Annotated in this window: 422 protein-coding genes, 2 tRNA genes, 1 rRNA gene, 1 other RNA gene and 8 pseudogenes; 187 read left to right on the forward strand and 247 right to left on the reverse strand. The window is 65.3% G+C overall.

Annotated elements, in window-relative coordinates; genetic code table 11:
- Nucleotides 1-685: ATP-binding protein (locus A6745_RS20585; protein ID WP_066132274.1), on the reverse strand; the 685-nt coding region annotated here is incomplete at its 3' end.
- Between the two features lie 5 nt (nt 686-690).
- Nucleotides 691-1,917 (reverse strand): bifunctional glutamate N-acetyltransferase/amino-acid acetyltransferase ArgJ, encoded by a 1,227-nt coding sequence (gene argJ, locus A6745_RS20590; RefSeq protein ID WP_066131456.1) that lies wholly within the window; start codon nt 1,915-1,917, stop codon nt 691-693.
- A 374-nt stretch (nt 1,918-2,291) separates the two neighbouring features.
- Between argJ and A6745_RS20595 the strand changes: the two genes are divergently transcribed.
- Nucleotides 2,292-3,053, forward strand: a complete 762-nt coding sequence (locus A6745_RS20595; protein WP_066131458.1) for an SDR family oxidoreductase — start codon at nt 2,292-2,294, stop codon at nt 3,051-3,053.
- An 88-nt stretch (nt 3,054-3,141) separates the two neighbouring features.
- On the opposite strand, the gene A6745_RS20600 is transcribed toward A6745_RS20595, so the two are convergent.
- Genes A6745_RS20600 through A6745_RS20610 form a run of 3 tightly spaced genes read right to left on the reverse strand, consistent with a single transcriptional unit; the run spans nt 3,142 to nt 5,651 of the window.
- On the reverse strand, nt 3,142-4,158 hold the full coding sequence (locus tag A6745_RS20600) for a hypothetical protein (protein ID WP_066131460.1): 1,017 nt from the start codon (nt 4,156-4,158) through the stop codon (nt 3,142-3,144).
- Nucleotides 4,159-4,188: 30 nt separating this feature from the next.
- Nucleotides 4,189-4,677, reverse strand: coding sequence for a MarR family winged helix-turn-helix transcriptional regulator (locus A6745_RS20605; protein WP_066131464.1), 489 nt, complete (start codon nt 4,675-4,677; stop codon nt 4,189-4,191).
- On the reverse strand, nt 4,674-5,651 hold the full coding sequence (locus A6745_RS20610; RefSeq protein WP_066131466.1) for an alpha/beta hydrolase: 978 nt from the start codon (nt 5,649-5,651) through the stop codon (nt 4,674-4,676). The genes A6745_RS20605 and A6745_RS20610 overlap by 4 nt, the downstream gene beginning before the upstream one ends.
- 183 nt (nt 5,652-5,834) lie before the next feature.
- Here A6745_RS20610 and A6745_RS20615 point away from each other — a divergent pair, with 183 nt between their 5' ends.
- The 10 genes from A6745_RS20615 to A6745_RS20660 all read left to right on the forward strand — a co-directional run bounded on the left by A6745_RS20615 (nt 5,835) and on the right by A6745_RS20660 (nt 17,112).
- Complete coding sequence (locus A6745_RS20615) at nt 5,835-6,998, forward strand: ABC transporter substrate-binding protein (protein ID WP_066131468.1); 1,164 nt, start codon at nt 5,835-5,837, stop codon at nt 6,996-6,998.
- An 84-nt stretch (nt 6,999-7,082) separates the two neighbouring features.
- On the forward strand, nt 7,083-8,003 hold the full coding sequence (locus A6745_RS20620) for a branched-chain amino acid ABC transporter permease (protein ID WP_066131470.1): 921 nt from the start codon (nt 7,083-7,085) through the stop codon (nt 8,001-8,003).
- 14 nt (nt 8,004-8,017) lie between these two features.
- The gene (locus A6745_RS20625; protein ID WP_066131472.1) at nt 8,018-8,995 is read left to right on the forward strand and encodes a branched-chain amino acid ABC transporter permease; all 978 of its coding nucleotides are present in this window, start codon (nt 8,018-8,020) and stop codon (nt 8,993-8,995) included.
- Nucleotides 8,995-9,774, forward strand: coding sequence for an ABC transporter ATP-binding protein (locus A6745_RS20630; protein ID WP_407922744.1), 780 nt, complete (start codon nt 8,995-8,997; stop codon nt 9,772-9,774). The genes A6745_RS20625 and A6745_RS20630 overlap by 1 nt, the downstream gene beginning before the upstream one ends.
- Nucleotides 9,774-10,478: an ABC transporter ATP-binding protein gene (locus A6745_RS20635; protein WP_066131477.1), complete on the forward strand. Its 705-nt coding sequence runs from the start codon at nt 9,774-9,776 to the stop codon at nt 10,476-10,478. Before A6745_RS20630 ends, A6745_RS20635 begins: the two co-directional genes overlap by 1 nt.
- A gap of 268 nt (nt 10,479-10,746) precedes the next feature.
- Nucleotides 10,747-12,732: a biofilm regulation protein phosphatase SiaA gene (gene siaA, locus A6745_RS20640; protein ID WP_156513478.1), complete on the forward strand. Its 1,986-nt coding sequence runs from the start codon at nt 10,747-10,749 to the stop codon at nt 12,730-12,732.
- Between the two features lie 25 nt (nt 12,733-12,757).
- Nucleotides 12,758-13,297: a biofilm regulation protein kinase SiaB gene (gene siaB, locus A6745_RS20645; RefSeq protein WP_066131479.1), complete on the forward strand. Its 540-nt coding sequence runs from the start codon at nt 12,758-12,760 to the stop codon at nt 13,295-13,297.
- 24 nt (nt 13,298-13,321) lie between these two features.
- Nucleotides 13,322-13,699 carry a biofilm regulation phosphoprotein SiaC gene (gene siaC, locus A6745_RS20650; protein ID WP_066131482.1) on the forward strand — a complete coding sequence of 126 codons (378 nt, stop codon included), beginning with the start codon at nt 13,322-13,324 and terminating at the stop codon, nt 13,697-13,699.
- Nucleotides 13,696-14,526 carry a biofilm regulation diguanylate cyclase SiaD gene (gene siaD, locus A6745_RS20655; RefSeq protein ID WP_066131484.1) on the forward strand — a complete coding sequence of 277 codons (831 nt, stop codon included), beginning with the start codon at nt 13,696-13,698 and terminating at the stop codon, nt 14,524-14,526. The genes siaC and siaD overlap by 4 nt, the downstream gene beginning before the upstream one ends.
- Before the next feature lie 3 nt (nt 14,527-14,529).
- Nucleotides 14,530-17,112, forward strand: a complete 2,583-nt coding sequence (locus tag A6745_RS20660; RefSeq protein WP_066131486.1) for a sensor domain-containing protein — start codon at nt 14,530-14,532, stop codon at nt 17,110-17,112.
- A gap of 82 nt (nt 17,113-17,194) precedes the next feature.
- On the opposite strand, the gene A6745_RS20665 is transcribed toward A6745_RS20660, so the two are convergent.
- Nucleotides 17,195-18,652, reverse strand: coding sequence for an EAL domain-containing protein (locus A6745_RS20665; protein ID WP_082853203.1), 1,458 nt, complete (start codon nt 18,650-18,652; stop codon nt 17,195-17,197).
- A 520-nt stretch (nt 18,653-19,172) separates the two neighbouring features.
- Here A6745_RS20665 and A6745_RS20670 point away from each other — a divergent pair.
- On the forward strand, nt 19,173-20,729 hold the full coding sequence (locus A6745_RS20670; protein WP_066131492.1) for an ABC transporter substrate-binding protein: 1,557 nt from the start codon (nt 19,173-19,175) through the stop codon (nt 20,727-20,729).
- Between the two features lie 3 nt (nt 20,730-20,732).
- On the opposite strand, the gene A6745_RS20675 is transcribed toward A6745_RS20670, so the two are convergent.
- Nucleotides 20,733-21,650, reverse strand: a complete 918-nt coding sequence (locus A6745_RS20675; protein ID WP_066131495.1) for a LysR substrate-binding domain-containing protein — start codon at nt 21,648-21,650, stop codon at nt 20,733-20,735.
- Nucleotides 21,651-21,738: 88 nt separating this feature from the next.
- On the opposite strand from A6745_RS20675, the gene A6745_RS20680 reads away from it, so the two are divergent.
- The 8 genes from A6745_RS20680 to A6745_RS20715 all read left to right on the forward strand — a co-directional run bounded on the left by A6745_RS20680 (nt 21,739) and on the right by A6745_RS20715 (nt 29,538).
- Nucleotides 21,739-22,866, forward strand: coding sequence for an NAD(P)/FAD-dependent oxidoreductase (locus A6745_RS20680; RefSeq protein ID WP_066131498.1), 1,128 nt, complete (start codon nt 21,739-21,741; stop codon nt 22,864-22,866).
- Nucleotides 22,847-23,143: a (2Fe-2S)-binding protein gene (locus A6745_RS20685; RefSeq protein WP_066131505.1), complete on the forward strand. Its 297-nt coding sequence runs from the start codon at nt 22,847-22,849 to the stop codon at nt 23,141-23,143. Before A6745_RS20680 ends, A6745_RS20685 begins: the two co-directional genes overlap by 20 nt.
- Nucleotides 23,140-24,540 (forward strand): NAD(P)/FAD-dependent oxidoreductase, encoded by a 1,401-nt coding sequence (locus A6745_RS20690; protein ID WP_066131507.1) that lies wholly within the window; start codon nt 23,140-23,142, stop codon nt 24,538-24,540. The genes A6745_RS20685 and A6745_RS20690 overlap by 4 nt, the downstream gene beginning before the upstream one ends.
- Nucleotides 24,537-25,700 carry an NAD(P)/FAD-dependent oxidoreductase gene (locus A6745_RS20695; RefSeq protein WP_066131509.1) on the forward strand — a complete coding sequence of 388 codons (1,164 nt, stop codon included), beginning with the start codon at nt 24,537-24,539 and terminating at the stop codon, nt 25,698-25,700. The genes A6745_RS20690 and A6745_RS20695 overlap by 4 nt, the downstream gene beginning before the upstream one ends.
- Nucleotides 25,697-26,638: an ABC transporter permease gene (locus tag A6745_RS20700; RefSeq protein WP_066131512.1), complete on the forward strand. Its 942-nt coding sequence runs from the start codon at nt 25,697-25,699 to the stop codon at nt 26,636-26,638. Before A6745_RS20695 ends, A6745_RS20700 begins: the two co-directional genes overlap by 4 nt.
- Nucleotides 26,635-27,513: an ABC transporter permease gene (locus A6745_RS20705; protein WP_066131513.1), complete on the forward strand. Its 879-nt coding sequence runs from the start codon at nt 26,635-26,637 to the stop codon at nt 27,511-27,513. The genes A6745_RS20700 and A6745_RS20705 overlap by 4 nt, the downstream gene beginning before the upstream one ends.
- Before the next feature lie 64 nt (nt 27,514-27,577).
- Nucleotides 27,578-28,567, forward strand: a complete 990-nt coding sequence (locus tag A6745_RS20710; RefSeq protein WP_066131517.1) for an ABC transporter ATP-binding protein — start codon at nt 27,578-27,580, stop codon at nt 28,565-28,567.
- Nucleotides 28,564-29,538 (forward strand): ABC transporter ATP-binding protein, encoded by a 975-nt coding sequence (locus tag A6745_RS20715; protein WP_066131519.1) that lies wholly within the window; start codon nt 28,564-28,566, stop codon nt 29,536-29,538. The genes A6745_RS20710 and A6745_RS20715 overlap by 4 nt, the downstream gene beginning before the upstream one ends.
- Nucleotides 29,539-29,864: 326 nt before the next feature.
- Here the strand turns inward: A6745_RS20715 and A6745_RS20720 are convergent, their stop codons facing one another.
- The 7 genes from A6745_RS20720 to A6745_RS20750 are packed head-to-tail and all read right to left on the reverse strand — an operon-like array spanning nt 29,865 to nt 37,755.
- Complete coding sequence (locus A6745_RS20720; protein WP_066131521.1) at nt 29,865-30,290, reverse strand: RidA family protein; 426 nt, start codon at nt 30,288-30,290, stop codon at nt 29,865-29,867.
- 25 nt (nt 30,291-30,315) lie between these two features.
- Nucleotides 30,316-30,831 carry an acyl-CoA thioesterase gene (locus A6745_RS20725; RefSeq protein WP_082853204.1) on the reverse strand — a complete coding sequence of 172 codons (516 nt, stop codon included), beginning with the start codon at nt 30,829-30,831 and terminating at the stop codon, nt 30,316-30,318.
- A complete protein-coding gene (locus A6745_RS20730) occupies nt 30,828-32,507 on the reverse strand; it encodes an AMP-binding protein (RefSeq protein ID WP_066131522.1) in 1,680 nt (559 codons plus the stop codon). Before A6745_RS20730 ends, A6745_RS20725 begins: the two co-directional genes overlap by 4 nt.
- A gap of 53 nt (nt 32,508-32,560) precedes the next feature.
- Nucleotides 32,561-33,730: an acyl-CoA dehydrogenase family protein gene (locus A6745_RS20735; RefSeq protein WP_066132286.1), complete on the reverse strand. Its 1,170-nt coding sequence runs from the start codon at nt 33,728-33,730 to the stop codon at nt 32,561-32,563.
- An 8-nt stretch (nt 33,731-33,738) separates the two neighbouring features.
- Complete coding sequence (locus tag A6745_RS20740; RefSeq protein WP_156513479.1) at nt 33,739-34,584, reverse strand: enoyl-CoA hydratase family protein; 846 nt, start codon at nt 34,582-34,584, stop codon at nt 33,739-33,741.
- A gap of 40 nt (nt 34,585-34,624) precedes the next feature.
- Nucleotides 34,625-35,413: an SDR family NAD(P)-dependent oxidoreductase gene (locus A6745_RS20745; RefSeq protein ID WP_066131523.1), complete on the reverse strand. Its 789-nt coding sequence runs from the start codon at nt 35,411-35,413 to the stop codon at nt 34,625-34,627.
- Nucleotides 35,410-37,755 carry a bifunctional salicylyl-CoA 5-hydroxylase/oxidoreductase gene (locus A6745_RS20750; RefSeq protein ID WP_066131526.1) on the reverse strand — a complete coding sequence of 782 codons (2,346 nt, stop codon included), beginning with the start codon at nt 37,753-37,755 and terminating at the stop codon, nt 35,410-35,412. The genes A6745_RS20745 and A6745_RS20750 overlap by 4 nt, the downstream gene beginning before the upstream one ends.
- Before the next feature lie 352 nt (nt 37,756-38,107).
- On the opposite strand from A6745_RS20750, the gene A6745_RS20755 reads away from it, so the two are divergent.
- A complete protein-coding gene (locus A6745_RS20755) occupies nt 38,108-39,085 on the forward strand; it encodes an arsenic resistance protein (RefSeq protein WP_066131527.1) in 978 nt (325 codons plus the stop codon).
- Nucleotides 39,086-39,137: 52 nt separating this feature from the next.
- On the opposite strand, the gene A6745_RS20760 is transcribed toward A6745_RS20755, so the two are convergent.
- The 4 genes from A6745_RS20760 to A6745_RS20775 form a co-directional block, all read right to left on the reverse strand.
- Nucleotides 39,138-40,769, reverse strand: a complete 1,632-nt coding sequence (locus tag A6745_RS20760) for a DUF342 domain-containing protein (RefSeq protein WP_066131528.1) — start codon at nt 40,767-40,769, stop codon at nt 39,138-39,140.
- Between the two features lie 325 nt (nt 40,770-41,094).
- Nucleotides 41,095-42,378 (reverse strand): glutamate-1-semialdehyde 2,1-aminomutase, encoded by a 1,284-nt coding sequence (gene hemL, locus A6745_RS20765; protein ID WP_066131530.1) that lies wholly within the window; start codon nt 42,376-42,378, stop codon nt 41,095-41,097.
- Between the two features lie 10 nt (nt 42,379-42,388).
- Nucleotides 42,389-43,060, reverse strand: a complete 672-nt coding sequence (thiE, locus tag A6745_RS20770) for a thiamine phosphate synthase (RefSeq protein ID WP_066131532.1) — start codon at nt 43,058-43,060, stop codon at nt 42,389-42,391.
- A 37-nt stretch (nt 43,061-43,097) separates the two neighbouring features.
- A complete protein-coding gene (locus A6745_RS20775) occupies nt 43,098-43,877 on the reverse strand; it encodes a bifunctional hydroxymethylpyrimidine kinase/phosphomethylpyrimidine kinase (RefSeq protein WP_066131534.1) in 780 nt (259 codons plus the stop codon).
- A gap of 199 nt (nt 43,878-44,076) precedes the next feature.
- On the opposite strand from A6745_RS20775, the gene A6745_RS20780 reads away from it, so the two are divergent.
- The 4 genes and pseudogenes from A6745_RS20780 to A6745_RS20795 all read left to right on the forward strand — a co-directional run bounded on the left by A6745_RS20780 (nt 44,077) and on the right by A6745_RS20795 (nt 46,233).
- Complete coding sequence (locus A6745_RS20780; protein WP_066132292.1) at nt 44,077-44,241, forward strand: rubredoxin; 165 nt, start codon at nt 44,077-44,079, stop codon at nt 44,239-44,241.
- A gap of 55 nt (nt 44,242-44,296) precedes the next feature.
- Nucleotides 44,297-44,896, forward strand: coding sequence for a YqgE/AlgH family protein (locus A6745_RS20785; RefSeq protein WP_066131536.1), 600 nt, complete (start codon nt 44,297-44,299; stop codon nt 44,894-44,896).
- Nucleotides 44,889-45,278: pseudogene (gene ruvX / locus A6745_RS20790) on the forward strand (Holliday junction resolvase RuvX); the annotation flags it as partial. The gene A6745_RS20785 and the pseudogene ruvX, both read left to right, overlap by 8 nt.
- Before the next feature lie 208 nt (nt 45,279-45,486).
- Nucleotides 45,487-46,233, forward strand: a complete 747-nt coding sequence (locus A6745_RS20795; RefSeq protein ID WP_066131538.1) for a lysophospholipid acyltransferase family protein — start codon at nt 45,487-45,489, stop codon at nt 46,231-46,233.
- A 1-nt stretch (nt 46,234) separates the two neighbouring features.
- Here the strand turns inward: A6745_RS20795 and A6745_RS20800 are convergent, their stop codons facing one another.
- From A6745_RS20800 to A6745_RS20810, 3 genes are all read right to left on the reverse strand, one after another.
- Nucleotides 46,235-47,125: a LysR family transcriptional regulator gene (locus A6745_RS20800; RefSeq protein ID WP_066131540.1), complete on the reverse strand. Its 891-nt coding sequence runs from the start codon at nt 47,123-47,125 to the stop codon at nt 46,235-46,237.
- Nucleotides 47,126-47,350: 225 nt separating this feature from the next.
- Nucleotides 47,351-48,334, reverse strand: coding sequence for a tripartite tricarboxylate transporter substrate binding protein (locus A6745_RS20805; protein WP_066131542.1), 984 nt, complete (start codon nt 48,332-48,334; stop codon nt 47,351-47,353).
- A complete protein-coding gene (locus tag A6745_RS20810; RefSeq protein WP_066131543.1) occupies nt 48,331-49,161 on the reverse strand; it encodes an amidohydrolase family protein in 831 nt (276 codons plus the stop codon). The genes A6745_RS20805 and A6745_RS20810 overlap by 4 nt, the downstream gene beginning before the upstream one ends.
- 113 nt (nt 49,162-49,274) lie before the next feature.
- Here A6745_RS20810 and A6745_RS20815 point away from each other — a divergent pair, with 113 nt between their 5' ends.
- Complete coding sequence (locus tag A6745_RS20815) at nt 49,275-50,177, forward strand: LysR family transcriptional regulator (RefSeq protein ID WP_066131544.1); 903 nt, start codon at nt 49,275-49,277, stop codon at nt 50,175-50,177.
- A gap of 67 nt (nt 50,178-50,244) precedes the next feature.
- Here A6745_RS20815 and A6745_RS20820 read toward each other — a convergent pair whose 3' ends face one another.
- From A6745_RS20820 to mpl, 8 genes are all read right to left on the reverse strand, one after another.
- A complete protein-coding gene (locus tag A6745_RS20820; RefSeq protein WP_066131545.1) occupies nt 50,245-51,078 on the reverse strand; it encodes a symmetrical bis(5'-nucleosyl)-tetraphosphatase in 834 nt (277 codons plus the stop codon).
- Complete coding sequence (lptG, locus tag A6745_RS20825) at nt 51,075-52,253, reverse strand: LPS export ABC transporter permease LptG (protein WP_066131546.1); 1,179 nt, start codon at nt 52,251-52,253, stop codon at nt 51,075-51,077. The genes A6745_RS20820 and lptG overlap by 4 nt, the downstream gene beginning before the upstream one ends.
- A gap of 82 nt (nt 52,254-52,335) precedes the next feature.
- A complete protein-coding gene (mtgA, locus tag A6745_RS20830; protein ID WP_407922745.1) occupies nt 52,336-53,040 on the reverse strand; it encodes a monofunctional biosynthetic peptidoglycan transglycosylase in 705 nt (234 codons plus the stop codon).
- Between the two features lie 34 nt (nt 53,041-53,074).
- Complete coding sequence (gene aroE, locus A6745_RS20835; protein ID WP_066131549.1) at nt 53,075-53,926, reverse strand: shikimate dehydrogenase; 852 nt, start codon at nt 53,924-53,926, stop codon at nt 53,075-53,077.
- On the reverse strand, nt 53,923-54,819 hold the full coding sequence (locus A6745_RS20840) for an energy transducer TonB family protein (protein ID WP_066131551.1): 897 nt from the start codon (nt 54,817-54,819) through the stop codon (nt 53,923-53,925). The genes aroE and A6745_RS20840 overlap by 4 nt, the downstream gene beginning before the upstream one ends.
- A 57-nt stretch (nt 54,820-54,876) precedes the next feature.
- On the reverse strand, nt 54,877-56,760 hold the full coding sequence (locus tag A6745_RS20845; RefSeq protein WP_066131552.1) for a ribonuclease catalytic domain-containing protein: 1,884 nt from the start codon (nt 56,758-56,760) through the stop codon (nt 54,877-54,879).
- A 75-nt stretch (nt 56,761-56,835) separates the two neighbouring features.
- The gene (locus tag A6745_RS20850) at nt 56,836-57,459 is read right to left on the reverse strand and encodes a YqiA/YcfP family alpha/beta fold hydrolase (protein WP_066131555.1); all 624 of its coding nucleotides are present in this window, start codon (nt 57,457-57,459) and stop codon (nt 56,836-56,838) included.
- A complete protein-coding gene (gene mpl, locus A6745_RS20855; RefSeq protein ID WP_066131557.1) occupies nt 57,456-58,820 on the reverse strand; it encodes a UDP-N-acetylmuramate:L-alanyl-gamma-D-glutamyl-meso-diaminopimelate ligase in 1,365 nt (454 codons plus the stop codon). Before mpl ends, A6745_RS20850 begins: the two co-directional genes overlap by 4 nt.
- A 75-nt stretch (nt 58,821-58,895) precedes the next feature.
- Between mpl and A6745_RS20860 the strand changes: the two genes are divergently transcribed.
- The 8 genes from A6745_RS20860 to A6745_RS20895 all read left to right on the forward strand — a co-directional run bounded on the left by A6745_RS20860 (nt 58,896) and on the right by A6745_RS20895 (nt 65,931).
- Nucleotides 58,896-59,414 (forward strand): TlpA family protein disulfide reductase, encoded by a 519-nt coding sequence (locus A6745_RS20860; RefSeq protein WP_066131559.1) that lies wholly within the window; start codon nt 58,896-58,898, stop codon nt 59,412-59,414.
- Between the two features lie 83 nt (nt 59,415-59,497).
- Entirely contained in the window at nt 59,498-59,932 is a 435-nt protein-coding gene (gene aroQ, locus A6745_RS20865) for a type II 3-dehydroquinate dehydratase (RefSeq protein WP_066131562.1), read from the forward strand.
- An 88-nt stretch (nt 59,933-60,020) separates the two neighbouring features.
- The gene (gene accB, locus A6745_RS20870) at nt 60,021-60,473 is read left to right on the forward strand and encodes an acetyl-CoA carboxylase biotin carboxyl carrier protein (protein WP_066131564.1); all 453 of its coding nucleotides are present in this window, start codon (nt 60,021-60,023) and stop codon (nt 60,471-60,473) included.
- Nucleotides 60,474-60,562: 89 nt separating this feature from the next.
- On the forward strand, nt 60,563-61,909 hold the full coding sequence (accC, locus tag A6745_RS20875; RefSeq protein ID WP_066131567.1) for an acetyl-CoA carboxylase biotin carboxylase subunit: 1,347 nt from the start codon (nt 60,563-60,565) through the stop codon (nt 61,907-61,909).
- Nucleotides 61,910-61,979: 70 nt separating this feature from the next.
- Complete coding sequence (prmA, locus tag A6745_RS20880; protein WP_066131569.1) at nt 61,980-62,900, forward strand: 50S ribosomal protein L11 methyltransferase; 921 nt, start codon at nt 61,980-61,982, stop codon at nt 62,898-62,900.
- 12 nt (nt 62,901-62,912) lie between these two features.
- The gene (locus A6745_RS20885) at nt 62,913-64,316 is read left to right on the forward strand and encodes a DUF3426 domain-containing protein (protein ID WP_066131570.1); all 1,404 of its coding nucleotides are present in this window, start codon (nt 62,913-62,915) and stop codon (nt 64,314-64,316) included.
- Nucleotides 64,317-64,327: 11 nt separating this feature from the next.
- Nucleotides 64,328-65,269 carry a carbohydrate kinase family protein gene (locus tag A6745_RS20890; protein WP_066131571.1) on the forward strand — a complete coding sequence of 314 codons (942 nt, stop codon included), beginning with the start codon at nt 64,328-64,330 and terminating at the stop codon, nt 65,267-65,269.
- 188 nt (nt 65,270-65,457) lie between these two features.
- Nucleotides 65,458-65,931 carry an outer membrane lipoprotein gene (locus A6745_RS20895; protein WP_407922746.1) on the forward strand — a complete coding sequence of 158 codons (474 nt, stop codon included), beginning with the start codon at nt 65,458-65,460 and terminating at the stop codon, nt 65,929-65,931.
- 101 nt (nt 65,932-66,032) lie between these two features.
- On the opposite strand, the gene A6745_RS20900 is transcribed toward A6745_RS20895, so the two are convergent.
- The 14 genes from A6745_RS20900 to A6745_RS20965 all read right to left on the reverse strand — a co-directional run bounded on the left by A6745_RS20900 (nt 66,033) and on the right by A6745_RS20965 (nt 79,396).
- The gene (locus A6745_RS20900; RefSeq protein WP_066132295.1) at nt 66,033-66,593 is read right to left on the reverse strand and encodes a YggT family protein; all 561 of its coding nucleotides are present in this window, start codon (nt 66,591-66,593) and stop codon (nt 66,033-66,035) included.
- 446 nt (nt 66,594-67,039) lie between these two features.
- Nucleotides 67,040-67,279, reverse strand: a complete 240-nt coding sequence (locus A6745_RS20905; protein WP_066131576.1) for a DUF2274 domain-containing protein — start codon at nt 67,277-67,279, stop codon at nt 67,040-67,042.
- Entirely contained in the window at nt 67,276-68,553 is a 1,278-nt protein-coding gene (locus A6745_RS20910; RefSeq protein WP_066131578.1) for a TrbI/VirB10 family protein, read from the reverse strand. The genes A6745_RS20905 and A6745_RS20910 overlap by 4 nt, the downstream gene beginning before the upstream one ends.
- Before the next feature lie 2 nt (nt 68,554-68,555).
- Nucleotides 68,556-69,560, reverse strand: coding sequence for a P-type conjugative transfer protein TrbG (gene trbG, locus A6745_RS20915; protein WP_066131579.1), 1,005 nt, complete (start codon nt 69,558-69,560; stop codon nt 68,556-68,558).
- A complete protein-coding gene (gene trbF / locus A6745_RS20920; RefSeq protein ID WP_066131581.1) occupies nt 69,557-70,261 on the reverse strand; it encodes a conjugal transfer protein TrbF in 705 nt (234 codons plus the stop codon). The genes trbG (A6745_RS20915) and trbF (A6745_RS20920) overlap by 4 nt, the downstream gene beginning before the upstream one ends.
- Nucleotides 70,262-70,279: 18 nt before the next feature.
- Nucleotides 70,280-71,662: a P-type conjugative transfer protein TrbL gene (gene trbL, locus A6745_RS20925; RefSeq protein ID WP_066131582.1), complete on the reverse strand. Its 1,383-nt coding sequence runs from the start codon at nt 71,660-71,662 to the stop codon at nt 70,280-70,282.
- Complete coding sequence (locus A6745_RS20930; protein WP_066131584.1) at nt 71,659-72,003, reverse strand: hypothetical protein; 345 nt, start codon at nt 72,001-72,003, stop codon at nt 71,659-71,661. Before A6745_RS20930 ends, trbL (A6745_RS20925) begins: the two co-directional genes overlap by 4 nt.
- 12 nt (nt 72,004-72,015) lie before the next feature.
- On the reverse strand, nt 72,016-72,753 hold the full coding sequence (gene trbJ / locus A6745_RS20935) for a P-type conjugative transfer protein TrbJ (protein ID WP_059317845.1): 738 nt from the start codon (nt 72,751-72,753) through the stop codon (nt 72,016-72,018).
- On the reverse strand, nt 72,750-75,200 hold the full coding sequence (trbE, locus tag A6745_RS20940) for a conjugal transfer protein TrbE (RefSeq protein ID WP_066131587.1): 2,451 nt from the start codon (nt 75,198-75,200) through the stop codon (nt 72,750-72,752). Before trbE (A6745_RS20940) ends, trbJ (A6745_RS20935) begins: the two co-directional genes overlap by 4 nt.
- A gap of 12 nt (nt 75,201-75,212) precedes the next feature.
- Nucleotides 75,213-75,485, reverse strand: a complete 273-nt coding sequence (locus tag A6745_RS20945) for a VirB3 family type IV secretion system protein (RefSeq protein ID WP_022995778.1) — start codon at nt 75,483-75,485, stop codon at nt 75,213-75,215.
- Nucleotides 75,482-75,874, reverse strand: a complete 393-nt coding sequence (locus A6745_RS20950) for a TrbC/VirB2 family protein (protein WP_066131589.1) — start codon at nt 75,872-75,874, stop codon at nt 75,482-75,484. The genes A6745_RS20945 and A6745_RS20950 overlap by 4 nt, the downstream gene beginning before the upstream one ends.
- Nucleotides 75,871-76,938, reverse strand: coding sequence for a P-type conjugative transfer ATPase TrbB (gene trbB, locus A6745_RS20955; RefSeq protein WP_066131592.1), 1,068 nt, complete (start codon nt 76,936-76,938; stop codon nt 75,871-75,873). Before trbB (A6745_RS20955) ends, A6745_RS20950 begins: the two co-directional genes overlap by 4 nt.
- Entirely contained in the window at nt 76,935-77,399 is a 465-nt protein-coding gene (locus A6745_RS20960; RefSeq protein WP_066131593.1) for a ribbon-helix-helix protein, CopG family, read from the reverse strand. The genes trbB (A6745_RS20955) and A6745_RS20960 overlap by 4 nt, the downstream gene beginning before the upstream one ends.
- Complete coding sequence (locus A6745_RS20965) at nt 77,396-79,396, reverse strand: conjugal transfer protein TraG (RefSeq protein WP_066131595.1); 2,001 nt, start codon at nt 79,394-79,396, stop codon at nt 77,396-77,398. Before A6745_RS20965 ends, A6745_RS20960 begins: the two co-directional genes overlap by 4 nt.
- Before the next feature lie 391 nt (nt 79,397-79,787).
- Between A6745_RS20965 and A6745_RS20970 the strand changes: the two genes are divergently transcribed.
- The 3 genes from A6745_RS20970 (at nt 79,788) to A6745_RS20980 (ending at nt 81,767) form a co-directional block, all read left to right on the forward strand.
- Nucleotides 79,788-80,630, forward strand: a complete 843-nt coding sequence (locus tag A6745_RS20970) for an AraC family transcriptional regulator (protein WP_066132297.1) — start codon at nt 79,788-79,790, stop codon at nt 80,628-80,630.
- A 175-nt stretch (nt 80,631-80,805) separates the two neighbouring features.
- On the forward strand, nt 80,806-81,456 hold the full coding sequence (locus tag A6745_RS20975; protein WP_231886074.1) for an AzlC family ABC transporter permease: 651 nt from the start codon (nt 80,806-80,808) through the stop codon (nt 81,454-81,456).
- Nucleotides 81,453-81,767: an AzlD domain-containing protein gene (locus A6745_RS20980; RefSeq protein WP_066131601.1), complete on the forward strand. Its 315-nt coding sequence runs from the start codon at nt 81,453-81,455 to the stop codon at nt 81,765-81,767. Before A6745_RS20975 ends, A6745_RS20980 begins: the two co-directional genes overlap by 4 nt.
- Here the strand turns inward: A6745_RS20980 and A6745_RS20985 are convergent.
- Nucleotides 81,740-82,756: a LysR family transcriptional regulator gene (locus A6745_RS20985; RefSeq protein ID WP_066131604.1), complete on the reverse strand. Its 1,017-nt coding sequence runs from the start codon at nt 82,754-82,756 to the stop codon at nt 81,740-81,742. The two genes, A6745_RS20980 and A6745_RS20985, sit on opposite strands and share 28 nt — an antisense overlap.
- A gap of 102 nt (nt 82,757-82,858) precedes the next feature.
- On the opposite strand from A6745_RS20985, the gene A6745_RS20990 reads away from it, so the two are divergent.
- Together A6745_RS20990 and A6745_RS20995 are read left to right on the forward strand one after the other, a co-directional pair.
- The gene (locus A6745_RS20990) at nt 82,859-83,812 is read left to right on the forward strand and encodes a pyridoxal-phosphate dependent enzyme (RefSeq protein WP_066131606.1); all 954 of its coding nucleotides are present in this window, start codon (nt 82,859-82,861) and stop codon (nt 83,810-83,812) included.
- Entirely contained in the window at nt 83,809-84,726 is a 918-nt protein-coding gene (locus A6745_RS20995) for a lysine exporter LysO family protein (RefSeq protein WP_066131608.1), read from the forward strand. Before A6745_RS20990 ends, A6745_RS20995 begins: the two co-directional genes overlap by 4 nt.
- Before the next feature lie 22 nt (nt 84,727-84,748).
- On the opposite strand, the gene A6745_RS21000 is transcribed toward A6745_RS20995, so the two are convergent.
- The 3 genes from A6745_RS21000 to A6745_RS21010 are packed head-to-tail and all read right to left on the reverse strand — an operon-like array spanning nt 84,749 to nt 87,391.
- On the reverse strand, nt 84,749-85,012 hold the full coding sequence (locus A6745_RS21000; RefSeq protein WP_066131610.1) for an EexN family lipoprotein: 264 nt from the start codon (nt 85,010-85,012) through the stop codon (nt 84,749-84,751).
- The gene (locus A6745_RS21005; protein ID WP_066131612.1) at nt 85,009-85,953 is read right to left on the reverse strand and encodes a LysR family transcriptional regulator; all 945 of its coding nucleotides are present in this window, start codon (nt 85,951-85,953) and stop codon (nt 85,009-85,011) included. The genes A6745_RS21000 and A6745_RS21005 overlap by 4 nt, the downstream gene beginning before the upstream one ends.
- 16 nt (nt 85,954-85,969) lie before the next feature.
- Nucleotides 85,970-87,391 carry an MFS transporter gene (locus tag A6745_RS21010; RefSeq protein ID WP_231886065.1) on the reverse strand — a complete coding sequence of 474 codons (1,422 nt, stop codon included), beginning with the start codon at nt 87,389-87,391 and terminating at the stop codon, nt 85,970-85,972.
- Nucleotides 87,392-87,521: 130 nt separating this feature from the next.
- On the opposite strand from A6745_RS21010, the gene A6745_RS21015 reads away from it, so the two are divergent.
- Nucleotides 87,522-88,322: a helix-turn-helix transcriptional regulator gene (locus tag A6745_RS21015; RefSeq protein WP_054440858.1), complete on the forward strand. Its 801-nt coding sequence runs from the start codon at nt 87,522-87,524 to the stop codon at nt 88,320-88,322.
- Between the two features lie 109 nt (nt 88,323-88,431).
- Here the strand turns inward: A6745_RS21015 and A6745_RS21020 are convergent, their stop codons facing one another.
- The gene (locus A6745_RS21020; protein WP_066131616.1) at nt 88,432-89,625 is read right to left on the reverse strand and encodes an MFS transporter; all 1,194 of its coding nucleotides are present in this window, start codon (nt 89,623-89,625) and stop codon (nt 88,432-88,434) included.
- Between the two features lie 3 nt (nt 89,626-89,628).
- The gene (locus tag A6745_RS21025; RefSeq protein ID WP_066131618.1) at nt 89,629-90,327 is read right to left on the reverse strand and encodes a type 1 glutamine amidotransferase domain-containing protein; all 699 of its coding nucleotides are present in this window, start codon (nt 90,325-90,327) and stop codon (nt 89,629-89,631) included.
- A 149-nt stretch (nt 90,328-90,476) separates the two neighbouring features.
- Here A6745_RS21025 and A6745_RS21030 point away from each other — a divergent pair, with 149 nt between their 5' ends.
- Entirely contained in the window at nt 90,477-91,388 is a 912-nt protein-coding gene (locus tag A6745_RS21030; RefSeq protein WP_231886066.1) for a LysR family transcriptional regulator, read from the forward strand.
- Nucleotides 91,389-91,393: 5 nt separating this feature from the next.
- Here A6745_RS21030 and A6745_RS29100 read toward each other — a convergent pair whose 3' ends face one another.
- Together A6745_RS29100 and A6745_RS21035 are read right to left on the reverse strand one after the other, a co-directional pair.
- Nucleotides 91,394-91,732, reverse strand: a complete 339-nt coding sequence (locus tag A6745_RS29100; protein WP_197488206.1) for an MFS transporter — start codon at nt 91,730-91,732, stop codon at nt 91,394-91,396.
- Nucleotides 91,714-92,592, reverse strand: a complete 879-nt coding sequence (locus tag A6745_RS21035; RefSeq protein ID WP_197488207.1) for an MFS transporter — start codon at nt 92,590-92,592, stop codon at nt 91,714-91,716. The genes A6745_RS29100 and A6745_RS21035 overlap by 19 nt, the downstream gene beginning before the upstream one ends.
- 136 nt (nt 92,593-92,728) lie before the next feature.
- Between A6745_RS21035 and A6745_RS21040 the strand changes: the two genes are divergently transcribed.
- Complete coding sequence (locus tag A6745_RS21040) at nt 92,729-93,643, forward strand: LysR family transcriptional regulator (protein ID WP_066131622.1); 915 nt, start codon at nt 92,729-92,731, stop codon at nt 93,641-93,643.
- Between the two features lie 16 nt (nt 93,644-93,659).
- On the opposite strand, the gene A6745_RS21045 is transcribed toward A6745_RS21040, so the two are convergent.
- The 10 genes from A6745_RS21045 to A6745_RS21085 form a co-directional block, all read right to left on the reverse strand.
- Complete coding sequence (locus A6745_RS21045; protein WP_066131624.1) at nt 93,660-95,642, reverse strand: relaxase/mobilization nuclease and DUF3363 domain-containing protein; 1,983 nt, start codon at nt 95,640-95,642, stop codon at nt 93,660-93,662.
- A 448-nt stretch (nt 95,643-96,090) separates the two neighbouring features.
- Entirely contained in the window at nt 96,091-96,678 is a 588-nt protein-coding gene (locus A6745_RS21050; protein ID WP_066131626.1) for a S26 family signal peptidase, read from the reverse strand.
- Nucleotides 96,675-97,232, reverse strand: a complete 558-nt coding sequence (locus A6745_RS21055; protein WP_066131628.1) for a DUF2840 domain-containing protein — start codon at nt 97,230-97,232, stop codon at nt 96,675-96,677. The genes A6745_RS21050 and A6745_RS21055 overlap by 4 nt, the downstream gene beginning before the upstream one ends.
- On the reverse strand, nt 97,229-97,516 hold the full coding sequence (locus A6745_RS21060) for a chromosome partitioning protein ParB (protein ID WP_066132300.1): 288 nt from the start codon (nt 97,514-97,516) through the stop codon (nt 97,229-97,231). Before A6745_RS21060 ends, A6745_RS21055 begins: the two co-directional genes overlap by 4 nt.
- Nucleotides 97,513-98,151 (reverse strand): ParA family partition ATPase, encoded by a 639-nt coding sequence (gene parA, locus A6745_RS21065; protein WP_054441655.1) that lies wholly within the window; start codon nt 98,149-98,151, stop codon nt 97,513-97,515. The genes A6745_RS21060 and parA (A6745_RS21065) overlap by 4 nt, the downstream gene beginning before the upstream one ends.
- 253 nt (nt 98,152-98,404) lie before the next feature.
- Nucleotides 98,405-99,262: a replication initiator protein A gene (locus A6745_RS21070; RefSeq protein ID WP_054441670.1), complete on the reverse strand. Its 858-nt coding sequence runs from the start codon at nt 99,260-99,262 to the stop codon at nt 98,405-98,407.
- 26 nt (nt 99,263-99,288) lie between these two features.
- On the reverse strand, nt 99,289-99,564 hold the full coding sequence (locus A6745_RS21075; RefSeq protein ID WP_004335979.1) for a helix-turn-helix domain-containing protein: 276 nt from the start codon (nt 99,562-99,564) through the stop codon (nt 99,289-99,291).
- Between the two features lie 112 nt (nt 99,565-99,676).
- Entirely contained in the window at nt 99,677-100,447 is a 771-nt protein-coding gene (locus tag A6745_RS21080; protein WP_066131630.1) for a DUF2285 domain-containing protein, read from the reverse strand.
- A gap of 54 nt (nt 100,448-100,501) precedes the next feature.
- Nucleotides 100,502-100,681: a hypothetical protein gene (locus A6745_RS28785; RefSeq protein ID WP_156513480.1), complete on the reverse strand. Its 180-nt coding sequence runs from the start codon at nt 100,679-100,681 to the stop codon at nt 100,502-100,504.
- Between the two features lie 109 nt (nt 100,682-100,790).
- A complete protein-coding gene (locus A6745_RS21085; protein ID WP_033474905.1) occupies nt 100,791-101,141 on the reverse strand; it encodes a DUF2958 domain-containing protein in 351 nt (116 codons plus the stop codon).
- A gap of 296 nt (nt 101,142-101,437) precedes the next feature.
- On the opposite strand from A6745_RS21085, the gene A6745_RS21090 reads away from it, so the two are divergent.
- A complete protein-coding gene (locus tag A6745_RS21090) occupies nt 101,438-101,728 on the forward strand; it encodes a helix-turn-helix domain-containing protein (RefSeq protein WP_004335983.1) in 291 nt (96 codons plus the stop codon).
- A 290-nt stretch (nt 101,729-102,018) separates the two neighbouring features.
- On the opposite strand, the gene A6745_RS21095 is transcribed toward A6745_RS21090, so the two are convergent.
- The 6 genes from A6745_RS21095 to A6745_RS21120 form a co-directional block, all read right to left on the reverse strand.
- Complete coding sequence (locus A6745_RS21095) at nt 102,019-102,333, reverse strand: DUF736 domain-containing protein (protein ID WP_043154548.1); 315 nt, start codon at nt 102,331-102,333, stop codon at nt 102,019-102,021.
- Nucleotides 102,334-103,096: 763 nt separating this feature from the next.
- Nucleotides 103,097-103,306 carry a hypothetical protein gene (locus A6745_RS21100; protein ID WP_043154546.1) on the reverse strand — a complete coding sequence of 70 codons (210 nt, stop codon included), beginning with the start codon at nt 103,304-103,306 and terminating at the stop codon, nt 103,097-103,099.
- A gap of 60 nt (nt 103,307-103,366) precedes the next feature.
- Entirely contained in the window at nt 103,367-105,442 is a 2,076-nt protein-coding gene (locus tag A6745_RS21105) for a ParB/RepB/Spo0J family partition protein (protein ID WP_066131632.1), read from the reverse strand.
- A gap of 80 nt (nt 105,443-105,522) precedes the next feature.
- On the reverse strand, nt 105,523-106,350 hold the full coding sequence (locus A6745_RS21110) for a DUF932 domain-containing protein (RefSeq protein ID WP_066131634.1): 828 nt from the start codon (nt 106,348-106,350) through the stop codon (nt 105,523-105,525).
- Between the two features lie 699 nt (nt 106,351-107,049).
- Entirely contained in the window at nt 107,050-107,328 is a 279-nt protein-coding gene (locus A6745_RS21115) for a hypothetical protein (RefSeq protein ID WP_066131636.1), read from the reverse strand.
- A gap of 286 nt (nt 107,329-107,614) precedes the next feature.
- Nucleotides 107,615-108,232: a LysE family translocator gene (locus A6745_RS21120; RefSeq protein ID WP_066131638.1), complete on the reverse strand. Its 618-nt coding sequence runs from the start codon at nt 108,230-108,232 to the stop codon at nt 107,615-107,617.
- Between the two features lie 66 nt (nt 108,233-108,298).
- Between A6745_RS21120 and A6745_RS21125 the strand changes: the two genes are divergently transcribed.
- On the forward strand, nt 108,299-109,222 hold the full coding sequence (locus A6745_RS21125; RefSeq protein ID WP_066131639.1) for a LysR family transcriptional regulator: 924 nt from the start codon (nt 108,299-108,301) through the stop codon (nt 109,220-109,222).
- A 41-nt stretch (nt 109,223-109,263) separates the two neighbouring features.
- Here A6745_RS21125 and radC read toward each other — a convergent pair whose 3' ends face one another.
- The 8 genes from radC to A6745_RS21165 all read right to left on the reverse strand — a co-directional run bounded on the left by radC (nt 109,264) and on the right by A6745_RS21165 (nt 121,353).
- A complete protein-coding gene (radC, locus tag A6745_RS21130; RefSeq protein ID WP_066131641.1) occupies nt 109,264-109,773 on the reverse strand; it encodes a RadC family protein in 510 nt (169 codons plus the stop codon).
- 407 nt (nt 109,774-110,180) lie between these two features.
- The gene (locus tag A6745_RS21135; RefSeq protein ID WP_066131643.1) at nt 110,181-110,483 is read right to left on the reverse strand and encodes a helix-turn-helix domain-containing protein; all 303 of its coding nucleotides are present in this window, start codon (nt 110,481-110,483) and stop codon (nt 110,181-110,183) included.
- The gene (locus A6745_RS21140; RefSeq protein ID WP_066131645.1) at nt 110,467-110,850 is read right to left on the reverse strand and encodes a type II toxin-antitoxin system RelE/ParE family toxin; all 384 of its coding nucleotides are present in this window, start codon (nt 110,848-110,850) and stop codon (nt 110,467-110,469) included. The genes A6745_RS21135 and A6745_RS21140 overlap by 17 nt, the downstream gene beginning before the upstream one ends.
- Nucleotides 110,851-110,989: 139 nt before the next feature.
- Nucleotides 110,990-112,195 (reverse strand): tyrosine-type recombinase/integrase, encoded by a 1,206-nt coding sequence (locus A6745_RS21145; protein ID WP_066131648.1) that lies wholly within the window; start codon nt 112,193-112,195, stop codon nt 110,990-110,992.
- 240 nt (nt 112,196-112,435) lie between these two features.
- Entirely contained in the window at nt 112,436-113,065 is a 630-nt protein-coding gene (locus tag A6745_RS21150; RefSeq protein WP_066131650.1) for a histone H1-like DNA-binding protein, read from the reverse strand.
- A 312-nt stretch (nt 113,066-113,377) separates the two neighbouring features.
- Nucleotides 113,378-114,571, reverse strand: coding sequence for a ribonucleotide-diphosphate reductase subunit beta (locus A6745_RS21155; protein WP_066131652.1), 1,194 nt, complete (start codon nt 114,569-114,571; stop codon nt 113,378-113,380).
- 23 nt (nt 114,572-114,594) lie between these two features.
- Nucleotides 114,595-117,537: a ribonucleoside-diphosphate reductase subunit alpha gene (locus A6745_RS21160; RefSeq protein ID WP_066131655.1), complete on the reverse strand. Its 2,943-nt coding sequence runs from the start codon at nt 117,535-117,537 to the stop codon at nt 114,595-114,597.
- Nucleotides 117,538-117,843: 306 nt separating this feature from the next.
- Nucleotides 117,844-121,353 (reverse strand): indolepyruvate ferredoxin oxidoreductase family protein, encoded by a 3,510-nt coding sequence (locus A6745_RS21165; RefSeq protein WP_066131656.1) that lies wholly within the window; start codon nt 121,351-121,353, stop codon nt 117,844-117,846.
- Nucleotides 121,354-121,478: 125 nt separating this feature from the next.
- Between A6745_RS21165 and A6745_RS21170 the strand changes: the two genes are divergently transcribed.
- The 8 genes from A6745_RS21170 (at nt 121,479) to A6745_RS21205 (ending at nt 128,503) form a co-directional block, all read left to right on the forward strand.
- A complete protein-coding gene (locus A6745_RS21170; RefSeq protein WP_066131658.1) occupies nt 121,479-121,931 on the forward strand; it encodes an Lrp/AsnC family transcriptional regulator in 453 nt (150 codons plus the stop codon).
- 91 nt (nt 121,932-122,022) lie between these two features.
- Entirely contained in the window at nt 122,023-122,997 is a 975-nt protein-coding gene (locus A6745_RS21175; protein ID WP_082853208.1) for a Bug family tripartite tricarboxylate transporter substrate binding protein, read from the forward strand.
- Between the two features lie 25 nt (nt 122,998-123,022).
- Nucleotides 123,023-123,805, forward strand: coding sequence for a GntR family transcriptional regulator (locus A6745_RS21180; protein ID WP_066131659.1), 783 nt, complete (start codon nt 123,023-123,025; stop codon nt 123,803-123,805).
- Between the two features lie 12 nt (nt 123,806-123,817).
- Nucleotides 123,818-125,125 (forward strand): 3-isopropylmalate dehydratase large subunit, encoded by a 1,308-nt coding sequence (locus tag A6745_RS21185; protein WP_066131660.1) that lies wholly within the window; start codon nt 123,818-123,820, stop codon nt 125,123-125,125.
- An 11-nt stretch (nt 125,126-125,136) separates the two neighbouring features.
- Nucleotides 125,137-125,667: a LeuD/DmdB family oxidoreductase small subunit gene (locus tag A6745_RS21190; protein ID WP_066132306.1), complete on the forward strand. Its 531-nt coding sequence runs from the start codon at nt 125,137-125,139 to the stop codon at nt 125,665-125,667.
- The gene (locus A6745_RS21195) at nt 125,664-126,527 is read left to right on the forward strand and encodes an isocitrate lyase/PEP mutase family protein (protein ID WP_066131662.1); all 864 of its coding nucleotides are present in this window, start codon (nt 125,664-125,666) and stop codon (nt 126,525-126,527) included. The genes A6745_RS21190 and A6745_RS21195 overlap by 4 nt, the downstream gene beginning before the upstream one ends.
- A gap of 152 nt (nt 126,528-126,679) precedes the next feature.
- On the forward strand, nt 126,680-127,201 hold the full coding sequence (locus A6745_RS21200) for a hypothetical protein (RefSeq protein WP_066131663.1): 522 nt from the start codon (nt 126,680-126,682) through the stop codon (nt 127,199-127,201).
- Between the two features lie 102 nt (nt 127,202-127,303).
- Nucleotides 127,304-128,503 carry an MFS transporter gene (locus A6745_RS21205; RefSeq protein WP_066131666.1) on the forward strand — a complete coding sequence of 400 codons (1,200 nt, stop codon included), beginning with the start codon at nt 127,304-127,306 and terminating at the stop codon, nt 128,501-128,503.
- A gap of 13 nt (nt 128,504-128,516) precedes the next feature.
- On the opposite strand, the gene gltX is transcribed toward A6745_RS21205, so the two are convergent.
- Complete coding sequence (gltX, locus tag A6745_RS21210) at nt 128,517-129,920, reverse strand: glutamate--tRNA ligase (protein ID WP_066131667.1); 1,404 nt, start codon at nt 129,918-129,920, stop codon at nt 128,517-128,519.
- A gap of 101 nt (nt 129,921-130,021) precedes the next feature.
- On the opposite strand from gltX, the gene A6745_RS21215 reads away from it, so the two are divergent.
- From A6745_RS21215 to A6745_RS21235, 5 genes are all read left to right on the forward strand, one after another.
- Nucleotides 130,022-132,475 (forward strand): bifunctional acetate--CoA ligase family protein/GNAT family N-acetyltransferase, encoded by a 2,454-nt coding sequence (locus tag A6745_RS21215; protein ID WP_066131669.1) that lies wholly within the window; start codon nt 130,022-130,024, stop codon nt 132,473-132,475.
- A gap of 19 nt (nt 132,476-132,494) precedes the next feature.
- A complete protein-coding gene (locus A6745_RS21220; RefSeq protein ID WP_066131670.1) occupies nt 132,495-133,394 on the forward strand; it encodes a LysR substrate-binding domain-containing protein in 900 nt (299 codons plus the stop codon).
- Between the two features lie 288 nt (nt 133,395-133,682).
- On the forward strand, nt 133,683-134,558 hold the full coding sequence (locus A6745_RS21225) for a Bug family tripartite tricarboxylate transporter substrate binding protein (protein ID WP_231886075.1): 876 nt from the start codon (nt 133,683-133,685) through the stop codon (nt 134,556-134,558).
- A 57-nt stretch (nt 134,559-134,615) separates the two neighbouring features.
- Nucleotides 134,616-135,977: an acyclic terpene utilization AtuA family protein gene (locus tag A6745_RS21230; RefSeq protein ID WP_066131674.1), complete on the forward strand. Its 1,362-nt coding sequence runs from the start codon at nt 134,616-134,618 to the stop codon at nt 135,975-135,977.
- A gap of 4 nt (nt 135,978-135,981) precedes the next feature.
- Entirely contained in the window at nt 135,982-136,308 is a 327-nt protein-coding gene (locus A6745_RS21235) for a DUF4387 domain-containing protein (protein WP_066131675.1), read from the forward strand.
- Between the two features lie 46 nt (nt 136,309-136,354).
- On the opposite strand, the gene A6745_RS21240 is transcribed toward A6745_RS21235, so the two are convergent.
- Both A6745_RS21240 and yjgA read right to left on the reverse strand, forming a co-directional pair.
- A complete protein-coding gene (locus tag A6745_RS21240; RefSeq protein WP_066131677.1) occupies nt 136,355-137,032 on the reverse strand; it encodes an alpha/beta hydrolase in 678 nt (225 codons plus the stop codon).
- 48 nt (nt 137,033-137,080) lie between these two features.
- Nucleotides 137,081-137,632, reverse strand: coding sequence for a ribosome biogenesis factor YjgA (yjgA, locus tag A6745_RS21245; protein ID WP_066131679.1), 552 nt, complete (start codon nt 137,630-137,632; stop codon nt 137,081-137,083).
- A gap of 61 nt (nt 137,633-137,693) precedes the next feature.
- On the opposite strand from yjgA, the gene pmbA reads away from it, so the two are divergent.
- The 6 genes from pmbA (at nt 137,694) to erpA (ending at nt 142,650) form a co-directional block, all read left to right on the forward strand.
- Complete coding sequence (pmbA, locus tag A6745_RS21250) at nt 137,694-139,061, forward strand: metalloprotease PmbA (RefSeq protein ID WP_066131681.1); 1,368 nt, start codon at nt 137,694-137,696, stop codon at nt 139,059-139,061.
- 256 nt (nt 139,062-139,317) lie between these two features.
- Nucleotides 139,318-139,746, forward strand: a complete 429-nt coding sequence (gene rplM / locus A6745_RS21255) for a 50S ribosomal protein L13 (protein ID WP_066131683.1) — start codon at nt 139,318-139,320, stop codon at nt 139,744-139,746.
- 9 nt (nt 139,747-139,755) lie between these two features.
- Nucleotides 139,756-140,148: a 30S ribosomal protein S9 gene (rpsI, locus tag A6745_RS21260; protein WP_066131685.1), complete on the forward strand. Its 393-nt coding sequence runs from the start codon at nt 139,756-139,758 to the stop codon at nt 140,146-140,148.
- Nucleotides 140,149-140,328: 180 nt separating this feature from the next.
- Nucleotides 140,329-141,393, forward strand: coding sequence for an N-acetyl-gamma-glutamyl-phosphate reductase (gene argC / locus A6745_RS21265; protein WP_066131687.1), 1,065 nt, complete (start codon nt 140,329-140,331; stop codon nt 141,391-141,393).
- Between the two features lie 38 nt (nt 141,394-141,431).
- Nucleotides 141,432-142,214: a DUF6776 family protein gene (locus A6745_RS21270; protein WP_066131689.1), complete on the forward strand. Its 783-nt coding sequence runs from the start codon at nt 141,432-141,434 to the stop codon at nt 142,212-142,214.
- A gap of 64 nt (nt 142,215-142,278) precedes the next feature.
- Complete coding sequence (gene erpA, locus A6745_RS21275; protein WP_066131691.1) at nt 142,279-142,650, forward strand: iron-sulfur cluster insertion protein ErpA; 372 nt, start codon at nt 142,279-142,281, stop codon at nt 142,648-142,650.
- A gap of 146 nt (nt 142,651-142,796) precedes the next feature.
- On the opposite strand, the gene A6745_RS21280 is transcribed toward erpA, so the two are convergent.
- Together A6745_RS21280 and A6745_RS21285 are read right to left on the reverse strand one after the other, a co-directional pair.
- Entirely contained in the window at nt 142,797-143,936 is a 1,140-nt protein-coding gene (locus A6745_RS21280; protein WP_066131693.1) for an anhydro-N-acetylmuramic acid kinase, read from the reverse strand.
- A gap of 14 nt (nt 143,937-143,950) precedes the next feature.
- Complete coding sequence (locus A6745_RS21285; protein ID WP_066131695.1) at nt 143,951-145,366, reverse strand: M23 family metallopeptidase; 1,416 nt, start codon at nt 145,364-145,366, stop codon at nt 143,951-143,953.
- Between the two features lie 252 nt (nt 145,367-145,618).
- Between A6745_RS21285 and tyrS the strand changes: the two genes are divergently transcribed.
- Nucleotides 145,619-146,848 carry a tyrosine--tRNA ligase gene (gene tyrS, locus A6745_RS21290; protein WP_066131698.1) on the forward strand — a complete coding sequence of 410 codons (1,230 nt, stop codon included), beginning with the start codon at nt 145,619-145,621 and terminating at the stop codon, nt 146,846-146,848.
- Between the two features lie 33 nt (nt 146,849-146,881).
- Nucleotides 146,882-147,538 (forward strand): YbhB/YbcL family Raf kinase inhibitor-like protein, encoded by a 657-nt coding sequence (locus A6745_RS21295; protein WP_066131700.1) that lies wholly within the window; start codon nt 146,882-146,884, stop codon nt 147,536-147,538.
- Between the two features lie 118 nt (nt 147,539-147,656).
- On the opposite strand, the gene A6745_RS21300 is transcribed toward A6745_RS21295, so the two are convergent.
- The 8 genes from A6745_RS21300 to A6745_RS21335 form a co-directional block, all read right to left on the reverse strand.
- A complete protein-coding gene (locus A6745_RS21300) occupies nt 147,657-148,526 on the reverse strand; it encodes a LysR substrate-binding domain-containing protein (protein ID WP_066131701.1) in 870 nt (289 codons plus the stop codon).
- A gap of 137 nt (nt 148,527-148,663) precedes the next feature.
- Complete coding sequence (locus A6745_RS21305) at nt 148,664-149,392, reverse strand: amino acid ABC transporter ATP-binding protein (protein WP_066131702.1); 729 nt, start codon at nt 149,390-149,392, stop codon at nt 148,664-148,666.
- A gap of 13 nt (nt 149,393-149,405) precedes the next feature.
- Nucleotides 149,406-150,098 carry an amino acid ABC transporter permease gene (locus A6745_RS21310; RefSeq protein WP_066131703.1) on the reverse strand — a complete coding sequence of 231 codons (693 nt, stop codon included), beginning with the start codon at nt 150,096-150,098 and terminating at the stop codon, nt 149,406-149,408.
- A gap of 3 nt (nt 150,099-150,101) precedes the next feature.
- On the reverse strand, nt 150,102-150,797 hold the full coding sequence (locus A6745_RS21315; protein ID WP_156513482.1) for an amino acid ABC transporter permease: 696 nt from the start codon (nt 150,795-150,797) through the stop codon (nt 150,102-150,104).
- A gap of 40 nt (nt 150,798-150,837) precedes the next feature.
- Nucleotides 150,838-151,656, reverse strand: coding sequence for a transporter substrate-binding domain-containing protein (locus tag A6745_RS21320; protein ID WP_066131706.1), 819 nt, complete (start codon nt 151,654-151,656; stop codon nt 150,838-150,840).
- Nucleotides 151,657-151,715: 59 nt separating this feature from the next.
- The gene (locus A6745_RS21325; RefSeq protein WP_066131708.1) at nt 151,716-153,293 is read right to left on the reverse strand and encodes a rhodanese-like domain-containing protein; all 1,578 of its coding nucleotides are present in this window, start codon (nt 153,291-153,293) and stop codon (nt 151,716-151,718) included.
- 50 nt (nt 153,294-153,343) lie between these two features.
- Nucleotides 153,344-154,528 (reverse strand): cystathionine beta-lyase, encoded by a 1,185-nt coding sequence (gene metC / locus A6745_RS21330; protein WP_156513483.1) that lies wholly within the window; start codon nt 154,526-154,528, stop codon nt 153,344-153,346.
- Nucleotides 154,529-154,536: 8 nt separating this feature from the next.
- Complete coding sequence (locus tag A6745_RS21335; protein ID WP_066131710.1) at nt 154,537-155,127, reverse strand: cysteine dioxygenase family protein; 591 nt, start codon at nt 155,125-155,127, stop codon at nt 154,537-154,539.
- A 412-nt stretch (nt 155,128-155,539) separates the two neighbouring features.
- Here A6745_RS21335 and glyA point away from each other — a divergent pair, with 412 nt between their 5' ends.
- The 3 genes from glyA (at nt 155,540) to A6745_RS21350 (ending at nt 159,016) form a co-directional block, all read left to right on the forward strand.
- Complete coding sequence (gene glyA, locus A6745_RS21340) at nt 155,540-156,787, forward strand: serine hydroxymethyltransferase (protein ID WP_066131712.1); 1,248 nt, start codon at nt 155,540-155,542, stop codon at nt 156,785-156,787.
- A 164-nt stretch (nt 156,788-156,951) separates the two neighbouring features.
- The gene (nrdR, locus tag A6745_RS21345) at nt 156,952-157,431 is read left to right on the forward strand and encodes a transcriptional regulator NrdR (protein WP_066131714.1); all 480 of its coding nucleotides are present in this window, start codon (nt 156,952-156,954) and stop codon (nt 157,429-157,431) included.
- Between the two features lie 364 nt (nt 157,432-157,795).
- Nucleotides 157,796-159,016: a D-alanyl-D-alanine carboxypeptidase family protein gene (locus A6745_RS21350; protein ID WP_066131715.1), complete on the forward strand. Its 1,221-nt coding sequence runs from the start codon at nt 157,796-157,798 to the stop codon at nt 159,014-159,016.
- A gap of 124 nt (nt 159,017-159,140) precedes the next feature.
- Here the strand turns inward: A6745_RS21350 and A6745_RS21355 are convergent, their stop codons facing one another.
- Both A6745_RS21355 and A6745_RS21360 read right to left on the reverse strand, forming a co-directional pair.
- The gene (locus tag A6745_RS21355; RefSeq protein WP_066131716.1) at nt 159,141-160,100 is read right to left on the reverse strand and encodes a GlxA family transcriptional regulator; all 960 of its coding nucleotides are present in this window, start codon (nt 160,098-160,100) and stop codon (nt 159,141-159,143) included.
- A 5-nt stretch (nt 160,101-160,105) separates the two neighbouring features.
- Nucleotides 160,106-160,666 carry a cysteine hydrolase family protein gene (locus tag A6745_RS21360; RefSeq protein ID WP_066131717.1) on the reverse strand — a complete coding sequence of 187 codons (561 nt, stop codon included), beginning with the start codon at nt 160,664-160,666 and terminating at the stop codon, nt 160,106-160,108.
- A 206-nt stretch (nt 160,667-160,872) separates the two neighbouring features.
- On the opposite strand from A6745_RS21360, the gene ribD reads away from it, so the two are divergent.
- The 5 genes from ribD to A6745_RS21385 all read left to right on the forward strand — a co-directional run bounded on the left by ribD (nt 160,873) and on the right by A6745_RS21385 (nt 167,966).
- The gene (gene ribD, locus A6745_RS21365; protein WP_197488217.1) at nt 160,873-161,985 is read left to right on the forward strand and encodes a bifunctional diaminohydroxyphosphoribosylaminopyrimidine deaminase/5-amino-6-(5-phosphoribosylamino)uracil reductase RibD; all 1,113 of its coding nucleotides are present in this window, start codon (nt 160,873-160,875) and stop codon (nt 161,983-161,985) included.
- 31 nt (nt 161,986-162,016) lie between these two features.
- Entirely contained in the window at nt 162,017-162,646 is a 630-nt protein-coding gene (locus A6745_RS21370; protein WP_066131724.1) for a riboflavin synthase, read from the forward strand.
- Nucleotides 162,647-163,233: 587 nt separating this feature from the next.
- On the forward strand, nt 163,234-165,150 hold the full coding sequence (locus tag A6745_RS21375; protein ID WP_407922747.1) for a PrkA family serine protein kinase: 1,917 nt from the start codon (nt 163,234-163,236) through the stop codon (nt 165,148-165,150).
- Between the two features lie 12 nt (nt 165,151-165,162).
- On the forward strand, nt 165,163-166,425 hold the full coding sequence (locus tag A6745_RS21380) for a YeaH/YhbH family protein (protein WP_066131726.1): 1,263 nt from the start codon (nt 165,163-165,165) through the stop codon (nt 166,423-166,425).
- Nucleotides 166,422-167,966, forward strand: coding sequence for a SpoVR family protein (locus A6745_RS21385; protein ID WP_066131728.1), 1,545 nt, complete (start codon nt 166,422-166,424; stop codon nt 167,964-167,966). Before A6745_RS21380 ends, A6745_RS21385 begins: the two co-directional genes overlap by 4 nt.
- 43 nt (nt 167,967-168,009) lie before the next feature.
- Here the strand turns inward: A6745_RS21385 and A6745_RS21390 are convergent, their stop codons facing one another.
- Nucleotides 168,010-169,662, reverse strand: a complete 1,653-nt coding sequence (locus A6745_RS21390) for a methyl-accepting chemotaxis protein (RefSeq protein WP_066131731.1) — start codon at nt 169,660-169,662, stop codon at nt 168,010-168,012.
- 395 nt (nt 169,663-170,057) lie between these two features.
- On the opposite strand from A6745_RS21390, the gene A6745_RS21395 reads away from it, so the two are divergent.
- The 4 genes from A6745_RS21395 to A6745_RS21410 all read left to right on the forward strand — a co-directional run bounded on the left by A6745_RS21395 (nt 170,058) and on the right by A6745_RS21410 (nt 173,863).
- Complete coding sequence (locus A6745_RS21395; RefSeq protein WP_066131732.1) at nt 170,058-170,825, forward strand: AraC family transcriptional regulator; 768 nt, start codon at nt 170,058-170,060, stop codon at nt 170,823-170,825.
- Between the two features lie 71 nt (nt 170,826-170,896).
- Nucleotides 170,897-171,871, forward strand: a complete 975-nt coding sequence (locus A6745_RS21400; protein ID WP_066131734.1) for a Bug family tripartite tricarboxylate transporter substrate binding protein — start codon at nt 170,897-170,899, stop codon at nt 171,869-171,871.
- Nucleotides 171,872-171,875: 4 nt separating this feature from the next.
- A complete protein-coding gene (locus A6745_RS21405) occupies nt 171,876-173,009 on the forward strand; it encodes a lyase family protein (protein WP_066131736.1) in 1,134 nt (377 codons plus the stop codon).
- Entirely contained in the window at nt 173,006-173,863 is an 858-nt protein-coding gene (locus A6745_RS21410; protein WP_066131738.1) for a PhzF family phenazine biosynthesis protein, read from the forward strand. The genes A6745_RS21405 and A6745_RS21410 overlap by 4 nt, the downstream gene beginning before the upstream one ends.
- Here A6745_RS21410 and A6745_RS21415 read toward each other — a convergent pair.
- From A6745_RS21415 to A6745_RS21425, 3 genes are all read right to left on the reverse strand, one after another.
- Nucleotides 173,832-175,070: an MFS transporter gene (locus tag A6745_RS21415; RefSeq protein WP_066131739.1), complete on the reverse strand. Its 1,239-nt coding sequence runs from the start codon at nt 175,068-175,070 to the stop codon at nt 173,832-173,834. The two genes, A6745_RS21410 and A6745_RS21415, sit on opposite strands and share 32 nt — an antisense overlap.
- A gap of 16 nt (nt 175,071-175,086) precedes the next feature.
- Entirely contained in the window at nt 175,087-175,935 is an 849-nt protein-coding gene (locus tag A6745_RS21420; protein WP_066131742.1) for a hypothetical protein, read from the reverse strand.
- Between the two features lie 256 nt (nt 175,936-176,191).
- Entirely contained in the window at nt 176,192-176,983 is a 792-nt protein-coding gene (locus A6745_RS21425) for an AraC family transcriptional regulator (RefSeq protein WP_066131743.1), read from the reverse strand.
- Between the two features lie 289 nt (nt 176,984-177,272).
- On the opposite strand from A6745_RS21425, the gene A6745_RS21430 reads away from it, so the two are divergent.
- The 8 genes from A6745_RS21430 (at nt 177,273) to A6745_RS28220 (ending at nt 183,883) form a co-directional block, all read left to right on the forward strand.
- A tRNA-Ser gene (locus A6745_RS21430) sits at nt 177,273-177,363 on the forward strand.
- Between the two features lie 183 nt (nt 177,364-177,546).
- Nucleotides 177,547-178,764, forward strand: coding sequence for a tyrosine-type recombinase/integrase (locus A6745_RS21435; RefSeq protein WP_066131744.1), 1,218 nt, complete (start codon nt 177,547-177,549; stop codon nt 178,762-178,764).
- Between the two features lie 48 nt (nt 178,765-178,812).
- Nucleotides 178,813-179,691: a hypothetical protein gene (locus A6745_RS28790; protein WP_156513484.1), complete on the forward strand. Its 879-nt coding sequence runs from the start codon at nt 178,813-178,815 to the stop codon at nt 179,689-179,691.
- Nucleotides 179,692-179,797: 106 nt separating this feature from the next.
- Nucleotides 179,798-180,055: a helix-turn-helix transcriptional regulator gene (locus A6745_RS21440; RefSeq protein ID WP_066131748.1), complete on the forward strand. Its 258-nt coding sequence runs from the start codon at nt 179,798-179,800 to the stop codon at nt 180,053-180,055.
- Nucleotides 180,056-180,058: 3 nt separating this feature from the next.
- Nucleotides 180,059-180,340, forward strand: coding sequence for a hypothetical protein (locus A6745_RS21445; protein WP_066131754.1), 282 nt, complete (start codon nt 180,059-180,061; stop codon nt 180,338-180,340).
- A 62-nt stretch (nt 180,341-180,402) separates the two neighbouring features.
- The gene (locus tag A6745_RS21450; RefSeq protein ID WP_082853212.1) at nt 180,403-182,013 is read left to right on the forward strand and encodes a DUF3987 domain-containing protein; all 1,611 of its coding nucleotides are present in this window, start codon (nt 180,403-180,405) and stop codon (nt 182,011-182,013) included.
- 282 nt (nt 182,014-182,295) lie between these two features.
- Entirely contained in the window at nt 182,296-183,387 is a 1,092-nt protein-coding gene (locus A6745_RS28215) for a rolling circle replication-associated protein (RefSeq protein ID WP_082853213.1), read from the forward strand.
- Between the two features lie 91 nt (nt 183,388-183,478).
- On the forward strand, nt 183,479-183,883 hold the full coding sequence (locus A6745_RS28220) for a single-stranded DNA-binding protein (protein ID WP_197488209.1): 405 nt from the start codon (nt 183,479-183,481) through the stop codon (nt 183,881-183,883).
- 464 nt (nt 183,884-184,347) lie between these two features.
- On the opposite strand, the gene A6745_RS21460 is transcribed toward A6745_RS28220, so the two are convergent.
- Nucleotides 184,348-184,701, reverse strand: coding sequence for a hypothetical protein (locus A6745_RS21460; RefSeq protein WP_066131761.1), 354 nt, complete (start codon nt 184,699-184,701; stop codon nt 184,348-184,350).
- A 359-nt stretch (nt 184,702-185,060) separates the two neighbouring features.
- Here A6745_RS21460 and A6745_RS21465 point away from each other — a divergent pair, with 359 nt between their 5' ends.
- Nucleotides 185,061-185,399 carry a helix-turn-helix domain-containing protein gene (locus tag A6745_RS21465; RefSeq protein ID WP_066131765.1) on the forward strand — a complete coding sequence of 113 codons (339 nt, stop codon included), beginning with the start codon at nt 185,061-185,063 and terminating at the stop codon, nt 185,397-185,399.
- A 125-nt stretch (nt 185,400-185,524) separates the two neighbouring features.
- On the opposite strand, the gene A6745_RS28225 is transcribed toward A6745_RS21465, so the two are convergent.
- The 3 genes from A6745_RS28225 to A6745_RS28230 all read right to left on the reverse strand — a co-directional run bounded on the left by A6745_RS28225 (nt 185,525) and on the right by A6745_RS28230 (nt 189,838).
- Nucleotides 185,525-186,472 carry a hypothetical protein gene (locus A6745_RS28225; protein ID WP_197488210.1) on the reverse strand — a complete coding sequence of 316 codons (948 nt, stop codon included), beginning with the start codon at nt 186,470-186,472 and terminating at the stop codon, nt 185,525-185,527.
- 275 nt (nt 186,473-186,747) lie between these two features.
- Nucleotides 186,748-188,439: an AAA family ATPase gene (locus A6745_RS21470; RefSeq protein WP_066131769.1), complete on the reverse strand. Its 1,692-nt coding sequence runs from the start codon at nt 188,437-188,439 to the stop codon at nt 186,748-186,750.
- A gap of 220 nt (nt 188,440-188,659) precedes the next feature.
- The gene (locus A6745_RS28230) at nt 188,660-189,838 is read right to left on the reverse strand and encodes a DNA-methyltransferase (protein WP_197488211.1); all 1,179 of its coding nucleotides are present in this window, start codon (nt 189,836-189,838) and stop codon (nt 188,660-188,662) included.
- Nucleotides 189,839-190,004: 166 nt separating this feature from the next.
- On the opposite strand from A6745_RS28230, the gene A6745_RS28235 reads away from it, so the two are divergent.
- Nucleotides 190,005-190,979 carry an HNH endonuclease gene (locus tag A6745_RS28235; RefSeq protein WP_082853217.1) on the forward strand — a complete coding sequence of 325 codons (975 nt, stop codon included), beginning with the start codon at nt 190,005-190,007 and terminating at the stop codon, nt 190,977-190,979.
- A gap of 207 nt (nt 190,980-191,186) precedes the next feature.
- Here A6745_RS28235 and A6745_RS21475 read toward each other — a convergent pair whose 3' ends face one another.
- The 4 genes from A6745_RS21475 to A6745_RS21490 all read right to left on the reverse strand — a co-directional run bounded on the left by A6745_RS21475 (nt 191,187) and on the right by A6745_RS21490 (nt 194,967).
- On the reverse strand, nt 191,187-192,113 hold the full coding sequence (locus A6745_RS21475; protein ID WP_066131773.1) for a recombination directionality factor: 927 nt from the start codon (nt 192,111-192,113) through the stop codon (nt 191,187-191,189).
- 300 nt (nt 192,114-192,413) lie between these two features.
- On the reverse strand, nt 192,414-193,403 hold the full coding sequence (locus A6745_RS21480; RefSeq protein ID WP_066131782.1) for a YqaJ viral recombinase family nuclease: 990 nt from the start codon (nt 193,401-193,403) through the stop codon (nt 192,414-192,416).
- Between the two features lie 75 nt (nt 193,404-193,478).
- On the reverse strand, nt 193,479-194,441 hold the full coding sequence (locus A6745_RS21485; protein WP_066131785.1) for a DUF932 domain-containing protein: 963 nt from the start codon (nt 194,439-194,441) through the stop codon (nt 193,479-193,481).
- A gap of 79 nt (nt 194,442-194,520) precedes the next feature.
- On the reverse strand, nt 194,521-194,967 hold the full coding sequence (locus A6745_RS21490; RefSeq protein ID WP_231886068.1) for a hypothetical protein: 447 nt from the start codon (nt 194,965-194,967) through the stop codon (nt 194,521-194,523).
- A gap of 537 nt (nt 194,968-195,504) precedes the next feature.
- Here A6745_RS21490 and A6745_RS21495 point away from each other — a divergent pair.
- The 3 genes from A6745_RS21495 to A6745_RS21505 all read left to right on the forward strand — a co-directional run bounded on the left by A6745_RS21495 (nt 195,505) and on the right by A6745_RS21505 (nt 201,133).
- Nucleotides 195,505-197,541, forward strand: a complete 2,037-nt coding sequence (locus A6745_RS21495; RefSeq protein WP_066131788.1) for an ATP-dependent nuclease — start codon at nt 195,505-195,507, stop codon at nt 197,539-197,541.
- Nucleotides 197,523-199,280: a UvrD-helicase domain-containing protein gene (locus A6745_RS21500; protein ID WP_066131791.1), complete on the forward strand. Its 1,758-nt coding sequence runs from the start codon at nt 197,523-197,525 to the stop codon at nt 199,278-199,280. The genes A6745_RS21495 and A6745_RS21500 overlap by 19 nt, the downstream gene beginning before the upstream one ends.
- A gap of 626 nt (nt 199,281-199,906) precedes the next feature.
- Nucleotides 199,907-201,133, forward strand: a complete 1,227-nt coding sequence (locus tag A6745_RS21505) for a tyrosine-type recombinase/integrase (RefSeq protein ID WP_066131794.1) — start codon at nt 199,907-199,909, stop codon at nt 201,131-201,133.
- Between the two features lie 333 nt (nt 201,134-201,466).
- Here the strand turns inward: A6745_RS21505 and A6745_RS29105 are convergent, their stop codons facing one another.
- The 6 genes and pseudogenes from A6745_RS29105 to A6745_RS21525 form a co-directional block, all read right to left on the reverse strand.
- Nucleotides 201,467-202,003 (reverse strand): hypothetical protein, encoded by a 537-nt coding sequence (locus A6745_RS29105; protein WP_066131797.1) that lies wholly within the window; start codon nt 202,001-202,003, stop codon nt 201,467-201,469.
- 290 nt (nt 202,004-202,293) lie between these two features.
- The gene (locus A6745_RS21515; RefSeq protein ID WP_066131800.1) at nt 202,294-202,569 is read right to left on the reverse strand and encodes a type II toxin-antitoxin system RelE/ParE family toxin; all 276 of its coding nucleotides are present in this window, start codon (nt 202,567-202,569) and stop codon (nt 202,294-202,296) included.
- 59 nt (nt 202,570-202,628) lie between these two features.
- Complete coding sequence (gene relB / locus A6745_RS29750; protein ID WP_066131802.1) at nt 202,629-202,826, reverse strand: type II toxin-antitoxin system RelB family antitoxin; 198 nt, start codon at nt 202,824-202,826, stop codon at nt 202,629-202,631.
- A gap of 117 nt (nt 202,827-202,943) precedes the next feature.
- Nucleotides 202,944-203,093, reverse strand: a pseudogene (gene relB, locus A6745_RS29755) (type II toxin-antitoxin system RelB family antitoxin); the annotation flags it as partial.
- Between the two features lie 75 nt (nt 203,094-203,168).
- Nucleotides 203,169-203,420 carry a hypothetical protein gene (locus A6745_RS28795; protein ID WP_156513485.1) on the reverse strand — a complete coding sequence of 84 codons (252 nt, stop codon included), beginning with the start codon at nt 203,418-203,420 and terminating at the stop codon, nt 203,169-203,171.
- 42 nt (nt 203,421-203,462) lie between these two features.
- Entirely contained in the window at nt 203,463-204,746 is a 1,284-nt protein-coding gene (locus A6745_RS21525) for a DUF1173 family protein (protein ID WP_066132322.1), read from the reverse strand.
- 301 nt (nt 204,747-205,047) lie between these two features.
- On the opposite strand from A6745_RS21525, the gene A6745_RS28800 reads away from it, so the two are divergent.
- Nucleotides 205,048-205,377: a hypothetical protein gene (locus A6745_RS28800; RefSeq protein WP_156513487.1), complete on the forward strand. Its 330-nt coding sequence runs from the start codon at nt 205,048-205,050 to the stop codon at nt 205,375-205,377.
- 89 nt (nt 205,378-205,466) lie between these two features.
- On the opposite strand, the gene A6745_RS21530 is transcribed toward A6745_RS28800, so the two are convergent.
- Nucleotides 205,467-206,078, reverse strand: a complete 612-nt coding sequence (locus A6745_RS21530; RefSeq protein WP_066131805.1) for a helix-turn-helix domain-containing protein — start codon at nt 206,076-206,078, stop codon at nt 205,467-205,469.
- Nucleotides 206,079-206,241: 163 nt separating this feature from the next.
- Between A6745_RS21530 and A6745_RS29720 the strand changes: the two genes are divergently transcribed.
- Nucleotides 206,242-206,478, forward strand: a complete 237-nt coding sequence (locus tag A6745_RS29720; RefSeq protein ID WP_407922748.1) for a transcriptional regulator — start codon at nt 206,242-206,244, stop codon at nt 206,476-206,478.
- On the opposite strand, the gene A6745_RS21535 is transcribed toward A6745_RS29720, so the two are convergent.
- The 15 genes and pseudogenes from A6745_RS21535 to A6745_RS29605 all read right to left on the reverse strand — a co-directional run.
- Nucleotides 206,475-206,876, reverse strand: coding sequence for a hypothetical protein (locus A6745_RS21535; RefSeq protein ID WP_066131809.1), 402 nt, complete (start codon nt 206,874-206,876; stop codon nt 206,475-206,477). The two genes, A6745_RS29720 and A6745_RS21535, sit on opposite strands and share 4 nt — an antisense overlap.
- A 105-nt stretch (nt 206,877-206,981) precedes the next feature.
- Nucleotides 206,982-208,730, reverse strand: a complete 1,749-nt coding sequence (locus A6745_RS28260; protein ID WP_197488213.1) for a transposase family protein — start codon at nt 208,728-208,730, stop codon at nt 206,982-206,984.
- A gap of 286 nt (nt 208,731-209,016) precedes the next feature.
- Nucleotides 209,017-222,051, reverse strand: coding sequence for a filamentous haemagglutinin family protein (locus tag A6745_RS21545; protein ID WP_082853219.1), 13,035 nt, complete (start codon nt 222,049-222,051; stop codon nt 209,017-209,019).
- A gap of 218 nt (nt 222,052-222,269) precedes the next feature.
- Nucleotides 222,270-223,604: a substrate-binding domain-containing protein gene (locus A6745_RS21550; RefSeq protein ID WP_066131818.1), complete on the reverse strand. Its 1,335-nt coding sequence runs from the start codon at nt 223,602-223,604 to the stop codon at nt 222,270-222,272.
- A gap of 207 nt (nt 223,605-223,811) precedes the next feature.
- Nucleotides 223,812-225,023 carry a type II secretion system inner membrane protein GspF gene (gene gspF / locus A6745_RS21555; protein WP_066131822.1) on the reverse strand — a complete coding sequence of 404 codons (1,212 nt, stop codon included), beginning with the start codon at nt 225,021-225,023 and terminating at the stop codon, nt 223,812-223,814.
- A gap of 5 nt (nt 225,024-225,028) precedes the next feature.
- On the reverse strand, nt 225,029-226,531 hold the full coding sequence (gene gspE, locus A6745_RS21560; RefSeq protein WP_082853220.1) for a type II secretion system ATPase GspE: 1,503 nt from the start codon (nt 226,529-226,531) through the stop codon (nt 225,029-225,031).
- Nucleotides 226,528-229,344 (reverse strand): type II secretion system secretin GspD, encoded by a 2,817-nt coding sequence (gene gspD / locus A6745_RS21565; RefSeq protein WP_231886069.1) that lies wholly within the window; start codon nt 229,342-229,344, stop codon nt 226,528-226,530. Before gspD ends, gspE begins: the two co-directional genes overlap by 4 nt.
- Before the next feature lie 44 nt (nt 229,345-229,388).
- Nucleotides 229,389-230,156, reverse strand: coding sequence for a type II secretion system protein GspM (gene gspM / locus A6745_RS21570; RefSeq protein WP_082853221.1), 768 nt, complete (start codon nt 230,154-230,156; stop codon nt 229,389-229,391).
- Nucleotides 230,153-231,523, reverse strand: coding sequence for a type II secretion system protein GspL (gspL, locus tag A6745_RS21575; protein WP_082853222.1), 1,371 nt, complete (start codon nt 231,521-231,523; stop codon nt 230,153-230,155). Before gspL ends, gspM begins: the two co-directional genes overlap by 4 nt.
- Nucleotides 231,520-232,524, reverse strand: coding sequence for a type II secretion system minor pseudopilin GspK (gene gspK / locus A6745_RS21580; RefSeq protein WP_156513488.1), 1,005 nt, complete (start codon nt 232,522-232,524; stop codon nt 231,520-231,522). The genes gspL and gspK overlap by 4 nt, the downstream gene beginning before the upstream one ends.
- Before the next feature lie 12 nt (nt 232,525-232,536).
- Nucleotides 232,537-232,986 (reverse strand): type II secretion system major pseudopilin GspG, encoded by a 450-nt coding sequence (gene gspG, locus A6745_RS21585; RefSeq protein ID WP_066132329.1) that lies wholly within the window; start codon nt 232,984-232,986, stop codon nt 232,537-232,539.
- Nucleotides 232,987-233,608: 622 nt separating this feature from the next.
- Nucleotides 233,609-234,235, reverse strand: coding sequence for a PulJ/GspJ family protein (locus A6745_RS21590; RefSeq protein WP_066131834.1), 627 nt, complete (start codon nt 234,233-234,235; stop codon nt 233,609-233,611).
- A gap of 21 nt (nt 234,236-234,256) precedes the next feature.
- Nucleotides 234,257-234,655: a type II secretion system minor pseudopilin GspI gene (gene gspI / locus A6745_RS21595; protein WP_066131837.1), complete on the reverse strand. Its 399-nt coding sequence runs from the start codon at nt 234,653-234,655 to the stop codon at nt 234,257-234,259.
- Between the two features lie 12 nt (nt 234,656-234,667).
- The gene (locus tag A6745_RS21600; RefSeq protein ID WP_231886077.1) at nt 234,668-235,057 is read right to left on the reverse strand and encodes a type II secretion system protein GspH; all 390 of its coding nucleotides are present in this window, start codon (nt 235,055-235,057) and stop codon (nt 234,668-234,670) included.
- A gap of 9 nt (nt 235,058-235,066) precedes the next feature.
- Nucleotides 235,067-235,180: pseudogene (locus A6745_RS29605) on the reverse strand (prepilin-type N-terminal cleavage/methylation domain-containing protein); the annotation flags it as partial.
- 147 nt (nt 235,181-235,327) lie between these two features.
- Here A6745_RS29605 and A6745_RS21605 point away from each other — a divergent pair.
- Nucleotides 235,328-235,780, forward strand: coding sequence for a type II secretion system protein N (locus tag A6745_RS21605; RefSeq protein WP_066132330.1), 453 nt, complete (start codon nt 235,328-235,330; stop codon nt 235,778-235,780).
- Nucleotides 235,781-236,090: 310 nt separating this feature from the next.
- The gene (locus tag A6745_RS21610; RefSeq protein WP_066131843.1) at nt 236,091-236,693 is read left to right on the forward strand and encodes a hypothetical protein; all 603 of its coding nucleotides are present in this window, start codon (nt 236,091-236,093) and stop codon (nt 236,691-236,693) included.
- A gap of 93 nt (nt 236,694-236,786) precedes the next feature.
- On the opposite strand, the gene A6745_RS21615 is transcribed toward A6745_RS21610, so the two are convergent.
- The gene (locus A6745_RS21615) at nt 236,787-237,641 is read right to left on the reverse strand and encodes a LysR family transcriptional regulator (RefSeq protein WP_066131846.1); all 855 of its coding nucleotides are present in this window, start codon (nt 237,639-237,641) and stop codon (nt 236,787-236,789) included.
- Between the two features lie 484 nt (nt 237,642-238,125).
- Between A6745_RS21615 and A6745_RS21620 the strand changes: the two genes are divergently transcribed.
- Together A6745_RS21620 and A6745_RS21625 are read left to right on the forward strand one after the other, a co-directional pair.
- The gene (locus A6745_RS21620) at nt 238,126-238,905 is read left to right on the forward strand and encodes a type II toxin-antitoxin system Phd/YefM family antitoxin (protein ID WP_066131849.1); all 780 of its coding nucleotides are present in this window, start codon (nt 238,126-238,128) and stop codon (nt 238,903-238,905) included.
- A gap of 243 nt (nt 238,906-239,148) precedes the next feature.
- Nucleotides 239,149-239,790, forward strand: coding sequence for an RNA polymerase sigma factor (locus A6745_RS21625; protein ID WP_066131852.1), 642 nt, complete (start codon nt 239,149-239,151; stop codon nt 239,788-239,790).
- 78 nt (nt 239,791-239,868) lie between these two features.
- On the opposite strand, the gene A6745_RS21630 is transcribed toward A6745_RS21625, so the two are convergent.
- The 10 genes and pseudogenes from A6745_RS21630 to phnC all read right to left on the reverse strand — a co-directional run bounded on the left by A6745_RS21630 (nt 239,869) and on the right by phnC (nt 249,011).
- The gene (locus A6745_RS21630; RefSeq protein ID WP_156513489.1) at nt 239,869-240,189 is read right to left on the reverse strand and encodes a hypothetical protein; all 321 of its coding nucleotides are present in this window, start codon (nt 240,187-240,189) and stop codon (nt 239,869-239,871) included.
- Between the two features lie 113 nt (nt 240,190-240,302).
- Nucleotides 240,303-240,668 (reverse strand): H-NS histone family protein, encoded by a 366-nt coding sequence (locus A6745_RS28265; protein WP_082853226.1) that lies wholly within the window; start codon nt 240,666-240,668, stop codon nt 240,303-240,305.
- A 526-nt stretch (nt 240,669-241,194) separates the two neighbouring features.
- Nucleotides 241,195-242,085, reverse strand: coding sequence for a methylenetetrahydrofolate reductase (locus A6745_RS21635; protein WP_231886070.1), 891 nt, complete (start codon nt 242,083-242,085; stop codon nt 241,195-241,197).
- 103 nt (nt 242,086-242,188) lie between these two features.
- A complete protein-coding gene (locus A6745_RS21640) occupies nt 242,189-242,857 on the reverse strand; it encodes an epoxyqueuosine reductase QueH (RefSeq protein ID WP_066131862.1) in 669 nt (222 codons plus the stop codon).
- Nucleotides 242,854-243,324 (reverse strand): annotated as a pseudogene (locus A6745_RS21645) (LysR substrate-binding domain-containing protein); the annotation flags it as partial. The gene A6745_RS21640 and the pseudogene A6745_RS21645, both read right to left, overlap by 4 nt.
- Before the next feature lie 70 nt (nt 243,325-243,394).
- On the reverse strand, nt 243,395-244,933 hold the full coding sequence (locus tag A6745_RS28270) for an IS3 family transposase (RefSeq protein ID WP_003056089.1): 1,539 nt from the start codon (nt 244,931-244,933) through the stop codon (nt 243,395-243,397).
- Nucleotides 244,934-245,510: 577 nt separating this feature from the next.
- The gene (locus tag A6745_RS21650) at nt 245,511-246,494 is read right to left on the reverse strand and encodes an NAD(P)-dependent oxidoreductase (RefSeq protein ID WP_011517523.1); all 984 of its coding nucleotides are present in this window, start codon (nt 246,492-246,494) and stop codon (nt 245,511-245,513) included.
- A gap of 8 nt (nt 246,495-246,502) precedes the next feature.
- Nucleotides 246,503-247,303: a phosphonate ABC transporter, permease protein PhnE gene (gene phnE / locus A6745_RS21655; protein ID WP_003056093.1), complete on the reverse strand. Its 801-nt coding sequence runs from the start codon at nt 247,301-247,303 to the stop codon at nt 246,503-246,505.
- The gene (gene phnD / locus A6745_RS21660) at nt 247,300-248,178 is read right to left on the reverse strand and encodes a phosphate/phosphite/phosphonate ABC transporter substrate-binding protein (RefSeq protein ID WP_003056094.1); all 879 of its coding nucleotides are present in this window, start codon (nt 248,176-248,178) and stop codon (nt 247,300-247,302) included. Before phnD ends, phnE begins: the two co-directional genes overlap by 4 nt.
- Nucleotides 248,172-249,011: a phosphonate ABC transporter ATP-binding protein gene (phnC, locus tag A6745_RS21665; protein WP_003056095.1), complete on the reverse strand. Its 840-nt coding sequence runs from the start codon at nt 249,009-249,011 to the stop codon at nt 248,172-248,174. Before phnC ends, phnD begins: the two co-directional genes overlap by 7 nt.
- Before the next feature lie 171 nt (nt 249,012-249,182).
- On the opposite strand from phnC, the gene A6745_RS21670 reads away from it, so the two are divergent.
- Nucleotides 249,183-250,070: a LysR substrate-binding domain-containing protein gene (locus A6745_RS21670; protein ID WP_027011074.1), complete on the forward strand. Its 888-nt coding sequence runs from the start codon at nt 249,183-249,185 to the stop codon at nt 250,068-250,070.
- A gap of 571 nt (nt 250,071-250,641) precedes the next feature.
- Here A6745_RS21670 and A6745_RS21675 read toward each other — a convergent pair.
- The 17 genes and pseudogenes from A6745_RS21675 to A6745_RS21750 all read right to left on the reverse strand — a co-directional run.
- A pseudogene (locus A6745_RS21675) lies at nt 250,642-253,350 on the reverse strand (Tn3 family transposase); the annotation flags it as partial.
- Between the two features lie 62 nt (nt 253,351-253,412).
- Nucleotides 253,413-253,634, reverse strand: a pseudogene (locus tag A6745_RS28280) (DUF2274 domain-containing protein); the annotation flags it as partial.
- Entirely contained in the window at nt 253,631-254,899 is a 1,269-nt protein-coding gene (locus A6745_RS21680; RefSeq protein ID WP_003056119.1) for a TrbI/VirB10 family protein, read from the reverse strand. The pseudogene A6745_RS28280 and the gene A6745_RS21680, both read right to left, overlap by 4 nt.
- 2 nt (nt 254,900-254,901) lie before the next feature.
- Nucleotides 254,902-255,903, reverse strand: coding sequence for a P-type conjugative transfer protein TrbG (gene trbG / locus A6745_RS21685; RefSeq protein ID WP_003056120.1), 1,002 nt, complete (start codon nt 255,901-255,903; stop codon nt 254,902-254,904).
- The gene (gene trbF, locus A6745_RS21690) at nt 255,900-256,604 is read right to left on the reverse strand and encodes a conjugal transfer protein TrbF (protein ID WP_003056121.1); all 705 of its coding nucleotides are present in this window, start codon (nt 256,602-256,604) and stop codon (nt 255,900-255,902) included. The genes trbG (A6745_RS21685) and trbF (A6745_RS21690) overlap by 4 nt, the downstream gene beginning before the upstream one ends.
- A gap of 18 nt (nt 256,605-256,622) precedes the next feature.
- The gene (trbL, locus tag A6745_RS21695; protein ID WP_003056122.1) at nt 256,623-257,975 is read right to left on the reverse strand and encodes a P-type conjugative transfer protein TrbL; all 1,353 of its coding nucleotides are present in this window, start codon (nt 257,973-257,975) and stop codon (nt 256,623-256,625) included.
- A complete protein-coding gene (locus A6745_RS21700) occupies nt 257,972-258,298 on the reverse strand; it encodes a hypothetical protein (RefSeq protein WP_003056123.1) in 327 nt (108 codons plus the stop codon). Before A6745_RS21700 ends, trbL (A6745_RS21695) begins: the two co-directional genes overlap by 4 nt.
- Nucleotides 258,299-258,309: 11 nt before the next feature.
- Nucleotides 258,310-259,065: a P-type conjugative transfer protein TrbJ gene (trbJ, locus tag A6745_RS21705; protein ID WP_003056124.1), complete on the reverse strand. Its 756-nt coding sequence runs from the start codon at nt 259,063-259,065 to the stop codon at nt 258,310-258,312.
- Nucleotides 259,062-261,533 (reverse strand): conjugal transfer protein TrbE, encoded by a 2,472-nt coding sequence (gene trbE / locus A6745_RS21710; protein ID WP_038206552.1) that lies wholly within the window; start codon nt 261,531-261,533, stop codon nt 259,062-259,064. Before trbE (A6745_RS21710) ends, trbJ (A6745_RS21705) begins: the two co-directional genes overlap by 4 nt.
- Nucleotides 261,534-261,548: 15 nt before the next feature.
- Nucleotides 261,549-261,821 (reverse strand): VirB3 family type IV secretion system protein, encoded by a 273-nt coding sequence (locus A6745_RS21715; RefSeq protein WP_023083647.1) that lies wholly within the window; start codon nt 261,819-261,821, stop codon nt 261,549-261,551.
- Nucleotides 261,818-262,201: a TrbC/VirB2 family protein gene (locus tag A6745_RS21720; RefSeq protein ID WP_003103996.1), complete on the reverse strand. Its 384-nt coding sequence runs from the start codon at nt 262,199-262,201 to the stop codon at nt 261,818-261,820. The genes A6745_RS21715 and A6745_RS21720 overlap by 4 nt, the downstream gene beginning before the upstream one ends.
- On the reverse strand, nt 262,198-263,250 hold the full coding sequence (trbB, locus tag A6745_RS21725) for a P-type conjugative transfer ATPase TrbB (RefSeq protein ID WP_066131865.1): 1,053 nt from the start codon (nt 263,248-263,250) through the stop codon (nt 262,198-262,200). Before trbB (A6745_RS21725) ends, A6745_RS21720 begins: the two co-directional genes overlap by 4 nt.
- Entirely contained in the window at nt 263,247-263,711 is a 465-nt protein-coding gene (locus A6745_RS21730; RefSeq protein WP_028240151.1) for a ribbon-helix-helix protein, CopG family, read from the reverse strand. Before A6745_RS21730 ends, trbB (A6745_RS21725) begins: the two co-directional genes overlap by 4 nt.
- Nucleotides 263,708-265,708 (reverse strand): conjugal transfer protein TraG, encoded by a 2,001-nt coding sequence (locus tag A6745_RS21735; protein ID WP_028240152.1) that lies wholly within the window; start codon nt 265,706-265,708, stop codon nt 263,708-263,710. Before A6745_RS21735 ends, A6745_RS21730 begins: the two co-directional genes overlap by 4 nt.
- A gap of 236 nt (nt 265,709-265,944) precedes the next feature.
- Nucleotides 265,945-266,223: an EexN family lipoprotein gene (locus tag A6745_RS21740; protein WP_028240153.1), complete on the reverse strand. Its 279-nt coding sequence runs from the start codon at nt 266,221-266,223 to the stop codon at nt 265,945-265,947.
- Nucleotides 266,220-267,164, reverse strand: a complete 945-nt coding sequence (locus A6745_RS21745; protein ID WP_017677032.1) for a LysR family transcriptional regulator — start codon at nt 267,162-267,164, stop codon at nt 266,220-266,222. Before A6745_RS21745 ends, A6745_RS21740 begins: the two co-directional genes overlap by 4 nt.
- A gap of 67 nt (nt 267,165-267,231) precedes the next feature.
- Nucleotides 267,232-268,083 (reverse strand): MFS transporter, encoded by an 852-nt coding sequence (locus A6745_RS21750; RefSeq protein WP_051231742.1) that lies wholly within the window; start codon nt 268,081-268,083, stop codon nt 267,232-267,234.
- A 65-nt stretch (nt 268,084-268,148) separates the two neighbouring features.
- On the opposite strand from A6745_RS21750, the gene A6745_RS21755 reads away from it, so the two are divergent.
- From A6745_RS21755 to A6745_RS21770, 4 genes are all read left to right on the forward strand, one after another.
- A complete protein-coding gene (locus A6745_RS21755; RefSeq protein WP_066131868.1) occupies nt 268,149-269,090 on the forward strand; it encodes a chromate resistance protein ChrB domain-containing protein in 942 nt (313 codons plus the stop codon).
- Between the two features lie 20 nt (nt 269,091-269,110).
- Entirely contained in the window at nt 269,111-270,457 is a 1,347-nt protein-coding gene (gene chrA, locus A6745_RS21760) for a chromate efflux transporter (protein WP_028240155.1), read from the forward strand.
- A gap of 11 nt (nt 270,458-270,468) precedes the next feature.
- Nucleotides 270,469-271,068, forward strand: a complete 600-nt coding sequence (locus A6745_RS21765; protein ID WP_028240156.1) for a superoxide dismutase — start codon at nt 270,469-270,471, stop codon at nt 271,066-271,068.
- Nucleotides 271,069-271,129: 61 nt separating this feature from the next.
- The gene (locus A6745_RS21770; RefSeq protein WP_017677027.1) at nt 271,130-271,579 is read left to right on the forward strand and encodes a chromate resistance protein ChrB domain-containing protein; all 450 of its coding nucleotides are present in this window, start codon (nt 271,130-271,132) and stop codon (nt 271,577-271,579) included.
- A gap of 234 nt (nt 271,580-271,813) precedes the next feature.
- On the opposite strand, the gene A6745_RS21775 is transcribed toward A6745_RS21770, so the two are convergent.
- From A6745_RS21775 to A6745_RS21815, 9 genes are all read right to left on the reverse strand, one after another.
- Nucleotides 271,814-273,799, reverse strand: a complete 1,986-nt coding sequence (locus tag A6745_RS21775; RefSeq protein WP_028240157.1) for a relaxase/mobilization nuclease domain-containing protein — start codon at nt 273,797-273,799, stop codon at nt 271,814-271,816.
- Between the two features lie 448 nt (nt 273,800-274,247).
- On the reverse strand, nt 274,248-274,835 hold the full coding sequence (locus A6745_RS21780) for a S26 family signal peptidase (RefSeq protein ID WP_011517538.1): 588 nt from the start codon (nt 274,833-274,835) through the stop codon (nt 274,248-274,250).
- Complete coding sequence (locus A6745_RS21785) at nt 274,832-275,356, reverse strand: DUF2840 domain-containing protein (protein WP_003056183.1); 525 nt, start codon at nt 275,354-275,356, stop codon at nt 274,832-274,834. The genes A6745_RS21780 and A6745_RS21785 overlap by 4 nt, the downstream gene beginning before the upstream one ends.
- Nucleotides 275,353-275,616, reverse strand: coding sequence for a hypothetical protein (locus A6745_RS21790; protein WP_003056186.1), 264 nt, complete (start codon nt 275,614-275,616; stop codon nt 275,353-275,355). The genes A6745_RS21785 and A6745_RS21790 overlap by 4 nt, the downstream gene beginning before the upstream one ends.
- Nucleotides 275,613-276,251 carry a ParA family partition ATPase gene (gene parA, locus A6745_RS21795; RefSeq protein ID WP_003056189.1) on the reverse strand — a complete coding sequence of 213 codons (639 nt, stop codon included), beginning with the start codon at nt 276,249-276,251 and terminating at the stop codon, nt 275,613-275,615. The genes A6745_RS21790 and parA (A6745_RS21795) overlap by 4 nt, the downstream gene beginning before the upstream one ends.
- A 253-nt stretch (nt 276,252-276,504) precedes the next feature.
- Entirely contained in the window at nt 276,505-277,362 is an 858-nt protein-coding gene (locus A6745_RS21800; protein WP_011517539.1) for a replication initiator protein A, read from the reverse strand.
- Nucleotides 277,363-277,388: 26 nt separating this feature from the next.
- The gene (locus A6745_RS21805; RefSeq protein ID WP_023123353.1) at nt 277,389-277,670 is read right to left on the reverse strand and encodes a helix-turn-helix transcriptional regulator; all 282 of its coding nucleotides are present in this window, start codon (nt 277,668-277,670) and stop codon (nt 277,389-277,391) included.
- Between the two features lie 83 nt (nt 277,671-277,753).
- Nucleotides 277,754-278,512, reverse strand: coding sequence for a DUF2285 domain-containing protein (locus A6745_RS21810; RefSeq protein ID WP_011517541.1), 759 nt, complete (start codon nt 278,510-278,512; stop codon nt 277,754-277,756).
- A 341-nt stretch (nt 278,513-278,853) separates the two neighbouring features.
- Nucleotides 278,854-279,201, reverse strand: a complete 348-nt coding sequence (locus A6745_RS21815) for a DUF2958 domain-containing protein (protein WP_003056199.1) — start codon at nt 279,199-279,201, stop codon at nt 278,854-278,856.
- Nucleotides 279,202-279,424: 223 nt separating this feature from the next.
- On the opposite strand from A6745_RS21815, the gene A6745_RS21820 reads away from it, so the two are divergent.
- Nucleotides 279,425-279,718 (forward strand): helix-turn-helix domain-containing protein, encoded by a 294-nt coding sequence (locus A6745_RS21820; RefSeq protein ID WP_003056202.1) that lies wholly within the window; start codon nt 279,425-279,427, stop codon nt 279,716-279,718.
- Nucleotides 279,719-280,071: 353 nt separating this feature from the next.
- On the opposite strand, the gene A6745_RS21825 is transcribed toward A6745_RS21820, so the two are convergent.
- Nucleotides 280,072-280,386, reverse strand: coding sequence for a DUF736 domain-containing protein (locus A6745_RS21825; protein ID WP_003056203.1), 315 nt, complete (start codon nt 280,384-280,386; stop codon nt 280,072-280,074).
- Between the two features lie 821 nt (nt 280,387-281,207).
- On the opposite strand from A6745_RS21825, the gene A6745_RS21830 reads away from it, so the two are divergent.
- Nucleotides 281,208-281,726, forward strand: coding sequence for a GNAT family N-acetyltransferase (locus tag A6745_RS21830; RefSeq protein ID WP_011517543.1), 519 nt, complete (start codon nt 281,208-281,210; stop codon nt 281,724-281,726).
- Nucleotides 281,727-281,856: 130 nt separating this feature from the next.
- Here the strand turns inward: A6745_RS21830 and A6745_RS21835 are convergent, their stop codons facing one another.
- The 3 genes from A6745_RS21835 to A6745_RS21845 form a co-directional block, all read right to left on the reverse strand.
- Complete coding sequence (locus A6745_RS21835) at nt 281,857-282,066, reverse strand: hypothetical protein (RefSeq protein ID WP_003056207.1); 210 nt, start codon at nt 282,064-282,066, stop codon at nt 281,857-281,859.
- A gap of 62 nt (nt 282,067-282,128) precedes the next feature.
- On the reverse strand, nt 282,129-284,195 hold the full coding sequence (locus A6745_RS21840) for a ParB/RepB/Spo0J family partition protein (protein WP_003056209.1): 2,067 nt from the start codon (nt 284,193-284,195) through the stop codon (nt 282,129-282,131).
- A 75-nt stretch (nt 284,196-284,270) separates the two neighbouring features.
- Entirely contained in the window at nt 284,271-285,098 is an 828-nt protein-coding gene (locus A6745_RS21845; RefSeq protein ID WP_003056211.1) for a DUF932 domain-containing protein, read from the reverse strand.
- 524 nt (nt 285,099-285,622) lie between these two features.
- Between A6745_RS21845 and A6745_RS28305 the strand changes: the two genes are divergently transcribed.
- Together A6745_RS28305 and A6745_RS21850 are read left to right on the forward strand one after the other, a co-directional pair.
- Nucleotides 285,623-285,886, forward strand: a complete 264-nt coding sequence (locus tag A6745_RS28305) for a hypothetical protein (RefSeq protein ID WP_012204589.1) — start codon at nt 285,623-285,625, stop codon at nt 285,884-285,886.
- A 147-nt stretch (nt 285,887-286,033) separates the two neighbouring features.
- Nucleotides 286,034-286,333, forward strand: coding sequence for a hypothetical protein (locus tag A6745_RS21850; protein ID WP_003056213.1), 300 nt, complete (start codon nt 286,034-286,036; stop codon nt 286,331-286,333).
- 142 nt (nt 286,334-286,475) lie between these two features.
- On the opposite strand, the gene A6745_RS21855 is transcribed toward A6745_RS21850, so the two are convergent.
- The 5 genes from A6745_RS21855 to A6745_RS21875 form a co-directional block, all read right to left on the reverse strand.
- Nucleotides 286,476-286,754: a hypothetical protein gene (locus A6745_RS21855; RefSeq protein WP_021027902.1), complete on the reverse strand. Its 279-nt coding sequence runs from the start codon at nt 286,752-286,754 to the stop codon at nt 286,476-286,478.
- Between the two features lie 63 nt (nt 286,755-286,817).
- Entirely contained in the window at nt 286,818-287,168 is a 351-nt protein-coding gene (locus tag A6745_RS21860) for a DUF2958 domain-containing protein (RefSeq protein ID WP_003056217.1), read from the reverse strand.
- Between the two features lie 376 nt (nt 287,169-287,544).
- Nucleotides 287,545-288,615, reverse strand: coding sequence for a ComEC/Rec2 family competence protein (locus A6745_RS21865; protein WP_003056219.1), 1,071 nt, complete (start codon nt 288,613-288,615; stop codon nt 287,545-287,547).
- A 45-nt stretch (nt 288,616-288,660) separates the two neighbouring features.
- Nucleotides 288,661-290,916, reverse strand: coding sequence for a Mov34/MPN/PAD-1 family protein (locus tag A6745_RS21870; RefSeq protein WP_011517546.1), 2,256 nt, complete (start codon nt 290,914-290,916; stop codon nt 288,661-288,663).
- Complete coding sequence (locus A6745_RS21875; RefSeq protein ID WP_003056221.1) at nt 290,913-292,106, reverse strand: ComEC/Rec2 family competence protein; 1,194 nt, start codon at nt 292,104-292,106, stop codon at nt 290,913-290,915. Before A6745_RS21875 ends, A6745_RS21870 begins: the two co-directional genes overlap by 4 nt.
- A gap of 89 nt (nt 292,107-292,195) precedes the next feature.
- Between A6745_RS21875 and A6745_RS21880 the strand changes: the two genes are divergently transcribed.
- Nucleotides 292,196-293,098 (forward strand): WYL domain-containing transcriptional regulator, encoded by a 903-nt coding sequence (locus tag A6745_RS21880; protein WP_003056222.1) that lies wholly within the window; start codon nt 292,196-292,198, stop codon nt 293,096-293,098.
- A gap of 6 nt (nt 293,099-293,104) precedes the next feature.
- The gene (locus A6745_RS21885; RefSeq protein WP_003056223.1) at nt 293,105-293,893 is read left to right on the forward strand and encodes a hypothetical protein; all 789 of its coding nucleotides are present in this window, start codon (nt 293,105-293,107) and stop codon (nt 293,891-293,893) included.
- Nucleotides 293,894-293,938: 45 nt separating this feature from the next.
- On the opposite strand, the gene A6745_RS21890 is transcribed toward A6745_RS21885, so the two are convergent.
- The 3 genes from A6745_RS21890 to A6745_RS21900 all read right to left on the reverse strand — a co-directional run bounded on the left by A6745_RS21890 (nt 293,939) and on the right by A6745_RS21900 (nt 298,048).
- Nucleotides 293,939-295,075: a PDDEXK nuclease domain-containing protein gene (locus A6745_RS21890; protein ID WP_003056224.1), complete on the reverse strand. Its 1,137-nt coding sequence runs from the start codon at nt 295,073-295,075 to the stop codon at nt 293,939-293,941.
- Entirely contained in the window at nt 295,072-296,271 is a 1,200-nt protein-coding gene (locus tag A6745_RS21895) for a tyrosine-type recombinase/integrase (protein ID WP_003056225.1), read from the reverse strand. Before A6745_RS21895 ends, A6745_RS21890 begins: the two co-directional genes overlap by 4 nt.
- An 874-nt stretch (nt 296,272-297,145) precedes the next feature.
- Nucleotides 297,146-298,048, reverse strand: coding sequence for a LysR family transcriptional regulator (locus A6745_RS21900; protein ID WP_231886071.1), 903 nt, complete (start codon nt 298,046-298,048; stop codon nt 297,146-297,148).
- Nucleotides 298,049-298,148: 100 nt separating this feature from the next.
- Between A6745_RS21900 and A6745_RS21905 the strand changes: the two genes are divergently transcribed.
- The 11 genes from A6745_RS21905 (at nt 298,149) to A6745_RS21955 (ending at nt 306,300) form a co-directional block, all read left to right on the forward strand.
- On the forward strand, nt 298,149-298,595 hold the full coding sequence (locus tag A6745_RS21905) for a DoxX family protein (RefSeq protein WP_066131871.1): 447 nt from the start codon (nt 298,149-298,151) through the stop codon (nt 298,593-298,595).
- A 17-nt stretch (nt 298,596-298,612) separates the two neighbouring features.
- Entirely contained in the window at nt 298,613-299,290 is a 678-nt protein-coding gene (locus A6745_RS21910) for a glutathione S-transferase family protein (protein WP_066131874.1), read from the forward strand.
- 114 nt (nt 299,291-299,404) lie between these two features.
- The gene (locus A6745_RS21915; RefSeq protein WP_066131877.1) at nt 299,405-300,607 is read left to right on the forward strand and encodes an aminotransferase class I/II-fold pyridoxal phosphate-dependent enzyme; all 1,203 of its coding nucleotides are present in this window, start codon (nt 299,405-299,407) and stop codon (nt 300,605-300,607) included.
- Nucleotides 300,604-301,104 (forward strand): DUF6190 family protein, encoded by a 501-nt coding sequence (locus A6745_RS21920; RefSeq protein WP_066131880.1) that lies wholly within the window; start codon nt 300,604-300,606, stop codon nt 301,102-301,104. Before A6745_RS21915 ends, A6745_RS21920 begins: the two co-directional genes overlap by 4 nt.
- The gene (locus tag A6745_RS21925) at nt 301,088-301,894 is read left to right on the forward strand and encodes a dihydrodipicolinate synthase family protein (RefSeq protein WP_066131883.1); all 807 of its coding nucleotides are present in this window, start codon (nt 301,088-301,090) and stop codon (nt 301,892-301,894) included. The genes A6745_RS21920 and A6745_RS21925 overlap by 17 nt, the downstream gene beginning before the upstream one ends.
- Nucleotides 301,895-301,903: 9 nt before the next feature.
- Nucleotides 301,904-302,761, forward strand: a complete 858-nt coding sequence (locus tag A6745_RS21930; protein ID WP_066131886.1) for an iron-containing redox enzyme family protein — start codon at nt 301,904-301,906, stop codon at nt 302,759-302,761.
- Complete coding sequence (locus A6745_RS21935; protein ID WP_066131888.1) at nt 302,758-303,030, forward strand: Rieske (2Fe-2S) protein; 273 nt, start codon at nt 302,758-302,760, stop codon at nt 303,028-303,030. Before A6745_RS21930 ends, A6745_RS21935 begins: the two co-directional genes overlap by 4 nt.
- 1 nt (nt 303,031) lies before the next feature.
- On the forward strand, nt 303,032-304,081 hold the full coding sequence (locus A6745_RS21940) for a methyltransferase domain-containing protein (protein WP_066131891.1): 1,050 nt from the start codon (nt 303,032-303,034) through the stop codon (nt 304,079-304,081).
- 341 nt (nt 304,082-304,422) lie between these two features.
- On the forward strand, nt 304,423-305,256 hold the full coding sequence (locus A6745_RS21945) for a DUF932 domain-containing protein (protein ID WP_066131894.1): 834 nt from the start codon (nt 304,423-304,425) through the stop codon (nt 305,254-305,256).
- Nucleotides 305,257-305,321: 65 nt separating this feature from the next.
- The gene (locus tag A6745_RS21950; RefSeq protein ID WP_066131895.1) at nt 305,322-305,720 is read left to right on the forward strand and encodes a hypothetical protein; all 399 of its coding nucleotides are present in this window, start codon (nt 305,322-305,324) and stop codon (nt 305,718-305,720) included.
- A 127-nt stretch (nt 305,721-305,847) separates the two neighbouring features.
- Nucleotides 305,848-306,300: a hypothetical protein gene (locus A6745_RS21955; RefSeq protein ID WP_066131898.1), complete on the forward strand. Its 453-nt coding sequence runs from the start codon at nt 305,848-305,850 to the stop codon at nt 306,298-306,300.
- 173 nt (nt 306,301-306,473) lie between these two features.
- Here A6745_RS21955 and A6745_RS21960 read toward each other — a convergent pair whose 3' ends face one another.
- Nucleotides 306,474-306,866 carry a hypothetical protein gene (locus A6745_RS21960; RefSeq protein WP_066131901.1) on the reverse strand — a complete coding sequence of 131 codons (393 nt, stop codon included), beginning with the start codon at nt 306,864-306,866 and terminating at the stop codon, nt 306,474-306,476.
- A gap of 252 nt (nt 306,867-307,118) precedes the next feature.
- Between A6745_RS21960 and A6745_RS21965 the strand changes: the two genes are divergently transcribed.
- The 5 genes from A6745_RS21965 to A6745_RS21985 all read left to right on the forward strand — a co-directional run bounded on the left by A6745_RS21965 (nt 307,119) and on the right by A6745_RS21985 (nt 310,592).
- Nucleotides 307,119-307,610: a tlde1 domain-containing protein gene (locus A6745_RS21965; RefSeq protein WP_066131903.1), complete on the forward strand. Its 492-nt coding sequence runs from the start codon at nt 307,119-307,121 to the stop codon at nt 307,608-307,610.
- Nucleotides 307,607-307,855 carry a hypothetical protein gene (locus A6745_RS21970; protein ID WP_066131905.1) on the forward strand — a complete coding sequence of 83 codons (249 nt, stop codon included), beginning with the start codon at nt 307,607-307,609 and terminating at the stop codon, nt 307,853-307,855. Before A6745_RS21965 ends, A6745_RS21970 begins: the two co-directional genes overlap by 4 nt.
- A gap of 310 nt (nt 307,856-308,165) precedes the next feature.
- Nucleotides 308,166-308,708: a JAB domain-containing protein gene (locus A6745_RS21975; RefSeq protein WP_066131906.1), complete on the forward strand. Its 543-nt coding sequence runs from the start codon at nt 308,166-308,168 to the stop codon at nt 308,706-308,708.
- A gap of 224 nt (nt 308,709-308,932) precedes the next feature.
- Nucleotides 308,933-309,514, forward strand: a complete 582-nt coding sequence (locus tag A6745_RS21980) for a hypothetical protein (protein ID WP_066131907.1) — start codon at nt 308,933-308,935, stop codon at nt 309,512-309,514.
- Nucleotides 309,515-309,569: 55 nt separating this feature from the next.
- Nucleotides 309,570-310,592 carry an endonuclease/exonuclease/phosphatase family protein gene (locus tag A6745_RS21985; RefSeq protein WP_066131908.1) on the forward strand — a complete coding sequence of 341 codons (1,023 nt, stop codon included), beginning with the start codon at nt 309,570-309,572 and terminating at the stop codon, nt 310,590-310,592.
- 127 nt (nt 310,593-310,719) lie between these two features.
- Here the strand turns inward: A6745_RS21985 and A6745_RS21990 are convergent.
- Nucleotides 310,720-310,902, reverse strand: a pseudogene (locus A6745_RS21990) (HU family DNA-binding protein); the annotation flags it as partial.
- Nucleotides 310,903-311,220: 318 nt separating this feature from the next.
- Between A6745_RS21990 and A6745_RS21995 the strand changes: the two are divergent.
- Together A6745_RS21995 and A6745_RS22000 are read left to right on the forward strand one after the other, a co-directional pair.
- Nucleotides 311,221-311,568, forward strand: coding sequence for a DUF2958 domain-containing protein (locus A6745_RS21995; RefSeq protein WP_066131911.1), 348 nt, complete (start codon nt 311,221-311,223; stop codon nt 311,566-311,568).
- 242 nt (nt 311,569-311,810) lie between these two features.
- Nucleotides 311,811-312,206, forward strand: coding sequence for an ATPase (locus A6745_RS22000; RefSeq protein ID WP_066131914.1), 396 nt, complete (start codon nt 311,811-311,813; stop codon nt 312,204-312,206).
- Between the two features lie 43 nt (nt 312,207-312,249).
- Here the strand turns inward: A6745_RS22000 and A6745_RS22005 are convergent, their stop codons facing one another.
- The 4 genes from A6745_RS22005 to A6745_RS22020 all read right to left on the reverse strand — a co-directional run bounded on the left by A6745_RS22005 (nt 312,250) and on the right by A6745_RS22020 (nt 314,728).
- Nucleotides 312,250-312,999, reverse strand: coding sequence for a maleate cis-trans isomerase family protein (locus A6745_RS22005; protein ID WP_066131917.1), 750 nt, complete (start codon nt 312,997-312,999; stop codon nt 312,250-312,252).
- Between the two features lie 133 nt (nt 313,000-313,132).
- Entirely contained in the window at nt 313,133-313,777 is a 645-nt protein-coding gene (locus A6745_RS22010; protein WP_156513490.1) for a YkgJ family cysteine cluster protein, read from the reverse strand.
- A 52-nt stretch (nt 313,778-313,829) separates the two neighbouring features.
- A complete protein-coding gene (locus A6745_RS22015; protein ID WP_066131924.1) occupies nt 313,830-314,360 on the reverse strand; it encodes an RES family NAD+ phosphorylase in 531 nt (176 codons plus the stop codon).
- Nucleotides 314,357-314,728 (reverse strand): antitoxin Xre/MbcA/ParS toxin-binding domain-containing protein, encoded by a 372-nt coding sequence (locus tag A6745_RS22020; RefSeq protein ID WP_066131926.1) that lies wholly within the window; start codon nt 314,726-314,728, stop codon nt 314,357-314,359. Before A6745_RS22020 ends, A6745_RS22015 begins: the two co-directional genes overlap by 4 nt.
- A gap of 1,169 nt (nt 314,729-315,897) precedes the next feature.
- Here A6745_RS22020 and ssb point away from each other — a divergent pair.
- The 12 genes from ssb to A6745_RS22085 all read left to right on the forward strand — a co-directional run bounded on the left by ssb (nt 315,898) and on the right by A6745_RS22085 (nt 326,109).
- Nucleotides 315,898-316,431, forward strand: a complete 534-nt coding sequence (gene ssb, locus A6745_RS22025; protein ID WP_066131927.1) for a single-stranded DNA-binding protein — start codon at nt 315,898-315,900, stop codon at nt 316,429-316,431.
- A gap of 60 nt (nt 316,432-316,491) precedes the next feature.
- Nucleotides 316,492-316,905: a thioredoxin domain-containing protein gene (locus A6745_RS22030; RefSeq protein WP_066131928.1), complete on the forward strand. Its 414-nt coding sequence runs from the start codon at nt 316,492-316,494 to the stop codon at nt 316,903-316,905.
- A 22-nt stretch (nt 316,906-316,927) separates the two neighbouring features.
- Entirely contained in the window at nt 316,928-319,000 is a 2,073-nt protein-coding gene (locus A6745_RS22035; RefSeq protein ID WP_066131930.1) for a ParB/RepB/Spo0J family partition protein, read from the forward strand.
- A gap of 209 nt (nt 319,001-319,209) precedes the next feature.
- On the forward strand, nt 319,210-320,514 hold the full coding sequence (locus A6745_RS22040; RefSeq protein ID WP_197488215.1) for a DUF3560 domain-containing protein: 1,305 nt from the start codon (nt 319,210-319,212) through the stop codon (nt 320,512-320,514).
- Between the two features lie 154 nt (nt 320,515-320,668).
- Nucleotides 320,669-321,412, forward strand: coding sequence for a hypothetical protein (locus A6745_RS22045; RefSeq protein WP_066131935.1), 744 nt, complete (start codon nt 320,669-320,671; stop codon nt 321,410-321,412).
- Between the two features lie 169 nt (nt 321,413-321,581).
- A complete protein-coding gene (locus A6745_RS22050) occupies nt 321,582-321,776 on the forward strand; it encodes an antitoxin VbhA family protein (protein ID WP_066131939.1) in 195 nt (64 codons plus the stop codon).
- A complete protein-coding gene (locus A6745_RS22055; RefSeq protein ID WP_066131940.1) occupies nt 321,757-322,674 on the forward strand; it encodes a Fic/DOC family protein in 918 nt (305 codons plus the stop codon). Before A6745_RS22050 ends, A6745_RS22055 begins: the two co-directional genes overlap by 20 nt.
- A gap of 196 nt (nt 322,675-322,870) precedes the next feature.
- Nucleotides 322,871-323,098: a hypothetical protein gene (locus tag A6745_RS22060; RefSeq protein ID WP_066131941.1), complete on the forward strand. Its 228-nt coding sequence runs from the start codon at nt 322,871-322,873 to the stop codon at nt 323,096-323,098.
- 380 nt (nt 323,099-323,478) lie between these two features.
- Complete coding sequence (locus tag A6745_RS22065; protein ID WP_066131946.1) at nt 323,479-324,117, forward strand: DNA methyltransferase; 639 nt, start codon at nt 323,479-323,481, stop codon at nt 324,115-324,117.
- 2 nt (nt 324,118-324,119) lie between these two features.
- Nucleotides 324,120-324,572 carry a DUF6900 domain-containing protein gene (locus A6745_RS28315; RefSeq protein WP_082853229.1) on the forward strand — a complete coding sequence of 151 codons (453 nt, stop codon included), beginning with the start codon at nt 324,120-324,122 and terminating at the stop codon, nt 324,570-324,572.
- A gap of 405 nt (nt 324,573-324,977) precedes the next feature.
- A complete protein-coding gene (locus tag A6745_RS28320) occupies nt 324,978-325,661 on the forward strand; it encodes a hypothetical protein (RefSeq protein ID WP_082853230.1) in 684 nt (227 codons plus the stop codon).
- Nucleotides 325,662-325,848: 187 nt separating this feature from the next.
- On the forward strand, nt 325,849-326,109 hold the full coding sequence (locus tag A6745_RS22085) for a hypothetical protein (RefSeq protein ID WP_066131947.1): 261 nt from the start codon (nt 325,849-325,851) through the stop codon (nt 326,107-326,109).
- Between the two features lie 548 nt (nt 326,110-326,657).
- Here the strand turns inward: A6745_RS22085 and A6745_RS22090 are convergent.
- The 25 genes from A6745_RS22090 to A6745_RS22205 form a co-directional block, all read right to left on the reverse strand.
- Nucleotides 326,658-326,957: a type II toxin-antitoxin system RelE/ParE family toxin gene (locus A6745_RS22090; protein ID WP_066131950.1), complete on the reverse strand. Its 300-nt coding sequence runs from the start codon at nt 326,955-326,957 to the stop codon at nt 326,658-326,660.
- Nucleotides 326,954-327,166 (reverse strand): addiction module protein, encoded by a 213-nt coding sequence (locus A6745_RS22095; protein ID WP_066131952.1) that lies wholly within the window; start codon nt 327,164-327,166, stop codon nt 326,954-326,956. The genes A6745_RS22090 and A6745_RS22095 overlap by 4 nt, the downstream gene beginning before the upstream one ends.
- A 119-nt stretch (nt 327,167-327,285) precedes the next feature.
- Nucleotides 327,286-330,117: a MobF family relaxase gene (gene mobF / locus A6745_RS22100; protein WP_066131955.1), complete on the reverse strand. Its 2,832-nt coding sequence runs from the start codon at nt 330,115-330,117 to the stop codon at nt 327,286-327,288.
- Nucleotides 330,092-331,690: a type IV secretion system DNA-binding domain-containing protein gene (locus A6745_RS22105; protein WP_066132341.1), complete on the reverse strand. Its 1,599-nt coding sequence runs from the start codon at nt 331,688-331,690 to the stop codon at nt 330,092-330,094. Before A6745_RS22105 ends, mobF begins: the two co-directional genes overlap by 26 nt.
- 15 nt (nt 331,691-331,705) lie before the next feature.
- Entirely contained in the window at nt 331,706-332,101 is a 396-nt protein-coding gene (locus A6745_RS22110; protein ID WP_156513491.1) for a hypothetical protein, read from the reverse strand.
- Between the two features lie 10 nt (nt 332,102-332,111).
- The gene (gene stbB / locus A6745_RS22115; protein ID WP_066131961.1) at nt 332,112-332,819 is read right to left on the reverse strand and encodes a StbB family protein; all 708 of its coding nucleotides are present in this window, start codon (nt 332,817-332,819) and stop codon (nt 332,112-332,114) included.
- A gap of 3 nt (nt 332,820-332,822) precedes the next feature.
- Nucleotides 332,823-333,245, reverse strand: a complete 423-nt coding sequence (locus tag A6745_RS22120; protein ID WP_066131967.1) for a hypothetical protein — start codon at nt 333,243-333,245, stop codon at nt 332,823-332,825.
- A gap of 90 nt (nt 333,246-333,335) precedes the next feature.
- Entirely contained in the window at nt 333,336-334,361 is a 1,026-nt protein-coding gene (locus tag A6745_RS22125) for a hypothetical protein (RefSeq protein ID WP_156513492.1), read from the reverse strand.
- A gap of 336 nt (nt 334,362-334,697) precedes the next feature.
- Nucleotides 334,698-335,483, reverse strand: a complete 786-nt coding sequence (locus A6745_RS22130; protein WP_066131978.1) for a helix-turn-helix domain-containing protein — start codon at nt 335,481-335,483, stop codon at nt 334,698-334,700.
- 108 nt (nt 335,484-335,591) lie between these two features.
- Entirely contained in the window at nt 335,592-335,870 is a 279-nt protein-coding gene (locus A6745_RS28810) for a hypothetical protein (RefSeq protein ID WP_156513493.1), read from the reverse strand.
- A gap of 68 nt (nt 335,871-335,938) precedes the next feature.
- Nucleotides 335,939-336,925 (reverse strand): phosphoribosyltransferase, encoded by a 987-nt coding sequence (locus tag A6745_RS22135; RefSeq protein WP_066131986.1) that lies wholly within the window; start codon nt 336,923-336,925, stop codon nt 335,939-335,941.
- A 45-nt stretch (nt 336,926-336,970) separates the two neighbouring features.
- Nucleotides 336,971-337,993, reverse strand: a complete 1,023-nt coding sequence (gene virB11, locus A6745_RS22140; protein WP_066131988.1) for a P-type DNA transfer ATPase VirB11 — start codon at nt 337,991-337,993, stop codon at nt 336,971-336,973.
- 30 nt (nt 337,994-338,023) lie between these two features.
- Complete coding sequence (gene virB10 / locus A6745_RS22145) at nt 338,024-339,181, reverse strand: type IV secretion system protein VirB10 (RefSeq protein WP_066131992.1); 1,158 nt, start codon at nt 339,179-339,181, stop codon at nt 338,024-338,026.
- Nucleotides 339,178-340,002 carry a TrbG/VirB9 family P-type conjugative transfer protein gene (locus A6745_RS22150; RefSeq protein WP_066131995.1) on the reverse strand — a complete coding sequence of 275 codons (825 nt, stop codon included), beginning with the start codon at nt 340,000-340,002 and terminating at the stop codon, nt 339,178-339,180. Before A6745_RS22150 ends, virB10 begins: the two co-directional genes overlap by 4 nt.
- A 43-nt stretch (nt 340,003-340,045) precedes the next feature.
- The gene (locus A6745_RS22155) at nt 340,046-340,603 is read right to left on the reverse strand and encodes a KfrB domain-containing protein (protein WP_066131998.1); all 558 of its coding nucleotides are present in this window, start codon (nt 340,601-340,603) and stop codon (nt 340,046-340,048) included.
- Between the two features lie 4 nt (nt 340,604-340,607).
- Entirely contained in the window at nt 340,608-341,345 is a 738-nt protein-coding gene (locus tag A6745_RS22160; protein ID WP_231886072.1) for a virB8 family protein, read from the reverse strand.
- A gap of 237 nt (nt 341,346-341,582) precedes the next feature.
- On the reverse strand, nt 341,583-342,524 hold the full coding sequence (locus A6745_RS22165; RefSeq protein WP_066131999.1) for a type IV secretion system protein: 942 nt from the start codon (nt 342,522-342,524) through the stop codon (nt 341,583-341,585).
- 4 nt (nt 342,525-342,528) lie between these two features.
- Nucleotides 342,529-343,251, reverse strand: a complete 723-nt coding sequence (gene virB5, locus A6745_RS22170; protein WP_066132002.1) for a P-type DNA transfer protein VirB5 — start codon at nt 343,249-343,251, stop codon at nt 342,529-342,531.
- Nucleotides 343,248-345,689: a VirB4 family type IV secretion/conjugal transfer ATPase gene (locus A6745_RS22175; protein WP_066132008.1), complete on the reverse strand. Its 2,442-nt coding sequence runs from the start codon at nt 345,687-345,689 to the stop codon at nt 343,248-343,250. The genes virB5 and A6745_RS22175 overlap by 4 nt, the downstream gene beginning before the upstream one ends.
- A complete protein-coding gene (locus A6745_RS22180) occupies nt 345,686-346,051 on the reverse strand; it encodes a type IV secretion system protein VirB3 (protein WP_066132011.1) in 366 nt (121 codons plus the stop codon). Before A6745_RS22180 ends, A6745_RS22175 begins: the two co-directional genes overlap by 4 nt.
- A gap of 9 nt (nt 346,052-346,060) precedes the next feature.
- On the reverse strand, nt 346,061-346,372 hold the full coding sequence (locus tag A6745_RS22185) for a TrbC/VirB2 family protein (RefSeq protein ID WP_066132012.1): 312 nt from the start codon (nt 346,370-346,372) through the stop codon (nt 346,061-346,063).
- A gap of 82 nt (nt 346,373-346,454) precedes the next feature.
- A complete protein-coding gene (locus tag A6745_RS22190; RefSeq protein ID WP_066132016.1) occupies nt 346,455-347,126 on the reverse strand; it encodes a transglycosylase SLT domain-containing protein in 672 nt (223 codons plus the stop codon).
- Nucleotides 347,127-347,175: 49 nt separating this feature from the next.
- Nucleotides 347,176-347,757 carry a TrbM/KikA/MpfK family conjugal transfer protein gene (locus tag A6745_RS22195; RefSeq protein ID WP_066132019.1) on the reverse strand — a complete coding sequence of 194 codons (582 nt, stop codon included), beginning with the start codon at nt 347,755-347,757 and terminating at the stop codon, nt 347,176-347,178.
- Between the two features lie 142 nt (nt 347,758-347,899).
- Nucleotides 347,900-348,256, reverse strand: a complete 357-nt coding sequence (locus A6745_RS22200; RefSeq protein WP_066132023.1) for a hypothetical protein — start codon at nt 348,254-348,256, stop codon at nt 347,900-347,902.
- A 388-nt stretch (nt 348,257-348,644) separates the two neighbouring features.
- Entirely contained in the window at nt 348,645-348,890 is a 246-nt protein-coding gene (locus A6745_RS22205; RefSeq protein ID WP_066132348.1) for a hypothetical protein, read from the reverse strand.
- Between the two features lie 209 nt (nt 348,891-349,099).
- Here A6745_RS22205 and A6745_RS22210 point away from each other — a divergent pair, with 209 nt between their 5' ends.
- Nucleotides 349,100-349,750: a DsbA family oxidoreductase gene (locus A6745_RS22210; RefSeq protein WP_066132029.1), complete on the forward strand. Its 651-nt coding sequence runs from the start codon at nt 349,100-349,102 to the stop codon at nt 349,748-349,750.
- Nucleotides 349,751-349,895: 145 nt separating this feature from the next.
- On the opposite strand, the gene A6745_RS22215 is transcribed toward A6745_RS22210, so the two are convergent.
- On the reverse strand, nt 349,896-351,302 hold the full coding sequence (locus tag A6745_RS22215; RefSeq protein ID WP_066132032.1) for a GntP family permease: 1,407 nt from the start codon (nt 351,300-351,302) through the stop codon (nt 349,896-349,898).
- A 551-nt stretch (nt 351,303-351,853) separates the two neighbouring features.
- Between A6745_RS22215 and A6745_RS22220 the strand changes: the two genes are divergently transcribed.
- The 5 genes from A6745_RS22220 to A6745_RS22240 all read left to right on the forward strand — a co-directional run bounded on the left by A6745_RS22220 (nt 351,854) and on the right by A6745_RS22240 (nt 357,392).
- Nucleotides 351,854-352,495, forward strand: coding sequence for a YitT family protein (locus tag A6745_RS22220; RefSeq protein WP_066132037.1), 642 nt, complete (start codon nt 351,854-351,856; stop codon nt 352,493-352,495).
- 88 nt (nt 352,496-352,583) lie between these two features.
- Nucleotides 352,584-353,474, forward strand: a complete 891-nt coding sequence (locus tag A6745_RS22225; protein ID WP_066132042.1) for a LysR family transcriptional regulator — start codon at nt 352,584-352,586, stop codon at nt 353,472-353,474.
- A gap of 132 nt (nt 353,475-353,606) precedes the next feature.
- The gene (locus tag A6745_RS22230) at nt 353,607-354,575 is read left to right on the forward strand and encodes a Bug family tripartite tricarboxylate transporter substrate binding protein (protein ID WP_066132047.1); all 969 of its coding nucleotides are present in this window, start codon (nt 353,607-353,609) and stop codon (nt 354,573-354,575) included.
- Nucleotides 354,576-354,582: 7 nt separating this feature from the next.
- Complete coding sequence (locus tag A6745_RS22235) at nt 354,583-355,887, forward strand: D-amino acid dehydrogenase (RefSeq protein ID WP_231886073.1); 1,305 nt, start codon at nt 354,583-354,585, stop codon at nt 355,885-355,887.
- Between the two features lie 41 nt (nt 355,888-355,928).
- Nucleotides 355,929-357,392, forward strand: a complete 1,464-nt coding sequence (locus tag A6745_RS22240) for an N-acyl-D-amino-acid deacylase family protein (RefSeq protein WP_066132352.1) — start codon at nt 355,929-355,931, stop codon at nt 357,390-357,392.
- Nucleotides 357,393-357,504: 112 nt separating this feature from the next.
- Here the strand turns inward: A6745_RS22240 and A6745_RS22245 are convergent, their stop codons facing one another.
- Together A6745_RS22245 and A6745_RS28815 are read right to left on the reverse strand one after the other, a co-directional pair.
- Complete coding sequence (locus A6745_RS22245; RefSeq protein ID WP_066132052.1) at nt 357,505-357,834, reverse strand: hypothetical protein; 330 nt, start codon at nt 357,832-357,834, stop codon at nt 357,505-357,507.
- Between the two features lie 289 nt (nt 357,835-358,123).
- A complete protein-coding gene (locus A6745_RS28815) occupies nt 358,124-358,267 on the reverse strand; it encodes a hypothetical protein (RefSeq protein ID WP_156513494.1) in 144 nt (47 codons plus the stop codon).
- A gap of 245 nt (nt 358,268-358,512) precedes the next feature.
- Here A6745_RS28815 and A6745_RS22250 point away from each other — a divergent pair, with 245 nt between their 5' ends.
- Nucleotides 358,513-359,535 carry a hypothetical protein gene (locus tag A6745_RS22250; RefSeq protein WP_066132055.1) on the forward strand — a complete coding sequence of 341 codons (1,023 nt, stop codon included), beginning with the start codon at nt 358,513-358,515 and terminating at the stop codon, nt 359,533-359,535.
- Complete coding sequence (locus A6745_RS22255; protein WP_066132056.1) at nt 359,532-360,656, forward strand: glycosyltransferase; 1,125 nt, start codon at nt 359,532-359,534, stop codon at nt 360,654-360,656. The genes A6745_RS22250 and A6745_RS22255 overlap by 4 nt, the downstream gene beginning before the upstream one ends.
- Nucleotides 360,657-360,709: 53 nt before the next feature.
- Here A6745_RS22255 and A6745_RS22260 read toward each other — a convergent pair whose 3' ends face one another.
- Nucleotides 360,710-361,741: an endonuclease/exonuclease/phosphatase family protein gene (locus A6745_RS22260; protein WP_066132059.1), complete on the reverse strand. Its 1,032-nt coding sequence runs from the start codon at nt 361,739-361,741 to the stop codon at nt 360,710-360,712.
- Between the two features lie 216 nt (nt 361,742-361,957).
- Here A6745_RS22260 and A6745_RS22265 point away from each other — a divergent pair, with 216 nt between their 5' ends.
- Both A6745_RS22265 and A6745_RS22270 read left to right on the forward strand, forming a co-directional pair.
- The gene (locus A6745_RS22265) at nt 361,958-362,998 is read left to right on the forward strand and encodes a uroporphyrinogen decarboxylase family protein (protein ID WP_066132060.1); all 1,041 of its coding nucleotides are present in this window, start codon (nt 361,958-361,960) and stop codon (nt 362,996-362,998) included.
- Nucleotides 362,999-363,000: 2 nt separating this feature from the next.
- Nucleotides 363,001-363,957, forward strand: a complete 957-nt coding sequence (locus A6745_RS22270; RefSeq protein ID WP_066132063.1) for a Bug family tripartite tricarboxylate transporter substrate binding protein — start codon at nt 363,001-363,003, stop codon at nt 363,955-363,957.
- A 407-nt stretch (nt 363,958-364,364) separates the two neighbouring features.
- Here A6745_RS22270 and A6745_RS22275 read toward each other — a convergent pair whose 3' ends face one another.
- The 9 genes from A6745_RS22275 to A6745_RS22315 all read right to left on the reverse strand — a co-directional run bounded on the left by A6745_RS22275 (nt 364,365) and on the right by A6745_RS22315 (nt 373,909).
- Complete coding sequence (locus tag A6745_RS22275; protein ID WP_156513496.1) at nt 364,365-365,438, reverse strand: protein-glutamate methylesterase/protein-glutamine glutaminase; 1,074 nt, start codon at nt 365,436-365,438, stop codon at nt 364,365-364,367.
- Nucleotides 365,435-366,244 carry a CheR family methyltransferase gene (locus A6745_RS22280; RefSeq protein WP_066132065.1) on the reverse strand — a complete coding sequence of 270 codons (810 nt, stop codon included), beginning with the start codon at nt 366,242-366,244 and terminating at the stop codon, nt 365,435-365,437. Before A6745_RS22280 ends, A6745_RS22275 begins: the two co-directional genes overlap by 4 nt.
- A 15-nt stretch (nt 366,245-366,259) precedes the next feature.
- Nucleotides 366,260-367,522, reverse strand: coding sequence for an EAL domain-containing response regulator (locus tag A6745_RS22285; protein WP_066132066.1), 1,263 nt, complete (start codon nt 367,520-367,522; stop codon nt 366,260-366,262).
- A gap of 18 nt (nt 367,523-367,540) precedes the next feature.
- Complete coding sequence (locus tag A6745_RS22290; RefSeq protein ID WP_066132069.1) at nt 367,541-368,077, reverse strand: chemotaxis protein CheW; 537 nt, start codon at nt 368,075-368,077, stop codon at nt 367,541-367,543.
- A gap of 14 nt (nt 368,078-368,091) precedes the next feature.
- Complete coding sequence (locus tag A6745_RS22295) at nt 368,092-369,738, reverse strand: methyl-accepting chemotaxis protein (RefSeq protein WP_066132072.1); 1,647 nt, start codon at nt 369,736-369,738, stop codon at nt 368,092-368,094.
- 65 nt (nt 369,739-369,803) lie between these two features.
- The gene (locus A6745_RS22300; RefSeq protein WP_066132077.1) at nt 369,804-371,972 is read right to left on the reverse strand and encodes a chemotaxis protein CheA; all 2,169 of its coding nucleotides are present in this window, start codon (nt 371,970-371,972) and stop codon (nt 369,804-369,806) included.
- 10 nt (nt 371,973-371,982) lie between these two features.
- Nucleotides 371,983-372,333 carry an STAS domain-containing protein gene (locus A6745_RS22305; RefSeq protein ID WP_066132080.1) on the reverse strand — a complete coding sequence of 117 codons (351 nt, stop codon included), beginning with the start codon at nt 372,331-372,333 and terminating at the stop codon, nt 371,983-371,985.
- Nucleotides 372,334-372,389: 56 nt separating this feature from the next.
- Nucleotides 372,390-372,761 carry a response regulator gene (locus A6745_RS22310; RefSeq protein ID WP_066132084.1) on the reverse strand — a complete coding sequence of 124 codons (372 nt, stop codon included), beginning with the start codon at nt 372,759-372,761 and terminating at the stop codon, nt 372,390-372,392.
- 8 nt (nt 372,762-372,769) lie between these two features.
- Complete coding sequence (locus tag A6745_RS22315; RefSeq protein ID WP_066132086.1) at nt 372,770-373,909, reverse strand: methyl-accepting chemotaxis protein; 1,140 nt, start codon at nt 373,907-373,909, stop codon at nt 372,770-372,772.
- 192 nt (nt 373,910-374,101) lie between these two features.
- Between A6745_RS22315 and A6745_RS22320 the strand changes: the two genes are divergently transcribed.
- Nucleotides 374,102-375,235: an AraC family transcriptional regulator gene (locus A6745_RS22320; protein WP_082853234.1), complete on the forward strand. Its 1,134-nt coding sequence runs from the start codon at nt 374,102-374,104 to the stop codon at nt 375,233-375,235.
- A 21-nt stretch (nt 375,236-375,256) separates the two neighbouring features.
- Here the strand turns inward: A6745_RS22320 and A6745_RS22325 are convergent, their stop codons facing one another.
- Complete coding sequence (locus A6745_RS22325) at nt 375,257-375,877, reverse strand: flavin reductase family protein (RefSeq protein WP_066132092.1); 621 nt, start codon at nt 375,875-375,877, stop codon at nt 375,257-375,259.
- 134 nt (nt 375,878-376,011) lie between these two features.
- Complete coding sequence (locus A6745_RS22330) at nt 376,012-376,248, reverse strand: hypothetical protein (protein ID WP_066132095.1); 237 nt, start codon at nt 376,246-376,248, stop codon at nt 376,012-376,014.
- 204 nt (nt 376,249-376,452) lie between these two features.
- On the opposite strand from A6745_RS22330, the gene A6745_RS22335 reads away from it, so the two are divergent.
- The 3 genes from A6745_RS22335 to A6745_RS22345 all read left to right on the forward strand — a co-directional run bounded on the left by A6745_RS22335 (nt 376,453) and on the right by A6745_RS22345 (nt 379,450).
- On the forward strand, nt 376,453-377,382 hold the full coding sequence (locus tag A6745_RS22335; protein WP_066132098.1) for an NUDIX hydrolase: 930 nt from the start codon (nt 376,453-376,455) through the stop codon (nt 377,380-377,382).
- A gap of 130 nt (nt 377,383-377,512) precedes the next feature.
- A complete protein-coding gene (gene nadC / locus A6745_RS22340; RefSeq protein ID WP_066132101.1) occupies nt 377,513-378,391 on the forward strand; it encodes a carboxylating nicotinate-nucleotide diphosphorylase in 879 nt (292 codons plus the stop codon).
- A gap of 69 nt (nt 378,392-378,460) precedes the next feature.
- Nucleotides 378,461-379,450 (forward strand): tripartite tricarboxylate transporter substrate binding protein, encoded by a 990-nt coding sequence (locus A6745_RS22345; protein ID WP_156513498.1) that lies wholly within the window; start codon nt 378,461-378,463, stop codon nt 379,448-379,450.
- An 85-nt stretch (nt 379,451-379,535) separates the two neighbouring features.
- Here the strand turns inward: A6745_RS22345 and A6745_RS22350 are convergent, their stop codons facing one another.
- The gene (locus tag A6745_RS22350; protein ID WP_066132106.1) at nt 379,536-380,318 is read right to left on the reverse strand and encodes a tellurite resistance TerB family protein; all 783 of its coding nucleotides are present in this window, start codon (nt 380,316-380,318) and stop codon (nt 379,536-379,538) included.
- A 146-nt stretch (nt 380,319-380,464) separates the two neighbouring features.
- On the opposite strand from A6745_RS22350, the gene A6745_RS22355 reads away from it, so the two are divergent.
- Entirely contained in the window at nt 380,465-380,860 is a 396-nt protein-coding gene (locus A6745_RS22355) for an OsmC family protein (RefSeq protein WP_066132109.1), read from the forward strand.
- A 97-nt stretch (nt 380,861-380,957) separates the two neighbouring features.
- On the opposite strand, the gene fabI is transcribed toward A6745_RS22355, so the two are convergent.
- From fabI to gloB, 3 genes are all read right to left on the reverse strand, one after another.
- Nucleotides 380,958-381,740: an enoyl-ACP reductase FabI gene (gene fabI / locus A6745_RS22360; protein ID WP_066132110.1), complete on the reverse strand. Its 783-nt coding sequence runs from the start codon at nt 381,738-381,740 to the stop codon at nt 380,958-380,960.
- A gap of 172 nt (nt 381,741-381,912) precedes the next feature.
- Nucleotides 381,913-383,328, reverse strand: coding sequence for a LysM peptidoglycan-binding domain-containing protein (locus A6745_RS22365; protein ID WP_066132114.1), 1,416 nt, complete (start codon nt 383,326-383,328; stop codon nt 381,913-381,915).
- 4 nt (nt 383,329-383,332) lie between these two features.
- Nucleotides 383,333-384,151 carry a hydroxyacylglutathione hydrolase gene (gene gloB, locus A6745_RS22370; RefSeq protein WP_066132360.1) on the reverse strand — a complete coding sequence of 273 codons (819 nt, stop codon included), beginning with the start codon at nt 384,149-384,151 and terminating at the stop codon, nt 383,333-383,335.
- 22 nt (nt 384,152-384,173) lie between these two features.
- On the opposite strand from gloB, the gene A6745_RS22375 reads away from it, so the two are divergent.
- From A6745_RS22375 to A6745_RS22400, 6 genes are all read left to right on the forward strand, one after another.
- Nucleotides 384,174-384,944: a class I SAM-dependent methyltransferase gene (locus A6745_RS22375; protein WP_066132117.1), complete on the forward strand. Its 771-nt coding sequence runs from the start codon at nt 384,174-384,176 to the stop codon at nt 384,942-384,944.
- 63 nt (nt 384,945-385,007) lie between these two features.
- The gene (gene rnhA / locus A6745_RS22380) at nt 385,008-385,469 is read left to right on the forward strand and encodes a ribonuclease HI (protein WP_066132120.1); all 462 of its coding nucleotides are present in this window, start codon (nt 385,008-385,010) and stop codon (nt 385,467-385,469) included.
- A gap of 142 nt (nt 385,470-385,611) precedes the next feature.
- Nucleotides 385,612-386,700 carry an efflux RND transporter periplasmic adaptor subunit gene (locus tag A6745_RS22385; protein WP_066132124.1) on the forward strand — a complete coding sequence of 363 codons (1,089 nt, stop codon included), beginning with the start codon at nt 385,612-385,614 and terminating at the stop codon, nt 386,698-386,700.
- Nucleotides 386,701-386,713: 13 nt separating this feature from the next.
- On the forward strand, nt 386,714-389,800 hold the full coding sequence (locus A6745_RS22390) for an efflux RND transporter permease subunit (protein WP_066132128.1): 3,087 nt from the start codon (nt 386,714-386,716) through the stop codon (nt 389,798-389,800).
- A gap of 18 nt (nt 389,801-389,818) precedes the next feature.
- On the forward strand, nt 389,819-390,556 hold the full coding sequence (gene dnaQ / locus A6745_RS22395) for a DNA polymerase III subunit epsilon (protein WP_066132133.1): 738 nt from the start codon (nt 389,819-389,821) through the stop codon (nt 390,554-390,556).
- 91 nt (nt 390,557-390,647) lie between these two features.
- A tRNA-Val gene (locus A6745_RS22400) sits at nt 390,648-390,722 on the forward strand.
- Between the two features lie 225 nt (nt 390,723-390,947).
- Here A6745_RS22400 and A6745_RS22405 read toward each other — a convergent pair.
- The gene (locus tag A6745_RS22405; protein ID WP_066132139.1) at nt 390,948-391,811 is read right to left on the reverse strand and encodes a LysR family transcriptional regulator; all 864 of its coding nucleotides are present in this window, start codon (nt 391,809-391,811) and stop codon (nt 390,948-390,950) included.
- Between the two features lie 167 nt (nt 391,812-391,978).
- Between A6745_RS22405 and A6745_RS22410 the strand changes: the two genes are divergently transcribed.
- Nucleotides 391,979-393,103, forward strand: coding sequence for a mandelate racemase/muconate lactonizing enzyme family protein (locus A6745_RS22410; protein ID WP_066132143.1), 1,125 nt, complete (start codon nt 391,979-391,981; stop codon nt 393,101-393,103).
- A 197-nt stretch (nt 393,104-393,300) separates the two neighbouring features.
- Nucleotides 393,301-394,290, forward strand: a complete 990-nt coding sequence (locus tag A6745_RS22415) for a Bug family tripartite tricarboxylate transporter substrate binding protein (RefSeq protein ID WP_066132147.1) — start codon at nt 393,301-393,303, stop codon at nt 394,288-394,290.
- 41 nt (nt 394,291-394,331) lie between these two features.
- Here the strand turns inward: A6745_RS22415 and A6745_RS22420 are convergent, their stop codons facing one another.
- Complete coding sequence (locus tag A6745_RS22420) at nt 394,332-395,861, reverse strand: DHA2 family efflux MFS transporter permease subunit (protein ID WP_066132151.1); 1,530 nt, start codon at nt 395,859-395,861, stop codon at nt 394,332-394,334.
- Nucleotides 395,862-395,980: 119 nt separating this feature from the next.
- On the opposite strand from A6745_RS22420, the gene A6745_RS22425 reads away from it, so the two are divergent.
- From A6745_RS22425 to A6745_RS22435, 3 genes are all read left to right on the forward strand, one after another.
- Nucleotides 395,981-396,430, forward strand: coding sequence for a MarR family winged helix-turn-helix transcriptional regulator (locus tag A6745_RS22425; protein ID WP_066132154.1), 450 nt, complete (start codon nt 395,981-395,983; stop codon nt 396,428-396,430).
- An 82-nt stretch (nt 396,431-396,512) separates the two neighbouring features.
- The gene (locus tag A6745_RS22430; RefSeq protein WP_066132363.1) at nt 396,513-397,571 is read left to right on the forward strand and encodes a glycosyltransferase family 2 protein; all 1,059 of its coding nucleotides are present in this window, start codon (nt 396,513-396,515) and stop codon (nt 397,569-397,571) included.
- Nucleotides 397,568-399,199: an ArnT family glycosyltransferase gene (locus A6745_RS22435; protein WP_066132157.1), complete on the forward strand. Its 1,632-nt coding sequence runs from the start codon at nt 397,568-397,570 to the stop codon at nt 399,197-399,199. Before A6745_RS22430 ends, A6745_RS22435 begins: the two co-directional genes overlap by 4 nt.
- Here the strand turns inward: A6745_RS22435 and A6745_RS22440 are convergent.
- Nucleotides 399,123-399,518 carry a GtrA family protein gene (locus A6745_RS22440; RefSeq protein ID WP_156513499.1) on the reverse strand — a complete coding sequence of 132 codons (396 nt, stop codon included), beginning with the start codon at nt 399,516-399,518 and terminating at the stop codon, nt 399,123-399,125. The two genes, A6745_RS22435 and A6745_RS22440, sit on opposite strands and share 77 nt — an antisense overlap.
- A 12-nt stretch (nt 399,519-399,530) precedes the next feature.
- Between A6745_RS22440 and A6745_RS22445 the strand changes: the two genes are divergently transcribed.
- On the forward strand, nt 399,531-400,409 hold the full coding sequence (locus A6745_RS22445; protein WP_082853235.1) for a ChbG/HpnK family deacetylase: 879 nt from the start codon (nt 399,531-399,533) through the stop codon (nt 400,407-400,409).
- Between the two features lie 44 nt (nt 400,410-400,453).
- Nucleotides 400,454-400,897 carry a multidrug/biocide efflux PACE transporter gene (locus A6745_RS22450; RefSeq protein WP_066132160.1) on the forward strand — a complete coding sequence of 148 codons (444 nt, stop codon included), beginning with the start codon at nt 400,454-400,456 and terminating at the stop codon, nt 400,895-400,897.
- Nucleotides 400,898-400,964: 67 nt separating this feature from the next.
- On the opposite strand, the gene A6745_RS22455 is transcribed toward A6745_RS22450, so the two are convergent.
- Nucleotides 400,965-401,870: an alpha/beta hydrolase gene (locus A6745_RS22455; protein WP_407922749.1), complete on the reverse strand. Its 906-nt coding sequence runs from the start codon at nt 401,868-401,870 to the stop codon at nt 400,965-400,967.
- Nucleotides 401,871-402,008: 138 nt separating this feature from the next.
- A complete protein-coding gene (locus A6745_RS22460) occupies nt 402,009-402,896 on the reverse strand; it encodes a LysR family transcriptional regulator (RefSeq protein ID WP_066132164.1) in 888 nt (295 codons plus the stop codon).
- Between the two features lie 115 nt (nt 402,897-403,011).
- Between A6745_RS22460 and A6745_RS22465 the strand changes: the two genes are divergently transcribed.
- On the forward strand, nt 403,012-403,419 hold the full coding sequence (locus A6745_RS22465) for a CidA/LrgA family protein (RefSeq protein WP_066132167.1): 408 nt from the start codon (nt 403,012-403,014) through the stop codon (nt 403,417-403,419).
- Nucleotides 403,409-404,101: an LrgB family protein gene (locus A6745_RS22470; RefSeq protein ID WP_066132169.1), complete on the forward strand. Its 693-nt coding sequence runs from the start codon at nt 403,409-403,411 to the stop codon at nt 404,099-404,101. The genes A6745_RS22465 and A6745_RS22470 overlap by 11 nt, the downstream gene beginning before the upstream one ends.
- 125 nt (nt 404,102-404,226) lie before the next feature.
- On the opposite strand, the gene A6745_RS22475 is transcribed toward A6745_RS22470, so the two are convergent.
- Both A6745_RS22475 and A6745_RS22480 read right to left on the reverse strand, forming a co-directional pair.
- Nucleotides 404,227-404,886, reverse strand: coding sequence for a LysE family translocator (locus A6745_RS22475; protein WP_066132172.1), 660 nt, complete (start codon nt 404,884-404,886; stop codon nt 404,227-404,229).
- Nucleotides 404,883-405,794, reverse strand: coding sequence for a DMT family transporter (locus A6745_RS22480; protein ID WP_066132175.1), 912 nt, complete (start codon nt 405,792-405,794; stop codon nt 404,883-404,885). Before A6745_RS22480 ends, A6745_RS22475 begins: the two co-directional genes overlap by 4 nt.
- 168 nt (nt 405,795-405,962) lie before the next feature.
- Here A6745_RS22480 and A6745_RS22485 point away from each other — a divergent pair, with 168 nt between their 5' ends.
- The 4 genes from A6745_RS22485 (at nt 405,963) to fusA (ending at nt 410,594) form a co-directional block, all read left to right on the forward strand.
- Nucleotides 405,963-407,366 carry an aminotransferase-like domain-containing protein gene (locus tag A6745_RS22485; RefSeq protein ID WP_156513509.1) on the forward strand — a complete coding sequence of 468 codons (1,404 nt, stop codon included), beginning with the start codon at nt 405,963-405,965 and terminating at the stop codon, nt 407,364-407,366.
- A gap of 48 nt (nt 407,367-407,414) precedes the next feature.
- Complete coding sequence (locus tag A6745_RS22490; RefSeq protein ID WP_066132181.1) at nt 407,415-407,762, forward strand: TIGR01244 family sulfur transferase; 348 nt, start codon at nt 407,415-407,417, stop codon at nt 407,760-407,762.
- Between the two features lie 88 nt (nt 407,763-407,850).
- A complete protein-coding gene (locus tag A6745_RS22495; RefSeq protein WP_066132184.1) occupies nt 407,851-408,312 on the forward strand; it encodes a universal stress protein in 462 nt (153 codons plus the stop codon).
- Between the two features lie 173 nt (nt 408,313-408,485).
- Complete coding sequence (fusA, locus tag A6745_RS22500; RefSeq protein WP_066132187.1) at nt 408,486-410,594, forward strand: elongation factor G; 2,109 nt, start codon at nt 408,486-408,488, stop codon at nt 410,592-410,594.
- Between the two features lie 109 nt (nt 410,595-410,703).
- Here fusA and A6745_RS22505 read toward each other — a convergent pair whose 3' ends face one another.
- A complete protein-coding gene (locus A6745_RS22505) occupies nt 410,704-411,270 on the reverse strand; it encodes an MgtC/SapB family protein (protein ID WP_066132371.1) in 567 nt (188 codons plus the stop codon).
- Nucleotides 411,271-411,372: 102 nt separating this feature from the next.
- Entirely contained in the window at nt 411,373-412,179 is an 807-nt protein-coding gene (locus A6745_RS22510) for an alpha/beta fold hydrolase (protein ID WP_066132190.1), read from the reverse strand.
- Between the two features lie 142 nt (nt 412,180-412,321).
- Here A6745_RS22510 and A6745_RS22515 point away from each other — a divergent pair, with 142 nt between their 5' ends.
- The gene (locus A6745_RS22515; protein WP_066132193.1) at nt 412,322-412,819 is read left to right on the forward strand and encodes a YbaK/EbsC family protein; all 498 of its coding nucleotides are present in this window, start codon (nt 412,322-412,324) and stop codon (nt 412,817-412,819) included.
- A gap of 11 nt (nt 412,820-412,830) precedes the next feature.
- A complete protein-coding gene (locus A6745_RS22520; RefSeq protein ID WP_066132196.1) occupies nt 412,831-413,739 on the forward strand; it encodes a DMT family transporter in 909 nt (302 codons plus the stop codon).
- A 139-nt stretch (nt 413,740-413,878) separates the two neighbouring features.
- On the opposite strand, the gene ybgF is transcribed toward A6745_RS22520, so the two are convergent.
- The 8 genes from ybgF to A6745_RS22560 all read right to left on the reverse strand — a co-directional run bounded on the left by ybgF (nt 413,879) and on the right by A6745_RS22560 (nt 421,181).
- A complete protein-coding gene (gene ybgF, locus A6745_RS22525; protein WP_066132199.1) occupies nt 413,879-414,580 on the reverse strand; it encodes a tol-pal system protein YbgF in 702 nt (233 codons plus the stop codon).
- A gap of 92 nt (nt 414,581-414,672) precedes the next feature.
- On the reverse strand, nt 414,673-415,185 hold the full coding sequence (pal, locus tag A6745_RS22530) for a peptidoglycan-associated lipoprotein Pal (RefSeq protein WP_066132203.1): 513 nt from the start codon (nt 415,183-415,185) through the stop codon (nt 414,673-414,675).
- A gap of 32 nt (nt 415,186-415,217) precedes the next feature.
- Nucleotides 415,218-416,531, reverse strand: coding sequence for a Tol-Pal system beta propeller repeat protein TolB (gene tolB, locus A6745_RS22535; protein ID WP_066132204.1), 1,314 nt, complete (start codon nt 416,529-416,531; stop codon nt 415,218-415,220).
- 16 nt (nt 416,532-416,547) lie between these two features.
- Nucleotides 416,548-417,777 (reverse strand): cell envelope integrity protein TolA, encoded by a 1,230-nt coding sequence (gene tolA / locus A6745_RS22540; RefSeq protein ID WP_066132207.1) that lies wholly within the window; start codon nt 417,775-417,777, stop codon nt 416,548-416,550.
- Nucleotides 417,778-417,822: 45 nt separating this feature from the next.
- Entirely contained in the window at nt 417,823-418,278 is a 456-nt protein-coding gene (tolR, locus tag A6745_RS22545) for a protein TolR (protein ID WP_066132210.1), read from the reverse strand.
- Nucleotides 418,278-418,958: a protein TolQ gene (gene tolQ, locus A6745_RS22550; protein WP_066132211.1), complete on the reverse strand. Its 681-nt coding sequence runs from the start codon at nt 418,956-418,958 to the stop codon at nt 418,278-418,280. Before tolQ ends, tolR begins: the two co-directional genes overlap by 1 nt.
- Nucleotides 418,959-418,964: 6 nt before the next feature.
- Entirely contained in the window at nt 418,965-419,387 is a 423-nt protein-coding gene (ybgC, locus tag A6745_RS22555; protein WP_066132212.1) for a tol-pal system-associated acyl-CoA thioesterase, read from the reverse strand.
- Between the two features lie 57 nt (nt 419,388-419,444).
- Nucleotides 419,445-421,181, reverse strand: coding sequence for a proline--tRNA ligase (locus A6745_RS22560; protein WP_066132215.1), 1,737 nt, complete (start codon nt 421,179-421,181; stop codon nt 419,445-419,447).
- Between the two features lie 64 nt (nt 421,182-421,245).
- Here A6745_RS22560 and A6745_RS22565 point away from each other — a divergent pair, with 64 nt between their 5' ends.
- The 5 genes and pseudogenes from A6745_RS22565 (at nt 421,246) to A6745_RS22580 (ending at nt 426,181) form a co-directional block, all read left to right on the forward strand.
- Nucleotides 421,246-421,818, forward strand: coding sequence for an RNA pyrophosphohydrolase (locus A6745_RS22565; protein WP_066132219.1), 573 nt, complete (start codon nt 421,246-421,248; stop codon nt 421,816-421,818).
- Nucleotides 421,799-422,458, forward strand: a pseudogene (locus A6745_RS28325) (response regulator); the annotation flags it as partial. The gene A6745_RS22565 and the pseudogene A6745_RS28325, both read left to right, overlap by 20 nt.
- A 55-nt stretch (nt 422,459-422,513) precedes the next feature.
- The gene (locus tag A6745_RS22570) at nt 422,514-424,034 is read left to right on the forward strand and encodes a sensor histidine kinase (protein WP_066132222.1); all 1,521 of its coding nucleotides are present in this window, start codon (nt 422,514-422,516) and stop codon (nt 424,032-424,034) included.
- Between the two features lie 121 nt (nt 424,035-424,155).
- Entirely contained in the window at nt 424,156-424,650 is a 495-nt protein-coding gene (locus A6745_RS22575) for a tripartite tricarboxylate transporter TctB family protein (protein WP_197488216.1), read from the forward strand.
- A 4-nt stretch (nt 424,651-424,654) separates the two neighbouring features.
- Nucleotides 424,655-426,181 carry a tripartite tricarboxylate transporter permease gene (locus tag A6745_RS22580; protein WP_066132226.1) on the forward strand — a complete coding sequence of 509 codons (1,527 nt, stop codon included), beginning with the start codon at nt 424,655-424,657 and terminating at the stop codon, nt 426,179-426,181.
- A gap of 60 nt (nt 426,182-426,241) precedes the next feature.
- On the opposite strand, the gene A6745_RS22585 is transcribed toward A6745_RS22580, so the two are convergent.
- The 5 genes from A6745_RS22585 to A6745_RS22605 form a co-directional block, all read right to left on the reverse strand.
- The gene (locus A6745_RS22585; RefSeq protein WP_066132376.1) at nt 426,242-427,171 is read right to left on the reverse strand and encodes a LysR family transcriptional regulator; all 930 of its coding nucleotides are present in this window, start codon (nt 427,169-427,171) and stop codon (nt 426,242-426,244) included.
- A gap of 157 nt (nt 427,172-427,328) precedes the next feature.
- Complete coding sequence (locus tag A6745_RS22590; protein WP_066132232.1) at nt 427,329-428,231, reverse strand: NAD(P)-dependent oxidoreductase; 903 nt, start codon at nt 428,229-428,231, stop codon at nt 427,329-427,331.
- Between the two features lie 256 nt (nt 428,232-428,487).
- Nucleotides 428,488-430,068 carry a gamma-glutamyltransferase family protein gene (locus tag A6745_RS22595; RefSeq protein WP_066132235.1) on the reverse strand — a complete coding sequence of 527 codons (1,581 nt, stop codon included), beginning with the start codon at nt 430,066-430,068 and terminating at the stop codon, nt 428,488-428,490.
- Nucleotides 430,069-430,252: 184 nt separating this feature from the next.
- Nucleotides 430,253-431,758, reverse strand: a complete 1,506-nt coding sequence (locus A6745_RS22600; protein WP_066132238.1) for a tripartite tricarboxylate transporter permease — start codon at nt 431,756-431,758, stop codon at nt 430,253-430,255.
- A gap of 13 nt (nt 431,759-431,771) precedes the next feature.
- Entirely contained in the window at nt 431,772-432,236 is a 465-nt protein-coding gene (locus A6745_RS22605) for a tripartite tricarboxylate transporter TctB family protein (protein WP_066132241.1), read from the reverse strand.
- A 394-nt stretch (nt 432,237-432,630) separates the two neighbouring features.
- Here A6745_RS22605 and A6745_RS22610 point away from each other — a divergent pair, with 394 nt between their 5' ends.
- The 4 genes from A6745_RS22610 (at nt 432,631) to A6745_RS22625 (ending at nt 434,519) form a co-directional block, all read left to right on the forward strand.
- Nucleotides 432,631-433,050, forward strand: a complete 420-nt coding sequence (locus A6745_RS22610; RefSeq protein ID WP_066132244.1) for a hypothetical protein — start codon at nt 432,631-432,633, stop codon at nt 433,048-433,050.
- On the forward strand, nt 433,050-433,361 hold the full coding sequence (locus A6745_RS22615) for a cell division protein ZapA (protein WP_066132247.1): 312 nt from the start codon (nt 433,050-433,052) through the stop codon (nt 433,359-433,361). Before A6745_RS22610 ends, A6745_RS22615 begins: the two co-directional genes overlap by 1 nt.
- A 47-nt stretch (nt 433,362-433,408) precedes the next feature.
- Nucleotides 433,409-433,594, forward strand: a non-coding RNA gene (ssrS, locus tag A6745_RS22620) — 6S RNA.
- A 118-nt stretch (nt 433,595-433,712) separates the two neighbouring features.
- Nucleotides 433,713-434,519: an SIMPL domain-containing protein gene (locus A6745_RS22625; protein WP_066132250.1), complete on the forward strand. Its 807-nt coding sequence runs from the start codon at nt 433,713-433,715 to the stop codon at nt 434,517-434,519.
- On the opposite strand, the gene lgt is transcribed toward A6745_RS22625, so the two are convergent.
- Nucleotides 434,494-435,285: a prolipoprotein diacylglyceryl transferase gene (lgt, locus tag A6745_RS22630; protein ID WP_066132253.1), complete on the reverse strand. Its 792-nt coding sequence runs from the start codon at nt 435,283-435,285 to the stop codon at nt 434,494-434,496. The two genes, A6745_RS22625 and lgt, sit on opposite strands and share 26 nt — an antisense overlap.
- Before the next feature lie 98 nt (nt 435,286-435,383).
- Here lgt and ilvD point away from each other — a divergent pair, with 98 nt between their 5' ends.
- The 3 genes from ilvD (at nt 435,384) to msrA (ending at nt 438,116) form a co-directional block, all read left to right on the forward strand.
- Nucleotides 435,384-437,072 (forward strand): dihydroxy-acid dehydratase, encoded by a 1,689-nt coding sequence (gene ilvD, locus A6745_RS22635; RefSeq protein WP_066132256.1) that lies wholly within the window; start codon nt 435,384-435,386, stop codon nt 437,070-437,072.
- Nucleotides 437,053-437,397: a c-type cytochrome gene (locus tag A6745_RS22640; protein WP_066132379.1), complete on the forward strand. Its 345-nt coding sequence runs from the start codon at nt 437,053-437,055 to the stop codon at nt 437,395-437,397. The genes ilvD and A6745_RS22640 overlap by 20 nt, the downstream gene beginning before the upstream one ends.
- Before the next feature lie 161 nt (nt 437,398-437,558).
- The gene (gene msrA, locus A6745_RS22645; RefSeq protein WP_066132262.1) at nt 437,559-438,116 is read left to right on the forward strand and encodes a peptide-methionine (S)-S-oxide reductase MsrA; all 558 of its coding nucleotides are present in this window, start codon (nt 437,559-437,561) and stop codon (nt 438,114-438,116) included.
- A gap of 81 nt (nt 438,117-438,197) precedes the next feature.
- On the opposite strand, the gene hppD is transcribed toward msrA, so the two are convergent.
- Nucleotides 438,198-439,310: a 4-hydroxyphenylpyruvate dioxygenase gene (gene hppD, locus A6745_RS22650; RefSeq protein WP_066132265.1), complete on the reverse strand. Its 1,113-nt coding sequence runs from the start codon at nt 439,308-439,310 to the stop codon at nt 438,198-438,200.
- A gap of 156 nt (nt 439,311-439,466) precedes the next feature.
- Here hppD and A6745_RS22655 point away from each other — a divergent pair, with 156 nt between their 5' ends.
- Both A6745_RS22655 and A6745_RS22660 read left to right on the forward strand, forming a co-directional pair.
- Entirely contained in the window at nt 439,467-439,943 is a 477-nt protein-coding gene (locus tag A6745_RS22655; RefSeq protein ID WP_066132273.1) for an Lrp/AsnC family transcriptional regulator, read from the forward strand.
- Nucleotides 439,944-440,914: 971 nt separating this feature from the next.
- Nucleotides 440,915-441,437 (forward strand): 16S ribosomal RNA (locus A6745_RS22660); the annotation flags it as partial.

A 441,437-nucleotide genomic window follows, 5' to 3' on the forward strand; every position in this document is an offset into this window, starting at 1 on the left:
ACAGCCACAGGCCGAAACGCTCGGACAGCGAGATCTTTTCCTCGACGGTTTCGCCGGGATGGATCTCGCCGTCGGGCTGGTGCCTGGCCTGCAGGTTCTCGCTCATGTATTCCGGCATCAGGTGGCGCCGGTTGGACGTGGCGTAGATCAGCACGTTGTCGCCCGAAGCCGATACCGAGCCGTCCAGCACCGATTTCAGCGCCTTGTAGCCGGCCTCGCCTTCCTCGAAGGACAGGTCGTCGCAGAACACGATGTAGCGCTCGTCCCGGCCGGCGACCAGTTCGACGATGTCGGACAGGTCGCCCAGGTCGGACTTGTCGACCTCGATCAGCCGCAGGCCCTGGCCGCCGTAGGCGGCCAGCATGGCCTTGACCAGCGAACTCTTGCCGGTGCCGCGCGCGCCGGTCATCAGCACGTTGTTGGCCGGCTTCTTCTGCAGGAACTGCCTCGTGTTGCGGTCGATGACGTCCTTCTGGCGCTCGATGTGCTGCAGGTCGTCCATGTCGATGCGCGCGATGTGGCGCACGGCATCGAGCCAGCCGCGCGAACCGCGCTTGCGCCAGCGGTAGGCATGCGCGGTCCAGTCGATGTCGGGAGGCGCGGCGGGCAGCCAGGCTTCCAGCTGCGCCAGCACGCGTTCGGCCCGCGCCAGCAGGCGGACCATGTCGGGGGAAGACGAATCCATCGCGATCAGGAGCGGTAGTCGGCGTTGATGCTGACGTAGTCGTGCGAGAAGTCGCAGGTGTAGACGGTGTCGCTCACCTTGCCGCGGCCCAGCGCGATGCGCACCAGGATTTCCGCTTCCTTCATGACGCGCTGGCCGTCCACCTCCTGGTAGGACGGATTGCGGCCGCCGTCGACGGCCACCAGCACGTCGCCCAGCCACAGGCGGACGCCCGAGACGTCCAGGTCGTCGATGCCGGCATAGCCGACGGCGGCCAGGATGCGGCCCAGGTTGGGGTCGGACGCGAAGAACGCGGTCTTGACCAGCGGCGAGTGCGCCACCGAATAGGCCACCTTCAGCGCCTCTTCGGTGCTGCCGGCTTCCTCGACGCGGATGGTCATGAACTTGGTGGCGCCTTCGGCGTCGCGCACGATCTTCTGCGCCAGGTCGGCGGCCGCTTCGGTCAGGGCGCCGACGACGGCGGCATAGGCCGGATCGGACTCGGAGGACACGGTCACGCCCGACTTGCCGGTGGCGATCAGGATGAACGAGTCGTTGGTGGAGGTGTCGCCGTCGACCGTGATGCGGTTGAACGACTGGTCGGCGATCCGCACGGCCAGCTTGCGCAGCAGCGGCTGGGCGATGGCGGCGTCGGTGGCCAGGAAGCTCAGCATGGTGGCCATGTTGGGCCGGATCATGCCGGCGCCCTTGCTGATGCCGGTGAAGGTGACGGTCTTGCCATCGGCCTGGATCCGGCGCGAGTGGATCTTGGGCAGCGTGTCGGTGGTCATGATGCCGTGCGCGGCATTGAACCACTGGTCGGGCGACAGCGCGGCGATCGCGCCGGGCAGGCCGGCCTTCAGGCGGTCCATGGGCAGCGGCTCGAGGATGACGCCGGTGGAGAACGGCAGGATCTGTTCGGCGGGCAGGCCCAGCAGCCCGGACAGCGCGGCGCAGGTGTCCTTGGCGCGCTGCAGGCCGTCGGCGCCGGTGCCGGCGTTGGCGTTGCCCGTGTTGATGACCAGCGCGCGGATCGCGCCGCCCGACGCCAGGTGCGTTTCGCACACCTGCACGGGCGCGGCGCGGAAGCGGTTGCGCGTGAACACGCCGGCGACGGCGCTGCCTTCGGCCAGGTGGAAAACGGTCAGGTCACGGCGACCCGCCTTGCGGATGCCCGCCTCGGTGACGCCGATCTCGACACCGGCGACGGGGAAAATTTCGGATTCGGAGGGGATCTGCAGATTGACGGCCATGGTTCGGGACTCGCTGGTGGATAGCCGCCGAGGCGGCTGCCGGCGACATAGCCTTCTATTATCCACCGCCCGGGGCGCTCGCCAAATGACGTGTTGCGCGCCCCGCTCCCGTGCCGCGTTCAGTCGCGGGCCCGTCGCCAGCAGGCTGCCGGCCAGGTGCTCGGAACAAGTCGGGGAGATGCCCATGATTTTTGACTCTGGGGCAAAGATCCGGCGCGGGCGCGCTTCGAGTGTGTAAGCTACCGGCTCGTGTGCTGTCCCGTGGATGCGCTGGCATGCGGCACACCGGCTGCGCGCATGGCGAGGTATCCAGGGGACAGCGCACGAGCGCCGGGCGCGGTTCCGGCGTCCATCCACTCATCGAGGAGCATCACATGGATCTAGGTATCGCCGGCCGTTGGGCCGTGGTGTGCGCGGCCAGCAAGGGGCTGGGCAAGGGGTGCGCGGCCGCGCTGGCGCGCGAGGGCGTCAACCTGGTCATCAACGCGCGCGGCGCGGACACGCTGAACGAGACCGCGGACGAACTGCGCGCATTGAACGCCGGCATCGAGGTGCACGGCGTCGTCGGCGACGTGACGCAGGCGTCGGTGCGGCAGGCGCTGCTGGCCGCGGCGCCGCAGGTCGACATCCTGGTCAACAATGCAGGCGGCCCGCCGCCCGGCGACTTCCGCGACTGGAAACAGGACGATTGGCTGGCGGCCCTGCAGGCCAATATGCTGACCCCCATCGAACTGATACGCGCCACCGTGGACGGCATGGCCGAACGCGGCTTCGGACGCGTGGTCAACATCACCTCGGGCGCGGTCAAGGCGCCGATCGACGTGCTGGGCCTGTCCAACGGCGCGCGCAGCGGCCTGACCGGTTTTGTGGCGGGCGTGGCGCGACAGCCCCGCCTGGCGGGCCGCAACGTCACGCTGAACAACCTGCTGCCCGGCCCGTTCGATACCGACCGGCTGCGCAAGGCGTTTTCCGCGCCGGGCCAGCGCGAGAAGCGCCTGGCCACCATTCCGATGGGGCGCTTCGGCGATGCCGATGAATTCGGCGCGGTGTGCGCCTTCCTGTGCAGTGTGCACGCCGGCTACATGACGGGGCAGAACGTGCTGCTGGACGGCGGCGCGTATCCGGGAACGTTCTGAATGTGCGAAATGGTGTTGCCGGGCCGGTCCGCAACCGCGCGGCGATGCCGCTCCAGGCCGTCCGCGCGGACGGCCGGCGTTTTCGGCCTCAGGGAGCCAACTGCATCGACGGGACGTCCAGCACGCCCGCCTCGCGGTTGCTGAGTACCGCGCGGACAGTGCCGTCCGGTCCCTGCAGCACCGAATTGCCCGTCGCGATGTCGGGCCGGCCCGCGCGCAGGGCGGCGCGGCCGCGTGGCGGACTGAACAGCAGGTCGCCTTCCTCGGCGCCGCGCACGCCCGCCGCGCTGGCCGCGCGGGTGCCGGCGGGATAAGTGACCTCGCCCAGCCGCAGCTCCTGCGCCAGCAGGCCTTCGAATTTCAGCACCTGGTGCTGACTGTCGACCGTGACGTCGGCCTTCAGCAGCGACAGGCCGGAAATGGAGGCCGGCTCGCTGCCATCGGTGCGCAGCAGCCAGCGTTGCGGCATGGCCTGGCGCATGTCCAGCCAGGTGCCGGTAGGCAGGGGCAGGTTGCCCACGGTATTGCCCGATGCCAGATGGCAGCTGTCGAAGCGCGGCCGGCCGTCTTCCATGACCAGTTCGACGCGATGGGCGCGCGAGCAGCGCCAGCCGCCGTGGATGGTCTGGTCGGTGAGGATCGCCAGCGACCAGCTTTCACCCGCCGCGCCGATGGGCTGCTGCGCGCGGCGGTAGCGGAACAACTGCTTGGCCTGCAGGCCGCCGACTTCCACCAGCACGGGAAAATCGGCCTGGACGAAGGAGTCCAGGTCGCCCGGCGTGGCCAGGCGCAGTTCGGTGCCGGCCGGCATGTCGACGCCGGCCAGCTTGCGGGCGGCGTCGAGCACGGCGCGGCGCGCCTGTTCTTCGCGGGCCTCGCGCTGGACGGTCAGCCACTGGCTGATGTGCTGATAGGGAAAGATGCCGCCGGTGATGGCCAGCACCGCCATCATGGCGGGTCCCAGGCGGCGGTGGCCGCGCATCCACAGGCGGGCGCGCCGGTTCAGCGCCAGGCGGGCGAGCCAGGTAAGAAGCGTGCTCAGGCAGATCAGCGAGACTGCCATCGACGCGTAATAATTGCCGCCAGGAATCGAGACCGGAATCATGGCGGCAATTATGCGTCATTCCGGGGCGGACTATCGCGCTTGCGTGCGCTGGGCGACCACTTGCAGTTTCAGTTCGCCCAGCGCCTTGTACAAGGCGTTGCGGCTGGCGTCGGGCAGCCCGTCGAACATGCCCTTGACCCAGCTCTCGTGGGCGCGCGCCATGCGGGCGAAAGTCTTCTTGCCCAGCGGCGTGAGCTTCAGCACCGAACTGCGCCGGTCGGTCTCGACCTTGGTGCGCACCACCAGGCCCTCGGATTCCAGCTGGTCGGTGATGCCGGTGATATTGCCGTTGGTCACCATCATGTGGCGCGACAGCTCGCCCATCTTCATGCCCTTGGGGGCGCGCTGCAATTGCGCCATCAGGTCGAAGCGCGGCAGCGTGGTGTCGAACTCGGTGCGCAGGCGGCCGCGGATTTCGGTCTCGATCAGGTTGCAGCAGGTCAGCATGCGCAGCCACAGCCGCAACGCGTGGTGGTCGTCGGGGGCGGCGCGGGTTTCGAGGTCGGGAGCGTCGGTCATGAGGCGGTACGGGAGGAAGAGGGCCGGTCCGGTTCGGGCCGGCCCGTATCGGGCTGTCCCGTTCGGGACAGGCCCATCTGTTCGAACATGGCCTGGGCCAGCGGGCTGCCGGGGCGGCCCAGGTCGAGCACGATGTCGAAGTGGTTCAGGCCGGGCGCGGGCACGTAGCGGCCGGGAAAGCCGCGCGCCTGCCAGGCTTGCAGATAGTCGTTGCTCTGGCGCTTGAATTCGTCGGTTTCGTGCTCGCCGTAGCTGACCACGATGGGGCAGCCGTGGTCAGGCACGAGGCGGTCGGGGCTGTTGCGCGCGGCATCGGCCGGCGTCATGCGCATCCATTGGTTGATGTGGGTATGCACCAGCGGTGTCAGGTCGTACAGGCCGGACAGCAGCAATGCGCCGCGGATGACATCGCCGGGCAGCCCCAGCTCGCGTTGCCAGCCGCAGGCCAGCAGCATGCCGCACAGATGGCCGCCCGCCGAACTGCCGCCGACGTGCAGGCGGCCCGGATCGCCCCCATGCGCGGCGATGTTGCGCTGGACCCAGGCCACCGCGCGGCGCACCTGGTCGACGATGCGGTCCAGCGTGACGGCCGGCGCCAGCGAATAGTTGACCGCCACCACCACGGCGCCGGCGCGCGTGAAGGCGGGCGCCATCGAGCTGGAATCGTCCTTGCCCAGCGCGCGCCAGTAGCCGCCGTGGATGTAGATGAAGACGGGCGCGGGGCATCCCGGCGCGGGGCATCCCGGCGCGGGGCATCCCGGCGCCGGGCTGTCCCGCGCGGCGGGGAACACGTCGAGCGTTTCGTCGGGGTGGTCGCCATAGGGCAGGTTCAATGCGCACGGCAGCGTGTCGCGCGCCCGGCGGCTCTCGTCGGCGTATTGCTTGAGTATCGATTCGACGTGCGGTACTGTCGCGCGTGCGTTGTATTGCATGTCGAGCGCGGTGGCGTCGAACTGGCGGTAGACGAGGCTCATGGTTCGGGCAAACCCTAGGCTTGTTTTGCTGGATACTTTAAACCTAAACTATGCCGCACGCCAGTTGATTTCTCGTCCCGGATGCCGGCCGCGCGGCATATGGATGACGGGCTCGGCGACACGATCGCAGTCGAACGCTTCAGAACAAAACCCAAGCAGCGCGCCGCGCCAGGAGTTCCCAGCATGCGTATCCTTTCCCTCGTCGTGGCCGCCGCCGCGCTCGTTCCCGCCATGTCCCACGCCGATCCCATCAAGGTCGGCATCGCCAACGACATCTCCGGCCCGTTCGCGGCGCTGGGCGCCGAGGCGCGCGACGGTTTCAACCTCGCCATCAAGCAGTTGGGCGGCAAGCTGGGCGGCCAGCCGGCCGAGTTCCTGCAGACCGACATGGCCGGCAACCCCGAGCAGGCCCGCCAACTGGCCACGCGCTACATCCAGCGCGATAAGGTCGACTTCTTCACCGGCCCCATCGGCTCGAACGTGGCCCTGGCCGTGGGCCCCGCGCTGTTCGCCGCCAAGATCCCGTACCTGTCGAACAATCCCGGCCCCAGCCAATATGCGGGCGCCCAGTGCAACAAGTTCTGGTTCGGCACCACCTATCAGAACGACGCCTTCCACGAAGTGGCCGGCAAGGTCGCGGCCGACCGCGGCTACAAGAAGATGTTCATCATCGCGCCCGACTATCCCGCGGGCAAGGATGCGCTGACCGGCTTCAAGCGCGGCTACAAGGCCGACGTGGCGCAAGAGCGCTACACCAAGCTGGGCCAGATCGATTACGCGGCCGAACTGGCCGAGGTGCGCGCCACCGCGCCCGACGCGGTCTACATCTTCCTGCCGGGCGGCATGGGCATCAACTTCGTCAAGCAGTTCGTGGCCGCGGGCCTGTCGCAGAACATCGCGCTGGTCGGACCGGGCTTCTCGGCCGACGAGGACGTCATCCCCGCCGTGGGCGAGCCGATGATCGGCATGGTCAACACCGCGCAGTGGGCGCATGATCTGGACGTGCCGCGCAACAAGCAGTTCGTCGACGCCTTCCGCAAGGAATACAACGGCCGCTATCCCTCGGTGTACGCGGCGCAGGCCTACGACGTCATCATGGCCATGGATGCCGCCGTCAAGCAGGCGGGCGGCAAGGCCGGCGACCGCGACGCCATCGTCGCCGCGCTGGAAAAGGCCGACTTCCCCTCGGTGCGCGGCGCCTTCACCTACGGCAGGAACCACTATCCGATCCAGGCCTACTACGCCCGCCAGGTCGGCAAGGACGCCCAGGGCCGCATCACCAACAAGCTGATCGGCAAGGTGTACGACAAACACCAGGACGTCTACGTGGGCGAGTGCAAGCTCTGATTTTGCGGTAGCAGCAGGGCGCGGCGCCACAACGCCGCGCCGATCGACCGCGGGCGCGCGATGCCCGCGGCACAGGGGAAGTCGATGACGTATACGCTGATCGTCGAGCAGTTGCTGAACGGTCTGCAGTTCGGGTTGATGCTGTTCCTGATCGCCGCCGGCCTGACGCTGGTCTTCGGCATCATGGACATCATGAACCTGGCGCATGGTTCGCTGTACATGGCGGGCGCCTACGTGGCGGCCGAGACCATGCAGCGCACGGGCTCGTTCACCGCGGCGGTCATCGTGGCCGCGGGGGCCACGGGCGTCGTCGGGGCCGTGCTGGAACTGGCGCTGATCCGCCGCCTGGCGGTGCGCGACCACCTGGCCCAGGTGCTGGGCACCTTCGCCATCCTGCTGATCGCCAACGACGTGGTCAAGATGATCTGGGGGCCCGCTCCGGTGATGCTCAATACGCCGGCGGCGCTGTCCGGTCCGGTGCGCCTCCTGCCCGACCTGATGTATCCCGCGTACCGCCTGATGATCATCGGCCTGGGCCTGGCCGTGGCCGTGGGCCTTTACTGGTTCGTCACGCGCACCCGCGCCGGCGTGCTGGTGCGGGCCGGCGCGTCCAACCGGCAGATGGCCACGTTGATGGGCGTGCGCGTGCCCTTGCTGTTCCTGGGCGTGTTCGCGCTGGGCGCCATGCTGGCCGCGCTGGCGGGCGCGCTGCTGGGGCCGGTCACGGCCGTGCAGGTCGGCATGGGCGAGGAAATCCTGATCCTGGTGCTGGTCTGCATCGTCATCGGCGGCATCGGCTCGATACGCGGCGCCTTCGCCGGCGCGCTGCTGGTAGGCATGGTGGATACGGCCGGCCGCGCCTTCCTGCCCACGCTGCTGCGCAGCTTCTTTCCGCCCGACGTGGCTTCCAGCGTGGGGCCCACGCTGGCCGCCATCGCCATCTACGTGCTGATGGCCGCGGTGCTGGTGTTCAGGCCCTCGGGCCTGTTCCCGGCGCGCGGCTGATCCAGAGATCCGACATGACTCACCGTTCACTGCTCTGGACCGGGCTGTTCCTGCTGGCGCTGGCGGCGTTTCCGCTGGTGGCGCCGCTGTTCGACCTGGATTTCTACGTCTCGTTCGTGCGCCGCATCCTGATCTATGCGCTGGCCGCCACCAGCCTGAACCTGGTGCTGGGCTACGGCGGCATGGTGGCGCTGGGCCACGCCGCCTTCCTGGGGGCCGGGGCCTACGCCGTGGGCATCCTGGGCGTGTCGGGGATCACCTCGGCGCTGGTGGCGTGGCCCGCCGCCATGCTGCTGGCGAGCGGGTTGGCCGCGCTGACCGGGGCGATCTCGCTGCGCACGCGCGGCGTGTACTTCATCATGATCACGCTGGCGTTCGCGCAGATGGTCTATTACGTCTTCATCTCGCTGCGCCAGTACGGCGGCGAGGATGGCCTGAACCTGCCCGGCTATTCCACGCTGCCCGGCCTGGACCTGGCCGACGACCGCGCGTTCTATTACCTGGTGCTGGTGTTGTTCGTGCTGCTGCTGTGGGTGTTCGGCAAGCTGGTGAACTCGCGCTTCGGCACCGCGCTGCAGGGTATCCGCGAGAACGAATCGCGCATGGAGGCCCTGGGCTATCCGGTCTATCGCATGAAGCTGGCGGCGTTCGGCCTGAGCGGCGCGGCGGCCGGCCTGGCGGGCGCCCTGCTGGCCAATCACAATCTGTTCATCTCGCCCAGCCTGATGCATTGGACCCAATCGGCCAACCTGCTGATCATGGTGCTGGTGGGCGGCGTCGGGCTGCGCTACGGCGGCGTGGTGGGGGCGGTGGTCATGCTGGTGCTGGAGGAGGTGCTGAAGATGTGGACGGAATACTGGCACCTGCCGCTGGGCATCCTGCTGCTGGCCGTGGTGTTCGGCGCCCCGCGCGGCCTGGCCGGCCTGCTGGGACCGTGGTTCACGGGCCGCGCCGCCAGGCAGGCCGTGCCCGCCGCCCGGAGCCGCCCATGATGACCGCCGCCGATTTCATGCCGGCCCTGCAGGCCGAGGGACTGGTCAAGCGCTTCGGCGCGCTGCTGGCCACCGACCATGTCTCGCTGACGCTGCGTCCCGGCGAGATCCACGCCCTGATCGGCCCGAATGGCGCAGGCAAGTCGACCTTGATCCATCTGCTGTCCGGCACCCTGCCGGCCGATGCCGGCACGCTGACCGTGGCCGGTGCCGATGTCAGCGGCATGAACGGGCACCAGCGCGTGGCCGCCGGCCTGTCGCGCTCGTACCAGATCACCAATATCTTCAAGTCGTTCAGTGTGCTGGACAACCTGCTGCTGGCCGTGCAGGCGCATGCGGGCAGCAGTTTCCGCTTCTGGCGGGCGCGCAGCCGCGAAGAGGCGCTGTACGAGCGGGCCCGTGCGCTGGCGCTGCAGTGCGCGCTGGACGCCGCGCTGCTGGAGCGCCCCGCGGGCACCTTGCCGCACGGCGAGCAACGCAAGCTGGAGTTCGCACTGGCGCTGGCCGCGCGTCCCAAGGTGCTGCTGCTGGACGAACCCATGGCCGGCATGGGGCCGGATGAAACCCTGCGGCTGGCCGACCTGATCGACAGCCTGCGCGGCCAGGCCGCCATGCTGCTGGTCGAGCACGACATGCAGGCGGTGTTCCGGCTGGCCGACCGCATCTCGGTGCTGGTGTACGGCCGCGTCATCGCCACCGGCACGCCGGACGAGATACGCGCCAATCCCGACGTGCGCCAGGCCTATCTGGGCGACGATGAAACCGTGGAGGAAGCATGATGCTGGAACTGCGCGGCATCGCCAGCGGCTATGGCCCAAGCCAGGTATTGTTCGGCGTCGACCTGAGCATCGGCGCCGGGCAGGTGGTGACCCTGCTGGGCCGCAATGGCATGGGCAAGACCACGCTGTTGCGCACCTTGTTCGGCCAGTTGCCCCTGCGCGGCGGCAGCGTGCGGTTCTGCGGCCAGGACATCGGTGGCTTGCGCCCCGACCGCATCGCGCGCGCCGGCCTGGCCATCGTGCCGGAGGGGCGGCAGTGCTTTCCCAACCTGACGGTGCGCGAGCACCTGACCGCGTTCGCCGCGGCGCGCAACCCCGGCATCGGCCGGCCCTGGACGCCCGAGCGCGTGTTCGAACTGTTTCCGCGCCTGGGCGAGCGCGCCCGCAACATGGGCAACCAGTTGTCCGGCGGCGAACAGCAGATGCTGGCCATCGGCCGCGCGCTGGTCACCAATCCGCGCCTGCTGGTGCTGGACGAGGCCACCGAGGGGCTTGCGCCGCGCATCCGCGAGGAAATCTGGACCTGCCTGGCCACCCTGCGCGAAGCGGGGCAGACCATCCTGGTCATCGACAAGTACGTCGAGCGCCTGCTGGCCCTGGCCGACCAGCACGTCATCCTCGAACGCGGCAAGGTGGTCTGGACGGGCGACTCCCGCCAACTGGATGCCGACCGGGAGATCTGGACCCGTTATTTAGGAGTCTGACCCTGAATTCCAGCGGTCGGGCACCGCCGATGTAAACGTTGTCAAATTAATACCGACCTTTCATTTTTTGAGGTCTAATTGTCGCTGTCCGTTAAAATCCCTCATCTCCAGCGGCTACACTCTGGGCCGTGCCCGATTCGCTGGCCGGCAACCCCTCGCGTTGCCCTCGCGCCCGCTGGTTGTCACCGCAGACGTATACGCGGATGCACCCGTCCGCCATGTGCCGTATCGCACGGCGCTTCAATGACTAGTCAGGAATTCTTCAAACATGGCGAAATGGGGGTTGAGGACCAAGTCCTTGCTGGCTTTGGCCCTTGCGTGCCTGATCGCGCTGATCCCCGCCGCCGTGATCGGCTGGCGCGTCTTAGATAGCGTCCGCGAACATTTCGGCCGCGCCTATGTCGAGAACGTCACCCTGCTCAGCCGCCAGAAGATCCTGGCGCCCGTCTCGCGCGAACTGGCCCTGTCGCTGCGCCTGGCCGATTCCGAGGTCACGCGCCGGTTCCTGCTGAACGAAGACGATCCCGCCGCGCGCGAATTGTTCTTCCGCGAGGCCGAGGGCTACCGCGGCGACCTGCGCAGCCAGTCGTTCTTCGTCATCAGCGCCCTGAGCAACCACTATTACTTCAGCGACAAGCCGCGGTCCACCCCCCAGCCGCCGCGCTACACGCTGTCGCCCGACAATCCGGACGATGGCTGGTTCTTCGCCTCGGTGCGCTCGCCCGACCTGTACAACATCAACGTCAATCCAGACCTGCAGTTGAAGGTCACCAGCGTCTGGATCAACGTCCAGGTGCGCGATGGCGGCCGGGTGCTGGGCCTGGCCGGCTCGGGCCTGAAACTCAATACGTTCCTCGACGAATTCATCGCCAACAGCGCTCCCGGCGTCACGCCCCTGATCGTCGACCAGTCCGGCGCCATCCAGGCTTTCCACGATGCCTCGCGTATCGCCTACAACTCGGCCACCCGCGCCGATTCCCGCCACAGCAGCGTGTATGCCCTGGTGGGCGCCAGCGACGAGGCGCCGTTGCGCCAGGCGTTGCAGCGCGCCCAGTCCGATCCCCAGCGGGTGCAGACCGTCTGGGGACAATTCGGCGGCAAGCGCCAGTTGCTGGCGGTGGCCTATATCCCCGAATTGCGCTGGCACGTGATGACGGCGGTCGACCTGAGCGCGGCCCGCGTGGCCGATGCCGCCTGGCTGTGGCCCGCCGCGATCGGCGTGGCGCTGCTGGTGGCGGCCATGCTGCTGGGCTTCGGCTATGCGGTCGAACGCCTGATGCTGCGACCGCTGCGCCGGCTGCAGCAGTCGGCGCGCGCCATCGCCGCCGGCCGCTACGACGTCACGCTGCCGCCCGCCGGCCAGGACGAGATCGGCGACCTGAGCCGCGCCTTCGGCGTCATGGCCGACAAGGTGCGCACCCATACCGCCGAGCTGGAAGACAAGGTGCGCGAGCGCACCCAGGAACTGGAAAGCGCCAACCGCGAGATGGCCGAGGCGCAGAAGAAGATCGGCGATTCCATCGACTACGCCAGCCTGATCCAGCGCGCCATCCTGCCCGACCGCCAACTGGTGCGGTCGCTGGGCGAACGCCATTTCGTGCTGTGGAAGCCGCGCGACGTGGTGGGCGGCGATTTCTACGTATTCCGTTCCGACGGCCCCAATTGCCTGCTGGGCGTGATGGACTGCGCCGGCCATGGCGTGCCGGGCGCCCTGATGACCATGCTGGCGCGCGCCGCCATCGACCTGGCCATCGCCGAGGTCGGGCCGTCCAGCCCGGCCGCCGTGCTGGCCGCCACCGATGCCGCCATCCGCGCCATGCTTGCCGATGCGCAGTTGCCGCGCACACTTGCCATCAATACGGACGCAGGGCTGGTGTATATAGACTGGTCGAATCACCGTCTGGTCTATTCCGGCGCCAAGATTTCGCTGTACGCCAGCGATGGCGAGGTGCTGCAGGAGTTGCCTGGCGGGCGCCGCGCGCTGGGCGACAAGCGGCCGGGCGAATACGAGAACGTCGAACTGTCGCTTCAGCCTGGGTGGACTTACTATCTGGTTACCGATGGATTCCTGGACCAGGCAGGCGGCCAACACGGTTTCGGATTCGGCAGCCGCCGCTTTGCCGACATGCTTACGCGTCACGCCCGGCAGCCGCTGTCCGAGCAGGCCCGCGCATTCAGCCAGGCGCTGGACGACTACCGGGGAGAGCGGCCGCAGCGTGACGACATCACGCTCCTGTCTTTCCGTTTCGAATGAACCTGGCCGCCGAGGTGTGACCGCCATGAATGCTTCCGATCTCTACGCCCTGCGCGAGCGCTTCAACCAGGATCGCACGCTGCTGTGTTTCAACGGCCCGATTTCGCGCAGCCTGATCGAAGAGATCGGCAACGCGTTGAAGAATTACCTGGACGCCGAGCACACGCGCCCGGCCGAGGCCATGGACGTGTTCTCGGTGTACATCGAGATGATCCAGAACATCCGCCAGTACGCCCTGCAGTGCAACGACACCGAAGCCAGCGCCACGGTGGTCATCAACCGCCGCGACGCGGGCGGCTACGTCGTGTCGGCCGGCAACATGGTCGAGACGGCCCACGGCGAGCGCCTGGTCGCCGTCGTCGGCCGCCTGGCCGGCATGGACAAGGCCGCCCTGAAGGCGGAATACAAGACGCAGTTGCACAAGCCCCGCGCGCCGGGCACGGTCACGGGCGCGGGCCTGGGCCTGATCGACATCGCGCGCCGCGCCAGCAGTCCGCTGCAGGCCAGCCTCAGCCCGCACAGCGAAGACGGCCGCGCCTTCTTCAGCCTGAGCGTCGCCATTTGATTTAAATCGTCCGCAGAGTCCGATATGAATGACTTGAATCTTCCTGCAACCCAGTCCACGCCCTCCATTCTCACCGACGCCAGGTCCGGCGTGCTGCGCATGGGCGGGGACTCCTACCCCGAGAACTCCTTCGAGCTGTTCGGTCCGGTGCTGGATTGGGTGGAAACCTATCTGCGCGAGCGCGCAGAGCCGCTGCGCCTGGAACTCGAACTGCTGTACCTGAACACCAGCAGCATCAAGGCCGTCATGGAGATCTTCGACCTGCTCGAAGCCGCCCATGGGCAGGGCCGGCCGGTCAAGGTCGAATGGTTCTACGACATGCGCAACGAGCGCGTGGGCGAGCTGGCCGAAGAGTTCAAGGAAGACTGTTCGTTCCCCTTTGACGTGATAGGCCGTGAATGAAGCAAGATCCCGCTGATCTCGAGCGGCGCGTCAGTACCTTGCTGGCCGACCCCGACTATGCAGGGCACCCTCTGCGCGAGGCGCTGAGCGACCTGTGGCAGCACACGTCCGACGTGCTCGAACGCGTCGAGCGCATCACGCATCTGTCCGACGCCTTCCAGTCGATGGCGCGCGAGCGCGAACTGGATATCTGCCGCCGCTTCGACCGCCAATTGCGCAAGCTGTCGCGCATCGTGCGCATTTCCGACCACTACCAGAACATGATGCGCGAGCTGAACGCCGCGCTGAAGAACGCTTCCATCCGCGATGAGCTCACCGGGCTGGCCAACCGCCGCGCGCTGATCGAGGTGTTGAAGGAAGAAACCGAGCGCGCCGCCCGGCATTCGCGCCGTTTCGTGCTGGTCATGCTCGACGTCGACCACTTCAAGCAGATCAATGACCAGCACGGCCACGACGTGGGCGACCGCGCGCTGATCGGCGTGGCGGGCCTGCTGCACGACGGCCTGCGCCAATATGACGCCTGCGGCCGCTGGGGCGGCGACGAATTCCTGCTGCTGCTGCCGGAATCCGGGCTGGAAGAGGCCAAGTCGATGCTCGAGCGCCTGGTGAGCCAGGTGCGCGAATTCCGCGTCCAGGCGCCGTCCGGCGAAATCGGCTTGACGGTCAGCGTGGGCATGGCTCAGTATCGGCCGGGCGAGGCGTTCAACGATACCCTTACCCGGGCGGACCATGCGCTGTACAGCGCCAAGCAACAGGGGCGGGATCGCGTGGCGGCCGATGGGCCGGGTCCGCTTCCGGTCGACCCCCTTGCTTCGCCTGCGGAGTAGCCGATGTCCCGAGAATTGAACACCGATGTTCAGTCTGGCGAGGATGCCCTGCAATGGGGCGGCGCGGCTTTCCTGCAAGCCCTGGACCGAGCCACCCTGACCTGCGATTTCGACCTCGATGGCAACGTGTTGCGCGCCAATGACAACTTCCTGGCATTGGTCGGCTACACCCGGGAAGACATCGATCTGCTGCGCCACGACATGCTGTGCGAGTCCGTGCACGACGGCAAGGCCGGCGTGGGCGACGAGCGCCTGTGGAACCAGCTGCGGCGCGGCCAGCCCTTCACGGGCAACTGCAAGCTGCGCGCGCGCGATGGCTCGCCCATCTGGGTCGAGGTCACCTACCTGCCGGTGCTGGACGCCGACGGCGTGGTCGGACGCGTCTGCCTGCTGGGCCGCAAGGCCATCGCCGACGCCGAGCGCCTGGAAGAGATCCGCCTGCTGCTGGGCGTCAACGACACCGGCAATGCCGTGGTCGTGTCCGGCGCGGACGGGCGCATCCTGTACGTCAGCGACAGCTTTCGCCGCATGTTCGGCTACACCGACGAGGATGCGCGCAACCGCACGCTCGGCGAGGTGCTGGCGGGCGCCCGTCCCGACCGCGCCACCATGGACGAGCTCGAGCGCCGCCTGACCTTCCCGGCCGGCTACCAGCGCGACCTGCTGGCCTACGACCGCAGCGGCAAGCCGCTGTGGGTCTCGGTGATGGCCAATCCGGTGTTCGACGACCGCGGCCAGCTGTGCAACGTGGTCGACGTGCTGGTCGACGTCACGCCCACCAAGGTGCACGACGTCCCGCAGCGCCGCGTGATGCAGGCCATGGTCAACGAGGTCTCGGTGGCCGAGGTGATGAGCATGGTATGCCTGGAGGTCGAGCGCCTGGCGCCCGACGTGGTCGCCAGCGTGATGCGCGTCGACGCCCAGGGCTACCTGCGTCCCTTGGCCGGCCCCAGTCTGCCGCTGGCCTACCTGAACGCGCTGGACGGCCTGCCCATCGGCGCCGAGACGCTGTCCACGGGCAGCGCCGCCTTCCTGGGCCGGCCGGTGATGGTGCGCAACATCGTCACCGATCCGCTGTGGGCCGAGCACCGCCACCTGCCCCTGCCGCAAGACCTGGTGGCCTGCTGGTCCTCGCCGATCAAGTCCAGCGACGGCCAGGTGCTGGGCACCTTCGACCTGTATTTCCGCGAGCCGCGCTGGCCCGACGCCTTCCACCATCGGCTGGTGGGCGGCAGCGTGTACCTGTGCGCGCTGGCGCTGGAGCGCGACGAGGCTCGCGCGCGCATCCGCCAACTGGCGTTCTACGACGAGCTGACCGGCCTGCCCAACCGCAACCTGCTGCTGGCGCGCGCCCAGCAGGCGGTGTCGCACGTGGCGGCCTCGGGGGGCGGCAGGCTGGCCGTGCTGTTCCTGGACCTCGACCGCTTCAAGCAGATCAACGACACCATGGGCCATGCCGCCGGCGACGCGTTGCTGCGCGAAGTGGCCAGCCGCCTGGGCCGCCTGGCGCGTCCGCGCGACGTGGTGGGACGCCTGTCCAGCGACGAGTTCGTGGTGGTCTATCCCGACTACGAGGACGCGCGCCTGACGGCCGATGCCGAACAGATGCTCGGGGCCCTGTCCGAGCCCTTCACCGTGGGCGACGTGGCCTTGAAGCCGTCGGTCAGCATCGGCATCAGCGTCTATCCCGAGAATGGCGAGGACATGGACACGCTGTTGCGCCATGCCGACCTGGCCATGTACCAGGCCAAGACGGCGGGCCGCGGCCGCATCTCGTTCTTCAGTCCCGAGATGAACCGCCAGGCGCACGAGCGCATGGCGCTGGAAGCCGCGCTGGGCGACGCCCTGACCAACGGCACGCTGCACCTGCAATACCAGCCGCAGATCCGCCTGACCGATGGGCAGTTGTATGGCGTCGAGGCGCTGGCGCGCTGGACCCACCCCGAGATGGGCGTGATTCCGCCCGCGCGCTTCGTGCCGCTGGCCGAGGAGTGCGGGCTGATCCACCAATTGGGCGTGTGGGCCATCCGGCAGGCCTGCGCACAGTTGGCCGACTGGCGCATGGCCGGCGTGGCGGTGCCGACGATCTCGGTCAACCTGTCCGCCACCAACTTCCATGATCCCGACCTCGTCGCGGTGATCGAAGAGGCGCTGGCCTACAACGGCCTGGCCGCGCGCGACCTGATGCTGGAAATCACCGAAGGCGTGCTGCTGGACGCCACGCCCGAGACGCTGGCCACCATTTCGTCCCTGCATGCCCTGGGTGTGCGCCTGTCCATGGACGACTTCGGCACGGGCTATTCCAGCCTGGGCCACCTGCGCCGCCTGGTGGTCGACGAGCTGAAGCTCGATCGCAGCTTCGTGCTGGGGCTGGAAGGCGACGAGGCGGCGCGCGCGCTGACCAGCGCCGTCATCCGCATCGGCGAAAGCCTGAGCCTGCCCGTGGTGGCCGAAGGCGTCGAAAACGAAGAACAGCGCCGCTTCCTGGTCGAACAGGGGTGCGCGGCGGGCCAGGGCTATCTGTTCTCGCCCGCGCTGCCGGCGGCCGAGTTCAGCGAATGGGTGAGGGCGCGGCAGCTCTGCTGATGCCTTGCGCCTGGCTCGCCTGTCCCGGAAAGACCGCCTGGCGCGGTCTTTTTTCTGGGCGCGCGGCAAGGGGCGCCTGCTGCTACGGTGATGCCGGGTACGATGCGTCGCCGTCGTTGCGCGCCGGCAGCACGGGCTGCTTCATCGCGTCCGTGATCGAGGCGGGCGGCTGGGGCTTGCCGAACAGGAACCCTTGATACTGGCGGAATCCCATACGGGACAGCATGCCGTACTGGCTCTCCGTCTCGATGCCTTCGGCAATGGACGACATTCCCATGATCTCGGAGATTTCATGGATTTTCTCCAGCAGCAGTCGAGAGGACTCGCTGTTCTGCGCGTCGCGGACGAATTCCCTGTCGACCTTCAGCTTCCTGACCGGCAGGGATTTCAGGATGCCCAGGGAAGAGAACCCCGTTCCGAAATCATCGAGCGCCCAGCTTATTCCGAATTCCTCGAGATCCCGCATTCTGCTTCTGATGAGGTCCATGTCGGAGATCAGGGCGGATTCCGTGAGTTCGAGCTGTATGTTGCCCGGCCGGATGCCGTGCCTCGATATCACTTCCCGTGCCGCGCCCACGAAGCGGTCATCGAGTATCTGCACCGGGCTCACGTTGACCGCAACGAACTTTCCATCGAGCCTCGCGTCTCGGGACCAGCGCTGTAGAAGCTCGCACGCCTGGCGCAGGACCTCCAGCCCAAGGTCGTGGATCAGGCCGGTCTCTTCAGCCTGCGGGATGAATTTCTCGGGCGTCAGCAACCCGCGTGTCGGATGATTCCACCTGACGAGCGCCTCGGCGCCGATCGGCCTTCGCGCGAGGTCGACCTGCGGCTGATAGAGGACCACCAGTTCCCGGTGGGGGATGGCGCGGGCGAGACTGCGGGAAAGCGCGATCTGCGCGCTGACGCCGTCCCGATAGATGACCAGCGTCCAGGCCAGCGCCACGCCCACGATGACGAAGTTGAAGGTCGCGTAGACCCTGCCGATGCCGGGCGTTGCGCCGATCGCCATGGACCGAGGGCCGAAGTGGCCGGTTCCCATCAGGACGAACATCGCCAGGCATGCGAGGGGGAAATAAAGCCCCAGATAACTGTTGCGGCGCTCCGAGACAAAGAAAGCGCCCACGGCCAGCGGCAGGAAAAGCGCGTAGGCGGATCGCGGGCTCGAATCGGCGGGCATGTCCGCCATGGATAGCGCAAGCAGCAGCAGGAAAATCGCGTTCGCGATTATCAGTATGGCGCCATGCCTGCTTCGGTCGGCCAGCGCGAGCGCGAACAGGCCAATCCCCGAAAACGCGGCATATATCGCGGCGATGTGCGATCTGTCGTAATGCCAGAAGACGATGGCCCAGGCCAGGCCAGGGAACAGGCAGAGTCCGCCCGTTATTCGGATTATCCTGCTTGTTTTTATGTTTTTATCGCTGGTAAGGAATTTTTGTGCTGACCAGTTTTCGTAATTCATTTTTGCTGCAGGACATTGCCGTGGTTTTATGGGTTTTTTTTTATGAATGATGCTTGGGGAGAAACTGTCGCGCTTGGGCATGCGGCCGCCCTGCCGGGGCGCTGCAAGCGGGAATTGTAGGTTCTTGCCCGGGGATGAAGTGTGTGATTGGGAAACAGCCCGCCGCGGGTGACGGAGTCCGAGGGGTGGGCCGCTGTTTATATTATTCGGTCGGGATATTCCGTTTTTATAATGAGGCGATCCCTATTTTGCACTGCTTGCGTTGCGGTATTGATTCAGGATGGACGAGAGGGGAGGCTTCGGAGGCTGGCGGGTCCGGCCCTCGTCGAAGCCGTCCGCCACGCGGCACGCGCTCGGCCCCGTCGACCTCTCGTTTTCCCTAGCCCGGGAAAAAAGTATGGATTGGTAGTAACCACTACACGGGACCCTTCCCCAGAGGCACGGATGGGATGCGCCAGGCAGTCGTATAACCCTATGGAATAGGGTATGCATCTGAGCGACTTTGACGCAATAGGCTGGCAGGCCTACCTTTCGTTCCATCGCATTGCATGGCTGTACCGGCATGCGCGTTCCGACAAACCGCCGACTTCGTTGGGGAATCATGAAACGTCCCGTCCTTTCCGCATTCGCCGCTGTCCTGCTGGGCACCTGTACCGTCCTGTCCGCGCAAGCGCAGGAGCGGCCGATGCTGCGCATCAGCTCCGGCGCGGCCGACAATGCCACGCTCGATCCGCATCGCGCCACGTCCACGGTGGACAAGGGCGTGGCCTCGGAAATGTTCGACGGCCTGGTGCGTTTCCCGCCCGGCAGCGCCGATCCCAAGAAACTCGAGGCTGACCTGGCCGAGCGCTGGGAAAGTTCGGCCGACGGCAAGGTTTGGACCTTCCACCTGCGCCGCGGCGTGCAGTTTCACGGCGGCTACGGCGAAATGAAGGCCGAGGACGTCGTGTACTCGCTGCAGCGCGCGGCCGACCCGAAGCGCTCCAGTTTCGCGTCGACGTTCGATCAGGTGGAGAAGGTCGAGGCGCTGGATGACTACACCGTGCGCGTCACGCTGAAGTCGGCGGACGCCGGCTTCCTGGGGCGCGTGTCGGACTACCACGGCGGCAACATCGTCAGCAAGAAGGCCGCCGAGAAGCTGGGCGACAAGTTCGGCGGCGCGCCCATCGGCACCGGTCCGTTCGCCTTCGGCGAGCACGTCACGCAGCAGTACGTGAAGCTGGTGGCCAACGATCAGTATTTCCGCGGCAAGCCCAAGCTGGGCGGCATCGTCTACCGCATGATCCCATCGGACAGCGCACGCGAACTGGCCTTCACTTCGGGCGAGATCGACGTCATGCAGGGCAAGCGCGAACAGCGCTGGGTCGAGCGTTCGGCCAAGCGCGACATGAAGGTCGACATCTTCGATCCCGCCGAATTCCGCACGCTGTACATCAACCGCACCATCAAGCCGCTGGACAACCTGAAGGTACGCCAGGCCGTGGCCGCCGCCATCAACGTGGACGAGATCGTGCGCTACGTCGGCAAGGACGTGGCCGACAAGGGTTGCTCGGTGGTGCCCAACGGCTACCTGGGTGAGGACTGCGGCGCGGGCGGCTACAAGTACGACGCTGACGCCGCCAGGAAGCTGCTGGCCGAAGCGGGTTTCCCGAACGGCATCACGCTGAAGTCGGTGGTGTCGAACATCTCGGCGCAGCAGCCCATCATGGAAATCATCCAGGCGCAACTGGCCAAGGCTGGCATCAAGCTGGACATGGAAGTGGTGGACCACGCGACCTACCAGGCCAAGAGCCGCGCCGACCAGAGCGCATTGGTGTTCTACGGCGCCGCGCGTTTCCCGATCGCCGATGCCTACCTGAGCGAGTTCTACGACTCCGCCTCGGCCCCCGGCCAGCCCGCCGCCATGTCGAACTTCGGCCACTGCGCCGTGGCCGACCAGGAGATCCGCGCGGCGCGCGTCGAGTCCGACGCGGCCAGGCAATTGGCGTTGTGGAAAGAGGCCCAGGCCAAGATCCATGCCGATGTCTGCGCCGTGCCGCTGTTCGGCCTGAAGCAGGTATGGGTGCATGGCGACGGCGTCGACTACGGCTACAAGCTGCAAGGCGCGCTGAACCTGCAGCCGCCCGTCACCGAACAGACCTCGATCAAGGCCAAGTGACCGTCACTGCCCTTTGAGCAGGCCCCGCGAGACCTGCGCCGCCACGGCGCGGGCGCAGGCTGCGAAGTCTTCCACCAGCGCCGCGTTGCGCGAGGTCTGCGTGCGGCACATCTGGAAGTGGAATTGAAGCTCGGGATCGAAACGCCGCAATACCAGGCGGCTTTGCAACCCATCGGCGAAAAGCGGATGAATCAAGGACACCCCCATACCGGCGGCCACGAACTCGCACACGGTCGGCGCCGTGTCGGTTTCCAGCACGATGTTGAAATGCGCACCCGCCGCGGCCATCGCCTGGCTGACCAGCTTGTGCGTCTGGCTCTCGGCGCTGAAGCCGACGAAGGGCACGCCGTCCAGGTCGCGCGGCCGGATGACGCGCTTGCGCGTCAGTTCGTGGTTGACCGGCAGGGCGCAGAACAGCGCATGCGGGAACAGCGGTTCGCGCTCGACGTAGGGGTTGTCGACACGGCTGCCCACCAGCGCCAGGTCGATGTGCTGCTTGGCCAGCCAGTCGCCCAGGAAGATCGAACCGCGCGTGCGGATGGACACGCGTACATCGGGATGGCGTTCGAGAAAGGCCAGCGTGACGCGCCGCATGAAGGTGCCGGACAAGGCCGGCAGCACGCCCACGATCAGGTGGCGCTGCTCGGCGCGGCGGATGGATTCCACGGCTTCCTCGACCTGCCGCAGGCCCATGAAGATGCGTTCGACTTCCTGGTACAGCCGCATGCCCTGATGGGTGGGCGCGAGCTTGCCGCGCAGGCGGTCGAACAGGGACAGGCCGGTTTCGGCTTCGAGATGGGCCAGCAGCTTGCTGACCGCGGGTTGCGAGACGCCCAGCACCGCGGCCGCCTGGCTGACGGTGCCTTGTTCGATGACGGCCTTGAAGGCTTCGACCTGTCGCAGATTGAGCGCTTGCTGCATGCCGGGACCTGTAGTGTGCGCGGCATGCGTGCCGCGTCGCGGGGCTCAAGATTACCGCAAGCATGCCGCGTGGCGCGAGGAGCGCGCCATGGCTGAGGACTACGACGTCATCGTCGCCGGCGCCGGCATGGTGGGCGCGGCCATCGGCTGCGGCCTGGCCGGCTTCGGCCAGCGCGTGCTGATGCTGGACGGCGGCGATACGGATTTCCGCGCGGCCAAGGCCAATTTCGGGCTGGTGTGGTTGCAGGGCAAGGGCTACGACCATCCGCATTACCAGCGCCTGTCGCGGCAGGCCGTGCGGCTGTGGCCCGAGTTCGCCGCGGCCTTGCAGGCCGAGACTGGTATCGACCTGGCCTACGACCAGCGGGGCGGCCTGCATTACTGCTTCGGCGAGAAGCAGTTGGAAGAGCGGGCCGCGCGCATGGCGCAGTGGCAGCAGCAGGCGCCCGAGCAGGCGCCGTGCGTCCAGATGTGGGATCGCGGCGAGATCATGCGCCGCTATCCGGCGCTGCGGCTGGGACCGGACGTGTCCGGGGCCAGCCACGGCGCGCAGGACGGCCATGCCAACCCCCTGCGCCTGCTGGCCGCGCTGCAATCGGCCTTCATCTCGCGCGGCGGCGACCTGCGCGGGCGTCATGCCGTCACGGCTGTCCGCCCGATGGCGGGCGGCGGGTTCGAGGTCGATGCCGCCGGCGGCGCCTGGCGCGCGGCGCGCGTGGTCATCGCTGCGGGGCTGGGCTCCACCGCGCTGGGCCGGCAGGTGGGCCTGGACGTGCCGCTGCGCCCCGAGCGCGGCCAGATCCTCGTCACCGAACGGCTGGCGCCCATGCTGCCGCTGCCGGCCAGCGGCATGCGCCAGACGGGCGAGGGCAGCGTGCTGATCGGGCTGACGCAGGAGCGCGTCGGCTACGACCTGTCCACCACCACCGATGCCGCCGTGCGCATGACCCGCAACGCCCTGCGCGTGCTGCCCACCCTGGCCGGCGCGCGCCTGGTGCGGCAATGGTCGTGCCTGCGCGTCATGACTTCCGACGGCTGCCCGGTCTATGCCGAGTCGGCTGATTTTCCCGGCGCGTCGATCGCGCTTTGTCACTCCGGCGTGACGCTGGCGTCGTACCACGCGGGGCCCTATGCCCGCGCGTTGGCCCACGGCGCCGTGCCCGCCGACCTGGATGCCTTTCACCATGGACGCTTCGATGTTCCGCAAGCTGGATGACCCCGGCGCGCCGGCGCTGACCTTGACGATAGACGGACAGCCCGTGCAAGCCTCGCCCGGCGAGACGGTCGCCGCGGTGCTGTTGCGCCAATCCCAGCCAGCCTCGCGCACGACCCCCGTGCACGAAAGCCCCCGCGCGCCTTACTGCATGATGGGCGTGTGTTTCGATTGCCTGGCGATCGTGGATGGCGTGGCCTCTACCCAGACCTGCCTGACGACCGTGCGCGAAGGCATGCAGGTCCTGCGCCAGATGGGCAAGCGGAGCGTGCAGCCATGATGCGCGAATTCAACGTACTGATCGTGGGCGCGGGCCCCGCCGGCATGAGCGCGGCCATCGGCCTGCGCGCCGCCGGCCTTTCCGTGATCGTGGTGGACGAGCAGCCCGCGCCGGGCGGCCAGATCTGGCGCGCGGTCGAGACCGTGGCGGCCACGCCCACCGGCGCGCTGCTGGGCGACGAGTACCGCGCGGGCGCCGGCCTGGCCCGTGCGTTCCGCGCCTGCGGCGCCCTGTACGAACCGCAGACGCAGGTCTGGCAGATCGAGCCGGGCTGGCATGTGTACATGAGCCATGCGGGCAAGGCCGAAGTGGTGCGCGCCGACAACGTGCTGCTGGCCACGGGCGCGCAGGAGCGTCCCGCGCCGTTCCCGGGCTGGACGCTGCCCGGCGTGCTGACGGTGGGCGCCGCGCAGATCCTGCTGAAGACGTCGCGCCAGGTGCCCGCGCAGCCCGTGTGGGTGGCCGGCAGCGGTCCGTTGCCGCTGCTGTACATGGCGCAGTTGCTGCGCGCCGGCGGCCGCATCGCCGGTTGGCTGGATACGGCGCCGCCCGATATGTGGAAGCGCGCCTTGCCGCACCTGCCGGCCGCGCTGCGCGGCTGGCCTGAAATCCGCAAGGGCCTGGGCTGGCTGGGCGAGCTCAGGCGCGCCGGCGTGCCACGCGTGCGCGGCGTGACGCAGTTCCGCGCCTCGGGCGATGGCCGCCTGCGGGAGATCGAGTACACCACGCGTGACGGCAAGACCGTGCGCAAGCCCGCGCAGGTGCTGCTGGCGCACGAGGGGGTGGTGCCGTCCATCCACATGACGCGCGCGCTGGAGTGCGAGCACCGTTGGAACGATGCCCAGGCCTGCATGGCGCCCGAGCTGGATGCCTGGGGCCAGACCAGCCAGGCCGGCGTGTTCGTGGCCGGCGACGGCGCGGGCATCGGCGGCGCCAAGGCCGCCACGGTACGCGGGGAACTGGCCGCCATCGGTATCGCCTTGCGCGCGGGCGCCATCACCGACGCCGGCGCGCGCCACCGCGCCAGGCCGCTGCGCGCCAGGCTGGCGGGCGACCTGAGCCTGCGTCCCATGCTGGACGCGATGTATCCGCCGCGCGCCACCGTGATTGCGCCGTCGGACGACACCATCGTGTGCCGCTGCGAGGAGCTGACCGCGGGCGATATCCGCCGCGCCGCGCGCATCGGCCAGCCCGGTCCCAACCAGATCAAGTCGTACACCCGCGCGGGCATGGGCCCGTGCCAGGGCCGCCAGTGCGGCTACACCATCGCCAACATCGTGGCGCAGCAGCAGGGCAGGCCCGTGGCCGAGGTCGGCTTCTACCGCATCCGTCCGCCGCTCAAGCCGCTGACGCTGGGCGAACTGGCCAGCCTGGATGTGGATGGGGGGCAGACATGAGCGCGCCAGTGTTGACGCGCCCGCCCGAGGCAAGCCAGGACGCCGTGGTCATCGGCGGCGGTCTGCACGGCCTGTCGGCGGCGCTGCACCTGGCGCGTGCCGGCAAGCGCGTGGTCGTCCTGGAGAAGCACTGGGTGGGCCGCCATGCCTCTGGCGCCACCGCGGCGGGCGTGCGCACGCTGAACCGCGACCGCCGCGAGCTGGACCTGTCGCTCGAATCGATGGACATGTGGCATGCGCTGGAATCGCTGGTGGGCGACGACTGCGGCTTCCACCCCAACGGCCAGATCTGCGTGGCCGAGACGCCCGACGCGCTGGCCAAGCTGCGGGCGCGGGTCGACGGCCTGCGCGCCGATGGCTACACGCACGAAGAACTCATCGGCCAGGACGAACTGCGGCGCCTGCTGCCCGACCTGAGCCCGCATTGCCTGGGCGCCTCCATTGCCCGGCGCGACGGCGCGGCCGATCCGCATCGCGCGCTGCGCGCCTTCCGGCGCAGCGCCGAGGCCGCGGGCGTGAAGATCGCCGAGCAGTGCGGCGTGACCGCCATCGAGCGGCGCGGCCAGGACTGGGCCGTGCTGGCCGGCGGCCGCGCCTGGATCGCACCGGCCGTGGTCAATGCCGCGGGCGCCTGGTCCGCGCGCATCGCCGCGATGGTGGGCGACGAGATCCCGTTGGCCACCAAGTCCTCGATGATGATGGTCAGCGAACGGCTGCGTCCCTTCATCAGGCCGGTGGTGGCCATCATGGGCCGCTCGCTGTCGTTCAAGCAGTCGGACCAGGGCACGCTGGTGATCGGCGGCGGCCTGCAGGGCATCCCCGACCTGGACCGCGAGACCTCGACGGCCCGCATGCGCGTGCTGTCCAAGGGCGCGCGCGCCGCCGTCGACCTGTTCCCGATGGTGCGCGACATCCGCATCGTGCGTGTCTGGGCGGGCCTGGAAGCCAAGACCGAGGACCTGCTGCCCGTGGTCGGCCCCTCGCCCAACGCGCCGGGCGTGTTCCATGCCTTCGGCTTTTCGGGCCACGGTTTCGAGCTGGTGCCCGTGGTGGGCGCCACGTTGGCCGATCTGGTGGTGCGCGGCTCGACGAAACGGCCCATCCAGCACATACAGGCGCAACGGCTGATGCAGGCCGCCGCGCAGGAGAAGCAATCATGATGCGCTATGCCATCAAGCGCCTGTTGCTGGCCATCCCCACGCTGCTGGCCATGCTGACGGCCGTGTTCGTGCTGGTGCGGCTGGTGCCGGGCGATCCGGCGGCGGTGATGCTGGGCGACCAGGCCAGCGCCGAGGCCCTGGCGGCCCTGCGCGAGCGACTGGGCCTGGACCTGCCGATGTTCCAGCAGTACCTGCGCTTCCTGGGCGACATGCTGACCGGCAACTTCGGCGTGTCCATGGCCAGCGGCCGCACCGTGCTGCAGGAGGTGGCGCTGGTGCTGCCGTGGACCATCCAGCTGACCCTGGCCGCCGTGCTGATCGGCGTGGTCTTCGGCCTGCCGCTGGGCATCTGGGCCGCGCTGCGCCGCAACGCCTGGCCCGACTACCTGGGCCGCCTGCTGTCGCTGACGGGCCTGTCGTTTCCCGCCTTCGTGTCGGCCATCCTGATGCTGCTGGTGTTCGCCATCCAGTTGCGCTGGTTTCCGGTGATCGGTTCCTCGGTGTCCGGCGACTGGACCACGCAGCTTCGCAACCTGGTGCTGCCGGCCTTCAACCTGGGCCTGATCATGACGGCGTACGTGATGCGCGTCACGCGCTCGTCGATGCTGGGCGTGCTGGGTGAAGACTATGTGCGCACCGCGCGCGCCAAGGGCGTGCGGCCGCTGCGGCTGGTGCTGCGCCACGGCCTGCGCAATGCGTTGATCCCCATCGTCACGGTGGTGGGCCTGTACTTCGGCACGCTGATCGGCAACTCGGTGCTGACCGAGATCGTGTTCAACCGTCCCGGCCTGGGCAAGCTGATCCTGGGGGCGCTGAATGCGCGCGACTACACCCTGCTGCAAGGGCTGATGATCGTGTTCGCCTCCTGCGTGATCGTCGTCAATCTGCTGACCGACCTGGTGTACGGGTTGGTCGATCCTCGGGTGAAATACCAATGAGCGCCGCTACCGCCACCGCTTCCGTCACGCCGCAGACCCACGCGCTGTGGCAGGCCCTGCGCAGGAACCGCCTGTCGTGGGTGGGCATCGGCCTGCTGCTGCTGATCGTGCTGGCCGCCGTGTTCGCGCCCTGGCTGGCGCCGCACGATCCCCTGCAGCAGAACATCGCCTATCGCCTGGAACCGCCGTCGGCGCAGTTCTGGCTGGGCACCGACAGCTACGGCCGCGACGTGCTGTCGCGCCTGATCCACGGCGCCCGCGTGTCGTTGCTGGTGGGCTTCGTGGCCATCCTGATCGCCATGACGATCGGCTCCGCGCTGGGCATCATCGCCGGCTACGTGGGCGGCCTGATCGACCAGTTCATCATGGGCCTGGTCGACGTGCTGCTGTCGTTCCCCACGCTGTTGCTGGGCCTGATGGTGGCCGCCATGCTGGGCGCCAGCCTGGAGAACCTGATCATCGCCATCGCGATCACCGAGATCGCGCCCTTCGTGCGGGTGGCGCGCGCGCCCACCATCGCCCTGAAACAGCGCGATTTCGTCGAGGCGGGCAGGGCGCTGGGCTACGGGCCGTTCCGGCTGATGGGCGTGCACATCCTGCCCAACATGATCTCGGACGTGGTGGTGCTGGGTTCGCTGTGGATGGCCTCGGCCATCCGCACCGAGGCCTCGCTCTCTTTCATCGGCCTGGGCGTGCCGCCGCCCGCGGCCACCTGGGGCAGCATGATCCGCGAAGGCTTCGAGAACATCCTGGACGCCTGGTGGCTGACGGTGTTCCCCAGCGTCGCCATCCTGGTCACGGTGCTGGCCCTGAACCTGCTGGGCGACGCGCTGCGCGACGCCATCGATCCCAAACTGCGTTCGGAGCGGTCGTGAAATCGATGACCTGTCTTGTCCCGGCCGGCGTCGAACCCCGCCTGCTGCCGCACGGAGATGAACAATGAACGCACCTGTCCTGGAACTGCGCAATCTGCGCACGGAATTCCGTGTCGGCGGCGCCTGGCATGCCGCCGTGCGCGACGTGTCGCTGACCGTGCGGCGCAACGAAACCCTGGCCGTGGTCGGCGAGTCCGGCAGCGGCAAGAGCGTGACCGCTTTGTCGGTGCTGCGGCTGCTGCCGCAGGCCGGCGCCCGGCATGGCGGCGGCGAGATCCTGCTGGAAGGCGAGGACGTGTCCAGGTTGTCCGAGCGCCGCATGGCGCAGCTGCGCGGCAACGCCATGGCCATGATCTTCCAGGAGCCGATGACCTCGCTGAACCCCACCATGACGGTGGGCGACCAGATCGCCGAGGCCATCCGCCAGCATCGCCGCCTGACGTGGCGCGAGGCGCGCGCGCTGGCGCTGGAAGCGCTGGAAGAAGTGAAGATCCCGGCGGCGGCCAGGCGCTTCGACGACTTCCCGCACCAGTTCTCGGGCGGCATGCGCCAGCGCGTGATGATCGCCATGGCGCTGGCCTGCAAGCCCCGCGTGCTGCTGGCCGACGAGCCGACCACCGCGCTGGACGTGACCATCCAGGCGCAGATCCTGAGCCTGTTGTCGGACCTGAAGGCCGCGCACGGCATGGCCGTGCTGTTCATCACGCACAACCTGGGCGTGGTGGCGCAGATCGCCGACCGCGTGGCGGTGATGTACGCCGGCGAGGTCGTGGAAACCGCCGACGTCGCCACGCTGTTCGCACGGCCGCTGCATCCCTATACCGAAGCGCTGCTGCGCGCCATGCCGCGCGTGGATACCGACAGCGACGTGCTCGAACCCATCCCGGGCAGCGTGCCGCCCATCACCGCCATGCCGCGCGGCTGTGCCTACGCGCCCCGTTGCCCGCTGCGCCAGCCGCGCTGCGAAGCCGAATCGCCGCGCCTGCGCGACATCGGCGGCGGCCATCAGGTGCGCTGCCTGGTGCGCGCCGGCCAGAATCAAGGAAACCCATGAGCGACCTTCTTCAAGTGCGCAACCTGGTCAAGCGCTTCGAAAGCGGCGGCGGCCTGCTGGGCGGCCCCAGGCAGGTCGTGCGCGCCGTCAACGACGTGTCCTTCAGCGTGGCGCGCGGCCAGTCGCTGGGCCTGGTGGGCGAGTCCGGCTGCGGCAAGTCGACCGTGGCCCGCACGCTGCTGCGCCTGATCGAACCCGACGAGGGCAGCATCCACTTCGACGGCCAGGACCTGCGCCGCGCCAGCTCCTCGGCATTGCGCGCCTTGCGCCAGCGCATCCAGATCGTGTTCCAGGATCCGTATGCCTCGTTGAACCCGCGCCGCACCGTGCGCCAGGCCCTGACCGAGCCGCTGCGCGTGCATCGCCTGGGCACGGCCCAGCAGATCGACGAGAAAGTCGAACGCACCATCCAGGAAGTCGGCCTGCCCGTCTCCGCGCTGGACCGTTATCCGCACGAATTCTCGGGCGGCCAGCGCCAGCGCATCGGCATCGCCCGCGCCCTGGTGCTCGACCCCGACCTGATCGTGGCCGACGAACCCGTGTCGGCCCTGGACGTATCCGTGCAGGCGCAGATCCTGCAACTGCTGGAACGCCTGAAGGCCGAGCGCGGCCTGTCCTTCGTCTTCGTCTCGCACGACCTGGGCGTGGTCCGCCACTTCTGCGATACCGTGTGCGTCATGTACCTGGGCCGCATCATCGAGCAGGGCCCCACGGCCCGCGTCCTGGACAAGCCGCTGCACCCCTACAGCCGCGTATTGCGCGACTCGTCCCCGGTGCCGGACCCCCAGGCCCGCATCCGCCTGGCCCGCATCGAAGGCGAGATCCCCGCCCCGACGCACCTGCCGCCGGGCTGCACCTTCCACCCGCGCTGCGCCCGCGCCCAGCCCCAGTGCTCGGCCCAGGTGCCGCCGCTGGCGGGGCTGGGCGGCGAGCGGGCAGCCGCCTGTTTCTACCCCCTGGTGGACCAGTAGACGCAAGACAGATGCGTCGCCATGCGGCGACGCATCTTGTGGAGGGCGGGGGTCTGCACTGCTCTCATAAAGGATGAGCACGCCACTGCACGCAATGTTTTCCGCACTCCAGCCAGCAGGGTGGAGTACCGCCTGAAACGCTGACCGTGATCTTCCTCCCTCCTCATTGACAGGGGAGAAGCACGATGCCATCCGCGAGGCGCTGTCCCATCAGCCGCCGAATGCCACTGATGTGAGTCTTCGGCCGGCGCGGCCTGCGCCAACCCCGGCCGAAGACGCCTTCAAAGCACCACCCGCCGCCTGAAGAAGACATCCCAGACAATCAATCAAGCATCCCCACCCGTCATCTCCGGCGGCACCACTGCAGTGACCTCAATCTCCACCTTGGCCCTATCCTCGACCAGGTCGGCGACTTCGACCGCGGTCATCGACGGGAAATGCCGCCCGATGAGCTCGCGATAGTGCTTGCCGATCTCGGGATACGCGGCCACGTACTCCTGCTTGTTCTTCACGTACCACGTCATGCGCACGATATGCTCCGGCCGCGCGCTGCCTTGATGCAATATCGCGACGATATTGGCCAACGTCTGCCTGACCTGCAGCGCGAAATCGTCCGTCTCGAACTGCTGCTGGCCGTTCCAGCCGATCTGTCCGCCCACGAACACCAGGCGGGAGCCCGGCGTCATCTCGACGAGCATGCCGTTGGAATAACCGCGCGGCGGCATCCAGTCGGGCGGTTGCAGAATCTTCATGTCCATCATCCTTTTGTAGAAAGCTTCAGTCTCGCGGGGCCGGCACCAGGTAGTCGGCCATGCGGGCGCGCAATGCGTCCGGCAGCGGCGTCGAACGCATGGTGCGCAGGTCCACCGTCACGATGGTCAGCAGCGCCGACAGGCGCAACTGCCCATCCCCTCCTTCGAAACGCACCTCGGCGCGCAACGATGCGCCGCCGATGTGCCGTACCGTCAATACCTGCCGCAGTCTTTCGTGCCAGCGGCTGGGCGCGCGGAAGTCGCACTGCACCGACGCCAGCGGCGTGCCGATCTGCTGCTCGACGTGCAGCGTGTGGAAAGGCAGCCCCATGCCCTTGTCGAACCACTCTTCGACGAAGTCGTTGATCATCTCGAAGTAGCGCGGATAGAACACGATACCCGCCGGGTCGCAGTGCCGGAAGCGCACCTCGACCTGGCTTTCGAAGGGGCGGGCCGCGTCCGGCGGGGCCGTGTCCTGTGCGCCGCCGCTGCCCTCGGAGGGCAGCGGATCCGCGTCTGGGGTCGCCAGGGGCTCGTTCATGCCGCGCTCTTGGCGGTGGGGACGGGAGCGTTGCCAGCCGCCATCTGGCGCAACGCGAAGCGCTGCAGCTTGCCGGTTTCCGTGCGCGGCAGCGTGGTCACGAACGCGATCGCGCGCGGGTATTTGTACGGCGCGATACTGTCCTTCACGAAGGCCTGCATGGCAGAGGCCAGCGCCTCGGAACCCTTGTAGCCGGGCTTGAGCACCACGTAGGCCTTCACCACCTGTCCGCGTTCGTCATCCGGCGCGCCCACCACGCCGCATTCCGCCACGGCCTCGTGGCGCAGCAGCGCGTCTTCCACCTCGGGGCCGGCGATGTTGTAGCCGGCCGAGATGATCATGTCGTCGTTGCGCGCCTGGTAGAACAGATAGCCGTCGTCGTCCTGCACGAAGGTGTCGCCCGGCAGGTTCCAGCCTTGCTGCACGAATTTGCGCTGGCGTTCATCGGCCAGATAGCGGCAGCCGGTGGGACCGCGCACCGCCAGCCGTCCCGCCGTGCCGTTGGGCACGGGGCGCATCTCGTCGTCCACCACCTGCGCGACGTAGCCAGGCACCACCTTGCCGATGGCGCCGGGCCGCACGCTGTCGGGCGGGCTGGAGACGAAGACGTGGATCATCTCGGTGCCGCCGATGCCGTCGATCATCTCGATGCCGGTGGCGCGTTTCCAGAGCTGGCGCGTGGCGTCGGGCAGGGCCTCGCCCGCCGACACGCTTTTCTGCAGGGATGAGATGTCGTACTTGCCGGCCAGCGCGGACATCTGGCGGTAGAACGTGGGCGCGGTGAAGACGATGGTGGCGCGGAACTGCTGGATGGTCTGCAGCAGCAGGTCGGGCGTGAGCTTCTCGGACAGCACCGTGCTGGCGCCCGCGCGCAGCGGGAAGCACAGCAGCCCGCCCAGGCCGAAGGTGAAAGCCAGGGGCGGCGTGCCGCAGAACACGTCGTCGGCCGTGGGCCGGATGACGTGGCGCGGGAACAGGTCGCACATGGCCAGCACGTCGCGGTGGAAATGCATGCAGCCCTTGGGCAGGCCCGTGGTGCCGCTGGTGAAGGCGATCAGGCAGACGTCCTCGGCCGAGGTGTCGCACGCCTTGAACTCGGCGGGCTTGGCGGCCGCCAGCGCATCCAGGGCATCGGGCGCGGCGTCGTTGAACAGCATGACCGGGCCCAATTGGTCGCAGTGGTGCTCGTGGCCTTCCTGTTTGCAGGCCAGGGCCTCGTCCTTCAGGCGAGCGTCGCACAGCACGGCCTGCACCCGGGCCTTTTCAATGATCTGGTGCAGTTCCTTGGCGCGCAGCAGCGGCATGGTGGGCACGGTGACCAGCCCCGCCTTGATGGCCGCCAGCCACGCGGCCGCCATCATGGGATTGTTCGGGCCGCGCAGCAGCACGCGGTTGCCGGGCACGAGCTTCATGTCGTCGACCAGCACATGCGCGATGCGGTTGGTCAGCACGCGCAACTGCTCGTACGTCATCGTGGCCGGCCCCGACTCGGACAGCCAGCGCAGCGCGACGCGCTCGCCGTGGCCATTCGCGGCCATGGCGTCGACCAGTTCGACCGCGCAGTTGAACCGCTTGGGATACGCCACGTCGGGGCCGTCGAGCAGCAGCTCCGGCCATAGCTCGGGCGGCGGCAGGTTGTCTCGGGCGAAGGTGTCTACGTGCGCGGATGCTTCCATGGTATTTCCCCTTGTTGTCGGCATTGCCGTATGCGTATTCGGGCCTGCGCGTGTCAGGCCCTGAGCAGTTCGCGAGCGATGATCAGCTTCTGCACCTCGGTGGCGCCTTCATAGATGCGCAGAGCGCGTATTTCTCGGTAGAGCTTTTCCACAGGCTGCCCGGACACCACGCCGGCGCCGCCGAACATCTGCAGGGCGCGGTCGATGACGGATTGCGCCGACTCGGTGGCCGCCATCTTGGCCATGGCCGCCTCGCGCGTGGTGCGCACGCCCTTGACGTCGCGCAGCCAGGCGGCGCGGTAGGTGAGCAACGCGGCGCCGTCGATGGCGGTGGCCATGTCGCCGAAAGCGGCCTGGGTCAGTTGCAGGTCGGCCAGCGTCTGGCCGAACATGCGGCGCTCGCGCGCGCGCGCCAGGCCCTCGTCCAGCGCGCGCTTGGCGAAACCCAGCGCGGCGGCCGCCACCGAGGCGCGGAAGATGTCCAGCGTCATCATGGCCAGCTTGAAGCCCTGGCCGGGATCGCCCAGCCGCTGGCTGGCCGGAATGCGGCAGTTGGAGAACCGCAGGCGGGCCAGCGGATGCGGCGCGATCAGGTCGAAGCGTTCGGCGATGTCCAGGCCGGGCGTGTCGGCATCGACCACGAAGGCGCTGATGCCGCGGGCGCCGGGCGCTTCGCCGGTGCGCGCGAAGACGCAGTAGAAATCGGCGATGCCGCCGTTCGAGATCCAGGTCTTCTCGCCATTCAGGACGTAGTGGCCGCCCTCGGCGCGCGCCTCGCAGGCCATGGCCGCGACGTCGGAGCCCGCCTCGGGTTCGGACAGCGCGAAGGCCGCGATGGCCTGGCCGCTGGCCACGGCGGGCAGGTAGCGCCGCCGCAGGTCGTCGGCGCCCATCAGCGAGATGGCGCCGCTGCCCAGGCCCTGCATGGCGCAGGCGAAATCGGCCAGGCCCTCGTGGCGCGCCAGGGTTTCGCGCAGCACGCAGACCGCGCGCGAATCCACCTGCGGCAGCTTGCCGCCCCAGGCGCCGTCCGGCCCCGCGGGCACGCAATGGCGCAGCCAGCCGGCCTCGCCCAGCATGCGCACCAGCGTGCGGCAGGCGGTGTCCGTGTCGCGGTGGTCGATGTGCGCCAGCGCCTGGCCGCACCAGGCGTCCAGTTCGTGCGCCAGGGCACGATGGCTGTCGTCGAAGAAGGGCCAGTCCAGCCAGGAGGCATCGCGCATGGGCATGGTCAGTCTCCGGCGAACTCGGGTTTGCGCTTGTCGACGAAGGCCTCGTAGGCCCGGTGGAAGTCGCGCGTCTGCATGCAGATGGCCTGGGCCTGGGCTTCGGCCTCGATGGCTTCGTCCACGCCCATGTTCCATTCCTGGTGCAGCAGTTTCTTGGTGACGCCGTGCGCGAACGTGGGACCGGCGGCCAGTTGCGCCGCCAGTTGCGCCGTGGCTTCGGCCAGCGCCTGGGGTTCGTGCAGGGCGTTGAAGAAGCCCCATTGCAGGCCTTCGTCGGCGCTCATGGCGCGGCCGGTATATAGCAGCTCGCTGGCGCGGCCCTGGCCGATCATGCGCGGCAGCAGCGTGCAGGCGCCCATGTCGGCGCCCGCCAGGCCCACGCGGGTGAACAGGAATGCGGTGCGCGCGGCCGCGGTGCCCAGGCGCATGTCGGAAGCCAGGGCCACCATGGCGCCCGCGCCGGCGCACACGCCATCGACCGCGGCCACGATGGGCTGCGGGCAGGCGCGCATGGCCTTGACCAGGTCGCCCGTCATGCGGGTGAAGTCCAGCAGTTCGGGCATGCTCATCTTCGTCAGCGGCCCGATGATCTCGTGCACGTCGCCGCCCGAGCAGAAGTTGCCGCCCGCGCCGGTGACCACGACCACCTTGATGTCGGTGGCATACACCAGGCCGCGGAACAGGTCGCGCAACTCGGCATAGGAGTCGAAAGTGAGCGGATTCTTGCGCTCGGGACGGTTCAGCGTGATGGTGCCGACCTTGCCGTCCCGCGAGACCTGCCACAGGAAGGTGCGGGCTTCGTAGCCCGCGTACGGACGCCGGTGGTGCTTCATGGTGTGTTCGGACATGCGTGTCTCCAGGGATATGCGTATGGGGCCGGGCAGCGGATCAGCCCGCCACCTCGCCGCCATCGAGCGCGATGGCCTGCCCGTTGAGGGACGCGGAGGCGGGCAACGCCAGCCAGGCCACGGTGTCGGCGACCTCTTGCGGATCGACCAGGCGGCCCTGCGGATTGCGTTCGGCCAGGCGCGCGCGCGCATCGGTGTCGCTCAGGCCGGTCTTCTGCACGATGTTGGCCACCGCATCGCGCACGATGTCGGTGTCGGTGTAGCCGGGGCACACCGCGTTGACCGTGACGCCCTTGCGCGCGACCTCCAGCGCCACGGCGCGCGTCAGCCCGATGACGCCGTGCTTGGCCGCGCAATAGGCGCCGACGTAGGCGTAGCCCACCAACCCGGCGGTGCTGGCCACGTTGATGATGCGGCCCCAGCCCTGTTCCAGCATGCCGGGCAGGGCGGCCTGCATGCAATGGAAGGTGCCGCTGAGGTTGACGTCGAGCATGGTCTGCCACAGCGCGGCGTCGGTGCGGTCGAAGCGCTGGCTGATGGCTTGGCCGGCATTGTTCACCAGGACGTGCACCGGGCCATGGCGTTCGGCGGCTTGCGCGAACGCGGCCCGCACCGAGGCCGCGTCGGCCACGTCGGCGCTGGCGATGCCCACGCGCTGCGCCGCGCCCAGGCCGTCCGCGACGGCTTGCAGCGTGGCGGCGTCCCGGCCCAGCAGCGTGACCGCCGCGCCCTGCGCCAGCAGCGCGCGCGCGCAGGCCAGGCCGATGCCGCGCGCCGCGCCCGTCACCAGGGCATGGCGGCCGGCCAGGGGAAGGGAGGCGTGGTTCATTTGGTGTCCTGTTGCGCCAGGGCATGGGCGCGTTCGAAATTGGTTTCCAGCTGGCGCTTGCCGGCGGCGTACTGCGGCGGCCACGGCACGTCCCGGAAGCCCACGTGCGCGGCTTCGCGCAGCGTCCAGGCGGCGTCGGCCAGGTGCGGGCGGGCCAGTGCGCACAGGTCGGCGCGGCCCGAGGCGATGATGCCGTTGACGTGGTCGGCCTCGAAGATGGCGCCCACGGCGATGGTGGGAATGCCGGCTTCGTTGCGAATGCGGTCGGCGAAGGGCGTCTGGAACATGCGGCCATACACCGGCTGCTGGTCGGGGCTGACCTGGCCGGACGAGCAGTCGACCATGTCGGCGCCCGCGGCCTTGAAGGCGCGCGCGATCTCGACCGCGTCGTCGCCGTCGATTCCGCCCTCGACCCAGTCGTGCGCCGAGATGCGCACGGACATGGGCAGGTTGTCGGGCCACGCCGCGCGCACCGCCTGGAAGACTTCGAGCGGATAGCGCAGGCGGTTCTCCAGGCTGCCGCCGTATTCGTCGGCACGCTGGTTGGTGAGCGGCGAGATGAAGCTGGACAGCAGATAGCCGTGCGCGCAGTGCAGCTCCAGCCAGTCGAAGCCGGCCTGCGCGGCGCGGCGCGCGGCGGCGGCGAACTCGTCGCGCACGCGGTCCATGTCGTCGCGCGTCATGGCGCGCGGCGTTTGCGAGATGCCGGGCAGGTACGGCAGCGCCGAGGCCGACAGCAGCGGCCAGTTGCCATCGGGCAGCGGATGGTCCATGCGCTGCCAGCCCAGTTGGGTGGATCCCTTGCGGCCCGCGTGGCCCAGCTGGATGCCGAGGCGCGCCTGGCTGTTGCCGTGCACGAAGCGCACGATGCGCGCGAAGGCCTCGGCCTGTTCGTCGTTCCACAATCCCGGGCAGCCCGGGGTGATGCGCGCGTCGGGCGAGGGGCAGGTCATTTCGACCATGACCAGGCCCGCCCCGCCCAGCGCGCGCGCGCCCAGGTGGACCAGGTGGAACTCGCCGGGCACGCCGTCCTGGCACGAGTACATGGCCATGGGCGACACGACGATGCGGTTGGGCAGGCGCACGCTGCGCGCGCGGTAGGGCGTCAGCATGGGCAGCGGCGGATGCTTGGCGTCGGCGGGCGCGCCAGCCTGTTCGGCGATCCAGGCCTCGTGGCCTTGCAGCCATCTGGCGTCGCGCACCCGCAGGTTCTCGTGCGAGATGCGCTGCGAACGCGTCAGCAGCGAATAGGCGAACTGCTCGGGCGGCAGGCCGGCATAGCGCTGCACGTTCTCGAACCATTCGGTGGAATTGCGCGCGGCGTTCTGGATCTTCAGCACTTCGACGCTGCGCACGTCTTCGTAGTGCTGCAGCCCCGCGGGCAGGTCTTGCGCGCCTTGCAGGCAGCGCGCCAGTTCGATGGCGTCTTCCAGCGCCAGCTTGGTGCCCGAGCCGATGGAGAAGTGCGCCGTGTGCGCCGCGTCGCCCATCAGCACCACGGGAACGCGGCGCTGGCCGCGGTCGGTGTCCAGCGTGTTCCAGTGCACCCAGGTATTGCAGATGACGCGCGGAAAGCGGATCCAGATGGCCGAGCCGCGCAGGTGCCCGGCGTTGCTGATGAGGCGATGGCCGTCGAGCCAGGGCGCGAACAGCTTCTCGCAGTAGGCGATGCCTTCTTCCTGGCTCATGGACTCGATGCCGCTGGCCTGCCAGGTCTCTTGCGGCGTTTCGACGATGAAGGTCGACATGCCGTCCTCGAAACGGTAGGCGTGCGCCTGGAACCAGCCATGTTCGGTCTCGACGAAGGCGAAGGTGAAGGCGTCGAAGGTCTTGGTGGTGCCCAGCCACACGAAGCGGCAGCGGCGCTGGTCGATGTCGGGCTTGAAGGTGTCGGCGTAGCGCGTGCGCGCCAGGCTGTTCAGGCCGTCCGCCGCCACCACCAGGTCGGCGTCGTATTGGCGCGCCAGCGCCTGGTCGTCCTGCACGTAGGTCTCGAACACCAACTGCACGCCGACTTCCTCGCAGCGCGCCTGCAGGATGTTCAGCAGGTGCTTGCGGCCGATGCCGATGAAGCCGTGGCCGCTGGTGCGGATGCTGCGGCCCTTGAAATGGATGTCGATGTCGTCCCAGTGATTGAAGGCATCGCCGATGGTGCGTGCCGAGACGGGATCGGCCTGCCGCAGGTTGTCCATGGTGGCGTCGGAAAACACCACGCCCCAGCCGAAAGTGTCGTAGGGACGGTTGCGCTCGACCACGACGACTTCGTTCGCGGGGTCCTGCAGCTTCATCAGCAGCCCGAAGTACAGGCCGGCGGGACCGCCGCCCAGGCAGACGATTTTCATGACGCGTACTCCGTGAGGCCCTGCGGGACGGCGTGCCCGGCAAAGGACAGTACAGGCTTATATAGTTTAGGTTTGAAATATATAACGCAAGCGCGGTGGGGTGCAATACGGACTTCCACGTCAGGGAAATCCCGGAGATGGAACGGGAAGGGAGATGCTGCCGTGTTTCCCGGCGCATGCGTACCCTGTGGTCTCGGCCCGGCTGCCAGGGGGCGCGGCGCGAGGCATTCGATGCGGCGTGGTCGCCATGTGGTATTGATGCGGCGTGGCCGCCATGTGGTATTTCTTGGGGCCGATCCTCCGGCGTCGCCGCTGACCGGCGCCGGCCGCCACGCTTTTCCCCAGGCCATCCGTGTCCCTTTCCCACGCGCGCGAACTGCTCGAAACCCGGCAGGTTCCCGTCTACTTCGCCGCCGTCGCGGCCGCTGTCCTGCTGGCCTGGCGGGTGCCGGGCACGGCGTCCCTGGCGCCGCTCATCGACCCCTTGCTGGGGTTCATGCTGTTCGTCACCTTCCTGCAGGTGCCGCTGACCGAGCTGCGCCAGGCGCTGTCCAACCTGCGTTTCCTGGGGGCCTTGCTCACGGCCAATTTCGTGCTGGTGCCCGCGCTGGTCTTCGCGCTGTTGCCATGGCTGCCGGCCGATCCGCTGCCGCGCATCGGCGTCCTGCTGGTGCTGCTGACACCCTGCATCGACTACGTCGTCACCTTCGCGTATCTGGGGCGATCGGATACCCGGCCCTTGCTGGCGGCCATGCCGGTGCTGCTGGCCATGCAGATGCTGCTGCTGCCGGTCTTCCTCGGGCTGTTCCTGGGCGATGCGGGCAAGGGACTGGTGCATTGGCCCCCCTTCCTGCACGCCTTCCTTTACCTGATCGCCGTGCCGCTGGCATTGGCCGCGGCGTGCCAGGCGTGGGCGGCGCGCCCGGGGGGCGGCCGGTCAGCCGTGGCCGCGCTGGGCCTGCTGCCCGTGCCGGCGACGGCCGTGGTGCTGTTCGTGGTGGTGGCGGCGGTCATGCCGCAGTTGGGACGAGCCGCGGACGCCGCGTTGGCCGTGGCGCCGCTCTATGTGGTCTTCGCGGCGGCGGCGCCGCTGCTGGGCTGGTGCTGCGCCCGCCTGTGGGGCTTGCCCGCGGAGCAAGGGCGCGCCGTGGCGTTCAGCAGCGCCACGCGCAACTCCCTGGTGGTGTTGCCGCTGGGGCTGGCCATTCCGGGCGCGGTGCCGTGGGTGCCCGCGGTGATCGTCGCCCAGACCCTGGTGGAGCTGGTCAGCGAACTGGTCTATGTGAAAGTGATGCCGCGCCTGGGAGCAGCGGCGCGGTCATCGCCGTAGGCGCCAGGCATCGCGGCTTGCGGGGCCATGCAAACGGCCCCGGGCAGGGCGGTCAGCGGACGACGATCTCGCCGTTTTCCAGGCCGGCGCGACCGCCGATCTGGTCTTCGATGAATTCCATGCGCCGGTTGGCGATGAACAGCTTCACGCCGCCATAGAAACGCTTCTTGGCGGTGATGGTGGCCGACTGCAGCGGCATCAGGTCGCGATTGAGCTGTTCTTCGCGGGCCTGGAGATCGGTCAGGCCGGCGAGCACCTGGTTCAGCGTGTTGGCGGCGCGTTCGCCCACGCCGTTCACGTTCTTCTGCGGATTGACCTTCAGGAACAGCACCAGCTTTTCCAGCTTGTCCTTCTTGTCGGTCAGGTCGCGGCGCTCTTCCTCCAGCGCGGCGCGCTTCGAGGCCGCATGGGGGTCGGTGCCCACGCGCACCTCGGTGGGGGCGGCGGCCATCGAGCCCAGGATGCCCGACTGCACCGACTTCAAGGCGTGGATGACGCCACCCGTGACGGCGCCTTGCTGCGAGCCCGGCGGGCCCACCAGCACGCTTTCGCCGGCGCTGATGGTGCATTGGCGCACTTCGCGCTCGATGGCCACGTTCTTGCCCGCGCTGACTTCCGCGTTGGACAGGAAGCGCGCCTTGACGGTGCCGCCACAGCTGATGTGGGCCTGGCGGCTGTTGCCGCGGTTGTCGCGGGTGAAGGTGTCGGCCATGCCGACGATGCCGCCGTTGACGGTGATGTTGCCGCCCGCATGCACGTGAGCGGCTTCGATGGTGCCATTGACCACCACGTCGCCGGTGACGCGCACCAGCATGCCCATGGTGATGTCGCCCTTCACGCGCAGCGTGCCGTCGAATTCGATGTTGCCCGAGGTCAGGTCGACGGCGTCGACCTCGACCAGCGAGTTCACCTGCACGCCCTGCGGCACCACCATCGGCACGCCCGCGATGGCGGCCAGCAGCAGGTCGGGGTCGTCGGGGTCGGTTTCGACGCCGGTCAGGTTGGGGGCGAACGGCACGTCGGGCAGGGGCGGCGGCTCGATGGGGCGGCCCAGCACGTTGTGGCCGGGTTCGCCCGGCGTGCTGGGAATGCGGCGCATCAGCGGCTCGCCCGGCTCGACCAGCGTCAGGTTGCCCATTTCGCGGTAGTCGATGATCGCGTTCTCGTCGTCCTCGCGCTGGCGCACCGTCAGCGATTCAAGCAGGCTCTCGAAGTGCCCCTCCCGGCCCGGCACCGGGTATTTGCCCTCGGCAATGACGACGCGCTCGCATTCGCCTTGCGCGATGAGATCGCGCAGCGTCAGGTCCAGGATGCCCGCGACGATGCCGCTGGCCGTCAGCGCGGCGCGCACGTCTTCTTCCGTGACGGGCTTGCCGCCGCGCGGGGGCGTGAGCGTCAGCATGGCCGACATCAGGTCTGGCGTGACGTCCAGTTCGAACGAGCCATGGATGACGATGGCGCCGATGGCCAGGCGCACGGGGCCATCGGCGTCATGGCAGGCGTTCAGGAACGAGGCGACCAGATCTTCGTCCAGCACCTCGAGACCCCATTCGTGTGCTTGGACCGCGGCCTCGAGCGCCTGGCGCGTGGGAGGCACTGGGTTGTCGCCATCCGGCTGGTAGATGGCGGACAAGACTTGGGAGTCCTCGTCAACAACCAGCTGGATGGGATTTTCGGCAGGCATGGAGGTCCTTTCTTTCAGAACGGATGCGGCTGGCTCATGCGCGCACCAAAGGGCGCGCAGCCTTTATCGGGAGCAGTAATAAATAGAAATATCAAGACATATTACGCGAAGATCGGTGTCGCGTGATAGGGAGCATGCAGGAAAAGTTCCCCTATCTTGCTGATTTCACTCAAAAAACAAGCAAGACAGCGGTAATAGGGGACATGCCTCCTGAAACGTCCATCGGGTGGACGATTTTTGGCGCCATTTCACCGCCGAAGCCCGAGCGGCCCCGCCGGGGGCCGGCCAAGACATGAAGCGTGGCGCTGTCGTCTGGCGTGGGCGTTCAGCGGGTCATGGCCGCGAAAGCCAGTTCCGCCGCGTCCAGGGTGGCCTGGATGGTGGCGTCGTCATGCGTGGCGGAAACGAAGCCGGCCTCGAACGCGGAAGGAGCGAAGTGTACGCCCGCTTCGAGCATGAGGTGGAAAAATTGTTTGAACGCCGCCGCGTCGCAGGCCGAGACCTCGGCGAACGAGGTGGGCACCTTGTCGCCGAAATAGATGCCGAACATGCCGCCGATGGCATCCGCGCAGAACGCCAGGCCGGCGGCGCGGGCGCGGGCCTGCAGGCCTTCGGCCAGCTTGCGCGTCTGTGCGGACAGGTGCTCGTGGAAACCGGGCGCGCCGATCAGGCGCAGCGTGGCCAGCCCGGCCGCCACGGCCACGGGATTGCCCGACAGCGTCCCCGCCTGGTAGACGCCGCCCAGCGGGGCGATATGCTTCATCAGTTCGGCACTGCCGCCGAAGGCGCCCACCGGCATGCCGCCGCCGATCACTTTGGCCAGCGTGGTCAGGTCGGGGCGCACGCCCGTCAGGCCCTGCACGCCCTGCGGACCCACGCGGAAGCCGGTCATCACTTCGTCGAAGATCAGCACGGCGCCGCTGCGCGTGCACACCTCGCGCAGGCCTTCCAGGAAGCCGGGCGCGGGCTTGATCAGGTTCATGTTGCCGGCCACCGGCTCGACGATCACGCAGGCGATGTCCGCGCCGTGTTCGTCGAACGCCGCCTGCACGGCCTGCAGGTTGTTGTATTCCAGGGTGAGCGTGTGCGCCACGAATTCGGGCGGCACGCCGGCCGAGCTGGGATTGCCGAAGGTCAGCAGGCCCGAGCCGGCCTTGACCAGCAGACTGTCGGAGTGGCCGTGGTAGCAGCCCTCGAACTTGACGATCTTGGCGCGTCCGGTGGCGCCGCGCGCCAGGCGGATGGCCGACATGGTCGCTTCGGTGCCCGAGCTGACCAGGCGCACCTGCTCGAGCGAGGGCAGGCGCTGGATCAGCAGTTCGGCCAGTTCGACCTCGGCCTCGGTCGGGGCGCCGAACGACAGGCCGTGCACGGCGGCCTCCTGGACGGCCTTGACCACTTCGGGGTGGGCATGGCCCAGGATGGCCGGGCCCCACGAGCCGACGTAGTCGATGTAGCGGGCGCCATCGGCGTCCCACACGTGCGGGCCCTGCGCGCGCGCGATGAAGCGCGGCGTGCCGCCCACGGAGCGGAAGGCGCGCACGGGCGAGTTGACGCCGCCGGGAATGCTCAGGCAGGCGCGTTCGAAGAGTTCGGCGTTACGGGACATGGGCAGAGGCTTATTCGGTTGCCGCCGGAGGGCGGGAGGCGGGGGCGTAGGGCGCCGCGCAGGCTCGCGCGGCCGCTGCGATGTCGGGGGCCTCGAAGAGGCCGGTGATGACGGCGATGGCGTCGGCGCCGGCCTGGACCGCCAGCAGGGCGTTCTGCGGCGTGATGCCGCCGATGGCCACGACGGCGGGGCGGGGGCGGGGCTGCTGTCCGGTCAGCTCGCGGGCCTGGCCCAGCAGCGCCAGCGGCGCATGCACGGCCTGCGGCTTGGTGGGCGAGGGGAACACCGCGCCGAAGGCGATGTAATCGGCGCCGGCATCCATCTGGCGCCGGGCGCGGTCGAGTTCGTCGTAGCAGGACGCGCCGACGATGAGATCCGGCGCCAGGCGGCGCACTTCGGCCAGGTCGCCGTCGTCGCGGCCCAGGTGCACGCCGTCGGCGCCCACCTCGAGCGCCAGGCGCCAGTGGTCGTTGATCATCAGCACCACGCCCAGCTCGCGGCACAGCGGCGCCAGCGCGCGCGCCTGGGCGGCGCGCGCGGCGTCGGGCACGTCCTTGCGGCGCAGCTGCAGCGTGCGCATGCCGCCGGCGGCGGCTTGCTGCACGGCCAGCAGCAGGCGGTCGGTGTCGTCCCATTCGGGCGTGACGCCGTACAGTCCTCGGGGGAATCGCAGGACGGTCATCGCGGTGTCCTCTGCCGGAATGAAGGAGCCGGGCGCGTCATTGTCCGTCGCCCAGCCGGTTGGGAATGCGGCGGCCCATGCCGGGCAGGAAGCTGGCGCCGAGGGTCTGCTCGGCGTGAACCAGCGCCAGCTCGACGGCGCGCATCATCGGCAGGCCCTGGGCCAGGAAGGCGGCGGCGGCCGTGGCGGCCACGCCGCCGGTGTCGGCATTGCGGTCGGGCGGCGCCTGCCAGGGCCACGACGCGGTCTCGCCTTCTGGGCCGACGAGAGTATTGGCGAAGTGGCCGGGGCGCAGCGGGGCGGCCAGCACCAGCGCCCATTGCGCGCCGCCCGACAGCAGGGCGTGGGCCGGGCTGGGCGCGCCGGAAGTGTCGATGGTGCCGTCCGATTGCCAATGCATCAGGCGCATGTGTTCGACCACCACCAGATTGGCCTGCGGCAGCAGCAGTTCCAGGGTGGCCGACAGCAGGTCCTCGGCGTCGTCCTGGGCGGCGGCATCGTCGGGCAGCGGGCCGCTCGGGCCCAGGTGCAGCACCAGCGGCACCTGGCTGTAGTCGGCCGCGATCTGGGCGGCCACGCTGGCCGCTTCGGTGGAGTACAGGCCGCCGACCTTGATGGCCTGCACGGACATGTCTTCCAGAAGGCAGCGGGCCTGGTCGTCCAGCAGGTCGGCCGATACGGGATGGATCTCTTCGATGCCGGCGGTATCCTGGACGGTGAGCGCCGTCGCGGCGGCCAGGCCGTGGCAGTGCAGGCGGGCGCAGGTGACGGCGTCGGCGGGCAGGCCATCGGTGCCGGACGGATCGACCGGGCCCATGAGAAGCACAAGGGGAGGGAGGACGGGAGCCACTGACACGGGAATAAGAGCGATACGGACTGGGCTGGCCGGTCCCGCAACCGGGTTTTTCGGGCAGCCCCCATTGGGTTTTCGGTAAGATGTCCCCATTCTAATGGATGCGTCGCGCCGCCGGTCCGAAGGGCGGATCGGAGAGGGCGGCGCCAAGCACGAGAAAACCATGCGTACCTGGATGTGTCTGATTTGCGGTTGGGTCTACGATGAAGAGGCAGGCTTGCCGGAAGAGGGCATTGCGCCGGGCACCAAGTGGGAAGACGTACCTCCCAACTGGGTCTGTCCCGAATGCGGCGCACGCAAGGAAGATTTTGAACTGATGGAAATCTGACGGCTCCGCTCCGTCGGATCCGCTATAACGGCAAACCGCATCAACGAGGGCCGTCATGACCGACACGCAGCATCCCGACGGAGACCGCAAGAGCGCCGGATCCTGCGCCGATTTCTCCAACCAGTTCCTGATGGCGATGCCTGGCATGGTCGAAGGCAGTTTGGCCGGCACGGTCATCTATGTCTGCGAGCACACCCCGCGCGGCGCCTTGGGCCTGGTCATCAACCGGCCCACCGACCTGACGCTGGGCACGCTGTTCGAACGCATCGAACTCACGCTGGAAATCGCGCCCACCCGCGACGACATCGTCTTTTTCGGCGGCCCGGTGCAAACCGATCGCGGCTTCGTGCTGCATGCGCCGGCCGGCGAATACACCTCCAGCATCAAGCTGGGCGAACTGGCCCTGACCACCTCGCGCGACGTGCTGCAGGCCGTGGCGGACGGCAATGGCCCGGCCCGCATGCTGGTCACGCTGGGCTATGCGGGCTGGGGCGCGGGCCAGCTCGAACGCGAGATGTCGCAAAACGCCTGGCTCAACGTCGGCGCGGACTCGCGCATCATTTTCGACGTGCCGCCCGACGACCGCTATCCGGCCGCGCTGAAGCTGCTGGGCATCGATCCCATCATGCTGGCGGGTGAAGCGGGCCATGCCTGACGAAACCCTGCTGGGATTCGACTTCGGCGAGAAAAAGCTGGGCATCGCCATCGGCAACACGCTGACGCGCCAGGCCCGGCCGCTGGAAATCATCTTTTCCGAGACGCGCGATGCCCGCTTCGGCCGCATCGCCGAACTGCTGCGCGAATGGCAACCGCAACGCGTGGTGGTCGGGCTGGCGCTGGCCTGCGACGGCGGCGAACAGCCTGCCACCGCGCGCTGCCGGCGCTTCGCCAATCAGTTGCATGGCCGGTTCGGCCTGCCGGTCGTCCTGGTCGACGAGCGGGGTTCCAGCATGGAGGCCCAGCAACTGCTGGGCACGAATGCGCCCGACGACGCCGTGGCCGCGGCCGTCATCCTGCAGCGCTACCTGGACACGCTGTCCGCGGCGGGCGATCCCGCGGCGGGCGGTCCCGCGGCGGGCGACCCCGAAACAGCCGTCTCGGCGGCCAGCGCTTCGGGCGACGACGCCCGATCCGCAGGCGCCGATCCGCCCAGCGCGGGATTGCCTGTCGCCGGTTCGCGAGTATGATGCTGCCCGCCCCTGACCGCGCGTACAGCGCCCGGGGCCCGTTTCCGGAGACCATGCGTTGAACCTGCTGCGTTTCACCGTCCGGCTGGCCCTGGTGCTGCCGCTGATCCTCTTCGCCCTGTTGTGCGTCACCCTGGTCTATCCCTGGCTGCCGCTGGATGCGCGCGTGCGCCTTTGGCTGAACCGCACCTGGGCGCGCCTGCTGCTGCGCGCCTGCGGCATCCGCCTGGCCATACGCGGCGAGCCGCGCTACAAGGGCGCGGTGCTGTGGGTGGCGAACCACGTGTCCTGGATCGACATCTTCGTGGTCAACGCGGTGCGGGCCACCTCGTTCGTGGCCAAGGCCGAGATCCGTTCCTGGCCGCTGGTCGGCTGGCTGGCCCAGGGCGCCGGCACGCTGTTCATCGACCGCAACCAGCGGCATGCGGTGCACGACATGGGCCAGGCCATCCACAAGTGCTTCGAACGCGGCGACGCCGTCGGCCTGTTCCCCGAAGGCACGACCAGCGAAGGCTTCGCCCTGCGTCCCTTCCATGCCAGCCTGTTCGAGCCCGCCCGCCAGTCCGGCGTGGCCATCCAGCCCGTGGCGATGCGCTTCCTGCACCACGGCCAGCGCAGCGGCTACGCCTCGTTCGTGGGCGAGGAAACGCTGGTGGCCAACATGTGGCGCGTGCTGGGCACCACCGGCCTGGCGGTCGAGCTGGTATTCCTGCCGGTGCTGCCGGCCCAGGGCGAGGACGGCGAGCCGCCGACGCGCCTGGAACTGTCGCGCCTGGCGCGCGACGCCATCGGCGGCCAGCTCTGATTCAACGGCCCGCCGGCGCGGGTTCGGCCTCTGCGAAATACGCGATCAGCCGCTCGGTCAGCACCCGTATCTTCCGTGACGGATGCTGGCCGGGCGGACGGACCACATACACGCCGGCCGGCGGCGGCGGGTAGTTCGTCATGACCGGCACCAGCGCGCCCGAGGCGACGTAGGCGTCGGTCAGCCCATCGGGCGCCCGCGCGATCCCCAGTCCCGCCACCGCCGCGGCGACGAGCGCCGTGCCGTTGTCGGCCTTGAAGCGTCCCTGCGGACGGATGGTATGGATCTTGCCGCCGTCCAGGTATTGCCATGCTTCCGTGCCCTGCATCAGGACCTGATGCCCCGCGAGCTCTTCTGGCGTTTCCGGCGCGCCGTGCGCCGCGATGTAGTCCGGGCTGGCCACGAGCTTTCCATAGATGGGACCGACGCGCCGGGCCAGCAGGTTGGAGTCCGGCAGGTAGCCGATCCGTATCGCGCAGTCATACCCTTCCGCGATGAGATCGACGAAGCGGTCCGTGTACGAGGTGTCGATGTGCAGTTGCGGATGGCGCAGCGCCATGTCCGCCAGCACCGCGGCCAGGTGGGTCGGCCCGAAGGACAGCGGCGCGGCGATCCGCAGGCGTCCGCACAGCTCCCCGGCGGGCATGACCGCGTCCCTGGCCGTGTCGATCTCGGCGCATACCCGGGCCGCATGGTCCCGGAAGGTGGATCCGGCTTCGGTCAGGGCCGCGCCGCGGGTGGTGCGCGCCAGCAGTTGAACGCCCAGTTCCGCTTCCAGCCGCGACAGCCGGCGGCTGACGATGGACTTGGCCACGCCCAGCCGGCGCGCGGCGGGAGACACCCCACCCGAATCGGCCACTTCCACGAATGTGCGCAGTTCTTCGATGTCCACTTTGGCGTTCCTGTTATGGCAACACGGAGTCGCTTTGCAGGTCGGCATTGTAGTTCGAATGGCGATGGCAGCATTCTGCCAGGCCGCGCCGCGATCCGCGTTGGCCTGCGGGAAACCTCATTCACAATGAGGTATTGACGGCATCGCGGCCGAATCCCGCCAGGTGGCCATCCCGCCCATGATCGCGGCCGGCGCGAACCGCCGGCGCCGCGTACCGCGGGTCGATCACTCCAGCGTGATCTTCGCGTCCTTCACCACCTTCTGCCACTTGGCGATCTCGCCGCGGCGGAAGGTGTCCAGCTCGGCCGGCGTGGAGCCGATGACCTCGGCGCCGATGCCGGCCAGCGTACGCGCCACCTCGGGCTCCTTCAGCACTTGCGCCAGCGCCTTCGACACCTGGTCGACGACGGCGGCGGGCGTGCCGGCCGGGGCGAAGACCGCGTTCCATTCGTAGCTTTCGTAGCCCGGCACGCCGGACTCGGCAATGGTGGGCAGGTCGGGCACGGCCGGCGAACGTGTCGCGCCGCCCACGGCGACCGCGCGCAGCTTGCCGTTCTTGATGTGCGACCACGAGGACCCCAGGCTGGCGAACATCACCGGCACCTGGCCCGCCATCACGTCCACCATGGCCGGACCGCCGCCCTTGTAGGCCACGTGCACCAGATGCGTGCCGGCCCGCAGGTTGAACAGCTCACCGGCCAGGTGCTGCGCCGAACCGGGGCCGGCCGACGCGAAGTACACGTGCTGGCTCTTGTCCTTGCCCAGGCGCACCAGGTCGGCCACCGACTGCACGCCGTACGACGGGGTGACCACCAGCACGTTGGGCACGCGCAGCAGCAGCGACACGGGCGCGAAGTCGGCCAGGGTGTCGAACTGCATCCTGGCATGCAGCGCCGGATTCTGGGCGTGGTTGGAGGCGTCCAGCATCAGCGTGTAGCCGTCGGGCTTGGCCTTGGCGGCATAGGCGCCGCCGATCATGCCGCCGGCGCCGCCGCGGTTCTCGATCACCACGGGCTGGCCCAGCTTGTCGGCCAGCTTGGGGCCGATCAGGCGCGCCACCACGTCCACGGTGCCGCCGGGCGGATAGGTCACCACCATGGTGATGGGGCGCTCGGGCCAGGCGGCCGCCGCGGTGCCAGTTGCCGCCAAAGACAGCAGCGCCGCCGCGCCGGCAAGCGCCAGGCGGCTCAGGGTGAAAAGGGTCTTCATGCGTCTTCTCCTTGGAATTGGAATAGGTAAAGCGGGGTGGTGGACAGCACCCCGCGCCGGTCGGCGGGGTCGTCCAGCCATGCCTCCAGCCAGGCCAGGCTGGAGGCATGGTCCGCGCGGTCGCGGTGTTCGGTGTGGGGCCAGTCGCTGCCCCACATCAGGCGGTCGGCGCCATAGGCCGCCAGCAGCAGGCGCGCGGCCTCGCGGCTGGAGGCCCGGCTGCTGGCGTCCGGCCAATTGCGGTAGGGCGCCGACAGCTTCACCCACACCCGGCCCGTGCCGGCATGGGCCAGCAGAGCGCGCAGGTCGTCGAGGCGTTCGGGGCGGCCGAAATGGTCGACCACCACGCGGCAGCCCCTTTCCAGCAGCGCGGGCAGCAGGGTGGACAGGCGCGCGGCCTGCGCATGCACTTCCACGTGCCAGTCCAGCGCGTTGGCGCGTTCCAGCAGGGTGCGCCAGGCGGGCTGGGCGAAGTCGGGATCGGGCAGGCCCATCAGGTTCAGGCGCATGCCCACCACGCCGGCGCGCGCCAGCGCGCGCAACTGATCTTCGCTGAATTGCGTATCGACCACGGCGACGCCGCGCAGGCGGCCGGCCGCCTGCTCCAGCGCCCGCACCATGTAGCCGTTGTCGGTGCCCAGGAAGCTGGGCTGCACCAGCACGCCGTGGCGCAGGCCATTGGCGTCGAGCAGCGCCAGGTACTGATCGAGGGGGGCGTCGTAGTCGGGTGCGTAGCGGCGCTGCCGCGCCAGCGGCAGGCCGCGTTCGAACACATGCGCGTGGGTATCGACCGCGGCGGGCGGGCTTGTGCCGGTTGCCTGGGGCAAGACTGTCTCCGTATCGGGCACGGCATGGCGCCGTGTGGTTATAGGGCGGGATTCTATGAAGCCTTTCCATATCGTTCTATATTCACCGTCTTATTTATTCATATCGGTTCAATATGGAAACCCGGCATCTGCGGCATTTTCTGGCGGTGGTGGACCACGGCAGCGTCAGCCGCGCGGCGGCCTGGCTGGGCATGGCGCAGCCCGCGCTCAGCCAGTCATTGGTGCGCATGGAAAAGGAACTGGGCGTTGCCCTGTTCGCGCGTTCGCGGCGCGGCGCGCAGCCCACGGCGGCGGCGCTGGCCATCCTGGAAGACGTGCGCGTCAGCGTGGCGCGCATCGACGCCGCCGCGCGCCACGCGCGGCTGATCGCGCAGGGCAGCGCGGGCCAGCTCACGGTGGGGCTGGTGTCTTCCGCGCTGTTCGAGATGCTGCCGCGCGCGCTGCGGGCGCTGCGCAAGCAGGCGCCGGGCGTGAAGGTGGTGCTGCGGGAGATGAGCAACGCCGAGCAGGCCGAGGCGCTGCAGGCTGGCGAGATCGACATCGGACTGATGCATACGCCCGTGGCCGTGGGCGGCCGCATGCGCGAGCGGCTGCTGCTGCGCGACCGGCTGGTGGCGGCCATTCCCGATGAGTTCGAGACCGGCCCGGACGGCAAGGTGTCGCTGGCGCAGATCGCCAGCGCGGGGCTGGTGCTGTATCCGCAGAACCAGTTGCCGGTGCTGTATGCGGGCATCCTGGACGCCATGCGCCGCGCCGGGCTGGAGACGGAGGTGTCGCAGCAGGCCAACCGCACGTTGACGGTGCTGGCCTGTGTGGCCGGAGGCTGCGGCGTGGCGCTGTTGCCCAGTTGGATCCGCGCGCTGGATTTCCGCGGCGTGCGGTTCTGCGAGGTGCGCGACGGGCAAGGGCTGCCCGGCTTCGATCTCAGCGCGATCTGGCCGGCGCGGTCGGTGCCGACGCTGGCGGACAAGTTTGCAGGCCTGGATCTGGGGCCGCTGGGCGCGGCGGGCGACTAGGAGACTGTCTCCCGGCGCATGGCGTGAACGGCGCGGGCGGCCTCGTGGCAGGCGGGCGCCTGTCCGCCTATTTGCCCATCGGGTCGCGGAACTGCGAGCACCGGATCTGCACCAGCTTGCGGTCCTGCAGGCGCACGGCGCTGAGGGCGCCGCCCCAGATGCAGCCGGAATCCAGGCAGATGACGTCGTCGCGCATCAGCAGGCCCAGGGTGGACCAGTGGCCGAACACCACGGTGACGTCGCGCGTGGCGCGCTTGGGCACGTCGAACCAGGGAATCAGGCCGTTGGGCCAGGCGCCGGGCGCGACCTTGGTGGCGAATTCCATGTGGCCCTGCTGCGTGCACAAACGGATGCGGGTCAGCGCGTTGATGATGACGCGCAGGCGCTTGCCGCCGGTGTGGTCTTCCTTCCAGGCCACGGGCTCGTTGCCGTACATCTTCTGCAGCGACTTCTGCCAGTTGTCGCCGCGCAGCGCTTCCTGCACTTCGGCGGCCAGCGACAGGGTCTTGGCCACGTCCCACTTGGCCAGCACGCCGGCATGCACCAGCAGGTGGTCGTGTTCGAAGTGGGCCAGGGGGCGCAAGCGCAGCCAGTCGATCAGTTCATCCGCGTCGGGCGCGTTCAGGATCTCGTCCAGCGTGTCCGACTTGGATGGCTTGCGCACGCCCGCCGCCGCCGCCAGCAGATGCAGGTCGTGGTTGCCCAGCACCGCGATGCTGCGGTCTTCCAGCGACTTGATGCGGCGCAGGGAGGCCAGCGACTGCGGGCCACGGTTGATCAGGTCGCCGGCAAACCAGAACCGGGCGTCGGGATCTTCCGCCAGGTCCGGGTGCGCCAGCAGTTCGTCCAACGGCTCGCAGCATCCCTGCACGTCGCCGATCATCCAGATGCTGCCTTTCATGCGGGCACTCTTCTCCACGGCCAGCGGCGTTCGACCAGTTGGCCCACCACATGCCGGTATTCCATCAGGGTAAGGGAACCGAAGGCCAGCAACAGGGCGGCCACGTTCGGACCCAACGCCGTCAGCCAGGGCGGCCAGCGGCTGAGCATGCCGACGTTGAGCGCCAACTGGTTGAGCATGAAGAAGCCCACGCCCAGCAGGATGCCGATGAACACCTTGGCGCCCACGCCGCCGCGCCGGGTCTGCATGAAGCTGATCGGAGCGGCGATAGTGATCATGACCAGCAGCGTGAACGGATAGACCGCCTTGCGCCACAGCGCGACGATCTGCCGGTCGGCCTGCAACTGGTTGTTGTGCAGGTAATCGATGTAGTCCAGCAGGGTGACGATGGACATGCGTTCGGGCGTCAGCACGCGCGCCAGCAGGCGCTCGGGGCTGAGGGTGGTGTCCAGCGTGAGCTCGGGCAGCCTGGTGACCTGCGCGGGCGGTTGTTCCGGCGGGCGGGCATTGGCCAGGGCCTCGGGGGCCTTGGGGTCGAGGCGCGTCTGCACCACGTCGGTCAGGGTCAGGCTGCCGTTGCCCAGCGTGCCGGAGGCGGCCTGCCAGGTGGCGGTGAGTTCGAGGTCTTTCTTGAATTCGTACAGCATCACGTCGCCGACCTGGCCGCTGGCCATCAGTTTCTGGATGTTGATGATGCGGGTGCCGCCCTCGCGGGTGGGTTCCTTGAACCAGTAGCCGCTGGACAGCCGGCCGCCGCCGGCCTTGCCGCGCAGCATGAGGTTGGCTTCGCCGGTACGGATTTCGGCTTCAGGGGTGACGAATTCGGACAGCAGCAGCGCGCCCACCATCACCGGCACGGTGATCAGCCACAGCGTGCCCAGCAGGCGCATGCCGCTGACGCCGGAGACGCGCAGGATGACCAGCTCGTTGCGCTGCGCCAGGCCCGCGAGGGCCAGGATGGCGCCGATCAGCAGCCCGATGGGCAGCAGATCGTACAGGCGCGTGGGCAACGCCAGGCCCTGCATGTAGAACAGGGCAAGCATGGTGAAGGTCTTGCCGACGTTGTCCAGATCGTCGACCAGCGCGAAGAACGTGAACAGTCCCAGCAGGGCCAGCAGGACCACTGCGCAGGAGCGATAGATCTCGCGTGCCAGATAGCGGCGGGCGGTACGCATTGGGGGGATCGAACAGGATGGGACGTCTAAACGTCAAGCTTAACAAATCTGCGCGCGGCGGCGGCCGCGGGGCGACCCGTCGTCAGGGGATTTCCGCCTGCCGCATGCGCGCGGAGATGGTGGAGGCTCGGGAATTCAGGTAGCCGGTGCTGCGATGTTTGTCGTAATAGCGGGGATTGGGCAGCATCGCCGCCAATTTCGCGGCCTGGTAGGCGCCCAGTCCGTTCGCGCTGGTGTTGTAGTAATGCCGCGCCGCCGCCTCGGCGCCGAACACGCCCGTGCCCCATTCGGCCACGTTCAGGTACAGCTCGAGGATGCGCTGCTTCGGCATGACGTTTTCGATCATGTAGGTCAGCACCAGTTCCTGGCCCTTGCGCAGGTAGGTCCGCGAGCCGGACAGGAACAGGTTCTTGGCCAGTTGCTGCGTGATGGTCGAGCCGCCGCGGCGCCTGGCCCGGCCCAATTCTTCCTGGCGCTGGTTGTACTCATAGGCCTTGCGGATGGCTTCCCACTCGACGCCGTCGTGCTCGACGAAATTGGCGTCTTCCGAGGCGACCACCGCGCGCTTGAGGGATTCGCTGATCCTGTCGTAGGGCACCCATTCGTATTTCAGCTTGAAATCGGGGTCGCTCTCGCGCAGCCGTGACAGCTCCTGGCGCATCACCGCGCTGCTGCCGGGAGGCTGGTAGGCATACCAGACCACCATGCAGAACATCCACAGCTGGTACAGCAGCAGCAGCGAGATGATCGCCATGGCGGCCATCGTCGCCATGCGCCATCCGGACATGCGCCGCGCGGGACGGCGGCCGCGTGCCATGGCCTCAGGCCTCCGCCAGCAGCGCGGCGCGCAGCGTGACCAGTGCCGGGGACGGATCTGGACGCACGCCGTGCCAGAGGTGGAAGCTCTCGGCCGCCTGGCCGACCAGCATGCCCAGGCCATCGGCGCGGCGCGCGGCGCCGTCGGCCTCGGCCTGCCGCATGAAGGGGGTGGGGCGCGAGCCGTACACCATGTCGTAGGCCATGGCGCCGGCGGCGTACAGACCGCCGGGCAGTCGTGGCGCGGCATCCTGCAGGCCGCTGGCGGTGGCGTTGATGACCACGTTCCAGCCGCCAGGCGTGGCGGCCTCGTCCAGCCCGCCCGCGCTGACGCGCGTGGGGCCGGGCAGGGCGGCGGCGGCCCAGACCCGTGCCAGTTCGGCGGCCCTGGAGGCGGTGCGGTTCACGATGTGGATGCGCGCGCAGCCGGCCTCTGCCAGCGGTTGCAGCACGCCCCGCGCGGCGCCGCCCGCGCCGACCAGCAGCACGCGAGCGTCACGCAGGTCGACGCCAAGCCGGGCCAGGTCGCTGACCAGGCCCACGCCGTCGGTGTTGTCGCCATGCCAGGCGCCGTCCGCGAGCCAGAGCGTATTGACCGCGCCCGCCAGCCGCGCGCGGGTCGACAGGCGGTCGGCGACCAGCGCCCGCGCTTCCTGCTTGAACGGCACAGTGACGTTCAGCCCCAGGCCGGCGGCCTCGCGAAAGGCCTGCACCGTGGGGGCGAAGCCATCCAGCGGCGCCAGCAGGCGCTCGTACTGAAGCGGCCGGCCGGTCTGCGCCGAGAACATCGCGTGGATCTGTGGCGACCGGCTGTGGGCGATGGGATTGCCGATCACGGCATAGCGGGGCAGGCTCATGGTCCAGCGGTCTCCAGCGTGTCGTTGACGAAATGCCAGGTGCGGGTGATGACCAGTTCGTCGATATCGCGCGCCAATTCGGGGGGGAAGGGGGCAAAGGGGGCGGCCATCTGCACGATGCGGCGCGCCGCCTGGTTCAGCACGGCGTGCGGCGACGGCTGGTCGATGTCGAAGCCGGCCAGGCTGCCATCGGCGCGCACGGTCACCGTGATGCGCAGCGTGCCGTAGATCCGGCCGCGCGCGTCCTCGGGATAGTGCTGGGTGCCGACCGACTCGATGCGGCGGCTCCAGCCGTCGAGATAGGCGGCGTAGCGCGACTGAGCCGCCGACGGCGCCACATAGGCGCGGCGTGGCCGGGAATTGTATTCCCGGATGCGTTCGGACAGCGCGGCGATGCGGGCGTTCTGGATGACGCCGGGCTGTTGCGCGGTGTCGTCGCCGGACTCGGGGGCGTCGGGCCAGGGATGCACGGCCTGGCGTTCGGCGCCGGTGCGTTGCGGCGATTCCAGCTGGGTCAGCAGCCGGTTCTGCTCGGCTTCCAGTTGCAACTGGCGCTGGCGCATGGCTTGCAGCACGATGGTCTGGGCCGACTCGCCGGTGCGCGGCAGCGGGGACTGGGCAATGCCGCGCGCGGCTTCGCCGCCGCCGTCGATCTGCTGCTGGGCCAGCGCCTGGGCATGCACGGGGGCGGTTTCGGTCTTGGCATTGACCAGCACCACTTCAAGCGACTGGACGGGCGCGCGCGCGGAGGCGCCCGGCCCGAAACGCCAGGCCAGCACGGCGGCATGCACCAGCAGGGAGATCGCCACGCCGACCAGCAGGTAATGCCGGGCCGGGGCGCTCGGCCACTGCCGGACGCGGCCGGAAGAGGAAGGGGGGGCAGACGATTGCACCTGGCCATTTTAGGGCTAGATTGCCGCCCTTACGCCGTCCCCCCGGGCAACGGCCCCTCAGGCCGCCGGCCCCACGTACCGGCAATCCAGTTCCAGCGCCAGTTCGTCGCGGCCCAGGATGTCGATCTCCACCGCCGTGCCGCGTTCCAGTTCGGGCATGCCGCCCACCTTGGTGACCAGCGGCGCATTGGCCAGGCGCACCAGGTCGTCGCGCAGCACGTGCGCCGTCACGCGGGTCAGGCCCTGTTGCTCGATCCAGCGCAGGCACCAGTAGCGTTCCATCGAGCCCTGGAACTCGGCCCACGCGGCGTACTGGGCATCGAAGGCGCCGATGATGGCGAACAGGTCGGCATCGCGCGGCTTGAAGGGCGCCACCAGGCGCGCCGACACGCCGTTGTCCACGGCCGAGATCAGTTGCCACTGGTTGACCAGGTCGACATAGCGGCGCAGCGGCGAGGTGCACCAGGCGTACTGGGGCACGCCGATGGCCTCGTGCGGCAGGGCCTGGGTGCTCATGCGGACGCGGCCGGCCTGTTGCGAGCGGTAGATGCCCGGCACGCCGTGCTGGTTCAGCAGGCCGCCCCACAGGTTGTTGGCCAGGATCATGTACTCGGCCACCATGCGGTCCAGCGGCGCATTGCGCTGGCGCGGCACCAGGCGCACCGGGGTGTCCGGATCGTCGGGGTTGCCGTCCAGATAGAAGCTGTACTCGACGCGCGAGTGGTTCTCGGGCTTGCCGCGCGCCTCGTCGCGCTTGGCCGACAGGGCCTGGGCCATGCGCCACAGCGGCCGCAGCCAGTGCGCGTAGGGCAGCTCGGCCTGCGGGTCGTCCAGCGCGGCCTCGGTGACCTGCGTGTCCAGCTGGTTGTGGCGCAGGTTCTCGCGCACCACGATGCGCTCCAGGCGCGTTTCGGATTCGAAGATCTCGCCGGTGGCGGTGTCGGCCGTCACGTACAGCGACAGCGCGGGCACCGCGCGGCCCGCGTCCAGCGAGAACGCCTGGATCACGCTGTCGGGCTGCATCGGGATCTTGTCGCCGGGCATGTACACCGTGGACAGGCGCGCCCGCGCCAGCTTGTCGAGTTCGCTGTCGCGGGTGACGGACAGGCCCGGCGCGGCCACGTGCACGCCCACGCGCACCCGGCCTTCGGGCAGTTCGGTCACGGACAGCGCGTCGTCGATCTCGGTCGTGGTGACGTCGTCCACCGAATAGATCTCGGCCTCGGACAGCGGCAGCTCGCGCTCGATGGCCGGCACTTCCAGGTCGGGGAAGCCCGTGCCCCGCGGGAAATGCACCGCCAGGAAGCGGCGCTTGAGCAGCGCCAGGGCATGGGGCCAGGCCCCCAGTTCCAGCAGCAGGCGGTCCGGCGTCTTGTGCAGACGGGCGCAGGCGGCGTCCAGCGCCTTCCACGCCTGCGTGTTCTTGTCGGGGCGCACCAGCAGCGACTCGGCGGCCTGGGCGATGACCTCGGGCAGCTTGCCCGCGGCCATTTCATCGACCCATTGCTGTTGCTGTTCGGCCTGCAGGCGCTTTTTTTCGAGCGCCGCCAGCGCGGCCGCCAGGATGTCGGGCGGGGCGGGGCGGTAACGGCCGGTGCCGCGCCGGTGGAAATACGCCGGCGCGCTGTGCAGGCGCATCAGCAGCGTGGCGTGCTCGACCGGGGTGGGGGCATGGCCGAAATAATCGGCGCCCAGCGACGGGGCGTCGAATTCTTCCTGCGGCGCGCATTCCCAGAGGAACTGCAGATCGATGTCCTCGGCCGCGGCCGTGGCCTGCTCCATCAGCGCCGAGGGCGCCGGGGCGGCAAAGGTGAACAGCGTGCTGTTGCGCTTGATCTTGCTTCGCTTGCCGGACTCGGCCTCTACCTGGAGGGTGGAATCCGCTTCGGACATGATGCTGGCCGCCTTGAAGCCGCCGTCATCTTCATAAAACACGTACATATTTGCGATCGATCCATCTGGCGCCGTCAGGCGCGCCGCCGGCGGGCGGTGCGGCCAGCCGGAAACAGCGGGTTCTCAGTTTGATGTGGAGGCGCCCAGCGCGAAATCCAGCACCTCGGGCTGCCACTGCGCAAAATCGGACAGGCCATGGTCGCTGCCCTGGATGATACGCTGCCGGCAACCGGCAAAACGGTCGCGCATTTCGCGCCAGTCGAGCACTTCGTCGCCGGTGGCGGCCACGAGGAAATAACGCTCGAGGTGGCTGAGGACGGGAACCTCCATGTCCGCCAGTTCCTGCACGTACTGCGGCAGGAACACGAACGGCGCGTCCGAATGATACATGCGATGCTCGCCCACCTGCGTGGCCAGGTCGCGCGCCGCGTGCACCGCGGGGTTCAGCAGCACCGCCCGGCAATCCAGGCGCTCGGCCAGCCAGGTGGCGTAGTAGCCGCCCAGCGACGAGCCCACCACGGTCAGGTGGCGGGAGCTGGCCAGGCCCTGCAATTGCCGGTTGGCGATCTCCAGGATCAGGTCGCCGGCCTCGCGCGGGCTGGCCGGCAATTGCGGGCAGGCCCAGGACTGTGCCAGGCCGCGCGCCGCCATCTCCTGCGCCATCAGGCGCGCCTTGAATGAAGAAGGGGCCGATCGGAAGCCGTGCAGGTAGAGGATGGCGTGGCCGTGCATGGCGGGGGCGCTCATCGGGCCAGGGCGTCCAGCAGCTTGCCGTGCACGCCACCGAAGCCGCCGTTGCTCATCACGACCACGTGGTCGCCAGGGCGGGCCGACGACACCACGGCCGCCACCAGGGCGTCCAGGTCGTCGAAGCCGCTGGCGCGCTCGCCCAGTGGGGCCAGCACCACCGCCGGGTCCCAGCCCAGCGCCTGCTTGCCCTGCTTGGCGCCGAAGCAGAACACCAGATCGGCCTGTTGCAGCGAAGCCGGCAGGCGTTCGGCCATGGTGCCCAGCTTCATGGTGTTCGAGCGCGGCTCCAGCACCGCCAGGATGCGCGCCTGGCCCACTTGGCGGCGCAGGCCGTCCAGCGTGGTGGCGATGGCGGTGGGGTGATGCGCGAAATCGTCATACACCTTCACGCCGTTGGCCGTGCCGCGCAGCTCCATGCGGCGCTTCACGCCGCCGAAGCGCGACAGCGCCGCGATGCCGTCGGCGGCGGGCAGGCCGGCATGCTCGGCGGCCGCCAGCGCGGCCAGGGCGTTCATGCGGTTGTGCTCGCCGCCCAGCGTCCAGCGCACCGTGCCGCTATCCTGCCCATCGCGCAGCACGGCGAAGGCGCCGTTTGCGTCGGCCGGGCCGGCCCGCCAGGCCCCCTCTGCGCCGAAGCGTACCGTTTCCGACCAGCATCCGCGCGCCAGCACACGGTCCAGCGCCTCGCTGCCGGCGGGCACGACGATGCGGCCGCTGGCGGGAATGGTGCGCACCAGGTGATGGAATTGCGTTTCGATGGCCGCCAGATCCGGGAAGATGTCCGCGTGATCGTATTCCAGGTTGTTCAGGATGGCGGTGCGCGGGCGGTAGTGCACGAATTTCGACCGCTTGTCGAAGAAAGCCGTGTCGTATTCGTCGGCTTCGATGACGAAGGTGTCCACCCGGGGATCGAAGCGTGCCGACACTTCCAGGTCGGGGGCGATGCCGCCGATCAGGAAATTGGGGCGGCGGTCGCTGGCTTCGAGGATCCACGCCAGCATCGAGCTGGTGGTGGTCTTGCCATGCGTGCCCGCCACGGCCAGCACGTGCTGGCCCGGCAGGACGTGGTCGCCCAGCCACTGCGGGCCGGACACGTAGCGCGCGCCGCTGTCCAGGATGGCTTCCATCAGCGGATTGCCGCGGCTGACGACGTTGCCGATCACGAACAGGTCGGGCGCGAGCGCCAGTTGATCCGCGCCGAAGCCCTCGATCAGTTCGATGCCCTGTTCGGACAGTTGGGTGCTCATGGGGGGATAGACACCGGCGTCGCAGCCGGTGACCTTGTGGCCGGCCGCGCGCGCGATCAGCGCCAGCCCGCCCATGAACGTGCCGCAAATACCAAGAATGTGCAGATGCATGGGAGATCTCCTGGCGGCATTGTAGAGGGCGCCGCGTTCCCCCGCGCGGGAGCGCTTGCGGTTATGATTCGGCCCATGAATCGCCGTCTCTTCCTGCATGCGGGCGCCGCCGCGGCCATGGCCGCCGCCTATGCGCGCCGGGTGCACGCCGCCCCGGAATCCGCCGTCCCGCCCGATGCGGTCAAGGCCCTGTCCGACATGGCCTTGCCGGATCTGGACGGGCGCACGCGCAAGCTGTCCGACTGGCGCGGCCGCCCGATGGTGGTCAATTTCTGGGCGACGTGGTGCGCGCCCTGCGTGAAAGAGATGCCCGAGCTCGACGCCATGCAGAAAAGCCACCCCAAGGTGCAGTTCATTGGCATCGGCGTGGATAAGGCGGACAACATCCGCAAATTCCTGGCCAAGGTGCCCGTTTCCTATCCGCTGGTGGTCATGGGCGCGAATGCCATCGACACGTTGCGCAAGCTCGGCAATCCGGCCGGCGGCCTGCCGTTTACGCTCGTTTTCAATGCAGATGGCACCGTGAACCGCAAGATCCTGGGCCAGATCGACGCAGCCGACCTCGAACGCAGCGTGGCCCGCCTGGCCGGTTGATGACAGGCAGCTTGCAAAAATACGGCGATTTGGCGTAAAAAGTCGCTTTATCTATACTTTTTGCCGACGTTCATAGCAAATCCATGGCGCGACGCATTCTCGTATTGCACGGCCCCAACCTGAATCTGCTCGGCACGCGCGAACCCGGTATCTACGGCAGCCGCACGCTGGCGCAGATCGATGCCGGTTTGGCTGACGTGGCCGCGGAACTGAACGTGACGCTGGCGTCGTGGCAAAGCAACCACGAAGGGGCGCTGGTCGATCGCATCCAGGCCGCGGGCACGGACGGCACGGATTTCATCATCATCAATGCCGGCGCCTATACGCACACCAGCGTGGCGATTCGCGATGCACTGGCCGGCGTGGCGATTCCGTTCGTTGAAGTACATTTGTCCAACCTGTTCAAGCGCGAACCCTTCCGTCACCACTCGTACCTGTCCGACATCGCCGTCGGACTGATCAGCGGCCTCGGGCCCGATGGCTACGAAGCCGCGTTGCGCTACGCGGTCCGCCACTGACCGGCGACGCATTTTTCCAATTTCCAGCACATGGCGCAGACCCGTACCGGGGGCGCCGCCAACAAATTAATCGGGAAGCAGCTTCATTATGGACCTCCGAAAACTCAAGACCCTGATCGACCTGGTGGCGGAATCGGGCATTGCCGAACTCGAAATCACCGAGGGCGAGGGCAAGGTTCGCATCGTCAAGTTCTCGCAGACCCTGCAGCCGGTGGCTTACCACGCGCCTGAAGCCGCCCCGGCCCCGGCCGCCGGCGCCGCGCCCGCCGCCGCGCCCGCTGCCCCCGCCGCGCCGGCCCCCGTCCAGGGGCACGTCGTCAAGGCGCCGATGGTCGGCACGTTCTACCGCTCGCCCAATCCGGGCGCCGCCCCGTTCATCGACGTGGGCCAGTCGGTCAAGGAAGGCGATCCGCTGTGCATCATCGAAGCGATGAAGCTGCTCAACGAGATCGAGGCCGACAAGGCCGGCGTCATCAAGGAAATCCTGGTCGAGAACGGCGAACCGGTCGAATACGGCCAACCGCTGTTCGTCATCGGCTAGATGAATCCCCCCTACGCGCTTTGCGTGCCCCCGAGAGGGCCCATTTCACGTGTCGTAGGTCGTGCTAAGCACGGTGGAGCAACTGATATATGTTCGAAAAAATCCTGATCGCCAATCGCGGCGAGATCGCCTTGCGCATTCAGCGCGCCTGCCGCGAGCTGGGCATCAAAACCGTGGTCGTGCACTCCGAGGCCGACCGCGATGCCAAGTACGTGCGCCTGGCCGATGAATCCGTGTGTATCGGGCCCGCGCCGTCGCGCGAGAGCTACCTCAACATGCCGGCCATCATATCGGCCGCCGAGGTGACCGATTCCGAGGCGATCCACCCGGGTTATGGCTTCCTGTCCGAGAACGCCGATTTCGCCGACCGCGTCGAGAAAAGCGGCTTCGTCTTCATCGGCCCGCGTCCCGAGACCATCCGCCTGATGGGCGACAAGGTCAGCGCCAAGCACGCCATGATCGAAGCCGGCGTGCCGGTGGTGCCGGGCTCGGCGGGCGCGCTGCCCGAGGATCCGCAGGAGATCCTGCGCGTGGCGCGTGAAGTGGGCTATCCGGTCATCATCAAGGCGGCGGGCGGCGGCGGTGGCCGCGGCATGCGCGTGGTGTATACCGAGGCCGCCCTGCTGAACGCCGTCAACATGACGCGTTCCGAGGCGGGCGCCGCGTTCAACAATCCCGAGGTGTATCTCGAGAAGTTCCTCGAGAACCCGCGCCACGTCGAGATCCAGGTGCTGGCCGACGGCGGCCGCAACGCCGTGTGGCTGGGCGAACGCGATTGCTCCATGCAGCGCCGCCACCAGAAGGTCATCGAGGAAGCGCCGGCTCCCGGCATCACGCGCCGCCTGATCGAGCGCATCGGCGAGCGTTGCGCCGACGCCTGCCGCAAGATGGGCTACCGCGGCGCGGGCACGTTCGAGTTCCTGTACGAGAACGGCGAGTTCTACTTCATCGAGATGAACACGCGTATCCAGGTCGAGCACCCGGTGACCGAACTGATCACCGGCATCGACCTGGTCCAGCAGCAGATCCTGATCGCCGCCGGCGAGAAATTCGCGCTGCGCCAGCGCGACATCGTGTTCAAGGGCCACGCCATCGAGTGCCGCATCAACGCGGAGGATCCGTTCCGCTTCGTGCCCAGCCCCGGCCGCATCACCAACTGGCATACGCCGGGCGGCCCGGGCGTGCGCATCGATTCGCACGCGTTCAACGGCTACTTCGTGCCGCCCAACTACGACTCGATGATCGCCAAGGTCATCACGTACGGCGACACCCGCGAACAGGCGCTGGCGCGCATGCGCACGGCCCTGTCCGAAATGGTGGTCGAAGGCATCTCGACCAACATCCCGCTGCACCGCGAGTTGATGCAGGACGCCCGCTTCATCGAAGGCGGCACCAGCATCCACTATCTGGAAAACAAGCTGGCCCAGCGTCCCTGACACGGACGGGCCGGGCCACCCCGCACGGGTGGCCCGGCGGCTTTCACCGAATCACAAACAGGCTTCCACCATGCGTGAACTCGTGCTCCACTGCCTCGAGGCGCAGGCCGAGGTACTGTCCGATGCCCTGCTCGAAGCCGGTGCGCTGTCGGTGTCCGTCGAGGACGCCGACTTCGGCACCGACTGCGAACGGCCGCTGTTCGGCGAGCCCGGCACCGAGCCCGATGTGCAGGCCTGGGACCGCAACCGCGTCGTCGCCCTGCTGCCCGATGGCGCCGATCCCGCCCAGTTGCTGGAAGAGGCCCTGGCCGAAGCCGGCCTGAACGCCGAAGCGGCCCAGGACTGGTCGCTGCGCGACGTGCCGGACGCCGACTGGGTGCGCCTGACGCAATCGCAGTTCGCGCCCATCCAGATCGCCGAGCGTCTGTGGATCGTGCCCAGCTGGCACCGCGACGATCCCACCGTCACCACCCATGAGGCTGGCGCAGAGGACGCCATCCACATCGAACTCGATCCCGGCCTGGCGTTCGGCACCGGCAGCCATCCCACCACGCATCTGTGCCTGGCCTGGCTCGAGGCCGAGTTGCCCCCGGGCGCCCCGATGCTGGATTACGGCTGCGGCTCGGGCATCCTGGCGATCGCCGCGCGCAAGCTCGGGTCCGGTCCGGTCACGGCCGTGGACATCGACCCGCAGGCCGTGCAGTCCAGCGCCGACAACGCCCGGATCAACGGCGTCGAACTCGACGCCATGCTGCCCGACGGGCTGCGGGAGGGCACGTTCCAGGTCGTCGTGGCCAACATCCTGTCCAACCCGCTGAAGGTGCTGGCGCCCATGCTGGCCGCGCGCGTCGCGCCGGGCGGCGACCTGGTGCTGTCCGGCGTGCTCGAGCGGCAGGCCGAGGACGTGGCAGCCGCCTACGCACCGTGGCTGAAGATGTCCGTCTGGCGCGAGCGCGACGGCTGGGTGTGCCTGCACGGCCGCCGCGACTGAGCCTTTCCCGCCATGCCGATCACCCGCTGCCCGCAATGCCACACCGCTTTCAGGGTGGTGGCCGACCAACTGCGCGTGCGCAATGGACTGGTGCGTTGCGGCGTGTGTTCCACGGTGTTCGATGGCCGGGCGTCTCTCGAGAGCGAGCAGGCTCCCGTGGCGCCGCCTCCACCGATGTCGCCCTTCGCGGCCGCGCCCGCGGCGCCTGAGTTGCCCGCCGCGGCGGCCCCGGCGGCCCCGGCGGCGCCGCCCGCCGTGCTGCGTGGCCGTGCGCGGATGGGCGAGGGCGGGGCCGGGCAAGCGCCGGCGGAGGCGGTTGCCGCGCGGCAGGATGTCCCATTGCATGGCCGCGATGTCGAGCCGCCCATTTCGCCGTTCGCGCCCCCTGCGCCTGCTCCCGTCATCCGCGCACGCGATGACGGCGGATTTCCCGCCTGGCCAGACCGCGGCGTGCGCGCCGAGCCCGCCGTGGGCCGGCGCGATCAACGTATCGTGGCCGAGACGCCATCGGTATTGCGAGGGCGCGCCGATCGCCGCCAGGAGCCCGCTTTCGGCGCAGCGCATCCCTCCATTCCGGCGGAAGGCGATGACGACGATGACCGGGCCGACGAATCCCGCTGGTCCGCCGCGCCTTCGTCGGGCATGGGCCGGCCGGCTGGATTCCCTGCCGAGGCGGATCACGGCGATGATCCCCCCTGGCACGCCGAACCTGCGGCGCGCTCCCGTGAACCGGTCCGTTCGTCCGCGCGCGCCGAGCCAGGCCGCAACGAGCCTGGCCTGCGCCACGACGATGAAGACGGCATCGATGGCGCCCCGGCCGATGTCATCTACGGCGACGCCCGCACCCGCTATTCCAGCGCCACCGACAGCGGCCGGGCGCCGCCCGAGTTCCTGGATCAGGACCGCATCGATTCGCACCGCACCTGGCGCCGCCTGTGGACCTGGGCCTGCCTGCTGGGCCTGCTGGCGCTGGGCGCGCAACTGGTCTTCGCCTACCGCACCTCGATCGCCATCGCCGCGCCCGCGCTGCGGCCGGCGCTGACGGCCCTGTGCCAGGCCGCCGGCTGCACGGTGGGCTACGCGCGCCGCATCGAACGCATCTCGATCGTGTCCTCGTCGCTGCGCCCGCCCTCCGGCGCCGCGGCGCAGGCGGCCGACGATGGCCGCTCGCGCCTGGTGCTGACGGTGGTGCTGCGCAACCGCTACGACAAGGAACAGCACTGGCCCGCCCTGATGCTGGACCTGACCGATCTGTCCGATACCGTGGTGGCCCGCAAGGCCATCCTGCCCGAAGCCTATCTGCCCGCCGGCACCAAGGGGCCGCTGGGTCCGGGCGCCGAAATTACCCTGACCGTGCCCATCCAGGTGGCGGGGCTGCAGGTCAATGGTTACCAACTCGATAAATTCTTTCCGTGAAGGATGAAAGCATGACTGCTCCCGTATTGATCTGCGGTTCGATGGCGTTCGATTCGATCGCCGTGTTCGAGGGGCGTTTCAGCGAGCACATCCTGCCCGATCGCATCCAGTCGCTGAGCGTGTCCTTCCTGGTACCCACCATGCGCAAGGAATACGGCGGCTGCGCGGGCAACATCGCCTACAACCTGAAACTGCTGGGCGGCGCGCCCGTGCCGGTGGCCACCGTCGGCGAAGATGCCGGCGAGTACCTCGAACGCCTGGCCGGCCTGGGCATCGACGTCTCGCGCGTGCGGGTCATGCCGGACACCTACACGGCCCAATGCTTCATCACCACCGACCTGGACGACAATCAGATCACCGCCTTCCACCCGGGCGCGATGTCGCTGTCGGCGCAGAACGACCTGAGCGACGCCGAGGCCGCCTGGGGCGTGGTCGCGCCGGACGCCAAGGACGGCATGTTCGCCCACGCCGAACGCCTGCACCGCAAGGGCATTCCCTTCGTCTTCGATCTGGGCCAGGCCATGCCGCTGTTCGCCGGGGAAGACATCACGCGCATGCTGGGCCTGGCCCAGGTGCTGACCGCCAACGACTACGAAGCGGGCGTGATCGAGCAGCGCACCGGCCGCAGCCTGGCCGACATCGCCAGCGGCCTGCGGGCCGTGGTGGTGACGCGCGGCGCCCAGGGCGCCACGCTGCTGACCGGCGGCGAAACCATCGAGATCCCGCCCGTGAAGGCCGAAGCCGTCGTCGACCCGACCGGTTGCGGCGATGCCCACCGCGGTGGCCTGCTGTACGGCCTGACCAGCGGCATGAACTGGCTGGACAGCGCCCGCCTGGCCAACGTGATGGGCGCCATCAAGGTCGCCTCGCGTGGGCCGCAGAACCACACGCCGTCGCGCCCGCAGATCGATGCGCAACTGCGCGCCGCCTACGGCATCGGCCTGCCGGCCTGATTGCCGGCCCGATGAGGCGTTTGGACGGCCTCATCGGGAACCGAATCTCTCGTGGGGGCGTCAATCACCTGTTGCACCCTGTTTCTCGGCGGAAGGCAATCCGCCGTGGGCAGAGGTATCATGAGTCACTGCCGCCTAGTTCCCCACGAGGAGCCCCAATGACAAGCGCTATCACCCTTTCCAAGACCATGCCTCGCGCCAGCCGTTGGCTCGCCATCGCCGCCATCGCCACTTCCGTGGCCACGCTCGCCGGTTGCGCCAACCCCAGTGCTTCCAGCGGCGTCTATTCCTACGGCCAAGCCCAGCGCGAACAGATCGTACGCACCGGCACTGTCGTGGGCGTGCGTCCCATCACCATTCAAGAAGACCGCTCCAGCGGCGTCGGCCTGATCGGCGGTGCTGCCCTGGGTGGTGTGGCTGGCAACGCCATCGGCGGCGGCTCGGGCCGGGCCATCGCCACGGTCGGCGGCGCCCTGTTGGGCGCCCTGGCCGGCAACGCGGTCGAGAACCGTGTCGGCCGCAACTCCGGCCTGGAAATCACCGTGCGCCTGGACAACGGTGAAACCCGCGTCGTGGCGCAGGAGGCCGACCAGCCGATCAGCGTTGGCCAGCGCGTGCAGGTCATCAGCGGCGCCGGCCCCACGCGTGTGGCGCCGATGTAAAAACTGCAACGCCGTTTTTTCGCCATACCGCCAGCCCGCCCTGGGCCGACCCCCGAAAGTTGGATGCCCAACCTTCGGGGGTTTTTGCGTGGCGGCAGGGTCTACACGCCCATCATGCTGTAGGTCAGCCGCGCCAGCACCATCAGCAGCACCTGCGCCAGCACCAGCAGCACCAGCGGCGAGAAGTCGATGCCGGTGCGCGGCAGGATCTGGCGGATGGGGTCCAGCAGCGGGGCGGTCAGCGTCTGCAGCAGAGGCATCAGCGGCGCCATCGGATTGACCCATGACAGCACGGCCTGGATCAACGTCAACCAGACGATCAGGTTCAGCGCCCATTTCAGCGACATCAGCAGGGCCGAGCCCGCGGTGGCCGGCAGCAAGGCCAGGGGCACCAGCGAGCCCACCGTGACCAGCCACATCAGCACCATATAGACCAGCGCGGTCAGCCACACGCCGACCAGGCTGGCCCAGTCGATCTTGCCGGTGGACGGCAGCAGCTTGCGCAGCGGCGCCACCAGCCAGTTCGTGCCCTGGTAGACGGCGCGCGCCATCGGGTTGAACGGGTGCAGGCGGACCGCGTGGATCCAGGCGCGCAGGATGAGCGCCGCGCCGAACAGCGTGAAGAGGATTTCGAGCAGAAAGCGGAGGATGTCGCCGAACATGAACGGTGTGCCGTAGGTGTCTTGGGGCCAGCCCTCGCGGGCGCCGGCCAAACGATAATTTGTTCGATTGTCGCACGCCCGGATGTAAAAGAAAGCCGGGGGCTTTCCGCTTGTTGCCGCCGCGGGCGCCTCGCATTCGATGCGGGTCTGGCATGAACGCGCCCATGAAAAATGTCCGCTGTCAAGTCTTTGATGCAGGCAGGCAGCGACGCGAAAGGTCTTACGGGGCAACAGGTTAGGCCAGTTTTCGGCCATCGAGTGCTCTTGCTGCTTTTCTGGCTAGGTGCCGCATAGGCGCTTCGCGGTAGCAAGCCCAGGGGCGGCGCAGCGGGCAAGGTCGCACTGTCATCATAGCCGTGGCTTGTCGCAAGCGGCCTCTCAAAGCGAAAGCGCAGCCGGTGGGCTGCTCTTTCATTTTCGGGCGGATGGTGGATGCGTCCGCATCGTCAACTCGGCTTCGGCGGCGCCTTGCCCGCGCCCCCCTTCCTGAATCCCCGATCCCCAGCCATGAACGCCTCCAGCATGTGCGGGATCAGCGTCACGGCATCGACCGCCTCGCCATACGCCTGCGCGTGCAGCGCGGCGTAGTGGTCGAGGTCGGCTTTCAGGCTGGCCGGGCAGGCAAAGGTCAGCTTCGTGGATTCGGTTTTCGGCAGCGGCCCGAGCCGCAGCTTGCGCGTCGTCATCGTGAAGTCCCCTTGTTGAAGAACAACGGCTGGTAGGGCCGCAGCACCAGATCGCGGTTGGCGATGATGCGAACCGGCAGGCCCGGCCGCTCGGTCAGCGTCGGCTGGATGTTCATGTTGCGCCGGGTCATCTCCTGGCCGACCTGATTGATGCTGTCCTGCGCGCTGTCGCGGCCGGCGATGATGATGCGGTCGCCGTCTTGGCGGTTCTCCGGCGCGGCCAGCTCGGCGCCGACGCCCAGCAGCGTAGTCAACGCTGCGCCGGCGAAGATGCGGCCCCAGTGGTAGTCCACGTCGTCTTCCAGTCCGGCATAGCCGGCCGGGTCGGCTCCGACCAGGTTGTCGAGCGTCAGCGAAGACGTGTCGGGCAGGATGATCCGGTTCCACACCACCTGCACGCGACTCTGCCCGTAACTGACTTGGCTGTTGTAGCGCCCGAGGATGCGCGAACCCTGCGGGATCAGCAGGAACTTGCCCGTAGCCGTGTCATAGACCGGCTCCGTCACCGTGGCGATCACGTCGCCCGGCAGATCGGACTTGATGCCCGTCACCAAGGCACCTGCGACCACTGTTCCGGCCATGACCTGATACGGCGAAGCCGGCAGGGTCAGATTGCCGGAATTACGGGTTTCCGTGGTTCCGGCTTTCTGGAAAGCCTCTTTCTGTTCTTGCCGGTTCTGTACGGCGGTCGGGTCGGCAGGCTGGGCCGCCGTCGAGGCCGGGCCAGCCGCCAGCGGGTCGAACGCCGCATTGGCGGCGAAGCCCGGCGCAGCGGCCACCTGCGTCTGCGCCACCGGCGCGGCCTGCGACCCTGAGCGGAAGAACACCGATGATGCCGCCGCCGCTTCCGCCTCCTTGCGCAGCGCATCGTTGGGATCATGGCCGGGGGCCGCATAGGCGGCCGTCACTGGCTGCTGCGACTTCACGATGGCCGGGCCAAGATCGCCCGGCAGCGGCGGCCCCAGCTCCGGCACGGATGCTGGCAAAGGGGGCGGCAGCTTCGAGTAGTCGGCCGGCAGCGCGTCCAGCCCTTCCGACTTGGAGACGCGATCGACGTTGTAAAGCTCGGTCTGCCCCGTGGCACCGCGCCGCTGCGGTTGCAGCGACCACATCAGCGCGCCGAGCACGGCGACCGACAGGGTGCCTGCGAGGATGGCCAGCGTGCGCCGGTTCAGGCGCGTGACCGGGCGCGGCTGTGCGCGCAGCGCCACCGCCTCGGGCGCGAGCTTGCCCGCCTGCGGCGTGGCGAGGTCGGGAGTGTCATCCTGGCTCATTGTCAGTTCCTCCGCGCCACGCCATCCGTGCGTTCGATCCGCACCACGTCGCCACCATCACCGCCCAGGCGCAGTTCGGCAGCGCCGAACAGCCGATCCACGATGTAGTACGGCGAGCGGAAACGGTAGTTCACCAGTTGCCCGTCGCCCTGCGCGCCGATGACGAACAGCGGCGGCAGCTCGCCTTGCGCGATGCCCGGCGGGAACTGGATATAGACCTTCTCTCCATCATCAAAGGCGCGCAGCGGCTTCCACGGCGGGTTGCTGCCCGATACCGCGTAGCGGAAACGGATCTTCTCCAGCGACAAGCCGGTATCGACCGGCGCAGCGGCGCTGGCCGCCTGCGCCTGGCGCTGCAAGGCCAGCATCCGGTCTTTCGGGTAATCCCAGGACACCGAAGCCATCCATGCGCGCTCGGTCGAGGTCAGCTCCAGCAGGTATGTCCTGCGACTGGTAGTGATAACCAAGTTCGTCTTGAGGCCGGAACGGATGGGCTTGACCAGCACATTGACGCGCAGCGCCTCGCCGCTGCCGCTGGATGTGTCGCCCACAATCCACCGGACGGTATCGCCAGCGGCCACGGTGACAAGTTCCTCGCCCGGCTGGAGCGAAACCACGGTCACGCGCCCCGGCGCGGCATAGACCTGATACAGCGCGCCGTCCGTGAAAGGCCACACCTGAATCGCATTGACGTAGCCCTCGCGCGTGGGTGCGATGCGCGCCTCCGCGTTAGCACGCGAAACGCGCGCCTTCTCATCGGCCGGCTCCGGCGCAGCCGGGACTGTATCGACCTCCGGCAGCGGCTTCAACTGCGCAGGCAGCGCCAGCGGCTCGGGCACGGTGACGACTTCGACCGGCTTGGGCGGTTCGGGCAACGGCTGCGCCTGCACCGGCTCATCGAGCGAGATGGTCGGCGGCGGCTTGCCCTGCGAGGCGCAGCCCAGCAATGACGACGTGGTGGCTGCGAACATCAGCACGAAAGCATAAAAGCGGAAAGGCAGGTTCATGGCTTGGCTCCTTCGGAAGAATCCAGTTCGCGGCTCCACGACAGGCCGTTGACGTAGATCCCCAGCGGGTTCTTGCGCAGGCGCTGTTCGGTGCGCGGGGTTTGCAGGACGGTTGAAAGCACCGCGTTCCAGCGTTCGGTGCCAGCGGGTGCGCCATTGACGAACCGCTGTTCCGTCCAGCGGACGTTGAACGAGGCATCGCTCGCGCGCGTGACGCTGGTGATCTGCACCGTCACCGATTCGCGGCCGACACGGGCGAACGGATCGTTCTTGCTCGCGTAGTCGTTGAGCACGGCCGCGCCCTTGTCGGTGGTGTAGTCGTAGGCATCGAGCCAGTTCTGCCGCACCACGATGGGGTCGATGGACAGCGAGCGCACCAGCGTCACGAACCGCGCCAGGTGATGCGCAATCTGCGCATCGGCGGGCCGGTACGGCGTCGCCGCCTCGCCCACGGAGCGCACCTGCCCCGACTGATCGACCTCGATGACATAGGGCGTGACGATGGACTGTGCCGAGCGCCACACCAGGCCGCCGGCCATCAGCAGCGCAAGCACCAGGCAGCCGAAGGCCATGAAACGCCAGTTCTTGGCCTGGACGCGGGCCGAGCCGATGCGGTCGTCCCACACCTGCGCAGCGGATTGATATGGGGTGGCAGGCTGCGGCGTATCGGCGTAGCGCACCTGCGGTCGTTTGAATCGCATGGGTGTTCTCCTTGAGGGTCAGGTATCGGAATCACGCAGGCTCGGGCCTTGGCCCGAGCCGCCACCGTCGCCACCGCGCAGCGTGTGGGCGGCGGTGGTCGCGGCATGGGTGATTTGCTGGCGGCGGTGCATCCGCTTGGCCCAGGCGGGTTGCTCTTGCTTGGGCGCGCTGGCGGCGCCGTCCGCGCCTTCGCCTGCGGCGGCCTGGCCGGAACCGGCAGCGCCGGCGCCGGCATCGGTGCCGTTCCAGCCAGCTCGGAAGGAATCGGCCACCTTCTGCCCGGCAGCGGAAGCGCCGGACGCAGCGCGGCGGCCTGCGGCCTGCGCGCCGGTCTTGGCGACATTGCCGAGGCCAGCCACCGCGCCCTTGGCCCCGCCGCCGGCAGCGGCGGAACCGGCCTGGAATGCGGACTTGGCGCTGCTGGCCGCCGACGTGGCGGCGCGTGCGCCACTGCCGGCCAGCTTGGCGGCGGCCGGGGCCATGCGTGCGCCCGCCATGACGGCACCGCCCACGCCGGTCGCGGCGGCACCAATGGCAACACCTGTGCCGACCGCGCCGACGGCTGCGCCGGCCATCGCGCCCGCGCCGAGCTGCGGCGCACCGGACACCAGGCCCGTGGCGATGCCGGGGCCGAAGATGCCCAGCGCCAGCAACGCGAGCGAGGCCAGCATCACGACCAGCGCGTGGTCGATGGAAGGATCGTCGGGATGAACCTGGAACTCCGCGAACAGGCCCGAGCCGATGCCGACGATGACGGCCAGCACCAAGACCTTGATGCCCGACGACACCACATTGCCGAGCACCTTTTCCGCGAGGAACGAGGTCTTGTTCCAGAGTGCAAACGGGATCAAGACGAAACCGGCGAGCGTGGTCAGCTTGAATTCGATCAGCGTGATGAAAAGCTGCACCGCCAGCACGAAGAAGCAGAGGATCACCACCAGCCAGGCCAGGAACAGCACCACGATGGGGTCGAGGTTCACGAACACTTCGGGAAAGCCCGCAAGGTCGCCGATCTGCTCAAGAATCGGCGCCCCAGCGTCGATGCCAGTCTTCGCCAGTCGGCCGGGCTTCAAGAAGTTCTCCATCGTGATGGCCGAGCCGGTGGCCGTCAGGCCCAGGCCGGCGAACGACCGGAACACGATGCCGGCCAGCCAGTTGAAGTTGTTGATGATGTAGGCGAAGGCACCGACGTAGAGCACCTTGCGCAACAGCTTGGCAATCACGTCCTCGCCCTGGCCGGTGGCATGGCTCATGGCCCAGTACAGGCCGGCAATCGTCATGTCGATGACGATCAGCGTGGCCGTCAGGAATGCCACCTCGCCATGCAGCAACCCGAAACCCGAGTCGATGTAGCGCGAGAAGGTATCGAGGAAACGGTCAATGATGGTCACGTCGTTCATGGCGTGTCCTCCGTAGCCGAGAGCGGTGCATCGCCAGCCTCATCGGTGGGAGTGTCGAAGCTCGCCGGGATCGGTGGCAGGTCGGCCAGCGTCCGGTATTCGTCCGGCCCGGTCTGGCCGGCGAAGAACCGCCGCCGGAAGGCTTCGGCGGCGGCGCGGCAGGCGTCTTCGCCCGCGGCTTGCCGGTCGGTTGCGCATTGGGCGCGCAGCGCCTTGAGCCGCACGGGATCGGCGGCCAAGGTGGCGGCCAGGTCTTCAGCCCTTTGTTGGTCGGACGACTGGCCGCAAGCGGTCAGCAGCACGGCCAGCAGCGAAACCGACAGAACGGGAACGCATCGCATGGCCGCCTCCCGTCAGTTGTTGTAGAAGTTGACGGACTGCGGCGTGTACGGCGTGCCGGTGCCCAGGAAGCGCCGCCGCACTTCGCGGGCGCGCTCCGTGGCCGCCGCCTGCCGCGCCAGTTCCAGCGATGCCGCCCGGTCTTGTGTGATCTGGAGCTGCTGCGCCTGGATGGACTGCTTGGCCTGCAAGGCGAGAAGCTGGTTCGTCGCCTGCATCGCTTGCAGCGCGCCTGTGGCGGATTGGCTCTGGCTGACCAGATCGGCCAGCGCGCTTTCGTCTTGGGTCAGGTTCTGCGACACCTGGGCTTGCATCCGCATCGCGGTGTGCAGGCCGTTAAGCGTGTTTTTCCAACGCTCCTGCGCATCGCGGAACATCTGATCGCCACTGACGGTTGCGGCGTATTGCTCGGGGTACAGACGTGCGAATTCCCGATCCATGTTCGTCACGTCGTAGGCCAGCCCCTGCGCTTCGGCGATCAGGCGCTCGGTGGTGGCGAGCGTCGAGCGCAGCCGGTTGACGATGTTGAAGTCCAGATTCGCCAGATTGCGCGCCTGGTTCATCAGCATCTGGGCTTCGTTCTGTAGCTGGTTGATCTGGTTGTTGATCTGCTCCAGCGTGCGGATGGCGGTCAGCGTGTTCTGCACCAAGTTGACGGGATCAACGAAGGTGAGGGCCGCCGCCGGCTGGGCGAGCATCAGCGAGCCGGCCAGCGCGGCGGCGAGCGAAACGGAAAGCACACGGGTCTTCATGGCAGGTTCTCCTGTCGTGGTTGGGAAAGGAAAGAAGCCGCCGCCGGCGAGGACGGCAGCAGGTCGGCGGCCCAATCGAGGCCGCGATGGCGCAGCCACGCACCGGCGAAGCCGGGAGCGCCGGCCTGCGTCAGCACGCGGTCTATGTCGCGTTGGTCTTGCGGTGTGGATGCGCCCGCGAAGGCGAGCGCGGCCGGCCCCAGGTCGAGGTCGAACAGGCGATTGCCGAGGCGCGATTGGTAGTAGTAGTCGCGCTTGGGCTGCGCGGTGGCGACGATTTCGATTTGCCGGCTGTTGAGACCGAAGCCCTCATAGATCGTGCGAATCTGCGGCTCGGTCGCCTGTGGGTTAGGGAGAAAAATCCGGCTCGCGCAGCTTTCGATGACCGCCGGTGCGATGGATGACTCTTTGACGTCTGCGAGCGACTGCGTATCGAAAACGACGGAAACCTGCTTTTTTCGCAAGGTCTTGAGCCATTGCCGAAGCCGGGCCGCGAATATGGGATCGTCCAGAAAGACCCATGCCTCCCCGAGAAAAAGCATCGTTGGCGAGCCATCGAATCGTTCTTCCAGGCGGGCAAAGAGGTAGTTCAGAACAGCCAGCACGGCGGCCTTGCTGTGCATGAGCTCTTCCATCTCGAAGCACTGCACATCCGCGCTACCCAGCCGGTCGTGGTCTGCATCCAGCAACTTGCCGTGCGCGCCACCGAGCACATAGGGCGCGAGCGCCTGGCGCAGCACGTTCGATTGCAGCAAGACGGACAGGCCGGTCAGCGTGCGCTGCTCCACGGGCGCACCGGCGAGGCTTCCCAGCGCCGACCAGATGGCCGCCTTCTCGTCTGGGCCGACGGTCACACCTTCGTGCAGCAAGCGCCCTTCGATCCATTCGGCGGCCCAGGTGCGGTAGCCCTCTCGGTCGATGCGGGCGAGAGGCTGAAAGGCAATCTCGCCATCCGCACTGAGGTCGTAGTGCTCGCCACCCAGGCCCAAGGTGGCCGCGCGTATGGATCGCCCCACGTCAAAGACAAAGACGCGCGAGCCGCTATAGCGGCGGAACTGCATGGCCATCATGGCGACCAAGACCGACTTGCCCATGCCGGTCGGGCCGACGATCATCGTGTGCCCCACGTCGCCGATGTGCGTCACCAGCCGGAACGGCGTCGCGCCATCGGTGCGCGTGACGATCAGCGGCGGGCCGTCCAGATGCTTGTTGCGCCCGGGGCCGGCCCACACCGCCGAGACTGGCATCATGTGCGCGAGGTTCAGCGTCGAGACGATGGGCTGGCGCACGTTGGCATAGGCGTTGCCGGGAATGGACGACAACCAGGCATCGACTGCATTGAGCGTTTCGGGGATGGTCACGAAGCCCCGGCCCTGAATCACGCGCTCCACCTTGCGCAGCTTCTCGTCGGCTACGGCCGGATCGGCATCGAGCACTGTCACCGTGGCGGTGAGGTAGCCGAAGGACACCTGATCGCTGCCCAGCTCCTGCAAGGCGGCATCGGCGTCGGCCGCCTTATTGCTGGCATCCGTATCGACCAGCGGGCTTTCCTGCTGAAAGATCGTTTCGCGCAGTAGCGCGATGACGTTCTTGCGCTTGGCGAACCACTGGCGGCGCAGGCGTCCGAGTTCCTTTTCCGCCTCGGCTTTGTCGAGGCAGAGGAACCGGGTACTCCAGCGATAGGCAAAGCCCAGGCGGTTGAGGTCGTCCAGCAAGCCCGGCCAGGTGGAAGTCGGGAAACCGCGCACCGACACCACGCGCAGGTGCTGGTCGCCCAGCATGGGCGCGAGGCCCCCGACCAGGGCGGAATCGGCTAGCAGCGCGTCGAGGTGGAAAGGCACTTCGGGCACGGCCAGCCGGTAGCGCCGCGTCGAAACCGTGGCGTGCAGGTAGGTCAGCGTCTGCGCGTCATCCAGCCAGGCGATTTCCGGCATCACGCCATCGAGCAGGTCGAACACCCGATCCGTTTCCGCTACGAAGGCATCCAGCCGACCGCGCCAGTCCACACCGTCGCCCGGCGCGTGCTCGTAGAGCAGCTTGGCCGCACGAGCGCGGGATTCCTCCGGTGGCAGGTAGGCCAGCGTCAGGTGATAGGCGCTCTCGAAGTGGTTGCCCGATTCCTCGAAGGCGGCGCGGCGTTCCTCGTCCACCAGCCAGGACAGTGGTTCGGGAAACTCCGAGTGCGGATAGTCTGCGGCCGGTCGGCGCTCGGCCTCGATGAACAGCGCCCAGCCCGAGTCCAGCCGGCGCAGCGCGTTGTTCAGCCGCGCCGTGGTGGCGATCAGCTCGCCCTGCGTGGCACTGTCCAGATCCGGCCCACGAAAGCGCGCCGTGCGCTGAAACGAACCATCCTTGTTCAGCACCACGCCTGGCGCGATCAGCCCGGCCCAGGGTAGCCAGTCGGCCAGCAAGGCGGGCCGCTGGCGGTATTCTGCAAGGTTCAGCATGTCGGCGTCCCCCTACACGTCCAGCAGCGGCTTGTGCTTGATGTGGCGGGCGAAGACCTGCATGAACTGCGGATCGACGCGCGCGCCCCACACGGCCAGCGAGTGACCCACGATCCAGAGCACGACACCGGGAATCCAGAGTTGCAGGCCCAGCCCGACGGCGGCTGCCAGCGTGCCGTTGGCGATCGCCACGGTGCGCGGTGCGCCGCCCATCAAGAGCGGTTCGGTCAGCGAACGATGCAGCGGCACCTCGAAGCCGGCCGCGAAGCTGTCCGCGCCGCTCATACGACGGCCCCGCCGGAGAAGCTGAAGAACGACAGGAAGAAGCTCGAAGCCGCGAACGCGATGGATAGGCCGAACACGATCTGGATCAGCTTGCGAAAGCCCCCCGACGTGTCGCCGAAGGCGAGCGCGAGGCCCGTGGCGATGATGATGATGACCGCGACGATGCGGGCCACCGGCCCTTGAATCGACTCCAGAATGGATTGCAGCGGCCCTTCCCACGGCATCGAGGAACCGGCGGCCTGTGCAGTTCCGGCGATGAACAGCAGCAGCGCGGCCAGCAGCAGCCCTCGCCCCGCAGGGCGGGCCAGGCTGCGCAGTCGTGCCAGGCTGGACAGGTGGGGAAGCGGATTTACGGAAAAGCGGAAAGCAGGAACGTGCATCTGCGTCATGGCAGTTCTCCAGGTTGGTCAAGGGACGGGGAAGGCGCAGCGGCATTGGCTGCAAGAGGAACCGGCGTCAGCTCGGGAAACGGCGTTTCCAGTGCATCCGCCAGGCGGTAGCCCACACCGTCGAAACCGACGACGCGAGCGATGCTTTCGACGCGGCGCTTGCGGCCTCGTCCGGCGATGTGGATGACGACGTTGACCGCCTCGGCGATCAGCGCACGCGGCGGGTTCACCGCCACTTCGAGAATCAGTTGCTCCAGGCGCAGCAGCGCGCCCAGCGCGGAACCGGCATGGATGGTGGCGATGCCGCCGGGATGGCCGGTGCCCCACACCTTCACCAAGTCCAGGGCTTCGCCGCCGCGCACTTCGCCGACGATCACGCGGTCGGGCCGAAGGCGCATCGTGGCCCGCACCAACTCGGTCATGGACACGACGCCGGCGCGGGTGCGCAGCGGCACATGGTCGCGGGCTGCGCATTGCAGCTCGATGGTGTCTTCGAGCACCAGCACGCGGTCGCCGGTGGCGGCAATTTCCGCAAGCAAGGCATTGGCGAGCGTGGTCTTGCCGCTGCTCGTTGCCCCGGCGATCAGGATGTTTTGGCGCTCGCGCACGGCGCGGCGCAGGAACTCGGCCTGCCCGGTGGTCAGGATGCCGTCGGCCACATAGCGATCCAGGCCGATGATGCTCACGGCGCGCTTGCGCAGCGCGAAGGCCGGGCCGGGTGCGGCCGGGGGCAGGATGCCCTCGAACCGCTCGCCGGTTTCGGGCAACTCGGCGGTCAGCAGCGGTCGGCCGCGATGCACCTCCGCGCCGACGTGCGCGGCCACCAGGCGGATGATGCGCTCGCCATCGTCTTCGGACAGTTCCACGCCCAGCGGCGTGCGGCCCGACGACAACCGATCCACCCATAAGGTGCGGTCGGGGTTGAGCATGATTTCCACCACGTCCGGGTCGGCCAGCGCAGCGGCGATGACCGGCCCCATAGCCGTGCGCAGCATCTGGATGCGGCGATCCAGCGAAGCTGCGGTGGAAGATCGTTCGGGTGGGGTTTGCGGAACGGCGCTCATGAGGCACGCTCCTGCGCTTCGGCCAGTGCTGCCGCGTCATCCATTCGCGCCGGGTCGGGGTGCAGTTCTTCCACCACGTCACGCACCAGGCTTCGGCCTCGCAGCAAGTGACGGCCCAGTTGTTCGACGAACTGCTCGAAGCGCGCCTTGCCCTGGGCGCGGGCCGCGTCCTGATGGGCTTCGGGAACCGGCGTGCTGACGGTCAGGAAGTAGCGGATGAACAGCGCCAGCGTTTCGATCTGGATGTTCTGGTCGCGCTCCAGGCGTTCGGTCTGCCGCGACAGGCGGTCCAGCCGCTTGGCGATGGCGGCCTCGCGCTGGTCGCCGGCATCGGGCGACAGCCACGATGCGAGCGCCGCCGCGACAATGGACGACTTGGACACGCCTTTCTTGGCGGCCAATTCTTCTAGGCGCTTGGCGTGCTCAGGCTGGATGAACAGGTTGAGGCGGTATTGGCTCATAAGTCGATTCCGTCGTTGGGGTCGAGGGAAGCCAGCCGGGCCGTGCGCTGCATGGCCGGGTCGAGCTGGCCGGGAAGCGGCAGCGGCAGGTCGTCGTCATCGAGCAGCGCCAGGTCGTTGCCTGCGGGCTGCGGCTCGGGGCTGTATTCGGCGACTTCGGATAGCTCAGGCTGGCGGCGCGGGCCGCCGTCATCGGCGGTGCCTGCGCCATCGCTGGACAGGCTCGCAGCCGGGGCCGCTGGTACAGCGGGGATCGCCAGGCCGCTCCAGTCGTCGGGCCGGGCCGGTGGCGCGTCGGCGTACTGCTCGGCCGCGAGCGCAGGCGGCGGCAAAACGCGGCTCTTGAAGTTGGCGTCGGCGTAGTAGCGCAGCTTCTTGGCCTTGATCGGTGCCACGCTGGACACCATCACCACGGCTTCGTCGGTCGGAAGCTGCATCACTTCACCGGGCGTCAGCAGCGGGCGGGCCGTCTCCTGGCGCGACACCATGAGGTGCCCCAGCCACGGGGCCAATCTGTGCCCGGCATAGTTGCGCTGGGCGCGCAGTTCGGTGGCGGTGCCCAGCGTTTCCGAAACCCGTTTGGCCGTGCGTTCGTCGTTCGTCGAAAACGTCACGCGGACGTGGCAGTTGTCGAGGATGGAGTGGTTCTGGCCGTAGGCTTTGTCGATCTGGTTGAGCGACTGCGCGATGAGGAAGCTGCGGATGCCGTAGCCGGCCATGAAGGCCAGCGCCGTCTCGAAGAAGTCGAGCCGGCCCAGCGCCGGGAACTCGTCCAGCATCAGTAGCAGCTTGTGGCGACGCTCGATGCCGTCGCTGCCATCGAGCGATTCGGTGAGCCGCCGGCCGATCTGGTTGAGGATCAGGCGGATGAGCGGTTTGGTGCGGGAAATGTCCGAGGGCGGCACCACCAAATAGAGGGACACCGGATGCTCGGATGCGATCAGGTCGGCGATGCGCCAGTCGCAACGCGAGGTGACTTCGGCCACCGTGGGGTCGCGGTACAGGCCAAGGAACGACATGGCGGTGCTCAACACGCCCGAACGCTCGTTGTCCGATTTGTTGAGCACTTCGCGGGCGGCGGACGCGACAACCGGGTGCGGTGCATCGCCCAGGTGCTTCGTCGTCATCATCCGGTGCAAGGTCAGCTCGAACGGGCTGGCCGGGTCGGACAGGAAGTTGGCGACGCCGCGCAGCGTCTTGTCCTCGCCGGCATAGAGCACATGCAGGATGGCCCCGACCAGCAGCGCGTGCGAAGTCTTCTCCCAATGGTTGCGCTTCTCCAGCGCGCCCTCGGGGTCAACGAGAATGTCCGCGATGTTCTGCACATCGCGCACCTCATGCGCGCCGCGCCGGACTTCGAGCAGCGGGTTGTAGGCCGCTGACTTCGCATCGGTCGGGTTGAACAGCAGGCAGTGGCTGAACCGGCTGCGCCAGCCTGCGGTGATCTGCCAGTTCTCGCCCTTGATGTCATGGATGACGGCCGAAGCCGGCCAGGACAACAATGTCGGGACGACCAAGCCGACACCCTTGCCCGAGCGAGTGGGCGCGAAGGTCAGGACGTGTTCCGGGCCTTCATGGCGCAGATACTCGTTGCGATACTTGCCGAGGAAGACGCCGGCCGGCTGCGTCAGCCCGGCTTTGCGGATGTCATCCGCTTCGGCCCAGCGCGCCGAACCGTAGGTCGTGACCATGCGCGATTGCCGCGAGCGCCACACCGACATGGCGATGGCCACCACCACGGCCAGCAGGCCGCTGCCGCCCGCGATGGCCCCGCCGATGTCGAAGACCTGGGGCGCGTAGGCATCGAAGAAGAACCACCACTCGAACAGCCGCCAGGGGTGATAGACCGGCGTGCCGAAGAAATCGAACCACGGCGAGCCAAGGCGTACTTGATAGCCCAGGGCGGCGGCTGTCCATTGCGTTGCACTCCATACGCCGGCGATCACGATGCCGAAGACGGCGGCGATCTGCCCAAACAGCACGCCCTGAGCTTGCATTGACTGGCCTCCGATGTTCCTGCGCTTTTCCTCGTTCCGAAGCGGCACAAGGACGTGCCGCATAGCGCGAGGATCAGTGCCGGGTCAGTGCCGGTCAAAGACTGTTATCGGAAGCAAGATGATGAAAAAAGCAACGATTCGTGAACCGTCGTACCTGAGTAAATCGCCGCGAGTAAGGGCGCCTTGTGGGACGCGACGGGAACATTGGCGGCGAAATTTCCATCCGATCAGCCCGATGGGGATTGCTGGAAACCAAGCAACGTCCACGCGAGGTTGAAATCCCGCAAGCCGGATAGTTGCCTTATGCTGACGGCAAAGTGGTTGCAATTAGGTATTGCGGTGCCGTGTGGAGCGCAATTTCGTACAAAGAACAATGAAGGCGGATACGGCCATGACAGACAAGGCCAAGACAGGGGAGCGCACCCGATACCAGCGCCTCGACATGCTCGGCGGGCTGGACATGCTGGAAGCGCGCTACCACCAGCAGCGGTTCTCCCGGCATGTCCACGAGACGTTCTGCATCGGCGTCATCGAGGAAGGTGCCCAACGCTTCTATCGCTCCGGTGCGGAGCACGTGGCACCGAAGGGCGACATCATCCTGGTCAATGCCGACGACGTGCATACCGGCAGCTCGGAAATGGAAGGTGGCTGGGCCTATCGGGCGATCTATCCCCATCCCGACCTGTTCTTTGCGATCTCCAGGGACATGCAGAGCGCGGCGGGGACAATCCCCTGGTTTCCTGATGCGGTGCTGCACGACCCCGGCCTGGCGCAGCAACTGCGCATGACGTTCGACCTGCTTGCCCGTCCGGGGGACACGCTGCTCAAGGAAACACTACTGCTGTCGTCGCTGACCTGGCTGCGGCTGCGCCACGGCAAGACGCGCCGCCCGCCACGAGCCTTACCCTGCGCGACGACGCAGATCGCCAATGTCAGGCAGCGGATGGACAGCAGCCCCGAGCATGACTTCTCCCTGGTCGAGCTGGCGGACATGGCCGGACTTAGCCCGTGGCACTTCTTGCGGCAGTTCAAGGCGGTGGCCGGCATTCCGCCGCACGTCTATATCGTCCAGGCGCGACTGCGCAAGGCCAAGGACATGCTGCTGCACGGCAGTCCCATCGCGGCGGTTTCGATGGCGTGCGGCTTCACCGACCAAAGCCATTTCAGCCGCCATTTCAAGAAGTCGCTGGGCGTGACGCCCGGCGAGTTCGTGCGCGGGATTTCACGCCAGTAGGCTCGGCCTCGATACGGCAAGATCGTTCAAGACGCCATCGCCGCGCGCCACTAAAGTCCTCGGTCACTTTGTTTCAGACCTGACCAGGCAGACGATGGACGATTCGGCCGCACCGCATACACCGCCCCTGCGCGCATCGCAGCGAAGGCAACAATTTCTCGAAGGCGCCGTGGAGATGCTGCCGCTGTGCCTGGCCGTGGTGCCCTGGGGCCTGTTGGCCGGCTCGATGGCCATCCAGTCCGGCCTGAGCGTGTGGCAGAGCGTCGGCATGTCCGCCATCGTCTTCGCCGGCGCCGCGCAACTGGTGACGCTGGGTTTGCTGGTGTCGGGTGCCAATGTCCAGACGATCGTGATCTCGGTGTTCCTGATTACGTCCCAGCACTTCATCTATGCCCTATCGCTGCGCGGCTTCGTCTCCCGCCTGCAAGCGCGTTACCGGCTGCCGATCGGCTTCCTGCTGACTGATGAACTGTTCGCCCTGAGCAGCACCAAAGACAGCAAGCGTGGGCTATCCGTCAGCTACCTGCTGGGCGCGGGCCTGACCTTCTACGTCGGCTGGGTGGCGTTCAGCCTCGCGGGCATCGTCATGGCAGCGTCCATTCCCGATCTGGATCGCTACCACCTCGATTTTTCCATCATCGCCACCTTCGCCACCATCGTCGTGCCGATGGTCAAGGACAAGAGCACATTGTCGGGCATCGCCGTGTCGCTGCTGCTGTCCATGCTGCTTGCCTACGGCCATGTCGAGGGCGGCATCGTGATCGCGGGGCTGTGTGGCATGGCGTTCTCCGTCGCGATGGCCCGGATGACGCAGGTGCGGCCATGAGCTGGACGCTGCTACTGGCACTGGCCGCCATCGTGTTCGCCAATCGCTACGTGTTCCTTGAACCGCGGCTGCCCGTGCGAATTCCGAAGCTGCTGCATGACGCCCTGAAATACTCGGCCCCATGCCTGCTGACGGCCATTTGCGGCCCCATCATCCTGATGGAGAACGGCGTGCTCCGCTCGTTTCCCGACAACCCCTACCTGTGGGGCAGCTTGTGCGCGGTCGTCATCGCCTTCTTCGTCAGGCAAATGATCGTTGCGGTGCTGGCGAGCTTGCTGGTGTTCTACGCGCTGGTTTTCGTGTTCGGCTGATCGGAGCTTTTGGCATTGGGCCATGACATGCCGGACTCCGGGTTTTCGTAGGGGACTGCCGGTTTGGCGAGTGTTGGCTCGCATCCCAGCCGCTCGGCCAGAAAGGCAATCAGCACCTTCAGCTTGGGCTGCAAATGACGGGTCGGTGGATACAGCAGCCAAGCCTGGCCGCTGTAATGCGTCTTGAACGTCCATTCCGGCAGCACCTGGACGATCAAGCCCTGCTGCAAGGCGTACCGAGCCGTGAAGTACGGCAGGCTGCCGATGCCGATGTGGTGCAGCACGGCATCGAGCCGCACCCCGGTGTGGTTGGCCGCGTAGCGCCCCTGCACCTGCACACTGACCGGCTTTCCCTCGCGCACGAACTTCCAGCGCGAATCGCCCGGTTCCTCGCCCAAGTAGATGCAGCTATGGCCTTTCAGGTCGTGCGGGTGCGCGGGCGTGCCATGCTCGGCCAGATAGCGCGGCGTGGCGCACAACATATGGTCGATCGGCAGCAAGGGCCGCCCCATCAGGCCCCGCGGTGGCTGGTCGGTGATGCGGATCGCCAAGTCGATCTGTTCGTCGATCAGGTCAAGGTGCCGGTCGTCCAGGCGGATCTGCACATCCACCTTGGGGTAGCGGGCCAGGAACGCAGGCATGTGCGGATGCACCACAAAGCGGCCCACCGCCTTGGGCACGCTCAAGCGCACCAGGCCGTGCGGCTCGTCGTCGTGGCGGCCTGCGCCGGCCAGTACCGCCTGCGCCGCCTGCACCATCTCCAGGCAATGCGCGTGCGCCTCTCGGCCGCTTTCGCTCAGGCGCAGCTTGCGCGTGGTGCGCTGGAGCAGGCGCGTACCCAGCGCCTTCTCCAGCCGGGCCACGGCGCGGCTGGTGGCAGAGGGCGTGCTGCCAAGCTGGCGCGCCGCCTCCGAGAAACTGCCCGTTTCCACCACCTTGGCGAACACCGCCATGTCTTCCATCAACGCCAGCTCTTTATTTGTGCTCATAGCGCAAATATTCTTTGAATAAGAAATGGATTATCGCATTCATGATTATTTCGTACACTGAAAACCACGCTTCCATTTCCCGTTTTTCCGTCCCGGTTCCCCATGCCTTTGCACCTCGAAACCCCCTTGATCGAATCCGATCCGCTGAGCCTGGCTGCCCGGCGGCGCGTCTGGCTCAAGCTCGATAACTTGCAGCCGCCTGGCTCGTTCAAGATTCGCGGTATCGGGCTGGCCTGCGAGGCGCACGCGCGCGCTGGCAAGCGCCGCTTCGTGTCCTCATCGGGTGGCAATGCAGGCATTGCCGTGGCCTATGCGGGGCGTCGCCTGTCCATTCCTGTCGTCGTGGTCGTGCCGGAAACCACCACTGAGCGCGCCCGTGCGCTGATTCAGGCGCAAGGCGCGCAACTGGTCGTGCATGGCGCGGCCTGGCACGAAGCCAATGCGATGGCGCAATCCATGCTGGGCGAAGACGATGCCTTCCTGCATCCCTTCGACGATCCGCTGCTCTGGCAAGGGCATGCCACCTTGATCGACGAAGTGGCCGCCGCCGCTATCAAGCCCGATGCCGTCGTGCTGTCGGTGGGCGGTGGCGGCCTGTTCTGCGGCGTGGTCGAAGGCTTGCGGCGCAACGGCTGGCAGGATGTGCCCGTCATCGCGGCCGAAACGGACGGGGCCGATGCGCTGGCACGCTCGCTGGCGACGGGGGATCGCATCGCGTTGGATGCCATCACCAGCATCGCCACGTCGCTGGGCGCGCGCCAGGTGTGCGAACAGGCGTTCGCGCTGGCCCGCCAGCATCCCGTGCGCCCCGTGGTTGTCAGTGACCAGGCTGCCGTGCAGGCATGCGAGCGGTTTCTCGACGACCACCGGCTACTGGTGGAGCCTGCGTGCGGCGCCAGCCTGGCCGTGGCCTACGGCCAAGCCAGCGCACTGGCGGATTTCGAGAACGTGCTGGTGGTGGTGTGTGGCGGCGTGACGGCCACCGCCGAACAGCTACGCCGGTGGCGCGGCACATTCGACACGATGGAAGCGGCGCGGGAAGACGCGCGCCGATGACGATCCTTGCCTCTCTTGCCCCTATTCTGGGCGCGCTGATGGTCGGCTGGATCGCCGGTCGCGTCATTCCCCAGTCCTGGCGGGCCGGGTCGATCCGGCTTATCGGCCCGCTGGTCTGGCTGCTGCTGTTCCTGATCGGGATGGAGTTTGGCGAGGTGGTTTCCTCGGCGCAGACGTTGGGGGCCGCGCTTTACAAGGCCGGCGTGTTTGCCTTGCTCACGACGCTCATCCCATGCCTGCTGATCGGCGCCTTGCTGCGACGAAACAGGCGCAAGGCCATGCCTGTCGCAAAGGGCGAGAGAATCGCCCAGCTCTGGCAGCCCCTGAAGGAATGCGCCATCGCGTTGCTCATGGTGGCGCTGGGCGGACTGTCGTTCGTGCTGATGCACAAGGCCGGCGCGGAATCCATTCCGCTGCCATTGAGCTGGTCGTTCCTGTTGCTGCTGATCGCGCTGGTCGGTATCGACCTCGCGCAATTGCGGCTGGATGCCAGTTGGCGGTCGCCATACGCCCTGGCAATCCCGCTGCTGGTCGTGGCGGGGTCGTTGCTGGGTGCCTGTGGCGCAGCCTGGCTCACGGGCGAAGCCTTGAGCGTGTCATTGGCCCTGTCTTCCGGCTTCGGCTGGTTCACCCTCTCCAGCGTCATGATCGGCAACGTACTTGGCCAGGACTATGGAACGGTGGCGCTGATGACCGATCTTCTGCGCGAGCTGCTGGCCATCGCCATCCTCTACCTGATGGGAACGCGCCATCCGTTTGCCGCAGTCGGCAGCGCCGGCGCCACGGCGCTGGATTCCACGCTGCCTATCGTCAAGCAAGCCTGCGCCACGGAGATCGTTCCCCTGGCGCTCGTCAGCGGATTCGTACTGACCGTTCTGGCCCCGGTGCTCATGGCGTCATTCCTGGCGCGATGAAGCATTGCACAGCGCAGAGCATTCAGAATTTCGGCGGTGTTTCCGATGGCGTGTAGGGTGTCTTGCCATCGCCATAGAACCGCTTGCGCGTGGCCTCGGCCACACGGTTGCAGAGCACGTCTCCCAGCGTCGCGCGGTCGGTCTTGCATTGCTGGCGCAGTTCCTTCAGCCGCGCTGGATCGGCGGCCAATTCGTCCACGGTCGGCACGTTGGCCGGCTTGGGCGTCTCGGATTGGCCGCAGGCCGTGAGCGCGGCGATCAACAGCAATGGGGCAATGCGTTTCATGGCGGGTTGTCCTCCTGGGGATCAGGTTCAGGTGGCGGCGCGGGCCTCGCGCCTTCAGGCAGGTCGATGGCCTGCACCCGTTCGATGAAGCGGGCGAGCGTTTCCGAAGGCTCGCCTTCCGGGCGCAGCAGGTAGGTCGTCAGCAGGGGCGAGCGCCCAGCCAGGGGCCGGGCCACCACACCAGATTCCTGGCTTGCCGCGATATGTGGCGCACCGGCCAGGCCCAGGGCGAAGCCGGCTGATACGACCACCATCATCAGCTCGAACGAGGCGACGCGCTCGGCGATCAGGGGTTCCCGGTCGGCATGGCGCAGCAACCGATCGACCTGGCGCGCATGGCCCTCGCAGGCCATCGGGTCGCACAACACCAGTGGAAATTGCAGCACTTCATCCAGTGGAATCCGCTTGTGCTTGAGCAAATGATGGCGCGCCGGCACTGCCACCATCAGCGGATCGTTCCAGACCGCTTCGGCGGCGATACCGTCGCCCACTTCGTCCGACTGTGCAAAGCCCACGTCGTACAGATCGTCTTGCAGCCCTTTGATCTGCTGTGCCAGCGGTACTTGGAACAACCGAATATCGACCTCGGGTTCCTCCTGTCGGCAAAGCGCGAGCAAGGCCGGCAGGCGTGACGGCGTGATGCCATCGGACAGTGCAATGCGCAACTGTCCGTGGAAACCATTGGCTGCCGCCTTCACGCTGTCGCGTGCCTGCTGCAAGGCAGAGAACACGCGCGGCACATGCTCCAGAAACAGCTTACCCGCTCGCGTCAGGCGCGTGCTGCGGCTGGTGCGGACGAACAACTGTTCGCCCAGGTCTTCTTCCAGTTCCTTGATGGTGCGCGACAGCGGCGACTGCTCCATGTGTAGCTTCTCCGCCGCGCGTGCGAAGTGGAGTTCTTCGGCAACGGCCAGGAAGCAACGAAGATGCCGGAGTTCCATCGCGCACCTTCCCCTGTCAGCCTGCCGACCGTTGTGTTCTTGCCAGCATCAGCAACAGGATGCAGATCAGCAGAGCGGCACCGAGGTTGTAGAGCATTCCCACGACGAAGGCGGAAGCGTATTGGCCTGCTTGCGCCGCTGCGCCATCGCCTGCGGCCAGCGCCGCACCGAACAGGATGCCGACCACGGCCACGCCCAGCGCGGCGCCGACCTGCTGCACGGTCGAGATCACGCCCGAAGCCATGCCAGCCTGCGCTTCATCGACAAAGCCCAGCACCAGGTTCAGCAGCGGCGTCATGATGAAGCCTTGGCCGGCACCGACCACGACCAGAACGGGGATCAGCCGCATGGGCACCAGTTCCGCGCCCGCGGCTTGCACCTGGGCGATCAGCAGGCCGATCGAAGCGGCATAGACCAGCGCCCCGCTGACGATGGCGGCGGCTCCCCAGCGGGCAACCAGCCGAGGCGCCGCTAGCGATGCCGCGACGAAGCCCACACTGCACGGTGCGAAGATGCTGCCCGCCACGAAGGGATCGAGGCCCAGCCCCGTCTGCACCAGCAGCGCGAAGCACAAGAAGAACGAACTGGATGTGGAATAGACCAGCAGCACCAGCACCGCGCCCAGCGCGAAACGGCGCTGCGCCAGCAGGCGCATGTCCACCAGCGGCAAACCACCGGCAATCCGCCGCTGCTCCTGCTGCCGGTAGAACAGCATGAGCAGCGCCGTCGCCACGCCCAGCGACCCCAGGCTCCAGGCCGGCCAGCCTTGGCCCGGCCCCTCGATCAGCGGCACCAGCAGCAACGCCAGCCCGGCGCTGACCAGTGCCACGCCCGTCCAGTCCAGGGCCGGGCGCTGCGGCGCGCGCGACTCGGGAATGCACCGTGCGGCGGCGATGGCGAACAGCCCGATGGGCACGTTGATGAGGAAGATGCTGCGCCAGCCCAGCCCAAACAGGTCGGCATGAACCAGCCAGCCGCCCAGCACCTGCCCGGCGATCGCGGCCAGGCCCAGCGTCATGCCCAGCAGGCCGAAGGCACGGCGGCTGTCGTCGCCGTCGAAGTTGACGCGGATGGACGCATAGACCTGCGGGAACAGCAAGGCGGCCGTCAACCCCTGCAACACCCTGGCACTGATCAGGAACCCGGCATTGGGCGCCAGCCCGCACAAGGCCGAGGCCACGGTGAAGCCCGCCATGCCGACGACGAACAGCCGGCGACGGCCGAACAGGTCGCCCAGCCGCCCGCCGGTAATCAGCAGCACACCAAAGGCCAGCTCGTAGCCGGCCACGATGAAACCGATCTGCGCGAAGCTCGCGCCCAGCCCGGCCTGCATGCTGGGGATGGCGACATTGACCACGAACAGGTCGAAGATCGTGACGAAACCGGCCAGCAGCAGCACGGACAAACCGAGCCACGGCGGGCCACTGACGGCGCGCATGGGCGGCGTCGAAAGGCAGGGATTTGAGTTCATCTTGCGTATCCAGGGTAAAGACGCGATCATTCTCAAATCCTTTTTAAGCAATTACAATTTAACTGTTTATGCTATTACTAAAAACAATGAGGTAGCGATGCGAACCCTGGAACGAACGCGCTCCGATCTGGCGGCTTTCCTGCGCGCGCACCGCGAACGCCTGTCGCCGGCCGACGTAGGGTTGCCCAGCGGTGGCCGCCGCCGCACGCCAGGACTGCGGCGCGAGGAAGTCGCCGCGCTCGCTGGTGTCGGCTTGACCTGGTACACATGGCTGGAACAGGGGCGCGATATTGGTGTTTCGGCCACCTTTCTGGACAACCTGGCGCGAGTGCTGAAACTGGATGCCGCCGAGCGGCGGCACCTGTTCCTGCTGGCGCACGAGAGGCCACCGGCCGAGCCGGGAAAAACATGGTGCGTGCTGCCGCCGCTGGTGCGGCGCTTGATGCACGACCTGCCGCACCCGGCCTTCGTGCTCAACCTGCGCTGGGACGTGCTGGGCTTCAATGCGCCTGCCGATCAGATTTTCGGCTTCGGCGCGCACGCGCCCGAGCGGCGCAATCTGCTCTGGCTGCTGTTCACCGATCCCGCCCTGCACGAGCGCGTGGACGCCTGGGAAGAACAAGCTCCGCTGATGCTGTCCAGCTTCCGACGCGACTTTGCCCGCGCCACGCAGGAAGCGGACATTCACGAACTGGTGGACGAACTGGAACGGGTTTCGCCCGAGTTCAAGACATGGTGGCGGCAGCACGACGTTCATGCGGCCTGCAATGGCGTTCGCAAGCTGCTGATCGACGGCAAGCCCGAGCCGTTCGAGCACACCTCGCTGACCGTCGATGAAGACCGGCACCTGCGGCTGGTGGTTTATGCGCGCCAGGAGACTGCCGCGCATAGCCCGTAGTCGGAACCGTGACGACTGCTCGATGTGCAACGCTTCGGGGATGCGGGCGAAGTGCGGTTCTTCAACCACGACCAGAAAAGAGCGTAGATGCCGAAGCGCCATGCTGCACCTACCCTTGAAGCCCTGCGCCGACGAAAGCCGGACGCCGCATCTGCCACACCATCCAGACGATCCCCAGGCCCACGGCAACGGCACCGACCCACGCCGTGCTGGTCAGCCCCATAGCTTCCAGACTGGCGCCGCCCAGCAGGGAACCCAGCGCGATGCCGCCATTGAAGCCGGCGATGTTCAGCCCGGCCGCCACTGCCGGCGCCTGCGGCGCATGCAGGTGCGACAAGCCGATCACCCGTGCCTGCAAAGCCGGCACCGCCGCATAGGTCAGCGCCCCCAGCAGGCCGGTCAGCAGCACCATCAGCGGCAGGGACGGCGCGCAGGCCCATATCGCCAGCAACACCACGGCCAGACCGACCAGCACCGTCATCACGGCCGTGTCGGCGCCCTTGCGGTCGGTCAGCCGTCCGCCCCACACGTTGCCGATGGCCGCCATCACGCCATAGCCCAGCATCAGCAGGCTGGCCGTGCTTGCGCTGGTCTTCGTCACCTGCAACAGCAGCGGCGAGATATAGGTGTAGAGCGAGAACGATCCGGCATAGGCCAACACGGTGATGCCGGCGCCGGCCAGCAGGCGTGGATTGAACATGGCTTTGAGCCCATCCATCGCATCGGCCTGCGCCGAGGGATCGGCGCGATCGGTCGGCATCAAGGCCAGCAGCCCCAGGAAGCCGATCGCGCCACTGGCGGCCACGGCCATGAAGATGACCTGCCAGCTCAACACGCTGCCCAGGTAGGTGCCGAGCGGCACGCCCAGCGCCAGCGCCAGCGTCAGGCCGCCGAACACCACGGCCACCGCCGCGCCGGCCCGATGCCGGCCCGCCAGTTGGGTGGCGACGCTGGACGCCACGGCCAGGAACACGCCATGCCCCAGCCCCGAGGCGAAGCGGGCCACCAGCATCGGCGTCAGTGCATCGGACAGGCTGACCACCGCGTTGCCCAGTGTGAACAGCGCCATCGCCACCAGCAGCAGGCGCTTGCGCGGCCAGCGCGTGGCCAGTGCGGTCAGGCCCGGCGCGCCGATCACCGCGCCCAGCGCGTAGGCCGTGACCGCCGTGCCGACTTGGCTGACGCTGGCATGCAGGTCGGTGGAAATGGTGGACACCAGCCCGATGGTGACGAACTCGGTGAAGCCCAGGGCGAACGCGCAGAGCGCGAACACGTAGATGACGAAGGGCATGCGCTCGTTCATGGTTCAGTCCCGTCCTGCCGATGCCAGCAGCGGCAGCATCGCTTCGGCCACGCCCTTGGCCGAGGCCGGGTTCTGGCCCGTTACCAGCCGTTCGCTCACCACCACCTGCGCCTGGAAGTTAGGCGCGGGCACGTGGCGGGCACCTCGTTCCTGCAAGGCATCGGCCAGCAGGAACGGCACGGTGTCGTACAGGCCGACCGCGCGTTCCTCGTCGTTGGTGAAGGCTGACACGTCCTTGCCATCGACCAGATGGCGGCCATCGGACAGCTTGAGGTTCACCAGCCCGGCCGGGCCGTGGCACACCGCTGCAACGATGCCGCCACGCTCATAGATGCGGACGGCAATCGCGGCCAGCTCGGTGCTGTCGGGGAAGTCCCACATCGTCGCGTGGCCGCCGGCATAGAAGATCGCGGCATAGGCGTCGGCATCAACCTGGGACGGTGCCAGTGTGGTTTCGGTGGCGCCGCGCAGGGTTGCATCGTTCCAGAACGCGGCATTGACCGGATCGTCCAGGTCGAGGCCGTCAACATGCGTCTTGCCGCCCTTGGGGCTGACGAAATCCACGGCGTAGCCGGCATCGGCGAGTACCCGGTGCGGATGCGTGACCTCGGAGAGATAGAAGCCGCTGGGCGCCGCGTCGGCGGCGTCAAACGGCCCCTTGCGGTCGTGGCTGGTGAGGACGAAAAGAATGCGCTGGCTCATCGAGAACTCCTGTCGGGCTGCGCTGCGGGGCGCACCTCCAAAGGGAGCATGGCGACGGCAGCATGGGGGACAAAGAGTGTCAGTCTCGCGGATTCGGTATATCCTTTAAATGACCAAAATAGACAAACACTTTCCACGAAATGACCCAAATGGCTCTGCGCAACCTCGATGACCTGGCGGTGTTCGTGCACGTGGTGGAGCGCCAGAGCTTTTCCGCCGCCGCACGCGACCTGCACCTCGCGCCCAAGACGGTCAGCAAGCAGATCGCCCGGCTGGAACAGGCGCTGGGCACCACGCTGTTCGAGCGCAACACCCGCAACCTGCGCATCACCGGCGAAGGCCGAGCCATCGCCGAGCGCGCACGGGTCGCGCTCGGCGTGCTGGAAGAAGTGCAGGAACTGGCGAGCGGCGCCAGCCAGGAACTGAGCGGCACCATTCGCCTGACCGCGCCCACGCCGTTCGGCCGCAAGTTCGTGGCACCGGCGATCCACGATTTCTGCCGCGTGCATCCCAGGGTCGGCTTCGACCTGCGCCTGTCCGATCAGGTGCAGGATCTGTATAGCGGCGACCTGGACATGGCGATCCGCATGGGCGAGCTGGCCGATTCGCGTTTGGTGGCGCGGCGCGTGGCCGACAACCGGCGCATCCTGGCGGCATCTCCCGCCTACCTGAAAGCGCATGGACAACCCGCGCAGCCGGAAGAACTGGAGCGGCACAACTGCCTGGTGTTCGCCTATCCGGGCCTGCTGCAAAACACCTGGCCGCTGCGCAAGGGCCGCCGGGAGAAGCCTGTCGCGGTCAGCGGCACGCTGTGCAGCGACAGCGGCGACGTGCTGCATGCGTGGTGCCTGGCCGGACTGGGCATCTCGCTGCGCGAGACCTGGGACATTCACGAGGAGCTGCGCGACGGGCGGCTGGTGCGTGTGTTGCCGGACTGGGAAGCCACGCCCTCCAAGATCAGCATCGTGCGGGCGCGACGCGAACCCGTGCCGCGCCGGCTGACGGCGTTCAGCGATTTCCTGCTGGAACGCTGGCAACAAGCGCCGTGGGATGCGGCCTGACATGTTCAATGCCCTTGGGCGCCGTCGGCCACCACCGCTACGGCCGCTACCTGCCGCCTGTCCAGCCAGCCGCTCCACACCGTCAGCAGCTGGCCGATGCCCACCATGATCGCGCCGACCCACGGCGTCGCACCCAGCCCCAACCGGGACTCCGCCACCAACCCGCCGATGACAGCGCCAAGCGCAATGCCGGCATTCGCCGCCGACACGTTGAGGGTGGAAGCGATGTCCACGTTGCCAGGCCGATGGCGCTGGGCAAGCTGCACGACGTACAGTGCCAGCCCCGGCACGTTGCAGAACATCAGCGCGCCGAGCACGCCCAGCGTCAGGATCGAGCCGAGCATTGACGACGCGGTGAAGGTGAGATCAGCAGCACCGCCGCCTGCGCGCCGAGCATCAGCACCAGTGCCGGCACGACCTTCTTGTCGGATACCCGCCCGCCGAGGAAATTACCGACGATCACCGAGACCCCGTAGAGGGCCAGCATCCACGCCACGCCGTTCGGGCCGAAGCCGGTGATGTCGGCCAAGATGCTGGGCAGATAGGCGAAGGCGACGAAGGTGCCGCCCCAGGCGCAGAAGTTCATGCCGAACGCGATCAGCAGGCGTCCACTGCCCAGCACCTTGACCTGCTCGATGAGGCTGCCGGCCGGCGCGATGTCGATCTTGCGCGGCAAGGTGGCCGCCATCGCCAGCAGCGACACCAGACCGATGGCCGCCACGAACCAGTAGGCCATCGGCCAACCCAGGCGCTGGCCGATGACGGTCGCAATTGGCACACCAGCGGCGACCGCGATCGTCAGACCGCCGAACACGATCGCCACCGCCGACGCGCGCCGGTCTTCCGCCACGAAACTCGCGGCGATCGCTGCTCCGACGCCGAAGAAGATGCCATGCGGCAAGGCCGACAGGATGCGCGCGACGATGAGGAACTCATAGCTCGCGCTCAACGCCGCAGCCGCATTGGCCAGGACGAACAAGGCCATGACCGCCAGCATCAGCGTCTTGCGCGACAGGTTTCCCGTCAGCGCCGCGAGGATCGGCGACCCGAAGCTGACGCCCAGCGCATAGCCGCTGACGACCAGCCCGGCGCGCGCCAGGTTGACGCCGAAATCGCCGGCGATCTGCGGCAGCACGCCGACGCTCGCGTATTCGGTGGTGCCGATGGCGAAGCCACCGACCATCATGGACAGCAAGGCGGGCAAGGTGCCGCGCTGGGTGGAAACGGCCATCAAGCACTCCGGAATAGATGAATTGGATCGAGCCTTCCGAAGCGTAGGAGTAACAGCTATGATGAAATAGATGCTTTAGTTCAATTCACCATTGAAATGGATTCCTTGAATGTCTCGGCAGAACATCAACCGCGCCTTCGAGATGGAAGTGTTCATCGCGGTGGTCACCGCCGAAGGCTTCACCGCAGCCGCCGAACCGCTGGGCATGACGGCCTCGGCCGTCAGCAAGCTCATCAATCGGCTGGAAACACGCCTGGGAACGAAGCTGCTGCATCGCACCACGCGCAAGCTGCAACTCACGCCCGAAGGCAGTGCCTTCCATGAACGCTGCCTGCGCATCCTCGACGACATCGACTGCGCCGAGCACGAGGCCGCACAGGTGGGATCACCGCGTGGGCGCGTGCGGATCAACAGCCATGTGGCCTTCGGCGTCCACTACCTGCTGCCGCGTCTGGCGGAATTTCTGCAACGCTTCCCGGACGTTCAACTGGATGTGACGCTGAGCGACATCGTGGTCGATTTGCTGGACGATCGAAGCGACGTGGCCATCCGCACCGGGCCGCTGCCGGATTCGCGCCTGACCCAGCGCCGGCTCGGCGCCAGCGGCCTGGTGGTGGTCGCCTCGCCGGACTACCTGCGCCGCGCCGGCACTCCCGAACGGCCCGAAGACCTGCACCGGCACCGGCGCCTGGGCTTCAACTACGCCCGGCATGTGGATGCCTGGCCCTTCATCGACGGGGATGGCATGCACATCGCCATCGCACCGTCGGGCGACCTGCGCCTGGGCGATGGCGAAAGCATGCGCCAACTGGCACTGGCCGGCGTTGGCGTGGCCCGGCTGGCGCGTTACCACGTCGGAGCCGATCTTGCCGCTGGCAGGCTGGTGCCCTTGCTGGAGAATCACGACTGCGGCGCCGTGGAAGATATCCATGCGGTGTTCGTCGGCCCCGGCCGCCATGTACCGGCCAGGGTCAGGGTGCTGCTCGATTTCCTGGCCGAACGGGTCGCGCAGGACTTGGCTTGAAGCTCGGGCGCGATGACTATCCGATGGTAGGCCCGCGCTGCCTCCCAATCTCCCACGACACACCACCGCCGCGCACTGTCGCGGCGATCTGCTGCCCCAGCCGCTGTTCGATCACCGGACGCCACGGCACAAGTGAGAAGCCCATGCCGTCATCGAGCATGGCGTAACGCCCGCTGGCGAGCATGACGCTGCGCCGGTAGATGCCCGCCACGCGCTGACCGTCCCCTACGGGTCGATGCTCCAGGCCGGTGTCGGCGGCAATGTCCTTGGCGGCCTGCGCCAGTTCCCGGTTGCGCAGCGTTCCCAGCAGATTGCGGGCGAGGATCACACGCTGCCCACGCCGCTCGGCAAGCCCCTGTTCGGCCAGGAAGTCGGCGCGCTGCTGCATCGCCTGCTTGGCCTCGCCACCAAAGCCCAGCTCGCCCAGCCCCTTGCCGCCGCCGATCAGTTGCTGATCCAGCCAGGTCGCGCCGATCACGCGGGCCTGCCGCTCAATCGGCAGATGCGATTTCAGTTCCACCGCCACGCCGCCCAGCCGCTGAGCGTCGTACTGTCGGCCACGCTCGGCCAGGTCGTCCGGCACCTTCCATAGGCCATCGGCCGCGCGCTCCACGATGCCGGCCCGGCGCAGGGCTTCCAGCCGGCGGACGTGGACGGCGACAACCTCCTGCGGGTCGCGGCCGGGCTTGGCTCGGCCCTGTTCGATCGCCAGGTGATGATCGGTGCGGTACAGGCCATCGCTCGCCAGCGCGGCGATGTTCTTGTCGGCGGCGCGCACCTCGGCGGAACCGCGTACCTCCACCACCGCGCCGGTGGGATAGTTCGCCAGTTCGTCGCGGGCGTTCAACGCGACGTAGTGGGCCTTGCCGTCCACGCCGTCGATGACCAGATAGCCGCGGTCGTGCAGCTCGTCGGCAAGCCCTTTGGCGGCAACACGGCCGACGATGGTACGGCCGTCGTCGCCCGGCTCGAACACCGCCAGTTCGCGCGGCTGGCCGCTCATGGCGCGCTGCATCGTGCGGATGATGTCGCCACGCTCGCCCAGGGCGCGCAAGGTCTTCTCCGCGTCCGCATGGACGGCCCAGGTGCCGGGCTGCGTCTCGTCGGCCAGGCCCAGGCGCTGCAAGCGTTGCAGGCGGCCAATCAGCAGCAGGCGCTGGCGTTGCAGTCGAGGTTCGTTGAAGCGTTCGGTCTGCACCCGGCCGTCCTCGCCGGCCTCGCGCTGCAACGTGCGGTCGAGGCTCGTCCACCGCTGTTGCTCCACCTCGCGCTGCAAGGTCTGCTGGATCTCCAGTTCGGTGCGCGGCCCCAGCCATTCGGTCGCCAGTTCGGCGGCACGATGGCGGAACCCGTGGGCGATGTAGTCGCCCGCAATGATGAGGTCTTTGCCGGTGTCGTCGCGCCCGCGCACGATCAGGTGCGTGTGCGGGTTGTCGGTGTTCCAGTGATCGACCGCGACCCAATCGAGCCGGGTTCCCAGGTCGGCTTCCATGCGGTTCACCAGATGCCGGGTATAGGTGCGCAAGTCGTCCAGTTCCGCGCCGTCTTCGGGCGAGACGATGAAGCGGAAATGGTGCCGGTCGTCGGCGCAGCGTTCCTTGAAAGCGTCCAGGTCGGCTTCGTCCGTCTGCGCCCCATAGGCCCGTCCCGGTTCGCCATCCCGGCCCGCGCCGTCGCGCTCGATGTAGCGCAGATGCTTGGCGAGCGATTGCGGGCTGGCATTGCGCTGATTGACCAGCAGGGTCTTGATGGTCACGCGCCGCGACATGGGCGTCAGCTTCGCCCCGGCGAAACGCGCCGCCGTATGGCCGCGCCCCAGGCGCGAGCCGGGCCGCTGGCCGGTGCCGGCCGCCCCAGGACTGCGCACCGCTGACTTGCCGCTGCTGGCTTTGCCGGCCTGCTTGAGCACCCTGGAAACGAAGCTCTGCCCCTGGCCCTTGCCCCGGTTCTTCGGGGCGCTGGGGCGCACCCGGAAATCGTCGTCGCGGCGGTCGGTCATGGCTGCGCTCCTTGCAAGCTCTGGCGTGTCCTGTCGTGCGAAGCACGCGGACATGCCTGCATTGGCGCGACCCTCGCGCCGAAAGCGGCACGGCGGCGAAGCCGCTCCGTGCCGCTTTCCCCCCATGTGCAGACTGGCTTTGCGGTCGGCAAGGTGCCGAACCCTTTTGTCTTGCCTTCCGCCTTCGCTCCTCGCTCTCGCTCCGGGCGTCGGCGGCCCGGCGGCGCTGTGCTGCTTGCAGCCAGCGCGCCGGTGAACCCGCCAATGGCCGCAGGCCGGGCGCATTCGAGGCAAGACGCCTGCACGTGGGGCGGCTGCGCCGGAGGCAGTGCGAAGTGCGGTGCGAATGCACCCGCACTGCACGCACGGCGACATGGCGACGGCCAGCAGAACGACACGCTCGATGACACCACGAGATGCACGGCAACGTGCAGCGAATTGGCGGCCATCATGGGCGTGCCTTCAGCCAGACCGGATGCGCGACGCCGATCACGGCGGATGCGCTGACCGGGCCGAAATACCGGCTGTCGAAAGACGCCGGATTGGTCACGCTCAACAGGAATAGCTCGCCCGGTTCGAGGCGCCGGCAAAGCTGCAAGGATGGCAGCGGCCGGCCCAGCCGGTCGGCAGGCAGCACGGCGGCCGAAGGCACGCCGTCGATGCGTATCTGACCAGCGACGATGCAAACGTGTTGCGGTGCGACTGCGCCCACACGTTTGAGCAGCGGAACGCGCGTCGGCAGGTAGCCGCGCTGCGCAGCCAGTGCGGCGGCCTCGGCTGGCAGCGGCACCAGCACGATGCTGTCCACGGACAACGGACGTGACAGCGAGGCGGTGCGCGGGTCGAACGGCTCGATGCGATACCAGCCGACCGCCACGCTGTCGGATGGGTTGTACGTCAGGCGAGGCAGCGGCGACACGAGAGCCGCCCAGGCCAGCGCAGCGAGGCCGCAGGCGGTCAGGCCCGCCAGCACGATGCGAGCGCGCAGGCGCGAGCGAGGACGTGGCGCGGGGCCGGTCGTAGAAATGCTGGTCATGGGAATGTCCTTCCGGCCAGCCAAGCGGCGTGCCGTTCGATGCTGTATTCGGGCAGCGGCAGGCGCGCCGCTAGCCGGTTGCCCAGCGTGCGCCAGTACGCAGGCGAGACGGCAGACGGGGCGATGCCCAGCGCCTCGATGGCGTCGATGCGTTCCAGCACGGCGCGCACGCTGGCGTCACCCTCGGCGTGCAGCAGCAGGCGCGCACCGGGCCGCACGCCGGGGATGCGCTGCAAGGCATCCAGCGGCGTGGCGGCTTGCATCACCATCAACTGCCAGCGGATCGTGCCGTAGTCATTGGCCTGCCAGCGGATGCGGCAGAACATCGCGCCTGGCAGGAACTTCGCACAGCGCCGCCAGCGGTCGAGCCGAAGCGTGCGCGCCGGTTCGCCGAAGCGCAGGTAGAGCTTGAATCGCGGTTCGATGTAGGCCAGCGATACGCGCGTCAGCGGCACGTTGCCGGCCTGGCCGGCGAATACCGCGAGCGACGGCGCAGCCGCAGGCGATGCGGCAGCCGTGGCCGTGTTCGCGGCGGGTGCAGCGGATGCGTTCATAGCGTGTTCTCCGTGCGGTTCTCGGGAAATTCCCGCTCTAGCAAAGCGCGCAGCAGTTCGGCCACCGTCACGCCCCGCGTGAAGGCCGACACCTTGATGCGCGCCCGCATGGCGGGCGTCACGTCGAGCGTCAGGCGGGCTGTGTAGAGGTCGCCCTTGTTGAGCGCATCGGCGTCGCCCTGGCGAATCCATGCCTCGGCATGCGGATTCGCGGGCGGACGTGCGCCGATACCGACGCGCTTGGCCGTGCGTTTGCTGTTCTGTGGTGGTGGCTTCGCTGTCATGTCGGCCACCGCAACAGTTCATCGACCAGCGCCGTGATTTCGCGCGCCGCAGCGCTGTCCGGTGCCGTCTCGCGGGCCAGCCGGCCAGCGGCCACGCTGTCGGCGAAGACGATGCGCTGGCGAACCTCGGCGCGTAGCGCCGGCAGCGGCTGCTCGGCCAGCGATTGCCGCGCCTCCCTGCCAATGATCGTCGTGCTGATGCGCCGGTTGATGACGAAGGCTGCGCGCAGCGCAGGCCGGAACACCTGCGCCTCGCGGATCAGCGCCACCATCTCGGCGCTGGCCCACACGTCATAGGGGCTGGGCTGCACCGGGATCAGAACACGCTCGGCCGCCAGGAGCGCAGAGCGCGCCAAGGCGGCAATCCTGGGTGGCCCATCAATGACGACGTGATCGGCCCGCCTGGCAAGTTCTGGCGCTTCCTGATGCAGCGTTTCGCGGGCCAGGCCCACGGTGCTGAACAGCCGTGGCAAGCCTTGCTGGCTTCTGCGCTGCGTCCAATCCAGTGATGAGCCCTGCGGATCGGCATCGAACAGGACAACATGCTGGCCGCGCAGCGCCAATTCGCCCGCGATGTGGGTGGCGAGCGTGGTCTTACCGACACCGCCTTTCTGGTTGAGCAGAGCGAGAATCATGGTGCGGCCCTCCGTGTTGGAAAGCCGGTCTTTCGCTTCTGCATTTCGTGCCGTTTGGTGGTTGTCCACCGAAACGGCGCTTCTCTACTAAAAGTTAGAGAATTTAAGTTAGGAATGTTAGAGGGCGGCAAAACCCAATGGTGGCAAGGGTTTGCGGCCGATTTTGTTGCCTGATAGCACGAGGATTTGTTGCCTGATAGCACGAGCCTCCTGTTGCCTGATAGCACGAGTGAATTAACAGGTTTTCCCGCAGTTATCCCCGTGCCGTGGGCGGCACGGGCCGGAAGGTCAGCAGCTCGGTTTTCTCGCCGGGCATCCGCTCGATGCCCAGGACGTAGCCGGGCAACGATTGCCGCGCCACCAGGGCGCGCAGGTCGGCGGCGAAGTCGTAGAAACGCGCCACGCTGCCCGACTTGCGGTACAGATGCTGGAAATCGAATTGCCAGCCGTGCTCCTGCCGGCCGCCATGCTTGCGCACCAGGCGGTACAGCCACCGCTCGATGCCACCCGTGAGCCGGAAATACGTCGGGTCGATGGTCAGCACCAGGGCGGCGTCCACCACGCCCGCGTAGAACCAGTCCGGCAGGATCAACTCGATGCCCAGCGGCGTGCCGCTGGCATCGGCCAGTTCCTTCCACTCGTTGATCCACGAAAAACGGTGCAGCCGCCTTCCCGTGGTTTCGCGGATGGACGTGGCCACTGTGGTCGATTGCAGCCGGTCGAGGGCGGCTTTCAGGCGCTGGTAGTCGCGCAAGCTTGTGCCACGCCCGATGAAGCGCAGGATTTCGTAGGGGCGCACCTGCATCAGCCGCGAGGTCGGGATGCCCGCATCGCGGGCTTCCACGATCTGGCTGGCGGCCCAGATCAGGATGTCGGCATCCCAGATCGTCGCGATGCCGTGTTCCTGCGTCCCTTCCACGCGGATGGTGATGCCGCCCGCCCGGAAGTCGATCGGCGCGGTGCGCCGCGACTTGGCGAGCGAGAAGAACGGAAAGGCCATCAAGTCCTGGCTGTCGCGCGGCGCCATGTCGCCCGGCAGCGCGCGGAACAGGTCGAGCTGTTCGCGCTGCTGCGCTGGTCGCTGCCGCAGGGGCAGCGATGGGCTGGACATGGCGATGGCCACCGGCGAGCCAGAGATCAGCGGCCGTCACGATAGTCGCCCGCATGCCGCTCGGCGTATTCCGGGTCGGAAGTCGCCGCGTAGCTGCGCGCATCGGCCCAGGCGTCGAGGTCGCTCACGGCATACATGACGCGGCGGCCGAACTTGCGGAACTTCGGCCCGCCACCGATCACGCGCTGTTTCTCCAGCGTGCGCGGCGACAGGCGCAGGTAGTCGGCGGCTTCGTCGTTGGTGAGATAGCGTTGGGGCTGCGCGGGCGCAGCGGCGGCAGGCCGCAAGGGAGCAGGTCGCATGGGAAGTACCTCCATCAAGCCCGGCCACACCACGCGGCCGGATAGAGGCACTTTCAAGAAAGCGAGGCTTCTTGCTAAGGGACGAATTGCAGGGACTGCAAAACGTCCCCCCTTACTGCGATACAACTGGCGGGAGCTGCGCCAGGCTGCGATAGCCGCCGCGCATCAGCGCCTCGCCACGGCGCACCAGCCTCCGCACGCGGGCACGCAAAGCACTGTCTTTGTGCCAGTCGGCCGCGACGGCATCTGCGCCGAACAACCCTTCGGCCACTTCGCGCAAGGATGCACCTGCCAGGGTCGCGTCGAGGGCCTGCAAGGTATGCAGTTCCAGCACCGCGGCCGGCGTGGGTCGGGAACGAGCCGCTGCCGCCGGTGCAGCAACCGTGGCGGCGGCCAAGGCATCCAGTTCGGCCGCCAGCGTGCGATAGCGCGCGCAGGGCGTGGCGCAGGCGCGGGTGGCGTAGAGGTAGGCCATGCCATCCTCCAGGCCCGGCCCGAGGGCGAGCCGCAGGCAGCAGCCGGGCCAGTGCGACACCAGCACCAGGCGCTTGCCGTCGTGGATCAGTTGCTTGCGGCCAGGCACGCGCCAGAACTCGAAGGCGTAGGCATCGGGCGGCGGATCTGCATCGGGGTAGAGCTGCACCACGGCATCGTGATCGGGGAACCAGGCCGGATGCGCGTCACGCGCATCCAGGGTGGGATCTTCCAGCAGGCGCAGGCCCCACGCCTGCGCCGCGTCCGGCCGGCGGCGACGGCGCAGCCAGTCGCGGCGGTAGTCGGGATTCCTTCGCAGGTACTCCCAGGCCAGCGCAGGGCCGTCCAGGTGCAGGACGTAGAGATAGGCCGCTGTCGGATACCAGTGTTCGGCGCTGCGATCAGTCATGGCGAGACCTCCCTGTGCTTGGGGTGCGTCGCCACGGATTCCGCCGTGCGGGAGCTATCGAAACGCCATCAGGTCGTCATCAAAAAAGGTTAAGCTGTAACTGTCGGTGTCAAGACCGTTTGGCTCCGGCGTGTTGCGGAAATCGTCTGAATGCGACGGCTGCGCAACCCGGAAATGGTGCGCGGCATCGGATACCGTGCCGCAGGCCGCGCCAAAGATCATGACTGTTTGCATCAGGCTGGCACCGCTTCGGTGCATCAATGCCGATTGAGACCGTACAGGTCTTGGGTAAGACCGAAATAGTCACAATGCGCCCCGGCTGGCCGGGCTGCGCTGGCCTTCATCAGTCCGTGATCGCGCCGTTTTCCTGCGCCAGCCGGACGTACTCCGACAGCGGGCGCAGCGCCTGGAAATACCGATCCCGCCGCACCGGCAGCTTGCGCGGGCCGACGATGCCGGCCAGGTCGGAGAGCTTGACCGTGCCCAGCGAGGGCATCCCGATACCGAGGTCGATCAGCCCGTAGGCCGTGTCGTCATCCGCAGGGTCGAGCGACACCAGCAGCCAGGTCACATGCGCGTCGGGGGTGAACAGCCGCACCACGGGCAGCGGGTCGAGGTGCTGGCCAGCGGCGAGCGCCGCGCCGTGGGCGAGCAGCCGGGCGCGTTCGTCAGCGGTGACAAGTGGCAGGGTCATGGCCGGAACCTCCACGAAACCGAGGATGCACGGATGCGCTTCTGCGTCGAAGCACGGAACCGCCGAACCGTCTCCGTGCTTTCGTGCGCAAGCACGGATGCGCAAGCCATCGCATCCTGAGAAGAACGCAAGCGCAAAAGCGGAATTGTAGAAAGCCGGAAAGACACGGATGCGATTCCCCGGTTCTGCTGGAATCCGTAGATACGGATTTCCGTAGAGGCACGGAACAGCGTTTTTTCGTCAATGAGTTAAAGATAACGTGGTTTTAATTGTCCTTCGATTCGACGCTTCTGTCTATGCAGAAGCGATCCGTTCAGCCAGGCCGACCGGCCGGCGTTACCACCTTCGATGCCGATCTGGCGCAAGCCTTCGGCGCGGCGGTGCGCGCGCTACGGATGGAGCGAGGGATTGCGCAAGAATCGCTGGCGCACCTGGCCGGCATCGAGCGTTCGCACATGGGCAAGGTCGAGCGTGGCGAACACATGCCCACGCTGGCGGCCATCTTCAAGATCGCCCGCGCACTCGATTGCAGTACGGCGGTGCTGATGGCCGAGACGGAAAGCCAGATCGCGGCGTCCGAGACATAGCCGCAAGCGGAGCGCGCAGCGCCATCAGGCGCGAAGGCGTGAGGGATTGAAGCCGCATGGCCGTGACGGCTTGCCGGCACGGGGCGCAGCCCGAAAGCCCGGCGGCGCTTCCAGCGCCGACACGCCATCTTGCGCTTGCTGCCACGGGCTTCGAGCCATTCGACCATCACCGATGCGATGCCGTCGCTGGACATGCGGGGCAGGAGACAACCGCCGAAACCATGTGCGTGCGGCGCTGCGATCAGCAGCATCGCGCCCCGCCGCAATGGGCGGGGCGCGGTGGGCGGCCGTCAGGCCGCCTTGGGCTTGTTGCGCGACCAGATCAGGTCGTGCGTGCCGTTCTCACCTTCGATCAGGCGGGCATAGACGGTCGCCGGGAACGAAGGATCGTCCAGGGTCACGGACACGTAGGGGCGCCCGGCCTCGCTGGTCTTCCTCCACGCAGCGCCGATGTCGTGGCCAGCCGCTTGCAGGCGGTAGTCGGGAGCGTTCTCGTTGTCGCCCTTGTCGTTGGGAACCAGCTTGACCTTGACGTTGAGGGTCAGGGTGCGAAGCGTGCCGGTGAAGCCGTCTTTCTCTGCGGTGAAGGTGCCGATGTTTGCCATGATGAATTTCCTTTCGGTTGAACAGGGTTCGCGCCCATCGCGTCCTGTTGTGATCCGACCGGCGGGGGACGGGCTGGCTGCACCGCTTGCGGGCGCAACGCAGTGGAGCGCCTGGAAGCGAAAAGAATTTGTCCCGCGAGGAATGCGCGCAGCGCAGGGGAAATTGTTTTCGCTGGAAGGTTGCAGCCATAGAAGCCCGGCCACCGCCAGGATTCACAAACAGACAGGACGCCTTGGGCCGACCCGCTCCGAAAGGAAACATGGCCGACTCGGCTCCCCGCGTGACGGCTTCATCGGCTTGCGCCCTGATACGGGCAAGGACAACGCCCAGCGACAAGGTGAAAGCGTCCCTGACGTAGCAGGTGGCTTCTTGCCTGAGGCGTGGCGTGGAAGCTCCATTGCAAGGCCGGGCGGCGTGTCGGTGAACCGTCCTTCGTGACGTACAAGCGACGAACCGCCAGCGTCGAGGACGGCACGCTTTCATGCAACCTGTGGCAGCAAGCCGGGGCGTAGGCCCACAAGCCCCGATCATTGTGGCGGGGCGCATTCGGAATGTCGTCGGTGCTGTGCGCCGACGCACTGATGGGCTTCGAGGGTTTCTCGCGCACAAGGCTACTTGTGCGCCGCCCCTGCGTCGCCTGCCCGAAGGCGGCGCAGGGGCGCTCTGGCTTTGGGCCTTGAACACCGGGCGCGGCCACGACCGCGCCCGGATTTTTGGCATTCCCCGCGCCCAAGACGGAACGGCTTGGGCGCGGGCTGCTCCCTATTCTTTGGTTTCGATGATCCACCACACGGCACGCGGCAAGGCGCGGCCCGTAATGGGGTGCAGGTCGGTCAGGGCGGCGCGGGCTGTCCAGCCGCGAGGCGGGCGGTAGCCGCGCACGTCGCCAGCGCCATGCCAGCGGCGGGCGCGTACCGTGCCGGGGGCGTAGGTCGCGGCCATGCGGGGGCGGTTCGTGGTGTCGTGGCTCATGGGGGAATCCTCGGCATGAAGCGCCCCGGCCGGAACCGGGGCGCTATCTGTGGTGCAAGGTCACGCGGCCAGTGCCTCGGCCTGCGGCTGCTCATCCGCCACGGCGGCGACTTCCTCCGGCGGTTCGGCTTCCTCGTCCGCCGTCACGTCCTGCGCGTCCTGCTGCGGGGCTTCGGCACGGAAGATGGCGGGCATCCAGCCGGTGCCATCGGCCAGCCGCTCGGCTTCGCTGGCAATGTCGCCTTTCTTCAACTTCGCCAGCCGGGTGACGTGCACCGGGGCGTACTGCTCCACGGCTTCCAGAATTGCGGCCTTCGGCACATGCTGGAAATAGCCGTCAGCGGTGGGCTTCCACCATGCGGCCATGTCCAAGCCGACAGCCTGCGCCAGTTCCGCGCCCGGTTGCTGCGTCGTAGCGCGGGGCGTCACCACGTCCACCGTGGAAGCCACGCACACGGCCAGCAGCCGCACCAGTTCATCCTGCGACTTCGCCACCAGCGCGGCGAATAGTTCGGCGCTGTCCTCCGGCAAGGCTTCGCCCGCGACTTCCTGCAAGGTGCGCAGCGCCACGGCGGCAGGCGATTCCGACACGTCCGGGGCAAGGCTTTCCAGCCGGTCTTGCACTTTCAGGCTCACGCCCAGCGGCAGGTCGTGCCCGTAGTGGCTTTCCTGCAAGACGGTCTGCACCATGCCATGCACCAGCGCGGCCAGCGCCACTTGCGGATGCCGGGCGACTTCGATTTGCAGCGCGGTGGTGCGGTGGGCGCTCAACCGCTGCGCCAGCTTGTCAGACATGGCGGCGGTCTTGGGCTGCCCTTCGCTGTCTCCGTCCTCGCCTTCGTCGTCGTTCTCGGCTTCTGTGCCGCCGAAACCCTGCCGCAGCCGTTCCAGCGTGCGCAGCGCCTTGGCTTCGGCTTCGCGCATCAGGCCGCGATGCACCACGGCTTCGCCGCTGCGGTCGATGGTGACGATGGCACCGGCTGCCGCCTTCACGTTCGCGCCGTAGTCCTGCAAGCCATCTTCCAGCGCCTGCAACTGCTCGCCCAGGCGTTCGCCTTCCTCCTGCAAGGCATCGGCCTTTTCCTCGTCGTCGGCGTCCAGCGCGGCATCCACGGCCTCGGCCAGTTCGTGCAGCTTGGCTTGCAGCTTCTCGATGCGTGCGGCTTCGCGCTTGTTCGGTTCGCGGCGTTCCCTCGGGGCGCGTTGGAAGGCGTGCAGGTCGGCATGGGTCGTGCCGGGCGTGGCATCCACCCATGCCCATCCCTCGGCCTTCACCTCTGCGGCGATGCCTGCCAGCTTGTCTTGCGCCAGCCGTTCCAGCAGCGCGGCATCGGTCAGATACACGCCCGCATCGCCTTCGGCGAACAGGTCGCGGCGGATGCCGCCGCCTGCGGCGTCGTAGGTGTCCAGCCCGACGAAGCGCACCAGCGGATGCCGGTAGGCGTCGATTTCGCGTTCGGTCAGACGGTCGCGCAGCGCGGACGGCTGGCGCTGCCACGTTGGCGCATCGTAGAAGGCGCTTTCCTGCACGGCGTGGTCGTCGGTGATGGCAAGGGCCATCAGCTGGTCGAGCGCGACGGCATCGGCGCGGTAGTCGGCCAGCAGGCGCGGCGACACGTTGGCGAGTTTCAGGCGGCGTTGCACCACCAGCGGCGTGACGCTGAAATCCGCTGCAATGTCCTCGATGCTGCGGCCATCGGCCACCAGCGCGGCGAATGCCTCGAACTGGTCGGCGGGGTGCATGGCTTCGCGCTGCACGTTCTCGGTGAGGCTGGCCGTGCGGGCGGTGCCATCGGCCACCAGCAGGCAAGGCACTTCCCATTCCTTGCTGATGCGGTGCTTCTTCGCCAGCAGCTTCAACGCGGCGAGGCGACGGCCACCGGCCACCACTTCGTAATGCTCGCCATCGGCGGCGGCAATGATGATGAGGTTTTGCAGCAGGCCGACACGCTGGATGCTGGCGGCGAGTTCGGGAATGGACATGCGCGGGGTCTTGCGCACGTTGCGGCCAGTCGGCCGCGACACCAGCCGCGACAGAGGGACAAGAATCAGGTTCTTGGTCGGGTCGGCGGTTTCCAGCGGGATAGCGGCGGCGGTGTTGAGGGCGCGGGCTTCGGTTTGGGTAATGGCGTTCATGGTGATAACTCCTAACGGTTCAGGGATGCAGCAGCGAGGGATGCGGCAAGGGCTGCTGCCTGCCCCTGCCGCGTGGGGAATCAGGCTTTCAACTGGCGCATGCCATCGGCCAGCAGCCAGAGGGCGCGATTCAGTCGGATGTTTTGGTCGATGCCCTGCACCGGGCGGGTTTGCTGCCGGCGTCCGTTGGCGCTGCGCCCGCGCAGGCCGCCTTGGGTCAGGTTCTCTTGCGTGCGGTTGAACACGCTCCACAAGTCCGGGCGGCGGTCATCAAAGCGGCGCGGCATCAGGATTTGCGATTCGGTGATGGGTGCGGGCTTGTCCGGGTCGTCGTATTTCAGGGCCAGCGCGGCGCGGGCGAACACTTCGGCCTCGCCTTCGTCCAGCGTGATGCCGCGCATCAGGTCGCGGGATTCCTTCACCCGGTCGAAGCCGCTCAACACTTCGTAAGCACCTTCGATGACGGAACCGGCCACGTCGCCTTTGTGGGGCACACGCACATCGGCCACGGTGTCGCCACACACAAGGCCATTGCTGCACACGAATCGGAACATTCCGGCCAGCATCTGATAGCTGCTCGTGCCATCGTGCGAGTTCAGCAACACAATTTCATTGGCTTCCGCGCCGTTGATCTGGCTGGCGTGGCGCAGGCGCAGCATGTGTTTTGTGTGCTCGCGCTTACCTTGGTCGCGCACGCGGGTCTGCGTCACCATGAAGGGCTGGAACCCTTCTTTGCGAAGCTCGGCCAGCACGGCGGCGGTGGGGATATAGGCGTAACGCTGCGAACGGCTTTCATGCGGCGCGTCCGCGAAGATGGACGGCGCTACGCGGTGAATCTGGTCATCGGTCAGCGGGTAGTCGCTGCGCAGCGAGGGGGAACGGGAAGCGAATCGGGATGCGAGTTGCATGGTCTTTCTCCTGACGAAAAGGGTTTGCTGTTCACACCGCACACCGGATTCCTAGATTCGGAGCCCAGCCTTTCGGCTGTTCGGTGCGGTCGGCACGAGGAACCCGGTTGGCCCTGTTGCCACCGTCTTTCCTGAGTTCATCGCCCGCGGCCAAAGGAGCGCGCGGACGGGGGCCGTCAAGGAAACAAGCGCGGGGTTGGTGCGGCCCGCAGGCGCAGCCGAGGACACGGCCCTGCGCGCCTTGACGGCACATGGAAGCGGGCTACGGTCGCGGACAAGGTGATGAAGTCAGGGGAGACGGCTGGACATGGCAACGGCCGCCCTTGTGTGACGAACCGCACGGCAAGCGAAGCGCGCAGGCCCGGATCTGGAAGCCGGGCCGGAGGCGTCAGCCGAGCGGAGCGAGGGAACGATGGAAGCCCGTCAGGGGCGAAACCCCGCAGGGGGTTCGATGCGCAGCACGACAGCGCGACCGGCCATGTTTCTTGGCCGGGGACGCCCATGCAGTCGTGGAGATGCAGCGTGGATCTTCTGTGGTTGATAAGCAGTCTTTGCGGCATCGGTATTGCCGCGCCGGCGCAGCCGGGGCGGCGAGCGTGCAGGGGTGCCAAGCAAAGCGCGGCGGGGATAGCCCGCAGGGCTTTCCCCTGGAGGGCAAGCGCCAGCGCGCAGCGCCCCGTCGGGGCGCGAAGGCGTCAATCAGGCCGAGTCATCAGAGCGCAGGCAGGATTCCGAAACCGGCATCAAAGGCGATGACGAGTTCAGCAGATAACGCGCACCGAGCGCGTACAGCCCTGAAGGCCCAGCAGGCTGGTAGAACCCGGTGACACGGCGCCGGAACTGCAAACCGGCCTCGTTCGTGTAGATCACCGCGTCGCCGATGTTGAAGCGCAAAGGCTGGCTGTTCTCCGGCGCGAACGGCTTGAGCGCATCGTGCTGCGCCGTGATTTCGATGATCCAATCGTGATGGCTGCTCATGGCATTGATCTCCAGAAAGGTTGCCGGGCGGAATTGCCCGACCCTTCCGGGGCACGGCGCAGCGCAAGCAGTCAGGGGGTCAACGACGGCCGCCAGGCCGCAAGCGTGTAGGCACGCGCTGCCATTGACGGCGAGAACGCCGTGGCACGATGAAGGGAACAGCAAGACCCCCCATCTCTTCCACGAACCTTCGATGAACTGAATTTCCCAGACACTGTCTCGGAAATCCGAGACAGCGTTTTCATATTGGACGAGACGCCGCAAGGCGGCGCGATGCTCCGCGCGGTCAGCGCGCCCCGCGCGCCACCGCCAGCAAGACACCGAAGCCGACCAGCAGCCCGCCGAAGGCGCGGTCGATCCAGTGGCGCACGGCCAGCAGCCGGTCGCGCACGGCCCCGGCCGAGAAGCAAAGCGCCACGAGGCCGAACCAGGCCATGTGCGCAACCGAGATGAATGCGCCGTAGCCGATCTGCACCGCCAGCGGCGTGTCGGGCCGCACCACCTGCATGAACAGGCTGACGATGAACACTGTGGTCTTCGGGTTCAGCGCATTGGTCAGGAAGCCGGTACGCAAAGCCGCCATATCCGACAGCGGCGCCACGGTACTGTCGGCCAGCGCGCCGCTGGGCTTGGCGCGCAGCATCTTCACGCCGAGATAGATCAGATAGACGGCACCGACCAACTTGATGGCGTTGAACAGCCATAGAGACTGCTGGATCAGCAAGCCCACGCCCACGAGTGTGTAGGTGACATGCACCAGCACGCCCAGACCGATGCCCAAGGCCGTCAGCACACCGGCACGGCGCGAGAGCATCAGGCTGTTGCGCGTGACCATCGCAAAGTCTGGCCCAGGGCTGATGACGGCCAGCAAGGTGATTGTGATGACAGCTATCAGTTCGGTCATGGCGTATCCTGTCGAAGGTCAACGAATTAGCGAGATGCTACCGACAACATCTCCCGGTGAATAACGATGTTTTCTGACAGGAATGGTGAGCTGGAATCACCATCGAGCGATTCGCGCCTGCCTTCGCTGCTGGCGCTGCGCTGCTTCGAGGCGGCAGCCCGGCTGGAGAATTTCAGCCGGGCCGCCGAGGATCTGCACCTGACCCACGGCGCGGTCAGCCGCGCCGTGCGCCTGCTCGAAGACGAGCTGGGCGTGGCCCTGTTCGAGCGGCGCAGCCGGCGCGTGTTCCTGACCGATGCCGGCCGCACGCTGGCGCGGGCCGTGGGCAATGGGCTGGATCTGATGCGGCAGGCCGTCGGCGAGCTGCGCGCCAGCGCCCGCCAGGGGCGGCGCTGGGTGCTGTCGTGCGAGCCGACGCTGCTGATGCGCTGGCTGATCCCGCGCTGGCCGGACTTCCAGGCCCGGCATCCTGGGATCGACGTTCACCTGGTCGCCGGTGGCGGGCCGTTCTCCTTCGCCAGCGGCATCGACCTGGCCATCCGCCGCGACGATTTCCCCTGGCCCGAGGGCTACCACGCCGAACCCTTGTTCGCGGAGAAGGTCGGCCCGGTCTGCCGCCCCGACAAGGCGGCGGCCTGGTTCACCGCGAAGAAGGCCGGCGCCGCGCTCAAGCCCGGCGCACCGCGCCTGCACACGCGCACGCGGCCGGGCGCGTGGCCGGAGTGGGCGGCGGCCGCAGGCCAGCCCGCACCCGATGCGAAGGGGCAGACCTTCGAGCACTTCTATTTCAGCTTGCAGGCGGCCGTGGCCGGCCTGGGCGTGGCGGTCGGCCCGTGGCATCTGGTGCGCGACGATCTGGACAGCGGCGTGCTGGCCGCGCCGCTGGGTTTCGTGGAGGACGGCTCGCGCTACTGCTTGTTGTCGCCACGGCCCTTGCAGCCCGATAGCCCGCAGGCTGATTTGCTGGCATGGCTACGGGCAATGGCATAGCCGGAATCGGGCGCAGCAAAAAGGGGCCGAAGCCCCTTCGCTCAAAGCAGGCCGCGTTCGGCAAACGATGTGGTGTCGCCGCCAGCGACGATGACGTGATCGAGCACGCGCACGTCCACCAGGCCCAGCGCCTGCTTGAGCCGCGCGGTCAACGCCCGGTCGGCCGCGCTCGGCTCCGGGTTCCCGCTCGGATGGTTGTGACTGACGATCACCGCTGCCGCGTTGAGCCGTAGGGCTTCCTTGACCACTTCGCGCGGATACACCGATGCGCCGTCGATCGTGCCGCGAAACATCTCCCGGTACTCGATCAGCCGATGCTGCGTGTCCATGAACAGCACCGCGAAAACTTCATGCTCGAAGCCGGCCAGCTTGGTGCGCAGGTAGTCCTTGACCGCTGCCGGCGAAGTGAACTCGGCACCGCGCTGCATTTTCTGGTCGATGACCTGGCGTGCGGCTTCCAGAATGTCGTCGGCCGACGCCGGCAGATAGCGCCCCAGGGCATCGCGCACCATGAGGAAGGAATCGAACGAGGGAAAGGACAGTTGCGACATGATCGTGCTCCGGTTGCTCGGGCGGAATTGCCCGGAACCGGGTTCAGCACGGCGCAGCGCAAGCAGTCACAAGGTCGAAGACGGCCGCCAGGACGCAAGCGCGCACGGCGCGCGCAGCCTTTGACGGCGAGAACGCCGTGGTACGGTGAAGGGAACAGCAAGACCGCCTACCCCCGCCTACTGCACACACCCGCTTTGGGCAAGCGCAGCGCGCAGGCCCGCGAGGGCCGAAGGCGTCAGGGGTCAAAGCCGGATGGCCGTGATTCGGCACGAAGTACGGGGCGCAGCCCGCGAACCCGACGGCGGCACGCCGGGACGCACGGATGCTGGTGATGGGGGGATCTGCGCGGAATTGTCGTATCAGTGATACGAGAATCTGGACGGTCTGATCGCCGTCCATGCGGGCATCAGATGATGGCCTGCAAACCCTTGTCGGCGATGACGTTGAGCAGCTTGAGCGCCGGGCCGGTGGGATGGGTTTCGCCTTGCTCCCACTTGCGCACGGTGGATGCCGAGGTATGTAGGTGCAGCGCGAACACCGGCTGGCTGAACTTCAAGGCTTCGCGCAGGCGCTTGATGTCGGCCGCGCCGAACTCCCGCACCGGCGGCGGGCAGATGGCGTCAAACTCGCGCATCGTCACCTTGCCGATCGCGCCGGCCTCAACGAGTGCGGCCATGTCGCCGCGCAGCGATTCAATGATCTTGCTCACAATGCACCTCCACTAGAACACCTGACTGCAATGCCTTCGCCAAGGCTTCGGCGGACAGTTCTAGGAACACCTTGCCGGCGAATTGCAGCGCCTTCTTCTCGTCCTGCGTGATGTTTGCCTTGTCGCTCTTGGGGAACCCATGCAGGAACACATAACAGCTACCAATCTTGGCCGACAGCAGTGTGCGGTAGCCGCCGCTCTTGCCGCTGCCGGGGCGGGCCACCCGCTTCTTGTAGAGGGAGCCGCCCAAGTCCGCGTCGATCAGACCGCTTTCCATTTCCGTGACCGCCTTGCACAAGGCAGCATCGGGCAGCTTCTCGCTCGCCTGCCACCGCGCAAAGTCCTTCCGCTTGAGGATGCGCGTCATCTTGACCTCCTAACTATACCCGAAACGGGTATAGTTTTCAAGGCGTCGCCGTGGAGCCGCCCCGCAAGAGGCGGCACACCCGATTGTCGTGACAGCGACACGACAATCGGGGCTGGCAAGGCGGGAGCATGGTCACCGGTCACGCCGTCGCCTCCGCAGCGCGGGATACGCCTGTGATCGTCTTGCGCCGGTTCGCCACCAGTTCGGCCGCTTCGCGCACCGGCTTGTCCTCGGTATGGACGTAGCGCATGAACATCGCCAGGGTCTTGTGCGCCGTCAGCGCCATGCCCACTTTGACCGGGATGCCCGAGTTGGCAATGTCGGTCGCCGAGCGGTGGCGGATGCCGTGCGTGCCCACGTGGGACACGTCGGCGCGCTTGAGGATGCGCGTCCAGCCGCCGTAATACTCGCCTGTGGTCATGTGCTGCCCCGGATGGTTCGGTGACGGAAACACATACGGGCATCCTTCTTGGCGGGGCGCGGTGGACAGCAGCCGATAGGCTTCCTCGCTCAATGGCTTGGACATGCCGCCGGTCTTGCTGTCGGGCCAGACCACGCGCCGGTTCTCCAGATCCACCCAATCCCATTGGAGCGTGACAATCTCGGAGCGCCGACCGGCGAACTCGAATTGCAACCGGATCGCCAGTGGCAGGACGGCATGATCCAGACCCAGCCCGTCGTTTTCCAGATAGTCGAGATACCGGAACAGCCTGCCCATTTCCTCGTCGCTGATGAGGTGGGTGGCCTTGCCGTTGGGGTACATCGGGACGTGTCGGCACGGATTGGTGCCGTCGGGACGGTAGCCCCACACCTCGGCCAGATTGAACATCTTGCGCATCACGCTGAACGTGCGGTTCGCGTCGGCCGGCTTGTGGGCCATCTTCTTCATCATCGTCGCCACGTCCGGGCGCTTCACGTCCTGCACCTTCATGCGGCCCAGCATCGGGATGATGTTGTTGTCGATGCACTTCTGGTAGCCGACCTGCGTGCTGGGCTTGTTGCGCTGCTTGGAGTGATCCTCCATGAACTTCTTGCACAACTCCGCAACGGTAGGGGCAGATCGGGCTGCTGCCTTGTCGGCGGCTGGGTCGCCGCCCCGGCGCACCTGGGCCAGCCATTCCTGCGCCAGCGAGCGGGCCTGTTCGACGGTCAATTCCCCGTATAGGCCCAAGGCAGGCTTGCGGCGCTCCCCGGCATTCGTCCGGTACTGGAGCATGAACACCTTGCGGCCTGCTGGTGTAATCTTGCACAAGAAGCCGGGCACCAGGGTATCCCTGAGTTCGACAGCCTGCGCTTGGGGTTGTGCCGCATCGACTGCGGACTTGGTGAGCTTGATCTTCGCCATGATGACTCCTCGGAAAGACCCGATTCCCAAGAGCCTCATAGGGGCCACCAGCAGGGAAGTCAGGTCAGGTTTCGGAAAGCACCGGCATATGTTGAACTCGCCTAAGTTATTGATAAACCTGCTGTATCGAGTCTAGGCGTGTACCAACGAACTGCGGTACTGGAGTCATGGTGAAATGAAAAAGCCGCCCGGCATTGCCAGGCGGCCTTGGGGTCTTGCAGGCGCGGTGACGCAGTCCGATTAAGGACGGCCGCCGGTCGGGAAGGGCCACGACGACGCCGGGTTCAGCGCGGTCTTGACTGCGGGAGCAGCCGTGGCGGGGGCGGCAGCCGGCTTCTTGGCGGCAGTCTTCTTGGCGGCGGGCTTTTTCGCGGCAGCCTTCTTGACGGCCGGAGCCTTCTTGGCGGCAGCGGGAGCCGCCTTCTTTGCAGCCGGAGCCGCCTTCTTGGCAACGGTGGCCTTCTTGGCAGCAGGCGCCTTCTTCGCGGCAACAGCCTTCTTGGCCGGCGCCTTCTTGGCGACGACCTTCTTGGCGGCTACTTTCTTGGTTGCGACCTTCTTGACGGCGGCCTTCTTGGCGACGGTCTTCTTGGCGGCGACCTTCTTGACGGCGGCCTTCTTGGCAACGGTCTTCTTGGCGGCTACCTTCTTGACGGCGGCCTTCTTGGCAACGGTCTTCTTGGCAGCAACCTTCTTGACTGCCGGCTTCTTGACTGCAGCCTTCTTCACCGCGGGTTTCTTCGCGGCGACCTTCTTGACGGCTACTTTCTTGGCCGCGACTTTCTTGGCCGGGGTAGCCTTCTTGACTGCAGCCTTCTTGGCTGCGGGCTTCGTTGCCGCCTTCTTGGCGGCCTTCTTGGCGGTTGCCATGGTCATGCTCCTTAGGTTCAGGGGTCCCAGAACATAAGCCCGCGTATCGCCCCACCGGATGGTGGATTGCACGTCGGGCTATTCATCGGCGCATGCCGCTGTTCCGTACGGGCTACAGCGACTTCGGCTTGCGCTAATGAATTCGGCACGGCCATTTGATATGGCCCCCGCACTTTTGCGCGAGCCATTTCAAATGGCGCCGGCAGGCGGCCTTCGAGGTCGCCTACCGCTTGGTCTTGCGTCATCTGCAACTTTGCCGGGACACGGCCATGGCGTGAGGCCGAGGGCCTCGCCGCCGCGCTGCGGGAGCTGCTATTCCCAGTTCAGCGTGCCACCGGTTTGGTATTCGATCACGCGCGTTTCGAAAAAGTTGCGTTCCTTCTTGAGGTCGATCATTTCCGCCATCCACGGGAAGGGGTTTTCTTCCTGAGGATACAACGGCTCGATGCCGATCTGCTGGCAGCGCCGGTTGGCGATGAAGCGCAGATACGACTTGAACATGGGAGCATTGAGGCCCAGCACGCCGCGGGGCATGGTGTCCTCGGCGTAGGCGTACTCGAGTTCGACGGCTTCGCGGAACAGGTCGCGGATTTCCTCGCGGAATTCCGGCGTCCACAGGTGCGGGTTCTCGAGCTTGACGGTGTTGATCAGGTCGATGCCGAAATTGCAGTGCATGGACTCATCGCGCAGGATGTACATGTACTGCTCGGCGGCGCCGGTCATCTTGTTCTGCCGGCCCAGTGCCAGGATCTGCGTGAAGCCGACGTAGAAGAAGAGGCCTTCCATCAGGCACGCGAACACGATCAGCGACTTCAGCAGCGTTTGATCGGCTTCGGGCGTGCCCGTCTTGAAGTGCGGGTCGGCGATGGCTTCGATGAAGGGGATCAGGAACTCGTCCTTGGCCCGGATCGACGGCACTTCGTTGTAGGCGTTGAAGATCTCGGACTCATCGAGATCGAGGCTTTCGACGATGTACTGGTAGGCGTGCGTGTGGATCGCTTCCTCGAATGCCTGGCGCAGCAGGAACTGGCGGCATTCGGGCGCCGTGATGTGGCGGTAGGTGCCCAGCACGATATTGTTGGCGGCCAGCGAGTCGGCCGTCACGAAGAAGCCCAGGTTGCGCTTGACGATGCGGCGCTCGTCCTCGGTGAGCCCGTTCGGGTTCTTCCAGAGGGCGATGTCGCGCGACATGTTGACCTCTTGCGGCATCCAGTGGTTCGCGCACGTGGCCAGGTACTTTTCCCAGGCCCACTTGTACTTGAACGGCACCAGCTGGTTGACGTCGGTCTCGCCGTTGATGATGCGCTTGTCGGCAACCTTGACGCGCAGCGCGGAACCTTCGCCGGTCGGCGCGGCCGCGGCAGGCGTCGCCGCGGGCAGGGCCGAGTCGCCGAAGGCGCCGGTGGCGGCGCGCACCGGTTCCTCGGCCTTGCGGCCGGGAGCCGGCGAGGCCGACGGTTGCGTCGGCTGCAGCGCGGGGGTGGATTCGTCTTCCCAATTCAGCATGATTCAATCTCTCCGGTGGCGGCTTACTGGCAGGCTTCGCATTCTTCGAAGCCAGGATCGCCAGGCCTCATGGTGCAAGCCGCTCCGACGATTTCGGGCTCAGGCAGGTTGGGAGCCTGCTGAGTGCTGCTCACGCTCGCGGCAACCGCCGCGGTCGCGGTGCCGGCGCTGACGGCGTTCAACTCGCCGCCGCGGCCCGTGGATTTCTCGGCGCTGGTCGCGCCCAGGGTGCGCAGATAGTAGGTGGTCTTCAGGCCACGCAGCCATGCAAGCTTGTACGTGTCATCGAGCTTCTTGCCCGACGCGCCGGCCATGTAGATGTTCAGCGACTGGGCCTGGTCAATCCACTTCTGGCGGCGCGATGCGCATTCGACCAGCCACGACGGTTCGACTTCGAACGCCGTTGCGTAGAGCTGGCGCAGTTCTGCAGGTACGCGATCGATACGGGACAGGCTGCCGTCGAAGTACTTGAGGTCGGCGACCATGACTTCGTCCCAGAGACCGAGTTTCTTCAGATCACGAACGAGGTAATCGTTGACGACCGTGAACTCGCCGGAGAGATTCGATTTGACGTACAAGTTCTGATAGGTGGGTTCGATGCACGCAGATACGCCAATGATATTGGAAATCGTCGCGGTTGGGGCGATTGCGATGCAGTTCGAGTTGCGCATGCCATGTTCTTTGATGCGCGCGCGCAACGAGGTCCAATCGAGTTTGCTCGAGTCGTCGACCTCGACGTTGCCGCCGCGCTCTTCACGCAACATCGCCACGGAGTCTTGCGGCAAGATGCCGCGCGACCACAGCGAGCCTTCATAAGAAGGATAGCGGCCACGTTCCTGCGCCAGTTCGCTCGATGCCCAATACGCTTGGTAGCAAACGGCTTCCATCGATTCGTCGGCGAATTGAATCGCGGTTTGCGAGGCGTACGGCACGCGCATCATGTGCAGGCAATCCTGGAAGCCCATGATGCCCATGCCCACCGGACGATGGCGCTCGTTCGACTGCTTCGCCTTCGCGACGGCGTAATAGTTGATGTCGATCACGTTGTCGAGCATGCGCATGGCGATGCCGACGGTGCGCTTGAGCTTGTCGTGGTCGAGTTCGAAGCCGCCGTTGGCCGAGGGCTTCATGTGCGCGGGCAGGTTCACCGAACCCAGGTTGCACACGGCGATCTCGGCGTCGTTGGTGTTCAGCGTGATCTCGGTGCACAGGTTCGAGCTGTGGACCACGCCGACGTGCTGCTGCGGCGAGCGGATGTTGCACGGATCCTTGAACGTGATCCACGGGTGGCCGGTTTCGAACAGCATCGACAGCATCTTGCGCCACAGCGAGATGGCCGGCATCTTCTTGAACAGCTTCAGTTCGCCGCGGGCAACCTTGGCTTCATAGCCCAGGTAGGCTTCCTCGAAGGCGCGGCCGTACTTGTCGTGCAGGTCGGGGCAGTCGGAGGGCGAGAACAGCGTCCATTCGGCGTTGTCCATCACGCGCTTCATGAACAGGTCGGGAATCCAGTTCGCGGTGTTCATGTCGTGCGTGCGGCGGCGTTCGTCGCCGGTGTTCTTGCGCAGTTCCAGGAACTCTTCGATGTCCAGGTGCCACGTCTCCAGGTACGTGCACACCGCGCCCTTGCGCTTGCCGCCCTGGTTGACCGCCACGGCGGTGTCGTTGACGACCTTCAGGAACGGCACGACGCCCTGGCTTTCGCCGTTGGTGCCCTTGATGTGGCTGCGCAGCGCCCGCACCGGGGTCCAGTCGTTGCCCAGGCCGCCGGCGTACTTGGCCAGCAGCGCGTTTTCCTTGATGGCTTCGTAGATGCCTTCCAGGTCGTCGGACACGGTGGTCAGGTAGCACGACGACAGCTGCGAATGCAGGGTGCCCGAGTTGAACAGCGTGGGCGTCGAGCTCATGAAGTCGAACGAGGACAGGATCTGGTAGAACTCGATGGCGCGCGTTTCGCGGTCGGCCTCGCGCAGCGCCAGGCCCATGGCCACGCGCATGAAGAATACCTGCGGCAGTTCGATGCGGGTGCCGCGGATGTGCAGGAAGTAGCGGTCGTACAGCGTCTGCAGGCCCAGGTAGCCGAACTGCAGGTCGCGGCGCGCGTCCAGCGCGGCGCCGATGCGCGTCAGGTCGTACTCGGCCAGCTTGGGGTCCAGCAGGCCGCCTTCGATGCCGCGCTGGATGAAGGTGGGGAAGTAGTCGGCATAGCGCGACTGCATGGCGGCTTGCGAGACTTCCTCGCCCAGCACTTCCTTGCGGATCGTGTGCAGCAAGAGGCGCGAGGTGACCTGGCTGTAGGCCGGGTCCTTCTCGACCAGCGCGCGCGCCGACAGGATGGCGGACTTGTAGACCTCGTCGACGGGCACGCCGTCGTACAGGTTCTTGACCGTCTCCTTCAGGATGGTCTCGGTGTCGATGTATTGCGTCAGGCCTTCGCCCGCGGCCTCGATGGTGGCGCGCAGGGCGGCCATGTCCAGCGAACGGCGCACGCCGTTGTCGACGACCTTGATGCCCGAGTCTTCTTCAGCGACCGGCGCCGCCTTTTCCTGCTGCTCGTGCGCGCGCTCCTGCGAGCGCTTCTCGCGGTACAGCACGTACGAACGCGCCACGTCGTGCTGGCCCGAGCGCATCAGGGCCAGTTCGACCTGGTCCTGCACGTCCTCGATATGGACGGAACCGCCGTTCGGGCGGTTGCGCACCACGGCGTTGACCACCTGGGCGGTCAGTTGTTCGACCAGCTCGCGCACGCGCGCGGAAGCCGCGCCCTGTCCGCCGTTGACGGCCAGGAAAGCCTTGGTCATGGCGATGGCGATCTTGCTGGGCTCGAAGCCCACCACCGATCCATTACGGCGGATCAGGTGGTAGCTGGACCACTGGCCAGCGGCCGACGCGTCGGCTGCGGGCGATTCGGACGAAGAGGGCGGCACGGCCGAAGGCCGGGTCACAGAGGCGATCGTAGTCTGCATGGAAGCTCCTGTGCGAAAAGCGGAAATGAGAAAGGACGCGGCGAATGCCGAGTCCAAAGAAATGGGGTACGTATTTGGGGATGGTTGCTAGGCCGGAACTGCGGGTCCGGATGCGTGGCCGGTGCGTTCAGCTGATGATGCAACCACAAGATGTAGTGTACCACCCCCTACAGCGGTACTAATTCTAGTGATCCGCCTGGAGGGTAACAAGCGGGTAAGTTGGTAGCGGGGCGTCTTAGTTGTAACCAAAGAAGACGGCGCCAGAAGGCGCCGTGCGGCTTGAATGCTGCCGGGTTTTCCCTGGCATCACGCCATTTTACGCTGCTCCTCGGGCAAGGTCGGCGCCGGGCCCGACTGCCAGCGCTGTAAGCGCTGTTGCATTTGGTCGCGGTACTTCCGGACGCTGGCGGCCTTGACGTGTCCGTAGCCGCGCACCGTCTCGGCCAGGCCGGCGATGCGGACGGCCTCGGGCAGCCTGTCGGCGGTCAGGCCGGCCAGCAGGATGTCCACGGCCTTGCGGTATTCGCCGATCAGCGCGCGTTCGGTGCGGCGCTCTTCGGTACGGCCGAACGGATCCATCCAGGTGCCGCGCAGGCCCTTCAGGCGGCGCAGCACGCGCATGGCGCGTTCGGTGCCGGCGCCCAGCGCGATCTTGCGCGGAACGCCGGTGCGCGGGTCCTTGCGGGCGAACAGCGGCGGGGCCATGTGGAACTGCAGCGTGTAGTCGCCTTCGAACTGGCTTTCCAGCTGCGCGCGGAAGGCGCCATCGGTATACAGGCGCGCCACTTCGTATTCGTCCTTGTAGGCCATCAGCTTGAACAGGCTGCGCGCCACGGCCATCGCTAGGCGCGGCGTGCGGGCGGCGGGATCCAGTTCGCGCTCGCGCGCGGCCACGCGGTCGACCAGATCGCGGTACTGCCGGGCATAGGCCGCGTCCTGGTAGGCCAGCAGGTCGGCTTCACGGCGCTGCACGGCCTTCTCGAAAGTCTCAGGCACATGCAGTTGAATAACTTGCGCCTTGGGACGCAACACGTCTTCCAGCGACGCGGGTTCGTACGCCGCCAGGCGGCCGGCATCGAAGGCCGAGCGGTTGGCCTGCACGGCCACGCCGTTCAATTCGATGGCGCGGGCGATGGCGGCCAGGCCGATGGGCACGTCGCCGCGCTGCCAGGCATGGCCCAGCATGAACATATTGGACAGGATGCTGTCGCCGAACAGCGCCATCGCGGCCGCGTGGGCATCGAGGGCGGCCACGCCGGTGCCGCCCGCGGCGTGGCGGATCTTGGCCAGCAGGGCTTCCTGGTTGAGCGGGGCATCCGGGTTGCGCGTGAAGTCAGATACCGGCGCCACGTAGGTGTTCACGGTGACGCGGGTGTGGCCGTGGCGCAGCGCGCCCAGCGAGTCCGGGGCCACCGAGGCCACCGGATCGCACAGGATGGCCGCGTCGGCCTGTTGCCAGTCCAGCCGCACCGGGCCCGCCGGGGTGCCGGCGGGCGCCAGGCGGATGTGGCTGACCACCGTGCCGCCTTTCTGCGCCAGGCCGGTCAGGTCGAGCACCGCGGCCGACAGGCCCTGCAGGTGCGCCGCCATGGACACGATGGCGCCGATGGTGATGACGCCGGTGCCGCCCATGCCCGCCACCAGCAGGCGGTAGGGGCGATCGAGCTGCATCAGGTCCGGTTCGGGCAGCGCCGCGATGCGGCCCTGCAGGCGTTCCAGGTCGGCCTTGGGCGCCGCGCTCTTGCGCGGCTTGCCGCCCAGCACCGAGACGAAGCTGGGGCAGAAGCCTTCGGCGCACGAATAGTCTTTATTGCAGCTGGACTGGTCGATGGCGCGCTTGCGGCCATACGGCGTTTCCAGCGGCACGACCGACAGGCAGTTGGACTGCACGCCGCAGTCGCCGCAGCCCTCGCATACCGCGCTGTTGATCAGCATGCGGCGGGCGGGGTCGGGAAACTGATTTTTCTTCCGGCGCCGACGCTTTTCGGCGGCACACGTTTGATCGTGGATCAGGATCGTCACGCCCTGCGTTTCGCGCAGCTCGCGCTGCAGGGCATCCAGTTCGCGGCGGTGGTGCACGCCGATGCCCGCGCCCAGGTCGATGCCGCGGTACTTCTCGGGCTCGTCGGTGGTGACGACGATGCGCGCCACGTTCTCGCCGCGCAGTTGCTGGCAGATCTGCGGCACCGAGATCGGGCCGTCGACCGGCTGGCCGCCCGTCATGGCGACCGCGTCGTTGAACAATATCTTGTAGGTGATGTTGGCGCGCGCGGCCACGGCCTGGCGGATCGCCAGGTAGCCCGAATGGTAATACGTGCCTTCACCCATGTTCTGGAACACGTGCGGCATGCCGATGTAGGGCGCCAGGCCGATCCAGTCGGCGCCTTCGCCGCCCATCTGCGTCAGGCCGCCGGTGTCGCGGTCCATCCACGCGGCCATGTAGTGGCAGCCCACGCCGGACAGCGCCTGGCTGCCCTCGGGCACCTTGGTCGAGGTGCTGTGCGGGCAGCCCGAACAGAAGTAGGGGCGGCGCTTCATGCCGTCGGCCTCGTTGGACAGCGGCTGCTGGCAATCGAAGCCTTCGCGGCCGCCCACGCGCAGGCCCGTGGTGCGCAGCAGCCAGTCCGACAGCGGCGCGGCCAGCAGCGAAGGGCGCAACTGGCCCGCCGAGGTTACCAGCGGTTCGCCGTCCAGCCCGGTCTTGCCGGCCACCGAGGGGCGCTCGGCTTCGTTATAGAGGAGGTCCTTGATCTGGCTTTCGACGACCGCGCCTTTTTCCTCGATCACCAGGATATGGCGCAGGCCGCGCGCGAACTCGCGCAGCCGGCCGGCATCCATCGGCCAGGTCAGGCCGGGCTTGTAGATGCGCACCGGCGCCTGCCCGGTGACGGTGTCCACGCCCAGGCGCGCCAGTGCTTCCATGGCGTCGAGATGCGCCTTGCCCACCGTGACGATGCCCACGGTGGCCGACGGCGCCGGACAGACCAGGCGGTCGATGCTGTGGCGTTGCGCGAAGGCGCGCACGGCGCGCATGCGCAGGTTCATGCGTGTTTCCACGGCCAGCGACAGGAAGTCGCGCGCCGAGTATTCCAGCGATTCGCGCGGCAGTTCCGGGTCTTCCGGCATGTCGTAGACACGCGGCGGCTGCAGTTCGAAGGATTCGCCGCACTCGATGGTCTCGGATACGGCCTTGAAGGCGACCCACGTGCCGGCATGGCGCGACAGCGCCCAGCCCCACAGGGCGAAGGTCTCGTACTCGTCGATCGAAGCGGGGTGCACCACCGGGATCTGCCAGCCGATCAGCGAGGCTTCGCTGGCGTGCGGAATGGAAGAGGACACCGCGGTGTGGTCGTCGCCCACCACCATCAGCACCCCGCCGTGGCGCGAGGCCCCGGCCGCGTTGCCGTGGTGCAGGGCATCGCCCGCGCGATCCACGCCCGGCCCCTTGCCGTACCACATGGCGAACACGCCATCGACCTTGCGGTCCGCGCGCATGCCGGCCTGCTGCGTGCCCATCACCGTGGTCGCGGCCATGTCTTCATTGATGCCGGGCAGGAAACGCACCTGGTTCTCGTCCAGCAGCTTCTTGGCCTTCCACATGGCCATGTCCACGCCGCCCAGGGGCGAGCCGCGATAGCCGGAGACGAAACCCGCCGTGTTCAGGCCGCGTTCGCGATCCAGGCGGCGCTGGGTCAGCACCATGCGCAGCAGCGCCTGGGTGCCCGTCAGGAAGACGCGGCCGTGGGTGCGCGTCAGGTTGTCCGAGAGCTGGTATTCCAGGTCGATCGAGGGCGGGGGCAGGGGCGTGCCGTCCATGGCGTGAGTCTCCGATTGTGTGTAGCCATGATAGGTTCGCGAGGCTTGCGGTTTATTGCGTTGTGTAGCCGTGCTATCCCTATAATTCGAAATGAACATTTCGTTTTTCCGAAAAGAGGGCGGAGATGGACAAGACCGACGTGGGAATCCTGCGGGCATTGCAGGAAGATGGGCGGGCCTCGGCGCAGCAGCTGTCCGACAAGGTGGGGCTGTCGGCCGCGCCGGTGTGGCGGCGCGTGAAGGCGCTGGAGGCTGGCGGCGTCATCCGCGGCTACAGCGCGCAGGTCGACCGGCACAAGGCGGGGCTGCCGGGCTGCATGTTCGTGCAGATCAGCCTGGAACGGCACGCGGCCAGCACGGTCGAGAACTTCGAACGCTCGGTGCGCGACGCACCCGAGATCATGGAGTGCTATGCCGTTACCGGCGACTCCGATTTCCTCTTGAAGATTCTGGTGGAAAGCCCCGAGGCCTACGACCAGTTCCTGCACCGCTTCCTGTTCAACCTGCCCGGCATCCGCCAGACGCGCACCATCGTGGCGCTGCGCGAGATCAAGCACGAAGTGCGATTGCCGCTATAAGTAAGCCGGCGGGAGGGAGGCTTGCGCGCTGGCGGTCTCGCCATCCCACCTGTATACTTGTATTGTTATCAATACAACCATATAGGAGACAATGGTGTCCACACCGTTCCTGCGCACGGCAATCGGCGGCGTTCTGCTGACCGCATTCTTCACTTCCGCGGCCCCCGCCTGGGCCCAGAACAATGCTCCCATCCGCCTGGTCGTGGGCGCGCCTGCGGGCGGCACCACCGACATCGTGGCGCGCGCCATCGCGCAGCACATGGGCACCGACATGAAGCGCACCTTCGTGGTCGAGAACCGGCCGGGCGCGGGCGGCAACATCGCCGCCGACTACGTGGCCAAGAGCAAGAACGACGGCAATACGCTGCTGGTCACCTTCACCAGCTTTTCGATCAACGCCAGCCTGTACAAGAACCTGCCGTTCGACACCAAAAAGGACTTCACGCCCATCAGCATGCTGGCCTCGGTGCCCAGCCTGCTGGTCACGCGCAAGGATTTCCCGGCCAGCTCGATGCCCGAGTTCCTGAAGGTGGTGAAGGCCAGCCCCGGCAAGTACACCACCGCCATCGGCGCGCTGGGTTCGTCGCTGCACATGGCCGGCGAGCGCCTGAAGATGATGGCCGGCCTCGACATCCTGAACGTGCCGTACAAGGGCACCGCGCCCGCCATGACCGACCTGCTGGGCGGCCAGGTGGACATGATGTTCACCAGCTCGGTCACCGCCAAGCCGCACATCAGGGCCGGCACCGTCAAGGCCCTGGGCGTCACCAGCACCAAGCCGCTGGCCGAATACCCGGGCGTTGCGCCGATTGGCGATACCATCAAGGGTTTCGAATCCAACGCCTGGTTCGCCCTGTTGGGTCCGGCCAACCTGCCGCCGGAAGTGCTGAAGGCTCTGAACGCCGCGGCCCGCAAGGCCGTCGACACGCAGGCCTTCCGCACCATGCTCGAAGCGGAATCCGCCACGGCCGTCAGCAGCAGCCCCGAGGAACTGCGCGATTTCATCGCCAAGGACATCGACCGCTACGCCGAACTGGTGCAATTCACCGGCGCCAAGCCCGAATAAGCGGGCGCGCCAGGAGTCCCCATCCGTGTCCGCCAGTCCGCTTCCCCTGTATCACAAGATCTATCTGCTGCTGAAGCAGCGGCTGGCGGCGGGCGATTTCTCCGGCGACGCGCCGATGCCCGGCGAGAACGCCCTGGCCACGGAGTACGGCGTGTCGCGCCTGACCATCCGGCGCTCGCTGGAGGCGCTCGAGGCCGAGGGCCTGGTCAAGCGCCGGCAGGGCCGGGGCACCTTCGCCGCGCCCGCGCCGCAACCGTCCGGCGGACACCAATCCGACATCGATTCCCTGATGGCTCACCTGGCCGACATGGGCATGCAGACGCAGGTGCGCCTGATCGATCTTCAGGTCGAAACGGCGCAGCCCGCCGTGGCGCTGCGGCTCGAACTCGAGCCGGGCGCGCCCGTGCACCGCTCGGTGCGCGTACGCAGCCACGATGGCCTGCCGTTCTCGCACCTGACGACCTACGTGCCCGATGACATCGGACGGCGCATCCGCCGCGACGACCTGGGATCGCGCCCGATCCTGGGCATCTTCCGCGATCTGGGCGTGCAGGTCGCGCATGCCGAGCAGGCCATTTCGGCCGCGCTGGCCGAACCGCAAGAGGCCGCGCTGCTCGAGGTGCCGGTGGGGTCGGCGCTGCTGAGCCTGCGCCGCCTGGTGCGCGACGCATCGGGCCGGCCCGTCGAGCTGCTGCATGCGCTGTACCGCCCCGACCGCTACGAATACCGCATGGACATGCGGGCCCATGAAACGCCGGGCGAGCCGAACTGGCTGCCCGCGGGGGCCGGCAAGTCCGCCGCTTCATGAATGAGGTAGCCCATGAGTTCAACGAATTCCCTGAAGGGCGGGTCGCCCGGGCCGGCCCAGACCCTGGCCCAGAAACTGCTGGCCGCCGCCAGCGGCCGCCACGCGGTCCAGGTCGGCGAGATCCTGAACTGCGGGGTCGACCTGGCCATGTTCCACGACTCCAGCGGGCCGCGCCGCCTGAAGCCCATGCTCGAAGAGCTGGGCACGGGCCTGTGGGACCGCTCCAAGGTCGTGCTGGTGATGGACCATTACGTGCCCGAGTCCGATGACGAATCGCGCCGCATCGTGCGCATCGCCCGCGACTGGGCGCACGACCAGGCGTTGCCGCACGTGTACGACTCGGTCGGCATCTGCCACGTGGTGGTGCCCGAGCACGGCCACATCCGTCCAGGCATGTTCTGCGTGGGCGGCGATTCGCATTCGCCCACCGGGGGCGCGTTCGGCGCCTATATGTTCGGCGTCGGCAGCACCGAGATGCTGGGCGTGGTGGCCAGCGGCGAGATCTGGATCAAGGTGCCGCAGACGCTGATGATGCGCTGGAACGGCCGGCTGCGTCCGGGCGTCACCGCCAAGGACATGGCGCTGCACATGATCGGCCGCTTCGGCATGAGCGGCGGACGCTACCAGGCCGTGGAATTCTGCGGCGAAGCCGTGCGGGCGCTGTCCATGCAGGAGCGCATGACGCTGTCCAACATGTCCGCCGAACTGGGTTCGCAGGTGGGGCTGGTCGCGCCGGACGAACTGACCGTGCGCTATCTGCGCGAGGCCGGCGTGCCCGAGGACCGCGTTCCCGACGTCTCGGCCTGGCAATCCGACGCCGGCGCGGTGGCCGAATGGTATGACTTCGATGCCGGCACGCTGGCGCCGCAAGTCGCCGCGCCCCACAGCCCGGCCAACGCGGCCGACGTGCAGGACTATCCGGGAACGGGTATCCAGGCTGCCTACATCGGCGCCTGTACCGGCGCCAAGCTCGAAGACCTGCGCGCCGCCGACCAGGTGCTGCAGGGCCGCCGCGTGGCCGCGGGCGTCAGCCTGATGGTGGCGCCGGCCAGCCTGCAGGACCAGCAGCAAGCCGAGCGCGAGGGCGTCATGGCGCGCCTGGTGCGGGCCGGCGCGACGGTGCTGCCCACCTCGTGCGGCGCCTGCTCCGGCTACGGCGGTTCCATTCCGGAAGGCGCCAACGTCATCTCGACCACGGCACGCAACTTCAAGGGCCGCATGGGCGCGGACACCGCCCGCGTGTTCCTGGCTTCGCCGTACACCGTGGCCGCGTCGGCACTGGCCGGCCGCATCGCCGATCCCCGCGAGGTGATGGCGTGAACACCGACAACATGACCTCCCAGGTGGAAACAGGCCATCGCGCCTGGAAACTCGGCAATGACGTCGACACGGACCAGCTGGCGCCCGGCGCCTACATGAAGTTCGGCATCGACGAAATCGCCAGGCACTGCCTGCAAGGCGTGCGCCCCGAGTTCGCCGGCGGCGTGCGGCCGGGCGACGTGCTGGTGGCGGGCCCGAACTTCGGCATCGGCTCGTCGCGCGAGCAGGCGGCCGCCGCGCTGGTCGCGCTGGGCGTGCATGCCGTCATCGCGCCGGCCTACAGCGGGCTGTACTTCCGCAATGCGTTCAACGTGGGCCTGCTGCTGCTGACCTGCGCGCGCGCCACGGAAATCGAAGAGGGCGAACGCGTGCGCATCGACCTGGACGGCCCGTCGGTCGTGCGGGCCGACGGCAGCGTGCTGCCCTGCGAGCCCATTCCGGGCTTCCTGCTGGACATGGTGCAGGCCGGCGGCCTGCTCAACCAGCTCAAGCGCCGGCTCGCCTCGGGCGAACTGGCGCGCCATCCCATGAAGGCGATATGAATCCCACTACGTTGAAAGCCAAGCTGGCCGCCGGCCAGACCATCCTGGCGCCCGGCGTCTACGACGCGTTCTCGGCCCTGGTGGCCGAGCAGGCCGGGTTCGAGGCGCTGTACCTGTCGGGCGCATCCATCGCCTATACCGCGCTGGGCCGCTCCGACGTGGGCCTGACCACCTACACCGAAGTGTGCGAGACCCTGGCGCGCATCACTGAACGCGTGTCCACGCCGGTCATCGTCGACGGCGACACCGGTTTCGGCAATGCCCTGAACGTGCAGCGCACCGTGCGCGGCTTCGAGCGCGCCGGCGCCGCCATGATCCAGCTGGAAGACCAGGGCTTTCCCAAGCGCTGCGGCCACCTGTCGGGCAAGTCGGTCGTGCCGGTGCGGGAAATGTGCGGCAAGCTGCGCGCCGCGCTGGATGCGCGCACCGATCCGAATACGCTGATCCTGGCGCGCACCGATTCGCTGGCCATCGAGGGCCTGGACGCCGCGCTGGAGCGCGCCGAGCGCTACCTGGAGTGCGGCGTGGACGCACTGTTCATCGAGGCGCTGCGCACCTCCGAGCAGATGGACGCCGCCTGCGCGCGCTTCGCCTCGCGCGTGCCGCTGCTGGCCAACATGGTCGAAGGCGGCCAGACGCCCGTGGAAAGCGCCCGCGCGCTGGGCGGGCGTGGCTTTCGCCTGGTGATCTTCCCGGGCGGCACGATGCGCGCCGTGGCCCATATGCTGCAAGGCTATTACGGCAGCCTGCGCGAACACGGCACCACCTCGCCGTGGCGCGACCGCATGCTCGACTTCGACGGCCTGAACGCCGTCATCGGCACGCCCGAGCTGCTGGAACAAGGCAAACGTTACGAGTGAAGGCGGCGACTGTTGCGCAATTGCACAACTCGCATCGCGCGCGCGGCCTATCCATTGCGCTGCGCCACCACGCTACTTTAGAGTGCTTCCTTGTAAGGCCGCATCGCATCACGCGTGCGGCAAGTCATCCGGGCAGTGGTCCCGAGGAAGTCATGAGTCGTTCGTTCTTGCCTTTGGCCGGCGCGCTGTGCGCCGGGTTGGTGTTGGCCGGTTGCGCGGTCCAGAAACCCACGGCCTCCAAGCCGTCGGATGCGTCTTCGCCCGCCGTGGCCGCCGCCGCCGAACCGTTACGCTGCACTCCCGTGCGCAGCGACGACCCGATGGTCGGCACCTGGTATTCGGTATCCCGCCCGCGCGGTTTCGCGGGCGATCTCCAGGCCCTCACGGTGCTGTCGCCCGATGGCCGCATGACCTACGAAACCCAGATGAAAGTGGGCCGCAAGACCCGTCCCGCGCTGCGCGAATCCGGCTGCTGGACGGTGGCCGACGGCGTCTACACCATGCGCACCACCGAATCCAACGGCGACGCCGTGGACGTGGCCGATCCCATCTACACCAACAGCTACCGCGTCGAGAAAGTCGACCGCAGCCAGTTGAAGCTGCGCGAGATCCGCGGCAACGGCCAGGTGCTGGTCGCCAGGCGCATGTCGCCGGGCTACCGCCTGCCCAATTGACACGCTCGATGCTCCGCACGCTCGCGGCGCATGCCCGTCTGCTGCTGCGCACGCGCCTGAGGTAAGGTAGCGGACTTCCGCCCACTTACCGCCCGCGCTCCCATGTCCACGCCGTCTTCGGAAACCCGCGCCATCCTGTTGCTGGCCCTGGCGGCGTTCGTCAGCGCCTGCGCGTTCCGCATCTGCGATCCCATGCTGCCGCTGCTGGCGACCGAGTTCGGCACCACCACCGGCCAGGCGGCGCATGCCGTCACCGCCTTCGCGGTGGCCTATGGCGTGCTGCAGATGTTCTTCGGTCCGGTCGGCGACCGCTACGGCAAGTACCGCGTGGTCTGCGTGGCCACCTTCCTGTGCGCGCTGGGCAGCGCGGGCGCTGTGCTGGCGGAGTCGCTGGACCTGCTGGTGGTCTGCCGCGCGCTGTCCGGCGCGGCGGGCGCGGGCATCGTGCCGCTGTCGATGGCCTGGATCGGCGACAACGTTCCCTATGAACGCCGGCAGGCCACGCTGGCACGTTTCCTCACGGGCACCATCCTGGGCATGGCGTGCGGCCAGTTGGCCGGCGGCCTGTTCGCGGAAACCCTGGGCTGGCGCTGGGCGTTCGGTTCGCTGGTGCTCGGCTATCTGGCGGTGGGCATGCTGCTGGTGCGCGAGCTGCGTCGCCAGCGCGAGCAGGGCGTCTTCCCGCCTGCGCAGGCCACGGCCGCGGGCGGCGGCTTCGTGGCCCAGGCGCGGCGGGTGCTCGGCGTGCCGTGGGCGCGCGTGGTGCTGTTCACCGTCTTCATCGAAGGGGTGCTGGTGTTCGGCGCCCTGGCGTTCGCTCCGGCCTATCTGCACGAGAAGTTCGGCCTGTCCCTGACCAGCGCTGGCGCGGTGGTGGCCGTATATGCGCTGGGCGGGCTGCTTTATACGGTGGTGGCGCAGAGGGTGCTCAAGCGCCTGGGCGAACGCGGCCTGGCCCTGGCCGGCGGCCTGGTGCTGTGCCTGGCCTTCCTGTTCTATCTGCTGGGGCCGTCGTGGCACTGGGCCATCGCGGCCAGCGTGTTCGCGGGCTTCGGCTACTACCTGCTGCACGCCACGCTGCAGACCAACGCCACGCAGATGGTGCCCGCCGCGCGCGGCACGGCGGTGGCATGGTTCGCGTCGTGCCTGTTCATGGGCCAGGCGGCGGGCGTGGCGCTGGCGGGGCCGGTGGTGGATGCCAGCGGCCCGGGCGTGCTGTTCGGCATCGCGGCAGGGTTGCTGCCGGTGCTGGGGTGTTTCTTCGCGGGGCAGTTGAAGGGGCGGGCAAGCCGCCCCGCTTGATGCGCCAGGCGGATTACACCGCCGCCAGGCGCTGCAACACCAGTTCCTTGCCCAGCAGCGCCAGCACGGCATCCACGGCCGGCGTCTGCGCCCGGCCGGTGATGGCCACGCGCAGCGGGATGGCCAGTTGCGGCATCTTCATGCCGCGCTCGGCCAGCACCGCCTTGATCAGCGCCGCGATGGCTTCGCGGGTCCAGTCGGTGTCCTGTGCGCGGGCGGCGAAGTCGGCCAGCGCCTCGCGGGCGGCCGGGGTCAGGTGCTGTTCGGCCAGTTCGGCGGGGGCGGGCGCGTAGGGGGCGCAGAACAGCATGGCGCTTTCGGCCAGTTGTTCCAGCGTCTCGGCGCGGTCCTTCAGCAGGCCGATGGCGCTGGCCAGGTCGACCGCATGCGGGTTGCCGCCGCGGCGGGCGATGCGCGGCGCCACGCGTTCGGCCAGCTCGGCATCGGCCATTTCGCGGATGTAGTGCGCGTTCACCCAGTTCAGCTTCTTGGGATCCCATTGCGAGGCCGACTTCGACAGGTGCTCGGTGTCGAACCATTCCACCAGTTGTTCGCGGGTGAACAGCTCGTCGTCGCCGTGGCTCCAGCCCAGGCGGGCCAGGTAGTTGACCATGGCCTCGGGCAGGTAGCCCTCGTTGTCGTACTCCATGACGTTGACCGCGCCGTGGCGCTTGGACAGCTTCTGGCCGTCCGGGCCGAGGATCATGGGCACGTGGCCGTATTGCGGCAGCGTGGCGCCCAGCGCCAGCAGGATGTTGATCTGGCGCGGCGTGTTGTTGACGTGGTCATCGCCGCGCAGCACGTGGGTGATGCCCATTTCCCAGTCGTCGACCACCACGCAGAAGTTGTAGGTGGGCGTGCCGTCGGGTCGCGCGATGATCAGGTCGTCCAGTTCGGTGTTGTCGAAGCTGATCGGGCCCTTGACCATGTCGTTCCAGCTGGTGGCGCCTTCCTGCGGATTGCGGAAGCGCACCACGGGCTTGCGGCCTTCGGGGATGGGCGGCAGCGTCTTGCCGGGCTCGGGACGCCAGGTGCCGTCGTAGCGGGGCTTGTCGCCACGGGCGCGGGCGGCTTCGCGCATCGCCTCGACCTCTTCGGGCGAGCTGTAGCAATGGTAGGCGGTGCCTTTTTCCAGCATGCCGGCCAGGACCGCGCGATAGCGGTCCATGCGCTGCATCTGATAGAAAGGGCCTTCGTCGGGCTGCATGCCCAGCCAGTCCATGCTGTCCAGGATGGCCTGGGTGGCCTCCTCGCTGGAGCGTTCGACGTCGGTGTCCTCGACGCGCAGGACGAACACGCCCTGGTGGCGGCGCGCATAGGCCCAGGAGAACAGGGCGGTGCGGGCGCCGCCCAGGTGCAGGAAGCCGGTGGGAGAAGGCGCGAAGCGGGTGCGGACGATGGGCGTTTGAGCAGTCATGGATGGCTTGCGCGGATGGCGGGAGCGATGTCCCAACATGGATGTTGCGCGGCGGTCTTGTTACGATGATCGGTATTTTAGAGTAGCAAGCGAACCGCGCCATGTTGCGACACGCTCTCGCCCCGTTGTTCGAGCCCGGCTCACTGCTCGTGGTGGCCGATCGAGCGCTTCCCGTCGCCTCGGTGTTGCCGGCCAGCGTGCGGGCGCGCACCACCCTCGTCGACTGTCCGCCGGGCCAGGCGCCCGAACTGCCTGACCGCTGCGCCGGCCTGGCCGAGGGCGAACGCCCCGACCTGGCGCTGGTCTGCGTCTCGCCGGCCGTCCTGCCCGAAACCCTGCGCCGGCTGGCGCCGCTGGCGCCGCGCGCCGCCATTCTTCTGCCGCACGAGTTGTCCGACCCCTATCCCGGCGGCACCATGGCCCTGTGCCGGGCCTGGGCCGAGGAAACCGGTTGCCAGTTGCTCGGTCCGCGCTCGTTCGGCGCCCAGCGTCCGCATGCGGGATTCAACTTCAGCCAGCACCCCACGCTGGCGCGCGCCGGCCGCGTGGCCCTGCTGGCCCAGTCGCGTTCCATCATGGCCGCGGTCATGGACTGGGCCGAGGACGTGCACATCGGCTTTTCCCTGACGCTGGCCTTGGGCGACACCGCGGTGGTCGGCCTGTCGCAGTTGCTGGATTACCTCGCCAGCGATCCGCGCACCGACAGCATCGTCATCTACCTGGAAGACGTCGGTCCCGCGCGCGAGTTCATGAGCGCGCTGCGTGCCGCCGCCAGCGTGAAGCCCGTCATCGTGCTCAAGGCCGGCCGCGCCGATCCCGATGGCGCCGACGCGGTGTTCGACGCCGCCTTGCGGCGGGCCGGCGCGGTGCGGGTGCGGTACTTCGTGCAGTTGTTCTCGGCCGTGAAGGTGCTGGCCTACAAGGCCCGGCCGCGCGGCCGCCGCGTGGCCCTGCTGTCCAACGGCAGCGGCCCCCCGCAACTGGCGCTCGACCTGACCGGCCCCGATACTCCCATCCTGCGCGCCGAGCTGTCGCCCGCCACGCGGCGCGCGCTGGAGGGCATGCTCGAACCCGATGCGCAGACCGCCAATCCGGTCATCACCTATCTGCCGCTGACGCCCGAACGCATCCAGGGCATCCTGGACGTGCTGCTGGCCGATGCCGGGGTGGACGGCGTACTGGTGCTGCTGGCGCCCGACGCGCTGGCCGACATGCCCGCCGTCGCCCGCCAGCTGGCGCAGATCGCGCCCAAGGCGCGCAAGCCGGTGGTGTCGTGCTTCATGGGCGATGCCGGCATGCGGCCGCTGCGCCGCATGCTCGACGACGCGGGCACCTCGGCCTTCCGCACCCCCGAATCCGCCGCCGATGCCTTCGGCGTGCTGGCCACGCACCACTACAACCAGCAGTTGCTGCTGCAGACCCAGCCGCCCGAGCCGCCCAGCCTGGCGCCCGACATCGCGGGCGCGCGCGCCATCATCCAGCGCGTGCGCGCGCAGCAGCGCCTGCAGCTCGATCCCACCGAGGCCCGGGCCCTGCTGGATACCTTCCTGGTGCCCCTGCGCGCCGCGCCGCGCGACGTGCTGCCCAGCGAGCCCGAGTCCCGGCCCATGGCCATCCGGGTGCGGCGCGATCCGCAGTTCGGTCCCGTCATCCGCTTCGGCGCGGGCGGCGCCGACGCCGTGCTGTCGCCGGTCGATCGCGGGCTGGACCTGCCGCCGCTCAACAGCTTCCTGGCGCGCCAACTGGTCGAGCGCAGCCGCATCTGGCGCCGTGTGCTGGCGCCGCAGGTCGGCGGCATCGCGGCCGAGGCGCTGCATCATGCGCTGGTGCAGGTCTCAGAACTGGTGTCCGAACTGCCGGACGTCGAGTCGCTGGACATCGACCCGCTGTATGCGGGCGAGACGCAGTTGCGCGCCGCCGGCCTGCGCATCGTGCTGTCGCGCGAGGCCGCCTGCGAGTCGCCGCAGCAAAGCGGGTATCCGCACATGGCGATCCATCCGTATCCGTCGCGCCTGGTGCAGGTGCGGCGTTTCGAGGACGGCGCGCCGTGGGTCATCCGCCCCATCCGGCCCGAGGACGGCCAGCCCCTGCAGGATTTCATCCGCGGCCTGTCGGAGCGCTCGCGCTATATGCGCTTCGTGTCGATGATGCGCGAGCTGACGCCGCGCATGGTGTCACGCTACACCCAGGTCGACTATCACCGCGAGCTGGCGCTGGTGGCCGCCACGCAGGTGCCCAATCCGGCCAACCGCGGCCATCCGCACGAAGTCATCATCGGCTTCGCGCACTATCTGCGCAATCCGGACGGACGCGGCGCGGAGTACGCATTGGTGATCGGGGACGACTGGCAGCGCCGCAGGCTGGGCGGCCAGTTGATGCGGGCGCTGATCGATGCGGCGCGCGAGCAGGGATTGGAATACATCGATGGCCTGGTGTTGTCCACCAACCGCCCGATGCTGACGCTGATGACGCGCCTGGGCTTTACCAACGATGCGGATCCGGAGGATCCGACCATGCGGCGTGTGTGGCTGAACCTGCGCGGCGAGGACGCCTGATGCGCACAAGACAGCCGCGATGAACCTGCGCCAGATCGAAGTGTTTCGCGCCGTGATGCTGGCCGGCTCGGTCAGCGGGGCGGCGGAGTTGCTGCATGTCTCGCAGCCCGCCGTCAGCCGGCTCATTTCGTATACCGAGCAGCGCCTGGGATTCGCGCTGTTCCAGCGCATGCGCGGCCGCCTGCACCCCACCGCCGAGGCCCAGAAGCTGTTCAGCGAGGTCGAGGTGCTTTACCAGGGCGTGCAGCGCATCAACGGGCTGGCCGGCAACCTGGCGAACCAGGCCGGCGGCATGCTGCGCGTGGCGTGCAGCCCCAGCCTGGCCTACGCCTTGATGCCCATGGCGGTGGCGGCGTTCGCACGGCACTGGCCCGACGTGAAGGTCTGCGTCGAGGGCATGCTGGCCGATCCCCTGACGGATGCCTTGCTGACCCAGCGGGTCGATCTGGCGGTGGCCATGGTGCCGCTGCAGCATCCCCGCATCCAGACGCATCGCCTGTTTCGCAACCGCATCGTGGCCGTGCTGCCGCCGGGCCATCGGCTGGTCACGCGCAAGCGCCTGCGCGTGAACGATCTGCGCGGCGAGCGGGTCATCGGCTACAGCCCCGAGACGCCCCTGGCGCACGCCATCGGCAGGTTGTACGACGGCGCGCATCTGGCGCCCAGATGGGTGGCCGAGGTCAAGCAGACCCACGTGGCCTGCGCCATGGTGCAGCAGGGCCTGGGCATCGCGCTGGTCGACGAGCAGGTCCAGCTTGGCGGTGCCTGGCCGGGCTTGCATGTGCGCGAGTTGGCGCCTTCCATCGATCTGCAGGTGCGGCTGGGCTACTCGCGCCATGAACCGCTGCCTTCCCTGGCGCAGGCCTTCGCCGACGAGTTGCGCGCGCTCAGCCATCCCGGCCTGGTTTCCGCCGCCTGAAACTGGTCTGCGGGTAAGGCCTGATACGGCCCGGAAAGCCAATGGCAGCGCGGGACTTAACGCCGTGTTATGGGCTTTCCCCATATCCGAATGCGACAGCCGCGGCCGCCATGCCTAGAATTTTCCTTGAACCGCCAGCAAGGCGGCGGGGCGCCTGCCAGGCGGCCCCAACAGCAAGGGGAAAACATGAAGCCTTTACCGAACATGCGACGGTGGGTTGCCGCCGTTGCTTGCGCCGCATTGCCGGGGCTGGCCGCCGCGGCCGGATTCCCGGATCGCCCCGTGACCATGGTCGTGCCGTATCCCGCGGGCGGATCGCTCGATACCGTGGGCCGGCCGTTGGCCCAGGGATTCGAGAAGGCCACGGGCCAGCCCATGATCCTGGAAAACGCCGGTGGCGCCGGAGGCCTGATCGGCGCGGGCAAGGTGGCCAAGTCCGCGCCCGACGGCACCACGCTCTTGCTGGCCAGCAATGGACAGGTCACGCTGGCGCCCCTCATGTACAAGGACATGCCGTACGACCCGGCGCATGACCTGGTGCCCATCGTGCATCTGGTGGATCAGACGGCGGTGCTGTACGCCAGCGCCAAATCGCCGTACAAGACGTTCGCCGACGTGGCCGCCGCCGCCCGCGCTGGGCAGGAACCGCTGCCGTTCGCCTCCAGCGGCGCCGGCAGCATCTCGCACCTGGCGCTGGAGTTGCTGGCGCAGAAGATGGGCACGCGCTTCTCGCATATCCCGTATCGCGGCGCCGCGCCGGCCTTGCAGGATCTGGCCGGCGGCCAGGTGCCGCTGCTTTTCACTTTCGTCGGGTCCGCCAGGCCCTTGACCGCATCGGGCATGGTTCGGCCGCTGGCCGTCGCCGCCAGCAAGCGCCTGGCCGCGCTGCCCGACGTGCCCACTTTCGCCGAACTGGGCTATCCCGGCGTCGAGGCCTCGGTGTGGATCGGCCTGATGGCGCCCAAGGGCACGCCGCAGGATCGCATCGAACGCCTGTCCGGCGTGGCCACCGGAATGCTGGCGCAGCCCGCGTTCCAGAAGCTCATGGCCGAGAACAACATGGAGATCAAGGGGGGGTCCGTGCAGGACTTCCGCAAGATGATGGCCGAGGACGCGGCCCGCTGGGCCGAGTTGGCCAAGTCCGTGAACCTGGCTTCCAGGTAAGGCAGTCCGCTGGACCGGGCGGCGCCGGGTCCGGCTTTTTTCTCACAGGATCATCAGATGAAACAAGTCACCGGGGTCGCGCCTTCGGGATCGATGGGCAGCGGCTACAACCTCGCGTCATTCAAGCGGGCCATGCAGGCGCAGCCTGATTTCATTGGCCAGGACGCGGGCTCGACCGACATGGGACCGTACTATCACGGCGCCGACAAGCCGTTCCTGCCCCTGTCCGCCTACCGGCGCGACCTGTCCGTCATGCTGGCGGCCGCTCGTGCTGCGCGCATTCCGCTGTTGATCGGGTCCGCCATCACCAACGGGTCGAACGCCACGCTGGCGCTGATGATCCAGATGCTGCGCGAGGTGGCGGCCGAGCAGAAGCTGTCCTTCAAGCTGGCGGTCATCGGCGCCGAGATCGACAAGGCCTACCTGAAAGCCAAGATTGCCGCCGGTCCGGTCGAACCCATGGGCCCCGAGGGCCTGCTGACGGCTCAGGCCGTGGACGCCGCCGGGCCCATCGTCGCGCAGATGGGCATGGAGCCCTTCATGCGGGCGCTGCAAGAGGGCGCCGACGTGATCATCGCCGGCCGGGCGTGCGACGATGCGATCTTCGCGGCGCTGCCGGTGCTGCGCGGTTTCGATCCGGGGTTGTCCCTGCATTGCGGCAAGATCCTGGAATGCGCCGGCCTGTCGGCGGTCCCCTACGACCTGGGCGAGCCCATGATCGGCCGCGTCCGAGAAGATCACTTCGAGGTGGAACCGGGCAATCCGGAAAGCCGCTGCACCACGGTATCGGTGGCGGGGCACTCGCTGTACGAACGCAGCGATCCCTTCCTGCAGGCAGGGCCGGGCGGCATCAACGACCTGACGCACGCCACCTTCGAGCAGGCCGGCTCGCGCATCGTGCGCGTGCGGGGCAGCGCCTACATCAAGGACAGCGGCTACCGCGTCAAGCTGGAGGCCGCCGAACAGGTCGGCTACCGCAGCATCGTGGTGGTGGGCATCCGCGATGCCGTGATGATCCGCGAGCTGGACCACGTCTTCGACCACGTGCGAGAGCGGGCGGAGGAACGCTTCGGCCTTGCCGGGAACGGCATCAGCCTGCTGTTGCGCACCTATGGCCGCGACGGCGTGATGGGCAGCCTGGAACCCGAACGCGATCTGCCGCCCAAGGAGGTGGGCCTGGTCATCGACGCGGTGGCTCCCGACCAGGACACCGCCACCGCGGTCGCCATGTTCACGCGCGGGGTGCTGCAGCATGCCCACTATCCCGGCATCCTGACCACCGCCGGCAACATGGCCTATCCGTTCTCGCCGTTCGGCGTGCCCGTCGGTCCCGCGTACCGGTTCTCCATCTATCACCTGATGCCGGTGGCCGACGCCTGCGAATGCTTTCCCATCCACTACGAGACGATCAGGAACTGAGGCCATGGCAACCACGACGCAACCCATGACGGCCTACGCCAAGGTGATCCGCAGCAAGAATTCCGGGCCGTTCGAGCTGACCTTCGACATCATGTTCGACGAGGACGCGCCGTACCTGCACGTCAAGCGCAGCGGCGTGATCACGGTGGACAGCGTGGCGGTCGCGTTCTCCATCCCGGCCGAGGACGTGCTGGTGTGCACCGCCTTCGATGCGGCGCGGGCGTTCAAGATCACGATCAAGCGGCCGGTCAGTTCCGGTGACCTGCTGGACCGCGATGTGTATGGCTGCCAGCAGCATGTGCCGCTGACGCGCTTGCAGGTGCCCGTCTAGGCCTTGTGTGCGCCGGGCCCGGCCCGGCGGGTGGGAGACCCGGGACCTAGCGCAGCACGCTGGCCAGGAACTGCGCGATGTCGTTGACCTCGGGCGCGCACACCGAGTGCGGCATGGGATAGGTGTGCCAGCGCACGTCGTAGCCCAGCGATTGCAGCGTCTGGCGCGAGGCCTCGGCGCGGGCCAGTTGCACCACGGGATCGTACAGGCCGTGCGCCATGAAGATCGGCGTGTCCTGGTTGGCCGGTTGGCGCTCGGCCGTGGCCGTATCGGCCAGCGGCAGGTAGCCGGACAGCGCGATCATGCCGGCCAGCTTCTCGGGCAGGCGCAGGCCGGTGTGCAGCGTCATCGCGCAGCCTTGCGAGAAGCCCGCCAGCACGATGCGTCCGGTGGGGATGCCGCGTGCATTCTCGCGGCGCAGCAGCGCGCGCACCGCCAGTTCGCTGGCGCGGATGCCGTCACCGTCTTCGCGGCGCACCAGGTCCTGGCCCAGGATGTCGTACCACGACCGCATGGCCATGCCGCCGTTGATGGTGACCGGCTGCACGGGCGCGTTGGGAAACACGAAGCGCACGGCCGGCGGCAGCACGGACTGCAACTCCGGCACGATGGGCGCGAAATCGTTGCCGTCTGCGCCCAGGCCATGCAGCCATACCACCGCGTGCGTGGGATTCGGGGCGGTCTCGATCTCGATGCAGTCCAGCAGGGGCAGGTCGGTGGTCATGGCGTGAAGGAAATGGAAGGGCCTGGGGCCAGGCGGATCGGCTTCGGATCAGGCGGTCAGCGACTTCAGGGCCTGGAACAGGGCGCGGTATTGCTTGCGCTGGGGCTCCTGGCCCTGCGCCAGCGCGGCGTTCTGCTGCGCTTCCTTGCGCGCGGCGCGGATGACGGCGCGCAGGTGCTGGATGTCGGTGTCGGGATATTCCTGCAGCAGCTCGGTCAGGACGTCGTCGTCGGCCAGCAGGCGTTCGCGCAGGTTTTCCAGGCGATGCATGGCCGCGGTGTCTTCGCGCGAGCCGTTGCGCCAGGTGTCGAGCTGGGCGCGGATGACGTCGGCCGGCGCATCGCGCATCAGCTTGCCGACGAAGTGGGTCTGGCGGCGCAGGCCTTCGCGGCTGGTGGTGCGCTGGGCTTCGCGGATGGCCTCGTACAGGCGTTCGGCCAGCGGCAGCTGCTTCAGGCGGTCGGGCGACAGCGCGATCAGTTCCTTGCCCAGGTCGAGCAGGGCGTGCAATTCGCGCTTGACCTGCGATTTGCTGGGACGGTCGTAGCCGTTTTCGTCGAAACCGCCTTCGTCGACGGAATTCTGGTGGTCGGAATGCATGGAAAGAAGCGTTTGGGAGGCGGACTTGGCTATGATAACCGTCTCTGCAAATTGGACTGCGATGGTCAACTCTTCTTCTTCCCTGCCGGTGGCCGCGAATCACGCGCGTTTCAGCGAACTCGTCGAGAAGGTGCTGGACTACGCCCGGCGCGCCGGCGCCAGCGATGCGGTGGCCGAAGTCTCCGAAAGCCTGGGCCTGTCCGTCTCGGTGCGCAAAGACGACATCGAGACCGTCGAACAGACCCGCGACCGCTCCCTCGACCTGACCCTGTACGCCGGCCAGAGCCGCGGCTCGGCCTCCACCTCCGATTTTTCCGACGAGGCCCTGCGCCAGACCGTCGAGGCCGCCTGGCACATTGCCCGGCACACCGCGGCCGATCCGGCCGCCGGGCTGCCCGACGCCGACCGCCTGGCCATCGGCGGCTACCCCGACCTGGCCCTGCACTACCCGTGGCAAGTGGGCACCGAGGCCGCCGCCGAGCTGGCGCTGCGCGCCGAGCGCGCCGCCCGCGCGCTCGATCCGCGCATCACCAACACCGATGGCGCCAGCGTGGGCACCTACGAAGGCCAGTTCGTCATGGGCAACACCCGTGGCTTCCTGGGCGGCTATCCGTACTCGCGCCACAGCCTGTCGGTGGCGCCCATCGCCGGCCGCGGCAACAGCATGCAGCGCGACTACTGGTACACCTCCGAGCGCGATCCGGCCAACCTGGCCTCGCCCGAGGCCATCGGCCGCTACGCCGCCGAGCGCACCCTGTCGCGCCTGTCGGCCCGCCGCATCCGCACGGGCAAGTTCCCGGTGCTGTTCGAGGCGCCCCTGGCCCTGGGCCTGCTGGGCGCCTTCACGCAGGCCACCAATGGCGGCGCGCTGTACCGCAAGGCCAGCTTCCTGGTCGATTCCCTGGGCAAGCCGGTGTTCGCCGATCACATCGACATGGCCGAAGACCCCCACGTGGCGGGCGCCATGGGCAGTTCGCCGTTCGACGACGAGGGCGTGCGCACGCAGGCCCGCAGCGTGGTGTCGGGCGGCCTGCTCGAAGGCTACTTCCTGTCCAGCTACACGGCGCGCAAGCTCGGCATGGCCACCACCGGCAATGCCGGCGGCTCGCACAACCTGTCGCTCACCTCGCGCCTGACGCGCCCCGAAGACGACTTCGAGGAGATGCTGCGCAAGCTGGGCACGGGCCTGCTGGTCACCGAACTGATCGGGCAGGGCGTCAACTACGTCACGGGCGATTATTCCCGCGGCGCGTTCGGCTACTGGGTCGAGAACGGCAAGATCCAGCATGCGGTGCAGGAAATCACCATCGCGGGCAACCTGGCCGACATGTTCCGCGCCATCGCGGCGGTCGGCGCGGACACCATCGCGCGCGGCACCAAGCGCACGGGCTCGATCCTGATCGAGCAGATGTCGGTCGCGGGCACCTGAGCCGGCGTCCTTCCCGCACGCACAAGGGCGTCCCTGTTTTCCGGAGGGCGCCCTTTGTTCTTTTGCCACACCGTATGGGCAAGATTTGAACAGCCATGCTAGAATGATCGACTTTCCCTATTCACGACTTTGGCACGGGCGGGTAATAACGCTTTGGCAGGATCGTTGGCTGGCTTGGCAGTAGGCAGCCTTGGAAGGGGGAAAGAGGCTCAGCCGATTTCCGGCGGGCTTTCATCTGAATGAACTAGGAACCATCATGAAGACCTTTGTGGCCAAGCCGCATGAAGTCCAACGTGACTGGTTTGTGATCGACGCCAAGGGCAAGGTCCTCGGTCGTGTGGCCAGCGAAGTCGCACACCGTCTGCGTGGCAAGCACAAACCTGAATTCACGCCGCACGTTGACACCGGTGATTACATCATCATCGTCAACGCTGCCGATATCGTCGTCACGGGTAACAAGGCGCACGACAAGAAGTACTTCCGCCACACCACCTACCCGGGCGGTATCCGCGAGACGAACTTCGAGAAAATGCAGCAGCGTTTTCCCGGCCGCGCCATCCAGAAGGCCGTCAAGGGCATGCTGCCCAAGGGTCCGCTGGGCTACGCCATGATCAAGAAACTCAAGGTGTACGCCGGTGCCGAGCACCCGCACACCGCTCAGCAGCCCAAGCCGCTGGAATTCTAAGGACACGCCATGATCGGTAACTGGAATTACGGAACCGGCCGTCGCAAGACCTCGGTGGCTCGTGTTTTCATCAAGAAGGGCACTGGCAAGATCGTCGTCAACGGCAAGCCCGTCGACGAGTTCTTCGCTCGTGAAACCGGCCGCATGGTCGTGCGTCAACCCCTGGTCCTGACGGGCCTGGGCGAGTCGTTCGACATCAAGGTCAACGTGCACGGCGGCGGTGAAACCGGCCAAGCCGGCGCGATCCGCCACGGCATCACCCGCGCGCTGATCGACTACGACACCGCGCTGAAGCCGGCGCTGTCGCAAGCGGGCTTCGTGACCCGTGACGCGCGAGAAGTCGAACGCAAGAAGGTCGGCTTCCGCAAGGCACGTCGGCGCAAGCAGTTCAGCAAGCGCTAATGTTCCCCAAAAAGGCCGCGAAAGCGGCCTTTTTGTTTTTGGCCCGGCGTGTCATACGCCTGCAGCACCCGGCGCGGAACCTCGTGCTGTTCCTCCAGTCGGATCGGGGACATTTGCGGCACCGCCGCAACGCCCGCATCCTGAGCGATACTATCGGTCTACGTTTTTGGGGTCCCCATCATGGCTCAAGCATCGAACTCCCGCATCAAGGTTGGCATCGTCGGCGGCACCGGCTACACCGGCGTCGAGCTGCTGCGTCTGCTGTCGCACCATCCCCACGTCGAACTGGCCGCCATCACGTCCCGCAAGGAAGATGGCCTGCCCGTGGCCGACATGTATCCCAACCTGCGCGGCCACGTGAAGCTGGCCTTCAGTTCGCCCGAGAAAGCCAACCTGGCCGACTGCGACGTGGTGTTCTTCGCCACGCCCCATGGCGTGGCCATGGCCCAGGCCCAGGAACTGCTGGCGGCCGACACCCGCGTGATCGACCTGGCGGCCGACTTTCGCCTGCAGGACACCGCCGTCTTCGAGCACTGGTACAAGATGCCCCACAGCTGCCCCGACGTGCTGGCCGAGTCGGTCTACGGCCTGCCCGAGATCAACCGCGAAGCCATCGCGAAGGCGCGCGTCATCGGCAATCCCGGCTGCTATCCCACCACTGTGCTGCTGGGCCTGACCCCGCTGCTGGAAGGCGGCAAGCAACTGGTCGACGCCCAGACCCTGATCGCCGACTGCAAGTCGGGCGTGTCGGGCGCCGGCCGCAAGGCCGAGGTGGCCACGCTGTTCTCCGAGGCTTCCGACAACTTCAAGGCCTACGGCCTGCCCGGCCACCGCCACCACCCCGAGATCACCGAGCACCTGGAGAAGATCTCCGGCGGCCCGGTGTCGCTGACCTTCGTGCCCCACCTGGTGCCGATGATCCGCGGCATGTTCTCCACCATCTATGCCCGCATCCAGCCCGGCGCGCGCGACACCGATTTCCAGGCCCTGTTCGAGCAGCGCTACGCCGACGAGCAGTTCGTCGACGTCATGCCGGCCGGCAGCCTGCCGGAAACCCGTTCGGTGCGCGCCTCCAACACGCTGCGCATTTCGGTCCAGCGCCCGAACAACGGCGACCTGCTGATCGTGCTGGTGGTGCAGGACAATCTGGTCAAGGGCGCCGCCGGCCAGGCCGTGCAGAACATGAACCTGATGTTCGGCCTGCCCGAATCGGCCGGTCTCGACCACGTCGCCATCCTGCCGTAATGGCACGGGGAGGGCGCCTGGGCGTCCTCCCGCCGTAGATGCAAGATTCACACGCTTCATCCTCCAGCCGTCCGCGCTCGCCGCGCAGGGCGGCCCGCATTGCCTGGCTGGCCGCCGTCCTGGGCGCGGGCATCGCGCTGGGCATCGGCATCGCCTCCCGCTATGCGCAAGCGCCGCATCAGGGCATGGTGGTGCTGACCGAAGACCAGGCCAACGCGCAGCGCGCGGCCATGCGCCAGCGCGACGCCGAGTTGCAGGGCCTGCGCACCCGGCTCGACACCACCACGGGCGAGATGGCCATCGAGCGCGCGGCCCGCATCGAACTCGAAGAGCAGTTGAAGCTCGCGCAGGCCGAAGCCGGCCGCGCGCGCGACCAGCTTGCGTTCTTCGAGCAACTGCTGCCCGCCGGGCCCGAGGGCACGGTGGATATCCGGGGCACGCAGATCGACCGCGCGGGCAAGGCGCTGGCCTACAAGGTGCTGCTGATGCGCTCGGGCCGCCCTGGCGACGCGGCCTTCTCCGGCAGGCTGCGTTTTCACGCGGTGGGCACCCTGAAGGACAGGAAGGCCGAGTTCGACCTGTTGCCCCTGCGCATCAAGGAAGAGCCCTCCGGCAAGAAGCCCGCGGCTGCGAAGCCGCAGGCCGACAAGGTCTCGCCGCTGGCCGTGCATTTCGAGCAGTACCAGCGCAGCCAGGGCATGCTCGAATTGCCCGAGGGATTCGTCCCCGAATCCGTCACCGTCAGCGTGCTGGAAGGCGATACGGTGAGGGCGTCGCGCACCGTCACATTGATTTTGAGTCCGACGTCGCCTGGGCTATAGTGGACCCATACGGGCGGCCGTAGCCGTCCCACCGAATTTGGCCTTCGCGGCCAGGAGTCTGACCATGAACGCTCTTACCGAAACCGTAGATCTGCAGGCGCCTCCGCCTGTTCCCCTCGTCTTCACCGACTCGGCCGCCGTCAAGGTCGCCGACCTGCTGGCCGAAGAAGGCAACCCCGAATTGAAGCTGCGCGTCTTCGTCCAGGGTGGCGGCTGCTCCGGCTTCCAGTACGGCTTCACCTTCGATGAAGTCGTCAACGAAGACGACACCGTGCTCGACAAAAATGGCGTGCAGTTGCTGGTCGATCCCATGAGCTTCCAGTATCTGGTCGGCGCCGAGATCGACTACAAGGAAGACATCGAAGGCGCGCAGTTCGTCATCCGCAATCCCAACGCCACGACCACCTGCGGTTGCGGCTCGTCGTTCTCGGTCTAAGACCCGGCGATCGCATCACGAATGAAAGGCCCCCGCGCGCCGGCAGGTGCGCGGGGGCCTTGTTTTTCGATTGCATCATTCGCGGCGGCGTGGCCCCGCTTTCGGCAGCCGCCTTGGCAGGGGCTTCCGAAAGCCCGTCCGCATGCTCAATGCGGATACAGCGCGCCCAGCACGCGCGCCGAACGCGCACCCGTCACCGCCGGCACGCTGGCCGGCAGGCGATCCACGTGCGCCTGCGCCAGCCAGGCAAAGGCCAGCGCCTCGACCCATTGCGCCGGCACGCCTTCGGTGTCGGTGGGGCGCACCGGGCGTCGCAGGCAATCGGCCAGATCCCGCATCAAGCCGGTATTGCGCGCGCCGCCGCCACAGACCAGCACGTCGCGGGCTTGCGGCAAGGTGCGCTCCAGTGCATCGGCCACCGTGCGGGCCGTCAGGCGCTGCAGCGTGGCCTGCACGTCGGCGGGATCCAGCGCAGGGCCGCTGAAGGCATTCAGGCGCTGCGCCAGCCAGACGCTGTCGAACAGGTCGCGTCCCGTGGACTTGGGCGGGGGCAGCGCGAACCAGGGTTCGTCGGCAATCAGCAATTCGAGCAGGTCGGCATTGGCGTGTCCCGTGGCGGCCCAGCGCCCTTCATCGTCGTAGGGATGGCCGGTGTGCTGGTGGCACCAGAAGTCCAGCAGCATGTTGGCCGGGCCGGTGTCGAAGCCGCGCGGCGCGCTGCCGCCGTCCAGCAATGTCAGGTTGGCGATGCCACCCAGATTGAGTACCGCGCGCGGCTGCGCGCCGCCGAACATCGCGGCATGAAAGGGCGGCACCAGCGGCGCACCCTGGCCGCCCGCGGCCACGTCGCGGCTGCGGAAATCGGCCACCACGTCGATGCCGCTCAGTTCGGCCAGCAGGGCGGGGTTGTTCAATTGCACGGTGTAGCCCAGCTCGGGCCGGTGGCGCACGGTCTGGCCGTGCGCGCCGATGGCGGTGACGTCCGCCGTGCCATGGCCGGATTGCGACAGCAGCGCGGTGACCGCCTCGGCATACAGCCGCGCCAGCGCATTGCCGGCCAGCGCGGCGCGAGCCAGCTCGTCCTGGCCGGGGCGGTTCAGCGCCAGCAGTTCGCCGCCCAACGCCTCCGGCATGTCCAGGCTGGCGCTGGCCAGCAGAACAGGGCGTGCGCCCGCTTGCAGGCGCACCAGCACGCCGTCCACGCCATCGGTGCTGGTGCCCGACATCAGGCCGATGAAAAGACGGCCCGGGGCGTTGCCGTCCGGGCCGTCAGGGTGCTGGAGCATGGCTGCCGCCGGGCTCAGCGCGACGCCAGGCTGGTGCTGCCTTCCGGCGCGGTCTTCTGCAGCGCGGTCAGCATCTCGATCTGCGCGCGGTAGGGGGCGACGGCCTGGGTGAACTTCTTGCGTTCGGCGGCTTCCAGCGTGCGGGCCACGGGCAGGTCGACGGCCAGCGGATCGACCGGCGTGTTGTCGACGCGGAACTCGTAGTGCAGGTGCGGGCCGGTGGCCCAGCCGGTGGAGCCGACGTAGCCGATCAACTGGCCTTGCGATACGTGCACGCCCTTCTTGATGCCTTCGGCCAGCGCGCTCTGGTGGCCGTACAGCGTGGAGTACTTGCCGTAGTGCTTGACGATCACCACGTTGCCGTAGCCGTTCTGCCAGCCCGCGAACTCGATCACGCCATCGGCCGTGGTGTGGATCGGGGTGCCCGACGGCGCGGCATAGTCGACGCCCTTGTGGCCGATCCAGCGCTTGTGGATCGGATGCATGCGCATGCCGAAGGTGGAGCTGATGCGGGTGAACTTCAGGGCGGTACGCAGGAAAGCGCCGCGCAGGTTGGTGCCTTCGAAGTCGTAGTAGGCCCCCGACTTGCCGTCCGGGTTGAACCACACGGCGTTGTAGGTCTTGGTGCCGTTGACGAATTCGACGGCCAGCACGCGCCCCGCGCCGGCGTAGCGGCCATCGTGCGAACGGGTTTCGTACACCACGCGGAACTGGTCGCCCTGGCGCAGGTCGCGCAGGAAGTCGATCTTGGAACCCAGGATCTCGGCGATCTGCAGCGTGATGGCGTCGGGGATGCCGGCGGCGTCGGTGGCGCCGAACAGCGACGAGCGGATGGTGCCCACCGCCACGCGCGTCTGCAGGTGGGTGTCCTCGCTGACTTCGCGGGCCTTGAAGCCGTCGTTGCCGTCGGCTTCCACGAAAAGCATGCGCGTGGAGACCTGGCCGTCGTCTTCGGTGCCCGGCGTGTGGATGTAGCGCATCCACACCATGTTGCCTTCCTGGTCGACGGCGGCCTGCACGGCGCGGCCCGGATACAGCTTGTAGATGCTGCGGGCGCTGGGATCGTGCGTGAGGAAGCTCTGCAGCTTGGGATTGTCGATTTCCAGGCGCTGCAGCACCGTGGCCAACGTGTCGCCGCGGCGGATGCGGGTTTCGTTGATGAAGGGCGCGCCCGTCTCGGCGCTGACCTGCATCTGTTCGGCTTCCAGCGGCATGGGGCTGTCGACCAGGCGCGTCGGAGGCAGTTCGGTGTGATCGGGCTGTTGCACCATGCCGAGCGCGGCGGCGCCGGCGAACAGGGCGATGGCGCTGACCAGCAGCGTGCGCCGTAGCAGGGCACCACCGCGGGACAGGGTTTCTTTCGGAGGGGCGATCAGGGGGGCCACCTTGTGTATGACGCTACGTACCAGGCTGTCCGACCCACGAATCATCGCGAAAGACCCTCCTGGCAGCATGAATTTCGGGTTGCAGCCGGCTTGGGCGCTGCCCGGTTCCGGCAAGGCCGGACGAGGGGCGCGCTCCGTGTGGCGCAGTGGAAACAGCTATGGAAGTACAGCAGGACAACTGTCATATGACAGTTGCGTATGATTAGGGCAGTATGCTATCGGATTCGAGAAGAATTTTCGACCGCTTTTTGTCGGATTTACACCTTTTTTGCGCCTAGAACCGCGGTAAAAATTACAATGTCCCTGCCTGAAGCTCCCCTGTCCCCCGATGTCGAAGAGGCCTTGCGCATCGCGCGCCGCGGCTGCGACGAACTGCTGGTCGAAGAAGAATTCGCCCGCAAGCTCGCCAAGAGCCGGCAAACCGGGGTGCCGCTGCGCATCAAGCTCGGCCTGGATCCCACCGCGCCCGACATCCACCTGGGCCATACGGTGGTGCTCAACAAGATGCGCCAGCTCCAGGATCTGGGCCACAACGTCATCTTCCTCATCGGCGATTTCACCGCCACCATCGGCGACCCCAGCGGCCGCAATTCGACCCGCCCGCCGCTCACGCGCGAGCAGATCGAAGCCAACGCGCAGACCTACTACGCGCAGGCCAGCATGGTGCTGGATCCGGCCCGTACCGAGATCCGCTACAACTCCGAGTGGTGCGACCCATTGGGCGCGCGCGGCATCATCCAGCTGGCGTCGCGCTACACCGTGGCCCGCATGATGGAGCGCGAGGATTTCACCAAGCGCTTCAAGGGCGGCGTGCCGATCTCGGTGCACGAATTCCTGTACCCGCTGCTGCAAGGGTACGACTCGGTCGCGCTTTCGTCCGACCTGGAGCTGGGCGGCACCGACCAGAAGTTCAACCTGCTGGTGGGCCGCGAACTGCAGAAGGAATACGGCCAGGCACCGCAGTGCGTGCTCACCATGCCGCTGCTGGAAGGCCTGGACGGCGTCGAGAAGATGTCCAAGTCCAAGGGCAACTACATCGGCATCTCCGAGACGCCCGATTCCATGTTCGGCAAGCTGATGTCGATCTCCGACACACTGATGTGGCGCTATTTCGAGCTGCTGTCGTTCCGCTCGCTGGACGACATCGCCGCGTTGCGCGCCGAGACCGGGAACGGCCGCAATCCGCGCGACGCCAAGGTCATGCTGGCCCAGGAAATCATCACCCGCTTCCACTCGAAGCAGGCCGCGCAGGACGCGCTGGCCTCCTTCGAGGCCCGCTTCCGCGACGGCGCCATGCCCGAGGACATGCCCGAGGTCTCGGTGGCCGGCGCGCCCATCGGCATCCTGCGCCTGCTGCGCGAGGCGGGCCTGGTGGCGTCCAGCTCCGAGGCGCAGCGCAACCTGGAGCAGGGCGGCGTGCGCGTCGACGGCAGCCGGGTCGACGACAAGTCGTTGCAATTGGCGGCCGGCACCTATGTGCTGCAGGTCGGCAAGCGCAAGTTCGCCCGTGTTAATTTGGGTGCGTAGGAAGCGCCTACGGCATTTCTTCAGGAGCTGGACATGAAACTCTCGAGTCTTTCCTTCCAAGATGGCGAGTCCATCCCCGAGCGCTACGCCTTCGGGCGGATCGACGCCCAGTCGCATGTGGCGTTGGCCGACAACCTGAACCCGCAGTTCTCCTGGGACGACGTGCCCACGAGCACCCAGTCGTTCGCCCTGATCGCCCACGATCCGGACGTGCCGTCCAAGCCCGACGACGTCAACCAGGAGGGCCGCACGCTGCCCGCCGACCTGCCGCGCGTCGACTTCTTCCATTGGGTGCTGGTCGACCTGCCGGCCGACCTGCGCGAGATCGACGAAGGCGCGTTCTCCAACGGCATCACCCCGCGCGGCAAGGGGGGGCCGCTGGCGCCGATGAACGCGCGCCAGGGCGTCAACAGCTACACGCAGTGGTTCGCGGCCGATCACGACATGAGCGGCGAGTACTTCGGCTACGACGGTCCGTGCCCGCCCTGGAACGACGCGCTGGTGCACCGCTACACGTTCACGCTCTACGCCCTGGACACGTCCACCCTGGGCCTGCAGGGCAGCTTCACCGGCGAGGACGCGCTGAAGGCCATCCAGGGCCACGTGCTGGCCCAGGCATCCCTCACCGGCACCTACACGCTGAATCCCGATCTGGCGCCCAGGCAGATCGGCGCGACTTCCAGCACCTGATCCGCTCGGACGAGGTCTCGGGAACGCCCGGCATGCCGGGCGTTTTTCATGGGAGAGCCGGCCGGCAGGCGGATGGCGCGGCGGAATGACCGGCCGGAACGTGGCGGCGCCTGGAACCTCACTGCGGATTGTTCGCCGACAGCCGCAGGTTCGTCTTCAGCATGTTGTACACGTGGCGCGTCAGCGGGTTGATCAGGTCGTGCCGGATCCACAGGAAGTAGTTCACGTCGGGCAGGGGCGGCAGGCCGTCCTTCTCGCCCAGCACGCGCAGGTCGGATCCCAGCATCTCCACGCTGCGCGCGGTGATGCCCAGGCGGGCGCGCAGCGCCGCCTTGATGCCCACCAGGTTGGGCGCCACGTAGTTGGTCTGCCAGGGCACCTGGTACTGTTCCAGCGCGTTCAGGGCCAGGCGGCGGAAGATGCTGGGTTCGTCGGCCAGCACCAGCGGCACGGGCGCGCTGCTGTCGTGCACGTAGTCGGCCGAGCACAGCCACACGGTGGGCGAGGTGCGCAGCACCACGCCCTCGAAATCCTGGTCGAAGCGGGTGGACACGGTCAGGTCCAGGTCGCCGTTGCGCAGCGCGGTCATCAGGTTGGGGCTGCGGTCCACGCGGATCTCCAGCTTGATGCGCGGGAAGGTGCGGGCCACGTGCGTCAGCACGCTGGGCAGGATGCTGTCGGCCACGTCGTGCGGCGAGCCCAGGCGCAGTTCGCCTTCCAGCAGGCTGTCCTGCAGCGAGCGCAGGGCTTCATCGTTGATCGCCAGCATGTGGCGCGCGTAGGTGACGAGCTTCTCGCCATGGCTGGACAGTTGCTTGTGCCGGCCGCGCTTCTCGAACAGCGGCAGGTCGATCAGGCTCTCCAGCCGCTGCATCTGCTGGGTGATGGCCGATTGCGTCTTGTGCAGGCTCTGGGCCGCGGCCGAGAACGAATCGTGCTCGGCGATGGCGACCAGCGTGCGCAGCAGGTCCAGGTCCAGGTTGCGCATGGGCGGTCCTCGATCAGTCGGTCTTGCGACCAGGGCCTGCCCGCGCGGGATCGCCGGACGGCCATCCCGGGCGGGCAGGCCCTGGAACATAGCGCAAGGGACCGGGCCTGTACAGGTACGGACCCGGACCGCCGCCGTCAATGCCGCCGCACGTCCTCCAGGAACTTGCAGGCCCGGGGATGCTTCGGCGCATTGAAGAACGCTTGCGGCGTGGTGTCCTCGAGAATGCTGCCCGCGTCCATGAACCAGATGCGGTCGGCCACCTCGCGCGCGAAGTCCATCTCGTGCGTGACCACGATCATCGTCATGCCTTCCGAGGCCAGTTGCTTCATCACCGCCAGCACTTCCGAGACCATCTCGGGGTCCAGCGCGCTGGTGGGCTCGTCGAACAGGATGACCGGCGGGCGTTGCGCCAGCGCGCGGGCGATCGCCACGCGCTGCTGCTGGCCGCCCGACAGGTTGATGGGCATGGCGTCGATCTTGTGCGCCAGGCCCACCTTGGCCAGCAGTTCCTCGGCCAGTTGGTTGGCCTGGTCGGCGCCGAGGCCGAACACCTTGCGCGCCGACAGCGTCACGTTCTGGCGCACCGAGTAGTGCGGGAACAGGTTGAACTGCTGGAACACGAAGCCGATCGAGGCGCGCAGCCGGTTCAGGTCCCGTTTCGGGTCGTAGATGCTGGCGCCGTCGATGGTGATGTCGCCCTTCTGGATGGCTTCCAGCCGGTTCAGCGTGCGGATCATCGTCGACTTGCCCGAGCCCGACGGGCCGCACACCACCAGCACCTCGCCTTTCTCGATGCGGCCGTTGACGTCGTTCAGCGCGTGGTAGTCGCCGTACCATTTGTTGACGTGGTTCAGTTCGATCATGACGGTATTCCCCTTACGCCAGTCCGAGCCGGCGCTTTTGAATGCGGACCTCGACGAGCCGGGCCAGGCGCGACAGCGCCCAGCAGATCACGAAATAGAAGCCCGCCAGAATGAGATAAGTCTGCAGTGCCGACGTCAGTTCGATGCTGTTGACCTGCTGGCCCACGAAGGTCACTTCCTCGACGCCGATGATGTAGACGATGGAGGTCGCCTTGATGGTGGACACGAACTGGCTGACCAGCGACGGAATCATGTTCACCAGCGCCTGCGGCAGGATCACGTAGCGCATGCTGCGCCAGTACGACAGGCCCACGGAACGCGCCGCCTCGGTCTGGCCGCGCGGCAGGCCCTGCAGGCCGGCGCGCACGATCTCCGCCAGGAAGGCGCTTTCATACAGCACGATCGCCACCAGCGCCGTCTTGAAGGCCGAGATCGTCATGCCCGTCACCAGCGGCACGGCGAAATAGGCCCAGAAGATGATCATGATCAGCGGCACGCCGCGGAATGCCGTCACCCAGCAGGTGGCCAGGATGCGCAGCACGCGGATCTGGCCGGCCCGGGCGAAGCCCAGCAGCACCGCGATCGGAAACGCCAGCGCCAGGCCCAGCGAGGCCAGCACCAGCGTGGCCGCGAAGCCGCCCAGCGGCCCCTCGGGCCACGAGCCCACCAGGAACATCACGCCGTATTTGTGCAGGATCTCCAGCATGGCTTACCCCTTGTATGCCGAAGGAAAGGCGCGTTCGATACGGCTGCCCGCGAACATGATCACCAGCGAGCACGACAGGTAGATCAGCGTGGCGACGGCGAAGACGTCGAACGTGCGGAAGGTCAGGTTGTCGATGTTCTTGGCCTCGTAGGTCAGTTCGGTCACGCCGATCACCATGGCCAGGCTCGTGTCCTTGAACAGGATCAGCGAGCGGTTGACCAGCGGCGGCACGGCGATGCGCAGCGCCTGGGGCAGGATCACGTAGCGCATGGCCTGCAGGAAGCCCAGGCCGATGGCGCGGCCGGCTTCCACCTGCGCGGCCGGAATGGCCTTCAGGCCGGAGCGCAGGTCTTCCGACATGTACGCGCTGACGTTCAGCGACAGGGCCACCACGGCGAACAGGATCTCGGTGTTGCCCGAGTTCACGTACGCCTTCAGGCCCGCCGGCAGCACCTCGGGCATGCCGAAGTACCACACCATGATCTGCACCACCGTCGGCACGTTGCGGTGGTACTCCACGAACAGCGACATCACCGCGTCCAGCGGCTTGAAGGGAACCGCGCGCAGCAGCACGATGGCCAGGGCCACCGCCATGCCGCAGGCCCAGGCCAGCGCGAACAGCAGAATAGTGGTCCGCAGGCCGTTCAGCAGCAGCGTGCCGTACTGCCCCTGCAACAAGAATGAGATATCCAGATCCATAATGCGGCCGCGGCGGCGCTCGCGCGCCGCCGCGTCATCCTCAGTTGGCCTGTGCGACCGGTTCGACCTTGAACTGGCGGGTCAGCTTGTAGATGGAGTCGCGGCCCAGCCACTTGGCGTAGATGCCGTCCAGTTCGCCATCCTTGTCCATCCTGGCGATGACCTTGTTGATGGCGTCCAGCAGTTCGGTGTTGCCCTTGGAGACCACCACGCCGATCCGCTCGGTGAACAGCGGCTCATCGACCAGCACGGCGGCCGCGCCGGACTTGGCCGATTCGATCTCGAAGCGCTTGAGCGTCAGTTCGCCGGCCGAGATGCCGTCGACCTTGCCGTTCTGCAGGCCCAGGTAGCAGGTGGCCAGATCCTGATAGGTCACGATCTGCGACTTGGCCAGCACGCGCGTGGCCAGCGCCGCCGACGATGAGCCCTTGCTGGCGCAGATGCGCTTGCCTTCCAGCTTGGCCAGCGAGTCGATCTTGTCGTCGCGGCGCACCAGCACCTTGATGCTGCCCTGCAGGTATTGCACGCTGTAGTCCACCTGCGTGGCGCGTTCCGGCAGATAGGCCATCGAGCCGGCCACCACGTCCACGCGGCCCATCTTCAGCTCGGGGATGCGGGCTTCGGTGGACAGCGGCTTGTGCTCCAGCGCGACGCCCAGGCCCTTTGCCAGCGCCTGGCACATGTCCACGTCGTAACCGACGAACTTGCGCGTGGCGGGATCCTGGAAGGCATAGGGTTCGCTGGCGCTCTGGGTGCCGCAGATCAGCTTCTTGCTGCCTTCGATCTCTTTCAGGTCTCGCGCCTGGGCGGTCGAGGACAGGGCAAGCAGGGTCACGGCAACTGCGAGGAACGGCTTCATGGTTTTCTCCTTGGAATGTATTGATGGCGCAGGCGGCGGGGGCACCCGCCGCCGTGGCCTCAGGGGGCGAAGCGGTACGAGGCGCGTTCGCGCTCGTCGATCTGGGTGACCAGATTGGTCTCCCATTCCAGGTACTTGACCGCCGCGGCCTTGTTGCCGCTGTGACGGTCATGCACGAAGAAGAGGAAGTCGATGCAGTCCGCGTCCGGCGGCAGGTCCGGCGTGGCTTCGCGCGGCAGGCCGGCGGCGTCCCATTGGGCGGCGCCTTCGGTCAGCAGCAGCGGCGCATGGCCGGCGGGCAGGTCGCGGGCATACAGTTCGGCCACGCGGGCGTCGTCGGCCACCAGCACCACCGTGCGGCCGGCGGGCGCGGCGGCCTTGCCGCGGATGCTCCATTGCGCGCCGGCGATGTGGTCCTTGCGGTAGGCCATGCTGGGGCGCACGTCGATGAAGAGGGCGCCTTCGTCGCGCAGCTTCCGGGCGGCGGCGCTGTCGATGCGGGCCAGCGTGCCTGGTACCGCGATGGCGGCGGCGGGCGTGGCGTCCAGCGCCGTGTTCTCCAGCACATACACCTCCCAGCCCAGTTGGCGCATCCAGGTGGCGACGGTCGGGGCTCGCACGCCTTCGCCATCCACCAGCACCAGCCGCGCGCGGCGCGTGCCGACGTACTGGTCGGTGGCCTGGATCAACTGCCCGCCGGGGGCGTGCGCGGCACCGGCATGCGTGCCCGCGCGGTATTCCTCGGGCGTGCGCACGTCGAAGACGTAGGTGGTGCGCGACGCGTCGGCCTGCAGGGCCTGCAGTCGCGCGGCGGAGACCGTCTCGATGCCGAAGCGCGTGGCCAGGGCCTGGGCGCGGGCGCGGGCCTTCGCCAGCGATTGCGGCGTGGTCCGCAGCGCATGGCGGCGGGCCTGGCCGTGATCCAGCGCGTAGTCCTTCAGGTACCAGCCCTGCGTGCCGTTCTCCAGGGCGTAGACCGGGTTCTTCACGCCCAGGTTGATCAGGGTCTGCGCGCCGATGATGCTGCGGGTGCGGCCCGCGCAGTTGATGACGATGGTGGTCGACTCGTCGGGCACCAGGTCGTCCACGCGCAGGGCCAGCTCGCCATTGGGGCAGCAGGTGGCGGTGGGGATGCTCATCTTCTGGTATTCAGGGAACGGCCGGCCGTCCAGCACCACCAGGTTGTCGCCGGCCTCGATGCGGCGGTTCAGTTCGTCCGCGCCGATGGCCGGCGTGTGCAGCTCGTGTTCGGCCAGTTCGCCGAAGGTCTTGCTGGGCAGGTTCACGCCCGCGAACAGCTGGTAGCCCGCGGCGCGCCAGGCGGCCGCGCCGCCGTCCAGCACCGTGACGTCGTCATAGCCTTGCGCGGCCAGCGCGGCGGCCGCCTTGTCGGCGGTGGTGTCGCCGTCGCCATCGTCATACACGACGACGCGTGTCGTCTTGCGCGGCACCAGGCGCGCGGCTTCGAATTCGAGCTGGCTGTAGGGGACGTTGACGGCGTAGAACAGGTGGGATTCGCCGTACAGGCCGTGCTCGCGCACGTCGAGCAGGGCGATCTCCTGGCCGTCGTGCAGCCAGTTCTTGAGCACGGCCGTAGGTGTGGCGGCGCCTTCGCGGGCGCGAATGGTCTGGGTCATTACTGATGGTGATACCGAAGAAAGCGCGCCGGCACCCCGGCGCGCGGGGACTAGGAAAGATGTGCGTCGAAGGCCTGGCGCAGATCCGCGATGAGGTCGGCCGGGTCTTCCAGGCCGATGTGGAAGCGGCACATGGGGCCGCGCCCTTCCCAGGACGAGAGGCTGCGCGCCGAAGGCATGTTCATGGGCACGACCAGGCTTTCGAAGCCGCCCCAGGACGCGCCGATGCCGAAGTACTGCAACGCGTCGATCATGGCCTCCATCTGGCCGGCCGTGATGGCCGGCGCGAACTCGACCGACACCAGGCCGTTGCTGCCCGTGAAGTCGCGTTCGAAGATCTCGCGCTGCGTGCCCTGCGCGCTTTCCGCGCTGAACACGCGGGCGACGCGCGGGTCCTGCCGCAGCCATTGCGCCACGGCGCGCATGTGCTCCTGATGGGCGCGCAGCCGCACATGCAGCGTGCGCATGCCGCGCAGCATCAGGTAGGCGTCGTCGGCGCCGACCGTCTGGCCATAGTTGACCTGGGCGGTCTCCATGTCCCGCCACACGTCCTGCGTGGTGACCACGGTGCCCATCATCACGTCGGCATGGCCGCTCAGGTACTTGGTGGCCGCCATGATGGAGATGTCCGCGCCCAGTTCCAGCGGCCGGTGCAGGATGCCCGAGCCCCAGGTGTTGTCCACGGCCAGCAGGCAACCGTGCTTTTTCGCCAGCGCCGAGACCGCGCGCAGGTCCATCAGTTCGTAGATCAGCGAACTGGGGTTCTCGGCGTAGATCATGGCCGTGTCCGGCTGGATCTTCCCGGCCAGGTCGGAGCCATCGGGCTTGTAGAAACTGTGGGTGATGCCCAGGCGCGACAGGCTCTGGGCGCACAGCGCACGCGCCGGCTCGTAGACGCCGTCGGTGATCAGCACGTGGTCGCCGGACTTCAGGTAGGCCAGGAACACCATCGCGATGGCGGCCAGGCCCGTGGGAAACACCTTGGCGCGGTAGCCGCCTTCCAGCAGCACCAGCGCGTCTTCCAACGCATACGTGCTGTCGGTGCCGCGCGCGCCGTACGAGACCACGCGTTCCTGGGCGCGGCGCTGGCGCGTTTCGCGCCACTGCGCCACGCTGTCGAACACATAGGTGCTGGCGCGGGTGACGGGCGTGTTCACCCATCCCTGCCGCGGACGCCCCGAATGCAGCAAGGCCGTCGAAGAGGCGCTGTCGGGCGCGTGCATGTCCTTGGGCATCACGGGTCTCACTTGCGCGTCTGCACGCCGATGGCCATGACCTGGCAGGTTCCCTTCTCCATGTCGAAGGCCATGCGGCGGTCCAGCGTCTCCAGGGCGCGGCCGTACATGTGCAGGTGGCGGATCACGTCCTGGCCCTCGATGTGCACGGCGTGGATGTCGTCGGGCATCAGCGCGATGCCGGTGCCGGGTTCGACCACCACGGTGCCGCTCTTCTCGATGCGGGCGTGGCCGGGCACGCTGCCGTCGTCCGTGCGGTCGTACGTGTAGTTCAGCTCCACGCCTTCGACCGCGGCGATGCAGGCCCAGGTGGTGTGGTCGTGCGGCACGATCTTCTTGCCGGGGCGCATCACGTTCAGGTACAGCGCGTACGACTTGTCCGCGTCTTCCTGGATCAGGTAGCGGGCCTGCAGCTCGCCCTGCTCGGGCGCCGGATACAGGTCGGCGTTCCACCACTCCTTGTGCGCGGCCAGGCCCACCAGCTTGTCCAGGGTCTTGGCCAGGGTGGCGCGGTTCTCGCCCTCGCTGTTGAACAGCCCCTTGATTTCGGCAATGGCGGCGCTGATCTGCGCGGAACCGGGGTTGGCTTGCTGCGACATCTGGAAAGCTCCTTGGGAGAGAGTGGAAAAGCTCGACAGGGGCCCACAGTAAAGAGCGGGACGATGCAGTTCCAATTAATGTTGGAGGCAAATACATAAGCAACGCTAATAGTTCTGCGCGTTTCATAGACGGCGCGTGGCTGGGCCCGGCAGGTCGCGGCAGTGCGGCTAAGGGAAAATCCTAGGCGTTCGGAGCGATGTTTCCCGTCGGTTCGGGGCGGTGTCCGGGCTTGCATGAGCCCCGTTCAAGGCCGACATGAACCCGCCTCGCGCAATGGTGCGAATCGCGCAACGGTCGCCGATAAAGCGTGCCGGGGATCAGGGTTTCCGAGCAGAACCTGCCCAGGGGCGCGGTAAACTAGCCGTCATCCGAGCGTCACGCAGCATCCCCTTACCCATCCAGGAACCTCCCATGTTCGACCGCAACCTCAGCCTCTCCCAGGTAGATCCCGACGTCTGGGCCGCCATCCAGAAGGAAGACGTCCGCCAGGAACAGCACATCGAGCTGATCGCCTCCGAGAACTACGCCAGCCCCGCCGTCATGCAGGCCCAGGGCACGCAGCTGACCAACAAGTACGCCGAAGGCTACCCGGGCAAGCGTTACTACGGCGGCTGCGAGTACGTGGACGTGGTCGAGCAACTGGCCATCGACCGCCTGAAGGAACTGTTCGGCGCCGAAGCCGCCAACGTGCAGCCGAACTCGGGCTCGCAGGCCAACCAGGGCGTGTACAACGCCATCCTGAAGCCGGGCGACACCGTGCTGGGCATGAGCCTGGCCGAAGGCGGCCACCTCACGCACGGCGCCTCGGTCAACCAGTCGGGCAAGCTGTACAACTTCCTGCCCTATGGGCTGGACGAGAACGAAGTCCTGAATTACGCCCAGGTCGAGCAACTGGCCCGCGAACACAAGCCCAAGCTGATCGTGGCCGGCGCCTCCGCCTACGCCCTGCACATCGACTTCGAGCGCATGGCCCGCATCGCCCGCGACAACGGCGCGCTGTTCATGGTCGACATCGCCCACTACGCCGGCCTGGTGGCGGGCGGCCAGTACCCCAATCCGGTGCCGCACGCCGACTTCGTCACGTCCACCACGCACAAGTCGCTGCGCGGCCCGCGCGGCGGCGTCATCATGATGAAGTCCGAGTTCGAGAAGGCCGTCAATTCGGCCATCTTCCCCGGCATCCAGGGCGGTCCGCTGATGCACGTCATCGCCGCCAAGGCCGTGGCCTTCAAGGAAGCGCTGTCGCCCGAGTTCAAGGGCTACGCCGAACAGGTCGTCAAGAACGCCCAGGTGCTGGCCGACACGCTGATCAAGCGCGGCCTGCGCATCGTTTCCGGCCGCACCGAAAGCCACGTCATGCTGGTCGACCTGCGCCCCAAGGGCATCACCGGCAAGGAAGCCGAAGCGGTGCTGGGCCAGGCCCACATCACGGTCAACAAGAACGCCATCCCCAACGATCCCGAAAAGCCCTTCGTCACCAGCGGCATCCGCGTCGGTACTCCGGCCATGACCACCCGCGGCTTCAAGGAAGCCGAGGCCGAGCTTACCGGCAACCTGATCGCCGACGTGCTGGACAACCCGCGCGACGAGGCCAACGTGGCCGCCGTGCGCGCCCGCGTCAACGAACTGACCAAGCGCCTGCCCGTCTACGGCCACTGAGCGCGGCGAGGGCGGCCCCGGGCCGCTTTCCTGTTCCGCGCGACCCGGAACGCCGCCGATCCGGCGCTGTCCCTTGCGGACAGGGCCGGACCGGCGGCGTTTTCCATCGCCGGGGGCTCCCGTCCCCATTACAATATCGTCATCACTGGCCTGCTGGAGTTCGCATGAAATGCCCTTTCTGCGGCAATGCCGATACCCAGGTAGTCGACAGCCGGGTCTCGGAGGAAGGCGACACCATCCGCCGCCGCCGACGCTGCCTGTCCTGTGACAAGCGCTTCACCACCTACGAGCGCGTCGAACTGGCCATGCCGTCCGTGGTCAAGCGCAACGGCAGCCGCACCGACTACGACGCCGCCAAGCTGCGTGGCAGTCTGTCGCTGGCGCTGCGCAAGCGTCCTGTCAGCACTGCCGACGTCGATGGCGCCGTGGCGCGCATCGAAGACGTCCTGCTGGCCAGCGGCGTGCGCGAAGTGCCCAGCGAGCGCATCGGCGAGCTGGTCATGGCCGAGCTGAAGAAGCTGGACAAGGTGGCTTACGTGCGCTTCGCGTCGGTGTACAAGAGCTTCGAGGACATCGGCGAATTCGTCGAGGCCATCCGCGAAATGAGCGGCCCCAAGCTGCCGAACAAGCTGCGCAAGGAATAGGGGCGGCTCGCCGGCCGCCTGGCGGCCAGGGCCGGAACGTATCGCGGGAGTATCATGTCGAGCCGTTCGGCCTGGCCCGTGCGGCAGCGGCGTGCAGACCTTGCCCGACAGCCTGGCATGGGGCCCTCGAAGGGGTTGACGGCAACCTGACACGGGCCGATGCATGGGCGGGCCGTGAACTTTTCACGAGCCATCCGGACGAACCATCCAGCCAACTTGCGGATCGCATGGCCCTGCCGGGCCTGGTGGGCGGTAACGACCTGCCGCGCCTGGCCGGCGAGCATGAACGGATGGCCTGCCTGCGCCGGCGCGCGGGCGGGTACGCGGTTGGCAGTCCCGAAGCACACGCAGCACCTACAACGATATGTCCTTCAAGAAAACAATCGTGGCGTCGACCGGCGCCATTGCCATTTTGGCGGCCTTCAGCGGCGTGCCCGCGCAGGCCGTCACCCCGCCGTCGCCGGCCACCGCCGCGCCTGCGCCGGCGTCCAGCGGCATGGAGGCATTGTCCCGGCAAGTGCCGGCGCTGACCGCCAAGGCCTGGCTGCTGCTGGACGCCACCAGCGGCCAGGTGCTGGGCGAGCAGAATGCGGACATGCGCATCGAGCCCGCATCGCTGACCAAGATCATGACGGCGTACCTGGTGTTCCAGGCGCTGCAGAACAAGCAGATCACGCTGGACCAGCAGGTGCTGGTGTCCGAGCGCGCCTGGAAGGTGGCGGCGGACAGTTCGAAGATGTTCATCGAACCCAACACCCGCGTGTCCGTCGACGACCTGATCTCGGGCCTGCTGATCCAGTCGGGCAACGACGCCGCCATCGCGCTGGCCGAGGCCGTGTCGGGTTCGGTCGAGGCCTTCGTCACGCGCATGAACCAGCAGGCCGAGGCGCTGGGCCTGCACGACACGCACTTCGCCAGCCCGCACGGCCTGCCCAGCCCTGACACGTACACCACGGCGCGCGAGATCGGCCTGCTGGCCGCGCGGCTGCAGCGCGACTTTCCCCAGTCGCGCAAGTACGACGTCACCAGGCAGTTCACGTACAACAAGATCACGCAATCCAACCGCAACCGCCTGCTGTGGCTGGATCCGTCGGTCGATGGCCTGAAGACCGGGCACACCAGTTCGGCCGGCTATTGCATCGTCAACTCGGCCCAGCGGCCAGCCAACGGCCTGCAACGCCGCCTGATCTCGGTCATCATCGGCACCTCGTCCGACAAGCTGCGCACCCAGGAAAGCCGCACGTTGCTGGAATGGGGCTTCCGCGCCTTCGATACGGTGCGCCTGTACGCCAAGGGCGAGCCAGCCGGCACCGCCCAGGTCTGGAAGGGCGATCACGATGCCGTCAAGACGGGTTTCGCCAACGACGTCTTCCTGACGGTGCCGATGGGTTCGAGGATCGAACGCCACGAGCAGCCGGCCGACACGCTGATCGCGCCGCTGGAACAGGGCCAGCGCGTGGGCGCGGTCCAGGTCACGGTGGACGGCAAGCCGGCGGTGCAGGTGCCGGTGGTGGCGCTGGAACCCGTGGCGCAGGCGGGCATCGCCGGGCGCGCGTGGGATACCGTGCGGTTGTGGATGCGCTGATCGGCCTTCTGCCCGAGACGACGATGCACCGCCCCGTGCGGGGCATCTCATGGGCGATCGGAGGATCGATCCTGGCGAACGAGGGGCTCGCGGCGCTGGGCCGGGTCGCGCCCGGATGGCGCCGTCAGCCGGCCATGGCTCGCAACGAACTGGGCGATCCCTGCGCGTGCCGGCGCCAGACGCGCCGCAGATGGTGCGCCGACCCGAATCCCGTGCGTTCGGCCACCCGTTCCAGGTCCAGCCGCGTCTCGCGTATCAGTTCGCTGGCCAGCGCCAGACGGATGCGATAGACATACTCCATGGGCGTGCAGCCCGCGTGTTCCGCGAACAGCCGGTTCAGGTGCCGGGGGCTGGTGTGGGCCTGTTCGGCCAGCATCCCGGCCGACCAGTCGGCCGCGGGGGCGCGCAGCACGGCGTCCTGCACGCGATGCACGCCCGGATGCAGGTGATTGCGTCCGTCCAGCCACGGCGACAGCGCCGGATCGTTGCCGGCGCGGCGCAGGTACACCACCATGTCGCGTGCCGTGGCCGCCGCCGCCTGCGGGCCGCACTCGCGCGCCACCAGGTGCAGCGCCAGGTCGATGCCCGCCGTGATGCCCGCGCTGGTCAGCATCGGGCCGTCTTCCACGAAGATGCGGTTGTCATGCACGCGCGCGGTGGGCGCCAGGCGGGCCAGCGCGTCCAGGCAGGCGTGGTGGCTGGTGCATTCGCGGCCATGCAGCAGGCCGGCCGAGGCCGCCAACAGCGCGCCGGCGCAGACCGACATCAGCGTGAAGCCATCGGCGGGCTGGCGCCGTGCCAGCCATCGCACGACTTGGCCGACGGCCGGCGAGGGCCAGTCGGGGCTGGCGCCCACCATGCCCGACAGCACCACCAGCGCATTGGCGGGCAGGTGGTCCGGCAGCGGCTCCAGGCCGCTCAGGCGCAGCCCGGCCAGGCCGCTTTCCACCTCGGGTTCCGGTCCGCAGTAATGCACGTCGAAGCTGCCGGGCGCGAACTTGTTGGCCGCGCGGAAGGCTTCGGCAGGTCCCGCCACGTCCAGCAGCACGATGCGCGGCACCACCACGAAATAGACCGGAACCATGCGGATCAGGCCAGGGCGTCGGCGGCCGGCACGACGTCGGCAAAACGGCCCTGCAGCACCAGCGCGGTGTGCTCGCGGATCTCCTGCGGCGAATAACGCTTGCCCATGGCGCTCTGCATGGTGAACGTCAGCGTGGCGTCCAGCGCGTAGCGCACCTTGAAACCTTCGTCCGAGGCATGCCGGGCGGTGGTTTCGCAGCACTGCTCGGTGCGCAGCCCGCTGATGGCGACGGCCTGGATGCCGTTGGCCTTCAGCCAGCCGTGCAGCGTGCCGCCGGCCTCGTCCCGGGCGTACAGCGACGAATGCACCGTCTTGCGGAACACGGCGGTGGGCGCGATGCGCAGTTCGCGCAGGGTGGCGACGTGGCCGGAAGCGGGCGAGAACGGGTTCGCGGGATCGTCGCTGCCGGCCTGATGGAACACCTGCAGCACGGGGATATCGCGCGCGGCGGCGGCGTCGATCAGCGCCTGCTGGGCGCGCACATACGCCGGATACTCGGCATCGTCCCAAAACGGACGATGCCGAAAGGATTCCTGCGCGTCGATCACGATCAAGGCTTGTTTCATGGCTGTCCTGGAAAAAATGGTGTTGAAAGAGGGAACGACGCCATTGTCCGTCCGCACAGGATACCGCCGCGAGACTGCCCGCGGACCACTACCGGACCGATTCGGACATTCCCCCATGCCCAGGATGGGCAGGGCGGGCCCACGCCCGGGACGGGCATACAATCGTAGGCCTCATGAGCCAACCCGATCCCCTGGACCCCACCTGGATGCGGCGCGCGCTGGCGCTGGCGCGCGGCGTGCTGTACATCACTTCCCCCAATCCCCGCGTGGGATGCGTCATCGTGCGCGACGGGCAGGTGCTGGGCGAAGGCGCCACGCAGCCGCCGGGCGGCCCGCATGCCGAGATCGTCGCGCTGCGCGACGCCGCCGCGCGCGGCCATTCCGTGGCCGGCGCCACGTTCTACGTCACGCTGGAACCCTGCAGCCATTTCGGGCGCACGCCGCCGTGCGCGGACGCCCTGGTGGCCGCGCAGCCGGCTCGCGTGGTGATCGCCATGGGCGATCCGAATCCCAAGGTCAACGGTCGCGGTATCGAACGCCTGAGCAAGGCTGGCATCGCCGTGCACGTCGGCCTGTGCCAGGAAGAGGCGCTGGAACTGAATCCCGGCTTCGCCTCGCGCATGCATCGCGGCACGCCCTGGACCTGGCTGAAGCTGGCGGCGTCGCTGGACGGCCGCAGCGCGCTGCACAACGGCATGTCGCAGTGGATCACCGGCCCCGAGGCCCGCGCCGATGGCCATCACTGGCGCGCCCGCAGCTGCGTGGTGCTCACGGGCATGGGCACCGTGCTGGCCGACGATCCGCAACTGAACGTGCGGGAAGTGGCCACGCCCCGCCAGCCGCGCAAGGCGGTGGTGGATGCGCGCTTCGCCCTGCCCGAGAACGCACGGCTGATCGACGGCGCCGAAGTGCTGGTCTTCACCGTCCGGTCCGATCCGGCCAAGGCCGAGCGGCTGGCGCGGCGCAACGTGCACACCATCCTGATGCCTGCGCAGCAGCCGCACCGCGTCGACCTGCCCGGCATGATGCGCTGGCTGGGCGAGCACGACGTCAATGAGGTGCACGTCGAAGCGGGCGCGGGCCTGTCGGGCGCGCTGCTGTCGGCGCATTGCGTCGACGAACTGCTGGTGTACCTGGCGCCCACGCTGCTGGGAGACGCGGCCGGCATGGTGCGCATGCCCATGATCGACCACCTGGACGCCGCGCGCCGTTTCGAATTCATCGATTTCACCCGCGTGGGCAGCGATGCGCGCCTGCGCGCCCGCGTGGCGGCAAGCTGGCAGTCCCTGGTGCAAGGGCTGGCCGGCGAGACCCGCTGACCCCGAATATCCCCCAGGAAGGAACCCGATCATGTTCACCGGTCTTGTCGCGGCGGTAGGCCGCATCGTCAACGTCGAGCCGCTGCCTGGCGGCGAACAGGCCGGCGTGCGGCTGGACATCGACGCGGCCAGTCTCGACCTGGGCGACGTGGGCATCGGCGACTCGATCGCGGTGCAGGGCGCCTGCATGACGGTCATCGCCCTGCCGGCGCCGGGCCGCTTCCACGTCGACGTGTCGCAGGAAAGCCTGTCGCGCACCGTCGGCCTGCATGCGCCGGGCGAGGTCAACCTCGAAAAATCATTGTGCGTCGGCGACCAGATCGGCGGGCATCTGGTGTCGGGCCACGTCGACGGCCTGGGCACCGTGGTGCGTTTCGCGCCGGTGGGCGAGTCGCGCGAACTGGTGATTCGCGTGCCACGCGACCTGGCCCGCTACCTGGCGTACAAGGGATCGGTCACCGTCAACGGCATCAGCCTGACGGTCAATCGCGTGGCCGACGATGCGGACGGCTGCGAGATCAGCATCAACGTCATTCCGCACACGCAGGCAGTCACCACGCTGCGCAATGTCCAGGCGGGCGACAAGGTCAACATCGAGATCGACACCATCGCGCGCTACGTCGAGCGCATGTTGAACCTGCCCGGCGCGCAAGGCCGCTGAGCATGCGGACACGGGGCGGCCGCGACGCCGTCCCGAACGATGCGGCATGCATCGAGCCGGCATGCCGAATCATCGGCATCACGCGAAACCCCTTCCTCATCAATGTTTTTTCGGCACGGCTGCCCTACGCCCGCATCCGGTGCGTGTCCATCTTCGTATGTACTCATAACGTGCACGCGTGCATCGAATCGTGCATGCCGGCCATGTTGGCACTCGTGCGCCCCGCGTGCTGACACGAGGGTCATTCATGCAGGACCGGCCCTGAATTTACGCATTGCCGGAACTTGTTGACGAAGATGGGGGCCTAAGCAAATAAGGGTCTTCCTATCCCTTCTATTGTGTGTGGTGAAACAGCCACGTCAACATCATGTGGTGTGTCCAATCGCAATAAGGACTGGCACCGCTCTTGCTTGAGGAACACAATGAAGGCAACCGACCTGATTTTTTGCCGTAGTTGTTGCCGCAGCTTTTTACCGCCGCGCAGTTCCAAGGCAAACCCCCATTCCGATGGGAAAGCAAGCCGAAGGTGCAGCACGGATGGTTAGTTCAGTGCTTCGAAACCGTAGGAGGGGTTGGCCGTGCAAAGCATCCTCGAGGGCTTCAAATCGCAGTACGCCCGCGACCAGGAAACCGAGCTTTCTCTCGAAGAATATCTCGCCCTGGCAAAACGCGATCCCATGGCGTACGCCAGTCCGGCCGAACGCATGTTGTCGGCCATCGGTGAACCCGAGCTGGTAGACACGCGCAACGATCCGCGGCTGTCGCGCCTTTTCTCCAACCGCGTCATCCGGCGTTATCCCGCGTTCCGCGAGTTCTACGGCATGGAAGACGTCATCGACCAGATCGTGGCGTTCTTCAAGCACGCGGCGCAGGGGTTGGAAGAGCGCAAGCAGATCCTGTACCTGCTGGGGCCCGTGGGCGGCGGCAAGTCGTCCATCGCCGAGCGGCTCAAGGTGCTGATGGAGGCTTATCCCATCTATGCCCTGAAGGGGTCGCCCGTCAACGAATCGCCGCTGGGCCTGTTCCATCCCGACCGCTTCGGCGACACGCTGGAGGCCGAGTACGGCATTCCTCGGCGCTACCTCAGCGGCATCATGTCGCCGTGGGCCGTCAAGCGCCTGCGCGAGTTCGACGGCGACATCTCGCAATTCCGCGTGGTGCGCCTGAACCCGTCGGTGCTGCGGCAGGTGGCCATCGCCAAGACCGAGCCGGGCGACGAGAACAACCAGGACATCTCCTCGCTGGTGGGCAAGGTCGATATTCGCAAACTTGATCGTTTTTCGCAGGACGACCCGGATGCGTACAGCTACTCCGGCGGCCTGTGCCTGGCCAACCAGGGCCTGCTCGAGTTCGTGGAAATGTTCAAGGCGCCCATCAAGATGCTGCACCCGTTGCTGACGGCGACGCAGGAAGGCAACTTCAAGGGCACCGAGGGCTTCTCGGCCATCCCGTTCAATGGCAGCATCCTGGCCCACTCGAACGAATCCGAGTGGCAGACCTTCCGCAACAACAAGCACAACGAGGCCTTCCTCGACCGGATCTACATCGTCAAGGTGCCGTACTGCCTGCAGGTGTCCGAAGAGGTGCGCATCTACGACAAGCTGCTGCGGCACAGTTCGCTGTCATCGGCCCCGTGCGCCCCCGGAACACTGGAAATGATGGCCCAGTTCTCGGTGCTGACACGCCTGAAAGAGCCGGAGAATTCCAGCATCTATTCCAAGATGCGGGTGTACGACGGCGAGACCTTGAAGGACGTCGATCCCAAGGCCAAGGCGCTGCAGGAGTACAAGGACTACGCCGGCACCGACGAAGGCATGACGGGGGTTTCCACGCGCTTCGCGTACAAGATCCTGTCCAGCGTCTTCAACCATGACCAGACCGAGGTGGCGGCCAACCCCGTGCACCTGATGTATGTGCTCGAGCAGCGCATCGCCCGCGAAGACTTCCCCGAGGAAACCCGGCGCCGCTATCTCGAGTTCATCAAGGGCTGGCTGGGGCCGCGCTATGCCGAGTTCATCGGCAAGGAGATCCAGACCGCCTATCTCGAGTCGTATTCCGAGTACGGCCAGAACATCTTCGACCGCTACGTCACGTTCGCCGATTGCTGGATCCAGGACGAAGAGTTCCGCGATCCCGAAACCGGCGAGAGTTTCGACCGCAGCGCATTGAACGACGAACTGGAAAAGATCGAGAAACCGGCGGGTATCGCCAATCCCAAGGATTTCCGCAACGAGATCGTCAATTTCGTGCTGCGGGCGCGTGCCAACAACTCGGGCCGCAATCCCAACTGGACCAGCTACGAGAAGCTGCGTGAAGTGATCGAGAAGAAGATGTTCTCGAACACCGAAGACTTGCTGCCGGTCATTTCGTTCAACGCCAAGGCGTCGGCCGAAGACCGCAACAAGCATCAAAGCTTCGTCGACAGAATGGTGGAGAAGGGGTACACCGAGAAGCAGGTGCGTCTGCTGTGCGAGTGGTACCTTCGGGTGAGGAAGTCTTCCTGAGGAGAGTGAATCATGAATTCGCTCATCGACAGGCGTTTGAATGGCCGCAACAAAAGCGCGGTGAACCGGGAACGGTTCCTGCGCCGCTACAAGGATCAGATTCGCAAGGCTGTCGGCGATATGATCAAGGAACGGTCCATCGAGGACATGGATCGCGGGGGCGAGATCAACCTGCCCACGCGAGACATCTCCGAGCCGAGTTTCCGCCACGGACAGGGGGGTGATCGCGAGATCGTCCACCCGGGCAACCGTGAGTTCACCAAGGGCGATACCTTCGATCGCCCCAATGGCGGCGCAGGCGGCGGGGGCGGGTCGGAGCCCGGCGAAGGCGAGTCGGTGGATCAGTTCACCTTCAGCCTGTCGCGCGCCGAGTTCCTCAACCTGTTCTTCGAGGATCTCGAACTGCCGCATCTGGTGCGCACGCAGTTGGGTGACGTGTCGCAGAAGAAGTGGCAGCGCGCCGGCTACACCACCAGCGGCTCGCCCAGCCAGCTCAGCATCAACCGCACGCTGCGCGCCTCGCTGTCGCGCCGCGTGGCGCTCAGCATCAACGCGCGCAACGGGCTGGAAGAAGCCGACCAGAAGCTGCACGAGGCCGAGGCGCGCGAGGCGCCGGAAGACGAGCTGGAGTCCCTGCGCGCCGACGTGGCCGAATGGACGGCGCGCGTGGCCCGCGTGCCTTTCCTGGACGACATGGACCTGCGCTACCGCCATCGCGTGGCGGTCGCCACGCCCGTGGCGCGCGCGGTCATGTTCTGCCTGATGGACGTGTCCGGCTCGATGGACGAGGGCAAGAAGGACCTGGCCAAGCGCTTCTACACGTTGCTTTACCTGTTCCTGTCGCGCAAGTACGAGCACGTCGACGTGGTCTTCATCCGCCACACCGACAACGCGGAAGAGGTCGACGAGCAGACCTTCTTCTACGATCCCAAGAGCGGCGGCACCATCGTGCTGTCGGCCCTGGAGCTGATGCGCGACATCATGAACGACCGCTATCCGCCCTCGGCCTGGAACGTGTATGCGGCCCAGGCCAGCGACGGCGATTCGTTCGGCGCCGACGCGGGCAAGAGCGCGCGCTTCCTGTCCGAGCATCTGTTGCCGGGCGCGCGGTATTTCGCCTACATCGAAGTGCCCGATTCGGCCGAGGCCCGCAAGAGCAGCCTGTGGGCCGAGTACGAGCAGGAGACCTCGCCGCACTTCGCGATGCGCCGCATCTGCGACCGCAGCGAGATCTATCCGGTGTTTCATGACCTGTTCAAGAAGGAGGCGGCATGAACATGATCGTGGGGCCTTCGGGCGAGCGGGCCGCGCGGCCTGGCGCGGCCCGGCCGATATCAGAAGGATCCGAATGGACCTTCGACCTGATCCAGCGCTATGACGAAGCCATCTCCGATACCGCCGCGGAGTATGGCCTGGACACCTATCCCAACCAGATCGAGATCATCACCTCCGAGCAGATGCTGGACGCCTATGCGTCGGCGGGCCTGCCGCTGGGCTATCCGCACTGGTCTTACGGCAAGGAGTTCATCCGCAACGAGCAGTACTACCGCACGGGCATGCAAGGGCTGGCGTACGAGATCGTCATCAACTCGAACCCCTGCATCTCGTACCTGATGGAAGAGAATTCCATGGCCATGCAGGCGCTGGTGATCGCGCACGCCTGCTATGGGCACAATTCCTTCTTCAAGAACAACTACCTGTTCCGCCAGTGGACCGATGCCGACGGTGTACTGGACTACCTGGTGTTCGCGCGCAAGTTCGTCATGGACTGCGAGGAGCGCTACGGCATCGAGACGGTCGAGGCCATCCTGGATTCGTGCCATGCGCTCAGCCTGCATGGCGTGGACCGCTACAAGCGGCCCACGCCGCCATCGCTGCGCGAGGAGACGCAGCGCCAGGCCGAACGCGAAGAGCATGCCCGCCTGCAATACAACGACCTGTGGCGCACCGTGCCCAGGTCCGAGGCCGCGCATGCCGAGGCGCGCCGCGAGAGCACCTTTCCGCCCGAACCCGAAGAGAACCTGCTGTACTTCATCGAGAAGCACTCGCCTAGGCTCGAACCCTGGCAGCGTGAGCTGGTGCGCATCGTGCGCAAGGTCGCCCAGTACTTCTATCCGCAAAGCCAGACCAAGGTCATGAACGAGGGCTGGGCCACGTTCTGGCACTACACGCTGCTGAACCGCCTGCACCACAAGGGCCTGGTCAACGACGGCTTCATGATGGAGGTGCTGCAGAGCCATACCGGCGTGGTCAGCCAGCGCGGCTTCGACCAGCGCGGCTACGGCGGCATCAATCCGTATGCGCTGGGCTATTCGATGATGACGGACATCCGCCGCATGTGCGAATCGCCCACGCCCGAAGACCGCAAGTGGTTTCCGGACATCGCCGGCAGCGATTGGCTCAGCACGCTGGACTTCGCCATGCGCAACTTCAAGGACGAGTCGTTCATCTCCCAATACCTGTCGCCGCGCCTGATCCGCGAGTTCCGCTTCTTCGCCATTGCCGACCACCAGGAGAATCCCAAGCTGGCCGTGGCGGCGATCCACGACGACGAGGGCTACCGCGACATCCGCCGCCTGCTGGCCGCGCAGCACAACCGCGACAACCAGGTGCCGGACATCCAGGTGGTGCGCTACAAGCGCGAATCCGACCGCTCGCTGGTGCTGCGGCACCAGCAGACGCGCAGACGGCCGCTGGCGGCCGAGGATGCCGACCAGGTGATGAAGCACCTCGGACGCCTGTGGGGCTTCCGGGTGCGCCTGGAAGAGACCTCGCCGGATGGCACCGTGCTGTCGTACCGGCAGATCGAGCCATGAGCCGCCGATAGGGGGCCCGCGCGCCAGGCCCTGAAAACGGGGGTCAGGCCGCCGGCAAGGCTTTCGGCGCCATCTTGCGCGGCGCGTGCGCGACGCGTAGCGCCACCGCATCGGGTTGGGGGGTGGCCGTCAGGCTGTCCAGGCGGAACACCTGCATGGTCTGCGAGGTGTTCTGCGCCACCTGCTCCAGCAACATCGCCGACGAGGCCACCTGTTCCACCAGCGTCGCGTTCTGCTGCGTGATGCCGTCCAGCTGTGCCACCGCCGCGTTCACCTGCGAGATGCCTGCCAGCTGCTCGCGCGTGGCGTTGCTGATCTCGGCGATCAGGTCGTTCACCGACTGCACGCTGGCCAGCACGTCGCTCATCGTCTTGCGGGCCAGTTCGGTGCGCTCGTTGCCCTGCGCCACCTTGTCGGCCGATTCGTCGATCAGGTGGCGGATTTCCTTGGCGGCGTGGGCGCTGCGTTGCGCCAGCGCCCGCACCTCGGCCGCCACCACCGCGAAGCCTCGGCCCTGTTCGCCGGCCCGCGCGGCTTCCACCGCCGCGTTCAGCGCCAGGATGTTGGTCTGGAAGGCGATGCTGTCGATCAGTTGCGTGATCTCGCTGATGCTGCGCGACGACTTCAGGATGTCCTGCATCGTCAGGCTGACCTGCTCGACGGCCTCGGCGCCGCGCTGGGCCACCTGGCTGGTCTGCGCCGACAGCTGGCCGGCCTTCTGGGCCGACTCGGCCGCCTGGGCGACCGTGCCCGTGATCTGCTCCATCGAGGCCGCGGTCTGCTGCACGTTGCTGGCCTGCGCCTCGGTGCGGCCGGACAGGTCCAGGTTGCCGCGCGCGATCTCCGCCGTGCCGGCCGCGATTTCCTGGCTCTGGTCGCGGGCATCGCGCACGATGGAGTGTACGTTCACGCTGAGCTGCGCCAGCGCGGTCTGCAGCTCGCCCAGCTCGTCGCTTCGATCGCGCTCCAGCGTCTGCGTCAGGTCGCCGGCGGCCAGTCTGTTGGCCGTCCGCACCACTTCGTCCAGGGGCTGCGTCAGCCCCTGGACCAGCCAGCGCCAGGCGAATCCCAGCAGGATCAGGCGCAGCGCCCAGCCCAGGCCGGTCATCAGCGTGGTGTCGGCCGGCATGAAGCGGTCGATGGCCGCGAACGCAGCCACCACCAGGACCAGCCCGGTCATGCTCTTGCCCGCCAGGCCCATGCGCGTCGATTCGGCCAGGCGCCCGAACAGCGTGCGCTTGACCAGCCGGCCACGCGACAGGGTGTGCCGGCGGCGGCCCGCCTCGCGCTCTTCGCGCATCGTGGCGTAGAGCGCTTCGGCGTCCTCGATTTCCGCCCGCGTGGCCTCGGTGCGCACCGACATGTAGCCCACCGGCACGCCGTCTTCCATCAGCGGGGTGGCATTGGCCATCACCCAGTAGTAGTCGCCGTTCTTGCGCCGGTTCTTCACCGGCGCCGACCAGGGGCGTCCGGACGAGATCGTGGCCCACATGTCGCGGAACGCCTCTTCCGGCATGTCCGGGTGGCGGATCACGTTGTGCGGCTGGCCCAGCAGTTCGTCTTTCGAGAAGCCGCTGACTTCCACGAACGCGGGGTTGCAGTACAGGATGCGGCCCTTGGTGTCCGTGGTGGAAACCAGGGTATGGCCCGTGGGGAAGGGATATTCCCGCTGGGTGATGGGGAGGTTGGTGCGCATTGTCTTCCGTTGACCTTATGGTGCTCGCAGCACGTCCTGCGCCCTGGGCAGCCGCCTCCAGGCCACTTGTCCGGGGAACGCGAGGTCTAATTCTCGTTTTGCAAAGATTGTAGGAATGGCGTACTTGCAATGTTTGATACTGCTCATTTTTCCGTAACTTGGGCGCGCGGAGTATCGCAGATTCCGCCCCCTTCTTTGGGCGATTGACAGGTTTCTGTCAGTGAGTGGCGACGGGGGGTGTTGCAGATCCGCACTGCCCCGTCCTGTCTTGGTCTGATTCGGCGTCGGTCGGGGTGGTTCGGCCCCGCATCCGTGCTCCGATGCCTTGCGGATCCGTTCGCGCGCCGGCTTGCCTGGGGCTGGCCGCGGACCCCGCCCTGGCCCAAGGAACCCCCATGATCGATTTCGACGTCCTATGCAACGACCGGCCGCACTACGGCAACGGTCCGCACGCGCATGCCGAGGACATGCTGTTCATTCCGCTGGAGGGCGCTTTTTCCGTCACGGCGGGCGACCGCTCGGCGGTCATCTCCGACGGCGCCCTGTGGGTCGTGCCGGGCAGATGCGCGCATCACGTCGAGGCCAGCAGCGCGCAGCGGCACCTTTGCTACTACGCGGACCTGGCCAGCCTGGAGGGCGGCGGCTTCGGGCAGCCACGCTGCATGAGCATGAGCTCCCTCCTGTACGACCTGGTGCGGCTGCGGCGGCACTTCCTGCCCGGCCACGCCGTCGCCATCGGGCTGACCCGCGACGCATTGGACCGGATGATCCTTGCGGAAGTGGGACGGATCGCCGCCGCCCGCCCGATCGCCCTGGCGGCCGACGACACGGCAGCCGTGCTGTCCGCGGTCAAGGCGTACATCGCCCGCCATCTGGCCGAGGACCTGTGCTGCGCCTCGCTGGCCCAACGGTTCCGCCTGAAAGAGCGCACCCTGGCCCGGTGGTTCAGTACGAAAGAAGGGATGTCCATCGGCCAGTACATCCTCGAGGCCCGGCTGCAAGAGGCTGCCCGGCTGCTGCGCACCTGCGACCTGCCGGTCGCCGACATCCAGGATGCGGTCGGCTTCGCGTCGGCCGCGCACTTCGCCTTTGCCGTGCGCAAGCGTTTCGGCGTGCCGCCTTCCGGGCTGCGCCTGGAAATTACTAATGTGATAAATCGATAGCGCTGGCCGACGGATCATAACGAAGCGGTTCGGCCCGGTCGTATCGTCATCGGACTTCATCGAGGACCGACATGCGACTTCCCTTCATTCCTGCCCTGCTTGCGGCGTGCCTGACGGCAGCCGGTATTTCCACCGCGGCGCACGCCGCGGATTGGCCCACGCGGCCCGTATCCGTGGTCGTGCCCTTTCCGCCCGGCGGTACCACGGATGTGATCGGTCGGCTGGTGGCGCAGAAGCTCTCGCAGCGTCTGGGGCACACCTTCGTCGTCGAGAACAAGGCCGGCGCATCGGGCGCCATCGGCACCCGCCAGGCGCTGCAATCGCCGCCGGACGGCCACACCATCCTGGTGGTGACCACCACCACCTTCTCCACCTATCCGGCCACGCATCCCAAGGCCCCCTACCGGGTAGACCGCGATGCGGTGGCCGTGATCAACCTGGCCGAAGTGGCCAACGTGCTGATGGTGCATCCCAGCCTGAAGGTCAAGACCTTGCCCCAGTTGCTGGACTACGCAAAGAAGCATCCCGGCGAACTGGACTACGGCACGCCCGGCGCCGGCTCGTTCGCGCACCTGGCCATGGCGCTGCTGGGGGCGAAGACGGACACGGAATTCGTCCATATTCCCTACAAGGGCGCGGGCCCGGCGCTGAATGACGCCATCGGCGGGCAGATCAAGGTGCTGTTCGACCAGGTGCCGACGACGCTGGCACAGATCCAGGCCGGAAAGCTCGTGCCGGTTGCCGTCACCGGCAGGCAGGGCAGCATGCCCGCCGTTCCCACCTTCGAGCAGCAGGGCGTGCCGGATTACGCGCCCACGATCTGGTACGGATTGGCCGTTCCCGCCGGCACGCCGCCGGCCATCGTCGAGCGCCTGAACCGCGAGGCCAACGCCATCCTGGCCGATCCCGACGTCAAGGCACTGTTGCAGGCCCAGGGCGCCACGGCCAAGGGCGGTACGGCCGAGGCGTTCGCGGCGCAGGTGCAAGCCGATTACGTCCGCTGGCGCGACCTGGCCCGGGCGCAGCACCTGCAGATGGAAGAGTAGGGCCATGCCGCACAGCGATGGCGAGATGGCCGCCCGCGAGCCCGGCAAGTTCCTGCCCCGAATCTTCCTGGATACGCTCATGGCGCACAAGGCCGCGGCGGCGCAGGCGAACCGCGCCCTGGGCGCCTTGCCCGATGACGTCGCCCATGCGATCGCGCAACAGGCGCAAGCCTTGCGCACGGGCTTTCCGGACGATCCCGGACCGTCGCTCTGGCAGTCGGGCTGCGGGCTCGAGACCAACCGCTGGGCCAATGCGCGTATCGCGCTGGCCTGCCTTCGAGCGGGGGTTCCGGCGACGCCTGAACAGGTCAACCGCAACCAGTCGACCAACGACACCTTTCCCACCGTGCTGCAGCTGTCGCTGCTGCGCGCCTATCTCGCGCAGCTCCATCCGGCCTGCGATCTGTTGCGGGCGCGCCTGCGCGACAGCGCGGCGCGCATGGGAGAACGCCTCGTCATGGGAAGGACCTTCCTGCGCGACGCGAAATGGATGCCGTTGAGCCAGATCGTTGGCGGATGGGCCGACCTGGTCCAGGCGCATCACGAATGGCTGGCGCTGGCCGCGTCCGCGCTGGGGACGATCCCGCTGGGCGGCTATTCCCTGGGCAATGGCGACGGCGTGGATCCGGGCTTCGCGGCGGCCTACGCCGTCAGGTGGAATGCCTCGGAAGACGTTCCGTGCCGCCTCAGCGCCGCGCCCAGCAGCGAGATGGCCGGCATCCGCTGCGTGGCGGCTTTCGGCGGCGCGCTCGGCGCATTGGCCGGCGGCATCGAGAAGATGGCGGGCGACGTGCTGCTGCTGTGTTCGGGGCCCGAGCATGGCTTCGCCGATCTGGGTTTCCAAGAAAGCGCCGCCGATTCCACCACGCTGCTGGGCAAGAGCAACCCCAAGCAGGCCACCACCTTGCTGATGGCGTGCGCCTATGCCAGAACGCAAGGCGGCCTGGCCGTCGACCTTGCGGCGCGCGGGCAGCTTGCCGTATTCACCGGCTTTCCCTTGCTGGCCCATGTGCTGCTCGACGCGGTTCACGTGCTGGCGCAGCAGACGCACGTCTTCGCGGCCGAATTCGTGCCGTCCTTGCATCCGCTGAAGCCAGCAGGCGTTTCCGATCCGACTCCCCAGGAGCCCGTGGCATGAGTGTCGAACCCGACGTCATCATCGTGAACGTCTTCACCGAACAAGAACAAGGCGGCAACCCCTGTCCTGTCGTGCTCGATGCACGCGCCATGACGGCGGCGGACATGCAGGCGCTGGCGCAGCGCCATGGCCACGAGGCCGCCTTCCTGCTGCCCGCTGACGATGGCGCGCCGTACCGGCTGCGGTACTTCGTGCCCGCGCGTGAAGTGGACATGTGCGGGCACGCCACGCTGGGAACCGGCTGGCTGCTGCGCAGGCAAGGCCTGGCACCCGCGCCGCTGCTGACCGTGCAGACCCTTGCGGGGGATGTCTTGATCGACATGCGGGGTACGCAGGTTCGCATCGCGCAGCCCGGCGCCACCGTCCGCCCCGTGGCGGCCGCGGAGGCTGACGAGATACTGCGCGTGCTGGGCATCGGGCCGTCCGGGCTGGCTTCACCGTTCATCTGCAATGCCGCCACCAGCCGCACCAAGACGCTGGTCCAGCTGGCGTCGGCGGATATCCTGCACGGCCTGTCGCCGCGATTCGGCGAGATGCGGGCGCTATGCAACCGGATCGGTTCCACCGGACTGTATCCCTTCGTGCTGTCCGACGAGGCGCCGTTCACGCTGGAGGCGCGGCAGTTTCCCCAGGCCTCCGGCTACCCTGAGGATGCCGCCACCGGTATCGCCGCGACGGCCTTGTTCGGCGCGCTGGGCCACTACGGGATCGCCGTGCCCGCCGCAGAAACCGTGCATGTGCTGCAAGGGCGTGCGATGGGGCGGTTGTCGCGCCTGTGCGTCGCGCAGGACGTGGCCCAGGCCGGGCCGCCCAGGGTCTGGCTCAGCGGGGAGGTGACGGTCCAGATTCCGTAGCGCCTGTCTCCGGCATCCCGCTGTACCGCATGGCGACGGCCAGCAGGCCGGCCAGCGCCAGCCAGCCTGGCGCGGGGTCCGGCAGCGCGTCCAGCAATGCGCCGAAGGCCAAGGGCACGGCCGCGATGATGAGCTGGTTCGCGGCAAGCGCCGAAGCCAATACGCGGCCTATCTGCCGCGGGCCCGCGCAGTCGGACAACCAGACCACCCAGGGGCCGTACCAGCCGAAGCCGAAGACGCCGATGGCGACGGAGCAGGCGAGCATCATGGCGTCGTGGCCGCGTGTCGGCAACGCGATCGCGGTCAACAGCGCGCAGCCCGTCATCAGCGCGCACAAGCGCACCATGCGCCGCCTGCCATCGTGCAGATGGTCGCTGATCGCGGATATCGCAAGCCGTCCCGCTGCGCCGCCCAACTGCAGCGCGAACAAGTGCCATGCGGCCGCGTGCGTGCTCAGGCCGAAGCGGTGGTGCACCAGCAAGGCCCAGAATACGGAGATGACCGTCTGCACGCCAACCATCGCCATGCCGACGATCCCCAACCGGCGCAACGAGGTTTGTCGCGGCAGGGCAGCCGGCGCATGGTGCGCCGTATGGCGCGGGCGGGCGCAGGGGCCCAGCGCGCAGCGAAACAGCGTCAGGTATATCAGGCCGGCCGCCACGAGAATCGATGCCGCGGCAAGCATGGCGGCGTGCCAGCCGGCATGGCCGATCATGAAGGGGAAGAAGGCTGCCGCGCAGGCGCCGCCCATGGGCAACGCCGCCTGGCGTATGCCCATCGCCAGGCCACGTTCCCGTGGCGGAAACCATTGGTAGATCGCCTTGCCGCCGGCGGGCTGGATGGGGCTGTAGCCCAGGCCGGCGATCAGCATGGCAAGGGCCAGCGTGGCGTAATGCGCGGCATCGCCGAGAACCAGCAGCGCCACGCCCATGACCGCCATGCCGAGAAACACCGGCAGCCTTTCGCCGAAGCGGTCCAGCATGGGGCCGACCAGCAGCAATGCCGCCGCGGCGGCGCCATTGAGCAAGGTCGCCAGCAGGCCCAGATCCCGGTTGGAGAACTGCAGCGCCTGCTGGGCATGCGGCGCCCAGGCGCCGATGCCCTGGCTGGCGAGCGCCGCGGCCAGTTGCGTCGCCGTCGCGATCGCCAGGATCCACCAGCGATAACGGTTTGCATCGCTGGCGGGAGGGGGCGCCGGCTGACTCATGGCGGCCGCGGCCGGCTCAGGCGGGCACGTGGGCCCGTTCCACCGTTTCGCCATCGTGGTCCAGTGCGACCAGACGGTCGTACAACTCGTCGTAAGACCGCGCCATGTCGCTCAGCAGGCCGGTGTTGGCCTGGTACATCGTGTTCCAGTCTGGCTCCACCGACATGGCGATGCAATAGTCCTCGAAGCCGCGCACCAGCGATGCGAAGTGCCCGCGTTCGGTGTCCCCCAGGTGGTCATGGATGAAGCGCAGGTCGGCGCTCCAGGCGGTCTCGGGCCGAGTCAGCACGTTGCGCTGCCAACGTGAGAATCGGGCGGCGGCATAGGCGAATTCGCCATGGTTGTACAACTCCTCGGGCAGCGAGATCAGCATGGCGTGCCCCAGGTCATCGCCGCCTTGCCGATAGTCGCGCGAGGCGTTGACGAAGCGCCGGAGCCCGGGCACCGCATAGCGGTCGAGCTTCCACTGATCGGTGTCGGCCAGCCGGGTCGCGAAGTCTTCGTACAGTTTCTGATGGTCCGTCGTGCCGATGCCGACGTCTTCCTGAGACACCTCGGAGACGCGGGTGGCGCAGCGGTAGAGCAGGGCGCGCTGAGAATCTCCGCTCACCGTTTCCGCCGCCGCCATCAGGCGGAATGTCAGCGCACAGAAACTGGCTGCACCTCTGCCCGGCGATCTCCAGTTGCGGAAGAACGTATTGCGCGATGCGGCTGACCAGGGCCGAGCGGTGAATGCGTCGAAGAAGGCTTCGATGCGTTCCACGGCCTGCGACTCGGCTTCGTAGGAGTCGTGGAGCGCCTGGCGAGCGGCGGCATTGTCGACCAGCGCTATCTCGGCGTCGACGATGTGACGGATGCGGTTCATTGCGTTTTCTCCTGGCGAGCCCCGGCAAGGCGCGCGCGCGGGTGCGCGCCGCCGTGGGGCTGGATGGGTAGGGGTGATGTCAATGCAAGCCGGCACGTGGACGCGATATGCGTGTGGCTCGCGGCGTCCGCACGCTGCGGGCACCGGACCGCTCCACGAGACGCCGGCCGTGTGGGCCGGCTCGATCAGCTTAAGCGTGGCCGATCAGTGAGGATTGCGATATTCCGCCAGGACTATCGAATTCGTGCCATTGAGCTCAATGATGCGCCGTCCGCATGGCTTGGGCACGCAGGTGCCGAGGCGATACGCCATAGCGTCGGCGTATGGAATAGGCGAAATGAGCAGCGGAGTTGAAGCCGACCGCCTGCTGGATATCGGAAATGGGCAAGGTCGTGAGCATCAGCAGGCGACGGGCCTCGGTCAATCTCGCCCGCAGGACGTATCGGCCCAAGGACATGCCCTGCGCGAGCTGGAACCAGCGCGCCAGCGTACGGGGACTGGTGTGCGTATGGTCCGCCAGCGCGTCACAGGACAGGTCGTGATCCAGATGGGCATGCACGAACGTCTTGACGGCCTGGATCAACTGATCGGGTTCGCGCGCCCGTGCGGGCGCGGTCGACGCCAGGATGCGTCCGACTTCGGACAGGACGAGGCGATCGAGATTGGCGTGCGAGAGCAGCCCCGCCGAGAGGGGACGATGCCGGACGTTGGCGCGCAACCGCAGCAGGTCCGACAGATAGGTCGACATCATCCAGCGCTGTGCGCCGGCATGCGGCGATCTGCCGTCGGCCCGGTGGGCGGCCAACAGCGAGGGCATGTCCAGGTAGTAGCAAAGGTGCCGCTGGCCCGCGGTGGCCTGCACCTGATGAACGTGCCGGCTCGGCACCCACCATACGCTGCTGCTGTCCAGCAGCCCGGGCCGTCCGTCGTCCTGCGACGAAATCGAGAACAGGCCGTCCAGCGGCATGAACAGCATGTCGTCGGCATGGGCATGCGGCCCATTCGAATAATCGTGACGGTCATTGCAGACGACGTCGAAGTCCACCATGGCGTACTCCTGGGGTACGTAGGGCGTGGGGGGTTGCCTGCGCGTGGGGAATGACTATATGTCGGATTCGTGACAGTGGCGATGCCGATGGTCCGAGGTTTTCCGGGCCGCGGGCTGCATGCGAGGTCTGGCTCGGGTCGTGCCGGCGCGACATCCAGGCAGGCCCGCCAGCAGATCCGCGACGATCCGCTGGAAATAGTGGGCGAAAACCTGCTAGAATCGCGGATTGCCGCTTTTTGCTGCGCGGGTGTTTGTGCCCCCGATAAGCTGAAAGCGGTAGATCAAATTAGGACAGGTGGCCGAGCGGTTGAAGGCGCACGCCTGGAAAGCGTGTATACGTCAAAAGCGTATCGGGGGTTCGAATCCCCCTCTGTCCGCCAAGAATTTTTCCGAGCAAGTCCAGAAAGATCCGAAAACCCCGTAAAAACAAGTATTTACGGGGTTTTTTCTTTCCAGGGTAGTCCAAGAATGTCCACGAGCATCCGACTCTTCTGTTGGTATCGCTGTTGGTATTTCGGTGCTATCTTCGTTGGTATCGACAAAATACCAACAAAAGAGGCGCCATGCCCCTGACCGACCTGGCTGTCCGCAATGCCAAGCCCGGCCCCCGCCTGCAAAAGCTTTCCGACGGGCGGGGCCTGCAATTGCACATCTCCCCAACCGGCTCCAGGCTCTGGCGCTGGGCCTATCGCTTCGACGGCAAGCAGAAACTGATGGCGCTGGGCGTCTATCCGGACATTTCCCTAGCCCAAGCGCGCCAGGCGGCCGATGCCGCCCGCAAGCTGCTGGCCACCGGCATCGACCCGATGGACCAGCGCAAGGCTGACAAACTCAACCGCCAGCAGGCTGTGGACAACACGTTCCAGGAAGTGGCCAAGCGGTGGTGGGCACATTGGTCGCCCTCGCGTAGCGCACGGCATGCGGAATACGTCATCCGGCGCTTGGAGTCGGATGTTTTCCCTGTTTTGGGCGAACGCCCCGTGGATCAAATCCAGGCTCCCGAGCTGGTGAAGATGACCAAGGCCATCGAGGAGCGCGGAGCGCTCGACATTGCCAAGCGTTCTCTGCAAACCTGCGGGCAGGTGTTTCGTTACGCGATTGCACACGGCCACGCGACCCGCAACCCCGCCACGGAAATCCGTCCGGGTGACATCCTCACAGCACGCAAGAAGCAGAACTACGCCCGTCTGGATGCCAAGGAGCTACCCGAGTTGCTGCGGCATATCGAGGTCTACCAAGGCAGCAGTGTTACCCGCTTGGCGATGAAGCTGATGGCGATGACCTTTGTTCGTACCAGCGAACTTATTGGGGCTCGCTGGGAAGAGTTCGATCTGGACAATGCCCGCTGGGACATCCCGGCCGAGCGGATGAAGATGAAATCGCCGCACATCGTTCTGCTTTCGCATCAGGCGGTGCAGTTACTGCGCAATTTGCATACGCTGACGGGGCATCGAGCCTTGCTGTTTCCTGGCGAGCGGAGTCATGAAAAGCCCATGTCGAACAACACAATCCTCAAGGCACTGGAGCGCATGGGGTACAAAGGTCGAATGACTGGCCATGGATTTCGGGGTATTGCTTCGACTGTTTTACATGAGCAGGGGTGGCCACATGAGCATATCGAACTGCAGCTGGCGCATCAGGAACGCGACGATACGAGTGCTGCATACAACCATGCGTTGTATCTCAAGCACCGGGCCAAGATGATGCAATGGTGGTCTGATTACCTTGACCATTGTGTTCAAAATAGTGAAGTGGCAACTCTACATAAGAAGAGTGCTTGACGTCGCCACACCCAGAATCTCGTAAGTAACCATACACGGCGGGTTGCCATGAAAAAAGCAGCAACCATCACCATGAATCGGCTGATCAAAGACCTTGTCGTTTGTCGATTCCAAAAAATACGGGAAATCTTGAACGATGTCGTCAGCATGAAGATCATCATGAAAGAAGATGTTCCTGGAGGACGAGAGATTGCGAGCGTTAGTCTGACTAGGGAAGATAGTACGCATTGGAAGATAGAATCGCCGGCCTTGCTTCCAAGGGAGGACATAGACTGGGAATCGGTCGATATGCCACTCGTGCTAGAAACAATGCGGGATCACGCCTTGAAGTACTGGCTTGAATTTGAGAGCCAGGAGTCTTGGGATGTCTGGGAGGAAACGGTCAGTCAATATCTTGAGGCCGGAGGGGCAGCTTTCGACTTTGAGGACGGAAAGCCTGGTGGCCTCGCTTTAACCGAGCACGGGTATGACGCCCATAAATATGCGCCCTTGTTCTCGTATGCCTATTATCTGCAAGCAAAAAAATTACTGAGCGACAATGATGTCGATGGTGCAAGGTGCAGTGTAGAACGTGGGGTTGGCTGGCTCTTTCGGATGATTCCAAATCCGAAAATGCGCTATTCAGAACGAGCCAAGAACAACGGAAGGAAAAAGCATCAGAAGGCAGATGCCTTGAAAGCAAAGGTCATTGATCTACTCAAGGATACGTCTACCAATGATCTTCACGATAAGAAGGCCGGTATAGAGCGTATCGTTCTGCGGCTCAAATCCGACCATCAAGACTTGATAGAAGCAAGTGGCTTGGACGAATGGAATCTTGAGAGAGTAGTGGCTGACTGGATACGACGTGATCCGGTCAAATTCCAACTCGGCACGCAGGACAGTCCATCCGTAGTCAAGGGGTCAAAAAAGCATCCTCGTACATGAGGAGCGCATGAGTCAAAATTTCTGAATTTGGCAAAAGTTAGGGTCTGGCGAGGCGCCAAAGCTATATTGATTCCACCGGAATTTCCGGGCTTTATGGAATCACTATATGCAAATTGAAATGAAAGGTCAGGTGCTTTTGCACTGCCCCGAGGTTCAGGCCTTGACCGGCCTGTCCCGTTCCTCGTTATACGAGCGTCTCAATCCGCGCTCGCCCTACCACGATAGTAGCTTCCCGCAGCCGGTTCGTGTCGGCCAGTCTTCCGTGCGCTGGATTCCGAGCGAGGTGGAGTCGTGGGTTTTGTCGCGCCCCCGTGCTCTCGGGAAACGTAAAAGCGGCGCCAAGCTCGGCCAGGCCAAGGAGTAGAGCATGGACGATACTCCCCACGTCTCGAACAATGACGAAGCTCCCGAAGATCGCGACGAACTCGAAGTGCGTGTCGCGCAAGCCGAACGCGACGTGCAATTGTTCAACGAGCGCTACATGCTGATGCAGAAGGCCATCAAGGCGCATGTGTTCAAGAACAAAGACGAAGCGCACGCCGATCTGCAAAAGCGCGGGTTCATCGGCGACCTGGAGCGTTTCAAGTCCCTCTGGATCGCCCGTCAATACCGCGACAAGCGTAATGCAAAAAAACAAGACGGTTCGTAGGAGCCTACTGACAAGCAGAAATTCCAGACGCCCTACGGGGCGTCATTTTTTAGGTACACAACATGATGAATGAAGAAAGACCCAAGGGCGGAATCCCCAGATACAACAAAAAATTCCGCAACAACCCGAACGACGGTTTGGCGCCCAAACCGAATTGCCTGGGCCTGCCCAACGAATTGCTCGAACAGTCGGGCAACACTCTAGCAAGCCGCTTTCCACCGAAAACACGCGAGCTGATCGAAGAACTCGCAGCAGAAGCGGAAACCAGCGCGGACATGGTGGCGGCGGCGGTGCTGGCGACCAGCGCCATTCCCATTCAACTGCTCTATGACGTGCAGTGCCCTCACATCGGTCGGAAGCCTACGTCGCTGTTTTGCTTTGCGATACTCGGCTCCGGGCTGCGCAAGAGCACAACCCTCAATAGCCTGACCAAAGTCCATAAAGAATTTCAAAATAGCCAAGTCGCCAAGGCGCAAGAAGACGACGATAGCGATGTGCGGATCATCGTCTGGGAAAAAAAGATGGGCGATCTGCGCAGGGACATCCGGAAGAACGCCCATGACGAGGAGGCCCTTCGCGGGTTGAAAGAGCGGATGGTCGCCCTGAAAGCCGAAAAACCCAAAACGCGGAAATCCGGCGCGGGCATCATGCAGAAGGACATCACTTGGTCGGCCATGGTGAAAAGCCTTGGCGAAGACGCGGAATGCACGTCCTGGGTACACGCTGACGCCTCGGCGTTTCTACCTAGCTTGACGCATATTGCCCCCGGCCTGAACGAGCTGTGGGATGGCGTAACCCTTAATCGCAAGCGCACGACCACGGAACCTGTCTATGCCAGCGAGCCGCGCGGCTCGTTGTTCTGGGCGCTGCAAGAAGGACGCTTTCAGACTTTCGTAAAAAAACATGGCGCCGACATCGTGGATGTTGGCTTGGCCGCGCGTACCCTGATCGTCATCTGCCGCGAAGATGACAAACCGGGTAACGAAGAACCCCGTCGTTACGAAATCGCGCGCACGGCGCGGGATCGACACGACAGCATCCTGCGGCGCCTTTTTGTCCGCTACGAGGAGATGCTGGAGGCGGGCGCGATCACCCGCGAGGTGCTGGTGTTATCCGAGAAAGCAACTGAACAGTGGCATGCGGCCATGACGTGGATCAAGGCCGAAAGCCACGGCAAGGGTGCATTCCACAACATACGCCCTTTCGGCAACCGCTACATGGAGAACGTCGCGCGCGTCGCCGCGGTTCTGCACGTCATCGAAGGCAACACAGGGCATGAAATATCGGCGGATGTCCTGCAATACGCGATCCTGATCGTCATGCACTTCGGCGTCGAGCACGAAAAACTGTTCGGCTACGTTGAAAAACCACTACATGAGCAAGATGCGCAAAATGTTCTCCTCGGTCTTCAAACGCTCGTTATTCGCAGTCAGCACAACCAAAAATACGTCGGGGGATACCAAACGGCTTTCAACATCAGCGATGTGAAGCGTAATGCACACGGCGGTCTCACATTGCGGTACAGCGAAAAGCGCATACGCATGGCACTCGACCACTTGGCCGATCAAGGGAAGATTGCCTGGTGGCCGGTAGATCAGCGGCAATACTTCCAGGTGTCCCCCCTGCTGTTGAACGAGTGGACAAGCCCGTCTGGGCTGTTTGTCTACGCCTGACCCTCATCCACCCTGCTATTTTGCTACGGATAGCAGAATAGCAGCGTCCCGCCCCCGATCAGGTGCATTCTGGTCGGGGGCTTTTTTCTTCCATGTGCGCGGCGCCATGTATGTATATGAGGGAAAGAAATGAAAAGCCAATATTTACACGATGTCGTGGATCTCGATCAAAGCAGACCGCTGGGGTTTGTCGTATTGGTGAATTGTGCTTCTTCTTAACATATAAGAATAAAAGAACACTTCATTTCTTCCTCACTCCTACAACACACATGGAGAGAGGCCATGAACGAAGACTACCTGGAAATCGAATCCGACATCTATCATGAGATAGACCGATTTAACAATATCGAATCGACATACCGTACCAACAAGAGGCAGGACATCATCCATGCCGAATACGGCCAGATCAGCACCTTTGCCATCATCGAGCGATTCGTCAAGGAATGCATCAAGGCGAAGACACTGCCCTTTGATCTAGAAGTGTACGAACACAAAGGGCAACGTCGAAAGCGGTTGCATCGCTCTACGCTGGTGTATTTCTATCCGATGCTTAACGGAATGCTGCAAGCCTATGACGAACGGTTTATCTACAGCCCTTACGTCGGTGCGTTCTTCACCATCTGCAAGCAACTGGAGATGTTGTCTGACTTCCGTTGGCTATCGGACATCTACAAGAAACCCATGCCTGGCGACATGAACTACCTGAACCAGTTCAACAAACTGGCATGGTCGATCAAGAAGCATTGCGAAGGCAAGGAATTCCAGGAAAAGCTCAAGGCGCAAGCAAGACGTGTCAAGGATAGGAAGGACGCGGTACTGGAATGGGAGCACAAGCTGTTCAAGTGGCACTCCAGGCATCTCCTCGTCCACCTTACGTTGAAATACAAGGAAGAATACAGAGAGGAACTTACGCCTGAAATCATGCAGGCTCTATGGGCGCGCCTGCTCAGAAACAAACGCATGAACAAGATGCTCAAGGGCATCAAGCATTATGTCTGGCGCATTGAGGCTGGTAACGATAAAGGCGGCATTCACATGCACGTGGTCATTGCCTACAACGGACGATCTCACGAAGACCAGAATATCGCCAAATACATCTGTACCTACTTCAATGAGAAGCTCACCAATGGCAAGGGCGATGCTCGCGCGGATAATTTCTTCAAGAAAAGCATTGCCCGTAGGGGATTTGGCGACGGCACCGGCCAGATCAACTGCTACGACATGGATAAGCGCAAGGGATTGCGTACTGCATTGCAGTATCTGGACAAGGCAGGCCAGGTATTGCAGTGTAAAGCGCATGAGCGGGTGAGAACATTCGGCATGAGCCAAATTCCTGAGCCATCTAACTTGGGAAGGCCTCGAAAGGATTTGTGATCCGTATATATCTTATGCATACATGCGACCGTCGTTGCCTTGGCTATGTACAAGCAATGGCGGTATTTTCACGAACCATACAGGCATCACCATGAACTATGAATCCATCAATCACATTCACGTCGTCGGCGAATTAGACCGAGATCCTGAAGTACGTCGGCAGCAGAACGGCCAGTTTGTCACGACCGTCATGGTCAAAACCACAGACCATTACATCAAGACCAAGACGAAAGAGAAGGTCGAGGAGCATACCGTGCATCGAGCAGTCCTCTTCTATGATAATGCGGATACTGCCAGAAAACTAAAAGCGGGTGATGTCGTAGACATTGAGGGCACACTGAAGAAAAGGTCATATCAGGACAGGAATACCGGCGAGACCAAATTCTCCACGCAAATATCTGCCTCGTCGTTGAAAGTTATGTCGGGTACTCGCGGGAATTCGAAAACGGTGGATGATCCCTTTGCAAGCGCGGCGGAATTTGAAATTCCGTGGTAGGAATATATGGCTGCACGGACGGTTCTCACCGCCAATGCTTATTTAAGCGCACTGCAACGGTATTCAGTAAAACCCGCCTGATGTATGTCTCCATATCGCGATGGCAATGATAACGAGGATTAGGGTGAAAACCCACTTGGGTTTGATGAAAAGAAGAACGAGGAGTCCTACGATCAGGATGGAAAACAGCATGGGATATCCGTGTGTCGTAAAGCGCCTATTCCCATGCTTGTCAGGACATGTTGTGTTTCATCGGAAGAAGAATGACCGCAACATGTCTTTCAGTAGAGGGCGGCACATTGTGTCGATTTTGAAACTGGTTGCACCACACTTCTTGCAATAGTCAGGATTGGGGTTTAGAAGGACATCACCATTAGGAATCGTGGTTGACCATCTGCATGATTTGCACGTGTATTTTTTATAGCCGAAGGCCATTATCATGGCATTTCCCTTGAGATCTGTTCTCAGCTTTGAGTTTTCTTCTTATATGTCACGGCCAACGTACGCATGACACGATTCTTTCCGATCTCATAGTCGGGGCTCCACGTAATGAGACGGTGTATTCCTATTGCAGCTCCCGCAGCCAGACCAAAGAAGACGGTCGGCCCCAAAAGTCCCGTGGCCAATACAGAAGAGCGATATTGCGTGTAGGTCCGGCATCTCAAGCCTGCTCTCTCGATACGGCCTTCCACCTTGGTGACGACCTTACCCATGTCGGTAACGGCAACAACCTCGAAGTCCTTTTTATTGAGGATGAGTTCGTCGAGACGATCGTCGGTCAATTCGTCTGCTGTGTATTTCACGATATCGGTCGGCATAAAAATCCTTAGGTATTTTTCTTAACCTTGTTAGTGATGCGAAATCCCAATTTTTCCCTTATCAGATGAAGCTCCTCTTGTTGCGGTTCATTGCCTCTTGGCTGTATCGCTGGGTGTTGATGTACTAAAAGCTCCTGAATAAGCGAAGGAATGGGTTCATCGGCAACTAATGCAGCAATGACATGATGGTCTGTGACACGTGATTAGTTCGGACGCCTACTGGGGTGCCGGTTCACACACCTCACACCTGCTAAGGTTTGTGGTGCTATAGGTGTTTACGGGTCTAAATTGTACTTCTTAAGTTCTTAACCTTCTAAAGCTCAAGCCCGACTATTAGGGTCGGATTTGAGGGGGAAGGTTTGGATACGGATCAACTAGCAGAGCGGATCGGACGCGCCATCGCAACGCGACGAGCTGCTCGCGGTATGACACAGGAGGAGGTGGCCGAAAGGCTGGGCATCGGCCTAGCGGCGATTTCCCGTCTGGAGCGGGGCTTGATCATGCCCACGGTCGGTCGGCTGGTTGAACTTGCCGAAATTTTTGAATGCAATGCAACAGACCTAATGAACCAGGTCAGCGTGGGTGCACATGATCAAGCCCAGCACTTGGTTCAGGTACTTTCAGGGTTGAGCGAGCATGATCGCTCTGTGCTCGTGGACGCTATGGAGCGTATCGCTGCCTGTCTGGGGCGCCGTTGACGTTGCCCTGTCACTATCTGTCGGCGTGACCTTTCCGAGGTGCTGCTGTTCGTTGTAAATCGACGATGTGTCAAACCCGTTTACTAGGCGTATAGCAGAAACATCTTACCGGGTCGAATGATTGTTTAGATAGTCGCGATGGTGGCTGCCCATGGACTGAGCACTGTTCCACCAAGATCGACGAATCCAAGGCATCCGACAGGGGCACCCATCCTTAACGGTGCCAGTCCTCTGTGAGCAAGGGCAACGACACTTCTGGAGAGTATGTCGCCTGCTGCTTCCCCTTGCGCGTATGCAGCATCCCGTGCATATCCAACAATTTGTGGAACTGCGTCTAGAATGGCCCCGTGGGCAGAATCTGGATCGCCAAACCACTTGCATTCGATGATGGAGAGTATACGGCCCGCCCGTTCTATAACAATGTCGGCGCGGGCAGTACCCGCTGCAGCGCCCAGCGAGGCAGCCAGATCTTTCGCCATAATCTCCCCCGGGTCAAGATCAGCATTGGGTCGCTGCGGAATAGCCCGCTGCCAGCGTATTTCGATGTCGCCGACTTTAGCTGCCGGACGACCGGCAGCGAACGACGCATCCAGTACACACGGATGGCCCGTCGCTCCAGCTAGAGCGTCGCCAACCTCTAGCAAGACGGCTAGTTCGAATTTGCGCCATGTCTCCATCCCAGGCAAGGTGTCACCAGCCAACAGCGCAGCCACACTCTCCGGCTGGAGCGCATCTATGCCAGCAAGGGTGGAGGCACAATCCCAAGAGAGCCGGTAAAGCGGTGCCCTGGCTTTGGCAGCCTGCCTGCGCTCGTGCGATCCAATTCTCGCCCGTCCAGCAGGCGTGGCCAGCAGGTCTCTCATGGGAGCTACCTTTAGGGCATCGTCGAGAATGGCAAGCCGCTCCTTGGCTGGGCCATCGAACAATCCACCTCTCACATGTAGCGCCGCCGCCCGGAGAGCCTTCCTTGCGGCGTCGAGGGTCTTTGCGAGCACGCGGTTAGGGCCAGCTAACCAGGTTGCAGAAATCTCCGTCACGACGAACGCGGAAGGATCGAGCGTGATGGCTTGCAAGAGTGCTGAAGCCGCCGCGTCGGGTGGGCCAGGGATCTCGCCGGAGACCTCCCGGCGGAAGCCGTCAAGTGCCGGAGATACTTCGCGTGGCCTCGTGGCAAGGCGAGCCGCCAATGCACCGACCGGCCGGGAGAGTGCCCACCACATCCTGAGAGCATCTATATCCTCGTGGCGCACGGGGGCCACCGGCCCGTTATATGGAGACCGAGGCCCCTTGCTGAGCCAACGGAGTAGGCCACGCAGGCAGATCTCATCCAAATCGGATGCAGAGACTGTCAAGCCGAGAACTCCGCGCAGTCGAGGGCTAGCCTCTCCGCTCTTCCCATGTCGAGCGCCCATTCAGCAGAAATGCCGGTGGCTAGGTCGCCCGCCTCACGAGGGGAAAGTCCATCCATTAGGGGAAGGACGCACATGCGAAATGCGGAAAGGAATGGCTCGGCGGTCGCACCGGCTGGCAGTGCAAAAAGATCGGCGGCGGGATCGAGAGCCTGGATCGTTCTGATGAAATCGACAATGGGCGCTCCGCCAATTTCTCGGATGGTATTGACAGATCTCCACATCGCTCCAATAGGATTCACGGGAATGGGGTTAGGAACCGCGACACCGATTCTATTCGCCATTTCAGAGACAAATACATCGAGATCGGCTGGAGCCCCGACCTTAATCCAGGCAAAGCGCCGGCTGAGAGCATATGAGATTTGACCCAGTTGAGTCTTGTCATAGGTGTTCAGTGTGCAGATAAGACGCCAAGCAGAATCCGGCGCATGCTCATGGGCCGCCATGCCGGGACGTGGCTCGGGATGGATGATGTGAAATGGGCTGGTCGGATCGGCCGCATCTACACGGCACGGTAGAGTTGAGGACTGACCAGAGAGGATGGAGAACATCGGTCCAAGTACCTTGTCGATGGGACAGCGGTTAAGCTCGTCGATGATGGCCGGTTTGTCGAAATTCCTAAGGAGTGCACCGGGGATAAATCCGATAGCTCCTCCGCCGAGCGGTTGGTATCCGCCGACGAGATCCTGTTGACTCCATGCTGATGAGGCGGTGAGCATTAGGTAAGAACCGTCGCCATCGTCCCTCTCAGAAAGTTCCCGAGCCAGATACTCGGCCAGAGTCGTTTTACCCGTGCCGGGCGGACCGTACAGGATAATGTGGCGTTTGCCGGAATTGACTGCGGCTTCGATCTGCCGATAGACCGATGGATCGATCCCGACGAGCGTTGTGTCTTCGGCAAGCACGAATGGGGTTTGGCCAGGTGCTGGCGCAAACACGGCCGCTAGATCGGTAACGAAACGGTCGCGGTCGGTGTCCTGCGTTCCGTCATATAGGGTAGCGCCCAAAAATTGGGCGGTGGCAGCACCGACCTCGTCGTAGGTTGTCCCCGCCGCAGCAGTCAGAGTAACCGGTGCTTTGACGACGGCACGGAATGCGAGCGGATAGCTCGCCCTGGCGGTTCCGCCACCAAAATTAACCGTACCGTTCACTGGGTTAAAGTCGGTGAGTGGATCACCTGACGTTCCTGCCGGAAGCGGTATAGCGAAAGCCACCACAAGGAGGTATTCCCAGCCGGTAGGAAAAATCCACGCTGCGTCCGGGCCGGCCGGCTTCACGGCTGGCATAACTCTGAAAGCGCACACTGCGCAAGAGCCGTCCCGATTGTTAATATATCCAATGGTTCGGCTCATGCCCATAGGCTGCCCCGCGGGGTCAAGGGCGAACCGTGTGGCTACGCCGCCTTCGACTTGCCCCTCGACCTGGAGTATCCAACGGGGGGGCTTGCTTGAGACCGTATGAGGGTTCTGCCAGAAACCTGCCGTTGTGCTTACGGGCTCACCCAAGGTTAGCGCCTTAGTCCCCGAACTCTTGATCGACAGACCGCGTGGACCAAGCATCGAGGTCTGGACATCGTCTTTGAGCGCTTTGAACACTCCGAGAATATCTTGAGTTGGCAGAGGAGCGGCCATGCCTTTCCTTTTCGTTCTTGTTTTTCCAAAGGCGGATATTTTCCGGGCTTGGAAAGTACAGGTCAACTATTCGGCAAACACTGTATCATCAAACAGATCAAAGCCGAGCGAAGCGGTGAACCGCTTAGATCTGAAGAGCGAGAGTCTGGTGACTTAGACGGCAAACTTGCGGCTACAAACTTGCCGCCCCCTTCTCGCTAAACCTATTTACAGTCGGCGTCTATCTTGTTGCGCCACCGTTTGCAACGAGCGGTACTTGAGTCTCATCTACGGGCTGTGAGCATGGCGTACTGATAGAGTAATTAGCGGGACGCGAGCGCGTCGTCTCCATTCCGTGTTGGAAGCGAGCCATCGCTCCACGAATATACTCACTCGAGAGCTCGATACAAGCCCACTTGCGATGCAAGTTTTCTGCAACCATGCCAGTAACGCACGATCCTGCGAATGGATCAATCACCAAGTCACCCGGGTCAGTCAACATCCGTATGAAATATTCGGGAAGCAATGCCGGAAACCGAGCTGGATGAATATCGATTCCGTTTTTTCGACAATAGTCCTGATATTGCCCATTGCTTTCTGTGTTGGCAATAGCGAGTAAGTTTGGAGGTACAGACCCACCATTGTCCTTCGAGAATTTCTCCGAGATATCATGCCCCGATGGTCGAAGCTTTGCTTTGTAGCCGTTTCTTAGAAGCCCTTTCATAGAGTCTGAATACGGTGCCAAGATACGTTTGTTATTTGCCTTTGGATATGGCGTTTTCGAGAGCCACCATACGCAGTTAACAGCGTCCTTCACGCGCACCCTACGAATGTTTACCCATTCAGCCGGGGATGGCAGTTTTGCAGGATTCCACCAGTAGTGCTCTTGTGCAAGATGGAATCCAAACTCTTCACAAAGCATAATTAAAAGCTTGAAGTGATAGAGCGATCGCGTTGGCATGCCAGGTTTCCATGCACCTCCGATGTCGATCACCAAACTTCCATCATCGCGTAACGCCCGATTGAATCCTTCGGCAAATGGCCGAAACCAGTCGCAATAGGCCGCTGCGTCTTCATTGCCATAGGACTTCTTGCGCACCAAGCCGAATGGGGGGGAGGTCATGATCAGGTTGACGGAATTGGGCTTCGCTCGGTGATGTAGGTACTCGAGCGAGTTTCCGTTATAGATTTTCCCCAACTTGGTTTCATGGGCGACTGAGAAGGGGCCATAGCTTTCACCATTAACCCGTTCGGGCTTCTTGTCTTGCTTGGCTGCTACGTTATGTAGATGACGAATGTAGTCGCTTAGCGACTTGAATCCCAGCACATTGGATGTCGCCTCCATTTCGTGCCGCTCATTGAGCGTTAGCCGAAGGCTCGCGATGTTATCTCGAGGTTCGGAGATATGCGGACGGGCCATGCGTTTCCTCAAAATTTGCGCATGTTTTTCACATGCATTTAACTGGCAGTTTATTGTAATACAATAACCCAAGATAGTGGTAGAATTTCTTTTGCAAGAAGACTCGCTAGAGAGCCCTCATCGGAAGGTAGGTATGATCTAGCAATGGCATTCACATGAGGGGTCTATGGCATCCATTTCGAAAACCGATCTTTTGGCGGAATTGCTTGATGGAGTAAGAGCAGGAGGTTGGGTCCCTTTTGTCCTGGAAGAGAAGCATCCCTTTTTGCTCAAGGCTACGAAGGCCAACAAGAGCATCGAGTTTCGGGTTTACATTTGGAACTGTACGCACGGTGGTAAAAGTCGCGCACGAGACGAGTATCGAGTCCAATTCACGACAATGCCGCGCCAGCGGCTTCAAGAGAAAACACTACTGCTGGGCTGGCACGATGACACTCAGGTATTTGCCGCGTGGGATATAACCACCCACGACAATCAAGATTCGATATCACCATCTGCGCAGATCAAGCTGAGCACCTTACAAGCAGCTCATGATGGGGCGTTTGCGACGCAGAAGAAAGACAACGAAATTGTTGTCGCATTTCAACCATTTCTATTAATCGAATACGTGCAGGCGTTCTCGTTGCTGCATAGTTCAGGTAAAGCTCATCGAGACATAGCACTGCTTGATGATCTCGAATCGCTGGATGACGAAGAAATTGCAGGCATATCAAACAAAGAGCGCCGAACGGTAATTGCTACAATCAAGAAAAAGTATCGAGAACGCAGTTTCCGAGAGAAGGTGCTTCAGGCATACAAAAATCGGTGCGCTTTCTGCCGTGTACAGTTGGGCTTGCTAGATGCTGCCCACATCATCCCAGTCTCGGCACCGGGAAGCACGGATGAGGTCGTGAATGGTGTAGCGCTATGCAAACTTCATCATTTGGCATATGACACCAACTTAGTGGCATTTGATCAAGATTACAAAATAAAAGTGAGCGCAGCCCGAGTACGGCAGTTGTCAAATGCAGATTTGAGCGGAGGTTTGAAAGGTTTTAAAGCGGCTCTTGAGGGGAGCCTCGCGCTTCCAGATAATGCTCGACATCATCCGAATCGTGGGTACATTCGGACCTCGCTTCGGCTCCGGGGGTGGAAACCGTAGAAACGCTTTGAAGACGGCATATGCCATCATGTACGCACTTTAGTCGGCAGCACATAAAGTACACGCTCGATGGACAAAAGTAGGTAGCGTGAGGTTCATTGCCGTGCCATGTAGGGCGCTACTGCGATTTTCGATGCCTTTCGCAGATGAAAAATGATTGGCCAAAGCCAACTATCGCCCAAGATAGATGCTTGGGCGGTTTCCATATCAGCATGACGGCTTCTTCCTGGCAGGAGGCGCGACTGCTAGTTTGCTGGCTTTGGACTGAATCTTGTCCGCAAGGCTGCTTGAGGGCGGTGAAACATTACCGCCATCCGGTCGTAGGCATGATGGTTTTTCAGAGAAAAACTCTTCCACTACAACCGGAATATCCTCCTCCGATTCCTCAACCGCGCCATTGGCATACCCGTGGCGGGCGGCTTTATCTAGCGCATCCTGATCGAAGCCGGCTTCGCGGCGCTGGGCTTTGAGCCGCTGCGCGTCCTTGATGGCATCCGCCAGCGACATCCCGCGGCCGACGACCAGGTCCACGTAGTAAATGGCCGTACGAAAGCTCTGCGTGGTGGATTTGCCGCGCAGGCGCAGTTCCAACGGCAGGCAGGCCAGCAGTCCGCCCGAAACGGCGTGGAAATAGCGCATCCGTGCCGCGAGCGTTCGGATCGAGTTGTACGACGTGGTGCGCAGCACGAAGGTACCCAGTTCGTCCTGATCGCCGATCACGACATACAGCCGCCCGTAGGGCTTGCATTCCCGATTATGGAAACCGCAGCCGTCCGGTGCGGCGCAAGGCAGCGACTGCATCCCCTCGCTGGTCACGCGACGGCAGGATTCGCCGTCGCCCATGCAGACGAGCCGCCCGTCCTCGCGATCGAAATAGGAATAGTCCGCTCGCAGGTTCAGGTCAGGATCGTTGAAGGGCAGCAGGATATTGATCGCCCGCAGCTTGTCGCCGCCATGCAGCTTGCGCTGCGCGTCGTCCTGGGGATGCAGCAGCCAGCCGTCGCGGGTCTGCACCTGCGTGGTGAGTTGAAATTCGTCGCTTTTCTCGGGAAGCCGTTTGCCGTTCTTCTCCACGACACGGCCAATGGAAATCCGCCCGACCACGGGCGGAGTGATCGCCAAGCCTTTCAGCATGATCGTTCTCCTATATACAGTTAGAGAGGGGGATACGGACGCAAACTGACTTCCGAAACAGGCATCCAGGGCGAGCCGGAATCGAGCAGATAGCGCGCGCCCGTGGGCGTAAAGGGCGCAAGGATGGGTGGGCCGGTAAAGGCCAGTGACACGAAGCCGGAATTCGACGCCGGCCGGGTTCGTGTAGATCACGCGGTCCCTTGAATCGCAGGGGCCGGCCGTTCTCCGGAGCGAAGGGTTTCATGGCGTCATGCCATGCCACGACCCTTTCTACCCATTCGTGGTGGCTATTCATACTGCTCAATCCCGGATCAGAAATCGACGAGTTCCCGGTTTCGTGACGGCGTATTCGGCCACAAGCGCCGGGTGATCCAGCAGCAGTCGGTCCACGTCAAGCTCGGTGCTGTCCTGACTACGCCGAAACAGCACGCGGCCCGTCTCGAAACGGGCTTCGGAGGCGTCCCCCATCGCCTGCTGGAGGGTCTGCCGGAATTTTTCGGTCTGCGCCTCGCTGACCTTGATGGCCGCGCGCAGGTTGACCAGGTCAGCGAAGGTGGCCGACAAGTTCCGGTCGTCGCTGAAATCCACGGCAGGGGCGTTGCCGGGGTAAAGCACGCGCAGGGCGCGATCCGCCGATTTCGAACCATCGGCCGGGGGCGGAGTGTCGCTGGTGACGTATTCCCAGAACCCGGCCTCCAGGGTGATGAGGCGGGAGATCAGTTCGTCGTCGCGCAGGATGCGATGGACTTCCAGCCGTTGGCCGCAAATCAGGACGGCGACATGGGCAGCCTGCTTGCCCGTGACGGCAAGCTGATGCTGGACTTGGAGTTGCACGTATTCGGGTACGCCATCGCACCAGAGCTTCGCGCCGAATTCCCCCGCCGTCTTGCATTCCAGCAGTTGCACAAGCGGCGTGCCGACCACTTCCCGGTCGAGGTTGGCGAGCATGAACCTGAACTGCGGATGTTGTAGGACGGCGTTGACCTTGCGCACACGGTTGCCGGTCTGCTGCGTGTAGGCCGCCGCCACGATAGGTTCGAGGTAGGTTCCCCAATACGTCGGGTGGGTGGTGTCCTTGGGGTCGATCTTGGGCAAGTCAGCATCGCGGCCGGTCTTTTCCATCCAGAGTTCGAGTTGGGATTTGTAGGGCGACAAACCCACGGCAGCCGCGGCGTCCGAGCCGCCAATGCCGGTCTTGCGGACTTCCAGCCAATCCGCCCGTTCGAGTTTGCGGGTATTGACCAGGCGCAGGGCGGGCCGGTTTTCCGATTTGTGCTTAGGTAATGCCATTTCAGACCTCCATAATGCAAAAGCCCGGTAGCCGTGTGGGGCTACCGGACCTATGCCGTGTGATTGATGAATGGGTCATGCGACGAGTTTCAGCGCCTCGTCCCATGCTTTCTGCTTGAGGGTGGCGCCGGCACCGAACCAGGCGGCGTCCAGGCGGTGATCGTCAGAACGGGCGCGGCGGTGGTGGTCGACGTACTCGGTGATGGAATTGACCAGGCCCCAGGCCGTGCCGGAAGCAGAGGCCAGATTCGCCCCCTTGCCCTGACCGGCGTAAAGACCCTGGACAGCCTTCAGTCCTCGCTCGTTCAACCCGACCATTTGCTGTTTCGGGTTGTTCGTCGGATAGGTCAGAATCTTGCGAAAAAATGCCTCGGCCGCCGCATCTGCGACTTTGCGCTCGGCCAGGGCTTTCGTGCGGGCCATGAAACCATCCCAGGCCGACACGGTGATGCCAAGCTGGCGCTTGACGGCTTGGGGGTCGAATTGACTGCGATGACCGACCTTCACGGCGCCGGAACTGTCGCCCAGTGCAATGGTGAGCGTGTTGTTGCAAACGACACGAATTGATGTGAACTGTGCCGTAGTCGCCAGCGTGCCATCGCAGGCGGTAGCCAACAGCAGGTAGCCTTTGACTTCATCCTTGCCTTTCAGGCGGACGGATTGGCCGGTCTTGGCGAGCGCCCAGAATTTGCGACCTTCCTTCAGGATGCCAGCAGTTTCCAGTTCGTAGCCGCCCGCTTCGGTCAGGTCTCGGTAGAACTCCAGCACTTCGCGGGGCTGCACGACCTGAAAGCGTTTGGAGACGACCGAGAGCGGAGTCTTCGTGTCCGAACGGTACAGCACCTTCTGCTCGGGGAAGCCGTGGATGGAACCGAGCCCTTCACCGGGAATGACATAGCGCACATCAGCGGCCTCGATCTGCCAGGCCATGCCGGCTTCGCGTTGCCACATTTCGATGGGCTGCCTAGGGGAAAGCGGATTGCCCAGGCCATGCCAGGGTTCTTGACCGACATAGGCCATGGTTTGCACGAGATGCATTTGAATTCTCCACAGGGCATACCGCCAGACCCCTTATAGGTGGTCTGGCGTGTATGACGTTGAAATGAAAGAGGGGTGATTACTTGGCGTTCAGGCTGAAGCTGTGGCCGCAGTCATTGCACTTGTAGTCGTCCAGCACTTTCTGATCGACCAAGTTGCCGAGCGTGACGCCGGCCATACCACCCGCCACGGCGCCTGCTAACGATGCGACAATGGCACCGGAAATTGCTCCGGCGATGGGACCCGCGGGTGGTGCCACGAAAGCACCGACGGCAGCACCCGTGCGTGCACCGGCTATCGCCACAGCGAAGGCGCTCGTCGCCCCTGCGGCGGCGCCGATTGCGCCACCAATGCGTCGGCCGACGTGACGCGCTTCGATATGCGCGGATTGGCACTTGGGACAGATGATGGGGACGTGCGGGGTTGCGGCATGCGGGAATGGACGCCCGGCATGAGGAAAGGAGTGGTTAAACATCTCGGGTTCGTCTTCGTCCGGGTCGGAGTAGGGGGCGGGGTGGTCATTCACAAAAAATTCCCCCACGACGTTTGGTGTTCAGCGCCCAGACTGCGCCGGCAAGAAAGGCCACGGCAACTGTGGCCAGGATTTCATAGGAAGAAAAAATCATCATCAATCTCCTGAAATGGAAAATGCCAGTTGGTGCTGGCATTTGTGGAGCAGCGCGCTTTGCTGTTCAGGAGCGTGATATATGCTTGAAAAAATCTGAAATTACTGCCGTATCTGGCGGCGGGTAGGTGGCACTTGTATGCCCATGGATGTTGCTCACTAAAGGAGCGCTGCGAGGGTGCTCGTGAAGGACGGTTCTCGGCCAGAAGCGGAAGTTCGGTTGGTTCACGCGAACGTCTGAGGAAGGCTGATTCCGGTACTTCACCAACGGCCGCTTAATGCCGGCTCTGCGGTGGACGATGATCTAGGGCTTTCGTGCTGTATCTCCGTCCACCTTAAGCATATCTCGTCTACTATCATGGCGGGCTCAAACAACGTGAGATCCCCTGGTAATGACATCAAGACTAAGGCGCGTGGGCAGAGATAGGGAGACCAGATGTGAAGCTGTCCGAAATTGCCATCAAAAACTTCCGGCTGCTGCAGGACGCGCGGATGCGGCTGGACACGGCGGACATCACCACGATCCTCGTCGGCCCTAACAATAGTGGAAAAACCTCAGCGATTGAGGGAATGCTGACCTTTCTGCAAAGGCCGATTAAACATCTGTCAATTAACGACTTTTCTTTGGGTTGCCGCCACGCCTTCAAGAGCTTTGAACAGCATGTTCTGACATCCCCCGCGGCTCCGGCCGGTGGAGAGGCTGCCGCAGGTCCGGCGCCAGTGGTTCCTCCCCTCCCGGCCTTGCCTGCCATGTCGTTGCGGCTGAAGTTCGATTACGACGACACGGGCCCAGATTTGGCCATAGCGGGCGAACTCCTGATGGATCTGGACGACACGTCCAACTCGGTAGTGGTTGAAATCCGGTTCGTGGCCGTTGATCCTGATCTGCTGGCGCAGGCATACCTCAAAGACCGGGACCACGATCAGTCGCTTGTCGACTATCTCGCGTCCACACTGCATGATCACTACAAGCTGGACCAGTTCAAGCTGAGTTCCGACGGTAGCCAGGCGGAGCGTCTGCCGGACCGCGGCATCTTGCAGCGGCTGATCCGTATCGACGTCGTCAGCGCACAGCGTCATATCGACGATCGCGAAGAAGGCAGCAAGGTCACCCGCCTGTCGACGCTGCTACACGCCCACTACGAGCGCCGCTACAAGGTCGACTCGCCCAGCGATTTCAAGGCGCTCGAGAAGACGCTGCGGGACCAGTCCACGGCCCTCGGCCCCCAATACGTCAAGGCGTTCGACGGCCTCATGAAGGGGTTGGCCAGGTTTGGCCACCCTGAGTCTCCTAAGCTGACGGTCCGCGCCGAACTGAGCGCCGATGGCCTGTTCAAGGACACCACGCGCGTCTACTATGCTACCGTGAACGCAACTTCGACACCGGGCGAGGGGGCCGTGGCGGCGATTGACCAGGCGTTCGAGCTTCCAGAGCGCTATAACGGCCTCGGGTTCAAGAACCTAATCTACATCGTCCTGTGCCTGAAGTCCTTCCGTGAGGACGTGGAGTCCGATCCCGAGCACCGTCCACGCGTCCATCTAGTGGTCGTCGAGGAGCCAGAGGTGCACATGCATCCTCAGATGCAGGCGGTATTCGTTCAAAAAGTCAGCGAGTTCCTCAAACCCTCCGTAGGCGAAACTGCGGTGCAGCTGCTTCTGACGACACATTCATCGCACATGGCGGCCAACTGCGGTTTCGCTCCGATCCGCTATTTCCGGCGAAACAAGGGATCGGTCGAGATTAAGGACCTGTTGTCCTTTGAGTCTTCCGCGACGACTGCTCCCGAAAAGGCCGCAATGGAGTTCCTGCGGAAGTATCTGACGACGACGCGATGCGACATGTTCTTCGCAGACAAGCTCGTGTTTATCGAAGGGCAGGTCGAACGCATGCTACTGCCGCGATTGATCACGGCCCTGGATGTCGCGTTGCGCGATAAGCTCACCTCGACCTACGTCTGCACGGTAGAGGTAGGCGGTGCGTATGCACACCTCTTCCGAAAATTGATCGAGTTCCTGCAGTTGCCAGCGCTCGTCATCACGGACCTGGACTCGATCGATGGCACATCCAAGAAGAAGGCGCCGGTCGCCAATGGGCACGCAAGCAGCAATGCAACTCTGTCTCAATGGCTGCCAGGAAGTTCTGATTTGCCAACGCTGATGGCTGCTGGTGAGGCGCAGAAGACGTCGGGTCGGGTCCGGGTTGCTTATCAGGTTCCCGAAGCGGCAGGCCAGCCGTGCGCCCGCAGCTTCGAGGAGGCATTCGTGTACGCGAACGCGGCTTGGCTGATCACGAACAAGGCCAAGCTTTTAGGCACCAGCGAAGCGTTTACTCATGCAGATGCGGCAGATCTGGCCGCCGACGCATACAACGTTAGCCTGCCCAAGGTCGACTTCGCGCTTGACTTGCTGGCCAACGAAGGCTGGGTAACGCCCATGTACATCCGCGAGGGGCTCGAATGGTTGGCGAAGCAGTAGCCGCAGGCGTGGCCGAAAAGACGGCAGACGAGCGTATCGCCGAGTGTCTTGCCGAAGGCCGGAGTTTTGTTCTCGACGCCGGCGCCGGTGCCGGCAAGACCTACTCCCTCGTCGAAGGCCTCAAGAAGCTCTGCGCACCGCCGGTCGCCGACCGGCTGAGGCGTGATGGGCAGCAGATCGCCTGCATCACCTATACCAACGTGGCCAAGGATCAGGTGATCGAGCGCATCCAGGGCAACCCTCTAGTTCGTGTGTCCACCATCCACGACTTTTTGTGGAACACGCTGCAGCCCCATCAGCAAGCCCTTCGGCAGGCTCTGCTCGAACTCAATGCGGCCCTCCCCGCCGGGAGTACCCGTCGCGTTGATCCGGCCGAACTGGAAGCAAGGGTCGCGGCACGGTTCGATGTGAAGTATTCGGATCGGGGATCCAAGTTCCTCGAAGGACGGATCCACCACGACGACCTGCTGTCGATCGCGCGCATCGCCTACACCCGTTACGACAAGCTGTCGCGCATCGTAGCGAGCCGCTACCCGTTCATTTTCATTGACGAATATCAGGACACCAGCGAAGCCGTGGTCGACGTCCTGCTACGTCGGATGTTGCCGCTGGTCGGTGACTCGCTCGTGCTCGGGTTCTTCGGCGACAAGATGCAGAATATCTATCACCAAGGCGAGCACAAGGGAATTGGCGAGCTGCCTGCTGAGCTGGCAGCTCCGCTGGAGGTCATCGTCAAACGCGAGAACCGTCGCTGCTCTTTGCGCGTCATGGATGTCTTGAACAAGATCCGGACCGACATTACGCAGACTCCCGGGAACAATAACGCACAAGGCGATGTTGCATACATTCGCGTTGCGACTGGCGCCGATGAAGCCGGTCTCCAGCGCGCTCGGGATCTGCTCGCGAACATGCTGAACTGGGACTTGACGGGCTCGGAAACGCGCGAGCTGTACCTGACCCATCGCTTGATCGCCCGCAAAGCTGGTTTTGCCGACCTGCTTCAGGCCTTCACTGATAGGGGGGCTTTTGCTAAGGACGCCCTCACCGATGGCTCTGACCGGCGGATCTCGTTTTTCCTGGACAAGGTTGAACCGCTGGCCCTCGCCTGGGATAAGGGGCAGATTGGCGAGACGCTGGGCAGGCTCCACGGTGCAGGCCACCGACTCGCCAGTCGTGCAGCCAAGTCAGGTGTTCGCGATGCGCTCAACACACTGATGGCAAAGCGCGCTGCTGGGACGGTCCGTGAAGTGCTGGAGACGATTCGAGATCGACAGCTTTTCCCGCTGACTGATGACTTGGCCCTTAGGCTTGCGAACACGCAACCCATCCTCACCGCGGACATGGACGACGCTGCGAAAGAGCGCGAGCAACTGGACGCGACTCTGTACGCAGCCTTTTTTGGGCTACCGTATCAGCAGGTCGCTGCGTTCGCCCAGTTTTACATGACCAGCACTCCATTCTCTACCAAACATGGAGTCAAGGGTGACGAGTTCGATACTGTGCTTGTCGTGCTAGACGACGCCGGCGCCGCCTGGAACTTCTACTCTTTCGACAAGTACCTATCCGGTGCGGATGAGATGGCAAACCCGGGGCGTGCGAAGCGCTCTCGCAACGTCTTCTACGTTTGCTGCTCTAGATCTCGGAAGCGGCTGGCGGTAATCGATCTTGCGGGCGCATCTGCAGCGAAAGCGGAGCGGATGCGCGCACTATTCGGTGCCGATCGATGCCATGAGGTTTAGCCTGATGGGGCGGGTCCGTGACATCTCGAACTTGCCTTCGGCCTCGCTTCCCAGACGAAGGTCGACGCAGGCGGTCAGTTTAGCTCGAACGTTCATGGACAGCTTTCGCGCGGTGAGTTTGAGGCTGTGACTGACGGCAATCGCTGCAAAGCCGACACCTACGCACGAAAGCGCAACGACTGCGACGGGTCGGAAGCGGGCGTCGACGTAGGTCTGCTACGGCCAAGAGCAGTCTCCCGATTAGCAGAGACTGTTGGCTATACATAGGGCCGACAGCGGAAGTCCAATAAGCTGCTAAAGTGTGCCGGGAGTCCGAGACAGTACAGAGAGAGCCAACTGAAGCCAACACTTTTGTTGGTACTAGTGTTGGTATTTGGAGTCGAAAAAATTTAAGAAACCTAGGATTTATGCGCGTTTCAAGGCATGATAGGAATGACCCTCTGCCGCCAGTTACCCCAAACTCTACCGTCCGGTAGACGCTGGAAAGCACCAAGAATCTCTGATAAGTTGTTGATTCTGCGTGGTTTTTTGGCTTCTATACCGAACTAATAGCAACGGTAGCGATCGGTGGCACCTGGTTGGTATGTAGGTATCGGTGTAGGCATCCGCGCAAAACGGAGGCAGCGATGCCTACAAATACCCTCAACGACACGCAATGCCGCGCTGCGCGGCCGGGCGAGAAGCCGTACAAGCTTTTTGATGGCGGCGGGCTCTACCTGTTCGTGACTCCCAGCGGTGCCAAGAGTTGGCGCCTGGCCTACCGCTTCAATCTTTCCTCCAAGACGATGACTTTCGGGCTATACCCGGAGGTGACGCTTGCCCAGGCCCGCGCCCAGCGCGATGAGGCCAAGGCCATCTTGCGTCAGGGGCGAGACCCTGGTGCGGAAAAGGCCAAGCCCAAGGAGGTCGAAACGGTACTCACGTTCGTCAAAGCATCCGACGATTACTGGGATGGCCGGGAGGACATCTCCGAGAGCTATCGTGCCAATGCGAAGAATGCCATCCGGCAGCATCTCGTCCCGCAATTGGGGGAACGCGATGTGCGAACCATCACCAAGCAAGATCTGCTAGGCGCGCTCAATGCGATGGACGCGGCGGGCCTGCTTGACTACGTGCGCAAGACCCGAATGTGGGTATCCCAAGTGTTCGAATACCTGCTGGAGCAGGGCAAGGTCGAAAGCAACCCGGCAAGCCAGATCAATCCGCGCAAGGCGTTTCGTCGCCGCAAGGCTCAGCACATGGCGGCGCTGGAGCAGCGCGATATACCCGAATTCATGGCGCGGCTCGCGTTGGAGAATCCCAGCCTGCTGAGTGTCATCGCGTGCGAAATGCTCGCATTGACGTGGACGCGCACCAAGGAGCTGCGCATGATGAAGTGGGAGGAACTGGAATGGGAGCAAGCCTTGTGGCGGGTTCCTGCCGACAACATGAAGCGCGGTGAATACCACTTGGTGCCGCTGAGTAAGCAGGCGCTGCGTCTGCTGGCTCAACTGCGTCAGCGCAGCCGCGGGAGCGTCTACGTATTTCCGCACGAGACGCGGCTCGACAGGCCCATGTCAGAGAATACGATTCTGTTCTTGATGTACCGGATCGGCTACAAGGGCCGCATGACAGGCCACGGATGGCGCAGTGTTGCATCGACGTGGGCTAACGAGCGCGGCTACAACCCCGATGCTATCGAGCGCCAACTGTCCCACGTGCCCCACGATCCCGTGCGTGCCGCGTACAACCGTGCGGCTTATCTGCCGCAGCGGCAACAGCTATTGCAAGACTGGGCGGACTGGCTAAAGTCATGCAAGCCGGATGCCGGCGTTGAGCAAAGTGGAGAGGCGCCAGCCCTTCGTCTTGCGTGACAGGTCCACGTCCGGCGGGGGCAATTTTCCTTCGAGAATCCACCGCCGGACAGTGTTGGAAGAAACATCGAATTTCTGCTGTAAGTCCGGTCGCCAGATGATGCGGTCTTCACCGGGTGTCTGCCCAGTGTTGTCGGCACCAATGGGCGGCATCGCTTGCTCAGTCATGTGAACCTCCAAGAAGGGCACGACTATATTTCGTCGTGACCGACAGCGGCACTTGTTGGCAAAGCTCGCGGGGTCGAAATGACCGCTGCCGTCTTGCGTTTGCCTACCGTCAAGGACAAAGATTTTGCCGTGGTGGTGGCCAACTCTGCTATGAGTACCAGCCTCTCAAAGGGATATCCACTCCGGCAATTGTTCATTCTCTTTGGCATCTGATGGACGCCTGCCAGGAAGCCATGCCAGGCGATGAGTGGCCACCAGGTGGACCGCTAACTCGTTGCTATCGGCGGCATTGATTTGCAGCCGGCACCGAAAGCGCCGTTGTGACCCTACGGGCTGGAGGTCCACTGTGATCGTGGCATCGCGGTAGCCAGGCACGTTGTTGTACGCCACCAAACTTGCCGCCGCATCGAGTTCGCCACCAGACGGATCAGCCGTCAGCAGGGCATAGGTCCGAGCCAAGGTCTTCGCTTCGGTAGCCAAGCGTTCATGCTCAGCCACCGTCGCAGCAGCCATCGAGACGAGTGCGACCCACGATGCCCCGACTCTGTCCAGGGCCTGGGGAATGGTGTAGCCCATGCTGTCGAGCCAGTCATGCCGGCTCAGTACCAATGCAGCCATCAACTTCTCGCCGGTGGATTGCACGCCCCAGCCGCCGTTGGCCGCGTCGAGCACTTTGGCAACGATATGGTCGAATTCGGTCATGGTCGCTCCTTGGCAGAATCCCCGGTCCCGACCGGGCCAGCGCGTCGCGCCCGAAAGAGAAAGCGTTGCTTGGGCGCGGTGCAATGTCCGAAGGACAGGCGCAAACAGGGCACAGGCGGCCCTGGCGCTGCCGCCGAGGCCATCCCTGGTTGGGGAAGAAATGAAGCCCGCCAAGCCGATGGGAAAGGAGGCTTATGCCGAGCGATTCGGCGAGGGGGCGGCTGGGGAAAAGGCCTATAGACCGCTGGCAAGAGAAGTCGCGGCGGACCTACTGTCTCAAGGTGTCAAGCTCAGGGATATTCCTGCCGTGCGTGCAGCACGCTGCGAACTACCACGCGGTCGGCCTCAACTTCGTAGACGACCACGTAGTTGGGGTGTGCAACGACTTCTCTGGTGCCCGGCACGCGACCGGCACGAAAAGCATAGGGGAACTCGGATGCCGGCAAGATTGCAGCTTCGATGCGGTCGTGCATTTCAATGGCTGCTCGGACGCTGACTTGGGCGATGTAATCCGTGATGGCGTCAAGGTCATCCAGCGCGGCCGCACTCCAGATGATAGGCAACATGGTGAACGGTTAGGAGCAGGTGCTGGGCTCGGACGTGACCAGCAGGGCCGGCGGGATAATTAGCCCGCGGAGTTTTCCTCGTCCGCCAGTTTCCGCCTGAGTTTTTCGCGAATACGCGCCATTGCCTGGTCGTGGGGAATCGGCGGGCGGGGATCGTCCCGGCTCGCTTGTACCTTCGCGCGAAGCCAGCGGTCGTAGCGCGCCGCTTGTTCCTCGGTTTCGAATTCCGAGACGATAGGGGACAGGGTGTGGCCCATTGCGTTCTCCGTTGACCCCCTTAGTGTACGGTTTCCACGGCCTGTTGGCATTCGTTCGCGAGGAGTGGATTCATGCCCGCTGTTGATCGAATCGATGAGGGCTTCCATGCCGGCGCTGACTTGGTCATGCGGGATGAATTTGGCCCCAGGCGCGTCGGCTTCGCGTACCGCAGCGTCGACTTCGGCCCGGAACCAGCGGTCATAGCTGGCAGCTTGGTCTTCGGTTTCGAACTCTGACGCACTGGGGGGCGGTGCGCGGTGGCCCATGACTTTCTCCAGTGATGGTCACACGCTGAGCGGGAACGGGCCGGGAAGAGGGCGAGGAACCGCTACCCCTTGCCTCTAGAGCCGCAGCGGCACGCCGAAGATGGAGGCGGTGACGTTGAACACGACCCTGATATACCACCAGATGAATTTCAACGTCGGCAACAGAACGTACCGCCACAGGCCGACCGCGAGCCGCGGTAGCCAGACGGTGGTAGCCATGATGAGGACGGGCACGGCCGCGCGCCAGAAAGCGGCCCAGCGATCTTCCGGCGTGGGTTGGAGCGACGGGCATTTGGCCTGGTCGCGAACAGGATGCGGAGTAGGCACGATCAGCCTCCCACAAATCGACCCGCCCGGGGATCGGGTCGTTCAGCGATAAGGCGACGAAACCGCATCAGGCAAAGCGGGAAACGCTTGCCCGGCGGATGCATCCCAGGACCACCAGCCGCCTACGTCGTATTTAGCATCGTAGTACTGTACCTTGTCAGCCCGGCGACGCAAATAGTCCGCGTCGCTGCGACCCCACGCCTCCATTGGAAAGTCCCGGCCCGCATCAAGCAGCCAGAAGTCGGGAAAGGTGTGCTCGTTGCTGGCATCGAAGCGCAACGGCTTCTCGAAGCGGCGCCCTTGCGTGACCAACCAGTCGGCCGCCTGTGCCTCATAGGTCGAGTCCACGGGAATCCAATCGCTGGTCACACGCATCAACGCGACGTCTAGTACCGCGGCACGCGCAATGCCGTTGATAAGATCAGGGACATCGGTCTGCAAGACTGCGATTGTTCGGGCCCCCTTCCTCCAAGCGTTCAGTTCTGCGCCAAAGCGCTCATTCAGGTGGGTCCAGATGAGCGGTTTCACGGCCAAGTGGGGAATGCCATGAAAGCCAGCGATCGGCAACGTCGCGCCGCCCTCGGCCTTTGCCTGATGGCGCGCCAGTGGCGCGATGACGACCAGCCGGCGCGATTGCTTCGATGCCGCCTCGGCGGTGGCGCGATTGCGCTTGGCTTGGGGGCCGTCAGCCTGGGGTGTGGCAGCCAGCAAGAAATGAGACAGGCGGCTTCGTCCAGTCAAAATGTTGTCCGCAGCTTCGAGCAGGTGATGGTGCACTACGCCTAGGTTCCGCTTGCCAGCCATTTTTGGCGACCACCGATTAAACCCCGCTTGTGTCCAGACGAAGTGCAACAGGCCAAGCAGTTTCATCGAAGGCTGCTTAGTGCCGCGCCCGCCAGGGGAGGGTGGAGCCGCCTGGGGCGTGTCTTCATCGTCCACTTGGTTAGGGGCACGGCGCAGCAGTCCGTGCCGCAGCCGAATGCGCCATTCGCCGTCGTCGGTCTCCTGTACGACGCCTTGTTGGTAGGCGCCCAGGCCGGAGCTGGTCGGGTCGGCATGCCAGTACACGCAGTCGGCGGCATGCTGCGGACCTGTGCCCGGGAAGCGTGCCAGGTGGTACGTGTCGGCATCCGCGCGGCATCGTATCGACAATCGCTTGGCGCCATTGCCCGAGCACCTGCACCTCACCGTTGCCTTGCCGTAGTTTTGTTGAAGCACGCTCTTCCAGGCCAGCGCAAACTCGCTGCCGCGCTGAAACGCCGCGTCGTAGATGTTTAAACTACCTTTTTGCTCGATGACTGCTGGATAAAGCTTGCCGTCCATCATGTCGCTCTCCATCTGGAACGCGCCAGTGTAAGGCGCTCCGACGGGCACACATTCGGACTGGAGCGCTCATGGAACGCCGGTTCGGATGTGTACGTATCGGTTGGGCCGTCAGCAAGATGCCACGATGCTGACGGCCCTCGGCGGGCTTTCACCGCGCAGGCTCGTTGGTCGCCGAGCCCATCGTCGCCCATCTGTTACCCGCCACAGAAGGCCTGCTTCTCAAGCTGGGGCGCTCACATGGGACGGGTCTTGGACGACGATGCCTTTGCTTTTCCGGCCTGAACCAAGCCAGGAAAGCATCATGATGGTCAACGCTCGGCTGCGCCGCCGCGTGTTCGGTGGACACGCGGACTTGACCATCCCCTGTGAGACCAGCCCACCTGCCGCGCTCTGCACGCGACCCGCCTCTCGGCTGCTTGGTGTGCTGGATCTTGCCGCTGTCTTTAATGTCCGGGGCTGTGCGGCCTGCTGCTCCCCTACCGCGGCGCCATCACGGCGGACGCGAGACGAATTGGTGATTCGCTGGTTAAAGATCGAGGTAGCGAAACGCACCAATACGGCGGTTTCGGTCCTTGTTGAGCACAAGATATCCGCAAAGCTCTGCTCGGTCAAGAACTTTGGTTGGCAATAGTTCGGTAAAAGTTTATTTCATTGTCGTGCGTTTGCGACGCCAACTGCTGGTCATGGCGAGAAAGTCCTGCAAGCAGGGTGGGGCGCTGGTCAAGGCGGAGTGCTATGGCCATCGCCTAGGGCGCCGGCAATGAAGTCAGACAGCCTCACATCTAGCTCGCGCTGTTTGATCGGAGAGAGCGACTCAAAATCGGCTAGCCGCGCAGCGTGGAAAGGCCAGTAGCCGGCTGGGTGCGGTTCCTGGGGGCGCGTGTAATCGCTCGTGTTGTTCGTTTGCTCGCCCGTCTCTATCCAGGCCAGCGGCACGTCCAAGGCCGCAGCCAAGGCCTCGTAGTACCGACTCCGGCTGCCGCGCTCGATCTTTGAAATGGCCGCACTGGATATCCCGGCCCGAGTGGCAAGCTCACGTTGGCTAAGACCCAGTTCCGATCGGCGCTGTTGGATTCGCCGGCCAATCTCAAGATGCCGATCATTCCGGCACGCGGCAGGTTTCGGGGCGTGCGCAGGGTCGCCAGAGGCCAGCCATTGCATCGGAACATGCAGCCCTTCCGCCAGCTCCAGCATATAGCGGGTGCCACTGCCATTTTCGATCTTCCGAATGGCGGTATCCGAAATTCCGGCTCGAGCGGCCAGCTCACGCTGGGTGAGGCCAAGCTCCAGGCGACGCTGCCGCACGCGAGCGGCTAAGTTCACGGTGTCCATATCCCGTGATTTTATTCCAGTGGTGATAACTGAACAAGAACTTATAACAGGCTTCCCGTTGAGAAATGGCTACCTAAGTTCTATCATTGCAGTTATGGGACAGCTTGATGACGATCACTCGACAGACGACCCAGGGCCGTCATATTTCGGATTGCTCTCGGCCATGAGACTGGCGGGCGGGACGCAAACCGCACTGGCACACGTGCTCGGCGTGTCGCAAAGCGCTGTCCACAAGATGCTCAATAGCAAGCGTCCCCTCAGCCCTCATCACTGCACCACGCTGGAGCGGCAACTCGGTGTACCAAGGTGGTACACGCGGCCTACGGACTACTGGACGATATGGCCGGATTTACCGCCGCCGGCATGTATATCACCCCGCGCCAGGCAGCCTCAACGCTAGCGAGACGGTCGCTTGGACCGTTTTTTCGCAGCCTTCGCGGCTTTCTCCGCTTTGGCGCCGGCGATGAATTCACCGATGCGAATATCAAGCTCAGTTCGGGCGAACGGTGATAGGTCCTGATAGTCGGCGTAGGTGGAGTGGGCAAACGGCCAGAGCTGCTCAAGCTTGCTGGGCGGCGTGGGATCATCGCTCTCCAGATACCGCGGCGGTAGGTCGAGCGCACGTTCCAGCGAACGCGCCCGGCGAGGGCCGAACGATTTGTCTCGCAGCAGAGAGGATATTTCACCCTGGCTCAGGCCGTAGTGTTTGGCGAATGCCGTTATCGAAGGGAAGTGGTTGAAGATCCACTTCTTCAACTTGGCCCTCCGAACTTGCATATCTCGGTCATCGATGTCCATGCCGCATTCTCGGGTGATAGTCTTGATATCACCAAAAAGGAATTATGAAAAATTCCTTTTAAGGAATTGGAACGCTGACCAAGGTTTTCGGCGGCCATGCAATATCTACTTGTCCGTGCCCCGGATGAGCGAATTCAGCCAGCGCGGGCTGACGTCCAACTGGTCTGCTATCGCTTCACGAGTGCGATGCCGTAGCCGCGCGTGAATCCAGTGAATCAGCCGATACGTTGCACCGAACTCCATGCTGATCGCTCGAGATGGTGCCTGCGAAGCACGCCCGCATGTGTCGCACCGATAGATCGGCTGCGTCACGTGCAATCGCGTCGGAAGCCCGTCGATCGGGACGTCGCGCACGATGATGGTCCTGTTCTCATGCGCGGTAACTTTCCTCGAGCCGCAGTGCATACAACGGTCAACCTTCTGAGTCGATACGAGTGAGACGTGGTGCTGTCCTTTGCGCCGTCGGCAACTGCTGACGACATAACCGTTCAGATGCACTGTCCCGTTGAGATCGAGCAGTTCTTGGGCTTGCCCACGATCCCGCAACGCACGGACGATCCTGTGGACAACCGCACGGGACGCACCAGTTTGGGCAATTAGTTCGTCGACGGACTGCGATTTCACTCGATCCGCCAGCCACAGGAGGAAACGATCGGTCGCTGCCAGTTCCAGATCGATGCCGGCGGTGAGCTGCTCGGTATTCTTCCAGCAGCGTTGGCATTGCATCACGATCGAGCAGAAATCGAGTTTGACGGTAGCGTCGTCAGTCGGGATGTCCCAGACTGTGCGCCCCCGCCGCCAAGTCGGTTTGATGTCTGTCGACTCGCAATGCGGGCACATTGACATGGTCGGTTGAGCCTGTAGGCGGATCAGCACCTGTCGCTTGCCACTTGCTGGGGCCGTCTTCCTGGTCCGGCTTGTCTTCTTGCTTCCTGTGCGCGGACCGCCAACGACGATAGTATCCGGTGGTGGGATCCAGCCAGGTATCGGCACCGCATCAGGGGCAACGACCTGGTATATACCCGTGCTATCCAGGATCTTGCTAACTGCGCTGGCCGTTATGCCGCTGTCTTTTGCTATGTCTTCCTGGCTACGAGATGCACCCTGGGCGCATACCCAGTCGACAGCACGCCGCGTCACCCGCGGCGCGGTATGAAGACCAGCGAGACTGGGTGCATCAATCCGAAACTGCCGCCCGCAATCCAGGCAGCGTCGGGTCTCGTAGTTCGATAGGACGAGCAGAACCTGGCGACCATCATGCGGCTCATCGCAGATTGTCAGCTCTTGGGTTTTGACGATCTTGCTACGGATCGATCCGCAGTCCGGGCATGCATGTGCCTGTTCGACCACCTTGACATGAACGATCCAGACTCTCGGTAAGGCGGCGTGATGGGTGGCCTCATATCCCGCCAAATCGAACCAGGCTGGAGCGCCTTCCACGAGATCGCCGTGTGTGCCAGCCTGATCCAAGAATATTTGCTGAATCGATGAGCGGCGCGCAGCCGTCTCGATCCTGACCTCCTCGACATCCCGATGGGCCTGCGTGGCAAGCCACTTTGCTAGGCGCTCGCTTATGAAAAGCCGCGTGTCGATCCCAGGTGGCGCGTCGAGCGGTCTGCGACACAGCGTGCATCGCTGACCCCAATGGTGCAGCCATAGCGTGACACTTTCATCTTTGTAGGGTAGGTTCCGAATGCACAGCATTGGTAACGCGGTGGTGAGCCACGGCTGGCCCCGAGAGCAGCGCTCACAATCTAGGGAAGGAGAGGCAAGCCGAACCTGTAGCGAATAGCCGCGTGCTGTGCGTTTCGCGCCGATAATTGTGTAGCCGAGCCCGCGCCAGTAGTCGTCCAAGGCCGCTCGTCTCAATGTTTCGGCGTCATCCTGATGTGACCTTATACTGTGTTCGCCTCCCGGTGCGTGAAGATCGAGAGGCCGACCCAGGTCCTCCGGTGGGTCGGATGAAGAAGTGGAGCCCATCTCAGCCTCGTTGTGCGAGACAACCTTCTGGTCGTCAAACTCCTTTGGGTTTGCACCCAGGTCGCAAGGGGCAAACTACACCCCCGTCACATGCACACGCCAAACCCCTGACTTTATCGCCGTGGCGTCAGCCGCCACGGCTTCTCAGGACTCCTCGGAGTTACTGCGCGTTAAAGCTCTCCTGGGCAGTCAGTTGCGCCCGGTCGCCGGGATTCAGCGGGCCATTGGCCACTACCTGGATCGTCTTGTTAGGATCGTAGGCGACCTGCTGGCCAAGCCCCTGGACCCGGGGCCCTGACCGCGAGGTATCAGGCGGTGACGCGGCTGGTACTGCGCCGTCATCGCCAAAGCCCAAGATCTGCACGCTGATGATGGACGGCAGGTTCTGGCGGGCCGCGGCCTGGCTCTGGCGCATAACGTCTTGCGCGGCCGTGGCAGCGCTCGAGGCTGCCGCGCTTGCCGAGGTCAGCGCCCCGACGTTCACCGCAGCGATGACAGGTACGCCGGTGGCCTCTCCCTTGGCCTGGATGTTGGCCGCGTTGACGACTTGCAGGGCCGCGACGTTGACGCTACCCGAAGACCGAATCCCGGCTTCGCTCGCATCGATGATGCCTTCCGGTGCGATCAGATTGATGCCACCTGGCGGCACCTCCGGCACCGGGTCTTGGGTCGAAACACCCGCCCCGGTGGCTGGCACGCTGGGCGATTGTGACACATTGCCCATGCCGTCGTAGGCACGCAGCAGCGGCGTGTAGACCACTGTGCTCTTGGCACCGCGGCCGGCGTTGATATTGCCGTATTGCGACCAGGCCAGGATGTCGCCGCCGTAGGTGGTCATGATGCGCGACAGTCCCAGCAGGATGCTGTCGCTGGAGTACACCTGGATGTTGCCCGAGCCCTGGGTAATTAGGCCCGCAGGCGGGACGCCATTCGCAGTGGCTGGGGGTACGCTTTCTACGCCGATGGTCGTGCCGCCAGCGGGCGCTAGCACCTGGATGTCGCCGCCGCCCAAGGTGCGGATGGCGCCGTTGGTGGTCGTACCCTGGAACAGCGTCAGATTGCCGCCACGATCGATGGGCGCGTACATTTCCGCATAGCGCTGATCCTCCGAATCGCGCAGATTCGCAATGACAGCCGCTTTCTGCGTGGCGGACAAATCAGCGGCGGCCACGCCCAGCCGGACTGCCTCTTCACTGATGGCGATATCGGCAGCCAAGCTGGACTGAATCCGCGCCTGAATATCCGTGCCCGTGTCATAGGTTGGGAAGAGCATAGCGATGGCGGCGCGGCCGCGCAGATAGCTGCCCGTGCGCGGACTGCTGGCATCGTTGTACTCGCGCCCGCCTGCATTCAGTTCGGCGTAGTACAGGTTGCGCGCATACACGCGCTGCTGTTCGGCCGGCAGGCGGCGGAAGAAGGCCTGGGCTTGCGCTTCACGTTGGCGAGCCTGTTCCTGAGCAATGGCCGGGTCGGTGTCGGCGCCGGGCAGCGAAACCGCTTCGAAAACCAGCGGTGCGCCGTCGTCGGTGGCGCGCACGCCTGTGTTCGTGGCGAACCGCGTGCTTAGCCAATTGACCAGGCGAAGCTGACTGGTCTGCTGATACTCGTTGGTCAGATCGCGCCGGGCAAAGGCCGGATCGTTGGGGTTGGCGGCGTAGGCGGCGTTCAGCTCGGCTTGGCGTTGATCAAGGAAGGTCTGCGCCCCGGCCTCGTCGCCGGTGTAGCCGAAGTTTTCTCGCAACCAGTCGGCCAGCGTCAGCTCGCTGCCGTAGGTCATGACTACCTTGCCAGGCTGCCTGGCCAGCGCGATATCCGGGTCAGCCAGATTGGCTCCGTCCAAATAGTGCAAGGCGAACCCGGTGTAATCGACTGGGTGATCGCCCAGCCCCACACTGACCGCGATGCCTGCACCACCTGTTCGGTTCTCGCCTCCGTTGATCAAACCCAGGCTTTCTAGTTGAGCCGTGTCACCTTGGTAGAGGTGGCGTCCGGCACTGACTTCCAAGAGGCCGGGGCCGGCGATGCGTGCATTAGCGTACTGAATATCGCGCCCAGCCGAAATCATCGAGATATCCGTGCTGTGGTAGTTCAGAAACACTCCGCCAGCGTTGATAATATCGCGCCCTGCGCGCATACGCACCGGCTTGCCGATCATGTATAGAAGCTCATCAGCAGACTGCCAGAATGATCCCACCGAAACGCCGACAATATCCCCGCTATCTGCGTAGACCCGCACAGGAGTAGGATCATTGCCATAGAGCGAGCCTGAAGCAGTATTTGCACCGAACGCGAATAGATCGTTGCGTGCGCCCGTCTGTGTGTTGTCGACGAGGTCACTAAATCCATCGGGAGACCGACCGATGAAGGCGGGTCGGAACGGCGTCGGTATGGCGGTGGAGGCAGCTCCCGAAGGGTCTAGTCCAAAGCCTCCGCCGTATATGGAGCCACCTGCCAACAGGTTCATCCAGCCTACACCTTGAGCATTGGGAGCAAAAATCAAACGGTTGGCGCCGGTGCCGCCGGAGACCGTACCGTTGCGCGCATAGTAGATGTTCCCTTGTGCTGCGACCGCGTCGAAGCGCGATGGATAGTTCATCTCGAGAAGTGTCGTGTTACCGACAACGGTTCCCGCACCGGGGGCATAGTGTTGCATTGTGACTGGCGTGAGGTTCCCGCCAGCGGCGAAAAGGCTGACTGCTGTCGTACTTGTCCACAGCGAATACCAACTGATTCCGCCTCCGGCGTAGCTCTCGAACGGTAAGTAGTTGCTTTGGCTCAGTCGGCCAGGGTCGCCTACGCCGTCGATGACCAAATCTCCGCGGGAAAGAAGTGAGGTTGTTGCATCGCCCAGCATCACAACAGGTCCGCCACTAGGGCGGCCCAGACTGGGATATAGCGGATCGACTGCCCGCGCATCGGTAACATCCACGACGCCATAGAGCGGGTCTACCCGGCCGATGGCGCCTGCTTGCAGAGCCAGCGACCCGCGCAAGTTGGTGAAGACTCCGTTCAGGTCGCTGGGAATGCTGCTGTAGTTCAGGCGGCCCGGTTCCGTGCCGCTGGCTCGAACCCCCTCGTTGAGCGATCCTCCAACGGCCAAGCGCAAATCCCCCCCTCCGGTGAGAGTCAGTTTCCCATCGACCAATCGCCCAGTGCTACCAACCGCGACGACTAGACCGTCACTTTCGCGAGTGCCGGAACTGCTGAGCGACGTGATGTTCCCGGCATCGCCCTTCACGCGCAGATCGACGTTACCGCCGCCCAAAGTACCGAGACCGGTAAAACCTTCAACATTAAGCGCAGGTACGCCATTGAAATCCTGGCTGCTGACGTAAGTCCCGAAATTGATCCACCACGCAGTGTGCTGGCTGACGTTATTCCCGCCTTGGCGCCAGAGCCAGCTCGCTACATAGTTACTGGAGACCGTATTCACCGGAGCCGTCGTGATGCCGCCGGAGACAATGTCGCCAGTCATGTCACCCTGGACATTAACGGAGAGATTGCCGCCTTGCTCTGGATACCAAGCCGAATAATTGCTGCCAGTTACCAACCCTTCCCAGTCGGCATGTGAGGCGCTAAGAATCGACGTACTACTGATATCGGGGTTGTATCCGCGGGGGAGGTTGAAAGCATCCCGGCCTTGCATGTCGGCAATGGGAGCACCTTCCTTGTCGAGCAAGGGTGCCGATTGGGTGCCAGCGGTGTAAATGCCGTAAAGCGAATCCTGGCTGAACGAACCGCCAGCCTGGATATCCAGGTCACCCGTGCCAGTACGGATGACGCTAAAAATAGGATTCTGGGTTCCTGCAATGTAGTGTGCATCCGATAAAGTTATATTCCCTTTACCGGCTAGTTGCGCGGCAGTTTGCAGCGCACGGCGGTCGGCAGATGAGAGGTCGGCGCCCGCGCCGAGTCGAATATCCCAGGATAGCGACCCTGCGGCGAGCATAGGTGCGACAGCCCAGAGCTGCCGGCCCGTGTCCCCCTCAGTGAAGACAATGTTTGCGTTCGACGGATCGTTTGCCGTCAGGATGGTCCCGGCTTCGATTGTGATGCGGCCTTCGAGCATGCCCCAAATCGTGTCGCCTGGCCCATAAACGTTAGTTCCCCACGAGGCCTCTTCGATGACTCTCCCTTGTGTCACCACCGCATAGTCCCAAACGTCATTGCCCGGAAACACGTAGTAGTATCCCTCCCAACCATCGGGGGACACGTAATAAGGCGCGTCAAAGGTTATGTCAGCCGAAGCGGGAACCCCACCCGTCAATAGGATATTTTCACGGGCCCACCCTCGATCGTCTTCGGGCGTCGCTGGGGGCGGCGCGAAGCCATCGTTGATGCTGCCCTCGATATCGAGATCGCCCCCTGCGCGCAGAGATAGCGCACCGGGCTCGCCCGAGCCGCGCACGCCGGTCACATTCGGTCCATAGCGATAGCCCGACAGATCCAGGTCTTTTTCGACCCGGATGTCGCCGGTCTCGGTCGCACTGTTTATTTCGACACCAGGCCGCAGGTGGAGTGCGTTGCCATATACCGTCAGGCCGGCCAGCTTGCTCTGCAAACCCGCCGTCAACGTGCCTGCGGCTACGTCACCGCCATATGCAGCCCTGATGAAGGCCTGGCTATCTCGATGGATGCTGTCCAGGTAATCCTGGTCCACCACCTGGCCGTTGCTGTTCTCCGGGTCCGCTGGCGCGTTGTCGTAGCTGGCATACCCATAGACCGCAACACTGGCCGCACCACGCACATCCACCGGAGCGGGAACGTTGATATCCAGGTCGCCGCCCGTGGCGTTTCCTGGCCCGTCGCTGCCTGTTGCGCTGTCGCCGTTATTGCCCATGCGCGGCACATTCAAGGCGAGCGTGCTGCGGTTGCGGCCGTCGTGCTGGCCAGGACCGCTGCCGGCCGGGATATCGGTGCCGGCACGCAGGTCTATGATCGCGCCTTGCTGGATCGTCAACGTGCCCGTCCCGTCCGTGCCCGAGGTCAGATCAACGATGGCGCGATTGGGCGCGTCGATGATATAGCCATAGCTGTCCACGCGCAGTTCGCGGCCGTGCGCATCGAGTTGGGCGTTGCTCGTCAAGGTCAGGTTGTCGCGTGCCGCCAGACGTATCTCTCCAACGTGGCGGCCGCTTGCGTCGATCCGGCCATCTATCGTGAGGCTACCGCCATCGACCGCCACCATCACCCGGTGTGCCTGGATTTCATCGCCGATCGTCAGATCGCCTTCCTTGATGCGGAAGCTGCGCAAGCCGACCACGCCGCCGTCCGTCAGGCGACGGTTCAGGCCAGCAAAATCGTCGATGGCCCGGCCTGCCAATACGATGCCGCCTGCCTCGTAATCAACCTGGGAACCGCCCGCGTCGTAGTCTCCCGTGGCAGTACCCAGTATCGTGCCCGCCAGCGCAATGCGCCCAGCATCCTCGCCCAGGGCAGTCGCCGTCAAGCGGCCCGCCTGATTGTTCTGCGCCGACAGATCGATGGTCGAACCGGCAAGCTGACTGATATTGCCGCTGCTGCTTTCTAGGTTGACCTCGCCTCCCCAGCTATAGCGCCGCTCGTCTTGGATCTGGATCTCGCGCCCAGCCAGGTCCAGGTGCGTGTTGGCGTTCAGTTGCACGTTGCCGTCAGCGATCACGTCCAGCTTGCCGCTGGCCAGCGCAATCGTACCGTCCAGCGTGACGCTGGCACCCGATAGCTCTAGCGTGGCGCCAAGGGCATCGTGGCTGCCCGCCGACGCCCCTTCCGGCACGTTCAACGTCAATGCGTCGCCTGCCTTGAGGCGATTGATGGAGCCAGCCTCGCCGGTCAACAATGGCGTGATCAAGTTCAGGTTACCGCCGGTATATTGCTGCACGCCGTCGATCTCGCCATCTTCGGCGCGGTAGACCGAGAGGTCTCCTTCGCCGTTGGCCGTGATGCGGTCGGTAGCTTGCAGGTTCACGGTGGAAAAACCCAGCGCCAAGCGCTCCATATTCTGGTGCGGACTAGGCGTTACGCCCTCGGCATAGCCGAAGATGATTTGCCTTGCCTGCACATCTAGGGTGCCTGCGCCGGTGCCTGGACCATCTTCCAGGACTGGCCCGGCCGAGCGCCCGGCGACGCCATTCCAGACCAGCGTATCGGTCGAGATCGTAGCTACATCCTCATTCGTGCCATATCCGTAGATGGCCGGTGTGTTGAAGACTAGTTGACCAAGGCTGGATTTGCCTGTCTCGGGGTCAAGCGTGCTTAGGTCTACGGTGCCAAATAGATTGACCGAATCACGCACAGAAAATATCAATCGTTCCAGAGCAGGAGCGCGCATCTCTGGGTCGCCATTTAGCAACCGCGTCAGCAGCCCTTGCGATAAGCGCAATCCTTCGGGCAGCGCGCCGCGTGCGAGTGCATCAGCAAGGCTGTTCTCGCTTCCCAGGTTCAGGCCGCTTACCGCCATCGTCAGATTGCGTGTTCCGAAGCGTGTGGCTTCATCGATAACGACGTTGTTCGACGCGAAGACGATAGAGCCATCCGAATACAACTGTGCCGAGCCCGTACACCCGGTCGAGGTGCAGCCTCCCACCTCTATCCGTCCTGTGCCGGATCCGCCACCTAAAGGTAGATCCAGCCAGCCATTCGAGACCATGAGGATATTCGCGGCCCCAGTCACATCGGGGTTGTATTGGTAGCCATACGAAGAATCGTAGGGAGCCGCGCCATGATCCAGCGTATTGATGCTTGCTCCGTCCTCAACGTGAATGTTGCGGCTACCTCCCGTGATGAGCATGACTTCCGGTGCGGCTAGGGCGGTGCCTGATCGGACGGTGATATTCCCAGTTTGGGACATGGGCCGAAGCCGGGTATCCACACTAACGCCAGAATCCCCCGAGCTGTAGCCATATCCCGTCATCCACCCACCGATGGAAATTCGGTCCGCGCCAAGGGCGTTCAAATCTTCTGCTCGAACCGAAATGCCGGAGAATCCTGCAGTGGCATGCTGATCTACAATTTCTAAGGCAGCGGCGCCTGATGCCGCGCCTACAATAACCTGGCCGCCATATCCTGTTTCTGGACGATCAAAACGAACGCTACCCGAGAAGTCGAGTGCGGGCATCTCTTGCCCGGCCCCTGTCCTGAATCGGAACTCCAGCGCCTTGGCGTCATCCGGCAGCATCGGGCGTGGCGTGCCGGTACGTGCAGTGTCCGCAAGAATGAATTCCCGATAGCTGGTCTCGTTGTACTGTGCGTACTGGCGCAGCACCTCGCCCGAGGTGATCGTGATCTGGCGTGGCAGCACCTCAGCGATGCTGGAGTTTGCAATCCCCTTCGTGCCGGAGAGCGCCCAGGAGCCGTTGCGCAGAGCGATGGGGGGGGCTGCGCTCTTCGTTGTATTTCCCAATTCCACGCGATACGCACCGGGCAGTAGCGCATAATAGGCGGGCAACAAAGTATAGGTGCCAGCAGGTAGTCCCGGAATCCCGGAGCCGATGGTAATTTGTTCTCCAACCCGGGGTAAAGAGCCCGCGTAATCTGGATTTTGGTCGACGGGAGTTACTGGCGCATATGCGCCTTCGTAGCTAGGCACGATGGCATAGACGGGATGGTCTGAAAGCGCTGGTAGCGAGAACTTGCCGGTTGCGCCGTCGTACTTGACGAGGGCGTTAAATAAAGGATCCGTAGAACCGCCGCGACCGCTGATGAAGGCTGCGCCCGTGAGTTCCCCGCCTCCCGAGAGGTCCACTATTGCACCATCGTCGGCCATCACAGAGGTCCCCACCAATGAAATCCCCTGACGCAGCCCGCTGGTGGTCGTGTCGCCCGTTACCGCACCCGTTCCACCCACGCCGACGGCATCGATAGGCTCTCCGTTGTAGGTATAGCTGAGGTCATCAACCGTGCCACCGTAAGGGATAATAAGGCCCGCTGCGCTGACGGATGTCAAACTACCCGGCAGTAGCTGAATCGTTCGCGTTGCTTGACTATTGCCGAGCGCGATGCGGCCAAGCGGCGCGTACAAAGCGCCGCCTTGCTCGATCGTGGCAGCGTGCAACTCAAGCTCGCCGAATACTGATAATGGGGCGGACTCAACAATCTCTGTTCTGGAGATCCGCAGCACTCGTTCACTGTCATACGTATTGGTGGCCGTTATGCCTGCGGCGACCGCGCCGAGAGCATGCGACACCGGATAGATGCGTGCGGCTTGCAGCGCAATGTCGGACGGACTAATAAGCGCGCTGTGCCTTTGGTTGGCTATCGGATTCACCGATGAGTTGACTTGCTCGGAGGCTTGCAAGAAACGAATATCGCCACGGCTGCTCAGGACGACATCCTGAAAACCTCGGCGATCTATCGTTTCACTGCCCGCATTCAAGCTGATGGTGCTGGAGATGCCGAACCGAACCACGTTCTGGATGTCAATGAGATCGGCATCCACGGCGAATGTACCAGCGGCGGCTTGCCGCGAACTTCGCCATGTGTTGAGGGTCGCGTTGATAGATCCTGCTGCTGCATTGGTAGCGAGCGTGGTGCGACCGCTGAGCAATATGTGTGGCGCGTGTAGCCGAACGTTTGCTCTCTCCACCGTGTTTCCGATGGTGCCTTGGTAGAGACGAATACTTTGTCCGAGAGAAAGGTCGATATCGCCATCGAAAGTAATTAGATCGCGGGCGAATAGCGACAGATTGTCGAAACCGCCTGCTTGCACTTGATCGACACCTATTCGCGCGTAGCCATAGGAAAGCTCGGTGTCAGCAAGGGGCCTGGCCGAGTTACCGTCTTGCAAAGCCTGCTGTACAACTGTCAGTTCGGCGGGCTGGCGAAGGGCGTCTGATACGTTGTCTTCTATTCGGTATAGAGGAGCTTCTAGCGTAAGTGCCAGTGTGCCGCCAGCTGCGCCTTCGCCCCCTGCAGCAGCGCGTATCGTGCCGTTCAGGTAAAGGCCAGCGTTGGAACTCAAGGAGATGGTCCCTCCGTCGCTCGCCACGGTTGCGGTGCGACCCGTCGCTCCGACATTGCGACCAGCAGGAACAGTAATGGCCATCGAGCTTCCAGATGCATCCAGGGTGGCTCCTGCCTCTACGATGACGAAGGTGCCAATCCCTCCTTCCAAAACGATCTTGCCACCGCTACTCAGATCACCGTAGATGCTGCCAGTGGCGTCCACTGCGGTTGTGGCGTGGCCCGTGACATCCAGCACGGCTCCAGCGCTGACACGTATTGATCTCGCCGGCGCGACGGGCCAGGGGGTCGTAATCGGATCGGGGGCCGCGGTGGACGGACGAGCTTCGATCGAGCCGCCCAGTGCCCTCAATGTGCCGTTAATGTCAATGTTTTTGGCAGCACTTAGGGAAATGTCTTGGTACGGATCCACCTCTATCGTCGATCCCTCGCCAACGAGAATGTTTCCGTTTAGGGAGCGCAGTGCCAGACTTGCGCCGCCGCGTTGGCTCAGTAGGCTTGCGGTCGGGTCTTCGAGGAAAACCGGTGGAAGCCATTCAGCAAGTGCGTGGTCGGGATGTGCACCCGTCGGGACCTCCGACGCAATTGCAGCTCGATGCAACACAGGGGCGGCTACATGAACCGTGGCATTGCTTGCCACGGCTACGCCACGCTCGCCGGAAATAATGTATTGGGAGAAACCGCGCTGAAAGAGATCGGTGTCAAGAACCAGTGCAGCTTGCACAGCGACAGAATGTGAAAGGCGTGCCCCAGCTTGGATGACCGTACCAGCGGCGAAATGTGAGTCTTCCGTTGCGATCGCGCCAGCCTTCAGCACTGTCGTGGTCGGGGCGATGGGAATGCCGTTCGGGAAGGCATCTCCCGGAACGATATAGTTGGGGGGGAAGTTTGCGGGGTTATCAATCCCAACGATCGTGGAACCGGCGGGGATAACGGGCGTAGAGCCAATACGGATCAAAACTCTTGTGCCGTCGTCGAGAACCACGCGATAACCGGTGCCAGGTAGTGCTGGCGGAGGAGTCCAGTTGACATCCAGGGTAATTCCATTGCCCGGGGAGAGGTTCCAACGACCGTCTACGGTTTCGCCAGGCATGGCGTGGGTCTTCGTGAATGAGTAGTCAGCAGGCAGGATCTCTCCGGCGGGAATGATGAAGTCTTCTAGCACTTTCATGTCCGTCAGCGCGACTTCGCCGACCTGCAGAATGCCGTCTTCAGCCAGAAGCTCACCACCGATGCTCACTGGCGTACCAGCTTCGATTTGAAGCGTGCCGCTGCCATTAATGCCATAGCCGCGGAGATCTCCCCCCAGCGTCAAGGTCTCGCGCGAGAGCAAGGTAACATTGCCGCCACGACCGCCAACGATGTTTCCTTCCGATGTCAGGGCGGCGCCGGAAGATACGTCGATCACACTACCTTCACCCAGTGTCACCGGCCCAGTGCTGCGGATCGATACGGAGCCTCCATCGACGAATGGCAAACCACGGCGATCAGTGGGGTCAAGGAATAGATTGCTCCAAGTCCCTCGCACATCCAGTGTGGCGCCTGGAGCAAGATTGACGCCCACCACGGTGGCCGGGTCCGAAGGTAGGACGGAATTGGCCTCCGTTACGTAGTTTCCAAGTTGGATCGAGCCGCTACGCGCTACAAGATCGGCATTGACGTCCACTTGGGGTGCACGCAGGGCGATCTCGCCGCCAAGGTCAGTTTCCAACGAATGATCGATGCGAATGGTTTCTTTGGCCCCAATTAGGATGCCGCCCAGCTGCATATTGCTCACGGCTTCGCTATCCAGAAGGATGGTGCCGCTGCGTTCCTCTGGTAGCGGTGCGGCCAGAGTCAGACTGTCGGCAAGAGCTTCCACGTCTCCCTGGATGGCCACGTGATTGGTGACGGGCGTGAAGTCGACTCCCAGCGCAGTACCGGGAATCCGGTTCGGGTTGTACTGGCCGAGGATCAACTGCGCACGGCGCGCAACGGCGGTTTGGGATTGGCTATAACCATCCAGGCCGGCCTGCGGGGCATTGACCTGACGATCGCCCTGAAAGGTGTCACTGATGAGACTGCCTTCCAGTACGGCTGAGGCGGTGCCGATGACGAGACGTCCAGCGTCGCGACCGACGGTGTAGCCCGATTCGAACCGACGGTTAGGTGCGATCAGCGGGTTGTAGAAGCGGCGGGTGGCACTTTCTCCCCATCGGGCAGAGGTCACCTCGTAGCCGTTGTACAGGCCGGTGTAGAGAATATCGCCTGGGGCGCGCGAAACCTCATAGAGGCGGCCATTTGCCGCACGTACCCAAGTTTGCCGAATGTAGCCATCCTGCACATCCATCGTGCCGCCCGACAGATTGATCCGAGAGCCTGTCTGGGTCACGACGTCCTGGCCAGTGAAGTTGACGGTTCCGCCGGAGGCGAGCCATTCGCCCACGGAATGGCCCGTAGTGCCCACGTACCCGCTCACTTCCAGCAACCCGCCCGCGGTGTACCAGCGGTCTGTCTCATAGCCGTTCGTGCCGGCGGGCACGAAGACCAGCGTCCGCCGATCCACCCAAATGTCGCTATTGTTCAGGCTGCCGCTATCCCGGTTGACCGGCGCATCGCGTTGCTCATTGCCTTGAACGTTGACTTGAATGTTGTTCGACTCCATCGCCACGCGGACGCCGACCGCGCCGGACACGTCTAGGTCTGCTCCGTCGCGGACCAGGGAGCGTTGGCCGGCGTGTACAGCGATTTGGCCGCCAGTGGCCAAGGTCATGGAGTCGCCTTGGAAATCGACGGTGCCCCCTGTGACGATTTCGATGCGTGATAGGTTGGGCTGATCACCCATGCGACCGATATTGTCAAAGGCGCGGCCCAGCGCGGTCTCGGGGCCATTCAGGTTGGCGGTGTTCTCGCTCAACTCGTCGTATTGCGAGTCGTAGGCAGAAGCGGCGTTCTCGTCGATGAGTACTGCCGTCGTGCTGTTGGCGGAGAGCGTGACGCTTCCATTGGTATCGCTCGCCGAATTCAACAGGTGAATGCTGCCGCGTGCATTCACGTCACTGGTGGCAACCGCGACACCTTGCTGGGTGATACGCTGGCCCGTGAGTGTCACATCACCAGTGCGGGCCAACAGCAGACCGGAGTTCGACACCGCCCCGGCAAGGCTATCTGTGTTGATACGCGCGGCGACTTCGTTGCCTCGCGTGGTCGATTGCTGGTTCTCGTCGGAGCCTCGCCCGCGTCGGATCACAAAGCTGTCGCCTGCGGCGAGCAGGGCTTGACCGCTGGGCGTTTCGATGATGCCCGCGTTATGGACTTCACGCCCGAGCATTAGTACATAACCGCCACCGCGGGTGGCCGAGTTCGGCGTTTGGGTCGCGATTTGTGCGCCTGCCTCTACCGTCACATCTCCAGTGGCCTTGTCGCTCGCGCCACCGGACGTGATGTTATTGCCGAAGCTCGGCATGTAAGTACGGGAGCCGGTCGAGCCGTTGGTGTCGCTGTAGATGCCTTTGGCGAACTGCTCGTCGGTCATGCCGACCGCCGCAGCGACCAAGTTGCGCACGTTCACCTGGCTGCTGCCGCTGAACACCACACCGTTCTGGTTCACCACCATCACGGTGCCATCACCCTTGATGGCACCCTGGATCTGGCTTGGCCGCGTGTCAGCACCGACCACTCGGTTTAGGACGGCGTCACCGGAATTCTGCTGAAACTCAACGGTAGTGTTTCGGCCGACATTGAATGTGTTCCAGTTGAGCACCGCTCGGCTGGCGGTCTGCTCGATGCTGACCGTATGCTTGCCGTCATGCTGGTTTGCGACGGGTCGTTTTGCGCCGGTCCACGCTAGGTCGTTCCCCCCGGCGTCTTTGTCCCATAGACCGCCTGGGGTGTGGCCGTCGGCGACATCAGAGGGCACAATGCCTTGCGCGGCTTCACGCGCCGCACGCTGCGCGGCCTGGGCCGCAGCAATGGCATTCGCGGTACGTCCCAGGTTGTCGACAGATCGCTGTAGCTGCTGCCTTGCAGCCTGCTGCTGGCGGACGGACGGTGGCAAGCCGACTTGTGGTCGAGGTCCGTTTGCCCGCGCACTTTTGCCTGCTCCACTTGCGGCAAACCAGGCGGCCCCACCCGGACTTGCCGCATAGACGTTGGGCGCCGAGATAAACAAGAGGGAGAGGGCGCTGGCCAGCGGTACGAGTCGCAGTGCTTCGCGGGCAGAGCGCCGCGAATTGTTGATTCTGGTTCTATCTTTGGCTGCGCTGTGCGAGATCATGTGCCCACTCTCAAATAGTTTGTTCGAAGTATTAAAAGAAAGGTCTTGGCCGCTCGCTTCCCCGACTGCGCGAACGCCAAGACGTTGTATTGAACCGAACTGATTGTTAAGAAACTATGGCTTCTATCTGACAAACAAGCGCCGCCCCGCGTGATGAGCGCAGGGCGGCGGAACTACTTGCTACATCGTCATGGTTTGGCTACTGAGGCCGTGCTGAATTAACCGCGGCCAGCAACGCTGTTGCAGTAGGCCGGGCCGTTACCGATTTGCAACTGGCCACCCAGCAAGCTGCCGTTGATGAAACGGTTGCGGATGCCCGTCACCAGGGTCGGGGGCAGCGGCACGAGGCCGTGAGCTTCGATCTGGTCGATGTTGTCGTAGTGCGCATCCAGGTAGTTGCGCACGGCTGCTTCCACCGCGTTGGGGTTGCTACCCGTGCGGGCGCCGACATAGCACTGGCTGACCAGGATATTGGTCGTGCCGACGATCGGGTAGCCGGCTGCCGGGCTGGGAACGGTCGTGACCCAAGCGGCGGGGTTGGCCGGGTTGGTGGCCGTGCCGAAGTTGCCCGCGAGATGGTTGTACTGGGGAGCGCCGCTGGGAACGGGCAGGTTGCCGAGGGCGGCGGTCACCGATTCGGTGGATGCCTCGATGGCGGTGGCGTTCGGGTCGGTGATGTTCGGATTGAACAGCGGTACTGCCACGGCGTGAGGGGCAGGGAAATAGTCCGGGTCCGGGCTCAGGTAGGCGATGGCCTCGGGCGTACCATCAGCCGGGTCCGTGTCGGCGTCATCCAGAGCGGCGGTAACGCCACCGCTACCTTGCACGCCCACGAAACGCGCGGGCAATGCGGGTTCGCCGGCACCTCCGAATTCGTTGGCGAACACACCCAGGCCCTCGAAGGTGACGCCGCCGGTCTCAGCGGTGGTGCAGTTGGCGGCCAGGAACTGCGTGAGCAGGGTGGTCGTGCCGCTCGACTCGGTGCGGTAGATCACCTTGATCGGGGTGGCAGGCAGCGAGGAGTCGACAGCTTGCCACGTCGCCAGGGCGCCGCTGAAGATGCCGCACAGCTGCGACTTGTTCAGCTCCAGGCCCGGCACGCTGTTCGTCACCGACTTCGCGTAGATCAGCACGGGCGTGCCGGCCAGCGGTACTTGGATGAAGCGGCCGTGGCCCGTGGACGGGTTGGCCAAGTTGCCCAGGCCGCTGGTGCCGTAGTACGTGGTCACTTCGCTTTGCGGCACGTTGGCATCGCTGACGCCGAAATGGACCGTCACAGCCGGTTGGCCGGGGTAGTGGAGCGCCGAGTTGTTTTGGTAGAAACCGTTACGGCCGCCGCCACTGCCGACGCCGCCGTAGCGCCACGTATCGGAGTCGCTGGTGATCTTGAAGGCGGGGTCACCGGAAATGCCGAACTCTTCTTCGAGCAGGGGTTGCGGCAGAGTGGCGCCGCCACCGTTGACGTTGACCGCGTGAGCGGCGATGCTGGTCGCGCCCAGGCTGGCGAACAGCAGAGCGCCGACCAGGCGCTTGAGTTTGAATTGCGTTTGCATGATGAAATTACCTCGTCCAAGTTAAGGGAACTTCTGAATTGCAGCGGGGGTCAGATGGGTATCTGGGTGATCCCGCACCATCAGCGTTGATGGCAGGGACAGTTTGCCCAGCCAAGACGGCATTCAGGTTACGGAAAGTCTGGACATCGATAATCGAGGTGCAATTTCGGGCCGCAATTTTGATGACTGGAGTATGACGTGCTCATGTCATAGAACGAGCTGGTTCATTTCCATGATGGGCAGCATCACGGCCAGCACGATAGTGAGCACCAACCCGCCCATAATCACTGTCATCAAGGGCTCGAGCAGGGCGGTCATCGCCATCGCCCGGCGTTCGAGATTTTTCGACAGTGTGTCCGCCGCCTGATCGAGCATCAGGGGCAACTCCCCCGTTTTCTCGCCGCTGGCCACCAGCCGGCAAAGCAGCGACGGGAAATATTTCTGTGCTTTGAGCGCCGCGCCCAGGCTCGTGCCACCCTCGACCTGGCCGGCTGCCTCCAGCACGCAGGCACGCAACCGCTGGTTGCCCAGGGTCTGGCGCGCCGCCTCCAGCGCGCGCATCAACGGCACACCCGCATCGGTCAAGATCGCCAGCGTCGACGCAAAACGCGCAGTGTTGACTTCCAGGATGAAGCGGCCCATCAAGGGCAGGTGCAGCAGACGGCTGTCCCAGGCCAGGCGCACCGCACTATCACGCAGCCGCCAGCGCCAGTACCCGAATCCCGCGGCGAGCGTGAGCGCCGTCAGCCAACCCCAGTTGCGCACGAAGTCGCTGGCCATCAGCATCACCTGCGTGAGCATGGGCAGATCCCGCTTCGCTTGCGAGAACGCGCCAATGACCTGGGGAACCACATAGGTCAGCAGGAAAATCACGATGCACACCGATATCACCGCGACCACCGCAGGGTAGATGAAAGCGGTCAAGACCTTGGCCCGCAGCACGTCGCGCGACTCGATGTAGTCGGCCAGGCGCCGCATCACCTGGGCCAGATCGCCCGAACTCTCGCCGGCGGCCACCAGCGCCCGATAGACCTCGGGATAGTCCCGTGGCCGGCGTGCCATCGCATCGGCCAGGCGCATGCCGCCGCGCACATCTGCCCGAACTGCGGACAAGCTCTCGGCAATATGTTTCTTCTCGGCCTGCTCGACGACACCGGTCAGCGCTTCCTCCAACGGCAGGCGTCCGGTCAATAGACTCGACAACTGGCGGGTCGCCCAGGCCAGTTCGCTGTCCTTGAGCTTGGGCGCAAAGAGGCTTGCCCCGGCCGCGCCCGCCGAGCCTTGCGCCTCGGCCACTTCCAGCACAGCCAAGCCGCGCCCGCGCAACTGCGCGCGCGCCGATCGGGGGCTATCGGCGTCGAGCTGCCCGCGCACGATCTTGCCCGCTCCATCAGCCGCTCGGTAGCGAAAATGCGCCATGTGCTTCAGTCCTCGCCCGTCACGCGCACCAGTTCTTCCAGCGACGTGACTCCGCTGTCGACCCAGCGCTGGCCGTCCTGGTACATCGTGCGCAGCCCCGCCTTGATGGCGGCCGCGCGTAGCGCCTGCTCGGAGACTTGTTCGTGGATCAGCGCCTGAACCCCCGCATCCACCGTGAACAGTTCATGCACGCCGGTGCGCTTGCGATAGCCCTGGTTATCGCATTCCGCGCAGCCCACCGGCTCATAGACGACACGGCCAGTGGGCAGCGTCACCTGTCGGCGGCACACCGGACACAGGCAACGGATCAGGCGCTGCCCCAGCACGCCCAACAAGGTCGAAGCCAGCAGAAACGGCTGCACGCCCATGTCGATGAGCCGGGTGACCGCAGCGACCGAATCATTGGTGTGCAGCGTGGCCAGCACCAAGTGCCCGGTCAAGGAGGCCTGCACTGCTATCTGCGCGGTCTCCAAGTCGCGGATCTCGCCGATCATGATGACATCCGGGTCCTGGCGCAGAATGGATCGAAGCGCCTCGGCAAATGTCAGACCGATTTCGCTGTTCACCTGGATCTGGCTGATGCCAGGCAGGTCGTATTCCACCGGATCTTCCACCGTCATGATCTTGTTGGTGGCAGCGTCCAACTGGCCCAGCGCCGCGTACAGCGTGGTCGTTTTGCCGCTGCCGGTCGGCCCTGTGACCAGAACGATGCCGTGCGGCATATGCACCATCGCGTCCAGGCGCGTGAGTAGCGTCGGGTCCATGCCCAGCCGTTCCAGCTTCAAGCGACCGGCTTCTTTGTCCAGCAGGCGCAGCACCGCGCATTCGCCATGTCCAGTGGGTACGGTCGAGACCCGGATGTCGATCGGGCGCCCGCCCACACGCAGTGCGATACGCCCGTCTTGCGGCAAGCGTTTTTCGGCAATGTCCAGGTGCGCCATGATCTTGATGCGCGAGATCAAGGCCGCGTGTAGCGCTTTGCGCGGCCGCACCACCTCACGCAACGTGCCATCCACGCGGTAGCGCACCACCGAATGCACCTCGTAGGGCTCGATATGGATGTCGCTGGCCCCCTCACGCGCGGCCTGGGTAAAGAGCGCATTCATCATGCGGATTACCGGCGCATCGTCCTGCGCGTCCAGCAGGTCCGTCACCTCCGGCACATCCTGCATCAGCCGGTCCAGATCCACATCGTTCTGCGCCTCGCCAACCACCGATGCCGCGTCGTTGGTCTCGGCATACGCGCTCGCCAACAGCCCTTCGAGTTCCTGGTCGTCGATTTCTCGCACGTTCGTGGCCTCTGGCCGAATCGGGCGGCGCAAGGCCTCGGTGATGGCCCAGCCCGGCGTCTGCGGACTGATCAGCAGCTCGGGCCGGTTCTGCTCGTCCCAGCGCAGTAGGAGACGGTTGGCGCGTGCCCACGCATACGGCAGCGGCCGGCGTGTCGATGCCGAATCCTCGGCGCTCGCGTCGTCGGCGGTAGGGGAGTTGATGATGACGTCGCTCATGGCCCGACCACCAACTCCGGCTGATAACCCAGCTCGCGCAACACCTGCACCGCGTTGTCGACGGCGCGCGGATCGCGAGGTACGTCCACGCGAACCACGTAGCCCATGCCGCCCGGACCGGTCAGGCTGTACGCCTTCAAGCCGCTGATGCGCGTGCGCTGCACGGCCTGCTCGGCTTCCTGCTCGGTGCGGGCCTCGGTAAATTGCAGAATATTGGTATTGCCTTCCGGTCTGCCGTACAACGCGGCCGGATCGCCTGATACGGTCAGGCCGGCCGGCAGGCGCGTGCGCACCGGCTGCGGCGCCTCTTCGCCGCCGCTGTTGACCAGCCCCGGACGAAACGTGCTGGAATTCGTGCTCTCCGGTCCGGGCTGGCTCAGCGTCTCGGCCGCGGCCTCGGGGCGCAAGTCGTAGGTCTGGCGGTCCCGCGTCGATTGCAGGCCGATCGGCGGCAGCACGGGCGAACCCATATCCGGTAACGCCCAGTTCTCGGGCGGCTGCACGCGGCCCTGGGCGCGTCGCATGTAGTCGTAGCGGCTGGCAGTCAGGCCCCGGCCATCCTGCGCATTGCGCACCACGTAGGGTCGCAGAAACACCATCAAGTTGGTCTTGACGCGGCTGCGCCGGTCATAGCGAAACAAGGCGCCCAGCCCTGGGATCGAGCCCAGGATCGGCACGGCATCGCGCGTGGTCTGCACACTGTCTTCGAGCAAGCCGCCCAGCACCATGATCTGCCCATCGTCGAGCAGCACGGACGTGTCGATGGCTCGCTTGTTGGTCACCACGCCGCCCAGGCTGGCCGAGGCGACGTCGTCCAGCGTACTGACCTCCTGGTAGATGTCCAGCTTGACCGTGCCGCCTTCCGATATCTGCGGGCGAATATTGAGCTTCAAGCCCACGTCTTCCCGCTCCACGGTCTGGAACGGATTGTTGCTGCCCCCGCCGCCATCGGTGATGTACTGGCCGCTGACAAAGGGCAGCGTGCGCCCGACCATGATGCTGGCCGCCTCATTGTCTAGCGTCAGCAGGTTCGGCGTGGACAGGATGTTCACGCCGCTGCGCGATTGCAGTGCGCGAGCCAGCAGTTCGATATTCAACACCTCGCCCACACCTGGCAGGTTCACCGTGCCGTTGATCAGACCCACGCTCAGACCACCTGGCGCGGCATCGAGCGTGGTCCTGGCGCTGGCGTTGATGCCCGACCCCAAAGAAGATCGGTTACCCGCGAACCAGCGGCCATTGCCGGTCATCCACTGGATGCCGAGTTCGGCCGCGTCATCCTCATTGACTTCGACGATCAGGCTCTCGACCAGTACCTGCGCGCGGCGCTGATCCAGCATGTCGATGACCTTGCGCAGGCTGCGGTAGATCGGCTCCGGGCCGGAGATGATGAGCGCATTGGTGGTCGCGTCGGCCTGCACAGTCATGCCGCCGGCCGCGAAGCCCTGCAGCGGCCCGGACCCGTTCAGGTTCGAGCTGGTGCCCGTGCCCGCTCCGGTGGCGCCCTGGCCGGCAGCGCCGCGCAGGCTGCTACCCAGCCCCGATGTGGTGTTGCCACTGGTATTGCGCGTGCTGTTGGTGCCGCTCGATGTGCTGTTCGTGTTCGATCCGTTGTTCGTTCCTGACTGCATGCCGCCCGCGCCCAGCGCCGCGCGCACAGCGGCATCGGCCCCGCTCGCCTGGCCCGAACTGCCTGGGTCCCCCGTGAGCACGCCGCGCAGCACCTCCGCCAGATAGGAGGCCTGCGCATTGCGCAAATACACCACATGCATGGTGTCCGGGTCGGCCTGCGCCTCATCCAGTTGCAGCACCAGGTCGCGCGCCAGCTTCGCGCGCGCCGGACTGGTGGCACGGATCACCACATTGTTGGCGCGCGGGTCGGCCACGATGATGATGCGCTGGGTGCCTTCGCCGCCTTGGGCCTGGGCGTCGAGCAGTTGATTGGCCACATCGGCAATGTCCACGGCAATACCCTGGCGCAGCCGCACGACCGCCGTGCTCAATGAGGTGGGAGTGTCGATGCTGGCGATGATGCGCCCGATACGCTCCACGTTGTCCGCATAGTCCGTCACGACCAGGCTGTTGCTGCCGGCCGACGCGGTGATCGGGTTGTTGGTCGCGATCATAGGGCGCAGCACCGGGACCAGTTCGGCTGCGTTCTCGTAGCTCAAGCGAAAGGTCCGCGTGACGATCTCGCCCCCCGCGCGCGCCGGCTCGCTATCCCGGCCGGCACCTGGGCCGGCCGCGCTGCTCTGTACCGGCCCGCCTTGCAGCTTGGCGTCCGCCTCGGGCACGACGCGCGTGCCGCCGGCCACGTCCACCGCCGCAAAGCCTGCCATGCGCAAGGAGGCCAGCAGCATGTCATACGCCGTGCCAGCCGAGACGCGGCCCTCGGACACCAGCGTCAATTGGCCCTTGACTCGCGGGTCGACCAGGAAGTTGCGTTTGGTGAACCCGGCCATGACCCGCAAGACCGCAGGAATGTCCGCATCCACGAAATTCAACAGCACCTGCTCGCCCTCATCTTCCTGAGCGCGTGTGCTATCGCGACGGGGCGTCGGCGCGGCCGTGCGGGGCTGGACCGCAGGCTCGGTGCGCACGCGCGGCGGCGCCTCGCTGCGGGCGGGCCGGGAGGGCGCAGTCTCCCGGCGCTCGGGCACATCGCTGACGGGCTGCGCCTGAGCGCTTGTCAGCACGCGCGGCCCGGCACTGCGTTGCAGATCGGCCACCGGATCGTCCGCGGCCTGTCTCGGTCCCGGTTCAGGCGGCGCGGCGCAGCCAGCCAGCGCTGCCATTACCAGCAGGTGCAGCATTTTGATGCGGCCACAACGGCGCGCAGAGAACGGACCGATCCTTGTCACGATTTGTCCTTCGGAGGTGTGCGCGGGCCGAGAATGGCCAGGCCCGAGAGTCGGCCAGGCTCGGGATTCCGTACCGCAGCGTCAGGGGAAGAATCCTCATCGGCATCGCGCGAGACTACCGTCAACCCCGGCGGTTTGGCGCGCTCGATCTCCGGCCGCGTCAAGGTCACGCGCCGGGGGGAGAGCCCCAGCTCGTGCGGGCCGTCTAGCAGCCAGGGCACCAGGGCCTGTACAGGGGCGTCGGTGAACCGGATGGTCCAGTCCCCTGGCCGCGCGTTGGCGTGCGCTGTTTTGGACGGTTCCGCCTTGGTTTTTTCGGCTTCGGTTTGTTCGGTCTCGGTTTTTTCAGCCTCGGTCGGTTCGGTTTTTTCCGAGGCCAGCGCCAGGACATAGCTGTTTGCCAGGCCCGCCGCATCCAGCGACTGCGCCAGCGCCTGTTCGCTGACCACGGCAGACGACGCGCCCGCGTCTGCACGATGGCGTGCCGCGTCGCGCACGATCGCATCGATCTCGGTGCTTTGAGCGGCCAGTTGCGGTAGCTCCCCTTCCCAGCGCTCGATGCGCGCCAAGGCGGGCGCGATGCCTAGCACCCATGCGCCGGCGACCAGGCAAATCACCGCGCATAATACGGATAAACGCTTCTCACGGGCCGCCCGCTGTGTCCACCAGGCCCGCGCTTGCGCGCCTGCCGCCTCCCACTGCTGACGCCACGCGGCAGGCAGGGCAGGGCGCTTGAGCCGGGGCGCTTTCGTGGATATTTTCATGGCGAGCGCCTGGCCACAGTGACGGCCGCAGCGGATTGGGCAGGCCGCCCCGTCGTTCCCTCTGCCGAGCGCACCGCGGCCTGCGGCGCCGGCGCTGCGCGCCGCAAGCGCCAGCCTCGCTCAATCGGTTCGACTTCGAGCCCAGCCTGCTCGGCGGCCGCGATCCAGGCGGGTTGCGCCGGTTCGCCGGCCTTCGCCGGCTGGTCGCTGGCACGGCGCCTGCCCGACGACCCGGTGCCCGGCGCCGGACTGCTCGCCGCCGACACCGGCGTGACTGCCGGCGCCCCGCTCGTACCGCGCATCAACACCACATCCAGCGCGCCATCACGGTAATCCAGGCGTTGCACCTGGCCGGCCGCGAATGCCATATGCTCGCGGGCGCCTTCCAACAAGAAGGCCAATTCCGCTTCCTCTGCCTGCGCTGCGGCCACCTGCTGCGCGTCCCGTTGTTGCCGCGCCTGACGCAGCGGCTCGACGACCGTGCGCACGTTCGGAAATGCCGTTTTGACACGCTGCGCGATATCGCTTTTGAGCGTGCGGCCTGCGTGATCCAGACGCGCGGCGTATATGTTCAGGCCGCCAATCCAGATCAGCGCCGCCGCGGCGGCCCAGGCGGTTGTCCGCAACCAGCTCGAGGCGCCCGTGCCATCCTGAACGCCCAGCGTTTGCACACCGATCGACCACGGTGGCGACTGAACCTGCCAGCACGCCTCCAGCGGCACGGCGGTTGCGGCGATCAGTCCTTGCGCTGACCACCATGCCGGCACTTCGCCAATCCAAACCATCTGTGCCAGTCCCTCCTGGGCACTCTGCGCCAGCAGTCGTGCTTTGGCCGCGTCGGCTGCGATTGGCAGCACGAATCCTTGATCCTGGGCAGACCGCACGGCCACGTAGTCATCTCGGCACCAGGCCACCCAGCCGCCGTGCGGCGCGGGCAAGAAAAACGGTGTTGGCCACAGCGTGCGCAGCATCAGTCCGCACTCGCGCAAACAGTGGCTCGCGGCGCGCGCATCGTCCCGATCGACCCAGCCGACCGAGACGCCGCCATCGGCTGCGCGTGGCCCATAGCCGATCAACGTCGTCGACGGATCTCCCAGCATGAACGGCTCGATCGCGGCGGTGACCGCCACGCGCCTGTCCTGCGCGGACAGCGGCGGCAGACGAATCTGCGCCAACGTCAGATCTGCCGAGTGCAGGATGGCGTCCACCTTCGCGCCCGGCCAGCGCCGGCCCAGTTCAGCCAACGTTTGCTGTCCGCGCTCGATGGGGGGCGCTGCGCGGCTATACGCGGCGAACTCCAGCACCGAATCGGGCTGGACATCCCGCAACGGCGGCAAGACGAGGCGCAGTGCTGGCAACCCTTTCATGCGCCCTCCCGGCTCCAAACAAGGTGCGCGGCGGCACCATCGCGTGCAAAGAGCGCACGCACCGGCATGACGGCCGTCGGGTTCAGCCTTGCTGCGCCGACCAAGGTGAACCAGTCGCTATGCACCGCCACCCGCACGCTGTTCGGTGCCAGATCCTGCATGTTCAAGCGGTTGACGAAGTCCGCATTGTTCAGAAACCACTGCCCGCCATTACGCTGCGCGATCAGGCCCCTGGCCTGCTCCAGGCCCAGGCCAGGCACCCAGACGGCCAGCACCTCGGCGCTGGCCGTGTTCGCATTGACCAGGGTCACGCCAGGCAGCAGCGTCAGGTGCGGGCGCAGTTTGGCGATGACGGCCTCGTCCACGCCCTGCACACTGCGCAGGTCATCGATCGACCGGGGGAAGGGCGCTTGGGCTTGCTGTGCGGCGCGCTGCGCATCGGCATCCTCGGCCGCCAGCGAGACGCCATCATTGCCCGAGCCGGGCTGCGAGATGAGGACACGCTGCGCGATGCGATCGGCGATCTCCGGCGCCACGTCCACCATCGTGCAGAGCCTGCGTAGTTGGTCCACCGCGTAGGTATCCAATGCGCCGTTTGAAATGAGGTTGCGCAGGTTGTATTTGCCTTGCTCGTCCTCAATGCGTCCGACAAAAACCGGCAACGGGCGCGCTGTGCGCGTGCCATCCGCCAGCCGCGTATCGACGATCGGCTGTGCCCAGGCGCCATCGCTGTGTGTCTGCGACGTCCGCGCGCCATCCTCACGCAACAGGCGGGACGCGCTTTGCAGGCCGCCGCGCACGCTGGCTTGCAATTCGGCACGGACCTGCTGGCTCTGGACGGCACGCACATAAGTCGTTTGGCGCTGCATCAGTGTCGCCACGATGACGGTAGTCACCGCGACGGCGAGCAGCGCCACGATCACGGCCATGCCGCGCTGCGTGGACGGCGGTGCGCAATGCTGTGCGTGACGCCCGGTGCCGGGCCGATGATCGAGCTTCATCCTCGGCAGCCGCTACAACTGCCAGGAACCGATGTCGGTATCGACGCCCTCGCCACCGGGCTCGCCATTCGCACCGAAAGAATAGATGTCGATCTCGCCGTGCTCGCCCGGATTGGCGTATTGGTACGGATTGCCCCAGGGATCGTTAGGCACGCGATCCAGATACGAGCGCCAGTTGTTGCCCGCCAGGCCAGGCGGTTTTTCGGCCAGGGCCCGCAGGCCCTGATCCTCACTGGGGTATCGCCCTTGATCAAGCCGATACAACTGCAGGGCTTGCATCAGCGCACTGATATCCTGGCGCGCTGCAACCACACGCGCTTGGTCGGGGCGATCCATGATGTTGGGCACGATCAGCGCCGCCAGGATTCCCATGATCACCACCACGATCATGATCTCGATCAGCGTGAAACCGCGCTGGCGTAGAGATTGGCGGTTCCTGCTTGAGCGTAGATCCCTCTGCATCGCGTGAGGGGCGCGGTGGCTGTCTGACATCACATGGACTCCAGAAGTAGCTAGCGACATGGTCATCGGCGCTCATGTCAGAAGCATGGACGAATGTCTTGAGATCAGGGCCGACCTCGCAGAACCGCCCGGCCGACGGCGCGCCGGTAACACGAAATGGCCAGGAGAAGGAAACTGGTCGTGCCATGTATTCACGCAGCAACACTCCCGTGTTGTCCCGTCATTCCTTTCACGGAACAGTCATAAATATCCGCGTAGAATCCCAAATTGGGCTCTACGGCCATGAAGTGGCTGACGATAGTTCGCTATCCGAGGCTTTGCTTCCATGCACGTCCAAGCGCTAGATTGGTCGCTAGAGCCCACCTTCTTTCCCGCCGGGCCGGCACGCCGGTCCGGCGCGGTACTCCTCTCGCCCCCCCACGGGCGTCTGTCCGACAAGGCCGCAGCAAAGCGGTCCCCGCACCGCCTACCTACTCGATGCTGATTTCGTGCTGTCCGATCTCTGGTGCTGTGCGATCTGACGGGACCGCGGCAAGGACCTCAAATCCTACTCGTCACATATATCGAAAATTTGACAAGATCTCCTGTCATTTGGCCAGGTTCGAGTGTTTACGTCTGGGGATCAGCCCCGCAGGCTGAACACCCGGCGGTAGGGCAGCGGCCTGGATGCCGACCCTTGCGTGATGACGACCTCGAGGCCCAAGGCAGGTGTTTCGGAAGAGCCCGGCGCAGGCAAACGCACCCAGCCGCGTCCCGGCATCAAAGCCCGGACTTCAAAATTGGTGATGTCTTCAACGGCCACGGCCGCCATTGCGGCTGCGGGGGCAGGTAAGGGGTAGTGCTCCGCAGCCGGGCCGGCTGCGCGATACAACCTCGAGCCGGCGCGCCACCATTGCACCCGCTGCCAGGTGCCCGGCCGGCTACCCGCCCGCACGATCTCCAGCCGCAGTGCACCACTCGAGCCCGCCAGTGCGGACACCGAAGGGGTGACCGGGATCGCATCCGTGGCGCGTTGCGCGGGCACTTCGATGGTCGAGCGCCAGCCCACGTCGCGCTCCATCTGGTCGAAGGCCTGCACCAGCGTATTGACCTGTATGGTGGCGTGATCCAGATGCTCGCTCACGCGGATGGCGTTGGTGATCGCCCGCCAAGCCATGATCGAAAGGAGTGACATGATGAGCATGGCCACCATGACCTCAATGAGCGTCAATCCCTGTTGCTTGGCTGGCGAGCGCGATGGATCAGGCATGATCTTGCTCTCCCGTATCGTCTACTGCGGTTCGACCACGCCTTGCAGCGTGGCCAAGCGGGGGTGGGGCTGGCTCGGTCGATAGACCTGAACGGTCACCCGGCGCGCGCCGCCAGTGAGTGCGACCGTCTGCGTCTCGCAGGTGAAGGCATGCGCGCCTTGCGGGCAGGGCGCGCGCGCAGTCCCCGGCGCAGGCAGGGCGGTGTCGATCTGCAGTTCGACGATCCGGTTTTGTGCCGAGAGTAGCGCGAGCGAACGGTCGCGCACCGCGTCATTGGTCCCGGCCAGCAAGCCCGTTGCGCGCGAGATCGCTGTCAGAGCGAATGCCATGATTGCCACCGCCACCAGCACTTCAATCAGGGACAGGCCGCGTTGGTGGCGCCGATCGCGGGTAGGGCAGACGAGTGCATTAGCAGACATGACAATGACCCCCTATTGCACCGTGTAGGTGCCACCTGGCGTACGACGCAGCACCACATGCGCCGAGCCTGACGACAACGTGAGATCCCAGGCCTCTTGAAACCATTCGTCCGTCAGGACGATGGGGCCGGCCGGCTTGACCACGATCTCGCCCGATTCCCAGCGGCGTGGCCGTAATGTCTCGTCGCGGGCGAAGTCGTCCAGGCCGGCGGCGGTCGAGACTTGCGGCACGCCGCCGACATCAACCCACACGCCGCGCACGAAGCGATAGCCTTGCTCATCGGCCTGCCACGCGATGACGCGCCCATCTATGCGTACCAGGTTCTGCGCGGTAATGAACTGGCTGGCCAGCCGTTGTGCATCCTGGCGCAGCGCACGCCCCGAGTCGCTAGGGATACGCATGGCCACCGACGCCGTGGCCACGCCGACAATGACCAACACCACCATGACCTCAAGAAGCGAGAAGCCCCGCTGAAGGTCACGGCTGGCACGGCGCATTGACGAGCAAAACCGATGTGCAGGCATCGGCGCAACCCTATTTGCAATCAAGGACTCGTATGATAAGAGACCGAACGTGATCGCAGTATGACCTGAAGTCTTGTGATTTTTCGGCAGGTCCGCCGCACCGGCGGCACCTGCTGCTGCCTGCTCTGGCCACCCAACGGGACCGCCATGTTGACACGCTTTGCCCCTTCCGCGTCGCTATCCAAACCCGGTCTGCTGCGAGCCGGCGCGTTCGCGTTGGCCTTGACCGGCATCGTGTTCTGGACCTACCAGATCACCAAACCATTGCCGCAAGCCGTACCTGCCTCCACTCCGCCGGCGATCAGCAACACGGAACAGGGCAGCGCCATCGCGAACTGGCTCGCCCCTGGACCCGCCAAGGTCCAGGTCAAGGTCGTCGGTGTCTTGGTCGCCGGCCAGCGCGGCGGGGCTGTGCTGTCTGTCAACGACGGCGCCCCCCGCGCCTACGCGGTGGGCGAGCAACTGGCCGCAGGCGTGGTCCTCGAGCGCATCGATCCCGATGCCGTCGTGCTCGAGCAGTCGGGCCGGGCGATGCGTCTACCGCTTCCCGCCTTGCCGGCGGGGCCTGAAGACGGCATCGTCCGTGTCCCGTCAAACTGATCCTCTCTGCCGCGCCCCTCGTTAATTTTCTATGACGCCTCGTCGAGACATTTTGACGCTTGCGCGCCTCAGTCCATTCCTATAATGTAATGAATATAAAGTTCTTTTTAGGAATGAGAGCCGGCCAGTGCTCATAGGGAAATCACCTGCAACCACGGGCCTTTAGCCGTGTTGATGCGTAGCGCAATCGCGCACAGCGGTGCCTCGACTTTGCTTCATGTTCGGTGCATTTGCGGTCTCTAACATGACCGGATGACAACCAATCGTCGAGACAGCACGGCGCATCAAAACGCCACAAGGAGAGCGGCGCGTGAATCTGTTCAAGCATGACATCGGGCTACGCCAGTTGGACACCGAACGAACCTACTACGTCCACCGGGCGCATGAGGGTGAGCACGTGCTGGTTCGCAATCGCGGCAAACCCTACGCCTGCATCGTCTCCTACGAAAGCATCCGCAACATGCCCACGCATCTGGGCGACTGGGTGCCGGCGAGCCACCCGCTGCGCTCGTTGAACGAAACCGTCGAGCATCTGCTGCATACCGGCGGCGAGCAGACGCTGAGCGACGTCCAAGCCGAGCGCGAATGGTCCGCGCCGGTTGCCGAACTCTATCGCGCGCTACTGCTGCAACTGGTGTATTCGTTAGGCGATGCCGGACAGCTTTACACCGCCATCCACGGCAACCTGATATATCGATGGTTCATCGGGAAAAGGGACATCTTCCTGCTTGACGGCCTGCCCGCCAAGGACAGGTTCGTCGTGGACGTGGAGCTGCTGCCCAACCACACAAGCGTCTTGACGCTGCTGCGGCAAGCCATCGACAGCCTGCCAGAGTCCGACCGCATGGGCGAGCAGAGCTACCACCTGAACTACGGCCTGCTGCAGGTGTGGCAGCATCGCGCCCGACGCTAGGACTCAAGCCCGACCCCGTACCGCCGCGCGCGGCAATGCGGCCTTCCCGCTTTATGGCCGCCTGGCCATCATCCGTGCGGGCGGCACCGTCTCTTACGCAGCCGCCCGCGGCTCGCCCCAATGTTGCACGAGCAAATCGGCGACTTGCTCAAACAAGGGGTTGACATCGCCGTGTGCCGCGATCGACAGATGCACATCCGGCAGGGGAGGGAAGCCGTGCCGCTTTTCTTCGAGCACGACCGTGCCGTCCGGGACCAGACTGCAAGGCAGCACGGCCACGCCCATTCCAGCAGTCGCCGCAGCCTGGACGATGTGGACCTCCGCCGACACGCACGCGAGCCGCCACGGCCGTCCGAGCAGCGACAAGCTATCGATCGCCGCCGTGCGGAAAAGGTTGCCGTCACGAAAGGTGGCCAGCGGCACCAGGCAGTTCTCGTCGATATGGATCTCTCGCGCGGCGACCCAGCACAAGGGCTCGGAGTACAAGGGCCGGGACGCATGCCGCTGTAAGGTTCCTTCCAGTGCCCGGAATATCACGACATCAAGCTCCAGACGCTCGAAATCCCGCAACAGGTGCGTTGACAGGTCGGTCACTGTCGATAGTTGCAATTGCGGCAAGAACGCAGTAACGCCGGTTTCCAGGAGCTGGCGCAACCGTGCGAAAGCATCGGACGGCAAGCCCAACCTGACGCGCCCAGGCTGTTTGGCAACTGCCACCGACAAATCGAATCGGCGCAACATTTGGCTGACCACCACCAGAAACTGTTTTCCCGCTTCGGTAAGGGCTGCGCCTTTGCCGCGACTGCGCTCGAGCAGGTCCACGCCCAACGTTTTTTCTAGTTTCTTGATCCGCTGCGTGACGAGCGGCGGGGAGCGGAATTCGGCTTCGGCTGCCTCCTTGAAACTCCCCCGTTCGGCGACCGACAGAAAACTGCGCAACTGGTCCATCGTGATGGCTCGGCTATATTCCCAGGCCGCGCACGGTTGTGTACCGCAACTTTCGTGCTTTGGTTTCATCATCCATCTCATTAGTAGGCGCCGCGTCGATACTGCCGCTTTGTCGTTGTTATTGCTGAGGCCGAGTCTTACGGGACTGTGGCCAGCTTATGACAGTCTGCCGGGGCGACATGAAAGTTCAATGGCGAAAGTTGTGGAACACTACAATCAGATGACAGGTTTTGTATGTGACAGGCAATGATTCAGCAGAAAGTAATCACTAGTCGCAGTATTTCTAAATTTACAAGACCTTGCCGTATGAATAGATTAGGGGCATCTGCCATGTCGCGACATTCGCCACGGCGATCTTCTGGCAGCGGCGCTTCTGCGCGTTCCGCCGGCATGGCGCACAGTCTGGCGCCGGCACCCACAGGTGCCGCCCCCCTTTATGCGAATCCGGGGCTGATCGTCCCGGGCTAACTATGAGAGGACACATATGAAAATGGACTGCAACACGGTCTCAGTATCGGAGTTGAATGGGGATACATCCAAGATTCTTGATCGCGTCCAGGCTGCGCAATGTATAAAAGTGACCAAAAACGGCCAACTGTGTGCATATGTGATTTCTCCCGCCCGGTTGCAGCGCGATCGTGAATACCTGAACTATATCCCCGCAACCGATCCGCTGTTCCTGCTGCGTGACGCGTTGGAATTCCAGCTTTCCAAAGAGAATGACCCTTGGCGTGAGGTGGCAGACCTGGGTCTTGCTGTTTCACCCCGGTATCTCGCTCACGCCCTGCTGTTGCAATTGCTCTACAGCATCCCATCGCTCGAGAGTTTGTATCGACAGATCGGCGTCAATATGGCATTCCGTGAGTTCGTCGGTATCGATTCCGGTTTGTCTTTGTGGCCCTATCCGCAGTTTGAACGAGGCGCGCAAATACTGTGCCGAACGCGCATCATGGTGCGGTTGGGCGAGTTTGCCTTGTCGCATCCTGCGGTTTGCGCGGATAAGGAGCTGCGTATCAACGAGTCCTTGCTCGACGGCTGGCGCAAGCAGGGAACCACGGACCTCACACAAAGTACGTCGTCAGGTGTTGCTGGCTCCCAAGCCGAGTCTCGTCCATTATTGTCCTTGCCCAAGCCGAAATCCAAATCAAAACCCAAGAAAAAGTCCGCCAGCGGTCTTTGTGATGCGGTGGCGCAGCCGCCGGTCGCGGTAAAAGACGGCGCTTCGCTTCAGCCAGTCATTGGCCGCTATGTCGCCTCGCGTTGAGCGATCGGTTTTTTGAAACCTGAGCGTGTATGTCCGCATAACGGGCGATAATCCAAGTCCCGACATTTGTTCATATGCTCGTCTAATTACCGAGGGATACTTATCGTTTTCGTGCGTGCTAGCAGCATCCTCGACGACCATTCTTGGCCCCTTCGCCAATCCGAGCCTGTCTCGAGTTTGTCACAGTGACGGCACGACCCTGCGTGCCGCGCCTCAGCGGGCGCTCCCGTGCGAGAGACAGGCATGAACGAGACCAGCGATACGGATGACCCGCACTGCCCGGCACCGACAGCGGTCAGTGCCGCGCCCCTGCAGGACGCGCTTGTAGCGCACTACGACTGGCTAAGCGAAAGACTCAATCGCTTCCTGAGCTGCTCGGACCTGGCGATGGAGAGCTTGCACGAGACCTGGCTCAAAGTCGTCACGATGCCGGTGCCGACGTCGCCGATTCGCCAGCCCCGCGCATATTTGTTTCGCTTGGCCTGTAACTTGGCGCTCGATCGCCTTCGTGCGGATAGCGGTTACGGTCGTCGCTCCGACGAAGGAGAGGCGTTCCTTCATGAGATCCCAGACGAGCGTCAAGGCCCGATGGAGCAAACCGAGGCTCGCGCCGCGCTACGCAACGTGAGCCAGGCCCTAAAAGGGCTATCCACGCGCCAGCAAGCCATACTGATAGATGCGCGTATCGAGCAGCGGCCGTATCATGAAATCGAGCAGCGTTACGGCATTGCTCGCTCGGTCCTGCGGCGTGAGCTGCGAGATGCGCAACAATTCTGCCTCAGCCAGATCGGCGACACGCTGCTTGAGCTGCCCCGTTATCATCCCAAGCCGCACTCGCGCAAACTCAAAGCCCATATCAAGCGACAGCGTGCCGCCCATTTTTGACATCGGAAATTGCGGACATCAACCTTTTGCTGGCTCGATGGCCGCCCAATGGGATACGTCGTCGGCCTGACTGGCTCGTTACTTGTCCCGCTTGGAGCCCGCGATCAGCATTTGATGCAAACTCGTAAAGAGCCCAGTTTGTGTCGGCGGCAGGCGGGTGACGCGCTCGGAGGCGAGCGCTGGGTTGGGAATGTCAGGGTGACGGGACTTTTTCTCGGGCGGGGTCAGCCGTTGCGCCAAACAGCCATATGAAAGGCTGCGCGCGTCACCGATTTGTACATCAATGCAGGACGGCGCGACCTGTTTGTCCAGGTCGGCGGTGGGCGTTTGCGCGGTAGCCGCACCCATCAGACCGAGCCCCAGTATCACTGCGGTGCGTCGGCAAAGCGTCGCAGACATGGCGAAATCCTCATCGAAAGTCATACTGAGTGGGCGCAACCAGCATATACCGATTCAGTATAAGGCTAGTCACGCCATATCAGATGACCTGTCTGTGTCAACGATTCAGGTTTTCACTGCGCGATCAGGAACTCGTCTCGGGCCTTGCCTTGTGCTTCGGCTTCGGCCAGCCACCGAGGTGCTTTGCCGCGTCCAGACCACGATGCTCCCGTGTCAGGATGGCGGTACTTCGCAGGAACAGACGCACGTGGCTTGGCACCTGGAGCGTCGGCGCTTTTACGTAGTTGGGCCCGGCCCCCGCGACGCGGCCGCACGCTGGCCAAGGCATCCTGCAGCTCCTGTGGGGTCACGTCGTATTCCTGCATCGACTTGATAATTGCGGCGATGACAGGCTTGCGGCGACGTTGCCGCAATTTTTCTCTCTCCCGCTCCAATTTACGAATCTGTGCTTCAAGCGTTTTCAGATTGACTTGTCGCATGATTTACTCCCAATCGCGGCTTTCGCCATGAAAAATGTCCGCTGTCAAGTCTTTGATGTAGACGGACAGTTCCGTAAAAGGTCTTATGGAATAACAGGTTAGTCCATATTTTGGTCGCTACGCATCCTTGCTGATTTGCGAGCTAGGTGCCACATAGGCGCTTTGCAGTGGCAAACGTAAGGATGTCTCAGCGAGCAAAGTCGCATCATCAAAGTTTCGGTCTATCACCATCTTCCTACAGAAGGCAGTTCGAGAAGGGCGTTTATCGTGTTTGCCCCCCCAATCTGCCAATCGATAGCTCGCACCGTCGAAGCCGATGATGCGGGCGATCCATTTCGATGTGGCACTTGCGCCTGCGTCCGGTGATGTTGGCCGCGTGTGTCCTGTGCCAATGGGATCGCGCCCATGGGGCGCTTGCGCAACGCGAAGGCTGAGGCGGGCGGTAGGATGCTCTCGAAGCGTTCGCCCCAACGAGGTCTGCTTCTATGGGGCATGCCAGTGCAAGCGACTGCTGGAGGCGCAGTAATCACATGGGAGCCGTGTCGATGGGTTGTTCAGGCTCGGCACGCGAGCAGTACTGCTCTACCCACTTCACGGACTGAGCGATGCCTCCGAATGGAAAGAAATGCAGGCTCACCTTTCCATGTGCTTCGGTCAGGCGGGTGGTCAGACGATCCACAAAGAGATCCGGGCCTGCTATGCCGAACAGCTTGCTGATCGAGATGCCGTACTTGGACAACATCGACGCGCATGCGCTAACGCCACACAAGGCGGCATAGCGCGCCAGCACCGCCACGCCTGCAGGGCCCGGCACGCCCACGCGTACGGGATGTTCGACGCCACGCCCGCGCAGGGCTTCCAGCCAGGCCAGCACGATGTCGGCATCGAAGGCAAATTGCGTGACGATCAAGGGCGCCATGCCGCGCCCTTCGATGCAGCGACACTTGTGTTCGAGCACTTTCCAACGATCAGATGTGCTCATGACCGGATGGCCCTCGGGATGGCCACCCACGCCGACCATCTGAATGCCCGAGCGCTCGAACACGCCTGATTCGATCAGTGAGGAGCTGTCGGCAAACGGCCCCAGCAGGGTGGACGGATCTCCAGCGATCACGAAGCAACGCTTGACGCCGGCTTCCGCGACCGCGCGCTGGATGAACGACTCCAGTTTTGCGAACGAGGCGATACGGCGTGCAGCGAGGTGAGGCATGGGCTCAAAGCCGAGTCCGCGAACGGCCTGCGCTGCGGCCAGTCGCGCGTCGTTGTCCTGGTTCGCCAGGTAGGGAATGGAAATGGTTGACCCGGGCAATACACGCGGCGCCGCTGCGGTCAGCGCAGAGATATCCTTCGCGTTGACCTCTAACGAATAGGCGTCGGTGATGTTGCCGATGGGCTTGGACTTGTCGGAATGAAGCAAGGGGCTTGCCATATCTGGCGACTGTTGGGAGAGTTCCGACCCGCCAGCGCTGATCGGGTCGGTTGGAAGCCATGGAGCGGCATCGCTCACCCGGCAAGGCGCGTCAATCTTTGGGGGGCTGTTCGTCACCGTAGAACGTCACGCCGAGCTGGATGCGCTCGCGGCCGCTTTCCACGCGGTGGCGGTTCGTGTCGCGCAGCGAGTAGACGCAGCCGCAGTATTCCTGTTGGTAGAAGTTCTCGCGCTTGCTGATCTCGATCATGCGCGCCGAGCCGCCGCCCTTGCGCCAGTTGTATTCCCAGTACATCAGGCCAGAGTACTTGGCCGCCGCACGCACGCCGCAGTCATTGATCTGCTGCATGTTCTTCCAGCGCGAGATGCCCAGGGAACTGGTGATCACCGGAAAGCCGTGCTCATGCGCATACAGCGCCGTGCGCTCGAAACGCATGTCGAAGCACATGGTGCAGCGCACGCCGCGTTCGGGCTCGTGCTCCATGCCCTTGGCGCGCTCGAACCAGTTGTCCCGGTCGTAGTCCGCATCGACGAAGGGCACGCCGAACTGCTCCGCGAAGCGGATGTTCTCGTTCTTGCGCAGCTCGTATTTCTTGAGCGGATGAATGTTGGGGTTGTAGAAAAAGATGGTGTAGTCAATGCCCGAGGCCAGCATGGCCTCCATGACCTCGCCTGAGCACGGCGCGCAGCACGAATGCAGCAGCACCTTGTCGTGGCCTCCGGGCAGCGCAAGCGCTTTGCGTTCGACGGTGGTGTTCATCCCTTGGCTCCTTGGGCAATAGCGGTGGTGGCAGTTGCAGGCTGGCGGGCCAGTTCGACGAAGGCCCGCACGTAGTCAATGGCGGTATCCGCCTCGCGTGCGCCCAGGAAGATCTGCTTGGCAATACCGCGCGCGCCCAGCCGCACAGGCACCACGTCCATCCTGGCCGCATATTCCTCGACCAGCCAGCGCGGCAGCGCGGCGACACCGCGGCCGCTGGCCACCATCTGCACCATGATGTCGGTGGTTTCGATGGCTTTGTGGCGCTTGGGCGTCACGCCGGCCGGCAACAGGAACTGGCTGTAGATGTCCAGGCGTTCGATGTCCACGGGGTAACTGATGAGCACTTCCCGGGTCAGCTGCTGGGGCTTCACGTAGGCCGTAGAAGCCAGGGGGTGGTCTTTGGCCACGACCAGCACCTGCTCGTAGTCGAACACGGGTTCGAACTTCAGCCCCGGCTTGAACAGCGTGTTGATTTCCACCCAGAAGTGACCCACTAGCCCCCGGTGGGGGTGCGGATAAAAACTTGGACTGGTTTTATGCGGCTAGGCCAAGTTTGTGCCGGTATTCCACAGGACTTAAACGTCCCAGAGATACCTTGATACGTTTTTCGTTGTACCAACGAATGTACGCATCGACAGCTTCAATGAACTGCTCAATCGTTGTTGATTGCCAGTTGTTGGGATAGAACAGCTCCATCTTTAGCCTTCCAAAAAAGCCTTCGCACGCAGCGTTGTCTGGTGAGCACCCTTTGCGAGACATCGAGCGAGTCAACTTTGCATCATGGACCCTCGAGAGCCAGCCTGGCCAGCGGTAGTGAGCTCCACGATCAGAATGAATCACAGGGCGGCTCTCGCTGCCTTGAACAGCATCAATGGCCGCATCCAGCATTGTGTTGACGAGATGTGCGTTGGGATGAGTCCCAATCGACCAGCTCACCACCAGCCCGTCAAAGCAATCAATGACTGGCGACAGGTAAACCTTGCCAGCAGGAATCTGGAGTTCAGTAATGTCGGTGAGCCACTTCTCATTGGGCGCAGCGGCACGGAAGTCTCGATTGATGAGGTTTTGCGGGGCGGCACCTATCTCTCCAAGGTAGGAGTTATATCTGCGGCGTTTGGGCTTGGCCACGATCAACCCCTCCTGCTTCATCAGCCGACGAACCACCTTCTCTGAGATGCCCGTGCACTCCTTGAGCAGAGATGCCTGCACCCTGCGATATCCATAGCAACGGTAGTTGTTGTCGAAGATCTCTGTGATGCTTCGGCGTAAATCAACGTATTTGTCAGCCAGCTTCAGCCGAGCACGATGGTAAAAATACGAGCTTCTAGCAAGGCCAACAAGAGAAAGCAGTTCTGGCAATTCATACTGCCCGTGCAACGCTTCAACCAGCACAGCCTTATCTTTGTTTGCCAGCCTATGCAGATCAATGTCAGCCCCATTTTTTAAGATTTCATGGGCCTGCTTGAGAAGCTCACGTTCTATCTTCAGCCGCCGAACATCCTGGCGCAATGATTCAACTTGGCGCCTGAGTGCTGCTTCATCCAACACTGGCGATCGCTTTGGACTGTGTTTCATTGAGGCTGGGGCACAAGGGCCAAGCAACTGATTTTTCCAGTTGTACAAGGTCCCCCTACACACCCCTAACTTGTCCGCAATCTGCTGTGCACTTGATCGACGGGCACACAGCTGCACCACGCCCTCACACATCAAGGCATCAGGCTTTGTAGCCGGCCAAGATCTGCCTACTCTCGATTTGCAGGTGTCAGGGCAGTCTTGCCGAACCCACGCAGTCAACGTTCCTCGACCCGGATAACCCAAAGCCCTCATCGTTGCAGCAATACAGCGATCATGGGCGAGGTAATGAGCAATAGCCACCTGCCTTTGCTGCAGCGAATATTTTGGTGCTCTTGGAGCTTGGCTTGCTGGCAAATCCTGATGCTTCAGGTAGTGCTGATACCAGCCTTTCAATGCGTTCTTGGTTGGGTACCCCAACTGGCGAATCGTGGCTCTGACACGCAAGCCAAGCTTGATGTAAAGCGCAACTGCACGAATCCTGTCTGCGTATGAGTACATGAACTACCTCCCCTGGTAGTCCAAGTTTTTGTCCGCATCCCCGGCGGGTCAGTTCTGCGTGGAAATCAACAGCCTAGATTCATTGAGATGCATCAAAGCAGTCTATCGGCGACAACGCACCTCGTCGTCTGCGTGAACTCTAAGGCAGACCCTAAAGGGGCGAGGGAGACACTTTCGGCGGTGCATCTCAACACTCTGCGCAGTGCGGTTGTATTAGACCTAGGGTTCAGCCGTGCAGTCCAAGAACTCGCAAAGCAGCGTCACCTCTACTACGAGCCGAATGTAATGACCTCAGCTGAAACGTCCTGGGTTGAAACCACTATCAGAGGCCAAGAACGATCAGTGTTGTAGCCTGACCCCTCGAAGTATCTGGTGTTTGCCATGCGCCCATTTGGGCTTACCCCATGAGCTGCGCCGTGCAGAGAACATCATCGCTAAACCACTTCGATGATGACTCAAGTCATTTCCCCTTGGCGAGCAGGATGGCATCACACGGGCAGGTTGCACCCAGCCATAGGACATAGGCTCTGAAGCCGCGCCCATTTCAGCTGGCGTGCAAACCGCCGAGCAACCATACCTATGCTGCCGCGCTGGCCTCGACAGCAACATCACTCAAACTCTCGCCCCTGAGTGAGCGGACTAGGTTCTCAGCAGCCCGCATTTCAATTTCGAACCGTACGCGTCTCACAGCCGAGCCGATGTGGGGAGTGAGTACTGTTCTGGCGTTGTTGGTCAATCCCGGATGAATTTCGCGAGGTCTGTCTGGAAGTAGCCAATCTTCCATCTCATAGACGTCAGCGGCGTACGCGCCAAGTTGCTCATTCGCCAAGGCATCGACAACCGCCCTTTCGTCGACCACAGACCCCCTACCCACGTTTACAAGGATCTGGCCCTTTTTCGATAGTTGAAGCATCCTGGAGTCAACCAGGTGGCGCGTATCGCTAACAAGAGGCACTGCCAGGAACACATAGTCCGATGTGCTGACAGCCTCATCAAGCGTGACCAGTTCGACCTGATCTAGACGCACACTTGGGTCTACACCAAGCAGCCGCGCGCAGCCAAAGCCCGCGAGTCGCGCCAATATGGCCTGCCCAACTTTTCCGAGACCGATCACGCTGGCCACCGACCCATGAAGCCCGGTTCCGTATAGAGCTGGCCTCCACCCAGAGTAGCCTGCTCTTGTAGCGGCGTCACCCTGAAGCACGTTCCTGCCAGCAGCAATAGCCAATCCGATGGCCAGCTCGGCTGTGGGCTCTGTGAGGAGGTCAGGAACAAAGGTGACGCTCACCCCGGCTTGTGCGCAAGCCCTCAGGTCGAAGTTGTCGTACCCCTTGAGTGCACAGGAGATGGTCTTGAGCCTGGGAGCGTTCAGCAGCGACTCTTTGGTCACACTGTCTGTCATGAAGGCCATCATGGCATCAGCATCCACGAGGTACTCCCTGAGCTGGCTGGGGCTCCAGGGGTCAGGCCCTGGATTCATGATGACCTCACCCTCAGCCTGGAGCTTCCTTAGAACCTCTTCATGAACTGGCTGCGTTACGACGATTTTCCGATGATTCATTTTTCGATTTACTTGAGACGCTTTCGCAGCATCGATCCAATGCTGTCAACCACGAGGACACAGGCAAGAATCGACAGAAGGATGGCTGAGACCTCGTCATACTTGACAAGGCGAAGTGCTGCCATCAGCTCGAAGCCGATGCCACCTGCACCGACAATGCCAAGTACTGCGGAGGCCCTGAAGTGGTACTCCCAGCGATAGATGGTTATGTCTGCCAACTGTGGAAGGACTTGGGGGATAACGGCATGCGAGATGACCTGAAAGCGGCTTGCGCCTACCGCAGCAGCTGCTTCAAGTGGCTTCGGATCCACGTGCTCAATGGCTTCCGCGTAAAACTTTGCGACCATTCCCGTGGAATGCAACGCTAGTGCGAGCACCCCAGGTAGAGCACCAAACCCTACGGCTGCCACGAACAGAATGCCAAGAATGATTTCTGGCACGGACCGGAATGCCGCCAGGATGACTCTGGCCACTCTTCCCACCAAAGGATTGGGGGTGGTGTTTGGAGCCGCCAGGAGCGCCAGCGGAAGTGAAAGCACGATAGTCAGTGCTGTGCCGGCAATCGACATCGCCAAGGTGTCCCTCAGCGGGATGACCCAGTGCTCCCAGCGGTCGAAGTTGGGAGGGACCATCTCAGATGAGAGCTGCTTGACAGCCGGGGCGCCTTCGATGAACCGCTGTGCATCGAAGAACCCCGTGACGTACAGGGCTACAAGGCAAACCAGAAGGACGAACGCTGTATTGCGCAGTCCAATGAACTGCTCCCGCTTGTCGCGACTGATGATGTTCTCGAATGCAGCCGAGGTCATTGCATACGGCCCAAATCAAGCTTCAGGATGGTTGCGGTATCCCTAAGGACGTCATATGCAGCGTCATCAGTGGCGGCAAACGCCTGGACACGAAACGCCTTGAGCACCTCAGCATCCTTCATGTCCAGAAAGGCAGAGCGGATGGCAGCTTTGAGCTCAGGCTTGAGGTCCCCCTGCATGACGACCGGATAGTTTGGAATGGGAGCAGAAAGGTCAAGCTGAACAATCTTCGTGGCATCAATGCTTCCTCGAGCGATGAGGTTGTCCAGAATCGGCTTGGACAGAGCCCCGGCTGGAATCTGACCCGACTGCACCGCACGTGCGACCGCGTCATGTGCCCCAAGGTGAACTGGCCGATAGTCCTTCTCACCATCAAGCTTGTACTTCTTGAGCAGGTGTGCACGTGGTGCAAGGTGGCTTGATGTGGACGCCTGGTCGCCAAATCCGAAGGGCTTGCCGCGCACGTCTTCAAGCGTTTTCACCGGCCCTCCGGCCGTTGCGATGAGGACCGACTGGTATGTGGGCGACCCACGTTCAACGCCCACCGCAAAGGGCTCAATCCCGGACGCCTTAGATTTGGCCAAAACGTACGAAAACGGTCCAAAGTACGCTACCTCAATCCGACCGAACCGCATTGCCTCGATCATCGAGGAGTAATCGGTAGTCACCACAATCTCAACATCCTTCTTGAGCTGCTGTTCAAGATAGCGCTTAAGAGGCTGCGCGTTCTGGATGATGCTGGCAGCGTTCTCATCTGGAAGAAGGGCGACACGAAGCTTTGATGGATCCTTTCCCTGCGCATGAGCCCACAGAGGAAGGAGTGCAGCAAAAGAAGCTGCGCTGACAACAAGAGAGAAGTTACGGCGATTCAGCATGGCAAGAGCTCCTTGGTTTGACTGGATTGAAGAGTTCGGGGGCTATCAGTGGACGCACTCGTGTTGGAAGCGTTGGACTGCTTTGCATAGAGGTTCCGCGCAACATCAGGACTCAGCTGCTCTGCCCTACCCTCGAATACAACAGCTCCCTGGCGGAGCCCAATGATTCGGTCTGCAAACGAGCGCGCGAGCTCCACCTGGTGAAGACTCACGATTGCGGTGAGGTGGTCCTTTTTGCAGATCTCATGCAACAAGGTGAGCACGCTATGTGCGGTTGCCGGGTCCAGGCTGGCAACAGGCTCATCGGCCAGCAGGATTCGTGGCTTCTGTATTAGCGCCCTAGCTATGCCTACGCGCTGCTGCTGCCCCCCAGACAAGGCATCAGCCCGGGAGAGCGCCTTTTCGAGCAGCCCGACACGCTCAATCACTGTGAGCGCCTCCAGCTTGTCCTTCTTGCTCCACGGCCATAGCGAAGCGAATGCACCCCTGTCACCGAGCTTTCCCATCAGAACATTCCTGAGGACCGACTGACGTCCAATCAGATGATGCTGCTGGAAAACCATCCCACAGCGCTTGCGGTGCTCTCTCAGCGTCTTTGCGTTGACTACCCCACCTGCCAGGCCAGGTATCGATACCTCGCCTTTTGTGGGCAGCACCAGTCCATTGATGCTTCGTAACAAGGTGGACTTCCCTGCGCCCGAGGCGCCCAGAAGCACCAAAAACTCTCCCTGCTTCACATCCAGACTCGTCGGGTGCAAGGCCACGGTCGAGTCAACGTAGCGGACGGAAACTCCCTTGAGACTCAGAACGTCTCGGTCCTTCTCCAACTTCATGTTGTTACCTTTGCAAGTTTCTGCCTGCGAGCAGCGCGAGAGCGCTTATGACGCACATTTGCCGCAGAAAGAAGTTCGATACGGCTAGGCATGCGTGCAGTTTGTTCGTGGAACGTGTCATCAATATGAAACTTGCACCCCGAAAAATAGGGGTATCTATAGATAACACCTATGTCTGGACTCACGCTACTTGCGGCTTTGAAAGCCTTTGATGCGACGGCAAGGGCCGGAAGCATGACTGCTGCTGCGAAGCTGCTTGATCTACAGCAGCCCACCATCTCAGCGCATATTCAGCGCCTGGAGAATGAGTACGGCGTGGAGCTTTTTCTTCGTCAAGGCCGCCGGCTTGAGCTGACTACCTTTGGCAGGACTCTGCTGGACTACACGCGGCGGGCATTCAGCGGCGAGGAAGATGCGCACGCCCTTTTGGCAGCAGCCAAAAACCGATTCGTCGGGCGTCTTGTGATTCACGCGATCGGCCCGTACAACGTAGTCCCTGTTCTGAAGGCCTTCGGGAGCCGCCATCCCCAGGTCGAGGTCTCTGTCCGTGTAGGCGACTCCCGCTCAATCACGGAAAAGCTCCTCGACTACCAGGGTGATGTCGGCGTGGTCCTCAATCACGCCGAGCACCCCGAACTCCATTGCATGCCATACAGGTCACAGCGCCTGGTGGTCTTTGCGAACCGAGAGCACGCCCTAGCCCGGTGCGGTGAGATAGTGCTCAAGGACCTTCAGAGCCAGCGCTTCGTCATACGTGAGGAAGGTTCAACGACAAGAAGAGTCTTCGAGAGCGAGCTAATTGCCCGCAATATCAACATCCAGGTTGCGCTGGAGATGGGAAGCCGGGAGGCTGTCCGCGAGGCAGTCGCACAAGGAATAGGACTAGGCGTCGTTGCCGAGACAGCCTATGTTCCAGATCCGCGTCTTGTGAAGCTGAAGATTCTGGATACAGCAATGGCCACCCACGTCGACTTCATCTGTCGTCGCGAACGACAGAACGCTCCGCTGATAGCAACGATTTTCGACTTGGCAAAAGAGGTGAGAAGAGGCCTGGCCTAAAGATTCACGAACTTGGCGACAGGGCCCGAGTGGATCATTCATGCCAAGCCTATCGTTAGCAGCCATGCTGTCAGTCAAACAGGCCTAGATGGCTGCGCCTGTGGGAAGTGACTCCGTTGGATCCACTCTTACTCTTCGTCGTAGCCAATACCGTTGGACCATCGACAAGCTCCCTGTACAGCTTGTATCTTGGAGCGACGTACGGAGTTAGGGGAGCGCTTGGCTACACGCTCGGCACCAGTCTTGGCTTCTCCATCGTCGTCACTACCAGCTCCGTGCTAGTCGCGGTTGCCTATGAGATTCCTGCTGGCGGGCAATTTGGCCTAAAGCTGTTCGCGTCTGGCTATACCGCGTGGATTGCAAGCAAGTGCTTGCGTACTGCCTGGACGTCCAGCCGTGATTCCACCAAGGCTCTTGCCTTCACCAAGCTTGGGGCCTATGACGGTGCCATTCAGCAACTCGCAAACCCACGAGGGTGGGCCCTCGCCACTGTCTCAGTGGTCGGGTTCTCCGACGCCCAAGTCCCACCGTTGATGGAGGGGTCGTCTCAGAAAACGGAAAATAAAGCACGCTAAGCCGGTGGCAGCGGTCGCAATGGCCTGAACTTCCCCGCACCGACCTTGGCACTGCTGCGCCATAGGTAATCGCCGGTCAGGTTGATATGCTCCCACCCCAGCGGTGACAGATATTGCAGCAACGTGTCGTCCAGCGCCTTGCCGTGGGCACGCAAAGCACTGGTGGCACGCTCCAGATAGACCGTGTTCCACAACACGATGGCCGCCGTCACCAGATTGAGGCCGCTGGCCCGGTAGCGCTGCTGCTCAAAACTGCGGTCGCGGATTTCACCCAATCGGTAGAAGAAGACCGCCCTGGCCAGCGCGTTGCGCGCCTCGCCCTTATTCAGCCCCGCATGGACGCGGCGGCGCAGCTCCACGCTTTGCAGCCAATCCAGAATGAACAGCGTGCGCTCGATGCGCCCCAGCTCGCGCAGGGCGACGGCCAAGCCGTTTTGGCGCGGATAGCTGCCGAGCTTGCGCAGCATCAGCGAGGCCGTCACCGTGCCCTGCTTGATCGAAGTGGCCAGCCGTAGGATTTCATCCCAATGAGCGCGAATAGCCTTGATGTTCAGCCTGTCGCTGCTAATCATCGGCTTGAGTGCATCGTAGGCAGTATCGCCCTTGGGAATGAACAGCTTGGTGTCGCCCAGGTCGCGGATGCGCGGCGCGAACCGGAATCCCAGAAAGTGCATCAGGCCGAACACATGATCGGTGAAGCCCGCCGTGTCGGTGTAGTGTTCCTCGATACGCAAGTCAGACTCGTGGTACAGCAGGCCATCGAGCACATAGGTCGAGTCGCGCAAGCCGACGTTGACCACCTTGGCGCTGAAGGGCGCGTATTGGTCGGAGATATGGGTATAGAACGTCCGCCCAGGGCTACTTCCATACTTCGGATTGATATGCCCGGTGCTCTCTGCCTTGCTGCCGGTTCGGAAGTTCTGGCCGTCCGACGATGACGTGGTGCCGTCGCCCCAGTTTCCGGCGAAGGGTTGTCGAAACTGTGCGTTCACCAGCTCGGCCAGCGCCGTCGAATAGGTTTCGTCGCGAACGTGCCAGGCTTGCAGCCAAGACAGCTTGGCGTAGGTGGTGCCAGGGCAGGACTCGGCCATCTTGGTGAGCCCAAGATTGATACCATCAGCCAGAATCGTCGTCATCAGCAAGGTTTTGTCCTTGGCCGTGTCGCCGGTCTTCAGGTGTGTGAAGTGGCGCGTGAAGCCCGTCCATTCATCGACCTCCATCAGCAACTCGGTGATCTTGAGGTGCGGCAGCAACATCGCCGACTGGTCAATCAAGGCTTGCGCGGCGTCTGGCACCGCTGCGTCCAGCGGCGTGATCTTCAGGCCCGATGCAGTGGTGATGATGGCATCCGGTAAGTCGTTGGTCGCCGCCATGCGGTTGACTGTGGCGAGTTGCGCCTCCAATAATTCCAGTCGGTCATGCAGATATTGGTCGCAGTCGGTGGCCACGGCCAGTGGCAATTCGCTGGCCAGCTTCAGGGTGGCGAACTTCTCGATCGGCACCAGGTATTCGTCGAAGTCCTTGAACTGGCGCGAACCCTGCACCCAAACATCACCAGAGCGCAGTGCGTTCTTCAGCTCCGACAGGGCGCATAACTCGTAGTAACGCCGGTCAATACCCTCGTCGGTCAGAACCAGCTTTGCCCAGCGCGGCTTGATGAATGCGGTTGGCGCATCGGCGGGCACCTTGCGCGCGCTGTCGCTGTTCATGCCGCGCAGCACGTCGATGGCATCGAGCACACCCTTGGCGGTGGGCGCGGCGCGCAGTTTGAGCACGTCCAGGAACTGCGGCGCATAGCGGCGCAGCGTGGCGTAACTCTCGCCGATATGGTGCAGGAAATCAAAATCGGCAGGCCGCGCCAGCGTTTGCGCCTCGGTGACGTTGGCGGCGAAGGTGTCCCACGGCATGACCGCTTCGATGGCGGCGAACGGATCGCCGCCGCTTTGTTTGGCTTCAATCAGCGCCTGACCGATGCGCCCATACATCCGCACCTTGTCGTTGATCGCCTTGCCGGAAGCCTGGAACTGCTGTTGATGCTTGTTCTTGGCCGCATTGAACAGCTTGCCGATGATGCGGTCGTGAAGGTCGATGATTTCATCAGTGACGGTGGCCATGCCCTCGATGGCCAGTGCTACCAAGGTGGCGTAACGCCGCTGCGACTCGAACTTGGCCAGGTCGGCGGGCGTCATCTGGCCGCCCTCGCGGGCGATCTTGAGCAAGCGGTTTTGGTGTACCTGCCGTTCGATGCCAGCAGGTAGGTCAAGCGCCTGCCAGGCTTTGAGGCGTTCGATGTGTTCAAGCATGTGGCGCGAGTTCGGCTTGGCGGGCGATTGGCGCAGCCACGCTAGCCACGTCATTTTGCTACCATCCTTGCGCTTGAGCAGTTCGTCCAGGCGCTGGCGATGGACAGGTATCAAGGAATCGGCCAATGCCGCATGGATGCTCCGGTTGGCACGGGTAATGGCCTCGGCGCTTGCGCGCTCGATGGCATTCATGGCGGGTAGGATGATGCTCTGCCGCCGCAGGTTTTCAACAAGGGTGCTGGCCAGCACAATGCCTTTGTCTGTTTGCAAGGCCAGTTCGGTCAGTGTATGCACGGCTTGCCGGTAGTGACTCATGGTGAAGGGCTTGAATCCAAACACCGTTTGCAGCTCGACCAAGTGCTCCCGCCGTGTCTGCTCGCGCTGGCCGTAATCGTTCCAGCTTTCCACCGGCACCTTGTACGGCAACCGGAGATGGTTACTCCACCAGCGTTTTGCAATGCGTGTTTACTAGCGCTGTTTCTCTGAAACCCACGGTCTCCTTGCATGAAGGCCTCTAGCATGTGCGGGATCAGCGTCGTGGCATCGACCGCTTCGCCGTACACCTGCGCGTGCAGCGCGGCGTAACGGTCGAGGTCGGCTTTCAGGCTGACCGGGCACGCAAAGGCCAGCTTGACGCTCTCGACCTTGGGCAGCGGCCCAAGCCGCAACTTCCTGGTGGTGTTCATTTCGCAATTCCACGGTTGAAGAACATAGGCTGGTACGGCCGCAGCACAAAATCGCGGTTGACGATGATCCGCACCGGCAGGCCCGGCCGCTCGGTCAGCGTCGGCTGGATGTTCATGTTGCGCCGGGTCATCTCTTGGCCGACCTGGTTGATGCTGTCCTGCGCGCTATCGCGCCCAGCGATCACGATGCGGTTGCCATCCTGCCGGTTTTCCGGTGCGGCCAACTCGGCACCCACGCCCAGCAGGGTCGTCAGCGCCGCACCCGCGAAGACGCGATCCCAATGCCAATCGACGCCATCCTCCAGGCCGGAATAGCCGGCAGGGTCAGTGCCCGCCAGGTTGTCTAGCTTCAGCGAGGACGTGTCCGGCAGGATGACGCGGTTCCACACCACCTGTACGCGGCTCTGCCCGTAGCTCACCTGGCTGTTGTACTTGCCCAGGATGCGCGATCCCTGTGGGATCAGCAGGAACTTGCCAGTGGCCGTGTCATAGACCGGCTCCGTCACCGTGGCTATCACGTCGCCCGGCAGATCGGACTTGATGCCCGTCACCAGCGCGCCCGCGATCACCGTTCCCGCCATGACCTGATACGGCGAGGCCGGCATCTGGAGATTGCCGGAATTGCGGGTTTCCGTAGAACCGCCTTTCAGGAAAGCCTCTTTCTGGTCTTGCCGGTTCTGCACGGCTGTCGGGTCGGATGGCTGGGCCGCCGTCGAGGCCGGGCCAGCGGCCAGCGGGTCGAAGCCCGCCAAGGCGCTGCCGGGCGCAGCCGCAGCGGCTTGCGCCGTGACCGGCGCGGTGGCCTTGCCTTGGTTGCCCGAGCGGAAAAACACCGACGAGTTCGCCGCCGCATCGGCCTCCTTGCGCCACGCATCCGCCGGATCATGTCCCGGCGGTGCGTAGGCCGGCGTCACCGGCTGCTGCGACTTCACGATGGCTGGGCCGAGATCACCCGGCAGCGGCGGCCCCAGCTCGGGCACCTTCGGCGGCAGCTTCGAGTAGTCGGCCGGCAGACCATCCAGCCCCTCGGACTTCGAGACGCGATCGACGTTGTAAAGCTCGGTCTGCTCGCCCGTGCCGCGCCGGTGCGGCTGCAATGACCAGATCGTGGCCCCGAGCACGGCGACCGACAGGACGCCGACGAGGATGGCCAGCGTGCGCCGGTTCAGGCGCGTGACCGGGCGCGGCTGGGCGCGCAGCGCCACCGCCTCGGGCGCGACCTTGCCCGCCTGCGCCGCAAGATCAGGGGAATCGTCCTGGCTCATGGTCAGTTCCTCCGTGTGCCGTCCGTGCGCTCAATCCGCACCACGTCGCCTTTGTCCCCGCCCAGGCGCAGTTCGGCCGCGCCGAACAGGCGATCAACGATGTAGTACGGCGCACGGAATCGGTAGTTCACCAGTTGCCCGTCGCCTTGCGCGCCGATCACGAACAGCGGCGGCAGCTCGCCCTGGGCGATGCCGGGCGGGAACTGGATGTAGACCTTCTCGCCGTCATCGAAAGCACGCAGCGGCTTCCACGGCGGATTGCTGCCGCTGATGGCATAGCGGAAACGGATCTTCTCCAGCGACAGGCCGCTATCGACCGGGGCGGCGGCGCTGGCCGCCTGCGCCTGGCGCTGCAAGGCCAGCATCTTGTCCTTCGGGTACTCCCAGGACACCGACGCCATCCACGTCTTTTCGGTCGAAGTCAGCTCCAGCAGATACGTCCGGCGGCTGGTGGTGATGACCAGATTGGTCTTCAAGCCCGAGCGGATCGGCTTGACCATCACGTTGACGCGCAGAGCCTCACCGCTGCCGCTCGACGTGTCCCCGACGATCCAGCGCACCGTGTCGCCGGCCGCGACCGTCACCAGTTCCTCGCCGGGCTGCAGCGAAACCACCGTCACGCGGCCCACGGCCGCATAGAGCTGGTAAAGCGCGCCATCGGTAAAGGGCCAGACCTGGATCGCGTTGACGTAGCCTTCGCGCGTGGGCGCGACACGGGCCTCGGCATTGGCGCGCGAGACGCGCACTTTCTCATCCGCGGGTTCCGGCGCGGGCTTGGCCTCCTCGGTCTCTGGCAGTGGTTTCAACTGCGACGGCAGCGCGAGCGGCTGCGGCACCGTGACCACCTCCACCGGTTTTGGTGGCTCCGGCAGCGGCTGGGCCTGCACCGGCTCATCGAGCGAAATGGTCGGTGGCGGCTTGCCCTGAGTAGCGCAGCCAGAGAACAGCACGGTCGAAGCCAGAAGCATCACCGGCAAGGCGGATTTACGGAAAAGATCATTCATGGTTTTGCTCCTTCGTTAGCTTCCAGTTCGCGGCTCCACGACAGCCCGTTGACGTAGATGCCCAGGGGGTTCTTGCGCAGACGCTGCTCGGTGCGCGGGGTTTGCAGCACCGTGGAAATCACCGCGTTCCAGCGTTCGGTGCGATCCAGCGCGCCATTGACGAAGCGCGTTTCCGTCCAGCGCACGTTGAAAGACGTGTCGCTGGCGCGGGTCACGCTGGTGATCTGCACCGTCACCGACTCCTTGCCGATGCGCGCGAACGGGTCATTCGTGCGGGCGTACTCGTTGAGCACGACCGCGCCTTTGTCGGTCGTGTAGTCGTAGGCATCGAGCCAGTTCTGCCGCACCACGATGGGGTCGATGGACAGCGAGCGCACCAGGCCGATGAAGCGGCCCAGGTGGTAGGCGATCTGCGCATCGCTGGGCTTGTAGGGCGTGGCGGCCTCGCCGACAGCGCGCACCTGGCCCGCGTTGTCCACCTCAATGACGTAGGGCGTGACGATGGACTGCGCCGAGCGCCAGACTAGGCCGCCCGCCATCAGCACGGCCAGCGTGAGGCAGCCAAAGGCCATGAAACGCCAGTTTCTGGCCTGCACGCGGGCCGAGCCGATGCGCTCGTCCCAAACCTGGGCGGCGGATTGATACGGAGTAGCAGGCTGTGGCGTATCGGCGTAGCGCACCTGCGGTCGTTTGAATCGCATGGGAGTTCTCCTTGAAGATCAGGAATCGGAATCGCGCAGGCTCGGGCCTTGGCTGGAGCTGCCGCCATCGCCGCCGCGCAGCGTGTGGGCGGCGGTCGTCGCGGCATGGGTGAGCTGCTGCCTGCGATGCAGGCGCTTGGCCCAGGCGGGTTGCGCGGTGGATGGGGTTGGCTCGTTTGCAGCCTGTGCGGCACCGCCCCCTGACGCCGATCCGGCGTCATCGGGCCGGAAGGCGGCGGCGACACGCTCCTTCATCGAGCGCGCGCCCTCAGCCACCTTCTGCCCGGTCGCCTGCGCGCCGGTCTTGGCGACATTGCCGACACCAGCGGCAGCGCCCTTGAGGCCGCCGCCGGCGGATGCAGAACCCGCCTGAAACGCCGACCGCGCGCTGCTGGCGGCCCCAGTGGCGGCACGCGCTCCGCTACCGGCCAGCTTGGCGGCTGCGGGCGCCATGCGCGCCCCGGCGGCGACTGCGCCGCCGACGCCCGTAGCCGCAGCGCCCACGGCAACAGCAGCGCCGGCCGCGCCCAGCGCCGCACCGGCCATCGCACCTGCGCCGAGCTGCGGGCCGCCGGACACCAGCCCGGTTGCAATGCCCGGCCCGAAGATGCCCAAGGCCAGCAGCGTCAGCGAGGCCAGCATCACGACCACGGAGTGGTCGATGGATGGTTCGGCGGGCTGTACCTGAAACTCGGCGAACAGGCCCGAGCCGATGCCCACGATCACCGCCAGCACCAGCACCTTGATGCCGGACGACACCACGTTGCCCAGCACCTTCTCGGCGAGAAATGCGGTCTTGTTCCAGAGCGCGAACGGCACCAGCACGAAGCCGGCAAGCGTGGTCAGCTTGAACTCGATCAGCGTGATGAAAAGCTGGATCGCCAGCACGAAGAAGCACAGCAGGACGATCAGCCAAGCGAGGAACATCACGACGATGGGCGTGATGTTCACGAAGACTTCGGGGAAGCCCGCCATGTCGCCGATCTGTTTCAGGATCGGCGCACCGGCGTCGATGCCGACCTTCGCCAGCCGGCCCGGTTGCAGGAAGTTCTCCATGCTCAGGGTCGAGCCGCTGGCCGTCAGGCCCAGCCCGGCGAAGGAGCGGAACACGATGCCAGCCAACCAGTTGAAGTTGCCGATGATGTAGGCGAAGGCGCCGACGTACAGCACCTTGCGGATCAGCTTGGCGATCACGTCCTCGCCCTGGCCGGTGGCATGGCTCATCGCCCAGAACAGCCCGGCGAGCGTCATGTCGATGACGATCAGCGTGGCGGTCAGAAACGCCACTTCGCCGTGCAACAGGCCAAAGCCCGAGTCGATGTAGCGCGAGAAGGTGTCGAGGAAGCGGTCGATGACCGTCACGTCGTTCATGGCGAGTCCTCCTGCCCAGGCAGAGCGATTGCCGCGCTGCCATCGGCGGGTTCATCGAAGCTGGGCGGGATCGGCGGCAGGTCGGCCAGCGTCTGGTACTCATTCGGCCCGGCCTGGCCGGAGAGAAAGCGCCGCAGGTCGGCCTGTGCCACCTGCGCGCAAAACGCGCCGTCGTGCGCGCCCGCGCGGCACTGCGCGCGCAGCGCGTGCAACCGGGCCGGGTCGGCGGCGAGCGCATTCACCGACACTTGCTGCGGCCGGTCACAGCCGGCCAGCACCAGCGCATGAATGGCGAAAGCAAACACGACGGGCGTGCGTTGCATGGCAGCCTCCGTCAGCGGTTGTAGAAATTGACGGGCTGCGGCGTGTACGGCGTGCCTTCGCCCAGGAAGCGGCGCGTCACTTCGCGCCCGCGCTCCGTGGCCGCCGCCTGCCGCGCCAGTTCCAGCGAGGCCGCGCGGTCTTGCGTGATCTGGAGCCGCTGCGTCTGGATCGACTGCTTGGCCTGCAAGGCCAGCAACTGGTTCATGGCCTGCATCGCTTGCAGCGCGCCCTCGGCCGACTGGCTCTTGCCCACGAGGTCGGCCAGCACGCTTTCGTCGTCGCTCAGGTTCTGCGACGCCTGGGCCTGCATCTGCATGGTCGTTTGCAGGCCGTTGAGCGTGTTCTTCCAACGCTCCTGCGCATCGAGGTACATCTGATTGCCGCTCACCGTGGCGGCGTACTTCTCGGGATACAGGCGCACGAATTCGCGGTCGATGCTTGTCACTTCGTAGGCCAAGCCCTTGGCCTGCGCGATCAGTCGCTGGGTGGTCGCCAGGTTCGCGCGCAACTGGCCGACCACGCTGGACGGCAGGCTGGCCAGGTTGCGCGCCTGGTTAATGAGCATCTGCGCTTCGTGCTGGAGTTGCTGGATCTGGTTATTGATCTGCTCCAGCGTGCGAACGGCGGTGAGCGTGTTCTGCACCAGATTGGTCGGGTCGAGCACGATGTCGCCGACGCCGAACAAGGCGTGGGCGGGTTGCGCGATGCCGAATGCGAGCACGCAGGCGGCGGTCAACGCGGCGAGCTTGGGGGTATGCAATTTCATAGTTGGTTCTCCTGGGGGTGGTCAGCGGTACGGAGGGAACCCGGCGCGTAGCCGGGGAACGAGGGCAGCAGGTCGGCCGCCCAATCGAGGCCGCGATGGCGCAGCCAGGCGCCCGCGAAGCCGGGCACGCCGGCGTCCTGCGGCACGCGGCCAAGAACCTCATCAATGGCGCGCTGGTCTTGCGGCGTGGAAGCACCCGCGAAGGCCAGCGTCGCCGGCCCCAGGTCGAGGTCGAACAGGCGGTTGCCGAGGCGGGATTGGTAGTAGTAGTCGCGCTTGGGCTGCGCGGTGGCGACGATTTCGATCTGGCGCGAGTTCAGCCCGAAGCCCTCATAGATCGTGCGAATCTGCGGTTCGGTCGCTTGCGGGTTCGGCAAGAAAATCCGACTCGCGCAGCTTTCGATGATGGCCGGCGCGATGGCCGAGTCCTTCACGTCCGCGAGCGACTGCGTTGCGAAGATCACGCTGACGTTCTTCTTGCGCAGCGTCTTGAGCCACTGGCGGATGCGCGCCGCAAACACCGGGTCGTCGAGGAACAGCCACGCTTCATCAAGGATCAGCAGCGTGGGCGCACCATCCAGCCGCTCCTCGAAGCGCGCGAACAGGTAGCGCAGCACCGCGAGCACAGCGGCCTTGCTGTGCATCAGCTCCTCCATCTCGAACGCCTGCACATCGGCCGTGCCGAGGCGGTCATGGTCGGCATCCAGCAGCCTGCCGTGCGCGCCGCCCAGGACGTAGGGCGCGAGTGCCTGGCGCAACGTGTTCGATTGCAGCAACGCCGTCAGGCCCGTGAGCGTGCGCTGCTCCACCGGCGCGCTGGCCAGGCTCCCCAGCGCAGACCAGATGGCCGCCTTCTCGTCCGGGCCGACGGCCGCGCCTTCGTGCAGCAGGCGGCCTTCCACCCATTCGCTGGCCCAGGTGCGGTAGCCCTCGCGGTCGATGCGTGCGAGCGGCTGGAAGGCGATCTCGTCATCCGCGCCCAGGTCGTAGTGCTCGCCGCCCATGCCCAGGATGGCCGCACGGATCGAACGCCCCATGTCGAAGGCGAAGATGCGCGAGCCGCGATAGCGGCGGAACTGAATCGCCATCGTCGCCAGCAACACCGACTTGCCCATGCCGGTCGGCCCCGCGACCAGCGTGTGGCCCACGTCGCCGATGTGGGTCACCAGCCGGAACGGTGTGGCACCATCGGTGCGCGTGACGATCAGCGGCGGGCCGTCCAGATGCTCGTTCTTCTCCGGCCCGGCCCACACTGCCGATACTGGCATCAGGTGCGTGAGGTTCAGCGTCGAGACGATGGGCTGGCGCACGTTGGCGTAGGCGTTGCCCGGAATGGACGACAGCCACGCATCCACGGCGTTGAGCGTTTCGGGGATGGTCACGAAGCCCCGGCCCTGGATGACACGCTCCACCATGCGCAGCTTCTCGTCCGCCACGGCGGGGTCCGTGTCCATGACGGTGACGGTCCCCGTCAGGTAGCCGAAGGCCACCTGGTCGCTGCCCAACTCCTGCAAGGCGGCGTCGGCGTCGGCCGCCTTGTTGTTGGCGTCGGTATCGACCAGCGGGCTTTCCTGCTGGAAGATCGTTTCGCGCAGCAGCGCGATGACGTTCTTGCGTTTGGCGAACCACTGGCGGCGCAGGCGTCCCAACTCCCGTTCCGCTTCGGATTTGTCGAGGCAGAGAAAGCGCGTGTTCCAGCGGTATGCAAAGCCCAGGCGGTTGAGGTCGTCCAGAATCCCCGGCCAGGTCGATGTCGGGAAGCCCCGCACCGACACCACGCGCAGGTGCTGGTCGCCCAGCATGGGCGCCAGGCCACCGACCAGCGCGGAGTCGGTCAGCAGCGCGTCGATGTGGAACGGCACCTCGGGCACACCGACGCGATAGCGCCGCGTCGAGATAGTGGCGTGCAGGTAGGTCAGCGTCTGGCCGTCATCGAGCCAGGCGATTTCCGGCATCACGCCGTCGAGCAGGTCAAAGACGCGATCCGTCTCCGCGACGAAGGATTGCAGGCGCTCACGCCAGTCCACGCCATTCGTCGGCGTGTTCTCGTAGAGCATCTGGGCTGCACGGGCACGGGATTCTTCTGGTGGCAGGTACACCAGCGTCAGGTGATAGCCGCTCTCGAAGTGATGGCCAGATTCCTCGAAGGTGGCGCGGCGTTCCTCGTCCACCAGCCAGGACAGCGGCTCGGGGAAACCAGAGTGCGGGTAGCCCGCCGCCGGGCGGCGCTCGGCCTCGATAAACAAGGCCCAGCCCGAGCCCAACCGGCGCAGCGCGTTGTTCAGGCGCGCCGACGTGGCGATCAGCTCGCCTTGCGTCGCGCTGTCGAGGTCAGGCCCGCGAAACCGGGCCGTGCGCTGGAAACTGCCGTCCTTGTTCAAGACGACGCCCGGCGCGACCAACCCGGCCCAGGGCAGCCAGTCGGCGAGCAGCGCCGGGCGCTGGCGGTATTCGGCGAGATTCAGCATCGCGGCGTCCTCCCCTCAAACATCCAGCAGCGGCTTGTGTTTGATGTGGCGGGCGAACACGGCCATGAACTGCGGATCAAGGCGCGCGCCCCAGACCGCCAGCGAATGGCCGACGATCCAGAGCACCACGCCCGGTATCCACAATTGCAGGCCCAGCCCGACAGCGGCGGCCAGCGTGCCGTTGGCGATCGCCACGGTGCGCGGCGCACCGCCCAGCAGAATCGGCTCGGTCAGCGAGCGATGCAGCGGCACCTCGAAGCCGGCGGCGAAGGTGTCCGGGGCACTCATACGACGGCCCCGCCGGAGAAGCTGAAGAACGACAGGAAGAAGCTCGAAGCGGCGAACGCGATGGACAGGCCGAAGACGATCTGGATCAGCTTGCGGAATCCGCCCGACGTATCGCCGAAGGCGAGCGCGAGGCCCGTGGCGATGATGATGATGACGGCCACGATGCGCGCCACCGGCCCCTGGATGGATTCGAGGATGGATTGCAGCGGGCCTTCCCACGGCATCGAGGAACCGGCGGCCTGCGCGGTTCCGGCCAGGAACAACAGCAGCGCGGCCAGCAGCAGCCCTTGTCCCGCAGGACGGGCCAGGCAGCGCAGCCGCGCAAGACGCAAAGCCGGATTTGCAGAAAAACGGAAAGCAGGAATGGTCATCTGCGTCATGGCAGTTCTCCAAGTGAGTCAGGGGGTGGGGAAGTCGCCGCAGCGGGTGCGGCATCGGGAAGTGGCTGAAGCTCGGGAAACGGCGTTTCCAGCGCGTCCGCCAGTTGGTAGCCCACTGCGTCGAAGCCGACGACACGGGCGATGCTCTCTATGCGGCGCTTGCGCCCGCGTCCGGCGATGTGGATCACCACGTTGACCGCCTCGGCGATCAGCGCACGGGGCGGATTCACCGCCACTTCGAGAATCAGTTGCTCCAGGCGCAGCAGCGCGCCGAGCGCGGAGCCGGCATGGATCGTGGCGATGCCGCCGGGGTGGCCCGTGCCCCATACCTTGATGAGATCCAGCGCCTCGGCGCCGCGCACTTCGCCAACGACGACGCGATCAGGCCGCAGGCGCATGGACGAGCGAACCAGCTCGGTCATCGACACCACGCCTGCGCGCGTGCGCAGGGGAACGTGGTCACGGGCCGCGCATTGCAGCTCCACCGTGTCTTCGAGCACCAGCACGCGGTCGCCCGTGGCGGCAATCTCGGCCAGCAGCGCATTGGCCAGGGTCGTCTTGCCGCTGCTGGTAGCGCCGGCGATCAAGACGTTCTGCCGCTCGCGCACGGCGCGAACGAGAAAGCCCGCTTGCGCGCTGGTCATCATCCCGTCGATGACGTACCGCTCCAGCGGAATGACGCCGATGGCGCGCTTGCGCAGCGCGAAGGCTGGCCCCGGCGCGGCAGGCGGCAAGATGCCCTCGAAGCGTTCTCCCGTTTCCGGCAACTCGGCCGACAGCAGCGGTTGGCCGCGATGCACCTCCGCTCCGACATGGGCTGCCACGAGGCGGATGATTCGCTCACCGTCCGCTTCGGACAGTTCCACGCCCATCGGCGCCCGACCACTGGAAAGCCGATCCACCCAGAGGGTGCGATCGGGATTCAGCATCACCTCCACCACGTCCGGGTCTTCGAGTGCCGCGGCGATCAGCGGCCCCATCGCCGTGCGCAGCATCTGGATGCGGCGGTCGAGCGACGTGGCGCTCATGGACTGCGGAACGGCGCTCATGACGCACGCTCCTGCGCTTGCGCGGCTGCCGCCGCGTCTTCCATCCGCATCGGGTCGGGATGCAGTTCTTCCACCACGTCGCGCACCAGGCTGCGCCCGCGCAGCAGGTGCCGGCCCAACTGTTCAACGAACTGCTCGAAGCGCGCTTTGCCTTGGGCGCGGGCGGCCTCTTGGTGTGCCTCGGGGACTGGCGTGCTGACCGTGAGGTAGTAGCGAATGAACAGCGCCAGCGTCTCGATCTGGATGTTCTGGTCGCGCTCCAGGCGTTCGGTTTGGCGCGACAGGCGATCCAACCGCTTGGCGATGGCCGCCTCGCGCTGGTCGGCGGCATCGGGCGACAGCCAGGACGCCAAGGCAGCGGCGACGATGGACGACTTGGACACGCCTTTCATGGCGGCCAGCTCGTCCAGGCGCTTGGCGTGCTCTGGCTGGATGAATAGGTTGAGGCGGTAGTGGCTCATAGCTCGATTCCGTCGTTGGGGTCGAGGGAAGCCAGCCGCGCCGTGCGCTGCATGACCGGGTCAAGCTGGCGAGGAAGGGGAAGCGGCAGGTCGTCGTCGTCATCGAGCAGCGCGAGGTCGGCAGTCGGCACGGCCAGCTCGGGGGCGTAGGTGACGGTTTCGGAGAGTTCGGGTTGGCGGCGCGGGCCGCCGTCATCCGTGGAACCCAGGCCATCGGCGGATGCCGTGGCCGGTGCGGCGGGCACGGCGGGAACCGCCAACCCGCTCCAGTCGTCGGGCCGCGATGGCGGCGCGTCTGCGTACTGCCCGCCCGCCAGTACGGGCGGCGACAGCACGCGACGCTTGAAATTGCCGTCCGCGTAGTAGCGCAGCTTCTTCGCCTTGATTGGCGCGACGCTGGACACCATCACCACCGCCTCGTCGGGCGGAAGCTGCATCACTTCGCCCGGCGTCAGCAGCGGGCGCGCGGTTTCCTGGCGCGACACCATCAGGTGGCCCAGCCACGGCGCGAGCCGATGGCCCGCGTAGTTGCGCTGGGCGCGCAGCTCGGTGGCCGTGCCCAGCGTCTCGGAGATCCGTTTGGCGGTGCGCTCGTCGTTCGTGGCGAACGTCACGCGCACATGGCAGTTGTCGAGGATGGAGTGGTTTTGCCCATACGCCTTGTCGATCTGGTTGAGCGACTGCGCGATGAGGAAGCTGCGGATGCCGTAGCCCGCCATGAAGGCCAGCGCCGTCTCGAAGAAGTCCAGGCGCCCCAGCGCAGGGAACTCATCGAGCATCAGCAGCAGCTTGTGGCGGCGCTCGATGCCATCGGAGCCATCGAGCGATTCGGTGAGGCGCCGTCCGATCTGGTTGAGGATCAGGCGAATGAGCGGCTTCGTCCGCGAAATGTCCGAAGGCGGCACCACGAGGTACAGCGATACCGGATGCTCGACCGCGATCAGGTCGGCGATGCGCCAATCGCAGCGCGAGGTGACTTCGGCCACCGTCGGGTCGCGGTACAGGCCGAGGAACGACATGGCGGTGCTCAACACGCCGGAACGCTCGTTGTCCGACTTGTTGAGCACTTCGCGCGCCGCCGAAGCGACGACAGGATGCGGCCCATCGCCCAGGTGGGGCGTGGTCATCATCCGGTGCAAGGTCAGCTCGAACGGGCTGGCCGGGTCGGAGAGGAAGTTGGCGACGCCGCGCAGCGTCTTGTCTTCGCCGGCGTAGAGCACATGCAAGATCGCACCGACCAACAGCGCGTGGCTGGTTTTCTCCCAATGGTTCCGGCGCTCCAATGCACCTTCGGGATCGACCAAAATGTCTGCGATGTTCTGAACGTCGCGCACCTCATGCGCGCCTCGCCGCACCTCCAGCAGCGGGTTGTAGGCCGCCGACTTCGCATCGGTCGGGTTGAACAGCAGGCAATGCGAGAAACGCGAGCGCCAGCCTGCGGTGATCTGCCAGTTCTCGCCTTTGATGTCGTGGATGACGGCGGATGCGGGCCAGGAAAGCAGCGTCGGCACCACGAGGCCAACGCCCTTGCCCGAGCGCGTAGGCGCGAAGGTCAGGACGTGTTCCGGGCCTTCATGCCGCAGGTACTGGCGGTCGTGCTGGCCGAGGAACACGCCGGCCGGTTGCGTGAGGCCCGCCTTGCGAATGTCCTGCGCGCTAGCCCAGCGCGCAGAGCCGTAGGTGGTAACGAGGCGAGCTTGGCGCGAGCGCCAGACCGACATGGCGATGGCAACGCCCACGGCGACCATGCCGCTGGTGCCGGCGATGGTGCCGCCGGTGTCGAATACTTCCGGTGCATAGGCCCCGAAGAAGAACCACCACTCAAACAGTTTCCAAGGGTGGTAGATCGACGTGCCAAGGAAGTCGAACCAGGGCGAGCCAAGGCGTACTTGATAGCCAAGGGCGGCTGCTGTCCATTGTGTGGCGCCCCACACGCCGGCGATCACGATGCCGAATACGACGGCGATCTGACCGAACAGCACGTTCGTCCCTTGCATGACCTGGCCTCCGATTTCTCCTGAGCTGATTCCTCATGGAAAGAGCGGCACAAAGGCGTGCCGCAGGCGTCAGGATCGGTGCCGGGTCAGTGCCGGTCAAAGACCGTTTTCAGCAGAAAGGTCGAGCAAAAAGACAGAATGAGTGTGACGGCGAGCCAAAGAAAAACGCCGCAAGCGAAGGCGCATTGCGGCGTGTCGAACAGAAAAATGAAGGCGATGCGGCGAATCGCCAACGATCAGAACTTGGGCGGTTCCTTCGGCGGCGTGTACGGCGTTTCGACGTCGCCATAGAACCGCTTGCGTGTGGCCTCGGCCACTCGGTTGCACAGCAAGTCGCCGAGCTTGGGGCGATCGGTCTTGCATTGCTGGCGCAACTCTTTGAGCCGTTCGGGGTTGGCCGCCAGTTCTTCCACTGTCGGGATATTCGCTTCCGACGTGTTGGCCTTCTGAGGCGTCTCGGACTGGCCGCAGGCAGTCAATGCGGCCACCAACAAGAATGGGACGGTCTTCTTCATGGCGGAGGCTCCTCTAGGAAATCGGAATGACGACCCGCCTTGGGCCTTGCGGGTTCCGGTGACTCGATGGCCTGCACGCGCTCAACGAACCGCGCCAGCACCTCGGACGGCTCGCCGTCGGGGTACAGCAGGTAGGTTGTCAGCGGCGGCACGCGCAATGCCAGCGGCCGGGCCACCACGCCTGAATCGGGATTGGCGGCAATGCGCGCGGCGCCAGTAAACCCAAGCGCGAGGCCGGCCGATACCAAGGCCATCATCAGATCGCACGTAGCGACACGCTCTGCGACCAGCGGCTCAATGTCGGCTCGGCGCAGCACCCGATCGACGAATTTGGCATGGCCTTCGCACACTTGTGGATCGCACAGAACCAGCGGATAGCGCAGCAGTTCCTCCAGAGGGATGCGCTTGTGTGCCAGCAGCGGATGCCGCGCTGGCACCGTCACGATGAGCGTGTCATTCCAGGCCGGCATGGTGGCGATGCCATCGCCCACGTCATCGGACTGTGCAAACCCCACGTCGTACATATCTTCATGCAGCCCCTTGATCTGCTGAGACAATGGCACCTCGAAGAATCGCAGTTCAACCTCGGGTTCTTCTTGGCGGCACAACGCCAGCAAAGCTGGCAGGCGCGATGGCGTGATGCCATCGGACAAGGCCACACGCAACTGCCCATGAAAGCCATTCGCCGCTGCTTTCACACTGTCGCGCGCTTGTTCCAAGGCGGAGAACACGCGGCGCACATGCACTATGAAGAGTTTGCCAGCACGAGTCAGCCGCGTACTGCGTGTGGTACGGGCGAGTAACACAACGCCCAATTCTTCTTCCAACTCCTTGATGGCTCGGGACAGGGGCGATTGCTCGATGTGCAGCTTCTCTGCGGCACGTGCGAAGTGAAGTTCCTCCGCTACAGCGAGAAAATATCTCAGGTGTCTCAATTCCATCGAATACTCACTCCCTGCGAACCAAGAAAGAAGCCGCTCCTTAACCATTGCCGGAACCTCGACTTGTTCATCCGGGCCAGCGCCGATGCAGCGTGTCGATGACAAACGGATGTGCGTGCGGCGCTACGCCATACGACCGAAGGTGCGCATGGTCATCTGGAAGATCGCCATGCTCATGCACAAGAACTGATTGGTCGTCTCGCGGCCAGCTCCGAACTGCGGCAAGCATCCCAACGACCGCAAGGCAACTCAGAGCAGCCAAGGCAACGCCAAGACCGAACTTGAGGCCGACCCAGCCTGCCAATGGGTACGCCAGCAGCCAACAGATATGCGAGAAGGAGAATTGCGCGGCGAACACCGCTGGTAGATCCTCCTCGTGTGCCGACCGCCGTATCAAGCGCCCTCCAGGCGTCACCAATCCGGCATAGGCAACGCCCAACACGCCCCATGCCGGCAGCAGCAACGCCCAATCTCGCCAAGATGGCAATGCGATCCAGGCGGCAGCAGTGGCCAGCAGCGCAAGCACCATCATCGTCGCGGCGGACAACATCACGCAGCGATCAGAGATTCGGTCAAGCACCTTGGGCAATAGCAGCGCGGCCAACGTGGAACCGCCTCCGAAGGTCGCAAGCGCCAGTGCAACCTGCTGTTCGCTGCCATCCAAGAAGTTCCGAACGATCACGATGGTGTTGACGAACACCATCGCCCCACCGGCCGCCGCGCAAAGATGCAATGCCAGCAGACCGCGCAACCGTGGCGTTTGGAGGTAGATGCGTGTTCCGCGAAGGAGTCTTTCGCCGAATCCACCGTTGCGCCTACTAGCGACGACGACTGCCGGAAGCGCCGCCGCCTTAATCAGTCCGGCCGAGAACAGAAAGCCGAAAGCCGTACCTACTAAGCCAGCAAGGTGGATGCTCATGTGACCCTCCGCCTCAGAAAAAAATGTTGTAGAGTATTATTCTACATTGAGACAATATCTACAACATGAAGATGATCACCCTGATTCTGTCTTTGCCCACCGAGAACGCCACAGCCCGGCAACGGGTCTGGCGTGCCCTCAAGGCATCCGGCGCCGCCGTCCTGCGCGACGGTGTCTACCTGATGCCGGAACACGAAGATTGCCGCACCACCCTGGAAGGGCTGGCGGCCGAAGTGCGCGAGGGAGGAGGGAGCGCCCATGTGCTGCGCATCGAGGAGCCGGAGGGAGAGAGCTTCGTCGCCCTGTTCGATCGCGGCGCTGAATTCACCGCCCTGTCAGCCGAAGTGGCACAGGTGCGGGAAACGCTGACCCCCGAGACCGTTCAAGACGCGCTCAAGCAAGTGCGCAAGCTGCGCAGGGCCTTCACCAATCTAATCGAAATCGACTTCTTCCCCGGCGAAGCGCAACGGCAGACGGATGCCGCCCTGTGTGAACTGGAACTGGCCTGTGCGCGGGCCTTGTCCCCGGACGAACCGCAGGCGATGAACGGCGTGATTGAGCGCCTGGGCCTGTCCGACTATCAGGGCCGTACCTGGGCGACGCGGCGCCGGCCCTGGGTGGACCGGCTGGCCAGCGCCTGGCTAATCCGCCGTTTCATCGACCCGCAGGCGCGGATTCTGTGGCTGGACAGTCCTGACGACTGCCCGCCCGACGCGCTGGGCTTCGATTTCGATGGTGCCACCTTCAGCCACATCGGTGGTCGCGTCACCTTCGAGGTGCTGGCTGTGAGTTTCGGGCTGGAACAGGCTGCCATCGCACGGCTTGGCCTACTGGTGCATTACCTCGATGTCGGTGGCATCCAGCCGCCCGAGGCGGTCGGCATCGAGAGCGTACTCGCCGGGCTGCGCGAAACCCTTACCCAAGACGATTCGCTGCTGGCCGCCGCATCTGCTGTCTTCGACGGCTTGCTCGCCAGCTTTGACAACAAAGGAGCAACCATAACGTGACAAATAACGTGACAGAAAGTTTGACGGAGGACGTTGTAGTGGCGGCTCCGCCGCCGGTCGGTTTTTGGGAGGCTTTTCGTCTCTGGCTAAAACTCGGTTTCATCGGCTTCGGCGGCCCCGCCGGACAGATCGCCCTCATGCACCGGGAACTGGTCGAACAGCGCCGCTGGATCAGTGAACGCCGTTTCCTGCACGCGCTCAACTACTGCATGCTGCTGCCGGGTCCGGAAGGGCAGCAGTTGGCCACCTACATGGGCTGGCTCATGCACCGTACCTGGGGAGGCATTGTGGCGGGCACCCTGTTTCTGCTGCCGGGGCTGGGCTTCCTGATCCTGTTGTCGTGGCTCTACATCGCCTACGGCGACACGGCCCTGGTGGCGGGACTGTTCTACGGCATCAAGCCCGCCATCACGGCGGTCGTGGTGCAGGCCGTGCATCGCATCGGCTCGCGGGCACTCAAGAACAGCGTGATGTGGGCCATTGCCGCCGCCGCTTTCGTGGCCATCTTCGCGCTGAACGTGCCCTTCCCCTACATCGTTGCCGGCGCCGCACTGACCGGCTACATCGGCGGGCGCATTGCACCGCACAGGTTCAAGACGGGTGGTGGTCATGCCGCAGCGGACAAGTCCTACGGCCCGGCACTGATTGATGACGACACACCAACGCCCGAACATGCCCGATTCCGCTGGTCCGGCCTGTTGCGCGTGGCCGTCGCCGGCTTTCTCCTGTGGTTGATTCCCATGGCGCTGCTCACGGCAGGCTACGGCTGGGATCACAGCCTGACGCAGATGGGATGGTTCTTCACCAAGGCGGCCCTGCTGACCTTCGGCGGCGCCTATGCGGTACTGCCCTACATCTACCAAGGCGCGGTTGGCCATTACGCCTGGCTCACCCCGACGCAGATGATTGACGGCCTGGCCCTCGGCGAAGCGAATCCGGGGCCACTGATCATGGTGGTGGCTTTCGTCGCCTTCGTGGGCGCCTATGTGCAGGCGCTGTTCGGTCCCGACCTTCTGTTCGTCGCCGGTGCCGTCGCGGCGGCGCTGGTGACCTGGTTCACCTTCCTGCCTTCCTTCATTTTTATTCTCGCCGGCGGACCGCTCGTCGAATCGACCCACGGCAATCTTCGCTTCACGGCGCCCTTGACCGCCATCACCGCAGCCGTCGTCGGTGTGATCCTGAACCTGGCCGTGTTCTTCGCCTATCACGTGCTATGGCCCGAGGGCCTGGCCGGGCGCTTCGACTGGATATCGGCGCTGATGGCGCTGGGAGCGGCTGTAGCCCTGTTCCGCTTCAAGCGCAGCGTCATCCAAGTCATTGCCGCCAGCGCTGTCGTGGGCCTGGTGTTGAAAACCCTGATTCTGTGAGGAACGAAGCCATGTCACTTGAAATACGCGCCTTGCCAATTGATCCAACCAGTCTCAGAGGTCTATCGGAACGACTGATTGTCAGCCACCATGAAAACAACTATTCAGGCGCGGTCAAAAGACTCAATGCCATTCGCAGAAAGCTCGCAGAACTTGATTACTTGAATGAGGCTGGATTTCTGATCAATGGCCTCAAGCGAGAAGAACTGGTGGCCTACAACTCGATGGTGCTGCATGAAGTGTACTTTGCGGCGCTGGGCGGTGATGGCCAGTTGCCGCCCGGCGACTTACGGGACGCCATTGAGCGCGACTTCGGAAGTCTGGCTCGCTGGCAAACCGAGTTCTCTGCAATGGGCAAAGCATTGGCGGGGGGTTCTGGCTGGGTGCTGTTGGTCTGGTCACCGCGTGATGGTCGGCTCAGCAATCAATGGGGATCTGATCACTGTCACGCCATGGCAGGGGGAACGCCCATACTGGCCCTGGATATGTATGAACACGCCTACCACATCGACTACGGCGCGAAGGCAGCAGCCTATGTAGATGCATTTATGGAAAATATCCTGTGGGATGAAGTGGCCAACCGATATATCCAGTGCGCCCGGACAGCCTGATCAGCATCTGCGCTTTGATGAAGGGTTCGATCAAGTCAGCCGAGTCACGAAGGAGGCAATGATGAAGTGGATTACACGTGAACGTCCCAAAATCGACCGTATCGCTTGTCCCTGGCTAATTCTGCGCTTCATCGACCATGATGCCGAGTTCCTTTACGTACCCGCATCAGAGGTTCTAGCCATTGCAGAGAAAACGGGTGCGATACCCTATGACATCCCAGGAGTAGAGTTTAGCCACGTCGGGGAGCAATGCAGCTTCGATGCCTTCTTGGCAAAGTACCAGCTAACCGAACCAGCACTCGTGCAGTTGGCCAACATCGTGCGCGGTGCCGACACTTCACGCCTCGAACTCACACCACAATCGGCGGGCCTCTACGCGATCTCGCTCGGCCTATCGCGCATGTTCGTGGACGACCACGAGATGCTGCGCCACGGCCTGGTGATGTATGACGCCCTCTATGCTTGGAACCGAGAGGGTCAAGACGAAACCCATAACTGGCCGCCTGCCTGAATGAACCCAAGCCCTTGGGATCAACAACCCCCAGGCGGCCTGGCAACACATTGAATCAGGAAGTGCCCTTTCGAATAGGCTGGCACTCCACTTCCGATGTCAGCTAGCAACGCACGACGTTCGTGAGGCTGCGATAGGAATATTCTGCGTATGCCAGACAGATTTCTATAACCAAGCTCTTTATGACAAGACCTGCGGTTTCATGTTGACGCTGGATGGATCTATATCAGGAGATCAGCCAACGGCAGGCCCACGCTGCCGTCCTATCTCCCAGGACACCCCGCCGCCGCGCACCGTAGCGGCAAGCTGCTGGCCCAGCCGCTGCTCGACCACCGGCCGCCACGGCACCAGACTGAACCCCTTGCCGTCATCGAGCATGGCGTAGCGCCCGCTGGCGAGCATGACGCTGCGCCGGTAGATACCGGCCACGCGCTGACCGTCACCCGCAGGCCGATATTCCAGGCCGGTTTCGGCCGCAATGTCCCTGGCGGCCTGCGCCAGCTCCCGATTGCGCAGCGTGCCCAGCAGATTGCGCGCCAGGATCACGCGCTGCCCACGCCGCTCTGCCAGCCCCTGTTCGGCCAGGAAGTCGGCACGGTGCTGCATCGCCTGTTTGGCCTCGCTGCCAAAACCCAGGTCACCCAGCCCCGACCCGCCACCGATCAACTGCTGGTCGAGCCAAGTGGCACCGATCACGCGGGCCTGCCGCTCGATGGGCAGGTGCGATTTCAGTTCCACCGCCACGCCGCCCAGGCGCTGCGCGTCATAGCGGCGGCCCTGTTCGGCCAGGTCGTTCGGCACCTTCCATAGCCCCTCGGCCACGCGCTCCACGATGCCGGCGCGGCGCAGGGCTTCCAGCCGGCGGACGTGGGCCGCGACGACTTCGTGCGAATCGCGGCCCGGCACGGCCTGACCCTGCGCGACGGCCAGGTGGTGGTCAGTGCGGTACAGGCCATCGCTCGCCAGCGCGGCGATGTTCTTGTCGGCCGCGCGCACGTCGGCCGACCCCTTCACCTCCACCACGGCGCCAGTCGGGTAGTTCGCCAGCTCGTCGCGGGCATTGAGCGCGACGTAGTGGGCCTTGCCGTCCACGCCGTCGATGACCAGATAGCCCCGGTCGCGCAGCTCGTCGGCCAGTCCCTTCGCGGCCACGCGGCCGAGGATGGTTCGGCCCTCGTCGCCCGGCTCGAACACCGCCAGTTCGCGCGGCTCGCCGCGCATCGCCCGCTGCATGGTGCGGATGATGTCGCCACGTTCGCCCAGGGCGCGCAGGGTCTTTTCCGCGTCGGCATGGACGGCCCAGGTGCCCGGCTGCATCTCGTCGGCCAGGCCCAGGCGCTGCAAGCGTTGCAGCCGGCCGATCAGCAGCAGGCGCTGGCGTTGCAGCCCAGGTTCGTTGAACCGTTCGATCTGCACCCGACCATCCTCGCCGGCCTCTCGTTGCAGGGTACGGTCGAGGCTCGTCCACCGTTCCTGCTCCACCTCGCGTTGCAAGGTCTGCTGGATCTCCAGCTCGGTGCGCGGCCCCAGCCATTCGGTCGCCAGTTCGGCGGCGCGATGGCGGAAGCCATCGGCGATGTAGTCGCCCGCGATGATGAGGTCTTTGCCGGTGTCGTCGCGTCCGCGCACGACGATGTGCGTGTGCGGGTTGTCGGTGTTCCAGTGGTTGACGGCTACCCAATCGAGGCCCATGCCCAGGTCGGCCTCCATGCGGCCCATGAGGTGCCGCGTGTAGGTGCGCAGGTCTTCCAGCTCGGCGCCGTCCTCGGGCGAGAGGATGAAGCGGAAGTGATGCCGGTCGTCGGCGCAGCGTTCCTTGAAGGCGTCGAGGTCGGCGGCATCGGTCTGCGGCCCGTAGGCTTGGCCCGGCTCGCCATCGCGGCCTACGCCATCGCGCTCGATGTAGCGCAGGTGCTTGGCGAGCGACTGCGGGCTGGCCTGGCGCTGGTTGACCAGCAGCGTCTTGATGGTCACGCGCCGCGACATGGGCGTCAGCTTCGCCCCGGCGAAGCGCGCCGCCGTGTGGCCGCGACCCAGGCGCGAGCCGGGCCGCTGGCCCGTGCCCCTCCCGGAGCCGCCGGCAGCACCAGGACGACGCACCGACGACTTGCCGCTGCTGGCCTTGCCTGCCTGCTTGAGCACCTTGGAGACGAAGCCCTGGCCCCGGTTCTTCGGGGCGCTGGGGCGGATGCGGAAATCATCGTCGCGGCGGTCGGTCATGGCTGCGCCCCCTGCAAGCTCTGGCGTGTCCGGTCGTGCGAAGCACGCGGACACGCCCGCATCGGCGCGGGCTTCGCGCCCCACGCGGCACGGCGGCGAAGCCGCTCCGTGCCGCGCAACCCCCATGTGCAGACTGGCTTTCGACGCGGCCCGGTGCCGCGTCCTTTTGTCTTGCCTTCCGCATTTGCCTCCCCCTGTCCCCCAGGTTCTCGATCCCGGCAACTGCGGCCCGGTGGCAAGGCTGCACCAGCAGCCAGCGCACCGGCGAACACGGCAATGGCCGCAGGCCAGCCGTGTTCGAGGCAAGACGCCTGCACGTGGGACGGCTGCGCCGGAGGCAGCGCGAAGTGCAGCGCGGATGCGCTCGCACTGCACGCGCGACGACATGACAACGGCCAGCAGAACGACACGCCCGATAGCACGATGATGCGCAGCGAATCGGTGGCCATCATGGGCGCGACTCCAGCCAGACGGGGCGCGCAACGCCGATCACGGAAGCTGCGCTGACCGGCCCGAAATACCGGCTATCGAACGACGCCGGATTGGTCACACTGAGGAGGAACAGCTCGCCATGCCGCAAGCGGTGGCATTGCTGCCGGGATGGCAGCGGCCGGCCCCAGCGATCGGCAGACAGCACGGCGGCTGAAGGCACGCCGTCGATGCGGACTTTGCCGTCAGCGATGCACACCTCTTGCGGCGCCACCGCGCCCACGCGCTTGAGCAGAGGAATGCGCGTCGGCAGGTAGCCGCGCTGCGCAGCGAGCGCGGCAGCCTCGGCAGGCAGCGGCACCAGCACGATGCTGCCTACCGACAACGGACGTGGTGGCGAGCTGGTGCGATGGTCGAGCGGATCGATGCGATACCAGCCGACCTCCACGCTGTCGGACGGGTTGTAGGTCAGGCGTGGCAGCGGATGCACGAAGGACGCCCAGGCCAGCGCAGCGAGGCCGCAGGCGGACAGGCCCGCCAGCACGAGGCGAGCGCGCACGCGCAAGCGAGGGTGCGGCGCGGTGCCGGAAGTGGAAACTGCGGTCATGGCAGCGCCCTCCCGGCCAGCCAGGCGGCGTGCCGCTCGGCGGTGTATTCGGGCAGCGGCAAGTGCGCTGCGAGCCGGTTGGCGAGCGTGCGCCAGTACGCGGGCGAGACGCCGACAGGCGTGATGCCCAGCGCCTCGATGGCGTCGATGCGCGCCAGCACGGCACGCACCGATTGCTCACCCTCGGCGTGCAGCAAGAGGCGCGCGCCAGGTTGCACGCCGGAGATGCGCTGCGCGCCATCCATCGGCATGCACGCCTGCATCACCATGAGCTGCCAGCGGATCGTGCCGTAGTCGTTGGCCTGCCAGCGGATGCGGCAGAGAACCGCATTCGGCGTGAACACCGCGCAGCGGCGCCAGCGGTCGAACCGGATGATGCGGGCAGGATCACCGAAGCGCAGGTAGAGGTCGAAGCGTTGGTCGATGTATGCGAGCGCAACGCGCGTCAGCGGTACGCCGTCGGCCACGCCGACAGGCGGGATGGACGGCGGTGCCGAAGCCGTCGAGGCGGGTGTGTTCATGAGGACTTCTCCGGGAATTCCCGCTCCAGCAGCGCGCGCAACAGATCGGCCACCGTCACGCCTTGCGTGAAGGCCGATACCTTGATGCGCGCCCGCATGGCGGGCGTGATGTCGAGGGTCAGGCGGGCCGTGTAGAGGTCGCCTTTCTGGAGGTCATCGGCACTGCCCTGGCGAATCCACGCCTCGGCGTGCGGATTCGCGGGCGGGCGAGCGCCGATGCCGATGCGCTTGCCCGTGCGCTTGCTGGCAGGAGTGCTCATGACGGCCACCGCAGCAGTTCATCGACCAGCGCGGTGATTTCGCGCGCGGCGGCGCTGTCTGGCGCCGTCTCGCGTGCAAGCCGGCCGGCGGCCACGCTGTCGGCAAACACGATGCGCTGATGCACTTCCGCGCGCAGCGCAGGAAGCGGCTGCTCGGCCAGCGCGCCGCGGGCCTCGCGTCCGATCACGGTGGTGCTCACGCGCCGGTTGATGACGAAGGCCGCGCGCAGCGCAGGCCGGAACACCTGCGCCTCACGGATCAGCGCCACCATCTCGGCGCTGGCCCACAGGTCGTAGGGGCTGGGCTGCACCGGGATCAGCACCCGCTCGGCCGCCAGCAGCGCGGAGCGCGCCAAGGCAGCGATCCTGGGTGGCCCGTCGATGACGACGTGATCGGCCCGCCTGGCGAGTTCTGGCGCTTCCTGGTGCAGCGTTTCGCGTGCGAGGCCCACGGCGCTAAATAGCCTTGGCAAACCTTGCTGGCTGCGGCGCTGTGTCCAGTCCAGCGCGGAGCCCTGTGGATCGGCATCCAGCAGGATGACCGACTGCCCGCGCATCGCCAGCTCGCCGGCGATGTGGGTGGCGAGCGTGGTCTTGCCCACGCCGCCTTTCTGGTTGAGCAGCGCGACGATCATGACCGGACCCTCCGTGTCGGAAAGCCCGCCTGTTGCCGCTGCGCTTCGCGTCCTGTGGCGGTTGTCCACCGAGGCGCGGCGCTGCTACTACCAGTTAGAGTATTTAAGTTAGGGAAGTTAGGAGAGGCCGAAACCCGCGCCAGTATTAGCTTTGCGGCCGGTTTTGTTGCCTGATAGCACGAGGATTCGTTGCCTGATAGCACGATACCTCTGTTGCCTGATAGCACGAGTCCGTCCACAGGCTGCGCAGCAGTTATCCCCGTGCCGTGGACGGCACGGGCCGGAACGTCAGCAGCGGCGAGGCAATGCCCGAGACGTACTCGATGCCCAACTGGTAGCCAGGCAAGGCTTGCCGCACCACCAGTGCGCGCAGGTCGGCGGCGAAGTCGTAGTACCGCGCCACGCTGCCCGACTTGCGGTACAGGTGCTGGAAGTCGAACTGCCAGCCGCCAGGCTGTCGCCCGCCGTGCTTGCGCACCAGGCGGTACAGCCATCGCTCGATCCCGCCCGTCAGCCGGAAATACGCCGGGTCGATGGTCAACACGAGGGCAGCATCGAGCACGCCCGCATAGAACCAGTCCGGCAGGATCAGTTCCAGCCCCAAGGGGGTGCCCTTGGCATCGGCCAGTTCCTTCCACTCGTTGATCCATGAGAAGCGATGCAGGCGCCGCCCGGTCGTCTCGCGGATCGACGTGGCCACGGTCGTGGACTGCAGCCGATCCAAGGCCGCCTTGAGGCGCTGGTAGTCGCGCAGCGACGTACCGCGCCCGATGAAGCGCAGGATCTCGTAGGGCGTGGCCTGCATCAGCCGCGACGGGCGCAAGCCCGCATCGCGGGCTTCCACAATCTGGCTTGCAGCCCAGATCAGGATGTCCGCATCCCAAATCGTGGCGATGCCATGCTCCTGCGTGCCCTCCACGCGGATCGTGATGCCGCTGGCGCGGAAGTCGATCGGCGCCGTGCGCCGCGACTTCGCCAGCGAGAAGAACGGAAAGGCCATCAAGTCCTGGCTGTCGCGCGGCGCCATGTCGCCCGGCAAGGCGCGGAACAGATCGAGCTGTTCGCGCTCTTGCATCGGTCGCTGCCGCATGGGCAGCGCGGGGCTGGACATGGCGAAGGCCACCCGCGCGCCAGCGATCAGCGCGCACGGCTGTCCGCCGAATGCTGCTCGGCGTACTCGGGCTCGGACGTGCTCTCGAAGCTGCGCTCGGCGGCCCAGGCATCGAGGTCGACCACGGCGTACATCACGCGGCGGCCGAACTTGCGGAACTTGGGACCGCCTCCCAGCACGCGCTGCTTTTCCAGCGTGCGCGGCGACAGGCGCAGGTACTCGGCGGCTTCGTCGTTGGTGAGATAGCGTTGGGGCTGCGCGGCAGCGGTCGAGACAGTAGCGGCAGGCCGCAAGGGAGCAGGACGCATGGTGAGAACCTCCATCGGTTGCAGGGCTCCGGCCACACAGCGCAACCGGATGAAGGCAGTCTCAGAAAACGAAGCCCTCCTGCTCAGGGTCGTTTTGCGCTCTCTTCAAAACGACCCTTCTCAAGCGGCGGCAGTTGTGCTAGGCGGCGATAGCCGCCGCGCATCAACGCATCGCCGCGCCGCACCAGGCGGCGCACCTTGGAGCGCAGGCCGCCGTCGCTGTACCAGCCGGCTGCGGCGTCCGCACCGAACAAGCCCTCGGCGACGTCGCGCAAGGACGCGCCCGCCAGGGTGGCGTCGAGCGCCTGCAGGGTGTGTAGCTCCAGCAGCGCCGCAGGCGGTGGCCTGGGCCGAGCCATTGACGCAGGCGTACCAGGCATAGGGGCCGCAGGGGCGGCGTGACGGCCACGATAGGCATGGGCCACGGCCATGCCGTCCTCCAGGCCAGGCGCCAGCGCATAGCGCTGGCAAAGGCTGGGGCTGCGCGCGATCAGCGCCAGACCCTTGCCGTCGTGCAGCAACTGCTTGTGGCCGGGGATGCGCCAGAACGCGAAGGCGGTGGCATCCGGAGGCGGATCGGCATCGGGGTGAAGCTGCACCACGGCCCCATGGCCGGGAAGCCAGGCCGGATGCGCGTCACGCGCATCCACGTCCGGGTCTTCCAGCAGACGCAAGCCCCAGCGATGCGCGGCATCGGGGCAGCGCGCACGGCGCAGCCAGTCGATCCGGTAGTCGGGATGGCGGCGCAGGTACTCCCAGGCCAGTGCGAGCGTGTCCAGACACAGGACGTAGAGGTAGGCGGCGGTCGGATACCAGTGCGCGAGGTGGTGCGGTTCGGCCATGACGCAAGCTCCCGTAGAGCAGGACGGCCGTCACTGGTTTCACACGCCAACGTCACCGCATCGAACTAGCATCCAATCGTGAATAAGCTGGTAGATTAGTAACTTGCGTGTCAAGACGAAAAGCATCCGATGGATTGCGCGGATCGTCTGAATGCGACGGTGGCGCGCGAGGAAATGCGGCCTCCTGCGCTATCCACCGTGCCCGATGGCACGGCTGGCGTCATGACCGTTTGCGTCAGGGTGGCACTGGTTTGGTGCAACAGTGCGGATTAAGACCTGACGGGTCTGGAGCAAGACCGAAATAGCCTCAATGCGCCCGGCTTGGCCGTGGCGCGAACGGCTCAATCGAGGACGGAACCGTTCTCCTGGGCCAGCCGCAGGTACTCCGACAACGGGCGCACCGCCCGGAAATACCGATCTCGCATCACGGGCTGTTTGCTCGGCCCGACGATGGATGCGAGGTCGGACAGCTTGATCTCGCCCAGCTCAGGCATGCTGATCCCCAAGTCGATCAGGCCATGGGCCGTATCGCCGTCAGCGGGGTCAAGCGACACCAGCAGCCAAGTGGCGTGTGCGTCCGGCGTGAACAACCGCACCACGGGCAGCGGGTCGATGGCCCGGCCAGCGGCCCGGACCCGGCCGTGTTCCAGCAGTTGCTTGCGCTCGTCCTCGGTCATGAGTTGGTTCATGGGCGTTACCTCATTCGCACAAAACCGCCGAAGCGTGAAAGCGCAAAACCGCATCGGCGGGTTTGTGGAAAGGCACGGATGCGGTTTTGTGCTTCTGTGAGAAGCTGCAGATACGGATTTCCGTAAAAGCACGAAAGCGGCAGGCGGGCATAGTTGAACACTATAGATTGTAGCCCTATAGGGCTCAATCGGATGTCATCTTGGATTTTGCGGAGATCCAGGGTTGGCAGCGAAACATACATTGTCGGAGGCACTAAAGACCATCAGGAAAGCACGTGGTTTGAGCCAGGAAGCGTTCTCGGACGTGTCCAGCCGCACCTACATGAGCACGCTGGAACGCGACCTCAAAAGCCCCACCTTGAACAAGCTGGCCGAGCTGTGCGAGGTCATGGAGGTGCACCCGCTCACGCTGCTGACGCTGGCCTATGCCGGCGACGACCTGCAGCAGGTCGATCAGCTGCTGGCGCAGGTGCGCCAGGAGTTGGAGACTGTGGCGAAGAAGAGTGACACGCCATAGCGTGCGACCGCGCTGGCGTGGCCGATCCGGTGCAGCCGGTTCGGGGACTTCAGGGGCGCCAAGCATCGCGCGGCGGGGAGAGGCCGCAGGGTTTTCCCCCGGAGGCAAGCGAAGCGCGCAGCTGCGATAGGGATTGAAGCCGAATGGCCATGACGGCGAAGTCGGCATGGGGCGCAGCCCGCAAAGCCCGGTCGGCGCAGTGCGCCGAATCGCCCTGCATTCGCCCTGGCAACACGAAGTCATGGTGATGCTGCCCGACCACCACCATCACGAAGCTGGGAGAGCCAAGCCTTCCAGTCTGCTGATCCAAGCAGTACAGCGCCCCGCCGCAGTGGGCGGGGCGCTGGCGGCCGTCAGGCCGCCTGGGGCTTGCTGCGCGACCAGATCAGGTCGTGCGTGCCGTTCTCTCCTTCGATCAGGCGGGCATAGACCGTGGCCGGGAACGAAGGATCGTCGAGGGTCACGGAGATGTACTCCCGCCCGGCCTCGCTGGTCTTCTTCCACGCCGCGCCGATGTCGTGGCTGGCGGCCTGCAGGCGGAAGTCCGGGGCCTTCTCGTTGTCCCCCTTGTCGTTGGGCACCAGCTTGACCTTGACGTTGAGCGTCAGGGTGCGAAGCGTGCCGGTGAAGCCGTCTTTGTCTGCGGTGAAGGTGCCGATGTTGGCCATGATGAAACTCCTTTTGGTGGAACAAGGTTCGCGCCCATCGCGTCCTTGTTGTGATCCGGCCGGCGGGGGACGGGCGGGCTGCACCGCTTGCGGTCGCAACGCAGTGGAGAGCCGGGAGGCGAAAAGAATTTGTCCCGCGAGGAATGCGCCGAACGCAGTGACAAAGCAGGGGAAATTGTTTTCGCCGGACGGTTGCAGCCATGAAGCCCGAGGCGCAGCCGCGCCACCGCTAGGATTCACAACAACACAAGGACGCCTTGGGCCGAACCGCATCGAAAGGAGGCAGGGCCGGCTCGGCATCCCCGCACGAAGGCAGCACCGGCTCGCCCACTGACGCGGGCCAGGTCAACCATCCGACGACAAGCGAGAACGCCCCGGCCGCACCTTGCGGCGCCGGTCTTGAGGCGTGGCGTGGAAGCTCCATAGCGATGCCGGGCGGGATGTCCGTGAACCGTCCTTCGTGACGTGATGGGCGAGAACCGCCAGCGTTGAGGACGGCACGCATTCGCACAACCTGCCGCAGCAAGCACCAGCGTGTTCGCCAGCTCCGTCCATTGCGGCGGGGCGCTGGCCGGGCCGATCCGGCATCGACGGTTCGGCGGCATCGAGGGGCGCCAAGCTCGCGCGGCGGGGATGGGCCTTGCGCCGATCCCCCGGAGGCAAGCGCAGCGCGCAGCGCCGCAGGCGCGAAGGCGTGAGTGGATTGAAGCCGAATGGCCGTGACAGCGAAGTCGGCACGGGGCGCAGCCCGAAAGCCCGGCGGCGCTACGCGCCGACACGCCCAGGCCGTTCTATATTTTGAGCAGGGAACGCAGAACACCATGACCATCCAGCTACGACACGAAACCACGAACGACATTGCCGCTATCGAGGCCGTGACCATTGCCGCCTTCGCCGATGCGCCGCACACCAGCCACACGGAGCAATTCATCGTGCGTGCATTGCGCGACGCTAGCGAACTGACGCTTTCCATCGTGGCCGAAGAACACGGCCAGGTCGTCGGCCATGTGGCTCTGTCGCCGGTGACTATCACCAACGACCACGGCCACAAGGCCAAAGGCTGGTGCGGCCTGGGGCCGATCTCCGTCCTGCCGCAGAGGCAGGGGCACGGCATCGGCTCGCGCCTGATGGAACAGGCGCTGTCTGAACTGCGGGCCATGCAGGCCGAAGGCTGTGTGCTGCTCGGAGAGCCCGCGTACTACGGGCGCTTTGGCTTCCAGGCCCATGCGGGCCTGCAACTGCCGGGCGTGCCGCCCGGCTATTTTCTCGCACTGGCCTTCCATGGGCCAGTGCCCGAAGGCATCGCGCAGTACAGCGATGCCTTCAACGCCGCCGCCTGAGTGCCAGTGAAGGCGGCGGCGTAATGCCCCGGCTATTCGGCTTCAACACCGGGCGCGGCCACCGCCGCGCCCGGATTATGCGTTTCACCGCGCCCAGGGCGGAACGGCCTGGGCGCGGTGCTGACGATGATCATTCCTTCGTTTCGATGATCCACCACACGGCACGCGGCAAGGCGCGGCCCGTGATGGGATGTATGTCGGTGAGGTCAGCGCGGGCCGACCAGCCCGAGGGCGGTCGGTAGCCGCGCACGTCGCCATCGCCGTGCCAGCGGCGGGCGCGCACCGTGCCGGGTGCATAGACCGCCGCCATGCGCGGGCGGTTGGTGGTGGTGCGGGTCATGGGGGCTTCTCCTTGCAGCGAAGCGCCCCGGTCGAAGCCGGGGCGCTTGCCTTCGGCGTGGGTCAAGCGGCCAGCGCCTCGGCGGGTTCATCCGCCATTGCCTCGGCATCCTCCGGGGCGTCCTGCTCCGGGCCTGCCTCCTGCGCGCTTTCCTTCACTGCCTGCTGCGGGCCTTCGACCTTAAAGATGGCAGGCATCCAACCCGCGCCATCGGCCAGCCGCTCGGCTTCGCTGGCAATGTCGGCCTTCTTCAGCTTCGCCAGCCGGGAAACCTGATCGGGCGCGTACTCGCCCACGGCTTGCAGAACTGCCGCCTTCGGAACGTGCTTGAAATACCCCTCGGCGGTCGGCTGCCACCATGCGGCCATGTCGAGGCCCACGGCCTGCGCCAGTTCCTCGCCGGGCTGGTGCGGTGTGGCGCGAGGCGTCACCACGTCCACCGTGGAAGCCACGCACACGGCCAGCAGCTTGACCAGTTCGCCTTGCTCCATCGCCAGCAGCGCGGCAAACAGTTCGGCGCTGTCCTCGGGCAGCTTGCCGCTCCACGCCTGCTGCAATTCACGCAGCGCCACAGCGGCGGGTGACTCGGGCCAGTCCGGGGCCATGCCGTCCAGCCGGTCTTGGACTTTCAGGCTCACGCCCAGCGGCAGGTCGCGCCCGTAGTAGCGGCCCTGCAAGACGGTCTGCACCATGCCATGCACCAGCGCGGCCACCGCCACCTGCGGATGCCGGGCCACCTCGATTTGCAGCGCGGCGGTGCGATGGGCGCTCAGGCGCTGGGCCAGTCGGTCGGAAATCGCTGCTGCCTTGGGCGGCTCGTCGTCCTCGCCTTCGTCATCGTTCGCGGCATCTGGGTCGCTGAACCCTTGGCGCAGCTTCTCCAGTGTGCGCAGTGCCTTGGCCTCGGCCTCGCGCAGCAGTCCGCGATGAATCACCACCTCGCCGTTGCGGCCGATGGTGACGATGGCCCCGGCTGCGGCCTTCACGTTCGCGCCGTACCCCTGCAAGCCGTCTTCCAGCGCCTGCAACTGCTCGCCCAGCCGCTCGCCTTCCTCTTGCAGCGCATCGGCCTTGTCCTCGTCGTCGGCGTCCGTCGCGGCATCAATGGCTTCGGCCACCTCCTGCATCTTGGCTTGCAGCCTCTCGATGCGCTGTGCTTCGCGCTTGTTCGGCTCGCGGCGCTCCCTCGGCGCACGCTGGAAGGCGTGCAGATCGGCATGGGTCACGCCCGGCGTGGCATCAGCCCAAGCCCAGCCCTCGGCCTTCACCTCTGCGGCGATGCCCGCCAGCTTGTCTTGCGCCAGTCGTTCCAGCAGCGCGGCGTCGGTCAGGTACACGCCTGCATCGCCCTCCGCGAACAGGTCGCGGCGGATGCCGCCGCCCGCCTGCTCGTAGGTGTCCAGCCCGACGAAGCGCACCAGCGGATGCCGGTAGGCGTCAATCTCGCGCTCCGTCAGACGTTCGCGCAAGTGCGAGGGTTGGCGCTGCCATTGCGGCGCATCGTAGAACGCGCATTCCTGCGCGGCGTGGTCGTCGGTGATGGAGAGCGCCATCAGCTGATCGAGGCTCACGGCATCGGCCCGGTAGTCCTCCATCAAACGCGGCGAGACATTGGCGAGCTTCAAGCGGCGCTGCACCACCAGCGGCGTAACGGAGAAATCCGCCGCAATGTCCTCAATCGGTCGGCCTTCGGCCACCAGCGCGGCGAAGGCTTCAAACTGGTCTGCTGGGTGCATGGCTTCGCGCTGCACGTTCTCGGTCAGGCTGGCGGTGCGGGCCGTGCCATCGGCCACCTGCAGGCAAGGCACGTCCCAATCCTTGGCGATACGGTGCTTCTTTGCCAGCAGCTTGAGGGCCGCAAAGCGTCGGCCACCTGCCACCACCTCGTAATGCAGGTCATCGGCGGCGGGAATCACGATCAGGTTTTGCAGCAGGCCCACGCGCTGAATGCTCGCGGCCAGCTCGGGGATGGACATGCGCGGGACGGTCTTGCGCACGTTGCGGCCCGTGGGGCGCAGCACCAGCCGCGACAGCGGAACCAGAATCATGTGCTTGCTCGGGTCGGCGGCTTGCAGCACGTTTGCGCGGCTGTCGAGGGCTTGAGCTTCGGTGTAAGTAACGGCGTTCATGGTGAATCTCCAATCAAGTGAAACAAGGGAATGGAGGGGAAACCGCCCCTCCGGCGGGGAACACGTCAGAGGGGGTCAGGCCTTGAGGGCGCGCATGCCATCGGCCAGCAGCCACAGGGCGCGGTTCAGGCGAATGTCCGAATCAATGCCCTGCACGGGGCGGGTCTGCTGTCTGCGGCCATTGGCGGCGCGGCCATGCAATCCGCCCTTGGTCAGGTTCTCCTGCGTGCGGTTGAACACGCTCCACAGGTCGGGGCGGCGGTCGTCGAAGCGGCGCGGCATCAGGATTTGCGATTCCGTGACGGGCGCGGGCTTGGTTGGGTCGTCGTACTTGAGGGCCAGCGCGGCGCGGGCGAACACTTCCGATTCCCCGGCATCCAGCGTGATGGCCTGCATGGATTCGCGCGATTCCTGCGCATGCTCGAAGCCGCTCAGCACCTGATAGGCGCCCTCGATGACATGGCCCGCCACGTCGCCCTTGTGGGGCACGCGCACATCGCCCACGGTGTCGCCGCAGACAAGGCCATTGCTGCAAACGAAGCGGAACATGCCACCCAGTAATTGATAGCTGCTCGTGCCGTCGTGCGAGTTCAGCAGGATGATTTCATTGGCTTCGCGGGCGTTGATCTGGTTGGCGTGGCGCAGGCGCAGCATGTGTTTCGTGTGCTCGCGCCGGCCCTCGTTGCGAACGCGGGTCTGGCACACCATGAAGGGCTGAAACCCCTCTTTGCGAAGCTCGGTCAGCACGGCGGCGGTGGGGATGTAGCTGTACCGCTCGGAACGGCTTTCATGGGGGGCATCCGCGAAGATGGACGGGGCCACGCGGCGGATCTGGTCATCGGACAGCGGGGAGTCGCTGCGCAATGCGGGGGAATGGGAAGCGAAGCGGGATGCGAGTTGCATGGTCTTTCTCCTGAACAAAAAGGCTGTTGAAGAAAACCGCACACCGGATTCCAAGATTCGAAGCCCAGCCTTTCGGCTGTTCGGTGCGGTCGGCGCGAGGAACCCGGTTGGCCCTGTTGCCACCGTCTTTCCTGAGTTCATCGCCCGCGACGAAAGGGAGCGCGCGGACGGGGGCCGTCAAGGAAACAAGCGCAGGGTGGGGCGGCCCGCAGGCGCAGCCGAGGACACGGCCCTGCGCGCCTTGACGGCACACGGCCGCGGGCTACAGTCGCGGACAAGGTGATGAAGTCAGGGAAGAGGACTGGACATGGCAACGGCCATCCCACAAGCCGACCGCACGGCAAGCGAAGCGCGCAGGCTCGAAGCTGGAAGCCGGGCCGGAGGCGTCAGCCGAACGGAGTGAGGGAACGATCGAAGCCCGAAGGGGGCGAGACGCCGCAGGCGGCTCGATGCGCTAGCACGAGAGCGCGACCGGCCATCTCCCAGGTGGCCGGGGACGCCCACATGACTTCAATGAAATCCCCGTGGACAGCTACCCACCCAGCCATCGGCAAAATGGCAATGGCATGGACATACGAGCCCTACAAGACGATGAACTGATGGCCCAGGCCCGAGACTGGCGGCAACGGGCACTGCGCGGCGAGAAGGACGCACGCGGCCTCGCGCACGAACTGGAATGCGAAGTGCGCCGGCGCTTCCCCAGGAACAATGCGCCCCATGCACTGCCGCCGATCCAATTGCTCGGCGCCGTGCCGCAAACACCCCAGCGGCGCTGGAAGCCCTGGTAAGCACCGGCTCAAAGGCAGCCCGCCCGCATGACTGCGCCACGGCCGATCGGCGCTGATCCCGAAATCCCCCCGAAATAGCGCGAATTTCGAGTGGCCCGGTCACGGGCCAATGCCTACCGTGGAATCTCCACCTTCTGGAGAACCACCATGAGCGATCCCATGCAACCCGGAACGCCTGCGCCTGGAGCAGAAGGGCCTGGCATCTTTCTGCCGACCCTCATCTGGACCACCGACCGCAAGACGGTAGGCAACGAGATGCAGCGCCTGCTGGGACGGCGCGCACAGCTCAACGTCCTGCTGTCCGCCTCCGAAGAAACGGACGACGGCACCACCTGGTACGCAATGGCCCAGGCCACGCTGAACCAGCTGGACTGCGATATCGAACGTCTCTTCGAGTGGCTGGGCGACTACGAACCCGACACACCCACGCCCGAAGTGCCATCGTAATGTCCGGCATGAAGGGAGCGATCCGGCACCAGCCGGTTCGCTGCGCGAGAGGGGCGCCAAGCCTGCGCGGCGGGGATAGCCCGCAGGGCTTTCCCCTGGAGGCAAGCGCAGCGCGTAGCGCCCCGCCAGGGGCGCGAAGGCATCAGGCCGGGTCGTCGGGGCGCAGGCTGGCTTCCGACACCGGCATCCACGGCGATGACGAGTCCAGCAGGTAGCGCGCACCGCGCGCGTACAGGCCCGAAAGTCCGCTGGGACGATAAAACCCGGTGACGCGGCACCGGAACTGTGCGCCAAACCCGTTGGTATAGATCACCGCGTCGCCGAGCGCAAAGCGCAAGGGCTGGCCGTTCTCCGGTGGGAACGGCTTGAACGCATCATGCTCTGCCGTGATTTCGAGGATGTAGTCGTGGTGGCTGCTCATGGCCTTGACCTCCTGAAATGATTGAGAACGCTCAGGAGCGCCTTGCGGCGCCCCAGAACCAGGTCAGACAACGACACGCCCCGCCAGCCGCGCATCGCGCGCATAGGCGCTCAGCCGCTTCTCGGCACGAAAGTGCAGATCCCGCTCTACCGGCAAGCCCAGCCGCCCGCGCACGGTCGCCAGTTCGGAAAGACTGACCCAGCCGATTTCCGGCATCCCTAGGCCCAGGTCGCAAAGACCGAAGGCGTGATCGTGGTCATCGGGATCAATCTCGGTCAGCAGCCAGGTCGCGCCGGCATCCGGCGTGAACAGCTTGACCACTGGGGCCGGATCGAAGTCCGGGTTCTCCAAGGATTCGCGGCCGTTGGCCAGCAGCACGATGCGCTGCTCGTCCGTGATGAATGCGTGGTTCATGGTGAACTCCTGTAAGGTTACCGGGCGGAATTGCCCAGCCCTTGCAGGGCACGGCGCAGCGCAAGCAGTCAAAGATCGAAGACGGCCGCCAGGCCGCAAGCGCCGAAGGTGCGCAGTCATTGACGGCGAGCACGCCGTGGCACGATGAAGGGAACAGCAAGCCGCCACACCTCACCACGCAGCCACCCCGGTATTGACAAGCGTAGCGCGCAGGTCCGAAGCGTCAGTCCAGATCAGAGCGTCCGGGCTTGAAGCCGGATGACTGCGATTCGGCACGAAGCTCGGGGCGCAGCCCATGAGCCCGACGAAGGAACGTCGGGATGCAGGCCAAGTTGTCAGCAGGCAGTTGAAAAGTGGTGCTGGCCTTCAGGCGCTGTCAATTTTCTTGATCTTCCGGATACGCCGCCTGGGGAATCGGCACCCAGCCATCGCGGGTGATGCCTGCCCCGATGCGTATGTTCTGGCTTTCAGTTGCCGCCCAGTGCCCACCCCGGTGCAATACGGCGCGAATCACCGACTTCCGCGGATGATCCTCATCCGCCTTGGCAGAACTGCATATGGCATTCCAATGGTGCTTGTCCGGCATACTGTTCAACCGTGGGCCGAGCAGTTGATCCAAGACTTCGGTCGAAACGTTGTGTCGCCCGCCGTGATGGGGCACTTGGAAATACCGAATACCTGGCAGCGCGAGTCCCACGAAAGGTGCGTAGTCGATCACCTCCTGCAGTGCTTCACGCCCGGCATCGCCAGTAAGCATGACGCGATGACCGTTCAAGACAGCCGACTGCACCACACTCATTTCATTCTCACGACTGGTCGGCTCAGGCGGGAAATATTCCTCGCCCCACAGGGACTTGATGTAGGCGGTCGCGGCCTTCACTGCCCGGAATATGCTGCTCAGCGCGCTATCAAAAGCACTTTCTTCGACAGCTTCCGGTGTCTTCGCGGAGTCCACGATCAGGTCCAAGTAGCGCCCCAGGGTAGGTGCCATGACCGCGAACGGACCGATGCTCTGCCCCTGAAGGGGGGCATGGATTGGAATTCCCTTCTCCACCGCAATATCCTCAAGAATTGCCGTGGCATCGTAGATTGAGCGCAACTTCCGTCGCAGGGCTTCAACCGATTCATAGGTCTCAAAGCGATCGATCAACTGGTCCGCGTATATCCACGGCCGGTTGATCCAAAGATTCCTGACCGTGCATTGCTCCAGGACTTTTCGTAGTCCGTTGGCGTGATCGCGATCTGGGTGCGTGAGGATCACATGGTCGATGACTGTTGTTCCATAGTACGTCTTCAGATGCTCGACTATCTGATCACCCGTATCCAGATACCCACCGTCAACAACGTGCACGCCCTCGGTGCCATTCACCGAGTAGCGCAGCGTGATCGCGTCCCCGCTTTTCGCTGTTTCGACGCCAAGAAAGTCGATCTCGAAGTAGTCAGCCATACATCCCTCTTGTTTTATGCCAACAAAGTGCCGGTGGCTTTGCACCTACCAGCGATCCACCGCACACGTGAGTCCTGTCGGAGTCCATACCAACGACACGGCCGGAAGGCCGCCAGCATCCTCGGCGATGCCGCGCAATGTATTTCGGTCGATACCCGAATGTGCGCCGCCTTTCGGGTGGCTGTGCCACGTTCCTATAAAGGCGAGATACCCCAAAGAGGCCGCGTTTGCGGCGCGCAAATTTTGAACAAGCCCGTTGGTTCCGAGGACGAAGCGGGCGGCCTCTCGAACACTGTCAGGCGGTGCCTCAACAAGGCCTGCAATGGTGATGGTTCGATTTTCAAACGAGATGCGGCCGATCAAGGCGCCGCCTGTTTCCAGAGCACCCCAGCGCAGCGCATCAGCATGGATTGCTTGCGCAACTGGGGACAGGACCCGAATGTTCCAGCCACCATCGTCTGCGACTTCAAGCGCAGTGGTCGGGCCAAGGCTGGCGCGGGTCCATGCCATTCCAAGGCCTTCGGCATCTGAGATTCCGGCGCAAAGCGTCGCTTCCTTCGGAAGCCCATCAACGAGCCATCGTTCCAGTTGCAGGCCGGCCAGTGACGTCGACCGCGAAACAACGGCGTCAGACATAGGCATCGTCAGCGAATGACAGTTGTCACCCACGAAAATCCGAGTCGGCTCAGACGTCTCGCCGGCAATCGACGCACGCAGTTCCGGTGCAAACCGGCAGCACTCGAACAAGAACGCCGTGAGGTCGTCAACTCGGCCGGCACGGCCAGCTCCTTCGAGCAATACCGCCACACAGCGCCCCTGACCATACATCGCGATCCGTGCCAATCGGGCTGGGGATTGATCCAACGCTGCCGATTGTGTTTCTGCAGCCAGCACCTGAAGTGACGCCGTCGCATCCACGATGAGGGCCGCATCCTGCGGAACGGTTGCCGCAAACTGTTCCGGATCGACCAAAAGAGTCACTGCGTCGGTGTCGAACGCTCGCGATTGAAGATGCGACAGCGATTCAAAGGCTGTCTTCATCAGCGCCGACTTCCGAGGCGGAACCAGAACTGATGCCCGCTCAATGAGTGCATGCCGCGCGGCGTTGTGAGGCGACATGGGTTCGTTGTCGACGAAAGTCATCGAACCAAAGCCCGCTCGCCCCAGTTGCATCGCGACTTTCGATCCCACGCTTCCGCAGCCGAGCACGACCAGCGGCTGTGATGTGGCTGCGTATGGAATGCCGGACGTCCTTGCCAGCAGTTCAGGAGACAACGCATGCGCGTGAAAGGCCGGGTGAACCGTGGCGTTACGCTCCAGGAGCGATTGAGCGTTGAGTTCATAGCGCACCACATAGGGCAATACCTCGACACTCCTCCCTGGCGAGCCCACAAGCGACGCTGGCCTTTGCACAGCCAGAATCACAATCGCGTACAAACCATGCACCCAGCCATGCGAGTCCTGTCGCATATCCAGGATTGAGCGTCCGAAATAACCGTCCACTTCCTGGGCCAAAGCGTCGCGATCAATACCAAGCTCCGCTGCTCGATCGAGCAGCGTCGCGAGATCGACAACTGTCTCTGGTTGATAGCGTCCGATCACATGCGGGAGGCCGTCGGTCATCGGAGCGCGCGCGATGAAGGCCGCGGCATGGCCGTTCCCCCATTTGCCCAGCTTGTCGTTGTGAACATCCTGATAAAACACAGGATCGACTTGTGCGGTCAGTTCGGCGTTGATGATGGCGTACAGACCGCCATCGATCGTCACGTAGCCTGCGGGAACCACCAGAATCGTGCCGTCAGCGGGAGCGGCGGCCGCGACCTTCTCGGCACTGAATACAACGGTCGAAGGACAGCTGTCTCGGCGCGTTGGTTCCCACCCCTGCTCCAGGTCCAGGAGTGTTCCGGCCGCGGCCTTGTGCAGCCAGTCGATCAACTGATCGACAACGGCGTCCAGGCCAAACCGATGCAGCAGCTCGTTCAACGACCCTTCGAATAGGCACGGCGAGACTAACTCGCCTTGGCGATGGGGGTTGATGTGCGGCAAGTTGAGCGGGAAGTCCGCACGTAAGAAGGGCTCGGGTGCAGACAGGGGCCAGTCACTACCGAATACCAGCACGCACGTCTCGACGGTGCGCACTCCGGTCTCAGAGATACCATTGCGCCGAGACCTGTTCGGCAGTTGGACCGCAACATCGACTTCAATCTCCGTCGATGCACCAGTTGTCCTTGGCTCGCCAACGCGGATAAGGCCTCGATGCCGCTGAAGTTGATGCAGTGCGTCTGCGATGGTGCCCGTCATGATGCTCCGTGCGGCATGGGGGTGCGCGCAGAGGTCACCACGGCAGCGGCCTTCGATCCGGACTCCTTCTTCGAGGGAGGTTGCACACCCTGAGCGGTTACGGTGAAAACGAGCGGTTCCACGGACTTTTCGCTGGGGTACTCGCCTGTGCAGTAGAACTCGCCTTTTGCTTCGTCCACGATCGTCACGTACTCACGCTTCGCACGGATGCAGGGCGGATCGCTGTCATCATCTGCAATCGGCTTGCAGCTGGCGACGATGACGGCGCCGTCACGGGTCTGCGAAAGCGCCTTGCGAGCATCAGCATCGAGCTTGGCTTTTTCACGGTAGTCGGACCAGCTGTCATAGGACAGCGAATGCCAGGAACAATGATGAGGCGCCTGCATGATGTCGTACTCAAGCACATCTGCTTCAGCCTTGTGGCGTTGCCACTGGCGGTTCCAGATGAACACCTCAGCATCGCCACCAGTAAGGAATTTCGCACCATCCGGCGTCTGCGCGTCAGCCGCCAACGTGATGTTCAGAATAACGCTGGACTGGTTCTTGACCAGGCACTCTTCCTCTTCCTCGTCATCCTGGGCGTCCAGTGGAGCCAAAAGAAACGCAGAAAAGAATGCGGAACTCTTGCCATTGATCGTTGAAAAGCGCGTGTCCACCTTCCGCACAATCGAAGTGAGATCATCGGTTTTTCCGTCGATGTCCTCGCCCATGATCTGAATGCGGTCACCGTTCCCGACGGCGAAATTCTTGTCACGGTTCAGTTGCACGCGCCGACGCGCCTCCGTGTTGAATGCCTTGGCGTCGTCGCTCAAGGTGTGCGTCTTGCTGGCGCGTCGAAACACGATCGGGGACGACCACATCTCGCGGATCACGATTTTCTTGTCCTTGTCGTCCTTCTTGTCGTCCGGGTACTTGTCGAGTGGCCCTAGGTAGAAGTGTCGCTTCAACCCTCGGCAATGGTCTTGATCCGGGTGGCTCAGCAGGAACGCATCGACATACGGCCTGCCGTTCTCATCCTTCTTCAGTCGTTCGCGCAAATCCTTGGCGACATCGCGCGCCTCCCCGTCAGGGTCGTCGGCGTCTTGCCTGATGTTTACGTCGATCAGCAGAGTCGTCGCGTCGAGATCGCCGAACTTGATGAGGGTCATGTCCCCGTTGTCGACGGGAAAAAACGTGATGGTTGTAGGCACTGGGGTCTCCGGGTAGACGACCGAAGGATGATCGCGTATAGTTAATGTACGACGATTTTTTATATCCGTCTACTTTTTAGGCGTGACTGATGCAAAAACCTTCCGTTCCTGCCGCCGAACCTGCTGAGCCTAAGGGGCTAAGTTGGGGGCTGGAGAGCAGACTTCAATTCATCGATTTCCGTCTGCGCTGGGAGCGGCGCATCAACCGGATGGATCTCACCGAGCACTTTGGTATTTCGGTCCCGCAGGCATCGCTGGACATTTCCAAGTACATGGAGTTGGCGCCGAGCAACCTGACTTACGACCGCAGCTCCAAGACCTACACGGCAGCGCAGAGTTTTCACCCGCTTTACCAACGAAGCTCGGCGCAACGCTATCTAGCAGAACTGCTAGCGACAAAGATGGGAATTGTCGAGCCGACGGCCAGCTTCATCGGCTCCGCGCCGGAGACAGATTGGGCCCCGTCCCCTTGGCGCACGATCAATGAGCAGACCGTCGAAGCAGTGGTGCGCGCAATCCGCCAGCAGGAATCCATTCTGGTGAGCTACCAGTCCATGACGTCGTTGGATGAATCGGTTCGCTTGCTGTCTCCCCACGCCCTTGGCAATGACGGTTTTCGCTGGCACATGCGCGCGTTTTGCCACAAGCGCCAGCGCTTCAGCGATTTCGTCCTTGCTCGAATCCTGCGCATCGATGGCTTCGAGGCGACCCAAGTGGACTCCAACCAAGATTCGCATTGGCAAACTGTATTGACGCTGGTACTTGCACCGCATCCCGATTTGCCTGCAGCCAAGAAACGAGTCTTAGAGTTGGACTACGGCATGGAAGATGGAGAGGTCAAACTTCCATGCCGCCAAGCGTTTCTGTACTACACGCTGAGACGTTTGGGTTTGCATACCAAGGAAGCACCAGACCCCCTCGCACAGCAGATCACGCTAAAAAACCGCGATGAAATCCAACCCTATATCGACGCCTTGGCGGCACAGGCCTGACTTCACATGACAACAATTTTTGAACTGGTCAAAGACCCCTACGAGCGCAAGGCACGTGTTATCCCTGGCCTTCTTGTGGCCTTACCCGTGCTGGTGCCGCTGTTGTGCGTCTACGGGGCTCGGCACCCTGTGCTTACAGGTGTGATCGGCCTGCTGGGCGGCTGCGGCGCTATCTATGCACTCGCGAGCGTAGCGCGCGGACGTGGTAAAAAACTTGAAGAGATGCTGGTCTCAAAATGGGGTGGCATGCCCACGACCATCGCACTACGCCACCGCGACAAGTTCCTTGATGGTGTCAGCAAGCAGCGTTATCACACGGCGATCACTGCCAAGTTGGGTATCGCCATGCCAACGGCAGAAGAAGAATCAGCAAACCCAGACAAGGCAGACGACATCTACATCGGTGCCACTAAGCGGCTTCGCGAACTCACGCGTTCCAACAAGCAGCTCTTGCTGAAAGAGAACATCGCCTATGGATTTCATCGCAACATGCTGGCGATGAAGCCTGTCGGTATCCTGTCGTGCCTCATGGGCGTCGTCTACGGATTGTTGATTGCAAAGATTTTGCAGGTAGCACCTCTCCAATTTGACTTGGTGCACCTTGCCGATCCAGGGCTTGCCGCAGGCTTGACATTGCTCATTTCGCTGGCGCTACTTGCCGCATGGCTACTGTATTTCGATCAGGACGCAGTAAGGCGGATGGGATTCGTCTATGCGGAACGTTTGTTTGAATGTTTGCCGTCGTTGCCTTCTTCCTCCTCACGGAAGAAAGCCGTAAAACCGACTACAGACTGAGGTTCTGCCCAATCTCCAAACAGGCGTATAGCTCCGCAGGTGTGTCTACCGCTTCCACGTCTTGGGACGAATCGTTCCGCGAGACTCCAGCAAGAGCCGCGTGCTTTCCAGTTCCTTTTGCAGCACATCGGTATCCGGCAGAACCATCCGGTAGTTCGCCGCCATGACCTTGGTGGGTAAGCCCTCCAGCGCATACCGCGCCAGGGCGAGCCCCTTGTCGGCACAAAGAATCAGCCCCACCGGCGGGTTCTCCTCGGGATAGGCCCAGTGTTCCTTGGCATAGTTGCAGTACATGTGCATCTGGCCCACGTCCGCATGCGTCAGACTCCCCAGCTTCAGGTCGATGATGACCAGGCAGCGTAACTTGCGATGGAACAGCAGCAAGTCCACCCGATACCAGGTCTGGTCGATGCGCAAGCGCCGCTGCCGTCCAATGAAGGTGAACCCTTCACCCAATTCGAGCAGGAAGTCTTCCAGCCGCCGGATCAAGGCGGCCTCCAGATCGGACTCCGAATACTCGTCCTTGAGGTCGAGGAACTCCAGCACATAGGGGTCTTTGATGGCATCGCCGGGCGCGACGGCATCTTCGGGCTTGGCCACCGCGCCCTTGGCCAGCATCGCCGCCTTGTTTTTCGACAGCGCCGTGCGCTCGTAGAACTGGCTGCCGATCTGCCGATCCAACTGGCGCACGCTCCAGCCGCCGCGCAAGGCCTCGGCTTCATAGAACTGGCGCGCATGCTCGTCCTTGACCGACAACAGCCGCACATAGGCCGACCACGGCAGCGTGAAGACCTGCGCCAGCTCGTCCAGCCGCCAAGGCCGCACTGGCTCCGGGGAAGATTCGCCAGACACTGTCTGGCGAATTGGCCGGGTCAGAAAAAACGACCGCATCTGCTGCAGGTTCTGACGGCTGAAGCCACGGCCGAACTGCTGGGTGAGGTCGCTTGCCAGCCGCTCGATCAACTGCTCGCCATAACCCGCGCGCCGCTTGCCCTGTTGCTCGGCCTCCACGATGCGGCGGCCAATCTCCCAGTAGCTGGCCGTCATCAGCGCATTGACGCTGCGCGCTGCCGTCTGGCGCGCGGCATCGAGCAGATCCACGATGCCGCCGTGGATGCCGGCGTAGCCGGCAGGCACGGCGGCGGGTGCGACTCCCGCCATCGCAGGCGCCTTCTTGGTCATGCAGCCACCTCCGCAGGCCGCTGCGCCTCGGTGATCGTCTTGCGCCGGTTCGCCACCAGCTCGGCCGCCTTGCGCACCGGATCGTCCTCGGTGTGGACGTAGCGCATGAACATCGCCACGGTCTTGTGCGCCGTCAGCGCCATGCCGACCTTGACCGGGATGCCCGAGTTGGCAATGTCGGTCGCGGAGCGGTGGCGGATGCCATGCGTGCCGACGTGCGTGGCGCCCGCCGCCTTGAGGGCGCGGCTCCAGCCGCCGTAATACTCGCCCGTGGTCAGGTGCTTGCCGGGATGGCTTGGAGACGGCAGCACATAGGGAGTGCCTTCCTGCCGTGGCGCCGTCGAGAGCAGTCGATAGGCTTCCTCGCTCATGGGCTTGGACATGCCGCCCGTCTTGCTGTCCGGCCAGACCACGCGGCGGTTGTCCAGGTCCACCCAATCCCATCGGAGCGTCACGATTTCGGAGCGGCGGCCGGCGAACTCGAATTGAAGGCGGATCGCCAGCGGGATGACGTAGTTCTCCAGACCCTCGGCTTCGATGTGCTCCAGTCGCCGAAACAGCTTGCCCATGTCCTCGTCGCTGATGAGGTGGGTGGCCTTGCCGTTGGGGTACATCGGGACGTGGCGGCAGGGGTTGGTGCCGTCAGGCCGGTGGCCCCACACCTCGGCCAGGTTGAACATCTTGCGCATCACGCTGAAAGCACGGTTGGCCTCGGCCGGCTTGTGCGCCATCTTCTTCATCGCCGTGGCCACGTCCGGGCGCTTCACGTCCTGGACCTTCAAACGGCCCAGCATCGGAACGATGCAGCGGTCGATGACGGCCTGATACCCGCGCTGGGTGCTGGGCTTGTTGCGCTGCTTGGAGTAATCCTCCATGAACTTGGTACACAGCTCCTTGACCGTGGGGGCTGAACGGGCGGCGGCCTTGGCCGCGCTGGGGTCGCCGCCCCGGCGCACCTCGGCCAGCCATTCCTGGGCCAGCGAGCGGGCCTGCTCGACGGTCAGTTCCCCGTACAGGCCCAGGGCGGGCTTGCGCCGCTCGCCAGCGTTCGTGCGGTACTGGAGCATGAACACCTTGCGGCCCGCTGGTGTAACCTTGCACAGGAAGCCGGGCACCAGCGTGTCCCGGAGTTCGACGGCCTGCGCCTGGGGTTGTGCCGCATCGACTGCGGACTTGGTGAGCTTGAGTTTTGCCACGATGACTCCTCGGAAAGACCCGATTCCCAAGAGCCATGTAGGGGCCATCAGAGGGGAAGCCGGGTCAGGTTTCGGAAAGCACCGGCATATGTTGGACTCGCCTAAGTTATTGATAAACCTGCTGTATCGGGCTTCGGCGTAGTCCAGCAAAGTTCGGTGCTGGAGTCATGGTGAAATGAAAAAAGGGCATGCCTTCTCCCGGGGTTCAAACGTTAACGTTGACCGAGTTCGCATGGTCGCATGACTGCCAGCGAACAACAAGACATGACACATCACTTTCATGCTACCCAGCGGCGCAAGGTGCGGACAGGGTTGGTCGTGCATTGTGCCGTAGTATGACAAATGCCGTGCTGGATGATCGACTACAGTTTCCCGTGTTGCGGACTTTAGTAATAATTAATATACCCGCGCTCGAACTCCCCTATGTATCAAATGTCCGCACATCTTATCGACGTTCTGTCATATTGAATGGGGAAGAAGGGGCCCGAGCTGGCCCCAGGCCGACGGATCATTATCCGACGCCGGTCTCGACATCTTGGCTCTTTCACCTTGGTCGATCAAGGCTGAAGCGTGGTGGCCACTTGCCCCTGGCCACGCCCGGGCCAAGTACGGGCTTCGTATGGGGAGTGAAGGGCACCTGAAAGTACCCCAGCCAGAATACTTTGACGAGATGACAGCAACGCGAAAATATGTGCCCACATTTTTCGCCTAACGTTGCCGGTAGGGTGAGATTCCGAGCGAAGGTTAGCCAGGCAGGCCTTATTGCCTGAAATCATATCGAGGATTAAATAAGCGCTAAGAGTAACGACGGGATTAAGTCTGTTCGCCATACCCTTTCACTCTGGTGCAAATCCTGGTCGTGCTCCCTATGGGCTCAGGGCTGGCGCAGGGCGTCGCCGAGCGAATGGTGAAGATGTTCGAACACCGCGCTCACTCGGCGCCGATGTCTTGACTCTCGATGCATCAGCAGCCACAGCTCGGTCTGGCTGTCCTTGATGATGTCCGTAAGCTGCAGCAGGTCATTCCTGCCTCGCACCAGAAACGTCGGCAGGATGCCGACCCCCATGCCCAGGGCCACCAGTTCCATGACGGTCAAGATGCTGTTGACACGGTACTTGGGGCGAATCTTGGGGAACTGTCTCTTGCGCCAAACGACAGACGGGTGACCCGGCAGCGCGTCGTCGGGGGCGATCCAGCTCAGCTTGGCAGCCTGATCTGCATTCATCCCCTCGATCGGGCCATGCTCGCGTGAGGCAAACAAGGCAACCTGGATCGCGCCCAGATGCTTGCCGATCAGATGCACCGGTACATCCTTCGTAGCGCGAATCGCGATGTCGGCATCGTGGCGGACCAGGTCCGCGATTTCATTGCCCGTATGCAACACGTAGGAGATGCGCGGATGCCGCGCATCCAGAGGTTTCAAGGCCGATGCCACCAATCCATGCAGAACCGCATCGGTCGTCGTGATATTCACGCTGCCTGACACCTGTTCGGGCGAGCCTTGCGCGATCGACTGTGCAGCCTCCAGATTAAGCGCGATCGCCTCGGCTTGCTCTGCCAGCGCAGCACCCAGTTCGGTCGGCTGATAGCCGGCTCTCGATCGCTCGAACAGACGTTGGCCCAGTCCGCTTTCGATTCGCTGGACAGCGCGAAACACGGTCGCCCCAGCAATACCCAGACGCTCGCTCGCGCGGGCGAGCGTGCCGCCTCGAACCAGGGCCAGGACCACATGCAGGTCCGACGCACTCAGCGTGTATGGCATTTGTTCGCGCTTCATCGTTGCTTCCACGTAAACGGTCATTACGACAGCGTCCATTCCGATTGGAACAGCCCACGTATACATTGCTCAGGCACCGTTGTGCCAAAGGTAGACACTCATGAATTCTTCGCGCGAAGCATACCAAGCAACAGCTCCAGGCGTTGCGCCAGCGGCCTATGGGGCGACCTTGCTGCGGGTGGCGCTGGGCATCATGTGGATCGCGCACGCCTTGCTCAAGCTACTCGTCTTCTCCCTGCCTGGCACCAGCCAATACTTCGACAGCGTGGGCTTGCCCGGCGTGCTGGCCTACCCGGTCTTCGCCGCCGAAATCGTGGGCGGCGTTGCGTTGGTGCTGGGCATCTACGCCCGCCAGGCGGCGCTTCTGCTCATACCGATCATGATCGGCGCCGCTTGGGTCCATTGGCCAAACGGTTGGGCGCACACCAGCGAAGGCGGCGGATGGGAGTACCCCGTCTTTCTGATCGGGGTTTCGTTTGCCCAATGGTTGCTCGGTGACGGCGCGCTGGCGCTACGCACCAGCGGCCGCATGGCGCCTCGGTCCTAGTGCTGGCGGAGACGACCATGAACGCCGCCACCCCTGAATTCGTTCTCATCAGCCACACGCTGTGCCCCTACGTACAGCGCGCGGCGATCGCCCTGTACGAGAAGGGCATCGCCTTCGAGCGCCGCGACATCGACCTGGCCAACAAACCGGCGTGGTTCCTCGACCTCTCGCCGCTGGGCAAGACGCCCGTGCTGCTGGTCGACGGCACGCCGATCTTCGAATCGGCCGTGATTTGCGACTTCCTCGACGAGACCCAGGCGCCGGCATTGCACCCCCCGGAGCCGATCGTGCGAGCGCGCCATCGTTCGTGGATCGAGTTCGGCTCGGCGCTACTGAACGCTATCGGCAGCTTCTACAACGCCGCGGATGAAGCACTGCTGCGCGATCGTGCGAACGATATTCACGCGCGGTTCCGGCAGATCGAAAGCACGCTCGGAGCCGGCCCGTACTTCGCTGGCTCGGCCTTCAGCTTGGTCGACGCGACCTTTGGCCCGGTGTTCAGGTACTTCGACGTGTTCGAGTCGATCGACGATTTCGCGTTCTTTCAGGACCTGCCCAAAGTCTCGGCATGGCGCGCGCAGCTATCTCAACGGCCATCGATTCAAGCCGCCGTCTCCAGCGACTACCCCCGACTGCTCACACAGTTCTTGGTACGCCGGGGCTCCGCGCTGTCCGACCGCATCACCAAGGCATAGATCCATTCATGTCCCTGCACTGCCCCGTTTGTTTTTTTGTTGCTCCCCGACCGAACTGGCGCGCCACCTGGCACGCCAACGATCCACCCCGCACCCCCACATAGGACTGTCGTTATGAACTCGGGAACCCTGCTGGCATCACCAGCGCACCAAACCGCCATTCAGGGGCGGACGGATATCACGCAGCACGAGATAGCCGCCCTGCGCACCCAGTTCAATCTCGCCGATGCCCACACGCATCAGGCCCAGAGCCCGACGCAGCAGTGCATCGTCGAGCGCCTGCCCAGTATTTGGGAAGCTGCCGTGCAGCATACTCAGCAGCAGAGCGAGCAGGCGTTCATTCGCGCCTTCTACCACTTGCATGGCCAAGACCGCGCGCTCGAACGCGAAGGACAGATCTACCTGGTCTACGCCGCCTCGATCGGCATGCACATTACCGCCACCTACCTGCAGCAACAAGGCATGCGCGTCGGGCTGATCGAACCGTGCTTTGATAATCTGCACGACCTGATGCGCCACATGCAAATACCGATGGTGCCGCTGGGCGAAGAACTGTTCGCCGATTCCGGCGCTATCTATCAGGGCCTGCAGCAGAAGGCCGACCAGTTCGACGCGGTTTTTCTTGTGGACCCGAATAACCCGACCGGGACGAGCCTGGTCGCGCCTTCGGATACGCCGTTTCGAGAGGTGGTGCGATTCTGCGTGGATCACGACAAACTGCTGGTCCTCGATTTCTGCTTCGCGGCATTCATCTTGGCGTCGGGCCACAAGCGCCCCGATGTCTACGCGATCTTGGAAGACTCCGGTGTCCGGTACATCGCGATGGAAGACACCGGCAAAACCTGGCCCTTGCAAGATGCCAAGTGCGCCACGATCAGTACCAGCCTGGGCCAGGTCAACGACCAGCTTTATCCGATCGTGACGAGCGTGCTGCTCAACGTCTCCCCATTCATTCTGCGCTTGGTGACGGAGTATGTGCGCGACAGCGGTATGGACGGCTTTGCCTCGGTACGCACACTGCTCGATGAGAATCGCCATACCGCGCAGCAGCTTCACGGCGGCTTGCTCAACTATTTGCCTCCGGCGATCAAGACCAGCGTGGCCTGGTTCGAGATCAACGATCCCGATGTCAGCGCCGATGCCTTGCAAGCCCACCTGCTGGACTACAACGTCTACGTGTTGTCCGGCAAATACTTTTACTGGAGCAATCCAGAGCGCGGCCAGCGCTACATTCGCCTCGCACTGGCGCGCAACCAGCCTATGTTCGCCGCCGCCATCGCGACGATGGGCCAGGCCCTTGAGGAGCTGGCCGTATGAACGGGCGCACGGTTTTCCTGGATGCAAGCTTTTTTCTCGGTATGCACGCTGCTGATCCTGCGCACCGTCGGCGCTCTTTGGCCTATTTCACTCGGCACTTGGCGGACCGACCACGCATGACGTATGAGCAGATCGGTATCTGCGATGCGGTCATCTGGGGCCAGGATCGCCACACGCAGGATCTCTACTATCCCTTCATGGATCGCCTCCATACCGACATGGCGATTCAGCGCGGCGGCTATACCTACTCCGAGATTCGGGCGGCGCTGGAGCATCACGACCTGATCCAACTGCCCCCTGAGACCGCGCTGCTGGCTGCACAGGTGCTGTATCACGAAGCCCTGCTGGCCACGCATGATCGCGCGCTGCTCGCGCTGCCAAGCCTCCAAGGTCGAATTATCGACCTGGGCCAGAACGCCGAGCCGGTCGAGTTTCCCGAGCCGCTGCGAACCCTCTACGACGAATCAACGGTGTTTGTATATGACGAGCAGCACTGACATCGCAAAAGATATCGACAACTTCGTCCCCTTGGTCACGCCGTTCGATGCGGATGGCAGGGTGTGCAGCGCCAGCGTGGCGCGATTACTTGCCTCGGTCCGCCACAGCACCAACGGCGTCATTCCATGCCTGACCTCGGGCGAGGGATGGCGCTTGACCGACGCGCAGTGGGCGTCGATGCTCGCACTCACCTTCGAGCATGCACATTGCCCCGTGATCGTCGGCATAGAGCGCCGCACGACCGAGGAGGTGCTGGCGCTGGCCAAGGCGGCCAAGGGCCAGGGTGCCAACGCCATCATGCTGACCACGCCCTTCGGCACGTCGGTCAGCCAAGCGGCAATGCTCGAACATTTCCGGCGCGTGCATGATGCTGCGGACTTGGATATCTACATCTACAACGAGAGCAACCTGTCGGGCAACGAAACGGAACTGGACACGCTGCTGGCCATTGGTGCGCTGCCGCGAGTCGTCGGCATCAAGGATTCCCCTGACCAGCCGCGCAGCGCCGATGAGGTCCGCAGCTTGCGCGAGTGCGGCATGAAGTACCTGCTCGGTTGGGAGCACCAACTCGCCACGGGCTTGCCCGCAGATGGTTGTGTCGTGTCCCTGGCCAATCTCGAGCCCGAACTGTGCCGGCTGGCTTCCTGCGGCCGCCACGGCTTGATACATGCTGAAGTGGAGCGCTTGAGCCAGATATACCAACTCGACCGCGACGACTGGTATCGACACATCAAGGCAGAACTGGCCGCGCGCGGGATTATCCAATCCCAGCAACTTGTCGAGCAATAAGGTCTGACGATGCGCGCTTCTTCGCAAAAAACGCTGTACCTCTCCAACCGCGCGCGGTTGCAGCGCCCGCAAGCCGCCGATCCGGTCCTCGATGCGTTCGAGGCGAACTGGATCGCCGAACGGCTGGACACCTTCGGCCAGGTCGCGTTCCCCGATACGCTCACGCAACTGCAAGCGGCGCTCGATAGCCAAATCGCCGCCGAGCAGCAATCGACCGATCCGAGCGCGGCCTACGTGGCCCAACACATGAGCCGTGACGCATTTCGGGTCTTGGTGCAAGAGTTCGCCATCGACGGGCTCACCGAGGCGCAGGTTTTCTATTTCGCGTTGCCCCGGTTGCCGCTGCCTGCACAAATGCCTCTGCTCAGGATCATGATCGACGAGTTCGGTTCGGGAAACCTCAAGCGTGCGCACACCACGCTCTACGAGGACCTGTTGCGTGAACTGGACATGCCGCTGGACCTGGAGCACTACCTGGACCAGGTTGAAGAAACCAGCTTCGAATTCGTGAATCTGTTTTTCTGGCTCGCGCTGCGGGCCGACGATCCCTCGTACTTTGCCGGCGCGCTGACCTATCTGGAAACGGCAATCCCCGCGTTCTTTGAGTGCTACGCCCAAGGTTGTCATCGACTTGGCATAGGCGCCCATGCGTACTACACCGAGCATCAGCACATCGATGGGTTTCACGCCATTGAGGGCCAGCGTCTGCTCAAGGCCATGAGCGGTGCGGGCTGCTTGCACCCGGGAAAAGCCTTTCTCGGCATCAAATTGGCCAGTCTCATTACCGATGCGGCCTTTCAGCACGCCGTGCGCAAAGCGCAGCGCACGGCGCGCGAGCCGGCCGTCGCCACCCAGGAGCAAGCATGATCCCGGTCCAAGACTACGAGGAGATCGGCCGCTTCACGGTGGTGGTGGGCAACTGCCGCTACAGTATCCCGCGCCATTGCCCACACCGGGCCGGCCGGCTCGATCACGGGTTCATCAGTTCCGCCCGCGGCACGGTGAGCTGCCCCCTGCACCACTCGGTTTTTGACCTGGCGACAGGCATGCAACTGGCCGGGCCGCCCTGCGGCGACATTTCTGTCCACGCCGAGCAGGTCCAGGCCATCCCTATGCAAATTAGAACTCGAGACTGATATGGGCACACCCCTCGATATACACCCAGCAATGGCCTACGCACCGCAGGAGCCGTGGCCACCGTTTTCCGAGTCAGTACTGGGCTGGGACGATTCCTTTCACGACCTCATGCTCAATGATCGCCTACGCATGCACGCCTACCGCGATGCCATCTTCGAGGTTGTGCAGCGTGGCGACTATGTGGTGGACCTGGGAACGGGTACTGGAATACTGAGCCAGTGGGCGCTGGAGGCCGGCGCGGCCCGCGTGACCGGTATCGAGATGAATGCTCACATGCTCGATCTTGCCCGACAGCGTATCGCGAACGTCGGGTACGCGGATCGCTTCGAGGCGGTGAACCAGATCTCTTACGACGTACACCTCGCGAACCCGGCCGATGTGCTCATCTCGGAAATCATCGGGAATCTGGCGGACAACGAGAATTTCCAGCCGATTCTGGCTGATGCGATTGCGCGCTTTCTGCGTCCAGGCGGTGCCATCTTGCCGCAAGCCGTCTCATCTTTCTTGGTGCCCGTCGCCGCCGACCAAGCGCATCGCAATATCGCCGAAGGGTTGGTGTCTCGCCTGAACGATCGCTATGACGTGACCAAGCTGTATGGCCGGCCGGGCATCCGCTCGCCGTTCGACATCTACTACGATTGCATTTTGCCGCGCGACCTCTACTTGAGCCAACCCAAGCGGCTGCGCAGGTATGAGGGCGCCTGGGACCAGCCAGCGACCTACGCGAAGTCTCTCGCTTATACGATGACCACAAACGGCACGCTGACTGGTTTCAAAGGCTATTTCGTTGCCGAGCTTTCCGCGCATACCGTGCTGGATATCTCTGGCGACGATATCTTCGCAGGCACGACCTCCGATAGCTGGAAGCACGCCTACCTGCCGATCCAATCGCCGATCGACGTGCAGGCCGGCGACACGCTGAACCTTGCTTTCAGCCGCCGTTACCCTTCTGGCGAGCCCACCGGGTTTCAGCAGGTGTACGCATGGGCTGGGGGCGTCTACCGCGACGGCACTTTGATCGCGCGCTTTTCCCAGGCGAGTGGCGAATAACCGTTTTCGCCGAATGCGCGCCGACGCAAGGCGCCAGTGACAACATCGGTGCCTCGTAGCCACGCGGCTCCAAGTGCCGTGCCGCGTCACGACAACGCCTTGACCCTCTATACCTCGGTGTTTTTGGCCAGCTTGTGCATGTAGCTGCCTATAGCTGGCATGCCCGGCGCGCTCATGCCGTCAAGGGCCGCAGCGGGCGCCCGTGTCCTCGCCTGCGGCTGCGGGCCGCGCCAGCGCCCGCTGCATTTCCCCCTTGACGGCACGCGCCTGTCATGCCGCGTCGCCTGCATGGGCACGAAGGGCTACCCCGGCCCTTCGTGCCCATGTCCAAGGAGACCTCCATGCAACCCGCACTCGCTTCCCGCTTTGGCCGCTACCGTCGCGAATTCACCAGCACCAACGGCCAGCCGCTGACCGAAGACCAACTGCGCAACGTCGCGCCTTCCATCTTTGCCGATGGCGCGCACGAAAGCCGTTCGGCCCGCTACGCCTACATCCCGACCATCGACATCCTGCGCGGCTTGCGTGCCGAAGGGTTTGAACCCTATACCGCTGTGCAGGCCCACACCCGCAAGGCAGACCACCACGACTACACCAAACACCTGATCCGTCTGCGCCACCGTTCCCACAACGACCAGGACACGGCCCACGAAATCATCCTGCTCAACTCCCACAACGGCAGCAGCGCCTATCAGATGTTGGCCGGCGCCTTCCGCTTTGTTTGCGCCAACGGCCTGATCTGCGGCGACGCATTCCAGGACATCCGCATCCCGCACAAAGGCGACGTGCGCGATCAGGTGCTCGAAGGTGCCAACGTGATCCTGGAAGACTTCGGACTGGTCACCGAGTCGCGCGAACGCATGCGCAGCATTACCGTCACGCCCGACGAAGCCCGCGCCTTCGCCACGGCCGCGCTGCAACTGCGCTACGACGGTCCGGCCGCACCCATCAGCCCCGAGCAGGCCATCGTGCCGCGCCGTGCCGAGGACGCACGCTCGGACCTGTGGTCGGTTTTTAACCGGACCCAAGAAAACTTAGTGCGCGGCGGACTGCCCGGACGCTCGGCCAACAGCCGACGCATCACCACCCGCGCCATCAACGGCATCGATCAGGGCACCGCGCTCAATCGTGCACTGTGGACCCTCGCCGACGAGATGGCCAAGCTCAAAAGCTGACGCCAAGCACGCCGCGCCGCCGCTGGCGGCGCGGCCCGCCCTGAACATGCACAGAGGATGCCACCATGACGCAGCCCAAAGAACCGCCGCTGTATATGTACCGCTGCCCGCGTTGCGCCAGCGATGACGTCGGCCATGACGCGACCAGCCGATTCAATCCGGTTACCCAGACCTGGGAACTCAATAGCGAATATGACGATGCCTGGTGCCAAAAATGCGGCGACGTCTCCCTGGTCGCTTACGAGGTCCAAGGCCAGGCCCTGCACGATCTGCGCGAGCAGGTCCACGCGCACCAAGCGGCCGAGCGCCTGCACGATGCCGCAGGCGATCTGTTCGCCGCTTTGAGGCGAGCCGCCTGGTTCATCGAGCACGCGGGCGCTTTGCCCCCGCCCGAACGCCAGGCCCGCCATGCCGAGGTTCGGCAAGGCTGGGAGAACGCCTTCACCAAAGCCGTCCAAACCTAGCCGCCCCGCGCCCCGACCGGCTCCAGCCGGGGCGCGCTGCGCCAAACCGAATCGTCATCCAATTGCCACCCCGTTGCCACCTTGATGGCAGCGAGACGCCGTCGGTAGCCCCGCAAGGAGAATCACTATGCACGCCCCTTTATCGACCACCGATCCAACCGCCGGTCTGGCGATTGCCGTCAATGCGCTGGACAGCATCTTGCGCCAGTCCGCCGTCCCTTTCATCCATGACATCGCCCGTGCGGCCCTGGACCGCCTCCAGGTGCGCCCGGCCGGCGACAATCTTGTCCGTGTGATCGTCGCCTTCGAGCGCTTCAATCCGCGCCGCTACGGACAGCCGTGGATTGCCCGCGTGATCCGCTGGCCGCTCGGCAAACGCTGCGAATTGTCATTCGGCATCTTTTTGGGCAGCGCCTCAGGCGGGGATGGTGAAATCCTGGCGCGCCCGGGCGACATCATCCGTTGGGGCCAACGCGATCATCGCGGCCGCCACACCTGGGCGCGATGGGGCATTGCGCAGCAAGACGGGAGCGTGCAGCTCTGCGCCGAACGCGATGCCCGGCGCGTTTTCCGCGTATAGCTGACGCTATACCGCCTCTTGCACATGATCGATCAGCTTCATGCCGCCGAACTGGCCGCACCCGTTCCCGGGGGAGCAGGGTGTGCGGATGGTCCTGGACACCGTCAACGCGTGCTGTCTTAAGGTTGAAGCCCTGATTGCTCCGGCGCGTCAGAACGCCATTTCGCGCCACCTCAACGAATGAGGCGTCGATCTTCACCGACGCAGGCCATCGTGGCCCGGTGCGGCTCGGGCGCGACCGCCCCGGCGCGGCCAGTACGGTCGTGCGTGTGCACGGCGCCTTCGGCGGGCCGCACTTCAAAATAGGTCGCATCCGTGCTCTCGAGGTCGGCCAGCGCGGCGCGGCGGGCCGTATCCGCAGCGATCACCCAGCGCCGCGCCACGCGCCAGATATCCTCGGGCAGCTCGCCCTGCAAATTCTCGGCTGTTTGCCACGCATGCCAGCACGTGAGCACGCCATGCGTGCCGCCCAGTGCTGCGTCCAGGGCCCGGCGATAGCGAGTTTCCGCATCCTGGCGTAGCGCGGCGCTCGCGTCAGAATGATGCAAGGTGACGGTGTAGGACATCTTGATTCCAATTAAAGACTGTGTATTTATACAGGAAAATTGCGCACGTGACCCGACGCCCTTGCCGACAGGTCCCGGATGAAATGCTGGCCGGATGGCGCCCCGTTCGGCGGGCGAGCCCGAAGGTGGCCGGCCCGCCGCCAGTAACCGTGCAGTGAAACGTAACGACGAGCAAGCGGTCGTTTCCTGTCATCTTTGTTCCGAACGGCCTTTGATAGCGTCTGAAGATTTTCCCTGGACGATTGACTGAGCATGACGGATCGATACGCAGCAGAACGCGACACGCCGGCCGTCCCGGCATGCATGCGCGCGCCATTTTCCTTGCATTTCGACGGCCAGGCCTTGACCATCCCGCAGCGCGGCTTGCGCTACCAGGCGGTCTCGGGGCGGCCTGCCGCAGGCGGACACTTCGACTATTCCGCGGCACGCCAGCGTCTCGTCAACGTCGGCCCCATCCCCGCCGGACAATACTGGATCGATCTGTCGCAGATGTGGGACAACGCTTGGTATCGTTTCACCGCACCGCGTGCGGCCTGGGGCAACCATCGCATCACCATTCGACCCTATCCCGATACACCGACCTATGGCCGCGGAGGCTTCTTTATCCACGGCGGCGATACGCCAGGTAGCGCGGGCTGCATCGGCCTGACCCACAACATGGACACCTTTGTGCGGGATATCAAGCGTCTGCTAAACGGCTTGCCGCGGTGCTATATACCCTTGACTGTCGAGTATCCGCAATGAATCGGCCCCGCCTGCCCCGAGCGTTGTTCGTCGCGATCCTGCTGGTCCTGGTCATCGTGGTGCTGTACGTGAACGCCATCAATCTGTGGGAGGCTTATGGCAGCGGGCCACCACACTATGGCCGAACCACCAATATGGACAAGTGGGCCAATCCTTGGCCTGCCTTGCTGATCCTCGACGGCCTGGCCATAGCCGTGTGCCTGCTGCTGTATCGCTTGCGCCTGCGCGCACGGTCGCAACGATAACGCGACGCCGTCCATCGCGTGCTCCTTGTCTCCATGCGGGGCGCATCACATGCGCCGGCCCGCAGAGGCACCATTCGCCTTTTTCTGACCGCTTGCGCTGCACAGTGCGCCGGGACTACATCGCGTAGTGTCGGATGCGGGCAGGGGAGGGCTTGCCTGTCGATTCCCAGCGTACCGGACCGTTCTTGCCGTCCAGGGCCGCGCGCTGGGCAGCGCTTGCGGCTTGCGCCGGTGCCCCCTTGACGGCTGCGCTGCGGCCCGGCCCGGGCCTGGGGCCAGGCAATCCCGCCTGGTGCCTCAGGAGCACCTTATGACGACGCAGCGTCCCATCTTCGATCCTGACCACGACCACGTGTCAGCCGCCGCCGAACCGCCCACATTGATGGTGCGGGAAAGATCACGCCACTATCGACCCGCCGCGCCCGACGAAATTTTCAGCGCCGCCCGCCATGCTGCCCATTCGGTATTGGCGGATCGACCTTGCGTGGCCGCGACCCAGCGTGCGCGCGCGTGGTGCGCGGCGATGCTTTGCGCGCGTGACGTCGAGGTCTTTGCCGTGCTTGCGCTGGACAATCAGCACTGCGTGGTGGCCTACGACGAATTGTTCCGCGGAACCGTTGCGGAGTGCGCGGTCTATCCGCGCGAGGTCTTGCAGCTACTGCTTCGCCGCGGCGCGACGGCCGCCATCATCACGCACAATCATCCCAGCGGGAATCCCCAGTTCAGCGAGGCCGACAAGAGGTTGACGCACACACTACGCCAGGCCTTGGAGCTGGTCGATATCCGTTTGCTTGACCACATCCTGGTCGCCGGCGGCGAGACCGTTTCATTCGCCGAAGCCGGGCTGCTGTAGAGCCCGGGCGCGGGCGCCGTCAGGCGCCCGCTGATCGTAGCGGTGCCGGGCACAGCCACCGCAGAGGCTGCCAGGCGTCCAGATGTCGCGTTTTTCGGAAACGCCACCGACATCTTTTCGGCCTATAAGCGACAGAATCACACAGCGCTCAGCGCAAGCCAAAGAGGGGCCAAAGTTCAGCGATGCACAGGGTAGGCCGCGCTTTGCCGCCCCGGGAGAACCAGATGCACAGCCGCCATTATTTCGTGTCGGTCAAGGACATGGATGCGCATTTCTTAGAATTCGTGCAGGATGATTGCCAAGACGACGATCAACCGCTCTACTGCGTGATCCCCCATACGCAGATCCAAAGCCGGTTCGGGTTCTTGCTCAACGAACTACCGACCGAACACCCGCTCGTGCAGGTTCGTCAGTACATCGAATCTCACGTCGATCCTCGATTGTCGGCAGCCATCCTTGATGATTGGCAAACACTTTCCCTCCAAGACGTTGCCACGCTCGCACGTTTGGTCGCGTTTCGCGTGCTGGTGCTGCGCATTCTCCATTCGGCACATACCCCGTACCTGTTGCAGGAGGAACTGCGCTACAACTACCTGTGGCGCTGGTTCTGTGGTGAGCAATTTCTGCTTGTCGACGTACCGGGTGCGGCCAGAATCGATGAAATGCTCGCCGAGCTGAGCGACGGCAACAATCTGGCGCCCATACTTCTGGACGTGATCGACGCGGCACAGCAACTGGACCCGCATGGCTACGAGGCCTTCCAGATCGATCATGCTGGGCTAGCGCAATGGCATTCCCAACATTGATCCCCATCGTCGGCGACAGCGCCGGGCTCTCTGCCACCGTTCAAGGAACCTACTCATGACGGTTCGCTATCACATCGCATTTTGGAACGTCGAAAATCTTTTCGCCCCGCAAGACTACCCCGATCGGGAACCCTGGATCGCCAGCGCCGTGGGTGCCGACTTGAAGGGCTGGACCCAGGCGCTGTACGAGCGCAAGCTCGCGCAGCTCGCGGCGGTCATCAGCCGGATGAACGGCGGCCTGGGGCCGGACATCCTGGGCGTGTGCGAGATCGAGAACCGCTATGTGCTCGATGCGCTGATTGCCGTGTTGGCTCAGGCGCTGCCCCACCGTCGCTACAAGACCATCCACGCCGACGCGAGCCGCGATCGGCGCGGCATCGACACGGCTTTTCTGTACGACGGCAAGGTCTTCAAGGCCAAGGACCTGTTTCACCACGCGGTGCTGCGCCGCACCGGCACGCGCGACATCACGCAGGCGACCTTCGTCACCAAGGCCGGCGCGGAGCTGGTGGCGATGGCCAACCACTGGCCTTCGCGCACGGGCGGGGCGGAATTGAGCCGAGGCTTTCGGATGACGGCCGGCGAGACCGTCGGCTACTGGCACGAGCGTATCCGCGAGGAAAAAGGCGAGGATGCGGCGCTGATCGTGATGGGGGACTTCAACGACGACCCCTTTGATCCTTCCGTGACGATCCATGCTGGCGGCACACGCGAGCTGTCGGATGTGCAGCGTGCCCGCAGCGCGCGGCTGTACAACCTGAGCTGGCAATATCTGGCGCAAGAGCTCGTGGACGTGGCCGGCCAGATGCGCGTGGTCAACGGCACGATCTACTACCAGGGCGATGCCAACCTGTTCGATCAGATCCTGGTGTCGCGCGGGCTGCTGCTCGATCGCGCGCCACTGGCCGTGGAACTGCCCAGCGCCCGCATCGAGGCGTTTCCCGAGCAGGTCTCCAAGAGCGTGGCCACGCCCGAACCGATTCGATTCGGGCTACCGCGAGGCAACGCCGGGAAAAACGTGAACGAGGATGGTTTCAGCGATCACTATCCGGTGTCGGTGGTGATCGTGGAAAACTGACCTGGCGCATTGGCCAAAACTCGAGGCCGGCCACCATGTCCCCCGGCGCGCGCGCGGGGATTGCGCGCAGGTGCGAAAGGGCCGCCCCAGGGGGGGCGGCCCACACCAACCATGAACTGGTCAGCTCTTAGAGCGCGGCATCGCGCAATTTTTTCAGCGCACGCACCTTGATGCGAACGGTCGCCGGCTTCGCCGCGAAAACCTGTTCTTCCTTGGTGAACGGGTTGATCCCCTTACGCTTGGGCTTGGCAGGGACCTTCTGTACACCAACCTTCAGCAGTCCCGGCAGCGTGAATTCGCCTGTGCCCTTGGACGCGCAATGTGCGCACGCGCCGCGAAGCCAGCAGGAATTCGCGCCGGCCCAGGGGAAAGACACGCCACCCACGGTCGAGCAGCGCCCGGACGGCTCTTAGCCGCGACCTACGCCGCCTGCCCACCCCGCCGGCTCGGCAAGCCGAGAGCGTTGTGCGGTCTTGCCCTTCCCGTCACCGTATCACGGCGCTCGAGCCGTAAAGGGCGACGCGCGTGCGCGCCGCGGCCTGGCGGCCGGCTGCGCCCCTGGACGGCTTGCGCTGCGCCGTGCTGGGTTCGATGCCGGGCAATTCCGCCCGTGCAACCGGAGATCCACATGAATGCGCTTATCACCCCAGCCGAGCACGATGTGCTGGCAGCCAATGGCCATCTCTCACGCCAGGACCCCAGCTTCGACCCGATGCCGGTGCTCAAGCTGTTCAGGCCCGACGCCAATGCCACCTGGCTGCTGACCGAGACTGACCCAGACGATGCCGACCGTGCCTATGGCCTGTGTGACCTGGGCCAGGGCACACCGGAATTGGGCTGGGTCAGTTTGCAGGAACTCATGGAGGTCCTTGGCCCCATGCGTATGCCCATCGCCCGCGATATGTACTTCGTCCCGCGACAGACGCTGAGCGCCTATGCACGTGATGCACAGCGGGCAGGTTCGATCGTAATGTAGATCGACCAGGCGCGCCGCCAGAGGGCGGCGCGCCTTTGAGCACCAGGTCGACACACCGACGTGCTGCACATAGGGGGGCGGTATTGCCGTGGGCCGCACCTTATCACGGCGTTCTCGCCGGCAAGGGCGGGCGCGTGCAAGCACGCTTGCGGCCTGGCGGCCGGCTGCGCCCCTTGACGGCTTGCGCTGCGCCGTGCCGGTTCCGGCGCCGGGCAATTCCGCCCGAGCAACCGGAGATCGTCATGAACGACAAATCGCATGTTTCGATGGAGCAACACGTCTGCCTGGTCTGCGGCCAGGCTTTTGAAACCGGCTCCCTTCTGCTGGACAAGCGTTTGCGTGCCAGTTTGAAGCCCCACACCGTGACGGGTTGGGGACTATGCGCCGAGCATCAGAAGCTATTTGACGACGGGTTTGTCGCCTTGGTGGAGTGCGACCCCGCGCGTAGCGGCAATCCTTCGGCCGGCCGGGCCATCCAGCCCGAGCAAGCATATCGCACAGGGCGTATCGCGCACTTGAAACGGCAGGCCTTTACGCAGGTCTTCAGCGTACCGAGTGCCGACGGGTTGCCATGCGTCTTTGTCGAGCCGGGTGTCATAGACCTGCTCGCTGCGAGGGTGTCGCCAGCGGCCGGATGATGCAGGCCAGAAGCGCCGCCTTGCAGCGGCGCTTCTGGCGCTACTACGATGCCTGGCAGCCCGCGACCGCGGGCTCGGCCAGGAAATCGGGTAAGGGCAGGCGGGCGGTGCGCATGATGGACAAGATGGTGGCCTGGTTGGCCGTGATGACGGGCAGCCCCAAGTGTCCGAGCAACAGCGGCACGGCGTCCAGTGTCCGCCAAGCGGTGCACGGCAGCACCACGGCATCGGCACGTCGGTCGGCGTGGCGCATCACATGCTCGAAGACTTCGCGGGGCGTCTGGGACCACAGGGGCGGCGACTGCGGCGCAGGGCGGCTGTCGCCCACCAGGTGCGCGACCTTGAAACCGGCATCTTCGAAAAAGGCCCGCAACACATCGTTGTTCCAGCTCGGGTAAGGGGTGACCACCGATAGCCGCCAGGCGCTCAGCTCGGTGAGCCTGTCGATGATCGCCAATGACGGCAGCACCACGGGGCAGCCGGCTTGCGCTTCTAGGCGTTCGAGCAGTTGCATCGCACCTGCACGCTGCTCGAAGAATGATGCCGTCGTAAATCCGTAGGTCAGGACATCGGGACGGATGCGGCGCAGCAGTGCCGCGCCATTCTCCGCGGCCACGTTGGCCTCGATCATCGATTCGGCGCATTCGGCGGGATAGGCGTGGCGCGTGGCGACACGATGGCTATGGATGGTGGCGTGGCGAATCAGGCTGCGCCACAAGTCGGGCTCGAACACGACATTTCCGGCAGGAACCAGCGCGCCGATCCTGGGCAGCGTGGCGTCGTCCAAAGGCATCTCACACCTCCTTCGTTCTTGTCCTTGATGGACCGGCCAGCATCGACGCGCGGTGCCGGTCGGATACAGCTCCGATCATAAACAACCGCGATGCGCGTGGTCGCGCGCCCAGCGCCAGCCGGCCTCGTGCTGGCTATCGTAGGCCGTTGTCCGCGTGATCGGGGAAAAACTCTCGGACGTCGGCCAGGAACTCGTCTTGCTGCAGCATCAGGATGAGCGCCTGCAAGGGTCGCGCGTCGGCGTAGGGCGCGTGAACCGTCTCGCCCTCGACGATGCGGCAGAGCAAATCGTCGTCATCCAGGTTGATGTGCGTGCGGCATGCCGCCGGCCGCTGCGCGTAGCTGGTGCATTGCCCTTCGGCGCCGAGAAACGGGCAGGGCGTGGTTTTTCCCTCTCTGGCATCCAGGTTTTCCAGCACATCGGCATCGAGCAGGTCGCGGAGGGGGATGGCCTTCGCTGGCATGGTCATGGGTCGCGCATTTGCCTCGGCCAGCAGCCGTGCCTCGGCCGACGTGATCAGCAGCGGCAGATGGCAGCAATGGGCACAGCCACGGCGGCAGGCCGCCTGCGCCATCAGTGGTTCGGCCCACGTCGATGCCGCCCGATGCAGCAGCACCGTGCGCTGGCGCGGCGCGTTCGCGTGCGAAGCACGCACGAGCAGCAGCTTGACCGCGCGCAGGCCTTGGGCGGCGCGCTGCGTTTTGGCTTGCGCGCGCGTCATCGCCACAGGCTCGCGCTGACGCTGCGCCGCCAGCAGTTGTATAGATGCAAGGGTCACGAATCGTGCTCGGTGGCGGCGCCGGGTTTGCCGGATGAGCCTGCGGCTCGCCTCAGTGTTTGGGCGCCAAGGTAGGCAGTACGTGGTTGGGATCGTACACCCGCAGTTGCGCGCGGGGCCGCATCGAACTGCGGTAGAGCACCAGGTTCGTGCCGCCGGCCAGGGCCTGCGAGGGAAACAGGATGCCGTCCAGTCCGGCCGCCACCACGTCATCGGCCATGTACCAGGTGGGAGGCTCGATGCCTTTGTTGAACCACTCGGCACGCCAGTCGACCCCGAAATCGGCCCACAAGGGCGGCCATGTCGCCGGGTCGAACCCGGCGCTCAGGTCAGCCACCCGCACGCCACGGACAAAGAACGTGCAGATCGTGCCAGGCGGCAGCCAGGGGTTGTCCTGCCGGTACTCGGCCAGCGCGGTCGCGTCGTCCACGGACAGGTATAGGGCTTCCTGGCCGGGGCGATTGAAGCGCCCGCCCTGGCGCGCAGCCCCAGCACCCGACAGCGGTGTGCCGGCATAGGCCGGCGAGATCACGCGGTAGAAAACGTCGTCGGCAGACTCACCGAGCAGCGTGGCCGGAATCATCCGGCAGCGCCGCCCGCCACGGACTCCAGATAGGCGATGACCGCATCGGCCCGTCCCTCTTGGATCAAGGTGTCGGCCGTCTTGTAATCGAAGGTGCGCAGCGGCTCGTTGCGCAGCAAGAAGGCGGCGCGTGCTTCATCGCCCGTCAGCTCGGTGGCCACAGCCAGTACCCGCACCATGTCCTGCAAGTATTTCTGCAACTGCGGCGCCTGCGGCCTGGCCGTTGGCGTATTGCGATGCACGTGGGCGCGCTCGGCCAGCTCCTGAATCTGGAAGCCAAAAAATGCACCGACCCGCGCGGGCGACAGATACGGCGTGTCGGGTTCGCGGAATCGCTCGGCAAAGGGCGCTGACAAGATGGCAGTCATGGCGGGTTCCCTGTGGGCAACTTTAATGCAGCTATTTTGCACTGTAAATGCAAAGAAACGCAACCGCCGCGCCTCGCGTCGTGCACCGTTGCCTTGCTTCGCCGTCATATGGGGCAAACCACCCGGCGAGGAGCCACATGCCGATCGCGGTGTGCTCGGCCAACCCTGCGGCCGCGCAGGTTCGCTGTTCAAAGCTATTGCTCGAGCCAGTCAAGCAAGGTCTCTATATCCCTATACAACTGGCAAAGCGAAGCTTCGGCCATCAAGTGCCATGTCGCCGAGAAATCCGACGGGTGCGCTTTGTCGACCAGTGCCTCAAGCTGCATGCTTACAGCCTCGAGCCGTCGTTTTTCTGCGAGAACTTTGCGTCGGTCGGTTGTCCAGGTCAGAGAGGGCAGAAAGAGGCCGCGTGGTGGTTCGTCAGGTGGGCGGGACTGGAGCGAAGCTGGGGTCGTCATGTTGGCAATCCTCCTGGGATGAAGATTCCACGATAGGCGCGCACAACTCTGCTCGCCAGCCGAAATAACGACAAAGATGCGGGGATTTCGGCATCAGCCCTTGCGGCAGTCCACAAGCTGGCGCTTCCGTCAGAGGCAGTTCAGCCGTGGTCGTAGCCATGCCGTGCGTGTCCGCGTGGCCTTGCGGCCGCGCGGTCGGGCTGTCGCGCTACACGTCGAGCCCGCTAGCGGTCTCGCCCCAGACCCTCCGTTTGCACCTTCGGGTCGGGCTTTCATCCCTCACGCGAACCTCGCACCCCAAGGGTGCTGCGCGCTGACGCTTGCATGGCGCGCGGCCTACGGCCACGCAGGTTAGGGGCCGCAAGCGGCCCTGCGGCGCTCGCCGCGCGGCCAGCTCCACAGGCGACAGGCAAGGGTCACGGTGCGCCAAGCCTGCGGTTCGGGCCCGTAAGCACCGACCGTACCACGCTGGTCTGTCGGTCAAGGGGGCTTTCATAAAAGTCGGCGCGAACCGCGCCCGCCGACTTTTACAAACCTTCCCCCATTGCCCGCCCGCCCTTGCGCGGTGACGTGTCGGCACGGGCGCGAACTCACAGGACTGGCGGCATACACCGACGGCCCCGTAGTCGCAGATGAAGCTGAAACCCCCACGTGGGGCGGAATCTTCAGGCCCGGTCAGCCCAACCCCCCAACCCTGCAAGGAGTTTCATCATGGCTTCCGTCAACAAGGCAATCATCGTCGGCAACCTCGGCCAAGACCCCACCATCCGCTACACCCCCGAAGGCGTGGCAATGGGCAACCTGTCCATCGCCACCACCACGCGCTGGAAGGACAAGCAAACGGGCGAGGCCCGCGAAGAAACCGAATGGCACCGCATCGCCCTCTTTAACCGTCTGGCCGAAATCGCGGGCGAGTATCTCCGCAAGGGTAGCTCGGTCTACATCGAAGGTCGCCTGCGCACCCGCAAATGGCAGGACAAGGAAACCGGCCAGGAACGCTACACCACCGAAATCGTGGCCGAAAGCCTGCAAATGCTCGGCAGCCGCGACCGTCCCGCCGACAACTCCGCCGATAACGTCGACGCTGCACCGCCCGCCGAGAACGCCGCACCGGCTACCCCCGCGCCCAAGCGCACCGCGCGCCGTCCGGCCCGAGGCAAGGCCGCACAAGAAGCCGCCGACCACGCCGCCGCGCAAGCGGCCCCCGCGCTCGCGGACCTGGACGATTCGGACATCCCCTTCTAACGCACCCCGCGCCCGGCCCCGCAAGGAGCCGGGTAGCCACCCTGCACAGGAGTTTTCCGTATGGACGTGAACCTCTACACCGATGCGCAGATCACCAGCCGCCTGACGCTGGCCGCGCTGGACCGCCACGGCATCCCCTTCAACCGGATATCGGCCAGCACACAACGCGAATCCCTGCGCGCCGCTGGCATTGGCGAACTGCCCGCGCTCTACGCCAAAGGCCCCTCGGCCCGCGTGTCGTGGTCCGGCTACCGCCCTGACCTGATCGGCCTGTTGGCCGAACTGATCATGCGCGGCCCGCTGGATTCGGCCGACCTCAACGACCCGGACAAAGTCGCCCGCGCCGTGCTGACCCGCGAACAAGCCGTCGCCTGCATCCGCGCCCATCAATTCAACCCCGCCGATTTTTTCGCCAGCCACGGAAACAGCCCGCTCTACCGGGGCAGCGTGGTTTCCCACTGGCTCGGCTACTGACCCGCGTACAAGGAGCATCACCATGAAAGTGACCAATACCGAACTGGCCGCCGTCCAAGCCGCCAGCCCCCGCCTGGACATCCCCCACAACGCCCTGCGCCTGACCGATACCTACCAAGCGCGTGCGCGTGAAACCCTCAAAGCCGATCCCGAAGTCCGGGTGCTGCGCGCCACCATCTCGGCAATGGGCGGCATGATCCTGCAAAACCTGATCGTCGTGGACAACGGCGACGGCACGTATGACGTGTGCGCAGGTGGCCGACGCTGGACCGCGCTGTCCATGCTGATCGAGGCCGGCGAACTGCCCGACAACCACCCGGTGCCGTGCCTGATCATCCCGGCGCGCCATGCGCTCAATGCCTCGCTGATCGAAAACATCGCCCGCAAGGCCATGCATCCGGCCGATGTCTACACCACCTATGCACGCTTGCGCGCCGAGAACTGGTCGGTGCCGGAAATCGCCATCGCGCACGGCGTGAGCGAAGTGGCGGTCCGAAAGCTGCTCGCGTTGGGCGAAGTGGCCCCCTCGCTGATGGCGCAGTTCCGCCAAGGGCGGATCGAACTGGCCGACATGCAAGCCCTGGCCGCAGTGCCAGACCATGCGCGCCAGATCGCGGTGTGGAAGGCCGTATCGCACCGTTCGAACTACCGACGCGCAGCCGATATCCGGGAACTGCTGACCGGGTCGGATATACGCGGCGATTCGGTCCTGGCGCGCTACATCACCGTTGCGGCCTATGAACGCGCTGGCGGCAACGTGCGCCGCGACCTGTTTGCCGAGCGCGGCGAGGACGTGTACCTGACCGATGCGCAGAAGGTGCATTCGATGGTGGTGGACAAGCTCAAGCGCACCAAGCTTGCCCGCGCAATCGCCAAGGAAGGCTGGGCCTGGGTCCAGTTCCAACCCCTGCTGCCGCACGCCGAACGGCGCGACTACGGGTCTATCCAAGCCGCGCTGCGCGAGCCGAACGCAGAGGAAGCGGCCCGATTTAAGGCAATTGAGTCGGACCAAGACGACCTGCGCGAACGCATCGACGCCTCGGGCATCGACGAAGACGACAAGGAAGATGACGAGGACGAGGACGACGGGCAGGCAGGCGCACCCGACAAGCCCGAAGCCGGCCAACATCCCTTGACCGTCCTACGCCAGAAATGGCAGGAACTGGACCGCGAGCGCCGCGCGCTGTACGAAACGCTGTGGGACTATCCCGCCGAACTCAAGCCGCTTGCTGGTGTCATCGTCCATCTAGACGCATCGGGCGAACCCGTCGCCAGCCGGGGGCTGGTGCGCGAACAGGACCGCGAAGCCGTCAGCGCCTTGCTGCGCGTGCGCGGCGAAGCCCAAGCGCAGAGCGGCATCGACCTGCCTCGCACCAAGGCGCGTCCGCAGTTCAGCGCCGCCCTGGTCAATCGTTTGCAAGCTCAGCGCGTGATCGCCTTGCAGGCGGAAATCATGATCCGCCCACATCTGGCCCTGGCGCTGCTCATTGAGCAACTGCTGGACCTGACACGCGGGGCCGATGTGTTCGACCTGCAAGCCGGCAGCGCGCACGCGGACTTGTGCAAGGTCGATGACGGTATGCGCGATTGCCCCGCATGGCGCGCCATGCAGGAGCGCCATACGACAGTCATGGCGGGATTGCCCGACGATGCCGACGCGGTGCTGCCCTGGTTGCTCGAACAGAGCCAGGACAGCCTGAACGCCATGCTGGCGATGCTTCTGTCCACGACCATCTATCGCATCGTGGCGCGCAACCACAGCACGCCCACCGGCCACCTGGATCGACTGGCCGATATCGTCGGTCTGGACATGACGAAGTGGTGGACGCCGACCGCGCAAAGCTACCTCAAGCACGTGTCCAAGGCGCAGATCGCCCAGGCCGTCACCGAAGGGCGCGACCCGAGCAGCGGCGCGAGCATCAACGGCATGAAGAAGGCCAACGCGGTACAGACCGCAGAAGCCTTGCTGGCCGGGTCCGGCTGGCTGCCGAACCCGCTGCGCCGACCCACGCCAGCCGCCGAGCCGCAAGCCGAGGACTCGGCCCAGGCTTCGAGCCAGCAGGACAGCCCCGTCGAGGCTGACGCGATGGCGTAAGCGCCCTCACGCGCAGCGGCCCCAGGATCGGGGCCGCTGCGAAGGCGAAACCCCAAGCAGGGGCGCGGCGCGGCGGTCAAGGGTCGCTGCGCTTTACCCCTTGACCGCCGCGCCACCCCCTGCTGCGTCGTCGGCATCGGCACGAAGGGCACCCCTGGCCCTTCGTGCCGATACGGCCACCCCTGAACACCATGCAAGGAGTACCCGCCATGCAAGACCTCACCGCCACCTACTCGCCCGAGGACAACAAGCTGCGTCTCTATAGCCTGCATCGCGTGGATGCGGACCTTTACCGCCGCCTCAAGGACGCAGGCTTTTCATGGGCACCCAAACAGGATTGTTTCGTCGCGCCCATGTGGACGCCAGAGCGCGAAGACCTGCTGCTCGAACTGTGCGGCCAGATCGAAGCGGAAACGACCACCGTTGCCCAACGTGCCGCCCAGCGCAGCGAACGGTTCGAAGACTATGGCGAACGCCGCCGCCAGGATGCCGAGACGGCCCGCAGCCGCGTCAGCGCCATCACCGCACATATTCCGATGGGCCAGCCGATCCTCGTCGGCCACCATAGCGAGCGGCGCGCACGCCGCGACGCCGAACGGATCGAGCAGGGCATCCGGCGCGCCATCCTGGCCACCGATAAAGCGGCCTATTGGGACTGGCGTGCGCTGGGCGCAGAGCGCCATGCGCGCCAGAAGGCCGACCCTGCCGTGCGGCATCGTCGCATTCGTACCCTGCAAGCCGAACAGCGCAAGCACCAGCGCACCCTGGACGAGGCCCAGGTCCGCTTGCGCATGTGGTCCGTCGAGGCCGTCTCGATCGAACAAGCCTTGCGAGTTGCCAGCGTGGCTAGCGTCTCGCACGCTTTCCCGCTCGCTGATTACCCGCGCTGTCCGCCAGCCTCGCAATATGAAGGCTTGATGTCCCTGTATGCCGCGCTCAAGGACGGGATTGTCGATCCCGCCCAGGCACGAGACATCGCCGCCGCGCAACTGCAACGGCAGATCGCCCGCGCGCAACGCTGGCGCGCGCATGTTGCGGGCAGGGTCGAGTATGAGCAAGCCCAGCAGGACGGCGACACCGGCGACCTTGCCCAGCAGTTTGACGTCGCCGCAGGCGGAAGTGTTCTGGTGGGCGGGGATTGGCGCGGCGTTCACCGCGTCAACCGCAGCGGCGGGTGCGTGGTGTCTTTGACCATCGATGCGCCCGCCTCGATGCATTGGGCCAAAACGATCAAAGTCGGCATTGAGGACGTCTCGGACTACCGTCCGCCTTCGGCCTGCGATCCGAAGCAAGCCAAGGCCCCGCCTATCGTCAATTACCCCGGCGAGGGCGTGCTGACTGTGACCGCCGCGCAATGGCGCGATACCCACCGCGACTACAAGGGCGTTCATACGGTCGAGGCTACCGCCGAACACGGTGCGTATCGCTGCCGCATGTTGATGCAACATGGCGCATCGCATCAGGTGTACCTGGGCGACAAGCCCCGCGTTGATCGGCCCGGGCCGCAAGCGTGAGCCGCAGTAGGGCGGGCCTCGTTCCTCCCGCCTGTGCAGGGCGAGGGCGGGGCGGGTGGCCAAAATGTTGCATAACACGGTTCACCGCTCTGTCTTTTATTGCCAGTAAAAAGTGACGGTTAGTGCCGTCCCATGAACTGTCTGGAGTTGACCTATGAAAGCCGGTCTCATCCTCACCATGCTCCTGGGTGGCTTGGCATCGACCGCCTACGCCTACGAGCCCCTTCAAAACGCGCAGATCAATCCTGACGGGTCACGCACGGTGCAGCGCGGCCAGCAGACCCCGCAAGCCAACGCCCAGCGCCAGCAGTTCTGCGAGGCGCGGGGCGGGGTGGACGTGACCAATGAAGGGAATGTCACGCTGTCGGCCGGGGCCGCAGACGTCATCGTGTGCCAGTTCCCGGAGGGCACCAAGCCTGACACGGGTGGCTATGTGCCCGTCGATCCGCTGCCCGAAAGCAAGTCGCTGTCGCCCGATGTGCCGCTGCGCCCCGCGCCTTCCTTCGTTCCCGGGGCTGACGATGCGCAGGACGAGGACGAGCCGCTGTCGCATTTCGGGTTGCCGCCTGACACTGCGCTGGCCGCTGTTCCCTCGATTTCCGTCTATCCCGTCAACGGCTTTTCGGTCGTGGCCGGGCAAACCTTCTATGCCGCTGGCACCGTGGTCTTTGCCAACCTGGATCGCACCATGCAGGGGACTGCTCGCTCTGCCATTCCCGCCTTGAATTGCAGTTGGCTGTGGGAAGGCGCGATCATCGGCGGCGGCGCGAACATTGGCGGCTACGTGGCGTGCCATACGAATAGTCCCGGTGTGGTTGCCACGCACATCGAAGGCTGCATCCGCACCTTCGGATGCGCGCAGGGTCAGGGTACGGTCGTCATCACGCCGAGAAGCTGATCGTCTGCCCGGCGCGCCTGCTCTGGCAGAACGCGCCAGCGAGACTTTCGCGTTGCGAAAGTGGTTTGCTGCTCGGGCCGTGCTGGCCCTTGGTGGCGCGGCGTGCGCCGCGCCGCCGCATCGCGCAGGACCGCGAAATTTCGTAAAATAGAGGCCTACAGGAGCTGCCATGCTGACACCCAAAGAAATCGAGCAACGCCGCCGTGATGTGGATGACGCGCTCGCCAGCCAACGGCTGGAAGGGCTCGAGCCGGATGCGCAGACGGTTCGCCAGATGCAGCAGTATGTCGACGGCCAGGTCGAACTGGCCGACGTTGTCGCGATCTTCGCGCGCCGAGTCGCCGGTGGCGAAGTACACGGCTGACGACGCCTATTCGGACCCCGAAACCGGGGTCCTCATCAACCGGCTGGGCATCCGCGACGAAGCCCTGCTCGCCAAGATCGAAGCGACCTACGCCATGCTGCGCGCCACGGAACTGGCGCGCCAGCCGCTCTCGGGCAGCTTCGATCTGGCCCACCTCCAGGCCATTCACAAGAAACTCTTTGGGGATGTGTACGACTGGGCTGGCCAGATCCGCACCGTCGATATCGCCAAAGGCCGCACCCAGTTCGCGAGCGTCCACCACATCGAGCGCTACGCGCCCCAGATCACCGGCCCGCTTGCGCGCGAGAACTACCTGCGCGGGCTGGACGCCGACACCTTCAGCCGGCGTGCCGCCCACTATCTGGGCGAACTGAACGTGTTGCACCCGTTTCGCGAGGGCAACGGCCGCACGCTGCGTGCATTTACCAGCCAACTGGCGCAGCAGGCCGGCTATCACATCGCGTGGTCCGGTATCAGCCGTGCCGACATGACCGAGGCATCGATCCAGGCCTATCACGCTGGTTCGGAGCTGCTCGCCGAGCTGATCCGGGCCAACGTGCGCGACGTGGCGTATGAACAAGCCGTGGATCTGGCCCGGACCGGCGGACAAGAGACGTTCGTAGCGCGGGCGCAGCCCGGGCAAACCTACCTGGGCGCGGTGATCGGCCAGACCGATACGTACCTGGTGCAGGCTGTGCGCGACGCTCCGCAGACCGTGGTGGTGCATCGGCGGCGCGCCTTGCTCGACAGCGAACCGCTCAAGCCGGGTGCGACCGTGGAGATCCGCTATCCCCACGGCGACGTGGGCCTGGTGCGGCTTGCATCAGACGGGCTCGAGCGCCAGGGCGACGCGCCGCACGAACATCAGCGCCAGGCCGACCGCGACCTGGAGCGTTGAGCCGGCGCTGAACGGGGCGGGGCGGTCCTGCATCCCGGCATCCTGACACGGCGATCCTTGCGCTCAAGGGCGGCGCGGCAATGGCTGCGCCGTTGCCGCTTGCGGCCGACGGCCGGTGCTTCGCACCCCTTGACCGCAGCGGCTGCGCCGCGTTCTCCGGTCCCGGGCATGCCCGCCCGACAACCGGAGACCCACGATGAGCCTGTTCAACGTTTGGCGCCACGGCGCTGCCATGAAAACCACCGTCATCGCAGGCAACTGCCAGCAGGCCGTCGATCGGTTCTGCCAGCGCCACGGCTACGCTGATCACGCCGAGTACTGCCGCCAGCGCCGCTTGGCGCAGACCGACATCCACGTCCAAGCCGTCTATGCGCCATGCCAGGCACGCGGCGGTTGCTTCGCGGGCGACTGCTGCCTGCGCTGATCGGGCCAGCGACGCCGGCCATGTAGCGCCCTGCGTGGGCGCTATTTCGGCGCGGCTATCGCAGGGCGCTTCCTGCGTCGCCGAGGCATCCATCCCGCCGTCGGCCACATTTTCCTAAACATCGTTCCAAGTGCTTTGCACTGCCCGGTGCCCACCGTCGCCGAGGGGGCCTGGCGCACAGGCGGCAATCGGCTCGCAGGGCGTTTTAGCCGATCGCCGCCTTGCAAGGGCTTTCGCGGCATAAACGGTCCCCCCGGCTGCGCCGGGACCCACCATTTATTCCACGTCCCTTGCGCGCGTGTGGCCCGCCTCGGCGCGGTCTGCCCCGTGCAGTGCAAAGGGGCGGACAAGCCGCCCCGGCTGCGCGAGGGAGCCTACTCATGGGCCGATTCATCCTGGGCGACTGCCTGAAAGTCCTGCCCGAATTTCCAGACCAGTGTGTGAATTTCATCCTGACCGACCCGCCGTATCTGGTCAATTTCCGCGACCGCACCGGCCGCAGCATTGCCAATGACCAGGACGGGGATTGGTTGCTGCCGGCGTTTGCGCAGTGCCACCGCGTGCTGCGCCAGAACGCCCTGTGCGTGTCGTTCTACGCATGGAACCGGGTGGATCAGTTTTTCGCGGCGTGGCGTAAAGCCGGATTCCGTGCGGTCGGGCATTTCGTCTTCACCAAGTCGTATGCCTCCAAGACCCGCTTTGTGCGCTATCAACACGAGGCCGCGTATCTGCTGGCCAAGGGCCAACCGGATATACCTGCCAGCCCGCCGCCGGACGTGCTGGCCTGGCGATACACGGGGAACGCGCACCATCCCACGCAAAAACCGGTGTCGTGCCTATCGGCGCTCGTCCAGGCGTTCACGCAGCCCGGCGACATTGTGCTGGACCCGTTTGCCGGCTCGGGCTCGACCTGCGTTGCTGCACATCAATGCGGCCGGCGTTACGTGGGCATCGAACTGGAGCGGCGCTATCACGATGCGGCCGTCGCGCGCCTGCAAACCACTACTCGGGAGGCATGAACATGGCAAAGCCCACACTTTCGCAGACGGCACAGGAGGAGATCGCCGGCATCGCGGACACCGTGCTCGGCATCCACACGCTAGAGGCGCAGTACGTGGATCGACTGGATTTTCATGACCTGTCGGTCTGGTCCATCAAGGCTGCACTCGAAGCGGCGTATCTCGCCGGCATGGTGGATCACCACCGAGGTGATGAGTCCGGCGCTACCGATCCAGGAACCAGTATGGATAAGACCAACGAGCAGCAATTGCTGGACTATCTGCGCGGCTACGCGCGCAGCCACCCAGCCAACTTGCACCAGTTGCGCGAGTACATGCGCTGGCCGGCGATGGCGCGCGCGGAACGGGACAGGCGGGCGAGCCGCTTGCTGGACGTGCTGCCCGATGATCTTCTGCACGCGATTGCCGAAGGTGAACTTGACGTCAACGTCGTAGCGCGGCGGCTGGACGGATAGCCGTTGTGGCCCTGCGCCTAGCGTGGGGCCATTTCCAATTCAGGGGCCGCCGCCGGCGGCCCGATGGCGCTCGCCGCGCTGGCCGAGCGGGTCCGCAACTGCGGTTGCGTGCCGCTGCCACGCCCGCCGTTCGTCACCCAACTTCACCGACCTTACCACGGCGCGCCGGCCTGCAAGGGGGCATTCATAAAGCCCGGCGCCGCTGCGCGCGCCGACCTTTACAAACCTTCCCCCTTTTCCGGCGGGCGCGCCGTGGTCGCGGACGGCAGGGCGACGAACTAACAGGACGGGCGGCAAGAGCTTAGATGCCACCGCACTGCGAAGCCCCCGCTCGAACCCCCACACGGGGGCTCGGAATCTTCAGGCCAGGTCAGCACGACCATCTCGCCTTCAAAGGAACAGACCATGAACTCTCCGACACCATCAGCAATCCCGGCCGATCTGCTCGCCTACGTGCGGCGCGAGCTATTGGAAGCCTCACCCGTACAGATTGCCGGCCTGCTGTACGACCTAAGCGACGGCGAAATCGCAGGCGGCATCGAGAACGATTGGCCCTCCCAACAAGAGCGCCCGGAACGTGACCCGCTCGTCGCAGCAGTGGGCATTGCCCGTGCCGAATTTCGTGCCGCGCATCCTGACGTGTTGGCACCCGAGGAACTGTTGCACGCATTGCGAGGCCAGGTGGCAACGCGGCTGTTCTTGGAGCCCGACGATGAGGCGTTTATGGCGCAGTTCGGCAACAGGGGCAGGTCCATACCCGACGCCATCTGCTTGCGCATGCTCATCGAACGCGCCATCGTTCGACGCGCCGCGCAAGACCTGCTGGCAGCCGGTTGCGAACTCCGCATTCACGATGGCGAGCCCTGGGCCTGCCCTCTCACCTCCGATCTGGCCGACGTGATGAACGCTGTCATGGCGACCGATGAAGACCTGATGTTTGTCTTCTCGCCGACGGATCGCCACCCGCGCGTTATCAGGTTCGTCTACGGCAACGACGGCTGGGACGTGATCGCCGACTACCACACCAGCTTGGAGCGCTTGCTGGCTGGGGCAGATGCACTGGCCGAGCGTTTTGCCGACCTGCTCTAGATGGCGCATCGTCAGCCCATGCCGGGCTGCGGCCTGGCGCCTGGCACGGGCTGGTCAGGCCGATGTCATCTTCCCAACCGGCAGGGCTATAGACGCCTTCGGATTGCGTCACGCCGGAACCATGCCTTTATGTCGGGCTCTGAATCTCCAGCCGAGGTCAGCCTTGGCACGCTCAGGAGCAGAATGCATGAACAGGATCATTTCCTACACCTATATTGCGCGTACCTGGCGAATGACCCGCCTCTTGGCGCGGCGTGACATTAGCTGGCACAGCTACAAGCTGTCGTTGCGCCCGACGCAGGTCACTGTCGCCACGGTGCAGGGTTGCCAGGTGTTCTGTGACCGCGACGATGAGCGTCTGTTTTTCGGCCTGGACGCCTCGGAGCCCGTCATAACCGACGCAGATAGGCAGCGTGAGGCTGGCATCGATTCCAGCCTAGAACCTTGACCCAAGGTTGCTTTAGGCGTGCGATGGCGGCCTGCGGCATCCCCACCAGCCGATGGCTGGTGGGGCCGTCTGGCTGACGCTGCGGGGCGCGCTGCGCCAGCCCCGCCAGGCTCCCCGACCCTTAAGGATCGGCCACCGCAGGGCGGCGGCACGGCCCTTAAGGCTTTCGGAAAGCCTCACACATGACGCACCCGGCGGGTGCTGCAAGTGCTTGATTTTGCAGCAGTGCCTTTCTCGTCCGAGAAAAACGCCGTGCCACACTATGGGCACAGACTTCGCGATGAGCCAAGCCTGGCGCGGCTTCGCTGTGGCACAGTCGTCGCCAGTCGGCGCTGCGGCGCTTGCGTGCATGCCGGAGTGGGTCAAACAGGTGCTGTGTTGGCGTTGAACCGGCTGCGCGGCGATTCGTTTAGGCGCCAGACCGATTCGTCGGGGCGTCACAGTGGCGGCGGTGAGGTGCCAGACCGGCGGCGCTGCGATGGCGTAGGCCACGTGGCGGCCGCAGGCGCGCACCGCTAACCGCTGGTCGACTGCCTGTACATGCCACTTCAAGCGGTGTCGCGGAGGGAGCGGGCGGTACGACCAGGGTCTTGCCTGCAATCCAAGACACGCCAGACCTGGATCTCGTCGTCCTGGAGGCGATAGTAGATGGCATACGGGAAGCGATCGGACAGCGCACGGAAATAGCCGAAAACCTTCAGATGGATACCCGCGTACAGCAGCAAAGCGTCGATGTCAGAAAACAGCGAGTCCAGGAAGTAGTCGCCAAGCCCTTCCTGCTGCCTTTCGTAAAATTGCCGTCCCCTGTCGAGGTCTTCGATCGCCAGGGATAGGATGCGCAGTTTCAAGACCGCGCACGCTGGCGCAGCGTGTCTTTGGCCTCTGCCCAATCAACCATGCGCGCCGAACCGTTCGAAAGTTCGGTCTCGGCCTGTTGGAGCGCCTCGTTGTGCCAGATGGGAGAAGTCAGATCGGCGGCATTGGCTGACAGGTCACGCCAGAGTGCCTCCATGACGCGGAGCTTCTCGGCACGGGATAGGTTTTCAAGGGTGAACATGGCGACTTCCTCGACATTATTGGCGAAGTGGTGTCCATTTTAGCGGATCGCACCTTGCCCAGGACCGATGGCCGTCAAGGGCATCGGCTGTGGTAGGTAAACACCGCGGCGCTTCGCTATCAGCGGGCTGCGGTCATTTCGGCTGCCGCCGGCTCCAACACCGGCGCTTTTTGTCTTGCGGGCCGGCGCAACCCGATGTCCAACGCGGCGCTCTTGTCTTCGCGCCGGTCGGCGGCGGCGGGAAGCTTAGATTTGCTGTTGGTGTATATCTCCGCGGAGTGGCGTGCCCGTGAGATACCCACGTAATAAACGTCCGACTTAGTGGTCCTGCTGTAGCTCTCCGCGTTGATGAGTACGCGATCAGCGGTCAGGCCCTGCGCACTATGCACTGTCGTCGCGTAGGCTCTATCCAGATGAACCGGATGGTCCGCGGGCAGGGTGACTGTCCGAGCATTGTTTCGGATCGTGATCGTGTTGGGCGAGACGCCCACGACTTCAAAGCGGCCACCGTTGACCAAGTCGCGTGCGGCGTCGTTGCGCGTGACTCGAACCCAGGAGCCCACCGACAGTTCAGCGCGTACCGGCTGGTACACAGAGAGCCTGGTTGCCCGAAGGGGATTGAAGGTGAGCCTTTCCGCTGTCGACAGGTTTTCCACCGTCAAGGCGTTGCGCATCGTGTCCCGACCCACGATGCGATAGGCTTGGCCGGCTTCCAGTCCCGACGCATAGCTGCGCTCGGGCTGGATGACATCTCCGTCTACGTAATAGCGGGCGTAGCGGCGCTGTGCCTGCGTCGTATCGCGGCGCGTCAGAAGGTCGTATTCATGGCCTTTCCCGTCCAGGCCGGATGCTTCGTGGACCGCCTGGTTGATCCGATTGCGCGAATCGTTCGTACCGGTCAGGATGAGCGTGTCGCCGCCCACCTGCACGTAGCGGGCGGCAACTCCCCAGTACCGCTTGCCATCGTCAGCAATCTCATGGACTGATTGCAGGATGCCCAGCGAGGCCGATGCCTTGCCCTCTGCTGCCAGCTCGACAGCGCGTCGCAACCTGGGATCATCCTGGCGCACGATCTCAGACATGCGAGCCGTGGCCATGCCAGCGTCTTGGAGTTGATGAAATGGCCTGCCCGCCTCAACAGCTTTGGTCTGCTCGGTGTCGCCCAGCAATACCGTGCGCGCGCCAGCCGACTCCACGCGCTGGAGCAACTTCTCCATCAGTCTGCTGGGAACAACCCCTGCCTCGTCGACGACCAGAATCGTGCGCTCGTCCAGCTCAAGCCTCGCCGCGTTACGGGCTTCGAGCATGGACGCCACTGTGTTGGCTTCTATACCCAGTTCTCGTAGTGCTCGGACCTGTCCGCCATAAGAGGCCAGCGCGTGAAGCTTGTATCCATTGGCCTCGGCAAGTGCTTTGACCTGAGCGAGCATGTAGGATTTGCCGGTGCCGGCAAGGCCCTGCACGCCCACAACGCGGTGCGCTGTGCCCAATATCATTTCCGAAGCCGCGCGTTGTCCAGGTTTCAAAGACAGCCCAGCGAGTTGTGTGGCCAGCCGCGGTGCGTCGATGATCGGCGTAACCTGACCTCGGCCTTCGCGCTCGATTTGCAGGATTCTTTTCTCGCGCGTGCGTGCGGCCTCCGTTGTGAAGTGCGGCTCCACGGCGACGAGTTGCCCGCGAGCGATAAGGTCACGTACCGATGCCGCCGCTTCCTTCGGCGTCAATCCCGAGCGAATCAAGGTTTGGTTCCACGCGGCCTTGTCGCGTACCGTGCCAAACTCCTGGGATGCCTCTCGATAAAGCTGGGTGCCTAAGATCAGGCGCCCTGCATTGGTCTGCCGGCGTATCTCGGTCTCAATGGTGTGTGTGTCAGTGCGCCCGCCAACATGCCCGAGCGCCGTTGAAAGCAGCGCGCTTGCACTCATGTTCGCTTCGCGTTCCGTCAGGTGACGAATTGCCCAGTTCACGGCGTGCTCGGCGATACCTTGCCCAGTATTGACCCGCAAGCCCGAGGATGTTTCTTGGCCCAAGTTCCGATCGTGCGTCCGCAGCGGTCGCATCAGCTCCAAACCGGCCTCTCGGGCCTGCTGTTCCCAGGCGGCCTGTAGTACCGCGCGGGGCAAGTCTGTCGCCTTCGCCTGGCGGGTGGCCAGCGTAATCGCTTGCTTCGTGCCGTGGCTGGCTGTTTCGCGCGTCAGGTGGCGATGCTGAAGTTCGGCGTTGATCTGCGCAGTCCGCTTCGAAAAAACTTCGATCTGCTGACGCGAGATGTGCGCCAGCTCGATATGGCGTCCTTCCAGTCGTATGGAGTAGCCCGATAGCTGTAGCTGTCGAGCCAGTTCGTTGGTGTAGATGGCGTCGAGCAGGTTGCGGGCGCGGAATATTTCTTCGTTCGACATCGCCACCCATTTGCCGTCGGCGCGTTGGGTCAGGTTCATCACGATCGCGTGCGTGTGCAACTGTGGGTCCGGCGGCGCACCCTTGGTGGGACGTGCTGTCTCGTGGCGCCATGTCGCGGCCACGATGTTGCCGGTACTCTCGATATGTACTCGGCCGTCCACGCGCTGGCGGGCATAGGCGTAATGACGTTCCATATGAGCCAGCGCGGCTTCGACGGCCCGATCATGAGCAGCCACCACGGCTGGGTCCTTTCCGACCAGCGCCTGAATCGTCACCGATTTCGGCGCCGAGAATGTCAGGTCCAGTCCTGCGCGTGCACGAGCATCGGACCGAATGGATTTGGCCAGGGCGACGCCTTCACCGAATTCGCCGCGCAGTGCAGCGCGGAATTGCTCGGGATCGACGGGGCCGGACAGACCCAGGGCGGCTGCTCCGCGGCCGAGCCAGCGGGACGCATCGCCATCGCGGCTGTAATAGTCGTCTTTCTGCTCCGCGTAGTAGTGCGTCGTTTTGGCGGCCGCACTCCTATGCAATACCTTGCGGGAGATCATCGGGTGCCTCTGCGGAGGGGAGGGTTGACGAGATCCGATGCGACTCGATGAAAGCGGGCGTGCGCTCGACAAATTGCATCGGTTTAAGCACGAAACGGGAGATCGGCCGCGCGCCGGAGAATGCGAGATAGCCGTTTAGGTCGGGCAGCGTCTGCACCTGCGCAGGCGTCACGACGCGCTCTGTGCTCCTGACCATGCGTTCGCCGGTCGTGCGGCTGCCGATTTGTCGGCTGTCGGTGTATTCGGGCCTGGCCACTTCGTGTTCGCCCAGGCTCTTGGACATTTCGTCGGCCGTTTCGGGATCGGTTTTTGAACCACCGAGCACGACCAGCGAGCGGAACGATGCGCGGATCGTTTGCGCAACACGCTCGCCGTAGATGCTGGCCAACTGCGACACGCTTTGCAGGCCGGCGACGATGCGCAGCCCATGCTTGCGGCCTTTCGTCAGCGCGTCCTCAAGCGTGGGCAACTTCTCCAGCGACGCCAACTCGTCGATCACCAGCCACCACCGGCGGTAGTAGTTCTCGGGCATCGACAGGATGGATGTGCAGAACACGTCGACCCAGGCAGAAACCAGTGGCTTCATGGCGGGCGCCATGTCCTGACGCCAGGTGATGAAAAGATTGCCGCCGCGCTCATCCTCCATCCAGTCGCGGATGCTGAAGTTGCCCGGGGGCATGCTCATGTGCTCGCTCAGCTTGTTCGACAGGACGAACCGCGCGGACGTCAGGGCCTTGCTGGCTTCGTTCGAACCCGCGAACAATGATTCCGCCAGCGTGCCGGTCAGAAAAGCCCGCAGGTCCTGATGGTCGGCAATCGTGCACCAGCGAAAAAGCTGCTCGATGGAGGGGCAGCCGAGCGAGAACAGCTTGCGGGCCGCTTCGCGCAACAGCAGCCTGCCGAACTCGTTCCATTCTTCCGCGTTGGCGTCCGCGCCCAATGGCACTACCGACTTGGCGAACCTTTTCCAGTCGTAGTCCGCCCGCACCTCGTTAAAGAAGCTCCATCCTTCGGTGCGGGAGTCGTAGGGATTGAGCACGACGTCCCCGGGCCGCCAGAATTTGGAGAGCAAATCGCCATTGGGATCGACCAGGACCATGCGGTCGCCTCGCCGAAGCGCCGAAAAGACGAGCCGCCGCAGCAAGATCGTCTTGCCGCTGCCGGTGGCGCCGTTGAGCAACAGGTGCAGCGTCTCAATCCTTGTGGGCATCGGTACGCCAGCGACATCGATTTGGCTGCGGAACCATTCGCTGCATGCGCGTCGCAATGAGCGGTAAGGTACGACGCGAGTACCTCGGATGAACTTCCGATATCCCGCCCCGTCGTAGCCTTCCGTGTGCGACCTGTCGCGCAACAGGGTGATGATGATGAGCAGCGCGAGGGCAACGCCCGCGCCAATGGCCCACATCAGAATCGGGTAATCCGGTGTGGCGCGAACGGCCGCAGAAAGGATTCGATAATCCAGTTGCCGTATGCTGATCCCGCTGGTGTAGATGATGCAGGTCAGCCAACTGGAAAGGGGGCAAAGCACGAGGGCCAGCACGGAAAGGCGCCGGCGTATGTCGGGTGCCATGATGATCACCTCAAGTCATGGAGCGGCGATCCAGAGACCGCCCAAGGCAATGCCAGCCAGCGCTCCGCCTATGAATCCGGCGACCAGGCCCAGCACTGCGGTCAGCCAGGCGTGTCGGAGCGCTGCCTGCCTGTAGGAGACTGTTGCGGCTTGGAGTGCACGGGTAGCAAGGTCCATGTCGCGGGCGCTGCGCGAAAGTCTGCGTGCCGTTTCTTCGTCCGCAGAGGGGCCAGAGCTTGCTTCGGATACCTTGAGGCGAGCCTGGTCAGATTGGCCCTGGCTGCGTTGCATCAGCGCGTCCGCAGTCTTTATCGCCGTCTCTACCCGATCCATGAGCGGGGCGATCTCGCCGAGTACATCGCGGTACAGCACATCCAGTTTGCTGCGGGGAGGGGGAGCTTGCTCGCTCATGGCGGCTGGGTTAGGAGAGCAGCGCGGCAAAGACACTGTCGAGCTGCTGATGGACCGGGCGTGCCAGCGCGCGCAGCGCAATCAGTTCGGTGTAGCGCGCAATCTCCTTTTCGTCGGTAGGCTTGGCCTCGCGCAGCAATTGGCGGTAGTCGGTGGTGTCGGCCAGGACTTCGGAGATAGTGATGCGGCGATTGGCCAGCAGGTCGAAAACGTCGTTGCGGTAGATGGCGGCCAGCGGATTGGGCTGGAAGGTCTGGTTGACCCGGGCGTAGCCGAAGATGGGCGCGAATTCGTCTCGAACGTCTATCTCGACGCGATTGAAGACCACGCGAATTCGAGGCGCCTGAACCCCGAGTGCCACCAGCGCTTCGATGGTCTTAAGTGTTTCTCGCTGGGCTTTACCCGATGGGATGACGGGAAGCACGAAATAGTCGATCTCGTCATGCGACTGGTCATATCGGACCATGTGAGCCAGAAAATCCTCGACGTTGGTGGCCCCGACATCAACGATGGCAGCTTCGCAGGTCAGCAGCCGGCGGAACAACAGCCCGAACTGCTCACCGCGCATCTGTTCCACGGTCAGTCCCAGGTCTGCGCCGGTCTCGTTTGTCGATTCGACGGCGATGATGTCGGCGCTGGGAATTCTTGGCGCAAGCACGTGGCTGGCAACGACGGTCTTGCCGACCGAGCCGCTGTAGTTCAGAACAACGATGTTCATGGGTTAATTCCCCTCTTGCTTAGCGATGCGGGCCAATTCGGCCAGGTCGGGTGCAGAGGCGCGGCGTAGCCGCACCAGATCCCCTTTGTTGCTGACGGAGGCGGGCGAAGCCTGCGCGCAGTGCTGCGATGGCGCGGTCGTATCGGGAGGCGTCCGTTGGCCCGGTGAGTGGGACGTAGGCTGAGCCTGACGCTTGCGCCAACGACGCAAAGCGGACTTCAGCCCAGCCAGGGTGATCGGCAGATCACGCGCAACCAGTTGATCGACGATGTCTTGGCGTGCAACGCCAGAGGCCACCAGTTCGGCGATGGTCGGCATGAGAAGGCGCAAGCGGGCGCGGCGCGAGCCGCTGGCCAGGCCCGCCAGCTCACTCTTTAAAGGGTCGATATGCACGAGGATCTCCAGCACAAGACGATGCGTCTGCATCCCTTGCGTCCTGCGGTTATTGATGGGTGATTAAGAGGACGAGCGCGCTGCTGGCAAAGGCGGATCGATCATCGACATGATGCAGACCAGCTACTTTTCCAGGTCGCTGAAACCTTCGTTTTGACGAGAAGCGTCTGTGCGTTGCAGGTCTGGGTTTGTTGACCCCTCGGCAGCGTGGATGACACCGACTTGCCCGTAGGGATACCGGATGTCTACGCGCGTCCCTACCAAGGACGACAGTTCTGCGCCCGCAATGCGGCTGATGTCGTGGCTTATCCGGGCGCCATCCTCCAAACGCTGGATCACCTTTGACCCGACGATGCTTTCTAAGACGCCGGTGTATTGTTGTCCAGGAAGCGTCTTCGCTTCGGCGGGCCGTTCCTCGAAAGCCGAAATCGTTGCCGCAGAAGCTACAGGGGCAACCATCGATTCGCTCGGCGTTGGATAGGTGTAGCCGCTGGGAAGCTGTCCGTATGGTACGAATTGCTTGGCCATTTCATGGCTTGCACGATAGTTGTCGGCGAGGTTGAATGCCTCCTGCATTGGCATCGTATTGAAGCGCGGACCTTCGGCATCTTCGTGCAGCAAGACTGTGTTTTCCAGCACAAGCGCATTGCCCGCCTTGTCGATGGCGAGGATTTGCATTGAGCTGCGCTCTCCAGCTTCCGAGTTGAAAATGGCGTGGTGTGCGTTGGAGGGCTCGCGATCTGCCTCGTAGATCTCGCCTCTGTACTGTGCGGGCACCGTTTCTTGTAGATTCGGCGCGTCTAAGACGTAGGTGAAGCGATCGAGGACCTCCGCATCTTGTGGCAGGTCGTGTACCGATGCACCCGTCCAGCCGGCAACTTGCGTGTTCAATAAGTGTATATGATCCTCGACGGGGTCTTCCCATTCCCCATTGAGCTTGAGTTGGGAGATATCGACATATTCGTCTGTATCGAAATCGGGCTCGAGGATTTCGACTCCGTCAGGGTCCACCAGTGGTATGTGCTCCGGCGGCGCCGGCGGGCTTGCTTCGGGCTCCACGGGACTACCTTGCTCTTTCCTGGCCGCGCTATCGGCTTCGTCATGGCGAAACACGCGCGCGATGCGGTCCATCATTGCTGAGATTTTCATGGCGGTCCCTCTGGTCTGGAAATCTGGTGCGCCGTGCTGGATGGGCTGCGGGCCGAGGCGCGGCGTGAGGACCGGCAGTGCTCGAAAGGATCAAATCGTCAGGCTGACGATTGAGTCTGCCAAGAGCAGCGTTTCGCGCGCGACTCTCTCTCTATACCTGTTTGAACCTATAACCACCTATATATTGATGGTCCCGTTTGTGGGCTTATTCAGGGTTCCGAAACCGGCATGATTCACCGTCCCGTATCCGGGATGATTTGGCCGTTGAACCGGGATCATTCCGTTTTTGGAACGGTTCCCAAAACGGTATTGCTCCGCCTGGGTTATCCACAGCCGCTATCCATCCCCCGCTGCCCGGCGCTCCAGTTCGATATGGGCACGCGCGAGGTAGGCTTCCGTAGACTCACCGGGTGCGGCCTCGATACCGGCAGCGCGAGCTTGTGCCAGAAGCCATGCCTGTCGGCTCTGTGTCGTCTGGATGGGTCTTGCGCCCCGGGATGATTCGTCGGTGCGATCGGGCGCTTCGCGTAAGACCCATAGCCGCCAGCTTGCGAACCAGTCTGCGCTGTAGCCGGCCGCGCCGGGTTTGGAGCGCCAGTAAGCGTGGAATGTCGTGGCCATTGCTTCAATGCGGCTCATACTCCATCGGGGGCGCACACGCCGGGCCCATTCCCGCCAGTCACCGGGGAGTGTCCACTGATCGGGCAGGCGGGTGCCGGCGTCGTAGGCCGGGTTGCGAAGATGCTTGTAGGCAGACGCATGGGGCGAGGGCGCAGGGCGAGCGGGAAGGCTGGTCAGCGCATGTTCCTGGACCGAAGGAGCGGTCCCGCAGATTGGCTGCTCTGCTGGCTGACCGTTCAGGCGCCATACCGTTATGCGCCGCGTGGAGCCAGCGCGCAGCCCGGAGTCCTTGATAATTCCAATCGCGCAGAGACGTTTCAGGGCGTCTAGAATGGTCTTGCGATCCAGATGCGTCGCGGCTGCGAGGTCATCCACGCTGGCGTAGGCCGTCCAGTCCTCGGCGTTGTATCGCACACCCCAGGCAAGAACCAGCAGGACCAGCTTGGAGGAGGGGCGCTCGGCATCTACCTGCAAGGCCCAGTTGACGGCGGCCACACTCATATCGATCCCCTGTGCAGCGGTAGAAGATTACCGGGTAAGTTTGACGATGACGGTTCAGCGGACCCAGCGGCACATGCATTGGCTAGGGTCGTGGCCGATGACCCTGGGTCAGGGTTCTTCGCTTTGCGCAATGCCTTTGATGGCACGAAGACCGGGTAGGCCATGCCGCTCGTAGAACTGCCGCCGGGCGATGAGCCACGCTTTGTACGGCCATTTGGAAGGCTGGCGGTCCCCCCAGGGATATGCTGCGGTGATGGCCCGGTGGATGTCTTCTGGCGTGTGGCCAGCGGCCCGGCCGGCCTCGAGCGCCTGCTGCATGATGGCGTAGGCAATGGCGGTTCGAGATCGGCGCGGCGATTGCGCTGGCTTTGATCTGGAGCGCGGCATGGCTGATCCTTAGATTTGCTCGACCAGGGATTTAGGTATACGCAAGCGTTCGTGTTTTCACGTTGCTCCTACGACCTGATGCTGGGGTTGGACAGGTGGTGACACGGCTGCCGGGGCGATGGGGGAGCATCCTGTATGCGTCTGGGCATACGCCGGGCGCTGCGATAGTGCCAAACCACAACGGCGGGGTCTTTGGCGATGGTGACGGCTTGCGCCAGGTCGCTCTCGAAGAATTCGACAATCCGATGCGTGCAGAGCATGCGCGCCTTGAAGGTGCTTGGCGGTTCTTGCTGATCAGGTCGAAGCAGAAGCTTGCCAGGTGTAATTCCGTGGCGATGGAGCCAGCGGCGGGTTCGCGCTTCATCTGTTGTCAGCCTGCCGCTGACGATCCAATCGCCATCTCTCCATTGTGGCGGCCTGGCGAGCGGAGCGAGCTGGTCGCGTCGTTGTAACGTGACCTCTAGGCTTCGGAAATAGTCCCGCTTTGGCAAGTCCGCGACGAAAACTCCGTCTAGATCGAAAGCGGTGCGCCAGTATGGGCAGTCCAGATCCATAGCCGAGGCCTGTCGTTGTGCATCGGTAGGGCCGGCCTGCGCCCTCTCCCAGGGAAACCAATGCCGCTCGCCAGGGGAAAGACGCACACCGATATCGGGAACGATTCGACTAAGGTCGTCACTACACACGACCATGATGTCCGCCGCTATGCCACGGGTGTGCAACTTGGCTGCGACGTCGAGCAATGTGTTCCCCTTGCCGGCGACATCCTCTACGAGAAGGACCCGGCGTGTCGCAAAACTGGAAGGCAGGTGTACGTGTCTTGATCGCCGGTCGTAATAGGCCACACGCAGCGGTAGGTCGGTGCTTTGGGCGACCATGCATGCGAGGTACAGGCCACCGCGGGCTATGCCCACCACCGCGTCATAACCGCGGTCCATGATGAAGCGACGATGCAGCAATGCCAGCGTTTCGATGTCCTCGTATCGAAACAGGCGCCGGCGCTCACCGCCAATAAGAAGGGGAATACCGAGGCGGCCGAGACGGGGAAGCGCTTCCATATACCGCTCCATTGTCAGGGAAGGTAATCTGGCTCTGATGCGGATCTACTGGTTGGCGAGCCGTGTCGCGGCCATCGAGTCGTAGTGCAGTTCCACTACGCGCCTGTCGGCCATGTAAATGACCAAGTCCAAGGTGCGGTGCAAATATTCACGGATCGCCGGCAATGCCATCTGCTGGCCTGCTGGTGACTGCTTGACGAGCCAGGCAATGCGGTCGAACGTGCCGCGGGCATCGTTGGCATGGGTCGTCGTAATGCCGCCGGGATGGCCAGTATTCAGTGCGCTCAGATACTCCCAGGCCTCGGCACCCCGCAGCTCAGCGAGAAACACCCTGTCTGGGGAGCTACGCATGCAAGCCGCGAGACAATCGGTCGCCGATACCCTGCCAGCGTCCGGCCCGTAGAGCATGTGTACGCGATTTGGATGGTTGGGCAGAAACAGCTCGTGAACATCCTCGATGGTGATAAGGCGCTCATCGACTGGAACCAACTCCATGAGCGAGCGTGCGAAGGTGGTTTTGCCGGACCCGGTGCGCCCAGCGATGACGATGTTGCAGCGCAGTTGCACCGCACGGGTGAGAAAATCAACCATGCGGCACTCGTGTTTTAGCGCCAGCAATTCGGCTTCGCGCTCGGAAAGGGGCGCGGCATCGGCTGAAGGAATGGGGCTGACATCGCGCCAATTCTCAAACGCGCCTTCGGCCTCCAGAACAGCGAGGGACTTGACCACCAGGCCGTGTTTGCGGATGTTCAGCGACAGCGTGCCGTCGATCACCGCCGGTGGCTGTGCGACTTGACCCCGTTCGCCATTGGGCAGCGTCATGGACAGAATGGGTGCAGGCGCCAGTCCGTTGTAGACCGTGATGGCATCTGCCAGGGCAGCGAGATAGTCGTAGGTCAGAATCGCAGCGACATGCTGCTGCCAGCCTGATCGGCCACGCACGAACAGCACACCCGGCCGCGGAATGGCGATTTCGGTCACGTCCCGGTCATCCAACCAGCTTTGTATTGGGCGCAGCAACTGACGCACCGCCAGCGCCCGCCCATCCTGATCTGGGCGATCTTGCATGGGTCCCGATCCTTCTGGCAAGGCGCGTTGTCAGCGGTTCGTTGGCACCAACTGGTAGACGCTGCTGAAGTCCAAGTCGCGCGCAACGAAGACGCCGATCCGTTCAGCCTGGTTCTTATATAGCGTGGGAGGGATGTTTATCGAGTTCTCGAGCACTTTCTCTACCGCGCCCGCAGCCGCATCCCCGGTGCTGTCAAAGCGGATGGAGTCGCCGTTACGGTTTCGTTCGGAGACCCAGTTGCCGAAATCGTCGATCAGGCTGATCATCACAGCGCCACCAAAGCGTTCCCAGAAATGGCTGTCTATCGCGCCATCCAGCCCCGCCTCGCCTAATGGACCAGTGCCGGGAGAATCCAGCTCGATGGCTACGCCGTTCGGTGTTTCCATGCGCGACCACACCACGCCGATTCGGCGCTGCCCCTGCGACAGCGAGCCCCGCTGGTAGCCGACGAACAGCGTGCCAGCATCGATCAGCACGACTCTGCCGTTGGCAGATCGGACTTCGCGGGGGGTGTGGCACGTCACCATCCCAGCCTGGGCGCTGACCAGGCGAGTCTGCATGACGCAATCGATCATGGCACCCTGGGTGAGCAGGTAGTTACGGTCCGGCAGCAGCCTGGCCGACGACCCGGTTAATCGAAGTGGTTGCAGGCCGTCGGCCATCGGCCCGGAGTCGACTGCCGGCGGCGGAGCCGAGTTCGATGGTTCAGCGCCGTTCTGCTGCCGGCCTTCTCGTTCTCCAGCCAGCGGACTGCTCAACCGTCGTTGCTGCACCATGTCGGGCAAGGATGCAGTGACCTCGGGTACTGTCCAGAAAGCACGTGAAGGAGGATCGGCTTCCTTCGAAGGTTCTGGGTCAGGCGCTGGCGATGTGGGCTCAGGCGGTGGCGCCGTAGGTGCTGGCGCCGGTGGCTGCAACTTCAGCCGTGGAAGGACGTTCTCGACGCGGGCAGCATCGGCGGACTTCTTCTTGCCCTCAGCCGTGTGCAGTGCCCGCCAGGTCAGTCCCCCCAGCGCGCCGACGACGATCACCATCAGCAACAGCATGAATGCCTTGGCGCCGCGCGGGGGCGTGCGGCGTGGCGTGTCGGTGAAGCCGGGGCCGCGCGCGCCAATGTCATCAGCCGCGCTGCGCTCCAGCTCATCCACGGCATCGATGGCCGCAGGGCGACGTAGAGGCCATTTCATTGGGATGGCTCCTCACGGATGATGCGCTTTACATCGGGGCTGACCGTACCGGTTGGAAGTGGTTGTGCGCGGCTTTGATGTGCTGCCTCGTTGTGTATGGCAAGCACCTGCTGACCCAGCCTCAGCCGCCACAATGCCGTTACGCGGTCCACCACTACCGTGCGAGGGTTCGCCATGTGCCGGTTGGCGATGACTTCCTGGCCGTCAGCGTCGACCTGGTAGATCTGCGGCAACTCCTGCCCCGGTGCAAACTCGAACCACGTGCTGGCACCGTCATCCCACGCATGAATGGGGGCAATGGATCGATGGCCGCTCATGGTGTAGGCCTGCCAGTTGTGCACCGCCTGAGCGGCGCCCAGTGCCTGCGCCACCTGCTGGCGCTCTGCGCTTTGACGAGCGGCTTCCCGCTCGGTGTCAGGATGGCGGATGGTCAGTTTGTAAAGGGCTGATGTGTGGCGGTCGTGGGAATACGAGAGCCGAAAGGCGTAATTGCGCCGGTCCGTCAGGACGATGAGATTCGTATCGGCTTGCTCTGCCCGCGGCTTGAGCAGGATGCGGTCTCCCCGTTCTGCGAACTCATAGGCGCCGCTGTCGCCAAACGCATGGCTGACGTACTTTTCGCCGGGCTCCAGCTCGATGAGCGTCGCGGTGCCCAGCACTGTATCGACCTGGATCACGTCCAGTGGGTTGTAGGCGACAAGGCGCACGCGGTGGTCGTAGTCGGTGGCCACTGGCCGGTCCAGGGCCCAGGACGGGGCGGGCAGCAGGTATGCGGCGGCAACGGCCAGCCATGCTGCCTGTCGGAAGCGTAGGGATGTCATTGGCATAATTCTCCGAACAGGCCCAGGCCGGGCCGCGGACGCTTCAGCGAGCGTGTTCCATCGCCGTTTCGTGGGGCTTTTCCAAGCGCATGGCTGCGCGGTCGTGTTCGGTGGCGGGTTCGATCCGTTGCACCAGGCCGACGCCGCGAGGGGAAAAGGGATATCGGATCGACACGTCGTCGCGGCCAAGCTCCTGTGTCGCACCGGTCAGCCCGCGACGTCCGTGGAGGATGTAGTCGCCATTTTCGGCACGCTGCACGGCATAGTCCGGCGTGAACCCGACGATCGGCCCTCGGTACTCGCGGCCGGACTCGGGGCGTCCAACTTCTGTATCGCGCTCGCTGTAAAGGGCGATCGGCGCGCGTTCTTGATCGGCTCTACCTTCGAAGCGCTTGTGCACGACTTCGGCCACGGCCAGCACCTGGGGCATGCGTAGATCCGCATCTTTGGGCACGTGATCCCGCCACAACTGGGTGGCGCCGTACAGGTCGTGGCGAGCGGCCCGCTCGACGTCGTTTAGCAGGGCGACGCGCTCGCTGTTCGAGAGGGCATCAGCGCCTTCGAGACGCCGGGCCAGTTGGTTCAGTTCCGTCTGGTTCATGAGGTCAGCTCCCGGTTTCATCGTCAACCGCGTAGCTGACGACTTGGAAACCCAACGGGTTCGCTCGCGCGACGGCTTCCGTCAGCGGTTCGTCGACATAGCGGTAAGCGAGCGTTGCGATACGATGTCGTGGCGGCGGGTTGGTGCCGCCGTTGACGTGTTCCTGGCTGGAGAAGCGCACGACGGCGGTCTGGTTCGGCCCGAGCGTGATAGACCGTATGTCCACGTTGATGCGTGCCCGGTCGCCCAGGCGCTTGTCTAGGGCGTTGGCCCCTTCGAAGCGACGGTAGTAGGCGCGCTGGACATCCGGCGTGCTGAATAGCGCGCAGGTGTCGTAGTGCAGTTGAATGGTGTTCCATTCATAGGACTCGCACGCCCTAACATACTGGGTCACGAAGTATCGGCCGATGCGTTCGCCAAAATCTTCTGGCGCCTCCCGCAGCCGGGTCAGGTGGGCGACAGCGCCTGTCACGCTGTCGACCCCTACCACCCGCAGTTCGGGCGGCTCCTTCAGCGGTGTGAGTCCGGCAACTGCGACGATAGCCAACCCGGCCAATGTGAACGCTGCATAGGCGGTTTGCCAGGCGCGCTTACGTGAGGCGAGCAATTCATGTACCCAGTCCCGTTCGTGGCCTCGCACACGCTCGAGTTCGGTGGCCAGTTGGTCGCGGCTGACAGGCGCTTCGAAGTCCATGACCGGTGATGGGGCGCCGGTCTCGTCGGTGTCCTCGGGCAACGTCATGGGCGGGTCTCCGTCACAGGCGCGTTGGGTGGGCTAGCGTTCACTGGCACGCGCGGGCCCTCGGGGGGCAAAGGCGGTTTGGGTGGCGAGAAGCCGCAGGCGGCCAAGCCGGCCGCTGCGACCAGGGCAAGAACAAGATTGCGCATAGGGAACTCCGTGTCGCACGGTGTGCGCCGGCGGCGTAGAGGAAGGGATGAGGTCGGCAAGGGCGGCCCTGCGCTGCGGGAGTTGGTGCCGCTACGGGCGAGGGCGAGGGACGATGGGTTTGTTCTGGGAACCAGCGGCGGAGCGAGCGGTGTTGACCGAACGCTCAATTGCGCGAGCTACCTCCAGACTGGCGCCACTGGCCAGAGAGGAAGCGATGGCAGGGACTTGCCAGAGGATCAGGCCGGAGGCCACTGCCACCAGGCCGACGCCGACGAGAATGCCGAAGATGTTGCGGGCATTGGCGTTCTGCGCGTCGTTGATGATCGCCGCCAGAAGCTGGTCGTAGACCCCCATCAGGATTCCAAAGACCAGGCTGAACAGCGCCATGATCAATGCGTATTGCAAGATCTGGCCGACCCACTTTTCGAAGATGCCGCGGGTGAAGCTGAAAAGCACACCGAAAATCACCAGTGGTCCCACGCAGGCCAACAATGCTGTCGCGACTTTCGTGGTCACCAGCAGCGCGGTGCCGATCGCAGTGAGAACCACCGTCGCAAGCCCTACCGCGACAGCCACGAGGCTGAACGCCAGTGCGCGACTGATCGACAGGCCGTCGGTTGCACCATTGAGCAGATGCGTCGAAGCTTCGGCCCCCTTCGCCGCGCTTTCCCCCAAACGACTTTCCACTGACTGGCCCGAAGCGGTAAAAACGTCAGCAAGGTCAGAAGGCAGCGCGATGATCAACTGCACGATCTCGGTCTGATACAGGCCGCCCATCGTGGCGATACTGACCACCACGCCTATCACGAAGCAGCGATGGACGAAGTCCATAACCGGCATTTGGATGGCGCCGCGCATGATGGCCCAGCCATAGAGCAGCATCGTCAACGACAGGGCAACGGTGACAATGGGCAGAATGGCCGTTGTGGCATCGGTGACGGCTGTTGCCACTGTGCTTTCGAGAAGCGGATCGATGGTGTCGCTGAGCCACTGAACCGCTTGGCTCAGAACGAACTGAGGAGCGGCCGCCATTTGTTCACTCCAGTGCGGCCTGGCCGCGAAGCGCGCCGGTATCGAACCATCCCTGCTGCGCCAGCGCATTCTCCTGCTGGCTGATGAGCAACCGCTCTGCCTCGGCCTGCTGGCGCATGAGCGCCAGCCGCTGCGCGTCCACTTCGATGCTGCGGCCTTCGATCGCCACACGTGCTTGCAATTCGGAGATGGCCTTGGGGTCTTGTGTCCGGCTGATCTGCCGTTGCAGCTCATCGACTTGCTCCTGCCGCATATCCAGACCTTCATAGGCCCGTTCGCCCAGAGCTTTCGTCGTTTCGGCGAACTGCTGCACACGCTGTAGCAGCCCTTGGCGATCAAGGCTGTAGCGGCCAGACAGCCGCTCTTCCCCCCGGATGCGCTCGATCGACCGTGATAGCCCGTCGCCGCTCATTTCGGCTTGGCGCCAGATTCGTTGCACGTCCTCGGGCAGAGACCGGCGTATTGCCGGATTGCTCATGAGATCGCCGAAACCTCGTATCCCGGTAATCGAGTCGTACTGGCGGCGGGCCGCGTCTAGCTGTTCCCTCGCCACGGCGATCTGCTCGACGAATTTGGCGACTTCTTCGAGGTGGTGGGTGATGCTTTGCTTGATCGACGTCCCGTCCACCACGGGTATGCCGGCGGAGCGCGCCTGGTGGCACGCGGTAACGCCGATAACCGCCGCGAGCGCAGCCATCAGAATGGGCTTCGAGGTCTTGAGCGTCATGATGTGCTCCTTTGCGCCTGACGGGCGCGTTCGAGGTATATCGGCAGCCAGTCGACAGGGTTGTCCCCCACTTCGGCGATCGCCTGTTCGGCAAGGGCGGACATATCGGCGGACCCGGAGAACACCAGTAGGGCATCGTCGCAACCGCGAAGATCAAGCTCTGCCGTGACGGTGCCAGTCCCCTGTTTAATGACGAACTGCCGGCTGAACTCGCCGAGCGCACGGACCATCTCGAATTCCGATCGCGTCAGCTTGAAGCCCTCGATGTAGTCCGCCGCAGTTGCCTTCGTGTTGGCGAGATAGATGACCGTAGCGCTTTGTTGGACGAGCGATTTGCCCACCGGGCTGGCCAAGATCGCGTCGGGTTCTTGCGTGGCGAACAGCAGAATCCCGTTCTGCTTGCGAATGGTTCTGCTCTTGTTTTGCACCAGGTCCTGAAAGTACGGGACGCGCAACGGGTGCTGAACCTCGTCGAAGATGTAGGCGAATTTCCTGCCGTCGAGCATCTGCTCGGTGCGATACAGCAGGTAGGTCGTGGCGGCTGCCTGCACGATCTCGTCGTCGAACAGCTCCGTGAGATCGAAGCCATACAGGCTGTTTCGTGACAGGTCCAACCTATCGGCCGGGTTGTCCAGCAGCCAGGCATATTCGCCGGCGGCGCACCAGCGAAGTAGCCTCGTGTGCACCGAAGGGCGCGCCTGCTCGCCGGAACGCTCGCGCGCCGCGACCGGGTGTGGCAGGAACTGGAGCAGCGTGCTCAGGCGGCGATCTGGCGGGTCGATGAAGGCCATCAGTTGATCCACCGCGCGCGCAATCTCCCGATAGTCGTGCGTTGTCACCGTGTCGCCGCCAGAGCGAGTCAGCAGCACTACCAGGCGCCGCAGAAAGGCGAGATTTCCTGGCGTGGGCGGCAACTGAAACGGGTTCCAGCCCGTTGGTTCGCCCATCGCCAGAGGAAAATATCGACCCTCCAGTGCCCTGATCGCTACCTCCAACCCTCGGTCCTTGTCGAACACCACGACCGTAGGTGCAAATTTCTGCATCTGCGTGAGCAGGTGTCCCAGGATGACGGTTTTGCCCACGCCAGACTGCCCGATGAGCATCGTGTTGCCCAGCCGTCGCTTGCCGGTTTCATCGACTTCATCGAGCGACTGGTGGCATGAAAAGTAGAAGGGGGTGTTGCTGGTGGTGGGCAGAACGGTGAGCGCCGGGCCCCAAGGGTTGCCGGTCGGTTTGCCGCTGACATAGTTGTGCTGCGATGCACAGCACAACCAGTTCAACGACGTGACCGGAACTGGCCGAGGCCGCCATGACCAATTGCCTGGAAACTGCGCCCACCAAGCTGCTTCCAACGCCAGGTCGACGGGTTTACCAATGATCGCGCTGTCGACCAGGCGAGCAACCACCGCTGCACTGCGATCGCGCACGGTATCGGCCGTCTCGCCCCACACTGTGACCGTCGCATGGTGTTCGCCCATGAGCATGCGTCGAGACGCGAGATCATCGATGGCTGTTTCCAGTTGCTGCACCTGGCTCGCGGCTCCATCGCCGGAGTCCGTCAGCAGCCGGCGGTGCTGCTTTAGGAAAGACAACCCCACGGGCACGGATAGCGGACTGAACGACTGCGTTAAGAGAAACTCGAACGGCAGAGTCAAAAGCTCGTTCAACTGGCCAGGTTGTGTCTCGTCGTCGGGATAGTCCCTGATCTCGACCATCCCGAACCGCCTGGACCAGTTCGGTCCGCGCAGCTCGCCCACTTCGCCCCAGCGGGGGAAGATGGGTTTGCAGGCAGCCATGTAGTCGGCCAGGTGACTGCGCAAGATCGGCACAATGCTCGGCGTGCCGTTGACCAGGCGGGCAAGAAATTCGGCCGGCGCCGAGTACATCAGTCCTCGCCGCTCGACGGTGCTCAGCAATTCCCCGTTGTACGGGCGCAGCGCGTTGCCCAGCGTTCGGTTCGCATCGCCAAGGCGGCGAATGGCTTGAGCTTGCCAGCGTGCGATATCAGCGTTGGAACGCTTTTCAAATCGCGCGAGCATCGCCAAAGTCGGATCGATGACCGGCCGCGCTAGGACGGTCAGGTAAAGCTCGTTGAGCATGGGTTCACGCTCGCCGAAGGTTCTCGCGTAGCGTTGCGCGTAGTCCTGCGCGAACGGCTGGGGATATGCGCTATCGGGATACTCGGTCACCCGCCTGCGCACGATATGTGTCCAGTAACCGAATCCCGCACCGAGGCCGCGCACGACGTTGTTCAGCTCTCGAATCCAGGCCCGCTGCTCGTCGGCGGGGGCACCCTCGAAAGAGCGTCCCCCAAGCTGCCATATCGACAAATACTCGAGGCTGCGCGTGGCGACAATCGTGGATGTGACGTGATGCGTATAGGGCAGGTACTCGGAGATTGGCGTTTGGCGCGGTGCTACCGCCAGTGGCTCGTTCATCGGTCGGTTCCTCGCGCTTTGGTCCACGGCCGGCGCGGATAGGCCAGCAGCGTGTAGGTCGACCCGTTCCAGAAGCGCTGATTTCGGTTCATGGCCTTGGTGCGCAGCCACAGTTCGATGATTCGAAACGCGCGATCGTCTTCGCGTGCAATGATGGCCATCAGCGGATACAGGGCGGGGATCAGTGCCCAGGCGTAGATCGAAAGCATTCCGAGGCCGGCGCTGACCATGACAAGCGCAATGAAAGGGCGGGTGGGCACGCCGCCGGCGATCGTTGGGACGCGCGTGGCGCCTTTGAAGACGGGGAATGCGCTTTCCGACTTGGCTGGATCGGTGTGGCCGTGGTCGATCTGTGGGGTCATTGCTGCCTCTCAGATGAACATCATCGCGACGAACTCGGCGGCCGATCCTGCGATCACGATGCCGACGAACCAGTGAAATAGGGTGTCCTTGCGGATCATGTCAGCGGCGTAGAGGATGCCAAGCAGCGCCAGCGCGATGATCGCGATGATCGGGATCAGAATTTCAACGTTGTCCTCGATCATCTGTAGGAACGACCTGGCGCGAGTCAGGCCTTGGGTGTGGCCTTGGGCAGATACGAGCAGGGAGAACAGCGCCAATGGCATGCGGGTGAAAGCGCGAGCGCGCGAGGGCGCCCGCCGAAACAGGTCGGCAGGTTGCACGATGAACTCCTGGGGAGAGCGCCAGTTCCGGCGCAGAGATGTGGAAACCGCTGGCTTCGAGCGGGACTACTGCGCGCCAGGCTTATTGCTGATGGGGGTCTGCTGCGCCAGTCGCTGGGGCATGATCTTGTCGCGGAGCCATCGCGTCGGGCGCGGGGTTGGCAAACACATCCGTCGCCGCCTCGGCATCGGCTGGTTGTTCGGCGGAGCCGTCCTCGGCGGTCTTGCTGCCAGGCGCAAGGCCAGACTGGCTATGGTCCGCCCCTTGCTTTCTGATGGCCGGGATCTTCACGGGCTTGGTTGCTTCTGTTCTTGCCAGCAGCTTGCGCACGTACCCGTTGGTCACGCCACGTGTGAAGGTGCCGGTGTTGTAGCAACTGAGCGCCGCGACAAGGGCGGGGTCTCCCGGCGCATACTTCTTGGCGGCCCGCTGATAGCAGTCAGCCAGCACGGTCTGGACCGCTTGCAGGTTCGAGCAGGGGTCGAAGACGGTCTCGATGTCCAGGCCCAGCCAAGACCAGTTGCGCACGTTGATAGAGCCCAGCCCGGCGTCGAAGTCGATGCCGTCGTTTCGCAGCGCTTGGGCTGTGGCCACTGCTTCTTCGCGGGATCTCGGGTAGATCGAGCGCGGTGTCGAGCCGTTGACGCCAATCGCGTAGGGGTGTGCGCTCGATTCGTGTTTGACGACGGCCTTCAGCGTGTTGAGGTCTACGTGCGGCGCGCAGGCGAGTGCAAGAGCTGCAAGATCAATCATGGCGGAGACTCCTTGACCGGGAAATCGAGGGGGGGTAGGGCTTTCTGGTCTAGGCGCCGCCGTTGCCGGAATTCATCTCCTGTTTGGCGCGCTCCAACTGCTCTTGGTATTTGCGCAGCTCGCTTTCGTAATCAGCACGCTCAACCCAGTAGCCGCCATCCTGTGGGGTGCCGATATAGATCGGGGCCGAAGCGGCCAGGTCTGCGGTGTAAGGCGTGCTGTACATCGTCTGGCAGTAGGTCGGCATCTTGTCCGTGACGTATCGGCGGCCGGTGTCGGTCGTATAGCCCAGCGCCGCATTGAGCGAGACCGCGTCGCAGCGGCCGGCGCCATCAACCAGTGCGCGGGCAAGCGAAGACATCTCGGGGTCGTCGCGAACCGTGGGGCACTGCGCCAGGAATGCGCGGCGCGCGTCGAGGGTGTCCGAAAACTTCCGGTGTTTGATGCCGAAGTAGTGCCCCAATGAGGGGGAGCACTCGGAGGGGCGGGTGCCAGAGGACAGGCACAGCAGCGCTTCGCAGGCCAGGCGGGTTGTGCCTGTGAGCGTGGGGATGTCCTGGGGCATCGCCGGGAAATGGGCGAACGCGGTCGCGAGGGCGGCAATCGCCGCTCCCGAGTACGAGATGCGCATGGGGAGGCTCCGAGAGGGGAGGAGAATTCGAAACGGGAGAGCGTGCCTACCAGTTCGGCGCCCTACGGCGGGACATCGATGGCGTCGGGTGGCATCTAGTTCTTGCGCCGACGAGGGATTGTCGGGGTCAAGGCCACTCTCCCTAAGACTGCGAGGCGGGCGACCAGGGGCGCAGCCCCATCCTTTCAATATCTGCGTGGGCGCTGCGCAGTTGGGACGGGGGGACGATTGACCTGAGCAGCAAAAGCACTTCCAGGGTCACAGCAGTGGTGGGTTCGGTGGCCTTGGAGATCGGGTCGCTTTGAGGCGACTCGCCGTCCAGAACGGCAAGCCGCAGTTGGGCAAGTTCGTCTGCGATGCGATCCGCTGCCTCCAAGCGTCGACGCAGGAAATCCGATAAACGTAATCCTGCCGCCACAGCCTCGGCTTCGTACCTACGGTACTGGTCCTCGGAGATGCGAAAGTGCATTGCTCGGCTCATCGCGGTGTGGTTATCCATAGAGGCATCTCCAGAGGGAGCGGACGAGCTGGCACGGGGGGGCAAAGGCAAGTATCTGGTGAGGCGGGCTCGAGCGTTCGGTCGGGCCGATCAAGGGGTGGTCAGAGGCAATGGACCCTCACCGAGGATTCGAATACACTTCCGGGAGCCATATCGGCCCCGCGGTAGCCTCCGGTGGTCTACATTGACGAACGTTTGTGGACGATCCGATTTGTAGGCATCGCTGTAGGCATTCTGAGGGTGATCCCTCGGAGAGCCGCGTCAAACCTAGCGGTGCGGCACCCCCTCTGCCGCCAGATTCAAAAGCCCGCATAACGCTTGTTATGCGGGCTTTTCGCTTGACGGTCAGCCGCTGAAAATCGAATTTCGATGATGCCCGAAGCACGCGTCACGCGAAAAGCTTGATGGCGCCGCCGATTGCCGCAAAGATGCCGCTGACGATCAGCAACGGATACCAGACGGTTTCTTTGGTGATTTTTCCTGCCTCCGCACTGATTCTGCCGGCCCCCGCAGTGATCTTGCTCGTTTCCGCGGCGATTTTGCCAGTTTCCGCGATCAGCCTGGCGATCTCCGCGTCCGTTTTCTTGCGGAGCGCCTCACGTGTCCCGGCAATTTCCGTCGTGTTGTCATCCATGATTGGCTGCATCTTTCGCACGCCAGATCTGTCACCTCAGCAGGTTAGAGATTTGTCAGGCCAGAGGGAGACTTGAGCGCCAATTCGGACACTCTTACCCTCCGCTGCGCTCGCGGACGCCCAAGCAATGCCCCCCTGCCACCCCCAGGGACTTTGCTCCGCCGAGCATCACTTTGAACTACGCTATCTGCCTGCCCCCGGAGAATGCCATGTCCAAGATCACCATCGATTTCGTGTCCGACGTTGCTTGTCCCTGGTGCGCGGTAGGCCTGGGCGGCCTGCTGACCGCCATCGATCGCGTGAAGGACGAGGCCGACGTCGAGTTGCGTTTCCAACCCTTCGAACTGAACCCCGACATGCCCAAGGGCGGTCAGAACACCATCGAGCGGCTGATGGCCAAGTACGGCTACACCCGTGAACAGGTGCAGGCCAATCGCCAGGTCATCACCGAGCGCGCGGCGGCGGTCGGCATGAAGATGCGCATGGCCGACGACAACCGCTCGTTCAATACCTTCGACGCGCACCGCCTGCTGCACTGGGCCGGCCAGCAGGACCCGGCCAGCCAGACGGCGCTGAAGAAGCGCCTGCTGGAGGTCTACCACTACGAGAACCTGGACACCAGCGACGCGGACGTGCTGGCCCGCGCCGCCGCCGAGGCCGGCCTGGATCAGGCGCAGGCGCGTGAAGTGCTGGCCTCGGATCGCTACGTCGATGAGGTGCGCAAGGACGAGGCGCTATGGCGCGACCGCGGCATCACGTCCGTGCCGTCGGTGATCCTGAATGGCAAGTATCTGGTGTCGGGCGGCCAGCCGCCCGAAGCGTTCGAGCAGGCCTTGCGGCAGGTGGCGCAAGAAGGCTGAAGGCCCACCGCTCGACTCATCGGTCCAGCCGGCCCAATACCCCTGGATCGTTGACGTCTTTCTCGCGATAGCCGTTCACGAAAAAACCCCGCGGGCGCTGCGCAGGCCTGCGGGGTTTCTCATTCACGGCCGGGAACGCATCCGCTTAGAAACTGCCGAACAACGTCCCCAGCGTAATCACCAGCGCCAGCGCCGGCAGCGGCACGAGGATGGTCACGGTCGCGATGTCCCGGTACGACTGCCGGTGGTTCAGCTTGCAGATCGCCAGCAGTGTGATGATCGCGCCGCAATGCGGCAGGGTGTCCATGCCGCCCGCCGCCATCACGGCGACCCGGTGCAGCAGTTCAGGGCTGATGCCCGCGGCCTGCGCCATGCTCAGGTAATCCGCGCCCAGCGTCTGCAACGCGATGCTCAACCCGCCGGATGACGACCCGGTGATGCCGGACAGCACGTTCATCGCGATGGCTTCCGAGATCAGCGGGTTGCCCGGCGATACGTTCAGCACGGCATCGCGGATGATGGCGAAACCCGCCAGGCTGGCGATGACCGCGCCGTAGCCGACCTCCGATGCCGTGTTGAACAGCGGCAGCATGAAGCCGAAGATGCCCTTGTTGACCGATTCCTTCAGATTCGTCCAGCGGCCCAGCCGCATGATGACCAGGGTGATGCAGGCCAGCGCCAGGGCGATGATCAGCGACCACAGGCCCATGGCTTTTTGCGGATCCACGCCGGCGAAACGTTCTTTCAGGAACGAGAAGTCGGTCTGCGGGAAGACGACGTAGGTGAACAGCGCGTTGATGCCGACCACCAGCAGCAGCGGCAGCACGGCCATCGGCACGGGCATGACGGACCAGCGGCCGTGCTGCGCGGGTTGGCCGTCCTGGCCTTGCTCGTCGTTGTCTTCGTGTTGGCCGAAACCTTCGCCGGCCGCTTTCGCCTGCGCGGCGCGGCGCTGCAGCCACCACAGGCCCACGGTGAACATGAAGCACGCGCCGATCAGGCCCAGGCCAGGCGCGGCGAACACGTTGGTGCCGAAGTAGGGGATGGGAATCGCATTCTGGATGGCCGGCGTGCCGGGCAGGGCCGTCATCGTGAAGGTGAACGCGCCCAGGGCGATGGTGCCGGGGATCAGCCGCTTGGGCACATCGGCGGCCTTGAACAGGCTGACGGCCACGGGATACAGCGCGAAAGCCACCACGAACAGCGAGACGCCGCCGTAGGTCAGCAGTCCGCAAGCGAGCACGACCGAAATGATGGCGCGGCGCTGGCCCAGGCTTTGCACGATCCAGCGGGCCAGGGTGTTGGCGGCGCCGGAGTCGGCCATCAACTGGCCGAACAGCGACCCCAGCAGGAAAATGGGCAGGAACTGCAGCACGTAACCGCTGAGCGCGGCCATGAACGTGGAGGTGTAGATAGGCAGCAAGAAGCCGCCGTCGCCCGAGAGCACCACCGCCAGCGCGCCCATCACCGGCGCGAGCAGCAGCACCGTGACGCCGCGGTAGGCGAAATACATCAATAACGCCAATGAAATGACGATGGCCAGCATACCCATCCTGCGTTTCTCCGTTTTAGGTGTAAAGGCCGGATGATCGCAGGAAGAGGCCGAGGCGCGCCACCGTAAAGGGCTACGGATCGTGTCTGATCGCGCCAATGCCCCTTGTGCGAGGGCAATCCCGACTCCCGGTGGCCATGCTTGCGCCAGTATTTCCGCGCGGCGTCGCCGTCATCCGTTGGATGGCGGGACAGCCGGTCCGCCTCGTTTCGTTCGTTGCATGTGCCGGCCGGCGCCGCCGAAGCGCCACACACCAGGCATGGCAGGCGGAAGCGCCATGACGTTACCCCGGCAATTGCGACGGAGCTGTCCTAAAATGCCTCCGTGTCAAAGGCAGTATTGCTTCCCGCCGCGCGGCGCTGGGCCACAAGCCCGTTTGCCACACGGCTTTGCTCCCAGATTACCCAGAAGGGAATGTATGGTTTTCGCCAGTCGCCGCCAATCGCCGGCGCATCCGGGCGCGCGCGCCAAGTCCGCCGCCTGTCGTCCCGCCACCCTGCCGGGCCGCCCGGCACATCCCCGTCCGCTCGCCCTCCCGACCAGGAGCGGCCATGTCGCGTGACGGAACCGCCCTATCCCCAACCGCCGTCACCGCCGACCGGGCCACGCCGCACAACGCGCTGGACGACATCTACGGCCTGTTCATCGGCGTGCTGTTCGCCGCGATGGGCATCAGCCTGCTGGCCAAGGGCGGATTGATTTCCGGCGGTATCGCGGGCATGGCGCTGCTGGCCTCGCGGCTTACCGGATGGGCGCCCGCGCCGCTGGTGCCGTTGATCAACATCCCGTTCATCCTGTTCGCCTTCTACGCCATGGGGCGTTTCTTCGGCGTGAAAAGCCTGCTGGTCAGCGTGGCCATCGGGGCAGGAGTCAGCGTGATCTCGGCCTCGCTGGACGTCGCCCGCGTCCACAGCGGTTTCGCGGCCATCGCGGGCGGCACCTTCCTGGGCATGGGCATCCTGTGCCTGGCGCGGCACAACGCGTCGATGGGCGGCACGGGGGCGCTGACCCTGTGGATCCAGCGGCGCTACACCTTCAATGCGGGCATCAGCCAGATGATCTTCGACCTGGCGCTGTTCGCGGTGGCCGCGGCGTTCCTGCCATTGTCCAGGGTTCTGTGGTCGGTGCTGGGCACGGTGGCCATGAACGCCATGCTGGTCGCCTGGCACAAGCCGGGGCGGTACCGGGGGTAGGGAAGACGGCCCGGCACGCCCGCGGCGCGCGGGCCTCGTCCGCCCCACGGATATACTGGCGCGACGTGTACACCTTCCCGTTCCGCCCATGCGCCTGCGCCATCTGGAGATCTTTCACGCGGTGATGCGCACCGGTTCGGTCAGCGGCGCCGCCACCTTGCTGAACCTGTCGCAGTCCGCGGCCAGCAAGGCGCTGGCCCAGGCCGAGCATGCCCTGGGCCTGACCCTGTTCCAGCGCGTGCAAGGCCGCCTGGTGCATACCCGCGAGGCCGAGCAACTGTATGGCCAGACGACCTTGCTGTTCGCCCAGGCCGACAACGTGCGGCGGCTGGCGCGCAATCTCAAGCGCAATCCCGAAGGGCACCTGCGCATCGGCTGCATCCCCAGCTTCGGCCTGAGCGCCATTCCCGGCGCCGTCCAGGCCTTCCGGCAGGAATACGCCAATATGCCCATGGAAGTGCTGACGGGCAACGGCGACGAAATGGTCGATGCCTTGCTGGCGCGCGAACTGGACGTGGTCATCTGCTTCGACATGCCCTTGCGGCCGGCGCTGGCGCGCCTGCCGCTGGGCGAGATCCGCGTGATGCATGTGTCGCCGGATACCGGACAGCCTGGGCAGGAAACCGGCCCGGCCGACCTGGAAACCCTGGACGCTTCGCAATGGATCGGCCTGGGCGGCAGCGATCCGGTGGCGCAGCAGATCCGGGATACCTGGGAGCGCCTGCAATCGCCCGATGCCGCGCCGATGCTGGAAACCCGCACGTATTACGTCGCCGCCGCGCTGGCGCGGCAGGGCCTGGGCTTCGCGCTGGTCGACGAGCTGACCGCGCGGGCCATGGGGCACGGCCTGCGGATGCGGCCGCTGGATCCTCCGGTCACTGTCGAGGCCGTGGCTTTCCATGTGGCGTCGGACGTGCGCTCCATCGCGCTGGATGCGTTCATCGACATCCTGCGCAGGCAGTTCGCCCGCGTGGGCTGATCCTCACCGGGGGTAGTCAAAAACGACTACCCCCCCATGCCTTTTTCCCTTGGCGCATGCCGCGCCGGCTTCGATACTGTGTCCAGGCGCCATCTTTCACGAGCGCCGCCACGACATATCAAGGGAAAAAACATGCGTACTTCGACGGTGCTTCGCTCTCTATTCGCCTTTGGCCTGGCATTCAGCGGCGCCGCCGCCCATGCGCAATGGCCGGACCGGCCCATCCGCATCATCGTGCCGTCGGCCGCCGGCGGCAGCCCCGACATCATGTCGCGCCTGATCGGCAAGGCGCTGGGCGACCGGATCGGCCAGGCCGTGGTGATCGAGAACCGTCCCGGCGCTGGCGGCAACATCGGCATGCAGACGGTGATGAACGCCGCGCCCGACGGTTACACCATCGGCTACGGCAACAACGCCACGCTGGCCACCAACCAGTTCCTGTTCAACACGCTGCCCTACGACCCCAAGAAGCTGGCGCCCGTCATCAAGCTGGCCACCACGGCCAGCCTCATGGTGGTCAACGACAGTTCGCCGATCAAGAGCGTGCAGGACCTGATCGCCTATGCGAAGAAGAAACCCGACGGCGTGGTGTTCGGCTCGGGCGGCACGGGCACGACCAGCCATCTGGGCGCGGAACTGTTCAAGACGATGACCGGCATCAAGGGCATGCACGTGCCGTACAAGGGCGCGCCCCAGGCCATCAACGACCTGCTGGGCAACCGCTTCGATTTCATGTTCGATAATATCGCCTCGGTCGGACCCAGCGTGCAGGGCGGCCGCCTGCGCGCCATCGCGGTCACGTCGAGCACGCGTTCGCCGCTGTTTCCCGACGTGCCCACGCTGGACGAGTCGGGCGTGAAGGGCTTCCAGATGGAGGCCTGGGGGGCGTTTGTGGCGCCGCCGGGCACGCCGGATGCCATCGTCGCACGATTGAATACCGAACTCAATGCGGTGTTGAAAGACGAGCAGGTGCGCAAGCAACTGGCGCAACTGGCATTCGTTCCCACGGGCGGCACCCCGGCCGACCTGCGCACGTGGATGGCGTCCGAGCGCGGGAAGTGGGGCAAGGTGGTGCGCGAGAGCGGCGCAAAGGTGGACTGACGCAGCGATGACCGAGATGTTCCAAGCAGGCGGCGCCGCGCCGGATCGCGACGCCTATTGGCAAGTCCGGCCCGCCGGCGATGCGCGGGGCAGCACGCGCCACGTCACCGTCATCGGCGCGGGCATCGTGGGCCTGGCCTCGGCCGCCGCGCTGGCGCGGGCAGGGCGCCCGGTGACGGTGCTGGATGCGGCTGCCGCGCCGGGCCTGGAAACCAGCCAGGGCAACGGCTGCCAACTGTCGTATGGCTACGTGGCGCCCCTGGCGCAGCCGGGCGTGCTGGCCGAACTGCCGAGGCTGCTGTTCGCCAAGGGGGCGCCGCTGAAGCTGGTGCCGCGCTGGGACCCCGCGCAATGGCGTTGGCTGATGTCCTTTCTGGCCGCCTGCCGCGCGGACCGCGCCAGGGAAGGCTCGCTTGCCCTGCTGATGCTGGGCCGGCTGAGCCACCAGGAAACCGATCTGTGGGTGCAGGGCTCGGATGCGCGGGCGCTGAGCTTCGCGCGCAGCGGCAAGCTTGTGGTGCTGCCCTCCGAAGCCGCCATGGCCAAGGCCCGGAGGCAACTGGAACTGCAGGCCCCGGTCGGTCCGCTGCAGCAGGCCTTGAGCGCCGATGAATGCCTGCGGCGCGAGCCCGCGCTGGAGCGATTCCGCTCACGCATGGCCGGCGCCATCCACACCCCCAGCGAGTGCGCCGTCGACAGCGAGGCGCTGTGCGCCGACCTGAGAACCCGTCTGGAGCAGCGCGGCGTGCGGTTCGAGTTCGGCACGCGTGTGCAGGGCTTTCGCCGCCACCGGAACGGCCGTGTCACGCATCTGGTCACCGGGCAGGGCGCGCGCGAGGTCGAGGACGTCGTGCTGGCCACCGGCCCGCACAGCGCGGCCATGGCGCGCATGCTGGGTTTCGCCGTGCCGGTGTATCCCCTGAAAGGCTACAGCATCACCGCGCCGATTCTCGATCCGCATGCCGTGCCGCGCGCCAGTGTGACGGATGCCGCGCGCAAAGTGGTGTATGCCCGCCTCGGCCAGCGGCTGCGCGTGGCGGGCGTGGTCGAGATCCGCGGCTACGACCGGCGGCTGGACGCATCGCGCATCGACGAACTGGTGGCGCACACGCGCGAGGCCTTCGGCGACGCGGTGGACCTGGAGTCGGTCACGCCCTGGATGGGATTGCGGCCCGCCACGCCGACCTCGGTGCCCATCATCGGCAGGTCGCCTGTGGATAACGTGTTTCTCAATATCGGGCAGGGCGCGCTGGGCCTGACCCTGGCGTTCGGATCCGCCAGCCGCCTGGCCGACGCGATGGCCGCGGCGTAGCGGCGACGCGTCTCAAGGCCCACACAACATCGGGAATGGACATGAGCACCTCGCAGAAGTATGACCTGCTGATCGTCGGCGGCACCGTCATCGACGGCACGCGCCGGCCGCGTTTCGACGCCGACGTCGGCGTGAAGGATGGCCGCATCGTGGCGGTGGGGGATCTGTCCGGCCATGACGCGGACCTCGTCCTGCCCGCGCACGGCAAGATCGTGGCGCCGGGCTTCATCGATTCGCACACGCACGACGACCAGGCCGTGCTGACCCAGCCCGACATGCCCTTCAAGGTGTCGCAAGGAGTCGCCACGGTCGTCACGGGCAACTGCGGCATCAGCCTGGCGCCCTTGCGCGCCGACGCCGCACTGCCGTCGCCGCTGAACCTGCTGGAAGCGGATGGCGGCGAGCGCTTCCCCACCTTCCGCGCCTATGTCGACGCGCTGCGCGCGCGCCCGGCGGCGGTCAACGTGGTGCCCATGGTGGGACATACCACCTTGCGCGTGATGGCCATGCAGGACCTGGACCGCGCGGCCACCGAGCCGGAGGTGCGGGCCATGCGGGCGCTGCTGCAGGAGGCGCTCGATGCCGGCGCGGTGGGCATGTCCACCGGCACCTACTATCCGCCCGCCGCCGCGGCCACGACACAGGAGGTGGTCGAGGTGTCGCGTCCGCTGGCGGCGAAGCAGGCGCTGTACGTCACCCACATGCGCAACGAGGCCGACCGCTGCATGGAGTCGCTGGAAGAGACCTTCTCCATCGGCCGGGAAGTGGACACGCCGGTGCTCGTGTCGCATCACAAGCTGATGCGCGAGGCCAACTTCGGCAAGTCGGTGCAGACGCTCCAGCGCATCGAGCAGGCCATGCGCTGCCAGTGCGTCAGCCTGGACTGTTATCCCTACACCGCCAGTTCCACCATGCTGCACCTTGACGAGGAGCGCCTGCAGGGCAAGGTGGTGATCGCTTCCAGCGGCGCGTTTCCCGGCATGCAGGGACGCGACCTGCAGGACATTGCCGACGAGTGGGGCGTGTCCCGCGTCGAGGCCTCGCGCCGCCTGCAGCCGGCCAGCGCCATCTACTACAGCATGGACGAGCAGGACGTGCAGCGCATCCTGGCGTTCGAGCCCACGATGATCGGTTCCGACGGCATCCCTTCGGGCGACCGTCCGCATCCGCGGTTGTGGGGCACGTTCCCGCGCGTGCTGGGGCGCTACAGCCGCGACATCGGGCTGTTCCCGCTGGAGACCGCGGTGTGGAAGATGACGGGGCTGACGGCGGGCGTGTTCGGCCTGGAAGGGCGCGGCGTGATTGCCGAAGGGCATCACGCGGACATCACCATCTTCGATGCCGAGACGGTGCACGATACGGCGGACTACGACAATCCCATGCGGCCGGCGCGCGGCATCGAGGCGGTGGTGGTCAATGGGGCGGTGGCGTATCGCGATGGCGAGCATCTGCATACGCGCTCGGGGGCGGTGCTGGGGCGTATGCCGGGACGGGCGCAAGGCTAGCAAGCGGGCCGTGGCAATCCCGGGCTCTACGCCCGGACGCAATGCCCGGCCGTGTGCGGGGGGGGCTCGGTACGTCGCTTTCTGAATGTGCCTGGGCGCGGGTTTCGCGCCTTCACGGCCCTTGCACGTGCCGAACCCACATCGGCGCGAGCCAACCCAGCAAGCCGCCGATCACGGCCGCCATCGCGGCGGTCGATAGCGAACTGGACAGCCAGCCGGCCAGCATGAACCCGGCAATGGCACCGCACGAGGTCTGGTAGAGCGCCGCGTGGCGAAACGCGTTGGGCTCGAACTCGGGGGCGGCGATCAAGCCCAGCAGCAGGCCAAGCGTGGCGGCCATGACGCCCTGCGCCATCTTGCCGCCGCCAGTCGCCAGGCCGATCAGACCAAACAATGCAGCGCCGCCCAGTGCGCACGACAACGATATCTTCAGGGCTTTCATGCCTGTACGGTGAGGCCTATGGGAACCGCCACCTTATCATCGATGGCGGTTCAAGACGTCCGCTCAGCCCTGCCCACGCGGCTGCCGTACCGAACCGCCAACTCGCTTCGCAGGGGCGGGTACGCACGGTGGCCAGGCCAGGTCCGGCAGTGCCGGCTGCATGGTCGCCGGCGTCGTTCACATGTACGATATCGAGCGCGAGGCCTGCCTTGCTGCAGCGGCCGCATCGTGCCCGTCGCGATACCCGGCAACGGCACGGTGGCTGCCCGCAACAACAGACCATCATCCATCAGCGCCAATAAGGACCCCGGTCGTATCGGTCGTGGTAATAGCGATCATGGTAGTGATGATGGCGATGCCCCGGCACGACGATGCAGCCGTGCAGGGTCAGCGCCAGGGCGGCCAGGATCATGGTCAGTTTCAGCTTGCGCATGTTGAGCTCCTTGTCTCGCTGTGAAACCCTGGGACGGTGGCCTTCCCGTGATGCCGCCGCTTCCGGGCTCCTCATAGCCATGAGACTCCAATCCCCCTGCGCTGTCTGGCCTCTGCAACGCGCTGCAATGGTTGGCCGCCACCGTGCTGTATGGCGATGTAACGCCGCCTGCAGGCGCCCGCGGGAAACGTGCCAAAACGTGAGCAAGCTATACTTGCCGGCACCTTTTCGCCGCATTCGGAGCCATGCTGAATCGACTTCTGGCCTCACGCCCGGTGACCCGGCTGTTGCGGTACGCCTACCGCTACACCCACCCGCGCGCCATGCGCCATAACCAGGCGTTCTGGCCGCTGGTGGCTGTCCGGCGCGACGAGAACGCACGCCTGATCGAGTGCAGGATCCGCGGCGCGTCCTATTCGCCGGCGCTGACCGACCTGGATGAGGTGCCGCGCCACCCCGGCCAATCGTGCCATCTGATCCTCAGCGGACCCTCCGTTGCCCAGATCGACTATTCCTTGCTAGACCTGGGCAACGTCATGGGGGTCAACGGATCGATCGCGCTGCAGGCGCGTTTTCCCGAGCTGAAATTCAATTATTACGCCATGCTGGACACCGGCTTCATGAGCCGGCGCCGCCACATGGTCGAGCAGATCCTCAGCCAGGATCTGCTGCTGTTCACCACCCCCGAGGCCGTGAAGTGGATTGCGCTGAACGTGCCGGCCAGGCGCATCGCCTGCCGCCTGGCCGTGTTCGAGGAAGTGCACCAACGCACGATGCAGCCGCGGCCCACGCCAGGGCAACTGACCGAGCAACTGCGCGGCGATCCGGATCTCATCCTGTTCGACGCCTACCGGCCCGTGCATGCGCACGGCTTCAGCCTGGACGTGCGGCGCGGGCTGTTCGGCGCGGGCACGGTGGCCTACAGCGCCCTGCAGTTCCTGGTCTGGCTGGGGTTCGGTCGCATCTACATACACGGGCTGGACATGAAGAACGCCGCCAGCCAGCCGCGTTTCTACGAAACCGAGAAAGACCGGCTGGGCACGGCGTTGGATCGCCAGTTCGCCGGCCATATCGAACCCGCCTTCCGCGATGCCAGCGTGCTGCTGCGCCAGCGCGGCGTGCAGGTCTACAACCTGTCGATGGATAGCGCCCTGGGCGACGACGTCTTCCCGAAGATCGATTGGCGGACGTTGATTTCGTCCCGCCACTTCCAGGCGGACGGTGTCGTGCATTCGGACTCCCCGGCGGCGGACGCAGTTCGTCCATGAAGATTCTGTATACCAATTTCCACGGCGGCGACGGTGGTGGGCACACGACCTATGTCATGACCCTGGCCAACGCCCTGGCCGCGCGTCACGAGGTCACGGTGGCTGCGCCGGCTTCCAGCCGCCTGTTCGCCCGCGCCAGCGAGTCCGCCGCGCTGCGGGCCGTCGCCGTGCCGTTCTCGTCGCGCGTGAGCCGCATATGGCGGGAATGCCTGAGCTTTCGCCGGCTGCTGCGGCGCGAACAGTTCGACGTGGTGCACGTCAACGGCTCGTCGGACCATCGCCTGGTGATGCTGGCCATGCTGGGCATGGGCCGCCGCCGGCCGGGGGTGGTTTACACCAAGCACAACGATCTGTGGGCCGGCAGCGCCGGCAACCTGATCCGCGCCCGCCTGGCCACGGATCGCGTGGTGTGCGTGTGCGAGTACACCCGCCGCGCGCTGTCCGCGTCGCCCTACGGCAACTCCGGCCTGCGCGTGGTGCACAACGGCGTGGACACCGACCACTACGCCCCGGCCGATGCCGGCGCCGTGCAGGCCGCCCGGCGCCAGTTCGCTCCGCAGGCGGGCGAGGACGCGCTGCTGGTGGGCAGCAATGCCGGCACGCCCGACTACAAGGGCTGGATCGACATGGTCGAAGCCGTGGCCGAGCTGCCGGAAGAGAAACGCCGCAAGGTGTTCGTGCTGCTGGCGGGCCAGCCGCCCACCGATGCGCAGCACGAGCGGGTCCGCGCGCTGGGCATGGCTGACAACGTCATCTTCGCCGGGCTGCTGCAGGATGTGCGCCCGTTCATCGCGGCGTTGGACCTGGGCTTCGTGTTGTCCCATCAAGAGACCATTTCTTTCGCCTGCCGAGAAATGATGGCGATGGGCAAGCCCGTCATCGTCAGCCGCGTGGGCGGCCTGCCCGAGAACGTGACGGATGGCCGCGACGGCTGGATCGTGCCGGCGCGCACGCCCAAGGCGGTGACCCAGGTGTTGTCGGACGTTCTGGACGATCGCGAGGGGTTGGTCCGCATGGGGGCGCAAGCGCGCCTGCGCAGCCTGCGCGAGTTCTCGCTGGACATGTTCGTGCAGGGAACCGAGGCGGTCTACGAGGAACTGCGCCAGGAGCGCGCGCGCTAGTTCCTGCCCGGCACGCAGCCAGGCCCGAGGCCGCGGCGGGGCTTGCCGGCGCGCTACTTCGCCGGCCGGTACTTGAACGACGCCCGGATGATGCCGTGGTCGTTGGTGCCGCTGGTCTTGTGGTTGTCGAAGTTCAGGTGATCGTTGTTGACCAGCATGCCGTCGAACATCCAGATGCGCTTGCGGCTGTGGTCGTAGAACTCCTGGCTGACCAGGATCTGGTCCAGTGACTCGCGCTGGTCCTGGAAGACGTGGGTGTAGTAGACGTCCCGCGTGTCCCGATACTCTTGCAGGGTTTGCGCGGTGTACAGCGCCACGTCGCCGCCGCCCTGCGCATCGCCCATCAGATAACGCGGCTGCCCGGTCAGGATGTTGGCCGTGTTGCTGTGCTGGTCGTCGTTGATGTCGCCCAGCACCACCACCGGCACGTCGGTGTTCTTCAACTGTTCGGTCAGCAGGTAGCGCAGCGCGGCCGCCTCGGCGGTACGGCGAATGGTGGACAGCGCATTGCCCAAGGCGTTGCCGTGCTTGGCGTAATGCGTCTTGTCGGCCTTGTACCAGCCTTCGTTGTAGACCTCGGTGGGCCGCTTGGACTTCAGGTGGCACACGTAGAAGTGCACGTCGGGGCTTTTGTCGTGGGGGCGCGCCACGAAATGCAGCACGGGCCGCGAGAAGCCCGAGATGTTCACCTCGATCAGCGGGGTCTGCGGATCGTCGCCCTGCGACTGCAGGATGAAGCCCTCGGGGAAGTCCTCGATCCAGTCCGGTTCGCCCACCAGCAGGCCGCGGCGCACGATGGCGGCGCAGACGATCTTGCCGCCATCGGCATCCGCGGGCGTCAGCACGTCGTACTGGTCGGTGGCCTCGATGCGTTCGAGGGCATCCGTCAGCGCCTGGGCGTGCCAGAGCTCCTGGAAACCGAACACGTCGGCCTGCATCAGGCCGATCTGGTGGGCCGTCCAGGCGATCTTCATGTCGTACTGCGCCTGCGACCAGCCATCCTTGTCCGTGTCGTAGATCGGCAGGCCGGGCAGGTTCAGGTTGTACAGATTGAACGTGGCGATATGGAACGTCGAGAGATTCATGGCGGGCTCCGGGGTGGACCGCGTTCGAATCTAGTGCCGGCATATGACAGAAGGAATGCGTGAAATAACAGGAAAAACAATTGGAAATAAGTGACGTTGCCAGAAGATGCGCTGGGGGTGTCATTATGCGAATTCCGCTCAAGTTAAAGACAAACCCAATTCACGCTGTTTTTCATATAAAGCTCGGTCGTCCTCTTTCCCCTGCCCGGAGTTGCCATGTCCCCGTTGTTGCCCACTACGCTGGTCGGTTCGTATGCCCAGCCGGAATGGCTGATCGATCGCAAGCGCTTAGGCGACCGCTTCCCGCCGCGCGTGCGTGCCCAGGAACTGTGGCGCGTGGCTCCCGAACTGCTGGAAGAAGCGCAGGACGATGCCACGCTGCTGGCGATCCGCGCGCAGGAAGAGGCCGGCCTGGACATCGTGACCGATGGCGAAGTGCGCCGCGAGAGCTACTCCAACCGCTTCGCCACCGCCCTGGAAGGCGTGGATATCGACAACCCCGGCTCGGCGCTGGACCGCAGCGGCCATCCCAACCCGGTGCCGCGCGTGGTCGGCAAGATCCGCCGCAAGCATGCGGTGCAGGTGCGCGACGTGCAGTTCCTGCGCGCCCATACCGACCGCCAGATCAAGATCACGGTGCCCGGCCCGTTCACCATGGCCCAGCAGGCGCAGAACGATTTCTACGCCTCGGAAGCCGAGATGGCCATGGATTACGCCGAGGCCGTCAACGCCGAGATCCGCGACATGTTCGCGGCCGGCGCCGACGTGGTGCAGATCGACGAGCCCTATATGCAGGCGCGCCCCGAGAAGGCCCGCGAATACGGCGTGGAAGTGCTGAACCGCGCGCTGGAAGGCGTCACTGGCCGCACCGCCGTGCACATCTGCTTCGGGTATGCCGCCGTCATCCACGCGCGTCCGAACGGCTACTCGTTCCTGCCCGAGCTGTGCGGCTGCAAGGCGCACCAGATCTCCATCGAGACGGCCCAGTCGAACCTGGACTGCTCGGTGCTGGAATCGCTGTCCAACAAGGAAATCATGCTGGGCGTGCTGGACCTGTCGACCCATGAGATCGAGCAGCCCGAGGCGGTGGCCGCGCGCATCCGCCGCGCGCTGCCGTACGTGGCGCCCGAGCGCCTGATCATCGCGCCCGACTGCGGCCTGAAGTATCTGCCGCGCGACGTGGCCTTCGGCAAGATGAAGGCGATGGTCGAGGGCGCGAAGATCGTGCGTGCCGAACTTGCCGTGCGCCTGGCCTGACCATGATCCGCAGACTATTCGCCTTGTCCCTGGCGATGCTGCCATGCCTGGCCGCGGCGCAGGATTTTCCCACGCACCCCATCACCATCGTGGTGCCCGTGCCGCCCGGCGGGATCGTCGACCTGGCCGCGCGCCTGGCCAGCGAGCCGCTGTCCACCCACCTGGGCCAGCCGGTCGTCATCGACAACCGCGCGGGGGCCAGCGGCAACATCGCCTATGCCATGGTGGCGGGCGCGCAGCCCGACGGCTACACGCTGCTGGCCTCGTACTCGATGTACCACGTGGGCAATCCCTCGATGTTCACCAACCTGCGCTGGACGTCCGGATCGTTCAAGCCGGTGGGCATGGTGGCCGTGTCGCCGCACGTGGTCACGGTGCATCCGTCGCTGCCGGTGCACAACCTGAAAGAGCTGGTGGCCTACGCCAAGTCCCATCCAGGCGAGGTCAACTACGCCTCGCAGGGCAGCGGCTCGGTGCCGCACGTGGGTACGGAACTGCTGAAGCAGATGACGGGCACGGACATGGTGCACGTGCCGTACAAAGGCTCGGGCCCCGCCATCCAGGACGTGCTGTCCGGCCGCGTCCAGCTGTTCGTGACGACGCCGCCGTCGGTGATCGGCCACATCCAGATGGGCAGGCTGCGCGCCATCGCGGTCGCCGGCCGCGAACGCCATCCGATGATCCCGGACGTGCCCACGGCTGCCGAACAAGGCTATCCCGGCTTCGAACTCGACGCCTGGGTCTCGCTGTTCGCACCGGCCGGCACGCCCGACGCCGTGGTCAGCAAGATCAGCGCGGCGCTGGAAGAGGGCTTGAAGAAGCCCGAGATCATCAAGACGGCGGAAGAGGCGGGGGTACGCGTCAACTATGAGAACCCGGAAAAGTTGGGCGAAACCGTTGCCCGCGACACCGCGCATTGGTCGCAGGTGATCAAGTCGGCGAACATCACGGTGAATTGAGCGGCGCCGCCTGCCGGCCGGTGTTGCTGGCGCCTTGTCGGGTTCCTCTGGCGCCTGCGTCATCACTGCGAACGCTCGTCCGCGCGCTGCGAGCGAGCGTTCCTGGCCATGCCGCAGGCTCACCGCAGCGGAATGCGGCGGTCGTAAAACGTCTGTTTCCCGATATCCGCCAAGATATCGCAACGCTTGAGAACCCCTGTTTTCCGACGCACCCCCGATGCCGCGGGTTCATTCAACACAAGCGCCCCGCAAGCAGCAGAGGGGTTTCAACCGGACAATTCGAGACGCCTTGAGCCTGCGGCATGGCGGAGGGGTCGCGCCCGGAGCGCGAAAGCGCGAGGACGAGAATCCGCAGCCATGGCGCAGGCGCTCAAGAACTCAGAACTTCCCCCAGCAAAACCCGCCCTTCACCGCAACGCCTGAATCTCCCGGGCAATCCCCGCCAACGGCAGGGACCGCTCCACGGCCCCCCGCTTGACTGCCTCCCGCGGCATTCCATACACGACGCAGCTTTCTTCGTCCTGGGCCAGCGTGCGGGCCCCCGCCGTGCGCATCTCCAACAGCCCGGCCGCGCCATCATCCCCCATCCCCGTCATGATGATGCCCAGCGCGTTCGCGCCCGCATGGCGCGCCACCGATCGGAACAGCACGTCCACGGAAGGGCGGTGCCGGTTCACCAGCGGGCCGTCCAGTACGTCCACCAGGTATTGCGCACCGCTGCGCCGCATCGTCATGTGCTTGCCGCCGGGCGCGATCAGCGCCCGCCCCGGCAGCACGCGGTCGCCGCTGCGCGCCTCGCGCACCTCGATCCGGCTGATGCCGTCCAGCCGCGCCGCGAAGGCCGCCGTGAACTTCTCCGGCATGTGCTGCACGATGACGATGCCGGGGCATACGCGCGGCAGGCTGCTCAGCACTTCCTCCAGCGCCTGCGTCCCGCCGGTGGAGGTGCCCAGCGCCACGACCCGTTCCGTGGTCTGCAAGGGCGCCTGGACTTCCACTGGCGGCAGGACCGCATCCGCGCTGTAGCGCGGCGCAGGGGCGGGCACGGGCAGGACGCGGCGCACGTTGGCGCGCGCCGCGCCCCGTATCGTGTGGATCAGGTCGGCGGCCGACTCGGCCAGGAACTGGCGCAGGCCCAGTTTGGGTTTTTCCACCACCGCCACGGCGCCGGCGGCCAGCGCGTCCAGCGTGACGCGGGCGCCTTTCTCGGTCAGCGTCGAGCAGATCACCACCGGCGTGGGCCGCTGCTGCATCAGCAGACGCAGGAAGGTGAGGCCGTCCATGCGCGGCATCTCGATGTCCAGCACGATGACGTCCGGCCAGGCCTGCTGCATGCGGGCCATCGCCAGCACCGGATCGGCCACGGCGTGCAGCACGTGAATGCCGGGCACCTCTTCCAGCACACCGGCCAGCACCTGCCGCACCACCGCCGAGTCATCGACGATCATCACCCCGATCGGGGCGGAACGCGTGTCGCTCATGGTTTCCGGTACACCGAAGGCATCACCTGCTGCACGGGCAGCGCCAGGCCGTGCAGGCTTTCCGAATGGCCGATGTACAGCCAGCCACCGGGCTTGATGCGCGACAGCACGCGCTCGACCACCTGGCGCTTGGTCTCGCCGTTGAAATAGATCAGCACGTTGCGCAGGAAGGCCACGTCGAACTGGCCCAGCTCGGGCAGGTCGGCGTTCAGGTTGGCATGCGTGAAGTGCACGTGCTCGCGCACGCCGCGGTCCACCAGCAGCGTGCCCTCTTGTGCGCCGCGCCCCTTCAGGCAGTAGCGTTTCAGGTACTCCTGGGGAATCTGCCGGGTCCGTTGCTCGGGGTAGTGGCCCGTGCGGGCGCGCTGCAGCATGCGGGTGCTGATGTCCGTGCCGATCACTTCGAAGGCGCCGCCTCGCAGGCAGTCCTTCAGCACCATGGCGATCGAATAGGCCTCTTCTCCGCTCGAACTGGCGGCGCTCCAGGCGCGGACGGGCTGCGGCCCGCGCCGCTGGGCGTTGTCGCCCCCGAAGGCGCTGGCCAGCAGCTCGAAGTGGCGCGGCTCGCGGAAGAAATAGGTTTCGTTGGTGGTCAGCAGATCGATGGCGGTCTGCACTTCCTCGGCGTGGCCGCCGCTTTTCAGCAAGGCGAAGTAGGCGCCGTAGGTCTGCGTGCCGCAGGCGTGCAGGCGCTTGGACAGGCGGCCGGTGACCAGCGCCTTCTTGGCCGGCGACAGGTTGATGCCCGCCGCCTCGAAGATGAAGCGCTGGAACTGGCCGAATTCCTGGTCGCTGATGGTTTGCATGATGAATCCTTGCGTTCAGTCCGCGATGGGGGCGCGCGCGGGCGGCTCGCGCAGTTCGGCGATGCGCTCGGCATGCCGGCGCATCCAGCGGGGCACTTCCGCGCCGGTCATGGGCTTGCCGATGAAGAAACCCTGTCCGACATGGCAGCCCAACTGCTGCAGCAGCCGCCATTCCTCCATCGTCTCGATGCCTTCGGCGACCGACACCACGCCCAATTGCCTGGCCATGTCGATGGCCGACTTCAGGATGACGCGCAGGTTCTTGCGCTCGTTGGAATGGCGCACGAAGGCCCGGTCGATCTTCAGCTCGGTGAACGGAATGCGCGTGAGTTGCTGCATCGAAGAGAATCCCGTGCCGTAATCGTCGATCGACAAACCGAAGCCGCGCAGCCGCAGGCGCGCCAGCAGGCCACGCGCCTGGCTGTGCGAATCCACCACCGAACTCTCGGTGATCTCGAAGCAGATCTGCTCGGGCGTGGCTTCGGAATGCTGCACCAGTCTCATCAGGTCCTGTGTCAGACCGGGCCAGTCCAGCAGGCGCGGCGACAGGTTGACGGCGATCGACAGGCGCAGCCCGCGGCTGTTCCATATGCTCAGTTGACGCAGTGATTGCTCCAGCACGCGGAAGGTCAGCGGCTGGATCAGCCCGCATTGCTCGGCCGAGGGGATGAATTGTCCGGGCGAGATGGCGCCCAGTTCGGGATGCATCCAGCGGGCCAATGCTTCCATGCCGCGCACCAGCCCGGTGTGCATGTCCGCCTTGGGCTGGAAGTGCACCGCGATCTGGTCGTCGCGCAGGGCGGCCTCCAGCATGGCCGGCGTCATGGGCATGGCATCCGTGCGGCCCGAGGCGGGGCTGAAGCGGCCACGGCGCGTGGCGCGCCGCGACAGGGCTTCGGACAGCGCGTCCAGGGTCAGCGGCTTCTCCAGGCCGGCCAGCACCGAGACGCCCAGGTCGTTGCCGATGGCCAGCACCGAGTCGATCAGGGCGCTCTCGCGGCCGGAGGCGATGATGATGTCCGTCTCGGTTCCCCGGATGCGCAGCGCCTCGATCAGTTCGATGCCGTCCATGTGGGGCATTTCGATGTCGACGATCATCAGGTCGGGGGGCGCGGCAAGGGTGGCGATCAGATCCAGGGCCTGTACGCCGTCGCCGGCCTCGTGCACCCGCAGCGCGCCCAACTGGCGGCACAGCGCCGCCGCCATGCGGCGCTGCACGGCGCTGTCGTCGACGACCAGCACTGAACCGAGCGTGGGCCGGGAATCCCTGGGCGACATGGAACCGCGCTGGCCGGGTTACGCGACGTGCGCGAGCACGGGCGGGGGTTCGCCCTGTTCACGTAGTTGTTCGTGGAATTGCTCAAGCACGCTGACCGACAATGCGCGATCGACCGACAGCAGGATCACGAAACGGCCGCGCACCTTGCCCACGCCCGACAGGAAATCGGGGCGGATACCGGCGCCGAAGGCCGGCGGCGGCTCGATGTCGGCCGGCGCGATCTCGATCACCTCGTTGACCGCATCGACGATCACGCCCAGCACTTGCCGGCCGGCGTCGGCGTCGTCGATCTCCACGATGACAATGCAGGTGCGCTTGGTGACGGGTGAGGCCGTACGGCCAAAGCGCACCTGCAGGTCCATGACGGGCACCACGGCGCCGCGCAGGTTGATGACCCCGCGGACCGATGGCGGCATCAGGGGAACCACTGTCAACGCTTCGTACTCGATGATCTCCTTGATCGACAGGATGCCGATGGCATAGGTCTCGCCGCCCAGCATGAACGTCAGGTATTGCGAGGCCTCGGCGCTGTGTACGGAGGGTGCGGCGTGCATGGCGGATCTCCTGTTCAGTAGCGGCCGAACTGCGATTCGTCGGGGGCGTTCGCGCCCGCCAGCGCCAGCCGGCCGGTGGGCTCGACGGCGTGCAGTTCGGGCGCGCGGGCCGCCGCGGGCTTCGGCTTGTGGGCCGCGCGCACCGGGGCGCTGCCGCCGGCCAGCTTGAAGTACGACATGGCCTGTTGCAGTTGTTCGGCCTGCGAGCTCATTTCCTCGGCGGTGGCGGCCAATTCTTCCGAGCTGGAGGCGTTCTGCTGCGTGGTCAGGCTCAACTGGCCGACCGCGGCGTTGATCTGGCCCACGCCCGAGGACTGCTCTTCGGAGGCCGCCGTGATTTCCTGCACCAGATCGGAGGTCTTGCGGATGTTGGGCACCATCTGCTGCAGCAGTTTGCCGGCGCGTTCGGCCAGGTCCACGCTGGAGCTGGCGACGTCGCTGATTTCCTGGGCGGCCACCTGGCTGCGCTCGGCCAGCTTGCGCACTTCGGCCGCCACCACGGCGAAACCCTTGCCGTGCTCGCCGGCGCGCGCGGCCTCGATGGCGGCGTTCAGGGCCAGCAGGTTGGTCTGGTAGGCGATGTCGTCGATGATGCTGATCTTCTGCGCGATCTGCTTCATGGCCGCCACGGTGGACACCACGGCCTCGCCGCCCTCGGCGGCTTCGCTGGCGGCCTTGGTCGCCATGCTGTCGGTCACCTTGGCATTCTCGGTATTCTGCGCGATGGAGGCGGTCATCTCTTCGATGGAGGCGCTGGTCTCTTCCACGCCGGCCGCCTGCTCGCTGGAGGCCTGGCTCAGCGACTGGGCGGTGGCGCTGACTTCCTCGGACGCGCTGGCAAGCGCTTCGGCGCTGCTGTTGACCTCCGACACCACCTGCGACAGCTTGCCGTTCATGTTCTTCAGCGCGGCCATCATGCTGGTGGTGTCGTTCTTGCGCGTGGCTACTTCGACGGTCAGGTCGCCGCTGGCGATGCGCTGCAGCACCGAGGCCGCGTACGACGGCTCGCCGCCCAGCACCTTGATCAGGCCGCGGGTGATGAGCAGCGCCACCAGGGCGGCCAGCACGACGGAGGCGGCCGACAGTGTCATCACCAGCGTGCGCGTCTCGGCATAGACCACATCGCCGCGGGTGTTGGATTCGTCCATCAGTTGGCCCTGGAACGTGGCGAAGTCCCGCAGCGCCGTCTCGACGGCACGGCTGGCCGCCGTCAGTTCGCTGATGAGAAAGCGCTCGGCCTGCCCGCGATCCGTTTGCAGCAGCGTGTCGAACGTCTGCGCCTTGGCGGCAAGCGTGGCGCGTTGCGCGTTGATCGCCTTCAGCAACGCCTTGCCCTTCTCGGTGTTGACGGTGCGCTCCAGTTCGAGCAGGTTCCTGGCGCGCACTGCTTCGTTGTCCGCCAGGCGTTGCCGGCGGACGTCGATCTCCGCGGGGTCGTTGGCCAGCAGGATGCCCATGTACTGCTGCCCGTCGTCGATGGAGCGTTGCAGGTTCTGGTTGGCCAGCACGATCTTGGGATAGCGGTCCTGCGTGACGTCGGTCAGTGCATCGTTGACGTCGTTCAGCCGCGTCAGGCTGAGTATGGAAATTCCCAGCAGCAGCAGAATGACGATGCCGAATCCAAGCGCCAGCCGGGTGGCGACTTTCATATTCCCGAACATGTAAAGCTCCTTGCCTTGGTGACTTGCCGGTTGTGGTTGCGGTGTGCCGTCCGATGGACGGGCGATCATGTGGCGAGCCGGGAATGCTCGGCCGCGGTTGGGGTTCTTGCCTGTTCCATGAGCGCCGGCACATCCAGGATCAGCGCGACGTCGCCGCTGCCCAGGATGCTCGATCCGCTGATGCCGCGGACCTGCGCGAAGAGGCGTGACAGGGGCTTGATGACGGCCTGCGTTTCGCCCAGCAGCGTGTCGACCACCAGGCCGATGCGTTCGATGCCATGCCGCACCACGACGATGTTCTGGCGCGCGCCCGGTTTGCCGCCCAGGCCGAACATGTCGCGCAGGCGGATGAAGGGCAGCACGCGGCCGCGCAGGTCGGTGTAGCTGCGGCCGGGCACGTCGTCGAAGGCCACGCATTCGTCGACCATGTCCAGCGGCAGCACGAAGCGCGAGGCGCCCACGCTGATCAGGAAGCCCTCGATGATGGCCAGCGTCAGCGGCAGGCGCACCACCACGGTGGTGCCCAGGCCGGGCCGGCTGGCGATCTCGACGCTGCCGCGCAGCGCCTCGATGTTGCGGCGGACCACGTCCATGCCCACGCCGCGCCCCGACAGGTCGGTGACCTGCTCGGCGGTGGAGAAGCCGGGTTCGAAGACCAGCTTGAAGACGTCCGCGTCGCTCAGTTCGCGGCCGGCTTCGACCAGGCCGCGCTGCACGGCCTTGGCCAGGATGCGGTCGCGGTCCAGGCCTCCGCCGTCGTCGCCGACCTCTATCACGATATGCCCGGATTCATGGCGCGCGTCCAGGGTGATCGTGCCCTGCGCGGGTTTGCCTTGCGCTGCGCGCGCCTCGGCGGTCTCGATGCCGTGGTCCATGGCGTTGCGCACAAGGTGCGTCAGCGGATCGCTGATGCGCTCGACCACGGTCTTGTCCAGCTCGGTGTCCTCGCCGCGCACCACCAGCGCGATGTCCTTGCCCAGCGTGCGCGACACGTCGTGCACCACGCGGCGGAACCGGTTGAAGGTGCCGCCGATCTTGACCATGCGCAGTTGCAGGGCGTGATCGCGCACCGACTCCACCAGGTCCGCGACCTGCGCACTGCATTCCTGCAGTTCGACGTTGCCCAGCCGGCGCGCGGCCAGGTTGGCGCCGGCCGATGCGGTGATCAGCTCGCCCACCAGGTTGATCAGGCGGTCGAGCTTGTCGGCATCGACACGGATCGATTGCGCGTGTTCCGATGGCTTGGCATCGCCCTGCGTGTTGGCGTTGGCGGACTTTTCCGGCGCGGCCGATGCGGGCGCCGCGGCGGCCTTGGCCACGACAGGCGCGGCGCCGGCGTGCGGGGGCACGGATGCGTCATCCGTCAGGCCGGCGTCGCATCCCGCCGTGGGCGGCATGGCCGTGCGCTGCGCGGCCGTCAGCGTCCCGCAGCGCACCAGCATGTCGGCCACCAGGCCAGGTTCCCCGCGCGCCTCGCACAGTTGCGCATAGGCTTCCTGGGGCGTGTCCGGCGGCAGGATGTGCACCGAGCAGTCGTCCACGATGAACTCGAACGTGCTCTCGATGGTGTGGCGGTCCGCGTCGGTGTCCAGGCCGATCTCGAAGCCCAGGTAGCAGGCTTCGGGATCCAGTCCGTCCAGCGGCGGCAGGTTGCGCAGGTCGCAGGCCACGCCGCTCAGGCGGCCCATGCGCTGCAGATAGCGCAGGAAGGAGAGCGGGTCCATGCCGTTGCGCAGTACGCCTTCGTCCAGCCGCAGCGAGATGTGCCAGTGCCCGGCATCCGTGCGAGGCGTGCTGGCGCCGAGGCCGGCGGCGCTGGAGGTTTCCGTCCTGGCGTCCGCCGAGATCAGGTGGGCCGACACCTGCCGCGCCAGTTCCGCGGCTTGCGCAGGCGCGTCCAGGCCGGCGGGATCGGGCATGCGTGCGGCTTCCTCGACCATCTGGCCGATGCAATCGCGGCACGACAGCAAGAGGCCGATCAGGTCGCCGTCCAGCGCCATGCGGCCTTCGCGCACCTGATCCAGCAGGCTTTCCACGCCATGCGTGAATTCCACGATGGCGCCGATGCCGAACAGGCCGGCCGAGCCCTTGATGGTGTGCGCGGCGCGAAAGATCGCATTGATCTCGTCGGCCGGGTCGACGGCGTCGGGCACGTTCAACAGTGCCGCCTCCATCTCGGTCAGCAGCTCGCGGCTCTCGCTGATGAAGGTCTGCAGTGCCTGTTCCAGGTTCATGGCGTTCTCGTCAGAAATCGGCGCTGGGCCGCGGCGCCTGCGTTTGCACGGCAGCCTTGCCCTGCGGGGTGTTCGACAGGTAGCCATCCAGGCCGAGCAGCGTCATGGCCTCGACCACCGCCACGCTATGCCGCACCAGCCGCGTATCCATGCCCTGAGACTGTGCATAGCGCATGGTCGCCAGCAGGAGCTGCACGCCGGACGTGTCGATCTCGCTGACGCCGGACAGATCGATGTCCAGCGCCTGGGGCTCGGGCTGGCTGGCCAGGCCAGCCACCGTCCGCAGCAGTTGCTGGCGGGTATCCTGGGCGCGATAGATGTTCAGTTCGCCATCCAGGCGCAGCGTGTGAAAACGGACCATCGGAACCTCCTGATACGGCAGATCGTGAAAGAAGCGGATCGGCAGCGCGTGGCGCCTCAGGGCGGCAGCAGCCGTTCGACGGCGCCCAGCAACTGCGCGGGCTGGAACGGCTTGACCATCCAGGCCTTGGCGCCCGCCAGTTGGCCTTCTTTCTTCTTGGCTTCCTGGTTCTCGGTGGTCAGCATCAGCACCGGCGTGAAGCGGTAGGCGGGCAGTTGCTTGACCGCTTTCAGGAAAGCGATGCCGTCCATGTTGGGCATGTTCACGTCGCTGATGATCAGGTGCACTTTCTGGCCACCGAGCTTGCGCAGCGCGTCCTGGCCGTCGCAGCCCTCGATCACGTCGTAGCCGGCGCCGCGCAGCGAGATGCCCACGACCTGCCGCACCGAGGCGGAGTCGTCGACGATGAGAATGGTCTTGTTCGGCATGGGGGTCCTCAGAAGAAAGTGATGTCCGCTTCGGCCTGTTGCGGAACAGGTGTCTGCTGCCGGTGCACGGCGCGTTCATCGGCCATGGCGTAGGTCTGTTCGAGCTCGCGCAGCAGCGGCTCGGCCGTGATCGGATGCAGTTCGTCGTCGTCGGCGCAGGCGGTGCCGTAGTCGCGCATGACTGCCGGCAGGCGATCAATGTTGGTCTGCACGTGGCTCATGATCTGGCTGACGCGGTCCTGGAATTGCAGTTGCACCAGTGCCTCGTTGACCTCGTCCTTGATGCCCTGGCTCTCCTGGCGCAGCAGTTCGGTCGTGCCCGACAGGTTCTCGGCGAAGTCATGGAAGCCCGACAGCACTTGCCGGATGGTGTCTTCCGAGGCCGCGATGGCCTGTTGCTCGTTGCGCGAGGACGCTTCGGCGGCGGCGCAGGTGGCCACGATGGCCGAGCCGATCACGCGGATCTTCTCGGCGATGCGGCTGCCGGTCTCTTCGGACTGGCGTGATAGCGCTCTCACTTCCTGCGCCACCGTGGCGAAGCCGCGGCCCGTGTGGCCGGCGTGGGCGGCCTCGATGGCGGCGTTGACAGCCAGCAGATTGGTCTGCTGTGTAATCTGTGCGATGGCGCGAACCATTTCCTGCAGTTCGTCGACAAATCCTTGCAGGGTCTGCACCTTGTGCAGCATGTCCGCCTTGGCCTGAAGGCTTTCGCGCAGCGATGCCACGACGCCATCGAGCTGCCGCCGGCTGCGCGCCGAGATGGCCGCGGCGTTCTCGCCGCTGCCGCCCTGGTTCACGGACAGGTGCAGCGTCTGGTCCAGCCGCATGGAGATTTCGCCGAAACGCATCGAAAGCGCTTCGATGGCGGACGCCATTTGTTGCCGGGACGACTCGATCTGGCCCGACCACACCGGCGCAAGGTCGGCGCTGAAAGTTTCCAGGCCCTGAATATGCTGGTGCCGTTGGTCGGCACGCTGCCTTTGCCGGCGGCGCGCCAGCAGGCCGCTGGCCAGTCCTGCAAGAACCAGGACGGCGGCGGCGGCCAGGCCCGGGGCCCGCCAGGCATCGAACGCCGCGCAGCCGATGCCGCCAGCGGCGCCCAGTAACGGCGGCACGGTCCGCTCCGGGTCGAAACAGGTCAGGAACATGGACGATTCCCTCCACGGGCTTTTGTCACGACTGGGTTAATAATTTGACGTTTGGTAACTTTTACGGCTCACTTCGCCGGGCGAGAACGGTTGTGTCGGCCAAGTTCCGGCACTCCACCGGCCAATTGACCGTCTTTGTGCAAGAACGGGCCTCTTCAGGCCAGAGAATGCCGGCACAGACCGGAGACAGCTATGGGCAGTAAGCCAAGCCGCGCGCGTGGACGCGGATACGCCGTGATGGGAGTGCCGGATGCGTCGGCGCCCGCCGATGTCCTGCCCGTCACGCTGCGCCAGGTGCTGTCCGAGGCGATGCGGCATGGCGTGACGCCGGAGTCGTTGTGCGAGGGTCTGGGATTTGCGCCTCAGGATCTGGAGACCGATGGCTTCATGGTGTCCGAGATGCAGTGCGCGGCCCTGATCCGCCGCGCCGTGCGCCTGCTGCAGCGGCCCACGCTGGGCCTGGAGCTGGGCGTGCGGGTGAACCTGGTGTCCTGGGGGCCGGTCGGCCTGGGCTTCATGGCCAGCGGCTCATCGCGCGAGTTGCTGGAATTCGCCATCACGTTCCAGCGCGCCGCCGGACGCCTGCCGCAATTGCGGGGAGAGACCCTGAAGAACAGTTATTGCCTGGGCGCGCGCGCGCACGAGTACGGACGCGAGGTGGCCACCTTTCTGGTCGACGAGACCTTCGCCGCGCTGGGCCAGATCTGCCGCCAGGTGATCGGCACGCATTTCAATCCGCGCCAGATCGATCTGGTGATGGACCGGCCGCCGTATGGCGCCATCTACGAAGAGGTGTTCCGCTGCTCCGTGCGCTTCGGACAGGCCGAGAACCGCATGTATTTTCCGCTGGAGCCCTACGCGAACCGTTCGGCGGATGCGCGGGTGCTGCGCCAGGTGATGAAGTGGCTGGCGCCGCCGGGGGAGGCCGCCAGCGAGGTGGGCAGCGCCCTGGAAGCCACGGTGACGCAGGCGATCCGCCGCAACCTGGCCGATCCGCCGCCCTTGAAAGAGGTGGCGGCGCTGCTGCACACCAGCGAGCGTACGCTGCGCCGCCGGCTGGCGCAGGCGGGGCACAGCTATGCCGGACTGCTGGCCGAGGAGCGCCGCGCCCGTGCGCTGTCGCTCATTTCGCACTCGTCGCGCGCCATGCGGGATATCGCCCGCGAGTGCGGATTCACCGACGTGCGCACGCTGCAGCGCGCGGTCAAGCGTTGGACGGGCTCGTCGCCCACCGCGTTGCGCCACGCTTGCCAGGATCCGGCGCCGGGGACCGCCAGACCGCGCCGGCGCGGCGGCTGTGGGCTGGACGTCGCGCGCCCGTCGTAAGGCGCGCGAACCGGGCTGGCTTCAGCCCGGCCGGTTCATCCTGAACAGCGATTCCGGTGTGATGGTGAAATAGTCGGCCGGGCCGCCGCCGCGCATGATCGGGCGCGCCGCCGCGGTGTCGAAGATGCCGTTCTTCAGCAGATCCTGGCGGATGTGCACGCCCACGACCTCGCCCAGCACCAGCCAGCTGTCGGCCTTGATGCCGGCGGCACTCTGCAATTGAATGATCTGCGTGGTGCGGCATTCGAACGAGACCGGGCTTTCCGCCACGTGCGGGACCGACACCACGCGGGAGGCGCGCGGCGTCAGGCCGGCCAGGGAGAACTCGTCGACTTCGGGGGGCACGGCCGCGCTGGTGGCGTTCATGGCGTCGGCCAGATCGAACGAGACCAGATTCCAGCAGAATTCACGCGTTGCCTCGGCGTTGCGCACGCTGTCCTTGTAGGCCGTGCACGAGAAGCCGATGATGGGCGGCGTGTAGTTGAAGGCGTTGAAGAAGCTGAACGGCGCCAGGTTGAGCACGCCGTCGCTGGCCTGCGACGAGATCCAGCCGATCGGGCGCGGGGCCACGATGGCGTTCAAGGGGTTGTGGGGCAGGCCATGGCCCTGGGCGGGCTCGTAGAAGTAGATATCGTCGGACATGTCGGGCAGGGGCGCGGATGGAAACAGGCATTGTGCGTGAAATCCTCCGCGCGTCGGCCAGCGGCGCGCGAGGTGTCCATCCTGCGCGCACCCGGGCCGGTCCCGCGGCGCGCACCGCGCCGGCGGGGCCGGGATCAGTCTATCCGGCCCGGCGGTTTCATGCCGGAGGTATCCAGCACGTCGTCTTCTTCCGCGGGTACGCCGGGCTCGCCCGGCTCGGTCAGCACGCGGCCGTCGCGGGGCATGCCGGCGACCTGCCGGCCCACCCTGGGCATGGGCATCTTGCCGGTGCCCTGGGGGGACGGCTCCGAAGTCTTGCGGTCGGGTCCCGGGACGTGGGGCGGGAGAGGTTGCTTGGTGTCGCTGCTCATGGCGGACTCCGTCGTAATGCGGCTGGCGCCGCGTGCATGGTCGGGTCTTCTTCCTTACATGCTAGTGGGCATGGCGGTGCCGCGCAGTCTCCAACGGTGTCGTTTGCAAAAGGCTGTTGCGGGCGGGCGGCGCACCTATAATCGGGCGGGCCATGCTGGCCGGGCCGCGCTGGCCCTTCGTTCTCCGTCCTCGCGCACATTCCCTTGACCGACTCCCTTCCTCGCTCCGTCGCCGCTGAACTGGTTGCCGTGCTGGTCGCGGTCACCCATGGCGAGCCTCGCGTGCTGACCACCGAATCGGCCTGCGCGCTGCCCGCCGGCCCGTTCGAGGTCGAGCACCGGTCGCTGCAGTCCGGGCTGCGCGCCTGGGTCGAGACCCAGACGCGCCAGCCGGTGGGCTACATGGAGCAGCTCTACACCTTCGCCGACCGCGACCGGTCGGGCGTGGGGGCCGGGCGCGTCATCTCCGTCTGCTATCTGGGCCTGACGCGCGAATCCGGCGAATCCGGCGCACCGGGCGGCTGGCAGCCCTGGTACCGCTATTTCCCCTGGGAAGACTGGCGCGGCGGCAGGCCCGCCATGGTCGACACGCTGATCCTGCCACGCCTGCGCCAGTGGGCCGAGCAGGGCGCCGGCAATGGTCAGCGAGACTTGCGCCGCCAGCGGGTGTCCATGACTTTCGGCCGCGATGGCGACGCCTGGAACGAGGACATGGTGCTGCAGCGCTACGAACTGCTGTTCGAGGCCGGGCTGGTGCCCGAGGCCGATCGCCATGGGTGCGAGTCGACGCGATGCGTGCCGGGGCAGGCCATGCGGCACGACCACCGGCGCATATTGGCCACCGGTATCGCACGGCTGCGCGCCAAGATCAAGTACCGGCCGGTGGTGTTCGAGCTGATGCCCGCCGAGTTCACCTTGTTGCAATTGCAGGTGGCCGTCGAGGCGCTGGCCGGGCGCGGCCTGCACAAGCAGAACTTCCGCCGCCTGATCGAGCAGCAGAACCTGGTCGAGGAGACCGGGGCCCTGGCCGCCAGTTCGGCGGGCCGGCCAGCCAAGCTGTTCCGCTTCCGGGGCGATGTACTGCTGGAACGCGCCATCTCGGGCAGCAAGCTGCCGCTGGCCCGCCAGGCCTGATTCCACGGACCATCCTTGCAAGGACAGGGGGCGGCATTGCTGCGCTGCAGCTTGACGCGGATTATGCTCAGAACTAGCATAAATTTGTCCGCGCACGCCGCGCTTTTTATTTGCCCAGGAAATACTCTAAATGAGCACAAATACTCGTCCCCAGGCAGACCTTCGTGCCGTTGCCTCATTGCCCCCGCTGATGCTGGAGCCGCTGGTGCGCGCCACCTTGCAGGAGGACCTGGGACGCGCCGGCGACATCACCACCGACGCCATCGTGCCGGCCGGCGCCCAGGCCGAGGTTCGCCTGCGCGCGCGGCAGGACGGCGTGCTGGCCGGGCTGGACCTGGCGCGGCTGGCGTTTCGCTTGATGGACCCCGCCGTGGCGTTCGAGGCGAAGCTGGCGGATGGCGCCCGCCTGGCGCCGGGCAGCGAGATCGCCATCATCCGCGGCACCGCGCGCGGCCTGCTCACGGCGGAGCGCACCGCGCTGAACTTTCTGTGCCACCTGAGCGGCGTGGCCTCGGCCACGGCGTCCATCGTCGATGCGATCCGCGATACGCGCTGCCGCGTGACGTGCACGCGCAAGACGATGCCGGGATTGCGCGCGGTGCAGAAGTACGCGGTACGCGTCGGCGGCGGCAGCAATCACCGCTTCGGCCTGGACGATGCCGTGCTCATCAAGGACAACCACGTCGCCATCGCGGGCGGTATCGCGCCCGCCGTCGAGCGCGCCCGCGCCGCCGTCGGCCACCTGGTGAAGATCGAGGTGGAAGTGGACACGCTGGCGCAGTTGGACGACGCCCTGGCGCTGGGCGTGGACGTGGTGCTGCTGGACAACATGGACACGGACACCCTGCGCGAGGCGGTGCGCCGCGTGGACGGCCGCGCCGTGACCGAGGCTTCCGGCCGCATCACGCCCGAGACCGCGCCGGCAGTGGCGGCCACGGGCGTGGACCTGATGGCCATCGGCTGGCTGACGCACAGCGCGCGCGTCCTGGATATCGGGCTGGACGCGTAAGCGGCGTCCGGGGTTTTCCTTTCCATCACATCGCGGCATTCCACGTGGAATGCCGCCAGGCATGCACCCATGAACGTTCTTTGCACGCTGCGCCGCCTGGCGCCCGTCCTGGCCATCCTGGCAGGTCTTGGCGCCGGGAGCGCCCAGGCCGATCCGGCCTCGCCGTATCCCACCCGGCCCATCACCATCGTGGTGACCTTTCCTCCGGGCGGCGGTACCGACCTGCTGGCGCGCAAGCTGGGCGCCGGCCTGCAGCGCGCGCTGGGCCAGCCCGTGGTGGTGGAAAACCGCCCCGGCGCCAGCGGCAACATCGGCGCGCGCCTGGTGGCCCGGGCCGCGCCGGACGGCTACACCCTGCTGATGGTGAACAGTTCGTTCGCCATCAATCCGGCGGTGTATCGGGATCTGGACTTCTCGCCGCGCGATGATTTCGCGGCGGTGGCCAACGTGGCGTTCGTGCCCTCGGTGCTGGCGGTGCCGGGCGCATCGCCCATGCATACCCTGGCCGATGCCTTGCTGCGGGCGGGCTCCGCGGATCGGCCGTTGCCCTATGCCTCGTGCGGCAACGGCACGCCCCAGCACCTGGCCGGCGAAATGCTGCGCGAGGCCACGGGGGCGCAGTTGCAGCACGTGCCGTACAAGGGTTGCGGGCCGGCCTTGACGGACCTGTTGTCAGGCCAGGTGCCAATGGGTTTCATCACGGCCTCCAGCGCCATCCCCTACCTGCGCGCGGGCACGCTGCGGGCGCTGGCCGTGACGTCCGCCCAGCGCTCGCCGCTGTTGCCGGACGTGCCGACGGTGGCCCAGCAGGGCGCGCCAGGGTATCAGTTGGACCAGTGGCACGGCCTGCTGGCGCCGGTCGGCACGCCGCGCGCGGTGGTGCGGCGCCTGCATCGCGCCGTGGCCGACCTGCTGGCGCAGGAGGGCATGCGCCAGGATCTGCTGCAACTGGGCTACACCCCGGCCTCGGGCACGCCCGAGGACTTCCAGGCGCTGATCCGCGAAGATATCGACCGATTCGGGCAGCTTGGCCACCGGATCGGTTTGCGGATGGATTGATGACCCGAGGCATCCGCCGCCGGTCCTCGCCCGGTGTGGCGGGGACCGCCCGGATGGGGCGGCCCCCGCTGGCTTCGCAGCGGGTTCAGGCCGCTTCCGGCACCTGCAGCTGGGTCGCCTGCGCCTCCAGCTGTTCCTTCAGGCCGGCTGGCAGTTTCAACTGGCGCGCCAGTTCGTCGAGGTAAGCGCGTTCCATGTAGCTTTCCTCATCGACGACCAGCAGGCTGGCCAGGTACATCTCGGCAGCCATTTCCGGCGTGCGCGCGGCGCGGGCCACGGCGGCCGGGTCCAGCGGGCGGGCCAACTCGGCCTCCAGCCAGGCACGGTCGCCCGCATCGCCCGAGAGCTTGACCATGGCGTCTTCCAACTGATGGCGCTCCTGGTCGCCCACGTGGCCGTCGGCCTTGGCCGCGCCGATCATGGCCACCAGCACGGCATTGCTGTGCTGTTCGACCTGGTCGGGCAGGACGCGGTCCATCGTCCGGGGCTCGGGCAGCGCCAGCGGCTGGCCGGCGGGCGCGGTGCCCGCCGCCGACGCCTGCTTGCGCTGCCAGTCGCCATAGGCGCGATAGGCCAGGGCGCCCAGCGCCGCCAGGCCGCCGTACATGGCGACATTGCCGCCGATCTTGCGGGCTTTCTTGTTGCTCAGCAGCAGGCCGAGGGCGCCGCCACCGAGCGCGCCGCCGCCCAGGCCGCCCAGGAAGCTGCCGGCGCCGCCCCCCCCTTGTGTCAGGCTGCCCAGCTTGCCCAGCAGGCCGCCCGCGCCGCCTTGGGCTTGGGAAGAGGCGCCTTGCAGGCGCGACGTGGCATCCTGGACCAGACCCTGGCCGGATTGCAGCAAATGATCGAGAAGTTGACGGGCGCTCAAGGAGACCTCCTGAAACCGATGGGGAATCCGTTGGGACCGGCGGCATCCGCAATAGTTCAGCTTTTCGTCAGCCGTGGAAACCGGAAGTGCTAAAACGGGGGCATGCGTCCCCCGGGGCCGCATCATTCAATCACCGGAGTATTTCGATGACGATTCATATCCGTTCCACCGGCGGCGCCGACGCCATGCGTTTCCTGGCCAATGCCGAAGGCCACGACCTGCCGCTGGGCCTGCCCGCGCCCACGGGCGACGGCCCGGATCCGCACGATTATTTCGACACCGCGCTGGGCGGCTGCAAGGTGTTGACGCTGATGCTCTATGCCCAGCGCAAGCAGATGCCGCTGACGTCGGTGGAAGTGGACGTGGTGCGCGACGCCAGCGAGGAACGCAAGGGCGTGTATCGCCTGACGGTGCAGTTGAAGCTGCTGGGGGAGTTGACCGAGGCGCAGCGTGACGAGCTGCTGTCGGTGGCGGACCGTTGTCCGATCCACAAGCTGATGACGGCGACCGACGTACAGATCTCGACGGTGCTGCAGCCCTGAGGGAAGCAGACGCGCGTAGCAGACGCGCGTAGCAGACGCGGGCCGCCACCCGCGCCCGCCGTGTCATGGCGGGCGGGCGCGTGGGCGGCCCAGGGCCTTATTCCATGCCCGGCACGATGGTCGAGAAACCGCTGTCGACGTGGGTGATCTCGCCGGTGATGCCGTTGGCCAGATCGGACAGCAGGAAGGCGGCGGTATTGCCGACGTCTTCGATGGTGACGTTGCGGCGCAGCGGGGCGTGCTGCTCGACGAACTTCAGGATCGACGAGAAATCCTTGATGCCGCTGGCGGCCAGGGTCTTGATGGGGCCGGCCGAGATGCCGTTGGCGCGGATGCCGCGCGGGCCCAGCGTCGAGGCCAGGTAGCGCACCGAGGCTTCCAGCGCGGCCTTGGCCACGCCCATGGTGTTGTAGTTGGGCACCACGCGCTCGGCGCCCAGGTACGTCAGCGTCAGCAGGGCGCCCTTGCGGTTTTCCATCAGGGGCAGCGCGGCCTTGGCCAGCGCCGGGAAGCTGTAGGCCGAGATGTCGTGGGCGATGCGGAAGGCTTCGCGCGACAGGCCCTCCAGGAAGTCGCCGGCGATGGCTTCGCGCGGCGCGAAGCCGATCGAGTGCACCAGGCCGTCCAGGCCGTCCCAGCGCTTGGCCAGTTCGGTGAACGTGGCTTCGATCTGGGTGTCTTCGGCCACGTCGCAGGGCAGCACGATGTCGCTGCCGAACTCGGCGGCGAATTCGCTCACGCGGTCCTTGAAGCGGTCGCCGACGTAGGTGAAGGCCAGTTCAGCGCCTTGCTGATGGCAGGCGCGTGCGATGCCGTAGGCGATGGAACGGTTGGAAAGCACCCCGGTGATCAGGATGCGCTTGCCGGCGAGAAAGCCCATGGTTCTTCCTTGTCTTGCCGCCGCGCGGATCGCGCCGCGCGCGGTCGTCTTGTGTGTGTACGGCGGGGTCGCGTACGGATGGAGATGGCGTACGACGGGTATTGCGTACCGCGTGCGCCGGTATTTTAAGGAGTTTGGCGCGCCCGCGTGGCGGACGCGCCAACCCGACGCATCAGCCGCGGGCGTCGGTGCCCGGAATGCGCAGTTGCGAACCGACCTTCAAGTTGTTGCCCTTCAGGTTGTTCAGGGCGCGCAGCGTGTCGACGCTGGTGCCGTAGTTGCGGGCGATGGAATACAGCGTGTCGCCCGAACGCACCTTGTGCGTGCGCACGTTGGGCCGCGCGCCACGGGCGCGTGCGCTCGGCGAGACCACGGCCGGCGCGCCTTTCAGCGTGCTGGCGGGAGAGGGCGACAGCGAGGCCAACTGGACGCCGCCGTCGGCGCCCGACGCCGGGATCAGCAGGTTCTGGCCAGCCACCAGCCTGGCGCGGCGGGGCAGTTCGTTGGCGGCGCGCAGGCGCGCTTCGTTGACGCCAACGCGCTTGGCCACCGAGGCCAGGGTCTCGCCACGGCGGACCTGGTAGACCGACCAGGCGCTCAGCTTGCCCTTGTAGTTCTCGAGGTTGGCGTTGAACACGGCGACGCGGTCGGCCGGCAACAGCAGCGTGGCGGCATGCTCGCCGCGGATCATGGGCTGCTTGAACGAGGGGTTCAGCGCCTTGAACTCGTCCAGCGGCATCTCGGCCAGCTTGGCGGCGACCTCGATGTCGATGTCGCGCTGCTTGCTGACCGCGGTGAAGTAGGGCGTGTTGCCCACGGGCGGCAGCACCACCGCGTACTTCTGCGGGTTGGCGATGATGTTCTTGATCGCCTGCAGCTTGGGCACGTAGTTGCGCGTCTCGTCGGGCATGTCCAGCGACAGGTAGTCGGTGGGCCGGCCCGCGCTCTCGTTCTTGCCCATGGCGCGTTGCACCGAGCCTTCGCCCCAGTTGTACGAGGCCAGCGCCAGGTACCAGTCGCCCTGCATCTCGAACAGGTATTCGAGGTAGTCGAGCGCGGCGTTGGTCGAGGCGATGGGGTCGCGGCGCTCGTCACGCCACCAGTCCTGCTTCAGGTTGTAGTGCGTACCGGTGGCGGGAACGAACTGCCACAGGCCCGAGGCCTGGGCGCGCGACAGCGCGGTGGGGTTGTAGGCGCTTTCGACGAAGGGCAACAGCGCCAGTTCGGTGGGCAGGCCGCGGCGATTGATCTCGTCGACGATGTAGTACAGGTACTTGCCCGCGCGCTGCGCCATGCGCTGGACCGCCTCGGGGTGCGAGGCGTAATAGTCGGTCCATTGCTGGGACAGGTCGGTATTCAGGTTCGGGATCGCGAAACCGCGGCGGATGCGGTCCCAGGCGTCGCGCGGCGGGTGGGTCAGGTCGACCGTGCGCGAGGTGTCGCGGGCAAGATAGCGGTCGATGCGCTGCGCCTGTTGCTTGGCGGCGGCTTCGGTCGCCGCGGTCTGTTCCGGTTTGTTGGGGCTGGTGCCGGCGCATCCGGCCAGCATCGCCAGAAGCAGGGGGATAAAGAGTCGGGTTAGGCTCATCGGCTTATTTGAATTCGTTCTTCCATCGTCGCAAGGCAGCGAAGACTTCGACCGGCGACGATAACGGCTGGCCTGCCCAGGCTGCTGCGGCTTGGGCGATTTCGGAATGGCGAGTACGCAGAAAAGGGTTCGTCTGCAATTCCTGACCGATGCTCGAAGGCAGGGTGGGCAGATCTTTTTCGCGCAACAGCCTCGCCCGCTGGGTGACCTGATGCAGGTCGGTGTTCTCGGGCTCGACTGCCAATGCCCATTTCAGGTTTGCAAGAGTGTACTCGTGAGCACAGCAGACCTGGGTGGCGGGCGGCAGGGCCGCCAATTTTGCCAGAGATTCGGACATTTGCGCAGGCGTGCCTTCGAACAGCCTGCCGCAGCCCGCCATGAACAGGGTATCCCCGCAGAACAGCACGGGTGTGTCCCCGATTTTTCCATGGAAGGCGATGTGGCCCGCGGTATGGCCGGGCACGTCCAGCACGTGCAGGTCCAGGTCCAGTTCGGGCAGGCTGACGCGGTCGCCTTCGGCCAGGCGCACGTCGCAGTGCGGCAGTTGTTCGCTGGCGGGGCCATAGACCCTGGCGCCGGTGGCCCGCAGCAATTCCAGCACGCCGCCTACGTGGTCGCCGTGATGATGGGTGAGTAGAATGGCGCGCAGCGTGATGCCGCGCGCCTGCAGCAGCCGCAGGACGGGCTCGGCCTGGCCGGGATCGACCACGGCGGCCTGGCCGTCGCGGACCACGGCCCAGATATAGTTGTCGGTGAAAGCAGGCAGGGGCAGCAGCGCGGCGCCGGGGGCGCGGCTGTCTGCGGAAGCAGGCGGGACGGGCATCATAGACAAGGACCCATGCGAAGTGGCAGAACAGACCCCGCCGATTGTAGAACTGGCCGATTGGTTCCAGACCCCGCCCGGGCAATACGCCCTGGCCTGGGAGCGCGAACAGATCGACGCGCTGGTCGCCGACGTGTTCGGTTTCCAGGCCTGGCAGGTGGGCCTGGCCGAGCACGACCTGCTGCGCGCCAACCGAATGCCGTTCAAGGCCTACGTCGGCACCGAGATGCCCGAACCCGAGGTCGCCAGGCAATGGCAGGGCTGCGTGGTGGCCGAGCCCGAGGCGCTGCCGTTCGAGTCGCAGACGATCGATCTGCTGGTGCTGCCGCATGCGTTCGAATGCACCGAGGATCCCCACCTGGTGCTGCGCGAGGTCGAGCGCGTGCTGGTGCCCGAAGGGCGCGTCATCATCTCGGGTTTCAATCCGTTCAGCCTGTGGGGCGCGCGCAATGCCATGCCGGGCATGGAGGCGTGGCTGCCGCAGCCGATTTCCGCGCAGGTGGCGCTGCCGCGCCTGAAAGACTGGCTCAAACTGATGTCCTTCGAGGCCGAGCCGGGCCGTTTCGGCTGCTATGTGCCGGCGTGCCGCACCGAGCACTGGCTGCGCCGCTGGCGCTTCATGGATCGCCATGGCGCGCGCTGGTGGTCGCTGGGCGGTTCGGTGTACGTGGTGGCCGCCACCAAGCGCGTGGTCACGATGCGGCTCATCGGGCCGGCATGGAAGAAAAAACTGAAGCACGCGGCGCCCGCGCCGGTGGCGGTCAGCCGGCAGGCCGACTCCGCGCCGCGCTGAAGCGCTTGAGCCATTCATGATTCATCCGCCCGCCTTTCGCGGGCGCGCAACGCGAAGGAAGAGATGCAAGAAAACGAAAACGGCGGCCAGGTCGTCGAGATGTGGACCGATGGCGCCTGCAAGGGCAATCCCGGGCCGGGCGGCTGGGGCGTGCTGATGCGCGCCGGCGCGCACGAGAAGACCCTGCACGGCGGCGAGGCCAACACCACCAACAACCGCATGGAGCTGCTGGCCGTCATCGAGGGCCTGAATGCGCTCAAGCGCGCCTGCACCGTCACCATCCATACCGACTCGCAGTATGTGATGAAGGGCATGACCGAGTGGCTGGCCAACTGGAAGCGGCGCGGCTGGATGACCGCCGACAAGAAGCCCGTGAAGAACGCCGAGCTGTGGCAGGCGCTGGACGAGCAGGTGCGCCGCCATACGGTGTCGTGGCGCTGGGTGCGCGGCCATGCGGGCGATCCGGGCAACGAACGCGCCGATGCCCTGGCCAACCAGGGCGTGGAAAGCCTGCGCAAGCGTTGACGCATCCGCGCCGATGTTCTCGGGAATACCCTAGGCATCGTCCGGGCGGATCGCGCCGCGCGGCGGTTCCAGCGCGCATGGCCCGATGCTAAAGTGCGTGGCTCGCAGTCCCTGTCCACGCCATTGCGCCGCGACCTTGCTTATGAACAGAGTCTTCTTGGCCGCCACGCTGGTGGTCGGGCTGGCCGCGGGAGCGGCCCTGGGCCTGTATGTCCCCCGCCTGATGCAGGCACGGGAAGCGGCGCCCTCCGCCACGAACGCCGCGCCCGCCGCTCAGGCCAAGCCGCAAGCCCCCGTGCGCGTCGAGGTCGTGGCCGTCGACAGGGTGCCGTTCACGCGCGGCATCGCCGCCGTCGGCAGCCTGCGTTCCGACGAGTCCGTCGTGCTGCGCCCCGAAGTGGCGGGACGCGTGCAACACATCGAGTTCCGTGAAGGCCAGGCCGTCGAACGCGGCCAGGTGCTGGTGCGCCTGGACGACTCGGTGCCGCGCGCCGAGCTGGCCCAGGCCCGCGCCAGCCTGTCGCTGGCGGAAAGCCGCCATCGCCGCGCCGTGGACCTGCACGGCCGGGGCTTCGTCAGCCTGCAGGCGCGCGACGACGCAGTCAGCGAACTGAAGGTGCAGCAGGCCGCCGCCCAGCTGGCGCAGGCGCGCCTGGACAAGATGACCATCCGTGCCCCGTTCTCGGGCATCGTGGGCCTGCGCGACGTGTCGGTGGGCGACTACGTGAACCAGGGGCAGGACCTCGCGCCGCTGGAATCCATCGATCCGCTGAAGGTCGATTTCCGCGTGCCCGAGATGTATCTCAGCAAGGTCAGCGTGGGCCAGCGCCTGACCATGCGGCTGGACGCCCTGCCGGGCCGCGACCGGTCCGGCGAGGTCTATGCCGTCAGCCCGCTGGTCGATGCGGGCGGCCGCTCCATCCTGCTGCGCGCCACCGTGCCGAACAGCGACGCCAGCCTGCGTCCCGGCATGTTCGCGCGCGTGCAACTGACGTTCGCCGAAGACCGCGCGCTGGTCGTGCCCGAGGCGGCGCTGTCGCCGTCCGGCCAGAGCCAGTACGTCTATCGTGTGCGCGACGGCCGCGCCCAGCGCGTCGAGGTCACCATCGGCGAGCGCCGCGAAGGCCGCGTCGAGATTCTCGCCGGCGTGGCCGCAGGCGACCAACTGGTGGTGGCCGGCCTGCAGCGGCTGACCGACGGTTCGCCGGTGTCGGTCGCCGGCAAATCCTAGAACGGAGCGGCGCATGGTCATTTCCGAGATCTGCATCAAGCGCCCGGTATTCGCTTCGGTACTGTCCCTGATCGTGGTGCTGGTCGGCCTGATCTCGTATTCCCGCCTGACGGTGCGCGAGTATCCCCGCATCGACGAGCCTATCGTCTCGGTGGACACCACCTACAAGGGGGCTTCCCCCGAGGTGATCGAATCGCAGGTCACCAAGCCGCTGGAAGACCAGTTGGCCGGCATCGAAGGCGTGGACGTGATGACCTCGCGCAGCCGCTCCGAGCGCAGCCTGATCAACATCAAGTTCCACCTGTCGCGCGATCCCGACTCGGCGGCCGCCGACGTGCGCGACAAGGTCTCGCGCGCGCGGCGCTTCCTGCCCGACGAGATCGACGAACCCATCATCGGCAAGGTCGAGGCCGACTCCCAACCCATCATCTACATCGCGGTGGAGGCGGGCACGTATTCCAACGTGCAGGCTTCCGACTACATCAACCGCTACGTGAAGACGCGGCTGTCGGTGCTGCCGGGCGCGGCCGAGGTGCGCGTGTTCGGCGAGCGCCTGCCGTCCATGCGCATCTACGTCGACCGCGACAAGCTGGCCGCCTATGGCCTGACGGTGCAGGATGTGGAATCGTCGCTGCAGGCGCAGAACGTGGAAATCCCGGCGGGGCGCATCGAGTCGCGCACGCGGGAGTTCACCGTCGTGTCGTCCACCGACCTGCAGACCCCGGCGCAGTTCGAGAACGTCATCGTGGCCAACGTGAAGGGCTATCCGGTGCGGCTGCGCGACGTGTCCAAGGTCGAGATCGGCGCGGCCGACGACCGGATCCTCTCGCGCTACAACGGCAAGTCGGCGCTGAACATCGGCATCACGCGCCAGTCCACCGCCAATCCGCTGGAGCTGTCGCAGGCCGCGCGCGCCGAGGTCGGCCGGTTGAATGAAAGCCTGCCCGCGGGCATGAAGCTGAACATCGCCTACGACACCTCGGTGTTCATCGAGGAATCCATCGATTCGGTTTTCCACACCATCCTGGAAGCCGTGGTGCTGGTGGTGCTGGTCATCTTCTTCTTCCTGCGCAACCTGCGCGCCAGCATCATTCCCATCGTCACCATTCCGGTGTCGCTGGTGGGAGCGTGCGCGCTGATGTTCCTGTTCGGCTTCTCCGTCAACACGCTGACGCTGCTGGCCATGGTGCTGGCCATCGGCCTGGTGGTGGACGACGCGATCGTGGTGCTGGAGAACATCTACCGCCACATCGAAGACGGCATGCCGCGCCGCCAGGCCGCCCTCCAGGGCGCGCGTGAAATCGGCTTCGCCGTGGTCGCGATGACGCTCACGCTCGTCACCGTCTACGCGCCGCTGGCCTTCGCCACGGGGCGCACGGGCAAGCTGTTCATCGAATTCGCGCTGACGCTGGCGGGCTCGGTGCTGGTGTCCGGCTTCGTGGCGCTGACGCTGACGCCCATGATGTGCTCGCTGCTGCTGCGCCACCAGCCCAGCCATGGGCGCCTGTACAACCTGATCGAAGGCTGGCTGGAAGGGCTGGGCCGCGGTTACCGGCGCGCCTTGCGGGGCGCGTTGCGCTGGCGCTGGGGCGTGATCGGCATCGGCCTGCTGGTGGCGCTGGCCAGCGCCGTGCTGTTCAAGGTGGTCAAGAGCGAGCTGGCCCCGGTGGAGGACCGCGGCGTGATCCAGGGCGTGGTCACCGCGCCGGACGGCGCCACGGTGGGCTACACGCTGGCCAACATGCAGGACATCGAGACCTTCTACGCCGCCGTCCCCGAGGGCGCGGCCAGCCAGACCACGGTGGGTTTCCCCACGGTGATCGACGGCACGGCCATCCTGCGCCTGAAGCCCTGGAGCGAACGCGAGCGCACCCAGCAGGAGATCGCGCGCGAGCTGCAGCCCAGGTTCGCCTCGCTGCCCGGCGTGCGCGCCTTTCCGAACAATCCGCCGTCGCTGGGTCAGTCGTCGCGCTCCAAGCCGGTGGAGTTCATCATCATGAGCCAGGCGCCGTATCCCGAGCTGGCCAAGCTGGCGGCCGCCATGCAGGAAGCCCTGCGCGGCTATCCCGGCCTGCTCAACCTGGACACCGACCTGCGCCTGAACACGCCGGAGCTGCGCGTGCAGGTCGACCGCGACAAGATGGCGGACGTCGGCGCGGGCGTGGACGTGGTGGGCCGCACGCTCGAATCCATGCTGGGCGGCCGCCAGGTCACGCGCTACAAGGATGAGGGCGAGCAGTACGACGTGATCGTGCAGGTCACGCCGCGCGACCGCGCCAATCCGGCCGACATCTCCGACATCTACGTGCGTGCCCGCGACGGCAGCATGGTGCGGCTGGACAACCTGCTGTCGGTGCGCGAGGGCGTGTCGCCGCAGTCGCTGAATCACTTCAACCGCATGCGCGCGGTCAAGCTGGATGCCGCCGTGGCGCCCGGCTATGCGCTGGGCGAGGTGCTGGACCACATGAACGCCGTGGCGCGCCAGGTGCTGCCGAATACGGTGGTCACGGATCTCGACGGCCAGTCGCGCGAGTACCGCGATGCGTCGGGCAGCATCTACCTGGTGTTCGTCATGGCGCTGGCCTTCATCTACCTGGTGCTGGCCGCGCAGTTCGAAAGCTGGCGCAATCCCTTCGTGATCATGCTGTCGGTGCCGCTGTCGATGACGGGTGCGCTGGCGGCGCTCTATCTGACGGGCGGCACGCTGTCCATCTACAGCCAGATCGGCCTGATCACCCTGGTGGGCCTGATCACCAAGCACGGCATCCTGATCGTCGAATTCGCCAACCAGCTGCGCGACCAGGGCATGGAACTGGCCGAGGCGGTGGTCGAGGCCAGCGTGCTGCGCCTTCGGCCCATTCTGATGACGACCGGCGCCATGGTGCTGGGCACGGTGCCGCTGGCGCTGGCCACCGGCGCGGGGGCCGAATCGCGGCAGCAGATCGGCTGGGTGCTGGTGGGCGGCCTGTCGCTGGGTACACTACTGACTTTGTTCGTCGTGCCGGTGGCCTATTCGCTGATCGCGTCCTCGCGCCCGCAGGCGCACGCCGCCACCGCCGCCCCGCACGAACCCGGCCACGCGCCGGCCGCTTCCGACTGAGATTTTCACTATCCGCTCATGCGCCAGATCGTCTTCGATACCGAAACCACGGGGCTGGACCCCAACCAGGGCCACCGCATCATCGAAATCGGCTGTGTCGAGGTCATCAACCGCACCGTCACCGGCCGCAACCTGCACATCTACCTGAACCCGGACCGCGACAGCGATCCCGAGGCGCTGGCGGTGCACGGCCTGACCACCGAGTTCCTGGCCGACAAGCCGCGCTTTTCCGAGGTGGCCGAGCAGTTCATCGAGTTCATCCAGGGCGCCGAACTGATCGCGCACAACGCCTCGTTCGACGTGAAGTTCTTCAACGCCGAACTGGCCAAGGTGGGCCGCGGCCCGATCGCCGAGCATTGCGAGCTCATCACCGACTCGCTGCAGCAGGCACGCCTGCTGTTCCCTGGCAAGCGCAATTCGCTGGACGCGCTGTGCGACCGCTTCGGCATCTCGAACGCGCACCGTACGCTGCACGGGGCGCTGCTCGACTCGCAGTTGCTGGCCGAGGTGTGGCTGGCCATGACGCGCGGCCAGGACGCGCTGCTGATCGACGCCGACGACGGCCAGCAGGGCGGCGGTGGGGACATGGTGCTGGGCAAGTTCGATGCGTCGGTGCTGCAGGTCGTCACCGCCAGCGCCGAGGAACTGGCCGAGCACGAGGCGTATCTGCAGGACCTGGACAAGGTGGTGAAGGGGGCGTGCGTGTGGCGCAAGCTGGAGCAGCCGCCCGAGCCGGCGCCGGAAACGGTGGCCTGATTCGCGATCGGTGCCGGTGCGGGACGTGGTGGGATGACGGCATCGTGACTTGCGCACTGAAAAAACGCGTGCTAGAATCTTTTTCTTCTTTGGGCGGTTAGCTCAGTGGTAGAGCACTGCCTTCACACGGCAGGGGTCACAAGTTCGAAACTTGTACCGCCCACCAAAGAATTCTTGAAGACAAAGGCCCGGATCTGATCCGGGCCTTTGTTTTTTTCCGCTCGAAACGGCGCATGTGCCGATTTCATCCCCTTTGCGCCGACTGGCCGTGCGGTTTGGCGATAGCCTGCCGCACGTGGCAGGGACGGCCAACCGTTTTTTCTACGCGCTAGGGCCTTTTCTCAAGGCCGCTCGTGTGGCCAAGGTGTTGTTGTCCGTACGGGATGTCAGCTCAGGCCCGGGCCATCTTCACGAACGCCTGTACCAGCGGTGTGCGCACGCTGGACCGCAGCCAAAACGCGCCCACGGTTCTGACCGGGCAGGGCGTGGGCAACGCCCACTTCTTCAGGTTGGCGGGAAACGCGCCCACCACCGGCCAGTCGGGCAATACGGACACCCCCAGCCCCTCCGACACCAGCTTGGCGATCGACTCGATTCCGTCCAGCTCGAACCTGACCTTGGGGCGGATGCCCCGCGCCGCCAGATACTCGTCCGCCAGTTTGCCCGCCACCACATTCCGGTCGTAGCGGATGAAGGGCTCGTCGGCGGCAGTGTGCAGCGCATCGTTCACCGTCATGTCCGCCGGCGTCAGCAGAATCAACCGTTCCTCGCGCAGGCTGTGCCAGTCGCAGGTCTTGGGCAGGTCGAACAGGGGATGCACCAGGACGGCCGCATCCAGATGGCCGCTGATCACGCGCTCGTACAACAGGTTGGTCGAGGCCGGTTCGATGTAGATCTCGATCTGCGGATGGCGAGCCGCCCAGCGTTTCAGCATGGGCGGGAAGATGCCGGTCAGCGCGGTGGGCGTGGCGCCCATGCGCAGCGGTCCGGCGGGCAGGTCGGTATCGGAGGCCGCCGATCTCAGGTCCCGGACTTCGCGCAACACCCTGTGCGCATGATCCAGCACGCGCAAGCCGGCCACAGTGGGCTTCACGGTGCGCCCGGCGCGCACGATCAGCCGGCTGCCGATGTCGGCCTCCAGGGCGTGCAGGCGCTGCGCGACCGACGTGGGCGTCAAGCCAAGATGACGCGCCGCTTCGGCGATGGAACCGCGTTCGGCCACGACGATGAAGGTGTGCAGGAAGCGGGAGTCCATGGCGAAGAATCGGAGAAGGAGGACGATCCATTCTAGTTCAAGAAAAAGGATTTTCATTCTTCTAAATCCATAGGAAATCAGTTGGAACGTTTTCTTGTCCGGGGAAGAATGTCGACGTTCGTGCCGGAGCGTATTCCGGCCTCATCCGATCCCTTTCTGGAGCCCTCATGCCCAAGATCGTTTCCATCGACGTCTGCGCCGCCGCCGTCCCGCTCGATAAAGTCACCTCATTCTCGAACCGTACCGTCAGCACGCGGCACTACGGCCTGGTGAAGGTGCGCACCGACGAGGGCATCGAAGGCATCGGCTTCTGCTACGTGGGCAGCGCCGGCGGCAGCATCTTCGAGGCCGCGGTAAGGGACCTGCTGGCCCCCGTGCTGCTGGGCCGCGATCCGCACGGCGTCGAAGGCCTGTGGCGCGACATGTACCAGGAGTCCCTGCTGCAGGGCCGCCAGGGCACGGTGATGCGCGCCATCAGCGCGCTGGATACGGCGCTGTGGGACCTGAACGCCAAGGCGGCCGGCCTGCCGCTGCACCGCTACCTGGGCGCGGTCGAGCTGGACAGCGTGCCGGCCTACGCCAGCGGCGGCTATTACCTGGAGGGCAAGACGCCCGCCATGCTGGGCGATGAAATGGCCAGCTACGCGGCCAAGGGCTTCAAGGCCGTGAAGATGAAGACGGGCCGCCTGTCGCCACGCGAGGAAGAGGCTCGCCTGAAAGCTGCCCGTGACGCCGTGGGCCCGGACGTCGAGGTGATGATGGATTGCAACAACGCCTGGGCCGACGTCACGCAGGCCATGCAGTACGTCAGCCGCTTCGAGCAATACGACCCGTACTTCATCGAGGAACCGTTCGGCCCGGACGACATCGACAGCCACGCCCGGCTGGCCCGGCTGACCCGCGTGCCGATCGCCACCGCCGAGATCGGCTATGGCCGCTGGTATCACAAGGAGCTGCTGGACAAGGGCGCGGCCGGCATTCTGCAGACGGACGCGGCCGTGTGCGGCGGCATCACCGAATGGAAGCGCATCGCGGCCACGGCCGCCAGCTACGGCGTGGTGGTGTGCCCGCACTGGTTCCACGACCTGCACGCGCCGCTGGTGGCCGCCACGCCCAACGCGCGCTACGTCGAGTTCTTCTGGGACGACCAGGTGCTGAACTTCCGCCGCCTGGTCGACCGCCAACTGGATCACAAGAATGGCCGCGTCATCCTGCACCAGACGCCGGGGCTGGGCTTCTCGTTCGACGAACAGCAGGTGACCCGCTACGGCAGTTGGGTTTCCGTGCGCTGAGATGGCGCTGCGGCGGCCCGCGCTCGGGGCCTTCCCGTTTACGGGTGGCCCGCATTCAGATGAGCCGCATTCAGGTGAGCCGCATTCAGGTGAGCCGCATTCAGGTGAGCCGCGTGCAGGCGGTCCGGCATAACGGCCATCCAGGCCGGCACGCATAACGACGACGCGCCCGGCATGGGGCGCACAGGAGACAACACATGCAACGCAGACAGTTCCTCGCCACGGCCGCGGGCACGGCGGCCCTGGCCGCCTTCGGCGCGCCCGCCGCGCGCGCGCAGCAGGGCACGCTTCCCTCCGGCCCGGTCCGTATCGTGGTGGGCTTTCCCGCGGGCGGGGGCACCGACGTGCTGGCCCGCCTGCTGGCGCGGAAGCTGGGCGCCGAATGGGGCATCCCGGTGATCGTCGAGAACCGCGCGGGCGCGGCCGGCGTGATCGGCGCCGACCACGTCGCCAAGCAGGCGGGCGACGGCAATACGCTGCTGCTGACGCACATCAACAGCCACGGCATCGCGCCCGGCCTGCAGCCCAAGCTGGGCTATTCGGTGGAGAAGGACTTCACGCCCATCGCGCTGATCGGCAAGACGCCCACCATCCTGGTCGGCAACGTAGACCAGCCGGCCAAGACGCTGCCCGAGCTGGTGGCGCTGTGCAAGCGCCAGCCCGGCAAGATCATCTTCGGGTCGGCGGGCACGGGGTCCGCGCAGCATCTGGCGCTGGAGGTCTTCAAGGCGCGCGCCGGCATCGACGTGCTGCACGTGCCGTACAAGGGCTCGGCGCCGTTGATGACGGACCTGATGGGCGGTCACGTGCACTACGCCTTCGAGGGCATGACCACCGCCACGCCGCTGATCAAGTCCGGCAAGGCGCTGGCGCTGGCGCAGACGCTGGCCACGCGTTCGCCGTCGCATCCCGGCGTGCCCACCGTGGCCGAGCAGGGCTACGAGGGCTTCGAGGCCAGCATCTGGTTCGCCGTGGACGGGCCGGCGGGCGTGCCGGCGCCGATGGCCGACCGCATGAATGCCGACATCGTGAAGATCCTGGCCATGCCCGATGTGGTCGAACGCCTGGCGCAGGTCGGCGCGGAAGATGGCGGCGGCAGCCGGCAACGCTATGCCGACTTCGGGCGCGCCGAACGGCGGAAGTATGCCGACGTGATCCGCCAGGCAAAGATCCAGCCGGAAGGCTGAGCGCACGGGAGGCGGGCCTTGGCGGCCCGCCCGCGCCGCGCTCAATCCATCGCCACGTGCGGCGCGCCGCCCTCGTCGTCATCCTTGCCGGCGCGCCGCGCGCGGATCAGCACGATCAGCGGCGCCACGCACAGCGTGGCCACGAACATCATCTTGAACGCATCCACGTAGGCGATCATCGACGCCTGTTGCGTGATCAGCTGGTTCAGCGACTCCAGCCCGGCCTGCGTGGTCAGATCGAAATACCGGCTCCACCCGGTATCGCCGGCCGTCACGTGTTCGGCCAGCGAGGCATGGGCGATCTGCGTGTTGCGCGTCACCAGCGTCTGCACCACCGAGATGCCGATGCTGCTGCCGATGTTGCGCACCAGGCTGTAGATGGCCGTGCCGTCCGCGCGCAGTTCGGCGGGCAGCGTGGCGAAGGTGACGGCCGACAGCGGCACGAACACCAGCCCCAATCCCGCGCCCTGGATGACGCCCGGCCACACGATGTCGGACTGCGACAGCACCAGGGTGTAGCCCATCATCTGGTAGAGCGCGTACGCCGAGATGAGAAAGCCCGCCAGCAGCATGCCGCGGACTTCCAACCTTGCCACCAGGCGCCCGGCGAGCAGCATGGCGACCATGGTGCCCAGCCCGCTGGGCGCGGTGACCAGACCCGTGGTGGCCACGGGATAGCCCATCAGGCCCTCCAGCATGGGCGGCAGCAACGCGCGCGTGGCATACATCACCGCGCCGATCACGAAGATGAAACAGGTGCCGGTGACGAAGTTGCGGTCCTTCAGCAGTTCGTAGCGGAAGAACGAGCGCTTGCCCACCGTGGCCGTGTGGATGACGAAGAACACCAGGCTGACCAGGCACACGATGGCCTCGATGCGGATCTCCATCGAGCCGAACCAGTCTTTCTGCTGCCCGCGGTCCAGCATGGCCTGCAGGGCGCCGATGGCCAGGGACAGCGTGATGAAGCCGAAGAAGTCCAGCGACTTGGCCGCGGCCTCGCGGGCCTTGGGCAGGTACTTCAGCACGCCGAACAGCGCGAAGGCGCCGATGGGCAGATTGATGAAGAACACCCAGCGCCAGTTGTAGCTGTCGGTCAGCCAGCCGCCCAGCGTCGGGCCCAGGATGGGGCCGACCATCACGCCCATGCCCCAGATCGCCATGGCCTGCGGCTGCTTCTCGCGGGGGTTGATGTTGAGCAGGATGGATTGCGACAAGGGCACCAGCGAGGCGCCGAACACGCCCTGCAAGAGCCGCGCGGCCACGATCTGGCCCAGCGTTTCCGCCAGTCCGCACAGGGCCGAGGCGATGGTGAAGCCGCCGATCGCCACGGCCAGCACGCGTGTCATGCCATGGCGCCCGGTCAGCCAGCCCGTCAGCGGCGTGGCGATGGCGGCGGCCACGATGTAGGACGTCAGCACCCAGCTGATCTCGTCCTGCGACGCGGACAGGGTGCCCTGCATGTGCGGCAGCGCCACGTTGGCGATGGTGCTGTCCAGGGTCTGCATGAGCGTGGCCAGCATGATCGACAGCGTGATCATGCCGCGGTTGACGGGCGCGTGAGTGGGGGTCATGATGGGCAGGCAGTTGATGTGCCACCTTATGATAAGCAGGCTTACTAAATGCCGAATGCCGCGCCCTTCCCTCCCGCCGGATGCGAGACAATGCCGGCACGCAACTCATCCGTCCGGCAATGCCCACACCCTACGAAGACCGCTTCGGCTTCCTGATCTCCGACATCGCCAGGCTGCTGGGCGTGCAGTTCGACCGCCACGCCCGCCAGAAGATCGAACTGAGCCGCGCGCAATGCCGCGTGGCGTTGTACCTGTCCACCTATGGCCAGATGAACCAGGCCAAGCTGGCCGAGCTGCTCGACGTCACGCCCATGACGGTGGCACGCATGCTCGACCGCATGCAGGAGGGCGGCTGGGTGGTGCGCATCCAGGACCCGAACGACCGCCGCGCTTTCCACGTGCGGATCACGGAAAAGGCGCAGTCCGTGCTGGACGACGCCCTGCTGCTGGGGGACGACGTCACCGCCATGGCGATGGACGGGCTGAGCGCCGACGAGCGCGCCACACTGGTCGCATTACTGCGAAAAGTGCGAGGAAATCTGGGCTCGGGGGCGCCCCAGCAGATATAAATCGTTGATAACGATTCAACGAAAATTCGACGAATCGCTCCGCATACTGCGCCACTCCTGATCTATGTATGTGGTGCGTGCCATGAACCCGCTCGAAAGAAACCCGGCCGCCTGGCCGGTAGCCGGGCAGGCCGATGACTCGGCTCTCCTTGCCGGCCCCTCGGCGGCCGAATCCGGTTTTCTGGTCGGCGGGACCGTCACCTGCATCATTCCCTGCCTGAACGAGTACGAGAACCTGACCATCATCCTGCCCACGCTGCGGGCGCTGCTGGAGCGTCATTGCGCCGGCTGGGAGATCATCGTGGTCGACGATGGCAGCACCGACGCCACCCCGGGCCTGATGGCGCACTGGAGCGCCGTGGACGGCATGCGCTATGTGCAGCTGTCGCGCAACTTCGGCAAGGAGGCCGCGCTGGCCGCGGGCCTGGAAGCCGCCGATGGCGACGCCGTGATCTGCCTGGACGCGGACATGCAGCATCCGCCCGAACTGATTCCCCAGATGCTGGAACGCTGGCGCGGCGGCGCCGACATGGTCTATGCCGTGCGCCGCGACCGCGAGGACGAAGGCTGGGTCAAGCGCGCCGGCGCGAGGGTGTTCTACCGCATGCTCAATGGCACGCGCGGCGTGAAGGTGCCCGCGCATGCCGGTGACTTCCGCCTGATGGACCGCAAGGTCGTCGAGGCGCTGATCGCCTTGCCCGAGCGCACCCGCTTCATGAAGGGGCTTTACGCCTGGGTCGGCTTCCAGGCCGTGCCGTTGCCGTACACGCCGATGCAACGCCATCACGGCAAGAGCCGCTTCAACCTGTGGCGCCTGATCGGACTGGCCGCCGACGGCCTGACGGCCTTCACCACCTGGCCGCTGCGCGTGGCCAGTCTGGTCGGCGCGGTCTTCGCCTTCTTCTCTTTCTGCTACGGCTGCTTCCTGGTCGGCAGTTTCCTGCTGGAAGGTAACCCCGTGTCTGGCTGGACCACGATCGTGACGGCGCTGCTGTTCTTCGCCGGCATCAACCTGATTTCGCTGGGGGTGATGGGCGAGTACGTGGCCCGCATCTTCGACGAAGTGAAGGAACGTCCCCTCTTCATCGCCAGGCAGCGGCGTGGCCGCGCCCGCCAGGCTCGGGCGGCGCGGACGCAATGACTTCGACGCCGGATTTCGCCGCGCGCCTGCGCGGCCATTGGCGCGGCTCGTCCGTGCCCGTCCTGCTGGCCGCCGCGGTGTGGCTGGTGTTCCTGGCCTGGCTGCGTCCGCTGACGCTGCCCGATGAAGGCCGCTACGCCGGCGTGGCGTGGGAAATGCTGCGCAGCGGCGACCTGAGCGTGCCGCTGCTGGACGGCATGCCGTACTTCCACAAGCCGCCGCTGTTCTACTGGCTGGCCGCGCTGTCGATGCGCGTGTTCGGCCTGAGCGAGATCGCCGCGCGCCTGCCCTCGCTGCTGATCGCCTGGGCCGCCATCGCCGCCATGTACGCCTTCGTGCGCCGCTACCGCGATGGGGCCGCCGCGCGCCTGGCCGTGCTGGTGCTGGCGACGACGCCGCTGTTCTATGGCGGCGCGCAGTTCGCCAACCTGGACATGTCCGTGGCCGGCATGATCAGCCTGTGCGTGCTGGCGGGCGCCGATACGGTGCTGCGGCGCGCCCATGGGCGCGCCTGGCGAAGCATGGCCGTGGCGACCGCGGTGCTCGCGGCGCTGGCGGTGCTGGCCAAGGGCCTGATCGGCATCGTGCTGCCGGGCGGCGCCTTGGCCCTCTGGCTGCTGTGGCGGCGCGACGGCCGAGGTTTTTTGGCGCTGCTGTGGCCGCCGGCCATCGTGGCGTTCGCCGTGGTGGGCGTGCCGTGGTTCTGGATGATGCAGCAGCGATTTCCCGGCTTCTTCCATTACTTCTTCGTCTACCAGCACTTCCAGCGCTTCGCCGAGGCGGGCTTCAACAATGCCCAGCCGTTCTGGTTCTACCTGCCCGTGCTGGCCGGCCTGGCGCTGCCCTGGTCGCTGTGGTCGGGCGGCATGTTCCGCAGGCGCTTCTGGTGCGCGGACGATGCGGATGGCCTGCGCCGCCTGATGGCCGTCTGGCTGGGCGTGGTGCTGGTGTTCTTCTCGCTGCCGGCGTCCAAGCTGGTGGGCTACATCCTGCCGGCCCTGCCGCCGCTGGCGTTCCTGGTGGGCGAAGTCCTGCGTGATGCCCGCCAGCGCGCCACGTCCGAACTGCCGCCGGGCCGCCTGGTGGTGGTCAGCCTGGGGGTGGCCGCGGTGGTCTGCGTGCTGGCCGTCAGCATCGCCGCCAGCCGGCCGCGCGGCAGCGCCTGGACCATTGCGCCGCAGGTCGCGGCTCGCATGCAGCCTGGCGACACCACCGTATCGCTGCACGCTTATCCGTTCGATCTGGGGTTCTATACGAAGTCGAGGACGCCGTTCTGGGTCGTCGACGATTGGGACAGCCCCAACATCGCCAAGCGCGACAACTGGCGCAAAGAGCTGTACGACGCGGGTGAGTTCGACCCCAAGGTGGCCCAGGAAGTCCTGGTGACCACGCCGGTGCTGCGCAAGCGCCTGTGCAGCGCGCAGCCCGGCGCCCGTTTCTGGGTCTGGGGCGAACTGGGTGACGAGAACACGTATCCGGGACTGTCCGGCGTGCATCCCCAGTTCGTCGAGGGCAGGCGCCGCGTGTGGCTGCTCGAAGGCGGTCCGGATCTCAGGCAGTCGGTCTGCGGCGGAACGCCCACAGCCGGCTCGCCAGGAACGTCAGCCCCGCCAGTCCCAGCAGGATGATGGCCAGCAGCACGTCGTACGGCAACGGCGTGGCGTGCAGCAGCCAGGCGTACGTGGCTTCGTTCAAGGCGAAGCCGCAGGCCGAAATGAGAAAGAAACGCCGCGCGGCCACAATCCAGGGCGTCGCGGCATGGCGGAACGTGAGGCGGTAATGACCGTAGAAAGACACCACGAAGGCGACCAGCCAGCCGACGGCGTTGGCGCCCAATGGTGGCAATCCCAGTCCTTCGACGCTGGCGATCGCCACGCTCCAGTGGGTGGCCGCGGCGGCGCAACCCACGGCGATGAACCAGGCGATCTGTTTGGCAAGCGCGGACATGAGAATGGACTGATGGACGATCTGTGGCCCGAGATGGGCGAAATGCGGCGCATCATCGTGTGCGCCGACGATTTTGGCATGAATTCCTCCGTCGATGAGGGCATCCTGGAGCTGGTGGAAATGGGCCGGTTGAGCGCGGTCAGTTGCCTGTCCACGGGCCCCACGTTCGCGGCGCATGCCGCGTCGGCGCGCGATGCCGGCGTCGATCTGGGCCTGCACCTGAACCTGACCGAGCCGATGGAAGGCAGCCTGGGGCTGAGCCTGCCGCGCCTGATCGCCAGCGCGTACACCGGCCTGCTGGATGCGTCGTGGATCGACGCCGCCATCCACTGCCAACTGGATGCGTTCGAACTGGCGGTGGGCCGCGGGCCCGACTACGTCGATGGCCACCAGCACGTGCATCAATTGCCCGGGGTGCGCCGGCGCCTGCTGGCCGTGCTGCGCGAACGCTACGGGCATGGCCAGCCCTGGCTGCGCTGCACCGTGCCCGGCGCGCAGCAAGGCCAGCGCCCGGCGGACGTATTCAAGGCGCGCATCATCGGCGCGCTGGGCGCACGCGCCTTGCGGCGCCAGGCCCGGGAAGGCGGCTGGCGGCAGAACAATGGCTTGCTGGGCGTCTATGGATTGAGCGGCGGCGCGCCTGCCTATTCGCAGCGCCTGTACGCCTGGCTGCGCGCGGCGCGCGATGGCGACCTGCTGATGTGCCATCCCGCGGCGCCCTCGGCGACCTATCCGGATGGGCTGTCGGCGCAGCGCGCCGCCGAGTACGAGGTGCTGGCGCGGCCGGCGCTGTCGACCTGGCTGGCGGCCAACGGGGTCCACATCTCGCGTTTTGGCGCGTTGCGCAGGCACGCTGTGCGCGAATCGGGTATGGTCCACGCTGCGTCCTGACATCCCAACGCGCAGCTGCCGGCCCCCATGGGCCGGAAACCTCCATGAAGTCACCCGCCAAGTCCCTGAAAGAGCGTTTCCTGCACGCCTTTTTCTTCGAGATCATCGCCATTGTCCTGAGCGCGCCCGTGGCGGCCTGGGCCATGCACGAGTCCGTACTGGACATGGGCCTGCTGACCGCCGCCATCGCCCTGGTGGCGCTGTTCTGGAACATGGCCTACAACGCCGGCTTCGAACGCATGGAGCGCCGCTGGGGCCTGCGCCGCAGCGTGCCGGTGCGCGTGCTGCACGCCGTCGGTTTCGAGGGCGGGCTGGTGCTGATCGTCGTGCCGCTGGCGGCGTTGTGGCTGGGCATCGGGCTGTGGCAGGCGCTGTTGCTGGATATCGGCCTGCTGGCGTTCTACCTGCCGTATGCGTTTTTCTACAACCTGGCCTACGACCGGCTGCGGGCCCGCTGGTGGGGGCGCCCCGCGCGGGGCGAGGCCTGAGCCCGCCGGGCCGCCGTGGCGGCCAAGGCCGGATCGCGGCACCGGACACCCATCCGGCCAGCCGGAATCAAGATTCCTTGGCGCCAGAGCCCGCCCTCAGCGCGGGCGGACGATACGCGTGGCCCGCATCGCGGATGAAGCCGCGCACGGCATCGTCGTAGACCTCGCCGCTGCGTATCGCGTTGGAGTGCGCGGCGCCTTCTATCTTCACCAGGCGCTTCAGGCCGGGCGGCACGCTGCGCGCGGCGGCATAAAGCTCGTCGCTCATGGTGTGCGGCACGACGGCATCCGCGGTGCCGTGCAGGAACAGCACCGGCAACGTCAGCCCGCCCAGCTTGTCGACCGAAGCGAAAGGCTGCGTCACCAGTAGGCTGGCGCCCGGCAGCCAGCCCCAGCGCATCGTGCCCAGCATGGCGGCCACGCTGGTGAAACTGGATTCGACCACCAGGCCGGCGAAGGCGGGGCGGTCGCGCCGCGCGGCCAGGCCGATGGCGATGGCGCCGCCCAGGCTGTGGCCGTACACGATGCGGCGGGCCGGATCGGGCTGGCGCCGCGCCAGCTCCGCCAGGGCGGCCGCGGCGTCCTCGCCGGCCGTGCTTTCCGACGGCAGCAGCGCCGTGGAGGCGCCGAAACCCCGGTAGTCGATGGCCAGCACGGAATAGCCCAGGCGCGTCCAGGCGTCGATGCGGAACGCGCCGCCATTCAGGTTCCAGCGCGCGCCGTGCAGGTACAGCACCGTGGGCGCATCGGCCTGCGGGGCCTGCCAGTACCAGGCATTGACCTTGTCGCCGTTGGGCAGCGTCAGGTCGTAGACCTCGGTGCCGGCCTGGGGCTCGCGCCACCAATGGCGTTGCTCGGCCTGCGGGGAGAAGATCGCTGAACGCTGCCAGGCGTCCAGTTGCGTACAGCCGATGGCGCCCGCCGCGACCAGGACGGCGGCGGCAACGAGACGGCGCGGTGGCAGGCGAAGCAGGGGGGGCATGGAAATCTCGGACTGTCCCGCGCGGCCAGGGTTCCCTGTAACCGGGTCAGGACAATCCCGGGCCAGGGACCGTGATGCCGGTCGCCGAAGGCCGCCGCGCTTGGGCCGGCCGGTTCGCATGGCCCGGCGTCAAGCCGCCTGCGGCCTGGCCTGCCGTGTCAGTTGCAGCCAGGCTTGCGCGGCTGGGGACAGATGGCTGCCGCGCCGCCAGATCAGTCCGATCTCCCAGTCGGTGCCTTCGTCCTCCAGGGGCACGCACCGCACGCCGGCCCGGCGCCGCGCGGTGACTTCCATGCGCGGCAGGAAGGCCACCCCCAGGCCGGCGGCCACCAGCGCGATGATGAAGTCGATCTGTCCGCTGCGCGCCACGGTCGACGGCGTGAAACCCGCGCGCAGGCAGGCCTGGTCCAGGATCTGGTTCAGCGCGAATCCGCTCTCGAACAGGATGAACGGCGAGTCTTGCAAGTCGCGAAGGCTGACGCGCTTGGCGCGCGCGTGTTCGTGATCGGGCGAAAGCAGCGCCAGCAGGGGTTCTCGCGCCACCGGCTGCCATTCGCAGTCGGCGGGAACGGGCGTGAGCGAGGCGGCCAGCTCCAGTTCGCCCGCCATCACCATTTCTTCCAGCCGGCGGCTGCCGCGCTCGACCAGGCTGATCTCGATGGCCGGATAGCGGCTGCGAAAGCGCGCGAACATCGGGGCGAACAGGGAAGCGCTGCCCAGGGGCGGCAGGCCCAGTCGCAGCGTGCCGCGTTTCAGGCCACGCAGGTCGTCCAGTTCGGCCCGCAGGTCGTCCCGCTCCGCCAGCATCGACACCGCGCGGCGGTAGACGATCTCGCCGGCCTGCGTCAGCTTGGGCGGCTGCGCCTGGCGGTCCAGCAGCACCATGCCCAGTTCGTCCTCCAACTGGCGGATGGCCTTGCTGACCGTGGGTTGCGTGGCGTAGACGGCGCGAGCGGCTTGCGAGAACCCCCCCTGGCGCACGACTTCGACCAGGGCGCGCAGTGGGCGTAGCTCCATCGGGACGGGTCTCCTTTTCCTGTCTATTCCAGAATGGAATTTTGGGGATTCATAGAATTCATTTTATCTATGACTCCCCCAGGCGTACAAAGGATACCTGCTTCCTGGTGTCATCATGGCCTGCCGTCGTTCGTCTCTCCTGCCTTTCCGTCTCGCCCTGCGCCGCAGCCGCCTGCTGCAGATCGCGCTCATCGTGCTGTTTGCCCTGGCGGGGCAGGCACTGGCAGGCTGGTCCGGCCTGCCGGTGCCCGGCGGCGTGCTGGGCCTGCTGATGGTGCTGGCGCTGCTGGCCAGCGGACGCCTGCCGATCCGCGCGGTGCGCCTGGGCGCCAGTTGGCTGCTGGCCGAGATGCTGCTGTTCTTCGTGCCCGCGGTGATGTCGGTGCTGGACCACCGGGAGTTCCTGGGCGTGCTGGGCCTGAAGCTGCTGGCGGTCATCGCGCTGGGCACGCTGCTGGTGATGGCGGGCACGGCCATCACGATCGACCTGTGCTATCGCTGGATGCATCGCCGTGCGGCCTGAATTCGACCTGGTCTTCTGGCCGCTGGCCACAGTGGCGGCCTATCTGGTGGCGCGCTGGTCGTACCGCCGCATGCCGGCATGGTGGACGTCCACCCTCGTGATGGCTCCCGCGATCCTGCTGGCGCTGGCGATCCTGTTGCAGGCGGGCTACACGGGATATATGTCGGGCTCGCACTGGCTGATGTCGATGCTGGGTCCGGTGCTGGTGGCCTTCGCGCTGCCGTTGTACGAGCAGCGGGCGCTGATCCGCCGCTATTGGCCGCTGCTGGTGGCGGGGGTGATGGCGGGCAGCCTGATCGCGGGCGTCAGCGCCTGGCTGCTGGGTACCTTGCTCCATCTGCCGGCCGACATGCGCCTGAGCCTGCTGCCGCGTTCGATCGCCACGCCGTTCGCGATGTCGGTGTCTTCGCATGTGGGCGGCAAGCCCGACCTGACGGCGGTGTTCGTGATCGTCACGGGTGTGCTGGGCACGGTGATGGGAGGATGGTTGCGCACGTGGCTGCCGTTGCGGTCTTCCCTGGCGCGCGGCGCGCTATTCGGGATGGGAGCGCATGGCGCCGGCACGGCGAAGGCGCGGGAGTTCGCGGCGGAAGAGGGCGCGGTGGCCGGGTTGGTGATGGTGCTGGCCGGGCTGTTCAATGTGTTCGTGACGCCGGCGGTGGTCTATTGGCTGATGGCTTAGGGGGCGTGGCCTGCGTTGTCGATGCGGTAGGCGCTTCTTGCTGCGGGTCCTGGCTGATTCAACGCAGTGCCATGATCGCGTCCGCCCATCCAGCAGCGTCCGCATGGTCGAGGTGAGGGGTGGCGTCAGCGTTGGGTCGTCAGCATCCGCACCAGTTCCCATGCCACCGGATACAGCGACGCCACCAGCAGGATGGCCATCCCCAGGTTGAACGCCTTGATCGCGTTCGGGCGGTGCAGCCAGCGGCGCAGGCCGCTGCCGAACAGCACCCAGACGCTGATGGCGGGCAGGTTGACGGCGCAGCAGACGAGCGAGGCGATGATCAGGTTGCCGAAGAAGCCGACCTGCGGAGTGTAGGTGGCGATGATGCCCACCGACATCACCCAGGCCTTGGGATTGACCCACTGGAACAGGGCCGCCTGCATGAAGGTGAAGGGCTTGCCGCGCGCCTCGCCGGTTTCCAGCGGGCCGGAGTTGGCGATCTTCCAGGCCAGGTACAGCAGGTAGGCGGTGCCGGCGTATTTCAGGATGTCGTACAGCACCGGCGCCTGCTGGAAGACGGCGCCCAGGCCCAGGCCCACCAGCAGCACCATCAGCGAGAAGCCGATATTCACGCCCATCATGTGCGGCACGCTGCGGCGAAAGCCGAAGGTCAGGCCGGACGAGGCCAGCATCACGTTGTTGGGGCCCGGCGTGATGGACGAGACCAGGGCGAACAGGGCCAGGGGGCCCAGCAGGGACAGCGAGGCCAGGGGCAATTGGCTCAGGGTATCGATGCCGTTCATCGCGAACCTCCCACCAGGGCGCGGCGGCCGCCCGCGATGATCGCGATCACGGCCACGGCAAAGACGAATGTACCGGGGTCCACGCTTTCGCCGAACACCAGGGCGGCGGCCAGCACGGTCAGGAAGGGCTGCAGCAACTGGATCTGTCCCACGCGGGCGATGCCGCCCACCGCCAGGCCGCGATACCAGGCGAAGAAACCCAGGAACATCGAGCCGAACGCCAGGTAGGCGCAGGCGAACAGGGCTTCCCGCGAGGGCATGGCGGCCTCCAGGGCCATCCAGCCCACGGGCAGCGCCAGCACCGGGGCGCTGATCGCCAGGGCCCAGCAGATGGTGCGCCAGCCGCCCAGCGTGCGCGAGGCCCGTGCGCCTTCGGCATAGCCCATGCCGCCCAGCAGCACGGCCAGCAGCAGCCACAGGTCTGCCGCCTGCAGCTCGCCGTGGCCCTGGCGCAGCGCATAGGCCGTCACCAGGGCGGCGCCGGCCAGCGCCCACAGCCAGAAGCGCGGCGAGGGCCGTTCGCCGCTGCGCCACACCGCGAAGGCCGCCGTCGACAGCGGCAGCAGGCCATTGACCACCGCGCCATGCGACGAGGGCACGGTCTGCATGGCCAGCGTCGACGCCAGGGGCCAGCCCGCCACGATGCCGATGGCGGCCAGGATCACGCCGGACCATTCGCGGCGGTCGGGCACACGGCTGCGCGTCAGGACCAGCAGCGCAATGGCGGGAATGGCGGCCACCAGCGCGCGGCCCAGGCCGATCAGCAGCGGGGACAGTTCGGCGACGGCCACGCGCGTCATGGGCAGCGTCAGGCTGAAGACGACCACGCCCAGCAGGCCGTAGCCATAGCCTTCCCAGACGGGCGGGGCGGAGGAAGGTGAAAGGGGGACGGCGGAAGAGCGTGCCATGCGGGGTTCCAGAAAAGCCACACTTGCCCCGAGGGGCGATTGCTGTCACTCTACGCACAGTTAACGGTACAGTACCGGTACACTTTTCCAGTTCATTTTGCGGACTGGCCTGGTGGAACTTCCATGACAGTTACAAGCTCATTGCCCGCCCGGGCGGGTTGGCACCCCGTGCGCGAGGCCGATGCCACGCTGGTGGCGCAGCTGGCGGACGATCTGGCCCGCCGCATCGACGACCAGGGCCTGCGGCCCGGCACCCGCCTGCCGTCCATCCGCAAGATGGCCGAGCAGTCCGGTGTCAGCCGCTTCACGGTGGTCGAGGCCTACGACCGGCTGGTGGCGCGCGGACTGGTGCAGTCGCGGCGCGGCGCGGGCTTCTTCGTGCGCGCGCGCAGCGCGCCGCTGGCGCCGACCGGTACGCCGCCGGGCGCCATCGAGACGCCTGCGCGCATCGACATCGCCTGGCTGCTGCGCAGCATGTTCCGCGACAGCGCCACCTCCGGCATGCCGGGCGGGGCGGGGCTGCTGCCCCCCGACTGGCTCGATCCCGAAATGGTGGCCGGCGCGGTGCGCGCCGTCGGCCGTTCCGTGCGCAGCCAACTGGTCTCGTATGGACATCCGCAGGGCTACGGGCAGTTGCGCCAGCAGATCGCGTTCATGCTGCAGGAGCAGGGCCTGCCGGCGCATCCCGACCGCAACCTGCTGACCACCAACGGCGTCACGCACGGCCTGGACCTGGTGGCGCGCCATCTGGTGCAGCCCGGCGACACCGTGCTGGTCGAGGACCCCGCCTGGTTCGTGATCTTCGGCCGGCTGGCCGCGTTCGGCGCGCGCGTGATCGGCGTGCCGCGCGGCCCCGGCGGTTCCGACATCGCCCTGCTCGAACAGTACGCGGCCGAGCACAAGCCCAAGCTCTTCATCGTCAACAGTTCGGTGCACAACCCCACGGGGCATACGATGCCGGCGGGCGCGGCCTACGACATCCTGCGCGTGGCCGAGCGCCACGATTTCATGGTGGTCGAGGACGATACCTACGGCGAGCTGCATCCCGGTGGCGCCACCCGGCTGGCCGAACTCGACCGCTTCCATCGCGTCGTCCTGGTGGGGGGGTTCTCGAAGATGCTGGCCGCCAGCCTGCGCGTGGGCTACGTGGCGGCCAACGAGCAACTGGTGCAGAAGCTGGCCGACCTGAAGATGCTCGCCGGCCTGACGTCCTGCGAACTGGGCGAACGCGTGGTGCACCGCGTGCTGGCCGATGGCCAGTACCGGCGCCACATCGAACGCGTGCGCGCCCGCGTCGACGATGCCCGCGCGCGCTGCATGAAGGGCCTGCTGAAGCTGGGCCTGACGGTGCCGCACGAGCCGCCTTCCGGCATGTTCCTGTGGGCCGATTGCGGCCGCGACTCCGAGGCCGTGGCGCGCGAGGCCGCAGACCGCGGCATGCTGCTGGCGCCGGGCACCTTGTTCTCGCCCGCCCAGGCGCCGTCCACGATGCTGCGCTTTTCCGTCACCATGGTGGACAGCGCGCCGATGTGGCGCGAACTGGCCGCGCTGCTGCCGCCGCGCGCCGCCTGACGCCTATACTGCAAGCATCCTTTCGAACTCGTCATTTCAGGAACTCTCATGGCCGCTCCCATCCGCCCTCTCAGCCCCGACTTCGCCGTGGCGCCGCAGCTCACGCCCGAGGACATGGCCGACGTGGCCGCCGCCGGCTACAAGAGCGTCATCATCAACCGTCCCGACCATGAAGGCGGCGCCGACCAGCCCACCGCCGCCGAGGTCTCCAAGGCCGCCCAGGCCCTGGGCCTGCGCGTCGAGTATCAGCCGGTCGTCAGCGGCTCCATGACCATGGACGACGTGGTGCGTTTCGCCGAACTGCTGCGGGAACTGCCCGGCCCGGTGCTGGCCTATTGCCGCAGCGGCACGCGCTGCACCAACCTGTATGCCAACGCCCAGCAGATCAAGGGTTGATCCCGATCAAGCTTTGTCACAGCTGTGATGTCCGGGAAAAGGCTTTTCCGGTAGCATGGGTCTGCCTCTACCCAGACAGGAGCGAAACATGTTCAAGAAAATCCTGATCCCCACCGACGGCTCCGCGCTGTCGTCGCAGGCGGCCAATGCCGGTGTTCATTTCGCCCGCTCCATTGGCGCCGAGATCGTTGCGCTGCACGTCAGCCAGCCTTTTGCGGCCACCATCGGCTTCGACGGCATGGCGGCGGCGTATGCCATCACCGACGAAGACTACGAGAAGGCCGCCGCCGAGCAGTCCGACAAGTTCCTGAAGCAGGTGCTGGACCGCGCCCATACGGCTGGCGTCACGGCCACCAAGTGCGCCGTGTCCAACTTCAACGTGGCCGACGGCATCGTACAGGCCGCCGCCGACAACGGTTGCGACCTGATCTTCATCGGCAGCCACGGGCGCAGCGGCCTGTCGCGCCTGCTGCTGGGCAGCGTCACCGCCAAGGTGCTGTCGCTGGCCACCACCGGCGTGCTGGTGTATCGCGTCAAGGAAGAGAAGTAATTCCCCGCCGGGCCGCGTTCCGCGGCCCGCATCCGGTTGCATGCCGGCCTGGCGCGCGCGTCCTCCGCGGGCGCGCCGTCAATCACCCTATCGTGCTATCCGCATCCGGCCCCACGGCGCGCGCGCAGGCGTAATATCGATGAGTCAATCATCGTAGCCAAAGAGGCCGCACCATGACTCGCAGAACGCGTATCGACCAATATCGGAACATCGGGATCAGCGCCCACATCGACGCGGGCAAGACCACCACGACCGAGCGCATTCTTTTCTACACCGGCATCACGCACAAGATCGGCGAGGTGCACAACGGCGCGGCGGTCATGGACTGGATGGAGCAGGAACAGGAGCGCGGCATCACCATCACGTCGGCCGCCACCACGGCGTTCTGGCGCGGCATGGCTGGCGACTATCCCGAACATCGCATCAACATCATCGACACCCCGGGGCACGTCGACTTCACCATCGAAGTCGAACGGTCCATGCGCGTGCTCGACGGCGCCGTCATGGTCTATGACGCGGTGGGCGGCGTGCAGCCGCAATCCGAAACCGTCTGGCGCCAGGCCAACAAGTACCGCGTGCCGCGCCTGGCCTTCGTCAACAAGATGGATCGTGTGGGCGCGGACTTCTTCCGCGTACAGCGCCAGATCGCCGAACGCCTGCGCGGCGATGCCGTGCCGGTGCAGATCCCCGTGGGCGCCGAGGACGGCTTCGAGGGCGTCATCGACCTGGTCAAGATGAAGGCCATCATCTGGGACGAAGCCAGCCAGGGCGTGCGCTTCGAGTACCAGGACGTGCCCGCGCATCTGCAGGAAACCGCGCGCCAGTGGCGCGAGCATCTGGTCGAGAAGGCCGCCGAAGCCGACGAGGTGCTGCTGGACAAGTACCTGGCGGGCCAGGAACTGACCGAGGCCGAGATCAAGGCCGCGCTGCGCAAGCGCACCATCGCCAACGAGATCGTGCCCATGCTCTGTGGCAGCGCGTTCAAGAACAAGGGCGTGCAGGCCATGCTGGACGCGGTCATCGACTACCTGCCTTCGCCGCTGGACATCCCCGCCATCAAGGGCCATGACGAGAAGGATGGCGAGATCGAACGCCACCCGGGCGACGACGAGCCGTTCTCGGCGCTCGCCTTCAAGATCATGACCGACCCCTTCGTGGGCCAGTTGGTGTTCTTCCGCGTCTATTCGGGCGTGGTGAAGTCGGGCGACTCCGTCTACAACCCCATCAAGGGCAAGAAGGAACGCATCGGCCGCATCCTGCAGATGCACGCGAACGAGCGCCGCGAGATCGAAGAGGTCTACGCCGGCGACATCGCCGCGGCCGTTGGCCTGAAGGACGTCACCACGGGCGACACGTTGAGCGATCCGTCGAAGGTCATCATCCTCGAACGCATGGTGTTCCCCGAGCCCGTGATCTCGCAGGCCGTCGAGCCCAAGACCAAGGCCGACCAGGAGAAGATGGGCCTGGCGCTGAATCGCCTGGCGCAGGAAGATCCATCATTCCGCGTGCGCACCGACGAAGAGTCGGGCCAGACCATCATCTCGGGCATGGGCGAACTGCACCTGGAAATCCTGGTCGACCGCATGAAGCGCGAGTTCGGCGTCGAGGCCACGGTGGGCAAGCCGCAGGTCGCGTACCGCGAAACCATCCGCGCGGTGGCCGACGACGTCGAAGGCAAGTTCGTCAAGCAATCGGGCGGCCGTGGCCAGTACGGCCATGCGGTGCTCAAGCTCGAGCCCCAGGAACCGGGCGCGGGCTTCGAGTTCGTCGATGCGATCAAGGGCGGCGTGGTGCCGCGCGAGTTCATTCCGGCGGTCGAGCGCGGGGTGCGCGAGAGCCTGAATGCCGGCGTGCTGGCGGGTTATCCCGTGGTGGACGTGAAGGTCACGCTGGTGTTCGGTTCGTACCACGACGTGGACTCGAACGAGAACGCGTTCCGCATGGCGGGCTCGATGGCGTTCAAGGAAGGCATGCGGCGCGCCAGGCCGGTACTGCTCGAACCCATGATGAAGGTCGAAGTGGAAACCCCCGAGGACTACACGGGGCACGTCATGGGCGACCTGTCTTCGCGGCGCGGCATGGTGCAGGGCATGGACGACATCGCCGGCGGCGGCGGCAAGCTGGTGCGGGCCGAAGTGCCGTTGGCGGAGATGTTCGGGTATTCGACGTCGTTGCGGTCGTTGACGCAGGGGCGGGCGACTTACACGATGGAGTTCAAGCATTACGCCGAGGCGCCACGGCAGGTGGCCGAGCAGGTGATGGCGGCTCACGCTGCCCGCTGATCTGTTTGCTGTCTCGATGCGTGAGCGGGTCTCTTCGTAGGCGCCCTCGCGCGGGTGGCGAGTGCCCGAGCCGGCCAAGTCGGCCGGCTCGGGCACGCCACGGCCATGCCTACATGTCGTCGTCCGCCGGGCTGCGCCGCATCGGCAGGTCGGTGCGGTTGCTGTCGGTCTGGATCAAGGCGCGTTGATGGTGGCGCTGATCCATGAGCTTTTCCACGCGGTGCAGCGCGTGCAGCACGAACAATGCCAGCAAGGTTGCGAACACCGCGGTGGTTTCGCGGCCCATGCCGGCGGTGATCCCGATGGCGGCGGTCAGCCAGATGCCGGCCGAGGTGGTCAGGCCGCGGATGCGCCGCTCGTCGCTGAATTTGATGATGGCCCCCGCGCCCAGGAAGCCGATGCCGGCGATCACGCCTTGCATCACGCGGCTCAGGTCGTTGATCTTCATGCCGGCCTGCAAGGGGACCAGCACGAACAGGCAGGCGCCCAGGGCCACCAGGATGTGGGTGCGCAAGCCGGCGGACTTGCCGCTGCGCTCGCGTTCGTAACCCAGCAGGCCCCCCAGCAGCGCGGCCATCAGCAGGCGCAGGACCATCCGGGTCGCTTCACTGGCATCGGGCACGTCCGAGAATTCGGTGCGCAGTGTCGTCCAGATTTCCAGCCAGATACCTTGCATGTCCATCTCCCGTGGCTATTGCCGGCTTAGGATAGCAGCGTCGGGCCAGGCCCGGACTGTGGCCCGTGTTGCGTGCCTGCGTGCCGCTTCGCGTCGCGGTATTCAACCCAGGAAGTCGGAGACGGCCTGATTGAACGCCCGCGGATTGCCCAGGTTCATGCCGTGGGAAGACCCCGCGATCATCTCGCTGCTGGCATACGGCAGCACGCTTTCCAGCCACGCGATGACGGAGGGATAGGGCTGCGGGCTGAGGGCGCCGCCGATCAGCAGCACGGGCATGCCCAGGGCGCGCAACGCGGCCTCGTCGACGGGGCGGGGCGTTTCACGCGACTGGCCCAGCAGGGTGGTGGCATTGTCGCGCACCATGTCCTTGAACCACGGCACCATGCGGCGCCAGGTATCGGGACCGGTGACGGCGTCGATGAACAGGGCCAGGCCCTCGTCGGGCGAGCCGGCCTGGATGCGCTGCAGGGCCTGCTGGCGGAAGTCGCCGCGCTGGTCCGGCTGGCCGGGTACCGGCACGCCGGGGTCGGCCAGCGTCAGGGTGCGCACCAGGTCGGGCCGGCGCAGCGTGGCTTCCAAGGCCACGCGGCCGCCGCGCGAATGGCCCACCAGATGGGCGGGCTCGCCCGCCACGCTCTCGATGAAGGCCAGCACCTGTTCGGTATGCGCGTCCAGCGAGAAGCCGTCGCCCGCGCCATCCCATTGCTCGGGCCAGTAGCGCTTGAGCGACGGGGCCAGCACCCGGTGATTGCGTCCCAGCGTCGCCATCTGCGGCGTCCAGTAGCGGCAGTCGCACAGCGACCCATGGATCAGGATCAGCGCAGTGCCGGCCCCGTGTTCGAGATAGGCGGTTTCGCCGCCGGCGATGGCGGCATGGCGCAGGGGCAGGTCGGGTGGGGTACGCATGCGGGCAGGAAGTCAGGCCAAGGACAGGATTCTACCGCCAGGGGGGGGCATGCGCCGGGTCCGGGGCGGTGTGGGGGTACACTCGACATCCGTTGCCGCCGGCGTGCCTGCCGGCTCTTCCAACGCCTGCCTCCCGTTTCCCATGTCGACTGAATCCGCTGTTTCCTTGCCCGATTCCGCGCAGCGCGTCGCGTTGCTGCTGCAGCAGATGGGCCATGATCAACCCGTCGTGATGCTGCCGCAGACCGGCAAGACCTCCGCCGAGGCCGCCGCCGGCCTGGGTTGCCAGGTGGCGCAGATCGCCAAGTCCATCATCTTCCGCCGCGCCACCGACAATGCGCCGGTGCTGGTCGTGGCCAGCGGCATCAACCGCGTCGACGAGGCCAAGGTGGCCGAGCGCGTCGGCCCGCTGGCTCGCGCCGACGCGCGCTTCGTGCGCGAGGCCACCGGCTACGCCATCGGCGGCGTCAGCCCCATCGGACACGTGATCAAGCCGGTGATGCTGCTGGACGAGGACCTGTTCCAGTACGACAGCATCTGGGCCGCCGCCGGGCATCCGAACGCCGTTTTCCGCATGACCCCCGCGCAACTGGCCGCCATGACGGGCGCGCCCGTGGCCGACGTCGCCCAGCGCGCCTGAGCCCGCCCGGCATGGACCTCGTCTGGCTGTGGATTCCCGCCACCCTGGTGGCCGCGGCCGCGCAGGCTGGCCGCAACGCCGTGCAGCGCGGCCTGACCGCCTCCCTGGGCACGCTGGGCGCCACCCAGGTGCGCTTTCTGTTCGGCTTTCCGTTCGCGCTGCTGTACCTGTTGATCGTCTGCCTGCTGGCCGGGCAGACGCCGCCCGGCGTGAACACGCTTTTCCTGCTGTTCGTGCTGGGGGGCGCGGTGGCGCAGATCGCCGCCACGGCGCTGATGCTGGCGGCCATGCGGGACCGCTCGTTCGTGGTGGTGACCGCCTGGACCAAGACCGAGCCGATACAGGTCGCGTTGTTCGGCTTCGCGGTGCTGGGCGATCCGCTGTCGCCGGTGGGCATGCTGGCCGTGGTGCTGGCGACGCTGGGCGTGGTGCTGATGTCGGCCAAGCCCGCGGGCGGCGTCCGGGCCGCCAGTTGGCGGCCGGCATGGCTGGGGCTGCTGTCCGGCGCGGGCTTCGCGCTGTCGGCGGTGTGCTTTCGCGGCGCGATCCTGAAGCTGGACGGCGGCATGTTCGCCGTGCAGGCCACCTGGACGCTCTGCTGGTCGCTGGGCGTGCAGGTGCTGATCCTGATGACCTGGATGCTGTTGTGCAATCGTCCGCTGCTGCGCGCGTGCGCCGCGGCCTGGCGCGCCTCGATCTGGGGAGGATTCCTGGGCGCCACGGCGTCGCAGGCCTGGTTCATCGGCTTCGCGCTGACCGCCGCGGCCAACGTGCGCACGCTGGGCCTGGTCGAGGTCCTGTTCGCCCAGGCGCTGTCGCAGAAGTTGTTCGCGCACGCGCCCAGCCGCCGGGAAACCGCCGGCATCGCCCTGATCGTGGGGGGCGTGGTGCTGTTGCTGCTGGCCGCGGGGCAGATGTAGCCATCCTGGATGGACGGGCCGCGGCTCGTCCTTGCGCCGCGCGCCACCGGGTCCACGGGGCACGGACAATAAAAAGCCGGCCTTTCGGCCGGCCGTCGCGCGCCATCCAGCCGGACGGCGAGCGGATTCGAATCCACTTTTACTGCAAGAGCTGCAGACGGCTTTGCGCCGTTTTGGCCGCCGGCGTCTGCGGATATTCCGACACGATGCGTTGCAGGGTGGCCTTGGCGCCCGCGCGGTTGTTCAGCTCGATCTGGCTGCCGGCGATCACCAGCAGCGCGTCGGGCGCGCGTGCGTCGTTGGGCGCATTCTGCACCAGCGTGTTCAGTTGTTCGATCGCTCCCTTGAAGTCTTTCAGGGCATAGCGGCTGCTGCCCAGATAGAACTGCGAGGAGGGCGCCAGCGCACTGTTGGGGTACAGCGCGGAGAAGGCGGCGAAGGACTCCGACGCTTCCTTGTACTGTGCCTTGCGGAACAGGTCGATGGCGCCGTCGTAGGCGGCTTGCTCCTGGGGATCGGCGGCGGACACGCCCGGAGGATTGCCGGGGTGGTTGCTCTGCTGACCCTGCTGGCCTTGGGCCGGGGAGGTCTGCTGGCGGGACACCAGTTCCAGCTGGTTGCGCAACTGGGCGATCTCCTGCTGCAGCGATTGGATCTGGTCGGCCAACTGCAGGCGCGCCCGGACATTCTGTTCGTTCTGCTGCTGGACCTGCTGGCGCAGGTCGAGAATGGCCCGGCGGGCTTCATCATCGGCGAATGCACTGGCAGGCGCCGCCATCGCGGCGAAGGCTAGGCTGGCGGTGACGGCCAGCAAGCGCAAGGTAGGAACTCGGTCTCGCATGGTATTTCCAGAGTGTCAAAGCAAACGTCGGAACGGCCGGTTGACCGTCCCGACGCAGAAGTGGTGGGGCACTCTAAACGTGAAGGTGCTGCTTAGCGCTGATAGTTGATATCGGCGCGGCGGTTTTCCGCAAAATCAGCTTCCGAGGAACCCGTCGCCTTCGGCTTTTCCTTGCCGAAGCTGATGGTCTCGATCTGGCCGTCGCTGACGCCCACCAGGGTCATCATGCGGCGCACAGCGTCGGCGCGACGCTGGCCCAGGGCCAGGTTGTACTCGGAGCCGCCGCGTTCGTCGGTGTTGCCTTCGATGCGGATGCGTTGCTGCGGGTGCGAGGCCAGGTAACGGGCATGGGTTTCCACCAGGCCGCGGTATTGGTCCGACACCGTGTAGCTGTCGAAATCAAAGTAAACCGAGCGCTGTTGCGCCAGGATGCTTTGGGGGTTGAAGGGATCCAGGATCTGGCCGGTACCAGCGGTACCGCCGGTCGTGCCCTGGCCGGTGCCAGTTCCTTGACCGGCCGTATCGTCGAGAGGGACGGAGCTGCAAGCGGCCAGAACGGCTGCCATTGCGGCAATGGTAAGGCTCTTGGCAATGCGCGACTTCATGGTAGTTCCTTTGAAAAGAGAGTCACACGTGTTTATCGGGTAAATGGGCCCCACGTAGGTTCACGTATTTCCCCGTTCAGGACAGACAAGGTCTGCCGCACGCGGCCATCGCTCGAGACACCCGCCAGCACGCTGCGTCCTCCTTGCATGGTAGCGTAGAGAACCTGCATGCCATTCGGTGCGAAGCTCGGCGACTGATCGTCTTGACCATCAGTCAGCAAGGTCTCGGCGCCTGAGGACAGGTTCAGCGAGGCGATACGAAACGCGCCATCTCGTCTTGCAACGTACAGCAGCGTCGATCCATCGGGGGAAATTCGGGGTGAGATGTTGTAACTACCATTTAGCGTCAGGCGGCGCGCGTCGCCGCCGTCCAGGCTGGTCTGGTATATCTGCGGGCCGCCGCTGCGGTCGCTGGTGAAGACGAGGGAACGGCCGTCGGGCGTGAAGCTGGGCTCGGTGTCGATGCCGGGCGAACGCGTGACGCGGCGCATGTTCGAACCACCGGCCGCGCTGACTATGTAGATCTGCGACAGGCCGTCGCGCGTCAGGGCCACGGCCAACTGCGAGCCGTCCGGAGACCAGGCCGGGGCGCTGTTGTTGCCCTTGAAGTTGGCCACGGGCACCTGGGCGCTGGTGGACAGGTTCTGCACGTACACCACCGGCTTGCCGGTGTGGAAGCTGACGTAGGCCAGGCGCTGGCCGTCCGGCGACCACTTGGGCGAGATGATGGGCTCGCGCGAACGCAGGGCCACCTGCGGGTTCTGGCCGTCGGCGTCGGCGACCTGCAGCTCGTACGTATTACCTTGTTTCAGCACATAGGCGATGCGTGTGGAGAAAACGCCACGCACGCCAGTGATCTTTTCGTAGATGCGGTCGGCGATCTGGTGCGCCACGCGGCGCAGTTCCTGCTCGGTGCCCGAGAAGGCCACGCCGTCCAGCTGGTTCTTCTGGACCGTGTCGGCCAGGCGGTAGCGGATGTCGTAGCGGCCATCGGCGCCGCGCGAGATGCTGCCGTAGGCCAGGAAGTCGGCGCCCTTGCCGCGCCACTCTTCGTGCGCGATGGGGCTGTCCACCGTCAGGCCCGAGCCCGCGGCGTTGATCAGGCGGAACTGGCCCGTGCGGGTCAGGTCGGCGCGGATCACGTCGGCCAGCGCGCGGCCGCGCGTGTCGTCGCCCGCGAAATCGGCAATGGCCACCGGGTACTGCGTGGCGCCCGTGCCCGAGATATCCACACGCAATTGCGCACGGGCAGGATGCCAGGCGAGCAAGGCGGCCATCAGCATTACGAGCGCAAGGCCATGCTTGCGCAGGATTCCCATGAGGGGAATGCGGAAGGCGGATGTCATGGTCGGCAATCTCCTGTCAGTCATACATTCGGTACACAACATCGATAACGGGCTCATAACGGCCGCCATCTGGTTTCGGGAACGGGTTGCAGCGCCGGATGCCGGTTTCGACCGCGCGGTCGAAGCCCGTGATGCCGGACGAGCGGGTCAGCGTGACGCCTGTTACTTTCCCGTCAGACCCTAACTGTACCCGGTATTCCGCCGTCGGATTGGAGGATCCGCGGGCGGGAGTGGGGTAGGACACACCAGGCTGCACGCAGGCACGCACCTTGGCGCCGTAGCCGCTGTCGCGCCCACCGCCCGCCTGGTTGCGGTCGGCCGTGCCGCCTGGCAGGCCGGCGGCGCCCAGGGCGTCGCTGCGGAAGGCGTCGCGCAGGGCCTGGTCGGCCGCGGCCTTCTTTTCAGCGGCTGCCTTTTCAGCCGCCGCCTTCTTCTCGGCCGCGGCCTTTTCGGCGGCGGCCTTCTTGGCGGCGTCTTCCTTGGCTTTCTTTTCGGCGGCCAGCTTTTCGGCTTCCGCCTTCTCGGCGGCAGCCTTTTCAGCGGCAGCCTTTTTCTCGGCGGCGGCCTTCTCGGCCGCGGCCTTTTCAGCAGCAGCCTTTTTCTCGGCGGCGGCTTTCTCGGCGGCGGCCTTTTCGGCGGCGGCTTTCTCGGCAGCCGCCTTTTCCGCCGCGGCCTTGTCGGCGGCGGCCTTCTCAGCCGCAGCCTTCTGCGCGGCAGCCTTCTCGGCAGCCGCCTTCTCGTCGGCCAGACGCTGCTTTTCCTTCAGTTCGGCCTGCTTGCGTTCCTCTTCGAGGCGCGCCTTTTCCTTGGCGGCTTCGGCGGCCTGGCGCTGCTTCTCTTCCTGCTCGCGCTTTTTGCGGGCTTCTTCGAGCGCGATCTCGGGATCGGGCTGCTCGGGCGGCTGCACCGTCGGCTTGGGTGGTGTCGGCACGGGTTGAGGCGGCGCCGGAGGCGGCGCCGGAGGCGGCGTCGGCGTGGGGTCGGGCTGGGGCTGAGGCTCAGGCGGCTTGGGCTGCGGATCCGGTGGCGGCTTGTTCGGCGTGGGGGGCGGGGAGTCGGGGCTGTCACCCTTGGCCCACAACTCGACCTGCACCGGCCCGGGGTTCTCGGTATGCCAATCCAGGCCGACCACGAGAGCGAGCACCAGCAACAGGTGCGCCAGGACCGCCAGGCCGAGGCCCTTCTTGTTGTCCTGGGAGGCGGCGGGATCCCGCGGGCCGTTGCGTTGCGAGGAAGGTGACGTCATGGGCGAGATAGTGAGGCCAGGGGCCGGAACCGGTTCGAGGCGCGTTTAGCGGCGGCGGGTGGGCTGCTGCACGGCGGACCCGCCCTGGTCGACCAGCAGGCCCAGGCGGGTGATGCCGCTGGTGCGCAGCTCGTCCATCACCTTCACCACGGTTTCGTAGGGGGCCTTGCCGTCGGCGGCGATCACCACGGGCGTGTCCGCCGTGATGCGCGACTGCACCTGCGAGACCAGTTCGGCGCGGTTGATGTCCTGCGGCGTGGCGCCGGCCTCACGCATGCGCAGCGCGATCTTGCCATCCTGGCCGATCTGCACTTCCAGCGGCTTGACCGGCACCTGGGCAGCCTGGCCGACCGATGGCAGCTCGATCAGGCCGGGGGTGATCAGCGGCGCGGTCACCATGAAGATGACCAGCAGCACCAGCATGACGTCGATGTAGGGCACCACGTTGATGTCTGCTTTCATCTTGCGGCCGTGCCGGCCGCCAGAACGTAAAGAGCCCATCAGCGCACCTGCCGTTGCAGAATGTTCAGGAATTCATCGACGAAGCTGTCGAAACGGATCGACAGGCGATCGATGTCGTTGGTGAAGCGGTTGTAGGCCACCACCGCGGGGATGGCGGCGAACAGGCCGATGGCGGTGGCGATCAGGGCTTCGGCGATGCCGGGCGCCACCGAGGCCAGCGTGGCCTGCTGCATGTTCGACAGGCCGATGAACGCGTGCATGATGCCCCACACCGTGCCCAGCAGGCCGATGTACGGACTGACCGAGCCGGCCGAGGCCAGGAAGTTCAGGTGCGACTCCAGCGCGTCCATTTCACGCTGGTAGGCGGCGCGCATGGCGCGGCGCGGGCCGTCCAGGGCGGCGTTGATGTCGCCGCTGGGAGCGTTGCGGCGGGCCTTCATGAACTCGGTCATGCCGGCGTCGAAGATGCGGGCCAGGGCGCCTTGCTCGTCGCGGCGGCTGGACACCGCCTGCTGCAGCACGGACAGGTCGCCGCCCGACCAGAAGTCGTCCTCGAAACGCAGCGTCTGGCGATGCGTGCGGCGGATGGCCATCCGCTTGGCGAAGATGTAGGTCCAGGACATGATGGAGATCACCAGCAGGATCAGCATGATCAGCTGAACGGGGATGCTGGCGTGCGAGATCAGCGAGATCAGCGACATGTCGGCGGAGGGTTGCATGGATATCTATCCCTGGATGGATTTCAGTTTGTCGTGGACGTCGCCGGGCAGTTCGGCTGGCCGCAAATTGGTCGTGTCTACGCAGCAGACTTGGATGCCGCCTTCGGCCAGCAGTTCCCCGTCGCGCTCCGCGCGCTGGGCGAAGTGTATCGAAGCGCGGCCCACTCGGGTGATCTGGCTGCGGATGGTGAGCAGATCGTCCAGGCGCGCCGGCTTGCGGTAGCGCATATCCAGCGAATGGACGACGAAGACCCGGCCGGTGCGGCCGACCAGTTCGGACTGGTTGAAGCCCAGCGCCCGCAGCCATTCGGTGCGGGCGCGTTCGAAGAACTTCAGGTAATTGGCATAGAAGACGATTCCCGCGGCGTCCGTGTCTTCGTAGTAGACACGGACCTGCTGCAGGAATTCGGCTGACGTCGGTTCGATCACGATAACGGTAGTCTTACGGCACGCGGGCGCCCACCACGGAGCGCCGAGGGCGCGATATTACAGCGTATCCAGGCGATCGAGGGTTTGCTGCAGCGCCTGGTCGGCGGGAATGCGGCTGGCCTCGGTGTCCCGGCGTGCCTGCAATTCGACCACGCCTTCCTTCAGGCCGCGCTCTCCAACTGTTACGCGCAGCGGCACGCCGATCAGTTCCCATTCGGCGAACATCACGCCCGGCCGGGCATCGCGGTCGTCAAGGATGACGTCCACGCCGCGCGCGCGCAAGGCTTCGTACAGGCGGGTGGCCGTGTCACGGACAGTTTCACTCTTGCCCCAGCCCACCGGACAAATAACCACTTCGAAGGGGGCGATCGCGCGGGGCCACAGAATGCCGCGCTCGTCGTGGTTCTGCTCGATGGCCGCGCCCGCGATGCGGGTGACGCCGATGCCGTAGCAGCCCATTTCCAGCACGGCGGGCTTGCCGTTGTCGTCCAGGAAGGTGGCCTTCAGGGCTTCCGAGTACTTGGTGCCCAGGTAGAACACGTGGCCGACCTCGATGCCGCGCTGGATCGCCAGGGTGCCGTTGCCGTCCGGCGAGGGGTCGCCCGCCACGACGTTGCGCAGGTCGGCCACCGCTTCGGGTTCGGGCAGGTCGCGGCCCCAGTTCATGCCGGTGTAGTGGAAATCCTCGCGGTTGGCGCCGCAGACGAAGTCGGCCATGTTGGCCACCGTGCGGTCGGCGATGACGCGCACCGGGCGGGTGGTCTTCAGGGGACCCAGGTAACCGGGCTTGCAGCCGAAGTGGTCGACGATCTCGGCCTCGGTGGCGAAGCGGTAGCCCTTCAGGCCCGGCAGCTTGCCCACTTTGACCTCGTTCATCTCGTGGTCGCCGCGCAGCAGCAGCAGCCAGATCTGGGCCGCTTCGCCTTCCTTCTCGGCGTCGGTGGCCAGCACGATGGACTTGATGGTGCGTTCCAGCGGCAGGCCCAGCAGCTTGGCCACGTCCTCGCACTTGGCGGCGCCCGGCGTGGGCGTCTCCTGCAGGGCTTCGGCCGGCGCGGCGCGCTCGGCCAGCAGGGCCACGGCCTCTGCCAGCTCGATGTTGGCGGCGTAGGCGGAGCCGGGGTTGTAGACGATCAGGTCTTCGCCGGTGTCGGCGATCACCTGGAATTCATGGCTGCGGGTGCCGCCGATCGAGCCGGTGTCGGCCGCCACGGCGCGGAATTCCAGCCCCAGGCGCTCGAAGATGCGCATGTAGGCCGCGTACATGTTGTCGTAGCTCTTCTGCGCGCCGGCCTCGTCGCGGTCGAACGAGTAGGCGTCCTTCATGGTGAATTCGCGGCCGCGCATCAGGCCGAAGCGGGGACGGCGTTCGTCCCGGAACTTGGTCTGGATGTGATAGAAGTTGACCGGCAACTGGCGGTAGCTGTGGATCTCGTTGCGGGCGATGTCGGTGATCACTTCTTCCGAGGTCGGCTGCAGGACGAAGTCCCGGTCGTGGCGGTCCTTGATGCGCAGCAGTTCGGCGCCGTATTGCGTCCAGCGGCCGGATTCCTGCCAGAGTTCGGCGGGCTGGACCACCGGCATCAGCAGCTCCAGGGCGCCGGCGGCGTTCATTTCTTCACGGATGATCCCCTCGATCTTGCGGATGACCCGCAGGCCGACCGGCATGTACGTATAGATGCCCCCTGCCAGCTTGCGGATCATCCCGGCGCGCGTCATCAGCTGGTGGCTGACGACTTCTGCCTCGGCGGGGGCTTCTTTCAGGGTGTTCAGGTGGTAGTGGGAAGCGCGCATAGATAGAGGGGATACCAGTACGTATAATCGACCGTAATTGTATTGAATTCGGTGGGGGTGGCCCATGCTTGATCGCGAAGGCTACCGTCCCAATGTCGGCATCATTCTCGTCAACGGCAAAAACGAGGTCTTTTGGGGCAAGCGGATCCGGGAACATGCCTGGCAATTCCCGCAAGGTGGCATCAAGCACGGGGAGAGCCCCGTGCAGGCCATGTATCGCGAGCTCCATGAAGAAGTGGGCCTCAAGCCCGAGCATGTCCGCATTCTGGGACGTACACGTGACTGGCTGCGTTACAATGTTCCGGACCACTTCGTCCGGCGCGAATGGCGCGGCCACTATAAAGGACAAAAGCAGATCTGGTTCCTGCTGCGCATGGTCGGTCGCGATTGCGACGTCTGCCTGCGCTCGACGCAGCATCCCGAGTTCGACGCCTGGCGCTGGAGCCAATATTGGGTGCCGCTGGACGCGGTCATCGAGTTCAAGCGCGAGGTCTACACCCAGGCGCTGAACGAACTGTCCGCCATCCTGTTCCGCCGGCACCACGAAACCCGCTACCTGCGCCAGCGCGTGCATGGTCCGCGTTCGTCCGAAATTCCCTCCGCAGAAAACGACGGTCATGCGCATATTGTTGGTTGAAGACGAGCGGGACATGGCCTCCTGGCTGGTCCGCGCCCTGACGCAAAGCGGGTTCCTGCCCGACCACGCGCCCGATGCCCGGACCGCCGAGGGCCTGATGGCAGGCAACGAGTACGACGCGATCGTGCTCGACCTGCGCCTGCCCGACAAGCACGGCCTGGCGCTGTTGCGCGAGATGCGCAACCGCGACGACCGCACGCCGGTGCTGCTGCTGACTGCCCAGGGCGGCCTGCAAGACCGCGTGCGCGGCCTGAACCTGGGCGCCGACGACTTCCTCACCAAGCCTTTCGCCCTCGAAGAACTCGAGGCGCGCATCACGGCCTTGGTGCGCCGCAGCCGTGGCCGCCAGCATCCGCGCCTGCAGTGCGGTTCGCTGTCCTACGACAGCGAAAGCCGGGCGTTCACGCTCGACGGCGCGCTGCTGTTCCTCACGCCGCGCGAACATGCCGCGCTGGCCGCGTTGCTCACCCGCAGCGGCTATCCGGTGGACAAGACCCACCTGTTCGGCAAGGTCTTCACCCAGGAAAGCGAGGCCAACCTCGATGCCATCGAGGTCGTGCTGCACCGCCTGCGCAAGAAGCTCACTGGCAGCGATGTTCGCATCGTCACGGTGCGTGGCCTGGGCTACATGCTGGAAAGCGTCGCGCGCGCGAACCCACCGAATCGTGAGTCTCTTCAAGGTCCGTTGGCCGCGGATGCCGCTTCCCGGCATCCGGGCCGTGCTCATCACGCTGCTGATGCCGGGCGTCATCCTGCTGCTGGTCATCGACAGCTGGAACGACTACCGCACCCTGGCCACCATCACCAACGAAGCCTACGACTCGGCGCTGCTGGAGCCCGCTCGCGTGCTCGAGAGCAGCGTCGAATTCTCGCCCGAGGGCCACCTGCAGGTGGCCACGCCGCTGTACGCGCAGGTCATGCTCGAGTCGCGCGCGGGCCTGCGCAAATATTTCCGCATCGAAGAGATCGATCCGCCGGTCGAGACAGGCAAGGGCGCCGTCGTCCCGCCCGTGCATGGCCGCACGCTGGCCGGCATGCCCGAAATGCCGCGCCTGCCGTACTGGCCCAAGGGCAATGGCGATCCGCTGTTCTACGACGCGGTCTACCGCAACGATCCGGTGCGCGCGGTAGCCGTGCTGCGCGATCTGTATTACCGCGGCCAGCACCGCCAGGTGCTGGTGGTGGTGGCCGAAAGCATCGGCAAGCGCCAGGCGGCCGAAGCCAGCGCGCAGCGCCAGGAAATCCTGCGCGATGCGCGCATGCTGGCGCTGGTCGCCTTGCTGGTGTGGTGGGGCGTGGTGTGGGCGGTCAAGCCGCTGGTCAGGCTGCGCAACGACATCCGTGCGCGGCGGCCCGACGATCTGACCCCGCTCGATTCGGCTCGCGTGCCCAGCGAAGTCACGCCGCTGGTCGAGGCCGTCAACCATCACATCGCGCGCTACCGGCGCGTGCTGGACGAACAATCGCAGTTCCTGGCCGACGCCTCGCATCAGTTGCGCACGCCGCTGGCCATCATGCTGACGCAGGCGCAGTACGCACTGCGCGAACCCGATCCGGTGCGCGCGCATGAAGGCCTGCGCGCCATCGTCGACCAACTGGGCCGCACCCGCCGCCTGACCGAACAGCTGCTGTCGCTGGCGCATGCCAACCAGGGCGAGGCCACGCCGCGCGAACGCTGCGACCTGAATGACGTGGCGCGCGAGGTCGTGCTGCAGCATCTGCCGCTGGCGCACGAGCGCCAGCAGGACCTGGGTTGGGTCGACGCGCGCGGCGAAGAAGAACAGGCGCAGGCGGGCGACCGACAAGGAGACGTGGTGCCCGTCTGGGGCAGCGAAGCCGAGTTGCACGAGGCCCTGTCCAACCTGATCCACAACGCGATCCGCTATGCACCCGTCGGCGCGCGCATCACGGTTTCGGTGGTGCGCCAAGCCGAGCGCGGCGAGGTGACGGTGGCCGACAACGGCCCCGGCATTCCGGTTGCGTTGCGCAAGCGCGCGTTCGCGCGTTTCGACCGCGTCGGCGCCGACCGGGCGCATTCGGCCAGCGGCTCCGGCCTGGGGCTTTCCATTGCGCGTGCCTATGCGCGGCGCAACGATGGCGACATCGAGTTGCGCGATGGCGAGCCCAATTCCGATGGCGGCACGGGCCTTGCCGCCGTTTTGTGGATGCCGCTCATCAGGGATTTCCCGACGATTCAGGAACCCGACAGCGCATAGAAAGCGAATCACCAGCTTCGCTACGTATTCTCCTGGCGATCCCTTGTTTCAGCGGATTGCCGCGCCTTTTCACTGGCGCCGGTATCACGAGCCAGCGCGGCGGTAAGCGCGAGGAGGAGATATGCAGCACACGGCATCATTCAAGAAGGACTATTACGGCGGGGCCTTGATGGTTCTCGTCGGCTTGTCCGCCATCTACGCGGCCTTCAACTATCACATCGGTTCGCTCTCGCACATGGGGCCGGGGTTCTTCCCGGCGTCCATCGGCGGCTTGCTCGCGCTGACCGGCCTGCTGATCGCGGCCTCCGCGCGCGGCCAGAAGAACAAGCCGCCGAAGGAAGGGGCCGAGGAAGCGGTCCAGCACTCGCACCCCTCGGATTTCCCGGACCTGCGCGGCGCCGTCTGCATCATCGGCGGCACGCTGGCCTTTCTGCTGTTCGGCCACTACGGCGGCCTGCTTCCGGCCACCTTCTTCGCCGTGTTCATCTGCGGCCTGGGCGATCGCACCAACACCGTGAAGCAGGTCCTGCTGCTGGCGGTGGCCATGTGCGTGATCGCAACCGTTGTCTTCTGGTGGGCGTTGCAGTTGCAGCTTCCGCTGTTCACGTGGGGCTGAAGCCATGATTTCGCAATCCTTGCATGACCTCTGGTTCGGCTTCGGCGTCGCGTTCCAGCTGCATAACCTGATGTGGTCGTTCTTCGGCGTCCTGGTGGGCAACCTCATCGGGGTGCTGCCGGGCATGGGCGCGCTGTCGGCCATTTCCATCCTGCTGCCGCTGACCTACGTCATGCAGCCCGTGCCCGCCATCCTGATGCTGGCCGGCATTTTCTACGGCTCGCAGTACGGCGGCGCCATCGGCGCCATTTTGCTGAACCTGCCTTCGCATCCGCCGCACGCGGTGACCTGCCTGGACGGCTATCCGATGACCCGGCAGGGCAAGGGAGGGACGGCGCTGGGCATCACGATGATCTGCTCGTTCTTCGCGGCATCGGTGGGCATCATCGTGATGATCTTCGCTTCGCCGCTGCTGGTCGAGATCGCGTTCAAGTTCGGCCCGACGGAGATCTTCTCCATCATGCTGCTGGGCCTCTTGGCCGGCGCCACCATGTCGCGCGGCTCGCCGCTCAAAGGCGTGGCCATGACGCTGTTCGGCCTGCTTTGCGGCTGTGTCGGCACCGACGTCAACACCGGCACCATCCGCTTTTCGTTCGGCCTGATCGACCTGTCCGACGGCCTGGAACTGGTGGCGATTTCCATGGGCCTGTTCGGGGTGGCCGACTTCCTCATGAGCGCCAACCGCATGGCCGCCATCAGCACCAACACCAAGCTGCGCGTGCGCGACATGCGTCCCAGCAAGGCCGAGCTGAAAGAGGCGTTCCTGCCGATGGTGCGCGGCACGCTGGTGGGCACGCTGTTCGGCGCCATGCCGGGCACGGGGCCGACCATCACCACGTTCGTGTCCTACGCGCTGGAGCGCAAGATCTCGCGCACGCCCGAGAAGTTCGGCACCGGCATGATCGCCGGCGTGGCCTCGCCCGAAGCGTCGTCGCACTCGAAGACGCAGGTCGACTTCATTCCGACGATGAGCCTGGGCATTCCCGGTGACGCGGTCATGGCGCTGATCCTGGGTGCGCTGCTGATCCAGGGCATCCAGCCCGGCCCGCAGCTGATCACCGAGCATCCGGACATCTTCTGGGGCCTGATCGCCAGCTTCTGGATCGGCAACCTGCTGCTGATGGTGCTGAACGTGCCGCTGATCGGCGTGTGGGTCAAGCTGCTGCAGGTGCCGTACCGCTACCTGTTCCCGTCCGCGCTGTTCTTCATCGCGGTGGGGGTGTACAGCACGCAGAACAGCCTCTTCCAGATCTGGGAAGTGCTGGCCTTCGGCGTGATCGGCGCCATTCTGTTGTGGCTGGAGTTCTCGGTCGCTCCGATCCTGCTGGGCTTCGTGCTGGGCCCCATGGTGGAAGAGAACTTCCGCCGCGCCCTGCTGCTGTCGCGCGGCGACATGGCGATCTTCGTCGAGCGCCCCATCAGCGCCTGGTTCGTCGCGGCCAGCTTCCTGCTGATCGCGCTGCAGGTGGGCGCGCACGTGCGCCGTGTGATCCGCCGCCGCAAGGCTGGCCAGGTGGTACAGCCGGCTTGATTTCAGGGTTGCTGCCCGCGCGCAGGAGATGGGCTCCACCTCCCGCGGGCACGCCTTTTTTCAGCTGGAATCGGACGGGGTGTCGATCAGCCGGTAGGCTTGCGGCATCCGTTCCGACAGGAAGTCCACCAGCGCACGTACGGCCGGCATCATGCCGCGCCGCGAGGGATAGATGCAGTGCACGATCCCTTCGGGTGAACGCCAGTCCGGCAGCACCCGCACGAGCTGTCCGCGCCGTGTTTCTTCACGCGTCGCTTCCGACGGCAACAACGAAATCCCCCGGCCCCGCACCGCGGCCTGCGTGAGCACGATGAAATCGTTGCAGCACAGCTGCGGACGCAGCACCACTTCGGTTTCGTCGTCGTGGGTGTTGTACAGCCGCCAGCGCACTTCCTCCTGGGGCTCGCTGAAGCTCAGCGTGGTGTGCGCCATCAGGTCCTGCGGCGTTTCGGGCATGCCGTGGCGCTGCAGATAGGCGGGACTGGCCACCAGCGTGCCGCTGGCCGTGCCCAGGTGCCGCACTACCAGCTCCGCGTCGGTATCCAGCCGCTCGCGCACGCGCAGCGCCAGGTCCACGCCTTCGCGGATCAGGTCGACGCGGCGGTTGGTCACCACCATCTGCACCGACACCGCGGGCCAGGTATCCAGGAACTCGGGAAGCAGGGGCGCCAGCGTGGTCTGCGCCAGCGATACGGGACAACTCACGACGACCGGACCCGACGGCTCGGCCTGCAACTGCCGCATGGCGTCTTCCGCCGCGCGCGCCGAGGCCGTCATCTCCAGGCAATAGCGCAGATACCGTTCGCCCGCCGTGGTCAGGCGTAGCCGGCGTGTGGTCCGCTGCAGCAGGCGTACGCCCAGCCGCTCTTCCAGTTGCGAGATGCGGCGTGACAGGCGCGACTTGGGAATGTCGAGCGTCCGCGCGGCGGCGCTGAATCCGCCTTGCTCGACCACCTGCGCGAAGTAATAGAGATCGTTCAGGTCTTGCATGATGACCACTGTTCTAATTTTGGAACGAGGCGTTCATCTTACCTGGGTTCATGGGAATAATTAAGCCGGCCAATGCTGCTGGTCTCGCGGGGCGGCGGGGCCGTGGCGGCCTGATGTCCACCAAGGGCGAGCCCGTTGCAGGCTCGCCCGGCGCCTCTCAGCGCAGGCGCTTGATCAGGCTGGACGTGTCCCAGCGTCCGCCGCCCAGCTTCTGGACGTCGCCGTAGAACTGGTCCACCACCGCGGTCAGCGGCAGGCGCGCGCCATTGGTGCGCGCTTCGTCCAGCACCAGGCCCAGATCCTTGCGCATCCAGTCCACCGCGAAGCCGAAGTCGAACTTGTCGTCGACCATGGTGGCGCCGCGGTTTTCCATCTGCCAGCTCTGCGCCGCGCCCTTGCTGATGACGTCCAGCACCAGTTTCATGTCCAGGTCGGCGGCCTGGCCGAACGCGATGGCTTCCGACAGGCCCTGCACCACGCCCGCGATGCAGATCTGGTTGACCATCTTGGCCAACTGTCCCGCGCCGGGTGCGCCCACCAGGGTGACTGCGCGGCCAAAGGCCTGCGCCACCGGCTTCACGTTGTCGAACACCTCGGGCTCGCCGCCGCACATGACGGTCAGCACGCCGTTGACCGCGCCGGCCTGGCCACCCGAGACGGGGGCATCGATGAAGTTCAGGCCCAGTTCCTTGGCGCGGGCATAGAGTTCGCGCGCCACGTTGGCCGAAGCGGTGGTGTGGTCGACGAACACCGCGCCGCGGTCCATGCCGGCGAATGCGCCGTCATCGCCCAGCACCACGCTGCGCAGGTCGTCGTCGTTGCCCACGCAGGCGAACACGATCCGCGCGCCGGCGGCGGCTTCGCGCGGCGTGGCGGCGGTCTGGCCGCCGAATTCCTGGCTCCAGGACTGGGCTTTGGCCGGGCTGCGGTTGTAGACGGTCACCTCATGGCCCGCGCGGGCCAGGTGGCCGGCCATGGGCAGGCCCATGACGCCGAGTCCGAGAAAAGCGACCTTCTGGGGTTCGACCGTGTCGTAGCTCTTGGAACCGATGGATGCCATGGAAGAAGTCTCCGGTTGGGATGCGCGAGCGCGCGGGAATGGGGCGCGGTCCCGCCGCCGGACAACGATGGCGCGGGCGGGATGAGTACTGCCATGGACGGGCTGGCGGGCGACACCGGTCGGGGCTCGCCTGCCTGTCGGCAAGACAGCCCGGTAGTATAAACAGGCGCCGTGCAACGAGGGCATTGAACGGACGCCGTGCCGCGGCCGCCATGCCGCCGCACCCGCGGCGGCATGTGGCAGGGGACGCGCGGTGTCAGAGACCCGCAGCCAGCCCGTCGCGGCGGCCATCGCTGGCGCCCACGTAGCCTTGCATGGCGGGGTCTCCCAGGCGCCACACGAACTGGCCCGAGCCGAAGTCGGCATGCGGATCGCCCGCGTGCTCGACCGCGTGGCCGCGCGCCCGCAGTGCCTCGACCAGGGCGGGGGGCATGGTGGGCTCGGCATCGACCGACATGCCATGCGTCCAGCGCCAGCGCGGTGCGTCGCAGGCCGCCTGCGGCTGCTGGCCATGATCGACCATGCGCACCAATGTCTGCACGTGGCCCTGCGGCTGCATGTTGCCGCCCATCACGCCCAGGCTGGCCAGCGGCGCGCCCGCGCGCGTCAGCAGCAGGGGCGTGCTGGCGTGGCCGGGACGCTTGCCGCCCGCCACCGCATGGGCATGCGCGGGATCGGCCGAGAACGCATAGCCGCGGTTGTGCAGGCTGACGCCCGTGCCCGGCACCACCACGCCCGAACCGAAGCCGATGTGATTGGATTGCACCAGGCTGACCATCATGCCCTGGCGGTCCGCGGCGCTGATGTGCACGGTACCGCCCTGCGGCGCGCGCCCCTGCGCGAAGGGTTGCGCGCGCTTGGGATCGATGGCGGCGGCGCAGGCGGCCAGCCGCGTGGGGTCCAGCAGCGAATCGCGGCTTTCGGGGACGTCGGACAGCGCCAGCTTCACCGCTTCGATCACCAGGTGATGCATGTCGGGATGGTCCGGCGCATGCGCGGCCAGGTCGAAGTGCTGCAGGATGCCCATGGTGACCAGCGACGCCACGCCATGCGCATGGCCCTCGGACGGCAACTGGTGCAGCACGTGGCCGCGGTAGGGCTGGGCGATGGGATCGACCCAGCGCGGCGCATAGCCGCGCAGATCGTTCAGCGTCAGCACCGCGTCGTGGGCCTGGGCATGCGCCACCAGCTTGTGCGCGGTCTCGCCTTCGTAGAAGTCGCGGCCGGACGTCTGGGCCACGCGCCGCAGCGTATCGGCCGCGCAGCGCAGCGTGAAGTGTTCTCCCACCGCGGGCGCTCGGCCGCGCGGCATGAAGTGATCGGCAAAGCCCGGCATGGACTGCAGCAGGTCGACCTGTGCGGCCCACTTGCGTTGCACCGCCGGCGTGACCGCGTAGCCGCGTTCGGCGTACTCGATGGCGGGTTCAAGCAGCGTGGCGAACGCCAGGCTGCCCAGCCGCTCGTGCAACGCGGCCCAGCCGGCGATGGCGCCAGGCACGGTCACGCTATCCCAGCCACGCGCCGGAATGCGGCCCTGGTGGCGTGACCGGAAGTAGCCGGTGCTCCAGGCGGCGGGCGCGATGCCGGAGGCGTCCAGGCCGTGCATGCGGGCGCCGTCCCACACCAGGATGTAGCAGTCGGAGCCCAGGCCGTTGCCGACGGGTTCCGTGATGGCCAGCGTGGCCGCCGCGGCAATGGCGGCGTCGACGGCGTTGCCGCCCAACGCCAGCATGCGCAGGCCTGCCTGCGCGGCCAGGGGCTGCGAGGTGGCGACCAGGTTGCGGGCAAACACAGGGGCCCGCGACGAGGCATAAGGGTTGGTCCAGTCGAACGTCATGACGATGTCAGCGCGTCGGGTAAACCCCTAGCTTACCTGACTCGCGGAAATACTTCGTCTTATTTACAGATGTTTTCTGGCAATTGACGAAAAATCAGACGGCAGGAAAAGCAAAAGCCCCGGCGCGGGGCCAGGGCTTCGAAGGGGCGCATGCAGCGTGCATGCGCCGGGCAAAAACCGTTGCTCAGTCTTCTTCGACGAAGGTTTCCTCGCGCTTCTTGCGGATCGACGGCAGGGCCACCAGGATCACCAGGATCACGGCGAAGGCCAGCAGCGAGGCGGACAGCGGGCGGGTCACGAAGGTCGTGTAGTCGCCGCGCGACAGCAGCAGGGCGCGACGGAAGTTTTCTTCCATCATGGGACCCAGCACCAGGCCCAGCAGCAGCGGGGCGCCTTCGCACTTCAGCTTGCTCCACACGTAGCCGATGATGCCGAAGATCGCAGTGGTGAAGATGTCGAACGTGTTGTAGTTCAACGAGTACACACCGATCGTGCAGAACACCAGGATGGCGGGGAACAGCACGCGGTAGGGCACCTTCAGCAGCTTGACCCACAGGCCGATCAGCGGCAGGTTCAGCACCACCAGCATCAGGTTGCCGATCCACATCGAGGCGATCAGGCCCCAGAACAGCTCGGGGTGGCTGGTCATGACCTGCGGGCCCGGCTGGATGTTGTGGATCGTCATCGCGCCGACCATCAGGGCCATCACCGCGTTGCCCGGGATACCCAGGGTCAGCAGGGGGATGAAGGACGTCTGCGCGGCCGCGTTGTTGGCCGATTCGGGACCCGCCAGGCCGGCCGGGTGGCCCTTGCCGAAGCGCTCGGGGTTCTTCGAGATCTTCTTTTCCAGCGTGTACGACGCGAACGACGACAGCACGGCGCCGCCGCCCGGCAGGATGCCCAGGGCCGAGCCCAGGGCGGTGCCACGCAGCACGGCGGGAGCGGCTTCCTTGAACTCCTGCTTGTTCGGGTACAGCGAGCCGATCTTGTCGGTGATGTCGACGCGGTTTTCCTTCTGCTCGAGGTTGGTCATGATTTCGGCGAAGCCGAACACGCCCATGGCCACGATGGCGAAGTCGATGCCGTCCTGCAGTTCGGGGATGCCGAAGTCATAGCGGGCAACGCCCGAGTTGACGTCGGTGCCGACCATGCCCAGCAGCAGGCCCAGGACGATCATGGCGATGGCCTTGGGCAGCGAGCCCGAAGCCAGCACCACGGCGCCCACCAGGCCCAGCACCATCAGCGAGAAGTATTCGGCCGGACCGAACTGGAAGGCGACTTCGGCCAGCGGGGGCGCGAAGGCGGCCAGCAGCACGGTGGCCACGCAGCCGGCGAAGAACGAGCCGAGCGCCGCGATGGCCAGTGCGGCGCCCGCACGGCCGTTGCGCGCCATCTGGTGGCCGTCCAGTACGGTCACCACCGCGGATGTCTCGCCGGGCAGCGCCACCAGAATGGCCGTGGTCGAACCGCCATACTGCGCGCCGTAGTAGATACCGGCCAGCATGATCAGGCCGGCCACCGGGGGCAGCACGTAGGTGATGGGCAGCAGCATGGCGATGGTCGGCACGGGGCCGATCCCCGGCAGCACACCGATCAGCGTGCCCAGAATGCAGCCCAGCAGGGCGTACGCCAGGTTTTCGGGCGTGAACGCGACCGAGAAGCCCAGCATCAGGTTGTCGAACAATTCCATTTGGGGTGCCTCCTCAGTTCGCGCCCAGGAACGACGGCCACAGCGGGAAGATCAGTCCCAGGCCCTTGATGAAGGCCAGGTACGAGAACACCACCAGGAAAATCGCGTTGCCGACAGCAACCTTCCAGCTGAATTCATGGCTGGCAAGGCTGCTGACGATGACCAGGACGGCCACCGAGATGTACACGCCCAGGGGGCGCAGGATCACTGCGTACAGGACGACGGAACCAATCACCAGGGCGACGATGCGCCAGTCGAACTTGTCGATGGAGGTCTCGGTAGCCTTCTTGGACATCGAACCCAGAAGAACGACCGCGCCCAAGAGGGCAAGGACCAGGCCAAGCCAGAAGGGGAAATAGCCGGGTCCCATGCGGGCGGCGGTCCCCATCTGATAGCTGGTGGCTTGCCAGGCGAATCCCAGTCCGAGGGCGATGAACATCACCCCGGACCAGAAGTCCTGTTTATTGCGTAGCTGCATGATTGGTTGGCTCCTGATTACAGCATGTCATAGGGAGGAAAGGCCCTGTGCATCATTGGCGGTGGGCAAAACGGGCACTTTGAAAGCGCCACTTGTTCTTGGTGTTCCAGCTTGGTTTTGGAAGCGCGAATGGTAATGGAGGGGGGGCCGACTGAGAACCCTGGTTGTTATGGTATTTGTCAGGGTTTTCCCGCGAATTAGGGAACTCTCGGGTCTATTCGGACGCGCGTGGCGTGGTTTGATGGCGTAATGAAAGCTTAGTGAAAGCAGATAGAAAGCTGCTGGAAAGCGGGTGCAAGCATGCTTTCAACACAGAATCCTACCGGATATTGCGCTTGTTCTCCGGCTTTGGGCGGGGCCCCGATCCGGGCGCTCTTGGTATACGATAGCGCCCATGCTGCAAGACCTAGATCATCTCGCCGCCCGTCTCGGGCAACTGGTGCAGCGCACGCGACAGCTTCATGCCGAACGCGATGCGTTGCGTGCTCGCTTGAACGACAGCGAAGCGCAGCAGCGCGCGCTGCTTCAGCGTTGCGCCGACCGTGACGCCGAACTGCAGGCCCTGCGCGAAAGGCTGCAGGCGCACGACACCGCCGCCACCGAATTGAAGGCCGACGCGCGCCAGGTCGAAGAATCGCTGCGCCAGCAACTGGCCCAGGAAACCGCCCAGCGCCAGGCGCTCGAGGCTCACGCCCAGGCCCGCGATTCCGACATGCAACGCCTGCGCCATGCCGCCTCCACCGCCCGCGAACGTATCGACGCCGTGCTGGCCCGCCTGCCCGGCGGCGGCGCTTCCTTAGGAGAACAACCCTGATGGAACGCGTCGACGTCTCTATTCTTGGCCGCGATTACTCGCTGGCCTGCTCGTCCGAGGAAAAGCCCACCCTGATGGCGGCGGTCCGCCATGTCGACCAACTGATGCTGCGCATCCAGGGCACCGGCAAGATCACCAGCAACGAGCGCATCGCCGTCATGGCCGCGCTGTCCATTGCTGGCGAACTGCTGGGCATGAAGGCGCCCGATGGCCCGCTGGGCGGTTTGGCGGTTGGCGACTTCAAGGCTAAAATCGACGAAATGAATGCCATGCTGGACGATGCGCTGTCCGGCCAGGAAAAGCTGCTTTAAGCAACTTCCTGAAGCAGCAATGTCGGCATTCTTGCTGTATTCTCGCTTTGTCCCTGCCGTGTTCGTGACTCGGCCATATATTCTCTGAACCTATGTCTTACGGCATATAGGTTGCGAGAGTGCTGAACTGGCGTGATCGTCTCTTCGCGGACGAACCCAAGGTTCCGCCAATCGCGGCCGACTTGAACCTCAGGGTTCGAGATGCCGGCCTAGACGGCACAGGCGGGGCATCTATCCGGCGGCCTGCAACTTCTGCAGGCCGCCGACCTCCCGTAGCGGCGTCATTGGCGCGCCATGCCGCGCGCCTTCAGGCCTGCCGCCCGCCGCGCACTCTCCTCCACAGGTTCTCTCATGTCCAGACTCCCCGCGTTTCTGTCGAACAAGCTCGCCCTCGCGTGCCGCCCGGCATTGGCTCTGAGCCTGCTTTCCACCGCTGCCGTGTCGGCCCAGCCCGCACCCGCCGCCCCTTCCGCGGTGGCGCCCGCCGCCGAAACCGGGGGGCGCCTCAGGCCCGCTGGCGAACATGGCGGGGAAGGCCGCGCGCCGCGCATGTCGCTGCAAGCGGCGGCTTCGTCAGAGGTCATGCAGGACACCGTGCGCATTTCGCTGTCCGCCGAGGTCGATGCGCCCGATCAGCCGACCGCGGGCCAGCGCCTGACGGCCGCGCTGGAAGCCGCGGTCAAGCGCGCCAAGGGCAATGAGGGCATCGACGTGCGCACGGGCGGCTTCAACGTCTGGCCCAACACCGACAACAAGGGCAAGGTCACCGGCTGGCGCGGCCAGGGCGAGATCGTGCTGCAGTCGAAGGATTTCGCCCGTGCCTCGGCGCTGGCGTCCAAGCTCAGCGACAAGACGGCCATCTCCAACATCAGCTTCCTGCTGTCGCGCGAGGCGCGCGAAGCCGAAGAGCGCAAGCTGCTGACGCAGGCCGCACAGGCCTTCCGCGAGCGCGCGCTGGCCGCGGCCACCGCGTTCGGCTTTTCGGGCTACCGCATCATGCGTATCGAACTGGGCGGCACGGGCGGCCCGCAGCCGATGGCGCGCGCGCCCGCGCCCATGATGATGGCCAAGGCGGCGGATGCCCGCGCCGACGTTCCGCTGGAAGCCGGCGAGGTCACCGTCACCGTCTCGGTCAACGGGACGATTTCCTTGCAGTAAACACGGCGAACAGGATCGCGCCGATGATCACCATCGGCAGCGACAACCATTGCCCCATGCTCAGGCCGGCCGCCAGCAGGCCCAGGAATCCGTCGGGTTCGCGGGTGAATTCCACCAGGAAGCGGAACAGCCCGTAGAAGATCAGGAACAGCGCGCTGACCTGGCCGGTCTTGCGCGGCTTGGCAGAGAAACCCCACAGGATCAGGAACAGCACGATCCCTTCCAGGCCCAGTTCGTACAGTTGCGACGGATGGCGCGCCAGGCCGTCGCCCGACTGCGGAAACACCATGGCCCACGGCACGTCGGTGGGGCGGCCCCACAGTTCGCCGTTGATGAAGTTGCCCAGCCGTCCCGCCGCCAGCGCCGGCGGAATCAGGGGCGCCACGAAATCGCTCAGCCTGAACAGCGACACGCCTTTCTTGCGCGCGAACAGGAACATCACCAGGATCACGCCCAGCAGGCCGCCGTGGAAGGACATGCCGCCTTCCCACAGGTAGAAGATCTCCAGCGGATGCGACAGGTAGTACGTGGGCTTGTAGAACAGCACATAGCCCAGGCGCCCGCCCAGCACCACGCCCAACACCGTATAGAACGTCAGGTCTTCCAGATCGCGCACGGTCAGGAAGGTGGTGTGGCCGCGCACGATGCGCCACCGGCCCAGCAGATAGGCGCAGGCGAAGCCCACCAGGTACATGAGGCCGTACCAGTGGACCGCCAGGGGTCCGATGCGGATGGCGATGGGATCGAATTGGGGATACTGAAGCATGTTCCGCCCGGCAGAAAAAGTTGTCCGATAATAACCGGCAGGCGCCCGGTCCGGCCGCCATGTTGCAGGCAAATCCAAACCCGCGAGGAGACGAGACCATGCCGCACAACGAACGTTCCCGCCACATCACCCATGGCGTCGCACGTGCGCCGAATCGCGCAATGTACTACGCGCTCGGTTACCGGGAAGCCGATTTCGAGAATCCCATGATAGGCGTGGCCAACGGCCATTCCACCATCACGCCCTGCAACAGCGGCCTGCAGCGGCTGGCCGACGCGGCCATCGAGGCCGTGCGCGCGGCAAGGGCGAACCCGCAGGTGTTCGGCACGCCCACCATTTCGGACGGCATGTCGATGGGCACCGAAGGCATGAAGTATTCGCTGGTCTCGCGTGAAGTCATCGCCGACTGTATCGAGACCGCCGCGCAAGGCCAGTGGATGGACGGCGTGGTGGTCATCGGCGGCTGCGACAAGAACATGCCCGGCGGCATGATCGCGCTGGCGCGCACGAACGTGCCCGGCATCTACGTCTATGGCGGCACCATCAAGCCGGGCCGCTACCAGGGCAAGGACCTCACCATCGTGTCGGTTTTCGAGGCCGTGGGCGAGTACACCATGGGCCGCATGGACGAGCACGATTTCAAGCAGATCGAGCAGTGCGCCATCCCGGGCTCGGGCTCGTGCGGCGGCATGTACACCGCCAACACCATGAGTTCGGCCTTCGAGGCCATGGGCATGAGCCTGCCGTATTCCAGCACCATGGCCAACGAGGACGAAGAAAAGGTCGCCTCGGCCGCCGAATCGGCTCGCGTGCTGGTGGACGCCGTGCGGCGAGGCGTGCGGCCGCGCGACATCATCACACGGCGTTCCATCGAGAACGCCGTGTCCGTCATCATGGCCACGGGCGGCTCCACCAATGCCGTGCTGCATTTCCTGGCCATCGCGCATGCCGCCGAAGTCGAATGGACCATCGACGACTTCGAACGCATCCGCCTGCGTGTGCCCGTCATCTGCGATCTCAAGCCGTCCGGCAGATACGTCGCCACCGACCTGCATCGCGCCGGCGGCATTCCGCAGGTGATGAAGCTGCTGCTGGACGCCGGGCTGCTGCATGGCGACTGCATCACGATCACCGGCAAGACCATCGCCGAGACGCTGGCCGACGTGCCTTCGGCGCCGTCCCCCGGCCAGGACGTGATCATGCCGATCGACCGTGCCCTGTATCCGCAGGGGCACCTGGCCATCCTCAAGGGCAATCTCGCGCCCGAAGGCTGCGTGGCCAAGATCACCGGCCTGAAGAATCCCGTCATTACCGGGCCGGCCCGCGTCTTCGATTCCGAGGACGATGCCATGGCGGCCATCATGGCGCGTCGGATCCAGCACGGCGACGTGCTCGTCATCCGCTACGAAGGGCCCAAGGGCGGGCCCGGCATGCGCGAGATGCTGGCGCCGACCTCCGCGCTGATCGGGCAGGGGCTGGGCGAGACGGTCGGCCTGATCACCGACGGCCGGTTCTCCGGCGGGACCTGGGGCATGGTGGTGGGGCACGTGGCGCCGGAGGCCTTCGTGGGCGGCCTCATCGCGCTGATCCGCGAGGGCGATTCGGTTACCATCGACGCCCACAAGCTGCTGCTGCAGCTCAATGTCGGCGACGAAGAATTGGCGGACCGCCGCCGGCAGTGGGTGGCGCCCAAGCCGCGCTACACACGCGGCGTGCTTGCCAAGTTCGGCAAGCTAGCCAGTTCCGCCAGCCTTGGGGCAGTCACGGATGCATTCGATAAAGGCTAGGGCGGCAGGGGCCGTCTTGATTCTGCTGGCGGCCGGCGCCGCCGGCGCCCAGCAGGTAGATGGCCAGAAACTCGCGGCCAGCAGGGCCTGTATGGCCTGCCACCAGGTCGACAGCAAGCGTGTCGGCCCGCCGCTGCGCAGCGTGGCGGAACGCTACGCCGGCCAATCCGAGGCCGCCGAATATCTGGCCAACAAGATCCGCGGCGGCGGGCGCGGCGCCTGGGGCGTGGTGCCCATGCCGGCGCAGAATCACGTCAGCGAACAGGACGCGAAGCAACTGGCCGAATGGGTGCTGTCGCTGGCGCCGCCCAAGGCCAAGCCTTGAAGCAAGGCCACATTGCCCCCATCCTGCGGGTTGGGCTTGTTGCCCCGCGGCAGGACCCCTTTTCATGGGAAACGTGGTCTTCTTCATCGGAGGGCGCCGTTCGTCCAGGGGCGCCGCGGCAGCCAGACCACCGCCCCTACGGCACACAGGAGTCATAGACCATGTCCGAATTGAAAACCACACCCGGCCACGAAGTCGCCATTCTCGGCGGCGGTTGCTTCTGGTGCGTCGAGGCCGTCTTCCAGGACCTGCGCGGCGTGACCAGCGTGCTGCCCGGCTACAGCGGCGGCCACGTCGACAACCCCACCTACGAACAGGTCTGCGGCAAGCAGACCGGCCACATCGAGGTGGCGCGCATCGAGTTCGATCCCACGGTGCTGTCCTACAGCGACCTGTTGCGCGTGTTCTTCGCCACCCATGACCCGACCACTCCGGGCCGCCAGGGCAACGACGTCGGTCCGCAGTACGAGTCGGCCATCTTCTGGCTGGACGACGCGCAGCGCGAACAGGCCCAGGCCGTCATCGCCGAGGTCGATGCCCTGCACGTCTACGACGCGCCCATCGTCACGAAGATGCTGGCCCCCGCCACGTTCTGGCAGGCCGAGGATTATCACCGCAACTACTTCAACCTGCATCCCGAGCAGGGCTATTGCCAGTTCGTGATCGCGCCGAAGGTGGCCAAGTTCCGCAAGCAATTCCAGGATCGGCTGGTCCGCTGATCCCCAAACGGCACGGGCCGCATCGCGCGGCCCGTTGTCGATGGCAGGCCGGCGCCGCTGCGCCGGCCCGTTTTCATCGGGTCAGTCGACAGACTTCACCACGCCGCGGCGCATCTGATCCAGTTCGATGGATTCGAACAGGGCCTTGAAGTTGCCTTCGCCGAAGCCGTCGTTGCCCTTGCGCTGGATGATCTCGAAGAAGATCGGTCCGATCTGGTTCTCGGTGAATATCTGCAGCAGCAGGCCGCCGCCGGGGGCACCGTCCAGCAGGATGCGGTTCTGGCGCAGGCGGTCGGTCTGCTCGCCATGTCCGGGCAGGCGGCGTTCCAGCAGTTCGTAATAGGTCTCGGGCGTATCCAGGAACACCACGCCGGTCTTGCGCAGCGATTCGATGGTCGCGTAGATGTCGTCCGTCGCCATGGCGATATGCTGGATGCCTTCGCCGCGGTACAGATCCAGATATTCCTGGATCTGGCCCTTCTCTTCCGTGCCTTCCTCGTTGATCGGGATGCGGATGTTGCCGCACGGCGAGGTCATGGCCTTGGACTTCACGCCGGTCACCTTGCCTTCGATGTCGAAGTAGCGCACCTCGCGGAAGTTGAATAGGCGCTCGTAGAACTCGGCCCACTCGGCCATGCGGCCCTTGTGCACGTTGTGCGTCAGGTGGTCGACCAGCGTCAGGCCGGCGCCGGCGTGGTTCAGGTCTTCCTGCGCGTTGGCGGCGTCGATCGGCTCGAAGTCCACGTCGTAGATGCTGATGTCGCCGATGCCGCCGTGGCCATGCTTGCCGCGCCAGCGGTCGACCAGATAGATCAGCGAGTCGCCGATGCCCTTGATGGCGGGGATGTTCAGTTCCATCGGGCCGCTATGCGAGTCGAAGCCCCAGGCGCCCAGTTCCAGGGCTCGCTTGTAGGCCTTCGCGGCGTCGTCCACGCGGAAACCAATGGCACAGATCGACGGGCCATGCAGCCGGGCAAAGCGCTGCGCGAACGAATCGGGTTCGGCATTGATCAGGAAGTTGATGCCGCCCTGCCTGTACAGGGTGACGTCCTTGTGGCGGTGCCGGGCGATGGCCTTGAAGCCCAGCAACTCGAAGACCTTGCGCAATGCGATGGGATCGGGGGCGGTGTACTCGATGAACTCGAACCCCGATGTGCCCATGGGGTTGTCCCAAGGCTGAAAACCGCTTTCCATGTCTGCTCTCCCTTATTGGTGTTTCGCCGTGCCGCGTGGATGGGCGCGAAACCGAAATTGTAGGGAGAAGTGCCGGGCAGGCGATTGCGAAAATGGCCCGTCTGGCACAAATTGGAGCAATAATATTGCTTTGATTTGCGCTTTTTGGGGCACTCAGTGGCTGAAATAGACTTGGATAGGACAGATCGAAGAATTCTGGCGGAATTGCAGCGCGATGGCCGGCTCAGCAACCAGGAGCTGGCCGAGCGCGTGTCGCTGTCACCCAGCCCCTGCCTGCGCCGGGTGCGCCGCCTGGAAGAGCAGGGATACATCAAGCGCTATGTCGCCCTGGTCGATGCCGAAAGGGTGGGGTTGGGCCTGCTGGCCTACGTGTCCATTCGCCTGAACAAACATGTCGCGGGCAGCCATGCCCCCATGGCCGACTTCGCCAGTGCGGTGCAGCAGTGGCCGGAGGTAGTCGAGTGCTACGCCATGTCCGGCGACATGGATTATCTGCTGCGCATACAGGTGGCGGACCTGGCCCACTTCTCGCGTTTCGCCATGGATACCTTGATGCAGCACCCCGCCGTGGTGGACATGCGATCGTTCTTCGCCCTGCAGCAGATCAAGGAAACGACCGAGCTGCGTCTATAAACTAAGAGGGACGGGCCCTTATATATATGCAGCAGCCGGGATGAACGGATTTCTCCTGTGCTGAGGGGAGAGGTCACCAAAGCCCAACGCTTTCTTCATGGTGGCGTAACGATTCTTCGGTCCCTATTTGCGTTCGGTAGAAACCCTGTGCTATAGTTATTGGCTCGGCAGTTGAAACGTTCTACGCAATGGCGACGACGCGGTAGGTGCCGAGGGGTAGGAAAAAGCAGGGCAGTGAAGAAAGGTCTGGTCAGTGCGTTGTTTTGCCTGGGGTTTGGGCGAGGCGGCTGCCGAGGTGGTTCCGGAGCTTGGCGCGTAAGCGCGGCGGAGGAATCTAGGTCAACGAGAGGTTGGTTGATCGAAAGCGGTAGCGAAGCGGATTGATTTGACACGCTGAAAAAACTTCTTCATAATCTCGTCCCTCTGTTGCTGAAACGGCGGCGGGACGAAGTGAAGAAAGTTAGGTCAAGTGGTTGTTTTCTGAGGGTTTTTTACAGAAAACGCGCTTATCCGGGGTGGTTCTGAGGCGTGGCGCCAAGCGCGGCTGAGGAATCCCGATCGACGAATAAGTTGATCGAAAAACGGAGAAGCGAAACGAACTGACTTGACAGTGTCAAAAAACTTCTTCATAATCTCGTTTCTCTGCTGCTGACACAGCGGCGGACGACGCAAGGCAAGCAGTAGGCAAGACAAGATTAGCAAGGCGGCGTGACACGGAAGTTGCACGGCGCTGATAGTAAAAGCAGTTCGCAGTACCGCTCTTTAACAACTGAACAACCGATAAGTGTGGGCGCTTGATGCGTGTGCATGGTGCGGTTTGCGTTTACGCAGATTCGCGCCGAAGCAAAAGTATCATCAAGCGCTTACACAATTGAAGTAAGGTTTTTTAAACCTCACTTCCTTTGAATAAGCTAGCGAACGCATCTTGGGTTGAGTCTTAGAATGAGATTCAAGGTGCACAAACAGAGATTGAACTGAAGAGTTTGATCCTGGCTCAGATTGAACGCTGGCGGGATGCCTTACACATGCAAGTCGAACGGCAGCACGGACTTCGGTCTGGTGGCGAGTGGCGAACGGGTGAGTAATGTATCGGAACGTACCCAGTAGCGGGGGATAACTACGCGAAAGCGTAGCTAATACCGCATACGTCCTACGGGAGAAAGCGGGGGACCTTCGGGCCTCGCACTATTGGAGCGGCCGATATCGGATTAGCTAGTTGGTGGGGTAAAGGCCTACCAAGGCGACGATCCGTAGCTGGTTTGAGAGGACGACCAGCCACACTGGGACTGAGACACGGCCCAGACTCCTACGGGAGGCAGCAGTGGGGAATTTTGGACAATGGGGGCAACCCTGATCCAGCCATCCCGCGTGTGCGATGAAGGCCTTCGGGTTGTAAAGCACTTTTGGCAGGAAAGAAACGGTTCCGGATAATACCTGGAGCAACTGACGGTACCTGCAGAATAAGCACCGGCTAACTACGTGCCAGCAGCCGCG

This window comes from Bordetella ansorpii (assembly GCF_900078705.1).
Classification (GTDB): Bacteria; Pseudomonadota; Gammaproteobacteria; order Burkholderiales; family Burkholderiaceae_B; genus Bordetella; species Bordetella ansorpii_A.

Bases quoted from the DNA above. Each gene is read 5' to 3' on its own strand.
- argJ (WP_066131456.1), bottom strand. From the start codon at position 1,917: ATGGCCGTCAATCTGCAGATCCCCTCCGAATCCGAAATTTTCCCCGTC.
- A6745_RS20595 (WP_066131458.1), top strand. From the start codon at position 2,292: ATGGATCTAGGTATCGCCGGCCGTTGGGCCGTGGTGTGCGCGGCCAGC.
- A6745_RS20600 (WP_066131460.1), bottom strand. From the start codon at position 4,158: ATGATTCCGGTCTCGATTCCTGGCGGCAATTATTACGCGTCGATGGCA.
- A6745_RS20605 (WP_066131464.1), bottom strand. From the start codon at position 4,677: ATGACCGACGCTCCCGACCTCGAAACCCGCGCCGCCCCCGACGACCAC.
- A6745_RS20610 (WP_066131466.1), bottom strand. From the start codon at position 5,651: ATGAGCCTCGTCTACCGCCAGTTCGACGCCACCGCGCTCGACATGCAA.
- A6745_RS20615 (WP_066131468.1), top strand. From the start codon at position 5,835: ATGCGTATCCTTTCCCTCGTCGTGGCCGCCGCCGCGCTCGTTCCCGCC.
- A6745_RS20620 (WP_066131470.1), top strand. From the start codon at position 7,083: ATGACGTATACGCTGATCGTCGAGCAGTTGCTGAACGGTCTGCAGTTC.
- A6745_RS20625 (WP_066131472.1), top strand. From the start codon at position 8,018: ATGACTCACCGTTCACTGCTCTGGACCGGGCTGTTCCTGCTGGCGCTG.
- A6745_RS20630 (WP_407922744.1), top strand. From the start codon at position 8,995: ATGACCGCCGCCGATTTCATGCCGGCCCTGCAGGCCGAGGGACTGGTC.
- A6745_RS20635 (WP_066131477.1), top strand. From the start codon at position 9,774: ATGCTGGAACTGCGCGGCATCGCCAGCGGCTATGGCCCAAGCCAGGTA.
- siaA (WP_156513478.1), top strand. From the start codon at position 10,747: ATGGCGAAATGGGGGTTGAGGACCAAGTCCTTGCTGGCTTTGGCCCTT.
- siaB (WP_066131479.1), top strand. From the start codon at position 12,758: ATGAATGCTTCCGATCTCTACGCCCTGCGCGAGCGCTTCAACCAGGAT.
- siaC (WP_066131482.1), top strand. From the start codon at position 13,322: ATGAATGACTTGAATCTTCCTGCAACCCAGTCCACGCCCTCCATTCTC.
- siaD (WP_066131484.1), top strand. From the start codon at position 13,696: ATGAAGCAAGATCCCGCTGATCTCGAGCGGCGCGTCAGTACCTTGCTG.
- A6745_RS20660 (WP_066131486.1), top strand. From the start codon at position 14,530: ATGTCCCGAGAATTGAACACCGATGTTCAGTCTGGCGAGGATGCCCTG.
- A6745_RS20665 (WP_082853203.1), bottom strand. From the start codon at position 18,652: ATGCCCAAGCGCGACAGTTTCTCCCCAAGCATCATTCATAAAAAAAAA.
- A6745_RS20670 (WP_066131492.1), top strand. From the start codon at position 19,173: ATGAAACGTCCCGTCCTTTCCGCATTCGCCGCTGTCCTGCTGGGCACC.
- A6745_RS20675 (WP_066131495.1), bottom strand. From the start codon at position 21,650: ATGCAGCAAGCGCTCAATCTGCGACAGGTCGAAGCCTTCAAGGCCGTC.
- A6745_RS20680 (WP_066131498.1), top strand. From the start codon at position 21,739: ATGGCTGAGGACTACGACGTCATCGTCGCCGGCGCCGGCATGGTGGGC.
- A6745_RS20685 (WP_066131505.1), top strand. From the start codon at position 22,847: ATGTTCCGCAAGCTGGATGACCCCGGCGCGCCGGCGCTGACCTTGACG.
- A6745_RS20690 (WP_066131507.1), top strand. From the start codon at position 23,140: ATGATGCGCGAATTCAACGTACTGATCGTGGGCGCGGGCCCCGCCGGC.
- A6745_RS20695 (WP_066131509.1), top strand. From the start codon at position 24,537: ATGAGCGCGCCAGTGTTGACGCGCCCGCCCGAGGCAAGCCAGGACGCC.
- A6745_RS20700 (WP_066131512.1), top strand. From the start codon at position 25,697: ATGATGCGCTATGCCATCAAGCGCCTGTTGCTGGCCATCCCCACGCTG.
- A6745_RS20705 (WP_066131513.1), top strand. From the start codon at position 26,635: ATGAGCGCCGCTACCGCCACCGCTTCCGTCACGCCGCAGACCCACGCG.
- A6745_RS20710 (WP_066131517.1), top strand. From the start codon at position 27,578: ATGAACGCACCTGTCCTGGAACTGCGCAATCTGCGCACGGAATTCCGT.
- A6745_RS20715 (WP_066131519.1), top strand. From the start codon at position 28,564: ATGAGCGACCTTCTTCAAGTGCGCAACCTGGTCAAGCGCTTCGAAAGC.
- A6745_RS20720 (WP_066131521.1), bottom strand. From the start codon at position 30,290: ATGAAGATTCTGCAACCGCCCGACTGGATGCCGCCGCGCGGTTATTCC.
- A6745_RS20725 (WP_082853204.1), bottom strand. From the start codon at position 30,831: ATGAACGAGCCCCTGGCGACCCCAGACGCGGATCCGCTGCCCTCCGAG.
- A6745_RS20730 (WP_066131522.1), bottom strand. From the start codon at position 32,507: ATGGAAGCATCCGCGCACGTAGACACCTTCGCCCGAGACAACCTGCCG.
- A6745_RS20735 (WP_066132286.1), bottom strand. From the start codon at position 33,730: ATGCGCGATGCCTCCTGGCTGGACTGGCCCTTCTTCGACGACAGCCAT.
- A6745_RS20740 (WP_156513479.1), bottom strand. From the start codon at position 34,584: ATGTCCGAACACACCATGAAGCACCACCGGCGTCCGTACGCGGGCTAC.
- A6745_RS20745 (WP_066131523.1), bottom strand. From the start codon at position 35,413: ATGAACCACGCCTCCCTTCCCCTGGCCGGCCGCCATGCCCTGGTGACG.
- A6745_RS20750 (WP_066131526.1), bottom strand. From the start codon at position 37,755: ATGAAAATCGTCTGCCTGGGCGGCGGTCCCGCCGGCCTGTACTTCGGG.
- A6745_RS20760 (WP_066131528.1), bottom strand. From the start codon at position 40,769: ATGCCTGCCGAAAATCCCATCCAGCTGGTTGTTGACGAGGACTCCCAA.
- hemL (WP_066131530.1), bottom strand. From the start codon at position 42,378: ATGTCCCGTAACGCCGAACTCTTCGAACGCGCCTGCCTGAGCATTCCC.
- thiE (WP_066131532.1), bottom strand. From the start codon at position 43,060: ATGACCGTCCTGCGATTCCCCCGAGGACTGTACGGCGTCACGCCCGAA.
- A6745_RS20775 (WP_066131534.1), bottom strand. From the start codon at position 43,877: ATGGGCCCGGTCGATCCGTCCGGCACCGATGGCCTGCCCGCCGACGCC.
- A6745_RS20780 (WP_066132292.1), top strand. From the start codon at position 44,077: ATGCGTACCTGGATGTGTCTGATTTGCGGTTGGGTCTACGATGAAGAG.
- A6745_RS20785 (WP_066131536.1), top strand. From the start codon at position 44,297: ATGACCGACACGCAGCATCCCGACGGAGACCGCAAGAGCGCCGGATCC.
- A6745_RS20805 (WP_066131542.1), bottom strand. From the start codon at position 48,334: ATGAAGACCCTTTTCACCCTGAGCCGCCTGGCGCTTGCCGGCGCGGCG.
- A6745_RS20815 (WP_066131544.1), top strand. From the start codon at position 49,275: ATGGAAACCCGGCATCTGCGGCATTTTCTGGCGGTGGTGGACCACGGC.
- A6745_RS20820 (WP_066131545.1), bottom strand. From the start codon at position 51,078: ATGAAAGGCAGCATCTGGATGATCGGCGACGTGCAGGGATGCTGCGAG.
- lptG (WP_066131546.1), bottom strand. From the start codon at position 52,253: ATGCGTACCGCCCGCCGCTATCTGGCACGCGAGATCTATCGCTCCTGC.
- mtgA (WP_407922745.1), bottom strand. From the start codon at position 53,040: ATGTCCGGATGGCGCATGGCGACGATGGCCGCCATGGCGATCATCTCG.
- aroE (WP_066131549.1), bottom strand. From the start codon at position 53,926: ATGAGCCTGCCCCGCTATGCCGTGATCGGCAATCCCATCGCCCACAGC.
- A6745_RS20845 (WP_066131552.1), bottom strand. From the start codon at position 56,760: ATGTACGTGTTTTATGAAGATGACGGCGGCTTCAAGGCGGCCAGCATC.
- A6745_RS20850 (WP_066131555.1), bottom strand. From the start codon at position 57,459: ATGAGCGCCCCCGCCATGCACGGCCACGCCATCCTCTACCTGCACGGC.
- mpl (WP_066131557.1), bottom strand. From the start codon at position 58,820: ATGCATCTGCACATTCTTGGTATTTGCGGCACGTTCATGGGCGGGCTG.
- A6745_RS20860 (WP_066131559.1), top strand. From the start codon at position 58,896: ATGAATCGCCGTCTCTTCCTGCATGCGGGCGCCGCCGCGGCCATGGCC.
- aroQ (WP_066131562.1), top strand. From the start codon at position 59,498: ATGGCGCGACGCATTCTCGTATTGCACGGCCCCAACCTGAATCTGCTC.
- accB (WP_066131564.1), top strand. From the start codon at position 60,021: ATGGACCTCCGAAAACTCAAGACCCTGATCGACCTGGTGGCGGAATCG.
- accC (WP_066131567.1), top strand. From the start codon at position 60,563: ATGTTCGAAAAAATCCTGATCGCCAATCGCGGCGAGATCGCCTTGCGC.
- prmA (WP_066131569.1), top strand. From the start codon at position 61,980: ATGCGTGAACTCGTGCTCCACTGCCTCGAGGCGCAGGCCGAGGTACTG.
- A6745_RS20885 (WP_066131570.1), top strand. From the start codon at position 62,913: ATGCCGATCACCCGCTGCCCGCAATGCCACACCGCTTTCAGGGTGGTG.
- A6745_RS20890 (WP_066131571.1), top strand. From the start codon at position 64,328: ATGACTGCTCCCGTATTGATCTGCGGTTCGATGGCGTTCGATTCGATC.
- A6745_RS20895 (WP_407922746.1), top strand. From the start codon at position 65,458: ATGCCTCGCGCCAGCCGTTGGCTCGCCATCGCCGCCATCGCCACTTCC.
- A6745_RS20900 (WP_066132295.1), bottom strand. From the start codon at position 66,593: ATGTTCGGCGACATCCTCCGCTTTCTGCTCGAAATCCTCTTCACGCTG.
- A6745_RS20905 (WP_066131576.1), bottom strand. From the start codon at position 67,279: ATGACGACGCGCAAGCTGCGGCTCGGGCCGCTGCCGAAAACCGAATCC.
- A6745_RS20910 (WP_066131578.1), bottom strand. From the start codon at position 68,553: ATGAGCCAGGATGACACTCCCGACCTCGCCACGCCGCAGGCGGGCAAG.
- trbG (WP_066131579.1), bottom strand. From the start codon at position 69,560: ATGAACCTGCCTTTCCGCTTTTATGCTTTCGTGCTGATGTTCGCAGCC.
- trbF (WP_066131581.1), bottom strand. From the start codon at position 70,261: ATGCGATTCAAACGACCGCAGGTGCGCTACGCCGATACGCCGCAGCCT.
- trbL (WP_066131582.1), bottom strand. From the start codon at position 71,662: ATGAACGACGTGACCATCATTGACCGTTTCCTCGATACCTTCTCGCGC.
- A6745_RS20930 (WP_066131584.1), bottom strand. From the start codon at position 72,003: ATGCGATGCGTTCCCGTTCTGTCGGTTTCGCTGCTGGCCGTGCTGCTG.
- trbJ (WP_059317845.1), bottom strand. From the start codon at position 72,753: ATGAAGACCCGTGTGCTTTCCGTTTCGCTCGCCGCCGCGCTGGCCGGC.
- trbE (WP_066131587.1), bottom strand. From the start codon at position 75,200: ATGCTGAACCTTGCAGAATACCGCCAGCGGCCCGCCTTGCTGGCCGAC.
- A6745_RS20945 (WP_022995778.1), bottom strand. From the start codon at position 75,485: ATGAGCGGCGCGGACAGCTTCGCGGCCGGCTTCGAGGTGCCGCTGCAT.
- A6745_RS20950 (WP_066131589.1), bottom strand. From the start codon at position 75,874: ATGACGCAGATGCACGTTCCTGCTTTCCGCTTTTCCGTAAATCCGCTT.
- trbB (WP_066131592.1), bottom strand. From the start codon at position 76,938: ATGAGCGCCGTTCCGCAAACCCCACCCGAACGATCTTCCACCGCAGCT.
- A6745_RS20960 (WP_066131593.1), bottom strand. From the start codon at position 77,399: ATGAGCCAATACCGCCTCAACCTGTTCATCCAGCCTGAGCACGCCAAG.
- A6745_RS20965 (WP_066131595.1), bottom strand. From the start codon at position 79,396: ATGCAAGCTCAGGGCGTGCTGTTTGGGCAGATCGCCGCCGTCTTCGGC.
- A6745_RS20970 (WP_066132297.1), top strand. From the start codon at position 79,788: ATGACAGACAAGGCCAAGACAGGGGAGCGCACCCGATACCAGCGCCTC.
- A6745_RS20975 (WP_231886074.1), top strand. From the start codon at position 80,806: ATGCTGCCGCTGTGCCTGGCCGTGGTGCCCTGGGGCCTGTTGGCCGGC.
- A6745_RS20980 (WP_066131601.1), top strand. From the start codon at position 81,453: ATGAGCTGGACGCTGCTACTGGCACTGGCCGCCATCGTGTTCGCCAAT.
- A6745_RS20985 (WP_066131604.1), bottom strand. From the start codon at position 82,756: ATGAGCACAAATAAAGAGCTGGCGTTGATGGAAGACATGGCGGTGTTC.
- A6745_RS20990 (WP_066131606.1), top strand. From the start codon at position 82,859: ATGCCTTTGCACCTCGAAACCCCCTTGATCGAATCCGATCCGCTGAGC.
- A6745_RS20995 (WP_066131608.1), top strand. From the start codon at position 83,809: ATGACGATCCTTGCCTCTCTTGCCCCTATTCTGGGCGCGCTGATGGTC.
- A6745_RS21000 (WP_066131610.1), bottom strand. From the start codon at position 85,012: ATGAAACGCATTGCCCCATTGCTGTTGATCGCCGCGCTCACGGCCTGC.
- A6745_RS21005 (WP_066131612.1), bottom strand. From the start codon at position 85,953: ATGGAACTCCGGCATCTTCGTTGCTTCCTGGCCGTTGCCGAAGAACTC.
- A6745_RS21010 (WP_231886065.1), bottom strand. From the start codon at position 87,391: ATGCGCGCCGTCAGTGGCCCGCCGTGGCTCGGTTTGTCCGTGCTGCTG.
- A6745_RS21015 (WP_054440858.1), top strand. From the start codon at position 87,522: ATGCGAACCCTGGAACGAACGCGCTCCGATCTGGCGGCTTTCCTGCGC.
- A6745_RS21020 (WP_066131616.1), bottom strand. From the start codon at position 89,625: ATGAACGAGCGCATGCCCTTCGTCATCTACGTGTTCGCGCTCTGCGCG.
- A6745_RS21025 (WP_066131618.1), bottom strand. From the start codon at position 90,327: ATGAGCCAGCGCATTCTTTTCGTCCTCACCAGCCACGACCGCAAGGGG.
- A6745_RS21030 (WP_231886066.1), top strand. From the start codon at position 90,477: ATGGCTCTGCGCAACCTCGATGACCTGGCGGTGTTCGTGCACGTGGTG.
- A6745_RS29100 (WP_197488206.1), bottom strand. From the start codon at position 91,732: ATGCTCGGCTCGATCCTGACGCTGGGCGTGCTCGGCGCGCTGATGTTC.
- A6745_RS21040 (WP_066131622.1), top strand. From the start codon at position 92,729: ATGTCTCGGCAGAACATCAACCGCGCCTTCGAGATGGAAGTGTTCATC.
- A6745_RS21045 (WP_066131624.1), bottom strand. From the start codon at position 95,642: ATGACCGACCGCCGCGACGACGATTTCCGGGTGCGCCCCAGCGCCCCG.
- A6745_RS21050 (WP_066131626.1), bottom strand. From the start codon at position 96,678: ATGACCAGCATTTCTACGACCGGCCCCGCGCCACGTCCTCGCTCGCGC.
- A6745_RS21055 (WP_066131628.1), bottom strand. From the start codon at position 97,232: ATGAACGCATCCGCTGCACCCGCCGCGAACACGGCCACGGCTGCCGCA.
- A6745_RS21060 (WP_066132300.1), bottom strand. From the start codon at position 97,516: ATGACAGCGAAGCCACCACCACAGAACAGCAAACGCACGGCCAAGCGC.
- parA (WP_054441655.1), bottom strand. From the start codon at position 98,151: ATGATTCTCGCTCTGCTCAACCAGAAAGGCGGTGTCGGTAAGACCACG.
- A6745_RS21070 (WP_054441670.1), bottom strand. From the start codon at position 99,262: ATGTCCAGCCCATCGCTGCCCCTGCGGCAGCGACCAGCGCAGCAGCGC.
- A6745_RS21075 (WP_004335979.1), bottom strand. From the start codon at position 99,564: ATGCGACCTGCTCCCTTGCGGCCTGCCGCCGCTGCGCCCGCGCAGCCC.
- A6745_RS21080 (WP_066131630.1), bottom strand. From the start codon at position 100,447: ATGACTGATCGCAGCGCCGAACACTGGTATCCGACAGCGGCCTATCTC.
- A6745_RS28785 (WP_156513480.1), bottom strand. From the start codon at position 100,681: ATGCAAACAGTCATGATCTTTGGCGCGGCCTGCGGCACGGTATCCGAT.
- A6745_RS21085 (WP_033474905.1), bottom strand. From the start codon at position 101,141: ATGACCCTGCCACTTGTCACCGCTGACGAACGCGCCCGGCTGCTCGCC.
- A6745_RS21090 (WP_004335983.1), top strand. From the start codon at position 101,438: ATGCAGAAGCGATCCGTTCAGCCAGGCCGACCGGCCGGCGTTACCACC.
- A6745_RS21095 (WP_043154548.1), bottom strand. From the start codon at position 102,333: ATGGCAAACATCGGCACCTTCACCGCAGAGAAAGACGGCTTCACCGGC.
- A6745_RS21100 (WP_043154546.1), bottom strand. From the start codon at position 103,306: ATGAGCCACGACACCACGAACCGCCCCCGCATGGCCGCGACCTACGCC.
- A6745_RS21105 (WP_066131632.1), bottom strand. From the start codon at position 105,442: ATGAACGCCATTACCCAAACCGAAGCCCGCGCCCTCAACACCGCCGCC.
- A6745_RS21110 (WP_066131634.1), bottom strand. From the start codon at position 106,350: ATGCAACTCGCATCCCGATTCGCTTCCCGTTCCCCCTCGCTGCGCAGC.
- A6745_RS21115 (WP_066131636.1), bottom strand. From the start codon at position 107,328: ATGAGCAGCCATCACGATTGGATCATCGAAATCACGGCGCAGCACGAT.
- A6745_RS21120 (WP_066131638.1), bottom strand. From the start codon at position 108,232: ATGACCGAACTGATAGCTGTCATCACAATCACCTTGCTGGCCGTCATC.
- A6745_RS21125 (WP_066131639.1), top strand. From the start codon at position 108,299: ATGTTTTCTGACAGGAATGGTGAGCTGGAATCACCATCGAGCGATTCG.
- radC (WP_066131641.1), bottom strand. From the start codon at position 109,773: ATGTCGCAACTGTCCTTTCCCTCGTTCGATTCCTTCCTCATGGTGCGC.
- A6745_RS21140 (WP_066131645.1), bottom strand. From the start codon at position 110,850: ATGACGCGCATCCTCAAGCGGAAGGACTTTGCGCGGTGGCAGGCGAGC.
- A6745_RS21145 (WP_066131648.1), bottom strand. From the start codon at position 112,195: ATGGCGAAGATCAAGCTCACCAAGTCCGCAGTCGATGCGGCACAACCC.
- A6745_RS21150 (WP_066131650.1), bottom strand. From the start codon at position 113,065: ATGGCAACCGCCAAGAAGGCCGCCAAGAAGGCGGCAACGAAGCCCGCA.
- A6745_RS21155 (WP_066131652.1), bottom strand. From the start codon at position 114,571: ATGCTGAATTGGGAAGACGAATCCACCCCCGCGCTGCAGCCGACGCAA.
- A6745_RS21160 (WP_066131655.1), bottom strand. From the start codon at position 117,537: ATGCAGACTACGATCGCCTCTGTGACCCGGCCTTCGGCCGTGCCGCCC.
- A6745_RS21165 (WP_066131656.1), bottom strand. From the start codon at position 121,353: ATGGACGGCACGCCCCTGCCCCCGCCCTCGATCGACCTGGAATACCAG.
- A6745_RS21170 (WP_066131658.1), top strand. From the start codon at position 121,479: ATGGACAAGACCGACGTGGGAATCCTGCGGGCATTGCAGGAAGATGGG.
- A6745_RS21175 (WP_082853208.1), top strand. From the start codon at position 122,023: ATGGTGTCCACACCGTTCCTGCGCACGGCAATCGGCGGCGTTCTGCTG.
- A6745_RS21185 (WP_066131660.1), top strand. From the start codon at position 123,818: ATGAGTTCAACGAATTCCCTGAAGGGCGGGTCGCCCGGGCCGGCCCAG.
- A6745_RS21190 (WP_066132306.1), top strand. From the start codon at position 125,137: ATGACCTCCCAGGTGGAAACAGGCCATCGCGCCTGGAAACTCGGCAAT.
- A6745_RS21195 (WP_066131662.1), top strand. From the start codon at position 125,664: ATGAATCCCACTACGTTGAAAGCCAAGCTGGCCGCCGGCCAGACCATC.
- A6745_RS21200 (WP_066131663.1), top strand. From the start codon at position 126,680: ATGAGTCGTTCGTTCTTGCCTTTGGCCGGCGCGCTGTGCGCCGGGTTG.
- A6745_RS21205 (WP_066131666.1), top strand. From the start codon at position 127,304: ATGTCCACGCCGTCTTCGGAAACCCGCGCCATCCTGTTGCTGGCCCTG.
- gltX (WP_066131667.1), bottom strand. From the start codon at position 129,920: ATGACTGCTCAAACGCCCATCGTCCGCACCCGCTTCGCGCCTTCTCCC.
- A6745_RS21215 (WP_066131669.1), top strand. From the start codon at position 130,022: ATGTTGCGACACGCTCTCGCCCCGTTGTTCGAGCCCGGCTCACTGCTC.
- A6745_RS21220 (WP_066131670.1), top strand. From the start codon at position 132,495: ATGAACCTGCGCCAGATCGAAGTGTTTCGCGCCGTGATGCTGGCCGGC.
- A6745_RS21225 (WP_231886075.1), top strand. From the start codon at position 133,683: ATGGTCGTGCCGTATCCCGCGGGCGGATCGCTCGATACCGTGGGCCGG.
- A6745_RS21230 (WP_066131674.1), top strand. From the start codon at position 134,616: ATGAAACAAGTCACCGGGGTCGCGCCTTCGGGATCGATGGGCAGCGGC.
- A6745_RS21235 (WP_066131675.1), top strand. From the start codon at position 135,982: ATGGCAACCACGACGCAACCCATGACGGCCTACGCCAAGGTGATCCGC.
- A6745_RS21240 (WP_066131677.1), bottom strand. From the start codon at position 137,032: ATGACCACCGACCTGCCCCTGCTGGACTGCATCGAGATCGAGACCGCC.
- yjgA (WP_066131679.1), bottom strand. From the start codon at position 137,632: ATGCATTCCGACCACCAGAATTCCGTCGACGAAGGCGGTTTCGACGAA.
- pmbA (WP_066131681.1), top strand. From the start codon at position 137,694: ATGGTCAACTCTTCTTCTTCCCTGCCGGTGGCCGCGAATCACGCGCGT.
- rplM (WP_066131683.1), top strand. From the start codon at position 139,318: ATGAAGACCTTTGTGGCCAAGCCGCATGAAGTCCAACGTGACTGGTTT.
- rpsI (WP_066131685.1), top strand. From the start codon at position 139,756: ATGATCGGTAACTGGAATTACGGAACCGGCCGTCGCAAGACCTCGGTG.
- argC (WP_066131687.1), top strand. From the start codon at position 140,329: ATGGCTCAAGCATCGAACTCCCGCATCAAGGTTGGCATCGTCGGCGGC.
- A6745_RS21270 (WP_066131689.1), top strand. From the start codon at position 141,432: ATGCAAGATTCACACGCTTCATCCTCCAGCCGTCCGCGCTCGCCGCGC.
- erpA (WP_066131691.1), top strand. From the start codon at position 142,279: ATGAACGCTCTTACCGAAACCGTAGATCTGCAGGCGCCTCCGCCTGTT.
- A6745_RS21280 (WP_066131693.1), bottom strand. From the start codon at position 143,936: ATGCTCCAGCACCCTGACGGCCCGGACGGCAACGCCCCGGGCCGTCTT.
- A6745_RS21285 (WP_066131695.1), bottom strand. From the start codon at position 145,366: ATGATTCGTGGGTCGGACAGCCTGGTACGTAGCGTCATACACAAGGTG.
- tyrS (WP_066131698.1), top strand. From the start codon at position 145,619: ATGTCCCTGCCTGAAGCTCCCCTGTCCCCCGATGTCGAAGAGGCCTTG.
- A6745_RS21295 (WP_066131700.1), top strand. From the start codon at position 146,882: ATGAAACTCTCGAGTCTTTCCTTCCAAGATGGCGAGTCCATCCCCGAG.
- A6745_RS21300 (WP_066131701.1), bottom strand. From the start codon at position 148,526: ATGCGCAACCTGGACCTGGACCTGCTGCGCACGCTGGTCGCCATCGCC.
- A6745_RS21305 (WP_066131702.1), bottom strand. From the start codon at position 149,392: ATGATCGAACTGAACCACGTCAACAAATGGTACGGCGACTACCACGCG.
- A6745_RS21310 (WP_066131703.1), bottom strand. From the start codon at position 150,098: ATGCTGGAGATCCTGCACAAATACGGCGTGATGTTCCTGGTGGGCTCG.
- A6745_RS21315 (WP_156513482.1), bottom strand. From the start codon at position 150,797: ATGGATCTGGATATCTCATTCTTGTTGCAGGGGCAGTACGGCACGCTG.
- A6745_RS21320 (WP_066131706.1), bottom strand. From the start codon at position 151,656: ATGAAGCCGTTCCTCGCAGTTGCCGTGACCCTGCTTGCCCTGTCCTCG.
- A6745_RS21325 (WP_066131708.1), bottom strand. From the start codon at position 153,293: ATGACCCAGACCATTCGCGCCCGCGAAGGCGCCGCCACACCTACGGCC.
- metC (WP_156513483.1), bottom strand. From the start codon at position 154,528: ATGCCCAAGGACATGCACGCGCCCGACAGCGCCTCTTCGACGGCCTTG.
- A6745_RS21335 (WP_066131710.1), bottom strand. From the start codon at position 155,127: ATGTCGCAGCAAGCCAACCCCGGTTCCGCGCAGATCAGCGCCGCCATT.
- glyA (WP_066131712.1), top strand. From the start codon at position 155,540: ATGTTCGACCGCAACCTCAGCCTCTCCCAGGTAGATCCCGACGTCTGG.
- nrdR (WP_066131714.1), top strand. From the start codon at position 156,952: ATGAAATGCCCTTTCTGCGGCAATGCCGATACCCAGGTAGTCGACAGC.
- A6745_RS21350 (WP_066131715.1), top strand. From the start codon at position 157,796: ATGTCCTTCAAGAAAACAATCGTGGCGTCGACCGGCGCCATTGCCATT.
- A6745_RS21355 (WP_066131716.1), bottom strand. From the start codon at position 160,100: ATGGTTCCGGTCTATTTCGTGGTGGTGCCGCGCATCGTGCTGCTGGAC.
- A6745_RS21360 (WP_066131717.1), bottom strand. From the start codon at position 160,666: ATGAAACAAGCCTTGATCGTGATCGACGCGCAGGAATCCTTTCGGCAT.
- ribD (WP_197488217.1), top strand. From the start codon at position 160,873: ATGCGGCGCGCGCTGGCGCTGGCGCGCGGCGTGCTGTACATCACTTCC.
- A6745_RS21370 (WP_066131724.1), top strand. From the start codon at position 162,017: ATGTTCACCGGTCTTGTCGCGGCGGTAGGCCGCATCGTCAACGTCGAG.
- A6745_RS21380 (WP_066131726.1), top strand. From the start codon at position 165,163: ATGAATTCGCTCATCGACAGGCGTTTGAATGGCCGCAACAAAAGCGCG.
- A6745_RS21385 (WP_066131728.1), top strand. From the start codon at position 166,422: ATGAACATGATCGTGGGGCCTTCGGGCGAGCGGGCCGCGCGGCCTGGC.
- A6745_RS21390 (WP_066131731.1), bottom strand. From the start codon at position 169,662: ATGCGCACCAACCTCCCCATCACCCAGCGGGAATATCCCTTCCCCACG.
- A6745_RS21395 (WP_066131732.1), top strand. From the start codon at position 170,058: ATGATCGATTTCGACGTCCTATGCAACGACCGGCCGCACTACGGCAAC.
- A6745_RS21400 (WP_066131734.1), top strand. From the start codon at position 170,897: ATGCGACTTCCCTTCATTCCTGCCCTGCTTGCGGCGTGCCTGACGGCA.
- A6745_RS21405 (WP_066131736.1), top strand. From the start codon at position 171,876: ATGCCGCACAGCGATGGCGAGATGGCCGCCCGCGAGCCCGGCAAGTTC.
- A6745_RS21410 (WP_066131738.1), top strand. From the start codon at position 173,006: ATGAGTGTCGAACCCGACGTCATCATCGTGAACGTCTTCACCGAACAA.
- A6745_RS21415 (WP_066131739.1), bottom strand. From the start codon at position 175,070: ATGAGTCAGCCGGCGCCCCCTCCCGCCAGCGATGCAAACCGTTATCGC.
- A6745_RS21420 (WP_066131742.1), bottom strand. From the start codon at position 175,935: ATGAACCGCATCCGTCACATCGTCGACGCCGAGATAGCGCTGGTCGAC.
- A6745_RS21425 (WP_066131743.1), bottom strand. From the start codon at position 176,983: ATGGTGGACTTCGACGTCGTCTGCAATGACCGTCACGATTATTCGAAT.
- A6745_RS21435 (WP_066131744.1), top strand. From the start codon at position 177,547: ATGCCCCTGACCGACCTGGCTGTCCGCAATGCCAAGCCCGGCCCCCGC.
- A6745_RS28790 (WP_156513484.1), top strand. From the start codon at position 178,813: ATGAAAAAAGCAGCAACCATCACCATGAATCGGCTGATCAAAGACCTT.
- A6745_RS21440 (WP_066131748.1), top strand. From the start codon at position 179,798: ATGCAAATTGAAATGAAAGGTCAGGTGCTTTTGCACTGCCCCGAGGTT.
- A6745_RS21445 (WP_066131754.1), top strand. From the start codon at position 180,059: ATGGACGATACTCCCCACGTCTCGAACAATGACGAAGCTCCCGAAGAT.
- A6745_RS21450 (WP_082853212.1), top strand. From the start codon at position 180,403: ATGATGAATGAAGAAAGACCCAAGGGCGGAATCCCCAGATACAACAAA.
- A6745_RS28215 (WP_082853213.1), top strand. From the start codon at position 182,296: ATGAACGAAGACTACCTGGAAATCGAATCCGACATCTATCATGAGATA.
- A6745_RS28220 (WP_197488209.1), top strand. From the start codon at position 183,479: ATGAACTATGAATCCATCAATCACATTCACGTCGTCGGCGAATTAGAC.
- A6745_RS21460 (WP_066131761.1), bottom strand. From the start codon at position 184,701: ATGCCGACCGATATCGTGAAATACACAGCAGACGAATTGACCGACGAT.
- A6745_RS21470 (WP_066131769.1), bottom strand. From the start codon at position 188,439: ATGGCCGCTCCTCTGCCAACTCAAGATATTCTCGGAGTGTTCAAAGCG.
- A6745_RS28230 (WP_197488211.1), bottom strand. From the start codon at position 189,838: ATGGCCCGTCCGCATATCTCCGAACCTCGAGATAACATCGCGAGCCTT.
- A6745_RS28235 (WP_082853217.1), top strand. From the start codon at position 190,005: ATGGCATCCATTTCGAAAACCGATCTTTTGGCGGAATTGCTTGATGGA.
- A6745_RS21475 (WP_066131773.1), bottom strand. From the start codon at position 192,113: ATGCTGAAAGGCTTGGCGATCACTCCGCCCGTGGTCGGGCGGATTTCC.
- A6745_RS21480 (WP_066131782.1), bottom strand. From the start codon at position 193,403: ATGGCATTACCTAAGCACAAATCGGAAAACCGGCCCGCCCTGCGCCTG.
- A6745_RS21485 (WP_066131785.1), bottom strand. From the start codon at position 194,441: ATGCATCTCGTGCAAACCATGGCCTATGTCGGTCAAGAACCCTGGCAT.
- A6745_RS21500 (WP_066131791.1), top strand. From the start codon at position 197,523: ATGGTTGGCGAAGCAGTAGCCGCAGGCGTGGCCGAAAAGACGGCAGAC.
- A6745_RS21505 (WP_066131794.1), top strand. From the start codon at position 199,907: ATGCCTACAAATACCCTCAACGACACGCAATGCCGCGCTGCGCGGCCG.
- A6745_RS29105 (WP_066131797.1), bottom strand. From the start codon at position 202,003: ATGACCGAATTCGACCATATCGTTGCCAAAGTGCTCGACGCGGCCAAC.
- A6745_RS21515 (WP_066131800.1), bottom strand. From the start codon at position 202,569: ATGTTGCCTATCATCTGGAGTGCGGCCGCGCTGGATGACCTTGACGCC.
- relB (WP_066131802.1), bottom strand. From the start codon at position 202,826: ATGGGCCACACCCTGTCCCCTATCGTCTCGGAATTCGAAACCGAGGAA.
- A6745_RS21525 (WP_066132322.1), bottom strand. From the start codon at position 204,746: ATGATGGACGGCAAGCTTTATCCAGCAGTCATCGAGCAAAAAGGTAGT.
- A6745_RS28800 (WP_156513487.1), top strand. From the start codon at position 205,048: ATGATGGTCAACGCTCGGCTGCGCCGCCGCGTGTTCGGTGGACACGCG.
- A6745_RS21530 (WP_066131805.1), bottom strand. From the start codon at position 206,078: ATGGACACCGTGAACTTAGCCGCTCGCGTGCGGCAGCGTCGCCTGGAG.
- A6745_RS29720 (WP_407922748.1), top strand. From the start codon at position 206,242: ATGAGACTGGCGGGCGGGACGCAAACCGCACTGGCACACGTGCTCGGC.
- A6745_RS21535 (WP_066131809.1), bottom strand. From the start codon at position 206,876: ATGGACATCGATGACCGAGATATGCAAGTTCGGAGGGCCAAGTTGAAG.
- A6745_RS21545 (WP_082853219.1), bottom strand. From the start codon at position 222,051: ATGATCTCGCACAGCGCAGCCAAAGATAGAACCAGAATCAACAATTCG.
- A6745_RS21550 (WP_066131818.1), bottom strand. From the start codon at position 223,604: ATGCAAACGCAATTCAAACTCAAGCGCCTGGTCGGCGCTCTGCTGTTC.
- gspF (WP_066131822.1), bottom strand. From the start codon at position 225,023: ATGGCGCATTTTCGCTACCGAGCGGCTGATGGAGCGGGCAAGATCGTG.
- gspE (WP_082853220.1), bottom strand. From the start codon at position 226,531: ATGAGCGACGTCATCATCAACTCCCCTACCGCCGACGACGCGAGCGCC.
- gspD (WP_231886069.1), bottom strand. From the start codon at position 229,344: ATGCTGCACCTGCTGGTAATGGCAGCGCTGGCTGGCTGCGCCGCGCCG.
- gspM (WP_082853221.1), bottom strand. From the start codon at position 230,156: ATGAAAATATCCACGAAAGCGCCCCGGCTCAAGCGCCCTGCCCTGCCT.
- gspL (WP_082853222.1), bottom strand. From the start codon at position 231,523: ATGAAAGGGTTGCCAGCACTGCGCCTCGTCTTGCCGCCGTTGCGGGAT.
- gspK (WP_156513488.1), bottom strand. From the start codon at position 232,524: ATGAAGCTCGATCATCGGCCCGGCACCGGGCGTCACGCACAGCATTGC.
- gspG (WP_066132329.1), bottom strand. From the start codon at position 232,986: ATGCAGAGGGATCTACGCTCAAGCAGGAACCGCCAATCTCTACGCCAG.
- A6745_RS21590 (WP_066131834.1), bottom strand. From the start codon at position 234,235: ATGCCTGATCCATCGCGCTCGCCAGCCAAGCAACAGGGATTGACGCTC.
- gspI (WP_066131837.1), bottom strand. From the start codon at position 234,655: ATGTCTGCTAATGCACTCGTCTGCCCTACCCGCGATCGGCGCCACCAA.
- A6745_RS21600 (WP_231886077.1), bottom strand. From the start codon at position 235,057: ATGCGTATCCCTAGCGACTCGGGGCGTGCGCTGCGCCAGGATGCACAA.
- A6745_RS21605 (WP_066132330.1), top strand. From the start codon at position 235,328: ATGTTGACACGCTTTGCCCCTTCCGCGTCGCTATCCAAACCCGGTCTG.
- A6745_RS21615 (WP_066131846.1), bottom strand. From the start codon at position 237,641: ATGGACCAGTTGCGCAGTTTTCTGTCGGTCGCCGAACGGGGGAGTTTC.
- A6745_RS21620 (WP_066131849.1), top strand. From the start codon at position 238,126: ATGAAAATGGACTGCAACACGGTCTCAGTATCGGAGTTGAATGGGGAT.
- A6745_RS21625 (WP_066131852.1), top strand. From the start codon at position 239,149: ATGAACGAGACCAGCGATACGGATGACCCGCACTGCCCGGCACCGACA.
- A6745_RS21630 (WP_156513489.1), bottom strand. From the start codon at position 240,189: ATGTCTGCGACGCTTTGCCGACGCACCGCAGTGATACTGGGGCTCGGT.
- A6745_RS28265 (WP_082853226.1), bottom strand. From the start codon at position 240,668: ATGCGACAAGTCAATCTGAAAACGCTTGAAGCACAGATTCGTAAATTG.
- A6745_RS21640 (WP_066131862.1), bottom strand. From the start codon at position 242,857: ATGAACACCACCGTCGAACGCAAAGCGCTTGCGCTGCCCGGAGGCCAC.
- A6745_RS28270 (WP_003056089.1), bottom strand. From the start codon at position 244,933: ATGTACTCATACGCAGACAGGATTCGTGCAGTTGCGCTTTACATCAAG.
- A6745_RS21650 (WP_011517523.1), bottom strand. From the start codon at position 246,494: ATGAATCATCGGAAAATCGTCGTAACGCAGCCAGTTCATGAAGAGGTT.
- phnE (WP_003056093.1), bottom strand. From the start codon at position 247,303: ATGACCTCGGCTGCATTCGAGAACATCATCAGTCGCGACAAGCGGGAG.
- phnD (WP_003056094.1), bottom strand. From the start codon at position 248,178: ATGCTGAATCGCCGTAACTTCTCTCTTGTTGTCAGCGCAGCTTCTTTT.
- phnC (WP_003056095.1), bottom strand. From the start codon at position 249,011: ATGAAGTTGGAGAAGGACCGAGACGTTCTGAGTCTCAAGGGAGTTTCC.
- A6745_RS21670 (WP_027011074.1), top strand. From the start codon at position 249,183: ATGTCTGGACTCACGCTACTTGCGGCTTTGAAAGCCTTTGATGCGACG.
- A6745_RS21680 (WP_003056119.1), bottom strand. From the start codon at position 254,899: ATGAGCCAGGACGATTCCCCTGATCTTGCGGCGCAGGCGGGCAAGGTC.
- trbG (WP_003056120.1), bottom strand. From the start codon at position 255,903: ATGAATGATCTTTTCCGTAAATCCGCCTTGCCGGTGATGCTTCTGGCT.
- trbF (WP_003056121.1), bottom strand. From the start codon at position 256,604: ATGCGATTCAAACGACCGCAGGTGCGCTACGCCGATACGCCACAGCCT.
- trbL (WP_003056122.1), bottom strand. From the start codon at position 257,975: ATGAACGACGTGACGGTCATCGACCGCTTCCTCGACACCTTCTCGCGC.
- A6745_RS21700 (WP_003056123.1), bottom strand. From the start codon at position 258,298: ATGCAACGCACGCCCGTCGTGTTTGCTTTCGCCATTCATGCGCTGGTG.
- trbJ (WP_003056124.1), bottom strand. From the start codon at position 259,065: ATGAAATTGCATACCCCCAAGCTCGCCGCGTTGACCGCCGCCTGCGTG.
- trbE (WP_038206552.1), bottom strand. From the start codon at position 261,533: ATGCTGAATCTCGCCGAATACCGCCAGCGCCCGGCGCTGCTCGCCGAC.
- A6745_RS21715 (WP_023083647.1), bottom strand. From the start codon at position 261,821: ATGAGTGCCCCGGACACCTTCGCCGCCGGCTTCGAGGTGCCGCTGCAT.
- A6745_RS21720 (WP_003103996.1), bottom strand. From the start codon at position 262,201: ATGACGCAGATGACCATTCCTGCTTTCCGTTTTTCTGCAAATCCGGCT.
- trbB (WP_066131865.1), bottom strand. From the start codon at position 263,250: ATGAGCGCCGTTCCGCAGTCCATGAGCGCCACGTCGCTCGACCGCCGC.
- A6745_RS21730 (WP_028240151.1), bottom strand. From the start codon at position 263,711: ATGAGCCACTACCGCCTCAACCTATTCATCCAGCCAGAGCACGCCAAG.
- A6745_RS21735 (WP_028240152.1), bottom strand. From the start codon at position 265,708: ATGCAAGGGACGAACGTGCTGTTCGGTCAGATCGCCGTCGTATTCGGC.
- A6745_RS21740 (WP_028240153.1), bottom strand. From the start codon at position 266,223: ATGAAGAAGACCGTCCCATTCTTGTTGGTGGCCGCATTGACTGCCTGC.
- A6745_RS21745 (WP_017677032.1), bottom strand. From the start codon at position 267,164: ATGGAATTGAGACACCTGAGATATTTTCTCGCTGTAGCGGAGGAACTT.
- A6745_RS21750 (WP_051231742.1), bottom strand. From the start codon at position 268,083: ATGAGCATCCACCTTGCTGGCTTAGTAGGTACGGCTTTCGGCTTTCTG.
- A6745_RS21755 (WP_066131868.1), top strand. From the start codon at position 268,149: ATGAAGATGATCACCCTGATTCTGTCTTTGCCCACCGAGAACGCCACA.
- A6745_RS21765 (WP_028240156.1), top strand. From the start codon at position 270,469: ATGTCACTTGAAATACGCGCCTTGCCAATTGATCCAACCAGTCTCAGA.
- A6745_RS21770 (WP_017677027.1), top strand. From the start codon at position 271,130: ATGAAGTGGATTACACGTGAACGTCCCAAAATCGACCGTATCGCTTGT.
- A6745_RS21775 (WP_028240157.1), bottom strand. From the start codon at position 273,799: ATGACCGACCGCCGCGACGATGATTTCCGCATCCGCCCCAGCGCCCCG.
- A6745_RS21780 (WP_011517538.1), bottom strand. From the start codon at position 274,835: ATGACCGCAGTTTCCACTTCCGGCACCGCGCCGCACCCTCGCTTGCGC.
- A6745_RS21785 (WP_003056183.1), bottom strand. From the start codon at position 275,356: ATGAACACACCCGCCTCGACGGCTTCGGCACCGCCGTCCATCCCGCCT.
- A6745_RS21790 (WP_003056186.1), bottom strand. From the start codon at position 275,616: ATGAGCACTCCTGCCAGCAAGCGCACGGGCAAGCGCATCGGCATCGGC.
- parA (WP_003056189.1), bottom strand. From the start codon at position 276,251: ATGATCGTCGCGCTGCTCAACCAGAAAGGCGGCGTGGGCAAGACCACG.
- A6745_RS21800 (WP_011517539.1), bottom strand. From the start codon at position 277,362: ATGTCCAGCCCCGCGCTGCCCATGCGGCAGCGACCGATGCAAGAGCGC.
- A6745_RS21805 (WP_023123353.1), bottom strand. From the start codon at position 277,670: ATGCGTCCTGCTCCCTTGCGGCCTGCCGCTACTGTCTCGACCGCTGCC.
- A6745_RS21810 (WP_011517541.1), bottom strand. From the start codon at position 278,512: ATGGCCGAACCGCACCACCTCGCGCACTGGTATCCGACCGCCGCCTAC.
- A6745_RS21815 (WP_003056199.1), bottom strand. From the start codon at position 279,201: ATGAACCAACTCATGACCGAGGACGAGCGCAAGCAACTGCTGGAACAC.
- A6745_RS21825 (WP_003056203.1), bottom strand. From the start codon at position 280,386: ATGGCCAACATCGGCACCTTCACCGCAGACAAAGACGGCTTCACCGGC.
- A6745_RS21830 (WP_011517543.1), top strand. From the start codon at position 281,208: ATGACCATCCAGCTACGACACGAAACCACGAACGACATTGCCGCTATC.
- A6745_RS21835 (WP_003056207.1), bottom strand. From the start codon at position 282,066: ATGACCCGCACCACCACCAACCGCCCGCGCATGGCGGCGGTCTATGCA.
- A6745_RS21840 (WP_003056209.1), bottom strand. From the start codon at position 284,195: ATGAACGCCGTTACTTACACCGAAGCTCAAGCCCTCGACAGCCGCGCA.
- A6745_RS21845 (WP_003056211.1), bottom strand. From the start codon at position 285,098: ATGCAACTCGCATCCCGCTTCGCTTCCCATTCCCCCGCATTGCGCAGC.
- A6745_RS21850 (WP_003056213.1), top strand. From the start codon at position 286,034: ATGAGCGATCCCATGCAACCCGGAACGCCTGCGCCTGGAGCAGAAGGG.
- A6745_RS21855 (WP_021027902.1), bottom strand. From the start codon at position 286,754: ATGAGCAGCCACCACGACTACATCCTCGAAATCACGGCAGAGCATGAT.
- A6745_RS21860 (WP_003056217.1), bottom strand. From the start codon at position 287,168: ATGAACCACGCATTCATCACGGACGAGCAGCGCATCGTGCTGCTGGCC.
- A6745_RS21865 (WP_003056219.1), bottom strand. From the start codon at position 288,615: ATGGCTGACTACTTCGAGATCGACTTTCTTGGCGTCGAAACAGCGAAA.
- A6745_RS21870 (WP_011517546.1), bottom strand. From the start codon at position 290,916: ATGACGGGCACCATCGCAGACGCACTGCATCAACTTCAGCGGCATCGA.
- A6745_RS21880 (WP_003056222.1), top strand. From the start codon at position 292,196: ATGCAAAAACCTTCCGTTCCTGCCGCCGAACCTGCTGAGCCTAAGGGG.
- A6745_RS21885 (WP_003056223.1), top strand. From the start codon at position 293,105: ATGACAACAATTTTTGAACTGGTCAAAGACCCCTACGAGCGCAAGGCA.
- A6745_RS21890 (WP_003056224.1), bottom strand. From the start codon at position 295,075: ATGACCAAGAAGGCGCCTGCGATGGCGGGAGTCGCACCCGCCGCCGTG.
- A6745_RS21900 (WP_231886071.1), bottom strand. From the start codon at position 298,048: ATGAAGCGCGAACAAATGCCATACACGCTGAGTGCGTCGGACCTGCAT.
- A6745_RS21905 (WP_066131871.1), top strand. From the start codon at position 298,149: ATGAATTCTTCGCGCGAAGCATACCAAGCAACAGCTCCAGGCGTTGCG.
- A6745_RS21910 (WP_066131874.1), top strand. From the start codon at position 298,613: ATGAACGCCGCCACCCCTGAATTCGTTCTCATCAGCCACACGCTGTGC.
- A6745_RS21915 (WP_066131877.1), top strand. From the start codon at position 299,405: ATGAACTCGGGAACCCTGCTGGCATCACCAGCGCACCAAACCGCCATT.
- A6745_RS21920 (WP_066131880.1), top strand. From the start codon at position 300,604: ATGAACGGGCGCACGGTTTTCCTGGATGCAAGCTTTTTTCTCGGTATG.
- A6745_RS21925 (WP_066131883.1), top strand. From the start codon at position 301,088: ATGACGAGCAGCACTGACATCGCAAAAGATATCGACAACTTCGTCCCC.
- A6745_RS21930 (WP_066131886.1), top strand. From the start codon at position 301,904: ATGCGCGCTTCTTCGCAAAAAACGCTGTACCTCTCCAACCGCGCGCGG.
- A6745_RS21935 (WP_066131888.1), top strand. From the start codon at position 302,758: ATGATCCCGGTCCAAGACTACGAGGAGATCGGCCGCTTCACGGTGGTG.
- A6745_RS21940 (WP_066131891.1), top strand. From the start codon at position 303,032: ATGGGCACACCCCTCGATATACACCCAGCAATGGCCTACGCACCGCAG.
- A6745_RS21945 (WP_066131894.1), top strand. From the start codon at position 304,423: ATGCAACCCGCACTCGCTTCCCGCTTTGGCCGCTACCGTCGCGAATTC.
- A6745_RS21950 (WP_066131895.1), top strand. From the start codon at position 305,322: ATGACGCAGCCCAAAGAACCGCCGCTGTATATGTACCGCTGCCCGCGT.
- A6745_RS21955 (WP_066131898.1), top strand. From the start codon at position 305,848: ATGCACGCCCCTTTATCGACCACCGATCCAACCGCCGGTCTGGCGATT.
- A6745_RS21960 (WP_066131901.1), bottom strand. From the start codon at position 306,866: ATGTCCTACACCGTCACCTTGCATCATTCTGACGCGAGCGCCGCGCTA.
- A6745_RS21965 (WP_066131903.1), top strand. From the start codon at position 307,119: ATGACGGATCGATACGCAGCAGAACGCGACACGCCGGCCGTCCCGGCA.
- A6745_RS21970 (WP_066131905.1), top strand. From the start codon at position 307,607: ATGAATCGGCCCCGCCTGCCCCGAGCGTTGTTCGTCGCGATCCTGCTG.
- A6745_RS21975 (WP_066131906.1), top strand. From the start codon at position 308,166: ATGACGACGCAGCGTCCCATCTTCGATCCTGACCACGACCACGTGTCA.
- A6745_RS21980 (WP_066131907.1), top strand. From the start codon at position 308,933: ATGCACAGCCGCCATTATTTCGTGTCGGTCAAGGACATGGATGCGCAT.
- A6745_RS21985 (WP_066131908.1), top strand. From the start codon at position 309,570: ATGACGGTTCGCTATCACATCGCATTTTGGAACGTCGAAAATCTTTTC.
- A6745_RS21995 (WP_066131911.1), top strand. From the start codon at position 311,221: ATGAATGCGCTTATCACCCCAGCCGAGCACGATGTGCTGGCAGCCAAT.
- A6745_RS22000 (WP_066131914.1), top strand. From the start codon at position 311,811: ATGAACGACAAATCGCATGTTTCGATGGAGCAACACGTCTGCCTGGTC.
- A6745_RS22005 (WP_066131917.1), bottom strand. From the start codon at position 312,999: ATGCCTTTGGACGACGCCACGCTGCCCAGGATCGGCGCGCTGGTTCCT.
- A6745_RS22015 (WP_066131924.1), bottom strand. From the start codon at position 314,360: ATGATTCCGGCCACGCTGCTCGGTGAGTCTGCCGACGACGTTTTCTAC.
- A6745_RS22020 (WP_066131926.1), bottom strand. From the start codon at position 314,728: ATGACTGCCATCTTGTCAGCGCCCTTTGCCGAGCGATTCCGCGAACCC.
- ssb (WP_066131927.1), top strand. From the start codon at position 315,898: ATGGCTTCCGTCAACAAGGCAATCATCGTCGGCAACCTCGGCCAAGAC.
- A6745_RS22030 (WP_066131928.1), top strand. From the start codon at position 316,492: ATGGACGTGAACCTCTACACCGATGCGCAGATCACCAGCCGCCTGACG.
- A6745_RS22035 (WP_066131930.1), top strand. From the start codon at position 316,928: ATGAAAGTGACCAATACCGAACTGGCCGCCGTCCAAGCCGCCAGCCCC.
- A6745_RS22040 (WP_197488215.1), top strand. From the start codon at position 319,210: ATGCAAGACCTCACCGCCACCTACTCGCCCGAGGACAACAAGCTGCGT.
- A6745_RS22045 (WP_066131935.1), top strand. From the start codon at position 320,669: ATGAAAGCCGGTCTCATCCTCACCATGCTCCTGGGTGGCTTGGCATCG.
- A6745_RS22050 (WP_066131939.1), top strand. From the start codon at position 321,582: ATGCTGACACCCAAAGAAATCGAGCAACGCCGCCGTGATGTGGATGAC.
- A6745_RS22060 (WP_066131941.1), top strand. From the start codon at position 322,871: ATGAGCCTGTTCAACGTTTGGCGCCACGGCGCTGCCATGAAAACCACC.
- A6745_RS22065 (WP_066131946.1), top strand. From the start codon at position 323,479: ATGGGCCGATTCATCCTGGGCGACTGCCTGAAAGTCCTGCCCGAATTT.
- A6745_RS28315 (WP_082853229.1), top strand. From the start codon at position 324,120: ATGGCAAAGCCCACACTTTCGCAGACGGCACAGGAGGAGATCGCCGGC.
- A6745_RS28320 (WP_082853230.1), top strand. From the start codon at position 324,978: ATGAACTCTCCGACACCATCAGCAATCCCGGCCGATCTGCTCGCCTAC.
- A6745_RS22085 (WP_066131947.1), top strand. From the start codon at position 325,849: ATGAACAGGATCATTTCCTACACCTATATTGCGCGTACCTGGCGAATG.
- A6745_RS22095 (WP_066131952.1), bottom strand. From the start codon at position 327,166: ATGTTCACCCTTGAAAACCTATCCCGTGCCGAGAAGCTCCGCGTCATG.
- mobF (WP_066131955.1), bottom strand. From the start codon at position 330,117: ATGATCTCCCGCAAGGTATTGCATAGGAGTGCGGCCGCCAAAACGACG.
- A6745_RS22105 (WP_066132341.1), bottom strand. From the start codon at position 331,690: ATGGCACCCGACATACGCCGGCGCCTTTCCGTGCTGGCCCTCGTGCTT.
- A6745_RS22110 (WP_156513491.1), bottom strand. From the start codon at position 332,101: ATGAGCGAGCAAGCTCCCCCTCCCCGCAGCAAACTGGATGTGCTGTAC.
- stbB (WP_066131961.1), bottom strand. From the start codon at position 332,819: ATGAACATCGTTGTTCTGAACTACAGCGGCTCGGTCGGCAAGACCGTC.
- A6745_RS22120 (WP_066131967.1), bottom strand. From the start codon at position 333,245: ATGCAGACGCATCGTCTTGTGCTGGAGATCCTCGTGCATATCGACCCT.
- A6745_RS22125 (WP_156513492.1), bottom strand. From the start codon at position 334,361: ATGAAAATCTCAGCAATGATGGACCGCATCGCGCGCGTGTTTCGCCAT.
- A6745_RS22130 (WP_066131978.1), bottom strand. From the start codon at position 335,483: ATGAGTGTGGCCGCCGTCAACTGGGCCTTGCAGGTAGATGCCGAGCGC.
- A6745_RS28810 (WP_156513493.1), bottom strand. From the start codon at position 335,870: ATGCCGCGCTCCAGATCAAAGCCAGCGCAATCGCCGCGCCGATCTCGA.
- A6745_RS22135 (WP_066131986.1), bottom strand. From the start codon at position 336,925: ATGGAAGCGCTTCCCCGTCTCGGCCGCCTCGGTATTCCCCTTCTTATT.
- virB11 (WP_066131988.1), bottom strand. From the start codon at position 337,993: ATGCAAGATCGCCCAGATCAGGATGGGCGGGCGCTGGCGGTGCGTCAG.
- virB10 (WP_066131992.1), bottom strand. From the start codon at position 339,181: ATGAAATGGCCTCTACGTCGCCCTGCGGCCATCGATGCCGTGGATGAG.
- A6745_RS22150 (WP_066131995.1), bottom strand. From the start codon at position 340,002: ATGACATCCCTACGCTTCCGACAGGCAGCATGGCTGGCCGTTGCCGCC.
- A6745_RS22155 (WP_066131998.1), bottom strand. From the start codon at position 340,603: ATGAACCAGACGGAACTGAACCAACTGGCCCGGCGTCTCGAAGGCGCT.
- A6745_RS22160 (WP_231886072.1), bottom strand. From the start codon at position 341,345: ATGACGTTGCCCGAGGACACCGACGAGACCGGCGCCCCATCACCGGTC.
- A6745_RS22165 (WP_066131999.1), bottom strand. From the start codon at position 342,524: ATGGCGGCCGCTCCTCAGTTCGTTCTGAGCCAAGCGGTTCAGTGGCTC.
- virB5 (WP_066132002.1), bottom strand. From the start codon at position 343,251: ATGACGCTCAAGACCTCGAAGCCCATTCTGATGGCTGCGCTCGCGGCG.
- A6745_RS22175 (WP_066132008.1), bottom strand. From the start codon at position 345,689: ATGAACGAGCCACTGGCGGTAGCACCGCGCCAAACGCCAATCTCCGAG.
- A6745_RS22180 (WP_066132011.1), bottom strand. From the start codon at position 346,051: ATGACCCCACAGATCGACCACGGCCACACCGATCCAGCCAAGTCGGAA.
- A6745_RS22190 (WP_066132016.1), bottom strand. From the start codon at position 347,126: ATGATTGATCTTGCAGCTCTTGCACTCGCCTGCGCGCCGCACGTAGAC.
- A6745_RS22195 (WP_066132019.1), bottom strand. From the start codon at position 347,757: ATGCGCATCTCGTACTCGGGAGCGGCGATTGCCGCCCTCGCGACCGCG.
- A6745_RS22200 (WP_066132023.1), bottom strand. From the start codon at position 348,256: ATGGATAACCACACCGCGATGAGCCGAGCAATGCACTTTCGCATCTCC.
- A6745_RS22205 (WP_066132348.1), bottom strand. From the start codon at position 348,890: ATGGATGACAACACGACGGAAATTGCCGGGACACGTGAGGCGCTCCGC.
- A6745_RS22210 (WP_066132029.1), top strand. From the start codon at position 349,100: ATGTCCAAGATCACCATCGATTTCGTGTCCGACGTTGCTTGTCCCTGG.
- A6745_RS22215 (WP_066132032.1), bottom strand. From the start codon at position 351,302: ATGGGTATGCTGGCCATCGTCATTTCATTGGCGTTATTGATGTATTTC.
- A6745_RS22220 (WP_066132037.1), top strand. From the start codon at position 351,854: ATGTCGCGTGACGGAACCGCCCTATCCCCAACCGCCGTCACCGCCGAC.
- A6745_RS22225 (WP_066132042.1), top strand. From the start codon at position 352,584: ATGCGCCTGCGCCATCTGGAGATCTTTCACGCGGTGATGCGCACCGGT.
- A6745_RS22230 (WP_066132047.1), top strand. From the start codon at position 353,607: ATGCGTACTTCGACGGTGCTTCGCTCTCTATTCGCCTTTGGCCTGGCA.
- A6745_RS22235 (WP_231886073.1), top strand. From the start codon at position 354,583: ATGACCGAGATGTTCCAAGCAGGCGGCGCCGCGCCGGATCGCGACGCC.
- A6745_RS22240 (WP_066132352.1), top strand. From the start codon at position 355,929: ATGAGCACCTCGCAGAAGTATGACCTGCTGATCGTCGGCGGCACCGTC.
- A6745_RS22245 (WP_066132052.1), bottom strand. From the start codon at position 357,834: ATGAAAGCCCTGAAGATATCGTTGTCGTGCGCACTGGGCGGCGCTGCA.
- A6745_RS28815 (WP_156513494.1), bottom strand. From the start codon at position 358,267: ATGCGCAAGCTGAAACTGACCATGATCCTGGCCGCCCTGGCGCTGACC.
- A6745_RS22250 (WP_066132055.1), top strand. From the start codon at position 358,513: ATGCTGAATCGACTTCTGGCCTCACGCCCGGTGACCCGGCTGTTGCGG.
- A6745_RS22255 (WP_066132056.1), top strand. From the start codon at position 359,532: ATGAAGATTCTGTATACCAATTTCCACGGCGGCGACGGTGGTGGGCAC.
- A6745_RS22260 (WP_066132059.1), bottom strand. From the start codon at position 361,741: ATGAATCTCTCGACGTTCCATATCGCCACGTTCAATCTGTACAACCTG.
- A6745_RS22265 (WP_066132060.1), top strand. From the start codon at position 361,958: ATGTCCCCGTTGTTGCCCACTACGCTGGTCGGTTCGTATGCCCAGCCG.
- A6745_RS22270 (WP_066132063.1), top strand. From the start codon at position 363,001: ATGATCCGCAGACTATTCGCCTTGTCCCTGGCGATGCTGCCATGCCTG.
- A6745_RS22275 (WP_156513496.1), bottom strand. From the start codon at position 365,438: ATGAGCGACACGCGTTCCGCCCCGATCGGGGTGATGATCGTCGATGAC.
- A6745_RS22280 (WP_066132065.1), bottom strand. From the start codon at position 366,244: ATGCAAACCATCAGCGACCAGGAATTCGGCCAGTTCCAGCGCTTCATC.
- A6745_RS22285 (WP_066132066.1), bottom strand. From the start codon at position 367,522: ATGTCGCCCAGGGATTCCCGGCCCACGCTCGGTTCAGTGCTGGTCGTC.
- A6745_RS22290 (WP_066132069.1), bottom strand. From the start codon at position 368,077: ATGCACGCCGCACCCTCCGTACACAGCGCCGAGGCCTCGCAATACCTG.
- A6745_RS22295 (WP_066132072.1), bottom strand. From the start codon at position 369,738: ATGTTCGGGAATATGAAAGTCGCCACCCGGCTGGCGCTTGGATTCGGC.
- A6745_RS22300 (WP_066132077.1), bottom strand. From the start codon at position 371,972: ATGAACCTGGAACAGGCACTGCAGACCTTCATCAGCGAGAGCCGCGAG.
- A6745_RS22305 (WP_066132080.1), bottom strand. From the start codon at position 372,333: ATGGTCCGTTTTCACACGCTGCGCCTGGATGGCGAACTGAACATCTAT.
- A6745_RS22310 (WP_066132084.1), bottom strand. From the start codon at position 372,761: ATGCCGAACAAGACCATTCTCATCGTCGACGACTCCGCCTCGGTGCGG.
- A6745_RS22315 (WP_066132086.1), bottom strand. From the start codon at position 373,909: ATGTTCCTGACCTGTTTCGACCCGGAGCGGACCGTGCCGCCGTTACTG.
- A6745_RS22320 (WP_082853234.1), top strand. From the start codon at position 374,102: ATGGGCAGTAAGCCAAGCCGCGCGCGTGGACGCGGATACGCCGTGATG.
- A6745_RS22325 (WP_066132092.1), bottom strand. From the start codon at position 375,877: ATGTCCGACGATATCTACTTCTACGAGCCCGCCCAGGGCCATGGCCTG.
- A6745_RS22330 (WP_066132095.1), bottom strand. From the start codon at position 376,248: ATGAGCAGCGACACCAAGCAACCTCTCCCGCCCCACGTCCCGGGACCC.
- nadC (WP_066132101.1), top strand. From the start codon at position 377,513: ATGAGCACAAATACTCGTCCCCAGGCAGACCTTCGTGCCGTTGCCTCA.
- A6745_RS22345 (WP_156513498.1), top strand. From the start codon at position 378,461: ATGAACGTTCTTTGCACGCTGCGCCGCCTGGCGCCCGTCCTGGCCATC.
- A6745_RS22355 (WP_066132109.1), top strand. From the start codon at position 380,465: ATGACGATTCATATCCGTTCCACCGGCGGCGCCGACGCCATGCGTTTC.
- fabI (WP_066132110.1), bottom strand. From the start codon at position 381,740: ATGGGCTTTCTCGCCGGCAAGCGCATCCTGATCACCGGGGTGCTTTCC.
- A6745_RS22365 (WP_066132114.1), bottom strand. From the start codon at position 383,328: ATGAGCCTAACCCGACTCTTTATCCCCCTGCTTCTGGCGATGCTGGCC.
- gloB (WP_066132360.1), bottom strand. From the start codon at position 384,151: ATGCCCGTCCCGCCTGCTTCCGCAGACAGCCGCGCCCCCGGCGCCGCG.
- rnhA (WP_066132120.1), top strand. From the start codon at position 385,008: ATGCAAGAAAACGAAAACGGCGGCCAGGTCGTCGAGATGTGGACCGAT.
- A6745_RS22385 (WP_066132124.1), top strand. From the start codon at position 385,612: ATGAACAGAGTCTTCTTGGCCGCCACGCTGGTGGTCGGGCTGGCCGCG.
- A6745_RS22390 (WP_066132128.1), top strand. From the start codon at position 386,714: ATGGTCATTTCCGAGATCTGCATCAAGCGCCCGGTATTCGCTTCGGTA.
- dnaQ (WP_066132133.1), top strand. From the start codon at position 389,819: ATGCGCCAGATCGTCTTCGATACCGAAACCACGGGGCTGGACCCCAAC.
- A6745_RS22405 (WP_066132139.1), bottom strand. From the start codon at position 391,811: ATGGACTCCCGCTTCCTGCACACCTTCATCGTCGTGGCCGAACGCGGT.
- A6745_RS22410 (WP_066132143.1), top strand. From the start codon at position 391,979: ATGCCCAAGATCGTTTCCATCGACGTCTGCGCCGCCGCCGTCCCGCTC.
- A6745_RS22415 (WP_066132147.1), top strand. From the start codon at position 393,301: ATGCAACGCAGACAGTTCCTCGCCACGGCCGCGGGCACGGCGGCCCTG.
- A6745_RS22420 (WP_066132151.1), bottom strand. From the start codon at position 395,861: ATGACCCCCACTCACGCGCCCGTCAACCGCGGCATGATCACGCTGTCG.
- A6745_RS22425 (WP_066132154.1), top strand. From the start codon at position 395,981: ATGCCCACACCCTACGAAGACCGCTTCGGCTTCCTGATCTCCGACATC.
- A6745_RS22430 (WP_066132363.1), top strand. From the start codon at position 396,513: ATGAACCCGCTCGAAAGAAACCCGGCCGCCTGGCCGGTAGCCGGGCAG.
- A6745_RS22435 (WP_066132157.1), top strand. From the start codon at position 397,568: ATGACTTCGACGCCGGATTTCGCCGCGCGCCTGCGCGGCCATTGGCGC.
- A6745_RS22440 (WP_156513499.1), bottom strand. From the start codon at position 399,518: ATGTCCGCGCTTGCCAAACAGATCGCCTGGTTCATCGCCGTGGGTTGC.
- A6745_RS22445 (WP_082853235.1), top strand. From the start codon at position 399,531: ATGGACGATCTGTGGCCCGAGATGGGCGAAATGCGGCGCATCATCGTG.
- A6745_RS22450 (WP_066132160.1), top strand. From the start codon at position 400,454: ATGAAGTCACCCGCCAAGTCCCTGAAAGAGCGTTTCCTGCACGCCTTT.
- A6745_RS22460 (WP_066132164.1), bottom strand. From the start codon at position 402,896: ATGGAGCTACGCCCACTGCGCGCCCTGGTCGAAGTCGTGCGCCAGGGG.
- A6745_RS22465 (WP_066132167.1), top strand. From the start codon at position 403,012: ATGGCCTGCCGTCGTTCGTCTCTCCTGCCTTTCCGTCTCGCCCTGCGC.
- A6745_RS22475 (WP_066132172.1), bottom strand. From the start codon at position 404,886: ATGAACGGCATCGATACCCTGAGCCAATTGCCCCTGGCCTCGCTGTCC.
- A6745_RS22480 (WP_066132175.1), bottom strand. From the start codon at position 405,794: ATGGCACGCTCTTCCGCCGTCCCCCTTTCACCTTCCTCCGCCCCGCCC.
- A6745_RS22490 (WP_066132181.1), top strand. From the start codon at position 407,415: ATGGCCGCTCCCATCCGCCCTCTCAGCCCCGACTTCGCCGTGGCGCCG.
- A6745_RS22495 (WP_066132184.1), top strand. From the start codon at position 407,851: ATGTTCAAGAAAATCCTGATCCCCACCGACGGCTCCGCGCTGTCGTCG.
- fusA (WP_066132187.1), top strand. From the start codon at position 408,486: ATGACTCGCAGAACGCGTATCGACCAATATCGGAACATCGGGATCAGC.
- A6745_RS22505 (WP_066132371.1), bottom strand. From the start codon at position 411,270: ATGCAAGGTATCTGGCTGGAAATCTGGACGACACTGCGCACCGAATTC.
- A6745_RS22510 (WP_066132190.1), bottom strand. From the start codon at position 412,179: ATGCGTACCCCACCCGACCTGCCCCTGCGCCATGCCGCCATCGCCGGC.
- A6745_RS22515 (WP_066132193.1), top strand. From the start codon at position 412,322: ATGTCGACTGAATCCGCTGTTTCCTTGCCCGATTCCGCGCAGCGCGTC.
- A6745_RS22520 (WP_066132196.1), top strand. From the start codon at position 412,831: ATGGACCTCGTCTGGCTGTGGATTCCCGCCACCCTGGTGGCCGCGGCC.
- ybgF (WP_066132199.1), bottom strand. From the start codon at position 414,580: ATGCGAGACCGAGTTCCTACCTTGCGCTTGCTGGCCGTCACCGCCAGC.
- pal (WP_066132203.1), bottom strand. From the start codon at position 415,185: ATGAAGTCGCGCATTGCCAAGAGCCTTACCATTGCCGCAATGGCAGCC.
- tolB (WP_066132204.1), bottom strand. From the start codon at position 416,531: ATGACATCCGCCTTCCGCATTCCCCTCATGGGAATCCTGCGCAAGCAT.
- tolA (WP_066132207.1), bottom strand. From the start codon at position 417,777: ATGACGTCACCTTCCTCGCAACGCAACGGCCCGCGGGATCCCGCCGCC.
- tolR (WP_066132210.1), bottom strand. From the start codon at position 418,278: ATGGGCTCTTTACGTTCTGGCGGCCGGCACGGCCGCAAGATGAAAGCA.
- tolQ (WP_066132211.1), bottom strand. From the start codon at position 418,958: ATGCAACCCTCCGCCGACATGTCGCTGATCTCGCTGATCTCGCACGCC.
- A6745_RS22560 (WP_066132215.1), bottom strand. From the start codon at position 421,181: ATGCGCGCTTCCCACTACCACCTGAACACCCTGAAAGAAGCCCCCGCC.
- A6745_RS22565 (WP_066132219.1), top strand. From the start codon at position 421,246: ATGCTTGATCGCGAAGGCTACCGTCCCAATGTCGGCATCATTCTCGTC.
- A6745_RS22570 (WP_066132222.1), top strand. From the start codon at position 422,514: ATGCCGCTTCCCGGCATCCGGGCCGTGCTCATCACGCTGCTGATGCCG.
- A6745_RS22575 (WP_197488216.1), top strand. From the start codon at position 424,156: ATGCAGCACACGGCATCATTCAAGAAGGACTATTACGGCGGGGCCTTG.
- A6745_RS22580 (WP_066132226.1), top strand. From the start codon at position 424,655: ATGATTTCGCAATCCTTGCATGACCTCTGGTTCGGCTTCGGCGTCGCG.
- A6745_RS22585 (WP_066132376.1), bottom strand. From the start codon at position 427,171: ATGCAAGACCTGAACGATCTCTATTACTTCGCGCAGGTGGTCGAGCAA.
- A6745_RS22590 (WP_066132232.1), bottom strand. From the start codon at position 428,231: ATGGCATCCATCGGTTCCAAGAGCTACGACACGGTCGAACCCCAGAAG.
- A6745_RS22595 (WP_066132235.1), bottom strand. From the start codon at position 430,068: ATGACGTTCGACTGGACCAACCCTTATGCCTCGTCGCGGGCCCCTGTG.
- A6745_RS22600 (WP_066132238.1), bottom strand. From the start codon at position 431,758: ATGGAATTGTTCGACAACCTGATGCTGGGCTTCTCGGTCGCGTTCACG.
- A6745_RS22605 (WP_066132241.1), bottom strand. From the start codon at position 432,236: ATGCAGCTACGCAATAAACAGGACTTCTGGTCCGGGGTGATGTTCATC.
- A6745_RS22610 (WP_066132244.1), top strand. From the start codon at position 432,631: ATGCTGCAAGACCTAGATCATCTCGCCGCCCGTCTCGGGCAACTGGTG.
- A6745_RS22615 (WP_066132247.1), top strand. From the start codon at position 433,050: ATGGAACGCGTCGACGTCTCTATTCTTGGCCGCGATTACTCGCTGGCC.
- A6745_RS22625 (WP_066132250.1), top strand. From the start codon at position 433,713: ATGTCCAGACTCCCCGCGTTTCTGTCGAACAAGCTCGCCCTCGCGTGC.
- lgt (WP_066132253.1), bottom strand. From the start codon at position 435,285: ATGCTTCAGTATCCCCAATTCGATCCCATCGCCATCCGCATCGGACCC.
- ilvD (WP_066132256.1), top strand. From the start codon at position 435,384: ATGCCGCACAACGAACGTTCCCGCCACATCACCCATGGCGTCGCACGT.
- A6745_RS22640 (WP_066132379.1), top strand. From the start codon at position 437,053: ATGCATTCGATAAAGGCTAGGGCGGCAGGGGCCGTCTTGATTCTGCTG.
- msrA (WP_066132262.1), top strand. From the start codon at position 437,559: ATGTCCGAATTGAAAACCACACCCGGCCACGAAGTCGCCATTCTCGGC.
- hppD (WP_066132265.1), bottom strand. From the start codon at position 439,310: ATGGAAAGCGGTTTTCAGCCTTGGGACAACCCCATGGGCACATCGGGG.